Source organism: Providencia sp. PROV114, from assembly GCF_032704305.1.
GTDB classification, from domain to species: Bacteria; Pseudomonadota; Gammaproteobacteria; order Enterobacterales; family Enterobacteriaceae; genus Providencia; species Providencia rettgeri.
This window is the reverse complement of sequence record NZ_CP120528.1, coordinates 3,921,037-4,377,733: the sequence shown is the minus strand read 5'-3', so window position 1 is coordinate 4,377,733 and position 456,697 is coordinate 3,921,037. Positions and strand designations below refer to the sequence as shown.

The following is a 456,697-nucleotide window of genomic DNA, read 5'->3' as shown; positions in this document are numbered from 1 at the left end:
TGGTTGACATCGTTGAGCCAACCGAAAAGACCGTTGATGCTCTGATGCGTCTGGACCTGGCTGCCGGCGTTGACGTGCAGATCAGCCTGGGTTAATCAGGTCGTCGAACGATTGAGAGGTTGAAACAATGAAAGGTTTAGTCGGTAAGAAAGTCGGTATGACTCGTATCTTCACTGAAGATGGCGTTTCTATACCTGTAACTGTTATCGAAATTGAAAATAACCGTGTTACTCAGGTTAAAACTGCAGAAACTGACGGTTATAATGCAATTCAGGTTACTACCGGGAGCAAAAAAGCTAACCGTGTAACTAAGCCTGAAGCAGGTCATTTCGCTAAAGCTGGCGTCGAAGCTGGCCGTATCCTACGTGAATTCCGTATTGAAGACAGTGCAGAATACACAGTAGGTCAAAGCATTAGCGTTGAAATTTTCGCTGACGTTAAAAAAGTCGACGTTACTGGTACATCTAAAGGTAAAGGTTTTGCCGGCACAGTTAAGCGCTGGAATTTCCGTACTCAAGATGCTACTCACGGTAACTCCTTGTCTCACCGTGTTCCGGGTTCTATCGGTCAAAACCAGACTCCGGGCAAAGTGTTTAAAGGCAAGAAAATGGCAGGCCAACTGGGTAATGAACGTGTAACTGTTCAAAGCTTAGATGTAGTACGTGTTGACGCTGAGCGCAACCTGCTGCTGGTCAAAGGTGCTGTTCCAGGAGCAACTGGTAGCAACCTGATCGTAAAACCGGCTGTCAAGGCTTAACGTCGAGGAGATAGGAATGGAATTGGTAATGAAAGACGCGCAAAGCGCGCTGACTGTTTCCGAAACTACCTTCGGGCGTGATTTCAATGAAGCGCTTGTTCACCAAGTAGTTGTTGCGTATGCAGCTGGTGCTCGTCAAGGTACTCGTGCTCAGAAAACTCGTGCTGAAGTTTCTGGTTCAGGTAAAAAACCATGGCGTCAAAAAGGTACTGGCCGTGCACGTTCTGGTTCAGTAAAGAGCCCAATTTGGCGCTCTGGTGGTGTTAGCTTCGCAGCTAAACCACAGGACCACAGTCAAAAAGTTAATAAGAAGATGTACCGTGGTGCTTTAAAAAGCATCCTCTCTGAGTTGGTACGTCAAGATCGTCTGATCGTTGTCGAGAAGTTCTCTGTTGAAGCACCTAAAACTAAGTTGCTGGCACAGAAACTGAAAGATATGGCTCTGGAAGATGTTCTGATCATCACTGCTGAATTAGATGAAAATCTGTTTTTAGCAGCACGTAACCTGTATAAGGTTGACGTTCGTGATGCAGCAGGTATTGACCCAGTTAGCCTGATCGCCTTCGACAAAGTGGTTATGACTGCTGATGCTGTGAAGCAAGTTGAGGAGATGCTGGCATGATCCGTGAAGAACGTCTGCTGAAAGTACTGCGCGCGCCGCATGTATCTGAAAAAGCTTCTACAGCGATGGAAAAAAGCAATACCATCGTTCTCAAAGTTGCGAAAGACGCGACTAAAGCAGAAATCAAAGCTGCTGTACAGAAACTGTTTGAAGTCGAAGTTGAAGGTGTTAACACTTTGCTGGTTAAAGGCAAAACTAAACGCCACGGTCAGCGTTTCGGTCGTCGTAGCGACTGGAAAAAAGCTTACGTCACGCTGAAAGAAGGCCAAAATTTGGACTTCATTAGCGGTGCTGAGTAAGTCGGAGGAGTAAAGAACAATGGCAGTTGTTAAATGTAAACCTACGTCTCCGGGCCGTCGCCACGTAGTTAAAGTGGTTAACCCTGAGCTGCATAAGGGTAAGCCTTATGCTCCGCTGTTAGAAAAAAACAGCAAATCCGGTGGTCGTAACAACAATGGCCGTATCACTACCCGTCACATCGGTGGTGGCCATAAGCAGCATTATCGTTTAGTTGACTTTAAACGCAACAAAGATGGTATTCCTGCAGTTGTTGAGCGTTTGGAATATGATCCAAATCGTTCTGCGAACATTGCACTGGTTCTATATAAAGACGGTGAACGTCGTTATATTCTTGCACCAAAAGGCTTGAAAGCTGGTGACCAGATTCAATCTGGTGTTGATTCAGCAATCAAAGCTGGTAATGCACTGCCGATGCGCAATATCCCTGTTGGTTCTACAGTTCATAATATCGAACTGAAACCAGGTAAAGGTGGACAGTTAGCGCGTTCAGCAGGTACTTACGCTCAAATCGTTGCTCGTGATGGCGCTTATGTCTCATTACGTTTACGTTCTGGTGAAATGCGTAAAGTTTTAGCTGATTGCCGTGCAACTCTTGGTGAAGTTGGTAACGCTGAACATATGTTACGTGTTCTCGGTAAAGCTGGTGCTAGCCGCTGGCGTGGTATTCGTCCTACCGTTCGCGGTACTGCGATGAACCCAGTTGACCATCCACATGGTGGTGGTGAAGGCCGTAACTTTGGTAAACACCCAGTAACACCATGGGGCGTTCAAACCAAAGGTAAGAAAACTCGTAGCAACAAGCGTACTGATCAATTCATCGTACGTCATCGTTCTAAAAAATAATTAGAGGATAAACCATGCCACGTTCTCTCAAGAAAGGTCCTTTTATTGACCTGCACTTGCTGAAGAAGGTAGAGAAAGCGGTGGAAAGCGGAGACAAGAAGCCTCTTAAGACTTGGTCCCGTCGTTCAACGATCTTTCCTAATATGATCGGATTGACCATCGCTGTCCATAATGGTCGTCAGCATGTTCCAGTTTTCGTAACCGACGAAATGGTTGGTCACAAACTGGGTGAATTCGCACCGACTCGCACTTATCGCGGCCACGCGGCAGATAAGAAAGCTAAGAAACGTTAAGGATAGGAGGAAGAGATGGAAACTTTAGCTATGCATCGCCACGCTCGTTCTTCTGCCCAGAAGGTTCGCTTAGTTGCCGACCTGATTCGCGGTAAGAAAGTGTCGCAAGCTCTGGAAATTCTGACCTACACCAACAAGAAAGCTGCTGGTTTAGTGAAGAAAGTACTTGAATCTGCAATTGCTAACGCAGAGCAAAACGATGGCGCTGACATTGATGACCTGAAAGTTGCGAAAATTTTCGTAGACGAAGGTCCAACCATGAAACGCATCATGCCGCGTGCGAAAGGCCGTGCAGATCGTATTCTTAAGCGCACCAGCCACATTACTGTGGTTGTGTCCGATCGCTGAGACTCTGGAGACTAGCAATGGGTCAGAAAGTACATCCTAATGGTATTCGCCTGGGTATTGTCAAACCTTGGAACTCTACTTGGTATGCGAACACCAATGAATTCGCTGACAACCTAGACAGCGATTTTAAAGTACGCCAGTACTTGAATAAAGAATTGGCAAAAGCGTCAATCTCTCGCATCGTTATCGAACGTCCTGCGAAAAGCATCCGTGTGACTATTCACACTGCTCGCCCAGGTATCGTTATCGGTAAGAAAGGTGAAGACGTTGAAAAACTGCGTAAAACAGTAGCGGATATCGCTGGTGTTCCTGCGCAAATCAATATCGCCGAAGTTCGTAAACCAGAACTAGACGCTAAATTAGTTGCTGACAGCATTTCTTCACAGCTGGAACGTCGTGTTATGTTCCGTCGTGCTATGAAGCGTGCAGTACAGAACGCAATGCGTCTGGGCGCTAAAGGTATTAAAGTTGAAGTCAGTGGCCGTTTAGGCGGTGCTGAAATCGCTCGTACCGAGTGGTATCGTGAAGGCCGTGTGCCACTGCACACATTACGTGCTGATATCGATTACAACACTTCAGAAGCGCACACCACTTACGGTGTTCTCGGCGTTAAGGTATGGATCTTCAAAGGTGAGATTCTGGGTGGTATGGCTGCTGTTGAACAAGCTGAGAAACCAGCTGCTCAACCTAAAAAGCAGCAGCGTAAAGGCCGCAAGTAAGGAGAGTCGCTGATGTTACAACCAAAGCGTACAAAATTCCGTAAGGTGCACAAAGGCCGCAACCGTGGTCTAGCGCAAGGTACGGATGTTAGCTTCGGCACTTTCGGTCTTAAAGCTGTTGGCCGTGGTCGTCTGACTGCACGTCAGATCGAAGCGGCACGTCGTGCTATGACCCGTGCTATTAAGCGTCAAGGTAAAATCTGGATCCGTGTGTTCCCAGACAAACCAATCACTGAGAAACCACTCGAAGTTCGTATGGGTAAAGGTAAAGGTAACGTAGAATATTGGGTTGCCTTAATCCAGCCTGGTAAAGTACTGTACGAAATGGACGGTGTGCCTGAAGAGCTGGCTCGTGAGGCATTCTCTCTGGCAGCAGCGAAACTGCCTATCAAAACCACCTTTGTAACTAAGACGGTGATGTAATGAAAGCACAAGAGCTGCGCGAAAAAAGCGTTGAAGAGCTGAATGCTGAACTTTTGAACCTGTTACGTGAACAATTTAATTTACGTATGCAGGCTGCAAGTGGTCAGCTGCAACAGTCTCATCTGTTGAAACAAGTGCGTCGCGATATCGCACGTGTGAAGACTTTACTGACTGAGAAGGCAGGTGCGTAATGAGCGATAAAATCCGTACTCTGCAAGGTCGTGTAGTTAGCGATAAAATGGAGAAATCTATTGTTGTTGCTATCGAGCGTATGGTGAAACACCCTCTGTATGGTAAATTCATCCGTCGTACGACTAAATTGCACGTACATGACGAGAACAATGAATGTGGAATCGGTGACGTGGTAGAAATCCGCCAAACTCGTCCACTGTCTAAGACTAAGTCTTGGGCCTTAGTTCGCGTTGTAGAAAAAGCTGTTCTGTAATAGAATAACTTTTCTTGATGAATAAACGGCTCTTTTTGATTGAGCCGTTTATTTTTTTCTGTCCAACACGATGATGTGGTGTTATAATGCCGCGCCCTCGTAGTATGGGTATATTTGAACGGCCTCTTCATAATGAGGTGGCTCAGTAGTAGTTGACATTTAGCGGAGCACTAAAATGATCCAAGAACAGACTATGCTGAACGTGGCCGACAACTCCGGTGCACGTCGCGTAATGTGTATCAAGGTTCTAGGTGGCTCGCACCGTCGCTATGCACATGTAGGCGACATCATTAAAATTACTGTTAAAGAAGCAATTCCACGCGGTAAAGTTAAAAAGGGTGATGTCCTGAAAGCGGTAGTGGTGCGCACCAAGAAGGGTGTACGTCGCCCTGACGGTTCTGTCATTCGCTTCGATGGTAATGCTTGTGTGTTATTAAATAATAACAGCGAGCAAGTAATCGGTACGCGTATTTTTGGGCCGGTAACTCGTGAACTTCGTAATGAGAAGTTTATGAAAATTATCTCTCTGGCACCTGAAGTACTCTAAGGAGCGAAACTATGGCAGCGAAAATCCGTCGTGATGACGAAGTTATCGTGCTAACTGGGAAAGACAAAGGTAAGCGCGGTAAAGTAAAGCAGGTTATTTCTTCTAGTAAAGTTATCGTTGAAGGTATCAATCTGGTTAAAAAACATCAGAAGCCTGTACCGGCTCTGAACCAACCAGGTGGCATCGTTGAAAAAGAAGCGGCTATTCAAGTTTCTAACGTTGCAATCTTTAACGCGGCAACTGGTAAGGCTGACCGTGTAGGCTTTAGATTCGAAGACGGCAAAAAAGTCCGTTTCTTCAAATCTAACAGTGAAACTATCAAGTAATTTTTGGAGTATACGATGGCGAAACTGCATGATTACTATAAAGACGAAGTAGTTAATAAACTCATGACTGAGTTTAGCTACACTTCTGTCATGCAAGTCCCTCGGGTCGAGAAGATCACCCTGAATATGGGTGTTGGTGAAGCGATTGCTGATAAAAAACTGCTGGATAACGCAGCAGCTGATTTAACAGCGATCTCAGGTCAAAAACCTTTGATCACCAAAGCACGCAAATCTGTTGCAGGCTTCAAAATCCGTCAGGGCTATCCAATCGGCTGTAAAGTAACCCTGCGTGGCGAACGCATGTGGGAGTTCCTTGAGCGTCTGATTTCTATTGCTGTACCACGTATTCGTGACTTCCGTGGCTTGTCCGCTAAGTCTTTCGATGGTCGCGGTAACTACAGCATGGGTGTTCGTGAACAAATCATCTTCCCTGAAATCGATTACGATAAAGTGGATCGCGTACGTGGTTTAGATATTACTATCACCACTACTGCGAAATCAGATGACGAAGGTCGCGCACTGTTAGCAGCGTTCAACTTCCCGTTCCGCAAGTAAGGCAGGGTACTCATGGCTAAGAAATCTATGAAAGCGCGTGATGTTAAACGTGCTAAATTAGCTGAGAAATTCTTCGCAAAACGCGTAGAACTGAAAGCTATCATCTCTGATGTTAAAGCATCTGATGAAGATCGCTGGGACGCTGTTCTCAAGCTGCAAACACTGCCACGTGATTCAAGTCCTTCTCGTCAGCGTAATCGCTGCCGTCAAACAGGGCGTCCGCACGGTTTCCTGCGGAAGTTTGGTCTGAGCCGTATTAAAGTCCGTGAAGCCGCTATGCGCGGTGAAATCCCGGGCCTTAAAAAGGCAAGTTGGTAATTCCATTTGAATCACGGGAGTAAAGACAGATGAGCATGCAAGATCCCATCGCGGATATGCTGACCCGTATCCGTAACGGTCAGGCCGCGAACAAAGTTGCGGTCACCATGCCTTCCTCCAAGCTGAAAGTGGCAATTGCCAAAGTGCTGAAGGAAGAAGGTTATATTGAAGATTTTAAAATTGAAGGCGACATCAAGCCAGAACTGGAACTGACTTTACGTTATTTCCAAGGTAAGGCTGTTGTAGAAAGCATTCAGCGTGTAAGCCGCCCAAGTCTGCGCATCTATAAGAAAAAAGATGAGCTGCCACAAGTTATGGCTGGTTTAGGTATCGCTGTTGTTTCTACCTCTAAAGGTGTCATGACTGATCGTGCAGCTCGCCAAGCTGGTCTTGGTGGCGAGATTCTCTGCTACGTAGCTTAATTCGGGAGGAAAGAATGTCTCGTGTGGCAAAAGCACCCGTCGTCATTCCTGCCGGCGTAGAGGTAAAACTCAACGGTCAGGTTATTTCGATTAAGGGTAAAAACGGCGAGCTTACTCGTACTATCCATAATGCAGTTGAAGTTAAAAGCGAAGACAATCAACTGACTTTCGCACCACGCGAAGGTTTTGATGATGCATGGGCACAAGCGGGTACTACTCGTTCACTGTGTAATGCAATGGTTGTTGGTGTTACCGAAGGCTTCACTAAAAAGCTTCAACTGGTCGGTGTTGGTTACCGTGCAGCAATCAAAGGCAATGCTGTAAGCTTGTCTTTAGGTTTCTCGCATCCGGTTGAACACGCACTGCCAGCAGGCATTACTGCTGAATGCCCAACACAAACTGAAATCGTACTGAAAGGTGCGGATAAGCAAGTGATTGGTCAAGTTGCAGCAGAACTGCGTGCTTACCGTCGTCCTGAACCTTACAAAGGTAAAGGTGTTCGTTACGCCGATGAAATCGTGCGTACCAAAGAGGCTAAGAAGAAGTAAGGTAACACTATGGATAAGAAAGCAGCTCGTATCCGTCGTGCGACCCGCGCACGCCGTAAGATCCAAGAATTGGGTGCGACTCGCCTGGTGGTACATCGTACTCCACGCCATATTTATGCGCAGGTTATCGCACCAAACGGTTCTGAAACATTGGTTGCAGCTTCTACTACAGAAAAAGCTATCAATGAACAAGTTAAGTTTACTGGAAACAAAGACGCAGCAGCAATTGTTGGTAAATTAGTTGCTGAACGCGCACTGGAAAAAGGCATCACTGTTGTTGCTTTTGACCGTTCTGGTTTCCAATATCATGGTAGAGTCCAGGCACTGGCAGATGCTGCCCGTGAAGCTGGCCTTCAGTTCTAAGGTAGAGGTGTAAGATGGCTCACATCGAGAAACAAGCTGGCGAACTGCAGGAAAAGCTGATCGCGGTAAACCGCGTAGCAAAAACCGTTAAAGGTGGCCGTATTTTCAGCTTTACCGCACTGACTGTAGTTGGTGATGGTAACGGTCGCGTTGGTTTTGGCTACGGCAAAGCGCGCGAAGTTCCGGCAGCAATCCAGAAAGCGATGGAAAAAGCCCGTCGCAGTATGAAAACCGTTGCTCTAAACAACGGCACATTGTTCCACCCTGTGAAAGGTACACACACTGGTTCTCGTGTGTTTATGCAACCTGCTCACGAAGGTACCGGTATCATTGCCGGCGGTGCAATGCGTGCTGTTTTAGAAGTAGCTGGAGTTCGCAACGTACTGGCTAAAACCTATGGTTCCACAAACCCAATCAACGTGGTTCGTGCAACACTGGATGCTTTAGACAGCATGAAGTCTCCAGAAATGGTCGCAGCTAAGCGTGGAAAATCCGTCGAAGAAATTCTGGGGTAATCGGCTATGGCTAAGACTATTAAAATTACACAAGTTCGCAGTTCAATCGGTCGTCTGCCTAAGCATAAGGCAACACTGGTCGGTTTAGGTCTGCGTCGCATTGGTCATACAGTAGAGCGCGAGGATACTCCTGCTGTACGTGGTATGGTCAACTTGGTTTCCTACATGGTTAAAGTTGAGGAGTAAGAGATGCGTTTAAATACTCTGTCTCCGGCTGAAGGTGCCAAGCACGCGCCTAAACGCGTAGGTCGTGGTATCGGTTCTGGTCTGGGTAAAACCGGCGGCCGTGGTCACAAAGGTCAGAAATCTCGTTCTGGCGGTGGCGTACGTCGTGGTTTCGAAGGTGGCCAGATGCCTTTATACCGTCGTTTGCCGAAATTCGGCTTCACTTCACGTAAAGCAATGATCACTGCAGAGATTCGTCTGTCTGATTTTGCTGCTGTTGAAGGCGATGTTATTGATCTGAACGCACTGAAAGCCGCGAACGTTGTTGGCATCCAGATTGAATATGCTAAGGTTATTCTGTCTGGCGAAGTGAACCGTGCAGTTACTGTACGTGGCCTTCGTGTTACTAAAGGTGCTCGCGCTGCAATCGAAGCTGCCGGCGGTAAAATTGAGGAATAAGTGACAGATGGCTAAACAACCAGGATTAGATTTTCAAAGTGCCAAGGGTGGAGCTGGTGAACTTAAACGCAGACTTTTGTTTGTAATTGGTGCGCTAATTGTTTTCCGAATTGGTTCTTTTATTCCAATCCCTGGTATTGATGCCACTGTGCTTGCCAAATTGCTCGAACAGCAACAAGGCACCATCATTGAAATGTTTAACATGTTCTCTGGTGGTGCTCTTAGCCGTGCTTCTATCTTTGCTTTGGGTATCATGCCGTATATTTCGGCATCGATCATTATCCAATTATTATCAGTGGTTAATCCACGATTAGCAGAGATCAAGAAGGAAGGAGAAGCAGGTCGTCGGAAGATAAGCCAATATACTCGCTGGGGTACTCTGGTATTAGCAATATTCCAATCTATTGGTATTGCAATGGGTCTACCGAATATGCCAGGGATGCAAGGGTTAGTCATTGATCCAGGCCTCCCGTTCTACTTTACGGCAGTTGTTAGCTTAGTCACAGGGACTATGTTCCTAATGTGGTTAGGTGAGCAGATAACTGAAAGAGGTATCGGTAACGGTATTTCTATCATTATCTTCGCTGGTATTGTTGCGGGGTTACCGCCGGCTATTGGCCATACCATCGAGCAAGCTCGGCAAGGCGATCTGCACTTCCTCCTGTTGCTGTTGGTTGCGGTGTTAGTATTCGCGGTTACTTTCTTTGTTGTGTTTATGGAACGTGGTCAACGTCGTATTGTCGTTAATTACGCTAAACGTCAGCAAGGGCGCCGTGTTTATGCAGCACAAAGTACGCATTTACCGTTAAAAGTGAATATGGCGGGTGTAATTCCTGCAATTTTTGCTTCCAGTATCATACTATTCCCGGGTACAATAGCTTCTTGGTTTGGTGATGGAACTGGCTGGGACTGGCTGACTACAATTTCTATGTATTTGCAGCCTGGTCAACCGTTATATGTGTTACTTTATGCATCTGCGATCATCTTCTTCTGTTTCTTCTATACGGCGTTGGTTTTCAACCCAAGAGAAACAGCAGATAACCTGAAGAAGTCCGGTGCATTTGTACCAGGAATTCGTCCGGGAGAGCAAACGGCCAAGTACATTGATAAGGTAATGACTCGTTTAACATTAGTTGGCGCATTATATATTACCTTCATCTGCCTAATCCCGGAGTTCATGCGTGACGCAATGAAAGTACCTTTTTACTTTGGTGGTACTTCCCTCTTAATCGTGGTTGTCGTTATCATGGACTTTATGGCTCAAGTGCAAACTCTAATGATGTCAAGTCAGTATGAGTCTGCATTGAAGAAAGCAAACCTGAAAGGTAAGTAATCACTTAGTGTGATTATGGTTTGCTTAGAAGTTACGGAGAGTAAAAATGAAAGTTCGTGCTTCCGTCAAGAAATTATGCCGTAACTGCAAAATTATCCGTCGCAATGGTAGCGTTCGTGTAATTTGTAGTGTTGAACCAAGACATAAACAACGTCAAGGTTAAGAAAAAGCATTTTTTTCTTGCAAAGTTGGGTTGAGCTGGCTAAATTAGCCAGCCAATCTTTTTTATCTAAGATACATTATTGTTTGAGTATCCTGAAAACGGGCTTTTCAGCACAGTAATGTATATTTTAACTTAGGAGTGCATAGTGGCCCGTATAGCAGGCATTAACATTCCTGATCATAAACATACTGTAATCGCTTTAACATCGATTTTCGGTATCGGTAAGACCCGCTCACAGGCTATCTGTGAAGCAACAGGTATTGCTGAAAATGTTAAGATCAGTGAGCTGTCTGAAGAACAAATCGACAAGCTGCGTGACGAAGTTGCTAAATACGTTGTAGAAGGTGACTTACGTCGTGAAATTACCCTGAGCATCAAGCGTCTGATGGACCTTGGATGTTACCGTGGTTTACGTCATCGTCGTGGTCTTCCTGTGCGCGGACAGCGTACTAAGACTAACGCTCGTACCCGTAAGGGTCCGCGTAAGCCGATCAAGAAATAAGTCGGGGTATTGAATAATGGCAAAAGCACCAATTCGTGCACGTAAGCGTGTAAGAAAACAAGTCTCAGACGGTGTGGCTCATATCCATGCTTCTTTCAACAACACAATCGTTACTATTACTGACCGTCAAGGTAACGCATTAGGTTGGGCAACTGCCGGTGGTTCCGGTTTCCGTGGTTCTCGCAAATCTACTCCGTTCGCAGCTCAGGTTGCAGCAGAGCGTTGCGCAGAAGCTGTGAAAGAATACGGAATCAAAAACCTGGAAGTTATGGTTAAGGGACCGGGTCCGGGTCGCGAATCAACAATTCGTGCTCTGAACGCCGCTGGTTTCCGCATCACTAATATTACTGATGTGACTCCTATCCCTCATAACGGTTGTCGCCCACCGAAAAAACGTCGCGTTTAAATACGTTTCGTTTTTTTTAGGACTGTTGGAGAAAGAAAATGGCTAGATATTTGGGTCCTAAGCTCAAGCTGAGCCGTCGCGAAGGAACAGACCTCTTTCTGAAGTCTGGTGTTCGCGCGATTGACACCAAGTGTAAATTAGAACAGGCTCCAGGCCAGCACGGTGCGCGTAAACCGCGTCTGTCTGACTATGGTGTCCAGTTACGTGAAAAACAAAAAGTTCGTCGTATGTTCGGTGTTCTGGAACGTCAATTCCGTAACTATTACAAAGAAGCAACACGTCTGAAAGGCAACACAGGTGAAAACCTGCTGACTTTGCTTGAAGGTCGTCTTGATAACGTCGTTTACCGTATGGGCTTTGGCGCAACTCGCGCAGAAGCACGTCAAATGGTTAGCCACAAAGCTATCATGGTAAATGGTCGCGTAGTTAATATCGCTTCTTATCAGGTTTCCCCGAATGACGTTATCAGCGTTCGTGAGAAAGCTAAAAAACAGTCTCGTATTAAGGCTGCTTTAGAGCTGGCTGAACAGCGTGAGAAGCCAACTTGGCTGGAAGTTGATGCTGCTAAAATGGAAGGTGTGTTCAAACGTATTCCTGAACGTACTGACTTGTCTGCGGACATTAACGAACACCTGATCGTCGAGCTTTACTCCAAGTAAAGCTTAGCACCAAAGAGAGGACACAATGCAGGGTTCTGTGACAGAGTTTCTAAAACCGCGCCTGGTAGATATCGAGCAAGTGAGTTCGACGCACGCTAAGGTGACCCTTGAGCCTTTAGAGCGTGGCTTTGGCCATACTCTTGGTAACGCACTGCGCCGTATTCTGCTTTCGTCTATGCCGGGTTGTGCGGTGACAGAGGTTGAAATTGATGGTGTACTGCATGAGTACAGCACCAAAGAAGGTGTACAGGAAGATATCCTGGAGATTCTCCTCAACCTGAAAGGGCTGGCGGTAAAAGTTCAGGGGAAAGATGAAGTTATTTTAACCTTGAATAAATCTGGCATTGGCCCTGTGACTGCAGCCGACATCATCCATGATGGTGATGTCGAAATCGTCAAGCCACAGCACGTCATCTGCCACCTGACTGACGAAAGCGCATCTATTAATATGCGAATTAAAGTACAGCGTGGTCGTGGTTATGTGCCGGCTTCTGCCCGAGTTCATTCGGAAGAAGATGAGCGCCCAATCGGTCGTTTGTTAGTCGATGCTTGCTACAGCCCAGTAGAGCGTATAGCCTACAATGTTGAAGCAGCTCGTGTTGAGCAACGTACAGACTTGGATAAGTTAGTTATTGAAATGGAAACTAACGGTACAATCGATCCTGAAGAGGCGATTCGCCGTGCGGCAACCATTCTGGCTGAACAACTTGAAGCTTTTGTTGACTTACGTGATGTACGTCAGCCTGAAGTTAAAGAAGAAAAACCAGAATTCGATCCTATCTTATTGCGCCCAGTTGACGATCTGGAATTGACTGTCCGCTCTGCTAACTGCCTCAAAGCAGAAGCTATCCACTACATCGGTGATCTGGTACAGCGTACAGAAGTTGAGTTGCTTAAAACTCCGAATCTTGGTAAGAAATCTCTTACTGAAATTAAGGACGTCTTGGCATCTCGTGGTCTTTCTCTGGGCATGCGCTTAGAAAATTGGCCACCAGCAAGTATTGCTGATGATTAAGATCACAGGTTAAGGTTTTACTGAGAAGGATAAGGTCATGCGCCATCGTAAGAGTGGTCGTCAATTGAACCGCAACAGCAGCCACCGCCAAGCTATGTTCCGTAACATGGCAGGTTCTTTAGTTCGTCATGAAATCATCAAGACGACTCTGCCTAAAGCGAAAGAACTGCGTCGCGTCGTTGAGCCGCTGATTACTCTTGCCAAGACCGACAGCGTAGCTAATCGTCGTCTGGCATTCGCACGTACTCGTGATAACGAGATCGTTGCAAAATTATTTAATGAACTGGGACCTCGTTTCGCAGCTCGTGCAGGTGGTTACACTCGTATTCTTAAGTGTGGCTACCGTACAGGTGACAACGCTCCGATGGCTTACATCGAGCTTGTTGACCGTGCTGTTGAGTCTCAAGAAGCAGCTGCAGAGTAATCTGTCGTCGCTTTCAAGAAAACCGGGTATATTTGCCCGGTTTTTTTGTACCTGCTATTCTTGTCTTCCTAATAGGTTTGTTCCCTTGAATTTTTTGTGATTAACCCATATTTACAGGTAAGTGTTATGAGCATGTATAAGATAGGTGAAATTGCTAGGCTTGCAGATGTGACGCCTGATACAATTCGTTTTTATGAAAAACAAGGTTTGATGGAACACAAAGAAAGAACTGAAGGTGGGTATAGGTTATTTACTGAGCATGACCTGCAGCGTTTGCGTTTTATTCGTTATGCAAAACAGTTAGGCTTTACTTTAGAAGCTATTACTGAGTTACTTTCAATACGAGTTGATCCTGAACATCATACTTGTCAGGAATCTAAACAGATTGTAGATCTTAGATTACTTGAAGTTGAAAAAAAGATACAAGAGCTTATTATTATGCGCGATTCGTTGAAGATGTTAAGTTCAGCATGTTGTGGTGAAGAACATGCGACAACGTATTGCTCTATTATGGAAATATTAGAAAAAGGCGCATCTAAAGTTTATTAATTATATAATCAGCTAACTATATGAAGGTATATCATGAGTAAATATCAACATAAACGTGGTGAGATTAAAGATAATGCGATTGAAGCATTACTCCATGATCCACTATTTCGTCAAAGAGTTGAAAAAAATAAAAAAGGGAAAGGTAGTTACACAAGAAAAGGAAAAAATAAGAATTCAGTTAACTGGGAGGCCAGTGGTAATAGGTTTATTGACGTATTACCACTGGCCTTTTAGTTATTTTTTATTTTGTTCTTTCAAAAGATCACGAATTTCTGATAATAGAACTTCTTCTTTAGACGGTGGTGCAGGCTCTGCTGGTGCTGCTTCTTTTTCGCGGCGAACTTTATTCATAACTTTAATTGCCATAAAGATAGCAAAGGCAACAATAACAAAGTCAAAAACAGTTTGTATAAACATTCCATAATTTAGTACAACTGCGGGTAAATCACCTTGTGCTTCTTTCAGTACGATGCTAAATGATTTGAAATCAACACCACCGATTAGTAACCCTAGCGGAGGCATGATGACATCAGCAACTAATGAAGATACAATTTTACCAAATGCGGCACCAATAATAATACCGACTGCCATATCCACTACATTACCTTTCATGGCAAATTCGCGGAAATCTTTTAAAAAGCTCATTAGACGACCCCTTAATAAATAACTCAATTGAAACAAAACATGTATTAGGTTAACAAATTATAGTCGCTAGAATTATTAAGCTGCAAATATTTACTATTTTTATTTTTATAAGAAGAATGGACTCGGTTGAAATAATTTTTCAACTTCAGGTACATACTTTTTATCTGTAATAAACATAATGACATGGTCACCTTGTTCAATAATATGGTAATCACTAGCTATAATGACTTCTTCTTCTCGGACAATCGCACCAATAATAGTTCCTGGAGGAAGTTTAATTTCAGATATTTTTTTACCAACAACTTTTGACGTATTTTCATCACCGTGTGCAATTGCCTCAATAGCTTCCGCAACACCTCTTCTTAAAGATGATACATTGACGATATCTGCTTTTCTGACATGGCTTAGTAAAGCGGAAATAGTTGCTTGTTGAGGTGAAATTGCAATGTCAATGACCCCACCTTGAACAAGTTCAACGTATGCAGAGCGTTGTATAAGCACCATTGCTTTTTTAGCCCCCATTTTTTTAGCTAACATAGCAGACATAATATTAGCTTCATCATCATTTGTTAGGGCAATAAAAACATCCATTTGCTCAATGTGCTCTTCAGTGAGTAACTCTTGGTCAGATGCATCTCCATAAAACACAATTGTATCATGCAGTAGCTCAGCAAGTTCTGTTGCACGCTTCTGGTTGCGTTCAATAAGTTTCACGCTGTAATCTTTTTCTAGTCGTCTTGCTAGACCAGCTCCAACGTTGCCACCACCAACTATCATCAAACGTTTGTATGGCTTTTCTAACCTTTGCAGCTCACTCATTACAGCTCGGATATGTTGTGTAGAAGCAACAAAAAAAACTTCGTCTCCCGCTTCAATGATTGTTGAGCCTTGAGGCCGGATAGGCCTATCTTGGCGGAAAATAGCGACAACGCGAGTATCAATATGTGGCATATGTTCGCGTAAACTCGATAATGCATTACCCACGAGGGAACCGCCGTAATAAGCTTTTACAGCAACAATACTGACTTTGCCTTCTGCAAAGTTTACAACTTGAAGAGCACCAGGGTATTGAATTAATTTATAGATATAATCGATAACTAATTGTTCTGGCGATATTAAGTAGTCAATCGGGATTTGTTCAGGCAGGAACAATTTGTCGGCTTCACGGATATATTCAGTTGCCCTGATACGCGCTATTTTATTTGGGGTATTAAATAGGCTATAGGCAATCTGGCAAGCAATCATGTTAGTTTCATCGGAATTGGTCACTGCTACTAACATATCTGCATCTTCTGCACCTGCATCTCGAAGTACCCGGGGATGAGAACCATGGCCATTTACCACTCGCAGATCGAATTGATCCTGTAATTGACGTAAGCGATCAGCATCGGTATCGACGACGGTAATATCATTGTTCTCATCAACTAAATTTTCAGCAAGCGTGCCGCCAACTTGCCCAGCACCTAGAATAATGATCTTCATTACATATTCCTATATCAGAGAGCTGGCTACCATTTCCTACAGTTTTTTGACTAAGCGTGCATAAAAGAAACCATCACCGCCATTAGTACTGGGTAATATTTGTAATCCAGCATCAGTTCCGTCATTTAGACAGGCATCATTATGTTTAGATAGGAAATTGTGTATTTGTTTTCCGTTTTCTTCGGGCATAATTGAACAAGTCGCATAGACCAGTGTGCCGCCTGGTTTTAAATAAGGCCAGATAGCTTCGAGAATTTGAGATTGTAGTTGCGCTAATTCATTTATGTCTGAATCACGACGTAGCCATTTAATATCAGGATGACGTCGAATAACGCCTGTTGCGGAACAAGGAGCATCAAGCAAAATACGATCAAATTGCTGACCTTGAGCCCATGTTTCAGGCTGTGTTCCGTCTCCTTGTATAACAACAGCATGTTGCTTTAGACGAATTAAATTTTCTTTCACTCTTTTAAGGCGTGATTCATCTATGTCTACAGCAATAACATTAGCCTTAGGGGCTAACTCTAAAATATGGGTTGTTTTTCCACCTGGTGCTGCACATAAATCTAAAATATTTTCCCCATTTTGAGGTTCTAGTAATTCAGCACAGCCTTGAGCTGAAACATCTTGTACTGTTGACCAACCATCTTCAAAGCCCGGAAGACGAGAAACAGCTGTAGGTTCATCTAAGCGGATAGCATTTGGATGTGAAGAGTGCAAATGTGCGGTTATCTCAGATTGCTCTAATAAATTAAGATATTGTGTAGCTGTGTGATGCTGAGAATTTACTCTTAACCACATAGGTGGGCGTTGGTTATTTGCTTCAATAATAGATTGCCAATCATCTGGATAGGCTGTTTGTAGGCGTTTTAATAACCAGCTTGGATGTAAATATTGGCTAGTATTGTTAGTAATTCTTTCTTCTAATTGTACTTGTTGGCGTTGAAATGAACGCAACACGCCATTAATAAGCCCTTTTAATTGGGGTTTTTTCAGTGCTACTGCTCCATTTACTGTTTCTGCTAATGCAGCATGAGGCGGAATGCGAGTATAAAGTAGCTGATAGATACCTACCATAATTAAGTAATGCAGGGTTCTTTGTTTACCAGTTAATGGTTTTTCCATTAGCTGACTAATAAACCATTCAAGCTTAGGTAAATAACGTAAAACGCCAAAGCAAATTTCTTGTAATAAAGCTTTATCTTTATCATTGATATTGCGTTGTAAGTCAGGCAATACAGTGCTTAGTGATTGTCCGTTATCAAGGACTTGATTAATTGCTGTTGCCGCGATACTACGCAAATTATATGTGTTTTTCATATGGTGAAGATGAATATATTAGTGACTGAAATAAAACTGCCTGAAGGTATCAGGCAGTTTACAAGTTCGTTATGCTAGAATTTGCTCTGGAGTAAACCATTCGCGACGAGAGTTTAGGATATCTTGTGCACTCATTGCTTTTTTGCCAGGCGGTTGTAGCTGAGTAATATTTAGTATGCCATTTCCTGTGGCGATACATATACCTTTTTTATCAGCGCTAATAATTGTTCCTGGTTGCTTGTCATGTTCGTCGGTGAATACTTCAGCTTGCCAAACCTTAATGAGTTGCTCTTCAACCATGAAATAACTCATTGGCCAAGGATTGAAAGCACGAATACAACGCTCAATATGTACAGCATCATCTTGCCAATTAATGCGAGCTTCCTCTTTCGATAATTTTTCAGCATAATTTGCTAATGAATCGTCTTGTTTCTCACCAACGCATTGACCTGCGGATAACATCTCAACAGTATGAATTAATGCTTCAGGGCCTGTTATTGCTAATTTATCATATAACGAGGCGCTCGTATCACTAGCGCTAATTGGACAAATTGCTTTGTAAAGCATGTCTCCAGTATCTAAACCTGCGTCCATTTGCATAATAGTCACACCCGTTTCAGTATCACCAGCCCAAATAGAACGTTGAATTGGTGCTGCTCCTCTCCAGCGAGGTAACAAAGAGCCGTGAACATTCAAGCAACCTAAGCGAGGAATATCAAGAACGGCTTGCGGTAAAATCAATCCATAAGCAACAACTATCATTAAGTCCGCATTTTGGTCTTTTATCCACTGCTGGTTTTCGCTATCTCTAAGAGATATTGGTTGAAAAACAGGGAGTTGGTTTTCTTCAGCGAGAACCTTGACAGGGCTTGGTGTTAACTTTTTACCTCTCCCCGCAGGTTTATCATGGCGAGTGAGAACGCCTACGATTTGGTGCCTGGTACCTAAGAGAGCAGCTAAGTGTTTGGCCGCAAAATCTGGTGTACCTGCAAAAATAATTTTCAATGGCTCTGACACGTTAATTTCCCTATTTATATTTAGCGAACTAGCTATTCTTGGCTTCTTTTGCTCTTAGTCTGTCTAGTTTTTCAACTTTCTGGCGGATGCGCTGACGTTTTAAAGGCGATAAATAGTCAACAAATAGCTTACCAACAAGGTGGTCCATTTCATGTTGGATACAGATAGCTAATAAACCATCAGCCTCTAGTTCAAAAGACTCGCCGTTATAATTTAGTGCACGAACTTTTACCTGCTCAGCACGAGGGACGAAGCCATGTTGTTCCGGAATAGACAAGCAACCTTCTTCGATACCTGTTTCCCCAGATTTATCTAACAATTCAGGGTTAATAAGAACTAAGCGCTCATCACGAGTTTCGGACACATCAATGACGATGATTCGCTGGTGGATATCGACTTGAGTTGCTGCAAGGCCAATACCTTCTTCTTCATACATGGTATCGAACATATCATCAACGATACGCTGTATAGAAGCATCAACTTTGTCTACTGGCTTAGCAATTGTGCGTAAGCGTTCGTCTGGATAATGTAATACGTTTAAGACTGACATAAATTTTTCGAGCGGTTTCCAAAATGTGAATGGGAATTAATGACTATTCTAGACATTTCTCTTTCATATTGACAGTATTGGTTATGATTTGTTCACTGAAGAACCTATTTGTTAATGAGTCAGGATGACAATAATGGATACCCAAGAAATTTGGTTAAGGATGTCTCAAGTTAAAAGGCTATTGCCCCTGAATGCAGTAAGAATAATTAATGAGCTAAAACAACTAAATAAAATTAGCTATCAGGCTTTACACCATCATGGTTTGAATGAAATACAGCAATTACAATTTATGAATGTCTCTATGCACCGGCTAGAAAAAGTACAAGCATGGCTTTCAGATAAACATCATCAAATGATTACTTACTGTGATTCTCATTACCCTTTTTTATTAAAGCAAATCTACAGTCCTCCTCTTTTATTATTTGTTGTGGGAAAAAGTGAATTATTGGTAGCGCCACAAATTGCTATCGTTGGCAGTCGTAGAGCAAGTGAATATGGCAGAATATGGACTAACCTGTTTGTAAAGAGCTTTGTTCACCATGGTATAACCATCACTAGTGGGCTTGCATTAGGTATCGACGGTATAAGCCATAAAGCAGCTCTAGATAATAGAGGTGAAACAATTGCGGTTTTAGGTAGCGGATTAGCAAATATTTACCCGCGTCAACATGCTGAATTAGCTGAAAAGATTAAAAATTATGGTGCGTTGATTTCAGAATATTGGCCGGATGTACCACCATTACCTAAGCAATTTCCCAAGAGAAACCGTATTATTAGTGGGTTAAGTAAAGCAGTTGTTGTCATTGAAGCTGGAATGAAAAGTGGATCATTAATAACTGCTAGATATGCATTAGAGCAAAACCGTGACTTATTTACATTGCCTGCTCCATTGGGTAATTCTGCATTCCATGGTAACCATTGGCTATTGCAGCAAGGAGCTTATCTATTAGCTGAACCTGAAGATGTATTGCAACATATTGGTGATGGGTTAAATTGGATACAAACAGAATTGCCTATAGAAAAGGTATCACTTGAGTTTAGTGTGGTAGAAAATAAAATTTTAGGTATGGTGGGGTACCAAGCGACACCAGTAGATGTCATTGCAGAACAGACCCAAATTCCTGTTACTCAAATAATTACCATATTAACTGAGATGGAAATCAATGGAGTAGTTAGCTCGGGGGCTGGTGGGTATACCAGAGTCACTTAGTTAAAAGCAACAGTAGAGAAAAACATGTCTAAACAACTGCCCTTCGATACAGAGAAAAATGAACATTGTCCAGAATGCGATTCCTTGCTTGTTATCCGCAATAGTTCACATGGGCCTTTTTTGGGTTGTTCAAGTTATCCACAATGTCATTATATGAGGCCGTTAAGGCCTACAGTAGAAAGTCATATTATTAAAGTATTAAGTGGTCAACATTGTCCTAAATGTAGCCATGACTTAGTGCTGAAGCAAGGCCGATTTGGCATGTTTATTGGTTGTAGTAATTATCCTGAATGTGAACATATTGAGCTAATTGATAAGCCGGATGAAACTAAAATTTCTTGCCCGCAATGCCAAACAGGGAATTTATTACAGAGAAAATCGCGTTTCGGTAAGACTTTTTATGCTTGTGATAATTATCCTAACTGTCAGTTTATATTAAATAATAAGCCTATTACTGGTAAATGTAAGTATTGTGAATATCCATTACTTATGGAAAAAAGGGGGGGACAGGGAGTAAGATTATTTTGTGCCAGCAAACGCTGCGGTAAGCAACAAGAAGAATAATGAGTTAAAACTATGTCAAATATATCTACACCTGCAATTGAAAGTATCATAAATTCATTACAACACGAGGAGGTTATTGCCTACCCAACAGAAGCCGTATTTGGTTTAGGCTGTGACCCAGATAGTGAAAAGGCAGTACATAAGTTATTAGAATTGAAGCAACGCCCTTGGGAAAAAGGATTAATCCTTATTGCTGATAGCTATGAACAATTAAAAGACTATATAGATGATGAGCAGTTAACGGAAGATCAGAAACAAGCGATGTTTGCAACATGGCCAGGGCCAGTAACATGGGTGATCCCCGCAAAAACAACGACGCCAAAATGGTTGACCGGCCGGTTTGACACCATCGCAGTGAGGGTTACAGACCATGAATTAGTAAAAAGCTTATGCCGTCATTATGGCAAACCTTTAGTGTCTACAAGTGCAAATTTAAGTGGTTTAGAGCCTTGTAGAACAACAGAAGAAGTAATTACTCAATTTAAAGGAAGTGTTCCTGTCCTTGATGGAACAGTGGGTGGCCGCCAAAATCCTTCTGAAATAAGAGACGCAAAAACAGGGCAACTATATCGTAAAGGATAATATTGATGGAAATGTTTGCGGTTTTTGGCAATCCAATTCAACACAGTAAATCACCTGTTATACATAAAATGTTTGCAGAGCAAACAGGTATTTCACTGAAATATGAAAAAATCCTAGCACCAGTAGAGGGTTTCGAACAAAGCTTAATAGAGTTTTTTTCACAAGGTGGAAAGGGCGCAAACATTACATTGCCATTTAAGGAGCGCGCCTTTCATGCTGTTTCTGAATTAACAGCGAGAGCTCAAACTTGTGGTGCAGTTAATACGGTCATGAAGCTTGATGATCATCGATTGCTGGGAGACAACACAGATGGAATGGGGCTTTTGTTAGATTTACAGCGTTTGAATTTTGTACATCCAAGTAGCCGAATATTAATAGTTGGTGCTGGTGGTGCAACACGTGGAGCATTATTGCCACTTTTAGAATATGGCTGTGATATCACTTTAACAAATAGAACCTTTTCTAAGGCTGTGTTATTAATTAACGAATTTTCAGCTCTGGGGAAAATATGCGGGAAGGAGATCTCGCAGATCGTATCTGCTGATTTTGATCTGATCATCAATGCGACTTCATCTGGTGTGAATGGAGAAGTTCCTGCAATTGATCCAAATGTATTTAATCATCAAGTTGCATGTTATGACATGTTTTATCAATCGTCATTAACTCCTTTCCTTGAATTTGCGGCTCAACACCAAGTGACTAAGATAGCGGATGGCTTAGGTATGCTTGTAGGACAAGCTGCATTTTCTTTTAAGCTATGGCATGGCGTTCTTCCTGAAATTACACCTGTTTTATCTGCTTTATATAAGGAATTGAAAGGGTGAATCAGCAAATTCAATTTCCGGATAGAGAAGAGTGGGATGAGCTATCCAAGCAAGTACGCTTTCCTGTGTTGATTAGCGGAATGCTTGCCGAATGTGCAATCCCTCAGTCATTGCTATTTCAACGCTATGGTCAAGAAGAAACACCTCTGAGGTTATTTCAGCAGTATCGATGGGATATCGAAGAAGAGTTTGAAGCCTTGATTGAACAAGGCCTCGATGGCGAAGATGGGCTTTACGTATTATCAGAGGCTAAATAGTTATTTTTCCATTCAACATAGTTATTTGCTGAATAACGTAGATGACCTAACTCAGCATCAGTCAATTTTCGGATGGCTTTTGCTGGGCTCCCTGTATATAAGTAACCAGACTCGAGCCTTTTTCCTTGAGTCACTAAACTGTTAGCTCCGATAATAACGTCATCTTCGACTATAGCCCCATCAATGACAATTGAGCCCATTCCAACCAGTACTCTATTCCCTATAGTGCAACCATGTAACATGACTTTATGGCCAATGGTGACATCTTCTCCGATAATTAACGGGTTCCCCTCAGGGTTACTGGCAGATTTGTGTGTGACATGTAGTACTGAGCCATCTTGGATATTGGTGCGTGCGCCAATAGAGATATAGTTAACATCACCACGCAAAACACTGAGAGGCCAAATACTGACATCATCAGCTATGCGAACATCTCCAATTACAACAGAAGATGGGTCAATGAAAACGCGTGCATTAATAGAAGGATAAATATCTAAATAAGGGCGTAAAAGTGTGTTCATAGTGATAACCATAAAAAGAAATAAAGGATGGCAGTTAAATAACTCGCTAATTCATTATGAATTTATGAGCCAAGTAGGCTGCTAAAGTTAGAATTATAGGCATGAAGTCGCTTCTTTTATAATCGTTATGCAGTGAAAAAGCACAAGATGGCTATTTTATCTGCAAACGGAGTTTTTTTTTAAAAAAAAGGTTGTGTAATTTTGAAGGCTCCCTATAATGCGCATCCGTTGTCACGACAAACCGGTTCGAAGAAAACTTCGTAACCCAGTGATAACAGAGGTGAGAAAGAAAAAAGTTGAAAATAAACTCTTGACTTCCTAAATAAAAAACGTAATATACGACACCTCGCGACAACGACCTCGAAGTCGAAAATCAAAAGATTTAGTCGCAACGCTCTTTAACAATTTATCAGACAATCTGTGTGGGCACTCACAGGACACTATCAAAAAAATATTTGATTTTAAGTCTTGAAGAGTGACTAACACGTTAATTCATATATATGAACTAATAGGTAATTTGGTTTCTTCGGAAATCAAACGACAGTAAACATTCTTTGAGCATCAAGCTTTTTAATTGAAGAGTTTGATCATGGCTCAGATTGAACGCTGGCGGCAGGCCTAACACATGCAAGTCGAGCGGTAACAGGGGGAGCTTGCTTCTCGCTGACGAGCGGCGGACGGGTGAGTAATGTATGGGGATCTGCCCGATAGAGGGGGATAACTACTGGAAACGGTAGCTAATACCGCATAATCTCTCAGGAGCAAAGCAGGGGAACTTCGGTCCTTGCGCTATCGGATGAACCCATATGGGATTAGCTAGTAGGTGAGGTAATGGCTCACCTAGGCGACGATCCCTAGCTGGTCTGAGAGGATGATCAGCCACACTGGGACTGAGACACGGCCCAGACTCCTACGGGAGGCAGCAGTGGGGAATATTGCACAATGGGCGCAAGCCTGATGCAGCCATGCCGCGTGTATGAAGAAGGCCTTAGGGTTGTAAAGTACTTTCAGTCGGGAGGAAGGCGTTGATGCTAATATCATCAACGATTGACGTTACCGACAGAAGAAGCACCGGCTAACTCCGTGCCAGCAGCCGCGGTAATACGGAGGGTGCAAGCGTTAATCGGAATTACTGGGCGTAAAGCGCACGCAGGCGGTTGATTAAGTTAGATGTGAAATCCCCGGGCTTAACCTGGGAATGGCATCTAAGACTGGTCAGCTAGAGTCTTGTAGAGGGGGGTAGAATTCCATGTGTAGCGGTGAAATGCGTAGAGATGTGGAGGAATACCGGTGGCGAAGGCGGCCCCCTGGACAAAGACTGACGCTCAGGTGCGAAAGCGTGGGGAGCAAACAGGATTAGATACCCTGGTAGTCCACGCTGTAAACGATGTCGATTTGAAGGTTGTTCCCTAGAGGAGTGGCTTTCGGAGCTAACGCGTTAAATCGACCGCCTGGGGAGTACGGCCGCAAGGTTAAAACTCAAATGAATTGACGGGGGCCCGCACAAGCGGTGGAGCATGTGGTTTAATTCGATGCAACGCGAAGAACCTTACCTACTCTTGACATCCAGAGAACTTAGCAGAGATGCTTTGGTGCCTTCGGGAACTCTGAGACAGGTGCTGCATGGCTGTCGTCAGCTCGTGTTGTGAAATGTTGGGTTAAGTCCCGCAACGAGCGCAACCCTTATCCTTTGTTGCCAGCGATTCGGTCGGGAACTCAAAGGAGACTGCCGGTGATAAACCGGAGGAAGGTGGGGATGACGTCAAGTCATCATGGCCCTTACGAGTAGGGCTACACACGTGCTACAATGGCGTATACAAAGAGAAGCGACCTCGCGAGAGCAAGCGGAACTCATAAAGTACGTCGTAGTCCGGATTGGAGTCTGCAACTCGACTCCATGAAGTCGGAATCGCTAGTAATCGTAGATCAGAATGCTACGGTGAATACGTTCCCGGGCCTTGTACACACCGCCCGTCACACCATGGGAGTGGGTTGCAAAAGAAGTAGGTAGCTTAACCTTCGGGAGGGCGCTTACCACTTTGTGATTCATGACTGGGGTGAAGTCGTAACAAGGTAACCGTAGGGGAACCTGCGGTTGGATCACCTCCTTACCATTGAAGTGTTTTTGTGAAGTGCTCACACAGATTGTCTGATAGAAAGTAGAGCAATGGCTTTACGTGGGAGACTTATTCGAGAGGATAAGACTTACATGAAAATAGCAAAACGGTGTTTTGCAATTGAATTTTCGTGTCCCCTTCGTCTAGAGGCCTAGGACACCGCCCTTTCACGGCGGTAACAGGGGTTCGAATCCCCTAGGGGACGCCAATTGCGCCGATATCGAGTGAAAGACGATGTCCCCAATAATGATTAAGCCAATTATGTAAATAGTTGGTTTAACAATTATGCTCTTTAACAATCTGGAACAAGCTGAAAATTGAAAACAACGCACATTGTTTATCGCTTAAACAATGTGAGAGTCTCTCAAAAATCTCAACTTGAATAGTGTACTTTAAACTATCGAGTCGACGAGCGACATGAGTTCAAGGCAGCCCGCGCACAGCAAGCGCAGCGTACTTAACGTACGTGAGCATTGCGCGCACGGACTAACGCCGAAATCATGAAGCACAGTCACTCGTTGTAAGAAGACACCTTCGGGTTGTGAGGTTAAGCGACTAAGCGTACACGGTGGATGCCTAGGCAATCAGAGGCGATGAAGGACGTGCTAATCTGCGATAAGCGTCGGTAAGGTGATATGAACCGTGATAACCGACGATTTCCGAATGGGGAAACCCAGTGCAATTCGTTGCACTATCGTTTGATGAATACATAGTCAAACGAAGCGAACCGGGGGAACTGAAACATCTCAGTACCCCGAGGAAAAGAAATCAACCGAGATTCCCCTAGTAGCGGCGAGCGAACGGGGAGCAGCCCAGAGTCTTAATCAGCATTAGCATCAGGAGAACGGTCTGGAAAGGCCGGCAGTAAAGGGTGATAGCCCCGTATCCGAAGGTGTTAGTGTTGTGAACTCGACGAGTAGGGCGGGACACGTGTTATCCTGTCTGAATATGGGGGGACCATCCTCCAAGGCTAAATACTCCTGATTGACCGATAGTGAACCAGTACCGTGAGGGAAAGGCGAAAAGAACCCCGGCGAGGGGAGTGAAATAGAACCTGAAACCGTGTACGTACAAGCAGTGGGAGCCCCACCACCAAAGCATTTTCTGGTGTTGAGGACAACTTTAAAGTGACATTCAACACGCGTTGGCGGAGCGTTTTTTGCGACGCCCCACACAAAACAAGCAGTGAATGTGCTTTGGGGTGGGGTGACTGCGTACCTTTTGTATAATGGGTCAGCGACTTATATTCTGTAGCAAGGTTAACCGTATAGGGGAGCCGTAGGGAAACCGAGTCTTAACTGGGCGAATGAGTTGCAGGGTATAGACCCGAAACCCGGTGATCTAGCCATGGGCAGGTTGAAGGTTGGGTAACACTAACTGGAGGACCGAACCGACTAATGTTGAAAAATTAGCGGATGACTTGTGGCTGGGGGTGAAAGGCCAATCAAACCGGGAGATAGCTGGTTCTCCCCGAAAGCTATTTAGGTAGCGCCTCGTGAACTCATCTTCGGGGGTAGAGCACTGTTTCGACTAGGGGGTCATCCCGACTTACCAACTCGATGCAAACTACGAATACCGAAGAATGTTATCACGGGAGACACACGGCGGGTGCTAACGTTCGTCGTGAAGAGGGAAACAACCCAGACCGCCAGCTAAGGTCCCAAAGTCATAGTTAAGTGGGAAACGAAGTGGGAAGGCTCAGACAGCCAGGATGTTGGCTTAGAAGCAGCCATCATTTAAAGAAAGCGTAATAGCTCACTGGTCGAGTCGGCCTGCGCGGAAGATGTAACGGGGCTAAACTATGCACCGAAGCTGCGGCAGCGATATGTAAATATTGTTGGGTAGGGGAGCGTTCTGTAAGCCTGTGAAGGTGTGCTGTGAGGCATGCTGGAGGTATCAGAAGTGCGAATGCTGACATAAGTAACGATAATGCGGGTGAAAAACCCGCACGCCGGAAGACCAAGGGTTCCTGTCCAACGTTAATCGGGGCAGGGTGAGTCGACCCCTAAGGCGAGGCAGAAATGCGTAGTCGATGGGAAACGGGTTAATATTCCCGTACTGGTGATAATTGCGATGGGGGGACGGAGAAGGCTAGGCTATCCGGGCGACGGTTGTCCCGGTTTAAGGATGTAGGCAGGTGAATTAGGCAAATCCGGTTCATTATATGCTGAGGTCCGATGACGAGTCACTACGGTGATGAAGTAGCTCATGCCCCGCTTCCAGGAAAAGCCTCTAAGCTCTAGATTATCATTAATCGTACCCCAAACCGACACAGGTGGTCAGGTAGAGAATACTCAGGCGCTTGAGAGAACTCGGGTGAAGGAACTAGGCAAAATGGTGCCGTAACTTCGGGAGAAGGCACGCTGGCGCTAGGTGAAGTCCCTCGCGGATGGAGCTGAAGCCAGTCGCAGATACCAGCTGGCTGCAACTGTTTAAAAAACACAGCACTGTGCAAACACGAAAGTGGACGTATACGGTGTGACGCCTGCCCGGTGCTGGAAGGTTAATTGATGGGGTTATCCGTAAGGAGAAGCTCTTGATCGAAGCCCCAGTAAACGGCGGCCGTAACTATAACGGTCCTAAGGTAGCGAAATTCCTTGTCGGGTAAGTTCCGACCTGCACGAATGGCGTAATGATGGCCAGGCTGTCTCCACCCGAGACTCAGTGAAATTGAACTCGCTGTGAAGATGCAGTGTACCCGCGGCAAGACGGAAAGACCCGTGAACCTTTACTATAGCTTGACACTGAACATTGAGCCTTGATGTGTAGGATAGGTGGGAGGCTTTGAAGTGTGGACGCCAGTCTGCATGGAGCCAACCTTGAAATACCACCCTTTAATGTTTGATGTTCTAACGTAGCCCCGTTATCCGGGGTGCGGACAGTGTCTGGTGGGTAGTTTGACTGGGGCGGTCTCCTCCCAAAGAGTAACGGAGGAGCACGAAGGTTGGCTAAGCATGGTCGGACATCATGCGGTTAGTGCAAAGGCATAAGCCAGCTTGACTGCGAGAGTGACGGCTCGAGCAGGTACGAAAGTAGGTCTTAGTGATCCGGTGGTTCTGAATGGAAGGGCCATCGCTCAACGGATAAAAGGTACTCCGGGGATAACAGGCTGATACCGCCCAAGAGTTCATATCGACGGCGGTGTTTGGCACCTCGATGTCGGCTCATCACATCCTGGGGCTGAAGTAGGTCCCAAGGGTACGGCTGTTCGCCGTTTAAAGTGGTACGCGAGCTGGGTTTAGAACGTCGTGAGACAGTTCGGTCCCTATCTGCCGTGGGCGTTGGAAGATTGAAAGGGGCTGCTCCTAGTACGAGAGGACCGGAGTGGACGCACCACTGGTGTTCGGGTTGTCATGCCAATGGCATTGCCCGGTAGCTAAGTGCGGAAGAGATAACCGCTGAAAGCATCTAAGCGGGAAACTTGCCTTGAGATGAGTCTTCCCTGACCCTTAAAGGGTCCTAAAGGAACGTTTAAGACTAAGACGTTGATAGGTTGGGTGTGTAAGCGTAGCGATACGTTGAGCTAACCAATACTAATGAACCGTGAGGCTTAACCTGACAACACCGAAGGTGTTTTAGAGAGATTATGTTGATTCAATAAGCGTGAGAAGCCGAAAGGTGAAGGACACAGCAGCTTGTTCGAGATTGATGTTCTGGTTTAGTGCACGAGAGTGAGATTAAACGGGAACACACAGAATTTGTCTGGCGGCAATAGCGCGGTGGTCCCACCTGACCCCATGCCGAACTCAGCAGTGAAACGCCGTAGCGCCGATGGTAGTGTGGGGTCTCCCCATGTGAGAGTAGGGAACTGCCAGACCTTAATTAAAGGTTTATCGCTCAATTAGCGGTAAATAGCCGAAAGGCAAAAGAATAAGTGGAGCGGTAGTTCAGTTGGTTAGAATACCTGCCTGTCACGCAGGGGGTCGCGGGTTCGAGTCCCGTCCGTTCCGCCACTTAATTTAGGGGCGTAGTTCAATTGGTAGAGCACCGGTCTCCAAAACCGGGTGTTGGGAGTTCGAGTCTCTCCGCCCCTGCCAGTTACCAATTAAGTAATAATAAAAGAAGTATCTATTGATAACCCGATTAGCTTAATCGGGTTTTTCTTTATTTATCTAATAGCAAATATAGAGTTACTTTTCCCCTATTTGCTAATTTTCATTTGATCTTAGCTAATCTACTATCCCACTGTTTTATATACTTCAATTGTATTCATCACTTTAAATGCAAGAAATAAGCTCCCTGATTTATTTTTCTCTCATCCAATCTTTTGATGTTCTTTATTAATACTAAAAATAGGCGAGTTATTACTTACTGTTTATACCTTTTAATTACATTTACCACTCAAATGTATTGATGATATTACCTAATTTCCCTCCAAACTACCTTCTCTTTTATTTTCATCAGCTTATATGCATTTTCACCTAATGAGTAAGTTGTTACTTGCTACTTTATGTTTTTCAATAGTATTTGTGGGTTGAAAGGTATTTTAATGCGCTCAATCTTTAATTTAGATAAATGTCGTATACCGAGAATTGCTGGTTTAGCTTTATTAATCTCAAAAAATCATTTTGTTTATATTGTATAAATAAATGCCGATGAGTTATTCGTGATTGGTATATCTTATTAAAAGATAAAAAGAAGCATCAATTAAGAACATTGTGCAGTGGAACATAGTTTGTTTATAAAGTAGTAGGAAGGTGAGTGAATTCTGTTACTCACCTTCTTCTTTTATTGTTCACTTAGCTGTGCATTTTTTATTGGCGTTTTAATCAGTTGATTGATAAGAGCTTGCTGATCGTTTTTTTGGAGCCAGACTGCATACAAAGGTTTGTTTATTGAGGTTTCTGAGAGCGTTTTTAGGCCTGGATATTGATATACCCAATGAGCAGGTAAAAATGCCGCTGAAAGCGATACAGGAAGTAATTGGCGGGTAATATGGGCAGAGGTCGTGATCATTACGGGTGTATCATCTTGGGTTAGTGATGGTTCATTTTTGGGATGGAAATCAACCCCCCACTCTAGCTTTATAAAATTATATTTTGTTAATGCAATATTTTTTTGGGAAGCCATAAGCTGTAAATCAATCGTACCGATGATAGTGCTTTCAAACTCATCCATTTTTGGGGGTTCAGTTGCGATTAATAAGTCTAATTCTCTAGAATGTAGTTGCTTAACAAGAGACTGGCGCGTTGAAACCCTAGCTTCGAGCCGCAGTTCATCATGTTGATTATAAAGTTCTTCTACCCAGTCAGTTAGATAACCTTCCCAAAGTGAAGCTGTTGCACCAATAGAAAGCTCAGTGTGTTGTGAGGCATGAGATATTTCTTTTTTAGCTTGCAACCAGGTATTCATTAACGATTCGGCATATGGAACAAGCCTTTCTCCCGCGGCTGTTAACCGGATATTGTTTCTATGCCTAGTAAATAAGCTTGTACCTAGCTGTGTTTCTAATTGTCTAATACGAAAGCTAACCGCTGATTGCGTTAAATAGAGTGATTCTGCGGCTCTACCGAAGTGCCTAGTCTTACTGACCTCTAAAAAAGTTCTCAATAACTCGCTGTCCACATGCATCTCCAATTATTTTTGTCGTGATGATTTAAATGTTTTGTTTTACAGATTGTCAATGCTGTCTAATACTCCGCGCCATATAGAGTTTGACTGTAATAAGTTAGGAGTGTGTCAGATGGCAGATAGCTTCATCACGACTAATCGTTTTTTTGATAATAAACATTACCCACGTGGCTTTTCTCGTCATGGTGATTTCACCATCAAAGAAGCTCAGTTGCTAGAACGTCTCGGCCAAGCTTTTAATGAGCTTGATATAGGTAAACGCGAACCTCAAACAGAAGAAGAAAAACTTTTCGTCGCTGTATGCCGTGGTGAGCGTGAACCTGCTACCCCAGAAGAAAAAGTTTGGGCAAAATATTCTAGCCGTATTAACCGTCCAAAACGCTTCCATACTTTATCTGGCGGTAAACCGCAGATAGATCCATCGGAAGACTACACTGATACAGATGATTAATATCATCATCGTATGATAAGAGGGACTACGGTCCCTTTATTTTTACGAGATAATAAAGTAGTTATCTGTCCATTCTTCTCAGCTTACTTGTTTTTGCAAATGAAGCAATAACTTATCCATCGCTCGATACCCTAGAGCTTCTAATAAATCAGAACGCTCAATAGTTTCTGCGGCATTAAGGTCGGCTATTGTTCTGGCAACTCTTAATATTCTGTGCCAAGCTCGGATGGAAAGACCTAACTTATTTAATGCATGTTCTAAGAATAATGCATCTTTTGCGGTTAGTAGGCAAAATTGTGTGGTTTCTCTTGGCGTTAGTAAACTATTAATTTTTCCGGCTCGCCTAAATTGCCTATTTCTGGCTTCGATAACTCTTTGTCTGACGTGTTCACTTGTTTCACCTTGATTGGTTTGGCTACTCAATGAACCGAGAGGTAACAATGGAATTTCTATAGAGAGATCAAACCGGTCAATAAAAGGCCCTGATATGCGTGAAAGGTAACGTAGGATACGGGAAGGAGTTGAACGACTCATTTCTCCTTGGTAATGACCTGTTGGGCTAGGGTTTAGAGCTGCAACTAACTGAAAACTAGCGGGATAGCAAACTTTTGCTTTTGCTCGAGAAATACTAATTTTTCGGGATTCTAGTGGTTCTCGTAAAGAATCGAGTACTGAGCGGCTAAATTCTGGTAATTCATCTAAAAATAAAACACCGTGATGTGCAAGTGAGATCTCGCCAGGCTTGGGAAGAGAGCCACCGCCAATTAAAGCTGCAATTGATGCGCTATGATGGGGCGCTCTAAAAGGCCTTATCGGCCAATTCATGTCTTCTTTTGTATTTTCACTCAAGCTATGTAATGAAGCAACTTCTAACGCTTCCTGAGAGGTTAATGGGGGAAGTAAAGTCATTAGCCGACTGGCTAACATCGTTTTTCCTGTTCCTGGCGGACCCAATAAGAGTAAATTATGCCCACCAGCGGCACAGATTTCTAATGCTCGTTTACCATGTTCTTGGCCAATGATATCGTTAATATCACCTTCTTGCTTGATTGAGAGAGGTGCTTGGTGAATTTGTTGATTACAAAGCAATGTTTTTTTGTTATGTAAAAAATGACAAAGCTCCAATAAGGATGTTGCGAAATAAACGCTATTATCTGGGAGTAGGCCTAATTGATGTTGATTCTCCATAGATAGTATTAAGGAGCGTTGTTGTTTTAATGCTGATTGGGCGGCAGGAATAGCACTGCTGACATAGCGAACATCGCCAGATAAAGCAAGTTCACCTAAAAATTCATACTGTTTTAATGGCTCGTGGGGGAGCTGTCCTGATGATGCGAGTATGGCAATCGCGATTGCAAGATCATACCGACCACTTTCTTTTGGTAAGTCAGCTGGAGCTAAATTAACCGTCATTTTTTTAGCTGGATATTCAAATCCGCTATTTAGTAGAGCGCTTCGAACTCTATCTCTTGCTTCTTTTACGGCCGTTTCTGGTAGCCCAACGAGTGTTAAACCTGGGAGCCCATTACTAATATGTGCTTCAACAGTAACAAGAGGTGCTTCTAACCCAATTGATGCTCTAGTGTAAACAATCGCTAATGTCATGAGCCCTCCAATATTATTTACAGAGTAATATTCTGCTAAAAATAATTTGATTTATCTTGAATAGATAACATGTTTGCGAAGCCGATCGATAATTTAATTACTTAGTTACTGAGTTGTTTCAATTTACTACGAGTGGCTTCGAAGCTAGGTTATAACTGGGATTGTGTTAGTTTTATGAAGCGAGGATACTGTGCCGAGCTTGGTTATGCATAAGAAAAAGTAATTAGTTATGTGGGGTGAGTTTTAATGGTGCCAAATGACTAATATGGATGATGTAGCTGATTATGCTATGTATTCTATTGAATTTTACTGAGGAATGGCTATTTAAGTAGTTTATAATGCTAATTTCATTGTTATTATATGATTTTAAAGTAATTTAATGTTTTGAAAATAAATAAATTAAATAAAAGTTGTCAAAACGCCTTTAAAATGATAACTCTAAATAATAGATGATTAAGAATATTGAAAAAGTAAAACACATGAACGCATTTATCCAAGCAGTTAGCCTAATTATTATTAGCGTGGTGGTGATTATTATCCCACCGTGCGGGGCTGCACTTGGACGACGAAGGCTAAAATAACAGCCAGATCTCACGAGAACCCCGCACCGAAAGGCGCGGGGTTTTTTTTGACATAAATGTTGATTGATGCAAGCACACTAAATAAAACATAACAAATACAAATAGATAAAGTAGATAGACAGGAGATAAAGCATGAACGGAGCACAATGGTTAGTTCAAGCATTGCGAACACAGGGAGTTGATACCGTATTTGGGTATCCTGGTGGCGCAATTATGCCAGTTTATGACGCATTGTATGATGGTGGAGTTGAGCATTTGTTGTGTCGACATGAGCAAGGAGCTGTAATCGCGGCAATTGGTTATGCACGATCAACAGGAAAGACAGGGGTGTGTATTGCAACATCTGGGCCTGGCGCAACAAATGTTATCACGGGGCTAGCGGATGCATTATTAGACTCTGTTCCTGTTGTCGCCATTACCGGTCAAGTAGCTTCTGAATTTATCGGAACCGATGCCTTTCAAGAAATCGATGTCTTAGGGTTATCTTTAGCTTGTACTAAGCACAGTTTTTTGGTTGAAGACATCGAGGATTTACCTCGCATTCTTGCTGAGGCTTTCGCAATCGCAAATAGTGGGCGACCAGGCCCTGTACTGATTGATATTCCGAAAGATATTCAGCTACAACACGCTGAGTTGTCTCCGTTTTTAATGCCGGTAGAGCAAGAAGTCACGTCACCTTTATCAGAAATCCAACAGGCAAGAATGCTATTAGAACAATCAGAAAAGCCTATGTTGTACGTTGGTGGCGGTGTTGGAATGTCAGGTGCCGTAAAAGAATTACGCGAATTTATTGAGTTTACAGGTATTCCTTCAGTTGCAACATTAAAAGGGCTTGGTGCTGTGAGCCCTTTAGATGAAAACTATTTAGGCATGTTAGGTATGCACGGTACTAAAGCGGCCAATATTTCTGTGCAGCGCTGTGACTTACTCATCGCTGTTGGTGCTCGTTTTGATGATAGGGTAACAGGTAAGTTAAATACTTTTGCACCGAACGCCAAAGTGATTCATATCGATATAGACCACGTAGAATTGGACAAATTACGTCAAACGCATGTTGCGTTGCATGGTGATGCAAAAGTATTACTACCTGAATTAATGCTTAAAAAATCAATAGCACCTTGGCAGCAGGAAGTTCAGCAACTTAAAAAAGAATTCGGTTGGCGTTATGACCATCCTGGTGAGCCTATTTATGCACCACTGTTACTGAAACAACTGTCGGATAAAATGCAGCCAAATACGGTTGTTACTACCGATGTAGGGCAACACCAAATGTGGTCAGCACAACATATCACCGTTGATGGCCCTGAAAATTTCTTAACCTCAAGTGGGCTTGGAACCATGGGGTTTGGTATCCCTGCGGCAATTGGAGCACAGGTTGCTAGGCCTGAAGATACGGTTGTTTGTGTATCAGGAGATGGCTCATTCATGATGAATGTCCAAGAGCTGGGAACCATCAAACGTAAGCAACTTCCTGTAAAAATTCTTTTAATCGATAACCAGCGCTTAGGCATGGTTCGCCAGTGGCAAGAACTGTTTTTCGAACAGCGTTATAGCGAAACTATTTTAACAGACAACCCTGATTTTGTGGCATTAGCCAGCGCGTTTGGTATTAAAGGCCAACGGATCACAGATAAGTCGGAAGTTAATGCGGCATTAGATGAATTACTTAATAGCGAAGGTGCCTATTTATTACAGGTATCAATTAATGAACTAGAAAACGTCTGGCCGTTGGTTCCGCCTGGGGCTAGTAATGAAAAAATGATGGAGAAACCATTATGATGCAACACCAAATCTCGATATTGGCCCGTTTCCGTCCTGAGGTTTTAGAGCGTATATTAAGGGTCACTCGCCATCGTGGATTTCGTATTAATGCCATGAATATGGGGCAATCGACAGACGGCGACAATGTTAATATTGAACTTACTGTAAGTAGTCAAAGGCCATTAACCCAGCTTTGTGCACAGTTAACCAAGCTTTCGGACATTACAGAAGTTGAAGTACTACAACAAGAATCACGACTATTACGCACACAAAGTGCAATGTAAGGAATATACAAATGACTAAGAAAGCTGACTTTATTTGGTTTAACGGTGAAATGACGCCATGGGCTGATGCAAAGGTTCATGTTATGTCTCATGCTCTGCACTATGGTACATCAGTGTTTGAAGGTGTCCGTTGTTATGACTCGCACAAAGGTCCTGTGGTCTTCCGCCACCGTGAGCATATGCAACGTTTGCATGATTCAGCAAAAATTTACCGTATGCCTGTCAGCTACAGCGTGGAAGAGTTAATGGAAGCATGTCGTGCAACTCTGCGTAAAAATAACTTAGTCAGTGCGTATATTCGTCCATTAGTGTTTATTGGTGATGTTGGTATGGGTGTTAACCCTCCAGACGGTTATAACACCGATGTGATTTTAGCCGCTTTTCCATGGGGAGCGTATTTAGGTGAAGAAGCGTTAGACCAAGGTATTGATGCGATGGTCTCTTCTTGGAATCGTGTTGCACCAAACACCATTCCTACAGGGGCAAAAGCAGGTGGCAACTATTTATCTTCTCTACTAGTTGGTAGCGAAGCTCGTCGCCATGGTTACCAAGAAGGTATTGCATTAGATGTTCACGGATATCTCTCCGAAGGTGCTGGGGAAAATATTTTTGAGGTGAAAGATGGCATCCTGTATACACCTCCGTTCACATCATCTGCATTACCAGGTATTACGCGTGATGCGATTTTAACTTTAGCAAAAGATTTGGGTATCGAAGTACGTGAGCAAACACTATCACGTGAATCTCTCTATCTTGCTGATGAAGTCTTCATGACAGGAACCGCTGCAGAGATCACTCCGGTTCGTAGTGTTGATGGTATCCAAGTTGGCATTGGCCGTTGTGGCCCAGTAACCAAGCAAATTCAGCAGGCATTCTTTGGCTTATTTGATGGTACAACAGAAGATAAATGGGGCTGGTTAGATCCAGTAAACCCTTAATAATTAAATTTAAATAGATGTTACAGGCGGACGTTCCCCGCCTGTTTTAAACACGGGAGTTAAAGATATGCCTAAGTACCGTTCAGCAACAACAACTCATGGTCGTAATATGGCTGGGGCTCGTGCATTATGGCGTGCAACAGGCATGACCGATGCTGATTTTGGAAAGCCCATTATTGCTGTTGTTAACTCATTCACACAGTTTGTTCCAGGCCACGTACATTTACGTGATTTAGGCAAATTAGTTGCAGAGCAAATTGAAAATGCAGGTGGTGTTGCGAAAGAGTTTAATACAATCGCTGTTGATGATGGGATTGCCATGGGACATGGCGGAATGTTGTATTCCTTACCTTCCCGTGAATTAATTGCGGATTCTGTTGAATATATGGTGAACGCACACTGTGCGGATGCCATGGTGTGTATTTCAAACTGCGATAAAATCACCCCAGGCATGTTGATGGCGTCATTACGTCTGAATATTCCGGTTATTTTTGTTTCGGGCGGTCCAATGGAAGCAGGTAAAACCAAGCTTTCAGATCAAATCATCAAGCTCGATTTAGTTGATGCCATGATTCAAGGGGCTAACCCTAATGTGAGTGATGCAGATAGTGAGCAAATAGAACGTTCAGCATGCCCAACGTGTGGCTCTTGCTCAGGAATGTTTACTGCAAACTCAATGAACTGCTTAACTGAGGCGCTTGGGTTATCTCAGCCAGGAAATGGCTCATTGTTAGCGACTCACGCAGACCGCGAAACTTTATTTATCAATGCAGGTAAGCGCATTGTTGAATTAACCAAACGCTATTACGAACAAGATGATGAAAGTGCGTTACCACGCAATATCGCTAATAAATCTGCATTTGAAAATGCGATGACGTTGGATATTGCCATGGGTGGTTCAACTAACACAGTCCTGCATTTACTTGCAGCAGCTCAAGAAGCAGAGATCGATTTCACCATGGATGATATCGACCGTTTATCACGTAAAGTCCCACATTTGTGTAAGGTTGCACCGAGTACACAAAAATACCATATGGAAGATGTTCACCGTGCTGGTGGTGTCATCGGTATTTTAGGTGAACTGAGCCGTGCAGGTTTATTGCAAGAAAACGTGACGAATATTTTAGGTCTGAGCTTCCAAGAAACATTAGCGCAATATGATGTGATGTTAACAAAGGATGAGGCCGTTAAATCAATGTTTTCCGCGGGCCCTGCCGGTATCCGCACGACAAAAGCCTTTTCACAAAATTGCCGCTGGCCGTCATTGGATACTGACCGTGAGAATGGGTGTATCCGTAGTATTGAGCATGCATATAGTTTGGATGGGGGGCTGGCAGTCCTGTCTGGAAATATTGCAGAAGATGGCTGTATTGTTAAAACCGCTGGAGTTGATGAAGGCAGTTTAACATTCCGTGGCCCTGCCAAAGTCTTTGAAAGCCAAGATGACGCAGTAGAAGCTATTCTGGGTGGCAAAGTCGTTGAAGGCGATGTGGTTGTTATTCGCTATGAAGGGCCTAAGGGGGGGCCGGGCATGCAAGAAATGCTGTACCCAACCTCATACCTGAAATCAATGGGATTAGGCAAAAGCTGTGCATTGATAACAGATGGTCGCTTCTCTGGCGGTAGCTCAGGGCTTTCTATTGGTCATATTTCACCAGAAGCAGCGAGTGGTGGCTTACTCGCATTAGTTCAAGATGGCGATATTATTGATATCGATATTCCAAAAAGAACGATGGTGCTGGATGTGAGTGAAAGCGAATTGAGTCAGCGCCGTGAAGCGGAATTAGCTCGAGGCGATAAAGCTTATACTCCGCGTAATCGTCAGCGTGAGGTTTCTTTTGCTCTGCGCGCTTATGCTTCATTGGCGACGAGTGCAGACAAAGGTGCTGTTCGTGACAAGTCGAAATTAGGGGGCTGATTGTGGCAGCAGCAAAACCATTACCGGTTGCCCCAACCGGAGCAGATTACTTAAAAGCGGCGCTGAGTGCGCCGGTTTATGAAGCTGCGCAAGTAACGCCTCTTCAACAGATGGATAAAATATCTTCACGCTTGGGGAATACCATTTTAGTCAAGCGTGAAGATAGGCAGCCAGTACATAGCTTTAAGCTTCGTGGGGCTTACGCCATGATTGCGAGTTTAACCGAAGAGCAAAAAAGCAAAGGTGTGGTGACAGCTTCTGCGGGGAACCACGCTCAAGGCGTTGCGTTATCAGCAAATCGTGTTGGTGTGAAAGCAAAAATAGTCATGCCAGTTGCGACAGCGGATATCAAAGTGGATGCAGTACGTAGCTTCGGTGGCGAAGCTATTTTACATGGTGCTAATTTTGATGAAGCGAAAGCGAAAGCCATTGCAATGGCCGCAGAGGATGGCTATACCTTCGTTCCACCTTTTGACCACCCTTCAGTGATTGCGGGGCAAGCTACGATAGCTCTCGAGCTATTGCAACAGGATGTGCATTTAGATCGAATTTTTATTCCTGTAGGGGGCGGTGGGTTAATTGCGGGCGTTGCTGTGATTATTAAGCAGTTAATGCCTGAAATTAAAATCATTGGTGTGGAGTCTGAAGATGCCGCTTGTTTAAAAGCCGCGTTAGAGGCTGGGCATCCTGTTGATTTACCACGTGTTGGCCTATTCGCAGAAGGAGTGGCAGTAAAGCGTATTGGAGATGAAACCTTCAGGTTGTGCCAGCAGTATGTTGACGATGTTATCACTGTTGATAGTGATTCCATTTGTGCTGCATTGAAAGATATTTTTGAAGATGTTCGCGCGATAGCAGAGCCTTCGGGCGCTTTAGCATTGGCCGGATTAAAAAAATACGTACAGCAGCATAACATTAAAGGTGAACGTTTAGCGCATATTTTGTCCGGTGCGAATATGAATTTCCATGGGCTGCGTTATGTTTCTGAACGCTGTGAAATTGGTGAACAACGAGAAGCTTTACTCGCAGTAACCATTCCTGAGCAAAAAGGCAGTTTCTTACGTTTTTGCCAGTTATTAGGCCATCGAGCCATTACGGAGTTTAATTATCGCTATACGGATGCGGACCCTGAACGCGCATGTATTTTTGTTGGGGTGCGTTTAAGTGGCCGTGATGGCGAGCGCTCGGAGATTATCCAAGAGCTTAGAAGTCACGGCTATGAAGTCGATGATTTATCAGATGATGAAATGGCAAAACTTCATGTGCGTTATATGATTGGTGGGCGTCCATCAAAGCCATTAGACGAAAGGTTATATAGCTTTGAATTTCCAGAGTCTCCAGGTGCATTGTTGAGATTCCTAGAAACCCTAGGGACTCATTGGAATATAACGTTATTTCATTACCGTAGCCATGGTACAGATTATGGACGTGTGCTGGCGGCATTTGAACTGGCTGGGCCAGAAGTGCGTTTTGATAGGCATCTTGATGCGCTAGGTTATGAATATCATGATGAAACAGGAAACCCCTCTTTCCGTTTTTTCTTAGCACCACAAGATAACCAAAGAACTTTAGATTGAATTGTCTGGGAGTAACTCCCAAAACGCTTTAATTAATGGTTCACTCAGGCGTTTGCTTAATAGGCAAACGCCGAGCTCAAAAGGTTCTACCATTGAAATATTATCGAGCTGTGAAATACGGCTGCGTACGGGTTCTGGGCTGTTATCAACAACCACACTGGGAATTAAGGCGATACCGCACCCCAAAGCGACCATTGATACAATAGCTTCATGGCCTGAGACCGTCGCATAAATGACAGGGTTATTGATATTATGGCGACGGAACCAGAGCTCGATACGTTTACGGGATGGGCCGTGCTCAGGTAGGATAAAAGGGACGGTAGACCAATCAGGTTCAGCCTCTGTTACCATGCTTCGTACTGCACAGGGTAGTGATGGGGCAATCAAAACGAGAGGGATTTCGCCGATTTTTGCAAAACGGACGTTATCGGGTAAGCGCTCGGGTTTCCCTGCAATACCAAGATCAGCCTCATGAGTTTCCACTTTTTCAACGGCATCAGCTGCGTCACCTGTCGTGAGTTTAATTTCAACTAGTGGATGTAGCGCACGGAATTTGTCTAAAACTTCGGGTAAATGACTATAAGCTGCCGTAACTGAGCAAAAAAGATGCAGTTCTCCACTAAGTGATGGGCTTTGCTGATTGAGAGCATGTTGTAGTTGTTGATATTGCAATAATGTTTGTTGGGCAAATTGTTTAAGGTGCTCCCCTGCTTGAGTCAATTTGACTGAGCGGTTATCTCGCACAAATAGCGGATGACCAAGCTGTTCTTCGAGGCGTTGTATTTGGCGAGACAATGTGGAAGGACTGACATGCATCGCTTTAGATGTGCGCCCGAAGTGGCAGCTTTGTGCTAAATGCAAAAAAAGCTTGAGATCACGAATGTCCATTTTGCCCTCTAATAACATTACTAATGACGTTGCAGATATTGCAACATTGTATTGTTAATATATCAATTTAAGCAATGCGAAACATCGCATATAGTAAATCCATAAACGCTCAAAATGAGCGACAGGCAAAATTGTTGCCTGACATAACGAACACAACAGAACAATGGAGTATGACAATGGCGAATTATTTTAACACATTGAATTTACGTGAGCAGTTAGCTCAATTAGGTAAGTGCCGTTTTATGCAGCGCGAAGAATTTGCGGATGAAGCGGGTTTCCTGAAAGGTAAAAAAATCGTCATCGTCGGTTGTGGGGCACAAGGTTTGAACCAAGGCCTGAATATGCGTGACTCAGGTTTAGATATTGCTTATGCATTACGTGATGAAGCAATTGCAGAGAAACGTGCTTCATGGCGTAAAGCGACAGAAAATGGCTTCAAAGTTGGCACTTATGAAGAATTGATCCCTACCGCTGATTTGGTTGTTAACTTAACGCCGGACAAACAGCATTCAGCCGTTGTTCGTGCTGTTCAGCCTATGATGAAACAAGGTGCAGCACTGGGTTATTCACATGGATTCAACATTGTTGAAGTTGGTGAAGAAATTCGTAAAGACATTACTGTTGTGATGGTAGCGCCAAAATGCCCAGGTACCGAAGTTCGTGAAGAATACAAGCGTGGTTTTGGTGTTCCAACTCTGATTGCAGTACACCCAGAGAATGACCCGAAAGGTGAGGGGATGGCGATTGCTAAAGCATGGGCGGCAGCGACTGGTGGCCACCGTGCCGGTGTTCTGGAGTCTTCGTTTGTTGCAGAGGTTAAGTCTGACCTGATGGGTGAGCAAACTATTCTGTGTGGTATGTTACAAGCAGGCGCATTACTGAGCTATGACAAAATGGTTGCTGACGGTGTTGAGCCAGGCTATGCAGGTAAATTAATTCAGTTTGGTTGGGAAACTATCACCGAAGCGCTGAAACAAGGTGGTATCACGCTGATGATGGACCGTTTATCTAACCCTGCAAAAGTTCGTGCTTATGCATTATCTGAACAACTGAAAACTATCATGGCGCCATTGTTCCAAAAACATATGGATGACATCATTTCAGGCGAATTTTCTGCAACCATGATGGCAGACTGGGCAAATGATGATAAAAACTTGCTGACATGGCGTGAAGAGACAGGCAAAACGGCATTCGAAAATTACCCTGAATATGAAGGGAAAATTGCCGAACAAGAATACTTTGACCACGGTGTTTTGTTAGTTGCTATGGTTAAAGCGGGCGTTGAATTAGCGTTCGATACGATGTTAGAAGCGGGTATCTTAGAAGAATCAGCTTACTATGAGTCCCTGCATGAGTTACCACTGATTGCAAATACCATTGCTCGTAAGCGTTTATATGAAATGAACGTGGTTATTTCAGACACAGCAGAATACGGTAACTATCTGTTCTCATTTGCAGCTGTGCCAATGCTGAAAGAATTCATGACGAAATTACAAGCGGGCGATTTAGCGAAGCCAGTTGCAGATAATGGCACTGATAACGCACAGTTACGTGATATCAACGAAGCTATCCGTAACCATCCGATTGAGAAAATCGGTAAGACGTTACGAGGTTATATGACGGATATGAAGAAGATTGCGGTCGGCTAACTCATTTTTCGTCACTCTTCGCGTGATAGGCGCGTTGGCTGCACTCGGTTACCCAAGTCACATACTTGTGTATTCTCTTTGGGATAACCTAATTTTTCGTCGCTCTTCGCGTGATAGGTGCGTTGGCTACACTCGGTTACCCAAGTCACATACTCGTGTATGCTCCTTGGGATAGCCTCCTTTGCCGCCTTCCTCTAACGCGAATAGTTTAGAAAAATGTATTGGTGGTATAAAAGAAAAAGAACAAAACCACATCTTTCTGATGAATGATGTGGTTTTTTGTTTTTTATAAATAGAGAAGATCGTTGCTCAAGAGTTGGGTCGGTTTCTGCTACAATCTGTAGCGAATTCCTTTTTGAATAACTAAGTGATGTAGAAAACCATGCGATTAAACCCAAGCCAGCAGCAGGCAGTTGAATATGTAGAGGGTCCATGCCTTGTGTTAGCCGGGGCTGGGTCAGGTAAAACGCGTGTTATCACGAATAAAATTGCGCATTTAATTCGCCAATGCGGTTATCAGCCTCGACAAATTGCAGCGGTGACTTTCACCAATAAAGCGGCGCGGGAAATGAAAGAGCGCGTGGCTCAAACCTTGGGGAAAAAAGAAGCACGCGGTTTGATCATATCCACCTTCCATACATTAGGGTTGGAAATCATTAAGCGTGAATATAAAGCGCTGGGTATTAAAGCCAATTTTTCGCTATTTGACGACCAAGATCAGATGGCATTATTGAAAGAACTTACCTTTGATTTATTGGAAGAGGATAAAGACTTACTCAAACAATTGATCTCAGCGATCTCAAATTGGAAAAATGATCTTATCTCGCCACAACAAGTGATAGGCCAAGCACGGAGTGAGAAAGAGCATCACTTTGCGGAGTGTTATCGCCGCTATGAACTTCATCTGAAAAGTTGCAATGTGCTGGATTTTGACGATTTAATCAGCAAGCCTACCTTGTTGTTATACCAAAATGAAGAAGTTCGCGAGCGTTGGCAGCAAAAAATTCGTTACTTGCTGGTGGACGAGTACCAAGATACCAATACGAGTCAATATCAGTTGGTTAAATTGCTTGTGGGGCAGCGAGCAAGGTTTACGGTTGTGGGCGATGACGATCAGTCAATCTATTCATGGCGTGGAGCAAGGCCACAAAACTTGGTTTTATTGAATCAAGATTTCCCTAAATTAAATGTCATTAAGCTTGAGCAGAATTACCGCTCATCAGAACGAATTTTAAAAGCGGCGAATATTTTAATTGCCAATAATCCTCATGTATTTGAAAAAAAATTATTTTCTGAATTAGGGTATGGAGCGCCACTTAAAGTCCTGACCGCGAATAATGAAGATCATGAAGCTGAAAGAGTGATTGGGGAGCTTATCGCACATCACTTTATTAATAAGACGGAATATAAAGATTACGCCATTTTGTATCGTGGCAACCATCAATCACGTATTTTTGAAAAAATGTTGATGCAAAACCGTATTCCGTATCGGATTTCAGGGGGGACTTCATTTTTCTCTCGCCCTGAAATCAAAGACTTGTTAGCTTATTTGCGAGTGCTTACTAACCCCGAAGATGATAGTGCATTCTTGCGTATTGTTAATACTCCGCGTCGAGAAATTGGCCCTAAAACTATCCAAAAACTTGGGGAGTGGGCAAACCAGCGGGGTAAAAGTTTATATCAAGCCAGCTTTGATTTAGGGCTTGAACAAATCTTAAAAGGCAAAGGATTAGAAGCATTACAGCGTTTCACTCATTGGATGGACAGTATTGTACGAACGTCGGAGCGTGAGCCTTTAATTGCGGTGCGTGACTTACTGCGTGAAATGGATTATGAAAGCTGGCTATATGAAACGTCGACCAGTACTAAAGCTGCCGAAATGCGAATGAAAAACGTCAACCAACTATTCACATGGATGAGTGAAATGGTTGAAGGCGATGAGCTCAATGACCCAATGACATTGAGCCAAGTGGTTACACGTTTTACGCTGCGCGATATGATGGAGCGTGGTGAGGATGATGAAGAATCAGACCAAGTTCAGCTCATGACGTTACATGCCTCTAAAGGCCTTGAGTTTCCTTATGTTTTTTTGGTTGGCATGGAGGAAGGGCTGCTACCACATCAAAGTAGTATTGATGAAAACAATATTGATGAAGAACGCCGTTTAGCTTATGTAGGAATTACGCGGGCGCAAAGAGAGCTATTCTTTTCTCATTGTCGTGAGCGTCGCCAATATGGTGAATTGATCCGTCCTGAATTAAGCCGTTTTCTCCTTGAATTGCCTCAAGATGATTTACAATGGGAGCAGCAGCGTAAAGTGGTTAGTGCGCAGGAACGTATGCAGAAGGGGCAATCAGCTTTAGCCGATATTAAAGCGCGTTTAGGGTTAAATAAAAAAAGTGAGTAACCGCAACTAATTGAATTTCCACACTAGAGTAGGTCTAGTGTGGAAAATATTATCAATTTGAACTATTACGTTCTTCCAACTCTAAAGCCCAATTTACATAGCCCTGCCATTGAACTTCTTGCTGTAAATTTTCCGCTCGTAGAGGGTGATCGGATAACCAACGATAAGGCAGCGTGATGGTTAACCTTTGTGCATTCACATTAAGCCTTAGTGCTGGCAAGGTGTCATCACGTCTACGGCTCGCAAAAATAATGGCAAGGCGAAGTAAACGACATAAATTATATGCATGCTGCATAGGGAGCGCATTTTGTTGGCTTAATGGCGTTAAATCAACAGGGCCTTGCTGGTTTATCAATAATGCAGCAAGTAACCGCTTTTGAGCTGGGGTAAAACCAGGTAAATCAAGGTGTGTTATGAGGTAGCTAGCGTGCTCGGGGCCTTTACGGAAATCAACACTCAAGCCAATTTCATGTAACGCGCATGCACTGGATAGTAAATCACGACAACGTGTATCTAAGCCCCAATCTTTCGCGACTTGTAAATAAAAATATTCTGCAAGTTGACGAACTCGGCTTGCTTGTTCGATATCGACTTGGAAGCGCCGCTGAATATTGCGAACGGTACGAGCGCGAATATCCTGCTCAATAGGAAGCTGTAGCATGCCATAGACAAGCCCTTCACGAAGTGCTCCGCCAGCGAGTGTCATGTTATCAATTTCTAATGCTTCAAAGATAGCGATCAAAATAGATAATCCGCTTGGAAAAACAAGAGCACGTTCGAAGGTTAGGCCATCAATTTCAAGCTCTTCAAGTTTTTGGCATTGAATGGCTTTACGCTTAAGCTGTTGTAATTTAGAAAGTGTGATCAGTTCATCCATGCCTTGGGCAATCATGATTTCCTGAATCGCTTGTACGGTGCCGGATGCACCAACACAAATCTTCCACCCATGTGTCTTAAGTGCATCTGCAATAGGGGCGATGACATTATGGGCAGCGGCTTGAGCTGCTGAGAAGTTTTCTTCTGTTAAACTTCTATCGCCAAAGTAGCGCTCAAGCCAAGTTACACAACCCATTTCAAGACTATAGAGTTGCTCCGCTTTTGCGCCTGTACCTGTAACGAGCTCAGTACTTCCTCCGCCAATATCAACTACTAAGCGTTGGTCTGGCCCGCCAGTTGTATGTGCAACACCTTGATAAATTAAGCGAGCTTCTTCTTCTCCTTGAATAACTTTTACAGGGTTTCCTAAAATTTGGCTGGCTTTTTCGATGAAAATATCGGCATTTTTAGCTAAACGCAAAGTCGCAGTTGCGACAACACGAATTTGTGTATTCGGAATATCTTGTAAGTGTTCCGAAAACAGGCGTAAACATTGCCAGCCTCGCTCCATTGCTTGCTCAGAAAGCAGGTTGTTGTTGTCTAAACCTGCGGCAAGACGAACTTTGCGCTTAACCCTAGAGATTACCTGAATGCTACCAGCAGTTTCACGTACGACTAGCATATGAAAACTGTTTGAGCCTAAATCGATGGCGGCATAAAGAGAAGAAGATTTCAGCATATCGTTTTTACTCAGCCTGGACGTTTATGGTTGTTACGTGGGCCATTGTGGCGACGCTGCGAATTCGAATTACGACGTGGGCCTCCAGGGCGTGGGCGATGGCGGCGTTTTGGCGCAGGTAAATCACTCAATAATGCATCACTGTTATATTTACTAACAGGGATTGAGTGTTGGATATACTCTTCAATAGCAGGCAGGTTAAGTGAATATTCTTCACACGCTAAGCTAATTGAGTTTCCACTTTCACCCGCACGACCCGTACGGCCAATACGGTGTACGTAATCTTCGCAGTCATCAGGTAAGTCGTAGTTAAATACATGAGTTACTGATGGAATATGTAAACCACGAGCTGCAACATCAGTTGCCACTAAAATATCTAAATGGCCTTGTGTGAATTGCTCTAATATACGCAGTCGTTTTTTCTGTGCGACATCGCCAGTTAATAAACCTACACGATGGCCATCGGCAGCTAAATGCGCCCAAATATCATCACAACGGTGTTTTGTATTGGCGAAAATAATACAACGCTCTGGCCACTCTTCTTCAAGGAGCGTTTGGAGCAGGCGCATTTTTTCTTCATTAGAAGGGTAAAATAGCTCTTCTTTGATACGGTGACCTGTTTTTTGCAAAGGTTCGACCTCAACATATTCAGGGTTGTTCATTTGTTCGAAGGCTAATTCTCTGACTCGGTAAGATAAAGTTGCAGAAAACAGCAAATTAAGCCTTTCTGCGGCACCTGGCATACGACGGAAAATCCAGCGGATATCTTTAATAAATCCAAGGTCATACATGCGGTCGGCTTCATCAAGTACCACAACCTGAATCGCACTTAGGTCGACATGGCCTTGTTTTGCGTAGTCGATTAAACGGCCAGTTGTACCAATGAGGATATCAACACCGTTTTGTAAAACCTTAAGTTGCTCATCATAGCCGTCACCACCGTATGCTAGCCCCATTTTCAGGCCAGTGTACTCAGCTAGCTCTTTAGCATCCGAATAAATTTGTACTGCGAGTTCGCGTGTCGGCGCCATGATTAGTGCACGAGGCTGGTTCGCTTTTTTACCCTCAATAGCTGGGTGAGTTAATAAATAATGAAATGTAGACGTTAAAAAAGCTAACGTTTTACCTGTACCTGTTTGCGCTTGACCCGCCACGTCTTTGCCTTCGACAGTAAAAGGCAAGGTGGACGCCTGTATAGGCGTGCAAAAATTGAAGCCTTTTTTATTCAGAGCTTCAATGACTTTAGGGTGCAATGCGAAGTCGGAAAACTTCTTTTCTGTCAAGTGTGCTTTACTCATAGTATGTTAGAATATCAGTTAACGGTTGGTTTACGAAAGTGTATCTTTTGAAATAAAGCATACTGCTGCCAATAATGTTACACTAAGTCTGCAAAAGATGATCCTTTGGAGTACAACATGAGCGATAAAATTATACATATAACTGATGCAAGTTTTGCAACTGAAGTTCTGAACGCAAGTTCACCTGTTCTCGTCGATTTTTGGGCAGCATGGTGTGGTCCTTGTAAAATGATCGCGCCTATTCTTGATGAAGTTGCTGAAGAATATACAGGCAAACTGACTATCGCAAAACTGAATATTGATGAAAACCCAGGTACCGCTCCAAAATATGGAATTCGTGGTATCCCGACCTTGCTTTTATTCAAAAATGGTGAAGTCGCAGCAACGAAAGTCGGTGCATTATCAAAAACGCAACTGAAAGAATTTTTAGACGAAAATCTGTAAGTTATCGTTATATGTAAGCTAAAACGTTTAGCGGTATATCTATTTTATCTAGAGAGCCGCTAGACGTCTTCACTTAAGCATGATAAGTTATCCTCATTCCTCGTATAGCACCCATATGAATTACCTTGTATTCCATTGCTCTTATCTTACATATATAGCTTGTTAGTTTAGTATTGTGATGATTGTTTCGTAATGATTGTTATTGATCAAAAACTGATGGCGTAATGATTTTAAATATGAAAATTGAAAGTTTAGACATTGAGTTATAGTCGTATTCAATATCTTTGATTTCAATGTATCTCTCATATGAATTAAAGATAGTGCGTAAACGAACATAATGAAATTCAATATTTTTATATCATAGGGATGTAAAAATGAAGTGGGAGAAGGTTGGCACTTAGCAGTTATGTGTTTTTTAATGCTAATCTGCCATTAAATTTGCGATATTGGGATGGATGTTGTCCTAAATGTACAAAAAACTATTGCTAATATTGCGTGTGTTTCTAATAATATGTCACACATCATCAAGATGAGATGCAGTCAGATGTTAGAGCAATCTTAGTAATGGCTAGCACAAGATTTTTTTGCATTGTTGTTTGCTTTTGGTAAAAATTAGTGAGCAACAGGGCAGTATAAAGTTAAACTGGCACTTAATAATAAGCTGCCGTCAATTTACGTTCATAGTTCGAGAATTACCCCGAGTTAAAGAACCCACCATTATGAATCTTACCGAATTAAAAAATACGCCAGTATCAGAATTGATTACGTTAGGCGAAAACATGGGGCTAGAGAACTTAGCCCGTATGAGAAAGCAGGATATTATTTTCTCTATCTTGAAGCAGCATGCGAAAAGTGGCGAAGATATTTTCGGCGATGGCGTACTGGAAATATTGCAGGATGGATTTGGTTTCCTCCGTTCAGCAGACAGTTCTTACCTCGCAGGTCCTGATGATATCTACGTTTCTCCTAGCCAAATCCGCCGTTTTAACCTACGCACAGGTGACACAATTTCAGGGAAAATTCGTCCACCTAAAGAAGGTGAACGTTACTTTGCTCTCCTGAAAGTCAATGAAGTTAACTACGACAAACCTGAAAATGCCCGCAGTAAAATTCTATTCGAAAACCTAACCCCATTACATGCAAACCGTCGTCTGCGTATGGAACGTGGTAATGGTTCAACTGAGGATTTAACTGCACGTGTATTGGACCTTGCGGCTCCAATCGGTCGTGGTCAACGTGGTTTGATTGTTGCTCCACCGAAAGCGGGTAAAACAATGTTACTGCAAAATATTGCAGCAAATATTGCACACAATTACCCTGATTGCGTTCTGATGGTTCTGCTAATTGATGAGCGCCCAGAGGAAGTGACAGAAATGCAACGTTTGGTCAAAGGTGAAGTTATTGCTTCAACATTTGATGAGCCTGCTGCACGTCACGTTCAAGTTGCTGAAATGGTAATTGAAAAAGCAAAACGTCTAGTTGAACATAAAAAAGACGTTATCATTTTACTCGACTCTATTACGCGTCTAGCCCGTGCATATAACACCGTAGTACCTTCGTCTGGTAAAGTATTAACCGGTGGTGTGGATGCGAATGCATTACACCGTCCAAAACGTTTCTTCGGTGCTGCTCGTAATGTTGAAGAAGGTGGAAGCCTGACAATCATTGCAACGGCACTGGTTGATACCGGTTCGAAAATGGATGAAGTTATTTACGAGGAATTTAAAGGTACAGGTAACATGGAACTGCACCTTTCTCGTAAAATTGCAGAAAAACGTGTGTTCCCTGCAATAGACTACAATCGTTCAGGTACGCGTAAAGAAGAGTTACTTACATCGCAAGATGAATTACAAAAAATGTGGATCTTACGTAAGATTATTCATCCAATGGGCGAAATCGATGCGATGGAGTTCCTCATTAGTAAGTTAGCGATGACGAAAACCAACGAAGAGTTCTTTGACTTTATGAAAAGAGCCTAGCCGTTAAGGTTCGCTGTGTTTTATAAATAGGTGCCAGTTATGGCACCTATTTTTTTGTTTTTATACACCGCGTTAGTTCATAAAAATTAAAACATATCATATTAAATCAGGCCTAATATTTTGCCGATTTAGTTTCAATAGATTAAGATGATGTTTTATTACTTTGTTTATAAATAACGTTAAATAAATAGGCGAAGTTTTTATTAAAAATTAATAATGCACTATAAAAATATCAGTAATATGATGTTAACATTATGAATCAAAAGAAAAATGTTATGTTTATATTTGTTTTGTGACTAGTGTTAAATTTATTTTCATCACTTTATTATTTAATCATCGAGTGCTTATTTAAGCACCAGTCGATTAACTCGATTCTAGAGTGTTGTTTTTATGGCATGCATATTGCAGCTATTCAGTATAAAATTACGGGATGTTTCGTTATTAAATCAAACACCCTAATAAAGTGTAAGAACTAATAATGTTGCAGGAATTTCTTTATGAATAAAGATTCGTCTTATAGCAGATTTCAGTACCAAGATGATAATGCATTGGCTCCTGCTTGTTTATCGGCATTTGCCAAAAAAAATTTAGTTTTGAAAGTTAAATATAAAGATTAAGAGAGTCGAACAGTGGACACCATACACTTTGTAACCAATCTCTTCTACGTTTTCTTGTTTTCATTAGTTTTTATTTTTCTGGCTCGAGTTGTTGCAATAAAAATCGGGTTGGTTGATAAGCCTAATTTCAGAAAGAAACATGTAGGATTAGTTCCCCTTGTTGGGGGAATTTCCGTTTTCTTTGGGATCTGTTTTGCATTTTATATTACAGGTGAATACATTCCTCATAAGTGGCTATATATCGCTTGTGCGGGGTTATTGGTCTTTATTGGCGCATTAGATGATAGGTTTGATATCAGTGTGAAATTAAGGGCTGGTATTCAAGCAGTCGTTGCCGTTGTTATGATGACAGCGGCAGGATTGAAACTTGAGTCACTCGGTCATGCCTTTGGACCATGGGAACTCGTACTTGGCCCATTCGGTTATATCGTTACCTTATTTGCAGTATGGGCAGCAATCAATGCTTTTAACATGGTTGATGGTATTGACGGGTTACTCGGTGGTTTATCTTCTGTTTCTTTTGGTGCTCTCGGCTTTTTGCTATATCAAAACGGTAACTATGCGTTAGCATTTTGGTGTTTTGCCTTTATTGCAGCTATTCTTCCTTATATTCTTTTAAATTTAGGCGTGTTAGGTCGCCGTTTTAAAGTCTTCATGGGGGATGCGGGAAGTACACTGATTGGGTTCACGATTATTTGGATCCTTGTGGCTTCGACGCAAGAGGAAGTCCATCCGATTAACCCAGTTACGGCTTTATGGATTATTGCGATCCCTCTAATGGACATGGTTGCCATTATGTATCGCCGTATTCGTAAAGGTATGAGCCCATTTTCACCTGATCGCCAGCACATTCATCATTTAATTATGCGTTCTGGTTTTACACCAAAAGGGGCATTTGTGCTGATTACATTATCAGCGGCTGCTTTAGCGTGTGTTGGTATTATTGGTGAGCACTTAACATTTGTACCTGAATGGGTAATGTTGGCATTATTTTTGCTTGTATTTATGATGTATGGTTACTGCATCAAACGAGCTTGGAAAGTCGCCCGTTTTATTAAGCGAGTGAGACGTAGAGCACGTAGAGGAGCAGTACGGTAACGACAAAACGAAAATAGAGGTTCTGTGCAGTGAATAACTCAGAAACACAACCGAGTCAGCATCAATCGCCAATAGAGCCGGAATTGGATATCCGTGGTTTATGTCGCTCATTGTGGCAAGGTAAAATTTGGATCGTTGCATTTGCCGTTATTTTTGCTGCAATTGCCTTGGGAGCGTCCTATTTTATGCAGCCTAAGTGGAGTGCGACAGCAATTACGGATTTACCAACCGTCAATAATCTGGGAAGTTATTATTCTCAGCAGCAGTTTCTGCGCAACCTCGATTCCCGTATTAATAATACGGGACAAGAAGGGCAATTACCGACAATTGCAAAAGAAGCTTATCAAGAATTCACAAAGCAGCTCGGCTCTTATGATACACGTCGTCAGTTTTGGCTAACTACGGATTACTATAAGCAGCGCTTAGAGAATGACCCTAAAGCAGATGCCGCATTATTGGATGAGCTCATTAACGATATTGAGTTTACGCCAGCAGATGAAGTCAAAAATTTAACCGATAGCATTAAAGGCACTGTTGCAAAGTTAGCGATGAGGCAGCCTTTTGTCTTATTCAAAGGCCTTACATTTCAAAAACTCTGCTTACCAGGCGCATTTCGCCCAGGGGATCACCATAATAAAATGCTGAGGCCTGGCCTTTGCGTAGTGCACGCATCACCTCAATACCTTTGATGGTGGCGTAAGCCGTCTTCATGGATTTAAATCCCAGCGTGGCGCCGATTATCCGTTTCAGTTTGCCATGATCGCATTCAATCACGTTGTTCCGGTACTTAATCTGTCGGTGTTCAACGTCAGACGGGCACCGGCCTTCGCGTTTGAGCAGAGCAAGCGCGCGACCATAGGCGGGCGCTTTATCCGTGTTGATGAATCGCGGGATCTGCCACTTCTTCACGTTGTTGAGGATTTTACCCAGAAACCGGTATGCAGCTTTGCTGTTACGACGGGAGGAGAGATAAAAATCGACAGTGCGGCCCCGGCTGTCGACGGCCCGGTACAGATACGCCCAGCGGCCATTGACCTTCACGTAGGTTTCATCCATGTGCCACGGGCAAAGATCGGAAGGGTTACGCCAGTACCAGCGCAGCCGTTTTTCCATTTCAGGCGCATAACGCTGAACCCAGCGGTAAATCGTGGAGTGATCGACATTCACTCCGCGTTCAGCCAGCATCTCCTGCAGCTCACGGTAACTGATGCCGTATTTGCAGTACCAGCGTACGGCCCACAGAATGATGTCACGCTGAAAATGCCGGCCTTTGAATGGGTTCATGTGCAGCTCCATCAGCAAAAGGGGATGATAAGTTTATCACCACCGACTATTTGCAACAGTGCCAACTTGAGAGGCTTTATGCTCAAAGATGCAATCCAATTCTCTTACCATTCGGTAACGTTACATCGATAGAAAGTTCACCGCCTAAAGCTTTAATGTAGCGCTTCAGAGTTGAAAGCTTCGGATCGTTATCAACATTTTCAAGCTTAGCAATAGAAGGTTGCGAAACGCCCAGTGATTGAGCTAGCTCAGTTTGAGAAAGTTTCAGTTCCTCACGAATTTTAGCTAGTGTGATTTCACGCCGGATTTCTTCTGCTCGGTCTTCAATTTTTGCCAGCGTTTCGGGGGATTGTTTTGCAAGTAGTTCATTTAAAGTGGACATGTTATTTCTCCTGCTCTAATAAGTGCGCTGCATATTCCGCATCGGCCATCTTGATTAATTTCTTGTAGAAACGGGTTTCATCTTTTCCTTTCTTATCACCGGCACATAACACAATGCCACGACGAATTGGGTCAAATGCGAAACACGCTCTAATCGGATGACCACCAACCTGAATTCGCAGTTCCTTCATGTTGGGAAACTGTGAGCCCTTCAGGGTGTCAACTTGAGGGCGTCCAAGATTGGGGCCATCCTCACGTAAAATCATTAACACTGCCAACACTTCAATCTGAGTTTCCTCATTTTGCTCTTCGAACCAAGAATCAAAGAGATCTCTCGTTAATATTTCCCACATAAATATATATAACCTCCGAGTTATAATGAATGATATAACCTGGAAGGTATATTGTCAATTTAATTAATGTCCGATATGTTATAATATTTCGGACACTTGAAATTAATAATAAAATAGTGTCTATTAAGTCGATTATTTTAATTAATAGACACTATATGTCCGATAATGAATTAGGAGACACATTTTGCGTCTTTTTGGTTACGCTAGGGTATCCACCAGCCAACAATCGCTTGACATTCAGAAAAAAGCGTTAATTGATGCTGGGGTTGCAAAGCACCGTTTATTTACCGATAAAGAATCGGGAAGCCATATTAATCGCGAAGGATTACAGTTACTCAAAGTTAAAGTTGAGATGGGTGATATTATCCTAGTGAAAAAGTTAGACCGGCTCGGCCGAGACACCGCAGACATGATCCAACTAATAAAAGAATTTGACTCAATGGGTGTCGCTGTTCGATTTTTGGATGATGGCATAAGCACGGAAGGTTCAATGGGAAAGATGGTGGTCACCATTTTATCAGCAGTTGCTGAAGCGGAAAGACAACGAATCCTTGAACGAACAAACGAGGGGCGGCAAGAAGCATTACTCAAAGGTGTTAAATTTGGACGCAAACGGTCGGTTGACCGTGAACGAGTTTTAGAACTGAAGGCAAGCGGGTTAGGCGGTACTGTCATTGCCAAAGAAATGCAGATTGCGCGTTCAACCGTTTACAAAATTATCAATGAGAAAAGGAGTGGGATAACATAGAGAAATAGATAGCTAAATGACACAAAATAATTTTCCCCACATGAAAACATGTTATAAATGTGTAATATATGGGATTTGATTCTTATCCAATGGGTATTCAATTATCACTAATTACTTTGGAGGTTGTTTTATGGCGTTTCCCCCAAGAGCTGTTCGTCTTAATTTGTTTTTCGAAAAACTTCTAGCTCACCCCCCTGTTGCTGATCGTAAAGAGGCGCTCTCTCTGCTGGTTCGTATAATGGCAGAGGTTGAAGATTTTTATGGTCTTCCTAAAAATGATTTCACTACTCGCATGGGGGTTTTTCGTCCACAAGAAAACAATCCAAATGATTGGAAAGATCTTGATTCCGACCCTTGTTATTGGGATGACTCTCTAACAAAAACTCATCGTACTATAGTGTATAACAACGGCAGAATCATTATTAAAAATATAAAGAGTAATCCAGCTGTTGTGGTGCTAGATAAATCCGGGGCATAGAACGCTTTATATGAATATTTAGTACAGGCCAATATTTAAAATTGATTTGTGATTTGCCGTAGCATCGAGCACAAGTCAGTGCTAGTACAATTTAGATTCTACAAAGAATCTTTTGAATTGCCCCTTAAGTTTTTAATATCCAAGCTAGCGACGTCGTAAAACGAGACGCAATAAAAGGCGCTCGTTTTGTCCTGCTTTTCTCTTCGTCAACTTCCCAACCGATCGTACCATCCTCTCAATTCCGTACAATATTTCAACTATCCGTAGGAGTTGGTCTGATGGCACGCAGGAAGGTTTTATCGAATATCGTTGACCGCCTGGGTAAACAGTATTTGCCCGAGGTGGATGCAGTCAAAATCGCACTTGAGCTTGAGGCAAAACACTTGTACTTACGTGCTGCTAAGCAGTGGGGCGTTGCGATGCAGGAAAACCCCAGTCATGCCGAGTACATCGCGGCTCAACGTTTTCGCTGCATAGAACTATCCAACGCCTACCATGCCAGGCGGATCGAACTTAGCAACATTCACAACGACATTACGTCAATCCATCAGAAAGTCGAAGCGGCGTATGTACGCCTCTGTGTGAAAAGCAACTCTTGCCTGTAACAGATCTGATTTATTTCGTCACCGGGATCACTGCCCGTAAAATTTTTTTATCGCCCAAGGGCGCAACTAACACAACCAGAGAGGTTCTATGTCCACTTTACTAAAAGACTTCGTACTCATGGCGCTGCCGCACCGTGAATGGTCCTGCGAGGCCATTCATTTTCGCGTCAAGCTGTGCCCTGAGCCGGGGAAGTTGGGAAATAAAAATCACACTTACTTCATCCTGGAAGACCTATATGGATTTGACACCAATGAAACGTCGTTTGTCGTGTTCACAAAAATCCTTTTGCAGCGGTTCCCGCACCTGCCACCCAATCGTGTTCACATCCTTATCCATTGCCGAGACATGTCAAAATCTCTGGGCACCAAGGTGTTGCGGTACGATTTAATGCGCGACGAAGATCGCCAAGTCAAGTTGGATAAAAAGCCGGAAGACGTATCGGAGAAGTCGGGCTACGTCTCGATGTGTACCTTCTAACTTTCAACGTTGTATCGGAGGACCTACCTTGGCCGCACCTTATCATCGTTCTGTAGGCTCACCACTATTGATGGGCGCAAAAACCATTCAATTCGGGTCGCATAAAAAAGTGTTTTTCCCTGATTACGATCAGGCATTGATTGTTGCCACCAGCATGACGGCTGAACACCGGTTCCCGATGTGGATTTACAAGGCGCTGCACAATCACCATGCCGGATATTTAATCGCGGGTCACGGGTCGCATACACTGGAAAAACCAGATTCGGCATTACAGTCGAAGCAAATTGACCAGATGCAGTACCGAGATAAATTACCGACACTTTTGGAAAGCAATGCTGTTCGGCCAAGTGCGGTGTCGCGTATTGCCATCCGAAATAACGAGTTTTTGCAGTGCCATGCACGAGTCTCTGAAGCAGACATTATCACCTGGAGCATGATGCAGGCAGATCCGGCGCTGATTTTCAACGTCAACCCAACGAGCAGTCCCGCTGAGGCAAAAAAAATCAGCAATCGCATTAAAGCAATGCTGCAAAATGCCTTGTACTGTCAAACAGCTGTCCGCTGGCTTAACAATTATAACTTCGTGGTAGCAATGCGTTGGGCGGATGATGACGGGTTGAGCCCAAGGCATAAAGTCGAAAATGGCTGGTGGATCCTGAGTGCGCAAGAGCAGGGCTCGCACGGGGTTTCGCCCAAATGTGAAGATGTACAGAAAAAAGCAAACGACCGTTAACCGAAGAGGACAACATGAAAACTGAACAAATTGACATCAAATTGTACCTACAACGTCAAAGCTCCTGTGGGTTGTTGAAGTTCACACGTCTGATGGACTGCATCCTCACACCACCGCTTATCTCCTTCCTTATCATGGCGTTGCTGTTTTCTATCGCTCACCTGATCATCATGCCGAAAATTGTGGATGAGCTCTTATTCATCCCGTTGTGCTTCTTTACCGGGGGCTGTGTCTGCTTGCTGGCCTTTGTGCATTTGTACTATTCGTGTGTGTTTCCACGCCTGTGCCCGCTGCTGGAAGTAAGTGAAATCGAGGCGCTTTGTTCCAAAACGTTCAGCGTATACCAAGAAATGGGGTGTTCAGAGTCAATACAAAAGTCGGGTATTGATTACCTCGACACTCTGATCAGGGAAGGGATCCCAATGAATTATCGCCACCGGCGAAAAATTAACGCATTGGTCGAGGCGGATGAACGTGATTCCAAGCTGAACGCCTTGAGCCAGACATTCGAATCTGCCATTGAAAAAACAAAACGGTCGTATAGCCGCCCCTAAATATCGTAACGCTCAGACCGTCTAACACGAACGGTTTGAGCGCTCAAAGAGAGCATGATGAATATGGATAAGACAGACATTCAACTGTACCTGCAACGGCAGAGTAATAGCCGTATGCTGAAGGTCACTGTGTTTATTGAAAATATCCTCTTGTCGGCTGTGCTGACGCCAATGTTATTTTTTGTGGTCTTGTATGGCTTTACTTATTTATGTACCCATCTGGTCGGTTTCGGTGACTCAGAATTTCACCGTGTAATGGATCTGGCGGGGTACTACGCGCTGGGTTGTGGTAGCATCCTGGTCTTAACTCGTCTGTTCTTCTATGGGGCTTTGCCTAAGTTCAAGGCTCTGTTAACAGTCAGTGAAATTGAATTGCTTTATACGGTGTCTAAGGATGCCTACGACAAATTGGGCTATGGGCCAGAGGACGAGCGTCCCGCCATTGACTATCTCAATGCAGTTGTCATGTCCGGCGTGCCGATGAGCGCGGTGCATACCCGAGCCGTGGATGCCATGCTTTTCCGGGCAAAAAAAGAAAAAGACAATCACGATGCTCGCCTTAAGATGGAAAAAAATATTAATTCGCTGACTGACAGTATTGCAAAAACGGGTCTGACTCAGGATACACCTTCGTTAGAACACCCAGACCACTAACATTGCGAAAAAGGTGCTAACGTAGTCAGTGTGCTTTTAAAGACTTCGCATTTGACTAACGTCTTAACTCAGCCCCAGGGCAACTGTGTCATGAATATCAGTGAGATTTCGGGTAAAATAGCGCTGTAAACAAAAGAGAAATATAGGCAATACTTGACGTTATGAACCAAACAAAGACGACCTTAAACCAAATGAGCGCGCACCTTGCCTGGTGTGCGCTTACCGCATTGGGTATTGCCAAAAGAGATGGCCGTGCTAACGGAAATATACAAGAGCACCTTTTTCTCTTCGAATGGTTGAAGCAGGCAATGCGTCAAAAGCGTTTTCACAAGGACGTTGCCCCTGACTTGCGCTGGCTTATCAGCCAAGGTGAGAATCACCCCACCAATGCCAAGCTGAAGGAAAAGCTTCAATACTTGTACGACAGCGGGACTGGCAAGCTGACCACTCAAAACGACTTGTATCGGCTGACAACGATCTTGGGTACCCTGTCTCAAATGGGCTGGCCGTACTCACTGTTAACGGAAGTGGAATGGCTGAAGATGGACGCGGCACGATTAAATGCAAATACGGACTACCTACGGATCAGAAAAGCCTCATTAGACTCCGGTTTCAATAACGACGGCACACAAACCGACCCAGTCGAAGTGGTGTTAACAGGGAGGGTGGACAAAGTGGAGTCGCTGCTGGCTTCTTGCTGTTGGGGCCTATCCAATACGGAATTGGCGCAAAAGCCGTTTTATCACCTGCTCGCGTTACCGGATTAGCGCTAAGCGCTGCACCATTTTCACAAAAGAGAGCCTCAATAAAAGGCTCTTTTTTTGTCTTAAAACCCCCTCATTCTGCTGCCCTTTTAATTTCGTCAGTCAGTGCCTCAGGGTTAACCTGTCAGTAATACAAGCACAGGGGGCACTATGTCCAAATTTAGAGGCAGTATTACACCCGGCACCGAGTACAACGAGTCCCTTTCGCATTTCCTTGAACAGGAAGCGAGAGCGGGTCATATCTCGTTAGAGGGCATGCGCCGCGTTACCATGAAGCGTAATTTGGCCGGAACAACTGCACTGATCACGGGAATGACGATGGTGAGCGCTGGGGCCAGTTTTATAGCGATGGGTGGTGTAATGCCATTGTTGACACTGATAGGCGCAGCTTCCGCTGTGATGGTCTCAATGATCGCATTAGCGCGTTATCCTGGTGGACTGTTTTACCAAATCTCCGCGATTGAAACCCCGTTTACGCATGCAGCTTTGCTTCGGTTCGCGGCCAGTGGTGCGCCAGAAGACGTCATTCGTGAACTCATTGTACTGCTGAACAAGCAAGAACACGTCTCTTATGCACAAGTTCATGATGTGACTTGGTTCTGTAGTCGCCAGGCCAGTGGAATTGCAGAAAGCCACCTTTTCCATGACCGTTACACACTGATCCGGAATCGACTGGCTTTGGAAAGCCGGAGGGCAGGCTGATGCGGAGCTTGTTTATTCTTCCGTTTGCTGAGCTTCAACACATTGCGGCATGCGCACTGCGTTACCCGCTCATCTCTCGACGTAGTCTTTTGTGCTGCCTTAGCGTGATGTGCGTTTTCTGCCTTTGCTGGTTCTCTCTGGCCGGGTTTGAGGAAACCTCGTTGACACAGTCAACGCTATTGGGTGTCGGCTATATTTGTGGGGCTACATCCGCTATCGGTTGGGGCTTGAAAACCTCTGAAATGTCACACAATGCTCTGCGTATTGGCTTCGGTGTTTTCGCGATCATTGTTCTCTTGCTGAACATTGCGGATAACGGGTTTATTCGTGCCGTACACCTGCTTGCGGAAGGGCAATTATATTCACAGACCAACCGAGCTTCAGTGATGATGGCGCTGCGGGATATGTTACTGATTAACGCCGCTGCCAGTCTTAGCCCGTATGTCTTTTGGATCGGGTTGATGTGGATTGAGTTTCGCAACTTCCGCCATAATGCAACCTTTCGGACACATGCGCTATTGCGTATGGTCGCCAACTACAAGCTGGTGCTTTATCAGATTTTCATTGTGGCAGGGGCATCGTTGAGCCTGCTCCTATTGACCACCTGGACAGTGTTGCCGTTCATGCTTTCGCCGCTTATGACTGTCTGGGTTGCGCTATTTGTCTTCTTATCCATCTATCGCATTGAAAACGGATCCCCTCCAGAGTTTATCTTGCACGGCATTGCCACTGTAGGGCAGGTGCGCCGATGAAACTACCCTCGTCATTCTGCGCGCGCCTGCGTGTTTTCATTCAACTCGGTAAAGCGATCTGCACGAAAGGAGTGCTGAATATCATGTTTGACTCTCAATCATTTTCACCAATGGCGGATGACGCCAACCACAATCCAATTCCTACTGCGAACGTTTGTTGGCATCCCGTGGGCACCAAGGGGGAAGGGTTACCAAGCACTCCCGGCGTGTATCGCTTCCGTGTCCCGATGGAATCCAAGCCGGAGGAAACAGTTGAATTTCTGGCGCAGTTACGCTGGCGTAAACACGGTGTGCATCACGTCTTGATGCCAACCTTTGAATACGTACTGGACGATGAATTCATCACCTTGCCAGAAGGCACCCACTGGCGTCATCGCATGCCGGGTGATCCGGAAATGTTAGGTGCTACACAATTCCCGATCGCGCCAGAAATGGCAGGCGGTGCAGCGGCATGCCCGTTCTGCCACCAACACCCCGTCATTGCCGGTGAAAAAATCAAAGAAGATGACGGCGATCGGTATTACACCCACATCCCCTACAAATTTAACCGATTCTGGTTCACCTGCTGCGAGTGGATAGGCAAAGCCCCGCGCCCAAGCATATCTGCACTGAAGCACGACTGGAGCCAACGTTAAGATGAAATACGCCAACCAGTATCTGGAGAAGAGCGTGCGTCCTCACTGGGCTAACGCCACTTTCACACAAAAAGTCTATCTGACGCTCTTCATGTTGTGGTTCAAAATCATGATGGCGCGAAATGGTGCGAAGCAGCAATATCGAAAACGTGGGTTACTGTCTGTTGCACTCTGGGCCAGTGCCGTCGGGTTTGTTGTGCGGGTCATCACCACTGATGTAGACAGCTGGCATTCACTGGCCGCGTTGTTCCTGTCGTGCATGATGTTATGCCTGATTGCGTTTGCAACACTTTGGACGCTATTCACAGCATTTATTCTACTGTTCAATTACACGTTAAGCTGGTGGGCTGGCTGGGTATATCCCACCAGCCATACCGAAGCTTTCATAACTATAGCGCAGGTGGAAGACGAGAACGCTCGTGCCGCTGCGCAGGCATATATCATGGCGTTTAGCCATCGCACAGTCACCCAGGTCACTATCGCGTTATCAATGATGTTTGCGGCAGATCAGGAGGTCAATGCCCAATGAGTCACTATGCTGACCACATGATTAAACACAACCGACGTTTCGGTACGCATGATGGTGTGGAATGTAGCTTTACCACTTACCTGCCTCACCAGCCTGAGTTCGCTTCGCCTGACAGCAACGATATGACGGAAGCTGAAATTGCCGCGTGCGTTGAAGCCTGGATGAAGTGGCTGCATTGGGAGGTCTATCCCGAAGTACATTTAAAACACCACGGAAAGCGTCCTGATTTTGTTGCCACGAAAGGTCCTTTTGTACAGGTCATTGAGTGCAAAAAAGCGATCGGTTTGCCGGTACTGGAACAAGCTATGGCCTGGTTCTATCCATATCGCAATAACAAGGTAGGCCTTCCCCATCTCATCTATGTGGCCTGTAAGAAGTCGTCTGCCCGCCGAGACTTTCCATTGTTACTCATGCGTCAGTGGGGTATCGGTTTGCTGGAAGTTGAGAAGTCGCCTTCACGAAAACTGCGTTATGACGGAGTCACCGAAAAGATCAGTGAAGCCCATTACTCTCTCAGGGTTCAGCTTGAACCTCGCATGGTTCCTGGCTCTCGTCATCAAGGGAAAATCTTGCGGGCTCAGCTTCACGACGATATGCGGATCGCCGTTGCGGGCACCACAGGCACGGGACAATTTATGACCGACTGGAAACGCACCATGATCCGTATTGAAACGTTGATGGGGGATGGTAAACAAAGGCATGTTGCTGAGATTGTTGACTGGTTAAACGTCAACGGTGGCTATCACTGGGCGAGCCGGAGTAGTGCGGTCAGCGGCATAAACACGTCATTGATGCGCCAAGGCTACGAATGTGAAGCCTATGGTTTTGAAGGTCGCGGCCATCGGTGGAAATTCGTTGAAGGAGTAACCCAAAAGGTCCTGAAAACTTCGTCACCCGAATGACTCGTGATTAACTCTCTACATACGAACTAACACTATCGTTGAGGTATCTCATGACATTTTGGCTGCTCAGTATTATCACACTACTGGTGCAACTCAGTTGGATTGCCATTTCTCCAGACAGCTATCATTCCTGGGCTTATATCCCTTGGATTGCTGCTGATTTGGGCATTGTCGCCTGGTACTTTTTTCGTCCCCATTCTGCGGACGTTTAATGCTGAGCGTCCTGCGTAATTTTTGTATCCTTCATCCGACCACCTGAGAGGTTGCTCATTTGCTAACGTTCATTGCTGCATTGCTGAGCATTACCTGCCTGACATTTTTGGGGCTGTCACTTATGCCTTATTTGTGCAGTCGGGCAGATGGCCTTGTCATGCGCAGGCGTGAAAAAGAGTGGTCATTTCTCTGTGGCTTAATTGCTCTGCTATCCGGCACCGGGGCCTACAAGTTGGCCGCTTACGTTTTTATGATCGGTTAGATGTTTTAAGGGGGTTACAGTGGTTTGGATTTGGGTGGGACTGGGCGCACTTTTTGGCATTATTGAGCTGTTCACATTGACTTTTTTTGGCCTATGGATGGCGCTGGCCGCGATAATTCCAGCAGCTATCACGCTGATTGCTCCTGATGTGAGTTTGCAGTGGCAGATTAGCATTTGGTGCATTGCAACGGTGTGTTGTGCGTTTTTCTGGGTGAAGTTCTCACGCAATAAGCCGAAGCGATACGTGGAAGAACCATTGATCGGCGAGGTCGGTCAATTGGCATTTGCGTTACCGGAAGGTGGGGAAAGTGTGATTTTGCTGACAAAGCCGGTTCAGGGTAACCAGCAATGGCCGTGTAAATCACAAGAGGTGCTGCCACGCGACGCTCGTGTCAGAATTGTGAGTGTTGGTAGTGGTGTTGTTTTAGTCGCCGCAGTGACTGCGGAATAACGTTGATTGGATAGGAAAAAAACATGATTGGACTTATCAGTCTTGCTGTTGTTGTTGTGTTTCTCGGTATCACGCTGTACCAGTGTGTGCGCATCGTGCCTCAGGCGGACCAATGGGTGGTCGAGCGCCTGGGTAAATACCATACGACGTTAAATCCCGGACTGAACATCCTGATCCCGTTTTTGGATAACATCGCCTACCGTATGTCGGCGAAAGATCAGATGATCGAAGTGAAAGGCATTGAAGCCATCACAAAAGATAACGCCATGACGCAGGTTAATGCGATTTGTTTCATTCGCGTCGCAGATCCGAAAAAAGCTGCCTACGGGGTTGATAACTTCAACACCGCCGTGCGTAATCTGGTCATGACCACGATCCGCAACGCCGTTGGTGGGATGGAGCTCGATGAGACGCTGACCAACCGTGACGAACTGGCCGCACGTTTACGTCAGAGTATGGACGTGCAGATGGTTGATTGGGGCCTAAGCCTGCGTACTGTGGATATTCAGGATATTACACCTTCCGACTCAATGCTGAAGTCAATGGAAAAGCAAGCTGCTGCGGTTCGTGAACGCAAAGCGACCGAAGAGCTCGCGGCCGGTAATAAAAATGCTGCCATTATGGAGGCGCAAGGCAAGAAGGAAGCCATGATCCTGGATGCAGAGGCGAAGCAGCAATCGGCTGTTCGCGAAGCTACTGCGCTGGAAACGCTGGCTAATGGGCAATTCAAAGCTTCGTCGAAATTGGCTGAAGCACTCACGATTGAGGGGGGGCGCGAAGCAATGAGTTTCCAGTTAGCGAACAACTATATTGAGACTCTCTCTGTGCTGGCAACCAGCCCTAACGCGAAAGTGGTGGCTATGCCCGCTGATTTGGCGCAAAGCGTTGGTGGTCTCATCAATGCAGGTTCCCTGATGTCTGTCGGTTCTGCTGTGTCCAAATAACCTCAATCGGCCATCACTTTGGTGGCCTTATCAGAAACGAAAGCCCGAGTCTGGTTCTCAAAATCTGTAAAACGAAACACAGACTCTGGCTCTGAAAATGGCGTAACCACATGAATAAATTAATCATTTTACCTCTGGCTTTTTTTCTGGCAGGATGTTCAACCACGTTTGGGTTATCACTGGATGAACGCTACCAATCTGCCTATGAAGAGGTGGTTACGGATCCCAGTTCTGACAACATGACTCGATATATGCAGCTGAGCAAAGAAGTCGCCGAGCGTGACATGCGAAAAGCAACTGCGGCCGCTGAATCTGCAACGCGTGAAAGCGATAAAGGCTTCACTGAATATTTCAAACAATATGGAAGCGAAAGCTTCAAGCGACAAAAAAGATAAGGACTCCCATGACTACACTAACTTCAAATGAATTCAACGCTGGCGCTCTGTGGGCTGCTTATATTTTGATGTCCACGACCCGCGACACCGCCAGTGCGGCTGAAATTTTAAGCCGCATCCCAAACCTTCATTATCTGGCAACACAAACCGCTGAGAAAGAACTCGTGTCGCTACGTGAGTTTGTCCTTAACGAATTGCCTCTGGGAACAGGGCACGGCTTTATCCGCATTGCTTACGGTGCCGAAGGTATCGGTAACGAAATCATTGATCTTCCGGCGAGCGGCGATGTCGATGAGCTGGTTGCAGCGCCTGGCGATACGCTACGATGGGTGGTGTACGGAGTCAGTGCTGACGGCGCTAAGCATGCGCTTATCTCTGCCATCGATATTCCTGATATTGCTCAAAAACATGCTGCGGAATTGGCATCACAACTCCTATAGCAATTGCGCCTCACCAGGGAATGCAATACAGTTAGCCAGCACCACTATTAAATATAAAAAAAGTGTTTTACCTCGTTAGACATAACGATCACCATGCCCGGCTTCCGGGCTTTTTTTATTTTCCTTTCCCTAAGAATGTTTCTGGAAAAGCACCCCATTTTGTCCCCCTTAAAGGTTTGTCATCTGACGCACATCCGTAAAATAAAGATGGTAATTCAGTCAACCATCAATACCAGAAGGATAGTCGTATGGCACAACGTGGTGTTAACAAAGTCATCATTGTCGGGAATCTCGGCCAAGATCCCGAACTCCGTGCAATGCAAAATGGTGGCTCTGTAGCCAATATTTCAATCGCAACATCTGAAACCTGGCGTGACAAGCAGACGGGTGAGCAACGAGAAAAAACAGAGTGGCATCGCGTTGTTTTCTTTGGAAAATTAGCCGATGTTGTTGGTGAGTACCTGCACAAAGGCTCGCAAATATATATCGAAGGACAACTTTCCACGCGTAAGTGGCAAGACCAAAGCGGCACGGATCGCTACACGACTGAGATCGTAGTCAATCCGGCTTCTGGTGGCACTATGCAAATGCTCGGTTCAGCCCCTGCCAGCGGGCAGCAACAGAACCAGCAAAACCCCCGCCAGGCAAATAATCAACCGAATAATGCACCTGGCGGCCAGCAAGGAGGATGGGGTGCTCCGCAACAAAATTCGCAACAGCACAGCCAAGGCGGTTGGGGTGCGCCAAATACCGACGACCCACCATTCTAACATCCACCATCGTTCCGTTATGCAGCCTTCCGGGCTGCATTACTGTTTCTATCTCTCGGAGTCTGACATGAACGAAATACAGGCATCACTGAATGCCATTCTCAACAACGGTAGTATCGGCCAGGCACTCAGTTACGCGGGGATTGCTGTGGCAGGCTTTGCTGTTGCGTCATTGCTGTTTCGTAGTGTGATGATGGTCATGCTGGGGGCGGTTGCTACATTCTATGTATTCTTCCTGAATACCCCTGAAGCGGCACTGGATAAGGCTACCGCAGCATCTTCCCAGCTGGTTACGCAAATGGCGCAGGCCAGTGAATGTGCGGCAGGCAAGATTGAGCATATCCGTAACATTGGTGTTGTGATCCGCAATGGTGACGTTTTAACCATTGCCGGAGATTGTGGATTGTTGCCGAGATAAGGTGTTTCGACAGCGGTTAAACCGGTGGTAGCATTCTTGTGTTACCACTTTTCACTCGCAGATATCACTGATTAAGAAATAAATTCTGCCGTAAATCAGAGAGGCTAAATTGAAAGCGTTCTTCAAAAAATTAATTTCATCGTTGTCTTGGGGAAACAAAAACAATAACACGATGGATGCCAAACAGCACCGCGATACCCTGTACCACATGCGACATGGCCGCGCGCCAGTGCATACGCATCCCGCTGATATGGAAAATCAGCATGATTGACCCAAAAACAACTAAAGCCCTGAATGAACTCGCGATGGGCGCTCAACACCATGAACATACCCTCCTGGCTGAAAATAGCCATTTAATGGAGGTTTTTATCTCGGATCCCCTGGAGAGAGGCTTTACCAAGTTCTTTTGGCGTCCCGAGTTTGGAAGCGACCGAACAAGAAGGGGAACGCTTCTTGGCTTGCGTGAGTGAGGCTTGGGCAACTCGGTATAACGCGAAAGCCCAAGAAACACTGTCAAAAAAAATCGCCGATAACAGTTCGACTGAGAATGACAACCTGTATCTGCTGACAATGTTCTATGCGCTACGCGGCCTGCTGGATAACCTGCTGCCGTTCATTGACTTACACAACTACCAACAATTTGAGCCAGAAGGCGCATTGGCACTTAACGAAATCGTTAATGGATTTGAGGCTGTCACCAATGGTGTTATCACCACTGAAAAGGTGAAGACTGACGTGTTTAGTGCTGGTGTTGAAAATGCCATCATGGCGCTGAATGAGCAAAAGCACATCCTTGCCAATAAAGGGCAAGATACCCGTGGCATTGAGCAATCCATAGGGATTATCAAAGCCTCACTACGTGGAGACAGATCGAATCCAATGCCAGGCCAACGTATCAATTAGCCCCTTGGGCGTAACAAGTGGAGAAATAACGTGAAAAACGGACAGTCTACGCACTCAATGACGACTAAAAAGCTACGCCGGAAGCTGTCCGGATACGGCCTTCGTGGTCAGTTTCTGAAACAACGGGTCCGCGATATCATCGCTGGGCCTCAATCTGGTAGTGGTGGTGATCGTGAATTTGCCTTCGGCTGGTCGCGTGACCAAATGGACAGACACATGCGGCGAGCGCTGATAGGGAAGGGCTACCGCGTGAAGTTTCAAGTCGATAATGCCGAGCGTGTAATTGATAAGCAAGCAGCTTTATTACCAGCTCGTCGTCGCAGTGTTATTTCCATTAGCCGTCGTTATTTAGGTTAGCCTTTGAACCGGCACGCCCTGTGCCGGTCTTCTTTTCCTCATTCGTCCTCGCGCCCTTTGCGGATAGTCTCTGCCAATTCAATGCCAATCTCGCTTAATGTGTACGCGACTTTTAGTGAGCGTGGGTCACGGTACTTGAGCAACAGCCTTCGCTCCACCAACGTTCTACAAGATATGCGCAAATTGGGGCGTTCTACCTCACGGGAACGGCCTTTGTTAAGGATCGAGAAGATGGCTGTGAAAGGAATTGGATTGCTGTTACGCGCCCTAATTTTAAGCAATACGTACATTACGTCTTGTTGTAACGATGAGTTCCGGTGTTGCGTGGTGTTTTCCATGTTTACGCCTAATCATATACGATATGAATAAGCTATCTTTAGCCTGGCTCCATGTCATCGTTTTTAGTCCTCGTTTTGTTGGCCTTTTCGGGCGAGTGGAAATCATGTCCGTAGTAGGATCGAGCTACCCGTCTGGGTGAACATTAACAAGGTGAAAAAACATGTTTAAACGTATCCGTGGCGTACCATTTCTGGCCGGAGCCATTGCCGCATTGTGTATGACCAGTGCCTTTGCTGAAATTCCTACCAATGCGAGTGGGCGACCTGTTGCCGGAAAATCAATGGCAGAATTCCAATCCTACAAAGCCAGCTGCCCTGAGTGCTTACAGGTTGCTCAGGACATTATTAAAATGCGCACCCAGCATTGTCAGCAAGCTGGTGATGTGGATCAGACTATCTTGCAGGACCCGATTTATCCCTACCTCAACGGCATCCGCGTCATGCTTGCCAATCGTGGGGGGTACAACAGCCCCATGTACACATCCGCACGCCAGGTATTCGAAGCCAACGTTAACTGTGAAAACAGCAGCGACTGGGTTGAACGCAGTCAGAAAGTTATCGAAAACACCTTTAGTGGCCCCAAGTAACCCAGCCAGATCATCAACCCGCTAAACCAGCGGGTTTTCTACGCAAAAATTTCGTGAGCCATATCACCCACGTTATGCTATCTCAAATTATCCAGAAGGACACACCATGAAAGACCCATGCTTATTGAACCTGCGGCAGTTGTTCATACAGGATCTGCAATCGCGCTTAAACATCAACCACGCCACGGCCGCTGAGCTAGTAGCCGCAGGCTTTGTCGATGATGATGATGACTCTGAACGTATCGACCTCAACGTGGAATGGAATGCCTGGGTCCGCTGCCACCATGCTCGCCTGAAACAACCGGCATCGCAATTGCTGACACCCGAAACGCATTCCGCTATCGCTACGATGCGTGCGTTGGCTGACGAATTTCGCGAGCACTTCGAAGAGCATGGCGAACATCACCATGCCGTCATCGCCCTGTATGACCGGGCAGACAGTGATTTTGGCTATGAGAATGTCACGCACCTAATTGCGGCGCTGGATCGTCTGGTGGAGCACATCAACCAACCCGTCGATTTATCTTCTGACAGGGTCTATACCGCACAGGTCGCGGGGGCAGTTGCCGCCTATCGTCAAACCGTTATCGCCGCATTAGATGCGGTGGGTAAACCTTGGTCAGCATAATGCTCGCGTAGGTGAGTGAACTTTTTTCAACATCAGCAACCGGAGTAATTCATCATGAACATGAAGTCGATTTTGAACCAAACACTTGAGACGCTGAAAGAGAAAGGGGTCTGTGCTGACAATCTGCGAAAAGTCACGGCCCCCTCAGAGCTCATCACACAGCTGATCTCAACGCTGGCTAACCTGTCCGGTGATTACAAAGGCAGCTATTCCCCGGCTCCTGACTATCAAGGTTTGTTGCGCCAATTTAATGCCCTCCAGCAACTGAACGTCTCATTCGGCAAGCAACTGACTTTCTACCGTGAAAAAGCCAAGCAAGACAGAGACAATCCGGCTGAACTCAAGCGACTTCAAGATGAAGTTAACTCTGAGCGTGGGGCTAACGAGCAGTTGACAGCTGAAAATGAGCGCCTTCGTGCTGAACGACTGGAAGCGGATGCGGAAACGGAAAGACTCAAGGCGTTGGTGCTGACGCTGGGAGGGAACCCAGAGGCATGGGAAAGGAATGCACTATGACCGTTAATTCAGCGGCTGATCTGGCAATTACATTGAACGTCAGTGAAGCCGAAGCAACTCAGTTTGCACTCACTACTTGCCATCTTATGTTACAGCAGCCTGAATTACTGGCCGGGGATATTCTGCATTTTGCACAGCACGGAGCCTGGCTGGAGAATACAGATAAGCCCCTGCTCAAAGGTGAACCCGATACAGAAAGTGTGTTGATGGGGATGCGCGTTCTGATCTACAAATTGGGTAAGCACGAAGGTCCTAACGGTAAAGCCCGCCAGATGTACGACATGATGCGGCGGCTCGGATATTTTACTATGGCGGATTGTCTGCGTTAACAGAAGGCGATGGGGTCAAGTGACCCCATTTATTTTGTGAAGCCATAATACTTCACTTATCCTAAATAATTCGCTGTTTTGCTATTCGTCACCAGTTTGGGTCGAGGTAGTCTAATTATGACTACTTACTAAATTATAGGGATCCGACATGACCACAACTCTGAATCAGCAAGCGGCACCAAAGAAGCGTACCTTCAAAGATCTGCCAGGCTTCGACATCTCTGCAAATGACATGCTGCGTATCATCGATGCGCCTTGCATGATCATTAAGCGTGGTAACGTTCAGTTCAAAGTATTGGAAATGTTGACCCTGACCCTGGTAGGGGACAACCTGAGCGCGCTCGGTGTTGATTACAATACCGGGCAAGTGATCTCCCGTGGAGTGGTCCATAAAGCCAACGGTGATATGGTGGCCTCTGTACCTGCAACCCATATCAGCACCTTGTTCCGTAACATGAAAGGTGAAGAAACCGTGAATGTACGATGCGACCAAGACCGAAATCGCCTCATCATTCGTACCGGCAAAAATGCTTACAACATTCCTCTGTGTATGGACACAATCCCGGTTGTAGACGAGTCCGATTTGACAGCCAAGTACAGCATCACTTTCCCTGCCAATATGCTGCATCGAACCTTGCAACGTGTCATGCACTCTGCGGGTAAGAATGACGTTCGCCATTACATGAATGGGGTTTTCCTGAGTCTGGATAAAAATACCTTCAACGCCGTCGCGACCGATGGGCACCGAATGTCTGTAATGACTCAAGACGTACTGTTTACGAACGAACCACAAGAAGAGATCGTGACACCAGTAGCCCCTGCATCTCTGTCTGGGACTTCTTCTGGGGTCATCCTGCCGATCGAAGTATGTCCTATCCTCATGAAGTTGCTGGGTGCAAACCAAGGAAATTTCCGTATTGACTACAGCGAAAGTTACCTGACCTTTAACCTGGGTGATGTCACCTTGGTCTCCAATCTGATTAATGGCAGCTATCCCGATTGGCATCGTGTTGCAGGTGTTGTTAAGCACAATACAGAGAAGTTCAGCATAAATGCCTTGGTGCTCCGTGACGCATTAAGCCGTGCGCTGCCGCTCATCAATGCAGGCGCAGTCAGTAAGAATGCGAACAGTACAGGCGTATTCGTTTTCAAAAGTAATGCGCTGATGATTAAGTCCCCTAATCAAAACCTGATCGAGTGCAAGGAAGTGCTGGATATCGAAAAAGTGGCAGGGGAGCAGGAAGACAAAATTGAAATCGGCATCAACTGCGAATACCTGCTTCGCGCACTGAATAGCTTGATCTCACATTCAGACGAAGAAACAGAAATAACTGTTGCCCTGAAAGACACGGTAACAGGGTTGGAAATCGGCTTCGGCGATGACTGCTGCGACATCATCATGCCAGTCAGATTCTAACAAGTCGCACTAACTGTTTGTTTTGTTAACCAAAAGCAATCGCACGTCAATCGTGCAAAGCTGCTGGCATTTCCCACTGAAAAACAACGACAAATTGACCGCCTTTTCGAAGGGAATGGGAAACGTCAACGGTTATGATGAGAGCACTTTCTCCCGCATGGGTAACATTTATTTTTCAAAAGTTACCTCTTGCTCCACCAGCAATAAAGAAACTTGAGGATTTTACGTGGAACTGAAGCAATACCATGAAGAAGCCCTTCGCACCGAATCGGTGATCCCTAACATCAGCGGCGTGAGTGTGCCTCACCTGTATCTGTTGTTGTCAGCGGCTCACTCACTGGGTGAAATGCTGGACCAGTTTAAAAAAGGTATTTTTTACCGTAAACCGATTGACATTAATCGCTTTAAAAAAGGCCTGGCCGACCTGCAAGACCTGATCGGCACGCTTTCGCCGGAGTCCATTTCCGCTGATGAGCTGCATGACGACACCAACACCATGATGATGACTGGTTTTGACGGCAAAGCACACAATATCGGCCTCGGTTCCCTGGGTGCAATCGACTCGCGCATTCTGCATGCCTCTCTGGGTGTGTTTACTGAATCCGCAGAAATCTGCAAAGCGCTGGTGAACACGATTGAAGGACAGTCGCTGGACCTGGTTAACCTGTCTGAAGAGTTCGGCGACCTGAACTGGTATAGCCTGGGTGTTTTCCCATCGGCCTCCGGTATCCATTATGGCCGTATTCTGGAAACCAATATCGTCAAGCTGGCCGTCCGTTATCCAGAGAAGTTTGAAGCGTTCCTGGCACACGATGAGAACCGTAATCTCGTCGAAGAGCGCAAAGCGTTGGTAAACGGCATCAAGTAAGCCTTATCCATTCATGTGGGCAACGTGGGGTTGCCCGCTTTCTATGGTGAAATAATGAATACAGTTCTGAAGTGGGTTGGGGGTAAGCAAGGCGTCATGGCTCAGCTGAAGTTGGCGCTGCCAAAGGGTGCCCGTCTGATCGAACCTTTCTGTGGTTCGGGTGCAGTGATGATGAATACCGCGTATTCAAACTACGTACTGGCTGACATCAACGCCGACGTAATCAACACTTACGACACCATCCGCAACGCTGCTGAAAGCGTTATTGCTGCACTGTCTGAACTCTATGCTACGTGCCGTACTCGCGAACACTACGATGCGATCCGTAAAGAATTTAACGAACGTACAGCTGAGCCAGTCCGTATGGCCGCGATGTTCATCTACATGAACCGCCACGGGTATCGTGGTCTGTGCCGGTACAACAAGCGTAAAGGGGAGTTTAACGTACCCTGGGGCGATTACCGCAAACCCTATCTGCCAGAGAAAGAAATCCGCTACATGGCTGACCGCCTTGCAAATGTGGATCTGCTTTGCGCAGGCTATGAAGAAACGCTGAAACTGGCCGGTGAAGGTGACGTGGTCTACTGTGACCCGCCTTATGTCAATCCGGGCAAATTTACAGGTTATCACGCAAGCGGATTCTCTGAAGCCCAACAACGCGAGCTGGTGGGCATTTTGAATACTCTGCCGGAGAAAGGGGTGCATGTGGTGGCTTCCAGCCATGATGCCGAGAACATCCGCGAGATGTATGCCGGATTCGCAGTTAAAGGGTTTTCTGCCCCACGCAGTGTTTATAACGGAACGGGGGAAGGGAAAAAGGCGAATGAAATTATCGCTATCCGTCGGGCTGTATCTTCCGGCAAGACCTCAGCATGACCGTGCCGGTGTTTGAAATTCCACCGCTCAAGGATCCTCTAACTGAGCGATTCTGCGATGAAATTGCCATCATTCACCGGTATGACCCTGCTGAAGCTAGTCGCCAATACCTTGAATTTATCAAAGACAACAATGTGGTGTATTGGGTGCAATTGGCTATTCGTGACCGCATCCAGTACCTGTCAAAACAAAAATCAAAGGGCAAGCCCCTTCTGATTAAAAATCATAGTGAGGGAGCTATGCCTCTTTTTCGTCCCAAAAGTGTCGTGGTGTACCGCATCACCCGCCAGATTGACTTCAGTAACATCACAGAACAACTGAAACCCTTCATGTTTCAGCCGTGCGGCCCGCAGGATATGGCGCGCACTGGTTGGGTCAGCCCGCTGGGTGAAGAGTACGAAGAGCTTACTCACCAGGCGAATGGCCTCATTCTGCTGACTCAGCGTAACGAGAGCAAAATCATTCCTCCGGCCACGGTAAAAGAGCTCGTGCGCCAGCGTGTGACCAAGCTGGAAAAAGAGCAAAATCGTCGTCTGAAACGCACAGAAATTTCAGCGCTGAACGACCTGGTGCTAGGGGAATTGCTACCCAAAGCACTGAGTAAATACGCCAACATGAACATGTGGATTGATCCCAAATCCCGGCTGATCATAGTGGATACCACCAGCTTTAAACGCGCTGAAGACGCGGCAGCGCTCCTGCGTAAAACACTGGGCACTCTGCCTATCATACCTTTCACGTTAGAAACTCCGGTTGAGCTGAAGCTGACCGAGTGGGTTCGCTCTTCCGAGCTGCCTCCAGGCCTGGCGTTGTGCGATGAAGCGACCCTGGAAGCTATTCTGGAAGACGGTGGCGTTGTGACGACAAAACGACAAGATCTGGTTTGCGATGAGATTGCTAACCACATCGAAGCTGGCAAGTTGGTCACTAAGCTGGCGATGAGCTGGATGGAGCAACTTAATTTCGTCATCAACGACAGCTTTGTCATCTCAAGGCTGAACTTTGCTGACGCCCTCATTGAGCAAAACGATGATATTGATCGTGAAGATGAAGTGCAGAGGTTTGATGCAGACTTCGTTTTGTTTACCGGAGTCATTATGGAGCTCCTTGATCAGTTAATTGCTGCGTTCGGCGGGGAAGCTAAGTCCTCAACTGAAGCTGACGGGGGTGACAAAGAGGAAGGCGATGAAAGTGGTGAGGCGGCCGATAACAGCGAGCTGGATGACGACGAATAACGTGTAACCATACCGGGTATGAATTAGGTAATCGAAACCGAAGGTAACGTCTAATGCTTCGTTGGACTGAAGAACAGCAACGCGAATACGAACAGAGAATGGGCCGGAGCGCGAGTTCAAAATCGGTACCAAAGAAAGACGTGCAGCCTGTAACGCCCATCCAGCAAAGCCTTGAGTCTGCACCCGCAGAGTTGACAGCAAAGCTACGGACCCAAGCGCTGGGGCGGTTGCGAACGGGCACAATGAATAAAACAGAAGCACGCTACGCCGAACATCTGAAATGGCGTATGCATGCTGGTGAAGTCGCCTGGTTCAAGTTCGAATCAATCAAACTGCGCCTTGCCGACAAAACAACGTATACAGCGGACTTTTTCGTCATGCTGACCTCGGGTGATCTGGAGGTGCATGAAGTGAAAGGGCATTGGGAAGAGGACGCGAGAGTCAAGATAAAGCTTGCAGCAGAACACTATCCCTTCCGTTTTCTGGCCGTGAAATGGCTCAAAGATGAGGGAGGTTGGAATTTTGAAGACTTCTCTCCGTGGTACAACAAGGAAAATCCATGAGCGTAACTGATAGCGTGGTAAAGCAATTTTTCGAAACCTGGTTCTTATCCACGGAGCGCAAGAAGCGCAATGACGATACTTGGCAACCGCCCGTCGAGGGGCAAATGGATCCCTCCATGTATCACGTTCGCAAGGATGCGGCCTATGAAGCGTGGTTTGCCCGCAGCGATTACCCGCTGTTGAGTGCCAAAGCCATGACTTTGCCGGAAGAGATGTATCGATATTTGCAGAATGTCCGCAAAGCGCGTGAAGCCGAAATTAATAAAGAGCGCCCGCCTGCGGTACTGCGGGACTTGGGCGTTTCTTCACTTAGGGACCTGGCTGACTACCTGATCCGCAACGACATTGCGGACAGGCCGGTATAACAGGAATTACTCACCAAGACAGGCACGGGGGTGCGTCATGTCTTTCAAGATGATTGGATTGGCCGTATTTATTGCAGGTGTATTAGGGTTGGCCTACTTACTGTTTTTTACCGGGAAGTCGGAAAAAAAACCGGGCGGCGAAAAGGGGAGCCGGAAGCCAACGCTCGACGAGTTGTTTCCCATTGATGCCGAAACGGGTGAGCGAATTTATCAAAGGGAAGATCACGAAGGCGTGATATCCAGTGATGACGAACTGACTCCGGCCATTTACGTTGGGTACAAACGCCATAAATTTATTCTCCCGCGCGATGCCAGCAATCTGTACTCTCGCCTGATTGAGATGTTTGCCGACCAATATGCGGTTGCACCACGCGTCAGAGTGACCGACATTATTCAGGCCGAAGAAAAGGATTTTGAGAGCCAAAGTCTGGACGTCAAAAGTGCCATGCAGTTTATGTCGCGAATGAACTTTAACTTTGTTCTAAGCGATGTGCATAGCGGCGAAATTGTACTGGTCATGCTGACTGAAGAGCGACTGGCCGAATCTGAGAACAGTGCATTTCTGATTGGCCTGCTCAGCCACCTGAATATCCCGCTCTACCGCTACGAGCGCCTGGCAGATATCAGCGATAACGATCTCGCGATAGATATATCGGAGACCATCTCCGACGGTCAATTCGAATAAACCAAATGAAAGCCCGACTTGTTCGGGCTTTGTCGATTCTGAACTACTGATATCATGTATTTGTGAGATCACTTAAAGGGGGCGTGGAATGTCTCAATCCTATAGATATTGGACAGGTAACCTGTATACCGGATCCACGGTATTCATTCAGCACCAGGACGGTCATCTTTCCAAAGGTGAGGTCGTTAATGTTGCCGAACAACGGTTCATTGTTGCTGGCATTTCCTCTCCCTTTGATAAATTCACGGCGACCAGCATAGAAGGTGTTGTGGCGCTGCCTGATGAGTATGATGTCCGGGAGCGTTATAGCATTCAGCAGCAGCGGGATTACCTGGACCATCTGGACATCGCAACACTTTCTTCTCACCAGGTCAATTATATCTATGCCGGTTTACATCTAGCGAAGCGTGCGGGGGGAGGAGCATTGCCAGGTATGCCGGTCACTGAAACCCCGGAAGGGATACACAGATATATACAAGAACTCAATCTTAATGCCTTGAGTGAGCTTCAGGTCATGTATATGTTAACTGGTTTAAAAATAGCAAAGAACGATTAAAAAGAGGTTTTCTATGTCCACGACAGAGCGAACTAAAAAAGGGGCCCCGCGCCGGAAAAAACGTGCACGCAAAAAGCACAGGCACTGGTCGTATTCGATTTCATCAAGGGAGTACCTGATTGCGTTCCTTCTGGTGTTAATTGTTGCTGCATTATCGGTAATTTATTACTGGCGTTCGACAACCTTGGTCACTACCTGGGATGTTGGTGCGGTCACTCAGCCAGTTATTCGGACATATAATGAAACCGGCACTGGCATGAAAACAGATTTTCAGACCACTAAGGGCCAATTTACCGTTCAGCTACAAATTTTCCCCAATCCGGGCCTGCCGCTTGAACTGCGCCAGTACCATCGTGGGAATTTCAAGCTTTGCTATTTGATGGGGGACTACGAATATCAGTCTGGAAATGCCCTGTGCTTTGACATCCCGACAAGTGATGGCCTAACCATCAGCAGCAAATTGTAGCACCTGTAAATTCGGTCAGCGGCACTACCCGAAGTAAAATCAGCATTATATACATTCCTAAGGAAGTGCAAATGAGCCAACCATCGATAGCGCAACGCATTCACACCAAATTACCACCGAACTCGGTTGAGGGAGCTATTCAGGCGCTTGAGAATACAGCCTTGCTTTCAGGAGCTGACGTGTTATCTATTACCGTCATGCGCAACACGATCTACGCGAAGTTGGAAGAATACAGCGATGTGTTATCTCTTTCGCCGGAGCGGGTCCTCCAGTCACTAGAGGATATTCGGGGTCATGAGTCGCCAGTTCAGTTCTACAGCGATCAGCGCCTGCCGGAAATTTGCGATGCTTACACTTGGCCGACCGCTGAAGAATTTCGCGAGTGCCTCAGTGAAAGCGGTTCAGCGCCCGTATTCCTTTGCCCGAACTGCAATCAGGATTCGAACCACGAAAGTGAATGCACCGCGCAAATCACAGATAGACACGGTGTTCAAGTAAATTGTGGCTGGATCTTGAGCCCAACCTCGGATATTCTACGAAACAGTATAAAAATACTCATACAAGCTGAGTTTTTGAATAATCTCCAGATCCATCATCTTTTTCGCCCTAAAGGAGTCGCTCTCCCAACGCGAGTTTGTTTTGATGAATTTGGTGAAGACCTTGAAGACGACGTGTGTTGAGAGATAAGAAAGTAGTACCTTATTTAATAGATGCCTCGTTTAGGACGAGGCTTTTTTTTTGCCGATTCACTTCGTCAGCAGTTACCCCCACAGGATAATAATTCTATTTCCCGTGAGGTACTCCATGACCACTTTAGCCATCTACGATCCCAATCGCGCCGTTGAATTTCAGCCTATGTTACCCCTGTATCAAACTGAAGACAGTCATCATGCTGGTATCAATCCGCATGAAGGGTTTCGTATGTTTAATTCACTGACTCAGTTGCTCGCGGAGTACCGTGAGGCTCGTAGCGAAATCGAATCCCTGCATCTCGCTGTGATGGGCAAGCGCCACAGCCAGGCATTTCGCTATTTCACAGACGGATGTAACAACTCGATGGGGACTACGTTGGCCGTTGATTGCCTGTTTGATCTCCAGCGCGCCACATGCGCACTGGATGAGTCTTTCTGGCAACAGGTATTAGATCTGACTGGGGTACGAAACTTTATGCCGACCGCCCGAAAAGATGAATGGTACAACACGCTTCGACAGTGGCGCAAAGCTTCACCAGATCGACTTACCACCCTGCGGCCCGTTGCCTTCACGGAAGAGAACGTGCTTGCCACAGCCAAAGGCTTGACCACCGAGAAAAAAGATTATTTCGCAGAAATGGTCGAAGGCGTATTCAAAAACCTGTCCGTATTTCACAAAACCAACAAGGCGCAAGGATTTAGTCCGAAAATGGTAATCACTAATTGCCTGCCTTGCCGTGACTATAAGCGGGGTTATGACAATATGGATTACCTCAGCGATCTACGTAAAATTATCGGCCTCATGCAAGGCCGTCCCGGCGCAGAGATCGTGAATAAATGGGCGTTAGAGCAATCCCTCAGTAATAATGTTGGGGAGTGGATATCGGTAGACGGTGGCACTCTGACATGCAAAGGCTTCCTGAATGGCAATGTACATATTCAGGTCTCAGAGGCTGTGTGCGATGACCTCAATACGGTATTAGCTTACTGAATGCCTGGCCTCATCCCACAGTTCAAAGAGCGAGGAAAAACCAACAAGGCACCGCACAACACGCAATACACAGGCGATTTAATTGACTACCGGATTGCGTTCCCAACATGCACTGAACTCGCTGAAATGGCGCGAAACAACCAACACAGTGCGAAACAATATGGCACAGGACCATTCACTATTGTAATGCCTCGCCTATACCATTATGCCGACCTGGTGAGGAAGGAGCTTGATAGCATCTTCCGCATTCTGGGCGCTGTAGAGCTTAAACCTGAAGTCTACGAATTTGAATTTTGGCCGATGGAAGCATTTAAAGCGATCGCCATCAGTGGCACGCTGCCCGACCAGAAAACGCATCAGTTCTATCCAACAACAGGCGAGCTTCAGAAAGCTGCAATGGATGAATGTGACCCGCAAGAAGGGGACTCACTATTAGAACCGAGTATCGGTTTTGGCACACTTCTCCGCAACTTGCCGGAGGGCATCAAGGTAACTGGGGTAGAGACAAACAGCGTTGCTGCTGCGTGCTCGCGCCTACGCTGGGATACCTACCAGCAAAATTTCCTAAATGCCACAGTTAAACAACTCGGATTATTCGAACGAGTGTTAATGAATCCTCCCTATTCTCAAAACCGATGGAAATTGCACGTTAAGCATGCTCAGCAATTCGTTAAGAGTGAAGGTAGGATAGTTGCCATCCTGCCAGGCAGCGCTACGCAAGACAATGTTAAGGCGTTAATTGAGAGGGAATGCTCAGTCAATCAAGTAGGTTCCTACGAAAACGCATTTGATAAGACAAACATTAACGTTAAACTATTCGTTATTGATTTTTATTAAAATTATTTGCCGAAGCATACTCTATATACTACGGCATTAACGGTAATCTCATGAGCAAAACAGACTACATACTCCGTGCGTTGTCAAAGATTTCGCATAAACGCTGGGAGCACTACATTATCAATCGGGTCGTCCATACGCTGGATGATCCAGATATTGAGTTCGTTTGCCAACAGTGCATTCGAAAAGAAGGGCACTTAGGCAAAATATACCTTGCTGATCTGCTTTTTCCACAGCTGAACCTCTATCTTGAGATTGATGAGGCTCATCATGATAGTAACGACGCTAGAAAAGCTGACGCCGTGCGTCGTTTAGATATCGTAGAGGCAACAGGGTTCCAGGAGGAACGGATCCCTGCCAGTAACATAACTCTCAGCGAGGTAAATAAGCTGGTTGATGAGTTTGTCCGTTTAGTTAAAGACAAAAAAGAAGAGCTCGAAAATCAAGGCCTGTTTTTCCGCTGGGACTATGACGAACGATACTCTGCAAAAAAGCATATAAATACTGGCTACATGGCCGTGGGCCCTAACTCGGTTTTCCGCTATCACAGAGATGCTTTGCAATGTTTTGGGTACCGAAGAGAGGGACATCATCAGTCAGGCAGCTGGGCTCTGCCTGCTGAAGTCGTTCAGTCCATCGGATTGACAGGCCGCGTAATGGTCTGGTTTCCTCGTTTGTATGAGGCTGGAGAGTGGAAAAATGCACTCTTGGCAGACGGCAACAAGATCACTGAACAAAGCCTTAATGCAACAAGAAACTATCAGGAAACGTGGGATTACCGCATTGTTATGGCGCATTCCCGTGATGAATTAAACCGTACCTTGTACCGTTTTTTAGGCGTCTTCGCTATCGACGTTGATAAGTCCTCAGACGAAGTAAAAGTGTTCAGTCGTGTTCATAGCCAAGTCAACGTTTACCGCTCCCAAAATTAGCCGACATTTTGTCGGCCATTATCCTTCGTCACCGTTCCCCATCATCGTAAAATAACGGCCTCATAGGTTAGCTATGCCATCTTTGCTGCTTTTTCTACACCTATATGGCTCGCGTTATCAGTGATTATCTAAACCCAGGACAACAGTGTGACTCAGTTTGTTAATTTGCGCGGTAAGCGATTGGCTTTTTCCGCCAAAGATTCATCTTCTATCCCTCCCGGTGCTTCAGGTCTTATTTATCCTAAAGACTCAGGGTTTATCATTACCGATGAGACAGGCATTGAACGCCTTTTTATTGAGCACGACAGGGCCACAGGGGTCTCCTGGTTTTTAAAAGTTAGCCGTCGTGGCGTCCGCCGTTGGTTTGAGCCAACTAACGATGACACGCTCAAAGAATTCGGGTTAGACACCCTTGACTATACCGCCTCAATCATCCTTGCCGGGCGTGTCCACCAGCAATGTAAAAAATACCTTTCAACGATACAGGCACGATAAAACATCAGGTAAACAGCCCAGAACAAGCAAAAAATGAAGGCGTTTCGATCTCCTTTACGTTCTTTGTCAGCGGTAGTTGCATGAGACAATTAACGCATTCGAAACTGCTTAGGAAGAGTCATGGGTAAATTTAAACATTGGTTAAAGCTGGTGGTCTACCGCTTTACATTGAGCAACGACGAACTTTCGAAGTGCCTGGCTGATCGCCGGAGCATGGATGAGTTTCGCCGCAAGGCCTCTGATGTGAAACAGCGCATGAAACTCCATGAGCTCGCTGGTGGTCGTTGCAATGAAGATGGCGGAGAGGGAATCCCGTTAACATTCCAAGGTATCCGTCTGAAAGCTTATCAACCTGCCGAGGTGACTATTCTTGCCTCACGATCTACAGGCTCCAACGTTGTAGACCTTAGCACGCGCCGAAAGCGTCGTGACCTGGTCAATGTCATTTCACACTCGTCGCACCAAAAGCGTTGCGGTCAATAGTCCATATTTAAATAAGGGATTTCCAATGTCCACCATGCAACACGCGAAAGTTAGCTCCCATTCTATCAAGCCCGTTTTCACCGAAACCTGTAAATCATTTGTAAGCGTTTATGGAGTTTTAATGCTGGTTGTTCCGGCCTTAATTGGAGGGGGATTACTTTCCCTGATGATGCAGAGACTCTCAATGGCCGATATTGGTTTCTTCATCCTTCAACCCGTATTCATTGCCTCACTGGTGATGATGACGCTGACCCATCAAAAGATCACTGGCAAAAGACTGCCTGTGAAAAACCACATCCGTAACCTGCTAGTGACTTTGTTTGCCGGTGTTATTGCCACATTCTTGTTGGTGTTTGCGCTTTGGTGCTTCAGCCTTTATATGCCAACGGCCAGCGCTGCCGCAGGTAACACTCAGGTTCCAGTCCCGTTAGTAATGGATCCTGTCTCCCAGCCACAAGGCTCCCTGTCGTTATTCCCGGTCTACTTCAACATGTACAGCCTGGTGACGTTCACAACCTTTATCATCCTGCCCATGATGCTAATGTTCATCGGGACTGTGGTGCGCTGTGAGAGCTCATTATTTCGTAACTTCAAAACGGTCTTCTTGGCAGTATTTCGCAACGTGAGCATTATGATTATCATCGCCATGCTTTCACTTGCCGTGCTCGCTCTGTGGTCGTATACGTCACTCAACAGTGACTGGTTGGTGTTTTCTTCCATCGTTCCCATCGCGCTATTAACCGCTGTTATCCAACGTATTGCCGCGCTGTCTTTGCCTGTCGAAATTAAACTATGAGGTTAACCATGAAACTCCCCATCGCTACATTAATAATCATAATGCTGTCTCTGGGCTTTGCCACAGCAAAAGCCGCGCCTTTGCCTAACGAAGCCATCGGCGAAATTGCAGGCTCACACGGTGCTGTACTGACCTCAATTGCTGAGTGCCGAGCGTACATTGAAAGCCCAAGTTCGCGAGGCCAAGAGGTAGCCCTTAAAATGCAGCAGGCGTTACATAAAGCGCTCGGTGCCGAAGAAAGCACTGATGAAAGAGCGCAGGCCATGACAGAAAAAATGCGTGAAAATATTGAGCAATTCACCGGCCAGCTGAAAACTCAGTTTGATGAGATCGGGGCAGGCCCAGATTTTCGCCGTGAGAAGTGCGAGCAATTGATTGCCGGGAGCATTGCGCGCGCCGAGCAAGTAGACATCAAATACGGAGTTAAATGATGGTGTACGTGCTGATCGCCATTATCGTGATTTTGCTCCGTTTTCTTTATGTTCTGGACAATAATAACCGCACCTACCTTTGGAAATTGACCAATAAAATGATTGTCATGAGTGACTCACTTAATATTGTGACATCACCTCATCATCTTGGTTCGATACCAGTATTAATCCTAACGTTGGTTAAAAACCTTGAGCACAACCGAGCTGCGGCCATTGCCTATCTGCAACTGAATATTCCGAACAGTCCTGAAGCCAATACAATCGCATGCGAACTTCGATATACGCAGGCCAGTGCTAAGCAAGGCTTATGCCGAGTCGTCGTTTTGCTCGTAGATCTGGAACGCAAAGGGCAGAACGTTTGTCGACTAGTGGATGCGTTACGAGTGACGGATTTGGATGCAGATGACGTGTATACCGCTTTGGACGAACGGTACCCATCAGGTGGGCAACACACTCCGTTACTACTTTTAAGTGACTCGATCCCTGGGCACTGGGATTTAGGTGGTAAGAAATGAATAAGTTTCGTATTACTCATACCTACGCAATTCGGAAAGATGATTTTTACGCGATTGAAACCACAATGAGTTTGCGTCAGGTCAATATGGCTGTTGCTTATCTTCAGTTTATGCACTTCAACCTTCCGTCCTTCAACTTCCTTAATGACGGGCTGTGTGAGCTGGATGTCATCGTGTTAATGCACCGCATCTACGGCGCGTATGTCATTACTGATCGTACCGCTATCGAGGCGGAAGTTGATCTCTATGTTAACTGGGAACAGCAGCTGTGCCAGATTCAAAAAATACTCCCCGAAATACATGAGATAGCAAGACCCGGCGTGAATGAAAGTATCCTGTTCCACTTGTGGGAAATGGGTAACCGGATCCTCCCGATGCTCAAGCAGACTAACACCGCTCTGCATGATGAAGCCATGCTTCAGCTACCGCGCATCGACAGAGTGCTCAAAGGAACCGCAGTTGACTCGGCCTGGGGTTGGTGTTCTTTCGACGGCGAACCTTGTGGTGGTAATGTCTATACCAAGCAATCAACTCCGGATTTACTCGTGAGGATTTTTTGATGAATCGACTCGGTGAGCTACCAAATGGTGCTGTTTGGCCGCACTTGCTTAATGTTATTCAGCGTGATGTTTATGCCCAATTCGGTGGAGAATCATGAACATTAAAAAACTGTTTGCAGTAAAAAAACCTTGTACAAATTGCCCCTTCAGAAAGGTGGGAGGGATCTCGCTGGCAGAAGGGCGCTTGGATGACATTAAACGCACATTGCTTTCATCAGACCAAGAGGTTTTCTTCTGTCACAAGACGACCTACCAGGGTAGTGCAGACGACATGGAAGAAGGGCAGTATCAGCCATCAGGCCGCGAATCCTACTGTATGGGGGCTATGGCTTGGCTCTATGTCAACTGCCGTCTAAACCTCGCCACCCGATTAGGCATACTTCAAGGCAGTGTTACCATTGAGGAACTGGAAATAGCGACAAAGACCATCAACACGACAACGCCATAATAAAACGTTGCACAATAAACCACCCTTTTGTGTAGGTTAAACCTGCAAGAATTGGCTATATGCTCTACATCCTAGCCTAAATAATCTTCTTACAGGTTTAACGATGATCTCCCTACTTCATGCAACTTCCCCACTGCTTTGCAGCGATATTAAGCATGCTCTAGACTCCCTAAACATGCATCACCGTGCTGTTCGCCTAGCTGATTCAAACGGCGTTGTGTCATTATTTAGTCTTCACCCAGTATCTGAAAACGTCATCTCCCATTCTTTGGGAGAGTGTTCGGATCCTGTATCTGAATATCTAAAGCTTACCCCCCAACTTCTTGAATTTGAGCAGGCCGGAAAAACCGTTCTTACCCATATTAAATCGGACAACCTGCCAGCCGTGGCCGCTGCGTTGAATGTTGGATTCAGTTCAAGTGGATTGATTGCGTTTAAAGATCCTAACGGCTCTGATGTTGATGTGGTTGAACTACAATTCACAAGTCCTAAATCTGTTCAAAAATCCTTCACTCCATTTCCTAAAGAAGGGCTGTCCGATGGAGTGCTAACACTACGCGTTTCTTCCCGGCCAGATGGAACTCGAATGTTCCAAGATCACCACGACTCTATTACTCGATTTTGGTCTATCTATCCTGACATTCCATTTTCTCAGTTTGATAAAGACTGTCGCTTAGCTGGACTGTATTGGTTGCTGGGAAAAAAATGATGCTCTCGATTTTTGAAAATAAAACGCAAGAACTAATAGGAAGAATCAGCCTTCGGCCTGTAGTTCCCCCCAACGTAGGTGATGTTGGCTACGGTGTCTACTCAGGCTTTCGAGGCAAAGGTTATGCTTCCTTAGCTCTAAAGATGTTTTCAGAGTGGCTCATGACTGAGGGGGGGTTCTATCGTCTGGAGTTAGGCGTTAAACCCGAAAACGTGGCCTCCAAAAAAGTCGCACTGAAAGCAGGCTACATTCATGAAGGTGTCAGTAAAACCCGTCTAATTAATCAGGATGGTACTTTCAGTGATCAACTGAGTTACGTAAAAACAAAACCCTGAAGTAATAATTTATCCATATAAGTGAATATCATGAAAGAAGATTTCTTGAGCTATATCGAGTCTCGTGTTGATGGTGAATGTGTGTTCAGAGCAAAACGTCTGCCTGATAACGTCAGTGCTTTTCGCCGTAGGAAAATTAAAGGGATTTTTAGGCCAAATTCATTCATTGATCTCCAGCAGATTGTGATCGGCGCAAATGAGTTTCCAGGAACCCGATTGCACCCTGTAAGTGTTGGGTATAACTGGGGACTTGGTTCTAAGAAGGATCTTGCTGATGGTAGCTACCTTGTTGAACTACAAAAATTAAATACAGTACGAAAAATTGATACTGACCAAGGCTGGGCAATTATTGAGCCTGGCGTGACTCAAGGTGAGCTGTCTGAGCTGTTAATTGGCACCCCAAAAATGTTAAACATAACAGCGTCTTCTGCTCACTCTAGCTTCCTCGGCAACTCGCTGGATAGAGGGGTAGGGCTTCGTCACCAACGGACTGAAGACCTTGTTGGCATTGAAGTTCTATTGCCAACGGGAAAAGTTATTCGCGTTGGCTGGTGGCCCAGCCATGTTGAAACGCCTGTGTATTCACATGGTGTTGGGCCCTCGCTGGTACAATTCTTTGCTCAGTCGAGTTTTGGGATCATCACGGCGGGAGTAATCAAACTCCATAACCGCCCTGAAAGCACCAATGTAGTTCGATTTAACTTCAGCCGGAAATTGCTTTCACCAGCAATACAGCTGTTGAAAAAGTGGGTAGCCAATGGGCTCAGTAGTGGTGTATTGAAGATTTATGACACCACGGCCAATTCAACTTACGGGGGTAGTGACGGCTTATATACTGTCCACCTGTGTGTAGACGGCTTATCTGATGATGTCGTGCAGCGAGTTAGTTTGATCAAAAGGCTGTGCGAGTCTTCACAAGTGTTCACAAATGTGACATCCAATCCGGTCACCGAAGGTAATTACCCTGGGCCTGATGTAATCGCAAATTTAGTTGAAGCCGCGCATGTTGGCGATACCTCACTAAATGACACTCTGCTTGGGAAAACGCTGGGGGCCGGTCATACCAAAATTGATGCTGGTGGCAATGGCTGGATCTTCTTCCTCCCGTTAATTCCTTTTACTTCTGATGCCTTGGAAATGGCCTATCAGTTGATTGATGAGGTTCACAAAGATACAGGAATTCTTTGTGGAGCTACGATCAACGCCCTTAGCGGTGATGTAATTGACCTGGTCGTATCTATCGCTTTTAAGAAAACCGAGAAAGAGTCGGCGGATGCGTTAGCAGCCTTAAATAAGTTACATGAAAAATTTACGGCCAAAGGATTTATCCCGTACCGGCTGGGTGTTGAGCATGCCAAATGGGCATCACTAGTCACACCCGGCGAAGGTGAAAGATGCTTCGTTCGTGAATTAAAACAATTCATTGACCCCAATAATATTATCAGTAATGACCGATATTTATAGGTGAGCAAAATGCACGCAATCTCATTCGAATCATTGTTACTTGATGCAAAAAAACTGGCGAAGGAAGTTTCTCCTGAAAGTCGAGCGTTCGAAGAACAGCGCCGGTTACCCACCGAGGTAGTTAACAAACTCAAAAGGATCGGTGTATTTAGAATGAATTTCCCTATGGAATGGGGAGGACTGGAACTAACCTCACCTCAACAAACGCAGATTATTGAGCAGCTTGCGGTAGGTGATGCAGCTGTAGCTTGGTGTGCAATGATTGGTAGTGACTCTGGGATCTACTCAGGCTTTATAGAAGAGTCAGTGGCCCGCAACATGTTCACTGTTGACTCCATAACAGCAGGTTGGATACATCCACAAGGGAAAGCTGAAATAGTGCCTGGTGGATATCGCGTTACTGGCCGCTGGCGGTTTGGTAGTGGATTAAGCCACTGCGACATACTCAGCGCTGGGTGCTACGTTTACCAAAACGGAAATAAGCTCTTAGATGCACAAGGAGCGCCGATTTGGCGGGTTATGATGGCTAAACCAGATGAGTACGAATTGCTGGATAATTGGCACACAACAGGACTAGCAGCAAGTGGAAGTCGTGATTATTGCGCCAACGATTTGTTTATTCCTTTTGAACACAGCTTCAGTTTTAGTGAGCCGTATCGTAAAGGCCCTTTGCATGACGTTCCTGATGCGATCCTGCGCAATATGGCAGGGATACCTCTGGGGATGGCTCGCGCATCGCTGGACTATGCAATCAGCCTCGCCGAACACAAGTTCGACCGTTCATTGTCCGTTTCATGGAAAAACAGCTCACGCGTACAGATGGTCCTTGCACAGTCCGAAATTGCGCTCTATAGCGCCCGTAGCGCTGTATATTCCTCTCTAAGTGAGCAATGGGATAGTCTTACGGGTAAAGAGCCTCTAAGCGATATGCGGCGCATTACTGTTGCCTTGGCAAGGCAGCAAGCGTTCGAAGTTTCCCGGCAAATTATCTCATCCCTTTATGACCTTGTTGGTGGGGCTTCGATCTATAAAAGAGAAACCCCAATGGACAAATGGTTACGCGATAGCTACACCATGAATCAGCATGCGGTTGCCAGTGAATCGATTGTTCAGCAATGCGGGCAATATCTTCTCAATGGACATTCAAACAACCTGTTCATTTAATACGTATAGGCTGGGTAATCCCAGCCTAAGCTGTGAGGTTGAAATGACGACTGCTAGCATATCCAGTGTGAGCAACTTAAATTCTTACATATGCCGAGTTGGGATGTTTTTTGATACGGAATTGAATTATATATCAGGTCAGTTCATCCATGTAACTTTGGAGTGCGGCCGCTCTGGGTACTTTTCAATAGCCTCTCCTGAAAGGGTAGGCCAAACAATCGAACTACATATTGCAGACACAGGAAAACCTGATAGTTTTCTGTCAAAACTACAAGTCGGTGATAAAGTCAGCGTTGCCGGTCCTATGGGGAATGCTTGGTTGCGGTTAGATACCTATAGACCAATCATCATTCTGGCATTTGGCTCGGGGTATTCTTATGCCCGCTCTATATTGCTTACTGAAGCATCTAATGACACGAACAGAAAAGTAAGCTTTTACTGGATTACTCAAACCGAAAAGGACTTTTATGAAAGGGACATGTTGGAGTCTCTACCAGAACGATTTTCAGTAAATTTACTTCACTTCCCTAAAGGAGAGGGAACAAACAAGAGTGTGATTAATACATTGAAAAATAAAATAAAAGAACATCCTGCCATTGCAAACTACGATGTTTATTTGGTAGGAAAAAGGAGGGAGTGCTTGCTTATCAGGCAGGTTATCTGCTCTCGGTTCGGTGCAAATGTCACTCGCGTATATAGTGATTCCTTTTGATATTATGCAATTAAAATTACCTCGTCGATGCATTATATCTCTTTACTTAGCATAGGTATTGAATTTCTAAACGGTTACCATCCTCTCATAGCCGCGATGGCCTGTTTCATATTACTTGAATTTAGTTTTGTTAATATGTTTTTGACGTGAAATTTAACTGTATTCTCTGAAATGGATAATCTATTTGAGACTTCGCTATAGGTTTTACCTCGACTTACCAGATTTAAAACCTGTAGCTCTCTAGCGCTGAGGATCTGCAATTTATCTTCTGGGCACTGGTTGTATTTTTGCAATGTGCTTTCATGAAGGATAAGAATTCTTCTGTATACGTCATCATTAAGGCGTTTGTCGTTCTCCATCATTTCTAGTTGTTGCTTTTCACCCCAAACACTAAAAGCAATAACGTTATCCATATGGTCATGTAAGGGGATGGTGTACCCATTCAAAACACCAGGAATTACATGCTTGGATACCCTAACATTCCTCACATCCAAAAATGGTTTACTTCCTACATCCACCCAGTGAAAAGGAAGTATACTTTTTTGAGCGTAGACCATGATAGGATCGATGTGATGAAATGATAGTTTTTCATACTTGTTTTTCCAGTGCTGAGGGAAGTTTGAAACAATAGATGGGTTTTGCTGTTTGCTCTTAGGCTTAACAGCATAGGAGAATCCCTTGCTTCCTAGCGAATCCGTTATGCTATGAATTTGTTCTATAATCTCCATATCCTTACAATCGATCAACCCCTTCACTTTCACCACCTCTCTCGATTACCTCAGTCCCAGCCCATAGGATACTCGGCTTCAAGCCTGAAAGCATCACGACCGTATGACATGAAAGATATGTTTACTTCTTTAAATTGCTTTTTCAATAAGATTCAATTCTAATTAATTATTCCTATCAATACTTTGTTAGGCATAAAACACCACGGAATATGTTGTTATGAATAAAAAAAAATTTAAATTAAGTGATATTTCAGATCGGGTTCTTTCCTCATTAAATGCAAAACCTCCGCGTAGGATCAGCTTAACCCAGCAAGTTGAAAACCGCCTAAAATGTGCCCTTATATTGGGGTTTCTTGCGCCAGGACAAAAGGTGGTCACCAAAGACATTGCGAATTCGTTAAATATGAGCATCACCCCTGTCCGAGAGGCATTGGTCAGGCTTTCTTCATATGGGGCGCTGGATGTTTCACCTTCGCATGCATTTCTGGTTCCCAAAATTCAACCAGACCGCCTTATTGAATTGATGGGCATCCGGAAGTTATTGGAGTTGCCCGCGATCACTCGCTCAATCAATATCATGTCTGATGACGATCTTGGCTCGCTTGTGGAACTGACTCGAGATCTTGAAGTGGCTCACTTGTCCGGGGAAATTCAAACTGCCGTTCAGCTACACTGGGCGTTGAGGTTGCGCATGTTTTCACTCTCTAATTCTCCTGAACTTATGGCGTTGATTACCCAGCTCTGGGTCAGTGTTGGACCTAGCTTCCACTTTCTTTATGGAACCACATCACTAGAAGATTGGCCTAAATACTATTTTCCTTTGCGTGATGCGCTGCTCAGTAGGAATGCAGACAGTGTCATTCAAATTTTCACCAATTCCATCGACAGTGGCTTAAAATTGTATATGGATATTCACGGGAAGGGTTAAGTTTAATGCAGTTACTCGAATTCATCCGTTACTTGTACCTAAGCCAAAAAAACAAGTTATTCATCGCAATATTTATTGTCGCATTAACCGCAGTTCAGCTTGTAAACGAGGGCGTTGATGCGACGACATTTCTTGGTTTCATCCTTGGCTTAGCATTTGTAATGGTAGCAGGCAGGCAGAAGTTCGTGAGAGCACTGGTTATATTGGTTGGTATTCCGTGTATTTTACTCGCAATCATCACCGGCTATCACCCACCGGAAGGATATCAGGGCAGTATTTCAGGCTTTGTGGTGGGCGGGGTTATAATACTTCTGCATCGTGAGTATGTTCATTACCAAAATACCATCAAAAAATAGTTACTAGACAATCATTCGCCTCTGAATAATAATACTGTATATATTTACAGTATCAAAGAAGGTGGCGTTATGCATTTTTCATTATGTGAATTACCAGCGGGCATAAAACTGCCTTTTTTCGAGGCTCTAATCCCCGCAGGATTCCCGTCCCCAGCCTCGGATTATTCAAAAAATAACATAGACTTAAATGAATTATTAATAACACATCCGGCAGGAAGCTATTTCTTGAGAGTGTCTGGTACATCCATGATTGATGCCAACATCAGTGATGGAGATATCGTTATCGTCGATAGCAGTCTTCAGGCCAATGATGGAAATATTGTCATCGCTTCTATTGATGGTGAATTTACAGTGAAACAACTCCAAAAAACACCATTTCCAGCACTCATTCCGATGAACCCTGACTTTTCACCGATCCCAATCCCGTCCGGTTCAGAGTTTAATCTTTTTGGTGTAGTGACGTACATAATTCACAAGGCATTGTGATGCTGTGTCTCGCAGATATTAATTCGTTCTACTGTTCGTGTGAGGCGGCATTTAACCCACGGCTTGCAGGTTTACCTATCGTTGTGTTGGCAAATAATGATCACATTGTCATATCGCGCTCAAAAGAAGCAAAAGCCCTGGGCATCAAAATGGGGGCGCTGTACTTTGAGAATATCAACTTCTTTAAATATCATAATGTTCAGGTGTTTAGTTCAAATTATTCGCTTTATCAAAACGTGTCTGACCGTGTTATGTCTGTATTAGCTGGCTTCTCAATCGGTATGGAAGTGTATTCAATTGATGAGGCCTTTCTAACTGTGCCGGACAGAATACCTAACTCAAGCCTTGAAGATTTTGGTCGCGCGATACAGCAAGACATATTACAGATCACTCACGTCCCGGTAGGCGTAGGCTTTGGCCCCACAAAAACGCTCGCAAAACTGGCTAATCACGCGGCTAAGTCCTGGTCAAAAACGGGCGGGGTGGTGGATTTGAGCCAAAAAACGCGACAAAGAAAATTGATGGCGTTATTACCGGTGGGTGATGTGTGGGGAGTTGGAAGGCGCATCGCCGCGAAGTTAAAGGTCATGGGTATTCATACCATTTTAGACTTGGCCGACGCTGATATTGCGATGATCAGAAAAACCTTTGGGGTTGTTGTTGAAAGGACCGTGCGGGAGCTTAACGGGGACGCTTGTATCGAATTGGAGGAAGTCCGGAAAGTTAAGGAGCAGATCATCTCGTCTAAATCGTTCGGTAAGAAAGTTGAGCGGTATGATGATATGCACCAGGCGGTATGCAGCTACGCTGAGCGAGCTAGCATGAAGTTAAGAGAAGAAGACCAGCTGTGCAGTGTGGTCTCCGTGTTTGTGAGTACCAGCCACTATTCTCCCGGCTCAATGTACAGCAATCGTGCCATCGAGCGCTTGGTGTATCCCAGCGCCGATACGCGGGATATTATCAATGCCGCAGTCAGGGCGTTGAATGCAATTTGGCGAGACGGCCACCAGTATCACAAAGCCGGAATTATGTTGTCGGACTTCACCGATTCCAAGATAACTCAGTTCGATTTATTTAATGAAGTACAGCCATTCAAAAGAAGTGAAGAGCTCATGCGAATGCTGGATGACATGAACCGGTCGGGAAAATTCAACATTGGCTTTGCAGGAAAGGGTTGCGATCCTACCTGGCAAATGAGGCGGGGAATGTTGTCTCCTGAATACACAACAAACGTCAACGAGATCCCTATTGCTAAGGTGCGTTGAAAGGGTGCTTGCAAATGCTAAAACCAGAATGATTCAAGCGCCTACAACCATAATAACAGGCTTTCACTTATCACAAATATTTGATTTTATTAATTATCACAATAAATATGTCCTAAACTTTTGGATCTAATACCTCATAATAACCAGGCCCTGGTAGGTTTTCTGATTGCTTTCGATAATGCGTCAGTCTCTCTCGAAAATATTTTCTAAGATGTTCAGGTTGTTCTTGCTCCACTTGCACATCAAGCACCTGCTTATTCAATCTTTCCTTATATGCAACACCTGATGCAGCAAGATCTACGTTAACCTTGTCCATTTTTTCTTTTGGTAAATCCGCCAGATTGTGTCCCATGACTTTCCTAACATTCAACTCTCGATTTGTCGATCATAGATACCTTTAAAAATAAATCCATGCATATTGAATAATAACGTGACGATAGATGTTGATTTAGAGGTTCCAGAAAATTCTGAACAAAATGAAATCCCAACTCAAAAAAAAGCCAAATGTTAAAATTGTTAACGCGATACGCATAATCATCATTATGTTAAACGTGACTTAATAACGCATTGTTTTATATAGGTTATTTCTGTACATTCCTTTGTTGGGAGACCAAAAAAAGTCAGCATTTCCTTCAAATGGACTTCGGTGTTAATAACCTGCAAAACAGGGGCTCATTGTCATGTCGTCATTATCGGAGCCGTGTCGTTCAAACATCGTCACCAGTGGTAGTTTGTTCATGATTCTTAAACATGTACGCAAGGTTCTCTGGCAGATATGCACTATGTTGACAGAAGTGACGGATTTACAAGTCTTTTTGTCACGAAATGCAGTAAGGAGTATCAAATGTTAGACCTACCGATCGAAAGCGCACATTTCGCCACTAAAGTCCTGTAGTGTCTGTTTAGACTGCCTTTTCCTGATACTTGATGAGGTTTCTATGTTTAGCAATAAGGAAGTAATATCATCTTTTGAAGGTGACGGTTACGGGTTTACACAACACCTTACTTTCTACATCAACAATCACGATCTGACTCTGTCTCAAGGACTCACTGAAGACATTGACGGCATCCTATCCGATGCATATGACAAATCCATGCCGGAAGCACTGAAAGTAGTGCAAAACGCGCTGTTCATGATTTACCAAATTAACCTCTGTTATCCCTTATCAATTCCCGCGTCACTTCAGCATGACGAAGTGATATCTGTAATCAGGCGAAAAATTGAAGCCAAGTGGCTGTCTGCTGAGTTCGCAGGCCACACCAGTAACTGTTGGCAAGACGACAATTTTGCAGAATTCCTCGTCAATGTCTGGCAAGGGCACGCAGCATCCCATCATCCATTATTCGAATATCTGGAAAAAGATGCCACGGCTGAGCAACTCTATTTATTTCTCAAAAGCGATAGCGCTCTGAACCTGATTTTCTTCGACCTGGTTTCTCACACGCTGATTGGTGCGATGCCGGAGACTAGAGGCACTATCAGTGAAAATATCTGGGATGAAATTGGACATGGTGATAACTACTTCACGCACGTAAACCTCTACAAAAACGTCCTTGAAAGGCAAGGTATTCAATTACCGGAAAACCACTACATCGACCTGTATGGTGCTGATGCACTTACAGGGCATAACGCATTCCTGCTGGGTTGTGTGAATCGAAGCCATTACTACAAGCTGTTAGGTGTCATGGCAATGACTGAGTTGCTCGATCCACCGCAATACTCTAAGTTAATCAAAGGGTGTTCTCGACTAGGCCTGACTGACCGTGACTTCCACTACTATTCGGAGCACATCACGATCGATGTTAAACATGGCGAAGATTGGCTGTATAAAGTAATTAAAGTTATTACAGATCAGCACCCTGATTCCAAAAAAGAGTTTTACTTAGGAAGTATCTTAAGGCTTCAAACAGCTGAACGATATTACGACAATCTTTTATCACAAATTAAAAAGATTTAACCTATAATAACAAGTGGCCGAAAGGCCACTTTGGATAACGAATGGCATATTTATTACTAACATTAGCCGCTATTTTCTGGGGCGGTAATTACGTGGCAGGACATTTACTGGTTGGCTATATCGACCCTTACCTGCTGAGTATTCTACGATGGGGATTTACATCGCTGTTAATGTTCTCTCTGTATTGGAGGGTGATACGAAAAGACTGGCACCTACTTACAGAGAACCTAGCAATAAACTCTCTGTTTTCATTATTAGGCCAAGTAAGCTTCCCACTGACGCTCTATATCGGCTTGCAGTACACAAGTTCACTTAATGCCGCAATATACATTTCCGCCACCCCCTGCTTGGTTCTGATCATTAACTTCCTATTCTTCAAAGAGCATATTTCGAAACGAAACGTGATTGGGGCCGTTGTCAGCACTATTGGAGTTATTTATCTAGCCCTCTCTGATGTCAATGGCGAGTCACAGTTTGCATCGTTCGGAGTTGGAGATGTACTGACTATCATTTCCGCACTCAGCTGGGCATTTTATTGCGCCTTGTTACGCAAGAAAGATAAACGCATTACGCATACCTCCTTGGTCAGTTTCTGCTCGCTGATAGGAACTGTTTGTAGTGGCATAGTTAATTTGGTCACCAAGTCAGAGGTGATATCATCACCTCATAAACAGATAGGTGACATTTATGACAAAACGTATAAGACGGCTTTTCAGTGCTGAATTCAAACTTGAAGCGGCTCAATTGGTTCTTGACCAAAACTATTCCGTGGTCGACGCCGCCAACGCTATGGGCGTAGGTAAATCAACGATGGACAAATGGGTTCGGCAACTCAAGCTAGAACGCAAAGGTATTTCACCGAAAGCGTCACCCATGACGCCTGAGCAAGTTGAAATTCGCGAATTAAAAAAGAAAATCGCGCAACTTGAAGAGCATAATGAGATCTTAAAAAACTGCCTACATTTCGCGATATCCCCCATCTGACTAGAAACATAGAAAGATCTATACTCTAAATTAACCGGATAGTGGTCGTACGCCTTTTGGAGACATAAATCCCGTCAAAAAACCTGACCCAGGGAAATCTGCGGACCCGATGTTGGTGGCATAGACCCCGTTTAGGAAAGTGATTAATCCGAGTTCCCCATCCGGTATTCACAATTGAGCCGAGGTTACTATGTCAAAATTAAAACCAAAATCCCAATCACTTCCTGTCATCAATCCTAATGCTGCGGGTATAGATATAGGTGGCCGTTTTCATGTTGTCGCCGTTCCTCCTGATCGCAGTGACAAATCCGTTCAAACGTTTAAAGCTTTTACTGGCGATATCCATAACATGGCACGTTGGTTAACTAAATGTAGAATAACGACCGTCGCTATGGAGTCGACCGGCGTATACTGGGTACCTGTGTATGAAATTTTGGAAGAACATGGTTTTGAGGTTGTCCTTTCCAACGCACGTGATACCCGAGCAGTACCAGGTAGGAAAACTGATGTGGGAGATGCACAATGGATCCAGCGGCTTCATGCATGTGGTTTGCTAAAAGCCAGTTTTAGACCCGATGCTACAATAGCTGAACTTCGGACATATATGCGAGTCAGAGAACGTATGTTGGATTATGCAGCAGCACATATTCAACATATGCAAAAAGCACTCACATTCATGAACGTTCAATTGCATATAGTCGTTTCTGATATCACAGGTGTAACGGGGATGAAGATTGTAAGAGCCATCGTTGCGGGCGAGCACGACCCAGCTATATTAGCAAAATTCAGAGATCCACGTTGTAAAGCGGATGAACAAACAATTTGTGCGGCCCTAAAAGGTAACTATCAGCCAGAACATCTATTTGCTCTACGTCAAGCTATTATTTTGTATGATGTGTACCAGCGACAAGTAAATGAATGTGATGTACAAATTGAAGCTGTACTCGATAGGCTTTGCATAAATTCGAGCGAACCCGATGAGCCTATCCCCAAACCAAAGCACAGAGCAAAGCAGGCAAACGCAATGACATTTGATGTGCGAGAAAAGCTTTATCGTTTAATAGGGGCTGATCTCACGCAAATTCACGGCATAGGCCCTTTTCTTGCGTTACGACTGATATCTGAGTGTGGTACAGATATGAATAAATGGCCGACTGAAAAGCATTTTACATCGTGGTTAACATTATGCCCAGGCTCAAAAATTAGTGGTGGTAAAGTCATGTCTTCTCACTCCCGAAAGAGTAATAATCGAGTTGTCGCTCATCTCAGGCTAGCAGCAACGACCGTTGGTCGTTCAGATACAGCCCTTGGTGCATTTTATCGAAGGCTCTCATCTAGGATTGGTAAAGCAAAAGCGGTAACTGCCACTGCAAGAAAGATAGCTATACTGTTTTACAATGCAATGAAATATGGCACAAAGTATAAAGATCCTGGCGCTGAATATTACGAAGAGCGGTACAAAGAAAGGGTACTAAAAAATCTCAAACGCCAAGCCGAGAGAATGGGTATGACTTTACAGGCAAAAGAAGAATGTGTTTCTTAGGAAGGCTACAGCGTTGGTGATGTCGGACTCTCTGAACAATTCTCGCTGATCGAGAAACTCAGTCGGCGCTTTAGTATAAAACAGCTGTGTAACGTGTTCAGTGTTCATCGCAGTAGCTATCAATATTGGCGTCATCGCTCAAAGACACCGTCAGTGGAACAAATACGGCTTCGGGCTCTTGTTCGAGAAGCCCATGAAAGCAGTCACGGTTCTGCTGGTGCTCGTACTATTGCTGACATTGTATCGAATACAAAACAGGTTCCTTTAACGCGCTATCGTGCAACTAGATTAATGAAATTACTTGGCTTAGTGAGTTGCCAAACACCAAAGCATCGATATAAAAAAGCGACTCAAGAGCACGTTGAAATACCGAATTATCTCGGACGTCAATTTGCAGTCACGGAGCCAAACCAAGTTTGGGTGGGTGATGTAACGTATATTTGGTCAGGTAACCGATGGATGTATCTTGCTGTTGTGATGGATTTATTTGCTCGAAAATCCATTGGTTGGGCGATGTCATTTTCACCCGATAGCCAACTAACGGGAAAAGCATTATCAATGGCTTTTGAATCAAGAGGTAAGCCAAGAAATATCCTGTTTCATTCAGATCAAGGAAGTCATTATACAAGTCGTCAATATCGCCAGTTATTATGGCGTTATCAGATAAAGCAAAGTCTATCTCGGCGAGGTAATTGCTGGGATAATGCACCGATGGAGCGATTTTTTCGAAGTTTAAAGACAGAATGGGTACCCATTTTAGGCTACCATAATTTTATAGAAGCACAGCAAGAAATAACACGATATATCATCGGGTATTATAGTCAGCTTAGGCCTCATCAATATAACGGTGGCTTAACGCCCAATGAATCAGAACGATTATATTGGGAAAACTCTAAAACTGTGACCAATTTTTGTTGGCCACTACAGTTATGCTGATACCGATCTACCTAGCCTTTTTGTTCTTCTCGAGGGATTCGCTCACCCTATCAATGCCAGAGGATGCATCTATTTACCCTGCTCTTGGTGTTGCCTATCTTGTTATCTTCCCGTCATGGCTTTCTTACGTATTCTGGAATAAAGGTGTTGCTATGATCGGTACAACCAGGAGTGAGATCTTCACGCACATTATCCCGGTCTCAGGTGGCTTACTGAGTATCGTACTATTAGATGAGCAAATTCATCTGTATCATGTAATAGCACTGGTTATGATTATCTTTGGTATCGTTTGCTGCTCAGGTAAAAATAAAGAGAAATCCTCAATCACAGCGACACCAAGTAAGTCTGTATAATACAACGCACTAAATAAAGACAGAGAGCTCATTGCTCTCTGTTTCTGTTTTTGGCAGAGCTTAGGTCACTTAAACCATTCAGGATGTTGTTTTTTATCCATCGAATTAACTTGGTCGGTGTACTGCGTTACATCGGCCGGAGTCAACATCAACTCATCGTAACTCAGAATGAATGGCCGAAGCATAATTAAACCGTTTTTTTGTCCGTAAAGGTTTATTACAACGTGCATGCGCTCATCTGCTGATGCGTAAGTGATCCACTGTCGATATGAACCTGTATTTTTAATGTAACCCACCAGAGCTAAGCTAAAGCCCCCTGCATCCTTCTGCGACATCCCCTTCTTACTGCATTTTTTGATCAGTTGGCCAATAGCATTAACGTGTGAGCTGATAGGAATATTCTGGTTAACGCGGGCAGAGTCAAAGTCCTTCTGCCCGACTGTAACTAAGTGTATTTGGTTGTCTCGGTAATCTCGGATATAGAAAACGTGAGAGGTGAATGGGGTCGAATGAATGTGGTTTCCAATCTTCCAACCATAGGCGTTTAAGTTCGCTGATGAAATCGCTCTGTCAATCTCTTTACTCATCTGTAAATCCTTCTGTCCGTTAAAATTAAATTGTAAGGGAGACCGGACACCCAACGAAGACACCTAACTTAAATTATGCATAGAAATTCAAAATAGAATGTACAGATTTTAAAAATGGCGCACCTACTTTTGCGTTAAAAATGCAATTTTTTGTTAGCGATATATTTTTATGGCTGGAACACCTATTTTAAACATTTTCTGAGAACTTGGGTTTTTCTTAAATTGACGTAGATCAATTTCCGTAGTTAAAAAACTGGTTTTTTGAGCGGCTTTTATGGTTTTTGCTGTTTTTATATACAAAATGCAAAAATGCAGGCAAACGATGCAAAAATGCAATCAATCACTGAGCAAATATATACTTGCGCTAAATCTCGGAAAAATAGTAACAAATATTTAGAACTAAATACCAGAAAAATCACAACATGAGTTTTGTGCATTTTCGGAGAGAAAAAATACTTTAATCTGATTTTTATGCATGTATGATTTATCTCAATGCAAACGAATATGATGTATTGCATGTCTGGGTGGGGATCCAGTGCAGGGGTGACTTTTAGCAAGTCACCCCTTTTTAATTAGCTCAAAAACACACTGTGGTGATCCAACACATTGCATATATATGCAAATGTCAGCGCGTTTATCGTTTACTAGAAAAGGACAACAAAACAGCCCGCTTTTCCGTTGACCCTCATTTGCAAAAATCTATACCCTACAGGGAATGATAACGATTTGAATGATCGGAAAAAACAATGAGTGAAATCAACGAAACGAAAGGCTACAAGCATATCCAGTTAACTCGCCGCATTACTGAAATGTCCACTGCTGAGGATTGGGATTCTGCTCGCATTGAATGGTCATTGCAGCAAGTATTCCGGGCTCAGATAGCCGATCAGTGTTTGTGCGGACACCAGCCGATTATCAAGATCTGCGTTATCAAAAACAAAACCAATAACAAGACGGCGCGGGTTGGTAATTGCTGCGTCAATAAATTCATGTCGCTAGGTTCGAATGGAATTTTCAATGCCATAGATCGGATTTCAAAAGATGGCACAAAAGCAGCCAGTCGAAAGCTCCTTGAATTTGCACTGGCTCAGTCGGTGATCTCCGCCTGGGAATTTGAGTTCTACCTCAGCAACATCGACAAGCGAAAGCTAACCCAGAAACAGCGACAGACTCGTGAAGCCATCAATGCCAAGCTGGCCGAAATGGGTGAGGAAAATCGCGCACTGGTCTACGGCGCGAGTCACATCGAAATCGCCTTCGAGCAGAATGTGATCAATCAGTGGGAAAAGGACTTCGCTTTGCGGACATTTCCCATGAAAAAATTAACCGTAAAACAGCACGCCATTCGGGCCAACATCGAAACCAAAATGATGAATGCAAGGATTGCCAAGACATTACCTGAAGTCTCCGCAGAGGCTCAAGCTCTCGGCCAGATCAGTGCGGCCCCCTTTTCCTTCACTCGCGATCCCGATCTGCTCGCAACCAAACTGGTTGAGGCGCAGGAAAAGACGTACATATCCGCAAAGGAAAAGGATATTTTTGAGCGCAAGCACAACGCTAAGGGATTCATCACCATTGCTGAACGAGCAACTATCCTGCGGGTTAAAGCTGCTGTGCAGCGCTTGTTGAGCGAGGGCTGTCGCATGAGCCTACATCACTTACCTATGCCACCAGCCGCACCTAAGCTGATAGATATTGCCCATAAAGCCCGGCTCATACTTGACGGATTGCTGACACATTGTGAGGTTGCTTCAACCAAGGGAACCTGTCTTTATGCCAGCCTAATGTTGGCCGCGATGTTAACCCGTGGCGGATTTCCTACTCGTATCCGTGGGGGTGACGGTGACACTGATGGAGGGTTATTCACGCAATCCTCTCGTCACGGCCATTACTGGTGTGAGGCCAGTTCAGATGACGGAAACTTTATTGTTGACCTCACTGCGGATCAGTTCGGATTTGAAAAGGTGGTCATGAAGCGTACAAACGCCATCGACTGGCCGCACTACATCCCTGGTTGCCAAGAGACAGTAGACCTGCACGTCAGCTTAAATTTGGATAAGTGATAATGACCTTTAAAATTAAATCAAGTTTTTTGGTCGTCATTTTATTCACAAAATCTGTTCATAACCCGGTGCAAAATAAGTCACTAAGTTTCGATAACGCCTTGCTCTCGGTTAAAATATCAGCACTGTAGTAATCACATAGGACCTCAAAATGACCCAAGAGAACATCGCGTGGTCGATTACTGACGAACTCAAGCTTATAAAGGGGCTGAAGGATAACTATTCTTTTGCGGCCTTATCGTCAGTCATCGGTAAGGATGTGGAAGAAATTCAGCGTAAGTGTATCGCGATGGATTTGTATATTGCTGTTTGCGAAAACATTGATGACCTCAGCCAGATAACACTGGTTCCTAATCACCAAGTCGGCATCGCTTGCCTGGGTAAAACCATGACTGGCATTTACCGGGAGCTCACGGAAATGGGTTGGGCTCCGCAAGTGTGGCGAGGGGGTCAATCACTGCGTTCGCCTGAATGGTGGGCGTCTCGCCCTGCTTTGGCATTTCGCTACAACGACGATGCTGATGAGCCCACTCGCCGAACAATTCATTTACTCAATAACGGTAAGCCGTGGACGCCTGAAGATGTCGGTATTCTTATGGCCGCACTATCGCAACGCCCTAGTAAGGATGCACTGACGCAGGTATTGATGCGCAGCATGTCCAACGTTATACAGCAGCTCTCAATTATGGGTCTGGTTCACGTTGGCACCGCAGAAGATTCCAGTGAAGCCAAGGTCTGGGTATGTCCAGCGATTCAGTCCAGGATACTATCAAAGATGCGTTATTTCGACGTGCTACCATTGCTGCAAACAGGATGGCTCATTGATGGTATGCAATTAATCGCACCGACCTGGTGGTCTGAAGCTACGCAGATAACCGATCTGGTTCCTAGTTCATGGCCGCTTAAAATCTCCGCAGCCACAGACACCAGCACACCGGTTAGCAATAATGAGCATATGCTTGCTGCCGCAAACTTACTCAAGTCCGTCAATGCCAAACGCCAGGCTATCGCCACTACAGATCCACAACCTGCGCCGAAGACAGATAAACTCACCGAACCAGAGGCGTTAAATCCATCCTCATCTGATGAAAAACGCCAGTCTTCCTCTCCTCGTGAAAAAGGGCGTAACGGTAAGTTGTGGTTCTCGGGCAACTATAAATTCCTGTTCACTTTGCTGGGAGAGCATCATTCACCAGACGTAATAGCTAAAAAGATGGATCGGACGGCTGGTGCGGTCTGCTCTCGTATTCAGCTCATCGGACTAACGCGTTACGTTAAAAGTGACGTCGAGGGTGAAAAAGGCAAAGTCTGTATCGTCAGAGAAGTCTCCATCGACACGCTTCGTAAGCAACCGGACTTTGTTAAAGATCATCTGATAGGGGCAGGTTGGACAGAAAAAGGAAACTTCCTGATATCACCAGACTGGTGGCTCAAATATCCGCACACACTGGGATAACCCAATGAGAGAAGGCAACCATGCGGTTGCCTTTTTAATGTCCATCGCTAATGCCTCGTCAGTAGTGCTCTCCTGACATTAACAGCAATACATCACCGACGATCGGCCCCTCCAGGCAAACCAGTTCCTCCAGCAAAGTTGTGGCTCGCTCATTAAGCGCCAGGTCGCTATGTTTAGCATCTTCATTCATTAGTACTCGGTCATAAACCACGCCATTCAGCGTGATCCCCCTGCTCAATTGAGAAAACTCAGGGTACCCCTTCAGAACACTTTGAACGAATACAGGATCAAGCAACCCCTGCCCATTTGTTTCAGTGACTGCAATGTCGCTTTCGCCGATTCCGGCTCGGATGATCAGTGCCATGAATACCTCTACGTTGATGAGAGCCTCAATTATCTCATGGCTCTTTATGGTGCCCGGTGTTTTTCCCCCTCGTTTCGTCTCCCTTTTCCATGTTTTTGTCAGTGTGCCCGTGGTTAAATTGGGGACTGCCTACGCTGTCTGAAACCGTTAAACGTCAGCTGGGTGAGGAACCCTTTTGACTGGAGAAGATAGATGCCCGAGCTCGATTTATTTGATTTGCTAATGATTGGTGGTGGGGTGGCCTTGCTGGGAGGTCACTATATTTGGTCAAAATTCTTTAAGAAGCCCGAAGATGATGAAAAGGATTACGCTGAACCTCCGGCCATCATGTCTTCCGCCTCTCAAGCAGAGGAAGAAAGCGATCCTAACAAGCGCTACTATTAATAAAAAACCCCGGTAAATCCGGGGTTTTCCATTCCTATGGGTATTGAATTACACGTCAGTCTTTAGTTGCTTCAGTACGCACAGGTTTCTATTGGCGAATCCCGCCAGCACAATTAGTATCACTGCCATCATCAGGAAAACACCTTTCAGTGTTCGTAATACTCCTGCGGTTTTGGCCGACTCCTGATATTTCAACTCAATGGCTGGCTTCGCATTATTCGCAATGTCTGGCTCAAGCCGCTGCGCAAGTTCATACAGACGGTATGCCAATTCGTTTTTCACCGGGCCATAACTCTTCATTATGCGAACACTCAGACCTGCCACTCGGCTCGCCTGATCCAGAAGCTTGTTGCCCTCAGCCTTGTCAGAGGTGTTTTCCGCTGCCACGGTCAGTGCCTGAACCAATGCCAGGCTCATGTTCATCGCTCGACGAGTATCGCCCGCAGCGTAGCCTTGCCGCATATATCCTTCCAATTGCGTAACTGCGTTGTCGTCATTAATCCCCTTCTCCATTGCGTCCTTCAGTATCAAACCTGAATTGGGATTTTCTGTTGTTAGCGCGCGCAGTAGTTCATCGACTTCACCGGTTAAGACGAGTGCCGCTGTTTGAATGATAGGGGCCTTTGGGAGCGTCTTGGGTTCGTCATCCACCAAGACGTTCATGAGAAATGCCGCCCCCATGAACGGCACTGCGAACACCATAACCCAGGCCTCTGCCTGAATCATCGCTACTCCACACACGACCAAGACGACTGCACCTGAAAATGGCACCAAATACGACAGGTAACCTCCCAAGACCCCGCCTATCGTGACAAATTGCCCCTCCTCTATCCCTGCTTCTCCTGCGGCCCCTACAGCAATTGATAGATCAACTGGGTTGATGGTCGCCATAGCGTAGAACGTCTCCAGTTCAAAGTGTTGCATCCAACTGATTAACCAAAACAAACCTGCAAAAAGTAACAGAATGCAGCCCGTCAAAAATAACCGATTACGTTTGTGTTGGATGCGTTTTTCAGTGGTGATAATATCTGGCTCTGCCTTAACCATTACCCCTCCGGTAAGCTGGCGTAAAAATCAGATGGCCGGATAACCCGGCCTGTGAAACTGAGTAATTAATCCGCCAGCTCCAATAGCAGTTCACAGCGCTGCTTCTGCCAGATTTCTGTACGTTCGGACAGGCGAGCGTAGTGCCCTTCGCTCTCGTGTTGGATCCGTTTAATCTCACGCGCTGCTCCGCCGATTGTATTCGAAATGTGTTCCAGTGTTGACTCGTCGTACACAGGACGATGGCCTTGCCGCGCAATACGGATAGAGCTCTCACTCACCAAATCCGCCTGATGTCTCGCCTGGGCATTCACGACATCACCCACGGCCTGCACCAGCTTAGAGCGGTTGTTGCTTTGGGTAGCCTGATCCACCAGCAAGTGGGCACGCTTGGCAGACGGGAGCGTTACGCGCTTTATAGTTTCAAACTGGTCAAGCATATTGAGGTTGTTTCGCTGCATCATGCGGATCATGGTCAAATCCTCAAAGCATTTCTGCTGCGTCATGATGATGTCTACTTTGCGTTTTTTCAGTACGGCCAGCTGGTGGTCGATGTTGCTGACTTCCAGTGCCAGCAAATTATTTTCCGGATCGCTCTTCAATGTCTTGCGGCGCTGTTTCAGCACAGACTCAATATGCTCTGTTGCGAAACCAGCGGCCACGATGTTAATGCCCGACTCATGTACCTCGGCCAGCACTTCCTCATACAAAATGTCGAGGTTATTGTTGTGACCAATGAGATCTGCCGAGATGCTGGTGATATCTTCCGTCAATAAGCTGACTTGATTCTTCACGTTGTCAAAACGGTCATTCGACCGATGAGCCAGTCGAAGTGCGCGTGTCGCGTAGTAACCGACAACGGGGATTTTAAGTAACAGCTGCTGCACCTTGCCTGGCTGTACAGACGTACTGATGTCGCGAGCAAGTTCAACGATTTCATTCAGTCGCTTGCCGTCCTTGCCTTGGTTATAGACGTGAACGTTTTCCAACAGTTTGTCCAGATAGGCACCATCGGGCGATTTACTGCGGCCAAAGTTGTGCGCGCTTTTGGGGTCGCCCAGCACGAGTGAGTTAGCTACGGCAACGACCTGATCACGTTGGTCAGGACTGACGGCAAACTTCTCGGTTTCTTTGGTCAGAATGATTTGGTCAGCGGTGACAGTAATTGTATTGCTCATATCAGCTATCCTTTTTAACGTTATCGTTGAGTTTATTTACCAGTATTCTGAAACGCTGTTCGACTTCAGGATCCAAATCAATGTTGGCCGCGCCACTTCGCAGCTGTTTTATTTGGTGATGCCAGATTGGAATCGCGCTTTTCACCACCGCTTCCAGAAGGTCTACATCAGTTGCGGCAGAGTGCAGCAACATCCCCACCTGAACCTTATTCATCTCTGACGAGGCTTTAGTGACCTCCAAGTTAAGGATGCGTTGGGCTAACCGGGTCAGCCCGTACTCCTGCTGATCTGATAGCACCTCCCCACTTTCACGGCATTCGGTCACATACGCCCGACCTTCTTTGATGTAAGCGTCCAACGCTTCGATGTCACGCGTGTAGATTTGCTCAAGCGCCAGTAAAATATGCACACCTTTGTGCGCCTGCTCCAGTACCAAGGGTGCCTGCACCACCAGCCGATCAACACGACGGCAGTTCATGGTGAACTCAATCATGCGTGTTTCATTTGAACCCGTCAGGGCATCCCAAATTCTCGACAGGAAGCCCGTCTTGTGCTTGAAATACACGTTAGGGTCACAGGCCTCAAGGTGCCTCACCAGCTGTGAAGTTGACTCGCTGATCTTCGTGTCCTCAGCGCCCGCTTTCATGGCTTCTTCCAGCGTCATCTTGTGGCCGTTGAAATCAAGGATGTCATCGGTGTGGGACAGTAATTTAGGACCGAAGCTGACAACCCCTATCGCGTCATTCACAAACTCGGGTAATTGCCGGGCAATCAAGCTGGTGGACATGCGCACTCCTACGTATCAATAGAATCTACCTCCACGCTATCACGGCTATTCTGCTGACAAAGAAAATGAGGTCGATTTTTACCCGAAAAAATAAAACTGTTTTTGTCTCCGTTTTGTCGATGAAAAAACTCAGTCGTCGGTAAGGTGTTAGGTATCCTGTCTGCATCCACAAACAGGGGGAAGCTATGTTCCGATTTGTACCAATGATGATCTTGACTGGCCGCTTACGGCTCAACCGTCTATTCACACTACTGGCTGATGGTGCCGTGTCGGTAGCCTTTTGGTTCAGTCTGTCGGTAAATCTAACCTGGCTTGCTCCGGCTGGGTTGCTGGCACTCTTCTTATTGGCGTTTGCGGTGATCGGGTATCGGAGTTATTACCTGCCTGTCAAAACGTACCAGGTTACCCGTGTTCGCATTGGTCGTGATGACCCGTTCGTTAACTTATCCCTCATGATCATGCATGGTGGTGAAGAAATCGAACATCCACTTACCGTCAAAATGGCGCGAGGTGGCGCGTATCACTTCTACCTGTTGTCCATCTACATGCGCCTGGCTGATTCACTGACGCGTTATGCTCGATCTCTGAAGGAGGCGCGTTCATGAATGGCCTCGGTATTTTATTTATCGTGCTGGTCGCAGTATTGGGTCGAGATGCCATCAAACACCGAAAACCTCAGCCCTGGCTTGTGATCGCCCTTGGCTTGTCGGTTACATTATTTGTCAGTGAGAAGTGGGTAGGCGCAGTCTACAGCGTTCCTACGGGGTCTATGCAGCCCACCTATCAAGTCGGCGACTATGTCACAGCGGTCAGGTTGGGTGGATTGCTGGATGATGGCAGGTTAATGCGCGGTGATGTCGCTGTGTTCAAGGCTCCTTCAGTGCCCCGCACGCTCTATACCAAGCGGGTCATCGGCATTCCCGGTGATGTGATTGAATTTGACACAGGTAAAACCTATCGGGTCAACGGCAAGGTGCTGGGCAAGCAAACCGTAGAAAAAGAAGGTTTCCAAGTCTTCACGGCCAACGATGAACGTTTCGGTAAGTCGTACAACTTTGTGATCGACACGCGCGCTGCCTATGTGCCAACGAAAGGTCACTGGGTTATTCCCGAAGGCTATTATTTTATGGCCGGGGATAATCGTGATCACTCATGGGATAGCCGCTACTGGGAGAATCCACCTGGCACACCAAAGCCATTGCGAGGATTGGTTCCAGTTGACCGCATTGATGCCCGTGTCACTCACACGCTCTTCAATTTCAATCCGTTCAACAGCTACGATGCGCTGGATGCTCAAATGGCTGTGATTCGTCAGGGTGCGAACGGTGCTCATAAATGATGATTGATGCCTTCTACCAGACTCGGTTGCCAGAGGTGGTGGCCGAATTCGCGCGCTGCGTGGATACCTATAACGTATGGCACTCTCAGACGTTGTCGGTCTGTGAGCGTCTTGGCTTCGTCAACTTTTCAGGGCCGGACTTCTGCGTTCCAGATTATTTTTTTCGCTCCCGGTATGAGCATATCCAGAAAGTCACGGGCTTCAAGCTGGTGGATGATGATTCCCTTTTGGCTGAGCCCGAGCATATCCCTTATGCACTGCGGAATGACAACCCCGTAGGTGAGGCAATTTCCCGCGAGCTCATGCAACTGGCCGAGAGTGCTTTGTCTACATTAGGCGTGGACATCAAGCTATATGGGGAGCCAGGCGCAGTGGGGTATCAGCGGGCTATCTGCATGATGTTGGGTATAGATTATCGCGTTACTGCTGGCGCTGTAGTGGGCTTCTCCCAGGTATGGGCAATATCTGACGAAAAAGGCAACTTTTCTCTCGTCTGCTCCGTTCCTGTGAATACCCGTGATGGCACCATGACCTATGAACTGCCGAATATGCCTGAAGGCTGGGTGGACATTACCGCTCAGCAAGTGATCCACCTTTTCAATTACCATAATTCCATCGTTAATAAGGAGTAAACAATGAAATACCTGCCACTCGTGTTAATTCTGGCCCTTGGGGGGTGCGCTAACGTCGAGCTGGGAAAGCAGATGCCTGTGACACCCCAGTCAGCACCAACGCAACAGTCGGTACTGACTATGAAGGCGACAGCGGAGCCGGATGCGCTACAAGTCTTATTTAACGAAGGGCTTGCTGAGGATGCTCAGTATGAAAGCGCCCGATTTATTGAGGGGAGCAACCAAACCATGATTATCGCGTCTGTCCTAAATGTCCCCTGCCAAATGGTTTTTCGGTTTGTTGAAGCAACGAACGGGGATTTTTGGATCCCCAACCAAATCGCATGCGATAACCAGGATGCTATGGCTGGGTACGTGCCTGCGGCCGAAACTGGAGTGATTTCGTCAGCGGATCTGCCGATGATAAACTCGGCACATTCAAATGACTAAGCTACTTTGTTGAGGTTTATATGGTTTTGCGTGTGGTGAACTACGTTTTAATGTTAATGATAGCTGGTGTTTATGCCCTGGCTGTATATGCCAGTAAGAATGAGGCCGAGCTCTTCCACATTATCGGTGTTGGAAACATGGCTTTGTTCTGTGCCGCTGTATTTTTGCTGGCCCGCAAAGAAATTTACTACATCTGGGCAACGTATGTCTTATCACTAGTGGTTTACTATGCTGTCATTTCACCATACCTACCTCTCATCCCTGAAATTGTCGTTTACGGCACGCCATCCGTAGTGGGGTTGATTGCCGTTTACGACATCGTGATTCTAAATTCCAATGAGCTGTCGGTGAGGGCCAAGGCTCGCCGGGCTTGGCCTAAAAAACGAAAATAGGTGCAGTAAATGTCGAAAGGAAAGAAACGTCAGGTTACACCCGAAAAGGCAATGCGGATCCGCTTCTATGGTATGTCGGGCCTGATTATAGTGCTCAATACGATTTTTGCGGGGAGCTCGAAAATTCAGCTGATTTCCTTTCTGCTGACGTTGTCCATTTTCCTGTTTTTCACGTTCTCTGGGCGGGTTGTTGTCGGAACGTGGTTCAGAAAAGAAAATTGGCGCACTTTAAATGCCCCTCAGACCACATTGCTATTTCGTGTCTATATCGGGCTTCCAATCGCGGCAATCACGGTCCTTCTCTATGCTTATGGGTATCAAGGTGCCATCAGCCAGGCGATTGTCGATGTGTTGTTCCCGCCCGGTGAGAAGGTTGAAGACAAAATGGTCTCTGTCATGAACCTGCTCCATGCCAAACTACCGCTGCTAGTGGGTGCTTTCCTTTTCTATATCGGCTTGTGTTTCTTTGTTGGGACGGTCGTTAAATATCTTCAGTTATCGGCTTCAGGGCGTGCGCTTGGCAAGCTAAAAGGAGTCGTCAATGCACGTCAGGTCTTAGAGCGAATGACGTGGGATCAGTTCGAAAAAGTGGTTTGCAAGTTCTTCGAAACTAAAGGCTATCGCGCCCGTGTTACTCAGGCTGGCGCTGACGGTGGTGTGGATGTTGAGCTTCAGGGTTTCGGCCACCGGGAAATGGTGCAATGCAAACACTGGAAAACAAACCGTGTCGGTGTTGCTATTGTCCGCGAAATTTACGGTGTGGTGCTCGCAGACGGCTTTCACCGTGGATTCATTATTACGTCAGGCCTGTTTACCGATGAAGCATGGAAGTTCGCTCAACGCGAAAATGTGAAAGGAAAGGTTATTTTACTCGACGGTACACAACTGATCGAAATGATTAAAGGGAATGGAGAGTTAGAACAGAATCCCCCTAAGTCCCAAGCAACCACTCAATCCATTGATGCGAAAGAGCCGTTGTGCCCGGTATGCGGCGGAAAGATGGTTCTTCGAAAATCTGGCAAGTCAGCATTCTTTGGTTGCTCCCTATTCCCAGACTGTCGTGGTACCCGCGAACTGTAGTCGTTCACCTTTTCTTTCATGGAGCGCCGTTTAGTCGGCGTTCTTTTTTTATATCCACTCCATCTGAAAAGGGAAGCAAAACGCAGACCTTTTCGCCCTTCTGAATTTCGGCAGCGGAAGCAATGCCGTTATAATCACCAAGCAATCCAACCAGGCAGTGAGGGTAACACTGTTGGTCATGGGCTCCGTTCTGCGGGGTTTGTTAAATAGGCTGAACTGCGACGGGGTAAACATAACGAACGTTGCAGTGATCGGTAATGTGCATGAATGAATTTGAGGGGAAATAGATGACTGAGAAACGCGGCACTGGCGCTGAATACGGTCAGGAAATTTTGCGTGAACGCTCTGCGGAAGCGGACACGCCTGAACCAACGAAGAAAGTATCGAAGAAGACGGTGCTTTCCGTGATCGTAGCGGCCATTATCGCAGGGGGTGCGATGACGGCTGTTATTTTAACGAGCGATAAAACTCCGGCTGAGAAAGTCGAAGCTATGTCGGTTAATATCGGTAACGACGGTGTTGCGCTGACTGATAAAGTCAAAGAGGACATTGAGAACAGCGGCACTCAAGCTCATGAGTCTGAACTGACTAATGCCGAAGCCGTAACAACTGATAGCAAAAACGAGCCGCAAACGCCCGCGTTGGAAATTGCCGAACTGAAGAAGAACAGTTTGCCTGAAACTAAAACTCCGGTTGAAGCCGAAGTGGTTGAGCCTGTTATGCCTACGGCAGAAATCCTTCCGGCTGAAGATGTCGTTAAGGCAGAGCAATCTGCTCCAATTGCGGCCAGCAATGAGCGGGAGTATGACCCGGCCAAGTTTGGGATCGCTGAGGAAAATTCACCTGAAGCCGACGTTTCCCCTTCACTGGGCGGTGACGTAAAAGCGGCCCCAGTGGCTGAAGAGCAAGCGAAGGCTGAACTGCCAGCGCCTGAGCCAGTACCAACTCCTGTACCAACTCAGGCGGCTGAGCCTGCACCAGCAGGCTCACCAGAACCTATCCGACCGGAGCGCGTTGAGCTCCCCGCTACTAATCAGTTCGCTCAACCTATGACGATGACGGGTTCGGATCTGAACTACACAGGTTCGGCGTTGAAAGTTGAGTATAAAGCTCAACAACAGGATACCGTTTATCTCTACAGCACGTTTGCTGCCAAAATCTTCCTGCTACCAACGGATAAGGGTGAGAACATAAGTGCCTACCTGTCAGACGAGAAAGGTTGGCAACTGAAATTGCTGCCTGGCGGTATTCTCCGTGTCCAGCGCAGTGAAAATAAGGCCTCCTGGTCGCAAGCAACGGATCTGTTTATCGTTGCAGGCAAGCGAACCTATTCACTGATTCTCCAAGGTGTTGGTGAGCCGGGCCAGCGGACTGACTCCCTTCGTTACATTTCGGCGGAGCCTGAACAAAAGCCGAAATCAAAAAAGTAAGATCAATGGGACAGGCGTATCCTTGATACGCCTTTTTTATCGGAGTAAATATGATAAGCCCTCTTATTGATGGAATCCGTCTCATTGCGACAAGCTACTGTATCAGCATTCCTCACGCCGAATGGACACCACAACATTCATACCTAGTTTGTCGTGCGCTTCTTCAGCGGGGTGTTTTCGGTGGTAAGGCAATGTTGGGAACTCGGCTAACGCGACATAAAGAGGCGGTTAACGATGGTGATCACGGCGTTTTTTCAATATCTCATACGCAGTATGGCTGGTTAGTCCTGGAGGATGGCACCATTCTTGACCCGGTTGGTTGCCTGCAAAATACCGATGACAGTGGTGAGCCACAGTACCGTATTGAGTATGATTCGGCCTGCTATATTGACGGCATCGACCCTATGACCTGCGATCGAAGTGAGTTACCAAAGCACTTCAGTGAAGATGAAATTTATCGAGTTAAGCGCGGCGTAATGCGTGAGATTTGTTCCCGCGCGCTGGGCTATACGTTGCAGGTTGAAGGCTTAACAATGGCAGAGGTGGTGTTTCTTCTGAATCAGCCGCTAAGTGTGTTTGGTGGGCACTCCCGCATGCTCTATGAGCACTTTATGGGGTTGGGTCTGAGTCGTGTGATGCCTATTTCCAAGGTGAATGTCATCAACCCTACCCTGGCGAAAAAGCTATGGGAGGTGTTCTTTGTCGATACTAACGAGAGCGAGCTCACCGCCATTTTGCGTTGAACAAAAAAACCACTCGATATATAGAGTGGTTTTCAGTTCGCTAACTTGACACTTCCAACTTAATAGCTCATCTCCGGCTCGGTCCCGCCTGCCCAACGGCGTTCCCAATGCTCCAGATAAACCTCAGCCACTTCTGGTAAATTATACAACACGATCGCATTTTCACTGTTTCGCTTATTCGCACTATCGCTGTAGTTGAAAGATCCAGTTTCCACCGTTTGCCGGTCAACCACGATGAACTTGTCGTGCATGATGGCATATCGCCCGTTGGTTCGGATTGGGATCTTAGCCAGTCTTACCGTATTCATCGCTGATATAGAGTGCTTGCTCTTATTGCCTTTCTCATCCACCACAATCTTGACATCAATACCACGCTTCTTTGCTGCCACCAGCTCTTTCACGATATCTCTCGATGTAAAGGAATATGCGGCCAGGCGGAGCTCTGACTTTGCCGAGCGGATAGCATTGATGATCGCCTTCTGGGCTGACCCTTCTGGCGAGAAGCCAATTACGATTTGCGTTTGGTGGTTTATCTGCGCGCCTTTCTGTGCGCGTGGAGGGATTTGTTCGCTTTGTTCTTGGCTACTACCCAGACCGTTAAGCAGATCGTCAAATTTAAACGCGAATGCGTTTTGGGCTGATAACGAGAGAGTGAAAGCCAAGGAACTGACCAAAAGCTTTTTCTTGAGATCCATGAGTCACCATTTTAGAAGTTTGTAATTGCACTAACCATTACAACACAGGGAAAACAAGCAACAAAACGTTTAGCCATGCGATTTGTTCACCTTTTTTCTACATGCAGAAAACTCAATAAATCAGATTTTTATCCATTACATCTAACCATTTCCCTTTTTGCATCAAAAAGTCACCTTATTTCTCATGTTTCAAGGTATTTCTGTCAGGCTTTTTTAATGAATCAGGTATTCGGTATCTGTATATTTATCTGCGTTCCCTGCTGAAACCCGTTAAATAGTCAGGTGAACATCCAAAAACTGAAATTTAACTCAAGAAAGGATGTTAACGATGAAAACTATCTCCGCCCGTAACCTGAAATCTGTTCTGGCTGCTTCCGCTGTTCTGGCTCTGGGCGTGACCGCCGTTTACGCGAAAGGTACCGAGCAAACTGGTTTTAGCGAAGTGTGGGCCACAATCACTTCCTACATGCAGGGTTCTCTGGGCCGCGTGCTGGTGGGTCTGATCGTCATCGTCGGCGTTGCTGCTGCGGTTGTTCGCCAGTCCCTGATGACCTTCGCGGTCGCTGTTGGTGCGGCCATCGGCCTGTACTACGCGCCGGATATCATCAACGGCATGATGACTTCCACCAGCGCCGTAACGACCGCCCTGCCAGCTGGCATCTAATTCAGCGGCTACGGCCAGCATCAAGAAAACCCGACTTCGGTCGGGTTTTTGCTTTGTAGCGCAAATTACAGCGAGCTTTGTAGGTCTGCGACAAATGGCTTAATATCACGTTCAAACACTTCAGAAATGACTTCTGATACTGCTTTTACCCTAGCGAGTTCAGCGGCATCTTTATGTACGACTTTCCACACTTCATATTTTTTCTTTCTGGCCTTATCCGGCCATATTCGAATTAACTCAGGATACCGTTGCTCTTGGTAGCATGGCAGTTCCCCTAAAGCCATTCCCGAACGCACAAAGGTTGTGAGTAAGAAGCTTGATGTCAGCCTGGCTACAACCCGCGCATCTCGGCGAGATTCACCTACCATCGTATCAGGTACAGGGCTGCTGAATTTATTGTCGTATAAAGCGATATCATGGTTAGCAAGGTGCTGGCCGAGTTCTGGTGGGCCAAACTTATCAAGGTATGTCTGGGTTGCGTATAGGCCGACATCCCAGCCCCCTAGCCTTTTAGCAATTAGATCTGGTGCCGCAGGTCTTTGGATTCGCACGGCAATTTCAGCTTCACCACGCGACATATCTGCCATCTGTGCGCCAAGTTTCATGGTGACATTAATATTGGGGTAGCGATCTCTCAATATCTTAACTGCTGACATTAGGAATTCGACTGCAAGCCTGTCTGTAGTAGCTATTGATACGTCACCGGAGAATTCACCATTAGATCCTTCACTCAAGCGCAGAAAGGAAACAGAGTTACGCTCCATTTCCTGGGCGATACCTAACACTCTTTCTGCCACTTCAGTAGGAACTAATCCATCTGGCGTGCGGTAAAACAGTTTAGCACCGAGTTGTTTTTCTAAATTTGTTAGCCTTCGACTTACCGTGGTCTGATCCATCGACAAACGAATCGATGCCCCCCTCAAGGAATTGGTTCGAAAAGCAGCAAGGAAAACTTTGACGTCGTCCCATCCCGATAAATACATGCATCCTCCCCATGCAAAATTGCAGCCTAGGATTGTATTTTTGCAATTTACTTTTTTGAAGTAAACAAAAAGGGAGGCGCATTAAAAATGCAACCTCCCTTTTTGGTCTGAAATGCTGGTGATTAGATAATTTGACCAACCCACAAAAAATACCACAAAGAAGCATAGCCAAGCACCCAGGCCCCTACTAAAGCACGAAATCGGCGCTGATATGCACTACGTGTTTTATGCTTGAACATCTGCTGGGCGATGATGCAACCCGGCCAACCACCGAGAAAGGCCAGCGCATCAAGCGTTAATTCCTCTACTCGCGGGCCTCTCTCGATAGCCTGTTGCTTGTCCTTACGATACACGTAAATCGAAATGAGGCTCCAGGCAATCATCCACAGCACCGAGTATGCGTAAAACATCATTTATTCCTCTCATCAATATTCGTGGAGAGATAATCCCGAAGGTTTGTCATCGCAAGCGTAGTGCGATCTTCCACTTCCTCAGCTGTATCAAAGAACTTCGCCAGTTTACGATTGGCCTTTCTTAGTGCTTTTGTTGCTATATCCTGCTGCACCAGAAACGCCTCACTGCGCTGCTCATCCAGACTTTGAATGGTTAGTTCGTTTAACTGCATTGTGGCATCCTGCACGGCCTTTTGCAGTTGCTTTTTCTTTTGTGCCTGCCGGTCAGACTCACGAAGGGCGCGCGTGCTCTTCATATACAGCGTGCGTAACGTTTTAACAAGGCTATCTGGGCTAATGGGCTCGCTATTTAAGGGTTCTTCATCGGGATTCTTCATGCACTTATGGCCTGTTGTTGTGGGGATTTCTAAACCGGTAACCACTACCGAGTTTTACGATAATACCTCCCCAAATTTATCGTCTCTATGAGACACCGAATGAATCCACTAGTCAGCCTTTTTTGTCCCCGATCCGCTCTCCTTTTTTGTGCCAACTCGGTTGTATAAATCGTACCATTTATGTCCATTTCAACCGACAGGAAGGCTCATGGCAGCAACTGACGAGCAACAGAGGATTATCGACTACAAGGCTGAGCCCGGATCGATGGTTTGCGTGCAGGCCTATGCAGGCTCGGGCAAAACATTCACACTAAAGGTCTATGCCGACACGCATAAAGACAAGAAGATGCTTTACTTGGTCTTCAATAAGTCTATCCGTGAAGAGGCGGAGAAAAAATTCCCTAAAAACGTGGAGTGCAAAACCTCTCATGCGCTGGCCGCTGCACGCTTTAAGCATTATCGCCATAAAACAAAGTTGAATATTCAGGTTAAAGAGTACCGCGATCTGATGGAGGAAGAGGATTGGCGCGTGGTCAAACTGGCTATCAATGGCCTTTCACACTTTATGAACTCAGCTGACTATGAAATTAACACGACCCACGTATTAAAAGATCTCGGCAACATTGACAAAATCCCACCTTCACGCGTGGATTCGGCATTGCGCGCAGCGCGTCGGATCTGGAAGCAACAAATCGATCAGGAATCTGACGTGCCTTGCACGAATAACACGTTACTGAAGCTTTATCAGATGTCTAACCCTGCATTGGATTCGGTCTATGACATTATCCTGTTCGATGAAGCTCAGGACGCCAACCCCGTGACACTCGATATTGTGCTCAATAACAAGTGTGCGAAGTTATTTGTCGGCGATAAGCATCAAATGATTAACCGCTGGCGTGGTGCAGAGAATGCGCTGGACGTTGTTGAAGAAAAAGGCGCGTCAGTCCTCAGGCTGACAAAGTCTTTCCGCTTTGGCCCAATGGTTGCAGCTCTTGCCAATGTGGTCTTATCCATGATTGGCGAAACCCACCCACTTGTAGGGTTGGGTAAGCTGGATGAAGTTTGTCAGCCTCATGAAATCGCCGAACATGGCTTCCATGCTGTTATCTCACGAACGTACATGGGAGTCATTTCTTCTGCCTATGAGGCTATCCTGATGGGGAAGCGTGTCATGTGGAATGGTGGTATCGGTAAGTACAATCTGGGGGAGTTGCTTGATCTTCACGCCATGAAAACAAGTAACTATGAAGCTATTAAAAACCCTCGGGTGCTGACAGATTACGGTAACTGGGCCAACTTCCAGGAGATTGCCGAAACGACCAAAGACACGAACATGATGCGGGCTATCAGGTTGATGGAAAACTACGTTGATATCCCCGGCATGGTCGATACGATGCGCCTGAATGAGGCTCGTACCCACAAAGATGCTGATCTTATTATCACCACGGCTCACACATCCAAGGGCATGGAATGGGATAACGTTATCCTCAATGATGATTACCCAAGCATTATTGAAGCTTTGATGATGAAGAAATCGAAACAAAGCATTATTGATGAGATGAACCTGCTTTATGTCGCGATTACCCGCACACAGAGCCGCATCAACATTAATGGCTCAATGATGGAGCTGCTGGAACAATATAACCATAGGCGAGAACGAAACGAATCCATCATTATCGTGTAAAGAAAAGGCCCGTAATGGGCCTTTATTCAATAAGACTAAGGTCTTGATCGGATGATATCTTTTCTGCCTTCACTATTGGTTTTATTAATATCTATCTCTGGGAATTTATTTTTTAAATTCTCTATTAAAGAAGCCAATTCCATTTGCAATGACATTGAAAGCGAGCCAATAACATCCCAAGCCATCTGAGCATCGCTGCTTTCGTACCTTTTTCTCCCTGGAAATATATAATCAAGTCCATTCTGGTGATGATCATAAAAAAACTGACCAGCTTCAACTAATTGACTCCAGTTTTCATAAATATTGTTCAGTATTTTGAAAGTTGTAGTGTCATACAAATAAAATGCACTTGACTTGAATATCGCTCTAAATGATTCCCAGCAGGTTGAGCCATCAAAATACATTATGTTAGGCAATGCCTCAAAATAATAATCAAGTATATTTGTATCGAGATAATTCATTAAACCGGTCAGGGTATTAATATCACTCTGGCGCTTGATTTTTTCTGTTATGGCTGGGTCAGATTCATTAGGGTATGCAGGGTTATTAGAGGTGATCAATTCAATGGCGAATATAAGTAACTTTTCTAGGTTTTTCTTTCCGTCATCTCTATTCGAATTATATAGTGAAACCCTCTGCTTATTGATGTCAAATGGTAGGTCTTTGGGGCCATGCCCTTCGCTACTATTCAACAAAGTAATTATTCGCCCCCAACCTATTTTTGCAACTGCAAAACCCAGTTCAAACATAACGTTAGGATTTGGAAATTCATTTTTAGGTGTCCCATTTTGAGGTATCACTGTCACATCGCTAATCACGATTTGTGATGCCGATATTTTAGCCAATATAGTTGCTAAAATGTCAGGACTTCCTGATGAGTAATCCGTGGCTTGATCCCATTCATATATGAATGTTGATTGTTTTTCATTCAGATGCGTCACTGCTTTTGTTAAAGCATCACGAATATAGAACCTATTTTTGCGTTCGTCATAGCTTGATTGCCAAGAATAGAAAATCTTGACTTTTTCCTTTTCGCCTTCCATTCATTCCACTTATAATTAATGTTTTAATGACTAATTATATCAACATTTAAGACGATTTGAGACGGAAGATTTTAATAACCTTTAGAATAAATCAATGGCTTTTCTGGGATACTCAATGAACATTAAAAAATGCCCGGCGAAACCGGGCATCAACATTTATTTTTTGGCCTGTGCCGGTGCGGGAGCTTTCTCTAAACCACCTTTCACCATTCGCTCAATGACGTCAACGAAGCCTGCGAATGGTCTCGCGCCGACAATGCTTTCACGTTCACCGGTTTTGTTGTCGATCACGATGGTAGTTGGCGTCCCGTTTACGCCGTCTTTGGTACCGGCATCCATATCACGCTTGATGCGCTGGATGATTTTCGGATCCTGCATACAGGTGTCAAACGCTGCTTTATCCAGCTCAAACAATGCAGGGATGCCTGCGCTGTCTTCAAAGCCTTTGCCATTGCCCTGCGTGTGCTCAAACCAGTAGTTGGTCGCACCCCAGAAGCCTTTCGGTCCTTTTTGCTCTGCCACGCACTCTGCTGTCATTGCCGCTTTGGTTGCCATTGGCTCATGAAAAGCCAGGTTGAAGTGACGCCATTCCCAGTTCACCGCGCCATTATTGGCCGTATCGACCAGATATTTCGGCGTCTTATGGAACTGCTTACAGAACGGACATTCCAGGTCTTCATAATTCACCAGCGTGAATCGTGCGTCCGGATTACCGTAGATGTAGCGCCCGTCTTTGTTGACACTGACCTGTTCCCAGCCTTTGTATAGTTCAGCGCGTTTCTCTGCCAGCTTATCTTCCTCCAAACCGGCTAACGCAGCTTGTACCGCCGACTTAACATCACCGTTAGCACCAACGCCACCACCACCGGATTTAGCCAACTGCGCAAAGTGCCCCTCAACACTTGCGGATATGCTTTTGCTAAAGTTTTCGACTTCAACCACCTGCGATTGAAGCGCGTTAAGTTTGGTCTTGATGGCGCTCGTTTGCACGGCAGTGTAAAGACTTGCGCCCATTGACACAGCAATCATCACGCCAATTGCAATTGGCCCAACGACTTGAATTTTATTGACTTGCTTGGACATTATTTTCTTACCCCACTTAAGAATTAATTAGTCACTTAAAATTTGGTGAACTGGTTATCGACATACATCTTGAGTCGATACTGACGCAGTTCTTCCGGTTCGCCACGGGTCAGCACGTCAATTTCATGCTGGCTCAGACGGTAACCTGGTGTAGAGCAATAACGCTCTTTAATTTGCAGGTACTCGCCACGTTTGGCAGTTTGCTTATTGTTCGGCAGCATGAACGAATTTTCATCGCAGAACCTGGGTGACTGAGTAAATGTCCCGCGCGGGCCGTTAGCATAGGCACTGCTGGATACACTGGTCAGTAAAATCTGGGTGTCCAGATCGTGTGCAACATACCGCTTACCCGTTTGGTCATGAACGGCATATGGGCTCACAAGCGTATGCTCATAGCCTGGGTGGCGCAGTGCAGCACCGCCACGTTCAGTGCTGTAGTAAGACTCTGAAAACTCATAGCCTTCAGGGTAAGTCGCCTTGACCACCGTCACCTGCGTTTCATCAACATAGGTGCGTTCAGGGGCCTTTGGTTCATCCGCTGCACACCCGGTCAAGGTGGCTATGACTAAGGTTGCCAACAATGGCAATGCGAAACGTTTACGGGTTTTCATCACTTCTTCTCCGGTTAGAAAGCACAGACATTATCCTTTTTTTTAAAATTGCCAGTTACCGTTTTAGCCGACAAAACGATGGCCTTTTCGTTCCTGCACACCCCCAGTCATGGGTTATCGTACTTGCACTACAACGGAGAGCTTTAAATGCTGAAGATCATCAAAACGCTGTTTGGCAAAAAAAATGAGGAACAGAGCGAGATTAACATCCCCCTGGAGACCCTCGAAGAAATCGACTCTATGCGCGACGGTGTGGATTCAATGGTTGTACGGGGTGACATTTTGCGCTACCCGCCTGCCGAAATTGGTTTTCCAGCACTGATACCGGGAAGCTACATTCTGCGTGAAAAGCAGACCGATATGATCCAGGCCATTAAACGCGAACTGAATATCCGAGATAGCGAATTTGAGCAGCTGATGATGCCGATGCTTGATAGCTTTGCGAACTTCGTGCAGCTGTTCCCTGCATCGGAACACCACCACCACCGAGCGCAGAGTGGACTGATGCGCCATTCTCTTGAAGTATGTTTCCAGAGCATCCGTAAAGCCAAAAACATTGAATTCGATTCGATGGAAATGCCCGTGGTGAAATCCAGCCGCATGTTGGCCTGGCGTCTTGCGATTGCGACAGCGGGCCTTCTGCATGACATTGGCAAGCCGTTTACCGATTACGAAGTCTGGGACAAATCCGGCACCTATCACTGGCCTCCGGGGCGCACCCCGATCCATGAATGGGCAAAAGCCAATAAAATTGAACGTTACTTCCTCGTTTGGAAGAGCTCGCGCCACCAGCAGCACCACTCCAGCACCACCGCCATGATGATGATGATCATGCCGCAAATCCTGCATGAGTTCCTGCTGAGCGAAGGCAACGACATCTATAACGAGCTGACTCGGGCAATGGCCGTGAGTACCGTTCGCCTGGATGCCACTGAAGAAAACGCCCCTGAAATGAAAAACAAGATCCTTAAAATTGTGAAGGAATCTGACGTTATTTCTGTCCGCCACGACCTGCAACGCTACGGCGGTGATGCGGTACGTGCAACGCAATCGGGTGTGCCTGCGGTCCAACGCATCGTAGATGCCATGCGCCACCTACTTAAGAAAGGAGTGTGGCAACCCAACAAACCCGGCAACCCGATTTGGGTCACCACCTATGGCGTGTTTATCGTTTGGGGTACTGCGGTCAAAGACATCACCAACACCGTGAAGAAGTCCGGTGCAGTGATCCCGCAGTCGGCCAACAGTCTGGCTGATCTGATGATGAGCTACAAATTGTGCATTCCGAACGTAAATAAAAACGAAGATACCGCATATTGGCGAATTGCCCCACACATCATGAATGACCGCGATTCGCGTAACAGTAAAGAGCCGAAAGTAGCGCTGAGTTGCCTGCGTCTAATCTCTCCGGACGTTCTGTTTGTGGACACAATGGAGCCGCTGCCTATTTCCTCCCGTATCCGAATTGAGAGCGAATGGCGTGAATTCCAGACCAGTAAAGGGAAAAACATCCCTGTGCTGAAAGAAAGTCGTCCTTTCGTGGGGAATAAAGAGCCGCGTGAAAACAGCATTCCGGCTGACGTCGATCCTGAAATCCTGAAAGGTGGCACTCTGCTGCCGGATGAGAATGACAATCCGCTGGATAATATGTTTGGAGCCTCGAATCCGGTGACCTCTGATAACGCCCACGAGCTACTGCATCACTTGAATCTTCTGTCTGATGCTGACTACGAAAAAGTGAATGCCCGTCAGGACGCGAAAGCCAAAGCACAAGCGGAATTGGCTAATCAAAAACCAGGGGTAGCATTCCAGACTCCAATTGAACAAAGTCAGCCTGTTAAAACCTCTTCGCCCGAAGCAAAAATAGCCAAAGTTGGGCCACAACAACGGAGCCTGAAAGACGTTTTGAGCAAGCAAGATACCTCTGCCGAAATGCCCCCTCCAATCATGTCGGAGCCAGAGCATTATCAGGAGCCAGAGTTTGACCGTGAAACCTTATCTTTGTGGGAGACTCTCAAAAACCACGCTGTCGCTGATGGGTATCAAAATGACGAACAGAATCTGGTTGAGAAAAAACCGGCTATCGACCCTATGTCTGATGCAAGAGCAAAAATCCAACGCGTACAGGACGAAGTGGACAATGGGAATTTTACGCCAGTGACCCCGGAAAATGATTTTGGCTACAACAAGAATAACGAGGTGGCATTTGGTACCGAACAACTGACTGCACTGCACCAAGACCAAAGCCCATTGTTCCGCAATGCCTCAGATCTTGCCAAGGACAAACTCGCGTCCTACGTGGCCGCGAATCAGTCTGCCCTTTTCCATGAAAGCGGCCACTGCTGCATCATCCTGGAGAACGGGGTTGAGGACTCACTCTTCGAACCGATGCGGGATGCAGATTGGATCTGGTATCCGTTTATGGAGGCTCCTTGCGAGTATTACACCCATCGTTCGCAAATGTGTTTCTACTTGCGTAAAGAGCTCAATACTGACATCGACCAGCTTTCAGGTCACCGTTATCGTGCCAGCCTAAGTCCGTTTGACCTGACCGACATCAGTGTGGATATGACCGAAGTCTATCGCGCCATTGCCACCAAAGGGGCAAATAAAACTGCGTTCAATGGCGACCCAGTGATCGCCTTGTCCTCGCTGCAAAAACGCCGTATTGCACAAGATCTGAACATCAACGCAAATCAGTTCCAACAGGTACTGATCGATAATTTCGACTACGTGACCCGTACTGGTGTCGATTACATCCTCGTTAACAGCAATATTCAAAATTTCATGGTGAATGATAATGAGTGAGTGGAGTTATAACATGCGCTGGCGTCCCAACTTTGAGGCGCTGGAAATTGCAGGCTGGGGTGTGGGGATTGCTGCCTCACTGGCGGTCAATGCCGCATTCAATATGCCTGCGGTTCCTTGTTATTTGGCTGTTGCGGTACAAGCGGCCTATGCGGCTCGTTCCGTACCTTCCGCATGGGATATTTACAAGCATAAGAGCCGGTTAAAGCGAAAGCCTAACGTTCTGAAAATGGAGTTGGAATCCGTTATTGATGTCATGATGAAATTCCCCGACAGCTACCTGCTGGGGTATGGTTTTGAATGGGGTCAACCTGAAGGTCAGTTAGCCTCCGAACTCATCAAGCGCGACATCAAAAAGTTCGTTAGCAAGGTGCCAGAAAACTTCATGGGTTTGGGTTGGATCCATGCGCTTGGTGAAAAGCAACAATGGATACGAGTCGCTGAAGATCTGCTGTCATTGCATACCCTGGTGACCGGTACAACCGGTTCAGGTAAAACAACATACTATAAGTTGCTCATCCTTCAGGCAGCACTGAAGAAACAACCGCTCATTCTCATCGACCCGAAAAACGATGAAGAGTTGGCTGACTGGATGGAAATGTGTCTGCGTTTGGTGAACCGCGAAGATAAATTCAACTACATGTCGCTGGCGCACCCGGAGAAATCCGCGCGCATTTCTCCGATCACCAACTACACTCGTGCAGGTGAAGTAGCTAACCGTATTACATCCGTTATCCAGCGTGCCGATGGCACCAGTGACCCGTTCGTATCGTTCGGTATCATGTCCTTAACCACAGTCGTAGAACTGATGAAAATCTGCGAATTGAAACCCACGCTCAAGAACGTGAAAACCCAGTTGGGGTCGGATGTATCATCTCTGGCTGATCTCATCATCAAATCAGTGACCAAAATTGGCCGTCAGGTGCTCGGTGAAGATGACTTTGACCGTATTTTCGCCATGCGCATGGATCGTTATGCAAACAAAGCGAAGGGGCCAAAGGAAATCGCTGATATTTGCGCCGAAATTTACCGCAACGACATCAAAGCAAACCGCAGCTTCCCAAGCATTGAAGCAGGGCTGGATATGCTCGGCCACCAGCGTGAGCACTTCCAGAAGATGATCCTCAACGTGATGCCTATCCTCAGCCAGCTGACTCAGGGTTTCATGGCTGAATTACTATCCCCGGACAGTGACGATGAATCCCAGTTGAATGACTTCCGCCCTATCTCCAACGTGCGCGACATCATCACAACCGGAGGCATGCTGTACATGGGGCTAGACTCCTTAGCGGATGCAGAAACTGGTTCGGCGGTGGGCTCTATCTTCTTGTCAGACATCACCAGTGTGTCAGCGGACGTGTACAACTTTATGAAACCACGCGGGGATGACCTGGCCCCAGTGATGGTTCTTATCGACGAAGCTGCTGAGGTCATTAACGATCAAGTGATCAAGATGTTGAACAAAACCCGTGGCGCGGGCTTCCGCCTATTTATTTCATCTCAGTCCACCAGCGACTTTGAGGCGCGCCTGGGGTCTGAAGCCAAGATGAAACAAATCGTCACCAACACCAACCACTTTACTGCGTTGCGTACCCCCGATCCTGATGCGCAAGAGGCCGTCATGAAGCGTGTACCAATGACCAAGTTCAAGTATGTCATGCGCGGGCATGGCTCCAGTGCTGGTGCTGACCCTGAAATGATCTCTGGTTCGGTCAGTGAACGCATTATGGAAGAAGAAGGCGAGTTGTTCCCTTCTCCGTTGCTGGGCTGGTTACCAAACCTTGAATTTATGGCAATTAACCAGGCGAACAAAATCGTCAAAGGTAAAGTGCCCATCATTATGTCACCGAAGGGAGATAAGGCCTTCAACCAGGCCAGTAAGAAAGCCCTGAAGTTCCTCAAACTGTACGAGAAGAAAGTTCGGGGTGAGAAGTCGCGTATTCGTGTTGGGGGTAAAAAGTCATGATCAAAATGAAAACCTATTTTTTACGTAAAGAAGATTGCAACGCGTATGACAGCTTAACGCTGGTGTGGCCGTGTGTTGAGCCTATTACGCAATCACTCATCTCCTTACTGCCTAGCACCCTGACTAAGGGGCTGGTGGCCGATGCGGTGCAGTCCTCGGTGATGGCATATAACCAACAGGTTGATTGCCCTCTAAATGACTGGGAACGCCTGGCGGTTTATTTCATTACGTTGGCTAATTTCGTCACCGAGCACCTTGGCGGAAAAATAGGGTTCAACGAGCTGGCAACTACAAGTCAGTTACCCCGCAGGCTGAATAGCGAGCTCATTAATGCGGTGGCGGATAAACTCGCATTAAGGATCTTACATGCTTGACCAATTAACCGAAGAGAAATGGCCCCAGACGATAAAGATGATTATCATCTTCAGTACGGCAATACTGTTCGTCATTTCCATGTTTTTCCCGGCCTCGTATTTTTACGAGAACGTGAAAAAAGAAGTTGCCTGGGGCCAGCGATTGATCGGCGATACGGATTTCACACCAGTGATCTCGGACGTCAACAAAAACTACCGTTCATTCTTTGTAAATACTGGAGTGGATGGCTTCTTGCGTGACTTCTATGAGCTCGATTCATCCGATATGGCAAATCAAGGTGGTCCACTTTTCCTTTTCGCTTCCATCTTCCGAAACATGGCCGAAAACCTGAATTACTGGTTTTATATGATCGTGTATCGATTGACCCTGAATATATACTGGCTTCCGTACATGCTTGTGGTCACACTTCCCTCTCTCTTTGCTGGGATCATGCGCTGGAACGCTAAGCGATACACGTTTGCCTATTCGTCACCGTTTCTTAACCGCCGCAGCATGGTGCTGATTGGTTGGGGGATTTACAGTATTTTGCTGTCACTGTTTGTCCCTCTGCCAGTACCGCCGATGATTGGTGCCCTCATCATGATTGTGATGATCCCAATAGGCAGTTCGTTGCTCATCAGTAACCTTCCAAAACGCATCTAAATTCCTCCCCCGAAAAGCACCGCGTTTTGCGGTGCTTTTCATTATCAGCGCCAAAACCGGAATGGTAAATTATCCCCCGAGGTGAACTATGAATGAACTGAAGCACGTCTATCTGTCCGGACTCTTGTGTATTGCCTTTTCAGTCTGTCTGGGCGCGGGTGTTCTGCTTACTGATAAGTCTGAGCAGATCCACGAGTTGAATACGGTCCTCCACAAGTCCAGCTACTTAACCGACCGGGACAAGATGGACCGTGAAATGGCTGAAGTATTGTTGCCACGGCTACAAGCCCAGCAGGAAGAAATGAAAAAACGCGGGGCAATAAAGAAACCTGACATGGTTTACGTCCCTGAACAATTACAGCAATCCCGAGGTTATTAATGGCTAAGCGTACAGGTTTGAAAAGCGTCATTTATGGCATTCCATTGGCTGTCATGATCGCCACTTCGGGGTTCGTCGCCTACACGTTGGATAAACAAACGCGCCTGCTTAACGACTTGGCCGTTGTCGCTGATATGCAGCGCAATGTCATCAGTAATCGGGGGGATTTGGAAGCAGCGTTCGACCGTTATATTGCGGCCTCTGGGCTAAAAGTCAACGAACAGTCTAAAGGGGCAAATTCGATTGGCTTCAGTACCGGTAAAAAACCGTCTGAGTCTTACGCGCCGTCTACAGATAGTGAGCGTATTTACGGCAATCCTGACGCACAGTTTTACGTCATTGAGTATTCCGATTTTGAATGCCCGTACTGCAAAACCCATTTCCCGCAAATGATGGATCTGGTGGATTCCTCGTCCGGCAATATCGCGATGGTGTTCAAGCACGTTCCGGTACACGGCCAGGCATCACGCACCGAATCTCTCGCCTCTGAATGTGCCGCAGAGCAAGGTGGAAATCCGGCATTTTATAAGATGGCACGGGCTATTTTTGCGGATACCCGCTCCGACGGTCACGGTATGGCAACGCCATTGGACAAATTGGCTGAAAACAATGGGCTGGATGGGCAGCGCATTATTGAGTGCGTTAACGCCGCTCGCCCAAGCGCAAAAATTGCGGAAGATGTGAAAGAGGCCGCGCGACTCAATATTCAACAAACGCCTGCAAACATCGTGGTGTACGGCGATAAATCGGCAATGGTGCAAGGCTCGGTCAACGGGACAGGCCTGATGCAAATGATGGCGCAATTGGCCCAAGGGGGTGAGAAGTAAAAGAGTCCGGGCATTGTGTTAAAGCACCCGAAGGGGTTCGGGTATTTCGATTCATAATTGGGGGTAAGAATGAGTGAGCCAGTCCACATCTCGCATTCTGTCGATGATCCGCCGAAGTTCTTCTTCTGGAGCGTTGATGAAGCGATGCCATTTTTCGTTTTCCTGGGTATCGGGGTCTTTACGGGCCGTATCTTTACGATGTCACTCATCGGCATCGTGATCACTCGGTTCTATGGCAGCTTTCTGCAAAAGGCGTCAGAAAAATACTTTCTGCATCTGTGTTACTGGAAGTTCGGTGTTTCTTTCGGGAAAAGCACCATTGTACCTAACGCATTCGACCGGGAATTTATTGTATGAAGAGCAAAGATTTTAAAAAGGGTTTGCTGAACATGAAAGGCGAAAACACCACGCTGAAACTGGTGTTGGTTGTTTCGATTATCTGCATCGGCATTCTCTCCAGCACATTAATGAACCGTTCACAGATCGTGACCATTGTTCCACCCAACCTGACCGAAACCACTTGGTTAGATGAAAAGACGGCCGGACAGCCTTACATGCAGGCATGGGCTATCTATTTGGCTAACTCTATGGGTAACGCAACACCTGAGTCAGTGGACATGCTGAAGAAATCTATCGGCCCATTCCTGGATGCGGGTATTTACACGCAAGTCATGAAGCGCATTGATGACCAGATTGACCAGATTAAGCGTGATCGTATCAGTCTGAGCTTTACACCGACTCGCGTATACCACGACCCCAAAGCCCCTGGCACCTACTTCGTAGAAGGCAGTCAAGGTCTTGAAGGGATCGCCGGTAACCCTATCGTGAAGCCCGTTACGTTCCAAATGACAATTGATGTGAAAGGTTACCGACCTGTGCTGACCTTTATCAACATCAAGCAAGGTAAAGCCGAATTGCCGAGCGACAAAAAAGGCGACAAATAAATCCAGGGAACACTGTCCCGTAAATTTCGTCACCCGCCTCGTGCGGGTTATAACCACATTGAGCGCTTTTACGATGACGTAAAAGCTAGGTAAACAAAGTGAGCAGCATTAACAAAACCGTCGCGGTAACTTCCTGTGTATTGCGTCTGTCACTGTTCGGGGGAACAAATGTTGAATAGTAAACACGTTAAAATATTGGCGCTGATGATTGCGTCAATCACCGCCGGGCCATCCATTGCGAATGGCCTTGACGTTAATAGCAATACACTGTCAGTCGATAACGGCGTCGTACTCCAGCGTTCTGGGGACTCTGCATCTGAAGAGCCTGTTGTCGTTGCATCGAAAAAAGGTAATCACACAGCAACTGCGGGCGCATCAACCAATGCCAGTTCCAGTGATAATCCTGCCGTAGACGGCATTAACGTCCAACCGGTCCCTAACGCCATTGTTCAGCCTGTCCGATTAACTGATGATGTCATCCCTTCTCGCCAGGATCTGATTGTAGAGCCCGGCGTAAATACCCTGATCCCGATTTCTCTCGGCCAGCTTAACCGTATCGTGACGCCGTTCGAGAGACCAACAGTGCAGCGCTTGCAACTGACTGACGTAAAAGTCAGCGTACAAGGCAATGTGATCTATGTTTCAACGACCTCAACCAATCCGGTCGCACTGTATATCAGCGAAAAAGGTGACGAAAGTGTCGCGCTGTCTTTGTCTCTGGTTCCGCAAAAGATTGCACCAGTACAAGCTTCGTTAATGCTTTCGCGTAAAGTCGGTAATGCTCCGGCCGGAGCGGGGCATGCGCAGTCAGCAGGGGTGATGTACGGCGGTAACGAAGCCAAAGCTCGTAAATGGGAGCAGAAAGACAACTACGTCGAAACGATCCGAAACATTCTTCGGGCTGTTGCGTTGGGCGATATTCCTCCTGGCTATGCAATGGGCAATTTAGGCTCTGGTCATAGCATTCCAAACTGTAACTTCAGCACAGGTACAGCGCAGGACAATATCAAATACAGCTTTGCTGGCGGCCAATATATTCAGGGCAGTCAGTTCAGTGTCATCGTGGGCGTTGCGCAGAATACCGGCGCTTCTACCATCACGGTAGACGAGTCACTTTGCACTCACCCTAACCTCGCCGCGCGCGCACTCTGGAGCCGGAACACGCTCCAGCCGGGCCAAAAGACTGAAGCCTACTTTGTCATTCGCAATCAGTCACAGCAGGCACAGGTTGATGATTCTGTACGTCCTAAATTAGCGGAGTAATAAAAAGATGAGTAAATTGAAAGAACGCTGGGACACGCTGGACGCCAAGAAAAAACGTCTTTTTGTGTTGGGGGGTACGTTTGTTGTACTGATCCCAGCTATCCTCCTGCTGATGCCTGAATCGCGCACACCTGCGGCGCGCGGGCCATCAGAGCAAGTTATTTCCAGTGTATTGACTGACACTGACACCCAGGGGGTTAGCCAGAACGCGATCGCTGCTCGCCTGCGCGCTTTAGGGGAAGCGATTGAAAAGCAAAACTCAAACATCACGGATTTGAAAAAATCCATTAACGTTGACGAAATCAACAAGCGCCTGATCGCCATTGAGCAACAACAACGCACCGACCGTATTGAACAAGAAAAGCTGAAAAAACGTGTTGCTGAAGGCTCTACCGTATTGCCTTACTCCAAATCAGTTCGGTCAAAAGACGTCTACAGCGGCGATAATAATGCTAAGCAAGGTGTAGAGAAGTTAACGTCGGACAGTGTTCACGAAAACCTGAATAACGACGGCACGCTCCAACGAGTGTACGAAAACACCCAGCAGCCGAACCCCGCTGATTTTGCTGCGGATAAAGACGCCAAAGGTAAAGACGGTAAGGCGGCACCACAAGCAACGCCGGATATTATCTCTGTGCATGAGGACATAAAAGAGGTCGCTGCCGCTGATCCTGATGATGATCCAGCATTCCAAACCTACCTCCCAGCGACCTCAATCCTGAGTGGTGTCTTCATTTCAGGTATGGATGCACCGACGTCACAGAACGCTCGCAAAGACCCCTACCCAGCGCTTATCCGCATCAAGAAAGACGCCATCCTGCCGAACCGCTTCCGTGCGGACGTGCGTGAGTGTGGCATGTTGGCCGCTGGATTTGGCGAGCTGTCGTCCGAACGCGGCTACTTCCGCTCTGAGGTGATCACCTGCATTCGTGATGATGGTGCTGTATTTGAATCTCCACTCGATGCGTATGCAGTGGGGGAAGATGGTAAGGCTGGTGTACGTGGTCGTCTGGTTACCAAGCAAGGTCAATACCTGGCGAAAGCCTTGACCGCAGGCTTTTTACAGGCTGCGTCATCGTTGTTTAGCGTCCAGAACATTCCGACTATCAACGTTACCCGCGATAACAACAGCGGTAAGAAAAACAACACGCCTTATGAGCAAGTGATGAGCAGCGAAGCCCTTCAAGGTGCTGCTATCGCTGGTGTTGGTGGAGCATTAGAACGCTTGGCCGATTTCTACATGAACATGGCCGGTGATCTGTTCCCTGTTATCGAAATCGATCCGGGTCGCAGTGTCGATTTTATCGTTCAAAAAGGTGTAACGCTGAAATTTACCCGCGTCAAGCCTAATGGCAAAGCAACGCCTACCACTTTCAATTCTAACGGGACTCACTAATTATGTGGAAAAAACGTCTTTTAGCAATCTGTGTCGCAGTAACTGGTCTGGCCGCATTGTCTGGTTGTTCGCTGGTGGATGGGAATTCAGAATACGGCTGTAAAGGTATGCCCAATGCTGTCACTTGTATGAACATCCGCGACATCCACCAGCTGACCGATGGTGATGACTACCAAGATCGCATTGATGCGGTGTCGGAACAACAGCTGTCTGGTAAACCAGTAGATCTGAAGCGAAACAGTGTTGCAGGTACCGCCGGGGCTGGTGGTGTGGCAACTGGTGGTCGTTATGTACCTGTCCCTGCTGCTACCGCAAACCCTCAGCCAATCCGTACTCAGGCACAGGTAATGCGTGTGTTGGTTGACCCTTATGAATCCGCAGACGGTGATCTGAACGTCCCTGGCTATGTGTACACCGAAATTGAACCTCGCCGCTGGGAAGTTGGCGCGTCACATGCATCGACCCGGAGTGCTGTTATTCGACCAATGAGCACGCCTCCAGTGGCGGCACAAGCCCCTCAAACACCGAGCAAATAATGCTCCAATTGAAATTAATGCAAACTGAATGATTTGATATTCCCCCTCAAATACAGTCAGTTGTGTTATAAAAGCCGCCTAGTGCGGCTTTCTTTCATTTAGGGTCTCATTGCTATTTATAAGGATTGTGATTAAAATTACAGACGCATGGTAACCATACCGCATTTTGCCAATGCTGACATTCGATGTGTGACTTACCCCTCGCATTGGATAAACCCCACTCAGACATATTGGTAAATGGATTCATGCGCAAGGCCGTTCCCCCTCGAACGGCCTTACCTTTTTCTAATCCTGCAAAAATCCCCCTTAAAGAGAACGCTGTTTTTTGACCTCGTTTTGCTGGCCTTTTCGCTGTTAATCCGCCTTTTCACCATTGAAAATGTAGCCTCATTCACAGGAGCACTCCAATGACGCTACGCAAGAAAGTATTATCCCTGATTCTGTCCGCCAGCTTCGCCGCTTCCGCTTTTGCCGGTGCAGATGTGAACGCTGATACTGTGTTTAACAACAAAGCCTTCATGAACGCGCCGAAGGAAAGCAAAGACGTCAAGCGCTTCGTTGTGCCAACCAACGGCATTATCGCGCTGGAAGTTGACGGCAAAGTCAACCTGCTGTCGTCAAATGGCCGGTACCTGTTCAAAGGCACCATGTACGACACTTGGGCCAAGAAAGACCTGACCACACTTGATGAGATCACCAAGTATGCCAGCATCATTCCGATCAAAGAGCTGAAACTGAACATCGCTGATCTTCAACCTGCCGTTTGGGGCGACGGACCTAAAAAAGTCATTCTATTCACTGACCCGAACTGCGTGCATTGTGCCGCAGCCCTTAATCAGCTGGCTGACCTAGACCCGCACGAATACACCGTTAACGTTCTGTCCCTGGGTGCCCTCGGCGAGCCAAGCCAAATCCGTAACAAAGAGCTGTACTGTGCTTCAGATCGCTACCGTGCCGACCGCGCTATTATCGCGCATGAAAAAACCAAATTTGACCAGGTTAAAGACTGTGATATGCAGGCATTGGCACGCCGCACAATCACCGCTCAGGTGTTAGGCGTCAGTATGGTGCCATTCATCATTCGAGACGACGGTGCTTTCAGCATCGGCGCACCAAAACAAGGTCTGAAAGCCTTCCTGGCTGGTCAATAAGTTCTTCTTTCTGTGGGGTTAGAATGAGCGAATCAATCATCATACAGCGTTTGAAGTCTATCAAACGCTTCTCAGATGTGTGCCCGGTTCGGGCATACGATGAGAAAAACCACATTTTCCTATGTGACAATAAATATATCGGTTTCGGCTTCCTTTGCCGTCCCTTATCCGGTACCAGCGGTAAAGAGATGCAGCAATTACAAACATTGCTGTCCTCAAATTTCCCGGCGAAAACCATTGTGCAGTTCGACCTGATTGCCAGCCCGAATATCGTTGGCAAAATTAACCAGATGGACGTTCTGCGCATGGACTGTGATGACGAAGTATTGCGCGATGCAATCTACAACCGTTCTAAATTTCTGCTTCACAGCACCGACTATCCTATGAAGGGTACGGGTACCCGTGTCCGCAACTGTTTGTTGCTGATCACGGTGAAGGTGCCGGTGAAAAACGAATACGACATGCGAGAAGAAGAATTCAACCTGATTTCTGAATTCCGCAACACGTTTGACACCACGCTGGGGATCATGGGCTTGTGCCCTGCTACACTGACGCGCGACCGTTACATCGATGTGCTTTCTTCCATTTTAAATCAGGGGGAAACTGCTTCGTGGCGTGACCGTAATCCGCTACAAGTGCAAGACGATTTGATGATCTCTGAGCAACTGGTTGACCCTGACCGAGAGTTCTTCATTCGCAATAAATACTGTGCCTTCGGCAATCCAGAAGACGAAGACCAGCGAGGTGAGCGTCACACAGGCACAACATTTGTGCGCACATTAAGCGCCAAAAAACTACCTAAGCGGTTTTTCCCTGGGCAAGCTCAATATTTCCTCGGCGATATGATGAGCGGCGCTACTGGTATTAAATCGTCCTGCATTATCTCCATGAGCATGATCTTCTTCGACCAGCAAAACGCGAAGACCAAGTTCACGCAAAAGCGTAACTGGATCGTGCAGCAAACCGATGGGCCAATGGTGAAATGGATCCCATCGTTGAAAACTATCCGAGAAGGTTACGACCTGCTGAGTGACAAGCTGGACAACGGCGAGCCAATTTGTAAAGCCAAATTCACAGTGACTATCTTCTCAAACTCCAAAGACGGTGTATTCCGTGCTAGCCAGGAAGCGGCCAGCTACCTCAACACCTATCAATTCAAAATGATCCCGGATAGCTACTTTGTTGCGCCTATTTTCCTCTCGTCCCTGCCTATGTTCAACGAGGCTGGTGCTGAGAAATCAATGGGCCGTTACCGCACGCTGGCACTGAGTGAAGCTTTGGTTATCTCACCACTTTACGCTGACTGGCAAGGTACCAGTAACCCGGCGTTAATGCTGACTTCCCGATCGGGGCAGGTGCAGATGCTCGACCTGTTCGACTCTGATACAAACTACAACGCCTGTATTGCGGCAGAGTCCGGTTCTGGTAAGTCGTTCTTAACCAACTACATTATTACCGCTTATCGCAGTCTGGGAGCGAAGGTGTGGTGTATCGACGTAGGGGACTCGTACAAAAACATTTGTGAGACCTACAACGGGGACTACCTGGACTTCCATCCGGATAAGAAGCCATGTCTCAACTTCTTTGAACTGATTGAAGACTACTTCGGTGAAAACCCGGATAACGAAGACGGCGGTGAAGAAGACCTGATTATCGGTCTCCTATCTGTGATGGCTGCGCCTAAGGCTGGTCTGAACGACTTCGAAGAAGCTCGTATGAAAGAACACGTTGCCAATCTCGTTCGCAAGCACGGTAAAGAGACTACCGTTGATATGGTTGCGGAATCACTTCTGGCGGATGAAGAGAACGACATTAAACGTTTGGGGCACCAATTGTACCCATTCACCAGCCGGGGTCAGTACGGCAAGTTCTTCGTAGGCAAAAACAACATTGACTTCCGTAACCCGTTTACGGTTCTGGAACTGTCGCGCCTGGAAAGCTCTGAGCACCTGAAGCAGGTTGTGCTGTTACAGCTGATTTACCAAATCCAGCAAGACATGTTTATGGGCGATCGCGGCCAGATGAAAATCGTGGTTATCGATGAAGCCTGGGCTTTACTCAAAGGAAACATCGGCGCGTTCATTGAAAAAGGTTACCGCCGCTTCCGTAAATACAACGGCGCTGCCATTACGATCACGCAATCCATTAACGATATTTACAAAGATAGCGTCGGAAAATCTATCGCCGACAACTCTGCGTTTATGCTGTTACTGGGTCAGAGTGAATCTGCGATCAACGAAGCTCAGCACCACCAGCGCTTAGCACTGGATGATGCAGGGTACCGTTTCTTGAAAACGGTGCGTTCAAGCCGAGGGGTTTACTCCGAAATTTACGTTATCTCCAAATCCGGTCAGGGGATTAGCCGGTTGATTGTGGATCCGTTCTCCATGCTGCTGTACTCGACAGCGCCGGATGACGTGGCAGCTATCAGAAAACGTAAAGCACAGGGCATGTCCACCCAGGATGCCATCAATTCAATTCTTGAAGAACGACAACGAGGTATAGCCGCATGATTAAGACCGCAGCTGTTTCATTACTCTGCGGGTTTCTGGGAGCCGCCCTTTATGGGCGGTTCGTCCCTCCCGCTGCACCAACTGACTACATTGCTGTGGTTAGTTATACCGGGGCAAATGGAAAGGTTCTCAGCGACCCTCAAATCAAACTGGTTCATGCGCGCGCCGAGGCAATGGCGAAAGCTGGCTACATGGTCCTCAATGAGTCCGCTCTATACAAATATCCTGCCTATATGCAGATCCCGCAAACAGTTTCTTCGTCAGGCAACTAACCGGGGGTATCGTGGTCATGGCCGCAGCGAACTCACTTTGGAAGAAGATTTATAAGCAAAAGCGACCGTGGAAAAAACATGCTTTGCTGATGTTGCTGGTGGGGGCGATCTCTGCGCCATCAAGTTATTACGTGTTGCATCGTTTCGAAATTGGTATTGACCCTCAAAATAACCAGTGCTTACCCCCTTACCGTATTTATCTGGTAGATAAGCACGACACTACCCCCGTTAAAGGCACTACCTTTGCTTTCAGTTCGAAATACATGGGTGAGTCAGGGAAAGGCATCAAAATGGTGGACGGGGTCGGTGGGGATGCCATCTCTGTGAATGATGAAGAGACCACAGTAAATGGTTCGATGGTCGGTGAAGGCCTAGCGCTTGCCACAGAATCAGGTCACACCCCTCAAGAACTTACTCGCAATGGAGTTATCCCTGAGGGTCGGATCTGGCTTATGGGCCGAACAAAACTCAGCTTCGACTCTCGCTACTGGGGATCGGTGCCGGAAACACAAATCATAGGAAGGGCCTACCCGATATGGTAATCCAACTAAAAGTCACGAAGTTTCGCAAAGCTCTCATCGCATTGGCCGTGTTTAGTAGCATGGCCTATTCTGTCAGTGCGGCATCACTGCCTTTGACGGATTTACCCTCTCGCCCTGCTGAGGTAACGGATAATGAGAAGGCCGATATTGATAGCCTCATCCGTGTAGCAAGAGAGCAACAAAAAAATGAAGAAGCTAATGCAAAGTCAGCGCGTGAAAATAACCGCGAAATGCTTCGAAAAATGCCAGAAACGCGTACTGACAATGAAATGATAAGTGACACTGTCACTGGCGCAATTGCAGATGCTGACGTTGCGGACGGTAAACAAAACAAAATGGCCGGTGATTTTTACTATGTGCTAGTTTCTGCATCACTGTCTGATAAGGAAATTAAAGACATGATGACCGACTACGATGGCCGCAGGGATGTCTCGTTGGTTATTCGTGGCGTTACTGATAAAGCAAAATTAATGGACGAACTCACTCGCTGGCAACAGCTGGTGCTCGACTCCGGTGCAGAAGTGACAGTTAATCTGGATCCGGTCATCTTCAAAGATAATGCCGTTACCGCAGTTCCAACCATCATCCATGAGAAAGATGGTGAGTTTGTAGCCAGCGTATCTGGCATCTCGAATATCGACTTCCTGAAGGGTAAAACCGGTAAGCTGGGTACCGCAGGCCCTACGAAAGAAGTCGTGGAGCGCAGCCTGCTGGACATGATTGAAGAAGGGGTTAAAAATCTCGACTTTGAGCAAATGAAAAAAGACGCTTTGAACAACTATTGGCCTCGCCAGCGCCAGGAATTTGAAGTGTTCCCGACAGTTAAGAAGCGCGCAACCCACACCATCGATCCTACGGTAATCATTCCCCAAGATATTGTCACGCCTGAAGGGGTTGTCGTCGCTAAAAAAGGAAAGGTGAATCCGTTAGATGTGATTCCGTTCGGCCAGAAGCTGATAGTGTTTGATGCCAGCGTGCCGTGGCAGCGTGACTTTGCGCGCCATGAGTACGAAAACACGGAGCCAGGCATCAATCCCATTCTGATCACAACGAACGTATACGGTGATGGCTGGGATACGTTCAAAGATGCAGCGCAGCATTACGGTGAGAAAGCCCGACTCTACATGATCCAGCCAGGTATGTCTGAGCGCTTTGGTATTGAAGCGGTACCCAGTATCGTCACTGCTGACAGAAAAGTATTCATCATCAATGAGTACCCTGAAGCCAACTATGCTAATAAGGTGGCAAAATGAAATCCTTACACAAAAAATTAAAATCATTCAGTTTGCACCTAATCGCTGCCACGGCTGTTTCCTTATGCTTTGCAGGCAATGCAATGGCTGATAAAACAGCCGAGACTGCGCCTGCGGTGAATGAGGTATGCCGTGATAATCAACTTCTTTCCTTCAAGCTTTTTACCGACGTATGCTGGGGGTGTATTTTCCCAATCAAGGTTGCAGGAATTACAATGGGCCCCTCCGGTAAAGTGCCAGACAATGCCGCTAGTGGTATGGCGTGTGCTTGCCAAGACGGTCTTGGGGTGTATCACCCAGGCGTGCTGACAGCTATGTGGGAGCCCCGCAAAATCATCGAACTGACACGCACGCCAGGCTGCATGTCTTCGCTGGGAGGGGTTAACCTTAACCTCGGCAATAACCTTCAGTACGGCATCCAAACCGACGGCGGTGATGAAGAGCGACGTAATAAGTTTTCAATCAGCTTCTATAACGCCCACATGTACGCTCTTCCTCTGTTGCGTATGCTTGACCTGTATTTGCCGGGGCAATGTACTGCTGACCCGTACAGTGACTTTGATGTGGTTAGTTTCTCTGAGATTGACCCAACCTGGAACAACACAGCTTTGGCTTTCTTCCAGAACCCGGAATCGGCTGCGGTTGCAAACGTCGTGGCACAGCAAGCTTGTGCATTAGAGGCAGCGGCTCAATTCGCGGGGAAACAACCAATGGACTCGCTTTGGTGGTGTGCGGGCTCTTGGGGAGGGCAATACCCATTGACGGGATCGGTGCGCAGTATGGACACGACTCGAACAACCAGCTTGGCCGGTATTCGCGAGCTTGCTGTTGAACACCGTCGTGGTTTGGCTTACCGGACTATGGGGAATGATACAGTCTGCCGGTCAAAGATCTACCCGACCTTACCTAAGCAGCAATACAAACTGAATATGTTCAGTCCGACACCTGAAACCAAAGAAGGCCATGAAGTCGGTGAATCCCCATATCAGTGGCAAGGTGGAATGTATCGCTACCCCACAGGAAAAGGCCAAGACTCAACATACATGATCTATCAATGGATGGATTGCTGCCGAACTATTTAACTCGCAGTTTTGATTGAATCAGACCCTTGTATATCTACAAGGGTTTTTTATTACCACCCTATTTGTGGAGTTACCGTAATATCACATTCTTTTGAAGAACTTTGTCTGCATGAATCTTTCAATTTTTCAAAAGCGATTATGTATTCTTCAGCTGGCTTATACCCTTTAACCTTTGCTTTATTAATCAGAAAAATACCGAAATCAACATCTTTGGGAAATCCAGCACCATCTATATACATTGTTCCTAATGTAAATTCCGCCCTGGCAGAGCCTTGACCTGCGGCCTGGTGAAACCAATATCCTGCTAACCGATAGTTAACCTTACCGTTTTTTCCGAAGTAATAATGTAACGCAAGGGATTCCTGGGATTTAAGATGGTTTTGTTTGGCAGCTTTAAGAAATGATTGTTCTGCGAGGTCGAACTTACCCTCGTTCGAATACCGCCAACCTTCTTGATACAGATTTTCAAGATCGTTCGTGATTTGCGTGTGGGGGGGATTTGTATTTTGTTGCTGTGTATTTGCACCTAGGGCAGGAAGGCACAAGGAGAAAGTTAGCAGAGCAATGGCTGTCTTCTTCATAGAAACCTATTTGTTATTTTATTAATTAAATCAAACAGAGGATGCGAAGAACGTTAACAAATATTTCACTAATTGCAAGCAAGCGCATACAGAAAAGGCAGGTGGGTGGCCTGCCTTGGTGAGGGGGCTTGATGAGAGGGTAATTACGCTTCGGTATGGCTTTCGGTTTGCGTGGCTTCAGCTTCGCTTTGCTCTTTGTTCGCTGGGCTCGCAACATCTGCATTCTTGCCATTATTGTCGTTCAGTTCTTCGACAGTGGCCGATGCGTGCCGGTCAAGGGTGTTAACCATGTTGCGAATACTGTCGCGCAAGCGGGTTTTATAGTCATCCACTTCATCCTGATTAAACAGGTTGTTCAACCACAAGCGATCAAGCAGCGTTATCAGCTCATCGAAGCTACGGAACAAACGCACTACACGCATGGCATCAGGAGTACGTACTCGAATGCTGTAGTCGCGCGGGGCCGTATACGAAACCTCTTCAATACGACTCGTTCCAGAAGCCTCGGCCTCTTCAAGAACTTTAGTCAGCGTTGAAATGCCGAAGCTAATTTCTTTTTCTGGTCCCGCCAGGATTTCACTCACGGCTTTTTTGGTGCGGTCAATCGCCCCTTTTACACCGAGGCGTTCCAGTCCGGTGCTGTTAATGGTCAGATTAAACAGCGCCTTTGACATCAAATTGTAGTGGCGTTGCTGCATGCGAATACCTTCTTGCGTTTGCAGCTGGAACGGTACGGTGATCTCCGGGTTAGAGTATTCGCGGCGTTCGCGTGTAGGTGCCTGCCCTTTGTTTTGCGTAGGCTCCGGCGAACGTGTACGGTTGCCACGGTTGTTACGTTTGATTTGACCCTGCTTTGCGTTATCAGTCACTTTAGCCTTCTCTGTAGTTGCCATGATTTATCCTCACATTTAGTCGCATTTAAGCCTGACTATTTAGTCATACGAAAACGGTCAAGTCATGGGAAAAGGCCAGCATTTCGCGGAAGAAAAACAGTTCTTGATTTGACTGGTTATCTGAAGTAGGCTTTTGTAACAGCCTAGCTGATGGCCTACTCTCTTCTCAGCATAACTTCAAACGCGAACCCGTAACTTCGGTGTGAATATACCACCGCCCCCTGGTAGCCTAACTGGCTTTCCTCACGGGTTTCGCACGCCTAAATCAGGCCAGAGCATCTCTGACGTGTTCTTGTTCTTTGAACAAAACATGTCACCTTGCCGCCCTAGCAAAGGGTATTTTTGGATCTCAATCCAAACCAAAAAAATTGTTAACTTCCTCTTATCTCAACTCCTGCGTTTTGTCTGTGTCCGGACTTCGTTTTTACGATGTCTGTCGCTTTGTTTACATCCATTGAATCCTCACATTTCAGGGTGTTTCTCTGTGGCCGGACTTCGCATATAAATTTATGGTGAATATTATGTCTTCTTTCGAATTGCAAGGCTTTGTTTATATTGGCATGTTCCTCTCGTTGTTCTGGCGTCCTAAGAACGCTTCGTTCGTAGTGCCAGCTGGCATTGCTTTTTATATTTTCACGGCTGGATTTGTGCAATCCACTATTCCTTTAATCATTGCCTGTGGCTGTCTGACTCTGTCAGCTGTTGTTCTGGCTGTTCAAATCATGTCTCGTTTCTCTACTGAAGATGACGAACTTGATGAGTCTGACGATTCTGATGATTCCACCACTTCAAGCGCCAAGCGTCCTTCTCGCACTGTTATCACTGAGCACGAAGGTAAGTTGGTTTCTTTTGGTATGGCTCATTGGAAAAATGACCGTTCAAACGATATGTCCTTCTATGTTGAAATCGAAGGGCAAAATAAAGTTTGGGCTATTGGTCTTAAAAAAGCTGTCGAGAATTCTGGTGCTAAAATTGGTGACACTGTTGTTTTCTGGAAAGACTCCGAAGTGCGCACCAGTAAAGCTCAGGTTCTTGATCGCAAGGGTAATGTGACTGGTTATCGCGACCTTGAAACTGACAAACGTCGTGGTCTCTGGATCATGGAAGTTGTTAGCTGATATTCACTAATCTCTCTTAAACAAGCCCAGATTCCTGGGCTTTTAACTATTTTAAATCTATTAATTTCAAGGTGATTTATGATTATCATTAATGCTTCCACGTTCGAAAACTGTATTCGTTGTGGTAGTCCTTGTCAGTTGGAAGGCTTTGATGCTTCCCGCAATACCTATACCCTCAATTGTAATGATTGTGGATGGCATTGCTGTCACCATGAAGGTGCTGATGATTGCCCTCTTTGTATCAGTCAAAATGATGATATTGCACTTCGTGAATGCGGCGTTAAAAACCGGACTGAAGCTATCAAGTTGATGGCCAAAGTTAAATTCATGTTGGCTTCAGTAGCATGCAATATTGGTAAGAATCGATTGAGAAAAAAAGATCGTTCACGTCTAGAAGACGCATTCATGATCTTTGTCCATCTGGATGGAACGAGCTACTCCAATAGCTTTACCTATCGCGCCACCCTGGACTTCATTCATCGTCGATACCTTCAATTAGCTGCTGCGTATCATTGAGTTTCGAATGTTCTTCTATCATTTTTCATCTTAACCTCCCAAGAAACCCAGCCTATGCTGGGTTTTTTTTTGCCTTTCGATTGACCCTTACGCTCCTATCGCTTACTCTGTTCTGGCGATTACATCGCATAACTTCCGGCAATAGCCCTTAACCAAAACACCTAATTTCGGCCACCAGCGCCTCTACGAATGAATCCCGCATTCATTCTCACGGCTTTTTCATGCCTACAAAACAGAATTCGACAGCCCGGTGCCCTATAAGGCTCCGGGCTTTTTGCTGCTCGTCGAACCGGTGTTTTTCCTCACGCTGAGGAATATCAGTGCGTCCAGTCACTCTACTGGGCATTGCAATACCCTTAACTTCCCTTCCTAAACAGACTGTACCTGAGATTTAACCTCAGGCTAGTCAGGCCTTTCCAGGCATAAACTTTCTAAATATTTTAAATCTATTAATTGAGGTATTAACTATGTTCTCCAAAGCTAAAGGTAAAGTAGCGATCGACCCTCGTTATACTCCCGCTAAAAACGGTAATGACTCTGTCATTTTTTTCCGTTTGGGTTGTGAAATGAAGATCAACTCGCAAAAAGTGATTGAGTTTTTCCCTATCAAGGCTTTCGGTAAAGTTGCTGATTTTCTCCACAATACCATCAAGAAAGACTCTGAGATCTCTATCGAAGCTATCGCTCGCACAGCTCGCTATGTGAAAGATGGTTCCGATGTTCAGCGTACTGAGTTCCATGCATTCTCCGTTCACGATATTGCGACCAACCTGGTCGTTGATACGCGAATTAATGATGCTAATCCTCAGTCTTACGTTGCTCCAATCACTGCTTCGACACCAACTCAACAACCACTGCGTTCGCCTGAATTACAGGCGCGTCTGGATGCTGAGTTAGTTGTTCAGAAGATGAGTTATGACGAAGTGAAAACGATCGGTAACAAGTTCCGTGCAGCACTCCAGCAAGCACAGAAAAGTGCCGCAGCCAAGAGAGAAGCCAAACAACAGCCGCCCGCTCAACAACCTACCGTTAAGCAAACTGTGACAGCTCGTAGCAGTGCGATCTTCGTACCTTCTACAAAGCCTACCGTCACAGACCAACTCATTGCAGCTCGTGCAATGGTTAGTAATGGCAGTTATTCCGATATGCGCGGTTAATACTCCGCAGTAAACGCCACTCGTTGAGTGGCGTTTTCATATCTGTTTGGTCAATTTTTAAATCTATTAAATATGAGGTACTACCATGTCTTATTCGAACAATGCCCGTCGCGCTTATGACAACAATAACGCGAAAAGAGCCAACACTGACATCACGGTCAGAGTTGACACAGTGACCCGTCACATGATGACTCTAGGTAGTCAGTTTGAAAAGGCTGCAATGCACCCACATATCTCTTTCCAGAGAGAGTGTGTGTTTGCCAAGCACATCATTAACAACAGTGACTATCTCACTGGTATTGCGTTAACTAACCCGCGTTCTTTCGAGACTGCGTTTTTACAGTTAGCGAGTTCCGGTTTGACACTCGACCCTGCACAGAAACAGGCATATCTGGTTCCACGCAATAATCGGGTGATCTTGGATGTCTCTTATCTCGGCCTGATCAAAATGGCTACAGATGAAGGACTCTGCCAAGACATTGTTGCTGAATTGGTGTTTGAGAATGATGCAGTATTTAAGCCACAAGGTCGTCGTAATAGTCCGATCCATGAGTTTGACCCATTTGCTAGCAAAGGGGATTTGATTCTGACGGTGACGGATAAAGGTACCTTAGGCGCTCGCGGTAACTTCCGTGGTGTCTATGTGGACTTTCTCATGCGAGATGGCCGCAACCTCGTTTACTTTGTAACTGTTGAAGATTTAGCCGCTGCTCGCGCAGTTTCTGAATCTTGGAAAAAAGTTGATAAAAGAGCATTATCTCCGTGGACAACATTCCCGTGGAAAATGGTTCTGAAATCCGCCCTTAAACAAACCGTTCATTTAATCCCAGGCAACCGAACTCGAATCAGCGCAGTGATTGATTATCTCAATACCTACGGTGAAGAAGGGTTCAAGTCTTCCGCTCATGTCCCTGTTGAAGCTGCTGCTGCTGAAATGGCTCAACGTCAAGCTGCTCAGGCTGCTAACAATGATGTTGCTTCATCTCAGCCTATTGTTGCTGACGACAGTGTTATTGAGGGTGAAATTGTTGCTCATGATGACGTCGCTCCCCCTGCGCAATCGGCCCAACCCGTTGAGAAGGCATCTCAGCCTGCGTCACAGGAAGCTCAGTCAGCTCCAGTTGATGTTCAACCCAAGTCTGATGCGGGTGGATCTCAGCCAGAAGAACTTCAAGTTCCGATGTCTGAAATTCCAGGTGTTCGTCAAAGCAGTTTCAAACGAATTGCGAAACTCGTTACCCGCGCAGAAAAAACGCTGGCTTACGAAACCATGATCGCCGAACTGAAAGACGCATTTTCTTTCAACGACAGCGAATTGGCTTACGCAAAACGTCAATTGGAACAATCGCGCCGTGACCTGCTCAGTACGAAAGTTTCTGAGTCAGTTCACATGTGTGATTTTGGGATCGCAAATGACTTTGTTAATCGTCTTGCTGACGGGGAGTTTAAAGCCAGTGCAGCCCAGTGGGTTTCTTCTGTTGAAGCTGAAACTAACTCCATGCAAGTGCTCTACTCTCAAGCTCTTCAGTCCGGTCAATTCGACGAACTTGAATCTGCCTTGAATTCAGTCAAACACAAAGGTCTCAAAGAGATGTTGTGCAACCTGATTTCAACAGCTAAAGCAGCATAAAACATAACCGGCATTTATTGCCGGTTTTTTAATTTTATAAATTTATTAATGGTGATCGTATGTCTGATTCAATCTGTGAAATTGTCGATATTGAACAAGGAACTCCAGAGTGGCACAAATGGCGTAGAACAGGTGTTACGGCAACATGCTCCCCAATTCTCTTGGGTGCGCCTGGAGCTATGAAAACGCCTTATCAGTTATACCTTCAGTATGCAGGCTTGCTTGCTTCTGAAGATCTATCTGCGATTAAGCAGGTGGATGCCGGTAACAAACTCGAAGCGCTTGCGCGGTCTTACTGCGAAAGTGAATTGGGGCAAATAGCCTCACCCTTTTGCGTTCGACATGCCAAGTACCCGTTCATGATAGCTTCGCTTGATGGACAGCTCGATGACCGTTCTGTACTGGAGATCAAGAATCTCTCAGAGAAAAAACATTTAGCTATCCTCGAACAAGGTTCAGCCTCGCCGGAATTTAAATATTACTTCTGGCAGGTGCAGCATCAGTTATTCGTAACAGGTGCCCCGCAAGCTTATCTTGTTTTCTGGTCCGCTAAAGATCAGCCGAAGATTTTCCTTATCAAACCTAACCAGGGCGCTTTCACACGTTTGTTTGCTGCATGCAAAGAGTTCTGGGAACGTTTAAATCAAAAGGTAGCTCCGGCTTTTGATAAACAGCAAGACATCCTGCTGGTTTCTGATGCCGATATTCTGGCCCAAACCAGTGAATTTACTGCTCCAGATGATCTCTCTGCTCGTATCGCTGACATCCGCCGTCAAGTTGCGAATGTCCGCGCCAAAGAAGCCGAGTTTGAAGCCGTGAAAGCCCAGTTGTCTAATCTTGAAGAAACGCTTAAGGCGTCGATTCAAGGTCTTGCAACAGGTCTTGGTTTCAAAAGCACAGACCCTGTCCGTATTGATGGGTTTGGTTTTCGCTATCTGGAAAGTAAAGTCAAAGGTCGCACTAACTGGAAAATGATCGCTGAGCGTCTTAATGTGACTGCTGAGCAATATCCGGACTGTGTGACTCAGGAGTCTCTTCGCTCCAGCCTGTCTGTCTATGAGTATGAAGCTTCCCCAGAGGACAGCGTTTATATTCCACCTGAAGCCATCAAACCTGTTGTGGCAGAAGGAGATGCACTCACCGGTGTTGAAGACAATGCCTTGTTGTTGTTTTAACTCTCTCACACCCGACTTCGGTCGGGTTTTTTCTTGTTGACCCAGCTGTAAGAATTGATTATTGTAGCGGTGCGGTACACACCGCCTAACTTCTGGCAACCTGCCCCTAAACACCTAATTTCGGCCATATCGCCATTCTGAATGCGTTTACTCTCATTCACACGGCACACGCATATCTGTACCAAATTCGATAGCCCGTTGCTTTTTAAGCAGCGGGTTTTTTTATGCGTCGAAAACGGTGTTTCGTTCTCAAGCTGAGAACAACAAGTGCCTCCAGTCACTCTACTGGAACTTTGCAATACCTTAAATCTCGCCTCTTTTCTGAGGCCTTAAACCTTTTAAATCTATTAATTTTAGGAGTCTCTCCATGTCCATCGTTAATCTGACTGCATATAAAGCATCCGACGCACAACGCGAAATGGGTGTGATTGATGTTGAACGTGACATTTCACAAATCATTCGTGAAAAACTCTCGTTCAATGACTGCCCCACCGTTTCGTTAATGCAGCAACGTGCCGACGAACTAGCAGATATCGCTTTGCTGCTGTGTTCCCGTCACCAGGCTGAAGGTGTTTTGGTTTATGCCAAAACCTACTTTATGCCAACCCTGATCACCGCGCTTTCCGAGCGTGGTATTACGGCGTTTGCCACTTATGCACCTAAGTCGATTGTCTGTGAACAAGGACAAATGAGTAGCCGGTATACACATTCCAATCTGGTTTGCTGTTCTCCTGCTGCTTAATTCGACGACTCTTCACTTTTAAATTCCCTAACTCTTTTAAATCTATCTAAATTATTGAGGTAATACATGTCTACTTTTAACACTACTCTAGCTGCTGATACCCTGGTTCGTAACGTCGCAATCTCTCCGGAATTATTCGGCGTTGTCATTCCAGAACACATGAAAGCGCAGGTTAAACCGTATGCTGGTTTCGCTGCGGATAATGCATTCAGTGCTGCCATCCCTAGCCGAAATGATCATTACGTGTTTGAGCCGTCTCTGCGTGCGTCTGTCCTGATGTGGATTAACTACCCTCAGGGTCAGTCGCTGTGGATCTCCGGCCCTACAGGCTGCGGTAAAACCAGTATTGTTGAGCAAGTTGCCGCTCGACTGAACTGGCCTTTGATGAAAACAACAGCTTCTCAGGATTTGGACATTAATAGTCTTGTCGGTGGTCTTCGTCTCGTTTGCGACACAATGACCGGTGATACCCGTACAGACTTCCTTTATGGTCCTCTGGCACTTGCTTACAAATTTGGCCTCATTTTCCTTTTGGATGAATACGACCAACTTGACCCAAGCTGTGCTAACGCTTTTAACGCGATCTTAGAAGGTGGGAATCTTGTTATTCCTGAAACCAACGAAGTGATCAAAAAGCATCCTAACTTCCGTTTTGTCGCTACAGCCAACTCGATCGGCCAAGGTGATTTAACGGGTGTCTATGGTGGTGTAAAAGTGCTGAACGTCGCGAACCTCGATCGCTATATGTTCATCAACGCGAATTACATGCCAAAAGACGTTGAAACCTCGTTAATCAAGAAGTTCATTTCAGATGAAGTGCTCGCAGGTAAGTTTGTTGAAATCGCTAACATCATTCGTAAGTTGTTTGTCGGCAGTGATATCGCTGGTGATTTTAATCAGTCCAATGACAGTTCTTCTGTCAAGGTATCCGCTGTTTCGCCAGACACGCGATTGTCTGTTACGTGCTCTACTCGCTCGCTGATTGCCTGGGTTGAACGTTTCTCGCTGATGAATAAGGCCAAAATGCCTGAAGCTCTGCAAGTTTCCTTCGACTTACAAATCGGTAACCGTGCCGGTGCTGATGATAAGCGTGCTCTGCATGCCATCCTCAAAGCGGTATTCGGTTAAACCTTGTTAACACCTCTCTAAATGCAATTCTCTAAATAAATAATGGCCCATTTCTGGGCCTTTTTAATATTTTAAATTTATAAATAAAAGGTAACTAATATGTCTACGAATAACCAAACTCACACTCAAGTTTTAGACCAATTAATCCTGGTTTCTCTTTCTGAGATTTCCTGCATTAGCGGCCGTAAAAAGCTGCAACGTCAAGACTTAGGTGAAAATGCCGAACTGCCACCAGAAGTCATGGTGTCTCTTGGTTCTAAGAAAGTGATTGACCCGCAGTTGATTAACCCGTTTGAACGCTTTAAGAACAAGGCTAAGAAAGCTTGTTTGTCCTACGGTGTTGCTTTCATGGGCGGCTATGCTGTCCCAACGGATAAGGTCAATGCACTCATCGATGAACTGAAGGATGTGAAGCAAGAGTTTTATGACTACAAAAAAGAATTTTTGAAGGCTGATTTTAATGGCTGGATTAATTCATTTGAGGAAAAGTATCGTGCAATCCTTGTGCGCGATGCCGCGATTGATATCGGCTATATGGATTCCCAAATTCAATTTGGGTTTACTGCGATTCATATCACTCCTTATGGCAATGCCATCATTCAAGATGGTTTTGCAAGTCAGGTAAAAAGTCTGGCAGATGAAGTCTATGAAGACGTTGCCTCCGTTGCTGACAAGTTCTTAAAGAACCTGAATAGCAAAGATGCAATCAGTCAACACACACTGAATCCGCTACGTCGTTCTGCTGAAAAACTTCGTACTCTGGCGTTTATTGACCCCAGTGTTGAAGGTCTGTGCGAGTACATGTCTCAAGTGCTTGATAACTTACCTTTGACAGGCAAAGTTACCGGTCAAGACTACAACAATGCATTATCCCTTCTAAACAACCTCCGCGATCCACAAGCTGCTAAGTCGTTTGTATCGTTGCTTTCAAATCCGCAAGCTGATTCTGGTTTGGATGCCTCTTTGGTTCTCGACGCCTCTTTTGAGTTGCCGACTACCGATTTGGTTTCTCCACCAGCACAACCTGCTTTGGAAACAACACCAGCCACTCCTGCTGACGTGGTTCCACACACGAACGCATTCGCTGTTGCTGAAACGATTGATGATAGCTTCTTGGCCGACCTGCCACTCGACTTGCCTCCGGCCGGTCCTGTTGCAGACCCGGTTGTTACAGTGGCTGATACGTCAAGCACTGTTGAAGTTAATCAGCCTGCTGGTTCTGTTGAAGTTGTTGATGATAGCGCGCTGCTGAGTTCTTTCGTCGTTCCTGCTGCCGCTGTCGATTTGAATGCCCCGGCTTCTGCTACTCCAGTTAATCTGGATTTTGCTGATACCGATTCAGACGATGGGATCATGATGTTCTAAATCTAAGGCCCCTTTACGGGCCTTTTTTAATTTCCTAAATATGGACTTGGTTATGCAAAAGTATCTTTTGTGCAACAACGAGTTACTTGTTGAGTTTAGTAAATACGGTGAGCAGCTTCCTATGGCTTTTGCTGTGTTGTTTGGTAATACCCTGCCCTGGCTTGGTGTTTCTGAAACTGATTTCGACATCCTCCGTTTAGGCCCGTCTCACTCTCTCTACCGCTTTACCTGGCAACAGGTACTGCAAAACGCCTCGGTGACTTTGGATAGCAAAACGTTTTTTTTACGTTTGGCTGACAACGGTGACCTTCGCACCTGTTTGAAACGTCCTTAACGACTCGTTTTCGTCCTTTTAAATTTATATTAAATCTATTGTGAGGTAAGTATGGGTATTTATAACTCTCTGCCCGTCGTTGCACGCGCCCTGAGCGATCAGCTCGGAGTGAATGTAACTGTTGGTGGTTCTACGGCTTGTGCTTCTCAGCAAGGTTCTTCATTCACTATCAACATTCCTTTCTATAAGGATGCTGAAAAATTGTCTGACGTCCTTCTGGGTTATTTGGTTCACGAAGCTGCGCATGTCAAATACACAGAATTTCCGATTCTGAAAGAAGACATTCCTGCTCGTGCCAAACAAGGCTACAACCCAAGTGTTCTTGGTAAGTTGGTAAACATAACCGAAGATCTTCGTATTGAACGTGCGATAGGTCGTCGCTTTCCCGGAGTGCCTTCATTTCTCAAAGCGTTAAATCACTTTGTTTTTAATGAGGACACGAAACCAACTGATGATCCTGCTGTAGCATTTATCAACGGTTTACTCTTGTGTGGTTTCAAACGGTATCACGCACTTAACATTCCTGTTGATCAAGCCCAATCAGACTTCATTCGCTTATTCGGACAAAACATGTTTGATACAGCGATGGACATTCTCGGTTTGGCGATTAACGCGCCTTCCATTGCCGACTGTCTGGATATTTCCTGTCGTCTTTACGATCTTGCAGTAGATGCTTTTAACGATAATCAACAAGACCAACATGATCTGCCTCCTGAGACCGGTGACGATTCACAATCCGAACCAAGCAGTGATAACTCACAGCCTGGCGAAGATAATGATAGTGCTGACTCTAATGTAGATGCTGGCGATGGCTCTTCTGACGGTCAATCGTCTCAAGGTACTTCCGCTCAGCCTGGTAATGAACCTGAAAATGGTGACAGCCCTGCTTCTGGCAGTGATGTTTCCACCAGCGTTTCTACCAGCTCAACACCGTCTAAATCAGACCATTCAGACCCTTTTGCCAATGTCACTGATGATAATCTCAACGAGGTTATTAAAGGTGCTGGTGAACGCTTGAATGACTGTATTAAAGACAACGTTTCTCCAAGTGAACGCACACCTGCTGCTACCCCGTTCGGTATTGCTCCGGCTAAGCGTCACGCAACCAGAGAAGCTTCGGTTCTCCGAGGTGTTCAGGCTGCGTCTGGCCTTCGTCAGTCAATGCACGGGCTACTACAAGGTATGCAACAAACTCGTCGTACACACAAAGAAACGGGTCGTGTTATGGATACGCGTCGGCTGACTTCGGCTCTTTTAGGAGAAACCAAGTTATTCCGACACAAATCTAAAGCTGTTGAGTTCAACTCTGCCTTTACTGTTCTGCTTGATTCAAGCAGTTCATTGGGTTCTGACATGGTTGAAGCTGAAGCCGCTGTTGTCTCCTTGCTCTTTGCGTTGGACGGCATCAAAGGTGTTTCGACTTCGGCCTATCATTTCCCACATGCCACCGCAAATAACGTTGGCTTGCTAAAAGCGCGTGAACAAAGCTTCCGGGCTGCGGTTAACGCTAAGCAATTTGGTATTAGCGCAAATGGTTGTACGCCACTGGAACAAGCTTTATGGCCTGCGTTCAGTGACTTGCTAAATGCGCGCGCTGATCGCCATGTCATGGTCGTGGTCACTGATGGTAAGCCCGATAACTCCGGGCCTGTTATTCAGATGGTTAATGACGCGAAAAAAGAAGGTGTGATTGTTATTGGTATTGGCTTCGGCGGTGCTAATTCAAACATTATGACTTCTCTATTCGATGATACTGGTGTTGCTGTAGGTTCTGTCTCTGCCCTTCGCGGAAAGCTTCTCGAAGTCTCCCGCAAAGCTTTAACTCGTTAATTTTAAAACCTTCCTAAACAAATCCTTAGCCTCCTGCTTTGCATGAGGCCGGGTTTTTAATTCCTAAATTTATTTTAAATCTATTAAAGGTGATCAAAATGACTATGTCCAAAAATGCATTTGCTCATGAAAATCAGCTGTCCTTCAACGAACTGTTTGAAGCTGACGACCGGACTTATGAAGCAATTTGCGCTGCCAAAGATGATCGTTATGAATTGCGTTATTCGCAACAGATGGCTTACGAAATTATTCGTGACTCTCTGTACATCATGACGGCCCCCAGAAGCAACGTTGAACAGCGTGTTGATGAAATTCTCTGGATCTTCTCTGATAAAAATCAGTCGGATCTGTGCTCTTTCACTAGCTGCTGCTTCTTCGCCAAACTGGACCCAGAAGAGACTCGTATGAGTGTTCTGCATCGCTGGAAGCATGACCTGGCTGAACAAGATCGTTTAATTCAGTCGAACCACTACGATGCGCCATCAAATATGGACTTCGTTGAATCACAGCGTCGCGGTTTCGAAAAATACAAGAAGGCGTTCTATCACTACTACCCGAACGAAGCTGCTCGGAAGTGTGCATAACCGCTTAAAGAATAACGCTGGCATTTGTCAGCGTTTTACTTTCTCTTGGAGATATTCATCATGGCTAAATATATTAATTTTGATACTTCTGTCGTTGAACCACAAAGCGGCTTTACCGTTGAAATGATTGATGACCTCATTGGTTACGTGCATGGCAATTCACCAAAGCGTAGTGTTAGTTTGTTTGAAAACCTACCCGTTTTTGAAGAGTCTTTCGTGATCAATACGTACCACCCAATGGCCCCGGATTCACTAGAAATACACTTCTTCCGTGATGAGACAGGTAATTGGTGGCCGTACATGACCGTTGATGCACTGTGTTTAGTGCATACGTTAACGACATACGGCTACGGTCTGATGGGCTCAGAGGGTTAAGCAATGCTGATACCTTATGTGTCTTTCACATCAAATAAACGGTCATATTTAATCCGCGAAACCTCAATTTCTCAGTCCTGGCCTGATAGTCGCCATGCTGATGTTGAGACCTTTGTGCTCTCTACTGGCAAAGTGCTTCGCGCCACCAACATTAAACGTTTTAACTTCATCGATATTGCTGCACATCAGGATCCTATTCCTGTCACAGTAAACGATAATATTAACTTCTGAAAAGCAAAGGCCCCGTAGCGGGCCTTTCGTTTTGGTGAACTGTATGAGTGCTTGTGCATTGATTGAATACAATAACGCTTCCGCGAAACTGCGTGGCGTTGTCGTTCCGGGTGATGAAGCTTGTATTAAATATGCTTTATCACGTTGGGCAGTGATTGCATTTCGTATCCGCAATACAGACGACAAATTCACCCGCATACCGGTTGAGGATTGGATGGAAGGCATTCAGGCAACTGTTAGCCCCTCCCCTGCTCGCGAACGCATTCTGGCCGCATTGGCTCGTTGCAAGCCCGGTATCTTTTAATTTTCTAAATTCATAAATCTATTAAAGAGGTACGTATGTCTCATTCTGTCGAATTGAGCATTTACGGATTCGTATCTGAAAAGATGCGCCTTTGGCCCACTTCTGATGTTCAGGAGCAAGCTGACTTGGCGTTAATTCATTCCGATATGTTAACTGTGAAATTGCTTAACGATCGTGGACTTGGCATTGCCAATACTGCGTTTGGTATTAATCAGAACGAATCCCAGGTATTAAAGCTGGCGACTCGTTTTGCGTATTGTTGTGCATGTGGCCGTTTCTCCGACCCTAGCCTTGACCTTCTCAAAAAAGAGATAGTCATGCTTGGCCGGAGTTTGTGTTCCAGGTTCTTCGACTCAACGATGGCTGAGGCTGTTCGTTTCGTGGCACATGAGCCCGAGTTCATGAAAGAACAATGTGTTTGGTAATCCTTACCCTTCATTTTTATCTACAGGAGTATTTCTCATGCGTTACGTTACCTCTGACAATAGCTACACCACAACTTTCCCTATCGCTGTTCGCAACATCCTTTTGGAAATTGTGCCCGTTGATGAAGAAGATTACTCGCGCGGTTCTGATTTACGCGATGATCTCGGTGTGGTGATTAATGAAGAAACCTATATTGACATCAATCATCGCTTTGCTGATTTGGAAGGCGAGGTTCGGACATTGCTTGCAATGAACCGAATTGGTGTTGGTACGGAATCGTTCAATGACCCTGACTGCCCTTCGCTGTCTGTTAATCAAGCATTATTGATTAACTTGGCGATGGACTTGAATGGGGTGATTCATACCAGTTTGTACCGGGATTTGTTTAAGAAAAACTCATTCTGCGCGCAGATGTTGGTGAGTATCGTGGAGATGGCTGAGGCTGTTTTGTCTGATAATGAAGAACCGGATGTTTTCAAAGATTCTCTCTTTGGTGGTATCTACTCTCGTTACACCATCGGTTTAAAAGCACACCTGTTTCACTAATTGCTTTTTTGCTGTCCACAAACTCTCTTTCACTGGTGATGTATGAAAAACATATTTAAATTCCTGCCGCTGATTCCTGCGGTAATCATTGTAGCTGCAACGGTATTTTTCAGCTTTGATGTCATGACTATGGTAGTTGTTATTGTTGTCATGTCTGTCATTGCTGCCGGTTGTGTTGCATTGGCCGCTTATTTCATCGTGCTCATCCTTCAGGATGTCTACGGTAAAATTATGAAACTGCGTCACTCTCTATAACTTCGATTTAACTTCCCCTCCGCACAACATCCTCGTTGTGCTTAACTTCCCTCAGTGAGCCCTAAAATGAAACTTAATACCCTTCGCTTCTTCTCTCTTGTTTTTACTGTTGCAATTGCTGTCATGGTGATTGTTTTCGGTAGTCACTTTGGCATCAAGGTGACAGAGGACTTTGTCATCAAAGTTCTTTTGATTGTCTCGATGCCGATCGCGTTTACTCGCAACAAGAGCAAATCGTAATTCCAGCCTAGGGTAACCACCCAAAACCCTGTCTTCGGACAGGGTTTTTTTTTGCTTTTTTTTACCAGCCATAACCGGAGCTGCATTCACAGACAACGGAAGGATGGTAAACAAAACGCAAGCACATGCGATTCCTTCAACCCTTTGAGAACACCGGTTTTTGGCCTCATTTTGCTGGCCTTTTTTGCCGTTTTCCTTGCCTGTGTATGACAAAATGACCGCTCATTGATTCATCAGATGAGGGATTTGATGAAACTTCTCGTATGTGCTCACAGCCGTTCGATGCTCATGCCTGTTTTTAAGCTGCCAGCCATACTCTGCACTGACTCTAACCGTCTCAGCTTGCAGCGTGAACTTGAACGTAAGTACGGCGGACGCATGACCCTCGATGAGGCCTGTAAGGAAATTGGTATAAAACCCGAAAGCATCATTAAGAAGATCGGGCAACAAAGATATAGACACTATCAACTGTGCCAACAGCTTGAAAAAGCCAGGGTTTTTAAGGGGAAAAACTCCTTTTTTTGGACTGACAGGATAGCGGCAATTCTTACCAAAGGTAATGAAGATGAAATTCCAAAGTTTCAATAAAACAGTCATCGCTACCCTGGTATTTGGGGTGCTCTCTGCTCATGCGGTAGCAGAGGGTGGCAAAGATAATAAACCAAAGGCTTCCAACGGGCAGGTTACCGCTGGAGGTACCTCGTTTCTGGATGGAAAAGAAGAAGGCTGGTTCTGGAAAAAAATGCCTCCTGAACCGCCGAAAGAAATCGAACCTGAGACTACTGTTGCTAAAGCGGACAAAACCGAAGAGCAGGACAAGCAAATGCCTGTCCCTGAACCTTCCGTTGCGGTTACTCCTGAAGAGGGGCCTGAAGCCTTTACCGTGGCCTGGTACCGTGAAAACGTACAGAAATTACGTGACCGCGCAATTGACGAGCCAACCCAGGAAAACGTCCGGGCCTATTACCTTGCGCAGCGCATTATGTTGGACAAGGCGAGCCGGTTTACTGATATGGCGCGCTTAGTGACATCTACAGATCCATTGATTGATGAAAGCAGTCGTCGCTCTACGTCTACCTTCGGCGCTATGGACCAGTCTGCGGAGGCTGAAAAAAACTCACGGCTTGTTATAAAAGACATTGCCACACGCGCTGGGGTTTTCTTTTTCTTCCGTGGCGAAGATTGCTCAATCTGTGTGAAACAAGCGGCGATCATGAATACGTTCACTTACATGACCGGTATGAAAGTTATTCCAATTTCGATTGATGGTAAACCAATGCCTGGAAACATCATGGAGAACTGGCGTGCAGATACTGGTCAAGCAGCAAAATTGCAGATCACCAACACTCCTGCGCTCGCACTGGCTATTCCTCCAGAGGCAACGCGGATTCTTTCATTCGGGCCTCTCAGTGCCGATCAGTTGATATCCCGCACAATCATGATTGCACATGACTCGGGGCTCATCACCAACGAGCAGTACAAAAGCACGCTTCCATATAACGACAATGGGTATATCGATTCGAGCATCCTGAAAGATATGCCGGAAGAGTACCTGGAGAACTCGGACGACTTTATCAAATACATTCAGAAGAAATCTGGTTACGCAGCATCTACAAAGGCGAAATAACAGTAGCGGGAGTAACAAAAAATGGTTTTACAACATCAAAAATCTAAAGGGCTCAAACGCACTATCTTAGCAATATCGATTGCTCTGTCGGGTGTGTTCACGTCTTCTTCCAATGCTGCGGATATCAGTACCCAGCTCGATAGTATGTTCGGTTCAATGTCCAATGTAACTGGCGCGGGAGATTATCACAGCATTACTCGTGATGGGTACACTGGTGGGGGCTTTGTTCTCCGAAATAAACTAAGAACTCTTACGCCAGTCACAATCGATCTTCCTGCCGCGTCGGGCGGCTGTGGAGGGATCGACCTTTTTGGTGGGTCTTTCTCATTTATCAATGCCGAGCAGTTTGTTCAGATGCTACGTAACATCGCCGCTAACGCGGCTGGTCTGGCTTTTCAGCTGGCACTTAACGCAATGGATGCAGTTCTGGATAATGCCATTTCAAAAATGCAGGCTGTTGTTCAGCAAATGAACGATCTGACCGTTAACTCCTGCCAATTAGCAAAAGGATTACTGGTAGATACAGCTTCCGCATTTGGTGAAAATGCCAAAATGTCCGTGTCATCCCAACTCTCGTCTGATGGTGTTGTTGACCAGTTCAAGGCAATGTGGGGTAACTCAGGTGGTGGTGAAGCCCCAGAGAAAGTCAAAGGTGATACAGGGAAACGTAAGCCTTGTGGCGACTATGGCAACCTCATGTGGTGCTTGCTGCAAAATGGACAGTTCTCATCTCAATTCGAAGGCTCTGAGCAACAACAGAAAGAATTGGTTATGTCTCTCACTGGTACGATTATTGTTGGAAAAGATATCAGTACAGACAAAGACGGATCCATTAAAAAAAGCGTTGTTCGACTTGGCCCTCTGGCAACTAGCTCCGTGTTGGATTCTATTATTCATGGTGACCCCGCCTTCCATATGTGGAGTTGCGTAAACCAAACCGAAACGTGCGAAAACCCAGTGCAACAGCAAATTGGCTTGAATGGCGTTGCTAACACCATTAATAAATTCTTCATTGATGATGGGTATCTGGTTTCGGCAAAATCGGGTGGTGAAGTATCTAGAGAGCGGCATGAACAGGCTGGGTATTACAACGTTGGTGGCGCTGGTAATAAAGCTATCATTTTGGCAAGGCATGACCTGAACGCCAGTCATTCGTATATTCGAGCCATCTCACCTGTCCTATCCTACTCGGCTGCGAATCAATACCTCAGTGATCTACTAACGGCCGCAGCAACAGGGGCCCGTATGGCGCAGTCTAACGATGATTCTGCTTCAGCTTACTACGAAGAGATGTATAAGTTGATAGAAGATGCGCGACGTAATTTGGCAATTTCCTATAGCACATTAGCGGCCAGATACGGCGGTGAAGAGAAGATCCAGGAAACCTTCCAGTCCTACATGCAATCCCTGCCTTTAACTGAATATCAAGGTGAAGGGTCGGTAGACGGCGCACTCTAAGAGGATATGAGTAAATGACTCAGTGGAACGTATATACCGTTGGTGACATTGAATTTATGCATAATGTTTTCAACGCAGTTGCAATGCTAATGAATAGTGGGATGTTCTCAGATCTATTTCGCATTGCTGCATTGTTAGGGGTGATCGGGATTGTTATTTCATCGGCTATTTCAGCAGGTAAAACCGTCTCCTTCCAAAACATGGCCGTCTGTATTGTCATGTATATGGTGTTCTTCCAGGTTTCGGCTCGTGTCAACATCGAAGATGTTACTAGCGGACGTTTCCGTGCAGTTGATAACGTTCCGGCAGGCCTTGCAGCATCGGCCTCCATCATATCCACTGTCGGGTATTCAATTACAGAAAAAATGGAGCAAGCATTCTCCACTCCTTCAATGACTGAGTATGGTGCATTGGATCCATTGGTGGCAATGACGTCTCTTTATGACACATTAAAAAACCCAATGCGCTGGTTTTTAGCCAACGAAAAACCGCGTGTAGATTTCGCCAGAAGCGTGGAAAGTTATATGAAAACCTGCGTGACTAAAGATGTTATTCGGGGGGCGAAAACCTACTCAACTCTTTATAGAGGCACTCAAGGCGTGCAAGGGCTGAGATCTGATGACCGCTTCCAGCACGTCGTGCTTTATGATGGCAATATGGTGGGCTGGGCTCCAGGAATGGAAGATATGAAAGGTGTATCTTCACAATATTCTTGTGCAGATGCTTTTGATAAATTGATCATGCAACATGCATCCTCTTCTGACATGTTCCGTAAAGCCTACCAGCGTTCTTATGCCGCTTTGGGCCGGACTTGTCAGGGCGATGGTGACGTCTGTAATACGAGCAGAAAAGTTCAGGAGATCATGAATTTTTACAACCTAAGCGGTACAACGATGCGTGATTTCCAAATGACGATGATCATGTACCCCTACCTTCGTGATGTGCCTAAGTATGGATATGAAGCCTCCTTCCGAGGTGCCGCTGCTATCACCCGAACTCAAACGCAAACCCAACAAGCCTTCCAGTGGGCATCCTCCGGCGCGTCTTTCCTGTCTTGGATGGCGGCGTTTATGCCAATTTTCCAAGGGCTAATCTATGCTCTTACGCCATTCATGGCCTTTTTATTCGGTCTGGGCATTATGGGTGTTCGCTTGGTTATGAAATATTTTCTGGTCATTATCTGGACTCAGACTTGGATGCCACTGGCAGCAGTTGTAAACATGTACGTGCTTGTTCACACTCAAACTAACTTGTCTGCCATTTTCAATGGTATAGATCCGATTTCATTCGATAAGCTATATCTGATGCTATTTGAAACTCAAAAAAGCATCGGCCTTGCTGGGAATTTATATGCGATGATCCCTGCATTGGGTGGCTTTATCGTATGGGGTAGTTCGGTCGCCTTTAACTCACTGGCAAACTCCGCCGCTGCGCCTCACGCAGCTGATACCAAGCAGATGGCTCCTGATGTATCGAACGCGCCAGCCATGAACAACCGAAGCGCTGATGTGAACTTCGATCGCTCCAGTGGGTCTGTCATGGGTGGTGCATCTTCCGCATTGCCTAAATTTGATATGAAGCAATCTGCTTCTACTAACCTCGCCAGCGCTAAACAGAACGTCGAGTCAGCCTCGGTTGAACGCTCTGCATCAGAAGGGAAAATGTTCCAAGAGGTTGCTTCCAACATGCGAAATGGAACCCAGTCTCAACAAAGCCAGGATGCCATGCAAGCTGCTTTGGGTTCTCTAACCTCTTCCCAGCGTTCGTTTGTTCAAGATGTCGCTTCGCGTAACGGGACTTCCGAAGCTGAAGCATTGACAGCTTTGAATATGGGCTCTGTTCAAGGTAGCGCTGAGGCATCTGCTGGTTTGAAAATTGGAGGGTCTGGTGCCTCAGTTTCTGGGTCGGCATCCTTACAGCGTAATGAGTCAGCTTCAAAAGGTAAAACTCACACGGCGGACGCGAGCTACTCAAGCAGTGATAACGCTTCAAACAGTGACGCGCTAAGCTCGCAACTCAGTCAAATCAGGTCACAGTCTTCAATGGCTTATTACAGCAGCATGCAGGCAGCAGGACAAAGCACTGCGGCAACCCAACAATACGGTGAAGCTTATAAAAAACAGGAGTCGGCTCAAAAATCCTATTCTGAAGCACAACAGTATTCGATGAGTAGCTCTCTGGGCCAAAACATGAACTCAGCACAGATTGCGCAATCCATTGGAGGTAGCAACGAAGCTCAAGCCGCACTAACTCAGGTATTGGCTGGTCGCGAAGACTTATCTCAGCGGATCAACGAAGATACAGCACGCCTCTCTTCACTAGGGATGACACAGGAAGATGCGCATACATTCGCTCAGTTCAGCGCAGCGGCTTCAATAGGTCAAGCTGGCGAAGTAGCTAAACTGTCAGGTTTCGTTAGTGGAGGTTCGCAACAACCAGAGGTCAGCGCTGATGCTGCCAGGGCAAACCAAGGGATCGCAGCTAACGCAGAGCAAGCCGAAGCGCATATCGATAGTATTGCTGGTGGTGTTAATAATGGTTCAAGTTCTACCCAGGGTCAGGCAGCAGCAGGCATAGCTGGTAATTATGCCCAATCAGCACCAGGCACAGCCCAGGGGCACGTTATTGATCAGCATTTCGATAATAAAGGACAGGTTGAGAATCATGAATCCCGTTCAACCCAAGAACTCAACACTATGAGAGGCAATGCTGCACGATATGAACTGGTGAACAAATCAAATTATGGAATGACGGGGGATGCGATGCCTAAGGTTCAAAGCGCCTTAGACAAGGTTTCAAACGGCATTAAGCCGGGGGGGTTCTCTTATCAGGAAGGTTACGGTCAGGGACAGGAAATGGCTTCTCAAGTAACTGGTGTTGGAGGTGAAAGAGGCGAATACGCTAAAAATGCCATCTCACACTTGTACGGTACCGTCAAAGACAAAGACAATACGCCAGAGCAAATGGAACACGCTCGTATTCAGGCCTTCCACGCTGTCACCCTCGCAACCGGCGGTGAATATGTGAACGGTAGGCTTGAAGGCGGCGATCAGCAGCTAGCAATGGCGATTATTGGCAAGGTAGAATCCACGAAGAGCAACATGCATCGTACTGATGCTCATGTCGTAAAAGAATCTGTCGAGGCGCTGATGTCTGATAACGAGAAGAAATAACCCTTAACATACAAAAGCCTCCAGTCGGAGGCTTTTTTTTGGCCTAAAAAACTCAACCGATATAGAGCATATAAGCAGCGGGAACGCTGAGTACCAGCCAAAACATGCAAAGCGCAATGTCTCTTTGGATCCCCGGTGGTTTGGGTGGTGACTTTTTCGTGCTTATTGGAACTCTGTGAACCACAATGGGGGGTAGATAGGCTACGCCGTGTGCGCCAAATGTACTCATGTTTTACTCCCAAATATCAGTAAAAGAAAAGCACCTCGTTTTGCTGCCCTTCTTTGTTGCCCGTATACGTCATTGATTTATGCTTGCTCAATGGCGTCTCTATGCATTGATTCTCTCACAGTTCTTTCAGGTGACGAAATTTTCTGTGATACGCCTAGCCATCAATGCCTGCAATCTACAAGGTGATTACGAATGATAACCCTTTTTAGGAAAAATTGGTTTTCAAAAACGGTCTGCACGTTGTTCACGATGAGCCACTTGGGTGTAGCGATGTATGCCCCCTACGCTTACTCGGCAAACTCGGCAGCAAATGCTCAGTCAGCGGTTGAATTCTATAAGTCTCTACCCGGTCTTTCTGCAAATAGTAACGGCACTGTTCAGTATGGGGATGGTGAGGCCGTTAACTTAAATAACGTGTATCCTGGCGAGGCGTCATCCACCTCCCTGGATCAGCTGAAATCCGTGTATGGTAATGATGGTGAAACCCAAAAGTTAGGCTTTGATACTGGTTCTGCACTTGCCTCTGAATCGTCATTGCGAGGCGAAGCCTATCGCGCCGTTTCAGGCTCAACGAAAACGACTGCAAAACTGAAAGCCACGGATTCTATCTTTGACAAACACAAAGATTTCTTGGCGAACCAGGATAAATACATGCAGGATCTGGATGACTGCTCAATGACCTCCGAACTGAATACGGACGGTGTTAAGCAACACATTCCTGATTATAAAGAGTGCACTCGCACCACCAGCGTCAGTGGCACCTATCGTTTAACCCACCCTTACGTGGCAGGCTTCCTGAGCCATAGCTCCGGTTCTGCCAACATTGAAGGTTGCGGTGAAGCCTGCGTAACTCTTTGGGTGGGTAGAGTCGGCGATAACTACTGGGATGGTCGTTGTAAAATATATGAAGAATATACAGGTGTTCGCGTTTACAACCCGCAAGCCATTTCCAGTGCAAAACTGACTTACGCAACCTGGGATGATTATATGCAGATCTACCTTGGTGAGAAAAAAGTATTTGCGGGCCCTGTTGCAGGAATGAAGGATGCAGGTACTGATGGGAAATACCGACCTTGGAACTACAGCAAAGGTGAGTTATTCCCACCAGAAACCGAAGGGCCTTGCGAGTTGGATACCAGTTGGCGTGTTGATCCACAGGCTGACGTGACTCAGAACTTCCAGGAAGTACAAGACGGCGATGAACTGATTTTCAAAACACGCGTTTCAGTTTATGGCAATGGTGAAGGCTATGCGAAATTGGAAGTTCGCTACGACCCATCTAAGGCCGTTAGCAAAGATGAATGGATTGCCGACAACCAAGAAGGGTTCAATACTTTTCTGGATGCAGTCAATCAGGGTTATTGCCAAAACTATTCGGTCACCTGCAATGAAACAGTCACACCTGACGCGAATGGCTGCGCTTATATCAATGGGGTTACTGTGTGCGAAAAGGATCTTAAAACACCACCGATCGGCGGGCTTTCCCCATTCTGCCGTAGTGCAACCGTTGTATCTAACTGTGGTACTGATGCCGGAGTGAATAACTCATGCAAAGACTTTGATAATAACAATGCCTGCAAATTTATTAAGTCTTCCTGCATCACAGGCGCAGCTGGTGGGCAAAGCGGTTGTTGGCAAGCTTCTGAGACCTGGGACTGCGGTCAAGATGTTACAGTGCCAAGCACTACACAAACCGAGACTTACCAGTGTGCTGGAGCGGTGCAGTGCATCAACGGTACCTGTTTAACGCCAGAATCGGAACCTAGTGGAGACTTCCAAACGGCAGTCGCAATGCTTCAAGCGGCGACTTACGCGGTTAACGAAATGACCTGCGGTGATGAAACTATCAACGTCAATCGCACTTGCACCTTATTCAAAGGTGAAGCTGCTACTTGTAAATCAGCACTGGGTGGCTGGGTCGATTGCTGCAACCAGCCTGTTGATGTCAGCTGGATTGAGTATCTTCAGCTAACCTACTACACCCTGAAAGTTTCAGATGCGCTGGCCGTTAAAGCGGGCATGTTCGAGCAAGGTAAAGGCATGTTCGACATGGGTTCTGAATTGGCTAACAGTGCTATTGATGCAATCACTAAACCTGCAATGTCTGCACTGGATAGCTTAACTGGTAATGCAGGGTCAGCGGTTGCAGATAAAATTGCAGATCTCGGTATCGGAGAAATGATGGATCAGGCGGTGGGCACTTTAACTAAACAAGTTGCTCAATGGACTTTGGACACCTTTGGTTCGAGCGTAACAAATGCGTTATTCCAGGCCGGGGGCACAGCTGCTGGGTCAGAATCGGTTGCTGCGGTCGGGTCCGACGGCGCATTAGCCAGTTCTGTAGAGCTGTCTTCCACCCTTACTTCCGCTATTTCCGTTGTCGGTTATGCCTACATGGCATATCAGGTTGCAAACATCTTGGTAAACATCATCTGGGCTTGTACAGCAGATGAATTTAAGCTTGCTGTGAAAAAAGAAACCAAACTTGCGACCTTCATCGATAGCTGGTGCCAATCCAAAGTGTTAGGGCAGTGCATTGAAAAACGGTCAAGTTACTGCACGTTCAACTCACAGATTGGGCGAATTTTCCAAGAACAAGGGCGCGCCCAGTTGGGCATTGGTTGGGGTGATAACAAGAATCCGGATTGCCGTGGCTTAACGTTGGAAGAGTTTGGTCGAATTGACTTCCAAAAAGTCGATCTGTCGGAATGGATTGGTTCACTTTACTCAGCCGATTTACTGCCAACGCCCGAATCAGTCAATCTCGACAGCATTACCGGTTCAGGCAGCATTCTCAACGTTGACGGTAAACGTAAAAACAGCCTCGACCGTTTCAAGGATGGCGTTGATAGCGTTGATATAAATGACCTGAAGGATAAAGCAGGCGCTTCAATACAAGTGCGTTAATCATAAAAAACCCCGCTCAGTTTTGGCGGGGTTTCTACTTTCGTCTGTAATATTAGTTTTTGAATTCAAGAACCTTACCGTTGTAAAACACATACGGAGCATGCTCTTGGGAGGCTGGCACAAACAGAGCTCGTTTTGCACCAAGGGCCACAGATAGTTCCTTCATCAATGGCATGTTTTCTTTTTTCGCCGCAAGATAGAAGAAACAGGCCGATGCGTACCCAGAGCGATACTCTTCAGGGCTGACTAAAACAGGCGGTTTTGGTAGGTGCCCGGTTTCTTTAGCTTTACTTAACGAGAACCAACTCCAGCTCTTGTCCTGCCCGCATAGTTCATATTCATTAAAACCTGCCATTTTAGGGGCGAAGGTTTTAAAGGCTTCAAACATTTGAGACTGATCTACTTCCCGGTCTCCCCCTGCCCAGGAACCGAATAAAACAACCCCATCAGTATAAGGCTGAGGTCTTTTCGCGGTTAAAAAACCTGTTAAAGCAATGAATGGATCTTTAATAGCCAACCCACCAACAACATCTGCCGTACCGGCACCTGACCGTTGAGTTTTGGCAACCTCTCCTGCTCTTACTGGATTCTCAAGTGGGAGAATACGCCCGCCGTCAACCAGCTTGTTATAGATGACATAATTATCACCTGCATCTGTAATTTGGCGCATCTCCATTGCACGGGCAAACTGTAAAGCCTCCGACGGATTGGTATCCACCGGCATCGGAACAGGTTTAGAAGCACAGCCCGTCATTGCCATTGCCAGAGTAATCAAAGAAGCGGTCAGAATCTTTTTCATGTTCGGTACCTTATTCGTAGAGTTGCAGGTAAGTAGTTTTTCGTGTTGAGAGCATAGTAACCCCGCCATGACAGCTGACGAAGAAATCTGGCTAAAAAAAATCCCCTATTGTTTAAATAAGGGATCTAACACTGTGAATTTGATTTAAATTGAATCTTTCCAAGCGGTTAGCACTTGCTGGTGGCTGCATGTCGCATCTTTCGTGCAAGGTACTTTAAGGGCTGGTTCGAAATTTCCCGGAATAAATTCCCCTTCCAGAGGGGGGATTTCTGTCTTCAGTTCCGGGTCGTAGAAAACAAAAGGTGCATTCACTTTGTTTACCACCCATCCCCAACCAACAGAATCTGGAATGATATACCCCGCCGTGGAGGAAATGTCTTTCACGATCAGCCGTTTCTTGAACTCGCCAAACTTCGACTTGCAAAGCTCGGGCGAGTCCAGCTTTTGGCACAGATTCACGCGCATATAACCGGGAGCAACCAACTGGCTGCCAGGCAACGTATGAAAAGTGCATCCCTGCAAAGCTAACGCTGTGAATATTCCAATCAAAGTTCGCGTTTGCATTAATGAGCCTTATCTTCGCAGAACGGGCACTTATGCTTTTTATTCGAACGATCACCATCAAAGGGAGTGATAAAGGACATTTTACAATGTACGCATTTCACCATTCGGATCTCATCAGAACGGAAGTCACGCGCCAGTGTCCAGGCTTCGTTCGGATGAAGCATAACATCCGCCGCAATAGTCGGTCTGAATCGCATATTTAACTCGCGATACACTTCAAACGAATCGACCACTTCACTGATGTCATCCTGATTGCTAGGGTCCTTCGCGCGACGTAGATAGATGCTCATAAAGTTGGTTGCCTCCATCTTTTTTGGCTGCGAAGCCAAGAAGGTTTCCGACAGTTTCAAGCGTCCGATTGCCACTTCTTCCTGACCGAACTGTTTTTTCAAATGGTCAATGAGTCGGTCACTTGCATTAAGCGACGTGGTAATGATACGACGACGGAAGCCCAGTTTGACCATCCGCTGTGCCAAAGCAAAAATGTCTTCATCTTTTACGAGTGCGGCTTTCATAGATCTGTGCTCCAATGTTCAAAACGTAATTGCAAATAAGCTGGCAAAGTCATGTGCGGGTTATCACTGCCAAAAACAGAGCTCCACTCCCCAGAAGCGAGCTCCCGCAGCGAACGAACCGGTTTGATATACAGTTCGCCCTTGATGATGGCGTCAATGGTTTGACTATCGTCAAGCCGCTCAATGAAATTCAACGCTTCATCGGAGCCCAACCAGTAAAATGACTCGGCCAGCGTGCCGTTGAGAATTTTCACCCTGATGCTGTACACGAGAAGTGCAAGCCGAAGAATATAGGAGTCATGCCGGACGAAGTTATCCACTTCTGTAAGTTTGCGTCCAGGCATGTAGTCAACTATAAAAACAGGTACGTTGTATGATTTAACAGATTTTGTCAGCTGCGCTAGAAGGTCTTTGTCTTTTAACACTAAGCGATCATCTTCAGACAGAACAAACGGACTGCGGAAAAAAGATTGCGCGCGTGTTTCCAGTGAAGCAGCGCAGCTCAATAGCGATATGTTTTCATTAACCATTTTCAATCAGCCTCTTCCAGATTCTGAGCACATTCGTACCGTACCAACGCGCTTTGTCACGCAGTTCCGGGTTCGGAGTGTGATAACTACCTATTGCTAAAACGATGTCATCTGGGGAGTTTTTGATAGCGTTACATAACACTTTCGCGCCAACCCGAATGTTAGTGTCTACATCCAGAAGATCCTCTGGCTTGCTGACATACTTCCCGTTCCAGCGATAGTTGACCTGGGCGATACCGATATCGGTTACTTTAGATGCGGCTATGTAGCGCTTAAGCGCGCGCTTCGCATCTTCGTAGTTTTTTGGATAGTAGGCACCGTAAACTGCATTATTCAGTGCCCAAGGGCTTGGGGCGACATAACCGCCGCCACCGGCACGCTGTTTGCTTTCCCACAAAGCAACGGCGTATAAGAGATGCGGGTCCAGACCGCATTCATTCTTGGCATGTTTTTCCCATGCCGTTCCTTTCAAATCAACCACCCCAGCTTGTGCCGGGAGTATTTGAGATGAGAGGATTACTGCTGCCACACTGGCGCTTAACAGTAATTTACCCATTTTGTTTACCCCTAACCCAACAGAGTGGCTTAGCCTAAGCGGAACCGCTTACGCGGCAACGCGGTCTCTGTATGGATCGATTTTTCAGCGTTAACATCGGTATCCCTCTCAGTAGATTGAGTATCTACTGATACCGACAATGTATTTTCGCTTCCTGCCTCGCTCTTCATCAACACCGCCCCACGCGGCTCCGAAGACTCAATATTGCTTCCTGGTATAACGGATACTGCTTCTACTGCTTTTGATGCCAACGGCTGAGCTACTTGCTGCTTTGCTAACTCAGGTTGGTTTTCAGAATAAGACGATTGTAGACCGGTCCCCACCGGCGACGAAATATTCTGCCCTGTTTTTCCTCCTTTTGCCAATTTTTGTGAGCGCGGCTTCTCGCTTACCTTTCCTTTCTTGTAGATGTTGGGCGTTGCCTCACGCCCTAACCCTTCAAGATAAGCCCTGTTCGCCAGGGCAACCAGTGCGCTACTTCTTTTGCCTGGTGGACAGGACTCAAGGTACGCAGCGAGCTCGGGACAAAGAATGTCATTAATCGTCACCCGTAACTGCATTACGTATCCTTATCCGTTATTCGTCACCGTAGATGACGGTGTCAACGCCGTAGTTCCAGAAGCCAATTGCGTTGCTTGCGACCGGATTTGGGCTCGTTACAATACGGGCATTCTGGAACGCTTCGCGCACGGCCTGCTCATAATAAGGAGCTCCACCACCAGCGGTCACAATGATGTGAATAGCCCCTAACGCACGGACATTTTTGCGCAATTCTTTTACTACGCCACCAGCGATTTGCGGAATAACTTTGCTTAGCAGCGGTTTTACTTCAATGTGGCGGGCACCATTGAAGAACGAAGCCGCATCTTTGCGTAACGCAATTTCGACCATTTCAGGAAGATCATCACGCCGCTCATGCGGGTTTTCTTCATTGAGAGTGCGAACAATTCCTTCAATGATCGTGCTGGTGGCTTTCAGTGAAGAGCCGCTGGAGCCCATCACGCGGCTACCATTACTGAAGGCCACATAGTCCATCGAGAAAAAACCAGGGTCGATGACCAGAATATTAGATTCTGACAGTTCATCTTCACTGATAAAGCCTTCGCGGTTCGCGACATCGTTGATAACACCAACACCTTGCGGGATTACCATCACTTGCTTGACCGTCACTTTTGTGGACGGATTAATCGTGAATGTACCTGTCAACCTGGCGACCAACTTGGAGCGCTCGTTATCATCACTGGCGAGCCTTACAGGCAAACCAGTTACCAACAGGTCAATGGTGCTACCGACCTTCTCGGCAATTTTTGCCAACGAGCCAAAGTACAGCGCCAAGTACATTTCCGTGGTGTGATAACTGTCATGTAGTTCACGCCCATCTGGACGATCAGTAAATGCTCGCCACATGTTTCCGTTCGGGTAGACGGTGACTTCGTGGTCACGATTGCGCTTCACCAGATTTACATCCTCTTCTTCTTCCGTGGTGGCATACGCTGGGAAGATTGAGACGTCTGGTACAGAAGCAAAAGCATCGCCAGTCGCAATTTTGACGTTGCTATAACCAATGTCCACACCACATACGATCGCGTTTTTCTTACTCATTTGTTAACCTTTTATTAACACAATTACAGCTTGTGATACCCTTCCGTCCCCCCCATCCTTGCCACTTCATGCTGCTAACAAAGTGAGACAGTCGAGATATCACCCCGAAAAATTCGTTCGCCCCGAGACAATCGGAGCACATCATAGCCATTCGAAAATCACAAAACATCCTTTTTCATCGACAAAACGAGGACGAAAAAGGACATGATTTACGGCTATATTTAGCCAATTTTTAAGGCCAGATTTAGCCTTCATTCATGGCCTTTTTTATCCCTGATTTACGGCTAGATATGGCCGTAAATCAGGGCTATCGACTTAAAAATAATTCTTGTTTTTGGTACGGATTACCCCTCTCGTTTTATCATGGGGATAACCGCTGACGAAATTAACTAACCCAAATACAGGTCAGAAACTCACCGATTGAACCAAATTATTTTGAGTGGCAACACCTGCTAATCTTCATCTCTTTTCCACGATGTTTCGGCTGTTACCAGGATAGATTTTGATGGGACGATTTCGATCGCAAGCCGGAAAAGCGCCTCGTTTCGGGGACGAAAAACCTTGAGTTGATGTGCTGTTTTAGTGCTTAGTGTGCCTGGTGACTGGATTACGTAACGACTATTGAACTCTTATGCCTTTCTTTTCGCCATAAGAGTGTTAATCAAGGGAAATGCCACAAGATCACTCTGCTGCCATATTATATACGGGGTTAGTTAAAAGGCAGTGATTTAGCCTCTTTGCCCCCCAAAATCGCAGTCTTGCTCAAAAAGGTATTTTCATGTGTTCACCCAACAACTCTGATGCCTTTCTTTTCGCCATGAGAGTGCAAAAGAAGAGAAACAGTCCATGAGATCACTAAGGCGGCGTAATAATATTACCGCTTTTTTTGGGGGGGCTGAGTTTTTGAACCTATTTAGGGTGTTTTTGCTTTAGCCGGAAGAGATCTCATGTGGGGTAATAATAGGGGTTCCGTTTTTTTGGTCTTTTTGAATTTTTAAAGTGAGGGTAACTCTATGGATGTGGAAAGCTACATCAAGCATCTGGAGGAAAGCGTCAAAGCCTTGGACAGATCGGCTGATGTTTTGACTGCCGAAGCAACGACGCTGAGAGAAGATTTTTGGAAGCTGGCAACGGCCGGTGGTGAAAAAGCGCATTACTCATTCAACGTTGTTAAGCAGGGTCCATCCGTTCGGATCCGCTGGGCGAGGATGACTCCATTGCGAAAGGCGGGAGGGGAAATTGCAAGGGTGGTTCCGAAGTATTTGAAAGTGAACAAAGGGGAAAGCTATCCAGCGAAAGTTTTCACGGATGCTACACCCCGTGAATTGACGCTCATTGTTACTTACGAACCGCAGCTGAGTTTGATCCGTTCTGAGATGAAAAAGAACCGGGCAATTCGCCAGCTGTTATCCCGGCGGATAACAGAGAGTAGGAAGCAGCTTTAGCGTGGGGTTATAGCTGCGTAAACAAAACGACCGGTATGGTTAAAATCAACTCAAGAGGAATGTTGAGAATGTCTCACGAAAACGTTAACAGACACGCAACAATTGCAATCAGTGAAGTGTGCGCAAATTTCACCCGCAACCTGGGTACAAAACACGAAGAGTTACTTTGGGGACTAAAGGCGACCCATGAAGTTTTGGACGGTACTGTCGAAACGGTAATGACAATGGCGAATCACAAAAAGATCGCGGCCGTTAAGGTGTTGGCTGATACCAATAGTGATCTGGCTGCACTTGAAGTATTTGCGAAGGGTCTGCAACGCAACACTCTGGTGTATATCCATCATGCTGATGAATGGGATCAGGACGTTCTCTTGAAGGTGATGGCATTGTTCGGGGCGAGGGAATCGAAATGCATGCTGGGCTTCACTGAGCCTTCACGCTTGTGCTTCGGGATTTACATGTTCCTGGTCAGCTATCAAGTTGATGCTGAGAACAAGGTCTCCCGCTGGTCTCTCAATATGAGCGCGCCAATCCATGAGCTTGCCTCTATGAGCTAACTTAACGCATCGCCATAGCACATCTGAAGCCGGGCACCGTCCCGGTTTTTTACGCCTAATTTTAAACACGTCTCCCTCTGTAAAGTGAGCCTTCAGGCGATCAGTTAGTGAGCCTTTAGGCGACTCTCGGGCTTTCAACGGGCGCTGGGGTATCAAGAATGAATTCGGGATGGCCGGGTTTGTTTTTTTTGCGGTGACTATTTGCGATCGGGAAAGGTGGGAAGGTAAACGAAACAAGAAGGAGCGATTTTGTTTTTGTTTTGTTCTCGATGTGAATGTAATTCGGGTAAACAAAGTGAGAATGAGGTACGGAAATGGCGCTTTGTTTTTTCTCAGGGATTGCGGGCAATGATATGGGTGGGATTGTTTAGGGTGTTGAGTTAGAGCACTTCGCGGGTCGCGGATGGCGGGTTCAGTATGAGGTTTAGATGAGCAGGATGCCTCGAATGATTTTCCTCCGGGGGTTGTTGAGGGGTGTGAATGCATTTTGGATTTTTGGAGTGAGTTTCCTCCGGGGGTTTTGGGGTTTTTTACGGTTTATTCCACTGGGGGTGTTAACGGATTTGGTTTTGAGTCCGTCCCAAAACGGGCGCAAAACGAGGCCGATAACCTTTGCCTGATTTTTTTGGCTCCCGTACTCTTTGAGTCGTTTCTCGGGTGTGAAAGAGGGTTCAGCTTTCCACCCGGTTATTTGAGAAGGAAGCCCTGAGGGAGAGTTTTGGGGGTCCCCATAGTTCACGCTGTTGAAAAGTGTGGAGCCGAGCTTGTCGGATGCGGCGGAATTGCCACAGAGCGATCGGCGCAACGAGCATCTGGGGTGGGAGAGCGCACAGAGGTAGTTGCGTTGACGTTGAGCCTGGCGCTGGTGGATGAGATAGGTTTGGTGAAGTTACTTTGTGATTTCGCGGGCAAGGCATTCAGTGACGAAATTGGATACTCATCATTGGCTTCGTTAAGCAATTTCGTCACGGAGCGTATGGGTCTTAATATTCATCTGGTGATGTTGTGTCACAAGGTGGGTCACTCTGTCGGGGGCGAAGAAAGTGGCTTTATCGCGATTTGGTGATGAGGCTGGGCAGGGTTTTAAAGTTCTGAGTTTTGCTCTCGTTATCCGTGGGGGATGTCGAGGGCTCAAGTGATTGGATTGGCCGATCACGAACTAACAATCAACGAGGGGTAAGCATGAGCATCGAAGCGGCAAAGGCACCGAGTGAGTCTGGATTGTTTGGCACTAAAATACCGGCACCGGGATCTCTGTACTGGTTTAACGTATCGTTACTGTTTCTGGTTGTGGCGGGGATGAATGCCCTGGCTGATGGAGCGTTTCCGAGCCTGTTTATCTGTTTCGCTTTATTTGGTTGCGCGGTGTATGGGTGGCTAAGGCCATTGACAAACGGAGAGCAACGTTTGGTATCCGTTCCTGGTTTTCTGTGTTACGCCGGTTGCATGTGGGCGATCATGAACATTCAGCAGCATGTACTGCATGAACCAATTGGGTTTACTGGAACCATGTGTGTGGTGTTGAGCTCGTTCGTCGGGTTCTATCTGGGTCGCTATACCCGGATTGGGCGTTTCTCGTTGAAGCCTCTGACCGAGGAATAACGCGAGCAATATGCTGGATTTGAAACCGCCTTCACTTGGGCGGTTTTTTCATTTTGGGAACCGTGAACAGGAAAATAACTTGTTGTTCTCCTGTGAGGGGTTGGCCGAGAGAATCGCTGGCAAGTTGTGTTAATCCCGCTTTGTCGGAGGGTGCTTGGTGGTAGGATTGACCACAGACAAGAAAACGACACAGGAGAAGCGTATGGAGTTGGCAGGCAAGGTAAAAACGGCAAATGGTTATGCGCATGTTTCAGTGGAAGCGAGCTTCAGCCGATCGGTACATGGTGAACAAGTAGAGTTTCTGGTTACCCGCTCCATGAATGACCATCACCTGGTGGTCACCCATAAGCTGTCTGGCCGCATGGTGTGCCCGATCGACTTCCTGGCAACGGCATTGGAAGGGGCTGAGTTAGCGGGCCGTAAAGCGCTGGACTCGTTCTTGTTTGGTGTTGGGGAAAAACGTTTTATCGACGCCGTGAGTCGCTCCACGGCGTCGTAAAGTAGATCGGAGAAGGATCGGGATCCCTTCTCATTCGCCATGAAAACGTCTCAGGGCGACTTTTTGATTTAAATCCACATACGATTGCACTGGAAACAAAGAAACGCCTCTGGGAGCCGCTGAGGCGTTTTTAGCACATTTTAAGATCCCTTGGTTCAGTATCACTACATAGGGTGGAATTATGTCTGGGTGTATCCATGCAGTACATAGCAAAAAGCGGATTGAAGCCACCAGCGACGTGAGTACCATCCTCGAACGACTGGAGTCAGTAGGCATTGTGGTTGAGTATCAGTGCCGGGAAGGTTACTGCGGTTCGTGCCGAGTGTCTTTACTGGCCGGTACGGTGGAGTATGTGACTAAGCCCCTGGCCTTTGTGAATCCAGGCGAAGTGTTGCCTTGTTGTTGTCGTCCCCGAACTGACGTTGAGCTGGATATCTAATCGCTTCCGTCTGTTCCGTTCGATAATTCATACACGATATGATTAAGCGCCACCAGCAACAGTGGCGTTTTTTTCTGGTATCTCTCATACGTAATCAAGCGCTCTCACTTACCCAAAAAAGACGTTCTACTGTGGCCGCTCGCTATTCGTCAGCCAAATGCACCGTGCTAGCTTTGTTTTAAGATTAACAACCGGAGTATTTACGATGGCACTCTACGACCCCTCTCAAGGTGTTCTCCTTTCCATCCGGGATGACCGCTTCAGTACCATTCGCCCAATCATGCGCCCAGTAGTTCTATTGGTCATTGCGGTGCTGGTGGTAAAGCTGTCTATGTGGATTAACGACGGCAGTTCCTCTATGCCGATGACATCACTCCCAGCCATTTCCTTCTCGCTGATCGGTAGTGGGGTATTGGTATTTGCTCTCTTTGTTATGCGTATACAGCGGCGTGCTCGCTATCACCTCTATCTCGATTCCATTCTGGAGGAACAAATCACATTGCAGGCCGGTGACATGGATGCTGATTCTCAAAGAGAGATTGAGGCCTGGCAACAAATTCAGAAGAGCAAAATCAGTCAGTAAGCAGTAAAGACCCGTTACAAGTTGGCTTTAAAATCTGCGCGTTAAAGCGTTTATGAAATCGGAGAGAAGATGACTTTGCCGAAGTACACTAAACAGCAGCTTGAATTCCTTCAGGCAGATACGTCTGGTAATTTGACTGTGTTGGAGCGGTCGCTGGTGGCGCAGTTGTTGGCAGCTATGCACGTACAAGTAAAACAAGGCTCCGCCCCGGATTGGATACTGACCCACAGCGGGAAACGTTTTTCGTTCCAAGATATCAACCCTGATGCGATTAATATTGAGGATATCGCGACGGCTCTGTCCAATATCTGTCGTTTTACCGGTCACCTGGATCAGCATTACAGCGTGGCTCAGCATTGCGTGCTGGTCAGCCATTTGGTTGAACCGCATCTTGCGTTCGAAGCCTTGATGCATGATGCCAGTGAAGCATACTGCGGTGATGTGAGCAGCCCTCTTAAAGCGCGCTTGCCGGACTACCGTGAAATCGAAGGTCGTGTCGATCGCGCTATTCGAGCAAAGTATGGTTTGCCGCTGGTGGAGTCGCCGGAGGTGAAAGTGGCTGATTTGCGTATGCTCGCAACTGAAATGAGTATGTTCGGCCGACATGGTGCCCAGGCGTTTCCGGATCCCGCTAAATATCCACCAGCGGATTTGATGGGGTTACGACTTCTCCCGGCGGAGGAAGCCCGCGTTGCTTTCCTTCAACGTTTCGAGTTGCTTTACCCTGGCGGATAACCCAAAAAAACAGAACCGAGGTATATCAGAAATGATATGCTTCGGCAGATTATAATCCCAACAGGTTAATATCCAATGAAAAGATTGCTTATTTTATTGTCGCTGACCCTTGCGTTACCTACATTGGCTCAAGCTACTACGGCTGAGGGTGAGTTGCCAAAACTGCATCTGAACGAAGAGAACGAGCACATCGCTCGCAAGGTTGCATTTGATTATTTAGCAAATGCAAAGATTTTCATTTCCCAGGGTACGGTTTCTAAAGACACGTTAACCTATGAAGCCATCATTGCAGACCAGAGATGTACCATTGAAATGGAGTTAGAGACCCTCCCGGTTCAGCGCTGGCTCGTCAAAAAGCTCGACTGCAAAAACTGAGATCTGCTGCGCCATTCATATCGGCAGACCTAAGCATGATGTGGTTTGCCAATCTCTTTGCAATTAATCCCCGTTTTAACACCTTCCAAATTTGTCGTCCTTTTAACTTCGTCAGCGGTAAAGGTCATGGTTAACTATTAACACAAAAATAATTAACACATGGAGTTACAATGTTAAATCTGATTGCTCACCTGGCAGAAAGTGGTCATCAAGTTTGGTTCGGTGAAAACGATACTGTGACGGTGACACAGGTTCGTGGTGATTCGCGAGTGGTTCTTGAAAGCATCCTCGCTAAGGAACCAGCGGCCATCCTGAATCTGTTATCCCGTTATGGGGCTAGCGTTAAGGCTGTAGATGATAAACTGCTTATCTGGCGTGACGTAGATGGTGATGACTGGGCCTGCGATCGTGGTCACCTCTATCGTGGCATCAGAGGTGAATATGGTGTTCGCTGGGAAGTGAAGCTGATACATGGCATCAATATCCACTCCCCATTCGATGCCGTGTTCTGGTTTGCTATACCTTGGGCGTCCCGCGTTGATGTGAACGTCCATTTCTCTATCGGTAATTCGCTCCTGGTTGCCGCTCCGGCTTACATCACCCTGAGCGGCCAGTTGGACAAAGAACAAGTTATGGCCTGGGTGAAACTTTCCGGAATGCAAAATGCCACCAGCATTACCGAACGGTAATACGCCATCTAAACTATGGGGGGATCTCCCCCATTCTGTTTTGCCCTCCCCTCTCAAAAAAATATCTTTTTTTCCTTCGATTCGCTTCGTCAGCGGTTACCCGTGGGTGATACTGTTTTTAGAGGCAGTAAACAAAACGAATAACAGTTATCGAGGTCATTACTATGAACGCTATCAACCAAAAACCAAAACGCCCGAGCCAGACTCCGGCTCAGTTCATGCGCATAGCAAACGAGTCCGACCTGTTCAAGAAAGGTCGCACGTTGTGGTACCACTACAGCAGCAGCTTTGGTTATGAGCGTGAGCTGGTTCGTTCTAACACTCAGCGCCTGGCGCATGGCAGTGGTCTGCCGGTCTCGTTCGTTGAGCGTGCCATCAACCATTATCTGACCCACTGATCCACCAGCGTAAGGACAAAAGCGATGAGCGCAATCAACGGTACATACTGGGTCAAGAACGGCCACACATTTGGTTATACCTTTCCTGAGCAACCGAACATCTTAGGCGTTCTGGCAAGCAAGCCGCAGTTAGGTGCGTGCCTGTCTATGGAGCCGCAGCTGATCACCCCATCGGATGACATGCGTAAGGCCACCGTGCAGGACTTCGATTTTTTCCGCGTTGTCGTCCCTTCGGACTTCAAGCCTGAATAAAACCCTCGGTGCTCTTCGGGGCACCCTGCATTGAGAGTTACCTCCATGATTGACGAACTGAAGGGCCTGATCGTAATGCTCCTGGAAGATGCAACGCGTATTCAGCAGTTGGAACCAAACGCCGGAACATCGGCACGCATTCAAGCCGCTAAAAAAGCCTTGGCCTCTGGAGTATTCGACACACTGTTAATGCTGGTGGCTTCCAATTATCGCTTAGCAATTGCAGAAGCTGGGTATGAGTATGTCATTGGCGCTGATGGTTCGCTGATTGTCAGGGATCCTGTCCAATGCAGTAACGGTGCTTTCAAGTGGGTGGAGCACAAAGACGTTGTTCTGCGTAGCAACGATGATGCTATGCAATTCCTCATTGAGCGAAGTTAGGGGGTAGGTATGTTTCCTCAGGGTATAGAGGTGCGCGCACACCGTTACACTCAGGCGGGTGGCAAGCGCATGGTGCAATACAGCACCCCAGGCACCAATGGTTGGCTGATCACTAACGGCAGCGTAAGTGACTTGGCAGATGTACAGTCACGGCACAATGCTTTGCTAATACATGCCCGCGATAACGGCCTATTGGTGAAATCCCTACACTGATTAGCCATTTCAAAACTCGATACCCTGCCCGAACGCGCGTCGAGCGGGGTATGTCTGCTTGCCAATTTTGCGGCCAAGAGTTTGGCTCTGGTTTTCCTGGGGAATGGGATGAAAGGGCGCGTATTTTTTATCGTGATTCACTTCGTCAGCAGTTCGGGTCGTGTGAGAATTTAATGAGTAAACAAAACAAATAACACGAGGAAAACCGATGCATACTTTAGCTGAGTTGTTACGTTACGCAGGTATCACTTCCCATAAACGTACCCTGCTATCCATCCGTCAGCACACGACCAATTGGGGTCGCTCCGGTCGCGGTGTGCGTCAGAAGCCTCGTTACACGGTCTGGTACGACACCGAAGACAATAACGACCGTATTGTCTTTACCTTCGATGCTGTGCTTAACCTCAAACGTACCGCGCCGGAAAAGCTGGCGGATATCGATATTCAAATCAGTCATTACAGTGGCTGGGATCCCGTGAAGCGCAGATTGACCGTCACCCACCCAGAACGCTACCTGAAGGTCGATGGCATGGTTGAAGGTGGCGGTGAGAAGACCAAAGCCCTCTGGCAAGAAATCATCGCGCTGACTGAAGGCATGGAACGTGACGATAAACTGAGTTCGTATGAGATCACGTTCCTCGCAGCTTAATTGACTGACGACTGACCGCTCCGGCGGTCACTCCCCCTTCCCTATACCAATAACGAGGCAATAATGGGATATGAGATAATCATCACCTCTGACGAGGAACAAGCTGTTTTCGATTCACTCTTGGCAAGCGCGCTTACGGGTGTGGCATCTACCCTTTGGGACAATAACCGTCCATCGGGGCCGAGGGATAGCGAAGCGGCTAACGTGGCATTCAATCTTGCTGAAGAAGCCTTTAAACTCAGACAGGCATATTGCCGTCGAGCGTAATTGTATCGCCTCCGGTTACGGGGGCTAATTTCCCAATCTGAGGAATTTGTATGAATTTCGGCACTCGTGAGTACCTGATCAATTATCTGATGAGCAATTTCAAAGAAGGCCAGATGATTGCCATCGATACACTGACGCTCGAAAACGTCGCGGATGTTGCTTCTGACCTTTCCCTGGAACGCGCCCTTACTCCAGCCGAACAGGTACAGGTGCTGAATGCGGTAGTCAGTGATTATGATGTGAATACTGGGGCTGGCTTTGACCATATTCGCAAAGAGATCGCAGCTCTGGGTATTGCCCAACAGGACGGTGACAAATGAAAAAGGGGCTGCGCAAATTTTACTGCACACTGCCAAATGGCAAAGTGCAAGAAGCGGAACTGACGTGGAAAGCTACCCATGCTGTTGCCTGCCGAACTGGAGAGCGTGACTGGTATGCGCACTCGTGGTGCTCTGCAAAATCTGCGGCGTTGCGCTGTGTCGAGTTAACGCAAAAGGAACAGGGCGCTGAAGTTGAGATCTTGGTCGTTAAAGAAGTTCCACCCGCTGCGTAGCGAGTGAATCAAGTCGCGTGAGGTAGAACAATGCTGATACTTACAACCGATCTCATTCCTGATATTTATGCCATACAAAAAATTCATGGGATGGTTCAAGTCATCGCTAATTTTGAAGCCAATAGGCGGGGAGTGATACCGTCAAGGCAAGCTCGCGTCGCATTGGAGGAATTAAGTGCGGCTGCATCCGAGGCGTCAAATGGCGAGGCGAATGCCGTGTACGGTGTTAAAGCAACACCACTCCTGAACGGCGGCATGCTGTATATCGGAACTGCGGTAACCCTCAAGTGATGCAGCGGTAATAAATATGTTTTTTTCATCCTTTTGCCTTCGTCACCGGTTGGTGCTGGTGGATACTGGAAGTCCAACAACTGATAACACAAACGAGGATACACCATGTCTCTGAACCCAACTCTGGTCGCGATGTTCATCTTCAGCAGCTTCAACGAAACCCGCGTCCCACTCATCGTGAATGATGACACCGCGCAGGAACGTATCGACTTCAACGTTGCTGGTGGTGGTGAAATCGAATGTGCCGATTGGATCCGTGAACTGGCTATCGACATCGTTGAAGAGTGCGATGAGACCTTCACCGGGAAAGAAGGGCCGGGCATCTGGTATTACGAAGTGGCTGAAGTTATCGGCGCTAAGATCGCGAACGATGCTAACGAGGGGCACGTTTACCAATGTGACATCGTTAAGTTCGCGCTGGAGCAAACCACCAGCTGGGTTAACTCCTAACGTCCATCCACCAGCCGCCTGCGGGCGGCTTCATTTTATCTGCCGGGAACTCTGCTATGGTCATTAGCAAACTGAAGGTGGGCGATACCGTATGGTCTATCACTCGCCACAAACTGGGGAGCACGAATATTCCCACCGTGTCTGTACACCCTGTCCTGATCGTCGAGGTCAATGAGACCAGTGTTATCGCAAGCTGGAATCACAACAAGCCGAAGCCGTTTGGCTTGAACTCCATCAAGGGATGGAAAAAAGAGAAACCTGTTCTGATCAAGGGGTTGTTTGGTAGTCAGCGCCTTGCCACAAGAGCGGAAGTCGCTGCGTTACAGACTCAATAATTCGTCAAACGTACATTCCCTCTCAAACACAGTAATGCCAGTGCATTGGAGGGGGTGACCTATCTTTTAAATGTGAAAACAACCCCCTTGTTCGCCAACCCCCACCCTGACATTCACGATGCGAATATTTAATAATTATGCATTACAATGCACTTTTACCTTGTCTTGCGCTCAATTTGCATTAATAATAATGAAAAACAATTAGAGGGCTATTTATGTCAATTCTTGATCAAATCCTGGTCATCGGCCAGCGAATGAAAGCCGAGCAAATTTCTCTGAAAGAATCCATCACCGAAGCCAATACCATCAAGGTCACTGATGAGCAGGTAGATGGCTTAGATAGACTCATTTATAACCATTGCCTGAACAAAACGATGCTCGCTGATTTCTTCGGCAAGTCACGTAATACGTTCACTAAAATTCTGACCGAGTTACAAGATCAGAAAATTATTGGTGAGCCTATCTTCCAAAACAAAAACCACCTTTACACACGATTTGACGTGCAGGCCATCATGAATGAGTTGGGCGCGCCCCGTTACTCCGACATGTATGAGTCTCGGGTTATCGTCGTTGAAAACCACAAAGGTGGTACAGGCAAAAGTACCACGACCGCGACGATCGCCTTGGCGTCAGCTTTGGATTTAAATCTGAACGCGCGTTGCTGCATCATTGACCTTGACCCCCAAGGGTCTATCGGTAACAACCTGATCCGCTCCACCAGCGAAGATGATATCTATCTGACTATCACTGATGTGCTGTTAGCCGAATACGAGCCTGAGGGTGATTTCTCACAGTACATCAACGCCGGTTACTCAGAAGCGGACATCATTGCCAACATTCCGTTTAGCACTCACCTGCCAAATATGGACGTCATCACGGCCTTCCCTACTGATGACCGTTTTACTGATACCTATTGGCGGTTGAACAAGGAAGAGCGCAATACGCTTTTAACGCGCTTTAGAGATGTTGTTATCCCTGTGCTGAAACAGCATTACGACCTAATCTTCATCGACACCCCACCGCAGGACTCACCAATTATCTGGTCTACGAACGAAGCCGCCGACGCCCTTCTCGTTCCTATCACTCCGCGTGAATATGACTTTGCATCCACGACGAACTACATGTTGACGATCGGCGCTCGTCTGCAACAACTTCCATCCAGGGGTGAAAACATCAAATGGATGAAGGTGCTGGCTGTTAATGTCGATGATAAAAGCCAGCACGAAGTTCGCACTCTGAATAAGCTGGTGCGAACTGTGCAGGACAAGTTTATGACTACGAACATCAAACACTCTGAAGCGTTTGTTGCTGCGGCCGAACGAGGCCGCACCGTCTTGGATATCAAGAAGTCAGAAGACCTGTGCCCTGCAAAACAATTTGACATGGCAGAAATGTCAGTCACTTCTGTGTATCAGCAATTTATTAATGAAATCAAAAGTTTTTCGGCGAAAAGTGAGAAATAAAAATGACCGACGTAGAAAGAGGCACAAGCAAGGATATGTATCTGGGTGCAGGCAAGCGAACCGGCTTTGAGCAAAAAAGCGGATTACCACCACTGCGGGGTGCAGGCGCACCTAAGAGAACATTCACCTTAAAAGATGGCCGTAAAGTCGATGCCGAGCATGTTGTCGTTCCTGGCAGTAAAGTATCTGAGCAAACAGTGGTTCACGCCCTCAACCCACGCAACCAGGAAGCGCTCGACGAGAACTCCATGCGTGACATCCTTGAGCAGATCAGGGAAAGAGGGGTGGATACCGAAGGTATCGCTGTCCGCGTAGATGGAATCTATCAACTCATTGAAGGTAGCCGACGCCGCTACTGCTGTGAAAAGCTATCAGCTGATTTACCGCTGTGGGTATTACCAAACGATATCTCAAACGAAGATATCTTCTCTATCATCAGCGCCGCACAAAGCTCTCGCAAATTCTCGTATCGCGAAGTTGGTATGCAGTATTTGAAACTGATGGAAGAGAATGGTTTCACGACCAATGAGGAACTTGCGCAGCATATCGGCATTAGTACCGAGTCTGTCCGTAAGCGGATTCAAGCTGCCCAAATCGACCCTCGCCTGATCGCTCTGTTCCCAGATTGCGAAGGTATCCCGAATACTTTCTATAGCCGTTTAGCGAAGGTGCAGGGTTCGGCGAAGAAGGAAATGATCGACATTGGTGAGCTGTGCCAGGAAGTCCAAGACAACCGTAAGGACAAGCCTGTTGAGAATATTCAGGAGACTCAGAAAGATATCCTGGAAGAAGTAGCCACTATGTTGGAAATCATGGCTGATAAAGCGAAGCCCGCCGCTGCATGGAAAACATCTGATATTGTCGCATTCGAGAACAAGGATCAGTATGCACGAATCAGTTACAGTGGTAACGGCCGGAAAGTCCGCTTTGAGTTTAACAGGCTCAATCAAAAAGTCGTCGAAGACATAGAGCGTCTGATACGTCTGAAGCTAACAAAAAGTCTTCAGGAAGACAGTGAGTAAGTTCTTTTCTAAGCCACCTACCCCGGTGGCTTTTTCTTTACAGCCCTCCCCTCCCCTCATTTCCTGTAGCAAAAACCATTTTTTTCGCCAAAAAAACCAAAGTTTAAAATCGCTTAATAAACAGCGTGTTACGATAGAATATCAACTAAAGCAGAAGAAAAACCAATAAAAACCACCCCCTTGTTCGCCAAAACAAAAAACACCTCCATCCCCCTTCGTCAACTGTAGAACTGCTGGATAATAGAACTCAATACCGCCCTTACTCGTGGATTAAAAATGCAGATCTCAAAGACAACCCATAGCTTTGCCGAGCGTCGCGGTTTGGAACTGACGACCGAAAACAACGACGGTACCGAGTTGCTGTGTATTTGGGAAACCAATAACGATTGGGAGTGGATTTGCAGCTTCCAACCAACTCAAGATCAGCTGGTATTCTTCGGTAATATCTACCTGCCCCAGGAATGCCTGAACGCCATCCCGGCTATCATCGCCGATGAAACTCAGCTGCGTGCGGTGCTCACCAAAATTGCCGAATCACTGAAAACCAAATCCTGACGCTGGAAAGGAAAATCATGAAGACGTGGACGCCGAACGAGAACATCACACAGGTCATTCTGGCATTTGGGCCTCCGGACATTGAAAAGTTTCTGCCAAAATGGGATCTCATCCCTGACGAATTCAAACAGGGAAAGAACCCCTGGATTGCATTCATTGAGCGTTGGTTTTACCACGGGCTTGAATGCCCACCAGCAGCCAAGGAAGGTGTCGAACTGAAATGGGCGCTGGCGCATATCGTGGTTATCCTGAAAAGCTTCGACCCGAAGCACGAACAAAAGATTGCCGGGTGCGCCTATCTTGCCTCGCTCTGGTTTGTGGAGTAAGTGAACTAAACCGCCTTTGTGGCGGTTTAATTTTGGATGTCACTTTGTCAGCGCTGGTGGTGCGATAAAATTAAATCAGTAAATAATAAATCTATGGGATAGAACGATGAGCAGCAAAACCAAATTGACCGCCGAAGAACAAACGGCAAAAGCATACAGCAACTTCCTGGAATCCAAGGGACTGAAGCCGCGTGCTGGTCAACAAGACATGATCCGCTTTTGCTCATCCATCATTACCAACATTCCCGAAGATAACGACAAGCCTATTGTCGGTGTAGTTGAAGCCGGTACCGGCACCGGTAAAACGCTGGGGTACTGCCTGCCGCTGATCCCGTTGGCGATGGAAAAGGGAAAGACTCTCGTTCTGTCTACAGCAACCGTGGCGCTTCAGGAGCAAGTTGTCGTTAAAGACCTGCCGGAAATCCAAAGCCAGGGCGGTCTTAAATTTTCATACGCTATGGCGAAAGGTCGTGGCCGTTACTTCTGCCGACTGCGCTACGATGCGCACGTCGATGCCGAGCATAATGCGTATGGTTACGTTCGCGACGACATGACGAGTCTGGGTAACGAATTCGCAAGTGGTGACTGGAATGGTGAGCGTGATACATATCCGCTGGAGCTTGCCGACAAATCCTGGAACAAAGTTAATGCGGTCGCCAGCCAGTGCCCTAAGATTAAATGCCCGCATTACAAAAACTGCCCCTTCTTTGCCGCGCGTAGCCGACTGGAAGAAGTCGATGTGGTGATAGCTAACCACGATATCGTTTTGAGCGATCTGTCTTTGGGTGGTGGTGTCATCCTGCCACCGCCGAAAGAAACCATCTACGTTTTCGACGAAGGCCATCACCTTACAAGTAAGGCCATTGAGCACTTTGCCGCAAATGCCTCGTTGGATAACACGGCGCGCTGGTTGGGTGACGTCAGTGACATGGTGATGGACATGCAGACCCCTTACGGTGAGAAGATGAATGACCACGTTTACAAGCTGGTGGCGCTGGCATCGGACACGGCTGCCGAGATGATGACAGTTCGCGGAACTCTTTTATCTTCACTCAACTTCCGGAACGACCACGGTAACATTGACGTCTATCGGTTCCCTGAAGGTGACGTACCCAATGATGTGCGCGCACTGTTTAAAAACGGGCTGTACCTGGCAAACCAAATGCAGAGTTTGGTTGAGAAAATGATAATCATCATTGATGAGGCAGGCGATAAAATTGTCGCTGAGGATAATGCCCGCCACAAAATGGCTATCGGTGATTTAAAGAACCGTGTAGAAAACTTGCTTGAAGCGATGAGTCGTTTTGCTGCCCCGGCGAAGAAAGGTGAGTTTGCAGTACCGGTAGCGCGCTGGGTAAACATCAAGCGTGACAATAAATCCGAGGTCATTATTCATAGCAGCCCAGTGCATGCTGGTGAGCAATTGGATAGAGAGCTGTGGAACGAAGCCTATGGGGTGATCATTACTTCAGCGACTTTGCGGACAATGGGCAACTTCAATGCCTACCTGAATGAAGCGGGTTTGAAAATGGACACGCCAACGTTGCTGGCGAGAAGCCCGTTCGACTACGAGAACAACGGTGTTCTGTTCGTACCCAGGATGCGCAGTACCCCAAAGAATGCCGAGGCGCATACCGATGAGCTGATCGAGTTGATGCCTAAGCTGATGTTACGGCGTAAAGGATGTCTGGTGCTGTTTTCATCCCGCAAGCAAATGACAGAGGTGTGTGAGGGTATGCCGGAGGACATCAAAGAGCACATCCTCATGCAGACCACGATGCCGAAAACGGAAATCGTTTCCCGTCATAAGCTGCGTATTGATCGTGGCGAGCCAAGCATTATCTTCGGCATGGCCTCTTTCAGTGAAGGCGTGGACCTGCCTGGGGATTACTGCGATAACGTGATTATTGCCAAGCTGCCATTTAGCGTACCGAGCGATCCGGTTAGTCAGACGATGACTGAGTGGATGGAGAAGGCGGGGCGTAACACCTTTGAAGAAATAACCGTTCCTCAGGCGTGTATCAAACTTATCCAGGCTGTGGGGCGACTCATCCGAACCGAGACCGATACAGGTGCAGTGACGATACTGGACTCTCGCATCAAGAACACACGGTACGGCCAGAACATTCTCGACTCGCTTCCGCCGTTTCGCCGTGTGATCAGATAGTGGTATCATTCGGTAAACAAAACGAATGAATAGGTGTGTAATGGAAAAGTATGAAAGTGTCATCACTGTGGTATTTCAGTTTGTAGGCAAAGTGCCCGCACCTTTTTCCACAAGCAGCCTGTTTGCCGAAAACCTACTGAAGGGCGAGAAACTGTGGAATGACCCTGGGACAGCAGGCAACCTGATGCTGCAAAAAATTCTGGCAGAGCAGGGCGCAGCCGATCACGACGATGGTAAAATTCATACTCGCACTACGGAGCTGAAAACACACGATGAACGTATGGCTTTCCAAAAGCTGGTGGGTTTACCGCCTTACAGCGATTTGACCAATGCCGTAGGTATCCTGATCGGTGGACTGGAGAAAGCAGGGCGGTTGATTAGTGTGAAAACCACTTCAGCCACCCCGCTACCAAACGGGGAAACTATTATCTCTACCCGTGATGCACAACGTCGTTTGTTCTTCATGAACCAGCACGGGATATGCTTTACGGTAGATAGCCAGTTACTGATCGCTGTCGATAAACTGGAAGGAGCAAAGTTCTTCGCCACAGAAGAAGAGCTGGACGCTGCTGGTGTTAAGCTTTGGGGTGAGAATGGTACAGGTCGCTGGCGCGTGCTGGTGGCTCCGATCGGGGAAGAGATTTGCGGCCTCTTTGAATTCGGCGAGATGACGACCTTGGGTAAACGGCCGGAGGGCAGGATTAACGAACTGTCGTTGTAAGGCAAATCCCACTATGCATAGAAAGCACCTTTTTTGGTGCTTTTTTTGTTTTAGCTATTCGTCAGCGGGTGGAGTGGGATGATACTGATTGCAGGTAAACAAAACAAACAACATAAGGGAATCATCATGAAAACTCTTCTTGCTGCTCTGCGTGTTACTGATCAGGTTCAGCCTGATATTGCTATCCCGGCTTCAGGTAAAACTACTGGCTTTACCTACGACGCTGCCAAGATCGGTTCGTTCAAAGGTGAAACCATTGCTATTTATCCGGCCTGGTCAAAACCTAACTCACACGGCGCGGCCGGTAACCCAACTGAATTCTACGGTGGCTTGCCGCTGTATTCGACCAAGCTACTTGCCTATCAGGCACTGCGTAACGAAATCGAAAAGCGTTTCGCTGCACAGCTTCAGGCGATTGATAAACAGATCCTGGCACTGGAAGACCGTCCATAACCAATAGGGCAGGGGGGTTCCCCCTGTTTATGACAACCACCAGCTGAGGAACGAAAAATGAAAGAACAAGAACTGGTCACCAAAGCGGAACAGCTTATTCAGCGCAATGATGGTTCGCAGGCAAAAATTGTTGCTACGGCAATGTTTGGCGCTGGCCTGCACATGTCGGTCGATGTCTTCGTGCTTCGCCGCGATAGCGCTGACCAGAATTGGCAGCTTTGTAACGACAGGCCACATCCGGATTACAAAACCATGTCCCGTGAGGATTACGTTAAGTTCGGGCGCTCCGAAATGCTGCGCACAGTCACCGCTGGAGAACTGTTGAAGGTCACTGGGATGATCGGTCAACCACTTTCCAATTATCAGTAAAAGCACGGTTGCAGCGCCCCCCATTTTTCCACCAAACATCATGCGGGCCTGGCGTTTTAAAATACCAAAATAAAAGCATCTTTCGAGGTGCTTTTTTTATGTCAAATGCTTCGTCAGCCGTTGGGGGGAGGGGATACTGGTTGCAGGTAAACAAACTAACCGATAACAGGGGTCACCATGAAAGTCATTATCTTCAGCCTCCCAAATTGCCAGCCTTGCCGTATGACCAAAGAGCGCCTGGCCGCAAACGGTGTTGAGTTCGTAGAAGGCAGCATCGAAATTCATCGCGAGCTGTTCCGCAATATGGGCTTCAAGTCTGCGCCGGTTGTGCTGGTGGAGCCTGATGCAGGCGAAGCGGTGTCCTGGTCGGGTTATCGCCCCGATTGTATCAAGGCGCTGATTGACGGAAAGCCAGAAGGCGATGCTATCTCTGGTTATACCCGGATGTGTGTCATGATCGAGATGCGCGAGCCTGAACTGTTTTCGGCTCCTGGCGAAGCCAAGTAAGAAGGTGAATGCCGTGAGCTATCAAACCGTCGCAATCCCTCCAGCCTTAGGGCTTCAACCACCAAGCGGGGCTGACGTTGTCTTGCTCGCCGAGCTGACACAAGCGCTGGTGGATGCAAAAGTCGAAATGAAAGTGATGCTGGAGCCTATCAACTGGACGCCGCCTTCCGGCCGTCCGGTGATGTACCGACAGGACGCTATCGACGTACTGTTTAAAGCCGGGGTTCCTGTTGATGCGGGCGAAGTAGTGTCGGCCACCAGCAATGCCGTGCAGCCGATCGACGATGCCGAGCTGGAAGCGCTGCTGGATATGCGTGACGAAATGGCTGGCACAGATTCGTTTTACAAAGCGCTGGATGGCGCGCTGGATGGCATTCTGGCTCGCCTGTATGCCGCTGAACGTCAAACCAATCACTAAGAGTATCGATAATGACTGTACACGACTTTGTATCAGGAGCGAGTGGCATTTCACCCTTTGCCATTGTTATGTTGGCCTTTTTCATCCTCTTTTTCGTCGTAGCGTGCTGTATCCCTCGCCCATCATTGGGTCTGATGGTGGCGGGCGGAATTGCTGGGCTGGGTGCAATTGCCACAATTCTTTGGATTAACTTTGCTTAGACCTTAAGGCGATTTGTCATTAATGGGCCATTTAAACCAGATTTTATCGGCTATCGGTAAAACACCAGAAGGGCACGCTACCCTGGGTTATTTTCTTCTTGGGCTGATGAGTGTGATATTCGGTTGGGCCCTTTTTCAATTCAACAGCGAGAATGACATTCCTAAACGTTACCGCGTGATGTTGTCACTTTCTCTCTGTGCAATATGGCTGAGCATAGCCATAGAAATCATCGACCATCTCTGAGGAAAGTCGAATGTCACCAGTTCTGATGAACAGTTATTTTTGCGGTGCCGGGCTGATGGATATCGGCCTGAAGAATGCCGGTATTCAGATCGCCCAGTCTTTCGAACTGGACGAAGATGCCGTTAAGACCTATCGCCACAACCTGGGCGACCATATCAAACACTGCGATATCACACAGGAAATGGTGCTGGAGCAGGATAGCTGCCACGGCATGTCGTTTACCTATCCCTGTACGAAGTATTCGACGATCGGCGACATCCACGGCACGCGAACGGGTGATGAGCTATTCCTTCACGCACTGCGCCACCTGGCTGTCGCCCGGCCTGAGTTCTATGTCATTGAAAACGTGCCGGGCATGCAGGCTTTCCCGGTCGTTATGGAAGCCATGACCAAGCTGGCGGGCTATTTCATTCAGGTATTCTGCCCCGTGAAATCTGAGCTGTGGGTACCGCAGCGTCGGCACCGCCTGATCATCATTGGCACACGACACCCGTTCGATATCCGCCCGCCGGAAAATACGCGCCCAATCCCCCTCAGCGCGATTTTAGAGGATAACCCGGATGTTCGTATCCCTAAGTCGGTAGAAACACGCCTACAGGGCGGATATCGCGATTTACCCATCATTAGCGACCCGGCCAAAGACGATATCGCGCCGACGTGTGTAGCTCACTATGCAAAGGATAAATCGACACGATTAGTCGTTGATAAACGTTTCCCTCTGGGAGCGCGTCCGTATTCAGTGCGTGAATATGCACGTTTGCAAGGGGTTCCAGACTGGTTTGAATTCCCGGTATGCGATACCTCCGCGTATAAGCAGATCGGTAACGGTGTCAGCACCTACGTCGGCGAGTGGGTAGGGATTGAGATGATCCGCTACATGGCGCAGGTTAGCGATAAGTTTTCCCTCATTCATTAACCCTGGAGAAAAAGATGAAATTAACGGAAGAGCAAAAAGCCGACCGTCGGGAACTTGCCATGCTGGTTCAGTATGCCGCTTTGGCATACGCACTGTTTGGTGCAGGCGTCGCGGGAATTCTGGGAGCGTTGGATATCAACTCACTGTGGATGGGAGTCGCGATTGCGCTGGTTTCTCATGTTCTCATTTTTTCCAGGCCTTCTGTCCGAGAGAACTTCCCTGAAACCATCTATTGGTTATCGCTGTGGGCGTGTGCCCTTGGCGGGCCGATCGTGATCGGTTTCGGTCCCTTTGAACCACCGTTTAAAAACCCACTCATTATGGCCGCGCTGATTGTGTTCATCGTTACAGCGCTATACCGTCGGCAGGAAAAAAAGGATATGCAGTAATGAGCCACTCACCAGCTAAAACCACCAGCGAACAGATACTGGAAGCGGGGCTGCGGATAATTCACACCTGCACGCACAGCGATCACCAGGGGTATTATGTGATAGGCAAAAACAGGGCTGTCTTATCCGATTGTGCAACGGTTAAGGCCTATGACGGCGGGGCTGTATCGGTTGAGTATTTCCGTCCTGGCAATATCCCCCTGGTGGTCGTTAACAATGATGATTGGCTCAAAATCATCACTCACCTGTTAAATGAGCCACCTGCACCATCATCGCTAGGCCGGATCCCTTTAGAACTGGTGAATTTTCTGGAGAAGATTGCGGGGCAAACACTGTCGCCTGAAGCCCGCATCCGCGCGCGCGATCTGGCTGAAGGTGAGTGCTTTAAAAATGAAGTGCTCACGTTAACGACGCTGTTCAACGTCTGGATGAGGGATCCGCTGCTGACTGAGTTCGTCTCGCCGCTGAAGCAATATACATTGCCAGGAGAGCACGCCAAACATTTCTGGTCATGTTGCAAATGACAGGGGCGAAAGCCCCTTTTTTTGTACCTGCAATAGCTTCGTTGGCTGAGAGGGCGGGGCGATACTGGTTGTGGAATATAAGCGCCCTTTGGATGGAAAAACGAAACAATGACTACTGAACAGAAACCCTCGCTCGCGACCGGTGCGCCATTAAACGCGGAAACCTGGGCTGATTTTGTCTCCCGCCTGAAATATCACTGCGTCGGCAAAGGCGTTGATGAGCACTGTACCGCAGACCCGTTGTTCGTCGTTCAAAAGAAACGCCTGATCACGGGGCTGGATATGGACTACATCGAAGACCGGCTGGTGGCCGTAGATGATGCTCGCTGGTTTAGCCCCCAAGAATACTGGGATGACCTGGATACGGACGAGCGAAACGAGCTCAACCAAAAATGCCAGGCCGAATACCAAGCTGATTTTCTGGCTATTCGCGTCGATCAGCAATGGGATGTGCTCGGCGAGTTACCAGAGCATACCGTAACCGGCTACGTCTGGGAGTGGGAATACGTCAACGCACACTTCACGCGCGAAGCCGCGCAGGCCTTCATTCAACGCAAAAAGCACGACTACAACAAGTTGGAAATTTTCGTCGATTCGCAGTATTGGGCGAAGGAGTTCAACACCATCCGCGACGCCATTTTGACTGGCAAACTGGTATATCAGGAGAAGAAAGATGACACCAATTGAGATCCAAGGTCTGCTGGACGGCAAATGCATTCCTCGCGACATGAAGGTCAACGAGCCGCTGGTGAATTATCTGGCGCGCAAATTGACTGAAGGCGAGCAGATGCGCGCTGAGAACATCCATCTGGTGGAAGAGCTCAAGCGCGTGACCGACGGTTTGGAGTTTTTCTCCTACAGTACCGACGGCGGTTACGATGAGCACGACAGCGCCGACAAAGCCCGAAAAGCCGCTGAAGAGCATATCGACTACTACCGGGGAGAGGCCTGTGACGGCTGGCCTGAAGAAACAGACCAGGTTGTTTGGGGTATCGTCGTGCAACGCGCCAGTCAGACCGACCTGCGCGAAGTGGGGCCGGAAGACAGCGTGGGCCGTCACATCACTCAGGTTTGTGACTATGCACTGATGCCTGCACTGGAAAACAGCCCGACGAAAGGTTACATCCCGACGTCTGAAGTGGAACAGCTGATGGCTGAAGGTAAAATGCTGAAAGATGCTCATGCGGCCATTCTTGAGCACATCGACGTGACGGACAAAGGCGCGGCCGGTACTGCGGCTATGATCGCAAACGACGCTCTCCACAACACGGACTACCCGGCGATTGAACGCGGCCTGCGGAAAATCAAGAAGGATGCCACCATCGCAGCGGCAAACCATGCCGGTAACATTGCGCAGGAAATGACGCGTGAAAGTAGCCAGGAAGTTGTCAAGGCCGTCGGTCGTCGCCTCCTTGTGCTGGCGGAACATGTAGGGAACGGCCAATGAACAACCTGAAGGCAACGATGCGCCGGATGTTGGATGGCGATGATATGGACTGCGTGAGCGATCGCACAGGTAAAAGCGGCGACTACTGCGAAGGCTTTGTGGACGGTATGCACGAAGCGCTTAACCAGCTGACTGAAGGCGTTGCACCTTTGCTGGCTGGGGCTGAAATCGCTGGGTTGGAGCGCTTTGTTGCTCGCATGTACCAGCGCGCTAATCAGCTAGTGGACGACAGCATGAGCACGGCGCTGATTAACCAGGCGCGCTCTGCGGCGGTATTGGCTGAGCAGATGATCAGCGAACTGAAAGGTGAAAGTAGGCAGTTATAGTCCCAACTTAGCAGTTCTTACTGACCAAGTTGGGATTGTACAAATTTTAATGTCTGCTCATGCCGTAATTTACAAACGACATTTTGGTTCGCGAAGACGCCTGAAAACGTTTTCGCCTGCTCTTTCGGAAGTTGTTTGATCCAGCGAACACCAACAACCCATTCTGAAAGCTCTTCATTGTCAGCGTTTTCGTCTGGGTATTGCGCTTTTAATCCGGCAGAGAGAAGAGGAACATTTGAATCAGTAATGAAATCGCGAATCATAACTGCTGATTTGGTTACTTCTCCAAAACCGACATAACCACATCCCTTCATGTAAGCATAAATTTTGTCACCAACTGCAAGTCGCTTAAGCGCAGATGAATACACTTTCCCTTGACCTGCGCCAATGAATCCAAATTTTCTATTATCATCCCAAGTTCTATATTCGCATTCACCTACATTCACGAACCAACTACCAGTCCAATCATCTTGACTTGAAGCAATGACTCTTTGCTTAACTTCTTTTCGTTCAATATAATCTTTAGCCTCCGGTAACGGAATAATCGTTTCAGGCTTAATAAATAGCTCCCCATTGGAATCAACATATGGAGCCAAGCGAGTGCATTGAATGTCTACACCATATTCTCGCAACCATAATACTGCTGAGATGACTTCCGAATTGAACTCCTTTGAGGCCAAGATAATATGCTGTTTAGTGTTAAGTGACGTGATATCAGCATCGATAAATTGCTCAATTTCTTTTGTTGCATCAAATTCTGATTTACCTAAATACGACGCGTATTGCTTAAAAATCTCACTGGGTAAAAGGCTTGAGCAATACGATGCATATTTTATTGCCTGCCATTCAACGGACGAGCCTGAATCATCCCTTTTTAGTTCTACAATAACAAGTGCTGCCGATTTATTCACGCAAAGCAAATCAAGACGCTTGTTGGAAGTAAGGGTGACCTCTTTTCCAATAACAAGGAGTTCCTGGCCTAAAATAGTTGGACTTTTTTCGATCCACTCCTGAATATCAAAGCGTTCCTTTAGCCCAAGCTCCGAAAAGCTTGTTGGTTTTAGTTTGATTAATGACTTATTTTCTACATCAACACGAAACATTGGTTATATCTCCTTTCAGAGGTTTCCCCCTCTTGAATATGCCATACTTGGCACGATAAGGCTGCCAAAGATAGTACGATAGCTCTGCTTTCCTCATAACAGAACATCGGGGGTTGATTGGAGTTCCAGTAAATAAGGAATAAAAAAGATATTAATTTTCATTTAATTCTTCATTACAATATTGACGATGTTCTTCCAAGTGAATTTCTAATGGCCAATGTCGTTTATCACTTGGTAATCTTAGTTTTTGCCCATCAAGTTCTGCATATTCTGTTCCAGCTAACAAATCAGATAACCTAATTAACATTTTGGAATCAATCCAAAGCAAGCCTCGGTCAAAAAGAGTATGAATGTCTGTTTTAAGTAACAATCCATGCTGGACTTGGGTGTGCCAGAGGCCTTCATAGGGAATTATATGAGCAGCCTCTAATAACACTTGGATAGAACACCCTGTCACAGCGCACTTACCCTCATAAGCTTCAATCAGCTTTCTTCTGAACGCTGGCTGGCCTTGTCGAATAACAACTTCACGTAAAGCTTTTAATCGGGAATCAACTTCTTCTTCAGATAAATCAGCAAATAATTCATCCCTAGCTTCCACAACTAAGCGATCACATTGCCTAGGGGAAATAATGCGCTTTGGCGTTTTGCCATCATCACTAATATCCCAAACTCCATGAAGCTCCTGAACATATAGCTCATATCTTGTATTTCTCAATTTTCCTGTACGGAATAATAAGTCATATGGGCTGCCCTGATCAGAACGTGCATTTTTGCGGCTACCAAGATATCTATATCTGGCCTTGCTGTTAACTGTTAATGCATCTAATTGAATACGAACTTCAGATTCCTTTAACGGAGCATTGCTATTAAGAATCCATTTGACAATATCCACTGCTGAAGCAGAACTAAGCTGAGTGACAGCATACCAAACACGAAGATATTGAGGATGAAGCATTTCTTCAGGAATAATCCCCGGAATGTCTGCTACATAAGTTGAAAAGTTATGAAAACGAATCCATTCTCCCCATTGCCGAGAATGAGTGCTAATACCAGTTCGATGGGGCTCACGTTTTCGTATTTCATTGTTAAATTCCTGACGGCTAGGAGCGCGGCCAAGTTTTTCATAAAGATCATCACAACAGTCCCAAACCGCCCGCACTAGCAAGCCAGTTGGATAGCCATTTTTATTTAATTCCATAAGCCCCTCTAGCAAAAATGAATTGAGCTGAGTAATAACAGATTCCGTTACGACGTTCACTATAATTCATTAACGCAACTGTAGCGAATGACAACTATCAAATTAAAGTGTATGGAAGGTTGTGAGTGCCAAACCTTCCAACACAAAATATCCATTCTATACATCACTCATGCCTCATGCCAAAAATCAGATCGGTAAGCAATAAAATAGGCGCCTTCAATAACTTCGTCAGCTGAACGGGTGGGGTAATACTGGTTTCACGGCAAGCAACACCGCCACACAATCCATAAATAATTTATGCGCCATCAGCGCGATAAGGATCTGACATGAAAAACGAACTGCTGGAAGTTGTCATTGCAATGCGCGATTACATCGACGCGCTGCCGTCTGATGTTGTGTCACGTTTGCCTGCAATGCCAGGGTTCGACCGCGATTGGGCTAATGAAGTGATTGATGCGGCGCAGCGCGCTGAAATAAGCCAAACGATCAGCGCTCCGGGTGCTGTGGCGTTCCGTGAACAGATCGTGAAATATGTCGGCGGTCTGGGTAGCTCCGTTATCGCACAATCCGTGGTGGAAGCCATTTTGAGTGCAGCTAAGCGCTCCGAAGCGAAGGATGCCAAAGCATGAAAGCATTATCTATCCGACAGCCGTGGGCATGGCTTATCACTCACGGCCACAAGGACATCGAAAACCGCAGCTGGAACACCCACCAGCGCGGACCGGTGCTCATTCACGCCAGTGCGCAACTGGCATCCAAAGCCGACATGGAAAAGGCGCGGGAGATCCTGCGCGCCAAATATGGCGATTCCCTGATGCTGCCTGAAAGAAAGTATTTATCTTACGGCGCGATTGTCGGCGTAGCCACAATCACAGGCTGTGTCGAAGAGAGCGAATCTCCGTGGTTCTTCGGGCCGAAAGGCTTCACGCTGGCGGATGCCAAGACGCTGAAGCCAGTGTCTATTCGCGGCCGACTGAGCTTTTTCGAGACTGGCCTTCGTCCACATGCGGTATTCAGCTTGCTCGTACCTAATGAGCATACGGATGATACCGAAACCAAAGCAGCATGTTTGCAGGGGGAAAGGGCATGAAACTGTTTCCTATCAATTTCACCGACGAACAGGTACGGGCAATCCACAGCGGCCAGAAGGTGCAAACCCGCCAACTGATCAAAGAAATCTGCCTCGATACCTTCCCGGAATCCCTGACCAAACGCCAGCGCGCGCTGGTGGATAAGGTTTTGCCCCCCAAGTTTGGGCCGACGTTTTTCTGTCGTTTCGGGCATGTAGGCGATCGGTTGTGGGTCCGTGAAACCTATGGCGATTGCGGTGTGCGACTGGTCTATCGTGCAGACCTTGAAGATGGCTCAGCCAATAAAGTTAAACGCTGGTTTCCGGCGCAGCAAATGACGCAGTTTGAGTCGCGAATTACGCTGGAGATTACGGCGGTTCGTATTGAGCCCCTTCGCGACATCAGTGATGCCGATGCGCTGAGGGAAGGCTGTTCTATCAGGGATACCCGCAGCGGTGACTGCCTGGCCGATGTGTTCGCCCGTAAGTGGTCGGTTATCCACGGCGTTGACTGCTGGGAGGCCAATCCGATGGTTTGGGTGATCGACTTCAAAGTCGTGGAAGATGCCCGATGAGCCGCCTGGTTGTTGTGACTTTGCTGGAAGACGGCGGGGAAGAGCATGTTCACTTGCCCGTGGGGGATTTGGGCACGGGTGGCGGCTATACGACTCTGTGCGGCCTTGATGGTGGCCTGAGCGACACGGCGATGGAAACCAAACCCGCACCTCGTGGCGCAAAAGTTAACTGTCCCAATTGCTGGGCAATCTTCAATACCTGCCGTTCGTTCCGGGCAACTGACTTCGATTCGGCTGTAAAGCAGGAGTAATACCCCATGCAGGAAAAAGACATCGTTCACGAGAATGGAAAATTTTGGGTGTTGCGCGATAAAGATGCTTACTGCGTGATGAAGTCCGGTGTAACCCACTCCGAGGGGGATAGTGCTTATGCACTCACTGAAGATGGTCTGAGCATTGCGATCGCACGCTGCGACTATCTGGCTGGCCGGGCTGAAACGACAGAGCGAGTGGGCTTCGCCAAGACCCTGCATTTCTACATGACTGAAGCTTCTGCCTGGTTGTTGGAAGAGCGACGGGAATACATTCAGCGTGTGATCGTTAAAAAGCTGGTTGTCGGTCTGGCCGACATGGCGAAATGGTCGCCGGAGTGCGCTGCTGAGCCGGGTTCTGCTGAACTGAAGCAGATGTACTCCGAAGGGCTGGCTTTCTTCACTGAAAAGGGATTCCCTGCTAATGGGCAAAATTGACAAATACCAGATTCAAGACCTGAGCCGCCTCCGGAATGAAACCGGTGAGCTCGCGCGCTGGGTTATTCAGCTTCAGACAGACCTGGACACTGCGCGCCGTGAAAAGGCCTCTGTGGAGGCGGAACTATACAGGGCAACAGCGCCTATGCCGGTGGCGGAGTATCAATACCGGTATAGTTCTTCCGATCGCAGTATGTGGAGCGCCGGCACTCCATCCCTAACGAATCGCTGTACCAACGTATGCGGGCTATTCATACCGATGGTTCATACCAGTTCCGTGAGCTGTTTGAAAAGCCACATACCCTCTAATTGACGTAGCAAAACAGGAAATCGTAATGGCAATGACAGTAGAGCAGTTAAAAACGCGCGCTGCGGCATTTCGTCTGGAGGCGTTGCGCTGGGAAGACATGGGCTATTCCGAGCAAACGAAACGGCTGCGGGATAATGCTGATGCTTTGGAAGAGCTGGCCGAACTGAAGGAAGCGCCTCCATTGGGTTATGCCGAAAACGGCAAAGGCTTCATTTATCCGGCTGACCGTGCCGATCGCATTACAAACCCGGTGCCGGTGTTTGCCGCTCCACCAGCGCTGCATATTCCTGTCGGGTTTATGCTGGTACCGAAAAAACCGACCGACGAACAGCTGCGGGCGATGCTCGCAGTGCAGTGGCCTGCGATCTACCGTGAACACCTTCGCCACCCAGACAACGGGCCGAAGTCAGCGAAAAAGACTGAAGACGACATTGATGTCGCTACCCGTCAGTATGCTGCGGCGATGTGTGCTTCACCTGAGGCGGATCTGCCTACTGAAATCAAGCAGAGTTAAAAGCAATGTCAGTAATTCCCGGAAGGTGAACCCGGTGTTAGACTCAAAAATTCAAGCGTTAAAGTACCGTGTTCTATCTTTCTGAAAATTATTGGGGTTGTTAATCATGCCAATTGCAAAAGAGAAGCCAGCGGAAAATCCAATTCTCCAGGATCTGGATTTTTTCATTGAAGACCGTTCGGGTATTTGGGTCAAACAATGGAAGTCTGGCGGTGGGTGCTGTCCGGCCACTGATGAAGAAGTTGTGATGTGGAATTTGCTGGTAAAACTAACCGATCAGTAGATGTTGGCTTAAGCCACCCGCGCGCTGATGAAAGTCAACTTATACAAAAGGTAATGACGATGAAAGTAACTGAAACCAAGGTGATGAGCCTTGAGATCAGCGAGCTTCGGGACTTTGACCCGATCCGCGTGGTGACTGAAAACTACGGGCCTGGGCGTGGCCGAATCACGATAACGTGTGAGGGCAAGGCGTGGACAGGCTCCTGGTTCGCAATGAGCGACCGCTCCGTTGAGCAGTTTTTCTGTGACTGCGGCAATGATTACCTGGTCAATTGCATGGCCGGTAACGTGAGCAGCGAAATCGACAATGACAATGAGGCGAATATGCGTTTCATGTTCAGTGAAGTGCTGCGCCTGCGCCGGGAAGGGGAGTTATCCAAAGACCAAGCCCGTGTGTGCTGGGAGGAAATCGACGGATCTGACGATATCAAAAGCACAGTCTGTGCCTATTCTTCAGTGATCAGTGAGGTGCCATACTTCAGCACTGAACCGTGGTACCTGCCGTGGCCGACGGTGCCGAACCCAGTCTTTATCCGCCTGAATAGCATGTTTGACATCGTTCGGGCTGCACTGCAACAGCACCTGGCTTTGGCCGGGCAGTCAGAGGAAACGATAGCATGACCGAACGTGAGCAGTTTGCCAAAGATAACGCCATGTCGATGGACTTTGTGAATTGGTTCTTCGACAACAAAAAAGACAGCTGTGGCAACGTCTGGTTTATGATGGCTGCGGCCATGTGGGAAGGGTGGAAAGGGCGGGCGAGCCGAGAGGCTCAGGCAGTTCAAGTAACAGAACGGATGGCGCTCGACTTTCATCACGCCCTGACTGATGGCAGTATCGGCAACGACGAACTAGAAGAAATCAAGGTCGGTCTACGTGCTGCTCTATGCAATGTCGCCGTTCCACCAGCGCCAGCAGTGCCAGATGCTGTCGATTATTCAGATCTCGACACTACCAGCCAAGATAGAGAGGTTATCGAAGCTATTGCTGAGTGCAAAGGCTGGAACGCCTACCGCACCGCATTGCTTGCTCAGCCTGTAAGTAGCTGTTACACGTTAGCAGACGATGCCCGGCGCATGAATTGGCTGGTGGCGCATCATGTTGCGGTTAGAAAACCGCTTCGCTATGGAAGTGAGGCTATGTTCACAGCCCAAACCATAACCGATGAAGAGGATGATCATCACGCCACTAAGCTGCGAGAACAAATTGATGCAGCCATGAAGGCTGAAGCGGTCAAAGTACAAAAATAACACCTCTCCTTCTTTTTCCTACTTCCCCCAGAAAGTCCTGCTTATGAAGTGACCCCATTATGTCGGGCTTTTTTTAATCATTAACAGCTGATGACCTGTACGTGAGGATATCAAAATTCCCCTTATGTATACTGAAAAAATACGTTATTTTATTGTCTTTAATTAAAGGTATTAAAAATACTATTTCTTAGACTTTTCAGCTTGATCAGCCAATCTTAGGTTGATACGTATAATTATCAAAAATCACCAAGTATTTATAAGCAATTAAAGGGTTTACATATGAAACGGATTTTTTTTATATCGCTAACATTGATATTAAGCCTCAGTGCTACTGCTAATAATTTGCCTGTCAAAAGTGAGCAATCCTTGATATCTAAACTAACAACCCTGGCAAACAATGGCGATGCTCTTTCTCAACAAGCTTTAGGCAATGTATACCTAGAGGGGCGGCTAGTCGAAAGAAACCCCGAAGAGGCGATTAAATGGTATATGAAATCAGCAGAACAAAATAACCCTGAAGCTCAAGCTCAGGCTGGATTTTTTTACTATATGGGCTATGACGGGAAACGAGACTACTCAAAAGCTTTGTATTGGCTAAAGAGAGCGTCTGAGAACGGTTCTGGCCAAGCTGACGTAGTTTTGGGCTCTATGTACATGGTCGGTGAGGGGGTGAAGCAAAATGAAGTCTTAGGTATTAAATACCTTCAGTCAGCCTCGAGCAGAGGAGTTAAAGAGGCTGCTGATGTACTGGCAAGGTTAAATAATCAAACTGAAAATGGTAAAAGTACAGTTGGAATAATGGATGATAAACCATTAAAAATACTTAAAAGGGAGGCTGAACAAGGAAATGACCAAGCTCAATATGGCCTTGGCTCACACTATTATAACAGCCATAATTATGAGGAAGCTTTTAAATGGTTTGAATTATCGGCCAAGCAAGGGAATGCCTATGCTCAATTGCAATTGGGATTTATGTATGGTGACTCAAATGGGTATGTCAAAGAAGATTATAAAAAATCAAAATACTGGTTTGAGAAATCAGCAGCGCAAGGAAATGCAGATGCAAATTACTTTCTCGGCTTGCTGTATTTAACAGGTAACGGAGTTGAAAAGGATAAATCAAAAGCTAACAAACTATTTAAGAAGTCATGTTCGCTTGGAAGTAACAAGGCCTGCGATAGATTAGAGGAATAACAATATAGTTACCCCATTAAAAAAGAGTATTTAAGCGCATGATTTAACAGGTTTAATTAGGTTTATAACATCTCACTAGTAATAGGGAATTTAAAATGGGATTCTTCAATAAGATATTTTCCAGACCAAACCGTAAACCTCTGGTAGATAAGAAAATTTTGAGTAACGGAGCGCGATTAAACGATGCCGAAGTGGATATCCTCTTTATAATTAAGAATGGCGATGTTTTGTATGTAAACCATGAAATAGAAAACCTCTTTGAGGTCGATCGTGGTGGTGACCGCCTTTTCAAAGGTCGCGTAGTGAACTACAAATACTTAGGTGAAACAACAAAGGATGAAGTGCAAGTCTTTATTGGCTTTGATGAAAATGACGCCTATATAATGTTCACTCTACAAGCTAACTTACAAGATAGATTTGAATTTGTTGGGCAATCTTTGATGCGATTCTTTTCCAGCAATCGTATTAATGGTGTGTTTTCGTGGGAAGGATATTCAGTTCAGTATGAGTACACATATAAATTATATAATAAAAACAGTACAAATTTTCTGATTAACGCCAACCAAACCTTTGGTTATTTAATTAGTGAAGATACTTTCGAGCAAGGGGAAGGGGATTTGCTGAAGGAAAAATTTTGGCATACCAAACAAACTACACATAGTGAACCTGAAGCACAGGTGTACTGTTACCCTAAAACCAATACTGAATACTCTGTGTCTTCAAGTTGCATTAAAAGCGATAACGAATCAGCAAATAAAATATATGAACAAGGTGTTGAATATCTAAAAATAGCTGATTTTAAAATGGCCTTTAATAATTTTAAGATTGCATCTAAATATGGACATACTTCAGCTACATTCAATTTGGCACTAATGTATAAAAATGGAAATGGATGTGATTATAGCTATGAAGATTCCATGCAATTGTTCATAAAATCACAAGATGAAGGACATCAAGGGGCTCTGAGGCACATAAAAGAACTGGTAAAAGCTAAGGAACTGTCTGCCGACCTATCCAACTACCCTCTGGTATTAAATGAAGCAAGTCACTTACATGACGGAACTGTTTTATACTTCTTTTATTTCTTCTTAATTAATAGCTTAAGCGAAGGTGATATTGTTAGCTGGATAAGATATGAGCTCGATTGTGCATCTATAGGTAATGAATTAGCGCAGCAATATGTCCATGAAATATCACCCAACAGTGAGTTCTATCGAAATGGAGGGGAGGAGCTGACCCCTAACGCATCGCTTTTTAGTGACATTTTTGATCATGTCACCATACCTCTTAGAAAAACGGAGGACTTTAGCGATATAATCAAGTTAAGGTGCAATCTAGTTAAAAATCTATTCAATCATATCTTTAACAAACACTTAGATTAACTCTTCCATCTCTCTTAGATACCTAGCGCTGTAAATTGTTAGTTTTTGCTAGGTTTCTTGTGCAGTAGCCTATTTATAATTGTAATGACAACGACATTACACTCTTATATACTTAGCAGAATAAGCAATTAATTGGGAGGCATATATGGCAACTCAAAATGATGTAGCGGTAACACGCTCATCTCTGAACCTGAGAATTAAACCGGAAGACAAAATCCTGATCGACCGCGCCGCAAATGCGGTAGGCAAAAATCGAACTGAGTTCGTTCTGGAAGCCGCTCGACGAGCTGCTGAAGAGACACTGGCGGACCTGCGGGTTATTAACGTCAGCCCCGAGGTATACCAGGAGTTTATTAATCAGCTTGATGCCGCACCAAGGAACAATGAGGCATTACGAAAAACATTGATGTCTAAATCCCCTTGGGAGAAATGACATTGAAGCTGACAGCACCCGAACCCCTCAAAACAGGCCATTTGCTGGAAGGCTTTTCATCTGGTGAAGAGGCTTTAGATCTCTGGCTAAAAAATCGGGCCATGAGTAATCAAAACTCAGGAGCTTCACGAACATTTGTAACCACTTCTGATAACCAAGTGATGGGGTATTATGCCTTGTCTTCCGGGATTGTGAGCACCAATCAAGCTGTTGGCCGATTCCGCCGCAATATGCCTTCTGACATACCAGTCATCCTTCTCGGTAGACTGGCAGTGGATACAAGAGCTAAAGGGCTTGGAGTTGGAAGGGGATTGGTCAAAGATGCCTGTCATCGTGTTATTCAGGCCTCTGGGCTGGTGGGCATACGAGGAATAGTGGTCCACGCTCTAACTGATGATGCTAAACGCTTCTATGAACACATTGGTTTCGTCCCTTCACCACTTGACCCTATGATGCTAATGATAACACTCGCCGATCTGCAACTCGCAATGGGTATTCATCCAAACTGATCAAGCCCGGAATGCAGGGCTTTTTTTTCGTCACCCGCCTTACTGCTCGCATAATGAAAGCACCTTTTTCACGATCGAGACACCGCAATGACAACTCTTAACTGGAAACCGAGCGAAAGCCGTTGGAACCAAGGCGAGCAACTTTATTTGGGTCAATTTAAGATCGGTTCAGCTTACTACGATGCGACGCATACGCGTGGGCAGGAGGCTTATGCTACCCGTTGCAGCCTGCCAGGCCTCAAAGGCGATCTGGGACATTTCCCTGATATGGCCGCAGCCAAAGATGCCGTTGAAAAGGCGGTGGCCTTCTGGCTGAGAAGAGCTGGGCTGCAATTCTCCGAAGCAGTCAACACAAAGGCTAAGCCATAAACCAATAGCAGAGTGTTGCTGTCAAAATCGAGAGGCCGTAATGACTTTTAAACAAAGCCGCGAATTGCCCAGAGGGGCGGGCATTACCTTTATGTTCTTGCTGTTCTCTTCTGGAGTGGCATTGCTCTTCGGGACGGGATGGCTGATCACCACCGTTATGAACGGGCTTGATGCTTTCCCTTATGCGCTCCGAGGGTTTTCTTGGCAATGGCAACCTGAGCCCGGTTGTCTGACCATCATTGATGCCCCAACAACGTTTTGGGGATACCTCGTTGCTGGTGGGGCGGGATGCATCACATTGCTGTTCATCTGTGTGTTCATTGGCATGAGTCTGTTGTCAATCCATACGCTGTCACAAGTCATCAATAAGCAACTTGACGGCCTGGATAAATTCGGGATTAAGTTAATCTCACGTTTGTTCAAGAAGTAAGATCAGCGAGTGCGAACTGAGCCCGGCAATGTCCGGGCTTTTCTTTGCCAGCAGTCAAAAGCCGGGATAATGGTCCTATAACTAGGAAAACAAAATGCTAAAGTAGCGCTTATTCAGTAAAATGAATCCAATATAAGTAAATTAGTTGGCTGATCATATTGATGGGAAACTCCATGTTAACAGGGAAGTACTCAATCAACTAGATGAAATTTAGGGAAATTTTGAACAGGTGGTATTGCAATCCCATTTTTGTAGTTCTTACTTTTTACTCATCTGACATTAAAATGAGCTAAAAAATACTGAACACGCTGAACTATGGGACAAACCAGTGCCCAGTCAATGTTTAGATAAAATGAAAGCAATGTGCGTTGGAACAACTTTAAAGATAAAAACCTGATGAAATGATGGAAATCGGTCACAACCGAGCATTAAAACAGCAATATAGTTATTTGATATTATTTGTAAAGAGAATGCAATGGCTGTAGAAAGTCAGAACGCGTAGGTCGAAAATAGAAATAACATATTTACAAAGAAATTAAAATCATAAATCAGGATTTATGTACGTCAATAACCAATATGTTTTAGGTTAGTTAGGAATAAAAATAATGAAAATAAAATGCTTGGACCCTTTAGGAATTAACAGTTATGAACGAGAAGCTAATGAAAAACTTGAAGCTAGTCTACCTCAAAACTGGAAAGGTTATTCATCCTTGGAAATGCGAGGTAGACAAAGTGGAGAATTTGAAGGTGACTTAATTATTATCACTCACGATAGAATAATAAATGTTGAGTTTAAAAAGTGGTCAGGAAGAGTTTTTTCGAAGGACGGTCAATGGGTAGTTCAGTTTCCTAATGGTAATGAAGAACATCGAAAACATGGAGTTAATCAGTCTCGTAGATCTGCAAAGATACTCTCAACCAAATTAAAAGAAAGGTTGGGCAATAAGTTTATACCTTGGGTTGATTTTTGTGTGGTTCTATGTGGAACCGCAACCAAAGATGATCTTCCTCCTGACGAACAAGAGTACGTTTTCTCGTTAGAAGAATTTTCAAAAATTGGTGATGATAAGATTTATAAACAATACTTCAAAGATAAGTCGTGGATGATTAAGCGTAAGGAAGATGCGCCTAATAAGAACCTGAAACAGTGGGATAGGATTTTCTCTAATAATAGTGCTGATTTTAAAGCCAAAGACTTTTCTATCAATAATTATGTTCTTCAAGGTAAACCTCAATTCCGGCATCGTGATGGACTTTATGCAGAGTACCTGAGTCAACGTTCTGATAATCATAATTATAAAGCACTAATGCGGCGCTGGGACTTTACTTCTCCTTGTATCATTGAGCATGCCAGAACACCTGAACAGAGGTCGCTAATTGCCCACAGAGAAAGTGATGTACTCGGTTATATAGCAAGTCAGGATGAAGATCTTAGGGATACATATTTGCGATTAGAATATTTACCTAGTGAGTTATCTTCTGACTTTGTTGAATTGTATGAGTGGCCAAACAAAAAAGAGCGTCTTGATACATTTATTAGAAAGAATAGTTTAAAACTTACTGAAGAAAATAGAATTAACTTAATTCAAGCTCTTGTTAGTCGTCTTGCGAATCTTCATGATATAGATGTGGCTCACCGTGATATTGGTAATCACAGTATCTGGGTGTCCCTCCCTAGTAAGGTAGTATTGTCTAATTTCCTGACCGCAACGTATCCAGATCCGCAAAATAAAACAGTCTCTAATATTCGTAAAATTCTTCAGCACAATCAGATTGCTACACCTGAAGAGTTATACGAAGATTCAGACGGCACACATTTTACTCGAGATGTATATTTAGCTACTGCTGCATGCCACTATATAGCATTTGGTAAGCCTCCTATAAAAATGGATGGTATTTACCTATGGGAACCAATCAAAGATAATTCCATATGTGAACGACTCGAGAAATGGTTTGAAAGGGGGTTAGAGCTAGAAGTCGCGGCTCGTTTTAAGGACCTTCGAGAAGCTCTTACTGAACTTAATAAACTATTGAATGTAGCTGAGTCTGATGGTGAAGATAAATTAAGTCTATTAGCAAAATACCATTCATCAAAAAATATCTATGTCGACTTTGGAGCTACTAGTACAATAAAAGTTGACGGAACATTCAATTTTTTAAGAGCTATCGATAATTCATTTGGCCTGAAAGCTTGGTTTGGGGTGAGCGATGTGTCAGCCGATGGCGGGATAAATAGCCAGCTACTGTCATTTTTTAATAGGCTGGACATTAGAAAAAGTGCAGATATAAAGTGCCTTCCTAAAATTATAGACTATGGCTTAAACCCACAAATGACCTGTGCTTTTTTTCAGTTTGAGTGGGTAAAAGGTAGTACCTGGAAAACGTTTGTTGAGTCTCAATCAATTAACAACTTTACTTTAACGATCAAACAGCTGCTATCATCACTAATTGAGTTACATTCGGCTGGGATTCATCATGGTGATATTCATCCGGAAAATATAATCATAAACGATACTAATTTGGTATTTATCGACATTATCGAACTAGATGAAAATAGATATACCCCCACTTATTCTCCTCATAACCATGAAAATATATCTAAGGCAAGTATAGATCGCTACGCTATCGTGAAGATAATTAGTGAATTGTCAGTTTCAAAGCAGCTAACTCATTTAGGGAAATATGTAAGTAAACTTCTTGAACTTCCTGAAATATCAATTCAAGAAATTATAAAACTACATGATGAGTTAGAAAGCATTATTAGTCCACCTCCTCTCAAGCTGATAGATACTTTTAATATTTTTCATAAAAACCTTCTATTAATGCAGAGCAAATTTTTGTCTGATGATGGTAGATATTACCTAGATTTAGAAACGAATAAGGGCAAAGATAGAAATTTAGTTTCTGTACGAATTACAGGTGTGAAACATCGATTGAGTATGCTGATTCATCCAGAAAAGAGATTTATTATTTCATCTAAATTTGATGAGATCAGACATAATGATTTCATCCAAAATAAAAAAAGATCAATCCTAGAACTGAGTGGTGAGATAAATTTTTGCAAATCTGAGGGTGAAGCCTCTGAAGCTTTTTTTGATAAAATATTTGAAAGTCCAGCTTATCAAGAACTCTGCAAAAGTATTGAACACTTGGAGGAAAGTAACTCTAACCAAAATACTCCGCCGTTAACGAACATAAAAGACTCCAAAGTAACGGATGCTAGAGATGTTTGGAAAGCACTTGTTGAAACCGAACACGAAAGTAACCCGCGAGTTGAAATATCTACAGATCCGCAGATGCAAAGTGGTAAATATACATTTCAATATACTAGTGAAGGCGCATCTTTAGACTTTAACCTTAATACAGAACGTGTTTTTGTATATACAGAGAGGCATGGTGAACTTCGAAAGATAGGGGCAGTTGTTGATATTGGGTCAAATTCAATGGCAATAAACATTAGGGGTAAAGCTAGAATTAAGTTAGGTGATTCCTTGGTTCTTGAAGGTGCATTGACAGCATCATCCTTAAACAAAAGAAAGTTGGCTACGGAGAATCTGATAAAAAACAGAAGCATTATTAATAATATTGCAGATTACTTCTCTCCAGGAGCTGCGGTAAAACCAACTGAACAAGCAGAACCAACTGATGATGAATTAGACTCATATACTGAGTTAGATAGTAATGGAAAGGTGACCTTCAAATTAAATGAACAGCAGAGAAAAGCTTTCAAAGGTTTGTATAAATATGGCCCAGTAAGCTTGCTGCAAGGTCCTCCCGGCACTGGTAAAACAGCGTTCATCGGCTCTTTCATCCACTATTGCATTTCTAATGGAGCTAGAAGAGTGCTTTTAGTAAGTCAGTCCCATGAGGCTGTCAATAATGCAACTGAGAAAGTGAGATCGCTATTTGGAAGAAATGATACTGAAATAGATATTGTCCGCCTTGGTGATCAGCATGTACTTTCTGAACAACTTGATGATATAGGAGAAAAGGCTCTTCAAGAACACTATAGAGATAGGTTTAAAGCAGAATATGAGGAACGTATTACTAGGGTCGCACGAGAATTAGGAATTGATGAAGAGTTTACGAAAGTAGCTACTGAATTTGAAAAATCATTTGGTAAGCAATTAGACCGTATGCTTTCGCGTATGAAGGATAAGGAAATCGCAGGTACATTGGAGAATCAAATTGAAGGGCTCAATAAAAAATTACTTGAATTTTTTTCCCGTAAAGCGGGTATGGAGCTAAATTTAGATGATATAGAGCTAGGTCATTATAGAGAGTTTATTTATTCAGCATTATCGAGACGCTATGAAATTTTCTCTGGTGATTTGCTATCAAAGTTTAAGAATATTATTTCTATTTCAAATGAGTGGCTTAGCGTTATGGCTTCTAGCCAATCGCAATTTCAAAACTTTTTATCAAAGACACGGACTTTAGTATGTGGAACTTGTGTTGGGATAGGACGTAACCATTATGGAGTCCAAGAGAACATTTATGATTTAGTTGTTATTGATGAAGCCGCTAGATCTCCAGCGAGTGAACTTGCAATCGCAATGCAGGTAGGTCGTAAGGTTCTTTTAGTTGGGGATCATAAACAACTGCCTCCACTATTTGATGAAGAACATATAAAGGCCGCTAAAAGAATTTTACCAAAAGTTAGTACTGATGAGTTTAAGAGAAGTGATTTTGAAAGAGCATTTGTTTCTAGCTATGGAAAGACTGTTGGACGCTTTCTTAAGATACAATATAGAATGATACCAGCTATAGGAAATTTAGTATCGGAATGCTTTTACTTAGAAGAAGGTGGTCTAGAGACTGGAAGGGGAAGTACGAAAAAAGCTTATCTAGAGCTTTTTGGAGATATTTGTACTCCAGTAACCTGGATTGATACTAGTAAAGCCAAGAGTAACTCTTTTGAATCTAAATCAACAGCTAAGAATGCAAACCAGAAAAGTTACGTAAATAGGTATGAAGCCGAAATAATATTGGAGCTACTAAGTAAATTAATAGCTCATAAGAATGCGGAAAACCTTCTTGTGGAAGATGAAGATCCTAAAATTGGCATTATCTGTATGTATGGTGAACAAGTTAGGCTTTTAATTCGAGAAATTAATGGTATTGGATGGGCTCGAACGTTACTAGAAAAAGGCATCATAAAAGTAGATACGGTCGATAGCTATCAAGGGAAAGAGAATGATATTGTTATTGTTTCTTTAGTAAGAAGTAACTCCCGTGGCAGTCAAGGTCATGTCTCTTCTGAAAATCGAGCAAACGTAGCACTTTCTCGGGCTAAGGAAGCGTTGTTTATAATTGGTAATTCGTATATGTGGCAGAGTCACAATGAAGGATCAGCCTTTGGTAGAGTATTTAAGTATATTTCAGGGCACAGTGGTAACGAGTACTCAGTTGTAAATTCGCAATTTTTGGAGTCTAAAAAATGAAGATCCAACTAAACAAGGTTTGCTTTGGCTTACCAATGAAGTCTTTTTTTATGGATTATACTGTTAGTAAAAAGCGCGAATTACCAGTTGTTAAAGAGTTTGTCATCAGACTGATTTATTCATTAACTTCCACTAGTTTGGAGACGATACAAGATTTTTTTGGTTTCACGAGCAAAGAAATGCTTGCTATTGTTGATGATTTACAAGAAGAAAATTTGATTGAATGGGAAGCTGGAAAAATAAAACTAACTTACTATGCGATGAGTAAGTTTACAGAAGAGGATGGAAATTTGAGGCCTACCTTTTTTGAAATAACTGATGAGGCATATCCAGTCGAGTTTGAGTTGTACAGCTTCCGAATGCTATCTACAGATGTAAGACGTTCAGGCTCTCAAGATTTTTGCCTATCACTCAATTTGCCGGATGAATGCTACCGGAATTTATTGAATAAAGCCCAAAGTGCTTTTGATACAAATTTCAATTTATTCAGAGAGCTTGTATTAAAAGAGGATGTTTTTTCAGAGATAAAAGAGCTATATAAAATAAATCAAGTGTCTGATAGATTTGATTCAACGCTCCCGCTCGAGGTTGAGTATTTCGTGGATACCGAATCACCCAACATTTTAAAAATGGAATATGTTTCAAATACTGTTGATGAATGGGATGAGGATAAAGCAATGTTCTCACTCATGGACTCTACTATTCCAGTTGATACTAAAAAGGATTTGTATGAAAGCTTTAACGAATACCTTGAAGCAACAAATGATCCATTTCTAATTCAGTATTGGGATGACGATGCTAGAGCACTCAATATTAAAGCTATAGTTAATCATTATAGAAATGGATTGACTAAACTAAATGACGATACATTTATGCTAATTGGCAATTTATATACTGAGGGGAATAGAGATATTATAACTAACCGACTTAAGGCAATATTTGAAGATAAACCAGATAACTCAGGTTTGATTTGGCTAACTAATACTGAATCAAAAACTTGGGGGAAAACTACTGATTTACGCAAATTAATAGATGAAGTTTATAACTTCTTCGATAAAAGAAAGAAAACGTCGAAAGTAGTTTTAGGTATGGCATGTAAGAGTTATCAAGAATCAATGACCTTAAGGAATAATTATTGGAAATTATCTGAAGCTGAGCTAATGGATTTACCAACTAAATTCGGCGGTGAAAATTCGGAACTCATGATCATTCCAGGCCTAATGGTTGCAAGTTTATTCCATGTACAACTAGATGGTCAACGTGATATTTCATTCCCCGTAGGTTATGTAAGTTTTGAACCTAAGTTCATTTCAGATGTTTCCAAGAAACTGCTGGATTGGGTAATGCTTCAACCTAAATACAATGATTTTTTTGAGAAGAATGGTATCAAAGAAGAACAAACTGTCCGAAATAAACTTTTTATACCGATGCTTCATCAGAATCAATAGGTTACGCCCTATTTGGACTACGTAAACCAATAAGAAATGCCGAAATTGACTAAAAAAGTTATTGCCCCAAAATTCAGATCAGATGTACTGCTTAGAAAAAAGCAGCACCTCTACTGGTTAGGATGGCGAGATCATTTCCGCATTCCGTGCCCCTGATGGTGTCCCGTGTGTCAGTATCAGCCAGGCTGATATGGAGTTCATCGAGACCTTTAACCCCGGCATGATCCAGCGACTTCTGGATGGTTTAGTTGTGAAGGTACCACCTGATAACCTTTACGGTAAGGACGTATCGCGTGCGGACCTGTTGGCCGACCAGGCGCTGATTGACTACTGCGCGGAGCGGATCCCTGATTACGGTCTGGGAATGGATAGCCAAATTCTGGTAACGCGCGGTGACGAACTGAAGGCGCTGCATCCCGACCTGATTAGCTGGAGCTCCACGCAGGTGGCGGAAGCGGAGTTGTATCAGACGAAGCACGCGCTTGAAAGTCAGTGGATTAACTCGCTGAGCCTGCCGGACTTCATTGTCTATCTGGCCGGGTTCGCTCCCCGCTAAAACCACCAGCAAACTCTGGGGCAGAAATGCCCCTTTTTTTCGCCCAAATTATTCGTCAGCCGGAAGGGTAGGGTGATACTGATACTCCTGAGTAACAAGTTTCTCCACAAAACACAGAGGATCTGTATATGCTGAAAAAACTGTTCGTTGGCTCTATCTTCATGCTTGCTGCTACTGCGGCAACCGCTCATGACGGTGTGATCCGTTTTGTAGGGGAAATCGTCGAACCGGCGCACCTGGTAACTGCGAAAGGTAAGCCCGTCGAAAAGGTAAATGATCGGCTGCAAAGCGTTGAAGAAGAAACAACCTACTCTAAGCTGGACAAAACGCAGGTCGTTGGCAAAACCATCATCTACACCTGGCGCTGATAATCTCAGCGTAAAACACCTTTAAAAGCTCGACATTGTCGGGCTTTTTTTCGTCACAGAAATACTCAGGCGGATAATGAAGGCTTATTCCACCTATAGGGGGTATCAATGGCAAGCGAAGAAATCCGAGAGGTTACACGTATTGGCCGCGCCGATGGTCAATGGGGTTGCAAATGCCCGCATTGCGGCCGCGCTATGTTCTTTTCTGAAGACACCATCGAAGAGCTGCGGGGGAGCCAGTACCAACATACGGCGCGCCTGACCTTCATCTCTGAGCAGCGTTGCAACGGCCATTTGGTGGTTTCGACCACAGCCAAATATTCACGCATCATGTTTGACCAAGGGGAAGAGTAATGCTTTCTGTTGAACGTATGGACGAGATCGCCCGCCTGGCTATTCATCTCAACCACATCAAAGGCTGTGCTGCGGTCACCAGTAGTGGTGAAACCGTCATGCACCATACGCTGGTGGAGCAGATCATTACCGCGCTGCACGACCTTACTGCACAATTGCAGGCTACGGCTTTAAACAGCACTGGGCAAATTAACGAACGTCAAGCCTTTAACGCCATGCTGGCTTCTGACTACTCCGCCGACAAAAGCGGTGCAGTCACTGAAGCTGATGAGAAAGCTTTCATTGCCGGGTTATGGCGTGTATGGCAGGCGCGTGCTGAATTGGCGCGTCCAGCTGTTCCGTTGTTTGCCGTGCCGGAAGGGTTCATGCTTGCGCCCAAGCGCCAGACTGACGAAATGGGGTTTGCCGTGATGGCAGGGGTTCCTCCGGACGACTATGCAGCCATGATGGCTCAGGCTCCGCGCATCAACGTGGAATGCGAGCATATTGGCTATGTCACGAAAGACCGTCGGCACATGATCTTCAAAGACAGCCCGAACATGCTGCCCGATGATATCACCGCCCTGGATAAGCTGGTGGTATTGAAAGCGGCGGTTCCCGCGCCTCAATACAAGGCCATGCCGCGTGAAATGACCGATGAGATCGGTGAGGCAATCGCGAATGAAGCGCGTTGCTGCGGCGGGATCGCATTGTCCATCTATGAAGCGGCACTGGACGCCGAACCGGAAGGAAAGGTCGATGAAAAATGAAGTTATGGGTGAAGAGCAGCTGATCGATATCTGCAAATACGAACCTGAAAATTCGTTGCTGCGTATCATCGCCGAAGAGCTCCTGGCTCGCCGTCAAGAAGACAAGGAGACGTCCCCAGAAAGTATCGTGTTGTTGTGGGACCGTGTCGGTGAGATGGATAAAGCGCAGGTTATGGATACGCTGAGCACAGTCTGCCGTAAATACACCAAGTTGCATGGCCGGTATTGTGATGCTGTTCAGCGCGCTGGCGAACTGTCCGTTAAGCTGGTGGCTATACAGGGGAAAACCGATGAGTGAAGCCAGTGATAAAGCCGATCTACACCGGCAGCTAATCCGCCTGGGGGATATGATGGGAGACGGTCTCCATCACGAGCCAGACGGTAAATGGATCAGCAAAGAGTATCGCCGCGTAGCCAAAGCGCTGGGGTACGATATGCCTGCGGTAAAGCGACAGCCCAATCCTGCACGAGAGCAACGAACTGAAGCCATCAACCAGCGGATGCAAGAGCGTGTCCGTGATGTGCCCTGTCAAAAGTGTGGTGGCGTATTGAAGCAGATCCGTTCCGGCTCAGTGAAAGCTAACTGCGAGCCTTGCGGCATCCGATATACGTTGCTCACCGTCCAGAGAAAAAAATCTCGTTAACCTTTCAGGTCGTTCACCTATGGGCGACCTCATTCCCATATTTCGACACTGCCGTACACCCCCCTATAATCAGGATGTCCATCCCTTTCAAAATGGAATCAAAATGATTTTTTCCTTTTTCATAGATGGTGTATCAGGGTTCATTTTCATGTGGTTAATAGCCATCTCGTTCATCATCTGGGCATGTCTATAAGGAGCTGCTATGCCTGAGTCCCTCAAGCAAGGTGTGGGAACCATCACTACATCCGATCTGTACTTCCGCTATACAGCCTACACTGGTCGGCGTCACACGGTTAAGGTGGTTGCGTTCAATTTTGATGGAGGAACCTATGTTCAGGAGTTCCCTCCAGTGACGATCCCAGCGGATTAGATAAGGGTGCTGCGATGTACATGTGGGGCAAACAACTGGACCGATGACGGGCGTTACATTAACGACTATTGCTGCGGCTCCTGTGGTACATACGTGACGATTTGCGCGGGTAGATAATCATTTTCAAATCCGTATTTTGTTTTTGAAAATTCCCGGTTGTAGCGTCTTCGTCAGCGGTTGGGGGCAGGGGAAACTAATTGCACAAGAGATGAAAACTAATACGCAATTAGGAGTCAGTATGAAAGCTCAAGCCGTTCGTAATCGTTCTGTCAGTGCATTTAAAGCCCACACTGTCAAAATCATCAACGCTGTAATCATGCATGATGCCACCAGCGCAGTCATCTTCAGCCTAATGGTATTCGGCCTGGTTTACTGCGGTGTCCTGTTCGGCGTCCAACCGCTGAAGTAACCCAATCCCAAGGGGTCGAGGTAATGCCTCGACCGTTACCGTTAGCGTAGAGCACTGACGGTGTTTTGCCCCTACTATAGGGGCTTTTTTTTGGATGATGTCTATTTTGCTCTTTGAGAAAATAATAAACCAATTCCAGCCGCTGTTAGCAATCCTGAACAAGCACGATTAAAAATTTTCTTTGCCTTAGGTCTAGTGAGAAGCTTTTTCATGTGCAATCCAAGTAGCGCATAAAGCATAATCGCTACAAATTCTAAGAGTAAAAATAAAGAACCCAGAATTACAAATTGGACCCCAGCAGAGCTAGAAGGGTTGATGAATTGAGGTAAAAAAGCAGTAAAAATCAGTATAGCTTTTGGGTTACCTGCGGCCACAAAAAATTCTTGCCTTGCCAACTTGATGATTGATTTTTGATTAAATGCATTTTCAGTAGCAAATGATTTTGTTGGCGAAACCCATAATTGATAAGCAAGCCAGAACAGGTATGCAACACCAGCAAATTTTATAACATAAAAAATAAAGGCTGACGTTTGCAAAATTACCGCAAGGCCCAATGAGGCTAAAAATATCATACCAGCAAATGCGATAAGACGCCCAATCCCACCAAAGCAAGAATATGAGAACCCGTAATGTGTGGCATTACTTATTGATAACAAATTGTTAGGGCCTGGCGCCATGTTCAGTGCGAAGCATGCTGGTATAAAAAACAATAAAGTTGATGCGTCCATAATTGTTCCAATAGAAGTATTGTTATTTTCAGAGTAATCATAACGTGATTACTATCAACTTGCACCAATCTGAATATAGTCACAAGTGCAATATTAAACGTCTTGCATGAACCGTTCTCTCGTGTTTTTATTGTGTTACTTATCGCCCTTTCTTTGGCCGCACGATGACTGATTCAGTATACAAAATGGCAATATCTGCGTTGGAGGAAAGAGGTCTTACACTGGCCGAAAGCCCTAATCGGATATTCCTTATCCTCCCAGGGTATGGTCGTGTGAATGTTGCGGTACGTAATTCCGAAGGCGAACCTGATACCGCAACCTTAACCGTTAGGTTCGATGGCAGTGTGAGTTGTCGTCTATCCCATGAACCGCGAGATAACACGCCGAGAGTGGTGATCGTACTTCGTTAACCAATAACAGCAGGGGATAATAGGCTCTCTAACCACAGGAGGTCATCATGCATAGCGAAGCATTTAAAGAGCACGTCAGTAACTCCCTCGACCCAAGCGCTACAATCCAGGCGAACTGCCACCAACAAGTCACGTACAGAAGCGACGCCATGCATCAGGTTAATGCCAACCTGGTTCGATCCGCTTTGGGTGTAGGAGTAGGGGATTCGTTACCAGTGAAAGCCAGCCCTATGGCTGCGAAACGAAACCCTAAATAAGCCCATTCACCGTCCCTGTAAAATAAGAGTTCTGAGGTATTCAGGGCTCTTTTTTTGTACAAAAAAAGATGTTTTTTGACCATTTCCCTTCGTCAGATCTGCCAGTGTGAGATAATTAACTTAGTTAAAAAACACACTCAATCAAAGATTTGGAGGGCACAAAAATGGCAATCAGCATCAAAAACCTGTTCGGTCTTAATCGTAAGGCAAAGGCACATTCAATCCGTTTTGTGTCTGATATCCAAGTCGATATTGAAGAACAACCAGAATTCTTTACTCAGGAAGAGCTCGAAGAAATCGAATTTGAACGCCAGGGCATACGGTTCACTGAGGAAGAAGACATGAGCGCGATTGAGCACCTGGCTGTAACTCATTATTACTACGACGAAGCAGACGACTGCGAAGAAGAAGACTCCTACGACGACCGATACGGTTGCAGCAACGAAGTCCAGAAGATGAATGACACCATGTTCCAGATGGTCTATGACCATACGATTGGTGGTCAGTTGTCAGCTGGTGGTGTTTTCGGTTACGGCTCGATGTAATAACAGATTCAGCAATAAATCAGAGGGGAGCTCAGGCTCTCCTTTTTTGTGCCTTTGAATCCTTTTTCTGCCAAGCCGCTTTTCGAAAATGTTCCCCAACAAATGATGAGCGCCCCCGGCGCGATCGCTGCTGGTTACAGAAACCAGCCAATAAGGGATGCCACCGCACCCAGGGGAGAGCGCTCCGCGAAACCCATACGTTCGCCCGGATAAATAGGGACTATTATCAGGCGACCAATAACGCCCAAGAAATGGGCTCGGAATGACAGAGGGAGGGGGGGTTAACACCCCCAGCCCTATGTGCGTCCGACGCATCCCCCTCAGTATTTATTGACAAGGTCAGGATAACGGAGCCGCGACCGCCACCAAACATGCCACCTATACAGAAAAGGCCAACGATTTGCTGACCTTTTTCCTTTGTCGTCTGCGGCACCTAAGAGAATATACCTAAGTCAAACGGCAGCGATGAATCCCGCTAAGCGCAGGGGCCAGTATCAACAGTGAATTGACGACAACACTGACGAGTTGTTCCTAAAGTATGTATCACTGGGGTTCGGTGAGGCGGATCAGCCTGATGCGACTGATTCACCGGGAGGCCCCCGGCACCGCATACTTTTTTTTACTTTCAATCGAGGTAGTTATGAGCCAGAAAGAATTCGCGATCGGTGATGAAGTCACCTGGACGAGCCAGGCGCAGGGTTTTGAACGCGAAAAAATCGGAACGGTTGTCGCTGTATTGAAACCACATGCTCACTTCACAAACCAGCACAGGGAAAGCTTCCCCGACCTGTTTAAAAACGCAGGGGTAGGTTATCCGCGTGATGAGATCAGTTACGTGGTAAGCGTCCCTCAGGGAAAAACAGGTAAAGCCAAGCCAAGACATTACTGGCCGCGAACCTCCGCGTTGAAAGCTGCAAACTAAGCTGCCGATATTGTTAAAAGCAAAGGCCGAATTCACGGCCTTTGTTACCCCTAATCATACTGGGTATGAATTGATGGGAAGTGTACGAACTTCAAAATAGCATTCACCTGAACCAACAGAAAAGCTAGCCCTGTACGGGTTCTCTCTTATTTTTGCAACAACATTTCACATGCAAAATCCCCTCTATTTTTTTTGAGAAAAAATCATCTAAAAAGGATGTTTTTTTCACGTTCGGCTATTTGTCAGCGGGTGAGGTGGGGTGATACTGGATTCACAGGCAGTAAACAAAACGAATAACTCAATCGGAGAAAAACCATGTCCCAGCAAATCAGCCAGACCCGTATCACCCTGACTTCTTTGAAGGTGTATTCATCACACAGTCACGAAGGCTGGTGTTTTGAAACCAACGTTAACTTGGACGGTGAAGTCATTGCCAATTCTTATAACAGCGGCACGGGTGGCTGTACCTTCATCCATGCGATGGAAGGTAAAGGTAAGCTACTGGAAGAAGCTGAAGCCTTTGCTAAGAACCTCCCCGCGATTGAGTCTGATTTCAATGACCCCAAGACTGGCAAAAAAATGATACATGACATGGATCTGGAGTTTTTAATTGAACTGCTGGTATCCGATATGCAACACGAGAAAAAACTACGTACCCGCTTTAAGCGTGAATTTCCAAAGAAACTGCTCTATGTGAAAAATGACGTGCTGTACGGTATCAGCGGCGTGGATATCAGCAAGTCCAAAGACAAGGCCACGCTTTTGGCGGGGTGCCGTGAACACAACGGTAAAGACATCATCATTCTGGCGGAACTGCCTGAAGCGAAGGCTTGGGAACTCTATCAAAAAACAATGGGGACGAAATAAATCACCTCAGCCCGCTTCGGCGGGCTTTTTTCGTTAATAGAAATTGATACCGGATGATCACTTTACAACTTTCCTCAGGAGCTTTCATGGTTATTGCCATCACACTGTACCGAGTATTTAGATGTACCTACTAAATCCTTTTTTAATGCCATGATAATTACCATTAAAAACTCGCTGACATGAATCATCATTAATTCCGAAAATTGATGTCTGTATTTTTATTGGGTGTATAATGCTTAAGCTAAATAGAAAAGCGCGGGGAGACAAACTTGACAAAATTATGTCCGAAATGCGGATCTGACAAAACACAGAAAAGAAACCTAGGAACCAAAGTTGCGGGAACCGTCGGTGTAGTTGCTGGTGGAGTTTCAACAGCAACTGGAGGTGCTACCTCTGCTGCTGCTGGCGCAGCTATTGGGTCTGCCATTTTACCTGGTGTAGGTACTATTGCTGGTGGAATTATCGGCTTTTTGACTGGAGCCGTCGCAGGTGCTGGTGTAGGGGTGGCAGCCGGAAAAGTAGTAGATGAATATATTTTAGATACATATATTTGCAACAGCTGTGAGCATACGTTTGACTAATTAATAGCCCTTTCCAAAGGAAGGGGCTATTAATCCGATAATTAGATAACCAAACCTCAGAACATCCATGAGGCTAATTATCTTGTATTCAGAATCCACTATTTATTATATCGCTCCCATTTTGGGGTATATCCTTTCAACAACAATTGAAATTGATAAAAACTAAATCAAACATCGATATGCGTCATAACCACGATAGTAATTAATTTCTTCTATTACCCATTGTCTTGTTTTATCGAGCTCTTTCTGTTTTTCATTAAACAACGCCAAATCACAAACCACCATCCAGCCGCGTAACTTCATGTTTTCAAGTGATTTAGGCATTTCTAGATCTTCATCATCAAGATAAATTTCATCATCATCTAACTCTTGGAGATAATCCCAAGGGATATAATAAAAACTAGCGAGATCCGGATTTTTATCCCATTCCTTTACGTTCGTATAAATCCACTCATTCTGTTCAAGAGCAGTTAATGAGGCGAGCAGTGATTCTAGTGTTTGGAATACTTGTATCAATTTATTTACCTATTCTTATTCATCAGTGATTTTGCCCCTGCAAATAAAACCTACAGTAACGATAGCCTCTTCATCGCACAATGATTATTAGCTTACATGCGTCACAAATTTCGTGAGCGAGAAGCATTGGAGGATAATTAGTGCTTTGACGACAAAGGTGATTTTCATGCATAACACCGTAAAACCGAAAACGAGTTTCGTTATCAATCTACCAGCTGACCTGCATAAGGACAGCCAGGCTATGGTTTTGAAAACGGCTGAAGTTGTGGCTGAAAAAATGCGAGCAACCGAACTTAAGCGGGGGATGACAAACGAGTGGACGAAGCCCGATTGGGAATCGGCTTGCATCAACGATTTTCTGCGGCATGTCGATAAAGGTGACCCGAGAGACCTCGCAGTTTACGCCATCATGATGATCCACCACGGTTGGACAACTAAAGGCGCGGTGAAGAACATTATTGGTATGGCTATCGAACAAGCCAGCCAAGAACTACGTAATGAGCTGGAAGCTGCGGTTGATGGGCCTAAAATGTTGATGTTGGGCGAGGACTTCAGCGCTGTGCTGCGACAGTCTGTTGTTTTGCCTGAGATGAATTTAGACCACGTTCAGGTGTTCCATCATGCCTACAAAAACTTTTCAGATGAGCCTAATTATGACCGACGAACTCCACTTAATGTTCAGTGATCAGGTACGTAAGGATAACCTGAGAAAAATGCTCCGTGCCATCGACGGCATTCCCAGTGTTCAGTACCTTGTGAAAAACGGACAGGTGTTTGTGTTTGAAAAGCTGGTTTCGCTGATGAGCAGTGAGACTTGGAACAGGTGAACCAACCGTTAATGGGAATGGGCCACAAGGCGAATTTAATGGATTAGAAGATGACAGCGACGTGATTGCTCTCTACATGTAACGTTTTGATGCTTTTAAATTTCTTGTAAAACAACTTGCCTTAAAACATCATACAAAATATGAAGAAAAACTGCATTATTTGCAAAAAATTAGGCGTTAAATAATAGCTTAAGTTCTTTATATGCTACAATATTCCCAAAGATTAATCACATATTACTTAAAGCCTATGAATGCCGTTGAAATTGAAGCAGCCGTCTCCGAACTTGCTGAAAAACCGTTCGATGCTCAAGAGTTTGCTTATGACTTTTTAAGAGCTTTTGGCAATAAAGAAACTACAATAAAAAAGCTGCGTGCTGGTCAAAGTAATTCTTCAGATCTTCAAAATGGGATTCTGCAAAGAAATTATATTCACATTGCTGTATGTGATCAGGACTCAGTCACTCAGACTTTAAGTACATTACGAGAAAGTAAAGCTACAGAAAAAGCCAAAGCAAAATTTATTCTTGCTACAGATGGTGTGGATTTACAAGCTGAGGATCTGATTTCTGGTGAAACCATCAGTTCTGCTTTTTCAAATTTTGCGGAACATTTTGGTTTCTTTTTACCTTTAGCTGGAATTTCCACAATTCGGGAAATTAAAGACAATCCGATTGATGGGCACTGTTGCAAATAGTCGGTGGTGATAAACTTATCATCCCCTTTTGCTGATGGAGCTGCACATGAACCCATTCAAAGGCCGGCATTTTCAGCGTGACATCATTCTGTGGGCCGTACGCTGGTACTGCAAATACGGCATCAGTTACCGTGAGCTGCAGGAGATGCTGGCTGAACGCGGAGTGAATGTCGATCACTCCACGATTTACCGCTGGGTTCAGCGTTATGCGCCTGAAATGGAAAAACGGCTGCGCTGGTACTGGCGTAACCCTTCCGATCTTTGCCCGTGGCACATGGATGAAACCTACGTGAAGGTCAATGGCCGCTGGGCGTATCTGTACCGGGCCGTCGACAGCCGGGGCCGCACTGTCGATTTTTATCTCTCCTCCCGTCGTAACAGCAAAGCTGCATACCGGTTTCTGGGTAAAATCCTCAACAACGTGAAGAAGTGGCAGATCCCGCGATTCATCAACACGGATAAAGCGCCCGCCTATGGTCGCGCGCTTGCTCTGCTCAAACGCGAAGGCCGGTGCCCGTCTGACGTTGAACACCGACAGATTAAGTACCGGAACAACGTGATTGAATGCGATCATGGCAAACTGAAACGGATAATCGGCGCCACGCTGGGATTTAAATCCATGAAGACGGCTTACGCCACCATCAAAGGTATTGAGGTGATGCGTGCACTACGCAAAGGCCAGGCCTCAGCATTTTATTATGGTGATCCCCTGGGCGAAATGCGCCTGGTAAGCAGAGTTTTTGAAATGTAAGGCCTTTGAATAAGACAAAAGGCTGCCTCATCGCTAACTTTGCAACAGTGCCATTGAAATATAAAACAACAATGAAGGATTGTGTTTTTATTAAGTCATTATATGATTACTCCGAATATGTTAAAGTGAAATATTTAAGAAATATTGTGATCTATCTTTTGAATGAAGACAAATCATTTAACGAGCTACATCAAAAAGCCAGAACGTTAAAAGACAGTATTTGATATAAGTAACTGTTTTTCTATTCATAAACCGCCCCAAGAGGGGCGTGATGTCACTTTTCTCTATAAAAAATAAAATAACATTTTTGAATGCGCATGCTGTTGTTGATGTAACCGCAAAGACCTTCTCTGCCATTAGCGTCACGGCCGATCCACAATCCAGCCAGGCGCTTGTCTGGCTTTTCGGACAGTACATAGACCTTATTGTTGAATCGCTCTACGCTTGCTTTTGGCGTGCCTTCTGGAATGTTAAACTCACCCAGGTGCGCGTAGCTGTTCAGCCGCAGAACCGTAATACTGCCCTTTTCACCAGGCTCGGCTTGCTGCACTGATTCTTTGGTTGCCTGCCCAGCCTTCCCGGCGTAGACCGTGTTTGGGTCAAACTGTGGCGCAGCAAATGCGCTGCCGGTTAAAATGATTAGCGCCCCCACCAGCGCCAGGATTTTAGATTTCATCGGATACCCTCGTTGGATGCGCCCTATACCGCTTTAGGCGCAGATTATCAGCACAATCTCACACCCCCACGGCATGTGAATGGCCCGTATAAAGAGCTCCATAATTCAGGAGAAAAGGCGTTTTTTCAATACGAGCGGAGGGAAAGCGCTACGAATTGAGGACGAAAAAGGCGATCCCTGCACAGGCAATGCAGGTAGTCATCACCAATACCCCGAAATAGCGATAAAGCGATGAGAGGAATATGAAGATAATCAGCCCAATCAGAGTCGCGAGCCAAACACCCGGCGCTATCCCGAAGGCATACCAGGCATCAGCTGGAACCCAATACCTCGGCCAGTAGATAGAGATGAGCGCCTTGCCAAAAAGAATGCATCCAAACAACAGACTGATCAGCAGAGCATAGTGGAAAAATCGAAAGTAGAGCCCACCACTACGCATTCGGCTTTGGCTCGTAGTCACCTGGTTCAGTGGCAATAACTTCACCCAGTTCGGGGCTGTACCGGAGTAATTCGTTTTTATCCAGGTACTCAACGTGGCGTTTTGTTTTGCTGTTCGAGAAGCCGAGCTCATGCGCCAGCATATTGATAGAAGGACCGATGCCGGTGCGCTTCATCATGCTTTTCACCGCTTTGATAATGGCTTTACGATCTTCTGTCAGGTACACCTTATCAGTCAGTTCATCATAGCCCTGCCCTTTAGCAATACGCATCGTTCTGGCCGTGGTTTTCTCTCCATCTATAATGATACGGCCTTGCTCATGCAGCTGCTTCACACGCCGGGCAACCAGCCCCTTTGAATAACCCAGGGCCTTACCGATATCATCGTAAGTTGGTGGAGCGCCCTCTTCTTTGATGCATTTAACCAGGTAGTTAAATAGCGTCTCCAGATGGGCTGAAGGGACTTTAGCTTTCGTCACCAGTGGCTCAGTTTCGTTTGCAGGTAGTTGGTCTGACATGATCTTTGGTCACCTCAAGCAATATTAGGCTGGTTATGGTAATGGGCGGATCCGGGTCACACTGGCGTTAACCTGGCTTACCGGCGTTTTGCCTTGCAGGAGAGTTCTGGTTTCAGACAGTGAGATTAACGCATCCTCCAGCAATTGAATTTCTGCGTCGGAAGAGGCTTCACTAATGGCTGAATTAATCCTTTCGCCGACTGTATCGAGCTCCTGAATCACACTCGAAATGACACCAGTAAGATGAGACATATACCACCTATTCGTTATGTTTACTCTATTGTAAAACAGCGCTCAAATCCAGATGTTTAACGCGCTTTCTCATGCCTGCTCTGAGAGACAATTTCCAGACCCAGACTTGTGACCTCATAATGACAGCTGCCTTTATGCTTCAGGAGTTGCCGGGCCACCAATGCGTCAAGAATGATCCGGCTCCGGCTCAGTGTCTGAACGGTTAGTGGGCAACCCGGCCACCATTCTCCATCCTGCTGGTTAACGATATCGTGCAGCAACGCGTGCTGAAGTTTACCCAGTGGTGACGACATGGTTTTTCCTTTTCAATGCGGCTCGCCGGGCTTTAATGCGGGCGTGCGCTTCGGCTTGGGGATCGGTGCATAATTGAATCGCAAGTAAGAGCTGGTGGCGCTGCTTCCGTTCATCAGCGGTCATAAAATTGAGAGCAGTAAAACCGACGGGCATGGTGCCGTGGATACGGTAGCTCTCATCGAAGCGCGCTTGCGCTGCTGCGCTGAGCGCATTGAAACGAGCAGTGACTTCATCTCGGCCAATGTCATTGAACAGTGCGATAGCGCTCAGTTCGTCTTGGGGCGTGCTGGTCATAACGATTTGCCTGTTTGATTTGTTTACCCCTTCATTGTCACATCAGACCGTCCGGTGACGAAGGGGTTAGGCGAAGTTATTCAGTCCAGTGCGTGAGCTCGTCATCCACGATGTAATCAGCTTCATCCTGCTCAAACTCTTCGGCATCAGAGATGCTTTCTAAAGACGACTCAGCCCAATCACGGCATTGGGCCTTCCGCTCATCCTCACTACCGAACTCCCAGGATACCGAACGGGACAGCCAGGCGTTGTACAGTAATTCAAGGTTGTTTGCTTTAGTGCTCATAAATCTCTCTGATAATAATTAGATCGGTTATGAATGGTTACCTACACAAGTAAAGCATGAGGTGTACGCTCGGCGAAATTCCTGGCAGGAATGGAAATGGGAAGTTGGTGTATTGTAATGATTAGATTATTTATAGTTAGATCAATGTCTGGTATTAATATATTATTTTCGTTAATTAATTATATATCACTACCATATCACACATTGGAGGTGTTATGTCTGGAGTAAGACCCATCATTATGGGTAAGGCAATGGCTTTAAATGGCGACAAAACAACTACCGGTGCAACATGTATTGCAACCATAGAAACTGTAACGTGCTTTAATAAAAAAGCATTAAGAGTGGGTGACCCGACAACAAAATGCCCGAAATGTGGACAGACAGGCACCGTTGTTTCTGGGCAGCAAGGTTTTCTAAATCATGGGAAACTTCAAGCCGTACATGACTCAATTGTACAATGCGGCTGTCCGGCAGGTTCTAACAAGGTTATTGCTCATAGTGTAGCAGCACAAGCCCAGCCAAGTCGTTTTGCAACTCAAGCCCCAGCACCATCAACACCTTCACAGGGAACCAGCTTTGGCAGTCGGATCAACCCCGTAGCGCCAGCACCTTTAAATGGTGAATGCAGGGTTTCAGATAACTTGCTCTATGATGGCGTTTTTGTGTGGACGGAAACATTTGGTTCAGGCCATTCATTTATAACAATCCACAAAAATAATAAAGTCTCATTATATTCATACGGTCGCTACGGAACGCCAGGACCATTAACTTTAACGGGTGATGGAATACTTTTATATATGACCGGTGAGGATGCTCGAAAATACATCAGAGATGAGTTATATATAACGAATGCAAGGGTTTTTAAAATAACAGATGCGGACACAGACAAAACAGAAACTTATTTTAATAACCTTTGGAAATCAGGCAGCATACCTAACCTACCTGAAAAAGCAGGTGAGTTGACTCGTAGAAACGGAAGGTCTATAGATGTTTATGATGTCTCAGGTAATAATTGCACAACTCATACAGTGAAAGGGTTGAAGCAATCTGGCACACGTATATTTGAAGAGAGTTACACTCCAATACGAACGCAGTATCCGGTCGAGCGAGAAGAGGCGTTCACGGTGCCTGTTTCATTCCAGAGTTATTTGAATGGTAAGAAAAATAACTTTAATAAGCTTGATGTAATTGAAGTAACAAATGTCTTTCATGAACAGTACCCAAATATTGACAATCTTACGCCATCAGATAAAGGGACAATGATTCAAATTTTTGAATTTGCCACATCGTCAGCTCAAATTGGTGGAGAAGCAACAAGCTTTGATGGTGGAGAAATGGGTGGAGGGGTATTAGGTAGCACTTATGATAAATAGAACGTTTTTAAGATGGTTTTTGACCATCCTGTTGGTTTTATTATTTTATTTAGGCTTGGCCGTCTTTGATTTCGGGTTTAGTTCAAGCTTTACATACAACTACATGGTGATGGGAGATAATGAACCTATTACCGTTTGGCGTGCTTTCGTGGAGGATTTACGCGCCTACCACCAAAACACGTTGGCTTATGTATATCTGGGCACCCCAGTTTTGCTGGCGCTGTTATTTGTCATTCATAAAAAAATAAGATAGTAACTGTTATGACGAAGTCGGTGAGGGACTCCCCTCACCGGTACCGTTCACCCGCATTGAATCGTTCGATTAACACCGGCAAAGTATCAGTAAGACCATAATTAGCGACCGCTTTATCGCTGGCAGATTGACGCATAACCCCATTTTCAACGACGACAAAAGCCGTAATTCCGCTAAAGATAGTTTTTTCTCCCTCATAAACTTCGACGAACACACCAGGCTCAATGAGTTGTCGTTTAGGTCTGGAAGAAGGCCCGCCATTCGATGCCCGATCACCTTTCTTTGTCTTTGAGCTACCTGGCATGAACTGACCACCTTTATAGTGTTCACCGTTTACACCAACTTCGCCGCCTTTCTTTGCTTGGCCTTTCATGTCGATTAGTAGTCCTATTAATAGGTGGTATTAAAGAAAAGCCGGGTTAACACCCGGCCAGAAAAGTGAGGCCTTGATAGCTTACCCAGCACTGGGGTAAAGACGGTTTGTCTATACTGACTGGCTCACCGCAGTGGGCGACTGAAGAGCCAAGAAAGCCAGCGCCTAGCGCCAATACTAGCAATACCGAAAAAAGTGCTTTTTTATTCATTTCCGGGCTTGGTTAAATAAAACGATGACCGTTGTTATAGCGTGCGATCAGGTCGTCAATTCTACCTGTCAGTCCGCACATCCCAACGGCCACGTCACTGGCATTAATCTGCATAATGCCTTCTTCATCGACAGCGACCACTGCGCGCACTCGATCGAAGATCGATTCTTTTCCTGACTCCACCAGCTCATACCGACCTGGCTCAATCTGAAGTCGCCGTAAATCTCGGCTTTTGCGTTGAAGTGATTGGGTCATGAGTTGTTCCTGTTAGTTGTGGCTCCCATAGTGTGGCACAGCACATTCAGGGAACGAAATGATGTAAGTTTGCGATGCTGATTCAAACATTCAGGCGCATAATCCCCCTCGCAAAATAACAGTTTTCAAAATGATGTCGTGATTTTTAGGCAAAATGGTCACCAGTCAGCGACCGTATTTCACCATCAGTTCGTGATCACAAAAGTAGGCACCCCTGCCCCTATCGTCACGCGCTGCAAGTACGCTTCTATCGCGGGCTTATCCAAGACCCCGGTATGACGTAATTCAGCAGCCATGTCCGTTAATAACGTGACGTTGTCACGCATGAACTGGTTTATGATAGTGATCTGTTCGGCATGAAGGGTATTAAAGGCGGCGATGTTATGTCGCAGAGATTCGTCTTTACCGTCATCGATCAGTAGCACATTGCCAAAGCCGTTCTGAAGGTAACGGTCCGCTTGCTCACCCCATGAACGCATGTCCTCCTGCGACCCTTCGAATTGCTTGCCATAGACGGCCAATTCCGCAGCGGAGCCTCCGAGTGCCAACAACATTCGCCAATAAAGCTGATCGCGTGATGCTCGGCCATCAAGCGCAACGTTGCTTTCCATATAGCCCAGACGTAGTACAGTTCCGCGTGTTTCACGCGTAATGGCAACCCGCATGAATTCCGGATGAGTATTCTGAAGGGCATAGACCAGGGCATGGCCGCATTCATGGATTGCTGTCAGTTTCAGCGAGGCCTCTGATCGGCGAAGGGGGGCAGAAAAACGCCCATATTCGATATGTTGCGTTTGAATTTTTGAATTGCGTATGCATAACCGGTAAACAAAGGTGACAAGATAAAAACTTACCACTGCACTAATCGCCAATTCCGGGTCACGTAGTGCCCCGTCAATAACGCCATTAATCTCACCTTGGACCTGAGCGAAAAAACGGCAGACCAGCTGAAAAACGATCACCAGCAAAACGATATCGTAGACGAGCTTACCGAAGTAGCCGAGATAATCGAAAGTCGTAGTGCGCATAAAAGTGCTGATCACTAACCAGACCACAGCCAGAGGCATCGCCAGACCTAATAGGTTAACGATTATTTTTGTTGCTCCTGTCGCAGTATCGGGTGCAGGCCATCCCCAGAGGGACCAGAGGAGGAGCCCGGCCAATGCGATGAAGGAAAGGTGCTCACGAACAAAGGCGGTTGCACGAACCCATAGCGGGATCTGAGGCTTAAGCATGATTTTCCTCCCAGAGATGGATGGGGCCATTGGTTTGACGATGCTGTAGCGGTCGGGTCGATACCGCAGGGTTTGTCTCGTTGAAATACCGGCCAATTTCAATATCCGCTTTCACGGCACGAATGATGATACCGGCTAAGTGCAACGCCTCGGGCAGATCATAAACCGTCGGTTCGTCAATGGGGTCACCGCATTGCTCTTGTCCTGCCGTGATGCACAAAGGAATGACCAGGTCGCTTTCTTTCGAGTGAAAATCGCAGCTGAGCATGTGGCTATCATCATGACGGTAAGGCCAAACATGCGCGGTGAGCGCCTGACCTTTGGCCTGTTCACGGACATAGGCCACTATCTTTCCTGCAATGCCATGAAGCCCTGTATCGGTGAAGGTAAACCCAGAGGGAACGAGTTGACTCTTTTTGGGGGATTCCAGCGCGTCACGGGCATCGCTTTCGAGTTGGTATTGATCCAGCATCTCGGCAATGGCTTCGAAATTTAGCACATCGCTTAGTGCCTTGTTCAGATCGCCATTATGGGCTTGACTGGCTTTCAGGTGCTCTTCGGCCACCTTCACAAGCATATCAGCGGCCTGATCAAACAACCTCGCAGCCTGACGCATCAAGGACTCCGTTGCGGTTGACTCGGCTTTTGGCAATAAACCTGCCTGATAAAGGGTGTTTTTGAGATGATTGATTGCGTTTTCGTAGTTCATGGAGCTATGCCTATCGGTGGTATGAAGTTCCTCATGGTAGTGGCCGCACTGGGTATAGCGAATATTTAAGGTCCTCGTTTTGATGCCCTTTTCTGTACTCCGGTTTTCACGTCAATGTTATGGTTTTCAAAATTCATAATGAGGACTGCTTTGATGAAGAAAACAATGCTGGTTTTGCTGGTTGGCTTAGCTAATTCAACGATGGCACAAGCCAGTTTCACGATCCTTGAGGATGCCGACACGCAAGCCTATGAATCACCCAATTATGATGGCGGCCTCTATGGATCCAACGTACAGGATAATCTTCCGAAGCCGCCTGCCACTGAAGAAAAGCCAGAACCGGAACCGATCCACTCTGTTGATGTTGGTCAATTTAGCGTCGCGGGCATCCGCCTGGGAATGGATTTGAATGACGCGCTTGAAGCTGCGAATAAACACGCAGAGCAACGAAACATCAATGGTGTACGAACGCAAAGCCGTGATGGCAAAGTTACGGGAATGGCCTGGGCAAACAGTAATGAAGAGGTCATTGTGCAGCTGATTGATGACACTGAAGCAGCGCCAGATAAAAGCCTTGTAAAGGCTATTCGGTACACCTTCAATAACCCTGACAGTCTGGTCGCTGGCGCGATCGAAAAATACGGTGACCCCAGCACTAAATCTAATGGTAAGTTTATCTGGTGCGCCGCGAAAAGTGATGTGAAGAGTGAGTGCGATATGCGCGCCGCATGGATGCAGATTGATACCTACACGGTCAGCAGCATTGGCATTTTAGATGCAGTGGATCCAACTCTGATAAAACGCCTTAAGCAATTGCCCGTTGAAAAAGATGGCGATACAGCCGCAGAAGAGAAAGACGCTCAAGCATCGGTTTCACCTGGCCTATAAGAAAACAACCAGCCAAACGGCTGGTTGAATAACGTATTAAATACAAGAACCACCGGACGTATCGATGACCTGCCCTGTAATCCAACGACTTCGTTCTGAAGCCAAAAATGACACAACCTCGGCAATGTCGTTAGGTTTACCCACGCGTGAAAATACCGAGAATTCAGACGCCATCTTTTGAGCCTGTGCTTCGTGTAGCCAACCGCTGTTCATGTCAGTATCAACAACGCCAGGGGCAACAGCATTCACCGTAATACCACGAGAGCCCAATTCGCGTGCCAGCGATAACGTGAGCGTATTTATCGCACCCTTAGATGCCGCATAAATAGCTCGTTGGGGATCGGCAACTCGGGTTAAAACCGTCGATACGTTGATGATGCGCCCTGCTACATTAATGTGTGGTATCGCTGCTTTTAGTAAGAAAAACGGCGCTTCAACGTTGATAGACATGACTGTATTATAAATAGCAGGCTCAGTTTCAGTAATTGAAGCAGAAGGCGCGACACCGGCACAGTTAACCAGAATATCAATCCCTTGATAACCTTTTTCCTGAATGCGCTGGAAGAATTTCTGCCAAAGCTGGGATGCTTCCTGCCCTGCATGACTTGCAAAGTCCGCAGTAAAGACATCGGCATCGGCACCCAGCTGGTGGACCTCGTGAATGACAGATTTTGCCGCCTCCTGGTCTTTACCGCAATGGATCCCTACGTAGGACACGCCCATTTTAGCTAACGTCAGCACTATCTCACGCCCTATCCCCCTTGAGCCTCCCGTCACTAAAGCTACTTTCCCAGATAAATCAGTTTCGACGTTGTGCGTTACCATTCAAAAATCTCCGCTTACTCAGTTAACCCGAGACAGACCCGGTTTTTTACTCGCAAACGTCACGGTCTGTACCGCGACGGCCAATATTGCCAATACTGTTAACCCTGCCCCTGTCCATGTAGCGACAACGGGATCTTGACCGAATATGTTCATTGAAAAAGCACTAAACACCGTGCCCAGTGTTACACCCATCGTGATAACCGCAGTATGGACGGTTGTAACCAGATAGCCGGTACCACCAGCTTGGGTCACCCTGGTGATCAATGCAGGGTTCATTGAAATACCGATCAGCCCTACCAGTAAAACCATTATGAGGGTGACGGCCTTTATTTCACTGAACATCGACAAGGTGATCAGAGCCACGAGTAACAATCCATGCCCCATACGTAAAACGCCTACAGGATGAGCATCGGCGAACCGACCAACGATGAGGTTGCCGATCACAGTACAGATACCGTAACCGAGTAAAATGACAGTGGTTACATCCGAGCTGAAACCAGCGTTGTCTTGCAGTAAAGGCGTGAAGAAGGAGAAAGAACCATAAGCTGCCCCGATCGTTAAAAAACTCACCAGGTAGCGTGACCATAATTTAGGGGACTTTAGATTCTGTAGGTCTTCTACCGATTCGCTTTCCGTCGCCTTAGCAAGATCCGGCAAGCCTGTTTTGGCTAGTAGACTGACAAGCAGTGCCGCGACCCCTAATAGGTAAAAACAGCTTTGCCAATCCCACTGCGTGGCGATGAAATGACTGAGAGGTAGGCCAATAACCGTACCCACCATCATGCCGCTAAGAACAATCGAGACACAGCGGCCAATTTGGTCTGGAGATGGTGCGATCCTGGCCGCAAAGGTTAAGGCCAGCCCAAAGGTGGCACCGGACAGACAACCCGTTAGAACTCGCGCAAGTGCAAGCCACCAATAGGCGTGAACAACCGGCGCAAGAATTTCGATGATGGCATAAGCCGCAATAATGCCAGTCAACACTGAACGTGGTGACTTACGTCTTAAAACATAAGCGATTATCGGGCCACCGATCGCCATGCCTAACGCGTAAACGGAAACCAATAAACCGACCTGGCCGGTTGTCGCATCGAGATCTTCAGCAATGTTCGGTAGCATGCCTGCGGTTTGCAGTTCGCTCATCGTGACTACTAAAATAGTAATCATCAATATGTAGAGATGTCGGTTCAAATTTTATCCTCTTGATATGATCCATATTTTGCTCCGATAAGACGGGCAACTTCTTGATTGGTGCTGGAGACTTCAGGGATAGGTCTTCCTGCACTTGCCGTGAGACCTACTTCTAAAAAGAACCTTTCGAAGCCCCCTGGCGTAAAAATGAGTAACTGTTTTGCAAAATCTTTGGTGTTGTTTCTGAAGCCGTGCATCATGCCTCTTGGCACGAAGATTAGGCTTCCGGCTTGAGCGATAAACGTGTCATCCCCAGCCGAAATATCCAGCTGTCCGTGTGTGACATAAAAAATCTCGTCCTCGTTGAGGTGGTTATGACGCGGAGGGCCCCCGCCTGGTGGAATGATTGCCTCTAAAATAGAGAGTTGCCCTTGAGCGACACAGGGGTCGATCAGGACCGAGTACAGATCACCATTCATCCAAACGGACTCACCGTTACCAGAAGAAATATGGAATGCCTTGTCAGACGAATGCATTGATTTCAAACTCCATTATTTATTGATCAGTAAAGAATGTAACGAGGACGCCCTCATCCAATTGTGTACTGGTTAGTAAACAATTGGGCGAATTAATATGGTTTACGTATCGGGTTAGATTTTTCCGACGATACCTTCCGCTGCCTGAAGTAGATAGTCACGGTCAGGCATTGTTATGCCCATAATCCGCAGCCCGTAGTACCCGGATAGAAAAGCTTTGGCGCTGGTGGTGATATCTGTGGATGGCGTAAATTCATCCTTCCCTACGCCTTCAGCAATAACTTTTTCAATCATTGAAGCCAGGCGTAACAGATAGTGCTGGTTTATGGATTGGATTTCAGGGTCTTTGAAATTACGTTCAAGCACTGAATGTAATGCGAGGCAGCCTCTTGGGTTTTCAAGATCGAGATCGATGGAAATCCCCCACCGGAGCATATCCAAAAGGCGCTCTTTTGCGGGTTTATCAGCGGATAGAATCTCTCTTTGATAGTGAATACCCATCTCTTGATAATGGCGCAGTGCTTTTTGATATAGCCCTTGTTTGTTACCAAAGGCATGATACAAGCTTCCACGGCCAAGCCCAGTGACCTCGCATAACGTCTGCGTGCCACTCGCTTCATACCCATTATTCCAGAAGACATTCATTGCGGACTCAATGACAGCTTGGTCATCGTACTCCTTTGGTCTACCACTCATATCTATCCACCTATATATCATTTGTGGCTAGTTAACCAGTTCTTTACTGACCAGTCAATAACTATATTTTATCAATCAGTACACAATGAGGTAGCTATTCAAGCAACTCAATAATGCCGGGGGGGCCCGGCTCGGTATGTGAGGGGGATTATTTTGTCGTTACTGTAATTTGGCCAACTCCAAAAATACGTTTTCGTCCAACGCCAAAGACATATGCCTTTTCAAAGTCGGCAACCGAAGTCACTATGCCATTGGCATGGAATGTGCAGGCAGGGATATGGATCCTGTGCCCTTTTTGCGTAGGTTGGTCAGCCTTTTTTACGATTAAATTATCCATTTTGTTTACCCCGACATGGTGGGGAGTCAAGCCAGCACGATCTAAGCGGTATTTTACAAAATCCGGCAATTCCTCGGATGGGGGGCAAGTTTCACGCTTGCGGCCGTTTAAAACTTCACGCCGAACCGCTGCAATAGTCCCTGTGATTGTGACTTCCTGCCCTTCTGAAAAATACACGCTTTTTTTAACCTCACCCGGCACGCCAACGGCTTGTGCTGTGCGCAACAAGATGTAGGTATCATTGCCGGTGCCCGGTTGAATGGAAAACGAGTATGGGAGTTTTGCCTTGCACTGTTCCTGAATGAAATAATCCAGATGCTGATGTATCCGGTATAAGTCGTAGGACGAAATCCTTAAGCGAAGCGTACTTTCGAAATAATTCATGCTTTTTCTCACCAAAGGCCTTAGGCTGTATTACCTAAGGTTTGCTTATGGTAATGGGTAGGCGTCAGGTGACGAAATTGGGACTGAAAAAGAAAGAGGCAGATTCAGAAGGTTACGAAGTAAGTATTGCCATATTCATTCTGTTGCTGATGTGAGCATCCTACCAAGCTCAAACAATGCAGCACGGCGATGACATGTTACTTTGTCAAAGACCGTGCCATTCCGGTACCAAAATTTTCCATCGGTCTTTACTTGAGAGAATAATGGTGACATGTCGTAGACAGTATCTGGAATTATCATGCCTTCATTGGCGAGGACACCAGCAGTAATTGAATGGTTTCCACCGAATACAAAAGCTATATTCCAGGGAAGCCAAATCATTACTCGGTGGTTCATTTCATCCTGCTCCCAAGGGTTTCCCGCATGGAACCCTATGGAAGATAATGCGGATACATAACGATTGTAGTTCCAAGGACAAGGTAATATTAATGATGTAGATAGATCAGCAACATAGCTCGTTTCGTGGGTTAAACATGACTGTAGAGCATCATAATCAAGTACATCAAAAATATCTGAGAAAAAGAATTTATATGGGTTAACAAAGTCATCAGAGCGTGCATCCGTACCTTCTTCAGCTACCGCTATCAGTAAGTCACTTTGAATGTTTCTTCCGATGGCATTGATTAGCAACGGTATTGACCTCCCTCCGATTGACTGCCCCACAGCAATAATTCTGTTGAATTTCTCATAATTCATTTCTTGGATTTTACGCTGTTCATCCAAAATATGGTTCTTGATAATATGATTTTTCAGCTTACTTAAAAACATGATGATTATCTCGAATTATTGATTATTTGATTTCTGCTGTTCCAAGCAAAATACCTCACACAAGCAGCACTTCGATGGTTTCGCCATGATAAGTACCTATGACCTCAGTTGCCAGGCGGTCACTGTTACGCTGGATATCGCGCGGTGCATAGTTTTGAAGTGGCTTAATATCCAGACGCTGATCTTGAATGACAATATAGGGCATCAAAGCGGTTACGGTTTTCAATGCGGCAGTCGCTGCACCATCTTCATTACGAAATACGATGTTTGCCACAGGCTGTATTTTGGCTGGCCGACGCAGGCGCAACTTTTCCTGAGGGGTATTTGCAATTTTCTGGGCAAGATTACCGACAGGTAAGCTCACGGCACTATTGTCAATGACATCCGTTTGCATAGATGCCAGCAATTTAGTTTTGTCTGGGATCCGCAGTAGCGATTTGCGTTGCCATGAGAAGCGGACAGATTGAAGGTCGGCATTATGCCAGGCACGGATTTGGCGGTACAGATGTAGAGTCATAACACCAGGACACGCATTATGTAGTGCAGAAAAGCGCGCATTCTGATTACCGAACTCACTGATGATGTGGTCCTGTATAGACTGCTTACTAAAGTTAATGGCCGTGATCAGCGCCATGACTTCAGCTGAGAATTCTGGGTTGTCATCCGCGTACCAAAGTACACCGGCAGTTCGACGCGTCGATTTCTGAGAAAGCCCATCCTTAATATGCAGATCGGTGTAAGCTTTTTGGGCCTGCTCGATGGCTTGAGCGCCATACATTAGAATCGGTTCAATACGGGCAACCGGCAGGTTTTCTTCACCATCGGCCACTGGCGGTATAACGCAAACGCGTGCATATAGCGGAGACTTCTCCGCCAGCACTCGATTGAGCAACGCCAAGTCATCTTCCAGGCGATGGAAGGTTTGTGCGATGTTCATAATAATAAATCCCCGAGAAAGGGTAACGTGCTAACCCCCCACCGTGGTGGGGGCTGTATATATATCCATACTTTATACAATTATCAGGCGGGAATGCAAGAATTCGTTATTTCACATGAAGCCGGGGTTTGAGATTAACCGAGGAACGTAGTGTGTTCGGAAACTAGAACTTTGGCGTGATCAACTATCCATGTATGTGCTTCTTTAACTGTGCCTGGGGCATTCTGGGCTGCGTAAGAGCTGGCAAAATTCGGAATGGACTTTCAATCTGGCCGCTAATGTCATTAAACTTGCTACCTGTTCCACGGTGAGGGGTCTGTTGAGAACTATAGCCTGTGCTTTTGCTTGAAGCTTGCTCCGCAGAAACCTAAAAGGGGTCGTCTCAGAAAACGGAAAATAAAGCACGCTAAGCCGGTGGCAGCGGTCGCAATGGCCTGAACTTCCCCGCACCGATCTTGGCACTGCTGCGCCATAGGTAATCGCCGGTCAGGTTGATATGCTCCCACCCCAGCGGTGACAGATATTGCAGCAACGTGTCGTCCAGCGCCTTGCCGTGGGCACGCAAAGCACTGGTAGCACGCTCCAGATAGACCGTGTTCCACAACACGATGGCCGCCGTCACCAGATTGAGGCCGCTGGCCCGGTAGCGCTGCTGCTCAAAACTGCGGTCGCGGATTTCACCCAATCGGTAGAAGAAGACCGCCCTGGCCAGCGCGTTGCGCGCCTCGCCCTTATTCAGCCCCGCATGGACGCGGCGGCGCAGCTCCACGCTTTGCAGCCAATCCAGAATGAACAGCGTGCGCTCGATGCGCCCCAGCTCGCGCAGGGCGACGGCCAAGCCGTTTTGGCGCGGATAGCTGCCGAGCTTGCGCAGCATCAGCGAGGCCGTCACCGTGCCCTGCTTGATCGAAGTGGCCAGCCGTAGGATTTCATCCCAATGAGCGCGAATAGCCTTGATGTTCAGCCTGTCGCTGCTAATCATCGGCTTGAGTGCATCGTAGGCAGTATCGCCCTTGGGAATGAACAGCTTGGTGTCGCCCAGGTCGCGGATGCGCGGCGCGAACCGGAATCCCAGAAAGTGCATCAGGCCGAACACATGATCGGTGAAGCCCGCCGTGTCGGTGTAGTGTTCCTCGATACGCAAGTCAGACTCGTGGTACAGCAGGCCATCGAGCACATAGGTCGAGTCGCGCAAGCCGACGTTGACCACCTTGGCGCTGAAGGGCGCGTATTGGTCGGAGATATGGGTATAGAACGTCCGCCCAGGGCTACTTCCATACTTCGGATTGATATGCCCGGTGCTCTCTGCCTTGCTGCCGGTTCGGAAGTTCTGGCCGTCCGACGATGACGTGGTGCCGTCGCCCCAGTTTCCGGCGAAGGGTTGTCGAAACTGTGCGTTCACCAGCTCGGCCAGCGCCGTCGAATAGGTTTCGTCGCGAACGTGCCAGGCTTGCAGCCAAGACAGCTTGGCGTAGGTGGTGCCAGGGCAGGATTCGGCCATCTTGGTGAGCCCAAGATTGATACCATCAGCCAGAATCGTCGTCATCAGCAAGGTTTTGTCCTTGGCCGTGTCACCGGTCTTCAGGTGTGTGAAGTGGCGCGTGAAGCCCGTCCATTCATTGACCTCCATCAGCAACTCGGTGATCTTGAGGTGCGGCAGCAACATCGCCGACTGGTCAATCAAGGCTTGCGCGGCGTCTGGCACCGCTGCGTCCAGCGGCGTGATCTTCAGGCCCGATGCAGTGGTGATGATGGCGTCCGGTAAGTCGTTGGTCGCCGCCATGCGGTTGACTGTGGCGAGTTGCGCCTCCAATAATTCCAGTCGGTCATGCAGATATTGGTCGCAGTCGGTGGCCACGGCCAGTGGCAATTCGCTGGCCAGCTTCAGGGTGGCGAACTTCTCGATCGGCACCAGGTATTCGTCGAAGTCCTTGAACTGGCGCGAACCCTGCACCCAAACATCACCAGAGCGCAGTGCGTTCTTCAGCTCCGACAGGGCGCATAACTCGTAGTAACGCCGGTCAATACCCTCGTCGGTCAGAACCAGCTTTGCCCAGCGCGGCTTGATGAATGCGGTTGGCGCATCGGCGGGCACCTTGCGCGCGCTGTCGCTGTTCATGCCGCGCAGCACGTCGATGGCATCGAGCACACCCTTGGCGGTGGGCGCGGCGCGCAGTTTGAGCACGTCCAGGAACTGCGGCGCATAGCGGCGCAGCGTGGCGTAACTCTCGCCGATATGGTGCAGGAAATCAAAATCGGCAGGCCGCGCCAGCGTTTGCGCCTCGGTGACGCTGGCGGCGAAGGTGTCCCACGGCATGACCGCTTCGATGGCGGCGAACGGATCGCCGCCGCTTTGTTTGGCTTCAATCAGCGCCTGACCGATGCGCCCATACATCCGCACCTTGTCGTTGATCGCCTTGCCGGAAGCCTGGAACTGCTGTTGATGCTTGTTCTTGGCCGCATTGAACAGCTTGCCGATGATGCGGTCGTGAAGGTCGATGATTTCATCAGTGACGGTGGCCATGCCCTCGATGGCCAGTGCTACCAAGGTGGCGTAACGCCGCTGCGACTCGAACTTGGCTAGGTCGGCGGGCGTCATCTGGCCGCCCTCGCGGGCGATCTTGAGCAAGCGGTTTTGGTGTACCTGCCGTTCGATGCCAGCAGGTAGGTCAAGCGCCTGCCAGGCTTTGAGGCGTTCGATGTGTTCAAGCATGTGGCGCGAGTTCGGCTTGGCGGGCGATTGGCGCAGCCACGCTAGCCACGTCATTTTGCTACCATCCTTGCGCTTGAGCAGTTCGTCCAGGCGGTGGCGATGGACAGGTATCAAGGAATCGGCCAATGCCGCATGGATGCTCCGGTTGGCACGGGTAATGGCCTCGGCGCTTGCGCGCTCGATGGCATTCATGGCGGGTAGGATGATGCTCTGCCGCCGCAGGTTTTCAACAAGGGTGCTGGCCAGCACAATGCCTTTGTCTGTTTGCAAGGCCAGTTCGGTCAATGTATGCACGGCTTGCCGGTAGTGACTCATGGTGAAGGGCTTGAATCCAAACACCGTTTTCAGCTCGACCAAGTGCTCCCGCCGTGTCTGCTCGCGCTGGCCGTAATCGTTCCAGCTTTCCACCGGCACCTTGAGTTGTGCGGCCACCATGCGCAGCAGGGGCGGAAATGGAGGTTCATCGACGCCCAAGAAGATGCCAGGGAATCGCAAGTAGCAAAGCTGCACGGCGAAGCCCAATCGATTCGCGGCGCCGCGACGCTGACGGATCACCGACAGGTCGGTTTCGTTGAACGTGTAGTGCCGTATCAGTTCGTCTTTGACATCTGGCAGTGCCAGCAGACTTTCGCGCTCGGTGGCGGACAGGATTGAGCGGCGTGGCATGGTCAGTCTTCCCGCAGGTACTGGTACAAGGTTTCGCGGCTGATGCCGAAGTCACGGGCCACCAAGGTTTTTTGGTCGCCTGCCGCAACTCGCCGTTTCAACTCGGCAATTTGTTCGCTGTTCAGCGATTTCTTTCGTCCCCGGTAGGCACCGCGCTGCTTGGCCAGCACGATTCCCTCGCGCTGACGTTCGCGGATCAGGGCGCGCTCGAACTCAGCAAAGGCTCCCATGACCGACAGCATCAGATTGGCCATCGGTGAGTCCTCGCCGGTGAACGTCAGCCCTTCTTTGACGAACTCCATGCGCACGCCCCGTTGTGTCAGCCCTTGGACGATGCGGCGCAGGTCATCAAGGTTGCGTGCCAACCTGTCCATGCTATGCACCACCACGGTGTCGCCCTCGCGGACGAAGGCCAGCAGCCTTTCAAGTTCGGGACGTTGTGTGTCCTTGCCTGAAGCCTTATCGGTGAATACCTTGCCGACTTCTATTTGTTCCAGTTGTCGATCAGGATTCTGGTCGAAGCTGCTGACGCGGACGTAGCCGATACGTTGACCTTGCAAGATGCCTCCAAAGGTAAAAATGTCAGGATGAAATCTATTACCCTTGGCTGAATGTGTCAATAAATATAAATTCACACTCTACTCTGACGTTGTTTGTGCTCAACATCTGACATCAGGTTAGGGCATAGCCTTAACTGACACCACCTCCCAGGGCCTGATATAAAGCAACACTATCGACTAGGCGTTGTGCCTGGGCCGCAATCATATTGATCCGGATTGACTGTGCCTGTTGCTGCGCGATGAGCAGTTGCAGGTAGCTGGCCGCGCCCAGCCGGTATTGCCGCTCGACCGACTGCAAGGAGGCCTGTGCAGCCATATCAGCGGCAGCGAGGGCAGTCAAAGTTTGTGCATCGCTTTCCACCGCGCGCAGGGTGTCGGCGACGTTACGCAAAGACTCCAATACGACGCTCTGGTAATTGGCTGCGGCGGCATCAAAAGCGGCGAGCGCCGCTCTTTTTTCAGCGGGTAGCCCTGGATTAAAAAGAGGCTGGGTGAGCTGCGCAACCAGGCCCCACACTGCCGAGCCACCACCGAACAGGGCACCGGTGGTCAGCGCTTGAGAGCCAAGGTTGGCGCTCAGGTTGATCTGTGGGTAGAGCTTGGCGACAGCCACACCATAGTCTGCATTGGCCGCATGCAACAGCGCCTCTGACGCCTGGATATCCGGTCGGCGGCGCACCAGTTCTGAGGGCACGACGAGCGGCATCTCGACGGGCAGAGTGAAATCGGCCAGAGTGAAGGCCGGGATGCCACCCGTGCCTGGGGCACGACCGGCTAGCACCGCCAGTAGATGTTCGGTTTGTTGCAGTTGTTTACGCAGCGCAGGCAGTTCTGCCCGCGTTTGCTCCGCCTGAGCTTGTAGGCTCAACGCTTCATCAGGTGAGGCCTGACCGATACGCACGCGTTCATGGGCTAGGCGCAGTTGCTCATCCTGCACGCGCAAAATGGCAGTAGTGGCTTCTAGTTGCGCGGCGAGGCGTGCTCGGGTAATGGCAGCGGTTGCCATGTTGCCGGCAAGGGCCAGGCGCGCAGCATTCAGTTCGAAGCGACGGTAGTCGGCGCGAGCAGCCAAGGCTTCGAGTGCGCGCCGGTTGCCGCCAGCCAGATCGAGGTTGTAATGCACGCCAACGCTGGCGTTGTAGAGGCTGAATTGACGTGCGTCTCCGCTCAACCCTTGGCTACTGGGACTCATTTGCTGGCGCTGAGATCCCAGTGCGACATCTACCTGTGGATATTGCGTCGAGCCCGCCTGTGCGGCAAGAAGCTCCTGCGCCTGTCGCAAATTGGCGCTGATGCTCGCCAGCGTCGGGCTGACATGGAAAGCTTCGTTGATCAGTCCGTCGAGTGCGGATGAACCCAAGCTTTGCCACCATTGCGTTTCGATCGGAAGCCCTTCGACTAGACGTTGTGTTTCGCCGAACTGCGTGGGAGCGGACGCGGTTCTATCAGCCACCGGTGTTGCAGTGTAGCGAGCCACATCGGGTGCGGTGGGACGCTGAAAATCAGGGCCGGCGGCGCAGCCGGCCAGACCGGCGGTGACCAGACCAGCTACCAGGTAAGTTGCCGCAAGCCGTCTTTTGAGGCTGATGGGGCGCTGGCATGTTTTAGCGTGCTCCATAAAAATGCTCCACGAAAGGTTTACGGAAAGCTTGGTGGCAGCCCAAGCAGCTTTCCTGCACGTGGGCGAATGATTGGATCACCGCCTTGCCGTCGCTGCTCGCAGCAGCCAGCTTCATGGCCAGCGCCGCCTCGTGAGTCTGCGCGTCAAAGTTTCTGAACTTGGTCGCATCAGCGCCGAGGTAAGCAAGGATGCGCATTTTTTCAGTAAGCGGTGGCTCGGGGTGTGCAGCAACTTTTGGGGCGAGCTGAACGACCTGAACCCATTCCTCCTGCGAAATCGCACCGGTAATAGCCTGCATGTTGCGCTCGAGTTCCTGCATGATCTTGCGTAGCGCCAGTGGCTCAACCTGGGTAGCGTCACCAGCCCAAGCTGGCAACTGAAAACCCCATAAAAGCAGGCAGGCCGTAACGGTCAGGGTGATAGTTCCAAATGCGTGGCTGTGTTTGCGGTGGGTCATGAAATTCTCCTGTAATTCAATCGTTCTCTCATTCGAACTCCCGCCCTTCGCCAGCTTCCTCATGGGTCACACCGTCGCGGATGTGGTAGATGCGCTTGAAAGTGGGGATGATCTTTTCGTCATGGGTGACGACGATGATGGCGGTCTCGAACTTCCGAGCCATGTCGTTGAGGATGCGAATCACCGCCATGGCACGCACGCTGTCGAGAGGTGCGGTGGGTTCATCCGCCAGGATCACCGGTGGGCGGTTAACCAATCCGCGCGCGATGGCAACCCGTTGCTGCTCGCCACCGGAGAGTTGCGATGGCATGGCGTGAACTCGGTGTTGCACATCAAGCGCCGTAAGCAATTCCAATGCCTTCGCTCGCGCCTCTGCATTCGCGACGCCTGCAAGCATCGGCAGCAGGGCCACGTTGTCGGTGACATCGAGAAACGGAATCAGGTACGGCGATTGGAAGACAAAACCAATTTTGTCGCGCCGCAAGGCGCGCAGATCACGAACTTGCCAACCGCCGTCGTATATCACTTCATTACCCAGCGTCATGCGGCCGTCGCTCGGATCGATCACCGCACCCAGGCATTTAAGCAGCGTGCTCTTGCCCGAGCCGGAAGGGCCGACCAATCCGACCACCTCACCTGGTGCAACCTGCATATTCACGTCCTTCAACGCGTAGACAGCCGTGTCACCTTTGCCAAAGCGTTTGCTTAGGCCTTCGATGCGGATTCCTTTTCCAATCATGGGGTCACCCTATCGCTTCGGCCGGATCGACCTTGAGTGCCATGCGAATGGCGACGATGCTGGCCAGCACGCAAATCACGAGCACGGCAAAAAAACCGGTCACGGAATCCATTGGCGTGAGCAGCACATATTTGGGGAACAGGGGGGCTGAGAAAGTGGCGGTGATCTTGCCGACCACGAAGCCAATCACCCCCAAGGCGAGCGCCTGCTGCATGATCATCGCGGCGATAGTTCGGTTGCGTGTGCCGATGAGCTTCAATACCGCGATCTCGCGGATTTTGTCCATCGTCAGCGAGTAGATGATGAAAGCGACGATGGCCGCGCTAACGATGGCCAGAATCACCAAGAACATGCCTATCTGTTTGGCCGACGTGGCGATCAACTTGCCGACGAGGATGTCTTCCATCTGTGCCCGTGTGTAGACCGTCAAACGCTTCCAGCGTCGGATGGATTCGGCAACCTCGTCCGGCGCATGACCAGGTTTCAGAGTGACCAGCACTGCATTGACGAACGCGTTGGTGCTCTGTGAAGCAATCACGGCATCCAGCAAACCAGGAACACCGGGTCGATTGAAGGCCGGGTTGGCTTCGGTGCGACGCCGGCTTTGCCAAATGGCGTCGTTGTCCTTGAGGAACTGAGCCTCTTGGGCATCCTTGAGCGGAATGAATACCATCGGGTCGCCGCTGGACGACACCATGCGCCGTGTCAGCCCCACGACGGTGTAATGATTTCGGCGAATGGCAAGACGATCTCCCAGTTTGAAGCCGGTGGCGATGTCGGCCACCGCCTCGTAGTGACCGCGCGTGATCTGGCGTCCAGCGACGAGATAAGGAGGCCATCCGGGTGTAGCCCCCAACGCACCGGGCGCGATGCCGACCACCATGGTGCGTACATCACTCTCGCCCTTGCGTACCTGCATGGTCAGGTAGGTCACGTTCGCTGCCTGTGAGACTCCCGGCATGGCGAGAATGGCGCGATACACGTCATCGTTGAGGCTGGACGACTCCGCATAAGGACCCAGAGTATCCTTTTGCACCACCCAAAGGTCAGCGCCACTGTTGTCGAGCAACGCCTTGCCGTCGTCCACCATGCCTCGGTACACCCCAGCCATGACCAGGGTGACGCCGATCAGCAGACCCAGACCGATGCCGGTGAAGACGAATTTTCCCCAGGCATGGAGAATGTCGCGGCCGGCCAGGCTGATCATCGTGACACTCCTGGGATATGGTCGACCACATGGATGCGGCTGCGCGCCGTCAGTGCCTTTTCGCTATAGGTCACAACCTGGTCCCCATTCTTGAGCCCTTCGCGCACCTGCACGTAACCATTGAGGTCGGAAGTGCCGAGCTTGACCGGGGAGAAATGCAGATCACCATCCACGATTTGCCAGACACCAACTTTGTCGCCCTCACGCTGGACGGCAGCGTTGGGGATCAGTGGAGCGGCCGGGAGCGCCGGCAAGTCAACCGTGACTTCGGCCAGTTCACCCACCGGTGGCAAAGGTTCTGGTTTGTTATCGAATGTCACCTTGGCAAGCGTTTCCTCGGTTACCGCGTCGGCCTTGGGTTCCACCCGCAGCACGCGACCTTTCAAGGTCTGGCCACCACGCGAACGCAGGACGATAAGAGTCGGCAACCCCCCAGCCAGCCCCGATGCGCTGATCTGGTCGAAGCGCGCATTGATCCACAAACTCTTGGGGTCGATCACTTCCACCACGGCCTGGCCCGCGACGATGGTCGTGCCGGGATCGGCATCGCGCACGGCGACTACACCGTCGACCGGCGCGATCAGGCGCAGATTGCTCCGCTGCGCGACGAGTCCTTCGCGGTCGGAGCGTGCCCGGACAATATCTTCCCGAGCGGCAGATAAGGCGGCATCGGCGATCTGCAGTTCCAGCCGCTTGGTGGTGACGATTTCCTCGCTGGTCGAGCGCACCGCAAACAATTGCTCGTAGCGGCGCGCCTGGGTTTGCGCGTAGGCTTGCCGGGCTTCTGCCTCGCGCAAAGCCGCTTCCGCACGCTTGAATGCCGACTCCTGTGAGCGCACCCGATCATCGAGGTCGACCGGCTCCATCTCGCCGAGCACCTGTCCGGCCTTGACCTGGTCGCCTACATGCACCTCCAGGCGTTTGACGCGCCCAGCAAACGTCGGCCCGATCTTGTAGGTGTAGCGCGCCTCCACCGTGCCGATGCCGAACAGCGCCGGTGTGATAGCCCGTGATTCCACGCTTGCCACCGTCACAGCGACCGGGGCGAGCGGCCCTGATCGCAGACCGACATAAATAAAAAGCACCAGCAAAGGAATGATGACGGCAAGCAGCGCCAGGGTGCGGCCTTGCAAGGGTAACTTTTTCATTGCGCACTCCTTATGCCACGCCGATAAATTGCAAAGACGCGCGGCGCATCGCGGTGCATACGTCCCACATCACCCGCCAACAGCGATTGCATGACCAAGCCCTGGATCGTGCCAATGAACAGCGTTGCCGCCGCCTCGTTGTCAAGCGAGGGAGACAACTCGCCGCTGGCCTTGCCTTTCTCGATGAGACGATGCAAACGTTCGCCGTAGCGCTGAATCAAGGTTTGCACCATGCGCTTGGCCGGTGTCGATTCGGCACGCTGAAGCTCACCAAACATCATTCTTGGCACGCCTGGGTGCTCAGCTACGAATTCGATATGACTCATGAACATCGCCTCCATGGCTGCCAAGGGCGACTCGATTCCTTGTGCGGATCGATCGATTCTGGCTAATAGGCGCTCTGCTACCCACTCCATGACCGCCTGCCAAATGGCTTCCTTGTTCGGGAAGTGCCGAAACAGCGCACCCTGGGTCAAGTTCATGTGTTTAGCGATAGCCGCAGTGGTTATCTCGCTTGGGTTTTGTGAACCGGCAAGCGCCACGACGGACTCGACAGTTACGGCACGACGTTCATCGGCCGGCAGATGCTTTGGATGGGTGTCCACGAGCACTCCTTGTAAGATAGTAATTGATTACTATCTTACCACAAGAGGCAACTCAAACAAGAGAAAACCCGACGTACTCGTCAATATCTAGCGTCTGCAATGGGCTTAACGTGCTTTATTTTCCGTTTTCTGAGACGTCCCCTAAAAACCAATGCCAGAAGTAGCGTGAACATAATGAATGGAATGCCTTCCGCCAGTGTGTTTTGCGGATTAAGCAGGATAAGGCCGAGCACTCCACTCAGGAGGAAGAAACCAATACTCATCCACTTTAAGACAGGCGTTCCATGTCGATATACAATGAGTTTAATAATCTGGGTATCTGGTAAATCCTTCCCCATCGGTAATGAATATGCTGTTTGTATCGCTTTAGCTAACCCGTCATCGAATTGGCCGAGCGTCAGAGGTTTGTCTTTGTCTTTAACCCAGGCGTCGAACTCTGGTTTCACATCACTCTCTTCTATCAGATCGATATAGAACTGTGTTAGCGGCCATTCTATCTGTTGGTCATAATAGGCTTGTGGTCCACCCGCGTCATCCAGAGCGCGAATTTTAATTGCATACTTAGAGATACCAAACAGCACTACCGCAACAAACAAGATTGCGGAAGCCAGAATCAGTCTGTCTATATCCATGCCGGTAAAGAGCGAGTAAATAAACAGGGCGACACTTACCACTTGCAGCACCGCTGTACCAATAACAAAAAACCAAGCACTCTTGCCCAGAAAGGAAATGCATGCGTCAATATTTAACTTCATCAGATAATTAGCCCGCTTAATAATAGATATTAATAATACCTAAACCACGATCAGCTGCATCAGGAAATGACAGCAAACCGATCTGCTTTTTCCTATGCATGAGAAATTTACCCTGTTGAAATACGCCATGCCATAACCGATATCAGTTCCAACATTACAAATCTAGACCAACATACAATATGATTTAATTAACCCACCGCTGCCACACTGAAGACCTTCTTTACCTACTTTATCGCTGAATTTACCGAATCCCCCGCCTCTTATTTTTTCTCTTTTTTTCTCTTTTTTTCTCTCTTTTATCTCTTCTTTTCTCGCGTCGGTCATTCAGGAAGAACTTGCCGATTCCAAATAATGACACCGAACCCAAGCGGGCTTTCATATTATCGCGGAACAATGAGGATAGAGCTCGGGCTGGGTTTTGCCCCAAGCGGAGCGCCGGGGCATGGGGTTATACCCTTTATTGTATGTTGGTCTAGATATTAGGTTATTAAACCTTCTTAATATGACTTTAATTAAAACTGCATTATCATTACTTAAAAATGACAACTTCATCAGGAATAGCAAATGGAACTATTAAAATCAGAAATACCATTCACAATTCATGATAGTGAAATTAGTCAGGGGCCATTTCCAGCAAATGGTTTCCTACCATTATTTGAAACTGATTTTGGCAACGGCGATTACTATGGTTTGTACTGGCCTATCGGTCTTGAAAATGAACGCCCTATAGTTTGCGAACTATTTCACGATGAATGGCGTCTCGCCCCCGTTTTTTCAAATGCGTTAATATTGGCGGAGTGCCTGGAAATGGATAATGACTGTCAGGATGATGATTCAGTGATTGACGATCCCCTGCTTGGGGTTGTGTGCCCATTTCATCGAAAAGTCCAAAGTTTGCTTGTAGCCCTTTGATATCAAGGACTACAGCCGATATATAGTTTAATAATATTAATAGACTATGCCGCTAAGCTTAACGACTCTTCTGAAATAAGAGGATCTAAATTCTCCAGTAATCTTTCCAGTACAATATTATCTTTTTTAAGGCCAAAGGTGTAATTACCGGCCAGCTGTATATGCTGCCATGCGACAGGTGATAACTCAGCTATCATATTCACCGCTTCTTGATTATTTTCACGCGCAAATTTTTCAATCAAACTGGATAATAATGCAGAATTATAATAAATAATGCAGTTAGCAATGATACGAGCACAATCATTCCATTGTTCTATCTGGTAATCATCGCCACCTCTGAATTGATTACCATTAATTGACGCAATTGCACGCCGTAATTGATGGTAAGCCTCACCCCGATTAAGTGCTTGTTGGACAAACTGCCTGAGCATTTTGTCATCAACATAATCGAGAACGTATAAACACTTAATTATTCGGTCATATTCACGAAGAGCCGCTAAGGTGCGATTGTTTTTCTTACTGTTAGAAAGCTTAGTAATCACCGTGCTTTGTGTCGTCGTTTTACGGCTTAATGAACAAATTATCCATTGAATATTTTCCCACTCTTCTTGAATGAGTGATAAGTTGAGCGATTTTTTAAGTTTCAGGGAAAGGATTTCATCATACTCGATCTCAAACAATTCATTAAAAACGTGTTTAAATTTTGCATATCGCGGGGCAAACTGATACCCAAAGAGATCAAGGATAGCAAAGTTTACATTGTTAACGCCATGCGTGTCTGTTGCTAATGTTTTGGGCTGAATATGGCTGGTATTATTATAGAGTAAATCGAATGCGTGGTGAGCCTCATATTCATTGGCTGAAATCACTTTCGTATTTATTGGTACATGATTTGAAACTAATGTGAGTGCTGATACGCCTTTCCCTTTTCGGAAATATTTAGCAGAAAAACGGGCTTTAAATGTATTGATTCGGCAACCATGTTTTTGGCCATCAATACTACCAAATGGGGCACTTTCGTTAATCGTATAATATTTGAAAATGGGGAGTTTTGCTAAAGCATCAGCTATCATATCATTAGCTTCACTCGTTGTTTCAGGCCTAATATAACCATCATTGACGGCTCTAAGCACACCGATGGCTCTATCTGATATTGATGACATATGATGAACACCATAGTTTGAGCCATTTCCAAATATGCAAGCGAGTAAATCGCCCTCTTTGGCCTTAGTGTTTTTCTTTTTTGATGCGATATTTTTAAATGCATCTAAGTAACCCGTTTTTTGATGAACATAGTCCATAATTTCAATGATCCCCATATGTTGGAGCTGGTTATATATGGGATTATCAATGTCATCTTTCCAGCGTTTATTCGCCAGTTTCCATGTTAACTGATTTGAACGCGGTTGAAGTGTCACGAAATCATTGGCTCCATCATGGATATTGCGACCAATTCGCTCCATTTGGTCTCTCAGTTTTTGCGTTAATTCCGAAAGCGTTTGTTGTATCGGTGTATTGAGCCGAGTTAATCCTGTTTTTTGAATGATGACATGGCTTTTTTTCCACTCGGTGGCTGAAATCAGATCATCGTCTAAACGCTTGTTGCTGGCGCTTTCATTGATGTAAATATTGTTACTCTCAATCATCCGAGCCACTTTTTGGTATAAATAGTATTCAAATCGTTGAGTATTAACCTGTTCATCTATCAGGATAAAAGGTTTATCGTTTTTTAACAGTAACCGCTGATCGACGGTAGAAATGTGCTTATCTTTTTGAAGTTCTGATTTTGCTGTTAATAATTGGGAAGATAGTAGTTGTAATCCTGGTTCGCACTCGATATCAATCGCGAGAAAGAGTGACCTCATTGTATTCGCAATTTTTCTGTATTGTGTATCAATGTATAGCCACTCATAATGGGTTTTATCAAAACTATTCTTATTAAGATGTTGACTTATTAACTGAATTTCATCTTTAGACATCATTGCAAATGCATTTTGGCGAATATCACCAAATTGCGTATTGTCACTGACGTTTTCATCAACAAAGAGGTGTAAAATATTACCCGCATGCATTAACTTTTCACGAATAATTTCCAGTTCTTCTGCAATGCGTAACTTAGCTAAAGCACTCGCAGCTTCCCTTTGCTTTCTCGTCACATATAAAAAAGCTGTTACCAATTTATCATTAGTTTCTTGGTAGCGAAAAAATAGATAACAAACCAGATATAACATGCCTTGCCATTCGGGAAATCGACGAATTTTATAAATCGATTGATGTTGAATAATCGATGCATAATAGCTTAAATTACCTAATGATAATCCCAATTCACCAACAAGACGTTTTACGTCGGGATAAACACTTTTTATGGCATTATGCGTTTCAATTTCACTTGCGAGCTCTGTCGGTGTAAAATCTTTAGCTGCGCCTTGTTGGCCAGATAGACTATTTAAAACCCCTTTTGTATGCAGTATCTTCTTTAATTTTTTATGTATTATTGGTGGCACGCTATTTGAAAGGATCAACTCGGTACGATGCCTCTCATTAGCTAAAACCGTGGTGATCATATTTTGCAAAGTGGAATAACCCACTAATCCAATTCTGTTTTGACCTAAAAAAGCGAGGCATTCATCAAAAATATATTTGGGGTATGTACAGATTGTTGCGACATCACCCAAACGCTCTATCAAGGCTTGTTTATCTTGTCTTAATAACCGCGAAAAACCCAGTATTTCATGCATTTTAGCGATCAATGTTGCTCGAGTACTTTTAGCAATAAAGGGGTATTTCGGCTTTCTATTTGGAAAATGTGTCGCATAAATATAGTCGACATCTTGTTTAACCTCTCGTAGTTTAAATTGAGCGACAACAGGCTTCGCGCGAAAATAACCAATCAGAAGAATTAAATATATTTTCGTTTCAATTTTTCCCATTTTAGTGAGGATTTTTTTTATACTCGGATCTAATGAAAAATATTCTTCACGCTCAATTTGATTAAATATTGGACGAGAATAGAGCTCATGAATCTCCTGTTCTGTCAAAATTTGAATACGGCCTGATTTAATCTCTTTCATTGTGGTTATGTTATATCCTCTAAAAATAAACAACATCATATAATGGACGCGCGCGTAATCGATATAAAAGTGCAATTTAAGTCTACCTTAACTACACTAGGTAAACTCTAGTGTAATAAGTATAAAAAATAGATGTATAATGCACTACTATAACAACACCAATGTATAGTGCACCGATGAAGACAAATATACGAATTTATGGATATCTACGTGCTTCTACGCATGAACAGGATGCGTCAAGAGCAAAAAATGAACTGTTGAAATTTGCTGAAGGAATGGGGCTACAAATTGCCTGCTGGTTTGAAGAAAATGAGTCAGGCGCTCAGCTTCACAGACCTGAACTCTTTCGCTTACTCAATGTGGCCATGCCCGGTGATATTATTTTAGTTGAACAGGTAGATAGAATTAGCCGCTTGAATGCCGATGACTGGGAAAAATTAAAATATCTCATTGGACACAAAGGGTTAAAGGTCGTTTCTTTAGACCTCCCAACCAGTTACCAGTTTATGAGTCGCACCGATGAATTTACAGAACGAATGCTTGCTGCCCTTAACAGTATGATGTTAGACATGCTGGCAGCGGTTGCAAGAAAGGATTACGAAGATAGACGGCGTCGTCAAGCGCAAGGAGTGCAAAAAGCCAAACAAGAAGGGAAGTATAAAGGCCGTCCGATCAACAAAATATTACACCAAAAAATTGAAGGCCTTCTGATGGAGAAAAAAAGCTATAGCCAAATAGAAAACCTGATAGGTTGTTCGCGGCATACTATTTCGAAAGTATCAAAATCGATGAAAATAGCGCAATAAATGTCCCTCTATTCGTTTATCAAGTTTATGTTACTCAACAATGAGTCATACCGCGTGGAATGACATGAGAGAGATATTTAAGTATAAACAAGTGATTGGATACTTTTTAATTAAATAACTTATATTTATCACAATAAACCGAGCTTCATGACAATCATGAGCACGCATTAAAAGGGAGATTGAATGTCATTATCACCACAAAAGTCTCAAACGTGGGGGAAGATAAATCCGCCCGTTTTCTTTGTTTCCGCTTTTATTATTATATGTGTCGTTGCAATAGCCGCTATTTTTCCTCAACGTTCTGAAATTTTGCTCAAAGCTCTACAGGCACAACTTTTTGAGAATGCCAGCTGGTTTTATATTCTGGCTGTTGCCTTAATTTTATTGACTGTCGCCTATTTAGGCCTCTCTCGATTTGGTGAAATTAAATTGGGTCCTGACCATTCCCAGCCCCAATTCAGTTATCTTTCCTGGTTTGCTATGTTGTTTTCTGCTGGAATGGGAATTGGGCTTATGTTTTTTGGGGTCGCAGAACCCGTGATGCATTATCTTGCTCCTCCCATTGGAGACCCACAGACAGTTCAAGCTGCAAGAGAAGCGATGGAAATTACGTTTTTCCATTGGGGACTACATGCTTGGGCGATTTATGCGATTGTCGCCTTAATTCTCGCTTTTTTTAGTTATCGACATGGCTTACCGCTCACCTTACGTTCAGCACTTTACCCGATCATTGGTGAACGGATTTATGGACCTATTGGTCATGCTGTCGATATTTTTGCTGTTGTCGGCACCGTTTTCGGGGTGGCGACATCATTAGGCTTTGGTGTTTTGCAAGTGAATGCAGGATTAGCACACCTCTTTGGTTTTCCCGTTAGTCCAACGATGCAAGTGATTTTGATTGTGGTGATCACGGGATTAGCCACGTTATCGGTGGTCAGTGGTTTAGATAAAGGGATACGAATTCTCTCTGAGATCAATCTCAGTTTAGCCGGATTGTTACTGCTATTGATTGGGATTTTAGGCCCGACCGTATTGTTACTCAAATCTTTTGTCCAAAATACAGGCGCTTATCTTTCAGATATTATCAATAAAACCTTCAATCTTTATGCTTATGAACCGCAATCCAGTGAATGGTTGGGGGGATGGACATTATTGTATTGGGGATGGTGGCTTTCATGGTCGCCTTTTGTCGGGATGTTTATCGCCAGAATTTCTCGAGGGCGTACCATTCGCGAGTTTGTCACTGGCGTTCTGTTTGTCCCTGCCGGGTTTACGCTACTTTGGATGACTTTTTTTGGCAATAGTGCCATCCATCTGATCCGCGATAATGGGGCAGAAATGTTGGCGCAAGTGGTTCAAAAAGACGTTGCTCTCGCTTTATTTGAATTTTTAAATTACTTTCCGTTTTCATCTGCCCTTTCTTTTGTCGCGATGCTGATGGTCATTGTTTTTTTTGTGACATCCGCGGATTCCGGTGCGATGGTTGTCGATACGTTAGCCTCCGGTGGTGAAATTCACACGCCAGTATGGCAACGTATTTTTTGGGCCTTTTTGATGGGGGCCGTTGCAATCACACTTTTACTGGCCGGAGGATTAACGGCATTACAAACCATGACAATTGCTACCGCGCTACCCTTTGCGATTATTTTATTGACTGCTATCGTCGGATTGCTAAAAGCCTTACGTATTGATGTTTACAAAAAAGACAGTCAACAGCTTGCCACTTTAGCACCGAATACAGGACGTGGGGGGTTATCATGGGAGCGTCGATTACGTAAAATAGCCTTCTTCCCTAAACGTAATCAGGTTAAACGTTTCATGACAGAAGTGATTGAGCCCGCTATGCAATCTGTCATCACTGAGTTGGAAAAGCAGAGCACAGAGGCCGCTATCCATAATAAGGACGATAGGGTGACTCTGGAAGTGCAATTTGGTGAGAGTCTCAATTTTCTCTATGAAATACGATTACGGGACTACCTGACGCCGTCTTTTGCATTAGTGGGGATGGATGATGATGAAAATAATGAACCTCAGAAATATTACCGCGCTGAAGTCTATTTAAAGGAAGGTGGGCAGGACTACGATATTATGGGATGGAGTGAAGCGCAGATTATTCATGATATCCTCGATCAATATGAAAAACACATTCACTTTATTCATATTGTGGATAAATCGTAGCCACTTATTATGATAGAGAGGTGACGAAAGTGAGTCACCTCTCTTGGTAATAATGACAATAGACGAAAAAACTAACGAATGATGAGTAATGACACGGGCGTTTTATGTATCATCTCTGTCGTATGACTTCCGGTAAAAAATTGCTTCACTCGCGAATGACCAAAAGCCCCCATGATGATCAAATCAATATGGTGTTGTACTGCAAAGTTACACAATTCATCAACGATGCTATCGGCACCCTCAAGTAAATTGGCTTTCACCTTAATGTCGGCTTGATGAAGTCGGTTTTGTGCTTTTTTGAGTTGACTGTCTTGGTTACCGTGCATTACCAGATAGCAATCACTACCGGCTAATAATTTCACTTGTGTTAACCGATGAATGACGCGTTCACCTTCCTCACTTCCATCAAACGCAATCATCATCTTTTTTGGTGGGGTAAAATTTTGCTTACAGATAAGCACTGAGTTTTTTTGAAGACGAATAATGCCTTCGAGTTGACGGCCAATATGCCCCGTTAATTCAGATTGCTCGCCTCGACGACCGAGTACAACAATATGCGTATCATCTTGATTTAGCACTTCGGCTAAAGCTCCTTGCCGCTGAAGTGTATTAACATCAAGAAGACCTAAATCTTGAGTGATTTCTTTTGCACTCATCAATAATTGTCGGCCTTCCTCACGGGTTAAACGCGCCCGCTTTTCCTCAATATCCACGAGTTCATTCAATAAAGTTTCTCGGGTATCAAATCCAATGACCCCACTTAAATCATGGTGTGCTGATGTCGAGATTTTTTCATTCATGTGTAACAGTGTCAGCGGAAGTTTGAGTGTTTGAGCTATCCAAGTACTTGCGTGACAAACGGCAATCGCCGAGGGCGAACGGTCAATACACCCAATTACGCAAGTTTTTTGAATGATATCTGCTGTCATAATTAATGACCTCCCATGAATTTTTCAATTTTTTCCGGGTCGTCATGAATACCAAACTTATCAACCAACGTTGCAGTGGCTTCATTCATCCCCTTAATTTCAATATCAATGCCTTCACGTCGAAACTTAATCACCACTTTATCTAACGCGCTGACGGAAGTGATATCCCAAAAATGAGCATGATTCACATCAATAATCGCTTTATCAATGTCTTCTTTAAAATCAAAGACATTAACAAAGCGTTCCGATGTGGCAAAGAAAATTTGTCCCCGAACTTCATAATGACGTACCTTTCTGTCTAGTCTTGATGTAACTGTCATGTATCTCGCGACTTTATTGGCAAAATTAAGCGCTGCGATGAGCACCCCGACAAGTACCCCGTAAGCCAGATTATGGGTCCAAACGACAACAATGACGGTGGCTATCATAACGATGCTGGTCGATAGCGGATGGACTCGTATATCGGCAAGGGATTGCCAAGAAAAGGTCCCAATTGACACCATAATCATCACAGCAACTAACGCCGCCATAGGGATTTTTGATACCCAATCATTAAGAAAAACCACCATTAGTAATAAAACAACACCCGCAACCAGTGTCGATAATCGACCTCGGCCACCCGATTTTATATTGATAATGGATTGACCGATCATCGCACATCCTGCCATCCCGCCAATAAATGCAGTGGCTATATTGGCAATGCCTTGCCCTTTACATTCTCGATTTTTATCACTGGTTGTATCCGTCAAATCATCCACAATCGTTGCAGTCATCATTGATTCCAATAAGCCAACAACAGCAAGCGCTAATGAGTAGGGTAATATGATAAGTAGCGTTTCAATATTCAAGGGAATATCGGGCAAAAGAAAGATAGGCAAACTGTCAGGCAGAACGCCCATATCACCAACCGTTCGGATATCAAGACCAAGCCATATTGAAATTATTGTTAATACAACAATACACACTAATGGAGACGGAATGGTTTTATTGACTAATGGAAACAGATAGATAATCCCTAAGCCTGCCGCGGTCATTGCATAAACATGCCAACTCACATTGGTTAATTCAGGGAGTTGCGCTAAAAAAATCAAGATAGCCAGCGCATTAACAAATCCCGTTACCACCGAACGTGAAACAAATCGCATTAAATTACCGAGCTTTAAATATCCTGCGATAACTTGAAATATCCCGGTTAATACCGTCGCAGCTAATAGGTACTGAAGGCCATGTTCTTTCACCAGAACGACCATTAAAAGTGCCATTGCACCAGTTGCCGATGAAATCATGCCGGGGCGCCCCCCGATAAAAGCGATAATTACCGCAATAGAAAATGCGGCGTATAACCCAACTTTGGGGTCGACGCCTGCAATAATTGAAAATGCGATGGCTTCAGGAATTAACGCTAAAGCAACAACAATACCGGCTAGGACATCCCCACGGATGTTACCCAGCCAGTCCTGACGAGAGGAGGACAAAAGCATATTAGACTACCTTGTAATCTATCAATCCCAAGATGGGAGAGTATATTTTAAATAAACGAAATTATCCCAAAGAAGGGATGTGGAAATTGGCTGATTTAGTATCAACCTAAAAGGAAGGGGGTATCTCAGGGTGGAGTAAGGCGCATAATATGATCAGCTGTTCCTATGAATAGTATATTTTTTTAAAATACCAATATCAACGACCTTAAGCAAGTACCGGATTAACATGAGCGTACTGATGCCATACATCGGTACGCTCATCATGATAAATATCGTCAGTGATTTACTTTACTCTAATGCCTTGTTTATCAACAATAACCTCACCATCTTCTTTGATAAATTCACGTTGTTGCGGATGAGGTAATATATCCAATACGACTTCTGAAGGTCGGCAAAGTTTAGTTCCTATTGGCGTAACAACAATGGGTCTATTAATCAGTATTGGGTACTGCAACATAAAATCAATCAGTTGGTCATCGGTATAAATATCATTTTCTAAAGCTAATTGTTCATACGGTTCAACATTTTTTCGTAGTAACGCCCTTACCGTGATATTCATATCAGCAATAAGTTGTACTAACATATCTTTAGTCGGCGGTGTTTCTAAATAATAAATAATCGTTGGCTCAACGCCGCTATTGCGGATCATAGCAAGCGTATTGCGTGAAGTGCCACAATTTGGATTGTGATAAATGGTAATTTCATTCATTCGGTTAGCCTTAATTTAACAGTGAAAGTCGAAGCACTAAAGCAACGAGAGTGACGGTAAGTACAGGGAGTGTCATGATGATCCCTGTTTTAAAATAGTATCCCCATGTAATGCTCATGTTCTTTTGTGATAAAACATGCAGCCACAGCAACGTCGCCAAACTCCCTATAGGTGTAATCTTAGGCCCCAAATCGGCACCAATCACATTGGCATAAACCATTGCTTGTTGAATTAGCCCTGACGCTTCACTCCCTTCAATGGATAAAGCACCAATTAATACCGTTGGCATATTATTCATTATTGAGGATAAAAATGCAGTTATAAATCCCGTACCAATTGTTGCTGCCCATAACCCTTTGTCTGCAAGGTAATTGAGCGTTTCAGAAAGATAATCGGTTAACCCTGCATTTCTTAAACCATAAACAACCAAGTACATACCTAAAGAGAAAATGACGATTTGCCACGGTGCGCCACGTAATACTTTTTGGGTATTAATCGTATGGCCTCTGGCTGCAATCACCCAAAGAATTAAGGCGCCAATAGCCGCAATTGCACTCACTGGAAGACCTAATGGTTCTAAGACAAAGAAACCAATAAGTAGCAGTACCAATACCAGCCAACCTGCTTTAAACGTTGTCATGTCCTTAATGGCTAAAGTCGGTTCACTCAGTTTGGTAACATCATATTGTTTAGGAATATCTTTGCGGAAAAACCAATGCAGCATCGCTAATGTTGCAATAATTGCTGCAATATCCACTGGGACCATAATCGATGCATATTCAGTAAATCCAATATTAAAGAAGTCCGCAGAAACGATATTCACGAGGTTCGAAACAATCAGCGGCAAGCTCGCCGTATCTGCAATAAACCCGGCAGCCATGACAAAGGCTAATGTCGTGCCTTTGTTGAAACCAAGTGCCAATAACATCGCAATCACAATGGGCGTTAATATCAATGCTGCGCCATCATTGGCAAATAAGGCCGCAACCGTTGCACCAAGTAACACGATATAACTGAATAACAGTTTTCCTTTACCCCCGCCCCACTTGGCAACATGTAATGCCGCCCATTCAAAGAAACCACTTTCATCTAAAAGTAGGCTAATGATAATTACGGCGACAAATGTCGCCGTGGCATTCCAAACAATGTTCCAAACAATCGGGATGTCTTGAAAACTGATCACACCAAAGATCAGTGCCAATACAGCCCCTGCTGTAGCACTCCAGCCAATACCCAGTCCTTTGGGCTGCCAAATAACAAAGGTGATCGTTAAAATAAAAATGAATGCGGCAATAAACATAACAACCTCATTTAAAAGGTGCTTTTCCGCACCTTTTATTTTTAGAAAATAAAACTTATTCTGCGAGCTGACTTAATGCAGATATCCCCACAGGCTCTGTTTCAAGCAAAGGAACAATAGCAACACGTTTTGCCAATGTTGATGTCACCTTTTCAATCTGAGCGACTTCCTGTTCTGCTCTTGAAAGTAACAATGGTGAGGTTGTTTCCGTGATAGATAGACTGTTATTGATTACCCACGCCCACGGATGTATGTCTGCCCGTATTAAATCATTTTGCAAATTTTCCGCCTCAAGCACAGGCGTTGTTTCAGCGAGTGTCGTAATAATGACTTTGGTGCGTTCAGGATCTTGTAATTGCATCATCGGCGTTAAATAGTGGCCTTTTTCACCCATATTCTTAGCAATTTCTTTATGGTATGCCCCTGTTGCATCCAGAAGTAATAATGTATGCCCAGTCGGCGCAGTATCCATGACGACAAAACGTTTACCCGCGTCTCTAATGATGCGAGAAAAAGCCTGGAATACCGCAATTTCTTCAGTACAAGGAGAGCGCAAATCTTCCTCAAGTAATGCGCGCCCCTCTGCATCTAAATCTTTCCCTTTTGTTTCTAAGACATAATGACGATAACGTTCAGTTTCAGCGATAGGGTCAATTCGGCTAACTTGAAGATTCGGTAAAACACCATCGAGGGTTGATTCAATATGCGCGGCTGGATCGGATGTAGTCAGATGTACATCAAGCCCTTTTTCTGCCAATTTAACCGCGATTGATGCCGCAATCGTTGTTTTCCCTACACCACCTTTGCCCATTAACATAATCAGCCCATGCTGTTGCTGAGATATTTCGCCAACCAGTTCTGACAAGGTGGGTAAAGAAATAGGTTGTTTTGTCGGGGTAATAGTTGGAATTTGTGGCATCTCATTAGATAACAACTGCTTCAGTGCATCGACACCCACCATATTGATATTTTGTAAATAAATAATATCGACAGGTAACGAGCGTAGTGCTTCAGGCATAGATGCTAATGCCGCTTGTTCACGAGAGTAGAGCGCATGGGATAACTTATCATTTTCAGTCACCGCCGTTTCAGGGAAAACACCATTGACAATTAATTGCTGATTTCTGATACCCAGAGATGACAACTCGCTATAGGTTCTCGCAACCTCTCTCAATGCCGCTGATTGAGGTCGTGCAACTAATACTAACCTTGTTAGTGATTTATCACTCAACGCTTCCACCGCCATGCTGTACTGTTCACGTTGTTTATCAAGACCAGACATTGGCCCTAAACATGACGCACCATCAGGATTATCAGTAATAAAATCACTCCATGCACTCGGGAGTTGTAATAAACGGATGGTATGCCCCGTTGGTGCGGTATCAAAAATGATATAGTCAAATTGCTTTGTAATTTCGGTATTGGTTAACAACCCAGTAAATTCATCGAAAGCTGCAATCTCTGTGGTACAGGCACCTGATAGCTGTTCCGTAATACTTTGAATTACCGCTTCAGGTAAACTTTCTTTGATTGGATTAATAATTTTGTTTCGATATTCTTCAGCGGCAGCTTGAGGGTCTATTTCAATAGCAAATAAATTTGGAACCCATGTTATTGGCTTAATATTGTTGCCTATCGATTGAGAGAATACTTGCCCAACGTTAGAAGCTGGATCAGTGCTCACCAGTAAGACTTTTTTCCCTTTTTCAGCCAACTTAATTGCGGTCGCACAAGAAATAGAAGTTTTACCCACACCACCTTTTCCAGTAAAAAATAAATAATTAGGTGTGTTATCTAAAAATTTCATTTTATTGCTCCTGTTAACAACACGTTTTACCATTACCACAACACGATTTAACAATTTCGGCTTTTTCAATATTCGGCCGAATACCAAACCATCTTGCTAGCTCATGTCGTTTTGGGTATCGACCAGTCAGCACAATCTCACCATCAAGAATCAATAGTGGAAGTGACTCGGCGCCTGCGGTTTCCAAAAATGTTTTTGCTTTTGTGTTGTTAACGAACTCCATAGGCTCTTGCGCTAAATTAAAACGCCTTATACTTGCCCCTTGTTTTTTTAACCAATCCACATCTGTTGCGAAGTCTACCAATGCTTGATCGACTTCGGTTCCGCAAACACCAGTGCTACAGCATAATGCGGGATCAAATACTTCTAATTTTTTCATATCTCAACCTTATATATGTTTTTTCGAATATGTTAACTTAAAAATTTTTATATAGAACAGCTACTCGCAGGTTCTTTTGTCTCTAAGCTTTTGAGTAAATCTGCAACTCTATTTTTCTCTGTGGCATAGGTGACATCAATGATACTTTTCACCCACGGTAGTAATGCTGGAGATAATCGATAATGAACCCATTTACCATGTTTTGAATCGAGCAAAAGACCCGACTCTCTAAGCATTGCTAGATGTCGAGAAGTCTTTGGTTGCGATAAATTCAAGGCCGTATAGATGTCGCAAACACACAGTTCACCAGATGCTTTTAGCAGTAGCACGATATCCAGTCTGGTTTGGTCGGCTAAAATTTTAAACAGCAGTAGTGGTTCCATACTTTCTCCTATATTTAATGTGTGTAAGATATACCAAGGAAATACATTCGTCAAAACATATATATTGGCCTATGAATTATCTAAACGAACGCTATCTTTATTTATTGATAATTCCTTACTGAGGAAATTAGAACCTTTAATTTTTCAATGTAATAGTATCAAGTGTTAATACTGTCGTATAACACACTATCTGTAGCCCTTGATATCAAAGGGCTACAAGCAAACTTTGGACTTTTCGATGAAATGGGCACACAACCCCTGCTTGCCGTTAATTTGTTTAAGCAATCACAGCATTTTCGCGAAAAACAAAAGATCGAGGATGCAATTCATTACGGCCTAATGGCCTGTAATTCATTCACAGAATCCAGCGAATACTGGCTCGCTTTAGCCGGTTTATATCAACAATCGAAAAATAGACTTCTGAGTATCAAAGCCGCCTTAAATTCTTATGTGTCGAACTGGGGATTCGGAGTACCGCATGACAAAGTGCTTTATTTTTTGAAGCAAGGCATGGATTTTTCAGAGCTCAGCTCAGATCCTGTTATTCAAAAAGTCACTAGTGGTGGGCTTGACTTAAATTTCGGCGGCACAAAAACCAATCATAACTACCCGATGATGAAAGAATGCATCGACGCATATTTCTCTCTTAACCAGCCAGTCACTGCCCTAAAGTTATATCAGAATTATGCGTTCTCCATGTACACAGAGACAAGTGCATTTCAAGAACGCTATGATTTTCGAATTGAGGAATGGAAGTCTGACTTTAAAGCTTTATGCCTGAAATATCTGAATGACTCCAGATCTGAAGTTACATTAAAGTGATGTATGGCTAGAAACAAAAATGCCGCATGATTAGTGCGGCATTTTGCTGGTGGCTTAATCTACCCCGCTCTGGGGGAACCCCTCGCGCGGCGCGTCCCCTCAGACACGCTCGCTACTTCAGTTGCCATCAGCATATCACACCGATCGCCGATCGCAGATTTTTTATACCTTTTCTTTCTGCTTCAGCTTTTCGTACAGAGCCATATGCCACTGGTAAGAGTCCGTTCCAACATGCTCGATGATCTCGTGGCATTTCAGTTTATTCATTCTGCCGAACTGGGTCGGTATGCCCATTTCTAACAACACGCATTCTGTCGCATAATGCTTAGCTTGCTTCGTGTCTTCAGTGTTGACAGTTGGCAGCATACAGCAAGTCAAAAAGACCGACAAAGCCAAAAGAAAAACAAAAAACGTCGGGACCAACAAAAAACCCAGCCTATCCCTATTCCAGAAGTAAACAAAAAACACAGCACTGGCAACTGTAATACCCAACGAAATCAAGCTCGGTAATTCTACCGATTCAGCCATAATCATCCGCAAACTCCTTCGGATTTCACGTAGCGCGATCGAAAGTGACCACTTTACGATGCATTCACTCGGTTTCTTCTGGGATCACTGCGAGCGGCAGATCACTGTGAACAACCTGCCAGCATTTAGCGAACTTCAACCGCAGCACTCTCTCTTGACAAACCAAGACGGTGTCTTCGCTGTCACGTAACGCCACCAGTTTTTTACCCGCCTGCATAGGCGTAAACCTGCCCGACACACCCGATAAAACATGTTTACTGCCTGCCAGATGAATAACGGTGTTATTGCCATCAAAGGCACGGATCAGTGAATAGCGATATGGCCCTTCAAAATAAACCGGCTGTACCAGTTGCTGCTGCTCCCCTTCGACCAGAGAATTAACAAAAAACCGGTCCAAATTCATGCGTAATTTTTTTACGCCGGTCGGATCCTGATTTGCCACTGAAGATGGCACCACAAAATTCACCGATTGCATTTCTGCCGAAACAACCTGAGCGGAAACGGCCATTGCCACTACAGATACGATTACCCTGATCATGATTTTCATATGCTCAACTCGTTTGTAAAACCCTTACGGGTGGCGGTCGCCGTGCCGGTTACCCCAACAATGGATAATTATCCTGGTATACCGACTACCTTCAATTTATGGGCTTTTAGGTTTCCTCCCTGTCAGCCCGTGGAAACGTCATCCTGATTATCGTCTGTAAATTTGTGATAATCAGGGCTGTGACTTTACAGCGGTGTTTCTTCATTTTTCGGCACAAACAGCACACATGAACCGTTGCCTGATTGCACCACCTCCGGCGAGCAAGCGTATGTTTCCTTTGTAGAGGCGAAGACAGTGAATGCCCAGCCACCAGGAGGCATGTTGCCTTTTCCAGGACTGAGCCAATCCACCTGCCCTTTCAGTTCGTATCGGCTTCCGTCGTAAATAACGACGGTGTGCAGCGACTGGTCAACGGAAGTCACTTCCTCAACCAGGAATAATTCGACCGGGCCATCATGGACGTGATGTTTGATTTCAGAATACGGCCGAGTTTCCACAGGGCTTGCACCGATCTGATTAATGCGAGAGTCCTGTTGCTGATCGGATGTATCGACTGAGGCATGGAGCTCTGCTGTCAACATGAGCATACCAGCCAGAAGCAGGAATGGCTTTTTCAACACTTACCCCCTTTTATCGCTCCCCCACGGAGCACAAACAGAAAGTTTGCCCCTCAGCAAACTCACTGTTTTTTGATACTGACCGACTGACGCATGATTGCCAACACATCACTGGCTGACATTTTCCAAGCTTCAGCTTGACGTCGCAGTACAAAAGCGCCCAACTCTATTCGCCGAGCATGATCTAACATGAATGTCATTGTATTCCCGGCTTCAGAGATCGTCATGCCGCAACCCACTGACCCATTGTTATTTACCACAAAGCCTTTGTTTTTGTTCGCGCCGTGGAACTTAGCACGCATTTCTTTTTCAAGCCCGAATAAAGCGCCGCAAAATGCGGTCAATTCATACCGGGACAGTTGTATCGTGATTTTCTGATCCCAGAGCACATCGCGCCCTTCCAATGTCATGGGTGCCATCGAGATATTCAGCGTCAGAAAACCTTCTTTTCCTTCGGACTGCACGTATTGAACATCCAATGCCGTCCGCTTTTTTTCATCGCGCTGGCGATCAGAGTACAGCTTCAGCTGTTCACCAAATTGATTCATAATTCCTCCTGATACCATAGTATCCCCAGCCAAGCCCGTGACGAAATTTTCGCCACCAGGTCAAAAGGTGAGATTGAACGGGTAGTTTTATTGTTTTATTGCATTCAGACCATGCCCCGAATCTCACCAAAGTGAGTTTGAGCGGGAAATATATACTTAGTTTCGGTGAGTTTGAACGGGAAATATAGTCTTGTTGATCAAGGCCTGACGAAAAAGGTGTGATTGGATGGGATGGCAAGGGAATAATGTTGATTTTTTACCCTGTTTTATGTCCCTACAGCCCGCTTCTTGTCTAAAACTCCTGAGTTTGTTCTCTTTTTAACCGATCAGTTCCCGCTATAACACACTTTATCGCTAGGTTACCCGCTACGACTCACTTTGGACAGGACGCATACCCACCACAACTCACCTTTCTCAAGCTTACTCCTATCAGAATTACCCGTTCAAACTCACTCTTTCATTCGTTTTGTTTACCAAATAAAAAACCCGCCTTTCGACGGGTTTCCGATATGACTCGCTTAATCCAACGTCGGGTTTCGGTTGTGAACATGCACGACCGAGTCCCGTCCAGCCTTGATGACCTCGTATTGCAAATAGCCAATACTATTCAGTTCGTTGAGAGCGTCGGTGATTTTACGGTTTTGGTCTGCGACCCTACCATTCATCATCAAGCGTTCACGAAGCCTCGACATTTGGATTGGCGCAGGCTGTCGTGGCAACGCTTCGAAATAAGTATACAGCGCCTGGGCTGTCTCATTTCTCGGCAGTGCCATTAGCGGCTTGCGTCGTAACAAACTTAAGTGGTCATTGCTGTAGAGCTCCCAAAGGCGCTCATCTGCTTCCAGTACAACCAGATCATCGACAACATCAAATTCTGCCTTCAACAGCAAGCCTGTTACCAAAAACTTCTTGGTACCTGGCGTTGTGAATGTGATGGTCTTTGCCCTGATTCGAGTTAACGAGTCGGCTATCTCCTTACGCAATTTCGAATCTAGCCGCTTCGATGGATACCCGCAGAACTGCGAGAACTCGCTGAATTTAACCTTGATCTTATTTCCATGCAGAGCATCAGGACATGCGCTAAACGCATGGATAATCCCCAACCAGCAACGAAAATCAATGAAATAGTTAAGCTGTGGACCGGTGATCACCACGTTGGTGTAGCCTTCACTACGGGCATACTCCAGGTAGCTGAGCGATTCGCTCGCGTCCAACGGCTTACCAACCTTTCCTTTCGATCGGATATTCGGTGTAAACACGCCAAGCCGCAATAACGAGACGGGTTGAACACTCGAACTGTTTGTTATTGTGAGTTTCCTGTGTGACGAATTTTCGTCAGCAGGTATCGCATCCTTGAATAACAGGATGTTATTACTACAATTTTGTTGCATCAAACCATAACCCCTCATGGTTGTGAATAAAAACTCGGCTTTCCCCTTTCAGACTCACCGAGTTTCCCACTGTACCACACCCAAATCCCATCCAAACTCACTTTCTTCCCTTTCAAACTCACTTTCCTCCCTTTCAAACTCACCTCAATCCTCTGTAGGCCACGCCACCAGCGGCCTGCGAGCGACAGGGATCTTTTAGGATCTGTTAGGAACTAATTAGGTTAATTATTAGGATCTAGCTTGTTGAAAAGTTGATAAGTGAAAACCAGCGCCCAACACAGGTACTGGTTTTTGTTTGGGTGGCTATTCTGCCCAATGGGCTTTGAGTTGTCTGTTAGCTTCATCTAACGCAGCTGAAGCTGAGGGCATGATGCGGTTATCGAAAACCCAGGGCGCATCTTTCCAGTTGCCTTGCTGCCGAATATAGCCCAGTCTTATCGCTTGCATGAATGTCATCGGCTTTGGGCTAATAGGATTCACCACCAGCCCCTTGGCGCGATTGACACGCACTTTCAGGTAAGCCAGCACACGCTCAGCCTGCGCTTCTTTTTGCCCTGACAAGTCCCAGATACTGCGTCTCAAATGCTTAATGGCTTCTTCACTGGTCACGCGTAATCCCTCGTAGAGTTCAGTACACTGATGCTTGGCAAATCGCACTGAAATTCAGTGTCATCGGCACGGTCTATCCAAGTTATACACGCTCCAGATCGCCATACCGCCAGAACGGGGTCGCTCATGCAGTTTTCAACACTCTCATCCGAGTCATCAAAGTCGTCGAACGTCGCTTCGCTATAGATGACAACATGGAGGAATTGCGGGTTTCTTTCCAATACAGCAAAAGCGTCGATCAGCGCGGATTTGTCAAATTTCAGCGTTACGTTCAAACAGCGAATATTATCTTGGAGTTTAAGTTCAGTCAGCATTGGTTACCCTTTCATGCCCTGAGGCTCTCTCATGGCGATCCTCAGCAGTTTTACGATGTTTTGTGCGAAATGATGCGATGAGTACCACATCGCATCGTAGAAAGCGTTACAGCGCTATTTCATTGCAGGCTCTTTTCGACCCAACGATATTCTTTGGATTGGAAATTATCCTGCAAGCAGATCGTGCATTTTCCGTTGCGGCACTCTGCGTAAACACTCCAGTGGAATGCGGGTGTATCACAGCTGCCGGAAACTGATTTAACAAAGCCACCGAGCTCATGCTTTTTTGCAATGGTAAGTTTGGACGTGGCGATAGCTGAGCGGAGCTCAAACGCATCAAACTCCACGGTAATTGACCCAGCTGGGAGCGTCACTTCGTTACAGACGGAGTACAGTTCGCGAGGTACGGTAAAGCAGGTATTAGCCAGCGCATATTGCTCAGCTGTTAGGTTTCGTGGCGACTCCACTGCACAGAGCAGCGTATCCCATGTAATGCCGATGTTTGCATCATAAGTGCGATCCACCAGCTGAAGCGCCTTGTGTGCCTCATATTCAGAAATGGGTTCCATCTCATTGTCAGACAAAACTTGGTGGATGTCTTCAGTATCCCACAGCTTGGAAAGCACAACATCGTATTGATTTTTTGTGGACAGGTGCGCGATTAACTCTTTGACTGTGCAGTACATAAGAAACCTCTTTTATTGATATTGTTTGTTTTGTTTACCTCTTTATTGAAGCATGACCTCAACCGCTGACGAAGAATAGATAGCAGAATAATTAATTTATTAGTTGCCATATTGGCAACCAATAGTTTAGATGCTACAATGTTGACAAATAGGAAACATGAGAGATGCAATGCACGTAATATCAAGAGAACCTTTTGACCAGGCATCCAAGCGATTTCCAAACAGTGCTCAGGCGCTATCTGACATATATCGAACACTCAAGCGCGACAGTTATCAAACGCCTGATGAGCTTAAAAAGGTTTTCCCCAGCCTTGATCGGATGAAGTATAGAGAGAAATGGTGGGTCATCGACATCAGTGGCAATTCATTAAGAATGATGTTTTTTGCCGACTTTGACCGGGGGAAAATATTCGTGAAACATATAACAACCCACGCTGAATACGATAGGTTGACTGATCACTACCGGAGAACAAAAGCATGATGTTTCAAGATGCAGTAAACGCAGCACAAAACCTGATAAGCATTGTGCCGTTATTGGGAAACAGCCATTCTCGCGAAGACTATGAAAAAGCCGTTCAACTGGTTGAGCACCTTGTCGAAAATGACCCAGACAACCCGCTTATCGACTTGATTTGCGCGAAGATTGATGCGTATGAAAAAACAGCGCCCGAATTTGCTGAATTTAACGAGCGCTTAGCAAAAAGCAATGGCGGTGTAGCAGCATTGAGAACGCTGATGGATCAATACCACCTTAATACGACAGACTTTCAAGATGAGCTCGGTTCGCGCTCATACGTTAGCCGCATCCTCAACGGTGAACGAGGATTAACACTGGAGCACATTAAAAAACTGTCTGCGCGTTTTAATATCCCTGCCTCCATTTTCATAGACTAAACGGTTACAATCGAGTTCCTACACTAACAAAAAACCCGCTTTTTATGCGGGTTTCTTTTTTGATTCAGTGGACAATCTTACCGAATTAGCTGCCGGTTGTGCAGAACAGTACAGGTCGCACCAAGACCCGCATGCAGCACGAAAGCTATCAACACAAACCCCCCTGAAGCTGGGATATGAAACGAGTCTAGGAAAGCCGTTGTCACCGTCAACATCAAACCAAAAAGGCCTATGTATTTAACCGCCAACGAGAGACACACAACCACTGGACTTCGCAGCCCTGGCAATTTGTGTGTTTCGTGATACTGGTACTTTGCATACAATCCACACAGCACCAGCAAGGACAATGTCATCAACGTTAAAGTGCCGATCAGTAGTGCCAGCATGACAACCCCCTTAACCCCAACTTGTCAGCCAATATGGCAAACGCTTTTCCACAGCTTTCGCGCTTCACCACTCACGTCGAATGAGTAGCTCTCACCCAACTCGTTATCATCGAACTTGCACACCAGGCCATACGGCGTAATGAGCATGTGCGCACCCGATACGCTGATCCCAAACAACCGGATGCTGATATGTACGGGAACAGACATCACCCCTTTACCCCTCTGGCGATATCGCTCTAACGCCGAACTGAACATGCCGCGATTAATCAGCACCTCCAGCAAGTGTTCGTTAACCCAACTACCCTGGTCGCCAAAGACGGTTGAATTCGGATTTACGCTGATAATGTTTCGTGGCTTCATCTATCCCCCCAGCGCTCTTTTCAGCGCCTCACTTTGGATGGCGTTCCCCCCCGGTATCGGGAAGTTCCAGTATCACTCAGCAGATATCGCTGACGAAAAAACCGCCCGAAGGCGGCTTTGACATTGGCTGTTAGAGGTCAATTTCCAGTAGAACAGTTTTGACCATCGTGCCGGACTCTTTGAAAGCTTTGTCTTCCAGTTCAGTGAATGAGCCCCCGAGCAGTTTCACACGCTCACGGAAGGCCTTGGTCAAGGCATCTTCACGGAACAGCACGCCCGCAGACAAAATGCCCCGCAGGCGACCACCTTGCGTATACACCCCACCTGAAAGCAGCAGATCCAACGCTCGGTTTGTATGCTTAATGTCGGCCTTATTTTTGAAAGGCGGGTTCATGATGATGACATCGAATTTCTCGTCCATTTCATGGCTGAGAAAATCAGCATTGACCAGTTCAAGGCTTGTGCCCGTAAATTCAGGGTTTACCAGCGACGTAATTTCAGGGTCGCTGTTCAGTTGCTGAACGCGCTTTTCATCCAGCTCAACAGCCACGATATTGAGGTTTTTTGCCGCTTTAGCCACAGCTTTGACAATACGCCCATCACCGCAGGACGGCTCCAGCACTCGATCCCCGTCCTGAATATTGGCACTGGTAACCATCGTATTGATGATTTTTTCCGGCGTTGGAAAAAAGTTGAAGTCGTCTTTTGGCACCACAACCGATCCAGACAGGATAATGTCGTCGATACGCCCTTCCGCACTGCCATCAAAAATATGGGCTTTCTCTTTGCGGTTCCACTTCCCACCAGCGGCTTCAAGCACCTTGTTGGTGTTGGTGTACAGGCGACGATCCAGCTGGCCTTCCAGGAAGAGTTTGTTGCCCTCCACACGCGCTTCAGACAGAACTGCGAGGACGTCATTTGATACTTGCATTTCTTACCCCAATTTATTGATATTGAATTAGCCACCAGCCCCACGCTGACGGCTTAAATTGCTTTACCCGATCACTACGACGGATTGATAGCTTTCAGCAGCCAGTACGTCGTCTTCATCGTTGTCCTGCCAGAACATGGCTGGTAGACGATCAACTTCAAGATGGCTTGGCATCCATCCCAGAGTGCGTGCAACCCAGAAACTTCGGGTATGCCCAGCATTATCGACAACGGATACCCGTTCGCCTTCATAGCCCACCAGCTGAGGACTCAGGTTCCCAGTGCATTGCAAACCGGTGCGCTTCGCGTACTGATGGCCTTTTTCCATCATTGCCATACACTCGGTGTAATGCTCGAAAGAGCCTGCTTTGCTCTTCGGTTCGACAACCCCCATCCACTGAGCCACGGCTTTTGCACGCTTCGCCAGCAGGGCTATCCCGACCTTGAAAACACCACGGTCTTGAGTGAAAACGTATTGCTGTTTTAGCTTGTCGATTTTCAGCTGGTTCATAACGGGTTTCCTCGTTGCGATAATGTTCGGCCTGCGATCAGACCGAACGATTAGGTGTCAGACTACGTACTGTACGTTTAACTCTTGATGAAGCTGCTTTAGGACTGTTTCCCCACTCAATTCCAGCGATTCCATTTTTCCACCGATATAGGCAGCGCCAGTCACTTCAGTGTGGAAAAACGCGCCACGATAAATGATGCTATTCATGACAATGGAGATAACCCCCACGCTGCGAAGCTCATACAACAGCTCTTCTGCCGTCCATTCCATCGCATTGATCCAACCACGCAAATCCTCCAATGCCCCTTCATCTGGCGTAGGAGCCGCAAGCAGTTCATCCAGCTGCTGCACAAACTCATGGTCTGGCTTAAACGCTCTAAGAAAGCTACCAATCGCTTCTTTTCCACTTAGTCGATTAAAACCGAATGAGACACTGCGATTAGATGAATGGAAAAACTCCAACCCTTCTTTGGGCAAGGATCCAATGGGCGCATCTGCACTAAACGTGACGATAAAACTTTGGATAAATTCTTGCTTATCTGACATGTGAATCCTCTTTTCTTATTGGTATCGTTGTTTTGTTTACTTAACCAGTAAAACATGACCTAAGCCGCTGACGAATAATAGAAAAGAGATTATTTTGAGAAACAATATCGAGTAGTGAAAATGTTATTTCCGGAAGGACTCCACAGCTATTTTCCCGTGGTAATGATGAAGCGCGCGAACGCTTTCCTTGTGGTCGTCATCACCCGCCTTGCCCGATTGGCTGTATCGCTTAGTTGTCTGGTATCGCTCAACCAAAGCCATATACTCCGGATCATTTGCCCGGTCATAACGGACAGCAAAGCGACGGCTGACCCCAAACTTGTTTCTACGGTTGGCACCCATGAATCTTCCTTTTAAACCCGAGTTGGTTCGATAGGAAGATCATCCCACAGGTTCAGCGCTGACAAAGAGGTTCAAAATAAAATACATTCCCCCTGTTTTTACTGGTTGAACAGCCTCCCAATTATCAAATCACTACCTTTGCTCGTGTAATGTATCCCGTCATGGGTTCGTACCTGCACATCGTTCACGGTAAGGTTAAACTGACGCCCAATAGCGACCTCGGGGTCGAAAAAAGCGATCTGTGTTTCATCCACCGCCTGACGGATTGCTTGTCTGGTATTTACCAAGGCGGCTTCGGTGGCAGGATTCTTCATTGCAGGTGGCAATATCCAGATAATCGATGCACCGGGGTTGCTCTGCTGGATTTGCTGGATAAACTGTGTTGCCTTCTGCTGGTAGTTCGTGACTTGGTTTGCACCGATGCCGTCATTAGCCCCCAGAGAGATAACCACGGTCTCATAGTCCTGAAAACTCATTGTCTGAACATAATCGTTCCACTTTACCGAACTGCGGTCGGTAAGCCCTGTGCTCTCCTTATAAAGGCCGTCTACTGGGATGTGCTTCTTTGCGCTCGTCGCGAGGGTATAGGTTAAGCTATCACCGATAAACAGTGGCTTAGCCAATGATATTGCAGGCAGGAACAGGGTAAGAAATAAGGCAGTTTTCATAACTATTTCCAGGTCGATACACTGCCGATGATTTTAAAAAAGATACTTTTTTAATCCACGTTAAAGGCCGACGCTTTGCGGACAAAAAAGCCCACACCATCTGGTGCAGGCTTGGAGTCGAACTTTTTAGCACGCCTCATCAGGCCATTGCGGTTTCGGCCAGAGACAAAGCTTGTTCTTGAGTTTTAGCGATCCCCAACCACAAGATCCTTGCTGAAGGAAAGTCGAAGCGCAGGATGTTCAAAGCGCGCTGTTCATCCTCAGCAAACACGGGCTTGTATGCCGCGACACAGCGCTCATACTCAGCACCTTTTCGTAGCTGAGGAATTGCATAAACGATGAAGCAACGGTCTTCTGGCTCACCATATTCCGGTCCTGCTATTGATACAGCGTAATCGAACGCAAATTTTTTCACGTCATAGAAACTACCACTTTCTTCATGTGACATCGTGTATTCAATTTTTGTCCCAGCATTAGCACGTTTTTTCATGTGCTCAGTTTGCTGAGCATTGTTCCAGCGGTGCAATTGCATACGGCTGGCTTCTTTGCCCTTCAGGACAGCCTTGGCGTTTGGCTTGTAGCCTTGCGCGATCAACGCGTCAATCCACTCGCGGACAGTCACTACTGAACCGTTGAAACGGATTGCTGAAGCTAAATGGTTTTCAGCACGTTTTTCGTTTGCATTGACTAATGGGGTCATCGTAACTTCCTCGGTTTATTCATTTTGTTGACCCAATCATTCAAGCATGAGATTGACCGCTGACGAAGTGATTACACGCTGATTTTTATCATAAAAAATGCCCATCGAGGGTGATGGGCATTAAGGGGTATCGTGGGTTTGGGAAGCCCACTTCATTGATCAGACGCTAAGCATGTGTGGCAGCGTCGAACTCGGGTGAAAACACTGGGTTAACGCGAATGACTGTAGCCATTTCGACTTTCAGATTTACCTCCACATATTCCCCGTGCTTTAGAAACTGAACTTTCTGGTCGATACGACGCATTCCAATGCCGTTAGATTGAGCCTGAACCCACCAATCAAAGTCGGGCGGGATTGTCAGAGTTAATCCGTGCCATTGGGTCATAAACACGTTACCCATTGGCTTATACGTTTTCTGAGGCTTGCACCAGAATGGAAACATCAGCTGAACTAATGCACCATTGCGTGGGTCTACAAACTCCAGGAAAACACCAAAAGGTGACTCTCCTAAGACCTTTTTAAAATCCATCCACGCAGCGTGACAGAAGGTATTATCTCTCAATACTTTAACCATTTTCACGTCGTTCATTTCATTCAGCCTTGTTGGTTTCTATGTAATTAGTAAACCATGACCTCAGCCGCTGACGAATAGCGTAAACTATATTATTTTGAATTATTTCTTTTGTGATTGGTTTTGCTTCAGGCAAAAAAATGCCCACCGAAGTGAGCGATTAAAACGGGGCAACTTAACCTTTCCCGTTGATGATCCGAATCAACCTTTCATTCTGCTCCTGTGCCAGTGCTTCCGCCATTTCCTGAACGGCCATCATACGTTTGGTTGGCATGGGCTCGCTGAACAACGACGCAGTAGCAATAGCTTCAAGATACTCAGACTTCAGCTGATTTGCCTCTGCATCAGCGATGGGGAAAGTAGGTAACGGTACGCGTTTCGCGATGGAGGTTGCGACAGATTTCTGCGTTTTCATCGCTGAATTAGTCACAACAAATAACAGGAAATATCCCGCTAAGATACCCAGGCCAATTTTAGCGATCTTTGCTTTGACTCCTTTCGCGGTCAACATGGCTATCGCTGAACAGGTAATGCCCAGGCAAATGAAAAAGAGCGCCCCACCAGAGGTAGAAGCCACTGCGGTGAATAAAGTGATCATATTTCCTCGCTTAAGTGTTGTGGTAGACCAGGATATTGTCCCCCGTAGACAACCGGTAATGAAATTTCTAATCCTCATTTTAAAAATCAAGCCCCCTCTAACTTGACAAGACCGCTAGCGAGGATATTGTTTTGATTAAAATTAATAACAAGGTGGTTAATATGGACAGTCGTCTTCGCGACCTAATCAATGATTATTTAAAACGCGTTTCTGAAGCCATTGAGTTAATGAAGCTCTCAGGGTTCGAATTGCCAATATCTAATAACGCGTGGGCAGGAAACAGCATTCCACAAAGCGGGGAGTTGCATAGTGGCATCAGGTATTTCAAACATGGTTACGGATGCGCCGTGCATTTACGAACGGGCACTATCGATTTTGATTTTGGAGAACACGGGGAATTCAATGGTTTCGATTTTTGGCGCTTATCCGGCTTTGCAAAGGACAATTTAAGCCAATATGGATTTCAAACACCTGATGAATTAAAGCAATGTTTCGACGCTGAAATAACGAAAAGCAATCTGCTTTATTCTGGTTACATTCTTTATTATCTAAATGAACAGCAATAGGCCGGAAACCGGCCTATAAAAACACATATCGCCTACTTATCCGTGAAAGAAAATAGGCATGTTTAATACTCCGTGAAAGAAAATAGGCATGTTTAATACGCCGCTGATAAAGTCCTTTTCAGCTTTCAAATCACGGTAAAACGGTGAGTGAGCCTCTGCCAGTGCCAACAACGCACCACGCTCCGGACCAAATTCATTCACCTGCTGGGTGATCTCCGCAAAAATTTTACGGACGGTTTCCAGGTGACTGGCTGGTAAGCCGTCTTCCTCCAGTAACTGAAGGAATTCCGTGAACATCACATTGCGCGGGATCGGGTTATATTCTTGAGACACATTCACCTCCTAAATGCCCTCAGGGGCGGTTGATAATGCTATTCATACACTGTATTAATTACGCGTTGTCCAGCGTGTCACGCCTTCAGGCAATGGCACTTCCACCTCGGAGAAGTAACCGGTCTGGTATTTTCTCGCTTCTGAGTTACGCGAAAAGATGTAATGCAACGCCAGTTCTTTGTTGGCAAAAGTCATCCTGGTAAAGGTTTTCACTGGTGCAATAATGCCCTCCAGACATTGATTTTCGTTGTACCCAACAGGGCAGATATCGAACCAATGAGCATGGTTGAATGGTGCTTTTGTCTTCGCAATCTTCGCTTTATTCGGATCGTCATAACGCTGAGGCAACGTCACTTCAATCACATCGACAGGGGCATCCTGGTGGAGGTGAGGACTACCAAGCAGTGTATCGATCATAGGCCTGCCGCTTTCATCGCGTAGGCTCTCTGCAAGCCACAGCGTGCTCTTAGAACGATGTGGATGTGACACGTATTCCTGTGCGTAGCGCCAGCGGACATCAAAGCTGTGTATTTCGGATACAGAGTTGCTATTCAGTGAATAGTCCAGCCCGCTGTATTCGAGATCCTTGTTCGTGCTGAACATGTTCACGTCGGGCATTTCCTTAGAGGAAAACATCCACATGTCAGCAGCCTTTGTGCTCAGTTCTTTGATGCGCCCTTCAGGGTGTTTGTAGAACGATGCATACATCTCCGCCAGACCGCTCTTGGCGCTCTCACTTTCCAGCAACTGATAGATGCAGTGTACCGATCGGCTTATAGAGCCCACGTACACAAAGTTCCATTCACTGCCTTCAATGCGGATGCCGATCGGGATCATCAAAGCTGGAACCTGGACTTGCCCACCCGTCTCATGAACGTAGTTCATCTCGTAGTAAGCTTCTTTCCAAAGATGAGACATTTCCGCCAGACGTCTTTGGTTGGCTGGGTTTAAACGATGTAGATCACCGGCTCTGCTTTCCACAAAGCTAAACGCTTCCTGTTTTTCTTCATAACTGCCAAAAGCAGCATTCAGATTCTTCCACGCCTCCGCCTCCGGCCATTCAAAAATTGTTGTTTCCGCCACATTCGAGGCGTTCAGTTTCACCCAGCTGCGTGAGCCTTCTTTGATTCCCGTTTTCGTCAGGTTGAAGTTAATGCGCTGCACCCAGATATGCGGCTCTATCCGATCATCACGCTCACCATCCGTTGGCGCAACGTACAACGATAATTTACCATTCGTGTTCACAATGAGGCGCAAAGGTGCGGCCTTAATTATGCGCGCAAAATCGACTATCTGAGGCAGCATATTCATGCCCCGGCAGGCGATCATGTCCATCACGCCCAGCAGGTTTTCCCACTGCGCTTTGTCGGCCATCGCCTCTGCCAAAGGTGCTCCACGGTTCGCTGCACGCCATGCCATGACTGTTTTGTCGATAACGGTATCTTGGTCGGCTTCATTCCCCACACGCCCTACCACCAGCGCTGCTTTCAGCAGGTCGCGAGACTTCTGCTCTGACTGACGCTCTTCTCGTAGGTACTTAGCCAACGATTTGAACAGCGCAATGTAGTAGGTGTGGTCCGAGCGCACAGCCCGAGAATAGATGTAGTGCTCCAGATGCTCAGCGGTGACCGCGTCCAGGCACAGGTAAGGCAAACGTGCGTCGTCTTCCTTCCACTGTTTGTTGTACTTTTCGATACAGACGTTGACGTTATAGTCACGCGTCACACTTCCTCTCTTGTTGCTATAACTGGTCTTGCTGACTGGCGCTTTGACATTCAACAGGCCGTCTTTGATAAAGGCTACAGCTACGTTGCGGTCGTCTTTAAAGTCCACGGTAAAACTAAAGGAACCATAGGAACGATCGTCATTTTCTTTGGCTGCACCTGGCGCAGTCTCTGGGTTCGCCAGTGAATGCCATTGGCACATCACACGAGAGCCGCTACGTAGGTGACTGTTTGCCCATTCGATGAAACCAGCCAAGGATGGATACTTTTTATTTTCTGGGTTACTCAGCATGCCTGTACCGTCAGCATCATGAATGAAGCGGCAATGTTGCTCTTGGAATTTCATCGACACAAAATTCAGACCCAGACTCCGGTCGTAGAAATCACCAAATAGTTGTTCCCGATGGTCAAGCCCACAACACATAATCAGGAAACGTTTGTAGTGCAGTGCCATGCGCTCATGCGCCTTCAGCCGATCAGAATAAGCGACGTTTTGGAATTTAATTTGTTCCCCATCCATCCCCCGGAACAAGCGCTCTTGCTCATCCCGAGACGGGAACAGCATGTTCGCACCCAGGTGAGACTCCACAGGGGACACGATGCGATACAGGTTTTCGCCGTCGCGAACCATCAAGAATACCTTGGCATTCTCGCTGTTATTAATAAGGTTTTCCATACGGTCTTTGTAGTCGATATAGCGGCGAGTCGTTGCCATGACCAGTACGCAGCGCGGCGAAGGGAAAATTTGATCCACCAGCGCATGGGTATTGCACAGCGCTTGATAGAACTTGTCCAGGTCACCAAAGTCGAACCAGTCACTTAAGTCGTGGTAGATGGCCAACTCTTCATCGACCATCAATTTCTGCTGAACAAAGGTCAGAGGCTCATTGCTGGGAGCGGACTGCCCTTTACGGATCACCTTCACGTTGACGTCTTTGCCAATATAGAGATCTAAAGACTTGATACCGTCCATCAGTTTGTCAACCTGAGAACGCGCATCTTCTGTTGCAGCCAGCTGCGCCGCTGCCATTTCGGCAAAATAAGGCACCACAGCCTGAACTGCCGCTGTAATTTCGATATTACGCTCTTGGATCCACTCGGATTGGATTGTCGCTATTTGATGGTTTTGCTCGGCCGCATCACGCATGTTCTTGATATCGGCTTCAGTCACGCCCGCTGCAATAGCATTACCCACCGAGCCTGTAGCCAGGCGAATAGCGTTATTACTGATAGCAGGCATGGTGCTCGCACTTACACCTTTCTTTGCGGCTTTTTGCTCAATACGTTCTGTCACAATAGCTTTCATCGCCTCAGGGTTAGCGAGAGACTTCGACAGAGATTGAGTTAGATCGGTAACACGCTGCTGGCACAATGCGACTTCAGCATCACGGATCTGACGCGCATCATCAGCGAATACAAAAAGCTCAACAAAGTCATTAAACAAGAATCGGTGCTCTTTGACAGTTCGCTTAACACTGTGAGAAACGCCGTCTTTGTCTACTGTGACAAAGGTTGCGTATTGCTCGTAGTGCTTCGGATGTGCGCGGAGGATGACGGTATGAAGCTGATTTTCAACCCAACGTAGGGATTCGATGAGAAGTACCTCATCCATCAGGATAGCTTCTTCTGGGATATCCTGCATTGCGCGCCAATATTGCCCGCTTTGAAGTGAGTTGAAACGCTGGATACGTTCGACGTGTTCTTCACGAACTACAATGCCTGTCATGGCTCTGCCCTCAATTGTGATTCATTTTCTATTACTATCTTTACACGTAGTGAACAGCTGACGAATAGGTCACAGGCGCACAGAAAGACATATTTGAATAGGGATAGAGGGATCTGACCAGCGCATGTTTGCAGGGCGAAACCACCTTCATTCACCTGCATGTTTGCAGGAGGAAACTCCGCCCCATCGTTACGCGTCTGCGGAAAACAGCATACTTGCAAGGGGTAAAATCAGCTCCTACGCTGCATGTTTGCAGGGGAATAGCATATTTGCAGGGGGTAAACTCAGCCCCTCCGCTGCATGTTTGCAGGGGAATAGCATATTTGCAGGGGGTAAACTCAGCCCCCTCCGCTGCATGTTTGCAGGGGAATAGCATATTTGTAGGGGAATAACACTGCCGTTCCGCTGCATCTTTGCACGGGAATAGCATATTTGCAGGGGAATAACACTGCCGTTCCGCTGCATATTTGCAGGGGAATAGCATATTTGCAGGGGAAATTCCCTGCCGTTCCGCTGCATGTTTGCAGGGGAATGCATATTTGCAGGGGGAAACTCCAGCCCCTCCCCTACATGTTTGCAGGGGAAAAGCATATTTGCAGGGGAAATTCACTGCCGTTCCGCTGCATGTTTGCAGGGGAATGCATATTTGCAGGGGGGAAACTCCAGCCCCTCCCCTACATGTTTGCAGGGGAAAAGCATATTTGCAGGGGGGAAACTCCAGCCCCTCCCCTACATGTTTGCAGGGGAAATTCACTGCCGTTCCGCTGCATGTTTGCAGGGAAAAGCATATTTGCAGGGGGGATATAACTGCCGTTCCGCTGCATGTTTGCAGGGGAACAGCATATTTGCAAGGGGATATAACTGCCCCTCCGCTGCATGTTTGCAGGGGAACAGCATATTTGCAAGGGGATATAACTGCCCCTTCGCTGCATGTTTGCAAGGGAATAGCATCTTTGCAAGGGGATATAACTGCCCTTCCACGACATGTTTGCAAGGGAACAGCATGTTTGCAGGAGGAAATCACGGTTCCTCAATAACATGTTTGCAGGGGGACGCATACGCCCTGGAATATACTTAATCCAGGTCGGTATTTTTCAACAAATCTGGGTCACGCGAATTGATTGAGAAAAAAACTTGTCGCTTTCCTTTCGACACCCTATAGCCTTCAGTGTACTTGAGGTATTTGACGTCTTCTAATAACTTCATTGCCCTTCTAACCATTTCAAGTTGCTTATAAGGGTCTGAGCGCATATTTAAACGCTTCATCAACCTTTCAAATGAGACTATCTGCACCCTATTCTCACTGTTTGGCAACCCTTCAAGAAAAGCATAGATAGCCTTTGCCACTTCATTTCTTTTGATCGCAGGGAATACCTTCAGCTTCAGAACGCGCTTGTAGTCCATTTTGTACAAGTCACTTAATTTTGGATTGAATTCCAAAATAACTTCGTTTGCAGCTGTATCCACCCTGGAGAAATTCAACAAGTGAGTTGTAGCACTAATCAAATCATCGCCAGTATCTTTGTACACAGATATTGAAGTGGATGTAATTTTTCGAAGTGATTTAGCGACCCTTTCTTTCAGGATTTTGTTAATTTGCCTTGTGTTGTAATCACACATCTTTGCAAAATCACTGAAGGGAAGCACAACTTTATTGTCTACCATTGGATATTCACTGAGTGACTGAATTATTGAAAGCCAGATACGAAAGTCTGTATCCATATCTAATTTAGGCCCAGATATGGTGACTCTGTCATAACCTTCGCTATTAACAATCTCAAGGTTTCTCAGCTCTTCCGAAGCATCCATCACCCTGCTACCAACATTTTTCTTTTCCCTGCTACTAACGGGACTAAAAACACTAAGCCTAAGCAGTGAGATAGGTTGAATCGATCGCGTATCTGTTGATGATATGTAATCAATTTCGCCCGTCGTCTTGTTTTTTACTTCCACAGACAGGCCTAAATCATTAATATCCTTAGCCATAGTTATTCCTAAAATATTATTATTTGTTAACAGGCATTTTGAGCCTTTGCATATTTGCAGGGGGATGTATAACATGTTTGCAGGAGGAAATCAGCATATTTGCAAGGGAAAAATGCATGTTTGTAAGCTGATCTTGCATGTTTGCAAGGGAATTTAACTCTGCAACTGGTTGAAAATAAAATAAAATATCAACCTTAGATCACTTAGTTGTTTTTAGTTATTTAAGATCACAATAGATCCAATTATTAGATCACTCCTGTTAATAACGGGGATAACTTCCTTACCACCCTTCAATTTACTTTAAAAACTCTAAATGTATTTCCATTGGGAAAAATAATTTCAAATCCTACTTTTTCACTCCGCATCTCTATTAAAAACCGATGCCTTTCCGTCCCTAGAAATCAGTGGATTATTCAGTAATAACTCCTTTCCTTCATTCTTGCATAAATCAAAAACCACCTTTAATTGATTGATTTTAAAGATTAACTATAAGGATTTGGTTTCCTTTATTTGTCCACAGCCGGAAGTAACATATACATGTTTGCAGGGGAATGATTTGCATGTTTGCAAGGGAAAATATGCATGTTTGCAGGATGATCTTACATACTTGCAAGGAGAACTTACATATTTGCAGGAGGAAACAGCATGTTTGCGGGGGAAAAATGTTCTATAATACTTTGATAGTATTAATCAATCTCGCCCTTAGATCCCTTAGGTCTTTTTAGATCAGTTATTAGATCAAAAGATCCAATTATTAGATCATCCCTGTGAATAATGGGTATAACTATTTGAAAAGCGGACATCTGGAATGCAATCCGCTTAAAGTTTAAGTAGCCACACGGGATCGAATTTATTTAAAAAGCAATATTTTTTGCCAGACCAAAAACAAAATCATTAGTGAATGTAAAATCACGCCACACCAGGCAACCATCCGCATCACGAATTTCTACCTGAGTTGATGTCTTACTATAACGAATGATCTCAATAGTCTTTCCAGACAAACCACCAGCTCTGATCAATGCTTCTGTAACCTTCAGACCTTCTTGTTGACGAAGGTCATATGCATTGTCATCCGATTCAGTGGAACCCTGTTCAGCACGGGCAATTTGAGCCTCAGCAGAGCGAAACAGGTCAGCCAATTCTTTCCCTTTATTTCGCTCTACACCTGCAAAAACTTCTTCTAAATACGTCATATTTTACCCTTGTGACCAATTTGAAATGATCGTGCTTGTGAAACCAACGATCTCTTTTGAGATCACTTCTTCGGCTTGGAATACTTCGATGCAAATTTCTTTAGAGCCAGAAGCGAGTTCTACCCGACACAATGGAAACGTACCCATAATGTCCCGCTTAAGCTTCGCCAAAAGCTCGCTAAGTGATTTTCCAGGGATCTTTGGAGCTAAGTGAGCAGGAACTGAAACTTGCAGGCAAATCGCCTCAGGGGCGTTACAAGCGCTATCACACATCAAACTCATCGTGCCATAACCGACCAGTGAACGATGATAGAACACCGCTTCACGGGTAGCAGACTCGTGATTGGAGATCAGCGCATAACCATTTTTTTCCAATTCTAGATAGTCGCTATTAGCAATACGCTGAGAGTAGTCCTCACCCCAGGATGCATTATTACGGCCTTCAAAACGGGCATGGTGATAGTGAGACTTTAAAAAAGCATAATGCTCTTCACGGGAAGGCATGGGAATGTGTGAGTAATTCATCAGTGTTTATTCCTTTGCGTATCAGACTTTCAGTATCAAGCCTCCCATGCAGCTGACAAAGGGGTAAACACAACGGAAATCGAAAAACAAAGTTAGTTTGTGGAAATGGGTGGGTAATCCCACCCACTGAAATTACTGGCCGACGTTGGTTAACACTTCACGAATGCGATCAATGGTGGTTTGGGCTTTATCATCCCCCACTCCCGCCCCCCTATTGTGAATTTCGGCCGCAATATGACACACTTGGTCAATGACCATTTCAGGAACTGCCTTCACCACACTTTCCGGACGTGCTAATACGAGATTCATTTCGCAAACAGTGACACCAGCACGACGTGCCATAGCTTCACGTTCACCTGCCGCTACACGCAGATCGTCAATCGATTGCAGCATCGCTTCATTATCTGGCTTACACCCCAGTTCATCGGCAATCTCTTTAATGCATTGCGGAAGCACATCGTCTGAGAAGTGCTGAAGCCGGAACTGGATCAGCGCCAGCTGTTCATCCGGTGTTAAGCTCACGCCTGCCCCCCAGAATGAAAGGCGATTTTTCATGTCCACGAGTCGGGCATGGTTGGTCAGAATATTGGCGTTGCGGGTACCATCAACATCAGGCCCAGCATTCGTTTTTTCAGGTGTCGGATTCATGAAAACCTCATTTTCGGAATGGGTGAATTTCTCAACTACAGTTGCACTTCAACATGAGTTGCTGAAATGTCATGTCGGACATTTTCACTACTTTCTCAGGCACTTCAGCACCGAGACTCTTCAAGTGTGCTCTCAGTTCGTCCCGCTCCTTCATCGTTTCAATCAAGAGCCGAGACACCTGTGCTGACCACTCTGGCCGCATGTGGACTGGCGACTCCGGATAATTGTTCCAGTGCGCCATCATGGTTAAAGCCACGCGCAATGTGTCGCGTTCGAAAACCGAGAGTGACTTAACGCAGATCCCCGGAGGGAATTTTTCCGCCTTAATTAATTTAAGATAGTTAATTTGAGGCCGATTGTTTGCCAGGCTCATGATGCCTCCGTAAAAAAGCAGGTTTTGTGATAATAACGTCCACATCCATGCAACGATTGTCCTGACACATTTGCGCCTGACTTTTGTCGTAGAGCATCAACGCGACACGCTCGCCGGGCAGAGGCAGATCTTTTTCTGCCGGGATCTCACCCACTACATCAATACGGACGGTACTTTTGTTACTGTACAGGCTTAACCCGTCACGTTTTTCAATATCGACTCGGTATTCAGCGATGACAGAATCGGTTTTCTCCTGGCTGGGCATCAATTCGAACCCAGCGATCAGAGCGCCCCCTAACACCATAATCAACGCACCATCTAACAACACATCGGTCATATTCGTTTTCATCATTCATATCCTGTATGAATAGTAAACTTCAATACTGACTCAACTTGTACTGCCGACGAAATTAAGCGTTTCACGCTGCCTCCTGAACGAAGCGCTCCATTGTTCTCACCACGAGACGGAAGTGTTTGCTTAGCGCAACAGGGTCCCGCCCAGCCATTTTGGTGATGGGATCGGAGTCATGCTTCAGCATCAAGCCATCATCCAGTCGCCACAGCATCCGCAGATACTCCAGTTTCAGTTGATTGACGATCACTTCTCTCAGATGCTGAGAGAGCCCCTGGCAGCTTGTAATTGCATTACGACGAGTATGTTGATGGTAACGACGAAAAGCGCGCTCAGTGGACGTGCCGGACTTACTCAGCTTCAACGAGCACCAAGCACTGGTATGTCCGATCACGAAAACCGAAAGTGTGTTTTTGGCCCTATTTTTCTCTTGCTGCATGGATAGTTCATCCTCGCGCGTCAAAGATGCACGGATCCATTGACCGGTTGAGGTCTGATTCGCCAAGTGCCACTGCATGGTGAATGCCAGATTAGCCCACCAGCGTAGACGGATGATACTGGCGTTCACTTTGTTGGCGATCAGAAACTGATAGCGTTCCGTCGTTAGTACACGCAGGTCTTTACGAGACGCAATCCCATCCATTGTCTGATGGCCGTTTAAGCCCAGGCTGCGATAAGTTTGGCCGCGCTGCATCATGCGGTTGTACAGTGCTGACTTTCCTTTGCACAGGGAAACTGCACCGAAGCGCAGATAAAATTGAGCAGCACTGCCGGAGGTGTATTGCCCAGCCAATACCGCTTCACGCAGTCGAGGATATTCCTCCCAAATGATGAACTCAGCAGCATCCGCGTCGATGGTCACTTCACTGTCCTCGCTGAAGCTAACCACGCGACGTTTTCCGTTCGGCGTATTGATAATGCGGCTGGCACGCTCATCGTCGGCACCGTTAAAATAGGCCATTTCAGCGATGGGATCAGCCAGGCCATCCATACCGGAATCATTACCAAACTGCCCGACCTTGACCCACAATGCTTTGGGCATAGGGGTCTTTGGGGTGACAGGCATTTCAGGCTCATCTTCCAGTAAGTCGAGCTCACCTTTTGCCCAGACGCGGCGATAGATTTCCAGAGCATGAAACGGTTTTTCGTTAAAATGGTGGAATGACCACATGAAGTCTATATGGATTAACGCAACCTCACTGACAATGCGAAATTGAGGTGACGCCATGCGGCGGTTGTGGGCGGTGTTTTCCAGTTCGCCCGATCGAAGTTTATCGGCTACATCCTCAGCACGCAGCTGCTCAACGTAGTCCATACTGCAACAAACATGCAGCAGGCGCTCCAGGAAGCGCGGTGAATAGACATCAGGCTGAACCTTGATGAAGCCTCCAGCATACAAGGTGCGACCCACAGGATGCCTATCTTCCCACGCATTGCGACGCTTGGACAAAAATCGCTGAATACGGTTGAGCCCAGCCATGTAACCGTGGCGATCGTCATCAGAACGCAGAAGGTTTTCCATTGATTTATCGAGACCGACCGCCTGGCAAGCCCAACATCCAAACCGGCTCCCACAGGCTTCACTGGATTTTTTCTCAGAACCCGACCAAACACATTCCCCTGTTGCGGCCTTGTAGAGCTCAGCGGTGTCGTTGTTGCTGTCCAGGTAGCTCGGCAGCAGATACTTAGAAGCGCTTCCGGCGCTTAGCAGAAACTCCCACACGTCGCCCTGTAACCAATGCCTGATGGGGTACAATTCGCCGCCTTCTTTTGTGATCTTAACCTGACTCGCATTCCCGCCTTTTAAGGCGATGTTTTTGGCTCGGATAACGCCCTCTGCATCGCGGCTTCCCAGCAGCAAACAGACGCGTTTACCCACGGATTTTGGCAGGCTTTTCACGTATGCCGTTTTGGCGCGTTTGGCCGCAAAAATCTTCAAGTCGTTGGAGCACTGACGCACTGAGCTGTTGGTGAACGTGGGCAAGCCACGCCCCGTCAGTATCCGCCCCGTCCAGCTGGAGGTGAGCCCCGGTTTTGCGAGAACAATAGACAGCGGCAGGTTTTCTTGATCGATGAACTTTTCAAGCGCAGCCAGTTTCTGATCGGCGAGCCAGCGTATCTCAGGGTTTTCAATGCCAGTATCGGTATGCAAAAGGTAATGGTGTTGGCTAATAGGAATTCCCGCGCGAACAGCGCGCACCAACGCCATGAGGAATAAGTGCAGGACAACTTCGGAGTCTTTACCGCTACTCCAGGCGAGGGAGATCGTCCAATTATCAGCAAGAGCTTGATAGATAGAAGCGGTGCCATCAAGGATGAGGTCAGCCATGCTAACTCCACGACTGGCATCACAGAAGTTCAGGTCGGCATCTTCCTTCAGTGTTTGCCATACGGCCTGCCACTTGTCCGCTTTTAAGACAGATATGGAAGGTGGAACCGGATTTTCAAAGTTGAAGGAATGCTGCATAAATCACCTGTTATTTGTTTTGTTTACAGGCGATTTTCTCATGGGGTGAACTGCTGACGAAATTGAACGGTAATTATTAACTCAGCCAACTAACTGGTATCTTATATATTACAATTAAAATTTTTTTGGGGTTTAGAATGAATACCAAGCATGGCTCCCTCGCTTCAGTTTTTTTTGATGAATCTGGGTTTACTGGCAACGGTTTGCTTGATGATAAGCAACATTACTTTAGCTACGCGTCAGTAGTATGCTCCCCTGATGAAGCTAAAGAGTTTACTGATCGAATAATTAAAAAGTACAAAATTCAAAATAAAGAAATCAAGGCTAACAAGTTGTTGAGACGCACCAAAGGAAAACAAGCTATAGATGAAATAATTACTGAGTTTCAAGGAAGGTTTAAAGGTGTTGTTTCTGATAAGAAATTTGCTCTTGCAGGTAAGTTTTTTGAATACATTTTTGAGCCAGCACTAAGTGAGATTAACAGAGTTTTATACAAGTTAAAATTTCACCTATTTGTTAGTAATGTGCTCTACATTTTCCTAATTACAAACTCAGATAAAGGTGCTGAGCAAATTTTAACTGAATTCCAGTCACTTATGAGAAGGGAGATGGGAGAAGATGATATAAATGCTTTTTTTTCTAATTTTGAAAATGAGGGTAATCATTCAGGGCAAGAGCAAGAAATATTGCAAATGATCCGAAATATAACATCATGTAATAGGGAGTATATTTTGGATGAGATGGCCTCATCCGAAAATACACCTACAGGTAAATGGATATTGGATTTAACAACTGCTTCATTATTCAATTTATTATGTGAATGGGGCGAAGAATATGAACAACTTTGTGTTTATTGCGACAGCTCAAAGCCATTAGTGGAGCAAGCAGATTATTTAGATGTAATGATTGGGCGAAACGACAAGAAACTCATAGAGATAAACGGTAACAAAATACCAATCACTTTTAATCTCAATGGCCCCATTAATTTTGCCGATTCGTTAGTATGTCACGGAATACAAATCGCTGATGCAATAGCTGGTGCTTATGCCTTTACATTTAACCCCAAAAATAGCGATGATGAATTCGCCATAAAATGGAAAGACACTCTTTCTGATCACGCTATTAATTACTGCATATTCCCAGACTACAGTTACCTTGACATGTCAGATTTAAATGTGCAACTCAATGCTTTGATTTTAATGGAATTGGCTGAAAGAGCTTCTAAAGGCACTAGTTTAACTGAAGGGCTTATTGATTTTATACGAGGGGCTACCATTCAATTGAGATTAGACCCAATACAATTCGAAGAATAATTATTATTTTTCTTATATAGCGCCAGTGCTAACTGGCGCTATATATTAATATTCTTCGTACTGAGGTCCTGAGTAATTATCAAATCGAGACCACTGGCCGTTGAAGGCCAGACGTACTGATCCGATAGGTCCGTTACGCTGCTTACCCAGGATGATTTCGGCCACCCCTTTGTGCTCACTGTTCTCGTTGTAGACCTCGTCACGGTAGATAAACATGATGAGATCCGCATCCTGCTCAATCGAACCTGATTCACGCAGGTCAGAGTTCACTGGCCGCTTATCAGCACGTTGTTCCAGTGAGCGGTTGAGCTGCGATAAGGCCACCACGGGTACCTGAAGTTCTTTTGCCAGCGCCTTTAAAGAGCGAGAGATTTCTGCAATTTCCAGCGTTCGGTTGTCTTTCAACGCCGGAACCCGCATCAATTGAAGATAGTCCACCATGATCAGGCTCAGGCCTCCGTTTTCTCGGAAAACCCGCCGCGCCCGCGATCGCAGTTCGGTCGGCGTTAGGCCGCTGCTGTCGTCGATATAGACGTTTCGTTTTTCCAGCAAAATGCCCATCGTGCTTGAAATACGTGCCCAGTCTTCGTCATCGAGTTGGCCGGTCCTGATTTTTGTCTGGTCAACGCGGGACATGGAAGCCAGCATACGCATCATGATTTGTTCACCTGGCATCTCCAGGCTGAAAATCATCACAGGCTTGTCCTGTGTCATCGCTGCGTTCTCACAGATGTTCATCGCAAAGGTGGTTTTACCCATTGAAGGGCGCGCTGCGACGATGATCAGGTCGGACTTTTGGAGTCCGGCTGTCTTTTTGTTCAGATCGGTGTAACCCGTATCGACGCCTGTCACCCCGTCATGCGGTGTTTGGTACAGCTGCTCGATGCGCGTTACAGTTTTCTCCAGAATGGCATCAATGCCCATCGGCCCGCTGTCTTTATTAGTTCGAGCCTCTGCAATCTGGAACACACGGCTTTCGGCCAGGTCCAGTAATTCAGCACTATTCCGACCCTGGGGATCGTAACCCGCATCCGCAATATCATTGGCCGCAGTGATCATTTCCCTCACTACGGCACGCTCACGCACGATGTCGGCGTAGGCTGTGATGTTAGCGGCGCTTGGGGTATTTTTCGACAGTTCGGCCAGATAGGCAAAGCCACCGACCAAGTCAAGCTGGTTGTGTTGCTCCAGTGCTTCAGCAAGTGTGATCAGGTCAATCGGTCGGCTTGATTCCACCAGCCGTTGCATCATGGTAAAAATACTTTTGTGGGCACGGGTAAAGAAATCCCCTTCCACAACACGTTCGCTCACCAAATCCCAGCGTTCATTGTCCAGCATCAGACCGCCAAGAACGGATTGCTCCGCTTCAAGTGAATGGGGAGGCATTCGAAGACCAGCCAGACGCATATCTTGTTCAGTGGCGATCGTGGACGAACGTTGATTTTTCTCTTTCATCACCGGCCTCACAGCGTGTTTCGTTGCGCGATTTGGCGTTCACATTCAGCCGCCAAGGACGGGTAATGCTGTGTAATTGCAGAATACAGTTGCTGGCTCATGCAAGAGGCTTCACGTTCCTGCCCAGAGCTACGATACGCATTTTCTTTATCGTGATCGTAGTTGCTGAGCAGCTGTCGAACGTAATTCACTTTTATGCGAGCCAGAAACGCGTCGGTGTTTTTGCCTTTTCGGCGAATGGAATGGCCTTTCCCCAGCGCGCGCGGCTTACAGCCTCGGCTTTCATAGTGGGAGATAGCTAACGTTTCCAAGGAAGCGTCATCAATGACGCGGATGGTGATTTTAGGCAGGATAGGCAGTGCGTGATCCATAAAACCTCCGAGCTGCCGTGACGTTATTTTTTTATTGAACGGCACGGGCGGTGTAGTGAAGTGAGATAAAAAAGGCCGGAGAACCGGCCTAATCTTGCGAAGACAGCGCGTTGGTTTATGCCTCAGCGTCGCCCTCGCCTTCACCGTCATGAGCCTCAGTGGCTTCTTCATTGCCTTCGTTTTCAGCCTCAGCAGCTTCTTTCGCCGCCTGTTCGGCTTCCTCTTCCAGCTTGGCCGCTTCTACATCGCTCAGCGCTGCCATCAGCTGGCGGGCAACTTCAGGGGACAGACGCAGCACCACTTCTTCCGGCACGGTCTCAGCGATTTCAATCTGGTTTTCGTGCTCAGCCGTTGGTGCGGGAGGGATCTGCGAGCGCAGCTGATCCAACGTCGGCAACAGGCTTTCGAAGGTTTTGCGCACGACTTTTGGTTTCACCTTGGCTTTCTTCGGCGAAGACACATAGCGCGCGGTGACGCGGTTTTTACCTGCTTGCTCGGCTTTAGCCAGAGAAGCCATCAGGATGTCGAAAGCGTCACGGTCGGTGCCTTGGCAATCAGTGATCACGTCAATCGCAACATCACCGGACACTTTATCGTCTCGTACCAATTTTTTAATGCGCTCTTCGGCTTTAGCCAGGATCAGGCTGCGACGAACGGTTACGCCGGACAGACCCAGACGACGAGCGATAGAGTCGATTTCGTGGCCCCAATCAACCAGACGGCGGAAACCTTCAGCGCGCTCAATCATCTTCAGGTGCTTGGTGTTGGCGCTTTCGATCATGTTGAAGACTTCTTCGTCCTTACCGCCTTCGAACTCTTCAATGATCAGCTTTTCAAATACTGCACCTTCAGCGATAGCGGCCATCAGGCCGGTGAAGCGGTGGTGACCGTCGATGATTTTCAGGCGAGTCACACCGTTCACAACAACCACTTTAACGCGGATAGCCGGGACGCTGCTCGGGTGGTTCAGGTAGGCGTTCTTGAACATCTCTGCGCGCTCTACATCAACCTCACGCAGGTTCAGGCCTTCTTCAACGTACAACCATGAGACGCTGACCGCGTACACGTTGTTTCGACCAACGTTCAGCTCTTCAAACAGCGCGCTGTTTGCAGCTGTTTTGCGCTCTTTGGATACGAAGTCGCTCAGACCACGCAGCGTGGATGGGGCCTTGTCCATCTGACGCATGATAGCGCCCAGATTGCCCATCAGCTCGTTGTCACGGGAAGCTTGGAAGATTTGTTGTACGTTGATAGTCATGATAGTTACTCCGCAAATTGTTATTGGTTGTTTACGTGTTTGTGCTTACTTCTGAATCCAGTTAAACACGGCGTGTACCGGTGACGAATAGCAAATGCGGAAAAAAATAGTCTTTTTTCGATTGTTTTTTTATCGATGGGAAATGGGCGTAAAAAAAGCCAGTATTGCTGGCCTTTGGTTGGAGAGTTCCGTTACTGTGAGTTGGCTTTCGCTTCCGTCATGATTTTGTTCATTGCAGCGGCAAGCTGCTCGCTTTCACCTTCGGTGTAATCCGGCCAAGGAACGAAAGGATGATTTGTTTTGTTCAGCAAAGAGAAACCTGTAGGGCACCGCCATTGCATTGGAGTCGTTTGACCTTCAGTGAAGTTAACCAACATCAGTTCTTGCTCGCAAGTGACATCTTTCACACCACCGATCTCAATCAGGCGGGTGCTCATTATCCCAAAATGTTCATCTGCAAACTTCAAGTGGTCATAGGCCGCAAATGTGCTGTAAAGGCCGACCCACAGAAGGATCTGGATATTAAGGATAGTGCCTATCTGTCCGAGAGTTTTTTCTTTCATGGCTTTGCGTAATAAAAGCGCGGCACCAAACAGCAAGTACAGGCCACCAGCCAGGAAAAGCCATACAGGTAAATTGGAGCCTGATTGGTCCACCTGTTCAGAGCCTGCATCCATCAATGATTTGATGAATGGAGCAAGGAGCAAGAAGAAAGCCGGAACATAGAATAGCCAAGTCAATTTTACTTGTCCGATAGCTGCTATACGTTTTTCCTTGTCAAGGCTCGCTTCTTCTAGCACAACTTTCATTGTTTTTGCGAAGGAAAATATCGCTGCGATCATAAATAGGACCGTCATTATTAAATACATTTACTCTCCAAAACTCAGGAATACATACTTTGAAGCAATGGTACAATGTTAATAATTAAAATAGTAATTAATTCAGTCGCAAATTGAGGGGCATTTTCAGGTAACGGTAAATGAACTGCCACCCTTCCCCGTGTGGTGTACGGTAATCCAGGCGCGGTAGATGCTGCTTTGCATCGTGTTGATTATAGTTTTTCGATGCAGTATTGAATTGGAAAAAATGCGCGAGCTCATGCGCTACCAGCGCCCGAAGATGGTCTAGTCGGTTAATGGAATAAAATGAGCCAATTTCCTTATCCTTGCAAACATGCGCGTACTCGTGAAAGTAGCATGCAAACATGCGCAGGCCGTATATTTCGACCAAATCCGTCTCGTAGAGGTATCCGGGGCTGATCGTAATGTTCCGATGACCACCCCACGAATTCTTTGCAGCCCAGTTCACGCGGACTAATGGTTTTTTTCCCACATAGCCAAAATCTCGACAGAACATGTTTGCAAGGTAATCCGTATAAAGGTGAATGACATGCTCAGCGGTGGCGATCATCTTCTCGCCAAAAACAGCAACTCGTTCACGACGTGCTATTACCTTCGCTGGTTCAACAACCTCACGAACCGGAGGGGCGTGTTTAAAAATGGACGTGTCCAAACACCACTGGTCCTCGAAATCGCCTTCCGGCGTATCCAGGTGAATGGTCAGTTCAGGAGGCGAACCTATTTTTTTAAGCCAGCTATCCAGTGAGCACCCTACCTCGTCAATACTGACCAAATCGTCAAGCCCATTAGCATGCAGCCAGATTATCGATCCCGGCGGGATTGTGCGGTGTTGGCGGATGTGCGATGCAATAATCTGGCGCGGAGTCATGGCTCAATACCCCATACGCTGTTCGTGTGCAGCTTGACGGCGATATTCAGCATCTTCACGGGCTTCTCGGCGCTCGGCTGCCAATACGCGTTTTTCGGCAAAGGTCATGCGGCTGACGTCAGGAATTTTAACTTTTCCTGATCCCTTGCATTCGCTACACTGAACATCATAGGTTCCTTTGCGGTATTCATCGCGAAAATCATCGTCCATTTCGTTCCACTCGCTACCAGTGAACCCATCGGAAAATGCGGGGTTATCCACTTTCCCGTGGCCTTCACAGCAATCACAGATCATCCAGCGGAATTTTTCAGTTTGCATAATTCACCTCTGTTTTCGTTCAGTTGAGCGTGATTAACCCGAAGAAACGCACCACGAAGGGCGCGCAGGATTTATTCAGCGTTTTGCCATTCAAAATCGACAATCGGCTCGGAACCGTCCACCAGTGCCAGCGCGTGATGCAGGCGCGACAGAACGGCCGCTTTTTTATCAGCAGGCAAATCGTTTTCGATCAGGGCGATGGCATCCGTGAGTGTGGAAATGAGGTCAGTACCCTGCTTGTCGTTTTCGGGGTAAGCGAGCGGAGACTCCGCGCGAATTTTGGCTTCTTCCGACGGATTGGTATCCCAACCGTTTTCGTTGATGATGCGGCGCGGATCTGGCCCGGCAATAACGGCTGCACCGAGCTCAAAGCTCATGTCGGCGTATGGTAGTTGATTGGCGAGCATATCCAGGGCGGCTTGATTGTTCATACAAAAGCCATCTGCGACCCAAATAGGCGCGACGTCAACACGAATAAGCCAGGAGAAGGGTTTAACTTGAGACATAACGAGTCCTCTGTCATTTTAAATGCCCGCACCCGTTGGTGCAGGCGTATTTAACACAGGGACAGTGTTACACGACCGTAACAGCCGACAAAGTTAGCTAAAGTCTGACTGTGGTACGGTACGATTTTCCAATAATCGATAACTGCCTGCATTGGCGTAGCATAAGCCAGCTCAAGCAATGCCAGCTGTAATGATACAAAAAAGTATCATACTGAAATATTGGTAATTAATTGATTTTTCATATTGAGGTAAACAATAAAGCTTCATACTAAGATATGGAAATTAGTTGAGCTTTTCCCGCATCGTAGTAAACAGTCTCAATAGAACCATTTTTAATATGATCAATAATGTCGTTAATGATGTTAAGAGAAACTAAGAACCATTCTTTAGGTTTGACAGGATTTCCAAATCTATCTTCGATAACAATATCAAGTTGTGCTGATTTTAAGACTTTATGAATAAGCTTTTCTAATTTCTGTGGTACAATATTTTTAGGAAGTGAATAAGTTGCCACTAACTCAACATCAGCAAGTAAATAAGTTGGGTCTTTTCTAGCTTCCGTAATTCTTTGATTTACTTTGCCTGTTGTTACACCAATTTTGTGAATAACTTGTTTATTTCCTAAGATAAAGGGATTACTAGATAAACTACGAAGTACGTAAATGGTTCCACTCTTTATTTCAAGCACTTTTTCTTGATTCGGTAAATTTTCTTCAATAGATAAAGTGCCGGTATTATTTGTAATTAAAACACGCCTTCCAGTTTCATCTTTGTATAAAGATTTTGTCAAGGAACGCATCAAAATATTACTTTCAGTCCCATTTGAATATATTAAACGTGTTCTAGCATCAAGATGTCCATCAGACATCTCAAAATATTCTGTTATTTCAGCTATATAGACCAGTTGTCCATTTAGTATGAACCAATCATTTTTTTCTAAAACATTGTTTTTACCGTAACGTTTAGTATATCGAGTACCGGTATCTAAATCTTTTTGGATTTGTTCAAATAATGGTTTAAATACTGCAAAATCTTCACAAACCTTTTGTTTTCCAATGAGTTCAGCTTCTTTTCTCTCATCACTAGATCTAACATTATTTAAAATCAATATGTTGTGTTCATCTTCTATTTCAATTCCTAATTCAGAAAGTAAGTCATCATCCTCTAATTCAGATATATCAGATGGTTCAGAAGTAATACTATTTAATAGATTATATTGATCGAAGTTTTCTAGCAGACACACGGCTTCAGGCAATTTTCTAAGTTGATCAAGTCTAACGGCATAAAGGCGTTCAAAAATATCAGCATTATTTGAGCTTGATGGAATTCTTTGATTTATTTCGTAGAATTGAATAATTTCTTCAAACCCAGAAATTATGCGCTCTTCTTTGGCTGTATAGGTCACCTGTTTTACTGGTGCTAAATTTATACCTAATTCTGATAGCAAATCATCATCTGAAATATCAGCCATAAAATTTACCTTGTTTAATTATTAGTTAGAATTTATCGAGATGGACTACAATAGAACTCATTACAGAGTTCTGTTTAATTTTTTCAAGACGAGATGCACATATTTTTTCAAAGATGCCTGCATCATCAAGGGATGGAACTCGTTGATGGGTTTCATAGAAGATATTAATTTCCTCAAATCCAGAAATTAGACGCTCTTCTAACGGAGTTAAAACCTTAGTAGAATTTAACTCAAATTCGATTTCTAGTTCATCTAGAATCTGTTCATCTGAAAGACGTTTCATTACTTATTGTCCACTATCAAATTTCAGATTTCGTTTTTTCTTGTGTTTTGAATCTTGCAAAAGCTGCAATGCCTTCGGCCATCCTTTGTTCCCAAGCATCTTGAGAATTTATATCTGGTAAACGACCACGTTCTTTTTTAAATTGTACTGCACGAATTGCTAACTCTTTTGCTTCTTCAGGGCTTAGATTGATACGTTTAGAAGAAATATGAGCTTGGACTTGACGCAGTGTAGTCTCATCCATTGCTTTTGAGAGTACAGCATAAGCTGATTCAAATGGATTGATATGATCGATTAAATCAATATCAAGATCTCTGACATTTATAAATCTCTTTACGCCTTGAATAAAGGCTAAATTTGATTCAGGTTTGTTATCAGTATCTGTAAATTGGGGAGTAGTTCCTCCAAGTGTTTCCTGTGCTTGTTCAAGTTCTTTCTTTGCTTGTTGAATTAAGTTAAAAGCTGCAATTGCATGTTGACGAACTGCTTCTTGATCTTCAGCTTCTAGCTTTGGGTATTTTTCCTGAACAATTTTACCTAATGCTAACTGTGTTAATTCTTCAGGCACAATATTTTCTTGGTCGAATAAGCCTCGTTCGATTGCTGATTTATTCTGTACAAAGGCTGTGATAATTTCGTTCAAATCTTCCTTACAGATTCGATTAGCTTCTTCAGATTCAGGTTTTTTAAGGCCATTGATCTCAACATGGACTTGTCCAGTTTTATCATTAATACCTATATTATTTTTACCTTTCTGGTAACCATCTTCACCATAATCAAAGCCATCTAAGGCACCCTGATCTTTAGGAGTAAACTCAAAACGTGGTGCTAAGACTTGTTCCATCAATAGACTTGCGGCAATCGCTTTTAGCATATCATTGACTGCCTCAACCACTAACTTCTCAGAAGAATCAGGCTCAGCAATTAAGTTAGTGAATTTGGCACGGTACTTTCCTTCAGCATCACGAGTGGCACGACCAATGATCTGTACAATTTCAGTTAAACTACTGCGATAACCGATCGTTAAGGCATGTTCACACCAAATCCAGTCAAAGCCCTCTTTCGCCATACCTAATGCAATAATTGTATCAACATGATCACGGTTAAATCGCTGCGTTGGATCTTTGAGTGCCGTCAGTACTTTAGAGCGTTTAGCAGAATCACTGTCATCAACCAAATCAGCAACTTTTAAAATGCACTTATTACCTATTTTTGTTGTAATTTCGATTAAATGAAAACCAGTTTCCTCATCTACGCCTTTCCAAGTTCCCATTGCATCCATGATATGTTCAACTTCGAGTTGTTTACCAATTTTGGTGCTTTCTTTGGAGTTGACGTTTGGGATATGGATAATTGTTTTTAGGCTAGGGTCTAATACTTTCATTACAGCATCGGTATATTTTCCTGTATAGAAGAAATAACCAATATCGAGTGCTTTTAAATAGCTATAACCATTCAATTGCTCATAATAGGTGTAGGTAACAGTCTCAAATTTATTTTCATCAGTTGGGGAAAGTACTGCCTCTGAATCTCCACGGAAATATGAGCCTGTCATCGCCACAATATGTGCTTTATCTCGTTCCATAAACTGAGTGAGCTGGGCACCCAATTTATTGTCTGGATTGCTACTTACATGATGAAATTCATCAATGGCTATCAGTCGATTATCAAAAGCCTCTACACCAAGCTCTTCGACTGCAAAACGAAAAGTCGCATGGGTACAGACAAGGACTTTATCCTCACTTGCTAGAAATTCACCGACTGCTTTTACTTTCGATTTTGCAATTTTTTCATCGTCGGCATTTGGAGCATTGCACAAGTTCCAGTGTGGTTGTACTTTCCAATCTTCCCAGAAACCGTACTTAGTCAGTTCTTCATCTGCGAAGCTACTGCCAATAGAACGTTCAGGAACAACAATTAAAGCCTGTTGAATGCCTTGATTGGCTAACTTGTCTAGGGCAATGAACATCAATGCACGTGATTTACCCGACGCTGGTGGAGATTTAATTAATAAGTATTGTTCCCCCCGTTTTTCAAAGGCACGTTCTTGCATAGGTCGCATGCCTAGCTCATTCGCTTTGTTTGATACACCAGTGCAAGCGGTTTTGATAGAAACAGCAGGAACAGTCCGTTTATTTGTTGGATTTTCTGAAGTTGTCATGATTATTTCTTTCCTACTTGTTTTGAAGTCATCTCGGTATACATTGAAAATAGTTTCTCAAGACGTTCTGTATCATTCTTAAATCGACGGCCAATATAAACACGTTCTAGAACTTCATCATTTTGTTCATGAGCAGAACGTAAATTTTCTGGCATTTTTTCTGACTTATATAAATCATCAATAGATAATGGGAAATGCGATTCTCGAGCCAATAAAATATTTTCAGCGCAACGAGTCAGATCAGACTTATTTTTTTCAGTAAGTATCGGTAATGGGAAAGTATTCCAACCCATTTTATTAGAATAACTTAAGCGAGTTTCTAACCTACCACATACAGCAGTGATCCAGATGTAATGTAATTTTGATAATAAAATTGCAAACTGATCTAATGGGGCATCATATAACGCATAAGCTAAATTAGTAATAGAGCAAGGGGCTTTTATTACATCAGCTGGAATATATTCTCTGTTTTCAGAACTTCTGATTGGGATACCGATAGCGTAGCATTTAGGCTCATACATTTCTCTAAACTGATGAGAATACGAAGCCATGGCATTAGTACCAGAATCTGTACTATTCAATCTCATTTCCTTTACTTTTTCTATTCTCTCGGCTATCGAATCTATAATGATGGCTTCACTTAGTTTTTTATCTTCAATCCAAATACAGTAGCGTTTAGAAGATTTGATTATCTCATTTGAACCATATAAAGGACGTATAAATTGTTTTTTTTGAGATAGTGTTAAATTCAAACCATCGATTGTTTGTTTATCTTCAAGTATCAGATTTCCTCCATCATAAGGCGCATTACCTAAATTCATCGGAAAGAGTTCAGAAATACTTTTTGTTTCGCCCAAAACAATAACTTCTGTATTAGGAATTAAATATGGGCCTATTTTATTTACCTTCATTTCTAAATGATTACTGTCAGAATCCAATATAAATAGCCTATTTTCCTTATAAATTTTTTGAGAAAATCCTACAATTACAACGGTTACTCCTGCATTGTTGCTAGCTAAGTTTTTCCACTTAAATGACTGGTAAGCAAATTTAATTTTATAATTTAATTCATTCAACAATGGCCATAGAACAGGAATTTGAGCACCTTGAAAAAGAGAGTTAGTACTTACAAAAGCGAACTCAACACCATTATCTTTGGAATATTTTGTAGCTTTAAAAAACCATCCTGCGACATAATCTAAACTTCCATATTTTTTTGTATATGAACCAAATAATAACTTTAGGTCATCTTTTTCTAATCTGGATTGATTTTTAGTACCCTTGTAAGGGGGATTACCACAAATATAAGTTTCCCCACCTTCATTCTCAAAATCAATCTCAGTCTGTTCTAAAGGTGTTTCAAATAAATCATCAGCAACAACTTTAACTGCACTACCTATCGGTGGACAAATGCTTAACCAATCCAAACGTAACGCATTCCCACAAATAATCCAATTCTCTTTAGAAAGTGGCAATACGGTTTGCAATGCTTCAATCTGGCCACAGTACTGAACATTAGACTGATATTCCGCAATCACAAGTGCTAATCGAGCAATTTCAGCGGGGAAACTATTAATTTCAATTCCTCGGAAGTTAGTCAGAGGAATATCTGTAGCACGGCCTTTCTCATTCCTTAATTCATTAATTCGAGCTTCAATTTTTCGGAGTTGCTTATAAGCAATTACAAGAAAATTTCCAGAGCCACACGCTGGATCAAATACACGTATACGTGCAATCCGCTTACGGAGATTTAGAAGCTTTAGATTGCGGTCTTTAGATGCTTCTAACTGCTCGTTTAAATCATCCAAAAATAAAGGATTCAAAACCTTTAAGATATTGGGCACACTAGTATAGTGCATGCCCAGTGAACCACGCTCATCATCATTGGTAACAGCCTGAATCATTGAACCAAAAATATCAGGGTTGATTTCTTGCCAATTTAACTTTCCAGCATGTAATAAATAAGTACGGGCAATCTTTGAAAATTTTGGTACTTCTGTACTACCAGAGAATAAGCCACCATTCACATAAGGGAATTTTTTCGCCCAAACAGGAAGCTTTGTATCTTCACGTTGAGGGTGATCTACATTCATCGTATGGAATAATGTACTAATGACTTCATGTGTATTGCTTGAATCACGTTCGGACATTTGTTCTATGGTCTGAGTAAAAACTCCACTTGGTTGGAAAATTTCAGTATCTTCTGCGAAGAAGCAAAAGATTATACGTGCCATGAAATGGTTCATGTCTTGACGACGTTCCTCAGTCGCCCAATCTGGATTTTCTTTTAATAATTCGATGTAGAGTTTATTTAAACGTCCCGTTGCACGTACATCAATCGGCACTGTTGCAAAGTTAGCGATGAGGCAGCCTTTTGTCTTATTCAAAGGCCTTACATTTCAAAAACTCTGCTTACCAGGCGCATTTCGCCCAGGGGATCACCATAATAAAATGCTGAGGCCTGGCCTTTGCGTAGTGCACGCATCACCTCAATACCTTTGATGGTGGCGTAAGCCGTCTTCATGGATTTAAATCCCAGCGTGGCGCCGATTATCCGTTTCAGTTTGCCATGATCGCATTCAATCACGTTGTTCCGGTACTTAATCTGTCGGTGTTCAACGTCAGACGGGCACCGGCCTTCGCGTTTGAGCAGAGCAAGCGCGCGACCATAGGCGGGCGCTTTATCCGTGTTGATGAATCGCGGGATCTGCCACTTCTTCACGTTGTTGAGGATTTTACCCAGAAACCGGTATGCAGCTTTGCTGTTACGACGGGAGGAGAGATAAAAATCGACAGTGCGGCCCCGGCTGTCGACGGCCCGGTACAGATACGCCCAGCGGCCATTGACCTTCACGTAGGTTTCATCCATGTGCCACGGGCAAAGATCGGAAGGGTTACGCCAGTACCAGCGCAGCCGTTTTTCCATTTCAGGCGCATAACGCTGAACCCAGCGGTAAATCGTGGAGTGATCGACATTCACTCCGCGTTCAGCCAGCATCTCCTGCAGCTCACGGTAACTGATGCCGTATTTGCAGTACCAGCGTACGGCCCACAGAATGATGTCACGCTGAAAATGCCGGCCTTTGAATGGGTTCATGTGCAGCTCCATCAGCAAAAGGGGATGATAAGTTTATCACCACCGACTATTTGCAACAGTGCCCTTATTTTTGCCCCTGCTATTGTGCCTTTAATTACTAGGTTAGAAGAACAATTTACAAAGTATGAAATACAACAAATAAGTAATTTAACAAGTGCTTATGCTGTTCGTTTATATGAAATATTGATTGCATGGCGTAGTACTGGAAAAACGCCTCTCATAACTATGTATGATTTTAGACAAAAAATAGGTGTACTCGAGACTGAATACAAACGAATGTATGATTTTAAAAAATATGTTTTAGACATTGCATTAAAACAAGTAAATGAACATACCGATATTATTGTCAAAGTTGAACAGCATAAAACAGGTAGATCTATTACTGGTTTTTCATTTAGCTTTAAACAGAAAAAATCAGCCACGCATTCAGTCGAATCTAAAAGAGATCCGAATACATTAGACCTCTTTTCAAAAATAACAGATAAACAACGCCATCTATTCGCCAACAAGCTCTCAGAGCTTCCTGAGATGAGTAAATATTCACAAGGCACAGAAAGCTATCAGCAGTTTGCTGTACGTATAGCTGCCATGCTGCAAGATGCAGAGAAATTTAAGGAATTACTTCCTTTACTCAGAAAATTAGGATTTCAATGACATTGTTAATTGAAATTGTTAAGTTAACAGTCAGGTATTAACACAAGTTGAAAACTGGTTTACATAATGAAAAAACTGTCAGTTTCAGAGTTAGCTAAGCTTTATGGATATTCAAGACAAGCCATATATGCACATATAAACAAAGGAAATTTATCTAAAGGATCTGATGGATTAATTGACTTTTCAGAGGCCCTAAGAGTTTTTGGGGAACCACAAAAAAAAGAGGATACAGTCAATCAAAGTCAATCAATTAACAGTCAAAACTTGACAGAAGTTGACTTACTAAAACGTCAAGTTGACATACTGGAAAAACAATTAAATCAGGCAATACAGAGAGAAAATCAATCTTTAGAACGTGAATCGTTTTATCAAGAACAGATTGAAGCTATGCAGCGCTTACTAGAAGCACCAAAAGCCAATATGACTACCTTTACCGATCAGAGCTTTAAACAGGATATAGCAACGGATCCTCGGTCGGAACTAGCAACGAACTATGACGAATTGACTACTCCTCAGCAAGACAATAAGCGTATTCCTATCCCGGAGCATGTTGAACCAGAACAGAAGAAGAGAGGCTTCCTAAGCCGCTTTTTCCTTCCATATGGTTAGCCAAGACTCCAGTTTTTTGAAGAGCCAATTTCAGTGCAAGCACTTGAAATAATGACTCCTCAAAAAACCGGATGATGTTTATTAAAACTGAATAAAACCGTGGAACATCGCTCAATTAGTGATCGTGGAACATGAATAATCAATAAAAAGCCGTTCTGGTGCCCTATACTCCAGAACGGCTTACGTTAATATAATGATATTTAAAGAGAAATATCAAGCATTTCGTATAAGAAATTTTATGTTAAATGATTGTTAGAAATGCCCCTTGATCGAGGCATTTTCTATAAAGAATACTAAAAACTAATTAAAGCCAACCAAGTTTCAAAACAAGGCAGTTCTCAGCAATCATATTTTTAAATTATATAACTCCCAACTGAGCTTTTGCTCCAACGATAAGGCTTTCATTTTGAGTTTCTAAGGCAAATAAACCATACATCAAAGGAGAGGCCGCTGCTCTTTCTAAAGTCTGTTCATATAGTTTATTCCAAACTTTACCCCCTAGTTTTTCATACTCGATGATTAGAGTTTTGAGGCTTTCTTCTCCAAACAAAGTTACATGCCCAGCAAAATCAATCGCTGGGTCATCTATATGGGCTGTTGACCAATCAATAACGCCTGAAACAGCTCCATCCTTTGAAGCTAGTACATGCCCAGCATATAAATCGCCATGTATAAATTGGGTGAAATCTGCCCATAGAACATCATTATCCAACCATTTTCTGTAGCGGGTTTCCAATTGCTCACTTATACCAATTTCAGATTTTACTAACTGCAAATTGTTTGCTATTTCAGGTCTTAAATCTGAAGGTTTCATAATTTTCAAATCATTTTCCCGAACTTCTTTTTCAGGAATACTATGGATTTCAAATAAGGTTTTTGCCAAAGATGTTATGTATTTCGGGCTATCTTTGTCCATATTCCAAATTATTTCATAGGTTTCAGCATCCAAATTTAAAACAGGATTATCTTTAAGTATGGGATAAGCCACTAATTCTGTAGATGAAATTCTCCAATCAGGAACCTCTACAGAAAGATGTTTTTTTACCAATTCTAAAATGCGTTTTTCTTTCTTGATTTGTTCCCTCATGCCATCACGACGAGGAATACGCAGCAACCATTGTTGCCCCTTTGTATCAAGAGCAAAAACGACCTTAAAATCAATGCCCATTTCATTGAAATTCATTTTGTCCGTAAGCAACAAGCCGTGTGCTTCAGCAAGTGATTGAATATCTTGAATTGTCATTTTTAATTTCCTTTAAAGAGTTCAATAATTAATGTTCGGATTAGATTGGCTATCATTAACAATCTCTCTCAAAAGTCTTGATGATTTTGTGGTCTTTGATCTCGTAGATAATGTCAGCAATATTATCGACCAATTGCTTGTCATGAGATACGAAGATAATAGTTCCTGCATAGGACTTCATCATTGTTTCTAATGCGGCAATACTTTTTAGGTCAAGATAGTTTCCTGGTTCATCCATAAGCAAAATATTATATTTTCCTAAAAGCATTTTGGATAAAAGCAGTTTGATGATTTCACCTCCCGATAAGTCGGATAAGTTTTTTTGAATATCATTCGCTCCGATCCCCATTGAAGCCAATACTGCACGAATTTCCGCAACTGTGTACTCGCACTCTTCCTGCATAAAGGAGAGCACAGATTTATGCGTGTTAAATTTATATCCTGTTTGTGTAAAGTAGCCAATTTCAGCTTTTGGAGATATGGTTAATCCATCAGCACGTTCTGATATCATTTTTAACAAGGACGTTTTCCCTGTTCCATTCGATCCAGTTATAGCGACTTTAGCGCCAAGCGGTATTATAAAGTTAGCGTCATCAAAGATAGTACGGCTACCAAATTTTAAGCTCAGACCATCTGCCGTAATCGGGAACTTATTGTGCAGTTCTAGGGCTGAACTTTGACGAAAACGAATAGAACGCAAATGCTCTGGTGCTTGAATATCTTCTAATGCAGCCAAACGCTTTTCCATACTCTTAGCTGCCTGATACAGTTTTCTTTGCTTGGTGCCAGTCATTTTTGCATGCCCAAGTCGTCCAGCACTTTCGGTAGAGTTTTTGGATTTTTCTCCTTTTTTCTTATTGTCTAATCGATTAGCTTGCTGGCGTTTTTCTTGCACAGCAGATTCTAATCGCTCCCGTTCCTTCATCATCAGCTCATATTCTACGGCTTGGTGTTGTCGCTCTTCTTCTTTTTGACGCAAGTAATCCGAGTAACCACCCCAATATTCCGTAATTTTACCGTCTTTTAACTCCCATATCTTGTCTACAACCATATCAAGAAAATATCGGTCATGACTGATAACAAGTAATGCTCCATCAAATGCTTTAAGTTGACCAATAAGTAGATCTATTCCATTGAGATCAAGGTGGCTGGTTGGTTCATCCGCTAGAATGCCATGTACTTGTTGGGAAAATGCGGCAGCAATTTTTGCACGAGTTTCCTCTCCGCCACTCATTGTGTCGTTTTGTACATTGGAAACACCAAGGCGAGATAACATTGCCCGGTCTTCGACCGTTTCTATTTCGATTCCGCCCAGTTGGCTGATATGTGCAAAATCACCAAAACGCTGTAATGTCGCTTCGGCTAAAACAATTTCGCCATTAAGTACTTTGAGTAAACTACTCTTTCCTGCTCCGTTATCACCCACAAGACCAATACGGTCATAAGAGTGAATTTCCAATTCATCAATATCCAAAACATCACGCCCAGCATAATCCAAGCGTATGTTTCTCGCTTTAATAATTAAACTCATTTTTATTTACTCCTGTTTAGCTCTTGAAATTTTTTATGCAGCAAACAGGATTTAGGTGAAAACAAAAGCTAGCATCACAGTGTCCTCCCAAAAAAAAAGCTATTCATCCACAGGGTGGACAAATAGCTAGTCAATTAAGTTATAACTGGAAACTATGCACTAAAAGCATACTTATAAATTAAGCATACTTTTACTTTATATATCCGCATATATTCTTAAAGACACAACAAAAGCCCACCATTATAAAATAGTGTCACTATGCAAATAGTTGTGTCTTAACGAATGCGGATAGAATGCATAAACTTACCTAAAAAATAAAATTCAGTTTTATGATAACTTTACTGTTAAAAGAAGTCTAGACAACCTTGTTTTATGCTTGGATAGGCACTGTTGCAAAGTTAGCGATGAGGCAGCCTTTTGTCTTATTCAAAGGCCTTACATTTCAAAAACTCTGCTTACCAGGCGCATTTCGCCCAGGGGATCACCATAATAAAATGCTGAGGCCTGGCCTTTGCGTAGTGCACGCATCACCTCAATACCTTTGATGGTGGCGTAAGCCGTCTTCATGGATTTAAATCCCAGCGTGGCGCCGATTATCCGTTTCAGTTTGCCATGATCGCATTCAATCACGTTGTTCCGGTACTTAATCTGTCGGTGTTCAACGTCAGACGGGCACCGGCCTTCGCGTTTGAGCAGAGCAAGCGCGCGACCATAGGCGGGCGCTTTATCCGTGTTGATGAATCGCGGGATCTGCCACTTCTTCACGTTGTTGAGGATTTTACCCAGAAACCGGTATGCAGCTTTGCTGTTACGACGGGAGGAGAGATAAAAATCGACAGTGCGGCCCCGGCTGTCGACGGCCCGGTACAGATACGCCCAGCGGCCATTGACCTTCACGTAGGTTTCATCCATGTGCCACGGGCAAAGATCGGAAGGGTTACGCCAGTACCAGCGCAGCCGTTTTTCCATTTCAGGCGCATAACGCTGAACCCAGCGGTAAATCGTGGAGTGATCGACATTCACTCCGCGTTCAGCCAGCATCTCCTGCAGCTCACGGTAACTGATGCCGTATTTGCAGTACCAGCGTACGGCCCACAGAATGATGTCACGCTGAAAATGCCGGCCTTTGAATGGGTTCATGTGCAGCTCCATCAGCAAAAGGGGATGATAAGTTTATCACCACCGACTATTTGCAACAGTGCCGCATTAAATTAGTGGCGGAAACATCCGCAGATGCGAACCAGCTATTACGTCAATACACTCAGTTTGCTAACCAACGTGCCACAACTAATCTTAACGATGAAATTAAAGGTACTTGGGCAACGAAGATGCAATCCATGAAAGCATTGGTTAAACGCGAAGATATGGTGGCAAAGGCCGCTTACGAACGACGTTTAAACGCGCTGGAGCAAGCACTAAAAGTTGCTGAAAAACAAGGTATTGTACGTAATCAAAGCGCAACACCTGTGGATGAAATTCCAGATTCTAAAATGTTTATGTTAGGTGCCCCTTTATTACAAGCACAGATTGAAACATTGAAAGCAACCGGGCCCGATCACGATAGTGATTACGACCAAAATATTGCCATGTTATCAACATTGAGCGTGGGGCCCACCCTCCAAGATAATTTTCAAGCATATCGCTATTTACGAACTCCAGAAGAGCCTGTTAAACGCGATAGTCCTCGTCGAGCCTTTATGATGGTTCTGTGGGGAGCCATAGGGATGTTAGTAGGTGCCGGAGTGGTACTTGCTCGCCGCCGCCCATCTTGATTTTGGGATAAGCCACTGGTGAATTCATCAGTGGCATATAAAGTTATTAAGATTACAAAAGCAGCTCACTGCGAAAGATAAATATAAGAGAGTCACTGTGAAAGTATTGACTGTATTCGGCACACGACCTGAAGCCATTAAAATGGCACCACTGGTTCATGCATTGGCTGGGGATGCAGACTTTGAAGCTAAAGTCTGTGTTACAGCGCAGCATCGTGAAATGCTAGATCAAGTACTGAAACTGTTTGAGATCACGCCAGATTACGATCTCAATATTATGAAACCAGGGCAAGATTTAACGGATATCACTTGTCGTATTCTAGAAGGGTTGAAAAGCGTTTTTGCTGATTTTCAACCGGATGTTGTTCTCGTTCATGGCGATACAGCGACAACGATGGCAACTAGCCTTGCGGCATTTTACCATCGTATACCCGTTGGGCACGTTGAAGCTGGGTTACGTACCGGAGACCTGTATTCTCCATGGCCTGAGGAAGCAAATCGTAAAATTGCAGGGCATTTAGCGATGTACCACTTTGCCCCAACCGAAAATTCACGCCAAAATTTGTTAAAAGAATCAATCCCTGACAGCCATATTTTTGTCACCGGTAATAGTGTGATTGATGCGTTATTGTGGGTACGTGATAAAGTCATGAGCGACCAGTATATGATGGAAAAACTGGCCGCAAATTATCCGTTTATCGACTCAAATAAAAAAATGATTTTAGTCACAGGCCACCGTCGTGAAAGTTTCGGTGGTGGCTTTGAACGTATTTGTCATGCTTTGGCAGAAATTGCACAAGCGCATCCAGACGTGCAAGTTGTCTACCCTGTTCACTTAAATCCAAATGTGAGTGAACCTGTTAAGCGTATATTGCATGATATTGATAATATTATTTTAATTAGCCCTCAAGACTACCTACCGTTTGTTTATTTGATGAACCATGCTTATTTGATTCTAACAGACTCAGGTGGTATTCAAGAGGAAGCGCCTTCTCTCGGTAAACCTGTTTTGGTGATGAGAGATACCACAGAACGACCTGAAGCTGTTGATGCAGGTACTGTTCGTCTTGTGGGAACAGATACACAAAAAATTGTGAAAGAAGTTAATCGGTTACTGACAGATGACGCGGAATATCACGAAATGAGCCGCGCACATAACCCATATGGGGATGGTCATGCTTGTCAGCGTATTCTTGCAGCATTGAAAAGTAATCAGGTGAAATTATGAGTTTTGAAACTATTTCTGTTATTGGCCTTGGTTATATCGGTTTACCAACAGCAGCCGCCTTTGCATCACGTAAAAAACAAGTGGTTGGTGTCGATGTGAACCAACATGCCGTTGATACTATTAATCAGGGAAAAATCCACATTGTGGAGCCAGAACTGGATATCGTGGTCAAAAAAGCGGTTGAAGAAGGCCACCTGAAAGCCTTTACTAAGCCACAACCTGCGGATGCTTATCTGATTGCTGTGCCTACGCCATTTAAAGGCGAGCACGAACCTGATCTCGCCTATGTGCGTGCAGCCGCAGAATCCGTTGCTCCCGTGCTGAAGAAAGGCGATTTAGTCATTCTTGAGTCGACATCGCCAGTAGGTACAACAGAGCAAATGGCCGAATGGATGGCCGCAGCTCGTCCTGATTTAACTTTCCCTCATCAAGCTGGCGAAGATGCAGATATCGATGTGGCATACTGCCCTGAGCGTGTGTTACCGGGCCAAGTGATGGTCGAATTAATTAAAAATGACCGTGTTGTTGGTGGTATGACGCCAAAATCCTCTTTGCGCGCAAGTGAGCTATACAATATTTTCCTTGAAGGTGAGTGTGTAATTACTAACTCAAGAACCGCGGAAATGTGTAAGTTAACGGAAAATAGCTTCCGTGATGTGAATATTGCTTTTGCGAATGAATTATCATTAATTTGTGCTGAACAAGACATCAATGTGTGGGAATTAATCAGCCTCGCGAACCGCCATCCACGTGTTAACATTTTGCAGCCAGGTCCGGGTGTTGGTGGGCACTGCATCGCGGTTGACCCATGGTTTATCGTCGCACAAAATCCAAAACAATCACGCCTTATTCATACCGCTCGTTTAGTCAATGATGGCAAACCAATTTGGGTTGTTGATCAAGTAAAAGCGGCTGTAGCCGATTGCTTAGTGGAAACGGGTAAAAAAGCCAGTGAAGTGACAATCGCCTGTTTTGGCCTGTCATTTAAACCCAATATTGATGATTTACGTGAAAGCCCAGCGATGCACATCACCAAAATGGTGGCGAACTGGAACCCAGGTAAAACGTATGCAGTTGAGCCACACATTCACGAATTACCAACCTCTTTAAAAGGTATTTCTGAGCTAGTTTCGATTGAAAAAGCCGTTAATGAAGCGGATGTGATCTTAATGTTAGTTGACCACAATATGTTCAAAGGCATCCAAGGTTCTGCAATCCCACAAAAATGGGTTGTGGATACAAAAGGAGTATGGCGTTGAAACGCATTTTAATCACTGGAGGCGCCGGGTTTATCGGCTCTGCTGTTGTTCGTCATATTATTGAAAATACTGACGACAGCGCAGTGGTTCTGGATTGTTTAACCTATGCAGGTAACTTAGAGTCCCTCGCAACGGTTGCGAGCAACCCGCGCTATGCTTTTGAGCAGGTGAATATTTGTGATAGAGCTGCATTAGATGCGGTTTTTGAAAAATATCAACCCGATGCAGTGATGCATTTAGCGGCAGAAAGCCATGTTGACCGCTCTATCGATGGTCCAGCGGCATTTATCGAAACGAACATTGTGGGCACTTACACACTGTTAGAGGCGGCACGCCATTACTGGTCCGCATTGAATGATGAGAAAAAAGCAGCTTTCCGTTTTCATCATATCTCAACAGATGAAGTATATGGTGACTTAGAAGGACCTGATGGTTTCTTCACAGAAACAACGCCTTATGCACCAAGTAGCCCATATTCAGCATCGAAAGCATCGAGTGATCATTTAGTTCGTGCTTGGCAAAGAACTTATGGCCTGCCAACGATGATCACTAATTGTTCAAATAACTACGGGCCGTATCATTTTCCAGAGAAATTGATCCCATTAATTATTTTGAACGCCTTAGCGGGTAAGCCTCTGCCTGTTTATGGTAAAGGTGAGCAAATTCGTGACTGGTTGTTTGTTGAAGACCATGCACGAGCACTACATTTAGTTGCTACAACCGCGCAACCTGGCACCACCTATAATATCGGTGGCCATAATGAGCGCCGTAATATTGACGTTGTAGAAACGATTTGTGAACTGCTTGAAGAGCTACGTCCGCAAAAGCCTGAAGGTGTGGCGCACTACCGTGACTTAATCACGTATGTGAAAGACCGGCCGGGCCACGATATGCGTTATGCGATTGATGCTGCGAAAATTGAGCGCGAATTGGGGTGGACGCCACAAGAAACCTTCGAATCAGGTATTCGCAAAACGGTGCAGTGGTATTTGAACAATGAAACGTGGTGGCGTCGCGTACAAGACGGTTCCTATGCGGGCGAACGTTTAGGTCTAGGAAATTAGGTGACAGTATGAAAGGTATTATATTAGCTGGAGGGTCGGGAACGCGTTTGCATCCTATTACTCGCGGTATTTCTAAACAGTTATTGCCTATCTACGATAAGCCGATGATTTACTACCCGCTTTCAGTTTTGATGTTAGCGGGAGTTCGTGAGATTTTAATTATCTCTACCCCTGACGACTTGCCGATGTTTAAACGTTTATTAGGGGATGGCCATGAGTTTGGGATTGAGCTGAGCTATGCGGAACAGCCATCACCAGACGGCCTTGCGCAAGCGTTTATCATTGGTGAAGAGTTCATTAATGGTGATTCATGCTGCTTAGTATTGGGCGACAATATCTTTTTCGGCCATTCATTTAGCCCAAAATTAAAATCTGTTGCTAAACGAGTAAATGGCGCAACCGTTTTTGGTTATCAAGTGATGGACCCTGAGCGCTTTGGTGTTGTGGAATTTGACGATAATTTTAAAGTACTGTCTATTGAAGAAAAACCGCTTAAACCTAAATCCAATTGGGCGGTGACAGGGTTGTATTTCTATGATTCACAAGTGGTTGAATTTGCAAAACAAGTTAAACCTTCTGAACGCGGTGAATTAGAAATTACGTCAATTAACCAAATGTATTTAGAACGTGGTGAATTAAACGTTGAATTGCTCGGTCGTGGCTTTGCTTGGTTGGATACAGGCACTCACGATAGCCTCATTGAGGCGGGTACTTTTGTACAAACCGTTGAAAAACGCCAAGGCTTCAAAGTGGCTTGTTTAGAAGAAATAGCATGGCGTAATGGCTGGTTGACAGACGAACAAGTCGCTTTTTCAGCGCAACAGCTGAAAAAAACAGGTTATGGGCAATATTTAGAGGATTTATTACGTGTCCGTCCACGCCAGTATTGAGAGCTTGCCATGGGAGAGCGAATTTTTTCATCGCTCAACAGCAAAGTTGAATTTTACAGGGGATAACCTCGAAACTCTCCTTGCTTATCAAATGGATGAATACGATATCGTGCAAGCAAAAGTCGCAGCGTCTGAAACGCAGCTGATTGATGATTTAGCTGGTATGGGGTTTTCATTTGTTGAAGGTGAAATCGATTTCGCTCTTACTATTGGCACAGAAAATGCTTATTTAAAGGCTGGTTTAACAGCGGAAGACCACGTTATTGTTGCACAAGTGGATGATATCCCTACGTTGCGGCAAGCCGCTGAGTCTGTCTTTAGCAAAAGCCGCTTTAGAGCACCTTGGTACCGTGATGGTGATAGCGGGCAGTTTTATGCGTTGTGGATAGAAAAATCAGTTCTGGGTACGTTTGACCACACTTGTTTACTGGTTAAAGATGCGTCTGGTGCGGTATTGGGCTTCGTGAGTTTGCGGCACCTTGATGCAGAAACGGCACGGGTTGGCCTACTAGCGAAAATGCCAGAAGCGAAAGGGCAAGGTGTGGGGCGTAAGTTGATGTCAGCAGCATTTAATTGGTGTGTGGAACACCAAAAAAGACAGTTAAATGTGGCCACGCAAATCAGTAATGTTGCGGCATTAAATCTTTATTCACGTAGCGGTGCAGCAATTGCCAGTACCGCCTATTGGTTATACAGGGGACAACATGATTCCATTTAATAAACCACCCGTTGTAGGTACTGAATTAGAGTATATGAGACAAGCCATGGAAAGTGGCAAACTGTGTGGTGACGGTGGCTTCACGAAACGTTGTGAAGAATGGATGGAAAAACGATTTAATTGCCCAAAAGTGCAGTTAACGCCATCTTGTACGGCCTCATTAGAAATGGCAGCGATCCTGATTGATACTAAGCCAGGTGATGAAATTATCATGCCAAGCTTTACTTTTGTATCGACCTCTAACGCATTCGTATTACGTGGCGCTAAAATCGTGTTTGTTGATATCCGTCCGGATACCATGAATATCGATGAAACTAAAATTGAAGCTGCAATCACTGAGCGTACACGTGCCATCGTTCCTGTCCACTATGCAGGTGTTGCTTGCGAAATGGACACCATCATGGCTATCGCAAAAAAACACAATTTATTCGTGATTGAAGATGCGGCGCAAGGTGTGATGTCGACGTATAAAGGCAAAGCACTGGGGACTATCGGCCATATTGGCTGCTATAGCTTCCATGAAACTAAAAACTACTCTTCAGGCGGTGAAGGTGGAGCTACGCTTATCAATGATAAAGACCTGATTAGCCGTGCCGAAGTGATCCGTGAAAAAGGGACAAATCGTAGCCAATTTTTCCGTGGTCAAGTCGATAAATACACGTGGCGTGATATCGGCTCAAGCTACTTGTTGTCTGATTTGCAAGCGGCTTACTTATGGGCGCAGTTAGAAGAAGCAGACAAAATTAATGACCGCCGTTTACTACTATGGAAACGTTATGATGAAGCGTTGCAGCCACTGGTTGATGCAGGGCGTTTAGTCCTAGCAACTGTGCCGGAAGGCTTAAAACATAATGCTCATATGTTCTATATCAAACTCAAAGATATCGAAGAGCGTACTGAATTCAACGATTACATGAAATCTCATGGTATTTTGACGGTATTCCACTACGTTGCATTGCACACGAGCCCTGCAGGTATTGAGTTTGGCCGTTTCCATGGTGAAGATAAATACACGACATCAGAAAGTGACCGCTTAGTGCGTTTACCGATGTTCTACAACATGACTGATGACGAGCAGCAGACAGTCATTGAGCGAATCAAAGCGTTCTTTGCCTAATGTCTCTCGCTAAAGCATCGGTTTGGACTGCTGGGTCTACCCTGATTAAAATCGGGGTGGGCCTGTTAATTGTTAAATTATTTGCAGTCTCATTTGGCCCCAGCGGTGTGGGGCTGGCGGGTAACTTCCGCCAATTGATTACTGTACTAGGGGTATTATCAGGTGCAGGAATTTTCAATGGCGTCACAAAATATGTAGCAGAGCACCACCAAGACTCACAAAAATTACGTGCAGTACTGGGAACTTCATCGACGATTATTCTTGGGTTTTCAGCGCTACTTGCGCTTATCTTTTTGCTTTGCAGTGCGCCAATCAGCATGGCGTTATTTGATAGCGAAAAATACAGTTCGGTTATTCAAATTGTTGCCTTAATTCAAATGGGTATCGCGTATGCGAACTATTTTTTGGCTATTTTGAAGGGTTACCGAGACGCATCAGCAAACGCATTAGCCATTATTTTTGGTAGTGTAATTGGTGTAATTGCTTATTATTTATGCTATCTAGTTGGCGGGTATGAAGGTGCATTAGCAGGGTTAGCATTAGTCCCTGCGCTAGTGGTACTGCCTGCGGCTGGGATGATAATTAAACGCAAGCAATTTGCGTTATCGTCATTGAAGCCAGCATGGGACAAAGCGATTGCGACTAATTTAGGCAAATTTACGGTCATGGCGATGCTAACCGCAGTCACACTGCCAGTCGCTTATATCATGATGCGAAATCTGCTCGCCCAAACCTATAGTTGGGATGAAGTGGGGTTATGGACCGGTGTGACCACCATTTCAGATGCCTATTTGCAGTTTATTACCGCGACATTTTCAGTGTATTTATTGCCGACGCTATCGCGTTTGCAGCATAAAAATGAAATTTCCGCAGAGATTGTTAAGGCATTGAAATTTGTTTTACCTGCCGTTGCCGTTGTGAGTTTTACGGTTTGGTTACTACGTGATTTTGCGATTTGGTTGCTGTTCTCAAAAGAATTTACCGGAATGAGAGACCTGTTTGCATGGCAGCTAGTCGGTGATGTATTGAAAGTGGGGGCGTACGTATTTGGCTATTTGGTCATTGCCAAAGCCGCATTGCGTTTTTATGTCCTCACTGAAGTTAGTCAGTTTATATTATTAACGGGCTTTGCGCATTGGCTTATCCCTGAACATGGTGCAGTAGGCGCAACTCAGGCTTATATGGCCACTTATATTGTCTATTTTACTTTATGTTGTTGCGTATTTTTGATTTACCGTAGGCGAGCATGACAACCTTAATACATGTACTGGGATCGAATCTCCCACACCACAACCAGACGGTACTGACGTTTTTTAATGACGTCATTTGCCAAGAAATGGCTCCGTCATCAAAGCCGCATTTTATGGTGGTAAGCGATGATGCGCAGCTTGCTGACGCTTATCCTCAGCTAAAAATAGATGTTTTTGCGAATAAACAGGCCATTGCTAATAGTGTTATACAGCGTGCCAAGGCAGACCGCCGTACTCGCTTTTTCTTTCATGGGCAATTTAACGCCCCTATTTGGCTAGCACTATTATTTGGGCAAATTAAATCCCACCAGTTTTGGTGGCATATATGGGGAGCTGACCTCTATGAAGAGTCTAGCGCTCTAAAATTTAAGTTATTCTATATTTTGCGTCGTTTAGCGCAGAAAAAAGTAGGGCATGTGTGTGCAACACGTGGGGATTTGTGCTATTTCCACCAGTCGAACCCTAAAGTGCCTGCGTCAGTGTTGTATTTCCCAACACGAATGGACCCTGCATTGACAATAAGCGAGCCTAAGGTACGTGAAGGCTCTCAATTGACTATTTTACTGGGTAACTCAGGTGACCGTTCTAATCGCCATGTAGAGGCTCTGAGTGCGATTAAACAGCAATTTGGTGATGAGGTTAAGGTTATTGTCCCTATGGGCTATCCTGCCAATAACCAAAGTTATATCCAACAAGTTGAACAGGCTGCGAGTAGTGAGTTTACCTCAGGGCAAGTGGAAATCCTGAAAGAGCGCATGGAATTTAGCGAGTACCTTAATTTGCTCAAAACCTGTGACCTTGGCTATTTTATTTTTAATCGCCAGCAAGGTGTTGGCACCGTTTGTTTGCTAATCCAATTTGGCATTCCATTTGTAATTAGCCGTCAAAATACCTTTTGGCAGGATTTAACTGCTCAAAATGTCCCAGTCTTTTTCTATGGTGACAACCTGACGACACCGCTAGTGGATGAAGCTCAGCGCCAAATGAGCCTATTAGATAAACACCATATTGAATTTTTTGCTCCCAACTTTATTGAGGGCTGGAAAGCCGTTCTCAGTGCCGTGGAGGAGCGAGCATGACGCTGACGGAATTGGGCGGCTTAGCACTGGTCTACCTGATATCAATTATTTTTATTGGTACTTTGTTATACAAAGAGTTTTTACGGGCTCGGTTTAACTTCAATATTTTCTTTTCCATGCTGTATTTATTGACGTTTTACTTTGGTTTCCCATTAACCTGCGCGTTAGTTTTTCAATTTGATGTTGCCGTTGTGAAGGCTGATTATTTACTTTACGCTCAACTAGCAGCGACTAGTTTTTATGCGATTTATTATGTTGCCTATAAAACTCGACTTTCTAGGCAACCAGACGCACCACGGCGTGCGTTGTTTAGCATGAACAAAGTGGAAACGAATCTAACCTGTCTGTTATTGATACTGGTTGCAGTCGTGACAGTAGGTATCTTTTTCATGCAGAACGGTTTTTTGCTATTTAAGCTAAAATCCTATAGCCAAATTTTCTCCAGCCAGGTTTCTGGCGTGGCATTAAAACGCTTTTTCTATTTCTTCATACCGGCAATGTTGATTGTTTATTTCTTGCGACCAACACAGAAACGCTGGATTTTCTTCCTCGTTAGTACCGTCGCATTTGGTTTCTTGACCTATGTTATTGTCGGAGGAACGAGAGCGAACATCATCATTGCTTTCGCACTCTTCTTATTTATTGGGATTGTCAGAGGTTGGATTACGCTGTGGATGCTAGCCGCGGCTGGGGTCGCCAGTATTGTAGGAATGTTCTGGTTAGCCTTAAAACGCTATGGCTTAGATGTCAGTGGTGCTGAAGCATATTACACTTTCTTGTATTTAACGCGGGATACATTCTCCCCGTGGGAAAACTTAGCATTACTACTAAGCCATTATGATGAGATGGATTTTCAAGGTCTAGCTCCGATTATCCGTGACTTTTATGTTTTCATTCCTTCTTGGGTTTGGCCTGAACGCCCAGACACGGTATTGAACTCTGCCAATTATTTTACGTGGGAAGTACTGAACAACCATTCTGGGCTGGCAATTTCTCCAACACTGATTGGTTCATTGGTGGTGATGGGCGGAGTGATTTTTATACCCCTCGGAGCTATAGTTGTGGGGCTTATCATCAAATGGTTTGATTGGATCTATGGCATGAGCCTGAAAGAACCAAATCGCTATAAGGCAGCCATTATGCAGGCATTTTGTTTTGGCGCCATTTTCAACATTATTGTTTTGGCTCGTGAAGGCGTGGATTCTTTCGTCTCACGGGTGGTTTTCTTCTGCTTAATATTCGGACTGTGTCTGGTGTTAGCAAAATTACTGTATTGGTTATTTGAAAGTGCAGGGCTTATTCGCACAAAAACAGCTTCTTTTTTAAGAAGCCAACAGCGTGAAAGCCGCTAAAGGAGTATCATGGAATCGTCATCAACTCAGTCTTCATCCGTTACACAGTCATCTATTCCACAATATAGTATTCGTGGTCATAATATTTGGGGTTTTAAAAATATGGCCCATTTTTTAGACTATTTATTTGCTGGTGGAGAAACAAAAACGGGAACACTTGTTGCGATTAATGCAGAAAAAGTGATGATCGCTGAACAAGATACGGCTTTAAATACATTACTAGGCCAAGCTGAATATTTATATGCTGACGGAATTAGTATTGTCCGTGCTATCCGTCGTAAATACCCACAAGCTGAAGTTTCTCGTGTCGCTGGTGCTGACTTATGGGAAGGGCTAATGGAAAGGGCCGGTAAAGAAGGCACGCCAGTTTTCTTAGTGGGTGGTAAACCCGAGATTCTAGAGCAAACAGAAAGCAAACTACGCTCGCAGTGGAATGTGAACATTGTTGGCTCGCAAAACGGCTATTTTACCGCTGAAGACCGAAGCGCATTATTCGAACGTATTCGCGCAAGTGGCGCTAAAATTGTCACCGTTGCGATGGGGTCGCCGAAACAAGAAATTTTTATGCGGGATTGCCGAAGTGTGTATCCAGATGCGTTATATATGGGTGTTGGTGGGACTTATGATGTGTTTACAGGGCATGTTAAACGCGCCCCGAAAGTGTGGCAAAACTTAGGTCTAGAATGGTTATATCGCTTATTATCTCAACCTTCCCGTATTACTCGACAGTTTAAATTACTGAAATTTTTAGGCTACTATTACGGTGGTAAGCTGTAGTTTTTGTAGTAGTTTGATTTATATTGTTATTTTCAATGAATTTAACTCACTGTAAGTAGGCTTAACAGGCTTACTTACAGTTCGCACGGTTCCGAATAGCTGGTCTCTTCCTTCAAATATTTCTATAATCCCTCAAAAATAAGTATGTTCGCATCAGTTTGTGCTCAATCTTGCGGCTATGGCATTTTTTTAATCGCCTAATTGATACTTTTCGAATAATTGCAGTGATTATTACTAACTGAGTTTCAATTAAAACTGCATTTTAATTATCTAATTTTGACAGGGGTATGTATGGGAAATCCACAGCAGGGGCTTCAACGTGGGTTAGAAGCGCGCCATATCGAGCTTATCGCGCTCGGGGGAACCATTGGCGTTGGTTTATTTATGGGGTCGGCCAGTACGCTGAAATGGGCGGGGCCTTCGGTTTTACTGGCATATATCATCGCCGGGATTTTTGTTTTCTTCATTATGCGTTCAATGGGGGAAATGCTATTTCTTGAGCCTGTAACGGGTTCTTTTGCTTCATTTGGTTATAAATACTTAAGTCCGTTTTGGGGGTGCCTGACTGCTTGGGGCTACTGGTTTATGTGGGTGGCTGTTGGTATTTCAGAGATCACTGCGATTGGTGTATATGCCGAATATTGGTTCCCTGATGTGCCTCAATGGATTTTTGCCATTATCGCGGTGGTATTAGTGGCATTAGCGAACTTAGCCGCTGTACGGCTGTATGGCGAGCTTGAGTTTTGGTTTGCCATGATCAAAGTCACTACGATTGTGGTGATGATTTTAATTGGTTTAGGGCTGATTTTTTTTGGTCTGGGTAATAACTTTGAGCCGATTGGGCTTGCGAATCTCACTGAACATGGTGGTTTCTTTGCCGGGGGCTGGAAAGGCTTTTTATTTGCTTTGTGTATCGTTGTGGCCTCTTATCAAGGGGTTGAGCTGGTTGGGATCACCGCGGGTGAAGCGAAAAATCCGCAAGTCACGTTAAAAAAAGCGATCAATAATATTTTATGGCGCATATTAATTTTTTATGTAGGTGCTATTTTTATTGTTGTGACGCTATTTCCGTGGACGGAAGTGGGTTCACAAGGTAGCCCGTTTGTCCTTACCTTTGCGAAAGTGGGAATTGTGTCCGCAGCGGCGGTAATTAACTTTGTGGTGTTAACTGCGGCGTTATCTGGTTGCAATAGTGGCATGTATAGTGGCGGGCGCATGCTGTACGCTTTAGCACAAAATAAACAATTGCCTCGCTCATTATTGAAATTAACAAAAAATGGCGTACCGGCACGTTGCGTGGGCTTTACTATCCTATGCTTAGTCGCGGGATCAAGCTTGAATTACATTATACCGAATCCAGAGAAAGTCTTTGTTTATGTCTATAGTGCGAGTGTGTTACCAGGAATGGTGCCTTGGCTGGTGTTATTGACTAGCCAAATCCGTTTTCGTCAACAAAACAAAGAAAAACTTGTAGGGCATCCTTTCAAATCGATTCTTTTTCCATGGGTTAACTATGCGACCTTGCTCTTTTTAGCCTGCGTATTGATTGGAATGGCGATTAACCCAGATACTCGCTTATCTTTAATCGTTGGAGCCATCTTCTTAGGGGGTGTTTCTCTCCTTTATTTCATCATTCGCCTGTTCAATAACCGTAACGGAAAAGTTTAACGGCGGGGTTTTGATAGATTTTTATTAGGTGCATAGCGAAAAAGAGGGTAAATATGCTCTCTTTCTCAACGAAATGGATAAAAGGCAAGCAATCGATATTTTTATTTCAAAAAGGACTAGACAGCGGGAGGATAAATCCGTACTATCCTCTCCCGCAACGGCGTTAAGCGCCCGTAGCTCAGCTGGATAGAGCGCTGCCCTCCGGAGGCAGAGGTCTCAGGTTCGAATCCTGTCGGGCGCACCAGTTTTAGCGCTTCGCTACGGTTGGCAAAATGACGTTGTATGTAGTAATATAGCAACGCTTTGAAAAAAGTGAAGTTATGGTGGCTATAGCTCAGTTGGTAGAGCCCTGGATTGTGATTCCAGTTGTCGTGGGTTCGAGTCCCATTAGCCACCCCATTTTTTTGTGACATTGCGAGGGTGGCGGAATTGGTAGACGCGCTAGCTTCAGGTGTTAGTGTCCTATGGACGTGGGGGTTCAAGTCCCCCCTTTCGCACCACGAAGAAATGTAATAGTACTATTCACTATTAATAAGTACTACAAAAATTTCGGCGAGTAGCGCAGCTTGGTAGCGCAACTGGTTTGGGACCAGTGGGTCGGAGGTTCGAATCCTCTCTCGCCGACCAATTTAAAGAAACCCGTCTTAATCGACGGGTTTTTTGCGTTTTATACTCTTCACTCTTCACTCTTCACACTTCAAACCGTAGCGTTATTGGCTACGTTCATCTACCCAAACCACATACTTATTCGTACTCATCGGAATATCTTTACTTGCCACTTAGCCATAACTTGAATTGCTTAGAGTATACTCGGGGGCGTTTCTTCAACGAATGACAGGGGTATGGTTAATTGCTTGTTTTTATTTGTAATTTAGCAGCTTATCTTACTTATGTCGTAAAATAGATACAACCCATCATATCAATGTCGTCAAAAGGTGACACTTTACTAGTTGATTTATAAGGAAATATAAATAACTGTTTTATGATGTCTCTAAACTGCGACAAAATAGAGTGGTAAGTTTCGGGCAACATATTAGTGAATTTTTTAAAGATAGAGCGGTTTACTACCAAGAAGAAAAATAGTTGTGTAAAACCGAGGGATAGGAAAGAAACCAAAAGAGTGAGCTAAAAAAATACTGTTTTAAAAAAGTTGGCACGTATTGTGCATTATTGTATATGTAGATGCTCATCTCACTTCTTATGACAGCGAAGCTTCATAAACCCAGAGATGACGCAAAGCCGATTATCGGTGCCTATTGTCCACTTTAGATGATCAAGAGCTCATCCTCTTACCATCAACGAACGGGCGAAACGTTGAGTGAGGCACCATCCGTCTGTAGACCTGATTGTATTTTACACCTGCCTTGTGCAGGTGTTTTTTTTTGTCTGTACAAAACACTTAGCCCCCTAGAAAATGACTAAGAGGCTGAAAATAAGATAGCTATTAGCTTCTACCTTTACTAAACCATTTACTGAACCAGCGAGTAATATAGGTATAGCAGAGGATAATGAATGTAATAATGAAAATGTCTTTACTAAGATCTTCGGTATTAAAACCAATAATCATAATAAAAACAAAAGGTGATAATACTAACAGCAGAAGATCAAAGAATATTTGTAAACGGTTTGGGGTTGCAATAATCCAGCGCCAAATAGTTTTAATTACATTCATATCGATATCCCTAATTCATGCAAAGCAAAGATGTATATAAAGCTTTATACACTATGTGTTTATTTTATAACATAGCGAAGTGTGTTTTCCTTATCCTTAAATAATGATTATTGATTAAACATTGAATTATTTACCTGCAATGTTGCCAATTATAAACCTCATATTTTCCTTTTATGATGATTTAATACGATTAACGCGATGTATTTAAATTGTTTTTACGTTTTTATTGGGGAAGGTCAGATTAGTCGCCGTTAAGCTTATGAATAAAAAAACTCCACCAAAATGAGTGGAGTTTTTAGATGAGGCCAAACAAGAATATTATTTCCGTTCTTGTTTTAATGAATGGTTTAATGCATCTTGGCGAATTTTTGCGGCATCGCTAGGCTTATGCTGCCGGTCAAAAGCATCAGCTAACCATGATGCATCTTGTACATCAAAACGTTGAGCTAAAGCGGCTTTAAAGTAATTTTCAGCTTTGTCCCATTGGGCATGCTGTAGCGATAAAACGCCTAATGTACTGTTAAGTAACGGGGTGGCACCGTTCTGCTTCTGCAGATGTAAAAGGGTTTTTTCTATAACTTCAGGGCGTTCGCTATTCAGTTTTGGCACCAACAGGATCAAGCGTTCATCATATTGCTGTTTTAAACCGTCAATAATCATTTTTTCTGCACTTGCAGTATCGCCACATTCAATCAAATGCTCTGCTAAGAAAGCTTGCAATGCGGTTTCATGACGAACTCGGCGAGGTTGTGCTTTCCACCAAGCTTTTAGCCCATCACTACCTCCTTCAGCCATATATTGGTTCATCAACCCTTTGTAAGCCTTTAATTTCAATGCATCGAGCTCATCTTCATTGTGTAACTGTACTTTAGCCATGACAGGAAGTAATTCAATCAGCGACTGATAGGCGCCTGAGCGTAAGTAAGCTTGTTCTGCTAGGCGCAGCACCTCAGGGTGCCTTGGAGCTTTGTCGAGAAGTTTATCAATGCCATTACGGGCAGCATGGACTTCTCCTTCCGCTAATTGGATACGGACACGGCTGATATCAACGGGGAGCTGGTCACTTCCTGCGGCTTCGGCAGCTCTATCCAAGTATTGGTGAGTGCGATATTCATCACCACGCTGTTGAGCAGCTTCGGCTGCCATGAGGTAGTTAATAACCGGCTGTTGAGAAAAATCAGCATGTTTGCTCATTAATTTTTCAACTTGCTCGAAATCACCTTCTGCTAATTTCAGCAGCGCTTTTTGTGTTTGGGTATGTGCTTTGTGGTATTTACGACCACTTACCCAACCTCGGGTACGTGATGTCGTGCTGATAAAGCGGCGGTAGCACCAACCAAGGAATAACAGCACAAACTGGAGCAAGATAAAGCCCAAAACGAGGCTGGTTACACTGGTCGTAATGTCATAATTATCTGTACGGATAAAAACATAACCTTGGTGACCCGCTAATAATGGGCCTAAGATTATCCCTGCAATAAGTACTATAAATAGGATCAAGACTTTTATCATAATTACCCCCTATTACCAGCAGGGTCTGCTGATTCAAAAGGGTGTGCATTGTCAGCTGACTCCGCTTTTTGCGTATCCGTGGCGGGAACTGCGGCATCTGCTGCGGCTTCTGTTGGCGCTTCAGTTGCATCCGCTGCGGCATCAACGGCACCATCGCTAACTTTTGCATTGTCAGACGACTGAGAAAGTAAGCTACGAACCCGTGTTTGCATGATTTTTTCTAGCTTTTCTTGGCTTTCTAAAGTATCAGGCATATCAATATCAATCGGCTGATTGATTAGGTCATCAATGGTTGATAGAAAAGCTTTAGTTTCAGGCGCCTCAGTATCAAAATAGGCTCTTACCCAAGTCGAAGCCTGCTCTAATGACTGTTTGTAAGTGGCTTCTTGATAACGTGGCACGGCTTGTGCTGCGATTAATAGTTGAGAGCGAATGTTTTCTCGTAGATAAATATCCTGATTTGGAGCTAAAAGCGGGGCTTCTGAGCCATCACGAGCGCGTACGGTGACGAAGTCATTTGCGAAACTTTTCCAGCTACGAGCCAAATTTTGTTTCCAATCCGAAATATCCTCGCTGACATCCGCGTTATCTTCATTTTTCGCATCGCCGCTGTTTAAATCCGCTAAACGTAAGTTGTCCACTTCATTACTGAGCTGGTTTAAACGTAAGATAATACCGTCATAGTCAATTTGATTGATTGCGGCTAATTTAGCCATATCACTGTTAATTGATTTACGAATGTCGAGTAGGCTCGGGTCATTCATTTCGGCTAAACTTGAGTCAGCACTTTTTAATAGAACCGCTGCGGTCACAGGGTCGCGATCATTCCACAGCTTTCTTCCCGCCATTTTAACCATAAAGTCAGCTTGTGCGAGAAGCCAACTTTTAACATCAGCGCTGGATAATGCCGTGACGTGCGCTTGTAGCTCTTGCATGCGACGGTTGAGATTCTCTTCATATTCACGAGAATGGCTTTTTATTTCAGTATTAGCCGCAACTAAAGCGTTTAACCGTTGCCTGTCTGAATTTTGCTGTTCGATTAAATCACTTAATTTTTGTTTTAATTCATTGTTTTCATTTACTAAAGTGGCAGTGCTTTGTTGGGTGAAATAGTATAATCCGCCACCAATAGCGATGATAATAGCAATAGCAATTACACCGCCTATTAGACCAGAACGTTTTTGCTCCGAAGAAGGTTTAGTTTTTGGGCGCTGTTGTTCTGCACCAGCTTCTGGGGTAACCGTCTCGGTTGTTTTATCGTGTTCCGTCATAAATTAGCATCCCATATCGATTGAAATTAATGCTTCTAATAAAGCATTATTATCTGCGCTATTAGCTACACAGACCTTTTGCCATCCGCCTCTGCGGGCTTGGTCTGCAATCCGTTCACTGACGACAAGTAGGCGGCGGGAAAACCACCAAGTTTGGTATTCTTCAGTGATTAATTCGTCTAACAAGGCTAACATTTGACCACTCGTGATCACAACATCTGTAATACCCGTTTGAAACCATTGCTGATTGAACAGGGCTCTATCATAGTAAACAGGATGCCTTGTATAACATTCACAATAGCTGACTTTTGCGCCCCTAGCCCTTAATGTTGATGCGAGAAGCTCTCGTCCGCCATTTCCTCGTAATAATAGAGCGTTTTTCCCTTCGAGAAATTGAAGTTCAGGGTGTGTCAGTAGTACTTCACTGGTTTCACCTTGTTCAGCCCAACTTATGTTTTTTCCTGTTACTTGTTGAAAATACTGCCCTGTAGAGCGGCCAATTCCATAGTAAGATAACTTATCTGACCAGCTACGCGCCATTTGTTCAAGTGTTAAATTTGCATATTCGACTGCATTTTTAGATAAAAGAAAGACTAAATCATTCGCAGTAAGGCTATCAAGTTGAGGTATAAGGGTATTTAACTCAGAGCCAGGTCCAATGCGAATTAAAGGAGAGGAGAAGGCTTCCCCCCCTTTGGCGGTGATTGCTGTGATCAGCTCCGAACCTGCTGGTTCAGGGCGAGTGACAAGCACCTTCATGCAGGCGGGTTTCCTTGGTAAACATCCGCCAGAATTTCCCTTGCACCACGCTCAAGTAATTCTTCAGCCAATGATACACCCGCTTGATTAGCTTCACTCGGAGAAACGAGTCGTTCCCCTCGAATAATCACACTACCGTCTGGCGCTCCTACCAAGGCCCGTAGCCATATTTTGTCATCTTGCCAAATAGCGTAACTGCCAATCGGAACTTGGCAACCGCCTTCAAGGCGCATATTCATTGCTCGTTCAGCCAGAACACAGGTTGATGTTGAGTCATTATTGAGTTTCGCGAGTAATTCGCGGGTTTTACTATCATTTAAACGGCATTCGATACCGACAGCACCTTGGCCAACTGCAGGTAAGCATTGCTCAGGTGCAAGAGCCGTTTTAATTCGAGTGTCTAACTCCAAGCGTTTTAACCCAGCAACGGCTAAAATAATGGCATCATATTCACCGTTATCTAATTTTGATAGGCGTGTACCTACGTTACCACGTAAGTCGCGAATGACTAAATCAGGGCGGAGTTCCCTTAATTGGCATTGACGACGTAAACTCGATGTCCCGACGATACTGCCTTTTGGCAATGCATCAAGATTATCGTAGTGGTTTGAGACAAAGGCATCTCGAGGGTCTTCACGTTCACAAATCGTGACTAATCCTAAGCCTTCAGGGAATTCAACAGGGACATCTTTCATCGAGTGAACGGCAATGTCTGCGCGTCCTTCCAACAAGGCAAGTTCTAATTCTTTGACGAATAAACCTTTCCCGCCGACCTTAGCAAGAGGGGTATCAAGAATGATGTCGCCTTTTGTCACCATAGGCACTAATTCAACCTGTAAGCCCGGGTGAAGCTGCTCTAATTTATCTTTGACAAAGTGCGCTTGCCATAGGGCTAAAGGGCTTTTGCGCGTCGCAATACGCACGATATTTGTTGATGTCATTTTACTGTTTTCTCTGGCTAAGAATGCCGCAGATTAACCATACAATTGGCATTAGTTTTAACATGTTAAGGATATTTTTTCCAGCTGGGTGCAAAACCGCGCTCTGAATTGTTTATAGCCGATTTACTTTTTCTACCATGATGCAAGAAAGTGATTCAAAATGAGATGACCTAGAATAGCTATTAAGCAATTTCTTTAGCTTATCGTGCTATTTTTTGTGTGGAACAATCTGTGTTTTCTATTAATTCGTGTTGAAGCGTGTAAGCACAGACGCTGTGCGTATTGTACTTAATATCGTTTGGTTTTGCTGTTTTACTAAACAACAGAGTAAAAAGAAATTATTCCATTGAAAAACAAGGGATATTTTACAGATTAAAAAATAAAAAGCCTTTTTATACAATATGTTGAAAAGCATTTTGTATCAAAAATAAGCGCGTAAAATTATGTGATCTACTTTACCCTTTTGATGCAAGGTGTTAAATTGATCACGTTTCCGACAATCCATTTGAAAATTATTTTAAATCTATCTCTATCTGTTGGGTGCTGGGAAATTCTCAGGTTTGTATTACTTTCATTCAATCAGGCGTAACCTTTGTATCTCTATATTGAAACCTTAAAACAAAGACTGGATGCAATAAACCAATTACGGTTAGAACGTGCAACAGCTTCTATGAGTGAAACCTTCTCGAAGGTTTATAGCTTGCTGCCTGTCTTGTTTCATTATCATCATCCCATGATGCCTGGTTTTATTGAAGGTAATGTCCCTCATGGTGTCTGCTTTTTCTCTCCTGATGCAGAGCAAAAAAAATGGTTGGCACCTTTTGAACGTTTTTTACCCGCGATTGAAACTGAAGCGAACGGTGAATTACCGATTACAGGCATTTATTCGATGGGTAGCACTTCATCTGTTGGGCAAAGCCAGTGTTCAGATATCGACGTTTGGGTTTGTCATCCGTCTTGGTTGGACCACGAAGAAAAACGTTTTTTGCAAAAAAAATGCACCTTAATTGAACAGTGGGCAGCATCTTTAGGGATTGATGTCACTGTGTTTTTAATCGATGAAAATCGTTTTCGCCATCATGCCAGTGGGCATATTGGTGGGGAAAACTGTGGTTCAACGCAACACATCCTATTGTTAGATGAATTTTATCGAACCGCTGTACGTATGGCGGGTAAACGTTTGCTGTGGACCATGGTGCCGGTTGAAGAAGAGCAGCATTACGATGAATATGTTATGGGGTTATATGCACAAGGAGTGCTAACACCGAACGAATGGCTTGATTTAGGCGGGTTAAGTGAGCTTTCTGCCGCGGAATATTTCGGTGCAAGCCTATGGCAGTTGTATAAAAGTGTTGATTCCCCTTATAAAGCGGTATTGAAGAGTATTTTGCTGGAATCCTATTCATGGGATTACCCTAACGGTAAATTATTAGCCATGGAGTTTAAGCGTCATTTACATGCAGGCGAAATTGTGTGTTATGGCTTGGACTCATACTGCTTAATGTTAGAGCGTGTGACACGTTACCTGACTGAAATTAATGATTTAACCCGTCTTGACCTTATCCGCCGTTGTTTCTACCTGAAAGTATGCGAAAAACTATCTGAAGAAGAGGGGAATACTTGCGCAGGTTGGCGCCGTGATGTGTTGTCTCAATTGGTTGAATCATGGGGGTGGGGATCAGAGCGTTTGTCGATACTCGATACACGCAATCAATGGAAAATTGAGCGTGTCCGTGAAGCACATAACGAGTTACTTGATACGATGATGCAAAGCTATCGTAACCTCATTCGCTTTGCCCGTAGAAATAATTTAAGTGTTAGTGCAAGCCCACAAGATATTGGAGTATTAACCCGTAAATTATATGCGGCTTTCGAAGCTCTCCCGGGGAAGGTGACGTTAGTTAATCCACAAATCTCACCTGATTTGAGCGAAGCGCATTTAACCTTTATTTATGTGCCAGAGGGGCGAGCTAACCGTAGCGGCTGGTATTTGTATAACCAAGCGCCAAATATTGATGCCATTATTGGCCATCAACCTCTTGAATATAACCGCTATTTAAATAAATTAGTGGCATGGGCTTATTTTAATGGTTTGCTGACTGAAACCACCCAGGTTTACATGCATAATGGGAAATCCCAGTGTGATGAACGAAAATTGCTTGAACTGATGCACGATGTTTCAAGCCATTTCCCTATCAGGTTACCAGCCCCAACGCCAAAAGCGCTTTATAGTCCATGTGAAATTCGCCATCTTGCAATCATTGTTAACTTAGAAAAAGATCCAACACAGGTATATTCTGAGCAAGTCGTTCATGTTGATTTTAGAAAACTGGATATTTTCAGTTTTGGGGAATCACAACAGTGCCTGATTGGTAGCATTGACTTGTTGTATCGTAATTCGTGGAATGAGGTAAGAACGCTACATTTCAGCGGAGAACAGTGCATGTTAGAAGCACTTAAAACCATTTTAGGGAAAATGCATCAAGATGCATCGCCTCCTGAAGCGGTTGAGGTGTTTTGTTATAGTGAGCACTTACGTGGGTTGATCCGTACTCGTGTACAACAGTTGGTATCTGAGTGTGTTGAATTGCGTTTGTCAAGCAACCGAAATGACCCTGGGCGTTTTAAAGCATTGCGTATCGCGGGGCAGACGTGGGGGTTATTCTTTGAGCGTCTGAACGTATCGGTACAAAAACTTGAGAATGCGGTTGAGTTCTACGGGGCTATCTCCCATAACAAACTACATGGCTGGCCCGTTAAACTTCAGGCGAAGAGTGATAACCATTTACCTGCAGTTGTTGATGGCTATGCGAGTGAAGGGATTGTACAGTTTTTCTTTGAAAATACGGCAGATAATACCGGTTTTAATATTTATGTTTTAGATGAGGCGAATCGGGTTGAAATTTATTCTCACTGTGAGGGGTCGAAAGAAGATCTTGTTCGTGACGTGAGTAAATTCTATTCTTCTTCCCATGACCGGTTTACCTATGGCGCAAACTTTATCAATTTCAATTTACCGCAATTTTACCAAATCATTAATCAAGATGGTAAAAATCAAGTTGTTGCATTTTCCGGGGCAACATGGCCATTCACAGCGGAAGAAGATGATGACGTTGGGTATGAAGTGCATTCGAACCAATCACCGCACCCACAAGCGCACTATTATTGATATTAATGGCAGGCAGTATAGCGTGCTGCCCACCTTCGAAACTTGTAATGCTTAAAATGAAAAGGGCTCTTGGCTTTGAAAGGCAATTGCCTCGGCTAATTTAGCTTTAAATTCATGCCCAGAGCGGTCACAAACCCAATTACCTTGTTGATAATCATAATGGTACCCACCCTGTTTAGTCGCTAGCCATATTTGGTGGAATGCTTCTTGCTTGTTGATAATAATTTTACTGCCATCTTCAAAGCTAAGAGTCATCACACCCCCATTGATTTCACAATCAATATCGGCATCACCCTCATAATTATCTAAATGCTCTTCGATGGTGCTCAGTAGCGTTTCTGCTAGCTGATGAAATTCGCTGTCATTCACGATTAATTTCCTGTTTGCTCACAATGGGTTAATTGAAATTATTATTGTTAGCTGAAATTATAGGAGGGAATCTGCATCAGGGTCAATCTAAGCATGCCCACTAAAAACTTCAGACTAAATTTAGCCTAAAGTATATAATATCCGCATGCTAGATAAACAGGCGTGATTTGCAAGGCCACTCCTGTTATTGTGTAAATTATCAGATGTCAAAAGTGAGCAATACGGGCGAAAAAGAATGAAAAAAAGTTTAATTGGGCTTAGTGCACTAGTTGTTTTATTTACCCTTTCTGGCTGTGGCTTAAAAGGCCCGTTGTATTTTCCGCCGGAAGAAACTGCAGCACCGGCTAAGGCATCTGATGTGCAACCTACCGCACAAGACAGCACTGCCAAAGAGCCTGCTCAAACAACAAATAATCAGTAAGCCACCTCTATGGAGCGTGAAATGCAATTTTCTAAAATGCATGGCTTAGGCAATGACTTCATGGTTGTCGATGGCGTTACACAAAATGTATATTTTTCGCCTGAATTGATTTGTCGGTTAGCGGATAGACACACAGGAGTTGGGTTCGATCAACTACTATTGGTTGAAGCACCTTATGACCCTGACCTTGACTTCCATTATCGTATTTTTAATGCAGATGGTAGTGAAGTTGCACAATGTGGCAATGGTGCGCGTTGTTTTGCTCGTTTTGTCAGGCTTAAAGGTTTAACGAATAAGCAAAAAATCAAAGTCAGTACTCAGTCCGGCCGTATGACATTAACCATAAATGAGAATGATGATGTCTGCGTTAATATGGGCGTGCCTGATTTTGAACCACAGAGAGTGCCATTTCGCGCAGTTAAAGAAGAAAAAACCTATATTATTCGAGCACAAGAACGTACAGTTCTGTGTGGGGTAGTCTCAATGGGTAACCCGCATTGTGTCATTCAAGTTGAAAGTATTCATACGGCAGAAGTCGAAGTTTTAGGTCCCGCTTTAGAAAATCATGAGCGCTTTCCAGAACGTGCCAATATTGGCTTTATGGAAATTATCAGTGCTGACCACATCCGCTTGCGCGTTTATGAACGTGGGGCTGGGGAAACTCAAGCTTGTGGTAGCGGGGCATGCGCCGCTGTCGCGGTTGGAATTAGTCAAGGATTACTGGCGAAGCGGGTCAAAGTTGATTTACCAGGGGGCTCATTAGATATTTCCTGGGAAGGCCCTGGGGCGCCACTTTATATGACAGGCCCTGCAACGCATGTTTATGACGGAGTCATTCAACTATAATTTTGAATAGCTGAAGAGGGAAAAATGGATAAAACCAAAAAAGCACAGGAATTGGCTCATCAAATTGATGAGGTCGATGTCGTGCGCTACTTAACGGAAAACCCCTATTTTTTTCTTCGTAATGCGCAACTGTTGGAACAGCTAAAAGTACCCCATGTTGTGCGGGAAGCTATCTCATTACCTGAGTTAGTGATGAGTCGTCAACGGTTGAAAATCAAAGAGCTCGAACAAGATATTCGTTTTATGGTTGAGCAAGCTCACGAAAATGTGGAGCTTTTTGATGAATTGTTAGTGTTGGTGATTGAAATGTCATCAGCAGAAAGTTTACAGCAAATGCTGCTAGCGCTAAATCGTTGGGCAAAAAAACTGGGTTTATCCGGTGCTCAAGTGCGTTTGTTTAGTGACAGCTGGCATTTATCCGCTCCTTTGGATGCGCATCAATTAGTTATTTCGCGTCGTGTATTTGAACCCGTGAGAATTCAACGATTTGGCGATAAACGTAACTACCTCGGTCGGTTGAATGGCCCTGAAATTCAATTACTTTTACCTGATGCATTAAATGTCGGTTCAGTCGCTATTTCACTGTTTGGTCAGCATGGTGAATCCGGTATGGTCATCTTTACTAGTCGGGATCGTGAACATTATCAACATGGTATGGGAACGGTCATGTTGGAGAAAGTCGCTCAGATTCTACCGAGGTTATTATGCCAATGGATAGAACGCCTATAAAAAATCAGCCTGAAGGGCTGATGACCCAAATTGAGGCCTTTCTGTATTATCTGCGTGTTGAACGTCGGCTAAGCCCTGTCACGATAACTAATTATCGTCGCCAATTGAGTGTTATTGTGGAAATGTTAGTCTCACTAAATATCCACGAATGGCAAAAAGTTGATGCAACGATTGTGCGCAACGTTGCCGCTAAAAGTCGTAAATCGGGCTTACAAGCCGCAAGTATGGCGTTGCGGTTATCATCACTGCGCAGTTTTTTTGATTGGATGGTGCACCAAGGGGAATTACCCGCAAATCCCGCAAAAGCCGTTCATGCCCCTAAATCCAAAAAGCGTCTTCCTAAAAATATGGATGTGGATGAAGTCTCCCAACTTTTGAATATGGAGAGTGGTGACCCGCTCGTCGTACGTGACCGAACGATGCTTGAAGTGATGTACGGCGCAGGGTTACGTTTATCTGAGCTAGTTGGGCTAGATGTTCGCCATCTTGATTTAAATACGGGTGAAGTGTGGGTTATGGGGAAAGGGAGTAAAGAACGCAGGGTGCCAATGGGAAAAACTGCCGTGAGTTGGCTACAGCGTTGGCTTGAGATGCGAGAGCTCTATGAGCCAGAAGATGACGCTGTTTTTATTTCAACCCAAAGTGGTAAACGTATTTCGAATCGGAACGTACAGAAACGTTTTGAGCAATGGGGTATAAAGCAAGGGGTTAATAGCCACATTAACCCGCATAAATTACGCCACTCTTTTGCGACACATATCCTTGAATCAAGTGGGAATTTACGTGGAGTGCAAGAACTTCTTGGGCATGCAAATTTATCGACAACACAAATCTATACGCACCTTGATTTTCAGCACTTAGCAAATGTTTATGATGTGGCTCATCCAAGAGCAAAGAGGGAGAAACCTTAATGCATTTTTACCGTCCGTTATCACCCATTCTGGCGATCACGTTTGATTTGGATGACACGCTTTACGATAACCATCCAGTTATTGATAAAACGGAAGAAGAAGTTTTACGTTTTGTCCGTGAATATGACCCGCGTTTTAATCATTTTAGTAATGAAGATCTTTATGCTTTTCGTCGTCTTGTCGAGGAGCAAGAACCTGATATCTATCATGATATTTCACGCTGGCGTTGGCTTTCTTCCAAAATGATGTTTTGCCATTATGGCTACTCAAAAGAAGCCGCACAAAAAGGGGCAGATGACATCATGGCGCATTTCACTTATTGGCGAAATAGAATTGATGTCCCAAAGTCTACTCATGAAACACTGTGCCAACTGGCAGAAAAAATTCCGCTGGTGGCGATCACTAATGGAAATGCAGAACCGGAAGCGTGCGGGTTAGGTCAATATTTCCAATTTGTCTTGAAAGCAGGGCCTGACGGGCGCTCTAAGCCATTTTGCGATATGTATCGTTTAGCCGCGAAGCGGCTTGAGATTGAGCCACAATTTATTCTTCATGTTGGTGACAACTTGCTAACGGATGTTGAAGGTGCAATTAACAGTGGCATGCAAGCTTGCTGGATCAACACAAACCAAAAAACACTGATGGAAGAGAAAGAGGTGCGTTTATTACCGCATGTGGAAATTTCGCGGTTGGATTCTCTCTTATCATTGGTATAATCATTTACTGTATAAAAAAACAGTGGCATTCGCCATTGTCAACAACCTCACAGTGGTGTTAGCCACTGTTTTGCTTTGATGGTAACTATGGACGTCTCTTATCTGCTTGAAGGTCTTAACGACAAACAGCGCGAAGCGGTTGCCGCACCGCGTACCAATTTACTTGTCCTTGCGGGGGCTGGTAGTGGTAAAACTCGGGTGCTAGTGCATCGAATCGCATGGCTGATGTCTGTGGAAAATGCTTCTCCATTTTCAATTATGGCAGTGACATTCACGAACAAAGCAGCGGCAGAAATGCGCCATAGAATCAATCAATTGATTGGTACTAGTGAAGGCGGTATGTGGATAGGAACATTCCACGGCTTAGCGCATCGTTTATTGCGCCAACATTATATGGACGCTAATTTACCACAAGACTTCCAAATTCTAGATAGTGATGACCAATACCGTTTAATTCGTCGTTTACTTAAGGCGATGAATTTAGATGAAAAACAATGGCCACCTCGTCAGGGGATGTGGTACATCAACGGCAAAAAAGATGAAGGTCTGCGGCCTCAGCACATTGAAGCCTATGGTAACCCAGTTGAAGCCACATGGTTAAAGGTATACCAAGCTTACCAAGAAGCTTGTGATAGAGCCGGGCTGGTGGATTTTGCGGAATTATTGTTACGCGCCCATGAACTGTGGCTGAATAAACCCCATGTCTTGCAGCATTATCGTGAGCGCTTTACCAATATTCTTGTCGATGAATTTCAAGATACCAACAATATCCAGTACGCATGGATCCGTGTACTCGCTGGGGATACAGGCAAAGTCATGATTGTTGGTGATGACGACCAGTCAATCTATGGCTGGCGTGGTGCTCAAGTTGAAAATATCCAGCGCTTTCTCAATGATTTTCCTGGCGCAGAAACTATCCGTCTAGAGCAAAATTACCGTTCAACGAATAATATCTTAAAAGCGGCGAACGCACTGATTGCGAATAACAGTGACCGCTTAGGGAAAAACTTATGGACGGAAGGCGGAGATGGCGAGCCAATATCCCTCTACTGTGCGTTTAATGAGTTAGATGAAGCACGCTATGTGGTTGGCCGCATCAAACAATGGCATGAAAATGGTGGAGCCTTGCAAGATTGCGCCATGTTGTACCGTAGTAATGCCCAGTCTCGTGTATTGGAAGAAGCACTCATCCAAGGTGCAATGCCATATCGTATTTATGGTGGGCAACGTTTCTTTGAACGCCAAGAGATTAAAGATGCACTTTCTTATTTAAGATTAATAGCAAATCGCAACGACGATGCCTCCTTTGAACGTGTGGTCAATACACCAACCCGTGGCATCGGCGATAGAACATTAGATACTGTTCGCCAAACTGCACGGGATCAACAGCTAACACTATGGGAAAGTTGTGAGTACTTACTTCGCGAGCAGGTGTTGGGAGGTCGTGCAGCGGCCGCAATTGAGCGTTTCTTAGAATTAATCGATGCATTAGCCAAAGAAACTCAAGATATGCCATTACACGTTCAGGCAGATAGAGTGATCAATGACTCAGGCTTGCGTGCGATGTATGAGCAAGAAAAAGGCGAAAAGGCGCAGGCTCGCATTGAAAACTTGGAAGAGTTAGTCAATGCAACCCGTGATTTTAGCTATCAAGACGAAGACCAAGACTTAATGCCATTGCAGGCTTTTCTTTCTCATGCGGCATTGGAAGCTGGGGATGGGCAAGCGGATGTCAGCCAAGATGCTGTTCAATTGATGACTTTGCATTCAGCTAAAGGCCTAGAGTTTCCAGTTGTATTCATTGTGGGCATGGAAGAAGGCATGTTCCCAAGTCAAATGTCGATGGATGAAAGTGGTCGCCTTGAAGAAGAGCGTCGTCTTGCTTATGTCGGTATTACCCGAGCAATGGAAAAACTCACGATTACTTATGCAGAAAGCCGTCGTTTATATGGCAAAGAGGTTTATCACAGGCCTTCTCGTTTTATTGGCGAGTTACCGATAGAGTGTGTTGAGGAGGTTCGCTTGAGAGCGCAGGTTTCAAGACCCGTTAGCCATCAGCGCCTTGGTACACCGATTAGCCAAAATGATTCGGGTTATGCTCTAGGTCAGCGTGTCATGCACCCTAAATTTGGTGAAGGCACGATTATTAACCTTGAAGGTAGTGGGGAACACTGCCGCTTGCAAATTGCCTTTCAAGGTCAAGGGATTAAGTGGCTGGTAGCGTCTTATGCGCGGTTGGAGAGCTTATAAATAATTATTTATAATTCATGCGTTATTGAAAACGGAATTATTATAAATATATATATGCATTATAAATGATATCATTAATGTTTATTGGTGATGTCATTTTTTATTTTATATAAACAAAAAATTTGTTTTTATATTTTTGTATGGGTATTATTTTTCATGTTTTTAAGTGAAGTAAAATAAGGGATTATATTTATGCATTTTAAATACAAAGTTGAATCTGATTTTAATTCTGTTTTAGTTAATAGAAGATATGATTGTTTTAATACGAAAAAGCTTTCTGATTTTTCTGCTAACGTTAATGGGCTAGGTAAGGCGTTGAATCAATTTAGTGGTCTATCAAATAGAGCGTTAAGATTTTTTCTCAAAAAAGAAACTCGAAGCTCCGGTAGTGAAAAAACAATGATGTCAAATGTAGTAAATCAAGTTAAAAAGAATTCAATAACTCATCAAAATAGTGTGTCAATAATTAAAAACTTGCATGGTAAATTAATTGGTGATAAAGAGTTTGATTATTCTAAACTGGATTCTACACAATTGAAATCCTATATTCTTGAGCTGGAGGTTTTAAAAAAAGAAATTAACGAACAACTTTCCGGGATAAAAATAGAAGCAATAAATATTAATAACTCTATGGATAGAGAAACTAAAGCATACATAAAAATGTATAATAGGGAGCAAAGCAGTAAATTTCAGTCCTTAAGGAGAGATAAAGGTGCATTCAGTCAGATAAGTGACAACTATTTATCGTCTAAAATTAAAGTGCTTAAAGATTATAGTGTTATCCTACAAGAAAATGAATTGAAAAATAAATCGGAATCATTGAGCGAGCAAATATCTTCTTTCTCTATGCCTGATGAAGTGAGTTCTGTAATGGACAATGCAATAGAATCACCAACAAAAATGAATAGTATTGCTCACCATAACTGTGGTGGTTTAGGCAGAACAGGATTTTGTTTATCAGGCCATTTAAGCTAATCAATCGTTTTATTTATTGAATTCAAGGTATTCAACAAAGAAGTTGAATGCCTTTTTTAATTTTAATGTAAGGTTGGATGGCAAGTGTGATTTTTGCTTACTCTATGATAATTAATATTATATTTTCAGTGATTAGTATTGATGGAATGTTTTAATCATCAGGATTTGAGTTTTTAATTTTATTTTTTTGTTGTCTTACCGTATAAAGTTTTACCGAATAACCTTCCTAACACTCATCATGTCAATTAATAAACTTATTGATTCACTTTCCTCACAAGGTTGGTATGTGTGGGACGATTTCTTGACTCTGTCCGAAGTTAAAGAAATAAAACAATGCATTCCGAATACATTACAAGACGCACGTATTGGACATCGGGACTCATTACAAGGCAATAAAGCGATTCGCGGCGACCAAACGGTTTGGTTGGAGCCCGAAATGGGGAGTTCTATAGTTCATTATCTCAATAAAATGGAGCAGGTCAGGCAAGAACTTAACTGTCAGCTTTATCTTGGTCTACGTGATTTTGAAACACATTTTTGCCGTTATCCAAATGGTGGTTTTTATAAGAAACACGTGGATAACCCAAGAGGTGTCGGTCGACGAAAAATTACGACAGTTCTATATATGAATGAACAATGGCACCCTAGCGATGGTGGTGAATTGGTTGTCTATGACCAAGAAGATAATCAATTGTTTAAGTTAGAACCCATTGCAGGTCGTATGATCTTTTTCATGTCAGAAGAATTTCCTCATGAAGTGCTCCCGACAGAACAAACTCGCGAAAGTATCGCGGGGTGGTTTTTAACTGAAAAAATACTTTAACCCGTTCAGGCTATTACCACCTCTTATAGAGGTGGCTGATAGAAGTATTCTCATTATTTATACACATAACAAATTTTATAATAGTTATTTTAATATATTTATTTGATTTTCTGTTTTTCTTGATGTTAACTTTATTTGAACTTTGGTTTTTTTATATTAAATTATATTTTCTGCTGTGTGACTAAATTATATAAAAGGAGTTTATAAATGAACAGCACTGATAAGTTCGGTTATGGTTCTAAACAATTTCAACAAGGTGTTAGTATAACGGAGTATAATCGCCAATTAGAAAAAGCTTTGAAGGAATTAAGCGAAAAAAATATTGGTGATACCGTGATGATTAATTCTAATAATGATATGTCATCATTAATACAAAGTGTAAATTATTTCCCAGTACCAAAAGACCATTGCTCGGTTATTGAGGTGGGTTGCTACTCCTCTAAATTGAATAATTCGATTCTTTATGATTTTAAATAATCTACTTTAGAAATCGAATCATTAAATATTGTCTAATGTTGGATTAAATTATGTGCCACCTCTAATTCGAAGTGGCACTAATTTTATATTAATCGTTTAAATTCATTTCCTATAAAAGTCATAGTCGCATTTCCTCGTTCAATTTGATAGTGAGATTGATGGCGCTGTTTATCTAATGTATTTGATTGTTTCGATTGATACTCATCAAGTTTCCATTGTATTAATTGTTTTGCGAGTTTTTTATTTGCGTGTTGGCTGCGTTCAGATTGAACTTTAACTGTAATTCCCGTAGCAACATGCTTAGCTCTAACTGCTGAGGACGTTTTATTAACATGCTGCCCTCCAGCCCCTTGCGCTTTGGTGAACTCAAATTCAATTCCACTCTCTTCAATTGGTTTAATGGGAGAGAAACGGGTGACACTCAAAAACCAATTTTTACGTTTATGTCGCGGCCTAATAGGGCTTTGGCATTGCCATTGGACTGTACCGCACCAAGACTGGGCCAATATTTCTGCATCTTCACCTTCTAGGCAAACTAAGGCAGATTTTAGCCCTTTTTTAGAGGGAAATGACTCCAGTACGTCATAAGCGATATGATATTTTTTAGCCTCTTGTAGAAAGCGGGTAAGGGCCTTTTCAACAGCAATACAACATTCTTCAGGCCCCTGAGCAGCGGAAAATTGTAGCAATATCATGAGCAATCTCCACTGGTTTTATAGGTGATAACCGGCTTAAGTCGTGCAATAACTTGGATGATGCCAATATTCACCATGCTTTCAATTACAGTATCAATGGATTTATAAGATTGTGGGGCTTCTTCGTAAATCAATTGTTTGTTTGCACAGATAACACGACTGCCTAATGCCGTTCTTGATAATTGAATCGGTGTATATTTATGAGATAAGCGCCCTTTACACTCAGTTCGCATCCACTTGCGGCCAGCTCCGTGAGCAAGAGAATTCAGACAAACTTCACTTGGCTGTGGGGATACCAGATAGCTGTAATCACCTCGAGAACCAGGGATAATAACTAGCCCGCGATCTGATGGCGTGGCGCCTTTTCGATGTATCCACCCATCAATGCCATTGATTTTACAAGATTCAACTAGGTTATGATTAAGGTCGAGAACGCATTTACCTTTTGACTTTACTTGTTGCAGCATACGTAAACCGATCATTTGGCGATTTAGTTGGGCAAAATCTAAGGCATTTTGATGCGCTTCTAAGTAATTTTTAGCATCTTGAGAGCTATCTATAAGCCCATCATGACTATGATTTTCTACATGTTGACGAAGGATTGATTGGCCTAAACCACGAGAGCCACTGTGAACTAATAACAGTAATTGTTGTTTATTCAAACCACTCATACCGAATAATTCTGGGTTTAATATTTCGTCAACGGCTTGAAACTCAGCAAAATGATTCCCGCCACCAATAGAACTTAATGATGGCATAAAGTCATGTGATTGCATGTTATCTGGGACATGTTCTTCAAGCCAAGATAGAGGCGCATGATCTGACATTTCAAAAAGTTGTTTTTCGAGTTTATCGAGGTTAACTTTCGATTTTTTAATATCCGTTTGAAACAGCGCCATTCCACAACCGATGTCATTACCAACCAGCGCAGGGTAAAAACGCTTGGTAGAGAAAAATGCAGCACCAATTGGATAGCCGCGGCCTGGATGAAGGTCAGGCATGCCGACAACGGATACCATATCAGGTAAGTTTGCGGTTGTTTGTAATTGTTGTATTGCTTTACTTTCAATCCATGTTGATTCTGTGGCGATGTAGCTAACTTGCTGATCCACAGTATGTAAGGTATTGCCCATAAGCTATTAACTCATTTTTAATTGAAAAATAAGGTGATTAGCAGGCAAATTTAAGAAAATAGATTAACTAACGAGAGTGACTATTTCTGAGAGTGCCCGCAAAGAGTTTGATTAATTGTTGTCATGGTAAACCTCCTTGCAGTTAGTAGATGAATATAAAACGCTGCGGATACTAACGGTAACTTTTTTCTTTTGCAAGCGCTATTTTTAGCATTACGGATTTTTAGTCATTTTCTGAGATAAAAATATAAGTAAATAATTTAAACCTATTAATGATTATTTACCTAATAATTATTTAAATAAACTATTAGATAATTAAATTTATATTTTTATTTATTTATATGGAATTAAACGTGAGTGAGATATAAAACTTTGTTATTATTTTGGCGGGTGCTTGAGCCTTTCTGGTTTAAGCATATTAAGTTGGAAGAAATGTTTGGATTAGAAAGGAAAAAGCCCCGTTAGTTATTATTAACCAACGAGGCCCGATCTAAACCTGAACAGTTGAGATTGTGCCTCTTAACCATTAAGAGGTCAAGGGAAATGAGCAAGTTCGCAGTGGTGGCGTTTGTTTTTGCGTGTATTACCGTGTTTGGTATTTCAGTATTAATGCGAGATAGGCTTTGTCTAATCGTGATTAGTCATGGAAATACAGTTGTTCAAACAACGTTTTCTTACGAAGAGTAATGTTGCTTTACGAGGGAAGTTATTCCCTCGTAATTTCCCGATTTAATTGTGCGTATTCAGGTTTGGAATTAAATGCCCAATTAAAAACACCCCAAGATATTATTTAATCTTTGGGGTGTTTATTTAATTAGCTATCTAAATAATTAAATTATTAAGCAATATGTACAGTTTTTCCGCCAATAATAGTACGTAATACTTTTACATTCTCAATATCATCTGCAGGGATCTCAAAGACATTGCGATCTAGCACAATCATATCTGCAAATTTTCCTGCTTCTAATGAACCAAGTACATCTTCACGGTGCTGTGCATAAGCTGAGTCTATCGTCGCAGAGCGTAAAACCTCAATGACCGTTAAGTCTCGGTCATTATCAAGTCTTGGCGCTTTTTGCCCATTTATGTCACGACCACGGCGTGTTGCAGCCACTTTTAAATCATACCACTCGTCGAAATCATCAATTGGCCAGTCACTACCAAATGCAACAACCGCGCCAGCGTCGACAAATTTAGCGATTGGTTCAAGTTGCTCAAAACGTTCATCACCGAGCATTTTTTTCTCAAAAGCGGCGAGTTCTGGCGTTGGGGCGGCCCACTGGAAAGATAAGCAAGCGATGGTTTTTAAGCGCGCAAAGCGGGCATAGTCATCAGCATGGACTAATTCATTATGAGCAAGCCCTGGGCGAATATCTTTTTCTGGGTGAGCAGCACGCATTTTTTCAATCGCATCTAAAACGATAGAAACGGCACCTTCACCAACGGTATGCAAGTGTGGGTCATAGCCCGCAGCGGCAATTTTTTCCATTAATTCATCTAGAATTTCAGCCGTGAAATAGAGATCACCGTAGTTATCGGTTTCTACCCAATTCGGAGCGTCATCCGTGCCTTGATTGATACGGTATGGCTGCAATAACGATGCTGTCATTGTAGGAAATTGCATCACACCATCAACAAACATTTTAATATTATTTAAGCCAATGCCAGGGGCTGGCGTCCAATCGGCTTGGTGCCATTTTTTGGCAAATGCAACGGCTTTATCAACAGCTGCCGCTACTGAGGCAACATCCGGTGTTTCATCAGGGGTTATTTCACGGGCAGCTTGGAAACGGATCGTAAGGTCGCCACGTTGTTGTAATTGAGAAAAGGCTTCAAGCTGTTGTTCTGAAACGCGTGCATCCATCACCATTGTCACACCTTGCTGATTAAGTACTTTCTGTACTAATTCAGCAACTTCAATAGCTTGGTCATCACGAATTGAAGGAATGCTATCGGCAGCACGCATAGCGGGAGCATCTTCTAAAATACCGTTTAATTCACCATTCTCGTATTTACCAATCTTACCATCAGGTGGTTCAGGCGTATCTTTGGTGATACCAAATAATTCGAGGGCACGGCTATTTGCTAGCAATGTATGGCAGTCATTTGAAAACAAGACGACAGGGCGTTTCGTATTGAGCTTGTCCATATCTTCACGGTACATATCAACACCTGCAGGGATCATACCTTGGCGCAGCCATGCAGTGACTTTGAGCCAATCATTTTCCCCGGTACGCGGGTCTTTATCGAGGTGATCTTGTACGCGTGCTAAAATTTGGTCGATAGTTAACGATTCATAATTTAAATGGCAACCGAAGAGTTGAATACCGCCCCAAAAAGGGTGCATATGACCATCAATGATACCAGGCATCATCATTTTGCCTTCGAGATCGATACTCTCTGTCTCAGGACCAACATATTGATGAAGTTCATCAGAGGTGCCTGTGGCAAGAATATAGCCATCACGAACAGCAACCGCATCGACAACGCGATTTTTATCATCTGCAGTATATATATAACCGTTAAAGTAAATAACGTCAGCTAATTGATTATTCATTGTAAACCGTCTGTATCAGTGGTGCTTTGGTGGCACCAACGCTAAAAAAACAACGGGGAAGGCAAGTGCTCCCCCGTAATCATTTATAAGACTTGAAATGCTTAGTTAATAATCATTTCAGTTTCATCGTCAGAGATTGCAGGTGGACGACGAGTAAAACCATGGGTCAGAAGTGCTAAGTAAATTGCACCTGCAGCTAACCACCATAAACCCACTTTAAAGGCTTCGCTATCAAGACTTGTCCATAACCATAATGTTAGGATAACACCAATAGAAGGCATAATCAGGCAAGTGATAATTTTTGTATTATCCAGTGGTGCTTTACGGTCAATATAAAAATGTTTAATGACCGATAAATTCACAAAAGTGAACGCAATTAAGGCACCAAAACTGATCATTGAAGCGACCATGCTGAGCGAAAGCACTAATGAAAGCAGTGATGCTAGCGCAACAAAAATAATCGAGTAAATCGGTGTATTGAGCCTTGGATGTAGATAAGCAAACAGCGAACGAGGTAATACACCTTCACGACCCATCGCATAGAAAATGCGTACAATACTGGCTTGTGAGGTCATTGCTGAGGCAAATACACCAATAACATAAGCGGTGATAAAGCTAGATGCCATCATCGCTCCACCAACTTGTTTCATTACCGCAAGGCTAGCAATATCGGTATTAGGAATAAAATCTTGCCACATCGGATAAACCAGATGCGCACCATAGGAAATGATGACAAACAGCGTACCTGCGATAAACACGGTGTATAAAATCGCTTTTGGTAGCGCACTACGTGCATCTTTGGTTTCTTCTGCCATGGTGGAGATCGCATCAAAGCCAAGGAAGGCTAAGCAAAGTACCGCTGCGCCTGCAAATAACCCTGATACTTGTTCTGACATGACCGTAATCGGCGCCAATAAAGCGTCCGTATCCAATACAAATGAAGTTTTAAAACTCAAGTATAGGAACACGGCAATAAATACAAATTGCATTAAAATGATTAGCATATTCATTGAGGAAACTAATTTAATTCCCAAAATATTCATGATGCTAACAATTGTAATTGTGCTGCAAATAATGACGTACATTGGGATATCGGGGAACGCTTCGTGAACAAAGATCCCAATCGCAATGTAGTTAATAATAGGTAGAAAGAGGTAATCGAGCAGTTGTGCCCAACCCACTAAAAACCCGAGTGTGCCGCCAAAGGTTTTTTGCACGTATGAATAAGCAGATCCTGAAAGCGGAAGTGCGCTTGTCATGCGGCAATAGCTCATGGCAGTGAAAAAGACGGCAGCTAATGTAATTAAATAAGCGACAGGCAGATGGCCTTCACTTAATACAGTTACTTGTCCATAGGTGGTGAAAATTCCGAGTGGTACCATATAAGCCAGCCCGAAAAAAACTAACGCAGGTGTGGTCAGTACGCGTTTCATTTGAACGGTATTCTGTTGCATTTTTAAGCCCTTCCCAAAAGCCCTTAAACAACGTTAACTCTGTCTGAATGCACAGGCCGAGTGAACCTAAAATGCAGCCGTACTCGTCATACTTCGAATCACAACGTCGTTGGCTTTGCTCGCTCGCACTAGTCACATACTTTTGTATGCTCCTAGCTACTCTTTTGCTTGCCGCCTAGTTGTATTTTCGAATTATTTAGAGTCGTAACGCTACATGATTGTATTAAATTAAATTTTAGAACCGGCTGTATTCAATTTCAGAAAACCTCGCACCAGGACATTTTTAAAATGAAATGTCATCGTGCGCACTTTAATGAAACGTCAGTGATGAATCGGACCATCACCATCCGCTGGGGTGAATACAAGCGGCGTACAATATAATTACCAAGTCCCTATTAAGCAATCATTAATTGAAAAAAATAAACAACTACTTTTATTTCAAAGAGTTGTTTGATGGATATGTTTATTAATTGAAGTGGATTTAAGATAAATTAAATAATAGCCATTATGGATAGAAAATCAAGGTGAATTTTTTTCGTTTAACTTATTGATTTTATATGGTTAAATTTATTTTTCTCAATGGGTATTATAGATAAGAACAACGAGATTTGATTTAAGCTTAATTTATTATGAGGCAGGCAAAGAATTGGCTATAAAATTAAATAGCCTATTTGCATTAATTAAACTTACTATTCAAGTTCCATATAATGAAACACCGACTTCGTTTAAAATATAAAACGAGAGTCGGCATTTAATATTAACGCTATTTATCGGTCATCTGAGTTTCTGAAAACCGTTATCCGTTATTTTCTTCTCAGTTTTTGCTGGGTATATAAAGCATCTAATGTAAATAAAATTAATGCAACCCAGATAAAGCCAAAGGTGACTAACAATTCAGGTGTCATCACTTCACCGTACATAAACACGGCGAGTAAGAACATAATACTTGGCCCCATATATTGGAAAAAGCCTAGAGTTGACAGCCTTAAGTGGTTAGCTGCCTCTGTAAATAGTAACAGTGGCACAGTTGTAATTACCCCTGCGGCAACTAGCAGTGCATTTAAATGCCAATCATTCATTGCCATATCGCTAGTTGGACTATCTGCAAAAAATAATAAGAAGATAATACCGACAGGAAGTAGCCAAAGTGTTTCGAATGTCATCCCTGTTTGTGCATCGACACCTAATTTTTTACGTAATAAACCGTAGGTAGCAAATGTAACGGCCAAACTTAGACCAATCACAGGCACTGAGCCGAATTGCCAAAGCTGGATCAATACACCCGTTAGTGCAAGACTAACAGCAATCCACTGCATACGGCGAAAACGTTCTTGTAAAAATAGCATTCCAAACAGTACGTTAACTAGTGGGTTAATAAAGTAACCTAAGCTAGCTTGTAGCATATAACCATTATTAACTGCCCAAATATAAATTAACCAGTTACATGCAATTGTCGTTGCCGTCACCCCAAGAACTAATATTTTCTTTGGTTGCTTCAGTACTTGGCGGACATAACTCCAATGGCGTGAAACGGTTAATAATAAAATCATAAAGAAAAATGACCAAATAATACGATGAGTCAGGATTTCTTCTGCGGGCACTTCTTGGATACTTTTAAAATAAATAGGTGCGACACCCCAAATAAAATAGGCGCCTAAGGCACATAACACGCCTTTGGTAGTATTTTGCTGGCTCATTGTTGGCTCTGAAATTGAATTAAAGACTAAAAAGATACTTATACAGAGAGACCGAGCCGATTTAAGCAGCTCGATTTTTGATACCACTAATGTGACATTGCTCAGGTTTTTTTACAAGTTATTAGTTTAGTAGGTGACTAATTATTTGTATCTATTTTATCCCACCAGGTAAGTTGCCGTTGCTGTCGCAATATGCTGATTGTTTTCATTATGAAGTTCGCAGCGTGTAACGGCTATTTTATTACCATCTCTTAATAAGCTGGCACTGGCGGTAAAAAGTTGGCCTCGACCAGGGCGTAAATAATCAACTCGTAGGTCGATTGTTCCCATGCGAGACATTTTGTCGACAATCTCAGTATGAGTTAATGGATTAATGCGCTGCAAAATACGGTTAATACACACCATGCCTCCTGCAACATCTAAAACCGAAGCGATCACACCGCCATGTAAAATGTTCTGAGTGAAATTACCAATTAATTGCTGACGATTTTCAACGGTAAGCTGAACAAAATCATCATTTAGACTCATTAACTTAATCCCAAGTAATTGGTTAAATGGCATTTTATAAATAAATGCATGGCTCATTAACTCACTGGCTTCTTCTAAAGTATAAGTACGGTCATTCATCGTTTTCATCCTTTAAAAATATGTAAATAATAAGTTAACATTACGTGTAAATTATGTCTCTAACAAACGAATGAATAATCTTTCAACAGTTATTCAGTTTTGTGTGTAAAATAGGACAAACTTTTTTTGGACGATGTTGAAATAGGAATGACTAATGCGCGCTTTACCGATTTTGTTAAGTGCAGTGCTCAGCTTTTGGTCTGCTTCACTGTTTGCGACTGAAAATACAAGTATTCAGCCTGAACAAGATGTCAAAAATACCCTACCAATACGTGGAAGCATCATTTCAGGATTACTACAACACCATGATAATCCATTTGTATTGTATCCGTATGAATCGAATTACATCATTTATACCTATACCTCCTCGATGAATAAAAAAGCGATTTCTAGCTATAATTGGGGCGATGATGCGTTAAAGGATGAAGTTAAATTTCAACTAAGTTTAGCTTTTCCATTATGGGCCGGTATTGCTGGTGATGATTCCATTTTAGCCGTTTCTTATACTCAACGTTCTTGGTGGCAGTTAAGCAATAAAAAAGAATCTTCACCATTTAGAGAAACCAACTATGAGCCTCAGGTGTTTGTTGGCTGGCTAACTGACTACCAATTTGCGGGTTGGACGTTACGTGAGATTGAAACGGGCTTTAACCACGAGTCAAATGGGCGCTCAGAACCGACCTCTCGCAGCTGGAACCGTGTATATGCGAGGGCAATGGCGCAAAATGGTAATTGGCAAGTTGACCTTAAACCTTGGTACCGCATTCATGAAAGTGAAGGGCGTGATGATAATTCTGATATTACCAAATACATGGGCTACTATCGCTTAAAGGTAGGATATGCATTGGGAGATAGCGTATTTACTACGACTGGACGCTATAACTGGAATACCGGTTACGGTGGTGCAGAGTTGGGGTGGAGTTATCCAATTAGTAAACATGTGCGTTTTTATACCCAGTTGTTTAGCGGATATGGTGAGTCGATGATAGACTACAATTATCGCCAAACCCGTTTTGGTATCGGTGTTATGCTAAACGATATGTTGTAATGGAAGAAAAACTCAGTGCTCTATTCAGTTCTGAGTGAAATACCAAGTCATAAATCAACAACTTCGCTGCTCAATTGGGCAGCGGCTTGTTTTATCGATTGAGGAAGTTTGTGTCCACAGCTTGCGTCATTAACCAACTTTCATTGGCTGAACATGTGCTTAATAGTACATTTGGTTATCAGTCATTTCGCCCCGGGCAAGATGCTGTCATTGGGGCCATTTTAGATAACCGTGATTGCTTAGTGTTAATGCCAACAGGGGGCGGTAAATCCCTTTGCTACCAGGTCCCTGCTTTAGTTAAAGAGGGGGTCACACTGGTCGTTTCGCCATTAATATCATTAATGAAAGACCAAGTTGACCAATTAAGGTTACATGGGGTTAATGCGGCATGTTTAAATTCATCACAAACGTCACAAGAACAGCGTCAAATCATGGAGCTGTGCAGTCAGGGGGAAATAAAATTACTTTATGTTGCCCCTGAACGGCTATTAACTGATTATTTCCTAAGCCAATTAGCAGGGTGGAATATCACTTTGCTAGCCGTGGATGAAGCCCACTGTATTTCTCAATGGGGACACGATTTTCGCCCTGAATATCGTGCGCTAGGCCAATTACGGCAATCATTACCTAATGTACCCGTGATGGCGTTAACCGCAACTGCAGATGAAACCACACGTGCAGACATTATTCGCTTATTGGAGCTACATGAGCCATTAGTTCATGTGAGTAGCTTTGATAGGCCAAATATTCGTTATACCTTAGTCGAAAAATATAAACCGTTAGATCAACTTTGGTTTTTTATTAAAGGCCAAAAAGGAAAAGCGGGTATTGTTTATTGTAACAGTCGCAGTAAGGTTGAAGAAACGACAGAGCGCTTGCAAAAACGAGGCCTAAGCGTTGCAGCATACCATGCAGGGTTAGAGGCTGCTCAACGGGAGTGGGTACAAGACGCATTTCTAAAAGATAATCTGCAAGTTGTCGTGGCGACAGTGGCTTTTGGGATGGGAATTAATAAATCAAACGTTCGGTTTGTTGCTCATTTCGATATTCCACGTAATATCGAAGCGTATTATCAAGAAACAGGGCGAGCAGGGCGTGACGGTGTTGAGGCCGAAGCCATTTTATTTTATGACCCGGCCGATATGGCATGGTTACGTCGTTGCCTTGAGGAAAAACCTGCAGGTATGCAGCAAGATATCGAACGGCATAAGCTGAATGCCATCGCGGCTTTTGCTGAAGCACAAACCTGCCGTCGTTTGGTGTTACTCAATTATTTTGGCGAAAATCGTCAGCAGCCTTGTGGTAACTGTGATATTTGCTTAGACCCGCCAAAACAGTACGATGGGTTAGTGGATGCGCAAAAAGCGCTATCCTGTATTTATCGTGTTGGTCAGCGGTTTGGTATCGGCTATATTGTAGAGGTATTGCGTGGTGCTAATAATCAACGTATCCGTGATTTAGGCCATGACAAACTGCCTGTTTACGGTATCGGTAAAGAACAAAGTAATGAACATTGGGTTAGTGTGATTCGCCAATTGATCCATTTAGGTATGATCACTCAGAATATTACGCATTTTTCAGCGCTTCAATTAACTGAGGCTGCACGGCCTATATTACGGGGTGAAGCGGCACTAAAACTAGCAGTTCCGCGTGTTTTAGTGGTAAAAAGCCGTAATCAACAAAACAAAATTTATCATGGCAATTATGATAAAAAATTATTTGCGAAACTGCGTAAATTACGTAAGTCCATTGCAGATGAAGAAAATATTCCACCATTTGTCGTGTTTAATGATGCAACATTAATTGAAATGGCTGAGCACACTCCAACTTCACCAGCCGAATTATTGTTAATTAATGGTGTTGGCGAGCGTAAACTCGAACGTTTTGGAGTGGCATTTATGGCACTTATCCAAGACCATCTTGAAGGTTATGAATGAATAAATAAGGAAACTGCAGGATGACGCCTGAAAACCTAAAAGAGAGTTGGCTGAATCGAGAAACTCAATTTTCTGCTTTTACAAATGGCCCGCTTTTAGATTTCTGGCAACATCGAGAAGAATCTCAATTTATGGGAGTTGATGATATTCCCATTCACTATGTCCGTTTTATTCATCCAAAGCACCATAAAGCGATAGTCATTTCACCGGGGCGTAGTGAAAGCTATGTGAAGTACCCTGAAGTGGCTTATGATTTTTATCATTTAGGCTATGATGTTTTTATTATTGATCACCGTGGTCAAGGGCGATCAGGGCGCATGTTAGCTGATCCTCAAAAAGGCCATGTTGAAAAATTCACTGATTACATTGACGATTTTGAAAAGTTCATTGAGCTTGAGGTTAAATATCGGCATTACCCAAAATGTTATGCATTAGCACATTCAATGGGAAGTGCTATTTTAGCAGGGTATTTGTTGCGAGATAACGTCACATTTGATGCCGCAACCTTATGTGCACCGATGATTGGTATTAATTTACCCATGCCTCGTTGGATGGCGAGCTTTATTGTTGATAGAGCGGAATCGCGCGAAAGCGTTCGTAATGATTACGCGGCCTCTACTGGGAAATGGCAGCCATTACCTTATTTAATCAATGTATTAACACACAGCTCGGAGCGTTATCGGCGCTACTTACGTTATTATGCCGATTATCCTGAATTACGCTTGGGTGGGCCAACTTATCATTGGCTACGTGAAAGTTTTGTGATTGGCGATGAGCTAATTGCGAAAGCGGGAGAAATTGATGTGCCACTGATGGTGTTGGAAGCCAGTGAAGAAAAAGTGGTCAGCAATAAAGAGCTACAAGCTTTTTGTCAAAGCCGACAAAAAGCGCAAATAGGACGAGAAGAAAAATTACCTCTCATTATTGAAGGGGCACACCATGAAATCCTATTTGAAGTGGATGCATTAAGAGCGATGGCGCTCAATGCTATCTGTGATTTTTTTGAGCAGTATTAGTTAGGGTTTGAATATGAAATATCCTGTAGTTGCTTCCGATTTGGATGGGACACTGTTATCTCCCAATCATGACTTAACGTCTTATACAAAAGACACTTTGAAACAGCTAGTAACTTCGCAAGATGTGCATTTTGTGTTTGCAACAGGCCGTCACCATGTGGATGTTGCTCAAATCCGTGATGGTTTAGGTATCGATGCGTATATGATCACGTCTAATGGTGCGCGGATCCATAATACCCGTGGTGACTTAATTTTTGAGCACAATGTTGCCCCTCAAATTGCTCATGAGCTGTGTTTAATGGAATTTGATAACCCTGAGCTTGTCACTAATTACTACCATGGTGATGATTGGTTTATCAACCGTGAAAGCCCTGAACAAAAAGAATTTTTTAAAGAATCGGTATTTAACTACCAGTTGTTTGACCGCCACAATTTTGTCACCTCTGAGGTCTGTAAAGTTTACTACACCAGTGAAGATCATGATTTGCTGGTGGATTTACAACGCCGTATTCAAGCTCGCTGGCAAGATAGAGTGAATGTAACGTTTTCACTGCGTAGCTGTTTAGAAGTTATGGCTGGTACTGTTTCTAAAGGGGAAGCTTTGAAGCAAGTAGCTGCTCTACATGGCTATACACCGAGTGATAGCATTGCGTTTGGTGATGGTATGAATGACAAAGAAATGCTGACGATGGCCGGAAAAGGCTGCATCATGCAAAATGCACATCAGTTGCTAAAAGATGCGTTACCACACATGGAAGTCATTGGCTCGAATAGTGATGATGCTGTTGCTCGTTATCTGAGAAATAAATACCTTAATAACGCATAATTCATTTTGTTATTTGAAATAGAGAAACCAGATAGGCAATATGTTTATCTGGTTTTTTATTATCGCAATTAGACTAGAAACGTAAGTTCCCACAGCGAAAATACAGCGAAACGTGCTTTTTGTGAAATTTAGGTCACTTTTCCTATTTTTTCTGACAAAAAGTAAATTTAAACTAGGGGGATGAGTGTTTAGGTCGATATTAATGGATAGCACTGTTTTCACAGGTTGCATATTGCACTGTTGAGGGTTCCTTAGGATGAAAAGAATTGCGTTAGTACTGTTGTTAGGCTCGATTTGTTTTAGTTCCGTTTTAACTGCTAAACCTACCACTGCGCCAGCATCGGCAACAGTAGCACAAGAGCCCTCGATTGAACAAATTACGCAGTTAGCGCAAAAAGGTGACCCTAAAGCCCAATTCCAGCTAGGTGAGCGTTATTTTAAAGGGTTAGGTGTTTCTCAAGATTCTAAAGCTGCGGCTGAGTGGTTCATCAAGGCAGGAAACCAAGGGAATTCAGATGCGCAATTCCGCCTTGGCACGATGTTCGTAAATGGTTTTGGTGTGCGTCGTGATTATGACAAAGCGATGCTGTGGTACGAACAAGCCGCTGCTCAAGGTGATACCCGAGCTGAAACAAACATGGCGATGATGTACGCGCAAGGCTTAGGTGTTACTCAAAACCTAGAAAAAGCGGCATTTTGGTTTAGAAAAGCTGCGCAGGGCGGGAATATACTGGCTCAATTCCAGATAGGCCAAATGTACTCGATTGGTAGTGGTGTTGATTTAGATGATGAGAAGGCGGTCTTCTGGTTTAGAAAAGCCGCGAAACAAAAAGATGCTAAGTCTCAAGACCGCTTAGGTGTCATGTACTCTGAAGGACGTGGCGTGAAGAAAAACTTGCAGCAAGCCTACGCATGGCTTGCAACTGCGGTTTACAGTGGTAACGCAGAAAGTCATCGTCTACAGAATAAGATTGCGGAGCAGTTAAGTCCTGAAGAATTACAGCAGGCACAAAAATTAGCGGAAGGTTATATTAAATCGTATGGTTTTAAAGCCAGCTAACGATTAAGCAGATGTGTGGGATACGATTTTGTATCCCACCAGTATGACAACCGATAATACAAGATAGCACCAAGAAAGCCGATAAAAACGGTTATTTCCCCAGCCTCGACGAATGGCAAGCTGCTGCTGTTTCGATGATAGCTTGCCACAAAGTACACGAAACCCGACGATATAAACCGCACAATACACTTGCCAAAGATATAGCGTATTAAATGCAAAAGCTTTCCCAACAATTAATAAGATAATTAATGGAATCAAAAAGAATAAAATCGACCCAACACGTTCAAGTTGGGCGATCCTCAAGATCACTAATTCGTCTTTTTCATCTAATTGTAATGGCATAATACGGCTTACAGTTCCCCAGATTTACGGCTTGGATTACGTCCTGAAAGATTGTTTGTCGCACTTTGCAGAGAGTTATCACGGACATCCACCCTTGCTTGGAATGGTGGGAATGGCAAGGTAATCCCTTGTTCAGCAAAGGATACTAGGATGTTTTGATGTATTTCATGGCGCGCAGGTAACCGGTGGCCCATTTCTGCGGCATAGACACGTAATTCAAAAATCTGAATACCTTGTTGTAAATCAACAAGATACACTTCAGGTGCCGGGTTGTCTAAAATCATCGTAGAGCGTTGAGCTGCACGTAAAATAGTATCTGTCACTAATTCACTATTGGCATCAGAAGGTGCAGGAATCGTCATGACAATACGTGTGATCGTGTCAGAAAGTGACCAGTTAATAAATTGTTCAGTAATAAATGCCTTATTTGGCACAATAATTTCTTTTCTGTCCCAATCTGTTAGCGTGGTTGCACGGGTATTGATCTTGGTAATACTGCCGGTCAAGTTACGGATAGTTACTGTATCTCCAATCCGGATCGGTTTTTCAAATAAGATCATCAACCCTGAGATAATATTAGCGAAGATTTCTTGTAAGCCAAAACCAAGCCCGACCCCCATCGCCGCTACAAGCCATTGTAGTTTTGACCACTCAATCCCTAACATAGAGAAGCCAACAATGGTCCCGATAATAGTAATCGTATACTTGGTTAGTGTGCTGATAGCGTAACCGGTACCTGGCGTTAAATCCAAATGTTGGAGTACTGCCAGCTCAAGTAAAGCGGGTAAGTTACGAACTAATTGGGCAGTAACGATAATAGTCAAAATAGCAATGAAAATAGAGCCCATGGTGATAGGTTGTACCGTATCAACGCCATTAACCGTTGAGGTCACATCCCATAAGCGAATATTTTCAAGGAAAGAGAATGCAGTATGTAGCTCAGACCATAGCCAAATTAATGAAACCAAGGCAATCATGGTTAAAATCGAACGAACTAACCCCACAGATTGGGTGCTAATGGTATCCAAGTCGATAACCTGTTCTTCGATATCAATATTTCCTTCGCTACTGGCGTTTGCTTGCTGGCTATCGTCTTCACCTTTAGCACGTTGCGCCAATATCTCAGCACGGCGTTGTTTCGCACGCTCGAAGGCTAATTTACGGCGCTGCATCGACATCCAACGGCGAATAGTATGATAAACGATAAGGATGACAAACCAAATGGCGACAGAAGTTTCTAAACGTGCAAGCAGGGCCTGTGAGGTTGAGAAATAACCTAAAATGGAGAAGAACCCAGCAACAATAGGTGCGAGTAATATCATCCACCACAAGGCCTTATTAACGATATTCTCACCGGACCCATGTCTATCTAAATAGAGAGGGATTTGTGAACGACGCAAGTTGTTGGTAATTAAGCTAAGTGCGACACATAAAAAGATAAAACAGAAACGACCAATACTGGCTGCAAATTCCCTATCGCTATAATGTTCAAAGGTAATAATTGCCATCACTAATGGAACGATGACAAAAATCGCCATTCGGTAATAACGCATCGCACGTTTAACGGAATCTTTGTCCCAACCGAAGTGAGAAATAAATAGCCCGGTTGGACGAGAAAAGGTTTCGCTGATCATAAACAGCCACAATAAAGGTGTCGTCGCACTGACACCATAACCTATCGCCGCGGCCATGGGGTATTGCCATGCACTTTGTAAGCCATAGCCGATGGCAGACCACATCATAGGTAGAGGAAGAGCAACAATAATTGACCAGAAAATAGTTCGAATGGTTAAGTAGAACCGGTCTTGTGTCACCTTACCAATACGTAAACTGGAACGGTCAAGAAATGCTTGGTAGTGCTTACGCGTGCTAATACTGAAAATGACTAATGCTATCGAACCAAGAAGATACAAAAAGGTATCTTGAGTTGTCAGCATAACGTTCAGTGCACCAGCAAGTTGGGACAAGGTATCCAGTGAAAGTAATTGAGTAATATCAGTTACTAACATGACAGGATAGCTGATGCTTATTGGTGGAACATCTGCGACCCAGAAAAGATAACGGTTGGAAGCATCTTTGACTTCTTTTAATGCATCGGTTAATTGCCCAGTAGCGACATTAAGCTTCGTTAGCTCTAACATTTCAGCATCGAGGCCTGAAATTAAAGAGGTCAGTAGCTCTCGGCGGGTTTTAATTAATGACTGATAAACTTGCACTTGAGCTGCATTAAGCTCATGCTCGGTTTCTTGCTCGGTTGTATCTACTTTACCTAATCTATCGAGGCTATCTTCATAATTTAAGCGTTGTACACGTAAATCAGCCATTTCACGATCAAGTTGTTGGCTTTTGGGGATATCAGGCAAACGAGAAAGCTGTGTTCTGAGAGCTTCCCCTAATGTACTTGAACTGCTGATCCACTGAGCTTGCTCGCGAATAGTTGTGAGTGCTTGGCGAGCATCACGGATACTGGTTGAAATTTCTGCTTGGCTATTGGTGATAGCGCTCATGCGCTGTGCCTGAGCGGTTAATTCCTGAGACATTTTGCGGTTAATATCAAGCTGCTCAGTTAAAAATGGCGTTAGTTCCCCTTGTGCGGCCAACATTTCCGTGTGTTCTAACGCTAAAATTGCTTTTTGTTGGCGTTGGGTATTTTGGAAATCACGTAGGTTTTGTAACTCAAGTTCCATACGTTGATAGCGTTTTTTGTATAATTCCAACGTAAGGCGTGAGATTTCTTGGCGGTTATTGGCAGAAAGCTGCGCCATTTCCAGTTCATTAACCGTTGACTTGCGAGCACTTACTTCGGCTTGAGCCAATGTATACTGGGCATCGGCTAATGGCGTTGACGGTGTACTCAGAGACTGAAAGCGCGAAGTGGCTTCAGTGAGTAAACGTCTGGCTTCAGAAAGCTGTTGTGGCAGAATATTTAATGATTCACTGATTTCGCGGCCTTTATCTTGCTCTTGCTGAGTTAAGCGGCTTTGATCGAGTAATTGGCTGCTAAGCTGAATAATACGTTGTTCAAGTTCACCTAAGCTGATACCCACTGGTATTGGGGCCGGCTCATCACTTTCATTAAGAATTTTTTGTCTTATTTCTTTGATAATTCTAGGAAAGTTATCAATGGCTTCTTGATAAGATTTGGCTTTTGCATCGGACTCTCGTGTTTCACTCATCCAATTCAAAGCACCCTGTAATGCTTGTGCTATCTCTGCATCTTTGGGGTTGGTGCTTGACTCAAGTTGTTTGAGCTCCTGCTTAATCTGTGCTTCATCCTGCGCTGCAGTTGGTGCTGCAACGGAAGAGAAAACGATTAACAGACTAAGAAAAAAACTGATAATCACACGCACAGTGAGGAGCTCCTTCAAGAGATAATAATTTAACTAAACGTCGATGGATTCTTCTGTCACTGTATTTGCAACAGTTTCAGCGAGTAATTCGCCCATGCGAGTTGCATAACCGGGGATTAGTGATGAATTAAATGTCACTTTGTTAGGTTCAAATAAATTAATCACTGTTGAACCCAATTTAAACAGTCCCATTTCCTCACCTTTTTTCAAGAAAACAGCCCCTTCAGAGTCTAACTCAGGGTAAACCCAACGCTTAATGACGCCTTCACGAGAGGAGTTAACGCAACCGCTCCATACGGTTTCAATACTACCAACGATGGTTGCACCGACGAGGATCTGTACCATTAGGCCGACAGGGGTGTCAAAGACACAAATCAAGCGTTCATTACGTGCAAATAGATTGGGAACATTTTGTGCCGTCAACGGATTTACAGAGAATAAATCGCCAGGAACGTAAATCATCTCTTTGAGCAAACCGTCACACGGCATGTGTACACGGTGATAGTCACTCGGGGAGAGGTAAGTGGTAATAAAGTCACCACCACGAAAACGTTCCGCTAATTGGTATTGGCCTGCAAGTAACGCTTCCACTGTGTAATTATGGCCTTTAGCTTGGAAGATAAGGTCATCATTAATCGGGCCTAATTGGCTAACTGCACCGTCAGCAGGTTGAGCAAGTTGGTGCTCTTTTTCGACAATCGGGCGTGCGCCTTCTTTTAGCAGACGGATAAAGAAATCATTAAAAGTGGCATAAGCAGTAAGTTCGCTTTTTTGCGCTTCATTCATGTTGACTTTATAGGCTTTTGCGAACAGTTTAATTGCCCATTGTGTCATGAAACCCGCATTGCGGCTTGCAAACCAGCCTGCAAATTCAGTAAGACATTGTTTTGGAAGCATATATTGCAAGCGAATTTTAATTTTATCTAGCACGTTAACCTCTGATTTTTAAAGGTATGTTAGCAAAAGGGCGGCTATTGTACACAGTTTACTCATCATATTTCAAACGGTCGCGTAACAGGCTAACCGTAATTAAATTATTTAGAGCTGTCTTAGCGTTAGGGAGTTAATTGTAAGCACTCACTAACATTATTTATCTTTTGCCGTAAAATTGCCACGAGGTTTGATTTGTTCCATGCTTTCTAAAATGCGATGGTAGTTTTCAAAACGTGATTCAGCAATTTTATTTGCTTCTACGGCTTCACGTAACAGACAACCTGGATCATCTAAATGTTTACAGTCACGGAATTTACAGCCACCAAGGTAATCTTTAAATTCGACAAATCCTTTGGTCACTTGTTCCGTTGTTAAATGCCATAAACCAAATTCGCGCACACCAGGGGAGTCAATCACATCGCCGCCCAACGGGAAGTGGTATAAACGAGCTGTTGTTGTTGTATGTTGCCCTAGCCCTGAGTTGTCTGAAACCTCATTGACTAAAATCATTTCTTCATTGTGAGGGAGTAATGCATTTAATAAACTTGATTTGCCCACACCAGACTGCCCAACAAATACTGAAACTTTACCTGCTAGCGCGTTAGTAAGTGCTTCCATGCCTTCGTTGGTATGGCTTGAAACTTCGAGAACTTGATAGCCAATATTGCTATAAATCGTCATTAAATCGCTTACCCACTCACGGTTTTCGTCGTCGAGTAGGTCGACTTTATTGAGAACGATAACAGGCTTAATCCCTGTGGTTTCGCAGGCAACTAAATAGCGGTCAATAATATTCAGCGAAAGCTCAGGTAAAATAGCGGAAACTACGACAATTTGGTCAATATTAGCAGCAATCGGTTTTAAGCCATCATAATAATCGGGACGAGTTAGAACAGAACGGCGTTCATGAACAGCTTCGACGATGCCATTTACTTTGATATCGCTCTGTGTGTTCAAGGCTGGCCGCCACACCACGTTATCCCCTGTTACGAGGGATGAAATAGTTCTACGCAAGTTACAGCGCTGGATAGTCCCGTCACTTGCTTGAATGTCAGCATGTTGCCCAAAACGGCTAATGACTAAGCCTTCTTGTGCTTCACCTAATTGGCTATCATCAATTTCAACTGTTTTTTGCTTTTTAAGTCTTTTTTGATGATTTTCTTGAACTCGGCGCTGTTGGCCTTTCGAAAGTTTCTGTTTAGCCACCTGTCCTCTCTTTACTATGGGCTGTATTTTAGGGGTTACTCACGCCTGTCACTGAAGGCATGAAGAGTGCTATCATACCTTAACTTCATAGAATGCAGTTAGGGTATATCATGCAAAAGAATGAGAATAATTTAATTTGGATCGATTTAGAAATGACGGGGCTCGATCCTGTTCGTGATCGTATTATTGAAATAGCGACTATTGTAACAGATAGCCATCTTAATATTTTAGCAGAAGGCCCTGTAATTGCAGTTCATCAAACGAATGAACAACTTGCTTTAATGGATGAGTGGAATGTAAGCACTCACACCAATAGTGGTTTAGTTGAACGTGTGCGCAAAAGTACCGTGAGTGAGCGTGAAGCTGAGCTAGCCACCATTGAGTTTTTAGAAAAATGGGTTCCCCAAGGGGCATCACCGATTTGTGGGAATAGTGTTGGGCAAGACAGGCGTTTTCTATTTAACTACATGCCTGAATTAGAACGCTATTTTCATTATCGTTATCTTGATGTTAGTACACTTAAAGAACTTGCACGTCGCTGGAAACCTGAAATTTTAGCAGGGTTTTCGAAGAAAAATACCCACCAAGCTCTTGATGATATTCGTGAATCGGTCGCTGAACTGGCTTATTATCGGGAAACATTTATTAAAGAATAAATGATTCGTTATGAAAGTCGCCATTGGCGACTTTCATTCGCGGTTTTTTCTCAATAAGTTAACAATGTTAACGTATTGAAATCAGTTTATTACAACGGGTGTTGATAAAATCACCATTGTGATTGAATTGTCAGCAAACGAATAAAAAAATAAAAATTTTGAGCGCAAGGGCTTGCTAGTATCTGAATTTTTCGTATAATGCGCTCCCCGTACCGATGAAGTTTTTGTTATTGAGTCGGCACGTGAAACATCCAGAAATGTGATGCGGGAATAGCTCAGTTGGTAGAGCACGACCTTGCCAAGGTCGGGGTCGCGAGTTCGAGTCTCGTTTCCCGCTCCAAATTTTCTTGATGTTTTAGCTAGAACACTATTTTCGTGATGCGGGAATAGCTCAGTTGGTAGAGCACGACCTTGCCAAGGTCGGGGTCGCGAGTTCGAGTCTCGTTTCCCGCTCCAAACTTTCTTAGTGTTTTAGTTAGATAGTACCCACCAAATGCGGGAATAGCTCAGTTGGTAGAGCACGACCTTGCCAAGGTCGGGGTCGCGAGTTCGAGTCTCGTTTCCCGCTCCAATATTTTCTTTATCTCTTAACTTTTCTTCTTAATTAAATCTCACATAATATTCATTTAACTTAATTTTATTTAAGTAAAATCACTTAGTGCATATGAACTGCGTTTGTTCACTGTTTTTATCCCTTGAACACTGGGATCTAAAAGGGTTTCGCGATCTTTTTTGGATCATATCCAGATTTGTGCTTGCATTCATTTTCAGGGCGCCATAGAATAGCCACCCCTTAGCAATAGGGTGTTTTACTTCCATCTCTAAGATGAAAACATGAAGTTTAAATAATAAACAAAAATATGCTTTTTTATTTACTTCGAGTGTTTTTTCATTTTAATCTTACTTTTTGGTCACTTTTGTATTGCTAGTTAACGTAAAATCAGTGTTTTTCTTTTCAACGCGACATTAGAAAGTTATCCACAGCTAACTCAATCAATCTGAGTTTTTATTGCGATTTGAAATAACTTATTACACAGAGTTATCCACAGGCTAATTAACAAATTCCTGCTGTGCTATTTAATTCTAGCGTTTAAGTTGTATTATTATAACTTGTTGATTTTATTGGTCTGTGAATTATTTTGTCAAAATGAGGCTAGCACAGCTTGCAAATTCTTTACCTATTGTCAGGTAAGCATTTTTTATTTTATTCACATCAATTTGACAATTCTTCATTCCGGATATATAGCAGGCTTTTTTCTAGGCGTCTCTCGGTAAACCTTTGTTAATAGCGCGTACAAGGCGTTTTTGCTGTGAAGTTTGAATTGTGACTTGGTTTGCATCGCGTCGGTTAAGCTGTTGTTGTATAGACCATTGGAAGTGCTCATCTAGCATTTCGTTGATCCCCAATCTATTTTGTAAAGCCAGTACAATACGGTCTTGATAAGGTGCATTACCTAGTGCCACACTGATATTTCGCAGCCACTTAATATAACCAATGCGGCGGATTGCAGAGCCTTCGGTCACCTTTAAAAAGGTTTTTTCATCCCATGAGAACAAGTCAAGTAGCTCTGGTGTATGTAAGTCCTTTCTTGGACTAAAATCATCTTCATCAGTAAGCTGGGAAAAACGGTTCCACGGGCAAATGAGCTGGCAGTCATCGCAACCATAGATCCGATTTCCCATGAGTGGACGAAATTCTTCTGGGATAGCACTATCTAGCTCGATTGTGAGATAAGAAATACAGCGTCTTGCATCGACGGTGTAAGGTTCAACAATCGCACCTGTTGGGCAGGTTGTCATACAAGCAACACAGCGACCACAATCTTCTTCGACAGGTTTATCAACAGGAACGGGTAAGTTAATCAATAACTCACCGAGAAAAAACCAAGATCCTGCTTCACGATTTAAGACTAATGAATGTTTCCCTGTCCATCCTAAACCTGCTTTAACTGCAAGAGGGCGTTCTAAGATTGGAGCGGAATCGACAAAAGGTCGAAAATTAAGATCATCGCTACTGGTGCCATCGGGCAGTATCACTCCGTTAAATTCACGACAATAGTCTAAAATACGATCTGAAAGTTGTTTTAGGCGTTTTTTTAATAGCTTGTGGTAGTCTCGTCCTAGGGCATAACGGCTGATATAACCTAATTCGGGGTTATTTAATGTACTGGCAAATGCGGCTTTGGCGGGCAAGTAATTCATACGCACACTAATGACACGTAACGTGCCTGGGTGCAGTTCGTGTGGTCTGGCTCGCATCATTCCATGGCGGCTCATCCATTCCATCTCGCCATGAAATTGTTTGTCTAGCCATGCTTGTAATTTGGGCTCTTCCGCAGAAAGGTCAGTATCGCAGATCCCTACTTGTTGGAAACCTGCTTCAATGCCCCATTGTTTAATATTCTGAGCGAGAAGATCGAGATCGAGGTATCTTGCCATCAGATCCTATCTTGATAAAGATTAAAACGGCAGGCACTCTATCATGACCTGCGTTGTTCATCAAAATGCATGAAAAATACCGTCAATATTGAGAACAATTATAGGATATTTCTGAACTCATCATTCAAGCAATGTTAATTAAGAAAAAAGCCCCATCTTAGGTTAATATAAGCGGTAATATTGATGTTTGTTGATATCTCTTTATGCATTTTGATCAGCAATATAAACTATGCATTTAAAGGATAAACAGGCGACACCGCCTATTAATGACATAATAAAAGAACAATATGAAAGAATGTACAATACAACTTGCCAATGAAGCGCAAACTGTTGCGTTAGGTAATGCTATCGCTAAGGCTTGCCATCAAAGCACTGTGATTCACTTATACGGTGATCTTGGTGCAGGGAAAACCACCTTTAGCCGAGGTTTCTTACAAGCGCTAGGTCATCAAGGCCATGTAAAAAGTCCAACTTACACATTGGTTGAACCCTATGAATTAGCAGATCGTCAAGTTTTCCACTTTGATCTCTATCGGTTAGCCGATCCTGAAGAACTTGAATTTATGGGAATTCGTGACTATTTTTCTGGAAATTCGATCTGTTTGGTCGAATGGCCGCAACAAGGTAAAGGTTTTTTACCTGAAGCGGATCTTGAGCTCCATCTGACCTATCAAGGCGAAGGGCGTCAGGCTCACTTTGTTGCTTTTTCTGCCAATGGGGAGTCGTTGTTAGAAGCATTACCCCTACTCTAAGGAAGCTATTGCTCATGTTGAATGCATCAATGCACAGAATAACAAAAAAGGGTTTTTTTACTGTTTTCGTCTTGTTTATGGTATCCGTTATGTGGCTGTTTGCTGCAAAAACACAAGCGGCAACATTATCGAATATTCAAGTTAACAATAGTCCATCACAAGCAGAAGTGGTACTAAGCTTTGTTGATGGTAAGCCTGATTACTCCTATTTCCCATTGCATTCACCTGAGCGCCTTGTTGTTGATATCAAACAGCGAGGCGAGATTATTGGCCTACCGCTTAAAGTTCCCGCAGGGGATCTTGTAAAACTAGTACGGGCAAGCCAACCTTCTGATAATCAACACAAACGCTTAGTTTTAGAGCTATCTCGTGCAGCTAAAACGAAAGCAGTACTTAAACAAGTTTCAGGTGAATATCAGTTGGTATTAATGATATCGACGGGAAATTCATCCGGTTCTACTTCCTTTAATCAAACCAATAATACGATTAAAGCAGCGGCAAATAGCGCTCAAGATAAACCATTGAAGATGAATAATCCTGCACCTGTTGCTACGCCAACACCGACTAAATATAAAAATATGCCGAAGGGCAGCAAGCAGGTAGTTATTGCGATTGATGCAGGGCACGGTGGAAAAGACCCTGGTGCGATTGGTAAGAATGGTTATAAAGAAAAGGATGTGACTCTTAGTGTTGCACGTAAGTTATACCAACGTCTTGAAGCCGACCCAATGTTTAAACCTGCGATGACACGTGATGGAGACTATTTTATTTCCGTTAGTGGCCGTTCTGATGTGGCACGTAAGAAAGGGGCTAATATGTTGGTGTCAATTCACGCAGATTCGGCTCCGAATAGCAGTGCACGAGGAGCATCAGTGTGGGTATTGTCTAATCGACGTGCAAACAGTGAGCTGGGTAGTTGGCTCGAACAACGTGAAAAACAATCTGAATTATTAGGTGGGGCGGGTGATGCGCTTAGTGGTGCGGACCCTTATTTAAGCCAAGCTGTTTTAGATCTACAATTCGGCCATTCTCAGCGTGTGGGGTACGATGTTGCGGTTAAAGTGATCGAACAGCTGCGAAAAGTGGGTAATATTCATAAAAGAACACCTGAGCATGCAAGTTTAGGTGTATTGCGCTCCCCAGATATCCCATCGATTTTAGTCGAAACTGGTTTTATTAGTAATACGGCAGAAGAACAGTTGCTAAAATCTAATGAATTCCAAGACAAAGTCGCAGAAGCTATCCATTTAGGATTACGTCAATATTTCTTGGCGAATCCAATACAAGCGGCACCACAATAAGGGGGGAAGACATGGCAATACATATTCTCTCCCCACAGCTAGCCAACCAAATTGCGGCAGGAGAAGTGGTCGAAAGGCCTGCGTCAGTGGTTAAAGAGCTCGTTGAGAACAGTCTTGATGCCGGGGCAACGCGTATTGATATCGACATTGAGCGTGGTGGAGAAAAACTGATCCGTATTCGTGATAATGGCTGTGGTATCGGTAAAGATGAACTGATTCTCGCATTAGCTCGCCATGCGACCAGTAAAATTGCCACTTTGGATGACCTTGAAGCTATTATGAGTATGGGGTTTCGCGGTGAAGCGCTAGCGAGTATCAGTTCCGTTTCACGTTTAACATTGACATCCAAGCCCGCAGACCAAACAGAAGCATGGCAATCATATGCCGAAGGCCGGGATATGGAGGTGATGGTTAAACCTGCAGCGCATCCCAATGGCACAACGGTTGAAGTATTAGATTTATTCTATAATACGCCAGCTCGCCGTAAATTTATGCGCACAGAAAAAACCGAGTTCGGCCATATTGATGAACTTGTTCGCCGAATTGCACTTTCTCGTCCTGATGTGGCTATTAACCTGACTCACAACGGGAAATTAGTAAAGCAATATCGAGCCGCTCATGATGAAGCGCAGCAAGAGCGGCGTCTCGGGACGATTTGCGGTACGGGTTTTCTGCAAGGCGCTTTGGCGTTATCTTGGGAACATAGCGACCTTGCTATCAAAGGGTGGGTTGTTTCTCCATCAATGACATCAGGTAGCGAAACGCAATATTGCTATGTTAATGGCCGTATGATGCGTGACCGCCTGATTAACCATGCTATTCGCCAAGCCTATGAAGGGCATTTAGACGAAAACCAACAGCCTGCTTATGTCTTGTATTTGACGATTGATCCAAAACAAGTTGATGTTAACGTACACCCAGCAAAACATGAGGTTCGTTTTCACCAAGCTCGCTTGGTACATGATTTTATTTATCAAGCGGTACGAACGGTATTATTAGAAGCTGCATCTATTGATGAGCTTCCGGGTATTGAACCAGCAAATATAGGGTTAGAAAATCGACCTTCTGCGGGGGAAAACTATTTTTCTTCACCAAACGTGACTCCCAAGCAGCAACATAAGACAGAAAATCATACGCTCATTGAAAATACCGTTCGAGAGTCTAAAATACCTTATGACCAGCCCAGCCACTTAAAGGATAGTGCCGCAAATCACGCTTTTTCTTCACCGAAGACAACGTCAGGTTTTTCAGAAAATGCGCCAGCAAAAACGTTTGGTTCAACGTATGACAAAAAAGCGGGTGAGCTGTATCAGAGCTTAATGTCAATTCCCGTTGCCTCTGAAGATAAAAAACCGCTTTTTCCTGAGCGTAAACCGATAAACTCGCCACCAATATCGTCACAACCTGTAGCAAAAAATGCGGATAACTACCTTTTTGGCAAGGTATTGACAATTTACGCAAAAAACTTTGCATTAATTGAGTCTTCGTTGGGGCTAATCCTGTTATCCTTAACGGAAGCTAATTATTTATTGAAATTGTCACAATTGTCACCGGGTGGCGGAGCCTTAAAGCCTCAGCCATTGTTAATACCTCTAAAAGTGTCACTTAAAAATGATGAAATAGAGGTTTTACAGCGGTACAAGGAACAATTGACAATATTTGGTATCGAAGCCACGATATTACATGGAAAAGTAACAATTCATACGGTATCGTTACCATTAAGAACACAAAATTTATCACAGCTTTTTTCTGAACTACTCGATTTTTTATCGAGAAAAGAAAGTGTCACTGACGAAGAGATTGCACAATGGCTCGCAAAAGCAGTTTCACAGGTTAAAACAGAAGAAAGTTGGAGTTTAGCACAGGCTGTTCAGTTGCTGGCTGATGTTGAGCGGGTATGCCCTCAGTGGGTAAAAAATCCCCCACCAACATTATTACAATTAATTAATTTACAATCCGTGGTAGCTACACTAACAAATGAGTGATTTAGCAACTCAGAAAAAACCTGACGCAATATTCCTAATGGGTCCAACGGCCTCAGGTAAAACCGCTTTGGCGATCGAACTTCGCAAGCATTTGCCTGTGGAAATTATTAGTGTCGATTCGGCATTAATTTACCGAGGAATGGATATTGGCACAGCAAAACCAACAGCGGAAGAACTCAGCCAAGCTCCCCATCGTCTGATTGATATCCTCGATCCGTCTCTACCATACAGCGCTGCCGATTTTCGCCGTGACGCATTAAATGCCATGGCTGAAATTACCTCACAAGGTAAAATTCCGTTATTAGTTGGCGGCACTATGTTGTATTTTAAAGCCTTATTAGAAGGACTTTCACCACTTCCTTCAGCTGACCCAACAGTTCGTGCTGAAATTGAACACATTGCGAAAGAACAAGGATGGGGAGAAATTCATCGTCGTCTTACTGAAGCTGACCCAGTTGCCGCGGCAAGGATCCACCCTAACGATCCACAAAGATTATCCCGTGCTTTAGAGGTATATCTCATTTCGGGACAAACTTTGACTGAAATGACACAAACAGCTGGGGAAGAATTACCTTATAATGTGTTTCAGTTTGCTATTGCGCCACAAGATCGTAAAATTTTACATGAGCGCATAGAACAACGTTTTCATCTGATGATAGATGCGGGTTTTGAAGAAGAAGTTCGCAAATTGCATCAACGAAATGATTTACATGTTGACCTCCCTTCAATCCGTTGTGTGGGATATCGGCAAATGTGGTCATATTTAGATGGTGAAATTAGCCATGATGAAATGATTTATCGGGGAATTTGTGCAACTCGCCAATTGGCAAAACGTCAAATTACCTGGTTAAGAGGCTGGGAGAATGTTCATTGGTTAGATAGTGAACAACCTCAGCAAGCGCTTAGCACCGTTATGCAGGTTATGCGTGCATAGGACTGATGTTTGTGTACAATTAGAACGTTAAGCGCAATTTTTGAGTAGTTACTTTTTGGAATCTAAAAGATTCTCTTTTAAAAACAACAAAATAAGGAAAACATAGAATGGCTAAGGGGCAATCTTTGCAAGATCCGTTCCTGAACGCATTACGTCGTGAAAGGGTTCCGGTCTCTATTTATCTCGTTAATGGCATCAAATTGCAGGGGCAAATTGAGTCTTTTGACCAATTTGTCATTTTATTAAAAAACACAGTTAGCCAGATGGTTTATAAGCACGCTATCTCGACTGTTGTCCCTGCTCGCCCTGTTTCTCATCATAGCGGTACTGCGGGTAGCACTGGCAATGGTAATTACCATTCAGGTAACCCTGCAGCGCAAGATGGCGAAGTAACTGAGTAAGTTTGTACGCTAAAAGACAAGGAAAGCATGGGTAGGGAGACTGTACCTGTGTTTTTCCTTTGCAATTATTGTTTAGCCTAAGAGGTTACACCTTGTTTGATAGGTATGAAGGCGGTGAACTAGCTGTATTAGTCCATGTCTTTTTTTCTCAAGAAAAAGATGTTGATAATCTGGCAGAATTTGAGTCACTTGTGACATCTGCTGGCGTAAAACCAGTACAAATAGTCACGGGCAGTCGTAAAGCCCCTCATCCAAAGTTTTTTGTTGGGGAAGGTAAAGCAGAAGAAATTGCCCAAGCTGTTGAGGAAAGTGGTGCAGATGTGGTGTTGTTTAATCATACTCTAAGCCCTGCTCAAGAACGTAATCTCGAAAGGATTTGCCAATGTAAGGTGGTTGACCGTACAGGGGTAATTTTAGATATTTTTGCTCAACGCGCACGTACACACGAAGGTAAGCTTCAAGTTGAATTGGCTCAGTTAAGGCATTTATCGACTCGCTTAGTGAGGGGATGGACGCACTTAGAGCGACAAAAAGGCGGGATTGGCTTACGAGGTCCCGGTGAAACTCAACTTGAGACTGACCGCCGGCTATTAAGAGATAAAATTAAACAAATCTTATCTCGTCTTAGTCGGGTGGAAAAACAGCGTGAACAAGGGCGTCAAGCGAGAAGTAAGGCTGATATCCCGACTATTTCGCTTGTCGGTTATACCAACGCTGGTAAGTCTAGTTTGTTTAACCGCATGACGGCCGCTGATGTTTACGCTGCTGACCAGTTATTTGCAACACTTGACCCAACACTTCGTCGTATTGATGTAGAAGATGTTGGTGTTGTCGTTCTTGCAGATACTGTGGGTTTTATCCGTCATTTACCCCATGATTTGGTTGCAGCTTTTAAAGCAACCCTGCAAGAAACACGTGAAGCAACGTTACTGCTGCACGTTATCGATGCAGCTGATAATCGCTTGGATGAAAATATTCATGCAGTTGAAAGTGTGTTAGAAGAAATCGAAGCGGATGAAATACCAACACTTTTAGTGATGAACAAAGTTGATATGCTGGAGGATTTTGTCCCGCGTATTGACAGAGATGAGGATAACAAGCCGGTTCGTGTCTGGGTTTCAGCGCAAACGGGCGATGGTATCTCATTGCTGCTACAGGCATTGACGGAACGTCTTTCAGGTGAAATCGCACATGTTGAATTGCGTTTACCACCGAATGAAGGCCGTTTACGTAGCCGTTTCTATCAACTTCAGTCAATCGAACGTGAATGGCAGGAAGAAGACGGCTCAATTGGCCTTGAGGTGCGTATGCCAATGGTGGATTGGCGGCGTCTGTGCAAACAAGAGCAGCAATTACCTGACTACGTTATTTAATTGTTTTGGTGATTAATGATGTAGTTAGGCAATGGAATTGATATTAAGAGCCCTATCGCTCTTAGCCCTGAAAATCAATCATAAAGAATGGAGCTAAAACATGGCGTGGAATCAGCCCGGTAATGACGGACAAGACCGCGATCCGTGGGGAAGCGGCAATAAAGGCGGCAACTCTGGCGGGAACAAAGGTGGTCGAAAACGTGGGGCTTATGATCTCGACGATCTCTTTCGTAAACTAGGCAGCAAGCTTGGTGGAAATAAAGGCAGCGGTGGTGATGGCGATAATAAACAACCATCACAAATCAGCGGCCGTTTAGGTATGTTAGCTCTTGCTGCTATCGTTGTTGTATGGGCAGGTTCAGGCTTCTACACCATCAAAGAAAGTGACCGTGGCGTAGTATTACGTTTTGGTGAATATAGTGGTGTTGTTGGGCCTGGTTTGAACTGGAAACCAACCTTCATTGATAGAGTTATTCCTGTCAACGTAGAAACCGTACGTGAACAAGCGACAAATGGCATGATGTTAACGTCAGATGAAAACGTGATCCGCGTTGAAATGAACGTTCAATATCGTGTTACCGACCCTGCGCAATATTTATTTAGTGTCACAAACCCAGACAATAGTCTGCGTCAGGCGCTAGATAGTGCTGTGCGTGGTGTAATCGGTCAGTCTGCGATGGAGCAAGTACTGACTACGAATCGTGCTTTTATCCGTGATGTAACACAAAAAGAGCTCGAAGCAACAATTGCGCCATACAAAATGGGTATCACACTGCTTGACGTCAACTTCCAAGCAGCGCGTCCGCCTGAAGACGTTAAAGCCGCATTTGATGATGTAATTGCAGCAAGGGAAGAAGAACAAAAAACCATTCGTGAAGCACATGCTTATCGAAACGAAGTTCTTCCTCTGGCAAAAGGTAACGCACAACGCTTAATTGAAGAAGCTGAAGCTTATAAAGCCAGTGTGGTCTTCAAAGCAGAGGGTGAGGTGGCAAGTTTTGCAAAAATGTTGCCTGAATATCGTGCTGCACCTGAGATTACCCGTGAACGTCTATATATCGAAACGATGGAACGTGTATTAGGTAATACACGTAAAGTGATAGCAAATGATAAGAGCAACAGCATGTTAGTGCTGCCGCTTGATCAAATCATGCGTGGTGCTAATACGAACGCTACATCAGCACCGAAAGTCAGTCCATCAGCCAGAATGGCGACGCCAAATAATAACGCGTCATCTAATGGCGCAACATCAGCTCAGCCAAACAGTGCTGTTCGTGGTGATGCAGTTAGAGTAGGGAGACAATAATCATGCGTAAATCGCTAATTGTTATCGTTCTGGCCATTTTGGCAGTCGCATACGCATCTATCTTTATTGTTCCTCAAACTGATCGCGGCATTGTCTTGCGTTTTGGTAAGGTTCTGCGTGATTCTGAAAACAAACCGATCATTTATGAGCCGGGTCTGCATTTCAAAGTACCATTTATTGAAACGGTAAAAATGTTGGATGCACGTATTCAGACACTGGAAATTCAGGCTGACCGCTATCTGACAAGTGAAAACAAAGACTTAATGGTGGATTCCTACCTGAAATGGCGCGTTACTGATTTCAGTCGTTACTATGTAGCGACTGGCGGTGGTAATCCATTCCAAGCGGAAACCCTGTTAAAACGTAAATTTAGTGACCGTTTACGTTCTGAGTTTGGTCGCTTAAGCGTAAAAGATATCATTACTGACTCACGTGGCCGTTTGACCATTGATGTCCGTGATGCTTTGAACAAAGGTACAGCAACTGACGATGCAACCAAAGAAGCGGATGCAGCGATTGCGGATGCAGCAAAACGTGTTGAAGAAGAAACAAACCTGAAGCCACTGGTTGTGAATGCAAACAGTATGGCGGCGTTAGGTATTGAAGTTGTCGACGTACGTATTAAACGTATCGAGCTACCAAACGAAGTTTCTGAAGCTATTTATGCGCGTATGCGTGCAGAACGTGAAGCAGTTGCACGTCAACACCGTTCACAAGGTCAAGAAGAAGCGACTAAGATCCGCGCTGTTGCAGATAAAACAGTAACAGAAACGTTGGCTGAAGCGGAGCGTACCGCACTGACTTACCGTGGTGAAGGTGATGCGATGGCAACAAAATTGTTTGCTGATGCATTCAACCAAGACCCAGAGTTCTATGCGTTTATTCGTAGCTTACGTGCTTATGAACAAAGCTTTAAGAGTGGTGATGACGTGATGGTCATGAGTCCAGACACTGACTTCTTCCGCTTTATGAAGGCACCAACTAAGCTTCGCGCGACAGATTAATAACAAGCTAAGTTGCGTGCAACCTAGCAAAATAACTGTTAATCTATTAAAGAAAAGCCCGCTTCGGTGGGCTTTTTTTCGCCTGTCGTTTTAAGTATAAGATTTTTCAGGGAAAATTTGAACTGCTCAACTGATGGCATTCATTTTGAGTTTACGGCAGAAATAAAAAATACCATTTTACTTGCTTTCCAGAAAAAAATTTTTGTATTGCCAAAATATCACTGGAACAGTTCATTTTTGATGGTAGAATTCATTTTTAAGCAACCGAGTGTATTTCAAAATGGGTAAGAACGTTGTCGTACTGGGCACCCAATGGGGTGACGAAGGGAAGGGCAAGATCGTTGACTTGCTGACAGAGCGTGCTAAATACGTAGTTCGCTATCAGGGCGGCCATAATGCTGGCCATACTCTTGTTGTAAACGGTGAAAAAACCGTTCTCCACTTAATTCCATCCGGTATTCTTCGTGAAAATGTCATCAGTATTATTGCTAATGGTGTTGTTTTAGCGCCAGACGCATTAATGAAAGAGATGAAAGAATTGGAAGACCGCGGTGTTCCTGTTCGGGAACGTTTACGTCTTTCTGAAGCATGCCCACTGATCCTGCCTTATCATATCGCATTAGATAATGCGCGTGAAAAAGCACGTGGTTCCAAAGCGATTGGAACAACAGGTCGTGGTATTGGTCCTGCTTATGAAGATAAAGTTGCACGTCGTGGTCTACGCGTTGGTGATTTGTTTGATAAAGCCACGTTTGCAGAAAAATTAAAAGAAATCGTTGAATACCATAACTTCCAACTTGTTCATTATTATAAAGAACCTGCTGTAGATTACCAAAAAACGTTAGATGATATTATGGCTGTAGCGGATATCCTGACTGGCATGGTAATTGATGTTTCTGATCTGCTATATAAAGCAAATCAGAAGAATGAATTAGTGATGTTTGAAGGTGCACAAGGGACATTATTAGATATCGACCACGGTACTTATCCTTATGTAACCTCTTCAAATACGACCGCTGGTGGTGTAGCGACAGGTTCTGGTTTAGGCCCTCGCTATGTCAACTACGTATTAGGTATCATCAAGGCTTACTCAACGCGTGTTGGTGCAGGTCCATTCCCAACTGAGCTGTTTGACGAAGTGGGTGAGTTCCTGCGTGAAAAAGGCCAAGAATTTGGTGCAACTACGGGTCGTAAACGCCGTACTGGTTGGTTAGATATCGTTGCGATTAATCGTGCGGTACAAATTAACTCACTGTCAGGCTTCTGTATGACTAAACTGGATGTTTTAGACGGTTTAGAAGAAGTCAAAATCTGCGTAGGCTACCGTCGTCCAGATGGCAAAGTGCTTGAAACAACGCCTTTAGCTGCTGATGAGTGGGATGGCTTAGAGCCAGTTTATGAATCAATGCCAGGTTGGAAAGAAACAACTTTTGGTGTGAAACAAAGAGAATTACTGCCACAAGCAGCTCTGAATTACATCAAACGCGTTGAAGAATTAACGGGTATTCCAGTTGATATTATTTCAACCGGTCCAGATCGTTCAGAAACCATGATCCTGCGTGATCCATTTGACGTTGAGTAATAACACTGACTGCGCCTAATACAGGCGCAGTTTTTTACTGCTTTACCTCCTTCCACTATGCAGCTTCTTTGATAAAACAGTCAAAATTCCCCATAATGATTGAATCAAGTCACTTTTGTGTGCAAATTATGTGCAATTAAGTGCATATTTGACTTGTGTTATACGTTAAACTTTATTTAACGACATATAATTTATTAGCATGCTATATTTTGTTCAGAAAACTGAAAGTGTTGGGTTAGAAATAGCAAGCGTGAATTTTAAAATGAGTCGCATTTTTTAGGCCAATGATTTGCGGCCAACAGCGTTATAGCTAAAATTTTGAGGTGATTGTGCAACTGACTAGTTTTACAGATTATGGGTTACGAGCTCTTATTTACCTGGCATCCCTAGGTGAAGGGAAAATGACCAGTATTACAGAGGTCACCGAGGTTTACGGTGTATCGCGTAACCATATGGTAAAAATTATTAATCAGCTCAGTCACCTAGGTTATATTAAAGCCACTCGTGGCAAAAATGGCGGGATTACACTAGGACAACCAGCGGAATCAATTCGTATAGGGGACGTTGTCAGAGCATTAGAGCCCCTGACTCTTGTTAATTGTAGTGGCGAATTTTGCCACATTACACCTGCGTGTCGTTTAAAAGGTGTGCTACATCAAGCAATACAGCAGTTTTTACAAGAACTTGATCAATACACGCTGGCGGACATGGTGAAAGATAACAGCCCGCTCTATCAACTACTGCTTGACTAGCATTTGCGGTAGTTATGAATTCTGATGACAACGGAGGTAACGATGTCACAAGATCCTTTTCAGGAAAGAGAAGCAGAAAAATACGAGTCCCCAATTCCAAGTCGAGAATACATTCTTGACCTTATCTCGAAGCGTACTGCACCCGCTAATCGCGAAGAAATTGCACAATTATTGAATTTATCGACAGAAGATGAATTAGAGGCACTGCGTCGTCGGTTAAGAGCCATGGAACGGGATGGGCAATTAGTCTTCACTCGCCGTCAGTGTTATGCATTGCCGGAGCGTTTAGACTTATTAAAAGGGAAAGTGATTGGCCATCGTGATGGCTACGGCTTCCTGCGTGTTGAGGGTAAAAAAGAAGATTACTATTTATCTCAAGACGAAATGAAACGCGCCCTACATGGTGACGTTATTCTAGCGCAACCTTATGGGCAAGACCGTAAGGGGCGGACAGAGGTTCGTGTTGTTCGTGTGTTAGAACCGCGTAATAACCAAATTGTTGGCCGGTATTTTATTGAATCGGGTATGGGGTTTGTCGTACCGGATGATAGCCGTTTAAGCTTTGATATTTTGATTCCGAAAGATCGCGTCCTTGGCGCTCGTATGGGGAATGTGGTGGTGGTTGAATTAGTCACCCGCCCACAACGTCGCTCGCAAGCGGTGGGGAATATCATTGAAGTATTAGGCGAAACAATGGGAACAGGTATGGCGGTAGAGATCGCTTTACGTACCCATGAAATTCCACATTCATGGCCACCACAAGTTGAAAAACAAGTTGCGGACCTGAGTGAGCATGTCCCTGAGTCTGCGAAAAAAGGGCGCGTTGATTTACGTGATCTCCCTTTAGTGACCATTGATGGCGAAGATGCCCGCGACTTTGATGATGCGGTTTATTGTGCACCGAAAAAAGGCGGTGGTTGGCGCTTATGGGTGGCGATTGCGGATGTCAGTTATTATGTCCGTCCGCAAACAGCTCTAGATACAGAAGCTCGTAGTCGAGGTAACTCGGTATATTTTCCATCTCAAGTTGTTCCTATGCTCCCGGAAGTCTTATCGAACGGCCTGTGCTCACTGAATCCTGGTGTTGACCGCCTGTGTATGGTGTGTGAAATGACAGTATCGGCATCCGGTAAGCTTTCGTCATACAAGTTCTATGAAGCGGTTATGAGCTCTCATGCAAGGTTAACTTACACGAAAGTGTGGAAAATCTTGGAAGGAGACGAAGAGCTGCGTGAGCATTATAAAGCCTTAGTGCCGCATATTGAGCATCTGCACCAATTATATAAAGCACTGGATGCTGCACGTATTGAGCGTGGTGCAATTTCCTTCGAATCCGAAGAAGCGAAATTTATTTTTAACGCAGAACGCCGTATTGAAAGTATCGAACCGGTTGAGCGAAATGATGCACATAAATTGATTGAAGAGTGCATGATTTTGGCTAATATTGCGGCGGCTCGGTTTGTTGAGAAAAACGAAGAGCCTGCTTTATACCGTGTGCATGACCGTCCTAAAGAAGAAAGCGTGATGAATTTACGCTCAGTATTCAGTGAATTAGGGTTGACCCTACCGGGTGGAATGAAGCCAGAGCCGAAAGATTATGCGCAGGTAATGAATGAAGTGGCTGAGCGCCCTGACCATGAATTACTGCAAACCATGATTTTACGTTCGATGAAACAAGCGATTTATGATCCTGAAAACCGCGGGCACTTTGGCTTAGGTTTGAAATCGTATGCTCACTTTACATCACCAATTCGTCGTTATCCTGACCTGACGTTACATCGTGGGATAAAATATTTACTGGCGAAAGAACATGGTCATTCAGATAAGCGCTGGACGGAAACAGGTGGCTGGCATTCAGATATGGATAGCATGTTACAGCTTGGTGAGCACTGTTCAATGACTGAACGCCGTGCGGATGAAGCTACACGTGATGTCGCTGACTGGCTGAAATGTGATTTCATGCAAGACCAAGTTGGCCAAACCTTTACAGGTTTAATCACAAGCGTCACTGGTTTTGGTTTCTTTGTGCGTCTTAATGATTTATTTATTGATGGTTTAGTGCATATTTCAACGTTGGATAATGACTACTACCGTTATGATGCGGTCGGTCAGCGTTTAATTGGTGAATCATCAGGTACCACTTATCGTCTTGGTGATGAAGTGGAAATTCGTGTCGAAGCTGTGCATATGGATGAGCGCACTATTGATTTCGCTTTAATTTCAACTACTCGTAAAGCGAAAAACCCGGGTAAAACAGCGCGGGACAAAATGAAGCAAGAAGTGAAAAACGCGACGCGTCCAGCTCGTCGAAAAGCGGATGCGAGTAAAGATAAAAACTTCGAGCCTGATTCTGCATTTCGTCGCTCAGAGAAAAAAGGGAAAAAAGCTGAAGCTAAGCCCGAGGCGAAAGGGAAAGGAAAAGGCAAAAAACCGTCTGATAAAACCAGAAAAATTACAGCAAAATTAAAAGCTAAGCGTGTTGCAAAAAAATCCCAAAAACAAGAGGGATAATGGTATTGCTGTAGTTATGAACCATCGTTATTAACCAAAGTGGCGTATTAGCGCCACTTTACTATTTATATAAATAAGAAATTTATGAGCGAAATGATTTATGGCATTCACGCAGTGAAAGCCTTACTGGAGCGTTCACCGCAACGCATTAAAGAAGTCTATATTCTAAAAGGTCGTGAAGATCGCCGATTAATGCCGTTGGTGCATGAAATTGAAGCATTAGGTGTCGTCGTTCAAGTGGCGAATCGTCAATGGATGGATAGCCAAACTGAAGGTGCGGTTCACCAAGGCATCATTGCGAAAGTACTACCAGGTAAACAATATCAAGAAGGTGACCTGCCTGATTTATTGGAGAGCACACCATCGCCATTTTTATTGGTATTGGATGGCGTGACAGACCCACATAACTTAGGTGCATGTTTACGTAGCGCTGATGCGGCAGGTGTTCATGCTGTGATTGTTCCTAAAGATAAATCCGCTCAGCTTAATGCAACTGCGAAAAAAGTGGCCTGTGGTGCGGCAGAAAATGTTCCTCTTATTCGTGTGACGAATCTAGCAAGGACATTGCGCTTGCTACAAGAATACAATGTATGGATTGTGGGAACGGCAGGTGAAGCTGACCACAATTTATATCAAAGCAAGTTAACGGGCCCGATAGCTCTGGTGATGGGAGCTGAAGGTGAAGGTATGCGTCGTTTAACTCGTGAGCATTGTGACGAGTTAATTAGCATTCCAATGGCAGGTTCTGTGTCATCATTGAACGTCTCTGTAGCAACAGGGGTTTGCTTGTTTGAAGCCGTGCGTCAGCGCTTATCCGTTTCTGTAGAAAAATAATATTTAGCGTAAAATTGCATCCATCTCTTGAGTTTTATATCAGGGATGGGTATAGTTACGCGTCAATTTTTTAGCCGCACTCAACAAGTTCCTTGCCTCCGCGGGCCGCGGTTAACCCAGACAGGAGGCTAATAATCCGTAAGGAGCAACTACTAATGCGTCATTACGAAATCGTTTTTATGGTCCATCCTGACCAAAGCGAACAGGTTCCGGGCATGATCGAGCGTTACAGTGCTGTTATCACTAACGCACAAGGTCAGATTCACCGTCTGGAAGACTGGGGCCGCCGTCAACTGGCTTACCCAATCAACAAACTGCACAAAGCACACTATGTTCTTCTGAACGTAGAAGCGCCGCAGGAAGCGATTGATGAGCTGGAAACTAACTTCCGCTTCAACGATGCCGTTATCCGCAGCATGGTTATGCGCTTAAAACACGCAGTAACAGAAGCTTCTCCAATGGTCAAAGCTAAAGACGAACGTCGTGGCCGTGACATGTCTGATGAATATCAGGATGAAGAAGTAGAAGAAACTGGGGATTCTGAAGAGTAATTGCGCAAGTGACCACTAATCGTTTGGTGCTCACAGGCACAGTCTGTAAAGCATTGATTCGAAAAGTGAGTCCGTCAGGCATTCCTCACTGCCAGTTTGTTTTAGAACATCGTTCGGAGCAACAGGAAGCGGGGTTGTCAAGGCAAGCATGGTGCAGAATGCCCATTATCGCCAGCGGACAAACCTTACAAGCTCATACTCACAGTATAACGGTCGGCAGTTGGATTACAGTAAGCGGTTTCATTAGTACCCATCAGGGTCGCAATGGGATCAGCAAGATTGTCCTCCATGCCGAGCAGATTGATTTGATAGATTCTGGAGACTAGCCATATGGCACGTTATTTCCGTCGTCGCAAGTTCTGCCGTTTCACAGCGGAAGGCGTTCAAGAGATCGACTATAAAGATATCGCAACGCTGAAAAACTATATCACTGAAAGTGGTAAAATTGTACCAAGCCGTATCACCGGTACTCGTGCAAAATATCAACGCCAGCTCGCTCGTGCTATCAAGCGCGCTCGCTACCTGTCTCTGTTACCATACACTGATCGTCATCAGTAATTGGTACAGTCCATTAACGACTAATAGAGGATAAGGTAATGCAAGTTATTCTGCTTGATAAAGTAGCTAACCTAGGTAGCCTGGGTGACCAAGTTAACGTTAAATCGGGCTATGCTCGTAACTTCTTAGTACCACAGGGCAAAGCTGTTCCTGCAACTAAGAAAAACGTTGAATTTTTCGAAGCTCGCCGCGCTGAACTGGAAGCTAAATTAGCTGACGTTCTGGCAGCAGCACAGGCTCGTGCAGCAGCTGTTACTGCACTGGGTTCTGTAACTTTAGCTTCTAAAGCTGGTGACGAAGGTAAACTGTTCGGTTCAATCGGTACTCGTGATATCGCTGACGCAGTTACTGCGGCTGGCGTTCAAATCGCGAAAAGTGAAGTTCGTCTGCCAAACGGCGTTCTGCGTACTACTGGTGACCACGAAGTTCACTTCCAGTTACACAGCGATGTTTTCGCAGAGCTGAACGTTATCATCGTTGCTGAGTAATCAATAATGATGATATGCATCATTGGGTTATCCATGGTGCAAATAAAAAACACCGGCTAAGTCCGGTGTTTTTTGCTTTTTAGATATCTGTTTTTTTTATTTCATAAGCGTTTTTGCACTAATACTAAGGCGTTCTGTAATAACTCCCATCGCTTAATCGCGCAAAGCTATAGGTTTTTCCATCAGAACCGGTAGTTTCTAATAATTGAACTTCACCTTTTGAATTGGCTTTTAATCGAATTTTTTGCCCTTGACGTAAATTACTCAGTGGTTTTTCTGCACCTTCTACGCGAGCCATAATAAAAGCGTCATTGGCTTGTAAGTTATTATCACGAAACAGTTGTGCGAGAGTCTTCCCTTTTTGAACTCGGTAGTTTTGCCATTCGCTAGTTGAAGGGCGAGTGGTTTTGGGCTCAGGCGCTTTTTCTGGTGAAGTCACTATTGGAGGCTCATTGGGTGTGGGCTCAATAGGTTCTGGAATAATCTCAGGCTCAGTAGGTAAAAGTGGGGAATTACCTTCAGGTGTCGGCACTGGCTCTGGTACTGGTGGTGTAATAGTAGATTCAGGCATGACCTCAGGGGTAGTGGGTGGGGGAATGACAATCGGTTGGTTTTGAACAATATCGCTGGGGGATTTATCACTTGTAGGCCAAAAAAAAGCGACCACGACAATTAGGGCGAGCAGTGCAATACCATAGCGATGAAATTTTGAAAGTTTAAACATCACTCCTCCTTGATGAGGCAATGAGTAAATTAGACCGTATTAATACGCATACTAGCACCCTTTTTAGACATTTTTAGCGTTTAGCTGAATTTTTCAGAGAACACTGAATAAATTTGTCGGGAATCAATCAGTTTTATTCTTTAGATTCATTGTTTGGGTTTACCCATAAGGGTGAGGCTGCTATTCTTGGTTTTTCTCAAAATCATATGGGTATTTTCATGGCAAACCAAAATTTCGATTCGGTAGAAGCTCAAGCGAGTTATGGCATAGGTCTACAAGTTGGGCAGCAATTATTAGAGTCAGGGCTAGAAGGTTTAGTGCCAAATGCAATCCTAGCAGGTCTCGTTGATGCTTTAGAAGGCAATATGCCATCGGTACCTGTTGAAACTCTGCACAAAGCATTGCGTGAAGTGCATGAGCGTGCCGACGCTGTCCGTGTCTCTCGTCAGGCAGCATTAGCGGAAGAAGGCCAAAAATTCCTAGATGAAAACCAAAAACGTGATGGTGTTTCAACGACTGAGTCAGGCTTACAATTTTCAGTGATTAACCAAGGTGATGGTGCTATCCCATCCCGCTCAGACCGTGTACGTGTTCATTACACAGGGCGTTTAATTGATGGCTCTGTGTTTGATAGCTCAGTACAACGTGGTCAGCCAGCAGAATTTCCTGTAAGTGGTGTTATTCCTGGTTGGATTGAAGCATTGACTCTGATGCCAGTTGGTTCTAAATGGGAATTGTATATTCCTCATCAATTAGCTTATGGTGAGCGTGGTGCAGGCGCATCAATCCCGCCATTCAGCACATTAGTATTTGAAGTTGAATTACTTGAAATTTTATAATTTCTGTTAATTCAGTTCACAGCTAAAAAGCCTCATTGTCTTTGGACTTTGGGGCTTTTTTTATGGAGTTAATTTCACACAATTGCTACTCTTGCTATAAAGGGTCATCAGAGAGGTGAATAATATGCTACAGCAAATTTGCGAATTAGCTCAAGAAGCGGGTTATGCGATTATGGAAACTTATAATGCGCAAGAACCTTTACAGGTTGAACATAAAAGTGATAATTCGCCTGTGACCGAGGCTGATATTGCCGCCCACAATGTGATTACAGCAGGCCTTGCTCGCATTGCCCCTGATATCCCTCAACTGTCTGAAGAAGACCCTCCACAGTGGTCAACCAGGCAGAATTGGCAACGTTATTGGTTGATTGACCCATTGGATGGAACGAAAGAATTTATTAATCGTAATGGGGATTTTACGGTTAACATTGCACTGATTGAGAATGGCGTACCAACGATGGGGGTGGTATATGCCCCCGCGAAAGGGTTGCTATATTATGCGGAAGGAAATCAAGCCTGGAAGGAAGAAGGTGGCCACAAGCAACTTATTCATGTGAATGATGCTAAGCCTCCGGTGATTGTTATTAGCCGTTCTCATCAAGACAATGAATTAATGGATTATTTAAAACAAATGGGTGAACACACGACAGTAGAAATTGGTTCTTCACTCAAATTTTGTTTGGTTGCGGAAGGAAAAGCACAGCTTTATCCACGTTTTGGGCCTACGAATATTTGGGACACTGCTGCGGGTCATGCGGTTGCCATTGGTGCAGGTGCGAAAGTCGTTGATTGGCACGGAAAAACGTTAGACTACACACCGCGAGAATCCTTTTTGAACCCAGGTTTTCGGGTCATTTTATTCTAAATATTGGTAAAGGTTGGGAAGTGATTTCCCAACCTAATTAATAACTAATTATCTAGTTTCAGCACTTTGGCAGTAGCTGTACGAATATCTAAACAGGCTTTTGCATCCGTTTTTAAATCAATCCCATAGGTTGGAATGATATCTTTTAAACGTGTTTCCCATCCATCGGCTTTGAGTTGGTCATCAAAACAGGTTTTTAATACATTTAGTGCAATAAATGCCGCAGTGGAGGCCCCCGGAGATGCGCCCATCAATACAGTAAATGATTTATCCGCACTGGTAATCAGTTCTGTACCAAATTCTAAAACCCCTTTCTTATCATGGTCAGGCTTAATAATTTGTACTCGTTGCCCTGCAACCACCTCTTTCCAATCCTCATGCTGTGCTTCTGGGTAGAATTGTTGCAACATGGCAAATTGGTGAGCAGAAGTTTGCAGAACTTGGCCTACTAAGTATTCTGCGAGTGACCAGTTATCTTTCGCAACCGCAAGCATTGGTTCAATGTTATTCAATTTAACCGATTCAAACAGGTCTAAATAAGAGCCGTGCTTAAGGAATTTACTCGAAAAACCGGCATAAGGCCCAAATAATAGAGAACGTTTACCTCCAATAATGCGAGTGTCCAAGTGTGGAACAGACATTGGTGGTGAGCCTTTATCTGCTTTACCATAAACTTTTGCATGGTGGCGAGAAGCAATTTCTTCGTTATCACAACGCAACCAGATACCACTAACAGGGAATCCACCATACCCTTTTCCTTCAGGGATCCCAGATTTCTGCAGTAATTCGATTGCCCGCCCGCCTGCACCAACGAACACAAACTTCGCGGAAGTGATCGTTTTTTCATGCGTGAGTAGATTTTTAACTTCAATATTCCATCTGCCATCGGGGGTCTTTTTAACATCGATGACTTCATGTTTATAGTGAATTGAAAAACCGGATTGTTCGCTTAATTGTGCAATTAATAAATGCGTTAGTGCACCGTAATCAACATCAGCACCAGTATTAACACGGGTAACCGCAATCGCTTCTTTAGGATCACGGCCTTCCATGATCAGTGGTGCCCATTCGTTGATCTGTTTTGGATCATCACTGTATTCCATATTGTGGTAACAGTGGTGAGCTGACATCTGTAGGTAGCGTTGTTTTAAGAATTTTACATTGTCCTCACCCCAAACAAAGCTCATATGTGGGCATGGGTGAATAAAGTCACGTGGATCTTTAATTTTACCTTTGGTGACTAGATAAGACCAAAGCTGGCGAGAGAGATCGAACTCCGTATTGACTTCAAGCGCTTTACTGATATCCACCGTACCATCTGGGTTTGGTGGAGTATAGTTCATCTCACAGTTAGCGGCATGACCTGTTCCCGCATTGTTCCACGGATGGGAGCTTTCTTGGGCACAGTCGTTTAGCCTTTCAAAAACAGCAATCGTTAGCGAAGGCTCTAGTTCTTTGAGAAATGTACCAAGCGTTGCACTCATGATCCCTGCGCCGATGAGAGCAATATCGACATTTTCAGCAATCGGTTTATTCATGATGGCCTCTATTTTTTTGTTGGAGTAAAGCTAAGATTGGTACCTTCTTGATAGACAACATAAGCACGACGCCATGGCTCATCACCAATAAGCCGCCATTTATGGCCGGTTCCTGTATTATCTTGCGCAAGTAAGATATCACCAGGATTGATGATAAATTTAGAACCATCTTTAGTTTCGAATTCTAAAGTGCCGGAAAGGGTAATGACATAACGAGGAACAGGGTCTTGATGCCAATCAAAAGAACCGCCGGAAACTGTTTCACGGAAGGTCAGTTCACTGGCTGCAATGGCGGAGGTTTGGCTATCTCCTCCTGTGACATTATTGAGCTCAAGAGTGCCTTCTTCAAATAGAGAATTTCCATCTTCTCCTGTCCACATACGAACGCAGCGTATCATTTTATTTAGCTCCTTAATCACCGATTGTAGTGTATAACAATTATTTGATATTAATTGGATACAAAAATAAGACTCTTAAAATGATGATAAATAAAATTAAATATTATTTAAATTTAAGGTTTTTTAGCGGATAGGTCAAAGTGAAATATGTTTTATCTTGGAATTATGGTTTTATTTTTTAATAAAAGAATAAAATAATAAAAGTTGATTATCTTTTTACGATTGTTTTTATTTTTATCGTTCGTTTAATGATTGATAAAAAATAGGAAAGCTCACTATGACTTTATTTTATCATTATGAGCTATCAGAGCTGGATTAGCTATTTGAGAATAGCGTTTAGGGCGAGGTATTGGATCAACATGATGGTTTTACCATCAACAATTTCTCCCGTGTTAATCGCATCAATGGCTTTAGAGAAAGGCCACTCTAAAACTTCAATATCTTCGCCTTCTTCCTTAAGTCCACCACCCGCGTTTTGACGATTATTATCACTGTATTCAGCGATGTAAAAGTGGAGTTTTTCGGTGACAGAGCCTGGGCTCATAAAGGCTTCAAAAACTTTTTGAATTTTATCGACTTTAAAACCCGTTTCTTCTTCGGCTTCAGCAATAATTCGTGTTTCTGGTGAGGCGTTTTCGAGTAAACCTGCGGCAGCTTCAATTAGAAAATCAGAATAGCCATTTATATAGACTGGCATACGAAATTGGCGAATTAATATAATGCTATTCTTTATTTTGTTATATAACAAAATAACGGCACCATTGCCTCTATCATAGACTTCGCGTTCTTGTTGTTGCCAACTACCGTCTCGTCGTTGTAACTCATAAGTATATTTTTTTAAAATATACCAATTGTCTGAAAGCAGTTTCTCTCGAATATTACGTATGTTGGGGAGTTTTACAGTCATTAAGCAGCCTTAGTAAGCAAAAATGATTTTGTTAATTTAACACTGTTAATTTCTGTATGAAATAGGATTTAGATGGGACCTACTTTAAAGCAGATCCCATTGTAAAGCTATGAATTATTTAATGATTTGGATTTGTTTAACTTCGACTTCTCTTGAATTCCAGTCTTTATCAATTTTACCGCGAATTTCAACTTTGTCTTTTGGCGTTACGTTGATACCGTTCCAACGCTTTTCACTGATTTCTAAATTAATGGTGCCAGTACCATCAGTGAACTCATAATGTTTATTGTCGAGTTGTTTAACGATATTACCACGTAAAATAACCCAGCTATCATCTGACATATCAAGTGCTTTTGCGACCGTCATTTCCCCACTATTTGGGCCGATGAAACCACCCGTTTGAGTCGTTTGAGTCGTTGTATTTATGGCTGCACCTGGGCCATCAAATCCACCATTTGCAGCGAAAACAGGGGCACTTGCGAGTGCAGCAACTAAAGCGATTACAGGTAATTTTTTCATCATCAGTATCTCCAAATGGACATGAACTTGTTGTTTGTATGGAGGGTATTAAACCAAGTAAATCTTAACAGGATCTTAAGAAACATAATTAACGAATTATATTTTTAATTTTATTAATTATAGCTAGTCATCTCAAGACTGATGGGATAAATATAATAATATGCTGAGGTGGAGGATATTATGCGTATTCTATTAATTGAAGATGACAGGCTAATTGGTGATGGTCTAAAAGTGGGATTAACACAGCTAGGGTTTACGGTTGATTGGTTTATGGATGGTAAACAAGGGCAAATCGCTTTATTTGATGCACCCTATGATGCTGTTGTACTCGATCTTTCATTACCAAATATTGATGGCATGGATATTTTAAAATATTGGCGCAAGGAGGGGCGTGATGAACCTGTCTTGATTTTGACGGCACGAGATGCACTGGATCAACGTGTTCAAGGGTTACAACAAGGGGCTGATGATTATCTTTGTAAACCTTTCGCTTTAATGGAGGTTATGGCACGTTTACAAGCGTTGATCCGCCGTCGAAGTGGGCAATTGTCGTCTAAGCTTACACATGGTGATGTTGAAATGGACCCGATTGCAATGACAGTGACACAGCAAGGCGAACCTGTACAGCTAAAGGGTAAAGAGTTTGCCTTACTATCTTTATTTATGCATAACCCAAATAAAGTTTTCTCTCGTCCTTTAATTGAAGAAAAATTGTATAACTGGGATGAAGAGGTCTCTAGCAATTCTGTTGAGGTACATATCCACCATTTAAGGCGTAAATTAGGTAATAAGTTTATTCGAACCATTCATGGTGTTGGCTATCGATTAGGTGATGATAAATGATGAAGACATTTAGTCTTAGGCTGAAACTCACTTTAATGCTGCTCCTGTTAGCTTTGCTGACATGGGGGATCGCCAGTTCGTTAGCGTGGTACCAAAGCTATAAAACGATTAATGAGCTATTTGATACCCAGCAAATGGCGTTTGCTAAACGGCTATCTGTTTTACCATCAGACTTTGAATTGAGCCGGCCTTCCCTGACTAAAACCAAAAAATTATTGCGCAAGAACCGTGGCCATCAGGATGACGATGCATTGGCATTTGCTATCTTTTCACAGAATGGCGAAATGGTATTAAACGACGGTGATAACGGTAGAGATATTGTCTACCAATTTAAGCGAGAAGGGTTTACCGATGGGATGCTCCAAGGAAGTGACGACCCTTGGCGTTTGGTGTGGTTAAAATCTCAAGATGGTCAATATGTTATTGCAGTAGGGCAAGAGTGGGAGTACCGGCAAGAAATGGCGACCGATATTATGGTTGCACAATTTATGCCTTGGTTGATGGCTTTGCCAATTATGTTATTGCTATTTTTATGGCTGCTCACACGTGCTTTACGTCCATTGAAGGATGTAGCAAAGCAGCTATATCACCGAAAGCCAGATGAATTAACCCCAGTACAAGTAACGCGCATCCCCAGTGAAGTAAGACCCATTATTGACTCCATGAATGTGCTATTTGACCGTATTAATGACATGTTCGCTCGCGAGCGACAATTTACATCGGATGCCGCTCATGAATTACGTAGCCCACTCGCAGCATTAAGAGTACAGGCGGAAGTGGTACAAATTGCGGGGAATAATACAGATATCCGTAATCATGCAGTGGCTAATTTATCGGAAGGTATTGATAGGGCAACAAGGCTTGTTGACCAACTACTCATGTTGTCTCGGTTAGAGTCATCCTCGCAACTTGATGATATTACGGCGGTATCTTGGCCCATATTAATTGAAACAGCAATAAAGGATGTTGAACCCGAAGCTCAAGAGCAGCAAACAACGATAATAAACACCTTAATAAGTCGTCCCCCTGATTTTCAAGGTCAGCCATTACTACTCAATGCGTTGCTGAGAAATTTACTCAATAATGCAATACGTTATGGAAAAATAGCTGGGCGAGTGGAGATCATTTTGTATGCTGACCACCTTGAAATTCAAGATGATGGTAATGGTGTGACACCTGAAGTTTTACAGCGTCTAGGTGAGCGTTTTTATCGTCCACCAGGACAAGAAAAGACAGGGAGTGGTTTAGGACTCTCTATTGTTAAGCGGATTGCGCAATTGCATCATTTGCAGGTTATTTTTACTCATGGCACTAATGGCGGATTTTGTGCCAAAGTGTATTGGAATGAAACTAAAGCGTGATAATGCGCTCATTAGTCATGATTATTTATGAAAAAAACAATCATAATTATGCATGTTTAATGTAAGGGTATTTTAGCATAACCCACTATTTTTGACGCAAGAGAGATAGACTGAATTGTAAGTGTAGTGTGCGAAATTACGCACACTACATAATAGTAAAAGTTTGACCTTATTGGTTTAGTGATGAGCTTAACAAACTAATGACTTTTTGAATTTCTTGGGAATTTAATTCACCATCTTTGAAAAACAACACCTTTCCTTGATTATCCAATACGATAATTGCTGAACTTTCTGGTTTCAAACCCCATGCATTCTTCACCGTACCCTCGCTATCAACAATAAATTGTGAATAAGGGAACTCTTTTTTGCTATCTTCAACACTATTTTTAACAAATACACCCGTACCGAACATTGCATCATCAGTATTAATGATTGTTGTTGTTTGATAGGTATCATGCGGGAATTTGGCTTGTTTGATGGCTTCAACTAAAGGGGCATTGAGCTCTTTTGCGGAAGAACGGCCAGCAATATGTTGAATTGTCCGAACTTTTCCAACGAGCTGTTGGCTTTTCCACGGTTGATAATCCAATTTCCCTTCATTATTTATGACAAGCTCACCTTTGTCGGTGACAGAAATGGTAGGAACAGATTGGTTTAATTGAATATTTGCAGCAGAAGCTATCGCTGATGCCCCTAGCAAGCATATTAAAAGTAAATAATTTCTTATCATAACAGCCCCTTGATTGATTATTTTGTCATGTGAGCCTAACGGTTTGTCTGATTACTACTATTTATAGCATAGCTCATCGGATGAGTTGCAAGAGGTAATTTAACATTTTTTTAAAATTCAGAATAAAAACAATGTTTATAGGGTTTTAACAGTTAGTTTACAGTGTCATGTTATGTCAGTAAATTGAATAAAACTGCAATTTTAGAACCAAAGTGAAAATTTCTGGTCTATGATTATTGTACGGTATGAGTTATTGAATATCGTAAGAACAAAGGGGAGGCAAAGTTCTAATGAAAATTTTTAACCGTTATAACCCATCAAAGATTGCTCTTTACGTCAAAACGCTATTCCGTGGCCGGCTCTATATTAAGGATTTTGGGGCATTTGAGTTTAACTATGGGAAAATTCTACCACCTAAAATTAGTGATAAGCGCCATTACAATGTGATGAGTGAGGTCAACAAACAGGTTTCATTATTGCAGGCAGAAATGGGGTAGGTTAATCAAGAAGGTTTTGGTTAACAACGCGCCACATGGGTGGCGCATTGAAAGAAACGGCTTCGCTATCAAGCACTAATGTTCAGTATCTTTTGTTTGTTGTTTTGCGTCAGCCGTTTCAATAGTATTTTTTCCGGGCTGTACAACGACAGGTGATGGCACCGTAGTAAGACGAGTTACGAGTAATTGGTCAATTTTGTAATTATCAATATCGACAACTTCAAATTTGTATCCCGCATATTTCACATAATCTGTCCGCTTTGGCATTCTTCTTAACCGGTACATCATAAACCCTGCGATGGTTTCATAGTTGCTAAAGTCAGGGAAATCATCAATATCCAAAATGCGCATCACATCTTCGATCGGTGTTCCACCTTCAACTAACCAAGAATTCTCATCACGTACCACGATTTGCTCTTCTTGTCCTGGACCAATTAAGTCTCCCATTAAAGTGATCATTACATCATTGATGGTAATGATACCCATGACTAATGCATATTCGTTAAGAATAACAGCAAAATCGACGGCGTTTGTTTTAAATGCTTCTAAGGTATCTGATAATGAGAGAGTGTCAGGGATCATTAGCGTATTTCTAATGTGAGCACCATCTTTTAAACTTAAGCTCTGCCCATTGAGCACGCGATTAAGTAATTCTTTTGAATCAACATAACCGATAACATGATCGATATCCCCTGCACACACTAGGAACTTAGAATGGGGTTGGGTTGAAATTTTATGTTTGATACTGTCTTCTGACTCATCTTTGTCAAAATAAATAATGCTCTCACGTGGGGTCATGGCTGATGGCACAGTACGTGATTCCAGCTCAAACACATTCTCAATTAATTCGTGTTCTTGCTTACGTAATACACCCGCTACAGCACCCGCTTCAACGACCGCAAAAATATCATCAGAAGTGATATCTTCATTACGTGACGTCGGTAATTTGAATAACTTAAAAAAGAGGTTCGCAAGGCCATTAAAAAACCAGACGAATGGGCCCAGTACCACTAAACAGAAGCGCATTGGATTCACAATGCGAATCGCAATGGCTTCAGGTTTTACCATACCGATACGTTTAGGTGTTAAATCTGCCACTAAAATAAACAAGCTCGTCACAATGGTGAACGACAGTACTGATGAAACTTGCTGAGCCCAGCTTGGCGATAAAAATTGAATAAAGATATCGTACAAAGCTGGAGAAAAAGCAGACTCTCCCACAATACCGGCAAGGATAGCAACGGCATTTAAACCAATTTGAACGACGGTAAAAAACATTCCCGGCATTTCTTGTAATTTAAGCACGCGAGCCGCATTAATGTTGCCTTCATCGGCCATAAGTTTAAGTTTAATGCGGCGGGAAGCCGCCAGAGAAATTTCTGACAAAGAAAAGAATGCGCTGATTGCACATAATAATAGAACAATTAATAAACTGTTGAGCATAAGTTATCCAGCCAATCAAAGGAAGAATCCATAAAATTCAAAAATCTCTGAAGGCATAGTCTCGTGTATTTAAATATATTGAGTATGCAAATATATGTTGCGCGATATGCGCAAATTGTTGATATGTTGCATTAGTATAGCACTGAGGTGATTTATCTGCCTAGATATTCATCATCATTCAAGCTGCTTTAAGTCATATTGAAAAGCAGCTTGAATGGTTGGGAAGATGAATTCACTGTAATAAGTTATTGATTTAATTGTTTAACGAGGGTGGTAAACAGATACCAATTCCTCCTAATCCGCAATATCCATTCGGGTTTTTGTGTAAGTACTGCTGGTGGTAATCTTCGGCAAAATAGAAAGTGTCTAATGGCGCTATTTCGGTCGTGATTACACGAGTGTCATGCTGCGCTTTCATTGCATTTTGGTAAGCTTGCAGTGTGTCCATCGCTTGCTTATCTTGTTCGTCTGACACAGTATAAATGGCAGAGCGATATTGGCTGCCCATATCGTTCCCTTGGCGCATGCCTTGTGCTGGGTCATGGTTTTCCCAAAATAACGTCAATAATTGGGAGTAACTGATAACTTGTGGATCAAAAACAACCCGTACTGCTTCCGCGTGGCCAGTTCGTCCTGAGCAAACTTCTTCGTAGGTTGGGTTAGGGGTCACACCACCACAATACCCCGCAGAAGTTGAATAAACCCCAGCTTGCTGCCAAAATAATCGTTCAACTCCCCAAAAACAGCCCATGGCAAAATACGCAATTTCCATATTCTTAGGAATAATCTCAATCGAATGATGGTTAAGCGCATGATATGGTGAGTAGGTCATAGCAGTTGCTCTGCCGGGCAGAGGTTGTGCAATACTTGCAGAGTGAAATTTATTAAAAGGCATAATGATTCCTATATATAGTGACCACACAAATAATCTAAAAATAGGGATAAAAACTTGTGTCTATGGCGAATTTTACTCAAAATAAATTGATATGAAGTATTTAGTCAATCGAACAATCACCTTAGGAGTAGGCGTGTCGAAATACCCTCTAATTTGTTTTCTCTGCCTAACTGCGGCAGTGCCAGTGGTACACGCAGCTAATCTTCGTCTTAATATTGAAGGCCTTGAAGGACAACTTAATCAAAACGTTCGTGTACAACTGTCTAATATATCGCAAGATGAAGTTGTGCCAAACGGTCGTTTTCGAGCCCGTGTTGAGAAAGCAATTAAAGAAGGTTTAAAGCCTTTAGGCTATTACCAACCCACGGTTGAATTTAGCTATGAAGAAAAAACACCGCCTGCTCGTTCTGTTTTAACCGCCAAAGTCACTCCTGGGGAACCTATTTTATTAAAAGGGGTGAATGTTGAATTGCAAGGTGGCGCTAAAACGGACCCTGACTATGAAAAGATGCTCAAACAATATACGCCAAAGCTCGATACAGTTCAAAATGATGGTGAATACGAAGAATTTAAAGGGCGCTTTAGCAGTTTAGCCGTTCGCAAAGGTTATTTTGATGCGATGATGGAGAAAAGCCAACTGGGTATTTCTCTTGACCACCATGCGGCTTATTGGGATTTTGATTTTAACAGTGGTGAACGTTATCGGTTTGGCGCCATTTCTTATTCAGGCTCACAAATCCGTGAAGATTATCTGAACAACCTTGCGCCTTTCAAAAAAGGGGAATACTACACATCAGAGCAACTTGCTGAATTTAACCGCCGATTAGCTGAAACAGGGTGGTTCTCTTCTGCGATTGTGACTCCGCGTATCGTGAGTGCCCGAAAAGATAACTCCTATGAATTACCGATGGAAGCGGTGATGACGCCTAGAGCCAAAAATTTTATTGAGCTCGGTGGGGGTTATGCAACAGATGTAGGCCCTCGCGTTAAAACGACATGGAATAAGCCTTGGATTAACTCTCGTGGGCAGAGTTTAACGTCAAATATTAGTTTATCCCAACCAGAACAATTAATAGATGCAAGCTATAAAATTCCATTAAAAGCGAACCCACTTGAGCAATATTATGCGGTTCAAGGGGGCTTTAAACGGACAGATTTAAATGATACGCAAGCGAATACAACAACCTTGAATGTGTCTCGTAACTGGGATTATTCATCCGGTTGGCAATATGGTGTGAATATGCGTTGGATGCTGAGTAACTTTACCCAAGCCAACGTGACGAATACGACGATGTTGCTGTATCCCGGGGCCTATGTGAGCCGAATTCGCCAACGCGGCGGTGTGATGCCAACGTGGGGGGATAGCCAACGTTACTCTATTGATTACTCGAATAAAATTTGGGGTTCAGATATCGACTTTGCGGTACTACAAGCCAAAAATGTGTGGATCAGAACGCCATGGGAAGGTCATCGCTTTATTGTTCGTGGAAATATCGGTTGGATTGAAACCAATGATTTCGATAAAGTTCCACCGGACTTACGCTTCTTTGCGGGTGGTGATGGCAGTGTGCGTGGGTATGGGTATCAAAAAATCTCTCCAGAAGATAGCAAAGGTAAGTTGACAGGGGCATCAAAATTGGCCGTAGGCTCTGTGGAATACCAATATAACTTTACCGGAAATTGGTGGGGAGCAACCTTTATTGATAGCGGTGAAGCTGTTGATAACTTTAAGGACAATGATTTTAAAACAGGTGCGGGAGTCGGTATCCGTTGGGTCTCACCGGTTGGGCCAATAAAATTAGATTTAGCCAAACCTATTGGCGATCCAGATAACAACAAAATACAGTTTTATATCGGCTTGGGGACTGAGCTATGAGGTGGTTGAAGTGGCTAAAATGGACCAGTCTTTCCATTTTATTAATTCTTGTTCTGGTTGTTGCCGCACTCAGTTGGGTGATTGGAACGCAATCAGGTCTTCACTTTGCATTAAATACAGCGACACGTTTTGTTCCTGAATTAACCATTGATAAAATTGACGGTGATATTAGTGACTTAACGTTAAGTGGCGTTAAATATCAAATGCCAGGCATCGATGTTAATGCGGGGAAATTAAATTTAGCGGTACGTCTAGGTTGTTTAACAAGCCGTGAGCTATGTGTCGACAACTTAGGCACGGAAAATGTCACTGTTACTGTCGATACCACTCAATTCCCCCCTTCAGAAGAAACGCCACCATCTGAACCACTGACTGAACTCAAGGCACCTTTGACCATTCGTTTGAATCAATTGGCTTTGGTTTCAACACACGTCAATGTAGATGGCATGGATATCGATTTAGCGAAATTTACTACAGGGGTAACGTGGGAAGGAAAAGCGATCACGATCATTCCAACCGACATCATTGATTTGGCGATTAATTTACCTGAAACCAAATCAGATGCCGTCGTTGAAGAGAAACAGCCAGACCCAATGCCGATTAACGAACAAAAATCATTGGCAGACGAATTAAAAACGCTATTTTCTAAACCGTTACTCGCTGAATTACCAGAAGTTATTTTACCTGTTGATTTAAATGTTGATGGAATTAATGCTTCGAATTTTCAGTTAACGGGGGCGGCTGAGCTAAAAATTAACCAATTGCACCTTAGTCTTTCGAATGAAGGGCAACAAGTCCTCGTTAAACAGCTAAAAGTCGATGCACCGCAAGGGAATATTGCGTTATCTGGCTCGGCAACTTTGCAAGATAAATGGCCAGTCTCATTATCAGTCGTGGGTGAAAGCCGTTTAGAAGATTTAAATGGGCAAAAAATAGACCTCTCCTTAAAAGGCGGTTTGATTGATGAACTAAAATTGGCCTTGAACTTACATGGGCCAATTAATGCAAAATTAGATGCAGAAACGGATTTGTCACAAGCAGACTTGCCGATTCTACTCACACTAGAAAGCGATAAGTTAACGTGGCCTTTAGTCGGAGAAGCGCAGTATCAATTAGATGGCACACGCATACGCTTGAACGGCCGCCCATCCGCTTATGATATGTCTGTACGTTCAGCTATCACTGGGCAGGATTTACCACCTTCGACCTTGCTATTAGATGCGAAAGGTAATGAAGAGCAAATTAATTTAACTCGCTTACGTTTAGCTGCTTTGCAAGGTCATGCTGATATTACTGGCGTTGCGGACTGGAGCAAGGCAATTAGTTGGAATGCAGTATTGACCCTTTCAGGTATTAATACTGCCAAACAGTACCCTGAATGGCCTGCTAAAGTGGAAGGTAAAATTGCCACGCGCGGAAGTTTATACGGCGGTAGTTGGCAGTTGGATATTCCTGAAATTGTTTTAGACGGCAATGTTAAAAATAACCTCTTAAAAGCGCGCGGTAAAGCCAAAGGTAACGCAGCTGGTCAATGGGATATTCCAAACTTTAATTTGGCACTGGGTAAAAACCATGTCGATGTAAAAGGCTCTCTTGCCGATAAATGGAACCTTGATGCCAAAATTAATGCCCCTGCTCTCAATGGCTTGCTACCCGGCTTAGGGGGAGTGATTGCCGGTGATGTGAAATTGCGTGGTAATTTACAGACACCAGAAGCCCTTGTTGACCTTACGGCACGCGGCGTGAAGTGGCAGGATGACCTTGCTATCGAGAATGTTGTTATCAAAGGAAATGTAGCAACAGGCGAGCAAATTAAAGGGGATTTATCCGTTGTTCTTCGTCAGTTGAAGCAAGGTGATCTTGTCGTCAATAACCTAACTTTAGACGCGAAAGGAAGTGAAAAACAGCACACGCTTAAGTTGAACATGAAGGGCGAACCGGTTTCTGGGCAATTAGCATTAGCAGGTAGTTTTGACCGGCAGACTGAAGTGTGGAAAGGGAATTTAACCAATACCTTATTTGATACGGTGGTGGGTGAATGGCGCTTAAACCAAGCGATGTCACTCAATTATGCTAACCAAACGCAAGAAGTGACTATCGGCAGCCATTGTTGGGTCAACCCGAATGCCCGTTTGTGTGTACCAAAACCGATTAAAGCAGGTAAAAGTGGTAGCGCAGATATCGTGCTAGAACGTTTTGACCTCGCGATGATCAAACCGTTTATGCCACAAGATACTCGAGTCAGCGGCGTATTTACGGGTAAAGCCAATGCGATTTGGAAAGCAGATGGCAGTATGCCGCAAGTGAAGTTGGACTTGCGAGGAAATGATGTCAAAGCGGTTCAGTTTGTGGATGGCACTCGTTTACCTGTTGCTTTTGATACCTTAACGTTAAGCGCGGGCTTGAAAAATGGCAAGGCAGACCTTAACTGGTTGTTTGGGCTAACGAATAATGGCCAAATGCGCGGCAATATTCAAATTTCTGATATTGAAAAGCGCCGCTTACTGTCGGGTAATGTTGAAATCAATTCAGTGACATTAGATTTAATCAAGCCGTTGCTGGGCCAGAAGGAAGTGGCGAATGGGCGTTTGAGTGCGAACTTACGTTTAGGTGGGTCAGCGAATAACCCATTATTAAATGGTAATTTAGCGCTTTCGAGCTTAGAAGTGAGATCGGCAATGATCCCGTTTGATATCAAAAGTGGTCATTTAGGTATTAATTTCAACGGCACAAGCTCAGTAATGAATGGTCAGATAAACACGCCAGAAGGCTATCTGAACATTGATGGTGATGCAGATTGGCGCAATGTTAATGCATGGCGTGCAAAAGTCATGGCACGAGGTAATAACCTTCGAGTTTCTTTACCACCGATGATCCAAATTGATGTTCAACCGGACATTGTATTTGATGCATCACCTTCGGTACTCACGCTAAACGGTACCGTCAATATTCCGTGGGCACGAATTACTGTTCAAGAACTCCCTGAGTCAGCGGTAAGCCCATCATCGGATGTGGTGATGTTAGATAGTAACCTACAGCCAATTGAACAAAAAGCGCCATCCATTCCTATTCAGACCAATTTAGATATTAAAATTGGTAATGATGTTCGATTGGATGCGTTTGGCTTAAAAGCGCGCCTGACGGGTTTATTGAAAGTGGTTCAGAATATCCATGGCTTGCACATCAATGGCCAAGTGGATATTCCAGCCGGTCGTTTCCGTGCTTATGGGCAAGATTTGATTGTCCGTAAAGGCCAAATTCAATTCTCAGGCCCTGCGGACCAACCATTCTTAAACTTAGAAGCCATTCGTAACCCAGACAACACGGCAGATGGCGTGATTGCTGGGGTGAAGGTCACAGGGCTTGCGGATAAACCGAAAGTAGAAATATTCTCTGAACCGGCGAAAACACAACAAGAAGCGCTGTCTTATTTATTAAGAGGAGAGGGCTTAGATAGTGGAGACGCAAATGGTTCACAAATGACATCTATGTTAATAGGCTTAGGTGTAGCACAAAGTGGGCAACTCGTGGGTAAAATAGGTGAGACATTTGGAGTCTCTGATTTAGCCGTCGATACCCAAGGTGTGGGGGATGGTTCTCAAGTCGTTGTAAGTGGTAAGATCACTAATGATTTACAAGTGAAGTATGGAGTTGGTATCTTTGACTCATTGGCGACGTTAACTTTACGTTATCGGTTGATGCCAAAACTGTATTTAGAAGCTGTGTCTGGTGTTAATCAGGCATTGGATCTCCTCTACCAATTTGAGTTTTAGATTATGCGTGTAATTGTTTATGGCAGCTTAAGACAAAAGCAAGGAAATCATCACTGGATGACTTATGCTCAGCTACTCGGTGAGCATAAGCTAGAAGGCTATGAACTGTATGATCTTGGATATTATCCTGCGGTTGTCAAAGGAGATGGGGCAATAGAGTGCGAGGTTTATCGAATCAACCCGTCCATTTTGACAGAGTTAGATGAGTTAAAGAAAAACTCTCAAGACTATGTGAGGGAGCTCATCTCAACGCCGTATGGCAACGCTTGGATTTATCTGTATAAACATTCTGTTGATGGTCTACGCCAAATAAAAAGTGGCGATTGGCTGAAGCGTGATGAAGAAGTATAACGGCTCAATAACCACTATCGAGTCGTAAAAATAAAAAACGCCAGCAATATTGCTGGCGTTTTTTATCAACGAATTGGCTTGTTACGAGCCATAAAAAAGCTCTGGTATTAACCAGAGCTTTCATAATGTTCCGAGAGGGAGATTATTTTTTTGCAGCGCGTTCGAAAGACTCGATGATCTCTGCTTTTGCAGATGCCGCATCTTCCCAACCATCAACTTTAACCCACTTACCTTTTTCTAAGTCTTTGTAATGTTCAAAGAAGTGAGTAATTTGAGCACGCAGTAATTCTGGCAGGTCGTTCACATCTTTAATGTGATCGTACTCTTTGCTTAATTTAGTGTGCGGAACAGCAACTAATTTTGCATCTTCACCAGATTCGTCAGTCATTTTCAGTACGCCAACAGGGCGGCAACGAATGACTGAGCCTGGTTGTAATGGATATGGTGTTGGAACTAATACATCAACTGGGTCGCCATCTAGAGACAGGGTGTTGTTGATGTAACCATAGTTGCATGGATAGAACATCGCTGTTGACATGAAACGGTCTACAAACAGCGCACCAGACTCTTTATCAACTTCATATTTGATAGGATCTGCGTTCGCTGGAATTTCGATGATAACATAGATATCTTCTGGCAGATCTTTACCTGCCGGTACATTGTTCAGGCCCATTTAAATGTATCCTTTGTGTGAATAATGAATTTACCCTTGCTAACTTGTTGGAGGGCATCACATTTATGGCGGCCTTCAGACAAATTAAATACTCGGGTAGATAGCGTGGGGAACATTATAGCCGTAAAGAGGGGTAAAACTCACTAGTTGGTGAAAAAAAGGAACAAAAAAGGCGGGAAGCCCCGCCTTATAATTAATGAATTAGATTATTCCGTGTCAGGGAATTCACGCATAAATGATTCTGCTTTCTCTACCATCGACTCAGTTCCGACAAAGAACGGTGCGCGTTGGTGTAATTCGCTAGGCATGATATCTAAAATGCGGTTTGCTCCGTCACTGGCTTTACCACCGGCTTGCTCTGCTAAAAATGCAATTGGGTTGCATTCGTACAGAAGGCGCAGTTTTCCATTTGGATGGCTTGCGGTACTTGGGTAAATATAAATTCCCCCTTTGAGCAAGTTACGATGGAAGTCTGCAACCAAAGAACCGATATAACGAGTGGTATACGGGCGATTTGTTGCTTTATCTTCTTCTTGGCAATATTTAATGTACTTTTTAACACCCATCGGGAACTTGATATAGTTTCCTTCGTTGATGGAGTACATTTTCCCTTCGGAGGGGAACATCACTTTTTCATGAGATAAGCAGAAAACGCCCAATGATGGGTCGTAAGTAAACGCATGAACACCAACACCAGTGGTGTAAACCAACATTGTTGATGAACCATAAACCACGTAGCCCGCAGCCACTTGGCGATTACCTGGTTGCAGGAAATCGGCTTCTGTAACCGGTTGACCAATCGGTGTAATACGATGGTAAATGGAGAAAATTGTTCCAACGGAAACGTTTACATCGATGTTCGAAGAACCATCAAGCGGGTCCATTAAAACAACATATTTTGCGTTTTCTGCACGGTCTCCTTCGAAAATGACAATTTCGTCTTCTTCTTCAGAGGCGATACCGGCGACTTCTCCGCGTGCTTTTAAAGCCGCTTTCAGTTTTTCGTTTGCATACAGGTCAAGCTTCATCTGAACTTCACCTTGAATATTCGAAACACCGTTAGTGCCAAGAATATCGACAAGTCCAGCTTTATTAATATCACGATGGATAATTTTAGCGCCCAGTTTGATAGCTGATAATAAAGAAGTCAGCTCACCTGTTGCATGAGGAAAATCTTGTTGCTTTTCGACGATGAATTCGCCTAATGTTTTCATGACGAAGGTCCTGAATAAAATTGACAGAGGTTTTGCGGGGCATTTACCCTCGCGCGGGAAGAGTTTAACTAAATAAAAAAAAGATTAATAGGTTAATGCATTTATAAACCTGTTTTTGATGGGTAGAATAGTGACCAACCTCATGCTAATTGGATGAAAAAGAATGCACATACATATTTTAGGTATATGCGGTACCTTTATGGGAAGCTTAGCAATATTGGCTCGTTCTTTAGGACATAAAGTGACGGGTTCGGATGCCAATGTATATCCACCGATGAGCACATTACTTGAAAATCAAGGAATTGAACTCATTCAAGGGTATGATCCGGCTCAGCTTGACCCAATACCGGATATGGTAGTGATTGGTAATGCAATGACGCGTGGTAACCCTTGTGTCGAAGCCGTGTTAGAAAGAGGTTTGCCGTATACATCTGGCCCACAGTGGCTTCATGACCATGTCTTACCTGAACGTTGGGTACTGGCTGTGGCGGGAACTCATGGTAAAACAACCACCGCGGGAATGCTTGCATGGATTTTAGAAGACTGTGGTTACAAGCCTGGTTTTCTAATTGGCGGTGTTCCAGGGAATTTTGATGTCTCCGCTAAGATAGGTGAAAGCCCGTTTTTTGTTATCGAAGCGGATGAGTATGACTGTGCATTCTTTGATAAACGTTCTAAATTTGTGCATTACAGCCCGAAAACCTTGGTATTGAACAACCTTGAATTCGACCATGCGGATATCTTTGAAAACCTCGAAGCGATTCAAAAACAGTTCCATCATCTTGTACGTATTGTGCCAGCCAGCGGCAAAATTTTCACACCTGACAACGACAATCATTTAAAACAAGTGATTGGAATGGGCTGCTGGAGTGAACAAGAGCTGGTGGGTGGAGAGCATGGCGGATGGCAAGCTGAGAAGCTCAGCCACGATGGCAGCCACTTTGCTGTGTACTACCAACAAGAAAAAGTTGGAGAAGTCACTTGGTCACAAGTGGGTAATCACAATATCCAAAATGCACTGATGGCGATTGCAGCGGCTCACCATGTGGGCGTTCCAGTAAAAGAAGCTTGCCTCGCTTTGAATCGTTTTATCAATGCACGCCGTCGCCTTGAGCTACGTGGTGTTGAAAATGGTGTCAGTGTTTACGATGATTTTGCACATCACCCAACTGCTATTTTAGCGACGTTAGAAGCACTTCGCAGCAAAGTTGGCGGAACTTCACGTATTCTTGCGGTGCTCGAACCTCGCTCGAATACGATGAAAATGGGTATCAATAAAAATGATATTGCACCTGCGCTAGGCCGTGCAGATGAAGTATTTCTGTTCCAACCTGCCAATATCCCTTGGATGGTCACAGACATCGCTGAAAAATGTGTTCAACCCGCGCGTTGGAGTGCAGATATTGAGGCATTCACCAATATGATTATTGAAACCGCACAGCCGGGCGATCATATTTTGGTGATGAGCAACGGTGGCTTCAGCGGTATTCATGGCAAATTACTCGCAGGTTTGAAAGCCAAATCAGAAACAGAGCAAGATGATTAATTCTATTAGCTAGCTATTTGATAACCCCAGTGATTCTTATGATTGCTGGGTTTTTTTATGTTTGGCATACCTAATGGGCGCTGTTCTATGACGAGACTTAATGTTATTGGGCTATTCATTTCTTTTTTTAAGCTTCCCATATAACAATCTAGTGAATCAGTAAAAAGGTGGAATAAACAACCAACGGCAATGGCTTTAAGTTTCCATGATGGCATGAATAATAACACCACATAGATAACAGCAGCCCAAAAAGAATGAAGCGGGTGGAATCCGATGCCACAGCGCTCTGGGTCGAAAATCGGATCAGCCAGCAGATGATCTAAGTCGATAGCCATTGTGGCAATCATAATCAGGGCGGCTAGTTTCCAATTTTTTCGCCAAAACAGGTAACCAAAGGCAATTGGCATCAGAAAATGAAAGCCGTAGTGTATGAAGTTACGAAAAATATCAAATAGCAAAATGATGTCCCAAAATCGAATAGAAATAGATAAAAACAAAAAGAGGGAAATTCAATTTCCCTCTTTTGATGCTTAAATTAGTATGGATTAGAGCTCTTGTTCAAACAACGCTAAAATCGCTTCATATAGCTCTTTTGTGGTAAAATTGTTTGCTGGCGTTGAGAAGATAGTATCATCACCAGCAATACTACCTAAAATTCCTTCCGCTTTACCTAATGAATCTAACAAGCGTGCAATAAGCTGTGCAGCCCCTGGGCTCGTTCTGATCACGACAACAGAAGGGTTATAGTCTATATCCAAAACCAAATTTTTGAGTGGGCTGGTGGCGGTAGGAACACCGGGCTCTGTAGGTAGGCAATATACCATTTCCATTTTTGCATTACGGGTGCGAACAGCACCAAATTTAGTTAGCATCCTGGAAATTTTTGATTGGTTAATATTTTCGAAGCCTTCTTCTTGCAAAGCCGTGACGATCTCAGCTTGCGAGCTAAATTTTTCTTCTTTAAGTAGGGCTTTAAAAGCCTTAACCAAGTCTTCTTGTTTAGACGGAGTGCGCATAATTAACCCATTCTTTTGCATTGAACTAAGTTGTATTATCCGTAAAAGTGCATTTTTATGCAACAAAATTGCGTTATGATGATTTTATAACCAGTAATCACTTGAAGTTAGGTAAGTGCGTTTTGAGTTGATAGTCAGAAGTATTTATTTATCGTAAATTATGGAAATGAAAAATTAGCATGATAGAGCAATGAATTTTTCAGATATTCGTTGTAAATTTATTGTTAATAAAAATGTTTTTGATTGAATAATATACACTAAAAACAACTTATTGTGCGAAATGCAATAGCTAGAAAAACTATTTGTTAAAAAAGTGCCCGTTATCTCATTAACAGATAAGGAATTTGTTTAGAATACTGGCAATTATTAAACAAGTTCTCTTGCGTTAAACTCTCTCTCTATCTGTTAACAAATTGTTTTTTATACGTAATGTGTTAAGTGTATAACAAATAAAGTGATATCTTTTTAAAGTACAAATTAAGGAGTTTCAGAATGAAAGTTGCAGTCCTAGGTGCAGCAGGTGGTATCGGTCAGGCTCTCGCCCTTCTTCTCAAAAACCAGCTCCCAGCAGGTTCAGAACTCTCCCTCTACGACATCGCACCAGTCACTCCAGGTGTTGCTGCTGACTTAAGCCATATCCCTACTGATGTTAAAGTGACAGGTTTTGCTGGCGAAGATGCAAAACCTGCATTGAAAGGTGCTGACATTGTCCTTATTTCTGCGGGTGTTGCTCGTAAACCAGGTATGGACCGTTCTGACTTATTTAACATCAATGCGGGTATTGTCCGTAACCTGATCCAACAAATTGCTGAAACTTGCCCTAAAGCATTGATTGGTATTATCACTAACCCAGTGAATACCACCGTTGCTATCGCTGCAGAAGTCCTGAAAAAAGCAGGCGTCTATGATAAAAACCGTTTATTCGGTGTGACGACATTAGATATCATTCGTTCTAATACGTTTGTTGCTGAATTAAAAGGCAAAAATGTTAATGATCTTGAAGTGCCTGTGATCGGCGGCCACTCTGGTGTGACCATTCTGCCTCTGTTATCTCAAATTGAAGGTGTTAGCTTCACTGACGAGGAAGTTGCTGCGTTAACTAAACGTATTCAAAATGCAGGTACAGAAGTCGTTGAAGCGAAAGCGGGTGGCGGGTCTGCAACTTTATCTATGGGCCAAGCAGCTGCACGTTTAGGTTTATCTTTAATTCGTGGTCTCCAAGGCGAAAGCAATGTGGTTGAATGTGTTTACACCGAAGGTGATGGTGAACATGCTCGCTTCTTCGCACAACCTGTTGTTTTAGGCAAAAACGGTATCGAAAAGCATTTACCAATCGGTAAATTAAGTGCATTTGAAGAAAAAGCACTGAAAGATATGCTAGATGTATTAAAAGCAGATATCGAATTAGGTGAAAAATTCATTAATGGCTAATGCCAATTAATTTTTCCTAATAGTAAAAGGTTGAGTTTCGTTTTGAACTCAACCTTTTTTATTGGTAAGTCATCATGAAGCATGCTGCCGCATCCAATGGTCCCAATGCGGATCTGATGGTATTTTCTCTACTAAAAAATCAATAAATGTCCTGATTTTAGGTGAGTGAGTGTGGGCTGGGTGGTATAAGGCATATAGGGCAAATGGAGTGGATTTAGGGTCATAATCCAATAAAACAGGGAGCAATTCCCCATTTTCAATATAATTGCCTAGCATATAAGTTGGTAAACAAACGATACCTTGATGGCAGCGAGCCGCCTCTAATAACCCTAAGCTACTATTTACCTCAATCATATTATTAATTTCTAGAGGATATGCGCTACCGTCTTTATCTGTCATGCGCCAAGTGTCAGGAATATTTGGGTTAATTAAACAATTGTGTGATGCAATATCGGCAGGAGATTGAGGAATACCATATCGTTCGAAATAAGTACGGCTCCCACAGTATACCCAATTAATATTACAAATTTTTCGTAACGCAAAGTTTTCGGGGGGATGGCTGGTAATTCGTAACGCAATATCAAAATCGACTTCATTTAAATTAATGAGCTCATCATTAAGGTCAACAGACAAACTCACTTTCGGATTGGTTTCTCGGTATTCACTGTATATTTGCATTAAATGACAGACTCCAAATGCAATAGAACAGGTAATTTTTAATTGCCCTTGAGCATGTTGATAGAAGCTGGCGGTATTGACCAATGAGTCATCGAGATCGGCCAATAAGTTTTGCGATCGTTGCAATAAATAGCGCCCTGCATCCGTTAAAATAAAATTTCGCGTTGTGCGCTTTAGGAGTACAACCCCCAACTGATCTTCGAGTTGTTGAAGACCTCGACTAACTGACGATGGTGTTACATTCAGCTTCTTGGCGGCAAGGCTGAAGCTATTGCACTCGACGATTTTAATGAATAACTCTAAATGCCGAAAAATCGCGTAGCTGTCAATTTTTGCTTTAAACGCAAAAGTGTTTTTATTTATTAGCATTGTCATGCCCTATTAAACCCGTTTATTCCAGCATACTATAATTGTGAATTTATCGCAGTTTACTCATGCCACACCAGTTTTAAAAAGAAACCTAGTTCCTACACAATAATGTTGTTCCTAACTTTTTTAATAATTAAATCTATAACGTTGAGGAATAGACTATGTCTAATAGTATTCAGGCAAGTGCAGATAATCCGATTAATACGAAAAAGATCCCCTTTACAAAATATGATGTTGGTTGGGTTATTTTGTGCATTGGCATGGCAATTGGTTCAGGAATTGTTTTTATGCCTGTGCAAATTGGTATCAAAGGTATTTGGGTCTTTATTGCAGCGACAATGCTTTCTTATCCAGCAATTTATTGGCTACAAAATTTATATCTAAGAACATTATCAGAATCTGAAGAATGCAATGATTACGCGAGTGTTATTACACAATATTTGGGGGAAAACTGGGGGATAGCATTAGGAATTGCCTATTTCTTGATGTTATTGCACGGGATGTTTTCTTACTCGTTGGCAGTCACCTTCGACAGCGCTTCTTACATTAAAACGTTTGGACTAACGGAAGGGCTATTATCTGATTCTGTTTGGTATGGATTGATTATTATATCAGTATTAGTCGCCATTGCTGCACAAGGGGAGCGGTTACTGTTTAAAGTCTCTGGTCCAATGGTTATTGTAAAATTTGGCATTATCGTACTGCTTGGTATAGTGATGGTGCCATATTGGAATTTTGCGAATATCACGGCTTTTCCTGATTTTCTCCCATTTATGCGGGATGTTTTTTTAACACTCCCATTTACCCTATTTTCTATATTATTTGTGCAAATATTGAGTCCTATGAATATTGCGTATCGTAAAATAGAAAGTGATAAACGCATTGCGACATACCGTGCAATACGCGCTAACCGTGTTGCATATATTATTCTCGCTGTTGCAGTCTTGTTTTTTGCTTTTTCTTTTACTTTTTCAATTAGCCATGAGCAAGCGGTATCGGCTTTTGAACAAAATATTTCAGCATTAGCGATTGCTGCGCAAGTGATACCCGGTGCCGTTGTAAAAGTAATGACCGCATTACTCAATATTTTTGCTATCTTGACGGCATTCTTAGGCATTTATTTAGGCTTCCAAGAAGCGATAAAAGGCATCGTAGTCAATTTACTGAGTCGATTTATTCCTGAAGAACGTATCAACCAAACAGTGCTACATTATGGGGTATGCTTAGGCGTTATCATTGCACTGTGGTTTTGGGTTTCAACACGGTTCTCAATTCTATTTTTTATGCAACTTGGTGGCCCATTATTTGGTATCGTTTCTTGTTTAATTCCTTGCTATCTGGTTTACAAAGTCCCTGCATTACACAAATTTAAAGGCCCAACAGTGTGGTTCATCATTTTCTTTGGTGTGTTGTTATGCCTATCTCCATTCTTTAAATTTTTCGAATAAATAATAATGTTGTTGAGAGGATCTCATGAAGAAAAAAGCGGTATCTGAATTTCATGTTGATACACAAGTTACCCAGTTAGGGAGAGACCCCGCTAAGCAAGCTGGGTTTGTAAATGCCCCCATTTATCGTGGCTCAACGGTCGTATTTCCAACGGTTGATGCTTTAATTAATGATAGGGCGGAATTTAATTATGGCACAGCGGGCACGCCAACAATTAAGCAATTGGAGCAAGCTTGGTCTGCTCTTGCTGGAGCTGAAGGTACGGTGCTTTCACCATCTGGTTTAGGCGCGATTGTATTGGCATTGCTGACAACCTTGAAAACAGGTGACCATTTATTAATGCCTGATAGTGTTTATCGGCCAACACGTAAATTTTGCCATGGTTTGTTGGATAAAATGGGGATCATCACGACCTATTATGATCCGATGATTGGTGCTGATATTGAAAAACTAGTAACGCCAAATACCAGCACAATTTTTTTAGAATCCCCTGGCTCTCAAAGTTTCGAAATTCAGGATGTTCCTGCAATTGTTGAGGTTGCAAAGCGCCATAATATTGCGACGATTATTGATAATACATGGGCGACACCTCTATTTTTTAAAGCTCATGAACTGGGTTGTGATATCTCGCTGGAGGCGGGTACTAAATATTTAGGTGGCCATTCTGATTTGCTAATGGGAGTTGTCTCAGCAAACCAAGCGTGGTGGCCGAAATTACGTGAAACTTATGATTACATGGCCATGCTGCCGGGAGCAGAGGACTGTTTTCTTGCGTTACGTGGTTTGCGAACCTTACCTATTCGTTTAAAAGAAGCCCAAGAAAGAGCTTTAAATATTGCACATTGGCTGCAAGAACGCACCGAAGTGATTCGTATTTTGCACCCTGCATTTGCGGATTGCCCAGGCCATGAAATTTGGAAGCGGGATTTCACAGGTTCATCGGGGCTATTTTCCATTGTACTTGATCCTAAATATACCCAAACAGATATTGCAAGAATGCTGGATGGTTTATCAATTTTTGGTATGGGGTATTCATGGGGGGGATTTGAAAGCTTAATTATTCCATTTAACTGTGCTGAATATCGAACTGTGACTAATTGGAATCCTGGAGGGCCAACATTGCGCTTGCAGATTGGCTTAGAAAATTTAGATGATTTAAAACAAGACCTTGCTGATGGTTTCGCGCGAATGAAGTAAACAAAGCTGTTTTTATTGATTTGCCATCAAAAGATAACGCCGTGAATAAATTAATTTATTATTCACGGCCTTATAATTTATTTCATTCAGTTTTTAATCTTCCACTGGTGTTTTTACTCTGACTTTTCTTTCTAATAAATCCCCTGTAATTGGATCGTAATAACGACTTGGCCAAATTTCAGCAGGGTGGATCGCTAAGAAATTTGCAATGATCCATTCCCCTTTAGGCCAAGGACGTGATAGTGCATTTGCTAACGTTGAAGAGCTTAACCCTGCCTCGCGTGAAATTGCGGCAAGTGTAGTTCCACGTTTACGTAAAGCTGCAATGATGTCTGCAGGGTGCCAGTCCGACTTCCGTAAAATCATTTTTTAGTCCTTTTTTCACTTAGAATCATGTAGAGTTAGTGGTACGAGTAACCGAAAATTATGATACATTCAGTACATCCGTTTAGTTATTGGAAATAAAATAACAGAAATTTCCCAAAATAATTTCTGATTTTTTCTTAAAAATTCATTTTATGAAACTGTCGTGGTTTTTATGAAATTAAATAGAAAGTCAGAATGAATAACTGTGAATTAGGATAAAACTTTGATGTTAAAACTAACTCTTTCTAGTTAGGGACAAGAATAGCGTATTTAATGCTACTTTTTACTTGTACGAGTAATATATCTAGATTAGTTAATAAAATTAGTTAAATTATTAGCAAGTAAATTATTTAATTATCTGTTATTAAAAGAAATTAGAATGCTAATAACAAATATAATTTGTATATTATTATTTATAGGTATAAATAAAACGAATGAGTCAATAAGGTTTTGAGAAAATATAGATAGTTTTCAACAACTGAAAATTAAATTGTCATCATGACTAGGAGGGTCAGCATGTACAAGGAATGGCTAACGGCAAAAGAGTTGGTTGGGTTACAAGGGCTTCCCATGACAACTCAAGGTATTAATGCAATGGCAAGGCGTGAAAACTGGTTAAACCGCAAAAGGCGGGGTATTCAAGGCAAAGCATTGGAATACCATATTAGTTCTTTACCTATCGATATTTTTGAAGGTCAGTTTGCTAACGAAACTTCACCACCTTATCAAGTAAAAAGAAATGATAATGCCTTTATTTGGCAGGAAGCTTATAACCAGCTTTCCAATGAGGAGAGAGACATTATCCTGACATTTATTATGCGTGAAGGGGCATTAGCGCTAATTAATTTAATTAATAATAAATAATTTACAATTACTTAAGGTGTAAATAATTAATATATAAAAATAATATTATATTGAATTTAAAAATTTTTTTAACTGATGACATTTTAGCAAAGCTGCAACAGCGGGTTTCATAATATAAGCGTGAAGTGAAAATGAAAAAATTGTGGTTCACTGCCAAAGAATTAGCAGGGTTAGAAGGGCTCCCTACATCACCCCAGGGAATTAACCTAATGGCAAGACGAGAAGGCTGGAAAAACCGCCGTAAAAGAGGGGTACAGGGTAAGGCTGTTGAGTATTACTTTGAAAGCTTACCGGGGGAAATCCAAGGGCAGCTTAGCCTGCATGAGCCTTCGGTAACTTATCAAAGCCAAAGAACCGATGCATTGCAAATCTGGTCGGAAGCGTATTACCAACTGACTGAGCCTGAGCGCAATAAAATAGTGAAATACATCCTGCGTTATGGTCTGTCATCACTGCTTGCTCAAATTGATGAAGAAGACAAAGGGGAAAAATAGCGTTTCCCCTTTTCTTGACCCGCTTTATCTTTTTTAGTGACTAAGAATGGCGTTGGATTGCGATATAAGCTAAGCCGATCAATGCATCTTTATAAATTGAATCTTCAATGACATGTAAGGCATCAATCGCTTTTTGTGCTTCTTCTTGGGCTCTTTCATAAGTATATTCAAGAGAACCACAGCGTTTCATGGTTGCGAGAACAGTATCTAACAGATGGCGTCCATTACCTTGTTCAATGGCTTGGCGGATCAATGCTGATTCTTCTTCGTTACCATTTTGCATCGCGTGAAGTAGGGGAAGTGTAGGCTTACCTTCATCTAAGTCATCACCCGTGTTTTTCCCCAGTTGAGCGTTGTCTGCATCATAATCGAGGAGATCATCAATTAACTGGAAAGCGGTACCAATATAACGACCATAATCTTGTAGTGCTTTTTCTTGCACGGGTGTTGCATTGGCTAAAATCGCAGATGCATGAGCCGCTGCTTCAAACAGACGTGCGGTTTTACTGTAGATCACTTGCATGTAGTTTTCTTCAGTAATGTTAGGATCGTTGCAGTTCATCAACTGTAAAACTTCGCCTTCAGCGATCACATTCGTCGCTTCAGACATTAGTTTTAGCACTCGCATTGAATCAAGATCCGTCATCATCTGGAATGATCGAGTGTAAATAAAATCACCTACTAAGACACTCGCGGCATTACCAAAAACAGCATTTGCAGTTTGCTTTCCACGACGCATATCAGATTCATCAACGACGTCATCATGCAGCAATGTTGCTGTATGAATGAACTCGATCAATGCAGCAACTTGGGTATGTTTATGACCCGAATAGCCTAAGGATCGACCTGCAAGTATTGCGATCATTGGCCGGATCCTTTTACCGCCACCACTGACTATGTAATAACCAAGCTGGTTAATTAGTGTAACATCTGAATTCAATTGACTGAGGATGGCTTCGTTTACCGCTGACATATCCTCAGTTGTCAGTTCAATAATAGATTCTAAATTCATCGTAATTTATTCATATTATTAGTTTTTGGTTCATTCCCGAAATAAAAAAATGGGAGACCGATAGAACAGTTATCTTTCTAGCATAACATTATTAATTATAAGATTATCAGGTGTGATGCAAAAAATGTTTAAATAAGTAACAATTGAGTGAATAGGGACGAAATCAATGCTCAAAAACGGTTATTGAGAAAAAAGTCGTATTTTTTGTCATCTAACCGCATTATTGGCTTGTGTTCTGCTGCTTTTTTGCGTAGAATTCGCGCCCTATTGTGAATATTTTATAGCGTACTCTGGAATTGAAATATTTAGCGGGTACGCGGAAAGCGGAGTTAATATGTACGCGGTTTTCCAAAGTGGTGGTAAACAACACCGAGTTAGCGAAGGTCAAACTGTCCGCCTAGAAAAGCTGGACATCGCAACAGGTGAAACTGTTGAATTTGATCAAGTTCTGATGGTTGCTAATGGCGATGAGATCCAAATCGGCGCTCCTGTCGTTGAAGGCGTTAAAGTGAAAGCGGAAGTGGTTGCACACGGTCGTGGCGAAAAAGTTAAAATCGTCAAATTCCGTCGTCGTAAACATAGCCGTAAACAACAGGGTCATCGTCAGTGGTTCACTGATGTTAAGATCACTGTCATCGCTTAAGATTTAGGAGAGCAGATTAATGGCACACAAAAAGGCTGGTGGTTCGACTCGTAACGGTCGTGACTCAGAAGCAAAACGTTTAGGTGTTAAACGTTTTGGTGGTGAAGCTGTATTAGCAGGTAGCATCATCGTTCGTCAACGTGGTACTAAGTTCCACGCAGGTAACAACGTAGGTTGTGGCCGTGACCACACTCTGTTCGCATTAGCGGACGGTAAAGTTAAATTTGAAGTTAAAGGTCCAAACAATCGTAAATTTATCAGCATCGAAGCTGAATAAGTTTTCTGACCTTTAATTCAGAATTAAAGCCCTGCAAAAACCTTTTGCGGGGCTTTTTATATTCAGATATTTGATCTTTAATGAACTACACACGTATTAAAGATACACCATCTCTGAGTAGAACAGCCATCCAGCGTTATGCGGCTCAGAAGCGGAGAAAGAATTATGAAATTTGTAGATGAAGCCAAAATATTGGTCGTGGCAGGAGATGGTGGCAATGGTTGTGTCAGCTTCCGCCGTGAAAAATACATCCCTAAAGGGGGACCGGACGGTGGTGACGGTGGCGATGGTGGGGACGTTTACTTACAAGCAGACGAAAACCTCAACACGCTAATCGACTATCGTTTTGAAAAATCATTTCGTGCAGAACGTGGCCAAAATGGCCAAAGCCGTGAATGTACAGGTAAACGTGGTCAAGACATCACTGTAAAAGTACCTGTAGGAACGCGTGTACGCGATTTAGGGACCAACGAAGTACTTTGTGATATGACACGTCATGATCAACGTCATATGGTCGCTAAAGGCGGTTTCCATGGGCTTGGGAATACCCGTTTTAAATCTTCAGTAAATCGCGCTCCACGTCAACGTACTATGGGGACTAAAGGTGAAACCCGCGAAATACTGTTAGAATTGATGCTGTTAGCAGATGTGGGCATGCTTGGTATGCCAAATGCAGGTAAATCAACATTTATCCGTTCTGTATCAGCAGCAAAACCAAAAGTCGCTGATTATCCATTTACCACTTTAGTCCCAAGCTTGGGTGTCGTGCGTATGGATAACGAGCAAAGCTTTGTGGTTGCCGATATTCCAGGATTGATCGAAGGCGCAGCAGAAGGTGCAGGCCTTGGGATCCAATTCCTGAAACACTTAGAGCGCTGTCGTGTCTTACTTCACTTGATTGACATTTGCCCTATTGATGAGTCTGATCCTGTCGAAAATGCGAAGATCATCATCAGTGAGTTAGAAAAATACAGTGAAAAACTGGCAGCAAAACCACGTTGGTTAGTCTTCAATAAAATTGATATCTTAGGTGAAGAGGAATCAGCACAGCGTGCGGCAGAAATTGCTAAAGCGATGGGCTGGGAAGATAAATTCTACATGATTTCAGCGGTTAACCACGAAGGTGTGAAAGCACTGTGTTGGGATATCATGGAATTTATGAATACTCAACCACGTGATATGGCAACAACTGAAGATGCACAGCAACCTGAAAAAGTTGAATTCATGTGGGATGATTATCATAAGGAACAACTTTCTGGTACTGAAGATTTTGATGATGACTGGGATGACGATTGGGATGAAGATGACGACGAAGGTGTCGAAATCATTTATCAAAAATAGTTTATCTTAGAAATATAAAAAGGCGCGAAAGCGCCTTTTTAATATCTAAATCACGTATGATCAGTTTTTCTGATACAGATCTTTATACAAACGGCTTTCAAACCGTACTAATGGTACTCGACGAGTACGTTGCTGGTTTTGCGGTACTGCATAAGCAGAGATAAACTGCACAAAAGCAACACGCTGGCCACTGGCAGTTGTGATAAAACCTGCGAGATTATAGACCCCTTGCAATGCCCCCGTTTTGGCGGAAACTTTACCATTTACACCAGCTTCATCAAAGCCGCCACGATAACGCAATGTACCATCATGACCTGCAAGTGGAAGCATGGAGATAAAATCGAGCTGTTGATCGTTTTTTGCGATAAATTGCAAGATCTCCATCATTGTTGCAGGCGTGATCAAATTGTGGCGAGACAGTCCTGAACCATCAACCATCACAGTATTGCCAAGATCGATCCCCGCTTTTTGCTTCAGTACTTGTCTTACCGCATCGGATCCTGAGCGCCAAGTACCTGGGACGCCATAATATTCTCGACCGATAGTACGAAAAACAGTGTCTGCTATCATATTATCGGATTTTTTTAGCATCACTTTTAACAAGTCATGCAGTGGTTTAGATTCAGTTTTGACTAACACTTGTGATTGAGGCGCTGGGAATGTGCGCTTTTTCACATGGCCGGTGAGCTCAATACCCGCAGTGGTTAATTCATTTTTGACAATCGCCCCTGAGTAACTTGCTCCGTTTTGTACCGCAAAGGCAAGTGGTAAGGGCTCGCTGCGTTGAGTTAAGCAACCTGTCAAGGTATAGCGATTCAGTTCACCAGGAACAACATCAAGTTCGCAATAGCGTGCTTCAGGGGAGCCTTTAGCTAATGTTTTGACTTCGCTGAACATATTGACAGGGTAAAAACTAGCCGCCTTAATGAAGGCATAGTCACCTGCTTTTTCTGCGGGATAAAGAGAAACTGAAAAACAGTTGCGGTCAATGATAGCAGCTGCAGGTGGCGCACTAAAACATTGGGTCATATCATTCCAAACCCAACCAGGCGCTTTGTCATGGCTAGTAAAAGCAGAAATATCAACGACGAGATCGCCATCAACTTTATGGATCCCAAGCTGCTTTAACGCATTAGCCATATTGCGAATTTGTTGACGGGTTAGTGTTGGGTCACCACTGAAGCGGATCACTAAATCGCCAGTCAATGTGTTGTTGCTAAGTTTTGCATCAGTTTCAAAATTGGTGACAAAACGGTAATCTGGCCCCAGTTGTAATAGGGCAGCAAGAGCGGTCACAACCTTTTGTGTACTTGCAGGTAATGCCATTTGCTGTGCATTATAATCAATTAATGGGGTACTACTTCCCACTTTTTGCGCGACCAGAGCAAGGTTAGTGCCATCAGGTAAATATTGTTTGTACTCATCAATAGGAATCGCAAAAACTTGCGTACTGGCTAAGGTAATTCCTAAAGAGATGATCCATTTTCTGGTTAAAGTTAATAATGACATATATTTCACGCATTAGGGTGGACATATAATACATACTAAAGTGTAATGCCCAAGAAAGTAAACGGTGACCCGTTATTAAGTCTCAGTTAAAATAGCGTACATTATGATAAGATAAATGAGTACATAAGTCTGATTGCGTTTTTTTACTAGAACACCCCCGGTTTTACGTAGGTGTTCGGTGTACTGTTGTTACAAAATCAGGAAGATACTTGTTTTTAGATAGGATTGAACCGAGGTATTTATTAATGAAACAGATCCCGATGACGGTACTTGGTGCGGATAAGCTAAGAGAAGAGCTTGAATTCCTTAAATCTGTCCGTCGCCCAGAAATTATTGCATCTATTGCAGAAGCGCGTGAGCACGGTGACTTAAAAGAAAATGCAGAATATCATGCAGCACGTGAGCAACAAGGTTTCTGTGAGGGCCGTATTCAAGAAATCGAAGGTAAGCTTTCTCACGCTCAAGTGATCGATGTAACTAAAATGGTCAATAATGGTCGCGTTATCTTTGGCGCAACTGTGACAGTACTGAATGTTGATACCGATGAAGAGCTAACGTATCGTATCGTTGGTGATGACGAAGCAGATATTAAGATCAATCTGATTTCTGTTAACTCCCCGATAGCACGTGGTTTAGTGGGTAAAGAAGTTGATGACGTGGTCTCAATTAAAACCCCAGGTGGCGATGTTGAGTTCGAAATTCTTAAAGTTGAGTATATCTGATTCCTATTTCCCTGAATTGGTTATATTATTTCCCTGATTTAAAGAAAAAGGCCGCAGGCGGCCTTTTTCATCATATAAAACATGCTTTCAATGGCATTTTTATATAAATGATGGGAAATTATTTAGGTAAAATGATTTTGCTGTCTGCCGAAGGACGGTAGATAACAAGAATTTTACCGATGATTTGTACATTTACTGCACCAGTTTCGCGAACAATCGCATCAGCGATCAAATTTTTAGTATCACGGTCTTCGCCTGCGATCTTGACTTTGATAAGCTCATGATGCGCTAATGAGAGTTCAATCTCAGCCAAAACACCTTCGGTTAAACCATTGTTGCCGATCATAACAACAGGGTTTAAATGGTGAGCGAGACTTTTTAGGTGCTGAATTTGTTTTTTATTAAGATTCATTGATTTTTTGCTTGGTTAGTATTGAAAATGGCTTATTCTACCGCCATCTGATATCTATCACCATCAATTATATCTTTTTGATGGTAAAGAAGCAGCAAGTTAGGTGAAGTTCTTTTAGTATAGTTGGAAAGCACAATGGCCAATAAAAAACGTTCGGCAAGCTCAAGTCGCTGGTTGCAAGAGCATTTTAGTGATAAATATGTTCAGCAAGCACAAAAAAAAGGGCTACGCTCACGTGCATGGTTTAAGCTGGAAGAAATCCAGCAAGGTGATAAAATTTTTAAACCAGGTATGACCGTTGTTGATTTAGGAGCAGCCCCTGGTGGTTGGTCGCAATACGTTGTTAGCCAAATAGGTCATAATGGGCGGGTTATTGCTTGTGACTTATTGCCGATGGACCCAATCGTTGGCGTTGATTTCCTGCAAGGGGATTTTCGCGATGAAGCCGTTCTCGCCGCTTTGTTAGAACGCGTTGGCGACAAAAAAGTACAGGTGGTCATGTCTGACATGGCGCCAAATATGAGTGGGACACCAGCGGTTGATATTCCTCGCTCTATGTATCTAGTTGAATTAGCATTGGATATGTGCCGTGCTGTATTGGCGCCTGGGGGGAGTTTCATTGTTAAAGTGTTTCAGGGAGAAGGCTTTGACGATTACCTTAGGGATATCCGCTCCCTGTTTACGAAAGTAAAAGTTCGTAAACCCGAATCTTCGCGGGCACGGTCACGTGAAGTATACATTGTAGCGACAGGGCTAAAACTATAGTACCCTGAGCGTTATTTGTTAACACAGTTGTAATATGAGGTTAATCCCTTGAGTGACATGGCGAAAAACCTGATTCTCTGGTTAGTCATCGCAGTTGTTCTGATGTCCTTGTTCCAGAGTTTTGGCCCAAGCGATTCGAATAGTCGCAGAGTCGATTATTCTACGTTTATCAATGAGTTAGCCCAGGATCAGGTGCGTGAAGTTCGTATCACCGGTCGTGAACTGAACGTCAGAAAGGCTGATAATAGCCGCTATACAACTTATCTTCCTATGCAGGATGAGAAGCTGTTAGACACTTTGCTGAATAAGCATGTGACGGTTGTTGGTGAACCACCAGAAGAACCTAGCTTACTGACATCTATTTTTATTTCCTGGTTCCCAATGCTTCTGTTGATTGGTGTCTGGATTTTCTTCATGCGCCAGATGCAAGGCGGTGGCGGCAAGGGGGCGATGTCATTTGGCAAAAGTAAAGCCCGCATGCTGACAGAAGATCAGATCAAAACAACATTTGCAGACGTTGCTGGGTGTGATGAAGCCAAAGAAGAAGTAGGCGAAATCGTAGAGTTTCTGCGTGAACCTGCTCGTTTCCAAAAACTTGGCGGTAAAATTCCAAAAGGCGTCCTGATGGTAGGGCCTCCAGGAACAGGTAAAACATTACTGGCAAAAGCTATCGCTGGTGAGGCAAAAGTCCCATTCTTCACTATTTCCGGTTCAGACTTCGTGGAAATGTTTGTGGGTGTGGGGGCTTCTCGTGTTCGTGATATGTTCGAACAAGCGAAAAAAGCAGCGCCTTGTATCATCTTTATCGATGAGATTGACGCAGTAGGTCGTCAACGTGGTGCCGGTCTTGGTGGTGGTCACGATGAGCGTGAGCAAACACTGAACCAAATGCTAGTTGAAATGGACGGTTTTGAAGGTAATGAGGGTATTATTGTTATCGCAGCAACTAACCGTGCTGACGTACTTGACCCTGCTTTATTACGTCCAGGTCGTTTTGACCGTCAGGTAGTTGTTGGCTTACCAGACGTTCGTGGCCGTGAACAAATTCTGAAAGTACATATGCGTCGTGTTCCTATCGACCCAAGCGTAGATACTTTCATTCTTGCTCGTGCAACACCTGGCTTCTCGGGTGCTGAATTGGCAAACTTGGTTAACGAAGCCGCGTTGTTTGCCGCACGTGCAAACATGCGTGTCGTTTCCATGGTTGAATTCGAAAAAGCGCGTGACAAAATTTGGATGGGTGCAGAGCGTCGTTCTCTGATGATGACCGAAGAGCAAAAAGAATCAACGGCTTACCATGAAGGTGGTCATATGATTATCGGTCATTTAATGCCAGAGCATGACCCTGTTCACAAAGTCACAATTGTTCCACGTGGTCAAGCACTGGGTGTGGCCTTCTTCTTACCGGAAGGTGATGAAGTTAGCCGTAGTCGCTTGAAACTCGAAGGTATGATTGCGACAGCCTATGCGGGGCGTATTGCTGAAGAACTGATTTACGGTCGCGATAAAGTAACGACGGGAGCATCTTCAGATATTCAGTTTGCAACTAATACGGCACGTAACATGGTAACGCAATGGGGCTTCTCAGACCGTTTAGGCCCAATGCAATACTCGAAAGAAGAAGGTCCAGCGTTCTTAGGTCGTTCTTCAGGTAATGGTTCTGGAATTTCTGATGAAACAGCACGTATTGTTGATGAAGAAATTAAGAAAATTTTAGACCACTGTTACCAACTGGCTTACAAAACACTGGAAGACAATATCGATATTCTACATGCAACGAAAGATGCATTACTGAAATATGAAACTATCGATATGCCAATGATTGATGATTTAATGAATCGTCGTCCAGTTCGTGAACCAGCGGGTTGGGATGAAGATAAAAAAGTCAGTAATGTGACCGGAACATTTGGTAAAGGTGCGGCAAATGTAGCAAAAACAGCCGAAAAACCTCAATCTGAAGAACCTAATAACAGTGCTGAAGAACCAAGTAATACCGATAATAGTAATAATACTGATGAATCAAAACCATCAGATAATAACGACAGCAAACCACAATAAGCGGTCGTGAAATAAAATACTAAGACCCCAGTTCGCTGGGGTTTTTTTCGTTAAGGAAAAATAACAATGCAAATCAAAGCGAGAGGCAGTGTTCTTGACTTATCCACACCAAAGGTGATGGGGATTTTGAATGTCACTCCTGATTCATTTTCAGATGGTGGCACTCATAATCGTTATCATGATGCGCTTGAGCATGTGGCAAAAATGGTTCAACACGGCGCGGCTATCATTGATATTGGTGGCGAATCGACCCGTCCTGGCGCCGCTGAAGTCTCTGTGAATGAGGAACTTGACCGAGTTATTCCCATTGTTGAAGCGATAGCACAGCGTTTTGATGTGTGGATTTCAGTTGATACTTCGAAAGCGAAAGTCATGGCCGAAGCTGCAAACGCAGGCATGCATATTATCAATGACATTCGTTCGCTCCATGAGCCAGGTGCATTAGAAGTTGCTGCGAAAACAGGTTTACCCGTTTGCATTATGCATATGCAAGGCCAGCCAAGAACGATGCAAGAAGCACCAAATTATGAAAACGTGGTGCGTGAAGTAAAAGACTATCTTGACGCTGAAATCACCCGATGCGTGACTGCAGGGATAGAGAGACAGCAAATTATCCTTGATCCAGGCTTTGGTTTTGGTAAGAACTTGTCGCATAATTACCAGTTATTGGCAAACTTAGAGCAATTTCATAATTTCGGACTACCGCTATTGGCAGGGATGTCACGTAAATCTATGATTGGACAATTATTAAATGTTCCACCACAAGAACGTCTCGCAGGCAGCCTAACTTGCGCAGTGATTGCTGCGATGCAAGGAGCACACATCATTCGAGTTCATGATGTCAAAGAAACCGTGCAAGCGATGCAAGTGGTACAGATGACTCTGTCAGAAAAGGAAAAATAAGCGTATGAGCGACCGTAAATATTTTGGTACTGATGGTATTCGTGGCAAAGTGGGTGATAGCCCAATTACTCCTGATTTTGTTTTAAAATTAGGTTGGGCGGCAGGAAAGGTTCTTGCACGCCATGGTTCACGTAAAATTATTATTGGTAAAGATACGCGTATTTCTGGCTATATGCTGGAGTCCTCGCTAGAAGCCGGCTTAGCTGCTGCAGGTTTATCTGCATCTTTCACTGGCCCAATGCCAACCCCTGCGGTCGCTTATTTAACACGTACTTTCCGCGCAGAAGCGGGGATTGTCATTTCAGCATCTCATAACCCATATTATGACAATGGGATTAAATTCTTCTCAATTGATGGAACCAAATTGCCTGATGAAGTCGAAGAAGCTATTGAAGCTGAAATGGAAAAGCCGATCACATGCGTTGAATCAGCAGAATTAGGTCGTGCAAACCGTATTGTCGATGCTGCGGGCCGTTATATTGAATTTTGTAAAGGTACGTTCCCGAACGAACAAAGCCTAGCAAGTTTAAAAATAGTGATTGACTGTGCTAACGGGGCGACTTATCACATCGCACCAAATGTGTTTCGTGAATTAGGGGCTGAGGTTATCACTATCGGTTGTGATCCTAATGGGATCAACATCAATGAAGAATGTGGTGCAACGGATGTGCGTCAATTGCAACAAAAAGTACTGGAAGAAAAAGCGCACGTTGGCTTGGCATTTGATGGTGATGGCGACCGCATTATCATGGTTGACCACCTCGGTGAAAAAGTCGATGGTGACCAAATCCTCTTTATTATTGCTCGTGAAGCACTACGTCAAGGCCAGCTAAAAGGCGGCGTAGTCGGAACACTAATGAGTAATATGGGATTAGAAATCGCTCTGAAACAGCTAGGAATTCCTTTTGAGCGTGCAAAAGTGGGCGACCGCTATGTCCTCGAAAAATTACAGGAAAAAGGTTGGCGCATGGGGGCTGAAAACTCAGGCCACGTGATTTTATTGGATAAAACGACTACTGGTGACGGGATTGTTGCAGGCTTGCAGGTATTAAGTGCTATGGTACGTAACCATATGAGCTTACATGACTTATGCAGTGGTATGAAATTATTACCTCAAGTGTTAGTCAATGTCCGTTTCAAAGGCCAACACGATCCACTACAAAGTAATGCGGTGGTTGCAGCGAACGAAGAAGTTGAAAAACAATTGGCAGGAAAAGGCCGTGTATTACTGAGAAAATCAGGAACAGAGCCGTTAATCCGTGTCATGGTTGAAGGTGAAAATGAAGCTGATGTGACTGCAATGGCAAACTATATTGCGGATGCTGTAAAAGCAGCGGGCTAAGTTATTATGGGTGAAGCTGAGCGATATTTTGATGATTTGTTGTTTTTTTCTGCAAATAATCAAATGGAATCAAAATAGACTTGCTTGTCGGCTCAGCTTTGGTTAGTATTCGCACCTGCTCAATCCCGTAAGAGTATTCTTTCACGGTCGAAATGAGTAGGTGTGCAGTGATAAAGGTCATAGCATTAGGCTATGCACCGCAACTGAATAGGTAACTCAAATGTATGTAGCTCTTTTAATTATTTTCTTGCTAGCGGCTATCGGGCTTATTGGTCTGATTATGTTACAGCAAGGTAAAGGTGCTGACATGGGAGCTTCATTCGGTGCGGGCGCTTCTGCAACACTGTTTGGTTCATCGGGCTCAGGTAACTTCATGACCCGTATGACTGGAATCTTGGCTGCTGTGTTTTTCATCATCAGTTTGATACTTGGCAATATGACTGCTAACAAGTACGGAACTGGTAGTGGTAGTAAGTGGGAAAACATTAGTGAACCTACAAAAGTCGAGCAACCAACAGACGTTCCGGCAGCACCAGCTACACCAACGAGCGATATCCCTCGTTAAGTGTGAAAGATTCCGAATGAAGGCAACTAATGCCATCATTAAGTAGTAAGCTCAGCGATGAGTGAGAAGTTAAAATTTGAGGTTATTGATTAACTATTGATAACCTCGCCTCAGTGCCGAGGTGGTGAAATTGGTATACACGCTACCTTGAGGTGGTAGTGCCTACAAAACGGGCGTACGGGTTCAAGTCCCGTCCTCGGCACCATTATTTTAGATGGCTTGTGATTTGCAGGTTATCTGTGTAGAATATGACACGTTTTCGAACGCGGGATGGAGCAGCTTGGTAGCTCGTCGGGCTCATAACCCGAAGGTCGTCGGTTCAAATCCGGCTCCCGCAACCATTTCTTATTCAACATACCTTGTCAGTATCTTAGTCTATAGTAGTTATCCGGTGTAGCAATCAAGTGCAGTTAACTAACAGCTCTCAAAATTTCTCATCGATTTCTCTAGATTTTACAGGTATAATAAGAATATGGTGAACCCGTGCACTACAGGGTCCAGTTGCATAAAGCCCCGAATTTCGGGGTTTTTTGTTATTTGACAATCGAATTAACTGGGCTTTTATAGCCCTTTTTTTATGTCTGGGGGTGGGCTTGTCCACATTAGAACAGAAATTAACAGAGATGATTTCAGCACCGGTGGAGGCGCTAGGCTTTGAATTTGTTGGCTTAGAGTTTATCCGTGGTCGCACATCGACACTGCGTGTCTTCATCGATAGTGAAGAAGGCATCACTGTTGATGATTGTGCTGATGTCAGCCATCAGGTCAGTGCAGTATTGGACGTTGAAGATCCAATTTCTGTCATTTATAACCTGGAAATATCGTCACCAGGGCTTGAGCGTCCATTATTCACTATTGCGCATTACGAGCGTTTTATGGGTGAAGAGGTGGCATTGACTTTGCGTATAGCAATGCAGAACCGCCGTAGGTGGCAAGGCGTTATTAAGGCCATAGACGGTGAAATGATTACGGTTACTGTAGATGGTAAGGATGAGGTGTTCGCCCTCGGCAACATCCAGAAAGCTAACTTGGTACCCCACTTTTAATAAAGTTCAATGAGGCAACTAGGATGAATAAAGAAATTCTGGCTGTTGTAGAAGCGGTTTCTAACGAAAAATCCCTCCCTCGTGAAAAAATCTTCGAGGCTCTGGAAACTGCATTAGCGACGGCGACTAAAAAGAAATACGAGCAAGAAATTGATGTCCGTGTAGAAATTGACCGTAAATCAGGTGATTTCGACACCTTCCGTCGTTGGTTAATTGTCGAAGAAGTCACAATGCCAACGCGTGAAATTACGTTAGAAGCGGCTCAATACGAAGATCCTGCACTGCAGCTTGGAGAGTACGTCGAAGACCAAATCGAGTCTGTTGTATTTGACCGTATTACCACTCAAACAGCTAAGCAAGTTATCGTACAGAAAGTACGCGAAGCAGAGCGTGCGATGGTTGTTGACCAATTCCGTGAGCAACAAGGTGAAATTATCACTGCTCAGGTGAAAAAAGTTAATCGTGAAAATATCACGTTAGACTTAGGCAATAACGCTGAGGCTGTGATTCTGCGTGAAGATATGTTGCCACGTGAAAACTTCCGTCCAGGTGACCGTATCCGCGGAGTCCTGTATGATGTTCGTCCTGAAGCGCGCGGCGCACAACTTTTTGTTACGCGTTCTCGCCCTGAAATGCTGATTGAGTTATTCCGCATTGAAGTGCCAGAAATCGGTGAAGAAATTATTGAAATCAAAGCCGCTGCCCGTGACCCAGGTTCTCGTGCAAAAATTGCGGTTAAAACTAATGACAAGCGTATCGACCCTGTTGGTGCTTGTGTTGGTATGCGTGGAGCGCGAGTTCAAGCCGTTTCTAGTGAATTAGGCGGCGAAAGAATTGATATTGTGTTATGGGACGATAACCCAGCTCAATTCGTTATTAATGCAATGGCTCCGGCTGATGTTGCATCTATCGTGGTCGATGAAGACAAATGTACGATGGATGTTGCCGTAGAAAGCAGTAATCTGGCGCAAGCCATTGGACGTAACGGTCAAAACGTGCGTCTGGCAGCGCAATTACTGAAAAAACACCGTGGTGATGACAAGTGGGAATTAAACGTCATGACCGCAGAAGAGCTTAATGCAAAACATCAGGCAGAAGCACATGCTTCTATTGATACATTCACCAAGCATCTTGATATTGATGAAGAGTTTGCCACTGCACTTGTTGAAGAAGGCTTCTCGACGTTAGAAGAACTGGCTTACGTGCCTATTAATGAACTTCTGGAAATTGATGGTCTTGATGAAGAGACTGTTGAAGTTCTACGTGAAAGAGCGAAAGCGGCCCTCACCACAATAGAATTGGCTCAAAAAGAGAGCCTAGGTGATAATCAGCCAGCAGAAGATTTGTTGAATCTTGAAGGTATGGATCGTACTCTTGCCTATAATTTGGCTACTCGTGGAATCTGTACACTGGAAGATCTTGCTGAGCAGGGCATCGACGACCTGATTGATATTGAAGGTCTGGATGATGAGAAAGCAGGTACGCTCATCATGGCCGCACGTAATATTTGCTGGTTCGGTAACGATGCGTAAACACTGTAGCAGGAAGGAACGGCATGACAGAAACTGTAAAAACATTGGCAACGGAAATTCAAACCACAGTTGATCGCCTGGTACAGCAATTTGCTGAAGCAGGGATCAAAAAAGGTGAGAATGACTCTGTTAGCCAGTCAGAAAAAGAAGCTTTACTGAGCCATTTAAACCGTGAACAAGGCGGAGTAGCGGGTCAGCCAAGCAAATTGACACTACAGCGCAAAACTCGTAGTACGCTGAGTGTCCCCGTCACCGGTGGCAAAAGCAAATCGGTAAATGTCGAAGTCCGCAAAAAACGCACTTATGTGAACCGTGATGCTGAAGAAGCAAAAGCGGAAGAGCAGGCGCAGCGTGAAGCGGAAGAGCAGGCACAGCGCGAAGCTGAAGAACTGGCACAACGTCAAGCAGAAGCAAAACGATTAGCAGAAGAAACAGCTAAACGTGAAGCGGAAGAAAAGGCAAAACGTGAAGCCCAAGAGAAAGCAAAACGTGAAGCAGCAGATAAAGCTACGCGCGAAGCAGCGGAAAGAGAAAAAGTGAAACCAAGCGAAAATCAACAAAAAGCAGGCAAAGCTGTAGAAAGTAATGCCGACAAACAACGCCGTGAAGCTGAAGCTGCGGAGCTAAAACGTAAAGCTGAAGAAGAAACTCAGCGCAAAGTTGAAGCAGAAGCACGTCGCGTGGCTGAAGAAGCACGCAAAATGGCTGAAGAAAACGGTGAAAAGTGGACTGCAGACACGAAAACTGAAGAAGATAGCGATTATCACACAACAACTTCGACGCACGCTCGTGCAGCCGAAGATGAAAGTGATGAGAAAGAAGAAGGCCGTCGTTCACGTAATCGTACTGCAAAAGCACCTCGCCAAAAGAAAGGTAATAAACTTTCTGAAAAAGCAGATCGCGAAGAAGAACGTGCCGCTGGCCGTTCAGGTCGCAGCAAAGGTAAGCAACGTAAAGGTAGTTCTTTACAACAAAGCTTTACTAAGCCAGCCGTTGCGGTTAACCGTGATGTGGTAATTGGTGAAACGATCACCGTTGGTGAACTTGCTAATAAAATGGCAGTAAAAGGTTCTCAAGTCATCAAAACTATGATGAAGATGGGCGCCATGGCGACTATCAACCAAGTGATTGACCAAGAAACTGCACAGTTAGTCGCAGAGGAAATGGGCCACAAAGTTATTCTGCGTCGTGAAAACGAATTAGAAGAAGCGGTAATGAATGACCGTGACACGGGTTCTGCACTTCAAGAGCCACGTGCGCCAGTTGTGACCATTATGGGTCACGTTGACCATGGTAAAACCTCTCTACTTGACTACATTCGTTCAACGAAAGTAGCATCAGGTGAAGCGGGTGGTATTACTCAGCACATTGGTGCTTACCACGTACAAACTGACAAGGGTATGATCACCTTCTTAGATACCCCAGGTCACGCCGCGTTTACTTCAATGCGTGCTCGTGGTGCTCAGGCAACGGATATCGTTGTTCTGGTTGTTGCCGCAGACGATGGTGTTATGCCACAAACAATTGAAGCTATTCAGCATGCGAAAGCGGCAGGTGTGCCAATTGTTGTCGCGGTAAATAAAATTGATAAACCAGAAGCAGACCCAGATCGCGTTAGAAATGAGCTGTCTCAGTACGGTGTTATTTCTGAAGATTGGGGTGGTGATACTCAGTTCATCAGCGTTTCTGCGAAGAAAGGTACCGGTATTGATGAGCTGCTCGATGCTATCTTGCTGCAAGCTGAAGTCTTAGAACTGAAAGCGGTATATGCAGGTATGGCAAGCGGTGTCGTTGTTGAATCGTACTTAGACAAAGGTCGTGGCCCAGTTGCAACAATCCTGGTTCAAGAAGGTACATTGAACAAAGGCGATATCGTCCTGTGTGGTTTCGAATATGGCCGTATTCGTGCAATGCGTAACGAATTAGGTAAAGAAGTTCAATCTGCAGGTCCTTCTATGCCTGTTGAGATTTTAGGTTTATCTAACGTGCCTTCGGCGGGTGATGAAGCCACCGTTGTACGTGACGAGAAAAAAGCACGTGAAGTTGCCCTGTACCGTCAAGGTAAATTCCGTGATGTTAAATTAGCTCGCCAGCAGAAATCTAAACTGGAAAACATGTTTGCTAACATGGAAGAAGGTAAAGTATCTGAGCTGAACATCGTTCTGAAAACCGACGTTCAAGGTACTTGTGAAGCGATTACTGACTCTCTAATGAAGCTGTCGACTGATGAAGTTAAAATTAAGATCATCGGTTCTGGTGTCGGTGGTATCACTGAAACTGACGCAACATTAGCTGCGGCATCGAATGCTATTATCTTAGGCTTCAACGTACGTGCAGATGCTTCTGCTCGTCGTGTGATTGAAAGTGAAAGTGTTGACTTACGCTACTACTCTGTTATCTATAGCTTAATTGATGAAATCAAACAAGCGATGAGCGGTATGTTAGCGCCTGAGTACAAACAGCAAATTATTGGTCTGGCAGAAGTTCGTGATGTGTTTAAATCACCGAAATTCGGTGCTGTTGCTGGTTGTATGGTCACTGAGGGCACCATCAAACGTAATAACCCAATCCGTGTATTACGTGATAACGTCGTTATCTATGAAGGTGAATTAGAATCACTGCGCCGCTTTAAAGATGACGTCAATGAAGTTCGTAACGGTATGGAATGTGGTATCGGCGTTAAGAACTACAACGACGTTCGCGTTGGCGATATGATCGAAGTCTTCGAAATCATTGAAGTTAAGCGTTCTATCGACGGTTAATTTTGTGGGAGCCCACGAAGTATCGTGATTACAAAATAGTGTTATAAGGGGGCGATAGCCCCCTTTATTGTCAGGAGATATAACGATGGCAAAAGAATTCAGTCGTGCTCAGCGCGTTGCGCAAGAGATGCAAAAAGAAATTGCGATCATCTTACAACGTGAGATCAAAGACCCACGTATTGGTATGGCTACTGTTTCAGGTGTCGAGTTATCTCGCGATCTTGCATACGGTAAAGTCTTTGTGACCTTCTTCAATATCGCTAATGATAAAAGTGAAGAAGAAATGGTTGCAGACGGCATTAAAGCATTAAATGAAGCATCAGGCTTTATACGTTCATTAATTGGAAAAGCAATGCGTTTGCGTATTATTCCTGAGTTAACATTTGAGTATGACAACTCTCTTGTTGATGGTATGCGGATGTCTAATTTAGTGTCAAATGTGATCCGCGATGATGAAAAACGTCGTGCGGATGTTAGTGATAAAGAGGAAAAATAATGGGGCGTCGTCGTAGCGGCCGTAATATTGACGGTGTAGTGCTGCTGGATAAACCCACGGATATTTCTTCAAATGATGCGCTGCAAAAAGTGCGGCGCTTTTTTAATGCCAATAAAGCTGGGCATACGGGGGCACTTGACCCTCTCGCAACAGGTATGTTGCCTGTTTGCCTCGGCGAAGCGACGAAATTTTCCCAGTTTCTACTCGATTCAGATAAACGTTATCGCGTCATTGCTCGTCTTGGACAACGTACTGACACGTCAGATTCACACGGCGAAATTATCAGTGAGCGTAACGTAGAGTTTACACAGCAGCAATTGGATGACGCTTTAGCGTTTTTCCGCGGTGATACATTACAAGTTCCTTCAATGTATTCTGCGCTGAAACATCAAGGTCGTCCATTGTATGAATATGCGCGTAAAGGAATTACGGTTGAGCGTGAAGCTCGTCCAATTACAGTGTATGAATTGCAGTTTATTCGTTTAGAAAACAATGAATTAGAGCTGGAGATACACTGTTCTAAAGGAACCTATATTCGTACCATTATTGATGACCTAGGTGAGATGTTAGGCTGTGGTGCGCATGTGATTTACTTGCGTCGAGTGCAAGTGGCTAATTATCCTTATGAGCGAATGGTAACATTAGAGCAATTAGCCGCTTTACGAGCAAAAGTAGATGCAGGTGAAGGGTCTTTTGAGTCCTTGCTTGATACTTTATTATTGCCAATGGATACCGCAGTCGTTCATTTCCCAGCTGTAAATATTACAGAGGAAACAGCGGCTTACTTTAAACAGGGGCAACCTGTAAGAGCTGCGGTTGAAGGCCTTGAAGAAGACGGTATGGTTCGAGTCACTTGTGGTACAGCGCAGCGGTTTATCGGCATTGCTCTGGTGAGTGAGGATGGACGTATCGCACCGAAGCGTTTGGTTGTGGAAAATGAACAGCCCGCGTAGTAGCGCTTATTGCTTTGCTGCCTTAAGCAGCGTAGAATAGCGGCGCTTAATCTTGAGATGCTAAATTAGAGATTGGCTCTCATCACTTACATTAATCATTTTGGAGTTTATTATGTCTCTAAGTAATGAAGCGAAAGCTAAAATCGTTGCTGAGTTCGGCCGCGGTGAAAATGACACTGGTTCAAGCGAAGTTCAAATCGCTCTGCTGACTGCACAAATCAACCACCTGCAAAGCCACTTTGCAGAGCACAAAAAAGATCACCACAGCCGTCGTGGTCTGCTGCGTATGGTTGCTCAGCGTCGTCGCTTACAAGCTTACTTGAAAGGTAAAGATATCGCGCGTTACACTGCTCTTATCGAGCGTTTAGGTCTGCGTCGCTAATCTTACTCTAGATAATTTGAGTTGCAGCTAGGCGACAAATGAGTGAGTTGCTAGGTATATACATCAGTATGTGGCTAGTACAAGTGAATGTAGTCAGCAACGTTGCAACTTGAAGTATGACGAGTAGAGTCAGTTTCAGAGAAAAGGGGCCAGAGGCCCCTTTTCTTCTAAAAGTTATTTTGAAAGTTGAAGTAATACTCGAATTATACTTAACTTAAATGCTAAGCTATAAGTCGTAGTAAGCTGTTTTATTAATGCCTCTTCGCTGCATCCGATTCGCGCGGCTAATGAGAGAGCTGATCACTGGAATATCAGTATTCTCATTAGTCGCGAGGCTGTAGTAGGAAGAGTAAGCCAATGCTCCCTGAGAATCTCAGGTAGCCTTACAAAAAGGGTAATATAGTGTTAAATCCTATTGTTCGTAAATTCCAATACGGTCAACATACTGTCTCGATTGAAACAGGTATGATTGCACGCCAAGCATCTGCTGCTGTTATGGTTAACATGGATGACACTGCAGTATTTGTGACTGCAGTTGCACAGAAAAAAGTGAAAGAAGGTCAAGACTTCTTCCCTTTAACTGTTAACTATCAAGAACGTACATATGCAGCGGGCCGTATCCCAGGAAGCTTCTTCCGTCGTGAAGGTCGTCCTGGTGAAGGTGAAACGTTAATCGCTCGTCTGATTGACCGTCCTCTACGCCCTCTGTTCCCAGAAGGTTTTTATAACGAAATTCAAATCATTGCGACTGTTGTGTCTGTTAACCCACAAGTTAATCCAGATATTGTTGCGATGATCGGTGCGTCTGCAGTATTAGCACTGTCAGGTGTTCCATTTAATGGCCCAATCGGTGCGGCACGTGTTGGTTTTATCAATGACCAATATGTTCTGAACCCTACAGCAGACGAGCTGAAAAACAGCCGTTTGGACTTAGTGGTTGCAGGTACTGATAACGCGGTATTAATGGTTGAATCTGAAGCTGATTTATTAAGCGAAGAGCAAATGTTAGGTGCGGTGGTATTTGGCCACGACCAACAACAAGTTGTTATTCAGAATATCAATGAATTAGTGAAAGAAGCGGGTAAAGAGAAATGGGATTGGCAGCCAGAGCCAGTTAACCAAGCTCTGCATGACCGTGTTGCACAATTAGCTGAAAGCCGTATGGGCGACGCTTACCGCATCACTGAGAAACAAGAGCGCTACGCGCAGGTTGACTTAATCAAAGAAGAAGTCACTGCAGTATTAGTTGCTGAAGACGAAAACGTTGATGTTTCTGAAGTTGCTGACATTTTAGCAAGCTTAGAAAAACAAGTTGTTCGTAGCCGTGTTATCCGTGGTGAGCCACGCATCGATGGCCGCGAAAAAGATATGGTTCGCGCTCTGGACGTTCGTACAGGAGTTCTGCCACGTACTCACGGTTCTGCACTGTTTACTCGTGGTGAAACTCAAGCACTGGTAACGGCAACGTTAGGTACAGAACGTGATGCGCAGGTTATCGACCAATTAATGGGCGAATATACTGACCGTTTCTTATTCCATTACAATTTCCCTCCATACTCTGTTGGTGAAACTGGTATGGTGGGTTCACCAAAACGTCGTGAAATCGGCCATGGCCGTTTAGCGAAACGTGGTGTGTTAGCAGTAATGCCAGACCACGCTGATTTCCCATACACTATCCGTGTTGTATCTGAAATCACTGAATCTAATGGTTCATCATCAATGGCATCTGTTTGTGGTGCATCATTAGCACTGATGGATGCTGGTGTGCCAATTAAAGCCGCTGTTGCAGGTATTGCAATGGGTCTGGTGAAAGAAGGTAACGATTTCGTTGTTCTGTCTGACATCTTAGGTGACGAAGACCACTTAGGTGACATGGACTTTAAAGTAGCTGGTAGCCGTGAAGGTATCAGTGCACTGCAAATGGACATCAAAATCGAAGGTATCACACGTGAAATCATGCAAGTTGCTCTGAACCAAGCAAAAGGTGCACGTCTGCACATTCTTGGTACAATGGAACAAGCAATTAATGGTCCACGTGAAGAGATCTCTGAATTTGCACCACGCATTTACACGATCAAAATTAACTCAGACAAAATCAAAGATGTCATCGGTAAAGGTGGTTCAGTGATCCGTGCATTAACGGAAGAAACTGGCACAACGATTGAAATCGAAGATGATGGTACTGTTAAGATTGCCGCAACTGATGGCCTGAAAGCGAAAGAAGCCATTCGTCGTATCGAAGACATTACTGCAGAAGTTGAAGTGGGCCGCATTTACCCAGGTAAAGTAACCCGTATCGTCGACTTTGGTGCATTCGTTGCGATTGGTGGGGGTAAAGAAGGTCTGGTTCATATTTCTCAAATCGCGGACAAGCGTGTTGAGAAAGTGACAGATTACCTGCAAATGGGTCAAGAAGTTCCTGTTAAGGTATTGGAAATTGACCGTCAAGGTCGTATCCGTCTTAGCATGAAAGAAGCGGTAGCAACTGAAGAATCAACTGCACAGCCGCAGGACTCAGCAGAGTAAGCTGACCTAACCGCGCTCTATTAAGTTAGGGCGCTATCAGCCTAAATTTGCTGAAACCATAATTTGTAAAGCGTGGTAATGTAAGGGCGGAGTATGTCGAACAGTATCTGTCTTCGGGTGAGAGATTATCGCACGTTACCGCGTGTGCTCTTGGCGCTTATCTTTTTTGTTATTATTGGATGTAGTAGCAAAGATTGGCGAAAGAACGAGGTATTTGCCGTTCCACTTCAACCTTCATTGCAACAAGAAGTGATACTGGCTCGTATGGAACAAATTCTTGCGAGCCGGTCTTTAACCGATGATGAATACGCACAGCTTTTATATGAGCGCGGTGTGTTGTATGATAGTCTCGGTTTAAGGGCACTGGCGCGTAATGATTTTTCAACTGCGTTAGCCATTCGTCCTGATATTCCTGAAGTTTTTAATTTTTTAGGGATATATTTTACGCAGGCAGGCAATTATGATGCTGCCTATGAAGCGTTTGATTCTGTTTTAGAGCTTGATCCAACTTACAATTTCGCGCGAATGAATCGTGGCATCGCATTATATTACGGTGAACGATACAAACTAGCGCAGGATGATCTGCTGGCGTATTATCAGATAGATCCAAATGATCCTTTTCGTACTCTGTGGCTTTATCTCGTAGAGAAAGACATAGACCCGCGTATGGCGCAAGATAATCTTGCCGCCCGCTACAACCAAGCGGAGAAAGGGCAATGGGGCTGGAATATCGTAGAATTCTATCTTGGCAATATCGATGAAAATACATTGATGGCGCGTTTGAAAGAAACGTCTACGGATAACACTTCGCTCGCTGAGCATCTCAGTGAAACTAACTTCTATTTAGGTAAGCATTACCTAAGTCTGGGGGATAAGGATAGCGCAGTTGCGTTATTCAAACTGACGGTAGCTAACAACGCTCACAGCTTTGTTGAACACCGCTATGCATTGTTGGAATTGGCGCTGTTAGGCCAAGAACAAGACGACCTTTTAGAATCGGGCCAGCAATAGCTGACGAACATTTCACGATATTTTTTTAAGTCATCATCCCTCGGGATGACGGCCTATTTGTTCGTTTAATAAACACAATTTGAGCCAGTTCACATTTTAAATGAAAATGACCGAAATGATTTTCGCATGGTTATGTAAACTGGCTGCCATTATGTATGAGGCACCTTTACATGACTACTGAGACCGATATTTCTTTTGCTGAGTTAGGTTTATCAGCATCTATTTTGACAGCACTAAACGACCTGGGATATGAAAAACCATCACCAATCCAACAACAATGTATTCCATTGTTAATGGATGGTAATGATGTATTAGGTATGGCACAAACAGGTAGCGGTAAAACTGCTGCATTTAGTTTGCCATTACTGCATAACATCGACCCAGATTTAAAAGCTCCGCAAATTTTAGTCCTTGCACCAACTCGTGAGTTGGCTGTTCAGGTAGCGGAAGCAATGAGCGATTTCTCTAAACATATGAATCGCGTTAACGTTGTTGCCCTGTATGGTGGCCAACGTTATGACGTACAATTACGTGCGCTGCGCCAAGGACCGCAAATTGTTGTGGGTACACCAGGCCGCCTTCTGGATCACTTAAAACGTGGCACGTTAGACCTCTCTAAATTAAAAGGCTTAGTTTTAGACGAAGCTGATGAAATGCTGCGTATGGGCTTCATTGAAGATGTTGAAAACATCATGAGCCAAATTCCAGCTGAGCACCAAACTGCGCTGTTCTCTGCAACAATGCCTGAACCAATTCGTCGTATTACACGTCGTTTTATGAAAGACCCGAAAGAAATTCGCATTCAGGCTAGCATTACCACTCGTCCAGATATTGCTCAAAGCTATTGGACTGTGTACGGCATGCGTAAAAATGAAGCGTTAGTACGTTTCTTAGAAGCAGAAGACTTTGATGCTGCGATTATTTTCGTACGCACCAAAAATGCAACATTAGAAGTGGCTGAAGCATTAGAACGCAATGGCTACAACAGCGCCGCATTGAATGGTGACATGAACCAAGCACTGCGCGAGCAAACGTTAGAGCGCTTAAAAGATGGTCGTCTAGATATCTTGATCGCTACTGACGTTGCAGCGCGTGGTCTGGATGTTGAGCGTATTAGCTTAGTTGTTAACTACGACATCCCAATGGATGCGGAGTCTTACGTTCACCGTATTGGTCGTACAGGTCGTGCGGGCCGTGCGGGCCGTGCGTTACTGTTTGTTGAGAACCGTGAACGTCGTCTGCTACGTAACGTTGAACGTACGATGAAACTGACTATTCCTGAAGTTGAGTTACCAGATGCAGATCTGCTTAGCCAACGTCGTCAGGCGAAATTTGCTGAGAAAATTCAACAGCAATTAGAAAGCAGCGATTTAGACCAATACCGTTCACTGTTAGCGAAAATGTCCCCATCAGAAGATGTTGATATGGAAACCTTAGCCGCAGCCTTGCTGAAAATGGCACAAGGTGAACGTGCGCTGATCTTGCCACCAGATGCACCGCGTCGCCCACGTCGTGAATTCAACGACCGTGATGATCGTCGTGGTGATCGTCGTGACCGTAATAGCAATGGTAATGGTTTTGACCGTGCAGAACGCGGTGAGCGTGGCGGTCGTCGTGAGCGTCGTGATGTGGGTGATATGGAGATGTACCGTATTGAAGTTGGCCGTGATGATGGTGTGGAAGTTCGTCACATTGTTGGTGCGATTGCTAACGAAGCGGATATCAGCAGCCGTTATATCGGTAATATCAAATTGTACGGAACGCACTCGACAATTGAATTGCCAAAAGGTATGCCAACGGACGTGTTAACTCATTTAAGTCGCGCACGCATTTTGAATAAACCGACTCAAATGCAGCTGATCGGTGATGCACAACCGTTCGAACGTCGTGGCGGTGGTGAGCGTCGTGGTGGTGGTCGTCGTGATGGCGGTAGCGAAGGTGGCTTCGGTGCAGGTCGTCGTAATGACCGTGGCGGTGAGCGCGGTGGTGAACGTCGTGGCGGCGGTGAGCGTCGTGGCGGTGGTAACCGTGACCGTGGTAACTCTGCTCCACGCCAAGATGGCACTAATGCGGCACCTCGTCGTCGTAGCAGCAGCCATAACGCATAATGACTTGGTTTTATAGGGATTAATTCCCTACTAAAACACAAAACCCGCATTTCATTGAAGTGCGGGTTTTTTTATTTAAGTTTGTTTAGCCCTTCTTTCAATCAACCTTCTTCTAGCTTCACTAACTGTCATTATACGATTATTATCCACGTTATTTTTAGCGGCCATAATCAGTTTTAATAAAGTATCTGATTGTTGTGTTTTCAAATTGTTATACATGTTAGAGAACAATTTTTCATATTATGATTTTAAGCTAACCCCAATGCCTCTTTTAGTGGCTTTAGATAACGACGGCTAACAGGAATGCGCTCACCTGAGCTCAGTACTAACTCCGCTTGCCCACTGTCACCAAATAAAATTTCGTTTAATTGGGTCATATTGACTAAATATTGGCGATGGCAGCGCACTAAAGGTGTTCGAGTTTCTAAGGTTCGTAAAGTGAGCTCTGTAAAACCTTCCAATCCTTGCGTACTCATTACATACACGCCACTCATTCGCGAGGTGGCATATAGCACTTCATCAAGTTTCATTAAATAAATACGGCTATGGCCAGTGCAAGGGATAAATTTTAGTGGCTCATTGTTACTTAACAGCTCTAGATTTTGTTTTTGCTTGCCTTGGCGTAGGCGGTTTAAGGTCTTTTCTAATCGTTCTGTTTCAAGGGGTTTTAACAAGTAATCAAAAGCATGTTCTTCAAAAGCCTGAATGGCAAATTCATTAAAAGCGGTAAGAAAGACAATATAAGGGCGGTCTTCTGGATCTAGCATGCGTACCATTTCTAAACCCGTTAGGCGTGGCATTTGAATATCCAAAAAGACCACATCAGGCTTTTTTTTATGGATGATGCCAATCGCTTCTATTGCGTTGGCACATTCGCCAATAATTTCAATATCATCGTGTTCTTCGAGCAGGCAACGCACATTTTCCCGTGCAAGAGGTTCGTCATCAACAATCAATACATTCATAGAGGTAATTTAATCATTATTATGTTGTAGCCAAATAAGGCAGGCGAATTTTCATTCGGGTGAATTTTTCTGGCTCGTGTTCTACGCTGATGCCATATTGCTCACCATATTTTAAACGTAAGCGCCTATCGACTAAGCCCATCCCTAAGCCATCAGACTGTTTTGCAGGCTTATACAGCCCTGCGTTATCTTCTATTTCGATATACACATGTTCACTGCCGATATAACTACGTATTGTAATATAACCCGTTTCTAATAACTGTGAGGTGCCATGTTTAATTGCATTTTCAACCAATGGTTGTAGGGTAAATGCAGGCAGTTCAACCTGTTTGACTTCATCAGGGATCTCAATATGAATTTGTAAGCTTTCTTGAAAACGGGCTTTTTCTATCTGTAAATAGGCATTGATATGTTCAATTTCTTCGCCGAGTGTGGCACTTTGCTCGGGCCGTTTTAGGTTATTACGGAAAAACGTCGAAATATACTGCACAAGCTGGCCTGCTTGTTGGCTATCTTTGCGGATCACGGCTTGCAGAGTGTTGAGCACATTGAACAAAAAGTGAGGATTTACTTGAGCGTGAAGCAGCTTAACTTCGGATTGCAACAATGATTGTTTGTTGCGTTCATATTGGCCCGCTAAAATTTGTGCAGAAAACAAGCTGGCAATTCCTTCACCGAGAGTACGGTTTATGGAACTAAACAGGCTATTTTTCGCTTCATACAGTTTAATGGTACCAATCACTTTTTCGTTTTCTCCGCGTAATGGGATCACTAACGCAGAGCCGAGTTTACAGGTGGGGCTTAATGAGCATTTATACGGAGTCTCATTGCCGTCAGCATAGACGACTTCATTATTCTCAATAGCTTGCCTTGATTGGCTTGACGAAATCGGTGTCCCGGGTCGATGGTGGTCAGCGCCAATGCCAATAAACGCGAGTATTTTTTCACGATCTGTAATGGCGACAGCACCAATTTCTAACTCTTGATAAATAATCTTAGCGACCTTCATGCTGTTGTCAGCATTAAAGCCTTTACGCAGAATCCCTTCAGTCGTTAAAGCAATTTTTAGTGCCTGAGCAGAGAACGCGGTAGTGTATTTCTCAACAATCGCACGGCGGTCGAGTAAAATTCGAATAAACATTGCCGCACCAATAGTATTCGCGATCACCATCGGTGCAGCGATATTTTTAACGAGTTCTAGCGCTTCATCGAAAGGTTTCGCCAGCAATAAAATAATTAGCATCTGTATGATTTCAGCGATAAAAGTGACACAACTGGCAATCATAGGATTAAAAATTTTATTAATTTCGCCACGTTTCATAAAGTAACGATGAACTAACCCGCCAATCAATCCTTCAACAATGGTCGAGACCATACAAGCAAAGGCGCTCATCCCTCCTAATGAATAACGATGCAGCCCACCAGTGAAACCGACAGCAAAGCCGACCACAGGGCCGCCTAATAGGCCGCCAAGTACGGCTCCAATAGCGCGAGTATTGGCAATAGAATCATTGATATGCAAACCAAAATAAGTACCGATAATGCAAAATACCGAGAAAATCAGGTAGCACATGACTTTATGCGGTAAGCGGATGGTTACCTTCAGAAGAGGGATAACTAATGGTGTGCGGCTAAGCGCCCAAGCAATAACGAGGTAGACACACATTTGCTGGAGTAGGAGTAATATTAAATCAAATTCGTACATGCTCGTCATAATTCGTGATGTGGGGGTGTTGACTTCGTCATCTCGCCCTAGTCACATACTGATGTATGCTCCTAGGGTCTCGCTTCCTCGTCGCCTACCCACATCGCGAATTATTTAGAGCATGGCTCGTTATGTTTCACGTTGTGGGGGTGTTGGCTGCTCTCGCCTACTCGGGTCACATGCTGATGTATGCTTCCCAAGATAGTCTCGCTTGCCGCCTACCCACATCGCGAATTATTTAGAGCATGGCTCGTCGTGTTCACGTTGTGGGATTCTTATTTGGGGTTGAGTTATTTACTATTGTTATCTATTTTTAGTATTTATTTGGCTAGTCATTATACCGTAAGTCATTGGCTAAGTAATCGGCATTTGAGAAAAGTGCACTCATCATTATTTGACATAAGGTAGAAATCGCTTCAATATTAGTCAATGTCCTACCTTTTCGTGATCTTGCGCACGAATTTATTAACGCTGTATTTAACTTTCTTGTCATACTCTAGGGATGATAGTTTCCCCCGTTATTATTTAAGGTTCACATAAATAATGAAAAAAAGAACAATAGCACTGATTTTGCTGATGCTTATCTTAATCGCAGCAGCGGCACTTTTTCATTCCCATAACCAATATTTATTGTTACAGGGAGAGGTGGATGCACCCGAGGTAATCGTCACCTCGAAGGCAAAAGGACGAGTGATAGAACGCCACGTAGAGCGTGGCGATGATGTCAAACAAGGGCAATTACTGATAACTCTAGAGAGCCCAGAACTGCAAGCGCAATATGAGGCATCGAAATCCGCGAGAGACCAAGCAAAAGCGCAACTAGAACAATCCATGAATGGGACTCGTGTTGAAACCATCCGCGATTTACAAGCCTCATTATCACAAGCCAATTCTCAATATCAAAATGCGTCTCGTGAATATGCTCGTTTGAGTAATTTGAAAGGTAAAGGGTATGTTTCCGCGAATGAGCTTGATAATGCACGTAAAGCCAAAGATGTGGCTTTTTCGCAAGTGCAAAGTGCAAAAGCGCGCTTAGATGAGGGCTTACATGGTGACCGTATAGAGCAACGCCAACAATATGAAGCGGCATTACAACAAGCAGAACATAAACTTGCTGAAATCCAAGTACAAATTGATGACTTGCAAGTAAAAGCCCCTGTAGATGGCGAAGTTGGCCCTATTCCTGCTGAAATAGGTGAACTTTTCAATGCCGGTAGTCCTTTAATTTCATTAATTCGACTTCCTCAAGCTTATTTTGTCTATAACTTGCGTGAAGATATTTTAGTTGATGTGAAAAAAGGCGACAAAGTGCAACTTGATGTGCCTGCCTTGGGGAATAAGTTAATTGAGGCTGAGGTTCGCTATATCGCACCGAAAGGTGACTATGCGACAAAACGAGCGACTCGTGCAATCGGTGACTTCGATTTAAAAACATTTGAAATTCGTTTATACCCTGTAGAGCCGATTGAAGGGCTAAGGCCTGGTATGAGTGTGTTATGGCACTGGGATAAGTAAAAGGTGTTGCCATGAAATTTAAGTTCGCTTGGCACGGTTTTGAGCACGCCTTTAGCCGTGAAACCCAAATGGCTATTCGTAGCCCTGTTTTTCATTGGTTAAGCTGGCTGTTTCCATTAATGCTGTTTACGTTAGTTAGTGCTAACTTTTCAGAGGGGACATTGATGGATTTACCCGTTTCTGTGGTGGACAATAACCATAGCCCAGTGTCTCGGCAAATTATTCGTGACCTCGATGCGGGTTCACATGCGGATGTGAAAACCATTGATGACAATCTCAGTACATCATTAAAAAGACTCGGTAGTTCAAAAGATTACGCGTTATTGTACATTCCTCATAACTTCGAAGAAGATGTCTTACGGGGGCGTCAACCTGAGCTACGTATGTATTATAATGCGCTCTTCTATGCATCAGGCAGTTATGCGATTCAAGATTTTAGTGGGTTAGTGGCAGAGCTGAATGCGAAGTATCGCCAAGAAATGGCCAAGTCAATGGGAAAGGCGTTGCCTCCGTTAGCCCAAGTGACACTTTCTTATGACAGTTTATTTAACCCGAGCGGTAGTTATATTTATTATCAGCAGTTTGCTGCAACCATTCATATGCTCCAGCTGTTTGTTGTTACCGCAACAATCTATACGATGTCACGAGGTTCTACCTTACAAAGTGTTAAACCGTTTGTGATGGCGTTACTTGGGAAGTTAGCCCCTTATACCTTATTTTTCAGTATATTACTTGCTGTAGAGATTGCGGCATTAGTTACTATTTTTGATGCTAAAGTGGTAGGAAACCCGTTGTATATGATTATATTAGGGTTTTTCTATGTCATAGCAGCGCAGAGTATTGGTTTATTGCTGTTTAGTTTTACCTCAAGTGCCATTATGGCGTATAGCTTGATAGGGATGCTGGTGAGTATCGCTTTGGCCTTTTCGGGTATGGCGGTACCGGAACTGTCAATGATATTGCCTGCACAAATTATTTCGAATATTGAACCACTTACACATACGTTAAATGCCATGTTTGATATTTTCTTGCGGGAGATTTCCTTTGCTCGCATTGTTCAAGTGTGTCTATTCTTATTGATTTACCCATTTGTCATTGGCTTTTTAATTCGTAAGCGTTTAGTCAAACGGTTAGAAAACCAAGGAGGGGTTGTCTGATGGCTATTTATTTTGCAACCTTTCGTAAAGTGCTACTGGGAATGTTGGAAAAACCGATGTGGCTATTATTGTTGGTTTCTCTGTGCGTCATGAGCTTAGTTTATGCAAAGCCTGTTCTTTGGGATTTACCTGTTGCTGTGATTGATATGGATCACAGCACAGCAAGCCGCGAGTTAATCCGTGACCTCGATGCGACACCGAAAGTGGAATTGCAAAGTTATGATAACCTTGCTCAAGCGCGTCAAGATATGATCGCGAGAAAACTATTCGCGATAATTATCATTCCAACGGATTTCCAACAACATTTACTGAGCGGTAAAAATATCACGGTGCCAGTGTATGGAGATGGAACCAACCGGCTAGCGAGTGGGCAAATTCAGCAAGAGTTATCAAAAGCCTACCAAACCCTGCTCAATGCTTATAACACCCAATTACTCACTAAAGCAGGTTATAGCCAAGAGCAGGCTAAAGTGATTATTACCCCTATCCGCAGTGAAACTGAGCCATTGTATAACCCAGGGATCAGCTTTGCAGCGATCGTTTTTCCTGGCTTATTGGTGATGTTATTGCAGCACTCCTTACTGATTGCCTGTGTACGAGTCAGTATCGCGGTGCGTTCTACGCCTAAAGGAAAGCCGCCATTAGCCGTTTATTTAGGGGCGTTATCTGCTTTAATTCCGATCTGGTTATTTTTATCCACTGTATTTTTCGCGCTTTGGCCATGGGTATTGGGCTACCGACAAGAAGCGCCATTGTATGTAATTTGGATGTTCACGTTCCCATTCCTATTGGCTGTTTTAGGGCTTGGCAAGTTAGTGACGGAATGTTTACGCAGTGTTGAAATGATTTACTTAACTTTGGCATTTATTACCACCCCGGTGTTTTATATGTCAGGCACGATTTGGCCACTACAGGCGATGCCTGATTGGGTACGTATGATTGCCTCTGCATTACCATCTACATGGGCTACAAACGCCATGGCAGGCCTTAACCAAATGGGATTACCGTTTAGTGATGTACTTATGGATATCGTGATGATGTTGATTTTAGGCGTTATTTACACGGTTATTGGGGTATTCATTGGTATGCTCCGAGATGGAGAATTACGCCATATTAGCCATATGTTTAACCGTTGGCGCAGGCATCGGCATTAACCGTTATTTTTGAGTAGGAAACCTATTGCTGAGTTGGGATCAACGGCTTTTGTTGCCATTTTTGCTTCTTGGCTTAAGGTTTCCCAGTCATCAGGAGGGCTACCTGTACTTAGCATTGAGGCAAATACTTGATAGGCATCACGTATAGCCGCAGGGATAGTTGTTTGGCTGCATTCGGTAAGGTGGGATTTTGCACGTAAAGACACGGTGCTTGGGTCTATATCAATCATTTTATTTACCTCAAAACTTTCCAGTCTATCCTCAGTGTAATGCAAATGCATTGTACCTGAGGATAGGTGGTTATAAGGTGGATAATTGATTTAAGGCACCATCGACAATCCTGCAATTTGTCGCCAATAACCATTGCAATTTTTATCTGAAATATTCAATGGAATATCCCCATTTTCATTCGCTTTAAATTGCTTGAATACCTCAAGTGACTCAATACCTTCAGGGGATATGCGTACAATATCCACAAGGTCATGCATTGAATACAGGTCATTGCCAAGGTTATAGCAAGCACCACTGAGCGTTTGAATACCATTCAACGTAAACACCTGCTGATGTTCCTGAGAAAGCACCTTGCGCCCTTGTGGGTAGTTTATACAACAAGTTTCGCATTCATCTTTTTGCTTATTTTCAGAGCGCGCAGTAAAGCAGCGTGCGGAATAGGCAAGTGGTAAGTGACCGTAGCTCATTACTTCAACATCAAATTTGCCACGAATACCGATGTCATCGCACTGATTTAGCAAATTAACCAGCCAGTCACGCGATAACTCTACAGGCATACACCAGCGCACCATACCTTGGCGTAACAGAATATTTAAGGTTTGTGCGTTATAGCAATTCAAACCGTGACCAGCGACAAAAGGAAGGTTTCTTTCGACTAACATGTTGATCACACCAAAATCATGGGCTTCAACGAGAAACTCGCCATTATCAACTAATTTGCTGATTTCTTTAAGTTCGGAAGGAGCTTGAAGAAGAGCAAGGGTACTCAGAACAATTTGTTTGCCACTCTTGGCGAGTTGTTGTGCGAGTTCTATCCAGTCATTGGGCTTCATTTCTCGGCGTTTACTACACACCGTCTCACCGAGATAAATAATATCAGCGTCGCTTTGCATGGCGTGTTGATAAAAATCTTCCAGCGTTTGTTTTGGCCAGTAATAAAGAATAGATCCTAACGAGTACTGCATGATATTTACCTTTTAAATTACTGCCATTTACGATGATAGGCACCCAATGTGGTTTGGCTTCCTTCAGACAGCCCACCTAACGCTTTTAGCCATTTCGGGTCAGTGACAAAATTGTTAGGGTTGGATTTGAAGCGGTCGATGGCTTGGCGCCAAATACGCGTCACTTCAGTCACATAAGCAGGACTGCGCTGGCGGCCTTCAATTTTGACAGAGGCAATATTTGCTGCCATCAGTTCAGGTAATAATTCAATGGTGTTGAGGCTGGTAGGCTCTTCAAGGACATGATATTTCTGTTCATCGACAAGATAACGTCCTTTACATAGCGTTGGGTAGCCTGCATTTTCATCTTTTTGGTAACGGTCTATCAACACATTATTGAGGCGTGATTCCATTCCTTCTTCCGTTTGTTGCCAACGAACAAAACGGGCTGGAGAGCATGCGCCTACCGTATTTGGTGACTCACCTGTGAGATAAGAAGACAGATAGCAGCGCCCTTCAGCCATGATACATAAACTACCAAAAGCAAACACTTCCAGTGGCACAGAGCTATTTTTGGCTAATTGTTTTACTTGGTGAATAGATAGCACACGTGGAAGGACAACGCGGTGGACTTGGAAATTACGTTCATAGAAGCGGATGGCTTCAGTATTGGTCGCTGAGGCTTGGACAGAAACGTGCCTTTCAATATGTGGGTATTTATTTGCAGCGTACTCTAACATGGCAATATCGGCTAAGATCAAAGCATCAGCACCAAGATCTGCGGCAAGATCGACGGAGTTTTGCCAACGTTCGTAACCATTAGGATGTGCAAACGTATTAATCGCAATATGTAATTTTCGTTTACGGTTATGGATATAGCGCTCAGCTTCATGCAGTTTTTTTTCAGTAAAATTAAGTCCTGCGAAATGCCGTGCATTGGTATCATTTTTTAGTCCAATATAAACGGCATCAGCGCCGTTATCGACCGCCGCTTTTAATGCGGGCAAATTCCCTGCGGGGCAGAGTAATTCCATTGTCCTATCCCTGTGTAAAATTTAACAGCTGACATTCTAGTCAACAGAACTGTTATAGATTTTGATTTAGAGCAGAGAAATTGTTAATGGATATCAGTATTCGTTAATTAAGGTCGTTAGGGAAATAAGGGGGCTGGTGGGTAATAAAGCAACTTTACCAAATGAAAGAGGATAAGTTTTATAAATAGGGTATATGAATTATTTATGACTAGTTTTTGATCGTTTATTGGAACGGATAGGTAATTAGGGATGATTTTTTATCCATGGGAAGTGAGAAATAAATATTGGCGGGATGGGCAAAAATTGATATAGGATCAAGCCAATAATAACATTTTTTGGCAAGATAACTTATCGTGAGTCAAATGTTAGGTTAATGGCTTCAATAAATGGGGTTATTAGCGTCGAAAATTTAATCGTCTAAATATGCAATATGTTACCCTAAATAATTCGAGCTGCTACTGCTGTTAAGTAGTTACACGAAAACGGGCAGACAATTACTACGGGAGTCAGTACTGTGTTAGGTAAAATTCGTTCTCAACTCATCACGAAAGGCCCTTCATTTTTGAAACTGCCTTTAAAAGTAACCCCATTCGCATTGCAGCGCCAAGTTCTTGAGCAATTACTAAGCTGGCAATTTCGTGAATCAGTGAAAGAAGGGGAACTTGATTTTCTCGAAGACAAATGGCTAAAGGTTGAAGTTCGTGACTTAGCGTTAGTCTGGTTTATCAGTTTGCAAGGTGGCCAACTGTCCGTCAAACAGCATGCAGAGGCTGATGTTAGTGTGAGTGGTAATGCGAATGATCTAGTACTGATCGCCGCGCGTAAAGAAGACCCTGATACGCTCTTTTTTCAACGTAGGTTGGTGATTGAAGGGGATACAGAGCTTGGCCTCTATGTGAAAAACTTAATGGATGCTTTTGAACTCGAAAATATGCCAGCTCCGTTGCGTTTTGCTTTATTACAATTGGCTGATGTAATTAAAACCGTGCATGAAAGTGAGGACGTAGAGCATAAGTCGCCTGCGTTAACTTCATGCTAATTCGAGTTGAAATCCCTGTCGACGCAATGGGTATTGATAAATTATTGCGTGAAACGTTTCCAACTGAAGCAGAAGCTAATCTTGTTCAACATTTACGTGAGGATGGTTTGCTAACTCTCGGGGTTGTGGCAACAAATGATGATGGTGAAGTGATTGGCTATGTAGGCTTCACGCCTGTCGACGTTAACGATGAAGACGTGCAATGGGTTGGCCTTGCACCATTAGCGGTAAATAAAGCGCATCAAGGCCAAGGGATTGCAGAAAAACTGGTCTATGAAGGGTTAGATAGCCTCAATGAGTTTGGTTATGGTGCAGTCGTTGTACTGGGGGATGAACGCTACTATTCGCGCTTCGGTTTTGAACCCGCTGCAAGTCACGGTATAAGCTGCCAATGGCCTGAACAACAAGCTCATTTTTTGGTTTGTGGCTTAGAGAATGGTGAAATTGGAGAACACCAAGGTTTGGTGACTTACTCTTCACACTTCAATAATTTATAGTTAGCTAAGTAGTTAACTAAGTCATCGGGCTGGTCTATGACCAGCCTTTCTTTTGTTTTTTTATTCAGTTGCTTAACTTGATATTCTATTTTCGACGCTGCTGAACGAGAACCAATAAAACACGAGAATGCTAATGTCAGTGGCATTTTCCCTTTCAATGCTTTTGCCCCTGTTCCTGCTTTATGTTGCTCAAAACGACGTTGCACATTGGTGGTGATACCACAATACAAGGCGTTATTTTTCTCTCTCACCAAGTAAAGATACCAGTCATTTTGTTCTAATTGGCTATTATTTAGTGTTGTTTTTATCATTTTGTGCTGATTTATAAGGGAAAAATATTGGGTGAACAACGAATATATTCGTTAAGTAAGATATTTATAACATATTAAAATTTAAATAAAAAATGATATGAAACTGTCACAAATTTGTAACCTCAATCTAAGTTATGATTCAAATTATTTGAATAACTATAGCAAAATTAGCTAATTTTCTTTTCAAACTAAAGCGCATAATATGATCTATATCACAGAGGGACAGTAAAAATCCCAACTAAAAATCAAGTTTACAAGAAGGAATATACAATGAAAAAATCAACATTATTTGCTGCTGCTTTAGCTTTAGGTGCTGCATCATTCGGTTCAATGGCTGCTGAAGAAGTTCAACATACTAGTCAGCCAGCTGCGGGTTATGTCTCAGTAACAGGTGCAGTGAGTGTCAATGACCTGACCGCACAATTAGCCAAAAAAGCTGATGAAGCTGGTGCAACTTCATTCCGTGTGATTTCTGCTGGTGGTGAAAACTCAATGAATGGTACCGCGGCTATCTATAAATAAATTTATTCGTCATATTTACTCGTCATACTTCGAGCCGTAGCGTTGTTGGCCGCGTTCATTCGCACTAGTCACATACTTATGTATGCTCCTAGCGCCTCGTTCACTTGCCGCCTAGCTACAACTCCAATTATTTAGAGTAATGACTCGAATTTAGTTGGCGTATAGGCCTAAAAATATTTAGGTTAATATTTCAGCTAGTTAGAGTATAGTAATAGCGAATTTTATGCCTACGTTCAGAACGGTTTAAGCAAGCTTAAGGGGAATCCCCCAAAAGCTTGTTCTGAACGGGTTTACATGGAAACCGCTATGACGCCTGAACAAACTTTAAAGCACATCCAGCGCTATATTGCCCGCCAACACGTTTTCTCTCTTTTTACTCACCATAACAATGATATCTGGCCTGCCAGTTGTTACTATGCATTTGATGCGAAAACGATGTGCCTGGTTTTAATGACAGACGCGAATTCAAGGCATGGGCAATTGATGGTGGCTAACCCGCAAGTGGCTGGCACAATATCAGCGCAAACCAAAGCCGTTAATGCAATACAAGGTATTCAATTTACAGGTGAAATTAAAATATTAGAAGGTGAGGAAGAACGGCTTGCCCGCGGTTTTTACTGTCGTCGTTTCCCTGTGGCATTAGTAGCGAAACTGCCTGTTTGGCAGCTTCACTTGCGGAATGTCAAAATGGTCGATAACAAATTAGGTTTTGGTACCAAACTACATTGGGAATGCCAAATTTAACGCAATTTGTGGATCACTTGATTGGAGCTACCGCGCCAAATTAAGCGTGGGTCATGTAAATCCTGTTCAAATTTACCGTCAATTACGGTATTAACTAAACTCACCACTTTTTGTTGTTCAAGCGTCAAATCACTCAATATGTATCCTGTCCATAACCAAATATCCTTATCTGGGCAAACGGCTTTTACGCGTTTAACTAACTTGAGCACCGCAGGCAAGTTGGCTGGGTGTAGCGGGTCTCCGCCCGACAGGGACAAACCCTGTCGACGAATACGCGTGTCTTGCAAATCTTGGATAATTTGATCTTCCATTTCTTGGGTGAATGGCACACCTGAATCAACTCGCCATGTACTTTGATTGTAACAACCACGGCATTGATGAACACACCCTGCCACAAACAGTGTACAGCGAGTTCCGGGGCCATTGACGACATCAACAGGATAATATTGGTGATAATTCATAGTATTAACCTATTTGACCGTTACCTAAATGCTTAATACGGCGTTTTACTTCTTCTTGTTTACCTGCATTAAATGGTCTTGCATCTGGGCTGCCTAAATAGCCACACACACGGCGGATAACCGAAACTCGGTTAGTATCATGGTTACCACAAGCAGGGCAGGTAAAGCCTTTGCTGGTGCAGGAAAACTCACCGGAAAAACCGCATTCATAACACTCATCAATGGGTGTGTTAGTACCATAATAAGGCACATGTTGATAGCTGTAGTCCCACACGTCTTCTAAGGCTCTAACATTATGTTGTAAGTTTGGATATTCGCCATAACAGATAAAACCGCCATTCGCGAGTGCAGGGTAAGGCGCTTCAAAATCAATTTTATCGTAAGGATTCACCTGTTTTTCAACATCTAGATGGAAGCTGTTTGTATAGTAACCTTTGTCGGTAACACCTGGTATGACACCAAATTCAGCGGTATCGAGACGGCAGAAGCGGTCACATAGGTTTTCACTTGGTGTGCTGTATAAACTGAAACCATAGCCTGTTTGGGCTTTCCATTCATCAGTGGCTTGGCGTAAGTGGTTGACAATTTCGACGGCTTTTTCACGTAATTTTTCGTCATCATAGACATGGGTTTGTGTGCCAAAAAGTGCATTGATGGTTTCATGCAACCCAATGTAACCTAACGAAATGGACGCGCGACCATTTTTGAAGATCTCAGCAACGTTGTCATCCGCTTTTAAGCGAACTCCGCAGGCGCCTTCCATATACAAAATTGGGGCAACACGCGCTTTTACGGTTTCTAAACGGGCAATGCGAGTCATTAAGGCTTTTTTGGCAATGGCTAAACGTTCATCCAGTAATGCCCAAAACGCATCTTCGCTGCCCTGTGCTTCGATAGCAATACGAGGCAAATTGAGGCTAATAACGCCTAAATTGTTGCGCCCATCGTGAATTTGTTGCCCATTTTCTTCATAGATACCCAAGAAACTGCGGCAGCCCATCGGCGTTTTAAATGATCCAGTAACATCAACGACACGGTCGTAGTTAAGAATATCGGGGTACATGCGCTTACTGGCACACTCTAAAGCGAGTTGTTTTATGTCGTAATTAGGGTCACCCAATTTATGGTTTAGGCCATCTTTAATTGCGAATACGAGCTTAGGGAAAACCGCCGTTTTACGATTTTTGCCAAGGCCCGCAATGCGGTTTTTCAGAATAGATTGCTGAATTAATCGTGCTTCTTTAGAGGTTCCAAGGCCAAAACCAAAGGTGACAAATGGGGTTTGGCCATTCGCAGTGTGAAGTGTATTAACTTCATACTCTAAAGATTGAAAGGCGTCGTAACACTCTTTATCGGTGCGGCTGTGTGCATAACCCTCTGCGTCTGCAATTCCCCATTCTTTGGCGACGTTTAGGTGTTTTTCGAAGCTAATTGCCACATATGGCGCTAAAATTTCGTCAATACGGTTAATGGTTGTGCCCCCATAAATATGGCTTGCAACTTGGGCAATAATTTGTGCGGTAACGGCTGTTGCGGTTGAAATAGACTTTGGCGGCTCTATTTCGGCATTTCCCATTTTAAACCCGTTGGTTAACATGCCTTCAAGGTCAATTAACATACAGTTAAACATTGGAAAGAAGGGAGCATAGTCGAGGTCATGATAGTGAATTTCACCGCGTTCGTGTGCGATAACGACATCTCTTGGTAAAATATGCTGTTTTGCATAGTGTTTAGCGACAATACCCGCGAGTAAATCGCGTTGTGTCGGGATCACTTTACTGTCTTTATTGGCATTTTCATTGAGTAAAGAGACGTTACTTTGTTCGATTAGCCCACGAATGTCATGAGTCAATTGGCTGCGTTTTTCACGTTCGCTGTCTCTATCGTGGCGATATTCAATATAAGCACGAGCTAAGTCTTTATAAGGCCCGGCCATTAGTTGGTCTTCAACCGCATCTTGAATGTCAGCGATATCCACTCGGTCACGGCTGCAAAGTTGTTCTGTGACGACAGAAGCAACCTGAAGACAATAATCGTCATCCTTAACATTCACAGCAGCCGCTGCGCGTTTAACGGCTTCCTGAATTCGTGGAAGGTCAAAACCGACCTGACAACCATCTCTTTTAATAACAACCGTTCCCACGGGCATTCTCCTTGTTAAGTTATCCACAATACGACTTCAGCTATTCGCCATGTTTATCACGGGTACTAATCTGTGGATAAAATGTGAATAAATACTATATGTTGTGTCAATTGATGTAATTAAAGCACAATATGTGGGATATTGCTTTTATTTAGATCGCCAAGATTTGATTTAAAACAAAGAAAAAAATAATTTGTATGAAGATCAAAAGCGCAGAGGAAATAAATCTTTTCAGTTACTAGGATTCATTTTAATCATGCAAATAAAGTGTGTGTAATCGAATTTCCATCAGCGGAAAACGGGAAAAGTAGAGTTATAGTGTACAATCGGGAAGTTTTATGAGGACGGTAATACGTTTGGGGTGACAAAATCAGCGGGAAAAATAAAGACACCCCACTCAAAGCATGGGGTGTTTGGCTCGAACTAATCGTTATTTACGTACTGCGATTGCTTCGATTTCAATTTTTACGTCTTTTGGCAGACGAGCAACTTCAACACAAGAGCGAGCTGGGAATGGTGCATTATGTTGCTTGAAAAACTCTTCATAGGTGGCATTCACTGTCGCGAAGTCATTTAAATCTTTTACAAATACCGTTGTTTTCACGATATTAGCCGCACTTAAGCCAGCTTTTTCTAAAATTGCTTTTACGTTAGCCAGTGATTGGCGAGTCTGTGCTGCGATATCTTCAGGCACTTCACCGGTTTTAGGGTCAACAGGGATTTGACCTGATGTGATAACCATACTACCCAAATCTACGCCTTGAACGTAAGGACCGATCGCTGCTGGTGCGTTTTCTGTATTGATTTCGTATGACATAACTACTCCGTTTCATCACGTAAAGAGAAAATACTCATCATGTGGCAAGCCACAGCAGTGTTTGTGGCTTGGTGTGACTTTGAGTATAACTTTATGGGGTATTAGGCGCTATTATAAACATGGATTGCACCTAGACAACACCGCAGTCTACGCAAAAACAACCTACTGGTTATTGATCACAGCGTCTCTATCGAACTCTTTTTCGCAGAATTTACACGTCAGTGCGACTTCTTTGCCGATTTTTTTCACTCGGAAACTGCTTGATACGGGCTCATTATGGCTAATACAGTTGCTATTTGGGCAAATTAACACATTGTCGATATACTGAGGCAGTGTGAGTTCAAGCTTTTCGACCACTTGGTAATCTTCAATGCGATTCACAGTGGCTTCAGGGGCATACATAGCTAATTGGTTAGCTTGCTCAGGAGTTAAAAAGGTATTTTCAATTTTGATAATATCTTTCTTGCCTAAGTTGCTTGAAGGTAAATTTAAACCAATGGTGATGCGCTCATCCGTTTTGGTCAGTTTGAACAGTTTGAGTAATTTGAAGCCAATTTGAGCAGGAATGTGGTCAATCACTGTACCGTGGCTGATTGCTTCAACTTGTAATTTATGGTCGTGTGTCATGATGATTTCCTCCTCAGATAGCCAATTCTTTATTTAAAACCAGTGATAGCAATGCTTGCCTTGCATAAATCCCATTGCCTGCTTGTTGAAAATAATAAGCATATGGGGTGCTATCTACATCAACCGCGATTTCATCAACTCGAGGTAATGGATGTAAGACTTTTAAATTCGGTTTTGCACAATGCAGGTCAGCGGCACTTAAAATAAATTGGGCTTTCACATTCGCGTATTCAGAAGGGTCGAGACGCTCTTTTTGTACGCGAGTCATATACAGAATGTCGAGTTCTGGCATCACTTCATCAATGTTATTGTGCAGGCTGTAGGTTGCGCCTTTTTCTTCTAAGATGTGCAGAATATGGTTTGGCATTGAAAGCGCTTCGGGAGCAATAAAGTAGAAGTGATTACCTTCAAATTTAGACAGTGCTTGTGTAAGAGAATGCACGGTTCTACCATATTTTAAGTCACCAACCATGGCAATTTGTAGGTTCTCTAAACGGCCTTGCGTTTCTTGGATAGTAAACAAGTCGAGTAATGTTTGCGTCGGATGCTGGTTCGAGCCATCGCCTGCATTAATGACAGGAATATGGCCTGCAAACTGGCTAGCGAGGCGAGCGGCACCTTCTTGCGGATGGCGCATGACGATAGCATCCACATATTGGCTGATAACAGAGATAGTATCGGCCAATGTTTCCCCTTTTTTACCGAGGGAGGTGTTGGTGCTGTCAGAAAAGCCAACAACAGAAGCGCCTAAACGGTGGATAGCTGTTTCAAATGACAAGCGCGTGCGTGTCGAGGCCTCAAAGAAACAGCTTGCGATAACTTTATGTTTTAGGAACTCGGGTTGTGGCTGCTTTTTTAATGAAGCAGCGACGTTAAGTACTAATTCAAGATCTGAACGGTCTAAATCATTAATCGAGATGATATCGCGGTGGTATAAAGGGTTCGGCATTGTTGTTCTCCTGTGTCAGCAAGACATATTAGGTCTATAGGCCAAAAAAAAGCCCCTCATTGAGGGGCTTTTTTATAAATAAGAAGGGGAAAAACAGGCTGTCCAGACCGCCAGAAGGCAGTGCAGTGGAGGTGTTCTCTGTAAAAAATAGAGCAGCAACGTTCATGGTTTCTCCCGGCAAATTGTGGCGCATTATACGCATCTGATTCCATGACGCAAGCGTTTGCATAAAGAAAAATACATTTTTTTTATTTTTGCGTTTTGGTGAATATTTGAACTAACTGAAAAATGGGAGAAATAGTATCTCTCAATAGGGAATGCGCTGAGTATTGGTGTTTTTTAAACCAAAATTAAATCACATGATTGAATATACAGTACATTTATTTACACTTATTTTATGTGCGAGTAAGATAATTTTTCTTTTTAATTAAATATGATCATTATGAAATCACGACTTTTTATTCTATTGGCATTCCTTCTCTCTGGCTGTTCATCTGTTTGGGTACCTGTTTCCGGCGGTTCAAAATTCACTCAAGCTGAGGCGAATGCAGTTTGTAAACCTGAAGCCCTTCATTTGTACCCAATCAAAAATGAAGTTGCGCAGCGCTCTGTTATGTCTTATGTCGAAAAAAAATGCAAAAAAGATGATGATTGTGGCAAAGACAAAACTTATAAAGAACAAACACCAGTTATGGAAAGCTATGTGATTGATGTCAATGAAGACACCCGTAATAATTATTACTTGGAATGCATGGTGTCTAAAGGCTGGACAAAAAAAGATAAGTATATGTGGGAATAGCATACAAGCAGCTAAATAGCCCAGTAGGCGCAGTTTACTTGGCTATTTAGCATGACAACGTTTATTTTTGCCCAAGTCTTTTCGCTACTTTCTCTAATTTCATCATTAGTAATAATGTAATCGAAACTAATACAATCGTTAGTGCCGAACCATCTGCAATATTGCCTCTATCGGTTAAACTGAAAATTGAAACAGGTAATGTCGCCCAGCCGGGGGGATATAACATCATCGTGGCGCCAAGTTCCCCTAAAGACAGTGAGAGGCTTAATGCCAGTGCTGAAATCATCCATGGCATCAAGAGTGGTAAGGTCACATGGCATAAACGATACCAAGGGGAAGCGCCTAAGCTAAAAGCTACGTTTTCTATATCGGGAGAAATACGTGCTAAGCCAGTGGAAACATTGCTAAAAGTAAAAGCCGAAATCAACACAAAATGGGCACTAAATACAATCCAAAAGGTGCCGTTCATCTGTAAATAGCCTTGGCTGAATGCCACAAGGATCCCAAGCCCGATAGAAACAGAAGGAATGGCACTGGGGAGGTAAAATGCAATACTCAGCCACTTTTGTATTTTCCCACTGTGTCTTCTTAATGCTAACGCAGCCCAAAGCCCACAAAACAGCGCAAATAGACTGGCACTAAAACCAACCACTAGGCTGGATAACATGGCGTCCCAAGCTGGCCCACTAAATGCGTTAACAAAATGTTCAAAAGTAAAGCCTGAAGGCAAAATGCCATTCCATTGGCGGCTGAAACTCGACATTAAAATCATCACTAAAGGCAGTAAAAACAATAAACTAAATAAGCTGATGGCAATGATAGTAGCAGTAACTCGTCCTTTTTTAGACCAAATCAACATAATTAATTCCTTACACCAAGACGAGTGGTTGCCATTCTGTAGAGAAAAAATAACCCGAGTGAAAGCAAGATGTTAATTAAGGCAATCATGCATGCTACGGCATAATCTGACTCTAATATTGCCTTGCTATAGACCATCATCGGTAAGGTATTGACGCCTTTCGCCCCGATAAACAGTACGATGCCAAATTCATTGGTGGTTAACAGCAGGCACAGGCTACCCCCTGCTAATAGAGCGGGAAGTGCTGCAGGGAAAATAACTTGCGCGATAACCCGTGCAGGATGTGCGCCTAAAATACTGGCGGCTTCTAATTGGCTCTTGTCGATTTGGCGCAGTGCCGCCATAAGGGGACGCATCACCAAAGGGGTAAAAACAGTAATTTCTGCTAAGATCACGCCATGAATTGAATAAAGGAACTCAACGGGCGGCAATTCGAAATCAAACAATGCCATCAAGGTGCCATTGAGTAGCCCTGCAGAACCATAAATGAAGGTAAAAGCGAGTGTAATCAAAAAGGTCGGTAGAGCAATAAAAGTATCAATCACTTGCGTGATAAAACGACTTCCCGGGAAAGGAATAAACACTAAGATCAGTGATAAGATACTACCTATCACAAGGCAACCTAAAGTGGCCAAAATGGCGATGTAGAGTGTGTTCCATAACCCATTAATAAAGCGCTTTGACTCAATAAGTTGCCAAAATGCGTCTAACCCCCATTTTCCCGCCTCATTTTGTAGTGCTTGTTGCGCTATCAACAATAAGGGATAAAAAAACAGCGTAGCTAACACCAGTAATGGCGGTAATATCCAATAAATGGGCTTTATTGTTATTGATGAACCTTTTGGCACGCTAATATGTGACATGTTATTCCTCAATTAAAACGGTATCTACTGGTGAAAACCATAAGGTGAGTTTATCGCCGATTTTAGGCGGTGAGGCCAAATGGGTGATGGCAACACTCACGGTTTCACCCGCAACATCACAAATTAAATGCGTTAAATCCCCCTGCCAACGAATAGACGTTAATGTGACTTGTAATTGATTGGTGGTATTGGCGTTTTGTACTAGCGTAATGTGTTGTGGGCGGATACACACCCATTTGTGGGTGCCAGCTCGCATACCTAATGTATGAGCTTCCAGCAATGTTCCACCACAACTGACATTTACTTTTCCGGGAGTTGTTGAAAAGCCAAGTGCTGTCGCGGCTAGAATATTGGCTCGGCCTAAAAACTCAGCTGCAAAACGGTTGGGGGGGCAGTGATATAAGGCATTTTTCTCACCATGTGCGACTAAATAGCCATCTTTCATAATGCCAATTTTATCACCAAGCGCGAGAGCTTCCGTTTGGTCATGGGTCACATAAAGAATGGTTAAATCAGGTAGTTCACGGTGTAACCGGGCGATTTCTTCAACCATATTATGGCGAATTTGCGCATCTAGCGCGGAAAGTGGTTCGTCGAGTAACAGAACACGAGGCCTTACGGCAATCGCTCTAGCAATCGCCACTCGCTGTTGCTGACCTCCTGAAAGTTGGTGAGGGTAGCGGGTTGCGTAATCCGTCATTCCGACGATTTTAAGGGCTTCAACGACTCGCTCATTAATGAGTGCTTTAGGTTGTTTTTGAGCTCGTAAGCCAAATGCCACATTTTCTTCCACTTTCATGTGGGGAAATAATGCGTAGTTTTGTACAACCATACCAAGTCCACGTTGGTAGGGGGGAAGGTGGGTGATATCCATATCACCTAATAAGATGCGCCCGCTATCAGGTTGAGCAAACCCGGCAATAGCACGTAATACAGTGGTTTTCCCCGATCCTGAAGGGCCGATTAAGACGAGTATTTCACCGGGGTCGATAGTGAGATCCAAGGGTTTCAATACCACATTGTTGTGGTAGGACACCCGCAAAGACTCGAGTTTGATCCCTGAGTGCTCGTTTTGCTGCATTGCAGTAGTGGCTTTTCGTTTCATCAACATCACAAGTTACTCACCATCAGTGACTTTTTGCCAACGTGAAATATCATCGGATAGGGAAACTTCAACTTCATTCCAATTAGGCTGCCAGGTTTTCACACCGTCTAACATTTGGACAGCAGTGTGGTATTGCTTATCAGATGGTGTGATATCTGAACGAACAGGCATTCCCCATGAAAGCTCACTGACTCGGCTTTGTGAGGGTTTATCTAAAAGGAAATTAATCAGCTTTTTGCCGTTTTCTGTTTCAGGGGCGTTGTTAACTAAGCCGATAACATAAGGTAAAACCAGTGCACTACGTTCCCCATTGGCATCTTTTGGCCAGAAAATTTGGACATTCGGGTTACGTGCCATTTGAGATAAATTCATTTGTAAGTCGCCATTAGCGACATACAGTTCCCCTTTATTGACAAGTGCGGTGAGTTTACCTGTGGAGGCCGATGGGCCAACGTTATTAGCCTGCAATTTACCGAGGTAATCAAACCCTGCATCTTTGCCATTAAAACTGTGGAAAACTTGTAACATCACTGCGGTGCCGTCCCCTGCTTGTCCCGGTGTTGAATATTGCAGTTTATTATTAAAGCGAGAATCGAGTAGGGAGTCCCAATTTTCAGGAGGAGACTTAAGCAGTTTAGCGTTATAGATAAAGGTCAGGTAATTATTGACTAACGGTGTGTAATAGTGATTGGAATTAGGAATATTTGCTGCATTTTCTGGCGTAAATTCAGCTAATAACTGGTTTTTTGCGGCACGTTGAATAAAGGGAGGAACAGTAATCAGCACATCGGCTTGTGGATTGGTACGCTCTTTAGCGAGCCTTTCAACTATCGCCCCTGAACCACTTTCGACATACTGTACTTTGATACCGGTTTGTTTGGTAAATGCTTCGAACTGATTTTTATACCAACTGTTGTTGCCATCGTGAAGCCCATCAGCGGAGTAAACAGTCACAACATCAGCAGCAAAAACAGAGGTAGAGCAAAGGGTTGCCATTAATAGGCCAGCTAAGTAGGTGCGTTTCATGGTTTTCTCCTGTTAAGGTAAAATGTATTCTGGTATATACCAGATGTTTTTTACGCTAACGGGTTTATATGACAGAAAGATGAAATGCAGATAAATAGCTAAAATTATTTTCTATAGGCAGAAATAATCACAAAGTATCGACTTCGATGCGCAAGCTATCATGACGCCAGTACTCAACATCATAATCTAAAATTCGGCCATGTTGGTCATAGTTTAAGCGCTGCAACAATAGGGCTGGGCGACCAACGGTAACCCCCAGTGCTTGTGCTGCTTGCGCCGGCATTGCTGTTGGGTAAAAAGACAAATGCATGCTGGTATAAATTAAATTGAAATGGGCTTCGTATACCTCCGTTAGGCTGCCATTGAGATCGTAACGTAGCAGCTCAGGAACGCGAGCAGGTAAGCAATGGTTTTCACAGTAACAAACAGGTCTGTCATCAGCAAAACGTAGGCGGGTGAGTAAATAAATTTGTTCAAACGATTGAAGTTTTAAGGGAGTCATCGCTTCGAGAGGAACGGGAATGACTTTTCCATTCAGTAAGACTGTCTTCGGTTGGCGACCTTGTTCAAGGCAAAGTTTATGGAAATTGGTATTTTGGGTTGGATCTAACCAGAGGCGCTCAGGTGTGACAAACCAACCGCGGCGTTCAGAGCGGTAAATGACTCCACTGGATTCTAACTGCGCCAAACTTTCGCGAATAGTGACGCGAGTAGTATTGAAAATGGCGCAAAGTTCGCGTTCAGAGGGGAGTTTATCCCCACATTTTAACGAACCATTTTGAATCCTTTCCTGTAGTTGGGCTTTGATAAGCAAGTATTGTGGGGTTTCATCCGCTGATAATTTCATGGTTATTTCCTATCATTGTTTCAATCATATTATACATAGTTATATGAATTTTTTGTTTCACGCACACTTTTCCTTTGACCTTTTGAGTCGCCTACGACCATTATAATGGCAATCTGGTATAGACCAAAGGTGAATTGAATGACAAACAATAATTATTTGCTATTAACACCAGGACCGCTCACGACATCTAAAACGGTGAAGGAAGCCATGTTGTTTGATAGCTGCACATGGGATGATGATTACAATTTAGGCGTTGTACAACATATTCGCCAACAATTAGTGGCACTGGCAACGGCCAACGCAGGGTATTCATCGGTACTACTTCAAGGAAGTGGAAGCTATGCGGTTGAAGCTGTTTTAGGTAGTGCTATCGGCGATAAAGAGAAAGTTTTGATTATCAGTAATGGCGCCTATGGTGCTCGAATGGCACAAATGGCCCAAGGCTTAGGTGTTGCCCATTGTGTTTATGATTGTGGTGAAGTGGCTTTGCCTGATCTGCAACGGGTCGAGCAGTTATTACAACAAGATAACCAAATCACTCATATTGCGATGGTACATTGTGAAACCACGACTGGGATTTTAAACCCGATAGAGAAAATCGCGAAGTTAGCGAAACAGTATCAAAAATGTTATATCGTGGATGCAATGAGCAGTTTTGGCGGGATCCCCATGGATGTTGCTGAGCTTAACATTGATTTTCTCATTAGTTCGGCAAATAAGTGTATTCAGGGAGTTCCGGGGTTTGCTTTTGTCATTGCTCGTGCTGATGCACTTGAGATCTGTAAAGGACGTTCCCGTTCATTATCGCTAGATTTGTATGCGCAGTGGCGCTGTATGGAAGATTTCCATGGTAAATGGCGTTTTACTTCTCCAACCCATACGGTATTAGCATTTGCCCAAGCACTTAAAGAGTTAGCTGAAGAAGGTGGCGTAGCCGCGCGTTTTCAACGTTATCGACAAAATCAACATAAGCTGGTGGTTGGTATGCGTCAATTGGGTTTTACCACATTGTTAGAAGATGGTCTCCATTCGCCGATTATCACCGCATTTTACTCACCAAATTCGCCTGATTACCAATTCAAGCAATTTTATCAAAATTTAAAATCACAAGGCTTTGTCATTTATCCGGGCAAGGTCTCGCAAAGTGATTGTTTCCGCATTGGAAACATTGGTGAAGTTTATGAAAAAGACATTGATGCCTTGTTGGTAGCAATAGAAAAAGCCATTTACTGGGAAAAATAAGGGAAAGAAATGAACCGTATTGAAGCTGTTATTCTTGATTGGGCGGGTACCACTGTTGATTTTGGTTCTTTTGCGCCTACTCAGATTTTCATTGAAGCATTTAAATCTGTGTTCGATATGGATATCACACTGGCTCAAGCGCGCATTCCTATGGGGCTAGGAAAATGGCAGCATATTGAAGCACTGGGTAAATTGCCTGAGGTAGACGCTTTATGGAACGCGAAGTTTGGCCGCTCAATGAGTAGTGAGGATATCGATAAAATCTATGCGGCCTTTATGCCATTGCAAATTGCTAAAGTGGTTGACTTTGCTGCGCCAATCGCTGGAGTTGTCGACACAATTGCTACATTACGCAGCCAAAACATTAAAATTGGTTCTTGTTCAGGTTACCCTCGTGCCGTGATGGAGAAGTTAGTTCCAGCAGCAAAGGTGTTGGGCTATCAACCTGACTACTGGGTCGCGAGCGATGATATTCCCGCGGGTGGGCGACCGGGGCCTTGGATGGCACTTCAGAACGTGATTAAGTTAGGTATCGGCTCCGTATCAGCTTGTATTAAAGTGGATGATGCTGTTCCTGGTATTGAAGAAGGACGTAATGCCGGGATGTGGAGTGTTGGTTTGTCTATCTCGGGTAATGAGTTTGGTAAAACATGGGAAGAGTATCAAGAGATGACTGTAGATACGGTTAACTCGTTAAAACAACAAGCCGCCGAGAAATTGTATGCTGCTGGTGCTCATTATGTGATTGATACGTTAGCGGATTTGCCATCGGTTATTGATTGTATCAATCAGCGTTTGGCGAAAGGTGAACGTCCATAATGATAGGTTACCCTCAACTCATTTTGTTGAGTTGAGGGTAGGAATTTAAAAAACATTAATAGGAAGTTCTGGCGCTAATGTCGCCACCATTACCGCTTTGATGGTATGTAAACGGTTTTCTGCTTGATCAAAGACAATACTGTAAGGAGATTCAAAGACTTCTTCCGTGACTTCTAACCCACCAAACATATTGAATTCTTTAGCAAGTTGCGCTCCCAATGTGGTGTCTTCATTATGGAATGCAGGTAAGCAGTGTAAGAACTTAACATTCGGGTTGCCAGTGAGCTTAATCACATCCATATTCACTTGGTATGGTTTTAATAAATTAATGCGCTGTGCCCATACTTCTTTGGCTTCTCCCATCGATACCCACACGTCGGTATAGATAAAATCGGCATCTTTAACACCTTCGGCGACATCTTCCGTGAGTGTGATTTTCGCACCCGTTTTTTGAGCCAGTGCTTGGCAAGTATTCACTAATTCTTCTTCTGGCCAGCAGCTTTTCGGCGCAACAAGGCGTAAATCTAAACCTGTAAGCGCAGCAGCTTCTAGCATCGAATTCCCCATGTTATTGCGTGCATCACCTAAATAGGCAAATTTAATTTCAGATAATGGTGTATTTGGTCGGTGCTCTTGAATGGTTAGCAGGTCGGCTAATAACTGTGTGGGATGGAATTCGTTAGTTAGTCCATTCCATACAGGCACTCCCGAGTGCGCGGCTAAGAGTTCTACTGTGTTTTGAGCGAATCCGCGGTATTGAATACCGTCATACATCCTGCCCAATACTCGAGCAGTATCTTTCATGGTTTCTTTGTGGCCGATTTGGCTACCAGAAGGCCCTAAATAAGTGACTCTAGCGCCTTGGTCAAATGCACCAACTTCAAATGCACAGCGTGTCCGCGTTGAATCTTTTTCAAAAATAAGCGCAAAGTTTTTACCTGAAAGGAGGGGCTGTTCTGTACCGGCTTTTTTTTCTGATTTTAGCCAAGAAGAGAGTTTTAAAAGTGAATGAATTTCGCTAGAAGTAAAATCTAGTAACCTTAGAAAAGGTTTATTATATAGGGGGTTCATAATTGGTAGCCTTTTTGTTTTGAATTAATATTCAATTTATATTCATAAAAATTCAAAATCAACCCCCAACGCAAAAGAAATTATCTTTAAATATATGGTTTCACTGTCAACCGTATGGGAGAATGGCGCAAAGAAAGACGAGCGACAAAGAAATAAAAGGGGTGTGGATATGGTAGATAAAGCTGAATTGGATGCGCAGTACGAAGAAACTCGCTTAATTATCGAAGAATTATTGGAAGATGGCAGCGATCCTGATGCATTGTATGCGATTGAGCATCATTTCTCTGCTGACAACTTTGCACTGTTAGAAAAAGCGGCTGTTGAAGCTTTTAAACTAGGCTATGAAGTCACAGATGCGGAAGAACTCGAAATTGAAACGGGTGAAACCCTGATGTGCTGCGATGTGATCAGTGAAAGTGCTTTAAATGCAGAGCTGATTGACGCACAAGTTGAACAATTAATGAAGCTGGCTGAGAAAATGGGCATCAACTATGATGGTTGGGGCACGTATTTTGAAGACCCAGACGCAGAATATGACGACGAAGACGGTGACGATATCGACCCTGAAGATCGCGTTCATTAATTATTAGTCGCATCATGCAACTGCATAAAAGGATAGCTAAAAACTATCCTTTTTCGTTTAGCGTAGAATTATAATGCCTTTAACATACGAATTTCACAGTCGCTATGGCCTGTATTTCCTAACGGTTCATCAATAAATTCAAACCCTAATTTTTCATATAACTTAATAGCCGCTTGGAGCTCTTTGGTTGTTTCTAGGTAGCAACGGGTGTAACCTTGCTGTTTAGCGAACTCCAGAGACATCAGTACGATTTGCTTCGCTAAGCCTTTGCCGCGTAGTACTGAAGATAAATACATTTTCTGTAATTCTGCTGTTTCGCTATCACCACCAGCAACTTGTGAAACACCGCCACCGCCAACAATTTTGCCATCCATTTCAACTACCCAGTAAGCACTGCGCGGTTTGCTATACACCTCAAATAAGGTATCTAAAATAGGGTCAGCAACGGCAAAGCCTTTGTCCGCAGTTAAGCCATGTTCAGCGGAAACTTCGCGAATAACGGCGGCGATCCCAGGGTTGTCTTGAGGTTGAATTAAACGAACTTTAACGGTTTGGTTTGTGTCTGTTGTCATGGGAACATCTCTTTTATTTGTATTAATTATATTTTTCATTGCGGCATTGGTAGTCGCAATATGTATGATATTGGCACATTTTTAATATTTTCAATGCCCTAATACAAAAAAGCCCTGACTCATCAACGACGAGTCAGGGACAGATACTTAAAGCTTAATGATTACAAAGAGGCAATCGTCACTTTTTGTGCTTCAATTTTAGCTTTTGCTTCAATATTGGCAGTTAAGCGTTCACGCTCTTTTTCAACAACGGCAGCAGGCGCACGGCTCACAAAACCTTCGTTTGCCAGTTTGTTTTCAATGGTTTCGATTTCTTTCACCACTTTTTCCAGCTCTTTATCTAAACGAGCCAGTTCCGCGTCTTTATCGACTAAGCCAGCCATTGGGATAAGGAGCTCTGCACCGCCAACCAGTTTGGTGACAGAAACCGGTGCTTCTTCGCCTTCAGATAGCACGCGGATGCTTTCTAAACGCGCCATCGATTTGATAAAGCTTTGGTTTTCTTCGATACGGCGTTTTGCATCAGCAGAAGCACCACGCAGCATCACATCGAGCGGTTTACCTGGTGAAATATTCATTTCTGCACGAATGTTACGAACGGCAATAATCGCTTCTTTGATCCACTCAAGGTCACTCAGCGCAAGTTCATCGACTTTAGCGGCATCGAACTCAGGGAACGCTTGCAACATAATGGTATCAGCGTCAATACCTTTAACGACTTTCACTCGTTGCCAGATAGTCTCAGTGATAAATGGAATGATTGGGTGAGCAAGGCGCAATAAGCCTTCAAGCACTTCGATCAGGGTGAAACGCGCTGCACGAACTTGCGCTTCATTACCTTTATGAACTGCAGGTTTAGACAGCTCTAAGTACCAGTCACAGAATTCATTCCATGTGAAATCATACAAAATACCCGCTGCGATATCGTAACGGTGAGTATCTAACGCTTCACGGTAAGCTTTTACAGTCTGATTAAATTGCGCCATGATCCAGCGGTCAGCCAATGAGAAGCTCATTTCACCGCCGTTTTGGCCGCAATCTTGGCCTTCGGTATTCATCAATACGAAGCGGCTCGCATTCCATAATTTATTACAGAAGTTACGGTAACCGGATAGACGTTTCATATCCCAGTTGATATCACGACCTGTTGAAGCTAATGCGGCTAAAGTAAAGCGTAGGGCGTCAGTACCGTGGGCTTCAATGCCTTCTGGATATTCTTTACGAGTACGTTTAGCAATTTTTTCAGCCAATTGCGGCTGCATCATGTTGCCAGTGCGTTTTTCAAGTAAGTCTTCTAAAGAAATACCGTCAATCATATCCAGTGGGTCAATAACGTTCCCTTTGGATTTCGACATTTTTTGGCCTTCTTCATCACGGATCAAGCCTGTCATGTAAACGGTTTTAAATGGTACTTGTGGTTCACCGTTTTCATCTTTGATGAAATGCATGGTCATCATGATCATACGGGCGATCCAGAAGAAAATAATATCGAAGCCACTGACCAATACATCTGTTGGATGGAAGGTTTTCAGTGCATCGGTATTTTCTGGCCAGCCGAGAGTCGAGAATGTCCACAGACCGGAAGAGAACCACGTATCCAGTACGTCATCATCTTGACGCAGAGCGATATCTGCACCTAAGTTGTTTTCACGACGGACTTCGTCTTCATCACGACCCACATAGACATTGCCTTTTTCGTCATACCATGCAGGAATGCGGTGACCCCACCAAAGTTGGCGAGAAATACACCAGTCTTGAATATCACGCATCCAAGAGAAATACATGTTTTCGTACTGACGAGGAACGAACTGAATACGGCCATCTTCAACGGCTTTAATGGCATCACGAGCTAAAGGCTCGGTACGTACGTACCATTGGTCGGTTAGCATAGGTTCAATAACCACGCCACCACGGTCACCGTAAGGCACTGTTAAGTCATGCGGTTTTACTTCAACCAGCAGGCCAAGTTGTTCGAACTCTGCCACGATAGCTTTACGAGCCGCGAAACGTTCCATCCCACGATACGCTTCTGGCATTTCGCAACTATAAGCCGTAGATGGGTTACCGTTGGTATCGAAAACCTCTGCTTCGTTACGAACGTTACCGTCTAAGTCCATCATGTTAATCATCGTTAACTGATGGCGTTTACCGACTTCATAGTCATTAAAGTCATGAGCTGGCGTGATTTTCACGCAACCAGTGCCTTTTTCCATGTCGGCGTGTTCATCACCCACAATTGGGATACGGCGGTTAACGATTGGCAGAATAATTTCTTTGCCAATTAAATCTTTATAGCGTGGATCTTCAGGGTTAACTGCAACACCAGTGTCCCCTAGCATGGTTTCAGGACGAGTGGTCGCGACCACTAAGTAGTCTTTGCCTTCAGCGGTTTTTGCACCGTCAGCCAGTGGGTAGCGCAGGTGCCACATAGAACCTTTAACTTCACGGTTTTCAACTTCTAAGTCAGAAATTGCCGTGTGCAGTTTCGGGTCCCAGTTGACTAAGCGTTTGCCACGATAAATTAAGTTTTCTTTATAGAGACGAACGAATGCTTCTTTAACAGCTTTAGATAAGCCTTCATCCATGGTAAAACGCTCGCGATCCCAATCAACAGAGTCGCCTAAACGGCGCATTTGTTGTGAAATTGTACCGCCAGATTCCGCTTTCCATTCCCAGATTTTGTCAATGAACGCATCGCGGCCGTAGTCGTGACGGTTTTTACCTTCTTCGGCTGCAATTTTTCGCTCAACGACCATCTGAGTTGCAATACCCGCATGGTCTGTTCCCGTTTGCCATAAGGTATTTTTACCTTGCATACGCTGGTAGCGGATCATGGTATCCATGATAGTTTGCTGGAAGGCATGCCCCATGTGCAGGCTACCAGTGACGTTCGGTGGCGGAATGACGACACAGAAGCTGTCTTGGGTGGTATCCCCATTAGGTTTAAAATAACCGCTTTTCTCCCAGTGAGCATACAGTGACTGCTCAATCTCTGCGGGGTTATATGTTTTATCGAGCGAGGGCTCATTCATTGGGCTATCTGGTTTCTTTTCCATTATCTTTTTGTATTCAGTAAGTTGGCGGCGTCGCCATAGTCAAATTGAAGCCGACGCTACGGTACGTTTTATACCGTTCACGCGCCAACTGTTTTAAAGTTTCATCAATAGGTACGAAGTCTATCACTTCATGGAAAGCCGTGGCAAAATCTGCGAACTGATTTTGTAAATTAATCAGTATATCGCGAGGTGTTGTGCCTCTTTTGGCCGGCCAGCAAATTTCAATCGGTGCACCATAACGCGGGCCTTCCCCTGCCAAATTATGCGGGACAAACTGGTGTGGATCACGCTGCCAAAGGGCCTCATCAATCTTTTCTGCTTGTAGCTGTGTTTCGCAAGCAACCAAAACACGCTTTCCACTGCGCCACATCTGAGCGGCAAGCTCACAAGCTAACCATTCATGGGCTTCAAGTTCAGAATGTGGTGATGTCTGTTCTAGTTGGTAAAATGTACCTTTTTTCATATACCCGTCATACTTCAATTTGTAGGGGTGTTGGCTACGCGCTTTCGCCTTAGTCACATACTTTTGTATGCTCCCAAGGCCTCAATTGCTTGCCGCCTACCTACAAACTGAATTATTTAGGGTATAGCGTAAATTGCCATACTTCAATTTGTAGGGGTGTTGGTTAAGTTTTTTGGTGGCATAGCTCAAAATTATTTCTATGTTGAATTATAACCTTTTTTATTGCTGCCTCAAAATGGCTTCTATGTGTATCGAAAAGCCAAAAATAATATCCCGAATCGCATAAGTGCTCATCGGGATATTTTTACGAGTGATGTACAGCTAAAATGCTAAATCGGGTTATTCATCACCATTAAGGCCTGCACGGTTCAACAAGAACTGCGCTAGCATGGAAACAGGGCGGCCAGTGGCCCCTTTCGCTGCACCTGAACGCCAAGCAGTTCCTGCGATATCAAGGTGTGCCCAGTTATATTTCGTCGCAAAGCGAGACAAGAAACAACCTGCGGTGATAGCACCCGCTGGACGTCCACCGGTATTGGCTAAATCAGCAAAATTTGGTGTGATTTGGTCAAAATATTCATCTGCTAATGGTAAACGCCATGCACGGTCGCCTGCTTGCTCAGAAGCATTTAATAGCTCGTGAGCCAGTGGATTATGGTTTGACATCAACCCAGTGTAATGGCTACCTAATGCAATCACACAAGCCCCTGTTAAGGTGGCTATATCGATAACCAGCTCTGGCTCAAAACGCTCAACATAGGTGAGTGCATCACACAGAACTAAACGGCCTTCGGCATCGGTATTGAGGACTTCAACGGTTTGCCCAGACATGGTAGTAAGGATATCACCTGGGCGATAAGCACGGCCACCAGGCATGTTTTCACAGCCAGCAAGAACCCCAATCACATTAATTGGCAATTGCAATTCAGTGATAAAGCGCATGACGCCATATACACTTGCAGCACCGCACATATCGTATTTCATTTCATCCATGCCTTCGGATGGTTTAATTGAAATACCGCCGGAGTCAAAGGTTAGGCCTTTACCAAGTAAAACGATAGGTTTGCTTTCTGGGTCTGGACTGCCTTTATATTCCATGATGGACATTAGCGATTCATTTTGTGAACCTTGACCGACCGCTAGATAGGCATTCATTCCAAGTTCTTTCATTTGCTCCTCACCAATCACTCGAGTGGTGAGTTTACTGTCTGAAATATCAGCTAATTGACGAGCTTGAGATGCTAAATAACCTGCATTACAGATGTTTGGCGGCATATTGCTTAAATCTTTCGCCGCTTTAACACCTGAAGCAATCGCTAAGCCGTGGGAAATAGCACGTTCACCACTAGTTAATTCACGGCGAGTTGGCACGTTGAAAACCAGTTTGCGTAGCGGACGGCGATGCTCTGTCTTATTACTTTTCAGTTGATCAAATACATACAGCGACTCTTTGGCTGTTTCGACGGCTTGGCGCACTTTCCAGTAATTATTGCGACCTTTGACGTGTAATTCAGTTAAGAAACAGACGGCTTCCATTGAGCCAGTTTCATTCAGTGTGCTGATGGTTTTCTGAATAATTTGTTTAAATTGGCGCTCATCTAATTCGCGTTCTTTACCACAACCGATAAGCAGAATGCGTTCAGACAGAACGTTGGGTACATGATGGAGTAGCAGGGATTGCCCTACTTTACCCTCAAGTTCGCCGCGGCGCAGCAGGGCGCTGATATATCCGTCACTTATTTTGTCCAGCTGTTCAGCAATTGGGGACAGACGGCGTGGTTCAAAGACTCCGACAACAATGCATGCGCTGCGCTGTTTTTCCGGGCTACCACTTTTTACACTAAACTCCATGCGTTCTCCTGAATCTTAAAGACAAAGGCCGATGCTCCCGCTAAAATTAGCGTTTCGCATGATCTACCTCATAGAGAATGAACTCTTTATGTTAAACTAACCATCTATACGCGAAATAGCTCACATTGTATGCTGTTAATCGCGATACACCATGAAGTATGGCGGGTATATCTGGTTTCTCGAATATTAAGCATGTTCTGATATTTCAATCAGTATAGATAATGCTTTTATATCATTCTAGCCATACAATAAACTAGAGTATATGTTAGTAAATGGCAGACATCGAACGAACTTAGCCATTTTCTTCCCAAAAGACAAGTTTTCACAGGCGTAATAAGCGTGATCATTATTAGATATTTGGTACGGGAAACCCTGAAAAGTCAGTTAGCCATACTTTTTGTATTGATGCTAATCTTTTTTAGTCAGAAGTCGATAGATATTCTTGGCGCTGCGGTTCAGGGCAATATTCCTTCAAACTTAGTACTTCCTTTGCTGGGGTTAGGTGTGCCTGAAATGGCTCAGCTTATCTTACCTTTGAGCCTATTTCTTGGGCTTTTGATGACCTACAGTAAACTTTATACTGAAAGTGAAATCACGGTAATGCATGCCTGCGGTTTAGGTAAAAGTGTTTTAGTGAAAGCTGCGTTAGTCCTTGCAGTCATTACCGCTATGGTCGCGATTGCTAATATTACGTGGATGTTGCCGTGGTCATCTCAATATCAAGAGCAGGTATTGGCTGATGCGAAAGCCAATCCCGGGTTAGCTGCAATGGTGGAAGGGCAGTTTAAAACCACTAAAGATGGCAACTATGTGCTGTACATCGGTGATGTAAAAGGTAACAACTTCAAGAATGTGTTTCTTGCACAGCTACGCGCCGCTAATGAACAACGACCTTCTGTTGTGGTTGCGGACAGCGGCTATATGAAAGAAGATCCTGATGGTCGACAAGTCGTTGTTTTAAATGAGGGTACTCGTTATGAAGGAACCGCGTTACTGCGTGATTTTCGCATAACTGACTTTGTTAATTACCAAGCCATTGTTGATCACCAAACTGCAGAAACGCGTAGTGACCGAGTCGAGCAAAAAAATATGCTGCAACTGTGGTCTGAAAATACGCCTGAGGTGAACGCTGAGTTTCATTGGCGTTTAACCATTGTTTTCTCCGTTGTCGTCATGGCTTTGATGGTTGTGCCGTTAAGCGAGGTTAACCCACGTCAGGGGCGGGTACTCAGTATGCTTCCTGCAATGTTGCTGTACCTCATTTTCTTTTTATTACAAAGTACATTGCGTAACA

Annotated in this window: 506 protein-coding genes, 12 tRNA genes, 3 rRNA genes and 5 pseudogenes (2 of these 526 running past the window's edge); 349 read left to right on the top strand and 177 right to left on the bottom strand. The window is 44.7% G+C overall.

Annotated elements, in window-relative coordinates; translation table 11 throughout:
* The 30 genes from rpsJ to P3L37_RS20055 all read left to right on the top strand — a co-directional run.
* Window positions 1–95, top strand: partial view of a 30S ribosomal protein S10 gene (gene rpsJ / locus P3L37_RS20200; RefSeq protein ID WP_001181005.1) — the 3' end only. It extends 217 nt beyond the left edge of the window; the window shows 95 of its 312 coding nt (coding positions 218–312); its start codon lies beyond the left edge, outside the window; it ends in the stop codon at window positions 93–95.
* Between the two features lie 32 nt (window positions 96–127).
* Entirely contained in the window at window positions 128–757 is a 630-nt protein-coding gene (gene rplC / locus P3L37_RS20195; protein WP_004265414.1) for a 50S ribosomal protein L3, read from the top strand.
* Between the two features lie 16 nt (window positions 758–773).
* Complete coding sequence (rplD, locus tag P3L37_RS20190) at window positions 774–1,379, top strand: 50S ribosomal protein L4 (RefSeq protein WP_004265418.1); 606 nt, start codon at window positions 774–776, stop codon at window positions 1,377–1,379.
* On the top strand, window positions 1,376–1,678 hold the full coding sequence (rplW, locus tag P3L37_RS20185) for a 50S ribosomal protein L23 (protein WP_004265420.1): 303 nt from the start codon (window positions 1,376–1,378) through the stop codon (window positions 1,676–1,678). The genes rplD and rplW overlap by 4 nt, the downstream gene beginning before the upstream one ends.
* Window positions 1,679–1,697: 19 nt before the next feature.
* On the top strand, window positions 1,698–2,522 hold the full coding sequence (rplB, locus tag P3L37_RS20180; RefSeq protein WP_004907128.1) for a 50S ribosomal protein L2: 825 nt from the start codon (window positions 1,698–1,700) through the stop codon (window positions 2,520–2,522).
* A 14-nt stretch (window positions 2,523–2,536) separates the two neighbouring features.
* The gene (rpsS, locus tag P3L37_RS20175) at window positions 2,537–2,815 is read left to right on the top strand and encodes a 30S ribosomal protein S19 (RefSeq protein ID WP_004265426.1); all 279 of its coding nucleotides are present in this window, start codon (window positions 2,537–2,539) and stop codon (window positions 2,813–2,815) included.
* A 15-nt stretch (window positions 2,816–2,830) separates the two neighbouring features.
* The gene (gene rplV, locus P3L37_RS20170) at window positions 2,831–3,163 is read left to right on the top strand and encodes a 50S ribosomal protein L22 (protein WP_004265430.1); all 333 of its coding nucleotides are present in this window, start codon (window positions 2,831–2,833) and stop codon (window positions 3,161–3,163) included.
* Between the two features lie 17 nt (window positions 3,164–3,180).
* Window positions 3,181–3,882 carry a 30S ribosomal protein S3 gene (gene rpsC, locus P3L37_RS20165; protein ID WP_004907131.1) on the top strand — a complete coding sequence of 234 codons (702 nt, stop codon included), beginning with the start codon at window positions 3,181–3,183 and terminating at the stop codon, window positions 3,880–3,882.
* A 12-nt stretch (window positions 3,883–3,894) separates the two neighbouring features.
* The gene (gene rplP / locus P3L37_RS20160) at window positions 3,895–4,305 is read left to right on the top strand and encodes a 50S ribosomal protein L16 (protein ID WP_004265436.1); all 411 of its coding nucleotides are present in this window, start codon (window positions 3,895–3,897) and stop codon (window positions 4,303–4,305) included.
* Window positions 4,305–4,496, top strand: a complete 192-nt coding sequence (rpmC, locus tag P3L37_RS20155; RefSeq protein ID WP_004265442.1) for a 50S ribosomal protein L29 — start codon at window positions 4,305–4,307, stop codon at window positions 4,494–4,496. The genes rplP and rpmC overlap by 1 nt, the downstream gene beginning before the upstream one ends.
* Entirely contained in the window at window positions 4,496–4,750 is a 255-nt protein-coding gene (gene rpsQ, locus P3L37_RS20150) for a 30S ribosomal protein S17 (protein WP_004265446.1), read from the top strand. Before rpmC ends, rpsQ begins: the two co-directional genes overlap by 1 nt.
* Before the next feature lie 175 nt (window positions 4,751–4,925).
* A complete protein-coding gene (gene rplN / locus P3L37_RS20145) occupies window positions 4,926–5,297 on the top strand; it encodes a 50S ribosomal protein L14 (RefSeq protein WP_004265449.1) in 372 nt (123 codons plus the stop codon).
* Window positions 5,298–5,308: 11 nt separating this feature from the next.
* Window positions 5,309–5,623, top strand: a complete 315-nt coding sequence (gene rplX, locus P3L37_RS20140; protein ID WP_004265452.1) for a 50S ribosomal protein L24 — start codon at window positions 5,309–5,311, stop codon at window positions 5,621–5,623.
* 15 nt (window positions 5,624–5,638) lie between these two features.
* A complete protein-coding gene (gene rplE / locus P3L37_RS20135; protein WP_004265455.1) occupies window positions 5,639–6,178 on the top strand; it encodes a 50S ribosomal protein L5 in 540 nt (179 codons plus the stop codon).
* A gap of 12 nt (window positions 6,179–6,190) precedes the next feature.
* Entirely contained in the window at window positions 6,191–6,496 is a 306-nt protein-coding gene (rpsN, locus tag P3L37_RS20130; protein WP_004265458.1) for a 30S ribosomal protein S14, read from the top strand.
* A gap of 29 nt (window positions 6,497–6,525) precedes the next feature.
* Entirely contained in the window at window positions 6,526–6,918 is a 393-nt protein-coding gene (gene rpsH, locus P3L37_RS20125) for a 30S ribosomal protein S8 (protein WP_004907134.1), read from the top strand.
* A gap of 14 nt (window positions 6,919–6,932) precedes the next feature.
* Window positions 6,933–7,466 carry a 50S ribosomal protein L6 gene (gene rplF, locus P3L37_RS20120; protein WP_004265464.1) on the top strand — a complete coding sequence of 178 codons (534 nt, stop codon included), beginning with the start codon at window positions 6,933–6,935 and terminating at the stop codon, window positions 7,464–7,466.
* Between the two features lie 9 nt (window positions 7,467–7,475).
* Window positions 7,476–7,829, top strand: coding sequence for a 50S ribosomal protein L18 (rplR, locus tag P3L37_RS20115; protein WP_004907138.1), 354 nt, complete (start codon window positions 7,476–7,478; stop codon window positions 7,827–7,829).
* 14 nt (window positions 7,830–7,843) lie between these two features.
* The gene (gene rpsE / locus P3L37_RS20110) at window positions 7,844–8,344 is read left to right on the top strand and encodes a 30S ribosomal protein S5 (RefSeq protein ID WP_004265471.1); all 501 of its coding nucleotides are present in this window, start codon (window positions 7,844–7,846) and stop codon (window positions 8,342–8,344) included.
* Window positions 8,345–8,350: 6 nt separating this feature from the next.
* Window positions 8,351–8,530 (top strand): 50S ribosomal protein L30, encoded by a 180-nt coding sequence (gene rpmD, locus P3L37_RS20105; protein WP_004265475.1) that lies wholly within the window; start codon window positions 8,351–8,353, stop codon window positions 8,528–8,530.
* 3 nt (window positions 8,531–8,533) lie between these two features.
* Window positions 8,534–8,968, top strand: coding sequence for a 50S ribosomal protein L15 (rplO, locus tag P3L37_RS20100; protein ID WP_004265478.1), 435 nt, complete (start codon window positions 8,534–8,536; stop codon window positions 8,966–8,968).
* Window positions 8,969–8,975: 7 nt separating this feature from the next.
* Window positions 8,976–10,301 carry a preprotein translocase subunit SecY gene (gene secY, locus P3L37_RS20095; RefSeq protein WP_004265481.1) on the top strand — a complete coding sequence of 442 codons (1,326 nt, stop codon included), beginning with the start codon at window positions 8,976–8,978 and terminating at the stop codon, window positions 10,299–10,301.
* Between the two features lie 46 nt (window positions 10,302–10,347).
* Window positions 10,348–10,464, top strand: coding sequence for a 50S ribosomal protein L36 (rpmJ, locus tag P3L37_RS20090; protein WP_004265484.1), 117 nt, complete (start codon window positions 10,348–10,350; stop codon window positions 10,462–10,464).
* A gap of 145 nt (window positions 10,465–10,609) precedes the next feature.
* Window positions 10,610–10,966, top strand: coding sequence for a 30S ribosomal protein S13 (rpsM, locus tag P3L37_RS20085; protein ID WP_004907144.1), 357 nt, complete (start codon window positions 10,610–10,612; stop codon window positions 10,964–10,966).
* Between the two features lie 16 nt (window positions 10,967–10,982).
* The gene (rpsK, locus tag P3L37_RS20080) at window positions 10,983–11,372 is read left to right on the top strand and encodes a 30S ribosomal protein S11 (protein WP_002919257.1); all 390 of its coding nucleotides are present in this window, start codon (window positions 10,983–10,985) and stop codon (window positions 11,370–11,372) included.
* Window positions 11,373–11,410: 38 nt separating this feature from the next.
* Window positions 11,411–12,031: a 30S ribosomal protein S4 gene (gene rpsD / locus P3L37_RS20075; protein ID WP_004907147.1), complete on the top strand. Its 621-nt coding sequence runs from the start codon at window positions 11,411–11,413 to the stop codon at window positions 12,029–12,031.
* A gap of 25 nt (window positions 12,032–12,056) precedes the next feature.
* Window positions 12,057–13,046, top strand: a complete 990-nt coding sequence (locus tag P3L37_RS20070) for a DNA-directed RNA polymerase subunit alpha (protein ID WP_004907150.1) — start codon at window positions 12,057–12,059, stop codon at window positions 13,044–13,046.
* Between the two features lie 37 nt (window positions 13,047–13,083).
* Window positions 13,084–13,470: a 50S ribosomal protein L17 gene (gene rplQ, locus P3L37_RS20065; protein ID WP_004907152.1), complete on the top strand. Its 387-nt coding sequence runs from the start codon at window positions 13,084–13,086 to the stop codon at window positions 13,468–13,470.
* Window positions 13,471–13,602: 132 nt separating this feature from the next.
* Window positions 13,603–14,019: a Zn(2+)-responsive transcriptional regulator gene (gene zntR, locus P3L37_RS20060; RefSeq protein ID WP_004907154.1), complete on the top strand. Its 417-nt coding sequence runs from the start codon at window positions 13,603–13,605 to the stop codon at window positions 14,017–14,019.
* Between the two features lie 33 nt (window positions 14,020–14,052).
* Window positions 14,053–14,253, top strand: coding sequence for an alternative ribosome-rescue factor A (locus P3L37_RS20055; protein WP_164529260.1), 201 nt, complete (start codon window positions 14,053–14,055; stop codon window positions 14,251–14,253).
* On the opposite strand, the gene mscL is transcribed toward P3L37_RS20055, so the two are convergent.
* The 5 genes from mscL to def form a co-directional block, all read right to left on the bottom strand.
* Window positions 14,254–14,664, bottom strand: coding sequence for a large-conductance mechanosensitive channel protein MscL (mscL, locus tag P3L37_RS20050; RefSeq protein ID WP_004907161.1), 411 nt, complete (start codon window positions 14,662–14,664; stop codon window positions 14,254–14,256). It abuts the gene before it with no gap.
* A 105-nt stretch (window positions 14,665–14,769) separates the two neighbouring features.
* The gene (gene trkA / locus P3L37_RS20045) at window positions 14,770–16,146 is read right to left on the bottom strand and encodes a Trk system potassium transporter TrkA (RefSeq protein ID WP_004265502.1); all 1,377 of its coding nucleotides are present in this window, start codon (window positions 16,144–16,146) and stop codon (window positions 14,770–14,772) included.
* Between the two features lie 36 nt (window positions 16,147–16,182).
* Entirely contained in the window at window positions 16,183–17,466 is a 1,284-nt protein-coding gene (gene rsmB, locus P3L37_RS20040) for a 16S rRNA (cytosine(967)-C(5))-methyltransferase RsmB (RefSeq protein ID WP_222960018.1), read from the bottom strand.
* A gap of 69 nt (window positions 17,467–17,535) precedes the next feature.
* Window positions 17,536–18,483 carry a methionyl-tRNA formyltransferase gene (fmt, locus tag P3L37_RS20035; RefSeq protein ID WP_004907167.1) on the bottom strand — a complete coding sequence of 316 codons (948 nt, stop codon included), beginning with the start codon at window positions 18,481–18,483 and terminating at the stop codon, window positions 17,536–17,538.
* Window positions 18,484–18,511: 28 nt separating this feature from the next.
* The gene (gene def, locus P3L37_RS20030) at window positions 18,512–19,033 is read right to left on the bottom strand and encodes a peptide deformylase (RefSeq protein WP_004907170.1); all 522 of its coding nucleotides are present in this window, start codon (window positions 19,031–19,033) and stop codon (window positions 18,512–18,514) included.
* Window positions 19,034–19,166: 133 nt separating this feature from the next.
* Here def and dprA point away from each other — a divergent pair, with 133 nt between their 5' ends.
* The 5 genes from dprA to P3L37_RS20005 are packed head-to-tail and all read left to right on the top strand — an operon-like array spanning window position 19,167 to window position 22,470.
* On the top strand, window positions 19,167–20,243 hold the full coding sequence (gene dprA / locus P3L37_RS20025) for a DNA-processing protein DprA (RefSeq protein ID WP_115168137.1): 1,077 nt from the start codon (window positions 19,167–19,169) through the stop codon (window positions 20,241–20,243).
* Between the two features lie 24 nt (window positions 20,244–20,267).
* The gene (locus tag P3L37_RS20020) at window positions 20,268–20,807 is read left to right on the top strand and encodes a type I DNA topoisomerase (RefSeq protein ID WP_004907176.1); all 540 of its coding nucleotides are present in this window, start codon (window positions 20,268–20,270) and stop codon (window positions 20,805–20,807) included.
* Window positions 20,808–20,819: 12 nt separating this feature from the next.
* Window positions 20,820–21,389: an L-threonylcarbamoyladenylate synthase type 1 TsaC gene (gene tsaC / locus P3L37_RS20015; RefSeq protein ID WP_110731568.1), complete on the top strand. Its 570-nt coding sequence runs from the start codon at window positions 20,820–20,822 to the stop codon at window positions 21,387–21,389.
* A 5-nt stretch (window positions 21,390–21,394) separates the two neighbouring features.
* On the top strand, window positions 21,395–22,213 hold the full coding sequence (gene aroE / locus P3L37_RS20010) for a shikimate dehydrogenase (protein ID WP_110731569.1): 819 nt from the start codon (window positions 21,395–21,397) through the stop codon (window positions 22,211–22,213).
* Window positions 22,210–22,470: a DUF1488 domain-containing protein gene (locus P3L37_RS20005; RefSeq protein WP_004907184.1), complete on the top strand. Its 261-nt coding sequence runs from the start codon at window positions 22,210–22,212 to the stop codon at window positions 22,468–22,470. The genes aroE and P3L37_RS20005 overlap by 4 nt, the downstream gene beginning before the upstream one ends.
* Here the strand turns inward: P3L37_RS20005 and P3L37_RS20000 are convergent.
* Window positions 22,446–22,991 (bottom strand): gamma carbonic anhydrase family protein, encoded by a 546-nt coding sequence (locus P3L37_RS20000; RefSeq protein WP_110731570.1) that lies wholly within the window; start codon window positions 22,989–22,991, stop codon window positions 22,446–22,448. The two genes, P3L37_RS20005 and P3L37_RS20000, sit on opposite strands and share 25 nt — an antisense overlap.
* A gap of 571 nt (window positions 22,992–23,562) precedes the next feature.
* Here P3L37_RS20000 and P3L37_RS19995 point away from each other — a divergent pair.
* The 6 genes from P3L37_RS19995 (at window position 23,563) to P3L37_RS19970 (ending at window position 29,145) form a co-directional block, all read left to right on the top strand.
* A 16S ribosomal RNA gene (locus P3L37_RS19995) occupies window positions 23,563–25,102 on the top strand.
* Between the two features lie 138 nt (window positions 25,103–25,240).
* Window positions 25,241–25,316: transfer RNA gene (locus P3L37_RS19990), tRNA-Glu, on the top strand.
* 337 nt (window positions 25,317–25,653) lie between these two features.
* Window positions 25,654–28,666, top strand: a 23S ribosomal RNA gene (locus tag P3L37_RS19985).
* 143 nt (window positions 28,667–28,809) lie between these two features.
* Window positions 28,810–28,925: ribosomal RNA gene (rrf, locus tag P3L37_RS19980) — 5S ribosomal RNA — on the top strand.
* The 16S, 23S and 5S rRNA genes sit together here with 3 tRNA genes alongside, the layout of an rRNA operon.
* Window positions 28,926–28,984: 59 nt before the next feature.
* A tRNA-Asp gene (locus tag P3L37_RS19975) sits at window positions 28,985–29,061 on the top strand.
* Window positions 29,062–29,069: 8 nt separating this feature from the next.
* Window positions 29,070–29,145, top strand: a tRNA-Trp gene (locus P3L37_RS19970).
* A gap of 691 nt (window positions 29,146–29,836) precedes the next feature.
* Here P3L37_RS19970 and hdfR read toward each other — a convergent pair.
* Window positions 29,837–30,679 (bottom strand): HTH-type transcriptional regulator HdfR, encoded by an 843-nt coding sequence (gene hdfR, locus P3L37_RS19965; protein ID WP_042851484.1) that lies wholly within the window; start codon window positions 30,677–30,679, stop codon window positions 29,837–29,839.
* A 112-nt stretch (window positions 30,680–30,791) separates the two neighbouring features.
* On the opposite strand from hdfR, the gene P3L37_RS19960 reads away from it, so the two are divergent.
* Entirely contained in the window at window positions 30,792–31,130 is a 339-nt protein-coding gene (locus tag P3L37_RS19960) for a DUF413 domain-containing protein (RefSeq protein ID WP_004907240.1), read from the top strand.
* A 78-nt stretch (window positions 31,131–31,208) separates the two neighbouring features.
* On the opposite strand, the gene P3L37_RS19955 is transcribed toward P3L37_RS19960, so the two are convergent.
* Window positions 31,209–32,735, bottom strand: coding sequence for a YifB family Mg chelatase-like AAA ATPase (locus P3L37_RS19955; protein ID WP_109912170.1), 1,527 nt, complete (start codon window positions 32,733–32,735; stop codon window positions 31,209–31,211).
* Window positions 32,736–33,214: 479 nt separating this feature from the next.
* On the opposite strand from P3L37_RS19955, the gene ilvL reads away from it, so the two are divergent.
* The 6 genes from ilvL (at window position 33,215) to ilvA (ending at window position 39,794) form a co-directional block, all read left to right on the top strand.
* Window positions 33,215–33,316, top strand: coding sequence for an ilv operon leader peptide (gene ilvL / locus P3L37_RS19950; protein WP_071524553.1), 102 nt, complete (start codon window positions 33,215–33,217; stop codon window positions 33,314–33,316).
* A 132-nt stretch (window positions 33,317–33,448) separates the two neighbouring features.
* The gene (gene ilvG / locus P3L37_RS19945) at window positions 33,449–35,095 is read left to right on the top strand and encodes an acetolactate synthase 2 catalytic subunit (RefSeq protein ID WP_004907245.1); all 1,647 of its coding nucleotides are present in this window, start codon (window positions 33,449–33,451) and stop codon (window positions 35,093–35,095) included.
* Window positions 35,092–35,361, top strand: a complete 270-nt coding sequence (ilvM, locus tag P3L37_RS19940; RefSeq protein ID WP_004907250.1) for an acetolactate synthase 2 small subunit — start codon at window positions 35,092–35,094, stop codon at window positions 35,359–35,361. Before ilvG ends, ilvM begins: the two co-directional genes overlap by 4 nt.
* A gap of 11 nt (window positions 35,362–35,372) precedes the next feature.
* Complete coding sequence (locus tag P3L37_RS19935; protein WP_004907252.1) at window positions 35,373–36,299, top strand: branched-chain amino acid transaminase; 927 nt, start codon at window positions 35,373–35,375, stop codon at window positions 36,297–36,299.
* 67 nt (window positions 36,300–36,366) lie between these two features.
* Window positions 36,367–38,217, top strand: a complete 1,851-nt coding sequence (gene ilvD / locus P3L37_RS19930) for a dihydroxy-acid dehydratase (RefSeq protein WP_123382184.1) — start codon at window positions 36,367–36,369, stop codon at window positions 38,215–38,217.
* 2 nt (window positions 38,218–38,219) lie between these two features.
* Complete coding sequence (ilvA, locus tag P3L37_RS19925) at window positions 38,220–39,794, top strand: threonine ammonia-lyase, biosynthetic (RefSeq protein WP_110731572.1); 1,575 nt, start codon at window positions 38,220–38,222, stop codon at window positions 39,792–39,794.
* On the opposite strand, the gene ilvY is transcribed toward ilvA, so the two are convergent.
* Entirely contained in the window at window positions 39,786–40,682 is an 897-nt protein-coding gene (gene ilvY, locus P3L37_RS19920) for an HTH-type transcriptional activator IlvY (RefSeq protein ID WP_004906122.1), read from the bottom strand. The two genes, ilvA and ilvY, sit on opposite strands and share 9 nt — an antisense overlap.
* 176 nt (window positions 40,683–40,858) lie before the next feature.
* Between ilvY and ilvC the strand changes: the two genes are divergently transcribed.
* Together ilvC and rep are read left to right on the top strand one after the other, a co-directional pair.
* Window positions 40,859–42,331: a ketol-acid reductoisomerase gene (gene ilvC / locus P3L37_RS19915; protein ID WP_004907263.1), complete on the top strand. Its 1,473-nt coding sequence runs from the start codon at window positions 40,859–40,861 to the stop codon at window positions 42,329–42,331.
* A gap of 382 nt (window positions 42,332–42,713) precedes the next feature.
* Entirely contained in the window at window positions 42,714–44,738 is a 2,025-nt protein-coding gene (rep, locus tag P3L37_RS19910; RefSeq protein WP_109912167.1) for a DNA helicase Rep, read from the top strand.
* Between the two features lie 52 nt (window positions 44,739–44,790).
* On the opposite strand, the gene gppA is transcribed toward rep, so the two are convergent.
* Together gppA and rhlB are read right to left on the bottom strand one after the other, a co-directional pair.
* Window positions 44,791–46,293 (bottom strand): guanosine-5'-triphosphate,3'-diphosphate diphosphatase, encoded by a 1,503-nt coding sequence (gppA, locus tag P3L37_RS19905; RefSeq protein ID WP_004907271.1) that lies wholly within the window; start codon window positions 46,291–46,293, stop codon window positions 44,791–44,793.
* An 11-nt stretch (window positions 46,294–46,304) separates the two neighbouring features.
* Complete coding sequence (rhlB, locus tag P3L37_RS19900; RefSeq protein ID WP_004907274.1) at window positions 46,305–47,591, bottom strand: ATP-dependent RNA helicase RhlB; 1,287 nt, start codon at window positions 47,589–47,591, stop codon at window positions 46,305–46,307.
* A gap of 117 nt (window positions 47,592–47,708) precedes the next feature.
* Here rhlB and trxA point away from each other — a divergent pair, with 117 nt between their 5' ends.
* The 4 genes and pseudogenes from trxA to P3L37_RS19880 form a co-directional block, all read left to right on the top strand.
* Window positions 47,709–48,035 (top strand): thioredoxin TrxA, encoded by a 327-nt coding sequence (gene trxA, locus P3L37_RS19895; RefSeq protein ID WP_004907277.1) that lies wholly within the window; start codon window positions 47,709–47,711, stop codon window positions 48,033–48,035.
* Window positions 48,036–48,754: 719 nt separating this feature from the next.
* The gene (gene rho, locus P3L37_RS19890) at window positions 48,755–50,014 is read left to right on the top strand and encodes a transcription termination factor Rho (protein ID WP_004906109.1); all 1,260 of its coding nucleotides are present in this window, start codon (window positions 48,755–48,757) and stop codon (window positions 50,012–50,014) included.
* A gap of 629 nt (window positions 50,015–50,643) precedes the next feature.
* Entirely contained in the window at window positions 50,644–51,729 is a 1,086-nt protein-coding gene (gene wecA / locus P3L37_RS19885; protein ID WP_004907283.1) for a UDP-N-acetylglucosamine--undecaprenyl-phosphate N-acetylglucosaminephosphotransferase, read from the top strand.
* A 29-nt stretch (window positions 51,730–51,758) separates the two neighbouring features.
* A pseudogene (locus tag P3L37_RS19880) lies at window positions 51,759–52,256 on the top strand (Wzz/FepE/Etk N-terminal domain-containing protein); the annotation flags it as partial.
* A gap of 52 nt (window positions 52,257–52,308) precedes the next feature.
* Here the strand turns inward: P3L37_RS19880 and P3L37_RS19875 are convergent.
* The 3 genes from P3L37_RS19875 to P3L37_RS19865 form a co-directional block, all read right to left on the bottom strand.
* On the bottom strand, window positions 52,309–53,013 hold the full coding sequence (locus P3L37_RS19875) for an IS6-like element IS26 family transposase (protein WP_001067855.1): 705 nt from the start codon (window positions 53,011–53,013) through the stop codon (window positions 52,309–52,311).
* An 82-nt stretch (window positions 53,014–53,095) separates the two neighbouring features.
* Window positions 53,096–53,395, bottom strand: coding sequence for a helix-turn-helix domain-containing protein (locus P3L37_RS19870; protein WP_042847390.1), 300 nt, complete (start codon window positions 53,393–53,395; stop codon window positions 53,096–53,098).
* A gap of 1 nt (window position 53,396) precedes the next feature.
* Window positions 53,397–53,747 (bottom strand): type II toxin-antitoxin system RelE/ParE family toxin, encoded by a 351-nt coding sequence (locus P3L37_RS19865; protein WP_042847389.1) that lies wholly within the window; start codon window positions 53,745–53,747, stop codon window positions 53,397–53,399.
* Window positions 53,748–53,931: 184 nt separating this feature from the next.
* Between P3L37_RS19865 and P3L37_RS19860 the strand changes: the two genes are divergently transcribed.
* The 51 genes from P3L37_RS19860 (at window position 53,932) to P3L37_RS19610 (ending at window position 88,427) form a co-directional block, all read left to right on the top strand.
* On the top strand, window positions 53,932–54,495 hold the full coding sequence (locus P3L37_RS19860) for a recombinase family protein (RefSeq protein ID WP_042847388.1): 564 nt from the start codon (window positions 53,932–53,934) through the stop codon (window positions 54,493–54,495).
* A 130-nt stretch (window positions 54,496–54,625) separates the two neighbouring features.
* Window positions 54,626–54,973 carry a hypothetical protein gene (locus P3L37_RS19855; RefSeq protein ID WP_042847387.1) on the top strand — a complete coding sequence of 116 codons (348 nt, stop codon included), beginning with the start codon at window positions 54,626–54,628 and terminating at the stop codon, window positions 54,971–54,973.
* 278 nt (window positions 54,974–55,251) lie between these two features.
* Window positions 55,252–55,578 carry a PerC family transcriptional regulator gene (locus tag P3L37_RS19850; protein WP_042847386.1) on the top strand — a complete coding sequence of 109 codons (327 nt, stop codon included), beginning with the start codon at window positions 55,252–55,254 and terminating at the stop codon, window positions 55,576–55,578.
* Between the two features lie 88 nt (window positions 55,579–55,666).
* The gene (locus tag P3L37_RS19845) at window positions 55,667–56,056 is read left to right on the top strand and encodes a hypothetical protein (protein ID WP_042847385.1); all 390 of its coding nucleotides are present in this window, start codon (window positions 55,667–55,669) and stop codon (window positions 56,054–56,056) included.
* 28 nt (window positions 56,057–56,084) lie between these two features.
* Window positions 56,085–56,789 (top strand): hypothetical protein, encoded by a 705-nt coding sequence (locus P3L37_RS19840; protein WP_042847384.1) that lies wholly within the window; start codon window positions 56,085–56,087, stop codon window positions 56,787–56,789.
* A 14-nt stretch (window positions 56,790–56,803) separates the two neighbouring features.
* On the top strand, window positions 56,804–57,343 hold the full coding sequence (locus tag P3L37_RS19835) for a hypothetical protein (RefSeq protein ID WP_042847383.1): 540 nt from the start codon (window positions 56,804–56,806) through the stop codon (window positions 57,341–57,343).
* Window positions 57,344–57,406: 63 nt separating this feature from the next.
* Window positions 57,407–57,997, top strand: coding sequence for a hypothetical protein (locus tag P3L37_RS19830; protein WP_166268309.1), 591 nt, complete (start codon window positions 57,407–57,409; stop codon window positions 57,995–57,997).
* A 161-nt stretch (window positions 57,998–58,158) separates the two neighbouring features.
* A complete protein-coding gene (locus tag P3L37_RS19825) occupies window positions 58,159–58,764 on the top strand; it encodes a DUF2913 family protein (protein WP_042847377.1) in 606 nt (201 codons plus the stop codon).
* Between the two features lie 147 nt (window positions 58,765–58,911).
* Window positions 58,912–59,463: a hypothetical protein gene (locus tag P3L37_RS19820; RefSeq protein ID WP_162762212.1), complete on the top strand. Its 552-nt coding sequence runs from the start codon at window positions 58,912–58,914 to the stop codon at window positions 59,461–59,463.
* Window positions 59,464–59,624: 161 nt separating this feature from the next.
* Window positions 59,625–60,215 (top strand): hypothetical protein, encoded by a 591-nt coding sequence (locus tag P3L37_RS19815; RefSeq protein ID WP_042847373.1) that lies wholly within the window; start codon window positions 59,625–59,627, stop codon window positions 60,213–60,215.
* Window positions 60,212–60,850: a hypothetical protein gene (locus P3L37_RS19810; protein ID WP_272667544.1), complete on the top strand. Its 639-nt coding sequence runs from the start codon at window positions 60,212–60,214 to the stop codon at window positions 60,848–60,850. The genes P3L37_RS19815 and P3L37_RS19810 overlap by 4 nt, the downstream gene beginning before the upstream one ends.
* Before the next feature lies 1 nt (window position 60,851).
* Complete coding sequence (locus P3L37_RS19805; protein ID WP_042847371.1) at window positions 60,852–61,379, top strand: hypothetical protein; 528 nt, start codon at window positions 60,852–60,854, stop codon at window positions 61,377–61,379.
* The gene (locus P3L37_RS19800; RefSeq protein WP_042847368.1) at window positions 61,376–62,281 is read left to right on the top strand and encodes a hypothetical protein; all 906 of its coding nucleotides are present in this window, start codon (window positions 61,376–61,378) and stop codon (window positions 62,279–62,281) included. Before P3L37_RS19805 ends, P3L37_RS19800 begins: the two co-directional genes overlap by 4 nt.
* A 50-nt stretch (window positions 62,282–62,331) precedes the next feature.
* A complete protein-coding gene (locus P3L37_RS19795) occupies window positions 62,332–62,493 on the top strand; it encodes a hypothetical protein (protein ID WP_162762211.1) in 162 nt (53 codons plus the stop codon).
* 282 nt (window positions 62,494–62,775) lie between these two features.
* The gene (locus tag P3L37_RS19790; protein ID WP_042847366.1) at window positions 62,776–63,207 is read left to right on the top strand and encodes an NfeD family protein; all 432 of its coding nucleotides are present in this window, start codon (window positions 62,776–62,778) and stop codon (window positions 63,205–63,207) included.
* A 23-nt stretch (window positions 63,208–63,230) separates the two neighbouring features.
* Window positions 63,231–64,151, top strand: a complete 921-nt coding sequence (locus tag P3L37_RS19785) for an SPFH domain-containing protein (RefSeq protein ID WP_042847363.1) — start codon at window positions 63,231–63,233, stop codon at window positions 64,149–64,151.
* Between the two features lie 110 nt (window positions 64,152–64,261).
* Window positions 64,262–64,546: a hypothetical protein gene (locus tag P3L37_RS19780; protein WP_042847360.1), complete on the top strand. Its 285-nt coding sequence runs from the start codon at window positions 64,262–64,264 to the stop codon at window positions 64,544–64,546.
* A 164-nt stretch (window positions 64,547–64,710) separates the two neighbouring features.
* Window positions 64,711–64,986, top strand: a complete 276-nt coding sequence (locus tag P3L37_RS19775) for a hypothetical protein (protein ID WP_162762210.1) — start codon at window positions 64,711–64,713, stop codon at window positions 64,984–64,986.
* Window positions 64,987–65,234: 248 nt separating this feature from the next.
* Window positions 65,235–65,756 (top strand): single-stranded DNA-binding protein, encoded by a 522-nt coding sequence (ssb, locus tag P3L37_RS19770; RefSeq protein WP_052219401.1) that lies wholly within the window; start codon window positions 65,235–65,237, stop codon window positions 65,754–65,756.
* Window positions 65,757–65,823: 67 nt separating this feature from the next.
* Window positions 65,824–66,174: a hypothetical protein gene (locus P3L37_RS19765; RefSeq protein WP_042847355.1), complete on the top strand. Its 351-nt coding sequence runs from the start codon at window positions 65,824–65,826 to the stop codon at window positions 66,172–66,174.
* 109 nt (window positions 66,175–66,283) lie between these two features.
* Window positions 66,284–66,445, top strand: coding sequence for a hypothetical protein (locus P3L37_RS19760; RefSeq protein ID WP_161595381.1), 162 nt, complete (start codon window positions 66,284–66,286; stop codon window positions 66,443–66,445).
* A 149-nt stretch (window positions 66,446–66,594) separates the two neighbouring features.
* Window positions 66,595–67,077, top strand: a complete 483-nt coding sequence (locus P3L37_RS19755; RefSeq protein WP_162762209.1) for a hypothetical protein — start codon at window positions 66,595–66,597, stop codon at window positions 67,075–67,077.
* Window positions 67,078–67,933: 856 nt separating this feature from the next.
* Window positions 67,934–68,359 (top strand): hypothetical protein, encoded by a 426-nt coding sequence (locus tag P3L37_RS19750; protein ID WP_042847343.1) that lies wholly within the window; start codon window positions 67,934–67,936, stop codon window positions 68,357–68,359.
* Between the two features lie 106 nt (window positions 68,360–68,465).
* Window positions 68,466–68,987: a hypothetical protein gene (locus tag P3L37_RS19745; protein WP_042847341.1), complete on the top strand. Its 522-nt coding sequence runs from the start codon at window positions 68,466–68,468 to the stop codon at window positions 68,985–68,987.
* A gap of 54 nt (window positions 68,988–69,041) precedes the next feature.
* Window positions 69,042–69,503: a hypothetical protein gene (locus P3L37_RS19740; RefSeq protein ID WP_042847339.1), complete on the top strand. Its 462-nt coding sequence runs from the start codon at window positions 69,042–69,044 to the stop codon at window positions 69,501–69,503.
* A complete protein-coding gene (locus P3L37_RS19735) occupies window positions 69,500–69,832 on the top strand; it encodes a hypothetical protein (protein ID WP_166267808.1) in 333 nt (110 codons plus the stop codon). Before P3L37_RS19740 ends, P3L37_RS19735 begins: the two co-directional genes overlap by 4 nt.
* Window positions 69,833–69,980: 148 nt before the next feature.
* Window positions 69,981–71,249, top strand: coding sequence for a DNA polymerase III subunit beta (locus tag P3L37_RS19730; protein WP_226617165.1), 1,269 nt, complete (start codon window positions 69,981–69,983; stop codon window positions 71,247–71,249).
* 226 nt (window positions 71,250–71,475) lie between these two features.
* Window positions 71,476–72,117 (top strand): nucleoside triphosphate pyrophosphohydrolase family protein, encoded by a 642-nt coding sequence (locus tag P3L37_RS19725; protein ID WP_052219399.1) that lies wholly within the window; start codon window positions 71,476–71,478, stop codon window positions 72,115–72,117.
* Between the two features lie 54 nt (window positions 72,118–72,171).
* The gene (locus tag P3L37_RS19720) at window positions 72,172–72,993 is read left to right on the top strand and encodes a DNA adenine methylase (protein WP_042847337.1); all 822 of its coding nucleotides are present in this window, start codon (window positions 72,172–72,174) and stop codon (window positions 72,991–72,993) included.
* 239 nt (window positions 72,994–73,232) lie between these two features.
* The gene (gene rdgC, locus P3L37_RS19715) at window positions 73,233–74,228 is read left to right on the top strand and encodes a recombination-associated protein RdgC (protein WP_042847513.1); all 996 of its coding nucleotides are present in this window, start codon (window positions 73,233–73,235) and stop codon (window positions 74,226–74,228) included.
* Window positions 74,229–74,470: 242 nt separating this feature from the next.
* On the top strand, window positions 74,471–74,791 hold the full coding sequence (locus P3L37_RS19710) for a DUF1064 domain-containing protein (protein WP_052219416.1): 321 nt from the start codon (window positions 74,471–74,473) through the stop codon (window positions 74,789–74,791).
* Complete coding sequence (locus P3L37_RS19705) at window positions 74,788–75,156, top strand: hypothetical protein (RefSeq protein WP_042847335.1); 369 nt, start codon at window positions 74,788–74,790, stop codon at window positions 75,154–75,156. Before P3L37_RS19710 ends, P3L37_RS19705 begins: the two co-directional genes overlap by 4 nt.
* A gap of 37 nt (window positions 75,157–75,193) precedes the next feature.
* Window positions 75,194–75,841, top strand: a complete 648-nt coding sequence (locus P3L37_RS19700) for a DUF2726 domain-containing protein (protein ID WP_052219397.1) — start codon at window positions 75,194–75,196, stop codon at window positions 75,839–75,841.
* Window positions 75,842–75,929: 88 nt separating this feature from the next.
* The gene (locus tag P3L37_RS19695) at window positions 75,930–76,397 is read left to right on the top strand and encodes a hypothetical protein (protein ID WP_272667543.1); all 468 of its coding nucleotides are present in this window, start codon (window positions 75,930–75,932) and stop codon (window positions 76,395–76,397) included.
* Window positions 76,398–76,410: 13 nt separating this feature from the next.
* Complete coding sequence (locus tag P3L37_RS19690) at window positions 76,411–76,863, top strand: hypothetical protein (protein WP_241501925.1); 453 nt, start codon at window positions 76,411–76,413, stop codon at window positions 76,861–76,863.
* A 71-nt stretch (window positions 76,864–76,934) separates the two neighbouring features.
* The gene (locus tag P3L37_RS19685; RefSeq protein WP_011039662.1) at window positions 76,935–77,543 is read left to right on the top strand and encodes a hypothetical protein; all 609 of its coding nucleotides are present in this window, start codon (window positions 76,935–76,937) and stop codon (window positions 77,541–77,543) included.
* Between the two features lie 124 nt (window positions 77,544–77,667).
* Complete coding sequence (locus tag P3L37_RS19680) at window positions 77,668–78,546, top strand: DUF4942 domain-containing protein (RefSeq protein ID WP_272667541.1); 879 nt, start codon at window positions 77,668–77,670, stop codon at window positions 78,544–78,546.
* On the top strand, window positions 78,547–79,383 hold the full coding sequence (locus P3L37_RS19675) for a hypothetical protein (RefSeq protein ID WP_272667540.1): 837 nt from the start codon (window positions 78,547–78,549) through the stop codon (window positions 79,381–79,383).
* Window positions 79,384–79,433: 50 nt separating this feature from the next.
* Window positions 79,434–80,315: an AbaSI family restriction endonuclease gene (locus P3L37_RS19670; protein ID WP_067423767.1), complete on the top strand. Its 882-nt coding sequence runs from the start codon at window positions 79,434–79,436 to the stop codon at window positions 80,313–80,315.
* A gap of 147 nt (window positions 80,316–80,462) precedes the next feature.
* Window positions 80,463–80,810 carry a hypothetical protein gene (locus P3L37_RS19665; protein WP_067423769.1) on the top strand — a complete coding sequence of 116 codons (348 nt, stop codon included), beginning with the start codon at window positions 80,463–80,465 and terminating at the stop codon, window positions 80,808–80,810.
* A gap of 120 nt (window positions 80,811–80,930) precedes the next feature.
* Complete coding sequence (locus P3L37_RS19660) at window positions 80,931–81,293, top strand: hypothetical protein (RefSeq protein ID WP_011039666.1); 363 nt, start codon at window positions 80,931–80,933, stop codon at window positions 81,291–81,293.
* A 25-nt stretch (window positions 81,294–81,318) separates the two neighbouring features.
* Window positions 81,319–82,089 carry a hypothetical protein gene (locus P3L37_RS19655; protein WP_067423770.1) on the top strand — a complete coding sequence of 257 codons (771 nt, stop codon included), beginning with the start codon at window positions 81,319–81,321 and terminating at the stop codon, window positions 82,087–82,089.
* A complete protein-coding gene (locus tag P3L37_RS19650) occupies window positions 82,086–82,520 on the top strand; it encodes a hypothetical protein (protein ID WP_272537169.1) in 435 nt (144 codons plus the stop codon). The genes P3L37_RS19655 and P3L37_RS19650 overlap by 4 nt, the downstream gene beginning before the upstream one ends.
* Complete coding sequence (locus P3L37_RS19645) at window positions 82,517–83,035, top strand: hypothetical protein (protein ID WP_156656698.1); 519 nt, start codon at window positions 82,517–82,519, stop codon at window positions 83,033–83,035. Before P3L37_RS19650 ends, P3L37_RS19645 begins: the two co-directional genes overlap by 4 nt.
* Window positions 83,032–83,595 (top strand): hypothetical protein, encoded by a 564-nt coding sequence (locus P3L37_RS19640; protein ID WP_067423773.1) that lies wholly within the window; start codon window positions 83,032–83,034, stop codon window positions 83,593–83,595. Before P3L37_RS19645 ends, P3L37_RS19640 begins: the two co-directional genes overlap by 4 nt.
* A 94-nt stretch (window positions 83,596–83,689) precedes the next feature.
* Window positions 83,690–84,043: a hypothetical protein gene (locus tag P3L37_RS19635; RefSeq protein ID WP_011039671.1), complete on the top strand. Its 354-nt coding sequence runs from the start codon at window positions 83,690–83,692 to the stop codon at window positions 84,041–84,043.
* Window positions 84,044–84,218: 175 nt separating this feature from the next.
* Entirely contained in the window at window positions 84,219–84,752 is a 534-nt protein-coding gene (locus tag P3L37_RS19630) for a hypothetical protein (protein ID WP_316927667.1), read from the top strand.
* Entirely contained in the window at window positions 84,749–85,087 is a 339-nt protein-coding gene (locus P3L37_RS19625) for a GNAT family N-acetyltransferase (RefSeq protein WP_067423779.1), read from the top strand. Before P3L37_RS19630 ends, P3L37_RS19625 begins: the two co-directional genes overlap by 4 nt.
* Window positions 85,088–85,117: 30 nt before the next feature.
* A complete protein-coding gene (locus P3L37_RS19620; RefSeq protein WP_272537172.1) occupies window positions 85,118–86,551 on the top strand; it encodes an FAD-binding oxidoreductase in 1,434 nt (477 codons plus the stop codon).
* A gap of 9 nt (window positions 86,552–86,560) precedes the next feature.
* Complete coding sequence (locus tag P3L37_RS19615; protein WP_067423784.1) at window positions 86,561–87,715, top strand: acyl-CoA dehydrogenase family protein; 1,155 nt, start codon at window positions 86,561–86,563, stop codon at window positions 87,713–87,715.
* Window positions 87,716–87,758: 43 nt separating this feature from the next.
* Complete coding sequence (locus P3L37_RS19610) at window positions 87,759–88,427, top strand: FAD-binding oxidoreductase (RefSeq protein ID WP_272537173.1); 669 nt, start codon at window positions 87,759–87,761, stop codon at window positions 88,425–88,427.
* Window positions 88,428–88,501: 74 nt separating this feature from the next.
* Here the strand turns inward: P3L37_RS19610 and P3L37_RS19605 are convergent, their stop codons facing one another.
* Window positions 88,502–89,182, bottom strand: coding sequence for a helix-turn-helix transcriptional regulator (locus P3L37_RS19605; RefSeq protein ID WP_067423787.1), 681 nt, complete (start codon window positions 89,180–89,182; stop codon window positions 88,502–88,504).
* 190 nt (window positions 89,183–89,372) lie between these two features.
* Between P3L37_RS19605 and P3L37_RS19600 the strand changes: the two genes are divergently transcribed.
* From P3L37_RS19600 to umuC, 4 genes are all read left to right on the top strand, one after another.
* Complete coding sequence (locus P3L37_RS19600) at window positions 89,373–90,083, top strand: GntR family transcriptional regulator (RefSeq protein ID WP_272537174.1); 711 nt, start codon at window positions 89,373–89,375, stop codon at window positions 90,081–90,083.
* Between the two features lie 5 nt (window positions 90,084–90,088).
* Window positions 90,089–90,439 carry a hypothetical protein gene (locus tag P3L37_RS19595; protein ID WP_011039679.1) on the top strand — a complete coding sequence of 117 codons (351 nt, stop codon included), beginning with the start codon at window positions 90,089–90,091 and terminating at the stop codon, window positions 90,437–90,439.
* Window positions 90,440–90,508: 69 nt separating this feature from the next.
* Window positions 90,509–90,925, top strand: coding sequence for a translesion error-prone DNA polymerase V autoproteolytic subunit (gene umuD / locus P3L37_RS19590; RefSeq protein WP_067423934.1), 417 nt, complete (start codon window positions 90,509–90,511; stop codon window positions 90,923–90,925).
* The gene (gene umuC / locus P3L37_RS19585) at window positions 90,925–92,190 is read left to right on the top strand and encodes a translesion error-prone DNA polymerase V subunit UmuC (RefSeq protein ID WP_067423932.1); all 1,266 of its coding nucleotides are present in this window, start codon (window positions 90,925–90,927) and stop codon (window positions 92,188–92,190) included. Before umuD ends, umuC begins: the two co-directional genes overlap by 1 nt.
* 112 nt (window positions 92,191–92,302) lie before the next feature.
* Here the strand turns inward: umuC and P3L37_RS19580 are convergent, their stop codons facing one another.
* Complete coding sequence (locus P3L37_RS19580) at window positions 92,303–92,542, bottom strand: DNA polymerase III subunit theta (protein WP_011039682.1); 240 nt, start codon at window positions 92,540–92,542, stop codon at window positions 92,303–92,305.
* Window positions 92,543–93,128: 586 nt separating this feature from the next.
* On the opposite strand from P3L37_RS19580, the gene P3L37_RS19575 reads away from it, so the two are divergent.
* From P3L37_RS19575 to P3L37_RS19550, 6 genes and pseudogenes are all read left to right on the top strand, one after another.
* Complete coding sequence (locus P3L37_RS19575; RefSeq protein WP_206646384.1) at window positions 93,129–94,148, top strand: iron-containing redox enzyme family protein; 1,020 nt, start codon at window positions 93,129–93,131, stop codon at window positions 94,146–94,148.
* A 41-nt stretch (window positions 94,149–94,189) separates the two neighbouring features.
* Window positions 94,190–94,870 carry a DMT family transporter gene (locus tag P3L37_RS19570; RefSeq protein ID WP_082981380.1) on the top strand — a complete coding sequence of 227 codons (681 nt, stop codon included), beginning with the start codon at window positions 94,190–94,192 and terminating at the stop codon, window positions 94,868–94,870.
* Window positions 94,851–95,099: pseudogene (locus P3L37_RS19565) on the top strand (transposase); the annotation flags it as partial. The gene P3L37_RS19570 and the pseudogene P3L37_RS19565, both read left to right, overlap by 20 nt.
* Before the next feature lie 223 nt (window positions 95,100–95,322).
* A complete protein-coding gene (locus tag P3L37_RS19560; RefSeq protein ID WP_067424518.1) occupies window positions 95,323–96,675 on the top strand; it encodes an IS110 family transposase in 1,353 nt (450 codons plus the stop codon).
* Window positions 96,676–97,611, top strand: a pseudogene (locus P3L37_RS19555) (IS3 family transposase); the annotation flags it as partial.
* The gene (locus P3L37_RS19550; protein WP_082981271.1) at window positions 97,605–97,964 is read left to right on the top strand and encodes a DMT family transporter; all 360 of its coding nucleotides are present in this window, start codon (window positions 97,605–97,607) and stop codon (window positions 97,962–97,964) included. The pseudogene P3L37_RS19555 and the gene P3L37_RS19550, both read left to right, overlap by 7 nt.
* Window positions 97,965–98,029: 65 nt before the next feature.
* Here P3L37_RS19550 and P3L37_RS19545 read toward each other — a convergent pair whose 3' ends face one another.
* Window positions 98,030–98,551, bottom strand: a complete 522-nt coding sequence (locus P3L37_RS19545) for a hypothetical protein (protein ID WP_082981272.1) — start codon at window positions 98,549–98,551, stop codon at window positions 98,030–98,032.
* 746 nt (window positions 98,552–99,297) lie between these two features.
* On the opposite strand from P3L37_RS19545, the gene P3L37_RS19540 reads away from it, so the two are divergent.
* Together P3L37_RS19540 and P3L37_RS19535 are read left to right on the top strand one after the other, a co-directional pair.
* Window positions 99,298–100,614, top strand: coding sequence for a hypothetical protein (locus P3L37_RS19540; RefSeq protein WP_235845272.1), 1,317 nt, complete (start codon window positions 99,298–99,300; stop codon window positions 100,612–100,614).
* Window positions 100,615–100,765: 151 nt separating this feature from the next.
* Window positions 100,766–102,070 carry a hypothetical protein gene (locus P3L37_RS19535; protein ID WP_067421592.1) on the top strand — a complete coding sequence of 435 codons (1,305 nt, stop codon included), beginning with the start codon at window positions 100,766–100,768 and terminating at the stop codon, window positions 102,068–102,070.
* 58 nt (window positions 102,071–102,128) lie between these two features.
* Here P3L37_RS19535 and P3L37_RS19530 read toward each other — a convergent pair whose 3' ends face one another.
* Complete coding sequence (locus P3L37_RS19530) at window positions 102,129–102,434, bottom strand: hypothetical protein (protein ID WP_067421594.1); 306 nt, start codon at window positions 102,432–102,434, stop codon at window positions 102,129–102,131.
* Window positions 102,435–102,626: 192 nt separating this feature from the next.
* Here P3L37_RS19530 and P3L37_RS19525 point away from each other — a divergent pair, with 192 nt between their 5' ends.
* Window positions 102,627–102,818, top strand: coding sequence for a hypothetical protein (locus P3L37_RS19525; RefSeq protein ID WP_067421596.1), 192 nt, complete (start codon window positions 102,627–102,629; stop codon window positions 102,816–102,818).
* 48 nt (window positions 102,819–102,866) lie between these two features.
* Here P3L37_RS19525 and P3L37_RS19520 read toward each other — a convergent pair whose 3' ends face one another.
* From P3L37_RS19520 to P3L37_RS19510, 3 genes are all read right to left on the bottom strand, one after another.
* Window positions 102,867–103,865, bottom strand: coding sequence for a hypothetical protein (locus P3L37_RS19520; RefSeq protein ID WP_067421597.1), 999 nt, complete (start codon window positions 103,863–103,865; stop codon window positions 102,867–102,869).
* 65 nt (window positions 103,866–103,930) lie between these two features.
* Entirely contained in the window at window positions 103,931–105,040 is a 1,110-nt protein-coding gene (locus tag P3L37_RS19515; RefSeq protein WP_137022468.1) for a toxic anion resistance protein, read from the bottom strand.
* 1 nt (window position 105,041) lies between these two features.
* A complete protein-coding gene (locus P3L37_RS19510) occupies window positions 105,042–105,827 on the bottom strand; it encodes a hypothetical protein (RefSeq protein WP_067421602.1) in 786 nt (261 codons plus the stop codon).
* 185 nt (window positions 105,828–106,012) lie between these two features.
* On the opposite strand from P3L37_RS19510, the gene P3L37_RS19505 reads away from it, so the two are divergent.
* From P3L37_RS19505 to P3L37_RS19470, 8 genes are all read left to right on the top strand, one after another.
* Complete coding sequence (locus P3L37_RS19505) at window positions 106,013–106,432, top strand: hypothetical protein (protein WP_067421604.1); 420 nt, start codon at window positions 106,013–106,015, stop codon at window positions 106,430–106,432.
* Window positions 106,429–107,166 (top strand): signal peptidase I, encoded by a 738-nt coding sequence (lepB, locus tag P3L37_RS19500; RefSeq protein ID WP_067421606.1) that lies wholly within the window; start codon window positions 106,429–106,431, stop codon window positions 107,164–107,166. The genes P3L37_RS19505 and lepB (P3L37_RS19500) overlap by 4 nt, the downstream gene beginning before the upstream one ends.
* Window positions 107,163–107,798, top strand: a complete 636-nt coding sequence (locus P3L37_RS19495; RefSeq protein ID WP_067421608.1) for a hypothetical protein — start codon at window positions 107,163–107,165, stop codon at window positions 107,796–107,798. The genes lepB (P3L37_RS19500) and P3L37_RS19495 overlap by 4 nt, the downstream gene beginning before the upstream one ends.
* A gap of 72 nt (window positions 107,799–107,870) precedes the next feature.
* Window positions 107,871–108,227 carry a hypothetical protein gene (locus tag P3L37_RS19490; RefSeq protein ID WP_206646177.1) on the top strand — a complete coding sequence of 119 codons (357 nt, stop codon included), beginning with the start codon at window positions 107,871–107,873 and terminating at the stop codon, window positions 108,225–108,227.
* A gap of 20 nt (window positions 108,228–108,247) precedes the next feature.
* On the top strand, window positions 108,248–108,619 hold the full coding sequence (locus P3L37_RS19485) for a hypothetical protein (protein WP_042847277.1): 372 nt from the start codon (window positions 108,248–108,250) through the stop codon (window positions 108,617–108,619).
* Window positions 108,620–108,628: 9 nt separating this feature from the next.
* Window positions 108,629–109,699, top strand: coding sequence for a restriction endonuclease (locus P3L37_RS19480; RefSeq protein ID WP_052219386.1), 1,071 nt, complete (start codon window positions 108,629–108,631; stop codon window positions 109,697–109,699).
* A gap of 287 nt (window positions 109,700–109,986) precedes the next feature.
* Complete coding sequence (locus tag P3L37_RS19475; protein ID WP_042847275.1) at window positions 109,987–111,129, top strand: hypothetical protein; 1,143 nt, start codon at window positions 109,987–109,989, stop codon at window positions 111,127–111,129.
* A 50-nt stretch (window positions 111,130–111,179) separates the two neighbouring features.
* A complete protein-coding gene (locus tag P3L37_RS19470) occupies window positions 111,180–111,872 on the top strand; it encodes a hypothetical protein (RefSeq protein ID WP_052219385.1) in 693 nt (230 codons plus the stop codon).
* A gap of 59 nt (window positions 111,873–111,931) precedes the next feature.
* Here P3L37_RS19470 and P3L37_RS19465 read toward each other — a convergent pair whose 3' ends face one another.
* Window positions 111,932–112,567, bottom strand: coding sequence for a phospholipase D family protein (locus P3L37_RS19465; RefSeq protein WP_080750914.1), 636 nt, complete (start codon window positions 112,565–112,567; stop codon window positions 111,932–111,934).
* A gap of 328 nt (window positions 112,568–112,895) precedes the next feature.
* On the opposite strand from P3L37_RS19465, the gene traA reads away from it, so the two are divergent.
* Complete coding sequence (gene traA / locus P3L37_RS19460) at window positions 112,896–113,231, top strand: TraA family conjugative transfer protein (protein WP_042847274.1); 336 nt, start codon at window positions 112,896–112,898, stop codon at window positions 113,229–113,231.
* 65 nt (window positions 113,232–113,296) lie between these two features.
* On the opposite strand, the gene P3L37_RS19455 is transcribed toward traA, so the two are convergent.
* The 3 genes from P3L37_RS19455 to P3L37_RS19445 all read right to left on the bottom strand — a co-directional run bounded on the left by P3L37_RS19455 (window position 113,297) and on the right by P3L37_RS19445 (window position 115,004).
* Window positions 113,297–114,214, bottom strand: a complete 918-nt coding sequence (locus P3L37_RS19455; protein ID WP_272667537.1) for a LysR family transcriptional regulator — start codon at window positions 114,212–114,214, stop codon at window positions 113,297–113,299.
* Between the two features lie 122 nt (window positions 114,215–114,336).
* Window positions 114,337–114,627: a DUF1294 domain-containing protein gene (locus P3L37_RS19450; protein ID WP_226617172.1), complete on the bottom strand. Its 291-nt coding sequence runs from the start codon at window positions 114,625–114,627 to the stop codon at window positions 114,337–114,339.
* Entirely contained in the window at window positions 114,624–115,004 is a 381-nt protein-coding gene (locus P3L37_RS19445; protein ID WP_042847269.1) for a hypothetical protein, read from the bottom strand. Before P3L37_RS19445 ends, P3L37_RS19450 begins: the two co-directional genes overlap by 4 nt.
* A 208-nt stretch (window positions 115,005–115,212) precedes the next feature.
* Between P3L37_RS19445 and P3L37_RS19440 the strand changes: the two genes are divergently transcribed.
* A complete protein-coding gene (locus P3L37_RS19440; RefSeq protein ID WP_042847267.1) occupies window positions 115,213–116,688 on the top strand; it encodes a 3'-5' exonuclease in 1,476 nt (491 codons plus the stop codon).
* Window positions 116,689–116,723: 35 nt separating this feature from the next.
* On the opposite strand, the gene P3L37_RS19435 is transcribed toward P3L37_RS19440, so the two are convergent.
* From P3L37_RS19435 to P3L37_RS19425, 3 genes are all read right to left on the bottom strand, one after another.
* A complete protein-coding gene (locus P3L37_RS19435) occupies window positions 116,724–117,731 on the bottom strand; it encodes a hypothetical protein (RefSeq protein ID WP_052219384.1) in 1,008 nt (335 codons plus the stop codon).
* Window positions 117,732–117,887: 156 nt separating this feature from the next.
* Window positions 117,888–118,814 carry a thioredoxin domain-containing protein gene (locus tag P3L37_RS19430; protein ID WP_052219383.1) on the bottom strand — a complete coding sequence of 309 codons (927 nt, stop codon included), beginning with the start codon at window positions 118,812–118,814 and terminating at the stop codon, window positions 117,888–117,890.
* Between the two features lie 35 nt (window positions 118,815–118,849).
* A complete protein-coding gene (locus tag P3L37_RS19425; protein WP_042847265.1) occupies window positions 118,850–119,425 on the bottom strand; it encodes a hypothetical protein in 576 nt (191 codons plus the stop codon).
* Between the two features lie 147 nt (window positions 119,426–119,572).
* Between P3L37_RS19425 and mobH the strand changes: the two genes are divergently transcribed.
* From mobH to P3L37_RS19340, 17 genes are all read left to right on the top strand, one after another.
* Window positions 119,573–122,233, top strand: a complete 2,661-nt coding sequence (gene mobH, locus P3L37_RS19420; protein ID WP_191901256.1) for a MobH family relaxase — start codon at window positions 119,573–119,575, stop codon at window positions 122,231–122,233.
* Window positions 122,226–124,199 (top strand): conjugative transfer system coupling protein TraD, encoded by a 1,974-nt coding sequence (traD, locus tag P3L37_RS19415; RefSeq protein WP_042847261.1) that lies wholly within the window; start codon window positions 122,226–122,228, stop codon window positions 124,197–124,199. Before mobH ends, traD begins: the two co-directional genes overlap by 8 nt.
* A complete protein-coding gene (locus P3L37_RS19410; protein WP_052219382.1) occupies window positions 124,196–124,573 on the top strand; it encodes a hypothetical protein in 378 nt (125 codons plus the stop codon). The genes traD and P3L37_RS19410 overlap by 4 nt, the downstream gene beginning before the upstream one ends.
* Window positions 124,566–125,216, top strand: a complete 651-nt coding sequence (locus P3L37_RS19405; RefSeq protein WP_042847258.1) for a DUF4400 domain-containing protein — start codon at window positions 124,566–124,568, stop codon at window positions 125,214–125,216. Before P3L37_RS19410 ends, P3L37_RS19405 begins: the two co-directional genes overlap by 8 nt.
* A gap of 88 nt (window positions 125,217–125,304) precedes the next feature.
* Complete coding sequence (locus P3L37_RS19400) at window positions 125,305–125,595, top strand: hypothetical protein (protein ID WP_042847256.1); 291 nt, start codon at window positions 125,305–125,307, stop codon at window positions 125,593–125,595.
* Window positions 125,595–126,422, top strand: coding sequence for a DsbA family protein (locus tag P3L37_RS19395; protein ID WP_042847254.1), 828 nt, complete (start codon window positions 125,595–125,597; stop codon window positions 126,420–126,422). Before P3L37_RS19400 ends, P3L37_RS19395 begins: the two co-directional genes overlap by 1 nt.
* 69 nt (window positions 126,423–126,491) lie before the next feature.
* On the top strand, window positions 126,492–126,779 hold the full coding sequence (gene traL, locus P3L37_RS19390) for a type IV conjugative transfer system protein TraL (RefSeq protein ID WP_042847251.1): 288 nt from the start codon (window positions 126,492–126,494) through the stop codon (window positions 126,777–126,779).
* Entirely contained in the window at window positions 126,776–127,366 is a 591-nt protein-coding gene (locus P3L37_RS19385; RefSeq protein WP_052219381.1) for a TraE/TraK family type IV conjugative transfer system protein, read from the top strand. Before traL ends, P3L37_RS19385 begins: the two co-directional genes overlap by 4 nt.
* A 168-nt stretch (window positions 127,367–127,534) precedes the next feature.
* Entirely contained in the window at window positions 127,535–128,629 is a 1,095-nt protein-coding gene (locus P3L37_RS19380) for a type-F conjugative transfer system secretin TraK (protein WP_042847248.1), read from the top strand.
* A gap of 7 nt (window positions 128,630–128,636) precedes the next feature.
* A complete protein-coding gene (locus tag P3L37_RS19375; RefSeq protein ID WP_052219380.1) occupies window positions 128,637–130,025 on the top strand; it encodes a TrbI/VirB10 family protein in 1,389 nt (462 codons plus the stop codon).
* 2 nt (window positions 130,026–130,027) lie between these two features.
* Window positions 130,028–130,561: a type IV conjugative transfer system lipoprotein TraV gene (gene traV, locus P3L37_RS19370; protein WP_042847246.1), complete on the top strand. Its 534-nt coding sequence runs from the start codon at window positions 130,028–130,030 to the stop codon at window positions 130,559–130,561.
* A 407-nt stretch (window positions 130,562–130,968) separates the two neighbouring features.
* A complete protein-coding gene (locus P3L37_RS19365) occupies window positions 130,969–131,712 on the top strand; it encodes a DsbC family protein (protein ID WP_042847243.1) in 744 nt (247 codons plus the stop codon).
* A gap of 23 nt (window positions 131,713–131,735) precedes the next feature.
* Window positions 131,736–134,225: a type IV secretion system protein TraC gene (gene traC, locus P3L37_RS19360; protein ID WP_042847241.1), complete on the top strand. Its 2,490-nt coding sequence runs from the start codon at window positions 131,736–131,738 to the stop codon at window positions 134,223–134,225.
* On the top strand, window positions 134,222–134,497 hold the full coding sequence (locus P3L37_RS19355; protein ID WP_042847240.1) for a hypothetical protein: 276 nt from the start codon (window positions 134,222–134,224) through the stop codon (window positions 134,495–134,497). The genes traC and P3L37_RS19355 overlap by 4 nt, the downstream gene beginning before the upstream one ends.
* A gap of 17 nt (window positions 134,498–134,514) precedes the next feature.
* The gene (lepB, locus tag P3L37_RS19350) at window positions 134,515–135,039 is read left to right on the top strand and encodes a signal peptidase I (protein ID WP_042847239.1); all 525 of its coding nucleotides are present in this window, start codon (window positions 134,515–134,517) and stop codon (window positions 135,037–135,039) included.
* A complete protein-coding gene (locus P3L37_RS19345) occupies window positions 135,033–136,292 on the top strand; it encodes a TrbC family F-type conjugative pilus assembly protein (RefSeq protein ID WP_173424828.1) in 1,260 nt (419 codons plus the stop codon). Before lepB (P3L37_RS19350) ends, P3L37_RS19345 begins: the two co-directional genes overlap by 7 nt.
* Window positions 136,289–137,374: a TraU family protein gene (locus P3L37_RS19340; protein WP_226617178.1), complete on the top strand. Its 1,086-nt coding sequence runs from the start codon at window positions 136,289–136,291 to the stop codon at window positions 137,372–137,374. Before P3L37_RS19345 ends, P3L37_RS19340 begins: the two co-directional genes overlap by 4 nt.
* 50 nt (window positions 137,375–137,424) lie before the next feature.
* Here P3L37_RS19340 and P3L37_RS19335 read toward each other — a convergent pair whose 3' ends face one another.
* Both P3L37_RS19335 and P3L37_RS19330 read right to left on the bottom strand, forming a co-directional pair.
* Window positions 137,425–137,955, bottom strand: coding sequence for a tetratricopeptide repeat protein (locus tag P3L37_RS19335; protein ID WP_042847238.1), 531 nt, complete (start codon window positions 137,953–137,955; stop codon window positions 137,425–137,427).
* 143 nt (window positions 137,956–138,098) lie between these two features.
* Window positions 138,099–138,848, bottom strand: a complete 750-nt coding sequence (locus P3L37_RS19330) for an AcaB family transcriptional regulator (RefSeq protein ID WP_052219379.1) — start codon at window positions 138,846–138,848, stop codon at window positions 138,099–138,101.
* Between the two features lie 647 nt (window positions 138,849–139,495).
* Between P3L37_RS19330 and P3L37_RS19325 the strand changes: the two genes are divergently transcribed.
* The 17 genes from P3L37_RS19325 to P3L37_RS19245 all read left to right on the top strand — a co-directional run bounded on the left by P3L37_RS19325 (window position 139,496) and on the right by P3L37_RS19245 (window position 152,564).
* Window positions 139,496–139,966: a hypothetical protein gene (locus P3L37_RS19325; RefSeq protein WP_162762202.1), complete on the top strand. Its 471-nt coding sequence runs from the start codon at window positions 139,496–139,498 to the stop codon at window positions 139,964–139,966.
* Window positions 139,967–140,044: 78 nt separating this feature from the next.
* Window positions 140,045–140,482 carry a hypothetical protein gene (locus tag P3L37_RS19320; protein WP_042847236.1) on the top strand — a complete coding sequence of 146 codons (438 nt, stop codon included), beginning with the start codon at window positions 140,045–140,047 and terminating at the stop codon, window positions 140,480–140,482.
* A 467-nt stretch (window positions 140,483–140,949) separates the two neighbouring features.
* Window positions 140,950–141,639, top strand: a complete 690-nt coding sequence (locus P3L37_RS19315; RefSeq protein WP_052219378.1) for a single-stranded DNA-binding protein — start codon at window positions 140,950–140,952, stop codon at window positions 141,637–141,639.
* A gap of 85 nt (window positions 141,640–141,724) precedes the next feature.
* A complete protein-coding gene (locus P3L37_RS19310) occupies window positions 141,725–143,269 on the top strand; it encodes a recombinase RecT (RefSeq protein WP_042847235.1) in 1,545 nt (514 codons plus the stop codon).
* Window positions 143,270–143,328: 59 nt separating this feature from the next.
* Entirely contained in the window at window positions 143,329–144,444 is a 1,116-nt protein-coding gene (locus tag P3L37_RS19305; protein WP_052219377.1) for a lambda-exonuclease family protein, read from the top strand.
* A gap of 367 nt (window positions 144,445–144,811) precedes the next feature.
* Window positions 144,812–145,186 carry a hypothetical protein gene (locus P3L37_RS19300; protein WP_042847234.1) on the top strand — a complete coding sequence of 125 codons (375 nt, stop codon included), beginning with the start codon at window positions 144,812–144,814 and terminating at the stop codon, window positions 145,184–145,186.
* A 66-nt stretch (window positions 145,187–145,252) separates the two neighbouring features.
* Window positions 145,253–146,314 carry an AAA family ATPase gene (locus P3L37_RS19295; protein ID WP_042847233.1) on the top strand — a complete coding sequence of 354 codons (1,062 nt, stop codon included), beginning with the start codon at window positions 145,253–145,255 and terminating at the stop codon, window positions 146,312–146,314.
* A gap of 99 nt (window positions 146,315–146,413) precedes the next feature.
* Window positions 146,414–147,679: a DUF3150 domain-containing protein gene (locus P3L37_RS19290; RefSeq protein WP_052219376.1), complete on the top strand. Its 1,266-nt coding sequence runs from the start codon at window positions 146,414–146,416 to the stop codon at window positions 147,677–147,679.
* Between the two features lie 52 nt (window positions 147,680–147,731).
* Window positions 147,732–148,013, top strand: a complete 282-nt coding sequence (locus P3L37_RS19285) for a hypothetical protein (RefSeq protein ID WP_042847232.1) — start codon at window positions 147,732–147,734, stop codon at window positions 148,011–148,013.
* Window positions 148,014–148,064: 51 nt separating this feature from the next.
* Window positions 148,065–149,843 (top strand): VWA domain-containing protein, encoded by a 1,779-nt coding sequence (locus P3L37_RS19280; protein WP_166267788.1) that lies wholly within the window; start codon window positions 148,065–148,067, stop codon window positions 149,841–149,843.
* 98 nt (window positions 149,844–149,941) lie between these two features.
* On the top strand, window positions 149,942–150,427 hold the full coding sequence (locus tag P3L37_RS19275) for a hypothetical protein (protein ID WP_042847230.1): 486 nt from the start codon (window positions 149,942–149,944) through the stop codon (window positions 150,425–150,427).
* A 60-nt stretch (window positions 150,428–150,487) separates the two neighbouring features.
* Window positions 150,488–150,802, top strand: coding sequence for a hypothetical protein (locus P3L37_RS19270; protein ID WP_042847229.1), 315 nt, complete (start codon window positions 150,488–150,490; stop codon window positions 150,800–150,802).
* Between the two features lie 3 nt (window positions 150,803–150,805).
* On the top strand, window positions 150,806–151,033 hold the full coding sequence (locus P3L37_RS19265) for a hypothetical protein (RefSeq protein WP_042847228.1): 228 nt from the start codon (window positions 150,806–150,808) through the stop codon (window positions 151,031–151,033).
* Window positions 151,034–151,076: 43 nt separating this feature from the next.
* On the top strand, window positions 151,077–151,337 hold the full coding sequence (locus tag P3L37_RS19260) for a hypothetical protein (RefSeq protein ID WP_042847227.1): 261 nt from the start codon (window positions 151,077–151,079) through the stop codon (window positions 151,335–151,337).
* A 35-nt stretch (window positions 151,338–151,372) separates the two neighbouring features.
* Window positions 151,373–151,762 (top strand): hypothetical protein, encoded by a 390-nt coding sequence (locus P3L37_RS19255; protein WP_042847226.1) that lies wholly within the window; start codon window positions 151,373–151,375, stop codon window positions 151,760–151,762.
* A 37-nt stretch (window positions 151,763–151,799) separates the two neighbouring features.
* Window positions 151,800–152,309 (top strand): hypothetical protein, encoded by a 510-nt coding sequence (locus P3L37_RS19250; RefSeq protein WP_042847225.1) that lies wholly within the window; start codon window positions 151,800–151,802, stop codon window positions 152,307–152,309.
* Between the two features lie 42 nt (window positions 152,310–152,351).
* On the top strand, window positions 152,352–152,564 hold the full coding sequence (locus tag P3L37_RS19245) for a hypothetical protein (protein ID WP_042847224.1): 213 nt from the start codon (window positions 152,352–152,354) through the stop codon (window positions 152,562–152,564).
* Between the two features lie 51 nt (window positions 152,565–152,615).
* On the opposite strand, the gene P3L37_RS19240 is transcribed toward P3L37_RS19245, so the two are convergent.
* Entirely contained in the window at window positions 152,616–153,017 is a 402-nt protein-coding gene (locus tag P3L37_RS19240) for a hypothetical protein (RefSeq protein ID WP_042847223.1), read from the bottom strand.
* Window positions 153,018–153,053: 36 nt separating this feature from the next.
* Here P3L37_RS19240 and P3L37_RS19235 point away from each other — a divergent pair, with 36 nt between their 5' ends.
* From P3L37_RS19235 to P3L37_RS19220, 4 genes are read left to right on the top strand one after another with little or no spacing between them, the layout of a single operon-like run.
* Window positions 153,054–153,392, top strand: coding sequence for a hypothetical protein (locus tag P3L37_RS19235; protein WP_166268095.1), 339 nt, complete (start codon window positions 153,054–153,056; stop codon window positions 153,390–153,392).
* Window positions 153,370–154,431, top strand: a complete 1,062-nt coding sequence (gene traF / locus P3L37_RS19230; RefSeq protein ID WP_042847222.1) for a conjugal transfer protein TraF — start codon at window positions 153,370–153,372, stop codon at window positions 154,429–154,431. The genes P3L37_RS19235 and traF overlap by 23 nt, the downstream gene beginning before the upstream one ends.
* A gap of 21 nt (window positions 154,432–154,452) precedes the next feature.
* Window positions 154,453–155,889, top strand: a complete 1,437-nt coding sequence (locus P3L37_RS19225; RefSeq protein WP_042847221.1) for a conjugal transfer protein TraH — start codon at window positions 154,453–154,455, stop codon at window positions 155,887–155,889.
* 14 nt (window positions 155,890–155,903) lie between these two features.
* On the top strand, window positions 155,904–159,062 hold the full coding sequence (locus P3L37_RS19220) for a conjugal transfer protein TraG N-terminal domain-containing protein (RefSeq protein ID WP_052219375.1): 3,159 nt from the start codon (window positions 155,904–155,906) through the stop codon (window positions 159,060–159,062).
* A gap of 52 nt (window positions 159,063–159,114) precedes the next feature.
* On the opposite strand, the gene P3L37_RS19215 is transcribed toward P3L37_RS19220, so the two are convergent.
* Window positions 159,115–159,291 carry a hypothetical protein gene (locus tag P3L37_RS19215; protein ID WP_200129300.1) on the bottom strand — a complete coding sequence of 59 codons (177 nt, stop codon included), beginning with the start codon at window positions 159,289–159,291 and terminating at the stop codon, window positions 159,115–159,117.
* Between the two features lie 192 nt (window positions 159,292–159,483).
* Between P3L37_RS19215 and traN the strand changes: the two genes are divergently transcribed.
* A complete protein-coding gene (gene traN, locus P3L37_RS19210; RefSeq protein WP_196053746.1) occupies window positions 159,484–162,198 on the top strand; it encodes a conjugal transfer mating pair stabilization protein TraN in 2,715 nt (904 codons plus the stop codon).
* 52 nt (window positions 162,199–162,250) lie between these two features.
* Here traN and P3L37_RS19205 read toward each other — a convergent pair whose 3' ends face one another.
* The 7 genes from P3L37_RS19205 to P3L37_RS19175 form a co-directional block, all read right to left on the bottom strand.
* Window positions 162,251–162,997 carry a hypothetical protein gene (locus tag P3L37_RS19205; RefSeq protein ID WP_042847220.1) on the bottom strand — a complete coding sequence of 249 codons (747 nt, stop codon included), beginning with the start codon at window positions 162,995–162,997 and terminating at the stop codon, window positions 162,251–162,253.
* Between the two features lie 144 nt (window positions 162,998–163,141).
* A complete protein-coding gene (locus P3L37_RS19200) occupies window positions 163,142–163,561 on the bottom strand; it encodes a hypothetical protein (protein WP_042847219.1) in 420 nt (139 codons plus the stop codon).
* Window positions 163,561–164,076 carry a FlhC family transcriptional regulator gene (locus P3L37_RS19195; protein WP_042847218.1) on the bottom strand — a complete coding sequence of 172 codons (516 nt, stop codon included), beginning with the start codon at window positions 164,074–164,076 and terminating at the stop codon, window positions 163,561–163,563. Before P3L37_RS19195 ends, P3L37_RS19200 begins: the two co-directional genes overlap by 1 nt.
* Window positions 164,073–164,606, bottom strand: coding sequence for a hypothetical protein (locus tag P3L37_RS19190; RefSeq protein WP_042847215.1), 534 nt, complete (start codon window positions 164,604–164,606; stop codon window positions 164,073–164,075). Before P3L37_RS19190 ends, P3L37_RS19195 begins: the two co-directional genes overlap by 4 nt.
* Window positions 164,599–165,162, bottom strand: a complete 564-nt coding sequence (locus P3L37_RS19185) for a transglycosylase SLT domain-containing protein (RefSeq protein WP_042847212.1) — start codon at window positions 165,160–165,162, stop codon at window positions 164,599–164,601. The genes P3L37_RS19190 and P3L37_RS19185 overlap by 8 nt, the downstream gene beginning before the upstream one ends.
* Window positions 165,163–165,191: 29 nt before the next feature.
* The gene (locus P3L37_RS19180) at window positions 165,192–165,722 is read right to left on the bottom strand and encodes a hypothetical protein (RefSeq protein WP_042847210.1); all 531 of its coding nucleotides are present in this window, start codon (window positions 165,720–165,722) and stop codon (window positions 165,192–165,194) included.
* A 16-nt stretch (window positions 165,723–165,738) separates the two neighbouring features.
* Window positions 165,739–166,764: a ParM/StbA family protein gene (locus P3L37_RS19175; RefSeq protein ID WP_042847207.1), complete on the bottom strand. Its 1,026-nt coding sequence runs from the start codon at window positions 166,762–166,764 to the stop codon at window positions 165,739–165,741.
* Window positions 166,765–167,777: 1,013 nt separating this feature from the next.
* Between P3L37_RS19175 and mobI the strand changes: the two genes are divergently transcribed.
* From mobI to P3L37_RS18980, 39 genes are all read left to right on the top strand, one after another.
* Window positions 167,778–168,209, top strand: coding sequence for a conjugative transfer protein MobI(A/C) (gene mobI / locus P3L37_RS19170; protein ID WP_042847206.1), 432 nt, complete (start codon window positions 167,778–167,780; stop codon window positions 168,207–168,209).
* A 68-nt stretch (window positions 168,210–168,277) separates the two neighbouring features.
* A complete protein-coding gene (locus P3L37_RS19165; protein WP_042847204.1) occupies window positions 168,278–168,766 on the top strand; it encodes a hypothetical protein in 489 nt (162 codons plus the stop codon).
* An 844-nt stretch (window positions 168,767–169,610) separates the two neighbouring features.
* Window positions 169,611–169,832 (top strand): hypothetical protein, encoded by a 222-nt coding sequence (locus P3L37_RS19160; RefSeq protein ID WP_191901263.1) that lies wholly within the window; start codon window positions 169,611–169,613, stop codon window positions 169,830–169,832.
* A gap of 116 nt (window positions 169,833–169,948) precedes the next feature.
* Window positions 169,949–170,368 (top strand): hypothetical protein, encoded by a 420-nt coding sequence (locus P3L37_RS19155; RefSeq protein ID WP_144139060.1) that lies wholly within the window; start codon window positions 169,949–169,951, stop codon window positions 170,366–170,368.
* 202 nt (window positions 170,369–170,570) lie between these two features.
* Complete coding sequence (locus P3L37_RS19150) at window positions 170,571–170,867, top strand: hypothetical protein (protein ID WP_042847195.1); 297 nt, start codon at window positions 170,571–170,573, stop codon at window positions 170,865–170,867.
* A 181-nt stretch (window positions 170,868–171,048) separates the two neighbouring features.
* Window positions 171,049–171,306, top strand: coding sequence for a class I ribonucleotide reductase maintenance protein YfaE (gene yfaE / locus P3L37_RS19145; protein ID WP_080750913.1), 258 nt, complete (start codon window positions 171,049–171,051; stop codon window positions 171,304–171,306).
* A 205-nt stretch (window positions 171,307–171,511) separates the two neighbouring features.
* Window positions 171,512–171,889 (top strand): hypothetical protein, encoded by a 378-nt coding sequence (locus P3L37_RS19140; RefSeq protein WP_042847192.1) that lies wholly within the window; start codon window positions 171,512–171,514, stop codon window positions 171,887–171,889.
* A gap of 177 nt (window positions 171,890–172,066) precedes the next feature.
* The gene (locus P3L37_RS19135; protein WP_052219409.1) at window positions 172,067–172,624 is read left to right on the top strand and encodes a hypothetical protein; all 558 of its coding nucleotides are present in this window, start codon (window positions 172,067–172,069) and stop codon (window positions 172,622–172,624) included.
* 75 nt (window positions 172,625–172,699) lie between these two features.
* The gene (locus P3L37_RS19130) at window positions 172,700–172,999 is read left to right on the top strand and encodes a hypothetical protein (RefSeq protein ID WP_042847189.1); all 300 of its coding nucleotides are present in this window, start codon (window positions 172,700–172,702) and stop codon (window positions 172,997–172,999) included.
* A 170-nt stretch (window positions 173,000–173,169) separates the two neighbouring features.
* Window positions 173,170–173,688, top strand: a complete 519-nt coding sequence (locus tag P3L37_RS19125) for a hypothetical protein (protein ID WP_042847185.1) — start codon at window positions 173,170–173,172, stop codon at window positions 173,686–173,688.
* A gap of 164 nt (window positions 173,689–173,852) precedes the next feature.
* Complete coding sequence (locus P3L37_RS19120; RefSeq protein WP_162762200.1) at window positions 173,853–174,086, top strand: hypothetical protein; 234 nt, start codon at window positions 173,853–173,855, stop codon at window positions 174,084–174,086.
* A gap of 24 nt (window positions 174,087–174,110) precedes the next feature.
* Entirely contained in the window at window positions 174,111–174,338 is a 228-nt protein-coding gene (locus P3L37_RS19115) for a hypothetical protein (RefSeq protein ID WP_042847181.1), read from the top strand.
* 75 nt (window positions 174,339–174,413) lie between these two features.
* Complete coding sequence (locus P3L37_RS19110; RefSeq protein ID WP_162762190.1) at window positions 174,414–174,719, top strand: hypothetical protein; 306 nt, start codon at window positions 174,414–174,416, stop codon at window positions 174,717–174,719.
* A gap of 30 nt (window positions 174,720–174,749) precedes the next feature.
* Entirely contained in the window at window positions 174,750–174,932 is a 183-nt protein-coding gene (locus P3L37_RS19105; RefSeq protein WP_162762199.1) for a hypothetical protein, read from the top strand.
* A gap of 208 nt (window positions 174,933–175,140) precedes the next feature.
* Window positions 175,141–175,581 carry a hypothetical protein gene (locus P3L37_RS19100; protein WP_042847174.1) on the top strand — a complete coding sequence of 147 codons (441 nt, stop codon included), beginning with the start codon at window positions 175,141–175,143 and terminating at the stop codon, window positions 175,579–175,581.
* 63 nt (window positions 175,582–175,644) lie between these two features.
* Window positions 175,645–175,848, top strand: coding sequence for a hypothetical protein (locus tag P3L37_RS19095; RefSeq protein WP_042847172.1), 204 nt, complete (start codon window positions 175,645–175,647; stop codon window positions 175,846–175,848).
* 50 nt (window positions 175,849–175,898) lie between these two features.
* Window positions 175,899–176,168 (top strand): hypothetical protein, encoded by a 270-nt coding sequence (locus P3L37_RS19090; RefSeq protein WP_042847169.1) that lies wholly within the window; start codon window positions 175,899–175,901, stop codon window positions 176,166–176,168.
* Complete coding sequence (locus P3L37_RS19085; RefSeq protein WP_042847168.1) at window positions 176,165–176,401, top strand: hypothetical protein; 237 nt, start codon at window positions 176,165–176,167, stop codon at window positions 176,399–176,401. Before P3L37_RS19090 ends, P3L37_RS19085 begins: the two co-directional genes overlap by 4 nt.
* 30 nt (window positions 176,402–176,431) lie before the next feature.
* Window positions 176,432–176,692: a hypothetical protein gene (locus P3L37_RS19080; RefSeq protein ID WP_042847166.1), complete on the top strand. Its 261-nt coding sequence runs from the start codon at window positions 176,432–176,434 to the stop codon at window positions 176,690–176,692.
* A 105-nt stretch (window positions 176,693–176,797) separates the two neighbouring features.
* The gene (locus P3L37_RS19075; RefSeq protein ID WP_042847164.1) at window positions 176,798–177,142 is read left to right on the top strand and encodes a hypothetical protein; all 345 of its coding nucleotides are present in this window, start codon (window positions 176,798–176,800) and stop codon (window positions 177,140–177,142) included.
* A gap of 56 nt (window positions 177,143–177,198) precedes the next feature.
* Entirely contained in the window at window positions 177,199–177,477 is a 279-nt protein-coding gene (locus P3L37_RS19070; RefSeq protein ID WP_042847162.1) for a hypothetical protein, read from the top strand.
* Between the two features lie 215 nt (window positions 177,478–177,692).
* Window positions 177,693–178,940 (top strand): ParA family protein, encoded by a 1,248-nt coding sequence (locus P3L37_RS19065; RefSeq protein ID WP_042847160.1) that lies wholly within the window; start codon window positions 177,693–177,695, stop codon window positions 178,938–178,940.
* A 2-nt stretch (window positions 178,941–178,942) separates the two neighbouring features.
* A complete protein-coding gene (locus P3L37_RS19060) occupies window positions 178,943–179,962 on the top strand; it encodes a ParB family protein (RefSeq protein ID WP_042847158.1) in 1,020 nt (339 codons plus the stop codon).
* Between the two features lie 276 nt (window positions 179,963–180,238).
* A complete protein-coding gene (locus tag P3L37_RS19055) occupies window positions 180,239–180,517 on the top strand; it encodes a hypothetical protein (RefSeq protein ID WP_166268101.1) in 279 nt (92 codons plus the stop codon).
* Between the two features lie 17 nt (window positions 180,518–180,534).
* The gene (locus P3L37_RS19050; protein WP_042847153.1) at window positions 180,535–180,843 is read left to right on the top strand and encodes a hypothetical protein; all 309 of its coding nucleotides are present in this window, start codon (window positions 180,535–180,537) and stop codon (window positions 180,841–180,843) included.
* Window positions 180,844–180,949: 106 nt separating this feature from the next.
* Window positions 180,950–183,010 carry an ATP-dependent DNA helicase DinG gene (gene dinG / locus P3L37_RS19045; protein ID WP_072035186.1) on the top strand — a complete coding sequence of 687 codons (2,061 nt, stop codon included), beginning with the start codon at window positions 180,950–180,952 and terminating at the stop codon, window positions 183,008–183,010.
* A gap of 40 nt (window positions 183,011–183,050) precedes the next feature.
* A complete protein-coding gene (locus P3L37_RS19040) occupies window positions 183,051–183,731 on the top strand; it encodes a hypothetical protein (protein WP_052219373.1) in 681 nt (226 codons plus the stop codon).
* A 78-nt stretch (window positions 183,732–183,809) separates the two neighbouring features.
* On the top strand, window positions 183,810–184,184 hold the full coding sequence (locus tag P3L37_RS19035; RefSeq protein ID WP_042847151.1) for a hypothetical protein: 375 nt from the start codon (window positions 183,810–183,812) through the stop codon (window positions 184,182–184,184).
* 57 nt (window positions 184,185–184,241) lie between these two features.
* Window positions 184,242–184,553 carry a hypothetical protein gene (locus tag P3L37_RS19030; RefSeq protein WP_042847150.1) on the top strand — a complete coding sequence of 104 codons (312 nt, stop codon included), beginning with the start codon at window positions 184,242–184,244 and terminating at the stop codon, window positions 184,551–184,553.
* A 177-nt stretch (window positions 184,554–184,730) separates the two neighbouring features.
* Entirely contained in the window at window positions 184,731–185,060 is a 330-nt protein-coding gene (locus P3L37_RS19025; protein ID WP_052219372.1) for a glutaredoxin domain-containing protein, read from the top strand.
* Between the two features lie 13 nt (window positions 185,061–185,073).
* Window positions 185,074–185,478 (top strand): hypothetical protein, encoded by a 405-nt coding sequence (locus tag P3L37_RS19020; RefSeq protein WP_042847149.1) that lies wholly within the window; start codon window positions 185,074–185,076, stop codon window positions 185,476–185,478.
* Window positions 185,479–185,489: 11 nt separating this feature from the next.
* Window positions 185,490–185,678, top strand: coding sequence for a hypothetical protein (locus P3L37_RS19015; RefSeq protein ID WP_042847147.1), 189 nt, complete (start codon window positions 185,490–185,492; stop codon window positions 185,676–185,678).
* A 22-nt stretch (window positions 185,679–185,700) separates the two neighbouring features.
* Window positions 185,701–185,922 (top strand): hypothetical protein, encoded by a 222-nt coding sequence (locus tag P3L37_RS19010; protein WP_042847145.1) that lies wholly within the window; start codon window positions 185,701–185,703, stop codon window positions 185,920–185,922.
* 10 nt (window positions 185,923–185,932) lie between these two features.
* Window positions 185,933–186,838, top strand: coding sequence for a DNA cytosine methyltransferase (locus tag P3L37_RS19005; protein WP_206646174.1), 906 nt, complete (start codon window positions 185,933–185,935; stop codon window positions 186,836–186,838).
* 14 nt (window positions 186,839–186,852) lie between these two features.
* Window positions 186,853–187,227, top strand: a complete 375-nt coding sequence (locus tag P3L37_RS19000; RefSeq protein ID WP_042847144.1) for a hypothetical protein — start codon at window positions 186,853–186,855, stop codon at window positions 187,225–187,227.
* Entirely contained in the window at window positions 187,227–187,751 is a 525-nt protein-coding gene (locus tag P3L37_RS18995) for a hypothetical protein (protein WP_042847142.1), read from the top strand. Before P3L37_RS19000 ends, P3L37_RS18995 begins: the two co-directional genes overlap by 1 nt.
* A 108-nt stretch (window positions 187,752–187,859) precedes the next feature.
* On the top strand, window positions 187,860–188,438 hold the full coding sequence (locus tag P3L37_RS18990) for a hypothetical protein (RefSeq protein WP_042847139.1): 579 nt from the start codon (window positions 187,860–187,862) through the stop codon (window positions 188,436–188,438).
* Window positions 188,425–189,198: a hypothetical protein gene (locus tag P3L37_RS18985; protein WP_052219371.1), complete on the top strand. Its 774-nt coding sequence runs from the start codon at window positions 188,425–188,427 to the stop codon at window positions 189,196–189,198. The genes P3L37_RS18990 and P3L37_RS18985 overlap by 14 nt, the downstream gene beginning before the upstream one ends.
* Window positions 189,195–189,524 carry a hypothetical protein gene (locus P3L37_RS18980; RefSeq protein WP_042847137.1) on the top strand — a complete coding sequence of 110 codons (330 nt, stop codon included), beginning with the start codon at window positions 189,195–189,197 and terminating at the stop codon, window positions 189,522–189,524. The genes P3L37_RS18985 and P3L37_RS18980 overlap by 4 nt, the downstream gene beginning before the upstream one ends.
* Window positions 189,525–189,541: 17 nt before the next feature.
* Here P3L37_RS18980 and P3L37_RS18975 read toward each other — a convergent pair whose 3' ends face one another.
* Window positions 189,542–190,627, bottom strand: coding sequence for a hypothetical protein (locus P3L37_RS18975; protein ID WP_042847135.1), 1,086 nt, complete (start codon window positions 190,625–190,627; stop codon window positions 189,542–189,544).
* A 151-nt stretch (window positions 190,628–190,778) separates the two neighbouring features.
* Window positions 190,779–191,828: an HNH endonuclease gene (locus P3L37_RS18970; protein ID WP_052219370.1), complete on the bottom strand. Its 1,050-nt coding sequence runs from the start codon at window positions 191,826–191,828 to the stop codon at window positions 190,779–190,781.
* A 326-nt stretch (window positions 191,829–192,154) separates the two neighbouring features.
* Between P3L37_RS18970 and P3L37_RS18965 the strand changes: the two genes are divergently transcribed.
* The 24 genes from P3L37_RS18965 to P3L37_RS18850 all read left to right on the top strand — a co-directional run bounded on the left by P3L37_RS18965 (window position 192,155) and on the right by P3L37_RS18850 (window position 211,176).
* Window positions 192,155–192,457 carry a hypothetical protein gene (locus P3L37_RS18965; protein ID WP_042847133.1) on the top strand — a complete coding sequence of 101 codons (303 nt, stop codon included), beginning with the start codon at window positions 192,155–192,157 and terminating at the stop codon, window positions 192,455–192,457.
* Window positions 192,454–192,918: an ASCH domain-containing protein gene (locus tag P3L37_RS18960; protein ID WP_052219369.1), complete on the top strand. Its 465-nt coding sequence runs from the start codon at window positions 192,454–192,456 to the stop codon at window positions 192,916–192,918. Before P3L37_RS18965 ends, P3L37_RS18960 begins: the two co-directional genes overlap by 4 nt.
* Entirely contained in the window at window positions 192,915–193,472 is a 558-nt protein-coding gene (locus P3L37_RS18955; RefSeq protein ID WP_042847132.1) for a hypothetical protein, read from the top strand. The genes P3L37_RS18960 and P3L37_RS18955 overlap by 4 nt, the downstream gene beginning before the upstream one ends.
* Window positions 193,469–193,723, top strand: coding sequence for a hypothetical protein (locus tag P3L37_RS18950; RefSeq protein WP_042847130.1), 255 nt, complete (start codon window positions 193,469–193,471; stop codon window positions 193,721–193,723). Before P3L37_RS18955 ends, P3L37_RS18950 begins: the two co-directional genes overlap by 4 nt.
* Window positions 193,724–193,729: 6 nt before the next feature.
* The gene (locus P3L37_RS18945) at window positions 193,730–194,161 is read left to right on the top strand and encodes a hypothetical protein (protein WP_042847127.1); all 432 of its coding nucleotides are present in this window, start codon (window positions 193,730–193,732) and stop codon (window positions 194,159–194,161) included.
* A 335-nt stretch (window positions 194,162–194,496) separates the two neighbouring features.
* Window positions 194,497–194,985: a hypothetical protein gene (locus P3L37_RS18940; RefSeq protein ID WP_042847123.1), complete on the top strand. Its 489-nt coding sequence runs from the start codon at window positions 194,497–194,499 to the stop codon at window positions 194,983–194,985.
* A gap of 106 nt (window positions 194,986–195,091) precedes the next feature.
* Entirely contained in the window at window positions 195,092–195,268 is a 177-nt protein-coding gene (locus tag P3L37_RS18935; RefSeq protein WP_162762197.1) for a hypothetical protein, read from the top strand.
* Window positions 195,269–195,327: 59 nt separating this feature from the next.
* The gene (locus P3L37_RS18930) at window positions 195,328–195,888 is read left to right on the top strand and encodes a hypothetical protein (protein ID WP_052219368.1); all 561 of its coding nucleotides are present in this window, start codon (window positions 195,328–195,330) and stop codon (window positions 195,886–195,888) included.
* Window positions 195,885–196,517: a hypothetical protein gene (locus tag P3L37_RS18925; RefSeq protein ID WP_052219367.1), complete on the top strand. Its 633-nt coding sequence runs from the start codon at window positions 195,885–195,887 to the stop codon at window positions 196,515–196,517. Before P3L37_RS18930 ends, P3L37_RS18925 begins: the two co-directional genes overlap by 4 nt.
* A gap of 279 nt (window positions 196,518–196,796) precedes the next feature.
* A complete protein-coding gene (locus P3L37_RS18920) occupies window positions 196,797–197,711 on the top strand; it encodes a tetratricopeptide repeat protein (RefSeq protein WP_042847118.1) in 915 nt (304 codons plus the stop codon).
* Window positions 197,712–197,806: 95 nt separating this feature from the next.
* Window positions 197,807–199,093, top strand: coding sequence for a sel1 repeat family protein (locus tag P3L37_RS18915; RefSeq protein ID WP_042847114.1), 1,287 nt, complete (start codon window positions 197,807–197,809; stop codon window positions 199,091–199,093).
* A 145-nt stretch (window positions 199,094–199,238) separates the two neighbouring features.
* Entirely contained in the window at window positions 199,239–199,526 is a 288-nt protein-coding gene (locus P3L37_RS18910) for a DUF1778 domain-containing protein (protein ID WP_042847112.1), read from the top strand.
* 2 nt (window positions 199,527–199,528) lie between these two features.
* Window positions 199,529–200,035, top strand: coding sequence for a GNAT family N-acetyltransferase (locus P3L37_RS18905; protein WP_373370580.1), 507 nt, complete (start codon window positions 199,529–199,531; stop codon window positions 200,033–200,035).
* An 87-nt stretch (window positions 200,036–200,122) separates the two neighbouring features.
* Window positions 200,123–200,404, top strand: coding sequence for a hypothetical protein (locus tag P3L37_RS18900; protein WP_042847108.1), 282 nt, complete (start codon window positions 200,123–200,125; stop codon window positions 200,402–200,404).
* Window positions 200,405–200,444: 40 nt separating this feature from the next.
* Window positions 200,445–200,834 carry a hypothetical protein gene (locus tag P3L37_RS18895; protein WP_042847106.1) on the top strand — a complete coding sequence of 130 codons (390 nt, stop codon included), beginning with the start codon at window positions 200,445–200,447 and terminating at the stop codon, window positions 200,832–200,834.
* 605 nt (window positions 200,835–201,439) lie between these two features.
* Window positions 201,440–206,278 (top strand): AAA domain-containing protein, encoded by a 4,839-nt coding sequence (locus P3L37_RS18890; protein WP_042847104.1) that lies wholly within the window; start codon window positions 201,440–201,442, stop codon window positions 206,276–206,278.
* Entirely contained in the window at window positions 206,275–207,726 is a 1,452-nt protein-coding gene (locus P3L37_RS18885) for a hypothetical protein (RefSeq protein ID WP_042847102.1), read from the top strand. Before P3L37_RS18890 ends, P3L37_RS18885 begins: the two co-directional genes overlap by 4 nt.
* A 190-nt stretch (window positions 207,727–207,916) precedes the next feature.
* Window positions 207,917–208,282, top strand: a complete 366-nt coding sequence (locus P3L37_RS18880; RefSeq protein WP_042847100.1) for a hypothetical protein — start codon at window positions 207,917–207,919, stop codon at window positions 208,280–208,282.
* Window positions 208,283–208,410: 128 nt separating this feature from the next.
* A complete protein-coding gene (locus P3L37_RS18875) occupies window positions 208,411–208,650 on the top strand; it encodes a hypothetical protein (protein WP_042847098.1) in 240 nt (79 codons plus the stop codon).
* Between the two features lie 108 nt (window positions 208,651–208,758).
* A complete protein-coding gene (locus tag P3L37_RS18870) occupies window positions 208,759–209,004 on the top strand; it encodes a hypothetical protein (RefSeq protein ID WP_042847096.1) in 246 nt (81 codons plus the stop codon).
* Entirely contained in the window at window positions 209,004–209,753 is a 750-nt protein-coding gene (locus tag P3L37_RS18865) for a hypothetical protein (RefSeq protein ID WP_042847093.1), read from the top strand. Before P3L37_RS18870 ends, P3L37_RS18865 begins: the two co-directional genes overlap by 1 nt.
* Window positions 209,743–210,051 carry a hypothetical protein gene (locus P3L37_RS18860; RefSeq protein WP_042847092.1) on the top strand — a complete coding sequence of 103 codons (309 nt, stop codon included), beginning with the start codon at window positions 209,743–209,745 and terminating at the stop codon, window positions 210,049–210,051. Before P3L37_RS18865 ends, P3L37_RS18860 begins: the two co-directional genes overlap by 11 nt.
* Window positions 210,044–210,397 carry a hypothetical protein gene (locus P3L37_RS18855; protein ID WP_042847090.1) on the top strand — a complete coding sequence of 118 codons (354 nt, stop codon included), beginning with the start codon at window positions 210,044–210,046 and terminating at the stop codon, window positions 210,395–210,397. The genes P3L37_RS18860 and P3L37_RS18855 overlap by 8 nt, the downstream gene beginning before the upstream one ends.
* A gap of 608 nt (window positions 210,398–211,005) precedes the next feature.
* Window positions 211,006–211,176: a hypothetical protein gene (locus P3L37_RS18850; protein WP_162762196.1), complete on the top strand. Its 171-nt coding sequence runs from the start codon at window positions 211,006–211,008 to the stop codon at window positions 211,174–211,176.
* 101 nt (window positions 211,177–211,277) lie between these two features.
* On the opposite strand, the gene P3L37_RS18845 is transcribed toward P3L37_RS18850, so the two are convergent.
* Window positions 211,278–211,904, bottom strand: a complete 627-nt coding sequence (locus tag P3L37_RS18845; protein WP_042847085.1) for a LysE family translocator — start codon at window positions 211,902–211,904, stop codon at window positions 211,278–211,280.
* Window positions 211,905–212,068: 164 nt separating this feature from the next.
* Here P3L37_RS18845 and P3L37_RS18840 point away from each other — a divergent pair, with 164 nt between their 5' ends.
* Complete coding sequence (locus tag P3L37_RS18840) at window positions 212,069–212,314, top strand: hypothetical protein (RefSeq protein WP_162762195.1); 246 nt, start codon at window positions 212,069–212,071, stop codon at window positions 212,312–212,314.
* On the opposite strand, the gene P3L37_RS18835 is transcribed toward P3L37_RS18840, so the two are convergent.
* Window positions 212,311–212,469 (bottom strand): hypothetical protein, encoded by a 159-nt coding sequence (locus P3L37_RS18835; RefSeq protein WP_162762194.1) that lies wholly within the window; start codon window positions 212,467–212,469, stop codon window positions 212,311–212,313. The genes P3L37_RS18840 and P3L37_RS18835 overlap by 4 nt on opposite strands.
* 266 nt (window positions 212,470–212,735) lie before the next feature.
* Between P3L37_RS18835 and P3L37_RS18830 the strand changes: the two genes are divergently transcribed.
* The 4 genes from P3L37_RS18830 to P3L37_RS18815 all read left to right on the top strand — a co-directional run bounded on the left by P3L37_RS18830 (window position 212,736) and on the right by P3L37_RS18815 (window position 215,486).
* Complete coding sequence (locus P3L37_RS18830) at window positions 212,736–213,116, top strand: hypothetical protein (RefSeq protein WP_042847081.1); 381 nt, start codon at window positions 212,736–212,738, stop codon at window positions 213,114–213,116.
* Window positions 213,117–213,756: 640 nt separating this feature from the next.
* Window positions 213,757–214,038 carry a hypothetical protein gene (locus P3L37_RS18825; protein ID WP_196738659.1) on the top strand — a complete coding sequence of 94 codons (282 nt, stop codon included), beginning with the start codon at window positions 213,757–213,759 and terminating at the stop codon, window positions 214,036–214,038.
* A gap of 315 nt (window positions 214,039–214,353) precedes the next feature.
* Window positions 214,354–214,905 (top strand): hypothetical protein, encoded by a 552-nt coding sequence (locus tag P3L37_RS18820; RefSeq protein ID WP_052219365.1) that lies wholly within the window; start codon window positions 214,354–214,356, stop codon window positions 214,903–214,905.
* A 269-nt stretch (window positions 214,906–215,174) separates the two neighbouring features.
* Complete coding sequence (locus P3L37_RS18815; protein WP_042847079.1) at window positions 215,175–215,486, top strand: hypothetical protein; 312 nt, start codon at window positions 215,175–215,177, stop codon at window positions 215,484–215,486.
* Window positions 215,487–215,648: 162 nt separating this feature from the next.
* On the opposite strand, the gene P3L37_RS18810 is transcribed toward P3L37_RS18815, so the two are convergent.
* Window positions 215,649–216,002, bottom strand: coding sequence for a hypothetical protein (locus P3L37_RS18810; RefSeq protein WP_272667534.1), 354 nt, complete (start codon window positions 216,000–216,002; stop codon window positions 215,649–215,651).
* Between the two features lie 241 nt (window positions 216,003–216,243).
* Here P3L37_RS18810 and P3L37_RS18805 point away from each other — a divergent pair, with 241 nt between their 5' ends.
* The 3 genes from P3L37_RS18805 (at window position 216,244) to P3L37_RS18795 (ending at window position 218,274) form a co-directional block, all read left to right on the top strand.
* On the top strand, window positions 216,244–216,687 hold the full coding sequence (locus P3L37_RS18805) for a hypothetical protein (protein ID WP_206646171.1): 444 nt from the start codon (window positions 216,244–216,246) through the stop codon (window positions 216,685–216,687).
* 389 nt (window positions 216,688–217,076) lie between these two features.
* Window positions 217,077–217,523 (top strand): type IIL restriction-modification enzyme MmeI, encoded by a 447-nt coding sequence (locus tag P3L37_RS18800; protein WP_316927666.1) that lies wholly within the window; start codon window positions 217,077–217,079, stop codon window positions 217,521–217,523.
* 46 nt (window positions 217,524–217,569) lie between these two features.
* Window positions 217,570–218,274: an IS6-like element IS26 family transposase gene (locus P3L37_RS18795; RefSeq protein WP_001067855.1), complete on the top strand. Its 705-nt coding sequence runs from the start codon at window positions 217,570–217,572 to the stop codon at window positions 218,272–218,274.
* A 274-nt stretch (window positions 218,275–218,548) separates the two neighbouring features.
* On the opposite strand, the gene P3L37_RS18790 is transcribed toward P3L37_RS18795, so the two are convergent.
* The 6 genes from P3L37_RS18790 to P3L37_RS18765 all read right to left on the bottom strand — a co-directional run bounded on the left by P3L37_RS18790 (window position 218,549) and on the right by P3L37_RS18765 (window position 221,032).
* Window positions 218,549–218,950 carry a hypothetical protein gene (locus P3L37_RS18790; RefSeq protein ID WP_042847392.1) on the bottom strand — a complete coding sequence of 134 codons (402 nt, stop codon included), beginning with the start codon at window positions 218,948–218,950 and terminating at the stop codon, window positions 218,549–218,551.
* Window positions 218,951–219,381: 431 nt separating this feature from the next.
* Window positions 219,382–219,906 carry a hypothetical protein gene (locus tag P3L37_RS18785; RefSeq protein ID WP_052219403.1) on the bottom strand — a complete coding sequence of 175 codons (525 nt, stop codon included), beginning with the start codon at window positions 219,904–219,906 and terminating at the stop codon, window positions 219,382–219,384.
* A gap of 33 nt (window positions 219,907–219,939) precedes the next feature.
* Window positions 219,940–220,158: a hypothetical protein gene (locus tag P3L37_RS18780; protein ID WP_042847394.1), complete on the bottom strand. Its 219-nt coding sequence runs from the start codon at window positions 220,156–220,158 to the stop codon at window positions 219,940–219,942.
* A gap of 56 nt (window positions 220,159–220,214) precedes the next feature.
* Window positions 220,215–220,451, bottom strand: a complete 237-nt coding sequence (locus tag P3L37_RS18775; protein ID WP_042847395.1) for a hypothetical protein — start codon at window positions 220,449–220,451, stop codon at window positions 220,215–220,217.
* Window positions 220,432–220,746: a hypothetical protein gene (locus P3L37_RS18770; RefSeq protein ID WP_042847396.1), complete on the bottom strand. Its 315-nt coding sequence runs from the start codon at window positions 220,744–220,746 to the stop codon at window positions 220,432–220,434. Before P3L37_RS18770 ends, P3L37_RS18775 begins: the two co-directional genes overlap by 20 nt.
* A gap of 76 nt (window positions 220,747–220,822) precedes the next feature.
* Complete coding sequence (locus tag P3L37_RS18765; RefSeq protein WP_042847397.1) at window positions 220,823–221,032, bottom strand: hypothetical protein; 210 nt, start codon at window positions 221,030–221,032, stop codon at window positions 220,823–220,825.
* A 215-nt stretch (window positions 221,033–221,247) separates the two neighbouring features.
* Here P3L37_RS18765 and P3L37_RS18760 point away from each other — a divergent pair, with 215 nt between their 5' ends.
* Both P3L37_RS18760 and P3L37_RS18755 read left to right on the top strand, forming a co-directional pair.
* On the top strand, window positions 221,248–222,405 hold the full coding sequence (locus P3L37_RS18760) for a PAAR domain-containing protein (protein WP_094962948.1): 1,158 nt from the start codon (window positions 221,248–221,250) through the stop codon (window positions 222,403–222,405).
* The gene (locus P3L37_RS18755) at window positions 222,395–222,658 is read left to right on the top strand and encodes a hypothetical protein (RefSeq protein WP_042847398.1); all 264 of its coding nucleotides are present in this window, start codon (window positions 222,395–222,397) and stop codon (window positions 222,656–222,658) included. Before P3L37_RS18760 ends, P3L37_RS18755 begins: the two co-directional genes overlap by 11 nt.
* 34 nt (window positions 222,659–222,692) lie before the next feature.
* Here P3L37_RS18755 and P3L37_RS18750 read toward each other — a convergent pair whose 3' ends face one another.
* The 4 genes from P3L37_RS18750 to P3L37_RS18735 all read right to left on the bottom strand — a co-directional run bounded on the left by P3L37_RS18750 (window position 222,693) and on the right by P3L37_RS18735 (window position 225,441).
* A complete protein-coding gene (locus P3L37_RS18750) occupies window positions 222,693–222,962 on the bottom strand; it encodes a hypothetical protein (RefSeq protein ID WP_226617277.1) in 270 nt (89 codons plus the stop codon).
* 292 nt (window positions 222,963–223,254) lie between these two features.
* Window positions 223,255–223,497: a hypothetical protein gene (locus tag P3L37_RS18745; protein WP_042847400.1), complete on the bottom strand. Its 243-nt coding sequence runs from the start codon at window positions 223,495–223,497 to the stop codon at window positions 223,255–223,257.
* Between the two features lie 185 nt (window positions 223,498–223,682).
* Complete coding sequence (locus P3L37_RS18740) at window positions 223,683–224,732, bottom strand: hypothetical protein (protein ID WP_042847402.1); 1,050 nt, start codon at window positions 224,730–224,732, stop codon at window positions 223,683–223,685.
* Window positions 224,725–225,441, bottom strand: a complete 717-nt coding sequence (locus P3L37_RS18735) for a hypothetical protein (RefSeq protein WP_272667572.1) — start codon at window positions 225,439–225,441, stop codon at window positions 224,725–224,727. The genes P3L37_RS18740 and P3L37_RS18735 overlap by 8 nt, the downstream gene beginning before the upstream one ends.
* A 153-nt stretch (window positions 225,442–225,594) precedes the next feature.
* Between P3L37_RS18735 and P3L37_RS18730 the strand changes: the two genes are divergently transcribed.
* Window positions 225,595–226,329, top strand: a complete 735-nt coding sequence (locus tag P3L37_RS18730) for a hypothetical protein (RefSeq protein WP_042849100.1) — start codon at window positions 225,595–225,597, stop codon at window positions 226,327–226,329.
* Between the two features lie 36 nt (window positions 226,330–226,365).
* Here the strand turns inward: P3L37_RS18730 and P3L37_RS18725 are convergent, their stop codons facing one another.
* The 17 genes from P3L37_RS18725 to P3L37_RS18645 form a co-directional block, all read right to left on the bottom strand.
* Window positions 226,366–227,154, bottom strand: coding sequence for an SDR family NAD(P)-dependent oxidoreductase (locus tag P3L37_RS18725; RefSeq protein WP_042849101.1), 789 nt, complete (start codon window positions 227,152–227,154; stop codon window positions 226,366–226,368).
* 18 nt (window positions 227,155–227,172) lie between these two features.
* Window positions 227,173–228,321 (bottom strand): MFS transporter, encoded by a 1,149-nt coding sequence (locus P3L37_RS18720; protein WP_226617279.1) that lies wholly within the window; start codon window positions 228,319–228,321, stop codon window positions 227,173–227,175.
* A 20-nt stretch (window positions 228,322–228,341) separates the two neighbouring features.
* A complete protein-coding gene (locus P3L37_RS18715) occupies window positions 228,342–228,821 on the bottom strand; it encodes a cupin domain-containing protein (protein ID WP_052219460.1) in 480 nt (159 codons plus the stop codon).
* Window positions 228,822–228,935: 114 nt separating this feature from the next.
* Window positions 228,936–229,517, bottom strand: coding sequence for a TetR/AcrR family transcriptional regulator (locus P3L37_RS18710; protein WP_042849103.1), 582 nt, complete (start codon window positions 229,515–229,517; stop codon window positions 228,936–228,938).
* A gap of 148 nt (window positions 229,518–229,665) precedes the next feature.
* Window positions 229,666–230,238: a type I-E CRISPR-associated protein Cas6/Cse3/CasE gene (locus tag P3L37_RS18705; RefSeq protein ID WP_113767342.1), complete on the bottom strand. Its 573-nt coding sequence runs from the start codon at window positions 230,236–230,238 to the stop codon at window positions 229,666–229,668.
* Between the two features lie 135 nt (window positions 230,239–230,373).
* Window positions 230,374–231,066 (bottom strand): DUF6710 family protein, encoded by a 693-nt coding sequence (locus tag P3L37_RS18700; RefSeq protein ID WP_042849105.1) that lies wholly within the window; start codon window positions 231,064–231,066, stop codon window positions 230,374–230,376.
* Between the two features lie 55 nt (window positions 231,067–231,121).
* On the bottom strand, window positions 231,122–232,003 hold the full coding sequence (locus tag P3L37_RS18695; protein ID WP_042849106.1) for a DNA replication terminus site-binding protein: 882 nt from the start codon (window positions 232,001–232,003) through the stop codon (window positions 231,122–231,124).
* A gap of 406 nt (window positions 232,004–232,409) precedes the next feature.
* Window positions 232,410–235,382: a Tn3 family transposase gene (locus P3L37_RS18690; RefSeq protein WP_206276501.1), complete on the bottom strand. Its 2,973-nt coding sequence runs from the start codon at window positions 235,380–235,382 to the stop codon at window positions 232,410–232,412.
* Between the two features lie 2 nt (window positions 235,383–235,384).
* A complete protein-coding gene (locus tag P3L37_RS18685; protein WP_001162010.1) occupies window positions 235,385–235,942 on the bottom strand; it encodes a recombinase family protein in 558 nt (185 codons plus the stop codon).
* A 130-nt stretch (window positions 235,943–236,072) separates the two neighbouring features.
* Complete coding sequence (locus P3L37_RS18680; RefSeq protein WP_048607676.1) at window positions 236,073–237,560, bottom strand: efflux transporter outer membrane subunit; 1,488 nt, start codon at window positions 237,558–237,560, stop codon at window positions 236,073–236,075.
* Window positions 237,547–238,020: a cytochrome c gene (locus P3L37_RS18675; RefSeq protein WP_206276502.1), complete on the bottom strand. Its 474-nt coding sequence runs from the start codon at window positions 238,018–238,020 to the stop codon at window positions 237,547–237,549. Before P3L37_RS18675 ends, P3L37_RS18680 begins: the two co-directional genes overlap by 14 nt.
* 28 nt (window positions 238,021–238,048) lie before the next feature.
* A complete protein-coding gene (locus P3L37_RS18670) occupies window positions 238,049–238,759 on the bottom strand; it encodes an ABC transporter ATP-binding protein (protein WP_048607673.1) in 711 nt (236 codons plus the stop codon).
* A 4-nt stretch (window positions 238,760–238,763) separates the two neighbouring features.
* Complete coding sequence (locus P3L37_RS18665) at window positions 238,764–239,966, bottom strand: ABC transporter permease (RefSeq protein WP_094197185.1); 1,203 nt, start codon at window positions 239,964–239,966, stop codon at window positions 238,764–238,766.
* Window positions 239,963–241,114, bottom strand: a complete 1,152-nt coding sequence (locus tag P3L37_RS18660) for an efflux RND transporter periplasmic adaptor subunit (RefSeq protein ID WP_094963215.1) — start codon at window positions 241,112–241,114, stop codon at window positions 239,963–239,965. The genes P3L37_RS18665 and P3L37_RS18660 overlap by 4 nt, the downstream gene beginning before the upstream one ends.
* Window positions 241,111–241,719: a TetR/AcrR family transcriptional regulator gene (locus tag P3L37_RS18655; protein WP_004393990.1), complete on the bottom strand. Its 609-nt coding sequence runs from the start codon at window positions 241,717–241,719 to the stop codon at window positions 241,111–241,113. The genes P3L37_RS18660 and P3L37_RS18655 overlap by 4 nt, the downstream gene beginning before the upstream one ends.
* 80 nt (window positions 241,720–241,799) lie before the next feature.
* Complete coding sequence (locus tag P3L37_RS18650) at window positions 241,800–242,474, bottom strand: hypothetical protein (protein ID WP_094963216.1); 675 nt, start codon at window positions 242,472–242,474, stop codon at window positions 241,800–241,802.
* 162 nt (window positions 242,475–242,636) lie between these two features.
* On the bottom strand, window positions 242,637–242,798 hold the full coding sequence (locus P3L37_RS18645; RefSeq protein WP_272537178.1) for a hypothetical protein: 162 nt from the start codon (window positions 242,796–242,798) through the stop codon (window positions 242,637–242,639).
* Window positions 242,799–243,038: 240 nt separating this feature from the next.
* Between P3L37_RS18645 and P3L37_RS18640 the strand changes: the two genes are divergently transcribed.
* The gene (locus tag P3L37_RS18640) at window positions 243,039–243,386 is read left to right on the top strand and encodes a hypothetical protein (protein ID WP_042849109.1); all 348 of its coding nucleotides are present in this window, start codon (window positions 243,039–243,041) and stop codon (window positions 243,384–243,386) included.
* Window positions 243,387–243,430: 44 nt separating this feature from the next.
* Here the strand turns inward: P3L37_RS18640 and P3L37_RS18635 are convergent, their stop codons facing one another.
* Window positions 243,431–246,457 (bottom strand): Tn3 family transposase, encoded by a 3,027-nt coding sequence (locus P3L37_RS18635; RefSeq protein ID WP_042849110.1) that lies wholly within the window; start codon window positions 246,455–246,457, stop codon window positions 243,431–243,433.
* A gap of 176 nt (window positions 246,458–246,633) precedes the next feature.
* On the opposite strand from P3L37_RS18635, the gene P3L37_RS18630 reads away from it, so the two are divergent.
* Window positions 246,634–247,263, top strand: coding sequence for a recombinase family protein (locus tag P3L37_RS18630; RefSeq protein ID WP_172412315.1), 630 nt, complete (start codon window positions 246,634–246,636; stop codon window positions 247,261–247,263).
* Between the two features lie 183 nt (window positions 247,264–247,446).
* The gene (locus tag P3L37_RS18625; RefSeq protein ID WP_042849111.1) at window positions 247,447–249,441 is read left to right on the top strand and encodes a BCCT family transporter; all 1,995 of its coding nucleotides are present in this window, start codon (window positions 247,447–247,449) and stop codon (window positions 249,439–249,441) included.
* Window positions 249,442–249,512: 71 nt separating this feature from the next.
* On the opposite strand, the gene P3L37_RS18620 is transcribed toward P3L37_RS18625, so the two are convergent.
* From P3L37_RS18620 to P3L37_RS18590, 7 genes are all read right to left on the bottom strand, one after another.
* Window positions 249,513–250,370 (bottom strand): universal stress protein, encoded by an 858-nt coding sequence (locus P3L37_RS18620; RefSeq protein ID WP_052219461.1) that lies wholly within the window; start codon window positions 250,368–250,370, stop codon window positions 249,513–249,515.
* Between the two features lie 2 nt (window positions 250,371–250,372).
* Window positions 250,373–251,851: a SulP family inorganic anion transporter gene (locus P3L37_RS18615; protein WP_042849112.1), complete on the bottom strand. Its 1,479-nt coding sequence runs from the start codon at window positions 251,849–251,851 to the stop codon at window positions 250,373–250,375.
* 283 nt (window positions 251,852–252,134) lie between these two features.
* Window positions 252,135–252,560, bottom strand: a complete 426-nt coding sequence (arsC, locus tag P3L37_RS18610; RefSeq protein WP_042849113.1) for a glutaredoxin-dependent arsenate reductase — start codon at window positions 252,558–252,560, stop codon at window positions 252,135–252,137.
* A gap of 10 nt (window positions 252,561–252,570) precedes the next feature.
* Complete coding sequence (locus P3L37_RS18605; protein WP_042849114.1) at window positions 252,571–253,860, bottom strand: arsenic transporter; 1,290 nt, start codon at window positions 253,858–253,860, stop codon at window positions 252,571–252,573.
* A 55-nt stretch (window positions 253,861–253,915) separates the two neighbouring features.
* The gene (arsA, locus tag P3L37_RS18600; protein WP_102140129.1) at window positions 253,916–255,667 is read right to left on the bottom strand and encodes an arsenical pump-driving ATPase; all 1,752 of its coding nucleotides are present in this window, start codon (window positions 255,665–255,667) and stop codon (window positions 253,916–253,918) included.
* 13 nt (window positions 255,668–255,680) lie between these two features.
* Window positions 255,681–256,046 carry an arsenite efflux transporter metallochaperone ArsD gene (gene arsD / locus P3L37_RS18595; RefSeq protein WP_042847034.1) on the bottom strand — a complete coding sequence of 122 codons (366 nt, stop codon included), beginning with the start codon at window positions 256,044–256,046 and terminating at the stop codon, window positions 255,681–255,683.
* 47 nt (window positions 256,047–256,093) lie between these two features.
* Window positions 256,094–256,429 (bottom strand): metalloregulator ArsR/SmtB family transcription factor, encoded by a 336-nt coding sequence (locus tag P3L37_RS18590; RefSeq protein ID WP_042847035.1) that lies wholly within the window; start codon window positions 256,427–256,429, stop codon window positions 256,094–256,096.
* Window positions 256,430–256,672: 243 nt separating this feature from the next.
* Between P3L37_RS18590 and P3L37_RS18585 the strand changes: the two genes are divergently transcribed.
* Window positions 256,673–257,251: a hypothetical protein gene (locus P3L37_RS18585; RefSeq protein WP_042847036.1), complete on the top strand. Its 579-nt coding sequence runs from the start codon at window positions 256,673–256,675 to the stop codon at window positions 257,249–257,251.
* A 162-nt stretch (window positions 257,252–257,413) separates the two neighbouring features.
* Here the strand turns inward: P3L37_RS18585 and P3L37_RS18580 are convergent, their stop codons facing one another.
* From P3L37_RS18580 to P3L37_RS18545, 8 genes are all read right to left on the bottom strand, one after another.
* Window positions 257,414–257,785: a hypothetical protein gene (locus tag P3L37_RS18580; protein WP_042847037.1), complete on the bottom strand. Its 372-nt coding sequence runs from the start codon at window positions 257,783–257,785 to the stop codon at window positions 257,414–257,416.
* 58 nt (window positions 257,786–257,843) lie between these two features.
* Window positions 257,844–258,326: a hypothetical protein gene (locus tag P3L37_RS18575; RefSeq protein ID WP_042847038.1), complete on the bottom strand. Its 483-nt coding sequence runs from the start codon at window positions 258,324–258,326 to the stop codon at window positions 257,844–257,846.
* A 185-nt stretch (window positions 258,327–258,511) separates the two neighbouring features.
* Window positions 258,512–258,946 (bottom strand): hypothetical protein, encoded by a 435-nt coding sequence (locus P3L37_RS18570; protein ID WP_042847039.1) that lies wholly within the window; start codon window positions 258,944–258,946, stop codon window positions 258,512–258,514.
* Between the two features lie 59 nt (window positions 258,947–259,005).
* On the bottom strand, window positions 259,006–259,491 hold the full coding sequence (locus tag P3L37_RS18565; RefSeq protein WP_226617273.1) for a hypothetical protein: 486 nt from the start codon (window positions 259,489–259,491) through the stop codon (window positions 259,006–259,008).
* 518 nt (window positions 259,492–260,009) lie between these two features.
* Entirely contained in the window at window positions 260,010–260,882 is an 873-nt protein-coding gene (locus tag P3L37_RS18560) for a RepB family plasmid replication initiator protein (protein WP_052219406.1), read from the bottom strand.
* Between the two features lie 303 nt (window positions 260,883–261,185).
* On the bottom strand, window positions 261,186–261,464 hold the full coding sequence (locus P3L37_RS18555) for a hypothetical protein (RefSeq protein WP_162762192.1): 279 nt from the start codon (window positions 261,462–261,464) through the stop codon (window positions 261,186–261,188).
* 23 nt (window positions 261,465–261,487) lie between these two features.
* Window positions 261,488–261,805 (bottom strand): hypothetical protein, encoded by a 318-nt coding sequence (locus P3L37_RS18550; RefSeq protein WP_042847040.1) that lies wholly within the window; start codon window positions 261,803–261,805, stop codon window positions 261,488–261,490.
* A gap of 119 nt (window positions 261,806–261,924) precedes the next feature.
* Window positions 261,925–262,491 carry a hypothetical protein gene (locus tag P3L37_RS18545; protein ID WP_206646164.1) on the bottom strand — a complete coding sequence of 189 codons (567 nt, stop codon included), beginning with the start codon at window positions 262,489–262,491 and terminating at the stop codon, window positions 261,925–261,927.
* Window positions 262,492–262,660: 169 nt separating this feature from the next.
* Here P3L37_RS18545 and P3L37_RS18540 point away from each other — a divergent pair, with 169 nt between their 5' ends.
* On the top strand, window positions 262,661–262,972 hold the full coding sequence (locus P3L37_RS18540) for a type II toxin-antitoxin system HigB family toxin (protein ID WP_042847414.1): 312 nt from the start codon (window positions 262,661–262,663) through the stop codon (window positions 262,970–262,972).
* On the top strand, window positions 262,969–263,385 hold the full coding sequence (locus tag P3L37_RS18535; protein ID WP_042847042.1) for a type II toxin-antitoxin system HigA family antitoxin: 417 nt from the start codon (window positions 262,969–262,971) through the stop codon (window positions 263,383–263,385). The genes P3L37_RS18540 and P3L37_RS18535 overlap by 4 nt, the downstream gene beginning before the upstream one ends.
* A gap of 77 nt (window positions 263,386–263,462) precedes the next feature.
* Here P3L37_RS18535 and P3L37_RS18530 read toward each other — a convergent pair whose 3' ends face one another.
* The 10 genes from P3L37_RS18530 to P3L37_RS18485 form a co-directional block, all read right to left on the bottom strand.
* On the bottom strand, window positions 263,463–263,771 hold the full coding sequence (locus tag P3L37_RS18530; RefSeq protein WP_166268285.1) for a hypothetical protein: 309 nt from the start codon (window positions 263,769–263,771) through the stop codon (window positions 263,463–263,465).
* 24 nt (window positions 263,772–263,795) lie between these two features.
* Window positions 263,796–264,131: a hypothetical protein gene (locus P3L37_RS18525; RefSeq protein ID WP_042847044.1), complete on the bottom strand. Its 336-nt coding sequence runs from the start codon at window positions 264,129–264,131 to the stop codon at window positions 263,796–263,798.
* A 130-nt stretch (window positions 264,132–264,261) separates the two neighbouring features.
* Window positions 264,262–265,062: a methyltransferase gene (locus P3L37_RS18520; RefSeq protein WP_042847045.1), complete on the bottom strand. Its 801-nt coding sequence runs from the start codon at window positions 265,060–265,062 to the stop codon at window positions 264,262–264,264.
* A 63-nt stretch (window positions 265,063–265,125) separates the two neighbouring features.
* Window positions 265,126–265,572 carry a hypothetical protein gene (locus tag P3L37_RS18515; protein WP_052219361.1) on the bottom strand — a complete coding sequence of 149 codons (447 nt, stop codon included), beginning with the start codon at window positions 265,570–265,572 and terminating at the stop codon, window positions 265,126–265,128.
* A gap of 57 nt (window positions 265,573–265,629) precedes the next feature.
* Window positions 265,630–266,118 carry a hypothetical protein gene (locus P3L37_RS18510; protein ID WP_042847046.1) on the bottom strand — a complete coding sequence of 163 codons (489 nt, stop codon included), beginning with the start codon at window positions 266,116–266,118 and terminating at the stop codon, window positions 265,630–265,632.
* Between the two features lie 123 nt (window positions 266,119–266,241).
* Window positions 266,242–266,460: a hypothetical protein gene (locus P3L37_RS18505; RefSeq protein ID WP_042847047.1), complete on the bottom strand. Its 219-nt coding sequence runs from the start codon at window positions 266,458–266,460 to the stop codon at window positions 266,242–266,244.
* 98 nt (window positions 266,461–266,558) lie between these two features.
* Complete coding sequence (locus P3L37_RS18500) at window positions 266,559–267,128, bottom strand: GDSL-type esterase/lipase family protein (protein WP_072035184.1); 570 nt, start codon at window positions 267,126–267,128, stop codon at window positions 266,559–266,561.
* A gap of 139 nt (window positions 267,129–267,267) precedes the next feature.
* Complete coding sequence (locus P3L37_RS18495) at window positions 267,268–267,828, bottom strand: hypothetical protein (protein ID WP_042847048.1); 561 nt, start codon at window positions 267,826–267,828, stop codon at window positions 267,268–267,270.
* 166 nt (window positions 267,829–267,994) lie between these two features.
* On the bottom strand, window positions 267,995–268,417 hold the full coding sequence (locus tag P3L37_RS18490; RefSeq protein ID WP_042847049.1) for a hypothetical protein: 423 nt from the start codon (window positions 268,415–268,417) through the stop codon (window positions 267,995–267,997).
* 157 nt (window positions 268,418–268,574) lie between these two features.
* Complete coding sequence (locus tag P3L37_RS18485) at window positions 268,575–268,997, bottom strand: hypothetical protein (protein WP_162762193.1); 423 nt, start codon at window positions 268,995–268,997, stop codon at window positions 268,575–268,577.
* A gap of 161 nt (window positions 268,998–269,158) precedes the next feature.
* On the opposite strand from P3L37_RS18485, the gene P3L37_RS18480 reads away from it, so the two are divergent.
* Window positions 269,159–269,563, top strand: coding sequence for a DUF6896 domain-containing protein (locus tag P3L37_RS18480; RefSeq protein ID WP_042847052.1), 405 nt, complete (start codon window positions 269,159–269,161; stop codon window positions 269,561–269,563).
* A 36-nt stretch (window positions 269,564–269,599) separates the two neighbouring features.
* Here P3L37_RS18480 and P3L37_RS18475 read toward each other — a convergent pair whose 3' ends face one another.
* From P3L37_RS18475 to P3L37_RS18435, 9 genes are all read right to left on the bottom strand, one after another.
* Window positions 269,600–269,896, bottom strand: coding sequence for a hypothetical protein (locus P3L37_RS18475; RefSeq protein ID WP_042847053.1), 297 nt, complete (start codon window positions 269,894–269,896; stop codon window positions 269,600–269,602).
* Between the two features lie 54 nt (window positions 269,897–269,950).
* The gene (locus tag P3L37_RS18470) at window positions 269,951–273,346 is read right to left on the bottom strand and encodes a hypothetical protein (protein ID WP_042847054.1); all 3,396 of its coding nucleotides are present in this window, start codon (window positions 273,344–273,346) and stop codon (window positions 269,951–269,953) included.
* A 1,074-nt stretch (window positions 273,347–274,420) separates the two neighbouring features.
* A complete protein-coding gene (locus P3L37_RS18465; protein WP_042847057.1) occupies window positions 274,421–275,332 on the bottom strand; it encodes a RepB family plasmid replication initiator protein in 912 nt (303 codons plus the stop codon).
* An 854-nt stretch (window positions 275,333–276,186) separates the two neighbouring features.
* A complete protein-coding gene (locus P3L37_RS18460; protein ID WP_191901268.1) occupies window positions 276,187–276,525 on the bottom strand; it encodes a hypothetical protein in 339 nt (112 codons plus the stop codon).
* 3 nt (window positions 276,526–276,528) lie between these two features.
* A complete protein-coding gene (locus tag P3L37_RS18455) occupies window positions 276,529–277,050 on the bottom strand; it encodes a hypothetical protein (RefSeq protein WP_191901267.1) in 522 nt (173 codons plus the stop codon).
* Between the two features lie 132 nt (window positions 277,051–277,182).
* The gene (locus P3L37_RS18450; RefSeq protein WP_042847059.1) at window positions 277,183–277,698 is read right to left on the bottom strand and encodes a hypothetical protein; all 516 of its coding nucleotides are present in this window, start codon (window positions 277,696–277,698) and stop codon (window positions 277,183–277,185) included.
* 31 nt (window positions 277,699–277,729) lie between these two features.
* Entirely contained in the window at window positions 277,730–278,071 is a 342-nt protein-coding gene (locus P3L37_RS18445; RefSeq protein WP_042847060.1) for a hypothetical protein, read from the bottom strand.
* Window positions 278,040–278,423 carry a hypothetical protein gene (locus P3L37_RS18440; protein WP_166268273.1) on the bottom strand — a complete coding sequence of 128 codons (384 nt, stop codon included), beginning with the start codon at window positions 278,421–278,423 and terminating at the stop codon, window positions 278,040–278,042. The genes P3L37_RS18445 and P3L37_RS18440 overlap by 32 nt, the downstream gene beginning before the upstream one ends.
* A 67-nt stretch (window positions 278,424–278,490) precedes the next feature.
* Complete coding sequence (locus P3L37_RS18435; protein ID WP_206646166.1) at window positions 278,491–280,890, bottom strand: phosphoadenosine phosphosulfate reductase family protein; 2,400 nt, start codon at window positions 280,888–280,890, stop codon at window positions 278,491–278,493.
* Window positions 280,891–281,027: 137 nt separating this feature from the next.
* On the opposite strand from P3L37_RS18435, the gene P3L37_RS18430 reads away from it, so the two are divergent.
* Window positions 281,028–282,203: a DUF3800 domain-containing protein gene (locus tag P3L37_RS18430; RefSeq protein WP_206646167.1), complete on the top strand. Its 1,176-nt coding sequence runs from the start codon at window positions 281,028–281,030 to the stop codon at window positions 282,201–282,203.
* Between the two features lie 45 nt (window positions 282,204–282,248).
* On the opposite strand, the gene dnaB is transcribed toward P3L37_RS18430, so the two are convergent.
* From dnaB to P3L37_RS18370, 12 genes are all read right to left on the bottom strand, one after another.
* Window positions 282,249–283,658: a replicative DNA helicase gene (gene dnaB / locus P3L37_RS18425; protein ID WP_206646168.1), complete on the bottom strand. Its 1,410-nt coding sequence runs from the start codon at window positions 283,656–283,658 to the stop codon at window positions 282,249–282,251.
* 8 nt (window positions 283,659–283,666) lie between these two features.
* The gene (locus P3L37_RS18420; protein ID WP_206646169.1) at window positions 283,667–284,029 is read right to left on the bottom strand and encodes a hypothetical protein; all 363 of its coding nucleotides are present in this window, start codon (window positions 284,027–284,029) and stop codon (window positions 283,667–283,669) included.
* Between the two features lie 115 nt (window positions 284,030–284,144).
* Window positions 284,145–285,287 (bottom strand): ParB/RepB/Spo0J family partition protein, encoded by a 1,143-nt coding sequence (locus P3L37_RS18415; protein ID WP_042847065.1) that lies wholly within the window; start codon window positions 285,285–285,287, stop codon window positions 284,145–284,147.
* Window positions 285,288–285,478: 191 nt separating this feature from the next.
* The gene (locus tag P3L37_RS18410) at window positions 285,479–286,129 is read right to left on the bottom strand and encodes a hypothetical protein (protein WP_272667563.1); all 651 of its coding nucleotides are present in this window, start codon (window positions 286,127–286,129) and stop codon (window positions 285,479–285,481) included.
* A 94-nt stretch (window positions 286,130–286,223) separates the two neighbouring features.
* Window positions 286,224–287,015: a hypothetical protein gene (locus P3L37_RS18405; RefSeq protein WP_042847066.1), complete on the bottom strand. Its 792-nt coding sequence runs from the start codon at window positions 287,013–287,015 to the stop codon at window positions 286,224–286,226.
* Between the two features lie 3 nt (window positions 287,016–287,018).
* Window positions 287,019–287,333, bottom strand: a complete 315-nt coding sequence (locus P3L37_RS18400; protein ID WP_206646170.1) for a hypothetical protein — start codon at window positions 287,331–287,333, stop codon at window positions 287,019–287,021.
* 71 nt (window positions 287,334–287,404) lie between these two features.
* On the bottom strand, window positions 287,405–287,839 hold the full coding sequence (locus P3L37_RS18395) for a hypothetical protein (RefSeq protein ID WP_042847068.1): 435 nt from the start codon (window positions 287,837–287,839) through the stop codon (window positions 287,405–287,407).
* A gap of 268 nt (window positions 287,840–288,107) precedes the next feature.
* Window positions 288,108–289,310 carry a GIY-YIG nuclease family protein gene (locus tag P3L37_RS18390; protein ID WP_042847071.1) on the bottom strand — a complete coding sequence of 401 codons (1,203 nt, stop codon included), beginning with the start codon at window positions 289,308–289,310 and terminating at the stop codon, window positions 288,108–288,110.
* Window positions 289,311–289,335: 25 nt separating this feature from the next.
* The gene (locus P3L37_RS18385) at window positions 289,336–289,593 is read right to left on the bottom strand and encodes a hypothetical protein (protein ID WP_042847073.1); all 258 of its coding nucleotides are present in this window, start codon (window positions 289,591–289,593) and stop codon (window positions 289,336–289,338) included.
* A gap of 16 nt (window positions 289,594–289,609) precedes the next feature.
* Window positions 289,610–291,754: a DEAD/DEAH box helicase gene (locus P3L37_RS18380; protein ID WP_196738654.1), complete on the bottom strand. Its 2,145-nt coding sequence runs from the start codon at window positions 291,752–291,754 to the stop codon at window positions 289,610–289,612.
* Window positions 291,755–291,756: 2 nt separating this feature from the next.
* Window positions 291,757–294,141 (bottom strand): class I SAM-dependent DNA methyltransferase, encoded by a 2,385-nt coding sequence (locus tag P3L37_RS18375; RefSeq protein WP_316927665.1) that lies wholly within the window; start codon window positions 294,139–294,141, stop codon window positions 291,757–291,759.
* Window positions 294,142–294,146: 5 nt separating this feature from the next.
* Window positions 294,147–294,851, bottom strand: a complete 705-nt coding sequence (locus P3L37_RS18370) for an IS6-like element IS26 family transposase (protein ID WP_001067855.1) — start codon at window positions 294,849–294,851, stop codon at window positions 294,147–294,149.
* Between the two features lie 63 nt (window positions 294,852–294,914).
* Between P3L37_RS18370 and repM the strand changes: the two are divergent.
* Together repM and P3L37_RS18360 are read left to right on the top strand one after the other, a co-directional pair.
* Window positions 294,915–295,505, top strand: a pseudogene (gene repM / locus P3L37_RS18365) (replication initiation protein RepM); the annotation flags it as partial.
* Window positions 295,506–295,571: 66 nt separating this feature from the next.
* Window positions 295,572–296,114 (top strand): plasmid replication DNA-binding protein, encoded by a 543-nt coding sequence (locus P3L37_RS18360; RefSeq protein ID WP_004896925.1) that lies wholly within the window; start codon window positions 295,572–295,574, stop codon window positions 296,112–296,114.
* Between the two features lie 358 nt (window positions 296,115–296,472).
* Here P3L37_RS18360 and P3L37_RS18355 read toward each other — a convergent pair whose 3' ends face one another.
* The 3 genes from P3L37_RS18355 to P3L37_RS18345 all read right to left on the bottom strand — a co-directional run bounded on the left by P3L37_RS18355 (window position 296,473) and on the right by P3L37_RS18345 (window position 300,028).
* Complete coding sequence (locus tag P3L37_RS18355) at window positions 296,473–297,357, bottom strand: Mph(E) family macrolide 2'-phosphotransferase (protein ID WP_000155092.1); 885 nt, start codon at window positions 297,355–297,357, stop codon at window positions 296,473–296,475.
* A 55-nt stretch (window positions 297,358–297,412) separates the two neighbouring features.
* On the bottom strand, window positions 297,413–298,888 hold the full coding sequence (gene msr(E), locus P3L37_RS18350; protein ID WP_000052512.1) for an ABC-F type ribosomal protection protein Msr(E): 1,476 nt from the start codon (window positions 298,886–298,888) through the stop codon (window positions 297,413–297,415).
* Window positions 298,889–299,323: 435 nt separating this feature from the next.
* Window positions 299,324–300,028 (bottom strand): IS6-like element IS26 family transposase, encoded by a 705-nt coding sequence (locus tag P3L37_RS18345; protein ID WP_001067855.1) that lies wholly within the window; start codon window positions 300,026–300,028, stop codon window positions 299,324–299,326.
* 65 nt (window positions 300,029–300,093) lie between these two features.
* On the opposite strand from P3L37_RS18345, the pseudogene P3L37_RS18340 reads away from it, so the two are divergent.
* The 16 genes and pseudogenes from P3L37_RS18340 to P3L37_RS18265 all read left to right on the top strand — a co-directional run.
* A pseudogene (locus tag P3L37_RS18340) lies at window positions 300,094–300,660 on the top strand (polysaccharide chain length modulation protein); the annotation flags it as partial.
* 97 nt (window positions 300,661–300,757) lie between these two features.
* Window positions 300,758–301,888: a non-hydrolyzing UDP-N-acetylglucosamine 2-epimerase gene (wecB, locus tag P3L37_RS18335; RefSeq protein ID WP_109912166.1), complete on the top strand. Its 1,131-nt coding sequence runs from the start codon at window positions 300,758–300,760 to the stop codon at window positions 301,886–301,888.
* On the top strand, window positions 301,885–303,147 hold the full coding sequence (wecC, locus tag P3L37_RS18330) for a UDP-N-acetyl-D-mannosamine dehydrogenase (RefSeq protein ID WP_004907293.1): 1,263 nt from the start codon (window positions 301,885–301,887) through the stop codon (window positions 303,145–303,147). Before wecB ends, wecC begins: the two co-directional genes overlap by 4 nt.
* Window positions 303,138–304,211 carry a dTDP-glucose 4,6-dehydratase gene (gene rffG, locus P3L37_RS18325; protein ID WP_181937065.1) on the top strand — a complete coding sequence of 358 codons (1,074 nt, stop codon included), beginning with the start codon at window positions 303,138–303,140 and terminating at the stop codon, window positions 304,209–304,211. The genes wecC and rffG overlap by 10 nt, the downstream gene beginning before the upstream one ends.
* An 8-nt stretch (window positions 304,212–304,219) precedes the next feature.
* Window positions 304,220–305,101 carry a glucose-1-phosphate thymidylyltransferase RfbA gene (gene rfbA, locus P3L37_RS18320; protein ID WP_109912165.1) on the top strand — a complete coding sequence of 294 codons (882 nt, stop codon included), beginning with the start codon at window positions 304,220–304,222 and terminating at the stop codon, window positions 305,099–305,101.
* Entirely contained in the window at window positions 305,079–305,819 is a 741-nt protein-coding gene (rffC, locus tag P3L37_RS18315) for a dTDP-4-amino-4,6-dideoxy-D-galactose acyltransferase (protein WP_164529252.1), read from the top strand. The genes rfbA and rffC overlap by 23 nt, the downstream gene beginning before the upstream one ends.
* Window positions 305,806–306,936, top strand: coding sequence for a dTDP-4-amino-4,6-dideoxygalactose transaminase (gene rffA, locus P3L37_RS18310; RefSeq protein ID WP_004907307.1), 1,131 nt, complete (start codon window positions 305,806–305,808; stop codon window positions 306,934–306,936). The genes rffC and rffA overlap by 14 nt, the downstream gene beginning before the upstream one ends.
* Window positions 306,936–308,186, top strand: coding sequence for a lipid III flippase WzxE (wzxE, locus tag P3L37_RS18305; protein ID WP_004907309.1), 1,251 nt, complete (start codon window positions 306,936–306,938; stop codon window positions 308,184–308,186). Before rffA ends, wzxE begins: the two co-directional genes overlap by 1 nt.
* On the top strand, window positions 308,183–309,265 hold the full coding sequence (locus P3L37_RS18300; RefSeq protein WP_004907311.1) for a TDP-N-acetylfucosamine:lipid II N-acetylfucosaminyltransferase: 1,083 nt from the start codon (window positions 308,183–308,185) through the stop codon (window positions 309,263–309,265). The genes wzxE and P3L37_RS18300 overlap by 4 nt, the downstream gene beginning before the upstream one ends.
* Window positions 309,262–310,617: an ECA oligosaccharide polymerase gene (gene wzyE / locus P3L37_RS18295; RefSeq protein ID WP_004907313.1), complete on the top strand. Its 1,356-nt coding sequence runs from the start codon at window positions 309,262–309,264 to the stop codon at window positions 310,615–310,617. Before P3L37_RS18300 ends, wzyE begins: the two co-directional genes overlap by 4 nt.
* Before the next feature lie 9 nt (window positions 310,618–310,626).
* On the top strand, window positions 310,627–311,394 hold the full coding sequence (gene wecG / locus P3L37_RS18290) for a lipopolysaccharide N-acetylmannosaminouronosyltransferase (protein WP_109912161.1): 768 nt from the start codon (window positions 310,627–310,629) through the stop codon (window positions 311,392–311,394).
* Between the two features lie 291 nt (window positions 311,395–311,685).
* Entirely contained in the window at window positions 311,686–313,062 is a 1,377-nt protein-coding gene (gene thrP, locus P3L37_RS18285) for a bifunctional threonine/serine APC transporter ThrP (protein ID WP_109912160.1), read from the top strand.
* Window positions 313,063–313,229: 167 nt separating this feature from the next.
* Window positions 313,230–313,306: transfer RNA gene (locus P3L37_RS18280), tRNA-Arg, on the top strand.
* 79 nt (window positions 313,307–313,385) lie between these two features.
* A tRNA-His gene (locus tag P3L37_RS18275) sits at window positions 313,386–313,461 on the top strand.
* Window positions 313,462–313,476: 15 nt separating this feature from the next.
* Window positions 313,477–313,562: transfer RNA gene (locus tag P3L37_RS18270), tRNA-Leu, on the top strand.
* A 50-nt stretch (window positions 313,563–313,612) separates the two neighbouring features.
* Window positions 313,613–313,689 (top strand) — tRNA-Pro (locus tag P3L37_RS18265).
* Window positions 313,690–314,506: 817 nt separating this feature from the next.
* Here P3L37_RS18265 and P3L37_RS18260 read toward each other — a convergent pair.
* The 5 genes from P3L37_RS18260 to hemC all read right to left on the bottom strand — a co-directional run bounded on the left by P3L37_RS18260 (window position 314,507) and on the right by hemC (window position 319,217).
* Complete coding sequence (locus P3L37_RS18260; protein ID WP_004906084.1) at window positions 314,507–314,734, bottom strand: hypothetical protein; 228 nt, start codon at window positions 314,732–314,734, stop codon at window positions 314,507–314,509.
* A 318-nt stretch (window positions 314,735–315,052) separates the two neighbouring features.
* Window positions 315,053–316,246, bottom strand: a complete 1,194-nt coding sequence (hemY, locus tag P3L37_RS18255; RefSeq protein WP_004907317.1) for a protoheme IX biogenesis protein HemY — start codon at window positions 316,244–316,246, stop codon at window positions 315,053–315,055.
* Window positions 316,247–316,248: 2 nt separating this feature from the next.
* Window positions 316,249–317,517, bottom strand: coding sequence for a uroporphyrinogen-III C-methyltransferase (gene hemX / locus P3L37_RS18250; protein ID WP_109912159.1), 1,269 nt, complete (start codon window positions 317,515–317,517; stop codon window positions 316,249–316,251).
* Window positions 317,518–317,520: 3 nt separating this feature from the next.
* Window positions 317,521–318,276 carry a uroporphyrinogen-III synthase gene (locus tag P3L37_RS18245; RefSeq protein ID WP_109912158.1) on the bottom strand — a complete coding sequence of 252 codons (756 nt, stop codon included), beginning with the start codon at window positions 318,274–318,276 and terminating at the stop codon, window positions 317,521–317,523.
* Window positions 318,273–319,217 carry a hydroxymethylbilane synthase gene (gene hemC / locus P3L37_RS18240; protein WP_004907329.1) on the bottom strand — a complete coding sequence of 315 codons (945 nt, stop codon included), beginning with the start codon at window positions 319,215–319,217 and terminating at the stop codon, window positions 318,273–318,275. Before hemC ends, P3L37_RS18245 begins: the two co-directional genes overlap by 4 nt.
* Window positions 319,218–319,809: 592 nt before the next feature.
* Here hemC and P3L37_RS18235 point away from each other — a divergent pair.
* The gene (locus tag P3L37_RS18235) at window positions 319,810–322,386 is read left to right on the top strand and encodes a class I adenylate cyclase (RefSeq protein WP_004907332.1); all 2,577 of its coding nucleotides are present in this window, start codon (window positions 319,810–319,812) and stop codon (window positions 322,384–322,386) included.
* 51 nt (window positions 322,387–322,437) lie between these two features.
* Here P3L37_RS18235 and cyaY read toward each other — a convergent pair whose 3' ends face one another.
* Complete coding sequence (gene cyaY / locus P3L37_RS18230) at window positions 322,438–322,755, bottom strand: iron donor protein CyaY (protein WP_004907335.1); 318 nt, start codon at window positions 322,753–322,755, stop codon at window positions 322,438–322,440.
* A 235-nt stretch (window positions 322,756–322,990) separates the two neighbouring features.
* On the opposite strand from cyaY, the gene lptM reads away from it, so the two are divergent.
* From lptM to P3L37_RS18185, 9 genes are all read left to right on the top strand, one after another.
* Window positions 322,991–323,176 carry an LPS translocon maturation chaperone LptM gene (gene lptM / locus P3L37_RS18225; protein WP_004906065.1) on the top strand — a complete coding sequence of 62 codons (186 nt, stop codon included), beginning with the start codon at window positions 322,991–322,993 and terminating at the stop codon, window positions 323,174–323,176.
* Window positions 323,177–323,197: 21 nt separating this feature from the next.
* The gene (dapF, locus tag P3L37_RS18220; RefSeq protein WP_004907339.1) at window positions 323,198–324,022 is read left to right on the top strand and encodes a diaminopimelate epimerase; all 825 of its coding nucleotides are present in this window, start codon (window positions 323,198–323,200) and stop codon (window positions 324,020–324,022) included.
* A gap of 24 nt (window positions 324,023–324,046) precedes the next feature.
* Window positions 324,047–324,751 carry a DUF484 family protein gene (locus tag P3L37_RS18215; RefSeq protein WP_109912157.1) on the top strand — a complete coding sequence of 235 codons (705 nt, stop codon included), beginning with the start codon at window positions 324,047–324,049 and terminating at the stop codon, window positions 324,749–324,751.
* Window positions 324,733–325,662, top strand: a complete 930-nt coding sequence (xerC, locus tag P3L37_RS18210) for a tyrosine recombinase XerC (RefSeq protein WP_042851726.1) — start codon at window positions 324,733–324,735, stop codon at window positions 325,660–325,662. The genes P3L37_RS18215 and xerC overlap by 19 nt, the downstream gene beginning before the upstream one ends.
* Window positions 325,662–326,378: a 5-amino-6-(5-phospho-D-ribitylamino)uracil phosphatase YigB gene (gene yigB, locus P3L37_RS18205; RefSeq protein WP_004907349.1), complete on the top strand. Its 717-nt coding sequence runs from the start codon at window positions 325,662–325,664 to the stop codon at window positions 326,376–326,378. The genes xerC and yigB overlap by 1 nt, the downstream gene beginning before the upstream one ends.
* A gap of 87 nt (window positions 326,379–326,465) precedes the next feature.
* The gene (uvrD, locus tag P3L37_RS18200) at window positions 326,466–328,628 is read left to right on the top strand and encodes a DNA helicase II (protein ID WP_004907350.1); all 2,163 of its coding nucleotides are present in this window, start codon (window positions 326,466–326,468) and stop codon (window positions 328,626–328,628) included.
* Between the two features lie 192 nt (window positions 328,629–328,820).
* Window positions 328,821–329,603, top strand: coding sequence for a hypothetical protein (locus P3L37_RS18195; RefSeq protein WP_109912156.1), 783 nt, complete (start codon window positions 328,821–328,823; stop codon window positions 329,601–329,603).
* Window positions 329,604–329,841: 238 nt separating this feature from the next.
* Window positions 329,842–330,426, top strand: a complete 585-nt coding sequence (locus P3L37_RS18190; RefSeq protein ID WP_109912155.1) for a 2OG-Fe(II) oxygenase — start codon at window positions 329,842–329,844, stop codon at window positions 330,424–330,426.
* A gap of 207 nt (window positions 330,427–330,633) precedes the next feature.
* Entirely contained in the window at window positions 330,634–330,903 is a 270-nt protein-coding gene (locus P3L37_RS18185) for a hypothetical protein (protein ID WP_109912154.1), read from the top strand.
* 83 nt (window positions 330,904–330,986) lie between these two features.
* Here P3L37_RS18185 and prfH read toward each other — a convergent pair whose 3' ends face one another.
* Complete coding sequence (prfH, locus tag P3L37_RS18180; RefSeq protein WP_272667479.1) at window positions 330,987–331,598, bottom strand: peptide chain release factor H; 612 nt, start codon at window positions 331,596–331,598, stop codon at window positions 330,987–330,989.
* Window positions 331,595–332,731, bottom strand: a complete 1,137-nt coding sequence (locus P3L37_RS18175) for an RNA ligase RtcB family protein (RefSeq protein WP_110731579.1) — start codon at window positions 332,729–332,731, stop codon at window positions 331,595–331,597. Before P3L37_RS18175 ends, prfH begins: the two co-directional genes overlap by 4 nt.
* Window positions 332,732–333,274: 543 nt before the next feature.
* Between P3L37_RS18175 and P3L37_RS18170 the strand changes: the two genes are divergently transcribed.
* On the top strand, window positions 333,275–333,418 hold the full coding sequence (locus P3L37_RS18170; protein WP_109912151.1) for a Hok/Gef family protein: 144 nt from the start codon (window positions 333,275–333,277) through the stop codon (window positions 333,416–333,418).
* Between the two features lie 151 nt (window positions 333,419–333,569).
* Here the strand turns inward: P3L37_RS18170 and P3L37_RS18165 are convergent, their stop codons facing one another.
* The 4 genes from P3L37_RS18165 to P3L37_RS18150 form a co-directional block, all read right to left on the bottom strand.
* The gene (locus P3L37_RS18165) at window positions 333,570–335,288 is read right to left on the bottom strand and encodes an amidohydrolase (RefSeq protein WP_109912150.1); all 1,719 of its coding nucleotides are present in this window, start codon (window positions 335,286–335,288) and stop codon (window positions 333,570–333,572) included.
* A gap of 101 nt (window positions 335,289–335,389) precedes the next feature.
* A complete protein-coding gene (locus P3L37_RS18160; RefSeq protein WP_004907367.1) occupies window positions 335,390–336,742 on the bottom strand; it encodes an APC family permease in 1,353 nt (450 codons plus the stop codon).
* 803 nt (window positions 336,743–337,545) lie between these two features.
* A complete protein-coding gene (gene rarD, locus P3L37_RS18155) occupies window positions 337,546–338,439 on the bottom strand; it encodes an EamA family transporter RarD (RefSeq protein ID WP_109912148.1) in 894 nt (297 codons plus the stop codon).
* A gap of 156 nt (window positions 338,440–338,595) precedes the next feature.
* Window positions 338,596–339,066, bottom strand: coding sequence for a thioesterase family protein (locus P3L37_RS18150; RefSeq protein ID WP_004907373.1), 471 nt, complete (start codon window positions 339,064–339,066; stop codon window positions 338,596–338,598).
* A gap of 154 nt (window positions 339,067–339,220) precedes the next feature.
* On the opposite strand from P3L37_RS18150, the gene pldA reads away from it, so the two are divergent.
* The 5 genes from pldA to P3L37_RS18125 all read left to right on the top strand — a co-directional run bounded on the left by pldA (window position 339,221) and on the right by P3L37_RS18125 (window position 344,953).
* Window positions 339,221–340,114: a phospholipase A gene (gene pldA / locus P3L37_RS18145; protein WP_004907375.1), complete on the top strand. Its 894-nt coding sequence runs from the start codon at window positions 339,221–339,223 to the stop codon at window positions 340,112–340,114.
* A gap of 110 nt (window positions 340,115–340,224) precedes the next feature.
* Complete coding sequence (gene recQ, locus P3L37_RS18140) at window positions 340,225–342,051, top strand: ATP-dependent DNA helicase RecQ (RefSeq protein ID WP_110731580.1); 1,827 nt, start codon at window positions 340,225–340,227, stop codon at window positions 342,049–342,051.
* 20 nt (window positions 342,052–342,071) lie between these two features.
* The gene (gene pldB / locus P3L37_RS18135) at window positions 342,072–343,067 is read left to right on the top strand and encodes a lysophospholipase L2 (RefSeq protein ID WP_004907380.1); all 996 of its coding nucleotides are present in this window, start codon (window positions 342,072–342,074) and stop codon (window positions 343,065–343,067) included.
* Between the two features lie 13 nt (window positions 343,068–343,080).
* Window positions 343,081–343,893 (top strand): sugar/pyridoxal phosphate phosphatase YigL, encoded by an 813-nt coding sequence (gene yigL, locus P3L37_RS18130; protein ID WP_004907381.1) that lies wholly within the window; start codon window positions 343,081–343,083, stop codon window positions 343,891–343,893.
* Between the two features lie 256 nt (window positions 343,894–344,149).
* Entirely contained in the window at window positions 344,150–344,953 is an 804-nt protein-coding gene (locus P3L37_RS18125) for a tetratricopeptide repeat protein (RefSeq protein WP_109912146.1), read from the top strand.
* Window positions 344,954–344,956: 3 nt separating this feature from the next.
* Here P3L37_RS18125 and P3L37_RS18120 read toward each other — a convergent pair whose 3' ends face one another.
* The 4 genes from P3L37_RS18120 to rsgA form a co-directional block, all read right to left on the bottom strand.
* On the bottom strand, window positions 344,957–345,295 hold the full coding sequence (locus tag P3L37_RS18120; protein ID WP_004907384.1) for a hypothetical protein: 339 nt from the start codon (window positions 345,293–345,295) through the stop codon (window positions 344,957–344,959).
* A gap of 8 nt (window positions 345,296–345,303) precedes the next feature.
* Complete coding sequence (gene mscM / locus P3L37_RS18115) at window positions 345,304–348,645, bottom strand: miniconductance mechanosensitive channel MscM (protein ID WP_109912145.1); 3,342 nt, start codon at window positions 348,643–348,645, stop codon at window positions 345,304–345,306.
* Window positions 348,646–348,678: 33 nt separating this feature from the next.
* Window positions 348,679–349,575, bottom strand: coding sequence for an archaetidylserine decarboxylase (gene asd, locus P3L37_RS18110; RefSeq protein ID WP_004907387.1), 897 nt, complete (start codon window positions 349,573–349,575; stop codon window positions 348,679–348,681).
* Window positions 349,576–349,731: 156 nt separating this feature from the next.
* Window positions 349,732–350,784 (bottom strand): small ribosomal subunit biogenesis GTPase RsgA, encoded by a 1,053-nt coding sequence (gene rsgA, locus P3L37_RS18105; protein ID WP_109912144.1) that lies wholly within the window; start codon window positions 350,782–350,784, stop codon window positions 349,732–349,734.
* A 110-nt stretch (window positions 350,785–350,894) separates the two neighbouring features.
* On the opposite strand from rsgA, the gene orn reads away from it, so the two are divergent.
* The 4 genes from orn (at window position 350,895) to P3L37_RS18085 (ending at window position 352,011) form a co-directional block, all read left to right on the top strand.
* Window positions 350,895–351,440, top strand: coding sequence for an oligoribonuclease (orn, locus tag P3L37_RS18100; RefSeq protein WP_110731581.1), 546 nt, complete (start codon window positions 350,895–350,897; stop codon window positions 351,438–351,440).
* Window positions 351,441–351,704: 264 nt separating this feature from the next.
* Window positions 351,705–351,780 (top strand) — tRNA-Gly (locus P3L37_RS18095).
* A gap of 40 nt (window positions 351,781–351,820) precedes the next feature.
* Window positions 351,821–351,896: transfer RNA gene (locus P3L37_RS18090), tRNA-Gly, on the top strand.
* A gap of 39 nt (window positions 351,897–351,935) precedes the next feature.
* A tRNA-Gly gene (locus tag P3L37_RS18085) sits at window positions 351,936–352,011 on the top strand.
* Window positions 352,012–352,697: 686 nt separating this feature from the next.
* On the opposite strand, the gene queG is transcribed toward P3L37_RS18085, so the two are convergent.
* Complete coding sequence (gene queG / locus P3L37_RS18080) at window positions 352,698–353,879, bottom strand: tRNA epoxyqueuosine(34) reductase QueG (RefSeq protein WP_110731582.1); 1,182 nt, start codon at window positions 353,877–353,879, stop codon at window positions 352,698–352,700.
* Between the two features lie 287 nt (window positions 353,880–354,166).
* On the opposite strand from queG, the gene tsaE reads away from it, so the two are divergent.
* The 16 genes from tsaE to rplI all read left to right on the top strand — a co-directional run bounded on the left by tsaE (window position 354,167) and on the right by rplI (window position 370,211).
* The gene (tsaE, locus tag P3L37_RS18075; RefSeq protein ID WP_004907392.1) at window positions 354,167–354,631 is read left to right on the top strand and encodes a tRNA (adenosine(37)-N6)-threonylcarbamoyltransferase complex ATPase subunit type 1 TsaE; all 465 of its coding nucleotides are present in this window, start codon (window positions 354,167–354,169) and stop codon (window positions 354,629–354,631) included.
* A gap of 14 nt (window positions 354,632–354,645) precedes the next feature.
* Window positions 354,646–355,932: an N-acetylmuramoyl-L-alanine amidase AmiB gene (gene amiB, locus P3L37_RS18070; RefSeq protein ID WP_109912141.1), complete on the top strand. Its 1,287-nt coding sequence runs from the start codon at window positions 354,646–354,648 to the stop codon at window positions 355,930–355,932.
* An 11-nt stretch (window positions 355,933–355,943) separates the two neighbouring features.
* Entirely contained in the window at window positions 355,944–357,917 is a 1,974-nt protein-coding gene (mutL, locus tag P3L37_RS18065; RefSeq protein WP_109912140.1) for a DNA mismatch repair endonuclease MutL, read from the top strand.
* Window positions 357,910–358,851, top strand: coding sequence for a tRNA (adenosine(37)-N6)-dimethylallyltransferase MiaA (gene miaA / locus P3L37_RS18060; protein ID WP_109912139.1), 942 nt, complete (start codon window positions 357,910–357,912; stop codon window positions 358,849–358,851). Before mutL ends, miaA begins: the two co-directional genes overlap by 8 nt.
* Before the next feature lie 107 nt (window positions 358,852–358,958).
* Window positions 358,959–359,252 carry an RNA chaperone Hfq gene (hfq, locus tag P3L37_RS18055; protein ID WP_004906005.1) on the top strand — a complete coding sequence of 98 codons (294 nt, stop codon included), beginning with the start codon at window positions 358,959–358,961 and terminating at the stop codon, window positions 359,250–359,252.
* Between the two features lie 92 nt (window positions 359,253–359,344).
* Window positions 359,345–360,625, top strand: a complete 1,281-nt coding sequence (hflX, locus tag P3L37_RS18050; RefSeq protein ID WP_004907402.1) for a ribosome rescue GTPase HflX — start codon at window positions 359,345–359,347, stop codon at window positions 360,623–360,625.
* A gap of 100 nt (window positions 360,626–360,725) precedes the next feature.
* Window positions 360,726–361,931 carry an FtsH protease activity modulator HflK gene (gene hflK, locus P3L37_RS18045; protein WP_109912138.1) on the top strand — a complete coding sequence of 402 codons (1,206 nt, stop codon included), beginning with the start codon at window positions 360,726–360,728 and terminating at the stop codon, window positions 361,929–361,931.
* A 2-nt stretch (window positions 361,932–361,933) separates the two neighbouring features.
* On the top strand, window positions 361,934–362,935 hold the full coding sequence (gene hflC, locus P3L37_RS18040; protein ID WP_109912137.1) for a protease modulator HflC: 1,002 nt from the start codon (window positions 361,934–361,936) through the stop codon (window positions 362,933–362,935).
* Window positions 362,936–363,215: 280 nt separating this feature from the next.
* Complete coding sequence (locus tag P3L37_RS18035; protein ID WP_004907406.1) at window positions 363,216–364,517, top strand: adenylosuccinate synthase; 1,302 nt, start codon at window positions 363,216–363,218, stop codon at window positions 364,515–364,517.
* Between the two features lie 329 nt (window positions 364,518–364,846).
* Entirely contained in the window at window positions 364,847–365,269 is a 423-nt protein-coding gene (gene nsrR / locus P3L37_RS18030; RefSeq protein ID WP_004907407.1) for a nitric oxide-sensing transcriptional repressor NsrR, read from the top strand.
* 42 nt (window positions 365,270–365,311) lie between these two features.
* Window positions 365,312–367,780, top strand: a complete 2,469-nt coding sequence (gene rnr, locus P3L37_RS18025) for a ribonuclease R (protein ID WP_004907409.1) — start codon at window positions 365,312–365,314, stop codon at window positions 367,778–367,780.
* Between the two features lie 84 nt (window positions 367,781–367,864).
* A complete protein-coding gene (rlmB, locus tag P3L37_RS18020; protein WP_109912136.1) occupies window positions 367,865–368,614 on the top strand; it encodes a 23S rRNA (guanosine(2251)-2'-O)-methyltransferase RlmB in 750 nt (249 codons plus the stop codon).
* Window positions 368,615–368,769: 155 nt separating this feature from the next.
* Entirely contained in the window at window positions 368,770–369,165 is a 396-nt protein-coding gene (gene rpsF, locus P3L37_RS18015; protein WP_004905988.1) for a 30S ribosomal protein S6, read from the top strand.
* An 8-nt stretch (window positions 369,166–369,173) separates the two neighbouring features.
* Window positions 369,174–369,491 carry a primosomal replication protein N gene (gene priB, locus P3L37_RS18010; RefSeq protein WP_004907414.1) on the top strand — a complete coding sequence of 106 codons (318 nt, stop codon included), beginning with the start codon at window positions 369,174–369,176 and terminating at the stop codon, window positions 369,489–369,491.
* A gap of 4 nt (window positions 369,492–369,495) precedes the next feature.
* Window positions 369,496–369,723, top strand: a complete 228-nt coding sequence (gene rpsR, locus P3L37_RS18005) for a 30S ribosomal protein S18 (protein ID WP_000135199.1) — start codon at window positions 369,496–369,498, stop codon at window positions 369,721–369,723.
* A gap of 38 nt (window positions 369,724–369,761) precedes the next feature.
* Entirely contained in the window at window positions 369,762–370,211 is a 450-nt protein-coding gene (gene rplI / locus P3L37_RS18000) for a 50S ribosomal protein L9 (protein WP_004907418.1), read from the top strand.
* A gap of 124 nt (window positions 370,212–370,335) precedes the next feature.
* Here rplI and P3L37_RS17995 read toward each other — a convergent pair whose 3' ends face one another.
* Window positions 370,336–370,935, bottom strand: a complete 600-nt coding sequence (locus P3L37_RS17995) for a LysM-like peptidoglycan-binding domain-containing protein (protein ID WP_109912135.1) — start codon at window positions 370,933–370,935, stop codon at window positions 370,336–370,338.
* A 218-nt stretch (window positions 370,936–371,153) separates the two neighbouring features.
* On the opposite strand from P3L37_RS17995, the gene P3L37_RS17990 reads away from it, so the two are divergent.
* Both P3L37_RS17990 and cysQ read left to right on the top strand, forming a co-directional pair.
* The gene (locus P3L37_RS17990) at window positions 371,154–371,774 is read left to right on the top strand and encodes a peptidylprolyl isomerase (protein ID WP_004907421.1); all 621 of its coding nucleotides are present in this window, start codon (window positions 371,154–371,156) and stop codon (window positions 371,772–371,774) included.
* Between the two features lie 124 nt (window positions 371,775–371,898).
* Complete coding sequence (gene cysQ, locus P3L37_RS17985; RefSeq protein ID WP_004907423.1) at window positions 371,899–372,639, top strand: 3'(2'),5'-bisphosphate nucleotidase CysQ; 741 nt, start codon at window positions 371,899–371,901, stop codon at window positions 372,637–372,639.
* A 44-nt stretch (window positions 372,640–372,683) separates the two neighbouring features.
* Here cysQ and mqo read toward each other — a convergent pair whose 3' ends face one another.
* From mqo to P3L37_RS17965, 4 genes are all read right to left on the bottom strand, one after another.
* On the bottom strand, window positions 372,684–374,177 hold the full coding sequence (mqo, locus tag P3L37_RS17980; protein ID WP_109912134.1) for a malate dehydrogenase (quinone): 1,494 nt from the start codon (window positions 374,175–374,177) through the stop codon (window positions 372,684–372,686).
* Window positions 374,178–374,185: 8 nt separating this feature from the next.
* Complete coding sequence (locus P3L37_RS17975) at window positions 374,186–374,575, bottom strand: cupin domain-containing protein (protein ID WP_004907427.1); 390 nt, start codon at window positions 374,573–374,575, stop codon at window positions 374,186–374,188.
* Window positions 374,576–374,894: 319 nt separating this feature from the next.
* A complete protein-coding gene (gene nudK / locus P3L37_RS17970) occupies window positions 374,895–375,482 on the bottom strand; it encodes a GDP-mannose pyrophosphatase NudK (RefSeq protein ID WP_110731584.1) in 588 nt (195 codons plus the stop codon).
* Window positions 375,483–375,596: 114 nt separating this feature from the next.
* Entirely contained in the window at window positions 375,597–376,001 is a 405-nt protein-coding gene (locus P3L37_RS17965) for a YgiW/YdeI family stress tolerance OB fold protein (RefSeq protein ID WP_042851727.1), read from the bottom strand.
* A 180-nt stretch (window positions 376,002–376,181) separates the two neighbouring features.
* Here P3L37_RS17965 and qseB point away from each other — a divergent pair, with 180 nt between their 5' ends.
* The gene (gene qseB / locus P3L37_RS17960; protein WP_004907431.1) at window positions 376,182–376,844 is read left to right on the top strand and encodes a quorum sensing response regulator transcription factor QseB; all 663 of its coding nucleotides are present in this window, start codon (window positions 376,182–376,184) and stop codon (window positions 376,842–376,844) included.
* Window positions 376,844–378,205, top strand: a complete 1,362-nt coding sequence (qseC, locus tag P3L37_RS17955; RefSeq protein ID WP_109912172.1) for a quorum sensing histidine kinase QseC — start codon at window positions 376,844–376,846, stop codon at window positions 378,203–378,205. The genes qseB and qseC overlap by 1 nt, the downstream gene beginning before the upstream one ends.
* 169 nt (window positions 378,206–378,374) lie before the next feature.
* Here the strand turns inward: qseC and P3L37_RS17950 are convergent, their stop codons facing one another.
* Window positions 378,375–378,935: a YtfJ family protein gene (locus P3L37_RS17950; protein WP_109912132.1), complete on the bottom strand. Its 561-nt coding sequence runs from the start codon at window positions 378,933–378,935 to the stop codon at window positions 378,375–378,377.
* Window positions 378,936–379,225: 290 nt separating this feature from the next.
* On the opposite strand from P3L37_RS17950, the gene P3L37_RS17945 reads away from it, so the two are divergent.
* On the top strand, window positions 379,226–379,432 hold the full coding sequence (locus P3L37_RS17945) for a DUF1107 domain-containing protein (RefSeq protein WP_109912131.1): 207 nt from the start codon (window positions 379,226–379,228) through the stop codon (window positions 379,430–379,432).
* A gap of 75 nt (window positions 379,433–379,507) precedes the next feature.
* Here P3L37_RS17945 and P3L37_RS17940 read toward each other — a convergent pair whose 3' ends face one another.
* Together P3L37_RS17940 and msrA are read right to left on the bottom strand one after the other, a co-directional pair.
* Complete coding sequence (locus tag P3L37_RS17940) at window positions 379,508–380,875, bottom strand: hemolysin family protein (RefSeq protein WP_109912130.1); 1,368 nt, start codon at window positions 380,873–380,875, stop codon at window positions 379,508–379,510.
* 253 nt (window positions 380,876–381,128) lie between these two features.
* Window positions 381,129–381,770, bottom strand: coding sequence for a peptide-methionine (S)-S-oxide reductase MsrA (msrA, locus tag P3L37_RS17935; protein WP_109912129.1), 642 nt, complete (start codon window positions 381,768–381,770; stop codon window positions 381,129–381,131).
* A gap of 133 nt (window positions 381,771–381,903) precedes the next feature.
* Here msrA and P3L37_RS17930 point away from each other — a divergent pair, with 133 nt between their 5' ends.
* From P3L37_RS17930 to P3L37_RS17920, 3 genes are read left to right on the top strand one after another with little or no spacing between them, the layout of a single operon-like run.
* The gene (locus tag P3L37_RS17930; protein ID WP_004907439.1) at window positions 381,904–383,646 is read left to right on the top strand and encodes an autotransporter assembly complex protein TamA; all 1,743 of its coding nucleotides are present in this window, start codon (window positions 381,904–381,906) and stop codon (window positions 383,644–383,646) included.
* Window positions 383,643–387,419 (top strand): translocation/assembly module TamB domain-containing protein, encoded by a 3,777-nt coding sequence (locus P3L37_RS17925; protein WP_110731585.1) that lies wholly within the window; start codon window positions 383,643–383,645, stop codon window positions 387,417–387,419. The genes P3L37_RS17930 and P3L37_RS17925 overlap by 4 nt, the downstream gene beginning before the upstream one ends.
* Window positions 387,420–387,422: 3 nt before the next feature.
* Window positions 387,423–387,770: a gamma-glutamylcyclotransferase gene (locus P3L37_RS17920; RefSeq protein WP_110731586.1), complete on the top strand. Its 348-nt coding sequence runs from the start codon at window positions 387,423–387,425 to the stop codon at window positions 387,768–387,770.
* Between the two features lie 142 nt (window positions 387,771–387,912).
* On the opposite strand, the gene ppa is transcribed toward P3L37_RS17920, so the two are convergent.
* Window positions 387,913–388,443 (bottom strand): inorganic diphosphatase, encoded by a 531-nt coding sequence (gene ppa / locus P3L37_RS17915; protein WP_004905951.1) that lies wholly within the window; start codon window positions 388,441–388,443, stop codon window positions 387,913–387,915.
* 206 nt (window positions 388,444–388,649) lie between these two features.
* Entirely contained in the window at window positions 388,650–389,657 is a 1,008-nt protein-coding gene (gene fbp / locus P3L37_RS17910; RefSeq protein ID WP_004907443.1) for a class 1 fructose-bisphosphatase, read from the bottom strand.
* Window positions 389,658–389,820: 163 nt separating this feature from the next.
* Between fbp and mpl the strand changes: the two genes are divergently transcribed.
* Window positions 389,821–391,203: a UDP-N-acetylmuramate:L-alanyl-gamma-D-glutamyl-meso-diaminopimelate ligase gene (gene mpl, locus P3L37_RS17905; protein WP_109912127.1), complete on the top strand. Its 1,383-nt coding sequence runs from the start codon at window positions 389,821–389,823 to the stop codon at window positions 391,201–391,203.
* Window positions 391,204–391,208: 5 nt separating this feature from the next.
* Here mpl and P3L37_RS17900 read toward each other — a convergent pair whose 3' ends face one another.
* Both P3L37_RS17900 and argR read right to left on the bottom strand, forming a co-directional pair.
* On the bottom strand, window positions 391,209–391,661 hold the full coding sequence (locus P3L37_RS17900) for a DUF6122 family protein (RefSeq protein ID WP_004907447.1): 453 nt from the start codon (window positions 391,659–391,661) through the stop codon (window positions 391,209–391,211).
* 87 nt (window positions 391,662–391,748) lie between these two features.
* Window positions 391,749–392,219, bottom strand: coding sequence for a transcriptional regulator ArgR (gene argR / locus P3L37_RS17895; RefSeq protein WP_004907450.1), 471 nt, complete (start codon window positions 392,217–392,219; stop codon window positions 391,749–391,751).
* A gap of 492 nt (window positions 392,220–392,711) precedes the next feature.
* Between argR and mdh the strand changes: the two genes are divergently transcribed.
* On the top strand, window positions 392,712–393,650 hold the full coding sequence (gene mdh / locus P3L37_RS17890) for a malate dehydrogenase (protein ID WP_004905937.1): 939 nt from the start codon (window positions 392,712–392,714) through the stop codon (window positions 393,648–393,650).
* Window positions 393,651–393,722: 72 nt separating this feature from the next.
* Here the strand turns inward: mdh and P3L37_RS17885 are convergent, their stop codons facing one another.
* Window positions 393,723–394,697 (bottom strand): LysR family transcriptional regulator, encoded by a 975-nt coding sequence (locus P3L37_RS17885; RefSeq protein WP_004905935.1) that lies wholly within the window; start codon window positions 394,695–394,697, stop codon window positions 393,723–393,725.
* A 260-nt stretch (window positions 394,698–394,957) separates the two neighbouring features.
* Between P3L37_RS17885 and P3L37_RS17880 the strand changes: the two genes are divergently transcribed.
* Window positions 394,958–396,145 carry an amino acid permease gene (locus P3L37_RS17880; RefSeq protein WP_272667500.1) on the top strand — a complete coding sequence of 396 codons (1,188 nt, stop codon included), beginning with the start codon at window positions 394,958–394,960 and terminating at the stop codon, window positions 396,143–396,145.
* 25 nt (window positions 396,146–396,170) lie between these two features.
* Window positions 396,171–397,343 carry a cystathionine beta-lyase gene (metC, locus tag P3L37_RS17875; RefSeq protein WP_110731587.1) on the top strand — a complete coding sequence of 391 codons (1,173 nt, stop codon included), beginning with the start codon at window positions 396,171–396,173 and terminating at the stop codon, window positions 397,341–397,343.
* 93 nt (window positions 397,344–397,436) lie between these two features.
* Here the strand turns inward: metC and P3L37_RS17870 are convergent, their stop codons facing one another.
* Window positions 397,437–397,709 (bottom strand): helix-turn-helix domain-containing protein, encoded by a 273-nt coding sequence (locus P3L37_RS17870; protein ID WP_004907453.1) that lies wholly within the window; start codon window positions 397,707–397,709, stop codon window positions 397,437–397,439.
* 516 nt (window positions 397,710–398,225) lie between these two features.
* On the opposite strand from P3L37_RS17870, the gene P3L37_RS17865 reads away from it, so the two are divergent.
* Window positions 398,226–398,573, top strand: coding sequence for a DNA-binding protein (locus P3L37_RS17865; protein WP_109912123.1), 348 nt, complete (start codon window positions 398,226–398,228; stop codon window positions 398,571–398,573).
* 131 nt (window positions 398,574–398,704) lie between these two features.
* The gene (locus P3L37_RS17860; RefSeq protein WP_004907457.1) at window positions 398,705–399,067 is read left to right on the top strand and encodes a DNA-binding protein; all 363 of its coding nucleotides are present in this window, start codon (window positions 398,705–398,707) and stop codon (window positions 399,065–399,067) included.
* 40 nt (window positions 399,068–399,107) lie between these two features.
* On the opposite strand, the gene ispB is transcribed toward P3L37_RS17860, so the two are convergent.
* Window positions 399,108–400,079: an octaprenyl diphosphate synthase gene (gene ispB / locus P3L37_RS17855; RefSeq protein ID WP_004907459.1), complete on the bottom strand. Its 972-nt coding sequence runs from the start codon at window positions 400,077–400,079 to the stop codon at window positions 399,108–399,110.
* Window positions 400,080–400,413: 334 nt separating this feature from the next.
* On the opposite strand from ispB, the gene rplU reads away from it, so the two are divergent.
* From rplU to cgtA, 3 genes are all read left to right on the top strand, one after another.
* Window positions 400,414–400,722, top strand: a complete 309-nt coding sequence (gene rplU / locus P3L37_RS17850) for a 50S ribosomal protein L21 (protein ID WP_004905925.1) — start codon at window positions 400,414–400,416, stop codon at window positions 400,720–400,722.
* Between the two features lie 19 nt (window positions 400,723–400,741).
* Window positions 400,742–400,999 carry a 50S ribosomal protein L27 gene (rpmA, locus tag P3L37_RS17845; RefSeq protein ID WP_004905922.1) on the top strand — a complete coding sequence of 86 codons (258 nt, stop codon included), beginning with the start codon at window positions 400,742–400,744 and terminating at the stop codon, window positions 400,997–400,999.
* 165 nt (window positions 401,000–401,164) lie between these two features.
* Window positions 401,165–402,340, top strand: coding sequence for an Obg family GTPase CgtA (gene cgtA / locus P3L37_RS17840; protein WP_004907460.1), 1,176 nt, complete (start codon window positions 401,165–401,167; stop codon window positions 402,338–402,340).
* A gap of 60 nt (window positions 402,341–402,400) precedes the next feature.
* Here cgtA and dacB read toward each other — a convergent pair whose 3' ends face one another.
* Window positions 402,401–403,849: a serine-type D-Ala-D-Ala carboxypeptidase gene (gene dacB / locus P3L37_RS17835; protein WP_110731588.1), complete on the bottom strand. Its 1,449-nt coding sequence runs from the start codon at window positions 403,847–403,849 to the stop codon at window positions 402,401–402,403.
* A 245-nt stretch (window positions 403,850–404,094) separates the two neighbouring features.
* On the opposite strand from dacB, the gene greA reads away from it, so the two are divergent.
* Entirely contained in the window at window positions 404,095–404,571 is a 477-nt protein-coding gene (greA, locus tag P3L37_RS17830; protein WP_004907463.1) for a transcription elongation factor GreA, read from the top strand.
* Between the two features lie 118 nt (window positions 404,572–404,689).
* Here greA and yhbY read toward each other — a convergent pair whose 3' ends face one another.
* Window positions 404,690–404,983: a ribosome assembly RNA-binding protein YhbY gene (gene yhbY, locus P3L37_RS17825; protein WP_109912121.1), complete on the bottom strand. Its 294-nt coding sequence runs from the start codon at window positions 404,981–404,983 to the stop codon at window positions 404,690–404,692.
* 135 nt (window positions 404,984–405,118) lie between these two features.
* Between yhbY and rlmE the strand changes: the two genes are divergently transcribed.
* The 16 genes from rlmE (at window position 405,119) to P3L37_RS17745 (ending at window position 423,432) form a co-directional block, all read left to right on the top strand.
* Complete coding sequence (rlmE, locus tag P3L37_RS17820) at window positions 405,119–405,748, top strand: 23S rRNA (uridine(2552)-2'-O)-methyltransferase RlmE (protein WP_004905912.1); 630 nt, start codon at window positions 405,119–405,121, stop codon at window positions 405,746–405,748.
* A 48-nt stretch (window positions 405,749–405,796) separates the two neighbouring features.
* On the top strand, window positions 405,797–407,806 hold the full coding sequence (ftsH, locus tag P3L37_RS17815) for an ATP-dependent zinc metalloprotease FtsH (protein ID WP_004907466.1): 2,010 nt from the start codon (window positions 405,797–405,799) through the stop codon (window positions 407,804–407,806).
* Window positions 407,807–407,872: 66 nt separating this feature from the next.
* A complete protein-coding gene (gene folP / locus P3L37_RS17810) occupies window positions 407,873–408,709 on the top strand; it encodes a dihydropteroate synthase (protein ID WP_004907467.1) in 837 nt (278 codons plus the stop codon).
* A 4-nt stretch (window positions 408,710–408,713) separates the two neighbouring features.
* A complete protein-coding gene (gene glmM / locus P3L37_RS17805; RefSeq protein ID WP_238562581.1) occupies window positions 408,714–410,051 on the top strand; it encodes a phosphoglucosamine mutase in 1,338 nt (445 codons plus the stop codon).
* A 220-nt stretch (window positions 410,052–410,271) separates the two neighbouring features.
* On the top strand, window positions 410,272–410,616 hold the full coding sequence (secG, locus tag P3L37_RS17800) for a preprotein translocase subunit SecG (RefSeq protein WP_004905902.1): 345 nt from the start codon (window positions 410,272–410,274) through the stop codon (window positions 410,614–410,616).
* Window positions 410,617–410,731: 115 nt separating this feature from the next.
* A tRNA-Leu gene (locus P3L37_RS17795) sits at window positions 410,732–410,821 on the top strand.
* Window positions 410,822–410,880: 59 nt separating this feature from the next.
* Window positions 410,881–410,957: transfer RNA gene (locus P3L37_RS17790), tRNA-Met, on the top strand.
* Window positions 410,958–411,209: 252 nt separating this feature from the next.
* Window positions 411,210–411,662, top strand: a complete 453-nt coding sequence (gene rimP / locus P3L37_RS17785; protein ID WP_004907471.1) for a ribosome maturation factor RimP — start codon at window positions 411,210–411,212, stop codon at window positions 411,660–411,662.
* 23 nt (window positions 411,663–411,685) lie between these two features.
* Window positions 411,686–413,194, top strand: coding sequence for a transcription termination factor NusA (nusA, locus tag P3L37_RS17780; RefSeq protein WP_004905898.1), 1,509 nt, complete (start codon window positions 411,686–411,688; stop codon window positions 413,192–413,194).
* Between the two features lie 23 nt (window positions 413,195–413,217).
* Window positions 413,218–415,956: a translation initiation factor IF-2 gene (gene infB / locus P3L37_RS17775; protein WP_109912120.1), complete on the top strand. Its 2,739-nt coding sequence runs from the start codon at window positions 413,218–413,220 to the stop codon at window positions 415,954–415,956.
* An 85-nt stretch (window positions 415,957–416,041) separates the two neighbouring features.
* Window positions 416,042–416,452, top strand: a complete 411-nt coding sequence (rbfA, locus tag P3L37_RS17770) for a 30S ribosome-binding factor RbfA (RefSeq protein WP_004905894.1) — start codon at window positions 416,042–416,044, stop codon at window positions 416,450–416,452.
* Window positions 416,452–417,405 carry a tRNA pseudouridine(55) synthase TruB gene (gene truB, locus P3L37_RS17765; protein ID WP_109912119.1) on the top strand — a complete coding sequence of 318 codons (954 nt, stop codon included), beginning with the start codon at window positions 416,452–416,454 and terminating at the stop codon, window positions 417,403–417,405. The genes rbfA and truB overlap by 1 nt, the downstream gene beginning before the upstream one ends.
* 112 nt (window positions 417,406–417,517) lie before the next feature.
* On the top strand, window positions 417,518–417,787 hold the full coding sequence (gene rpsO, locus P3L37_RS17760) for a 30S ribosomal protein S15 (RefSeq protein WP_004905890.1): 270 nt from the start codon (window positions 417,518–417,520) through the stop codon (window positions 417,785–417,787).
* Window positions 417,788–418,189: 402 nt separating this feature from the next.
* Window positions 418,190–420,313 (top strand): polyribonucleotide nucleotidyltransferase, encoded by a 2,124-nt coding sequence (gene pnp, locus P3L37_RS17755; protein ID WP_004907477.1) that lies wholly within the window; start codon window positions 418,190–418,192, stop codon window positions 420,311–420,313.
* Between the two features lie 93 nt (window positions 420,314–420,406).
* Window positions 420,407–421,324 carry a lipoprotein NlpI gene (nlpI, locus tag P3L37_RS17750; RefSeq protein WP_004907480.1) on the top strand — a complete coding sequence of 306 codons (918 nt, stop codon included), beginning with the start codon at window positions 420,407–420,409 and terminating at the stop codon, window positions 421,322–421,324.
* 170 nt (window positions 421,325–421,494) lie between these two features.
* The gene (locus tag P3L37_RS17745; protein WP_004907484.1) at window positions 421,495–423,432 is read left to right on the top strand and encodes a DEAD/DEAH family ATP-dependent RNA helicase; all 1,938 of its coding nucleotides are present in this window, start codon (window positions 421,495–421,497) and stop codon (window positions 423,430–423,432) included.
* A 248-nt stretch (window positions 423,433–423,680) separates the two neighbouring features.
* Here P3L37_RS17745 and btsR read toward each other — a convergent pair whose 3' ends face one another.
* Window positions 423,681–424,397 carry a two-component system response regulator BtsR gene (btsR, locus tag P3L37_RS17740; RefSeq protein WP_110731590.1) on the bottom strand — a complete coding sequence of 239 codons (717 nt, stop codon included), beginning with the start codon at window positions 424,395–424,397 and terminating at the stop codon, window positions 423,681–423,683.
* Window positions 424,398–424,416: 19 nt separating this feature from the next.
* Window positions 424,417–426,102 (bottom strand): sensor histidine kinase, encoded by a 1,686-nt coding sequence (locus tag P3L37_RS17735; RefSeq protein WP_004907485.1) that lies wholly within the window; start codon window positions 426,100–426,102, stop codon window positions 424,417–424,419.
* Window positions 426,103–426,645: 543 nt separating this feature from the next.
* Here P3L37_RS17735 and P3L37_RS17730 point away from each other — a divergent pair.
* The 3 genes from P3L37_RS17730 to P3L37_RS17720 are packed head-to-tail and all read left to right on the top strand — an operon-like array spanning window position 426,646 to window position 429,928.
* The gene (locus P3L37_RS17730) at window positions 426,646–427,617 is read left to right on the top strand and encodes an HlyD family secretion protein (RefSeq protein ID WP_272667480.1); all 972 of its coding nucleotides are present in this window, start codon (window positions 426,646–426,648) and stop codon (window positions 427,615–427,617) included.
* 11 nt (window positions 427,618–427,628) lie between these two features.
* Window positions 427,629–428,774, top strand: coding sequence for an ABC transporter permease (locus tag P3L37_RS17725; RefSeq protein WP_109912115.1), 1,146 nt, complete (start codon window positions 427,629–427,631; stop codon window positions 428,772–428,774).
* The gene (locus P3L37_RS17720) at window positions 428,774–429,928 is read left to right on the top strand and encodes an ABC transporter permease (protein WP_004907491.1); all 1,155 of its coding nucleotides are present in this window, start codon (window positions 428,774–428,776) and stop codon (window positions 429,926–429,928) included. The genes P3L37_RS17725 and P3L37_RS17720 overlap by 1 nt, the downstream gene beginning before the upstream one ends.
* Here the strand turns inward: P3L37_RS17720 and P3L37_RS17715 are convergent.
* The 3 genes from P3L37_RS17715 to P3L37_RS17705 form a co-directional block, all read right to left on the bottom strand.
* Window positions 429,925–430,158: a hypothetical protein gene (locus tag P3L37_RS17715; protein WP_226537978.1), complete on the bottom strand. Its 234-nt coding sequence runs from the start codon at window positions 430,156–430,158 to the stop codon at window positions 429,925–429,927. The genes P3L37_RS17720 and P3L37_RS17715 overlap by 4 nt on opposite strands.
* Before the next feature lie 90 nt (window positions 430,159–430,248).
* Window positions 430,249–431,124: a U32 family peptidase gene (locus P3L37_RS17710; protein WP_272667482.1), complete on the bottom strand. Its 876-nt coding sequence runs from the start codon at window positions 431,122–431,124 to the stop codon at window positions 430,249–430,251.
* 17 nt (window positions 431,125–431,141) lie between these two features.
* The gene (locus tag P3L37_RS17705; protein WP_110731591.1) at window positions 431,142–432,137 is read right to left on the bottom strand and encodes a peptidase U32 family protein; all 996 of its coding nucleotides are present in this window, start codon (window positions 432,135–432,137) and stop codon (window positions 431,142–431,144) included.
* Window positions 432,138–432,651: 514 nt separating this feature from the next.
* Here P3L37_RS17705 and P3L37_RS17700 point away from each other — a divergent pair.
* Both P3L37_RS17700 and P3L37_RS17695 read left to right on the top strand, forming a co-directional pair.
* A complete protein-coding gene (locus tag P3L37_RS17700; RefSeq protein ID WP_004907497.1) occupies window positions 432,652–433,176 on the top strand; it encodes an SCP2 domain-containing protein in 525 nt (174 codons plus the stop codon).
* The gene (locus P3L37_RS17695; RefSeq protein WP_004907498.1) at window positions 433,170–433,673 is read left to right on the top strand and encodes a GNAT family N-acetyltransferase; all 504 of its coding nucleotides are present in this window, start codon (window positions 433,170–433,172) and stop codon (window positions 433,671–433,673) included. Before P3L37_RS17700 ends, P3L37_RS17695 begins: the two co-directional genes overlap by 7 nt.
* Here P3L37_RS17695 and P3L37_RS17690 read toward each other — a convergent pair.
* Window positions 433,646–433,984, bottom strand: a complete 339-nt coding sequence (locus tag P3L37_RS17690) for a GIY-YIG nuclease family protein (protein WP_004907500.1) — start codon at window positions 433,982–433,984, stop codon at window positions 433,646–433,648. The two genes, P3L37_RS17695 and P3L37_RS17690, sit on opposite strands and share 28 nt — an antisense overlap.
* A 270-nt stretch (window positions 433,985–434,254) precedes the next feature.
* On the opposite strand from P3L37_RS17690, the gene P3L37_RS17685 reads away from it, so the two are divergent.
* Together P3L37_RS17685 and P3L37_RS17680 are read left to right on the top strand one after the other, a co-directional pair.
* The gene (locus P3L37_RS17685) at window positions 434,255–434,506 is read left to right on the top strand and encodes a DUF1471 domain-containing protein (protein WP_004907501.1); all 252 of its coding nucleotides are present in this window, start codon (window positions 434,255–434,257) and stop codon (window positions 434,504–434,506) included.
* 306 nt (window positions 434,507–434,812) lie between these two features.
* A complete protein-coding gene (locus P3L37_RS17680) occupies window positions 434,813–435,250 on the top strand; it encodes a YhbP family protein (protein WP_109912171.1) in 438 nt (145 codons plus the stop codon).
* Here P3L37_RS17680 and nrdG read toward each other — a convergent pair.
* The 6 genes from nrdG to P3L37_RS17650 form a co-directional block, all read right to left on the bottom strand.
* Entirely contained in the window at window positions 435,247–435,711 is a 465-nt protein-coding gene (gene nrdG / locus P3L37_RS17675) for an anaerobic ribonucleoside-triphosphate reductase-activating protein (RefSeq protein ID WP_004907505.1), read from the bottom strand. The two genes, P3L37_RS17680 and nrdG, sit on opposite strands and share 4 nt — an antisense overlap.
* A 4-nt stretch (window positions 435,712–435,715) precedes the next feature.
* Window positions 435,716–437,854, bottom strand: coding sequence for an anaerobic ribonucleoside-triphosphate reductase (nrdD, locus tag P3L37_RS17670; protein WP_109912112.1), 2,139 nt, complete (start codon window positions 437,852–437,854; stop codon window positions 435,716–435,718).
* Window positions 437,855–438,284: 430 nt separating this feature from the next.
* Window positions 438,285–438,671, bottom strand: coding sequence for a 2-iminobutanoate/2-iminopropanoate deaminase (gene ridA, locus P3L37_RS17665; protein WP_004907508.1), 387 nt, complete (start codon window positions 438,669–438,671; stop codon window positions 438,285–438,287).
* Window positions 438,672–438,833: 162 nt separating this feature from the next.
* Window positions 438,834–439,298 carry an aspartate carbamoyltransferase regulatory subunit gene (pyrI, locus tag P3L37_RS17660; RefSeq protein ID WP_004907509.1) on the bottom strand — a complete coding sequence of 155 codons (465 nt, stop codon included), beginning with the start codon at window positions 439,296–439,298 and terminating at the stop codon, window positions 438,834–438,836.
* Window positions 439,299–439,311: 13 nt separating this feature from the next.
* Window positions 439,312–440,247, bottom strand: coding sequence for an aspartate carbamoyltransferase (gene pyrB / locus P3L37_RS17655; protein WP_004907510.1), 936 nt, complete (start codon window positions 440,245–440,247; stop codon window positions 439,312–439,314).
* Between the two features lie 34 nt (window positions 440,248–440,281).
* The gene (locus P3L37_RS17650; protein WP_255456629.1) at window positions 440,282–440,413 is read right to left on the bottom strand and encodes a hypothetical protein; all 132 of its coding nucleotides are present in this window, start codon (window positions 440,411–440,413) and stop codon (window positions 440,282–440,284) included.
* Between the two features lie 276 nt (window positions 440,414–440,689).
* Here P3L37_RS17650 and P3L37_RS17645 point away from each other — a divergent pair, with 276 nt between their 5' ends.
* On the top strand, window positions 440,690–441,046 hold the full coding sequence (locus P3L37_RS17645) for a hypothetical protein (RefSeq protein WP_036958764.1): 357 nt from the start codon (window positions 440,690–440,692) through the stop codon (window positions 441,044–441,046).
* A gap of 61 nt (window positions 441,047–441,107) precedes the next feature.
* Here the strand turns inward: P3L37_RS17645 and phnV are convergent, their stop codons facing one another.
* From phnV to phnR, 5 genes are all read right to left on the bottom strand, one after another.
* A complete protein-coding gene (gene phnV, locus P3L37_RS17640) occupies window positions 441,108–441,905 on the bottom strand; it encodes a 2-aminoethylphosphonate ABC transport system, membrane component PhnV (protein WP_004907512.1) in 798 nt (265 codons plus the stop codon).
* Window positions 441,906–441,907: 2 nt separating this feature from the next.
* On the bottom strand, window positions 441,908–442,768 hold the full coding sequence (phnU, locus tag P3L37_RS17635; protein WP_109912110.1) for a 2-aminoethylphosphonate ABC transporter permease subunit: 861 nt from the start codon (window positions 442,766–442,768) through the stop codon (window positions 441,908–441,910).
* 1 nt (window position 442,769) lies between these two features.
* The gene (gene phnT / locus P3L37_RS17630; protein WP_109912109.1) at window positions 442,770–443,879 is read right to left on the bottom strand and encodes a 2-aminoethylphosphonate ABC transport system ATP-binding subunit PhnT; all 1,110 of its coding nucleotides are present in this window, start codon (window positions 443,877–443,879) and stop codon (window positions 442,770–442,772) included.
* Between the two features lie 6 nt (window positions 443,880–443,885).
* Window positions 443,886–444,899 carry a 2-aminoethylphosphonate ABC transporter substrate-binding protein gene (locus P3L37_RS17625; protein ID WP_004907517.1) on the bottom strand — a complete coding sequence of 338 codons (1,014 nt, stop codon included), beginning with the start codon at window positions 444,897–444,899 and terminating at the stop codon, window positions 443,886–443,888.
* 127 nt (window positions 444,900–445,026) lie between these two features.
* Window positions 445,027–445,746, bottom strand: coding sequence for a phosphonate utilization transcriptional regulator PhnR (phnR, locus tag P3L37_RS17620; RefSeq protein WP_109912108.1), 720 nt, complete (start codon window positions 445,744–445,746; stop codon window positions 445,027–445,029).
* A gap of 138 nt (window positions 445,747–445,884) precedes the next feature.
* Between phnR and phnW the strand changes: the two genes are divergently transcribed.
* Window positions 445,885–446,988, top strand: coding sequence for a 2-aminoethylphosphonate--pyruvate transaminase (gene phnW, locus P3L37_RS17615; protein ID WP_109912107.1), 1,104 nt, complete (start codon window positions 445,885–445,887; stop codon window positions 446,986–446,988).
* A gap of 9 nt (window positions 446,989–446,997) precedes the next feature.
* Complete coding sequence (gene phnX, locus P3L37_RS17610; protein WP_004907521.1) at window positions 446,998–447,807, top strand: phosphonoacetaldehyde hydrolase; 810 nt, start codon at window positions 446,998–447,000, stop codon at window positions 447,805–447,807.
* Window positions 447,808–447,852: 45 nt separating this feature from the next.
* Here phnX and argF read toward each other — a convergent pair whose 3' ends face one another.
* Complete coding sequence (gene argF, locus P3L37_RS17605; RefSeq protein ID WP_109912106.1) at window positions 447,853–448,878, bottom strand: ornithine carbamoyltransferase; 1,026 nt, start codon at window positions 448,876–448,878, stop codon at window positions 447,853–447,855.
* Window positions 448,879–449,047: 169 nt separating this feature from the next.
* Here argF and rraB point away from each other — a divergent pair, with 169 nt between their 5' ends.
* Window positions 449,048–449,461: a ribonuclease E inhibitor RraB gene (gene rraB / locus P3L37_RS17600; RefSeq protein WP_004907524.1), complete on the top strand. Its 414-nt coding sequence runs from the start codon at window positions 449,048–449,050 to the stop codon at window positions 449,459–449,461.
* Between the two features lie 68 nt (window positions 449,462–449,529).
* On the opposite strand, the gene P3L37_RS17595 is transcribed toward rraB, so the two are convergent.
* The 4 genes from P3L37_RS17595 to pepA form a co-directional block, all read right to left on the bottom strand.
* On the bottom strand, window positions 449,530–450,033 hold the full coding sequence (locus P3L37_RS17595) for a GNAT family N-acetyltransferase (protein WP_110731594.1): 504 nt from the start codon (window positions 450,031–450,033) through the stop codon (window positions 449,530–449,532).
* A 161-nt stretch (window positions 450,034–450,194) separates the two neighbouring features.
* Window positions 450,195–453,065 (bottom strand): valine--tRNA ligase, encoded by a 2,871-nt coding sequence (locus P3L37_RS17590; RefSeq protein ID WP_196718329.1) that lies wholly within the window; start codon window positions 453,063–453,065, stop codon window positions 450,195–450,197.
* A 37-nt stretch (window positions 453,066–453,102) separates the two neighbouring features.
* The gene (locus P3L37_RS17585; protein WP_110731595.1) at window positions 453,103–453,552 is read right to left on the bottom strand and encodes a DNA polymerase III subunit chi; all 450 of its coding nucleotides are present in this window, start codon (window positions 453,550–453,552) and stop codon (window positions 453,103–453,105) included.
* Between the two features lie 339 nt (window positions 453,553–453,891).
* Complete coding sequence (gene pepA / locus P3L37_RS17580; RefSeq protein WP_004907531.1) at window positions 453,892–455,403, bottom strand: leucyl aminopeptidase; 1,512 nt, start codon at window positions 455,401–455,403, stop codon at window positions 453,892–453,894.
* Between the two features lie 339 nt (window positions 455,404–455,742).
* Between pepA and lptF the strand changes: the two genes are divergently transcribed.
* Window positions 455,743–456,697, top strand: the 5' portion of a protein-coding gene (gene lptF, locus P3L37_RS17575) for an LPS export ABC transporter permease LptF (protein ID WP_110731596.1). The gene runs 143 nt beyond the window's last position; 955 of the gene's 1,098 nt are visible here — the first part of the coding sequence; the start codon lies at window positions 455,743–455,745; the stop codon falls past the right edge of the window.

Coding starts and splice junctions, on each gene's coding strand:
- P3L37_RS18990 (WP_042847139.1), top strand. CDS start 187,860: ATGACTACTGAACAGAAACCCTCGCTCGCGACCGGTGCGCCATTAAAC.
- P3L37_RS18770 (WP_042847396.1), bottom strand. CDS start 220,746: ATGACCAGCACGCCCCAAGACGAACTGAGCGCTATCGCACTGTTCAAT.
- hdfR (WP_042851484.1), bottom strand. CDS start 30,679: ATGCATGTGGACAGCGAGTTATTGAGAACTTTTTTAGAGGTCAGTAAG.
- amiB (WP_109912141.1), top strand. CDS start 354,646: ATGTTGAATGCATCAATGCACAGAATAACAAAAAAGGGTTTTTTTACT.
- P3L37_RS18640 (WP_042849109.1), top strand. CDS start 243,039: ATGGAACTATTAAAATCAGAAATACCATTCACAATTCATGATAGTGAA.
- P3L37_RS18835 (WP_162762194.1), bottom strand. CDS start 212,469: ATGCATGGCGTCGCTTCTGTACGTGACTTGTTGGTGGCAGTTCGCCTG.
- rpmD (WP_004265475.1), top strand. CDS start 8,351: ATGGCTAAGACTATTAAAATTACACAAGTTCGCAGTTCAATCGGTCGT.
- rplX (WP_004265452.1), top strand. CDS start 5,309: ATGGCAGCGAAAATCCGTCGTGATGACGAAGTTATCGTGCTAACTGGG.
- P3L37_RS19575 (WP_206646384.1), top strand. CDS start 93,129: ATGTTTAGCAATAAGGAAGTAATATCATCTTTTGAAGGTGACGGTTAC.
- P3L37_RS18385 (WP_042847073.1), bottom strand. CDS start 289,593: ATGAAACGTCTTTCAGATGAACAGATTCTAGATGAACTAGAAATCGAA.
- P3L37_RS18705 (WP_113767342.1), bottom strand. CDS start 230,238: ATGAATTATTTCGAAAGTACGCTTCGCTTAAGGATTTCGTCCTACGAC.
- P3L37_RS19055 (WP_166268101.1), top strand. CDS start 180,239: ATGCAGATCTCAAAGACAACCCATAGCTTTGCCGAGCGTCGCGGTTTG.
- P3L37_RS19275 (WP_042847230.1), top strand. CDS start 149,942: ATGACTATGTCCAAAAATGCATTTGCTCATGAAAATCAGCTGTCCTTC.
- P3L37_RS19695 (WP_272667543.1), top strand. CDS start 75,930: ATGTCTCAATCCTATAGATATTGGACAGGTAACCTGTATACCGGATCC.
- P3L37_RS18750 (WP_226617277.1), bottom strand. CDS start 222,962: ATGCCAGGTAGCTCAAAGACAAAGAAAGGTGATCGGGCATCGAATGGC.
- P3L37_RS19285 (WP_042847232.1), top strand. CDS start 147,732: ATGCAAAAGTATCTTTTGTGCAACAACGAGTTACTTGTTGAGTTTAGT.
- P3L37_RS18125 (WP_109912146.1), top strand. CDS start 344,150: ATGAAAAGAATTGCGTTAGTACTGTTGTTAGGCTCGATTTGTTTTAGT.
- argF (WP_109912106.1), bottom strand. CDS start 448,878: ATGAACCCCCTATATAATAAACCTTTTCTAAGGTTACTAGATTTTACT.
- P3L37_RS19215 (WP_200129300.1), bottom strand. CDS start 159,291: ATGAGTACATTTGGCGCACACGGCGTAGCCTATCTACCCCCCATTGTG.
- P3L37_RS19375 (WP_052219380.1), top strand. CDS start 128,637: ATGAGTAAATTGAAAGAACGCTGGGACACGCTGGACGCCAAGAAAAAA.
- nlpI (WP_004907480.1), top strand. CDS start 420,407: ATGTCGAACAGTATCTGTCTTCGGGTGAGAGATTATCGCACGTTACCG.
- rplD (WP_004265418.1), top strand. CDS start 774: ATGGAATTGGTAATGAAAGACGCGCAAAGCGCGCTGACTGTTTCCGAA.
- rpsS (WP_004265426.1), top strand. CDS start 2,537: ATGCCACGTTCTCTCAAGAAAGGTCCTTTTATTGACCTGCACTTGCTG.
- pldA (WP_004907375.1), top strand. CDS start 339,221: ATGCGCGCTTTACCGATTTTGTTAAGTGCAGTGCTCAGCTTTTGGTCT.
- P3L37_RS17595 (WP_110731594.1), bottom strand. CDS start 450,033: ATGACAACAGACACAAACCAAACCGTTAAAGTTCGTTTAATTCAACCT.
- P3L37_RS18690 (WP_206276501.1), bottom strand. CDS start 235,382: ATGCCACGCCGCTCAATCCTGTCCGCCACCGAGCGCGAAAGTCTGCTG.
- P3L37_RS19030 (WP_042847150.1), top strand. CDS start 184,242: ATGAAAGAACAAGAACTGGTCACCAAAGCGGAACAGCTTATTCAGCGC.
- P3L37_RS18885 (WP_042847102.1), top strand. CDS start 206,275: ATGAAGATCCAACTAAACAAGGTTTGCTTTGGCTTACCAATGAAGTCT.
- P3L37_RS18415 (WP_042847065.1), bottom strand. CDS start 285,287: ATGACTATCAACGTACAACAAATCTTCCAAGCTTCCCGTGACAACGAG.
- pyrB (WP_004907510.1), bottom strand. CDS start 440,247: ATGCCGAACCCTTTATACCACCGCGATATCATCTCGATTAATGATTTA.
- P3L37_RS18605 (WP_042849114.1), bottom strand. CDS start 253,860: ATGTTTATTGCCGCATTCATTTTTATTTTAACGATCACCTTTGTTATT.
- P3L37_RS19300 (WP_042847234.1), top strand. CDS start 144,812: ATGTCCATCGTTAATCTGACTGCATATAAAGCATCCGACGCACAACGC.
- P3L37_RS18940 (WP_042847123.1), top strand. CDS start 194,497: ATGGCAATGACAGTAGAGCAGTTAAAAACGCGCGCTGCGGCATTTCGT.
- P3L37_RS17880 (WP_272667500.1), top strand. CDS start 394,958: ATGGCAATTGGTTCAGGAATTGTTTTTATGCCTGTGCAAATTGGTATC.
- P3L37_RS19845 (WP_042847385.1), top strand. CDS start 55,667: ATGTCCACTTTACTAAAAGACTTCGTACTCATGGCGCTGCCGCACCGT.
- P3L37_RS19015 (WP_042847147.1), top strand. CDS start 185,490: ATGACTGTACACGACTTTGTATCAGGAGCGAGTGGCATTTCACCCTTT.
- P3L37_RS19785 (WP_042847363.1), top strand. CDS start 63,231: ATGATTGGACTTATCAGTCTTGCTGTTGTTGTTGTGTTTCTCGGTATC.
- dnaB (WP_206646168.1), bottom strand. CDS start 283,658: ATGAAAGAGAAAAATCAACGTTCGTCCACGATCGCCACTGAACAAGAT.
- infB (WP_109912120.1), top strand. CDS start 413,218: ATGACAGAAACTGTAAAAACATTGGCAACGGAAATTCAAACCACAGTT.
- rho (WP_004906109.1), top strand. CDS start 48,755: ATGAATCTTACCGAATTAAAAAATACGCCAGTATCAGAATTGATTACG.
- P3L37_RS19670 (WP_067423767.1), top strand. CDS start 79,434: ATGAGCAAAACAGACTACATACTCCGTGCGTTGTCAAAGATTTCGCAT.
- P3L37_RS19690 (WP_241501925.1), top strand. CDS start 76,411: ATGTCCACGACAGAGCGAACTAAAAAAGGGGCCCCGCGCCGGAAAAAA.
- phnU (WP_109912110.1), bottom strand. CDS start 442,768: ATGTCACATATTAGCGTGCCAAAAGGTTCATCAATAACAATAAAGCCC.
- P3L37_RS18700 (WP_042849105.1), bottom strand. CDS start 231,066: ATGTTTTTAAGTAAGCTGAAAAATCATATTATCAAGAACCATATTTTG.
- P3L37_RS18460 (WP_191901268.1), bottom strand. CDS start 276,525: ATGACGTATTTAGAAGAAGTTTTTGCAGGTGTAGAGCGAAATAAAGGG.
- P3L37_RS17585 (WP_110731595.1), bottom strand. CDS start 453,552: ATGAAAAAAGGTACATTTTACCAACTAGAACAGACATCACCACATTCT.
- P3L37_RS17860 (WP_004907457.1), top strand. CDS start 398,705: ATGAAAAAATTGTGGTTCACTGCCAAAGAATTAGCAGGGTTAGAAGGG.
- P3L37_RS17990 (WP_004907421.1), top strand. CDS start 371,154: ATGGCAAACCAAAATTTCGATTCGGTAGAAGCTCAAGCGAGTTATGGC.
- P3L37_RS19065 (WP_042847160.1), top strand. CDS start 177,693: ATGTCAATTCTTGATCAAATCCTGGTCATCGGCCAGCGAATGAAAGCC.
- P3L37_RS18630 (WP_172412315.1), top strand. CDS start 246,634: ATGAAGACAAATATACGAATTTATGGATATCTACGTGCTTCTACGCAT.
- rplO (WP_004265478.1), top strand. CDS start 8,534: ATGCGTTTAAATACTCTGTCTCCGGCTGAAGGTGCCAAGCACGCGCCT.
- zntR (WP_004907154.1), top strand. CDS start 13,603: ATGTATAAGATAGGTGAAATTGCTAGGCTTGCAGATGTGACGCCTGAT.
- P3L37_RS19140 (WP_042847192.1), top strand. CDS start 171,512: ATGGCACTCTACGACCCCTCTCAAGGTGTTCTCCTTTCCATCCGGGAT.
- P3L37_RS19830 (WP_166268309.1), top strand. CDS start 57,407: ATGGATAAGACAGACATTCAACTGTACCTGCAACGGCAGAGTAATAGC.
- P3L37_RS18480 (WP_042847052.1), top strand. CDS start 269,159: ATGGACAGTCGTCTTCGCGACCTAATCAATGATTATTTAAAACGCGTT.
- rarD (WP_109912148.1), bottom strand. CDS start 338,439: ATGAGCCAGCAAAATACTACCAAAGGCGTGTTATGTGCCTTAGGCGCC.
- P3L37_RS18755 (WP_042847398.1), top strand. CDS start 222,395: ATGATAAATAGAACGTTTTTAAGATGGTTTTTGACCATCCTGTTGGTT.
- P3L37_RS19705 (WP_042847335.1), top strand. CDS start 74,788: ATGAGCGTAACTGATAGCGTGGTAAAGCAATTTTTCGAAACCTGGTTC.
- ssb (WP_052219401.1), top strand. CDS start 65,235: ATGGCACAACGTGGTGTTAACAAAGTCATCATTGTCGGGAATCTCGGC.
- P3L37_RS19470 (WP_052219385.1), top strand. CDS start 111,180: ATGATAAGCCCTCTTATTGATGGAATCCGTCTCATTGCGACAAGCTAC.
- argR (WP_004907450.1), bottom strand. CDS start 392,219: ATGCGCACTCCGTCTAAACAAGAAGACTTGGTTAAGGCTTTTAAAGCC.
- P3L37_RS18540 (WP_042847414.1), top strand. CDS start 262,661: ATGCACGTAATATCAAGAGAACCTTTTGACCAGGCATCCAAGCGATTT.
- ispB (WP_004907459.1), bottom strand. CDS start 400,079: ATGAATTTAGAATCTATTATTGAACTGACAACTGAGGATATGTCAGCG.
- P3L37_RS17975 (WP_004907427.1), bottom strand. CDS start 374,575: ATGATACGCTGCGTTCGTATGTGGACAGGAGAAGATGGAAATTCTCTA.
- cysQ (WP_004907423.1), top strand. CDS start 371,899: ATGCTACAGCAAATTTGCGAATTAGCTCAAGAAGCGGGTTATGCGATT.
- rplU (WP_004905925.1), top strand. CDS start 400,414: ATGTACGCGGTTTTCCAAAGTGGTGGTAAACAACACCGAGTTAGCGAA.
- P3L37_RS18485 (WP_162762193.1), bottom strand. CDS start 268,997: ATGATCACTTTATTCACCGCAGTGGCTTCTACCTCTGGTGGGGCGCTC.
- P3L37_RS17730 (WP_272667480.1), top strand. CDS start 426,646: ATGAAAAAAAGAACAATAGCACTGATTTTGCTGATGCTTATCTTAATC.
- P3L37_RS18035 (WP_004907406.1), top strand. CDS start 363,216: ATGGGTAAGAACGTTGTCGTACTGGGCACCCAATGGGGTGACGAAGGG.
- P3L37_RS18300 (WP_004907311.1), top strand. CDS start 308,183: ATGACAACCTTAATACATGTACTGGGATCGAATCTCCCACACCACAAC.
- P3L37_RS18875 (WP_042847098.1), top strand. CDS start 208,411: ATGCTGAAAAAACTGTTCGTTGGCTCTATCTTCATGCTTGCTGCTACT.
- rplN (WP_004265449.1), top strand. CDS start 4,926: ATGATCCAAGAACAGACTATGCTGAACGTGGCCGACAACTCCGGTGCA.
- hemY (WP_004907317.1), bottom strand. CDS start 316,246: ATGATAAAAGTCTTGATCCTATTTATAGTACTTATTGCAGGGATAATC.
- yfaE (WP_080750913.1), top strand. CDS start 171,049: ATGTCTGGGTGTATCCATGCAGTACATAGCAAAAAGCGGATTGAAGCC.
- P3L37_RS19135 (WP_052219409.1), top strand. CDS start 172,067: ATGCACGTACAAGTAAAACAAGGCTCCGCCCCGGATTGGATACTGACC.
- rpsH (WP_004907134.1), top strand. CDS start 6,526: ATGAGCATGCAAGATCCCATCGCGGATATGCTGACCCGTATCCGTAAC.
- qseB (WP_004907431.1), top strand. CDS start 376,182: ATGCGTATTCTATTAATTGAAGATGACAGGCTAATTGGTGATGGTCTA.
- P3L37_RS19865 (WP_042847389.1), bottom strand. CDS start 53,747: ATGTGGGAAATATTAACGAGAGATCTCTTTGATTCTTGGTTCGAAGAG.
- secG (WP_004905902.1), top strand. CDS start 410,272: ATGTATGTAGCTCTTTTAATTATTTTCTTGCTAGCGGCTATCGGGCTT.
- P3L37_RS18400 (WP_206646170.1), bottom strand. CDS start 287,333: ATGCAAACTGAAAAATTCCGCTGGATGATCTGTGATTGCTGTGAAGGC.
- dacB (WP_110731588.1), bottom strand. CDS start 403,849: ATGTCATTATTAACTTTAACCAGAAAATGGATCATCTCTTTAGGAATT.
- P3L37_RS19130 (WP_042847189.1), top strand. CDS start 172,700: ATGAAAAGATTGCTTATTTTATTGTCGCTGACCCTTGCGTTACCTACA.
- P3L37_RS18775 (WP_042847395.1), bottom strand. CDS start 220,451: ATGTCGTCACCACTGGGTAAACTTCAGCACGCGTTGCTGCACGATATC.
- yigB (WP_004907349.1), top strand. CDS start 325,662: ATGCATTTTTACCGTCCGTTATCACCCATTCTGGCGATCACGTTTGAT.
- P3L37_RS19290 (WP_052219376.1), top strand. CDS start 146,414: ATGTCTACGAATAACCAAACTCACACTCAAGTTTTAGACCAATTAATC.
- phnX (WP_004907521.1), top strand. CDS start 446,998: ATGAACCGTATTGAAGCTGTTATTCTTGATTGGGCGGGTACCACTGTT.
- phnT (WP_109912109.1), bottom strand. CDS start 443,879: ATGTTGATGAAACGAAAAGCCACTACTGCAATGCAGCAAAACGAGCAC.
- rnr (WP_004907409.1), top strand. CDS start 365,312: ATGTCACAAGATCCTTTTCAGGAAAGAGAAGCAGAAAAATACGAGTCC.
- P3L37_RS18160 (WP_004907367.1), bottom strand. CDS start 336,742: ATGCAACAGAATACCGTTCAAATGAAACGCGTACTGACCACACCTGCG.
- P3L37_RS19625 (WP_067423779.1), top strand. CDS start 84,749: ATGATGCTCTCGATTTTTGAAAATAAAACGCAAGAACTAATAGGAAGA.
- P3L37_RS18185 (WP_109912154.1), top strand. CDS start 330,634: ATGAACAGCACTGATAAGTTCGGTTATGGTTCTAAACAATTTCAACAA.
- hfq (WP_004906005.1), top strand. CDS start 358,959: ATGGCTAAGGGGCAATCTTTGCAAGATCCGTTCCTGAACGCATTACGT.
- dinG (WP_072035186.1), top strand. CDS start 180,950: ATGAGCAGCAAAACCAAATTGACCGCCGAAGAACAAACGGCAAAAGCA.
- rplR (WP_004907138.1), top strand. CDS start 7,476: ATGGATAAGAAAGCAGCTCGTATCCGTCGTGCGACCCGCGCACGCCGT.
- lepB (WP_067421606.1), top strand. CDS start 106,429: ATGAATGGCCTCGGTATTTTATTTATCGTGCTGGTCGCAGTATTGGGT.
- P3L37_RS18765 (WP_042847397.1), bottom strand. CDS start 221,032: ATGAGCACTAAAGCAAACAACCTTGAATTACTGTACAACGCCTGGCTG.
- P3L37_RS19150 (WP_042847195.1), top strand. CDS start 170,571: ATGGAGTTGGCAGGCAAGGTAAAAACGGCAAATGGTTATGCGCATGTT.
- P3L37_RS17885 (WP_004905935.1), bottom strand. CDS start 394,697: ATGCTAATAAATAAAAACACTTTTGCGTTTAAAGCAAAAATTGACAGC.
- P3L37_RS19675 (WP_272667540.1), top strand. CDS start 78,547: ATGCCTGGCCTCATCCCACAGTTCAAAGAGCGAGGAAAAACCAACAAG.
- rsmB (WP_222960018.1), bottom strand. CDS start 17,466: ATGAAAAACACATATAATTTGCGTAGTATCGCGGCAACAGCAATTAAT.
- P3L37_RS19485 (WP_042847277.1), top strand. CDS start 108,248: ATGGTTTTGCGTGTGGTGAACTACGTTTTAATGTTAATGATAGCTGGT.
- P3L37_RS19540 (WP_235845272.1), top strand. CDS start 99,298: ATGAGTGAAATCAACGAAACGAAAGGCTACAAGCATATCCAGTTAACT.
- mqo (WP_109912134.1), bottom strand. CDS start 374,177: ATGAATAAACCGATTGCTGAAAATGTCGATATTGCTCTCATCGGCGCA.
- phnR (WP_109912108.1), bottom strand. CDS start 445,746: ATGAAATTATCAGCGGATGAAACCCCACAATACTTGCTTATCAAAGCC.
- P3L37_RS18985 (WP_052219371.1), top strand. CDS start 188,425: ATGACACCAATTGAGATCCAAGGTCTGCTGGACGGCAAATGCATTCCT.
- P3L37_RS17950 (WP_109912132.1), bottom strand. CDS start 378,935: ATGATAAGAAATTATTTACTTTTAATATGCTTGCTAGGGGCATCAGCG.
- mscL (WP_004907161.1), bottom strand. CDS start 14,664: ATGAGCTTTTTAAAAGATTTCCGCGAATTTGCCATGAAAGGTAATGTA.
- P3L37_RS18615 (WP_042849112.1), bottom strand. CDS start 251,851: ATGCTTTTGTCCTCCTCTCGTCAGGACTGGCTGGGTAACATCCGTGGG.
- P3L37_RS17685 (WP_004907501.1), top strand. CDS start 434,255: ATGAAAAAATCAACATTATTTGCTGCTGCTTTAGCTTTAGGTGCTGCA.
- rplQ (WP_004907152.1), top strand. CDS start 13,084: ATGCGCCATCGTAAGAGTGGTCGTCAATTGAACCGCAACAGCAGCCAC.
- P3L37_RS19165 (WP_042847204.1), top strand. CDS start 168,278: ATGTCTCACGAAAACGTTAACAGACACGCAACAATTGCAATCAGTGAA.
- P3L37_RS19570 (WP_082981380.1), top strand. CDS start 94,190: ATGGCATATTTATTACTAACATTAGCCGCTATTTTCTGGGGCGGTAAT.
- yhbY (WP_109912121.1), bottom strand. CDS start 404,983: ATGAATCTTAATAAAAAACAAATTCAGCACCTAAAAAGTCTCGCTCAC.
- P3L37_RS18515 (WP_052219361.1), bottom strand. CDS start 265,572: ATGAACCAGCTGAAAATCGACAAGCTAAAACAGCAATACGTTTTCACT.
- traD (WP_042847261.1), top strand. CDS start 122,226: ATGAGTGAGTGGAGTTATAACATGCGCTGGCGTCCCAACTTTGAGGCG.
- P3L37_RS18510 (WP_042847046.1), bottom strand. CDS start 266,118: ATGTCAGATAAGCAAGAATTTATCCAAAGTTTTATCGTCACGTTTAGT.
- P3L37_RS18870 (WP_042847096.1), top strand. CDS start 208,759: ATGGCAAGCGAAGAAATCCGAGAGGTTACACGTATTGGCCGCGCCGAT.
- rplV (WP_004265430.1), top strand. CDS start 2,831: ATGGAAACTTTAGCTATGCATCGCCACGCTCGTTCTTCTGCCCAGAAG.
- mdh (WP_004905937.1), top strand. CDS start 392,712: ATGAAAGTTGCAGTCCTAGGTGCAGCAGGTGGTATCGGTCAGGCTCTC.
- P3L37_RS19270 (WP_042847229.1), top strand. CDS start 150,488: ATGGCTAAATATATTAATTTTGATACTTCTGTCGTTGAACCACAAAGC.
- P3L37_RS18995 (WP_042847142.1), top strand. CDS start 187,227: ATGAGCCACTCACCAGCTAAAACCACCAGCGAACAGATACTGGAAGCG.
- P3L37_RS19475 (WP_042847275.1), top strand. CDS start 109,987: ATGACTGAGAAACGCGGCACTGGCGCTGAATACGGTCAGGAAATTTTG.
- P3L37_RS19365 (WP_042847243.1), top strand. CDS start 130,969: ATGACGCTACGCAAGAAAGTATTATCCCTGATTCTGTCCGCCAGCTTC.
- arsC (WP_042849113.1), bottom strand. CDS start 252,560: ATGAATGAAATTACCATTTATCACAATCCAAATTGTGGCACTTCACGC.
- rpmA (WP_004905922.1), top strand. CDS start 400,742: ATGGCACACAAAAAGGCTGGTGGTTCGACTCGTAACGGTCGTGACTCA.
- P3L37_RS18390 (WP_042847071.1), bottom strand. CDS start 289,310: ATGGCTGATATTTCAGATGATGATTTGCTATCAGAATTAGGTATAAAT.
- cgtA (WP_004907460.1), top strand. CDS start 401,165: ATGAAATTTGTAGATGAAGCCAAAATATTGGTCGTGGCAGGAGATGGT.
- P3L37_RS19000 (WP_042847144.1), top strand. CDS start 186,853: ATGAAATTAACGGAAGAGCAAAAAGCCGACCGTCGGGAACTTGCCATG.
- P3L37_RS19085 (WP_042847168.1), top strand. CDS start 176,165: ATGAAAAAGGGGCTGCGCAAATTTTACTGCACACTGCCAAATGGCAAA.
- P3L37_RS19600 (WP_272537174.1), top strand. CDS start 89,373: ATGAATAAAAAAAAATTTAAATTAAGTGATATTTCAGATCGGGTTCTT.
- trxA (WP_004907277.1), top strand. CDS start 47,709: ATGAGCGATAAAATTATACATATAACTGATGCAAGTTTTGCAACTGAA.
- traL (WP_042847251.1), top strand. CDS start 126,492: ATGAGTGAGCCAGTCCACATCTCGCATTCTGTCGATGATCCGCCGAAG.
- ilvL (WP_071524553.1), top strand. CDS start 33,215: ATGAACGCATTTATCCAAGCAGTTAGCCTAATTATTATTAGCGTGGTG.
- P3L37_RS19465 (WP_080750914.1), bottom strand. CDS start 112,567: ATGGATCTCAAGAAAAAGCTTTTGGTCAGTTCCTTGGCTTTCACTCTC.
- P3L37_RS18530 (WP_166268285.1), bottom strand. CDS start 263,771: ATGCTGGCACTACTGATCGGCACTTTAACGTTGATGACATTGTCCTTG.
- P3L37_RS19550 (WP_082981271.1), top strand. CDS start 97,605: ATGCTGATACCGATCTACCTAGCCTTTTTGTTCTTCTCGAGGGATTCG.
- P3L37_RS18215 (WP_109912157.1), top strand. CDS start 324,047: ATGGATAAAACCAAAAAAGCACAGGAATTGGCTCATCAAATTGATGAG.
- P3L37_RS17680 (WP_109912171.1), top strand. CDS start 434,813: ATGACGCCTGAACAAACTTTAAAGCACATCCAGCGCTATATTGCCCGC.
- P3L37_RS18465 (WP_042847057.1), bottom strand. CDS start 275,332: ATGGCTAAGGATATTAATGATTTAGGCCTGTCTGTGGAAGTAAAAAAC.
- P3L37_RS19750 (WP_042847343.1), top strand. CDS start 67,934: ATGTTTAAACGTATCCGTGGCGTACCATTTCTGGCCGGAGCCATTGCC.
- uvrD (WP_004907350.1), top strand. CDS start 326,466: ATGGACGTCTCTTATCTGCTTGAAGGTCTTAACGACAAACAGCGCGAA.
- rpmC (WP_004265442.1), top strand. CDS start 4,305: ATGAAAGCACAAGAGCTGCGCGAAAAAAGCGTTGAAGAGCTGAATGCT.
- P3L37_RS18780 (WP_042847394.1), bottom strand. CDS start 220,158: ATGTCTCATCTTACTGGTGTCATTTCGAGTGTGATTCAGGAGCTCGAT.
- P3L37_RS19090 (WP_042847169.1), top strand. CDS start 175,899: ATGAATTTCGGCACTCGTGAGTACCTGATCAATTATCTGATGAGCAAT.
- P3L37_RS19825 (WP_042847377.1), top strand. CDS start 58,159: ATGAACCAAACAAAGACGACCTTAAACCAAATGAGCGCGCACCTTGCC.
- P3L37_RS18190 (WP_109912155.1), top strand. CDS start 329,842: ATGTCAATTAATAAACTTATTGATTCACTTTCCTCACAAGGTTGGTAT.
- P3L37_RS18170 (WP_109912151.1), top strand. CDS start 333,275: ATGAGCAAGTTCGCAGTGGTGGCGTTTGTTTTTGCGTGTATTACCGTG.
- yigL (WP_004907381.1), top strand. CDS start 343,081: ATGAAATATCCTGTAGTTGCTTCCGATTTGGATGGGACACTGTTATCT.
- P3L37_RS19190 (WP_042847215.1), bottom strand. CDS start 164,606: ATGGTTAATGAAAACATATCGCTATTGAGCTGCGCTGCTTCACTGGAA.
- P3L37_RS19450 (WP_226617172.1), bottom strand. CDS start 114,627: ATGATGTTTTACGCATACTCGGTGCTGTGGATGATTGCCTGGAGCCTC.
- rffG (WP_181937065.1), top strand. CDS start 303,138: ATGGCGTTGAAACGCATTTTAATCACTGGAGGCGCCGGGTTTATCGGC.
- P3L37_RS18675 (WP_206276502.1), bottom strand. CDS start 238,020: ATGACCCACCGCAAACACAGCCACGCATTTGGAACTATCACCCTGACC.
- P3L37_RS19740 (WP_042847339.1), top strand. CDS start 69,042: ATGAACATGAAGTCGATTTTGAACCAAACACTTGAGACGCTGAAAGAG.
- P3L37_RS18945 (WP_042847127.1), top strand. CDS start 193,730: ATGCAGGAAAAAGACATCGTTCACGAGAATGGAAAATTTTGGGTGTTG.
- gppA (WP_004907271.1), bottom strand. CDS start 46,293: ATGCTGAAATCTTCTTCTCTTTATGCCGCCATCGATTTAGGCTCAAAC.
- P3L37_RS17590 (WP_196718329.1), bottom strand. CDS start 453,065: ATGAATGAGCCCTCGCTCGATAAAACATATAACCCCGCAGAGATTGAG.
- P3L37_RS19810 (WP_272667544.1), top strand. CDS start 60,212: ATGAAACTACCCTCGTCATTCTGCGCGCGCCTGCGTGTTTTCATTCAA.
- P3L37_RS19330 (WP_052219379.1), bottom strand. CDS start 138,848: ATGGCAACTACAGAGAAGGCTAAAGTGACTGATAACGCAAAGCAGGGT.
- orn (WP_110731581.1), top strand. CDS start 350,895: ATGCAAAAGAATGAGAATAATTTAATTTGGATCGATTTAGAAATGACG.
- P3L37_RS19870 (WP_042847390.1), bottom strand. CDS start 53,395: ATGTCCACTTTAAATGAACTACTTGCAAAACAATCCCCCGAAACGCTG.
- P3L37_RS19495 (WP_067421608.1), top strand. CDS start 107,163: ATGATGATTGATGCCTTCTACCAGACTCGGTTGCCAGAGGTGGTGGCC.
- xerC (WP_042851726.1), top strand. CDS start 324,733: ATGGATAGAACGCCTATAAAAAATCAGCCTGAAGGGCTGATGACCCAA.
- arsD (WP_042847034.1), bottom strand. CDS start 256,046: ATGAAAAAATTAGAAGTATTTGATCCCGCATTATGCTGTAGCACTGGT.
- P3L37_RS18120 (WP_004907384.1), bottom strand. CDS start 345,295: ATGCCATTACAATTAGATGAAAAAGACGAATTAGTGATCTTGAGGATC.
- P3L37_RS17865 (WP_109912123.1), top strand. CDS start 398,226: ATGTACAAGGAATGGCTAACGGCAAAAGAGTTGGTTGGGTTACAAGGG.
- P3L37_RS19025 (WP_052219372.1), top strand. CDS start 184,731: ATGAAAGTCATTATCTTCAGCCTCCCAAATTGCCAGCCTTGCCGTATG.
- P3L37_RS18850 (WP_162762196.1), top strand. CDS start 211,006: ATGAAAGCTCAAGCCGTTCGTAATCGTTCTGTCAGTGCATTTAAAGCC.
- dprA (WP_115168137.1), top strand. CDS start 19,167: ATGGATACCCAAGAAATTTGGTTAAGGATGTCTCAAGTTAAAAGGCTA.
- greA (WP_004907463.1), top strand. CDS start 404,095: ATGAAACAGATCCCGATGACGGTACTTGGTGCGGATAAGCTAAGAGAA.
- P3L37_RS19235 (WP_166268095.1), top strand. CDS start 153,054: ATGAAACTTCTCGTATGTGCTCACAGCCGTTCGATGCTCATGCCTGTT.
- P3L37_RS17690 (WP_004907500.1), bottom strand. CDS start 433,984: ATGATAAAAACAACACTAAATAATAGCCAATTAGAACAAAATGACTGG.
- P3L37_RS18880 (WP_042847100.1), top strand. CDS start 207,917: ATGGAGTTCATCGAGACCTTTAACCCCGGCATGATCCAGCGACTTCTG.
- P3L37_RS19295 (WP_042847233.1), top strand. CDS start 145,253: ATGTCTACTTTTAACACTACTCTAGCTGCTGATACCCTGGTTCGTAAC.
- P3L37_RS19455 (WP_272667537.1), bottom strand. CDS start 114,214: ATGTATTTATCGGGATGGGACGACGTCAAAGTTTTCCTTGCTGCTTTT.
- P3L37_RS19765 (WP_042847355.1), top strand. CDS start 65,824: ATGAACGAAATACAGGCATCACTGAATGCCATTCTCAACAACGGTAGT.
- P3L37_RS19435 (WP_052219384.1), bottom strand. CDS start 117,731: ATGGAAGGCGAAAAGGAAAAAGTCAAGATTTTCTATTCTTGGCAATCA.
- P3L37_RS18920 (WP_042847118.1), top strand. CDS start 196,797: ATGAAACGGATTTTTTTTATATCGCTAACATTGATATTAAGCCTCAGT.
- ilvD (WP_123382184.1), top strand. CDS start 36,367: ATGCCTAAGTACCGTTCAGCAACAACAACTCATGGTCGTAATATGGCT.
- P3L37_RS19320 (WP_042847236.1), top strand. CDS start 140,045: ATGATTATCATTAATGCTTCCACGTTCGAAAACTGTATTCGTTGTGGT.
- P3L37_RS18165 (WP_109912150.1), bottom strand. CDS start 335,288: ATGAATAATCAATTAGCTGACGTTATTTACTTTAACGGTTATATATAT.
- P3L37_RS18450 (WP_042847059.1), bottom strand. CDS start 277,698: ATGAATCCGACACCTGAAAAAACGAATGCTGGGCCTGATGTTGATGGT.
- P3L37_RS19595 (WP_011039679.1), top strand. CDS start 90,089: ATGCAGTTACTCGAATTCATCCGTTACTTGTACCTAAGCCAAAAAAAC.
- rpsR (WP_000135199.1), top strand. CDS start 369,496: ATGGCACGTTATTTCCGTCGTCGCAAGTTCTGCCGTTTCACAGCGGAA.
- mpl (WP_109912127.1), top strand. CDS start 389,821: ATGCACATACATATTTTAGGTATATGCGGTACCTTTATGGGAAGCTTA.
- ilvG (WP_004907245.1), top strand. CDS start 33,449: ATGAACGGAGCACAATGGTTAGTTCAAGCATTGCGAACACAGGGAGTT.
- P3L37_RS18930 (WP_052219368.1), top strand. CDS start 195,328: ATGAAAGTAACTGAAACCAAGGTGATGAGCCTTGAGATCAGCGAGCTT.
- P3L37_RS17650 (WP_255456629.1), bottom strand. CDS start 440,413: ATGAACGTTGCTGCTCTATTTTTTACAGAGAACACCTCCACTGCACTG.
- P3L37_RS19780 (WP_042847360.1), top strand. CDS start 64,262: ATGAATAAATTAATCATTTTACCTCTGGCTTTTTTTCTGGCAGGATGT.
- P3L37_RS18805 (WP_206646171.1), top strand. CDS start 216,244: ATGGTTTTGAAAACGGCTGAAGTTGTGGCTGAAAAAATGCGAGCAACC.
- P3L37_RS18575 (WP_042847038.1), bottom strand. CDS start 258,326: ATGAAAATCATGATCAGGGTAATCGTATCTGTAGTGGCAATGGCCGTT.
- P3L37_RS19445 (WP_042847269.1), bottom strand. CDS start 115,004: ATGAAGAATCCCGATGAAGAACCCTTAAATAGCGAGCCCATTAGCCCA.
- rpsE (WP_004265471.1), top strand. CDS start 7,844: ATGGCTCACATCGAGAAACAAGCTGGCGAACTGCAGGAAAAGCTGATC.
- P3L37_RS17735 (WP_004907485.1), bottom strand. CDS start 426,102: ATGTACGAATTTGATTTAATATTACTCCTACTCCAGCAAATGTGTGTC.
- P3L37_RS19820 (WP_162762212.1), top strand. CDS start 58,912: ATGTCCAAATTTAGAGGCAGTATTACACCCGGCACCGAGTACAACGAG.
- wecC (WP_004907293.1), top strand. CDS start 301,885: ATGAGTTTTGAAACTATTTCTGTTATTGGCCTTGGTTATATCGGTTTA.
- nusA (WP_004905898.1), top strand. CDS start 411,686: ATGAATAAAGAAATTCTGGCTGTTGTAGAAGCGGTTTCTAACGAAAAA.
- pldB (WP_004907380.1), top strand. CDS start 342,072: ATGACGCCTGAAAACCTAAAAGAGAGTTGGCTGAATCGAGAAACTCAA.
- P3L37_RS19195 (WP_042847218.1), bottom strand. CDS start 164,076: ATGAAAGCCGCACTCGTAAAAGATGAAGACATTTTTGCTTTGGCACAG.
- glmM (WP_238562581.1), top strand. CDS start 408,714: ATGAGCGACCGTAAATATTTTGGTACTGATGGTATTCGTGGCAAAGTG.
- P3L37_RS19515 (WP_137022468.1), bottom strand. CDS start 105,040: ATGAGCAATACAATTACTGTCACCGCTGACCAAATCATTCTGACCAAA.
- tsaC (WP_110731568.1), top strand. CDS start 20,820: ATGTCAAATATATCTACACCTGCAATTGAAAGTATCATAAATTCATTA.
- P3L37_RS19410 (WP_052219382.1), top strand. CDS start 124,196: ATGATCAAAATGAAAACCTATTTTTTACGTAAAGAAGATTGCAACGCG.
- P3L37_RS19100 (WP_042847174.1), top strand. CDS start 175,141: ATGCATACTTTAGCTGAGTTGTTACGTTACGCAGGTATCACTTCCCAT.
- P3L37_RS19955 (WP_109912170.1), bottom strand. CDS start 32,735: ATGACATTAGCGATTGTTTACACTAGAGCATCAATTGGGTTAGAAGCA.
- P3L37_RS19385 (WP_052219381.1), top strand. CDS start 126,776: ATGAAGAGCAAAGATTTTAAAAAGGGTTTGCTGAACATGAAAGGCGAA.
- P3L37_RS18915 (WP_042847114.1), top strand. CDS start 197,807: ATGGGATTCTTCAATAAGATATTTTCCAGACCAAACCGTAAACCTCTG.
- P3L37_RS19935 (WP_004907252.1), top strand. CDS start 35,373: ATGACTAAGAAAGCTGACTTTATTTGGTTTAACGGTGAAATGACGCCA.
- rplP (WP_004265436.1), top strand. CDS start 3,895: ATGTTACAACCAAAGCGTACAAAATTCCGTAAGGTGCACAAAGGCCGC.
- P3L37_RS18710 (WP_042849103.1), bottom strand. CDS start 229,517: ATGAGTGGTAGACCAAAGGAGTACGATGACCAAGCTGTCATTGAGTCC.
- P3L37_RS19640 (WP_067423773.1), top strand. CDS start 83,032: ATGAATAAGTTTCGTATTACTCATACCTACGCAATTCGGAAAGATGAT.
- P3L37_RS19875 (WP_001067855.1), bottom strand. CDS start 53,013: ATGAACCCATTCAAAGGCCGGCATTTTCAGCGTGACATCATTCTGTGG.
- umuC (WP_067423932.1), top strand. CDS start 90,925: ATGCTGTGTCTCGCAGATATTAATTCGTTCTACTGTTCGTGTGAGGCG.
- P3L37_RS18440 (WP_166268273.1), bottom strand. CDS start 278,423: ATGATGAAAACGAATATGACCGATGTGTTGTTAGATGGTGCGTTGATT.
- P3L37_RS19225 (WP_042847221.1), top strand. CDS start 154,453: ATGGTTTTACAACATCAAAAATCTAAAGGGCTCAAACGCACTATCTTA.
- rpsO (WP_004905890.1), top strand. CDS start 417,518: ATGTCTCTAAGTAATGAAGCGAAAGCTAAAATCGTTGCTGAGTTCGGC.
- mobI (WP_042847206.1), top strand. CDS start 167,778: ATGGATGTGGAAAGCTACATCAAGCATCTGGAGGAAAGCGTCAAAGCC.
- rep (WP_109912167.1), top strand. CDS start 42,714: ATGCGATTAAACCCAAGCCAGCAGCAGGCAGTTGAATATGTAGAGGGT.
- phnW (WP_109912107.1), top strand. CDS start 445,885: ATGACAAACAATAATTATTTGCTATTAACACCAGGACCGCTCACGACA.
- P3L37_RS18935 (WP_162762197.1), top strand. CDS start 195,092: ATGCCAATTGCAAAAGAGAAGCCAGCGGAAAATCCAATTCTCCAGGAT.
- traV (WP_042847246.1), top strand. CDS start 130,028: ATGTGGAAAAAACGTCTTTTAGCAATCTGTGTCGCAGTAACTGGTCTG.
- wzyE (WP_004907313.1), top strand. CDS start 309,262: ATGACGCTGACGGAATTGGGCGGCTTAGCACTGGTCTACCTGATATCA.
- P3L37_RS18260 (WP_004906084.1), bottom strand. CDS start 314,734: ATGAATGTAATTAAAACTATTTGGCGCTGGATTATTGCAACCCCAAAC.
- P3L37_RS19490 (WP_206646177.1), top strand. CDS start 107,871: ATGCCTGTGACACCCCAGTCAGCACCAACGCAACAGTCGGTACTGACT.
- P3L37_RS17705 (WP_110731591.1), bottom strand. CDS start 432,137: ATGGAATTACTCTGCCCCGCAGGGAATTTGCCCGCATTAAAAGCGGCG.
- ilvY (WP_004906122.1), bottom strand. CDS start 40,682: ATGGACATTCGTGATCTCAAGCTTTTTTTGCATTTAGCACAAAGCTGC.
- P3L37_RS18380 (WP_196738654.1), bottom strand. CDS start 291,754: ATGACAACTTCAGAAAATCCAACAAATAAACGGACTGTTCCTGCTGTT.
- P3L37_RS18355 (WP_000155092.1), bottom strand. CDS start 297,357: ATGACAATTCAAGATATTCAATCACTTGCTGAAGCACACGGCTTGTTG.
- P3L37_RS20070 (WP_004907150.1), top strand. CDS start 12,057: ATGCAGGGTTCTGTGACAGAGTTTCTAAAACCGCGCCTGGTAGATATC.
- traC (WP_042847241.1), top strand. CDS start 131,736: ATGAGCGAATCAATCATCATACAGCGTTTGAAGTCTATCAAACGCTTC.
- P3L37_RS20000 (WP_110731570.1), bottom strand. CDS start 22,991: ATGAACACACTTTTACGCCCTTATTTAGATATTTATCCTTCTATTAAT.
- hemX (WP_109912159.1), bottom strand. CDS start 317,517: ATGACGGAACACGATAAAACAACCGAGACGGTTACCCCAGAAGCTGGT.
- P3L37_RS19220 (WP_052219375.1), top strand. CDS start 155,904: ATGACTCAGTGGAACGTATATACCGTTGGTGACATTGAATTTATGCAT.
- P3L37_RS19610 (WP_272537173.1), top strand. CDS start 87,759: ATGACGACTGCTAGCATATCCAGTGTGAGCAACTTAAATTCTTACATA.
- P3L37_RS19620 (WP_272537172.1), top strand. CDS start 85,118: ATGAAAGAAGATTTCTTGAGCTATATCGAGTCTCGTGTTGATGGTGAA.
- P3L37_RS19835 (WP_042847383.1), top strand. CDS start 56,804: ATGAAAACTGAACAAATTGACATCAAATTGTACCTACAACGTCAAAGC.
- P3L37_RS18420 (WP_206646169.1), bottom strand. CDS start 284,029: ATGGATCACGCACTGCCTATCCTGCCTAAAATCACCATCCGCGTCATT.
- P3L37_RS18345 (WP_001067855.1), bottom strand. CDS start 300,028: ATGAACCCATTCAAAGGCCGGCATTTTCAGCGTGACATCATTCTGTGG.
- P3L37_RS18430 (WP_206646167.1), top strand. CDS start 281,028: ATGAATACCAAGCATGGCTCCCTCGCTTCAGTTTTTTTTGATGAATCT.
- P3L37_RS18965 (WP_042847133.1), top strand. CDS start 192,155: ATGAAAAACGAACTGCTGGAAGTTGTCATTGCAATGCGCGATTACATC.
- P3L37_RS19075 (WP_042847164.1), top strand. CDS start 176,798: ATGTCTCTGAACCCAACTCTGGTCGCGATGTTCATCTTCAGCAGCTTC.
- P3L37_RS18740 (WP_042847402.1), bottom strand. CDS start 224,732: ATGCTTAAGCCTCAGATCCCGCTATGGGTTCGTGCAACCGCCTTTGTT.
- P3L37_RS19185 (WP_042847212.1), bottom strand. CDS start 165,162: ATGGGTAAATTACTGTTAAGCGCCAGTGTGGCAGCAGTAATCCTCTCA.
- P3L37_RS19175 (WP_042847207.1), bottom strand. CDS start 166,764: ATGAGTAAGAAAAACGCGATCGTATGTGGTGTGGACATTGGTTATAGC.
- P3L37_RS18845 (WP_042847085.1), bottom strand. CDS start 211,904: ATGGACGCATCAACTTTATTGTTTTTTATACCAGCATGCTTCGCACTG.
- P3L37_RS18150 (WP_004907373.1), bottom strand. CDS start 339,066: ATGAATGACCGTACTTATACTTTAGAAGAAGCCAGTGAGTTAATGAGC.
- P3L37_RS17710 (WP_272667482.1), bottom strand. CDS start 431,124: ATGCAGTACTCGTTAGGATCTATTCTTTATTACTGGCCAAAACAAACG.
- P3L37_RS19650 (WP_272537169.1), top strand. CDS start 82,086: ATGAGGTTAACCATGAAACTCCCCATCGCTACATTAATAATCATAATG.
- P3L37_RS19260 (WP_042847227.1), top strand. CDS start 151,077: ATGAGTGCTTGTGCATTGATTGAATACAATAACGCTTCCGCGAAACTG.
- P3L37_RS17945 (WP_109912131.1), top strand. CDS start 379,226: ATGAAAATTTTTAACCGTTATAACCCATCAAAGATTGCTCTTTACGTC.
- ridA (WP_004907508.1), bottom strand. CDS start 438,671: ATGTCATACGAAATCAATACAGAAAACGCACCAGCAGCGATCGGTCCT.
- P3L37_RS19615 (WP_067423784.1), top strand. CDS start 86,561: ATGCACGCAATCTCATTCGAATCATTGTTACTTGATGCAAAAAAACTG.
- P3L37_RS18820 (WP_052219365.1), top strand. CDS start 214,354: ATGTCCCAGCAAATCAGCCAGACCCGTATCACCCTGACTTCTTTGAAG.
- P3L37_RS18360 (WP_004896925.1), top strand. CDS start 295,572: ATGAAAAAACTGTCAGTTTCAGAGTTAGCTAAGCTTTATGGATATTCA.
- P3L37_RS19315 (WP_052219378.1), top strand. CDS start 140,950: ATGTTCTCCAAAGCTAAAGGTAAAGTAGCGATCGACCCTCGTTATACT.
- miaA (WP_109912139.1), top strand. CDS start 357,910: ATGAGTGATTTAGCAACTCAGAAAAAACCTGACGCAATATTCCTAATG.
- P3L37_RS19005 (WP_206646174.1), top strand. CDS start 185,933: ATGTCACCAGTTCTGATGAACAGTTATTTTTGCGGTGCCGGGCTGATG.
- P3L37_RS18785 (WP_052219403.1), bottom strand. CDS start 219,906: ATGTCAGACCAACTACCTGCAAACGAAACTGAGCCACTGGTGACGAAA.
- P3L37_RS18730 (WP_042849100.1), top strand. CDS start 225,595: ATGAAGAAAACAATGCTGGTTTTGCTGGTTGGCTTAGCTAATTCAACG.
- P3L37_RS18435 (WP_206646166.1), bottom strand. CDS start 280,890: ATGCAGCATTCCTTCAACTTTGAAAATCCGGTTCCACCTTCCATATCT.
- P3L37_RS18960 (WP_052219369.1), top strand. CDS start 192,454: ATGAAAGCATTATCTATCCGACAGCCGTGGGCATGGCTTATCACTCAC.
- P3L37_RS18745 (WP_042847400.1), bottom strand. CDS start 223,497: ATGACCCAATCACTTCAACGCAAAAGCCGAGATTTACGGCGACTTCAG.
- pyrI (WP_004907509.1), bottom strand. CDS start 439,298: ATGACACACGACCATAAATTACAAGTTGAAGCAATCAGCCACGGTACA.
- P3L37_RS18890 (WP_042847104.1), top strand. CDS start 201,440: ATGAAAATAAAATGCTTGGACCCTTTAGGAATTAACAGTTATGAACGA.
- P3L37_RS19430 (WP_052219383.1), bottom strand. CDS start 118,814: ATGTCCAAGCAAGTCAATAAAATTCAAGTCGTTGGGCCAATTGCAATT.
- P3L37_RS18910 (WP_042847112.1), top strand. CDS start 199,239: ATGGCAACTCAAAATGATGTAGCGGTAACACGCTCATCTCTGAACCTG.
- P3L37_RS18670 (WP_048607673.1), bottom strand. CDS start 238,759: ATGATTGGAAAAGGAATCCGCATCGAAGGCCTAAGCAAACGCTTTGGC.
- rplB (WP_004907128.1), top strand. CDS start 1,698: ATGGCAGTTGTTAAATGTAAACCTACGTCTCCGGGCCGTCGCCACGTA.
- P3L37_RS18735 (WP_272667572.1), bottom strand. CDS start 225,441: ATGAACTACGAAAACGCAATCAATCATCTCAAAAACACCCTTTATCAG.
- P3L37_RS17920 (WP_110731586.1), top strand. CDS start 387,423: ATGCGTGTAATTGTTTATGGCAGCTTAAGACAAAAGCAAGGAAATCAT.
- P3L37_RS19545 (WP_082981272.1), bottom strand. CDS start 98,551: ATGAGTAAAGAGATTGACAGAGCGATTTCATCAGCGAACTTAAACGCC.
- P3L37_RS19380 (WP_042847248.1), top strand. CDS start 127,535: ATGTTGAATAGTAAACACGTTAAAATATTGGCGCTGATGATTGCGTCA.
- P3L37_RS18650 (WP_094963216.1), bottom strand. CDS start 242,474: ATGAAGTTAAATATTGACGCATGCATTTCCTTTCTGGGCAAGAGTGCT.
- P3L37_RS19440 (WP_042847267.1), top strand. CDS start 115,213: ATGGCAGCAACTGACGAGCAACAGAGGATTATCGACTACAAGGCTGAG.
- P3L37_RS19110 (WP_162762190.1), top strand. CDS start 174,414: ATGCTCCTGGAAGATGCAACGCGTATTCAGCAGTTGGAACCAAACGCC.
- P3L37_RS18865 (WP_042847093.1), top strand. CDS start 209,004: ATGCTTTCTGTTGAACGTATGGACGAGATCGCCCGCCTGGCTATTCAT.
- nudK (WP_110731584.1), bottom strand. CDS start 375,482: ATGACTGTAAAACTCCCCAACATACGTAATATTCGAGAGAAACTGCTT.
- P3L37_RS19180 (WP_042847210.1), bottom strand. CDS start 165,722: ATGCAGTTACGGGTGACGATTAATGACATTCTTTGTCCCGAGCTCGCT.
- rhlB (WP_004907274.1), bottom strand. CDS start 47,591: ATGAGTAAAGCACACTTGACAGAAAAGAAGTTTTCCGACTTCGCATTG.
- P3L37_RS18715 (WP_052219460.1), bottom strand. CDS start 228,821: ATGCATTCGTCTGACAAGGCATTCCATATTTCTTCTGGTAACGGTGAG.
- P3L37_RS19340 (WP_226617178.1), top strand. CDS start 136,289: ATGAAATCCTTACACAAAAAATTAAAATCATTCAGTTTGCACCTAATC.
- truB (WP_109912119.1), top strand. CDS start 416,452: ATGGGGCGTCGTCGTAGCGGCCGTAATATTGACGGTGTAGTGCTGCTG.
- P3L37_RS18395 (WP_042847068.1), bottom strand. CDS start 287,839: ATGTCTCAAGTTAAACCCTTCTCCTGGCTTATTCGTGTTGACGTCGCG.
- P3L37_RS18665 (WP_094197185.1), bottom strand. CDS start 239,966: ATGATCAGCCTGGCCGGCCGCGACATTCTCCATGCCTGGGGAAAATTC.
- P3L37_RS19245 (WP_042847224.1), top strand. CDS start 152,352: ATGAAAAACATATTTAAATTCCTGCCGCTGATTCCTGCGGTAATCATT.
- P3L37_RS19205 (WP_042847220.1), bottom strand. CDS start 162,997: ATGAAAAAGATTCTGACCGCTTCTTTGATTACTCTGGCAATGGCAATG.
- P3L37_RS18800 (WP_316927666.1), top strand. CDS start 217,077: ATGAATGCCGTTGAAATTGAAGCAGCCGTCTCCGAACTTGCTGAAAAA.
- P3L37_RS17645 (WP_036958764.1), top strand. CDS start 440,690: ATGAAATCACGACTTTTTATTCTATTGGCATTCCTTCTCTCTGGCTGT.
- phnV (WP_004907512.1), bottom strand. CDS start 441,905: ATGTTGATTTGGTCTAAAAAAGGACGAGTTACTGCTACTATCATTGCC.
- qseC (WP_109912172.1), top strand. CDS start 376,844: ATGAAGACATTTAGTCTTAGGCTGAAACTCACTTTAATGCTGCTCCTG.
- P3L37_RS18520 (WP_042847045.1), bottom strand. CDS start 265,062: ATGCAAGTATCAAATGACGTCCTCGCAGTTCTGTCTGAAGCGCGTGTG.
- P3L37_RS19305 (WP_052219377.1), top strand. CDS start 143,329: ATGTCTGATTCAATCTGTGAAATTGTCGATATTGAACAAGGAACTCCA.
- rlmB (WP_109912136.1), top strand. CDS start 367,865: ATGAGCGAAATGATTTATGGCATTCACGCAGTGAAAGCCTTACTGGAG.
- P3L37_RS19010 (WP_042847145.1), top strand. CDS start 185,701: ATGGGCCATTTAAACCAGATTTTATCGGCTATCGGTAAAACACCAGAA.
- P3L37_RS19120 (WP_162762200.1), top strand. CDS start 173,853: ATGAACGCTATCAACCAAAAACCAAAACGCCCGAGCCAGACTCCGGCT.
- def (WP_004907170.1), bottom strand. CDS start 19,033: ATGTCAGTCTTAAACGTATTACATTATCCAGACGAACGCTTACGCACA.
- P3L37_RS18840 (WP_162762195.1), top strand. CDS start 212,069: ATGACTGATTCAGTATACAAAATGGCAATATCTGCGTTGGAGGAAAGA.
- rffA (WP_004907307.1), top strand. CDS start 305,806: ATGATTCCATTTAATAAACCACCCGTTGTAGGTACTGAATTAGAGTAT.
- ilvC (WP_004907263.1), top strand. CDS start 40,859: ATGGCGAATTATTTTAACACATTGAATTTACGTGAGCAGTTAGCTCAA.
- P3L37_RS18760 (WP_094962948.1), top strand. CDS start 221,248: ATGTCTGGAGTAAGACCCATCATTATGGGTAAGGCAATGGCTTTAAAT.
- P3L37_RS19855 (WP_042847387.1), top strand. CDS start 54,626: ATGGCGTTTCCCCCAAGAGCTGTTCGTCTTAATTTGTTTTTCGAAAAA.
- P3L37_RS18175 (WP_110731579.1), bottom strand. CDS start 332,731: ATGGGCAATACCTTACATACTGTGGATCAGCAAGTTAGCTACATCGCC.
- dapF (WP_004907339.1), top strand. CDS start 323,198: ATGCAATTTTCTAAAATGCATGGCTTAGGCAATGACTTCATGGTTGTC.
- P3L37_RS19255 (WP_042847226.1), top strand. CDS start 151,373: ATGTCTCATTCTGTCGAATTGAGCATTTACGGATTCGTATCTGAAAAG.
- rpsF (WP_004905988.1), top strand. CDS start 368,770: ATGCGTCATTACGAAATCGTTTTTATGGTCCATCCTGACCAAAGCGAA.
- P3L37_RS19265 (WP_042847228.1), top strand. CDS start 150,806: ATGCTGATACCTTATGTGTCTTTCACATCAAATAAACGGTCATATTTA.
- P3L37_RS17940 (WP_109912130.1), bottom strand. CDS start 380,875: ATGCTCAACAGTTTATTAATTGTTCTATTATTATGTGCAATCAGCGCA.
- P3L37_RS18490 (WP_042847049.1), bottom strand. CDS start 268,417: ATGAACGACGTGAAAATGGTTAAAGTATTGAGAGATAATACCTTCTGT.
- P3L37_RS18695 (WP_042849106.1), bottom strand. CDS start 232,003: ATGAACATCGCACAAACCTTCCATCGCCTGGAAGATGACTTGGCGTTG.
- traA (WP_042847274.1), top strand. CDS start 112,896: ATGAAAACTATCTCCGCCCGTAACCTGAAATCTGTTCTGGCTGCTTCC.
- P3L37_RS17925 (WP_110731585.1), top strand. CDS start 383,643: ATGAGGTGGTTGAAGTGGCTAAAATGGACCAGTCTTTCCATTTTATTA.
- P3L37_RS18590 (WP_042847035.1), bottom strand. CDS start 256,429: ATGGAACCACTACTGCTGTTTAAAATTTTAGCCGACCAAACCAGACTG.
- P3L37_RS19070 (WP_042847162.1), top strand. CDS start 177,199: ATGGTCATTAGCAAACTGAAGGTGGGCGATACCGTATGGTCTATCACT.
- tsaE (WP_004907392.1), top strand. CDS start 354,167: ATGAAAGAATGTACAATACAACTTGCCAATGAAGCGCAAACTGTTGCG.
- P3L37_RS18405 (WP_042847066.1), bottom strand. CDS start 287,015: ATGACTCCGCGCCAGATTATTGCATCGCACATCCGCCAACACCGCACA.
- P3L37_RS19040 (WP_052219373.1), top strand. CDS start 183,051: ATGGAAAAGTATGAAAGTGTCATCACTGTGGTATTTCAGTTTGTAGGC.
- P3L37_RS19745 (WP_042847341.1), top strand. CDS start 68,466: ATGAAAGACCCATGCTTATTGAACCTGCGGCAGTTGTTCATACAGGAT.
- aroE (WP_110731569.1), top strand. CDS start 21,395: ATGGAAATGTTTGCGGTTTTTGGCAATCCAATTCAACACAGTAAATCA.
- P3L37_RS19520 (WP_067421597.1), bottom strand. CDS start 103,865: ATGGTTAAGGCAGAGCCAGATATTATCACCACTGAAAAACGCATCCAA.
- P3L37_RS18720 (WP_226617279.1), bottom strand. CDS start 228,321: ATGATTACTATTTTAGTAGTCACGATGAGCGAACTGCAAACCGCAGGC.
- P3L37_RS17725 (WP_109912115.1), top strand. CDS start 427,629: ATGAAATTTAAGTTCGCTTGGCACGGTTTTGAGCACGCCTTTAGCCGT.
- traF (WP_042847222.1), top strand. CDS start 153,370: ATGAAATTCCAAAGTTTCAATAAAACAGTCATCGCTACCCTGGTATTT.
- rdgC (WP_042847513.1), top strand. CDS start 73,233: ATGCCTCTTTTTCGTCCCAAAAGTGTCGTGGTGTACCGCATCACCCGC.
- P3L37_RS18725 (WP_042849101.1), bottom strand. CDS start 227,154: ATGGTAACGCACAACGTCGAAACTGATTTATCTGGGAAAGTAGCTTTA.
- P3L37_RS19115 (WP_042847181.1), top strand. CDS start 174,111: ATGAGCGCAATCAACGGTACATACTGGGTCAAGAACGGCCACACATTT.
- P3L37_RS18980 (WP_042847137.1), top strand. CDS start 189,195: ATGAACAACCTGAAGGCAACGATGCGCCGGATGTTGGATGGCGATGAT.
- P3L37_RS19200 (WP_042847219.1), bottom strand. CDS start 163,561: ATGCAAACGCGAACTTTGATTGGAATATTCACAGCGTTAGCTTTGCAG.
- P3L37_RS18550 (WP_042847040.1), bottom strand. CDS start 261,805: ATGCTGACTGAACTTAAACTCCAAGATAATATTCGCTGTTTGAACGTA.
- prfH (WP_272667479.1), bottom strand. CDS start 331,598: ATGATATTGCTACAATTTTCCGCTGCTCAGGGGCCTGAAGAATGTTGT.
- P3L37_RS19685 (WP_011039662.1), top strand. CDS start 76,935: ATGAGCCAACCATCGATAGCGCAACGCATTCACACCAAATTACCACCG.
- P3L37_RS17870 (WP_004907453.1), bottom strand. CDS start 397,709: ATGATTTTACGGAAGTCGGACTGGCACCCTGCAGACATCATTGCAGCT.
- P3L37_RS19580 (WP_011039682.1), bottom strand. CDS start 92,542: ATGGGACACAATCTGGCGGATTTACCAAAAGAAAAAATGGACAAGGTT.
- wzxE (WP_004907309.1), top strand. CDS start 306,936: ATGTCTCTCGCTAAAGCATCGGTTTGGACTGCTGGGTCTACCCTGATT.
- P3L37_RS19735 (WP_166267808.1), top strand. CDS start 69,500: ATGACCGTTAATTCAGCGGCTGATCTGGCAATTACATTGAACGTCAGT.
- P3L37_RS18500 (WP_072035184.1), bottom strand. CDS start 267,128: ATGAAAACTGCCTTATTTCTTACCCTGTTCCTGCCTGCAATATCATTG.
- folP (WP_004907467.1), top strand. CDS start 407,873: ATGCAAATCAAAGCGAGAGGCAGTGTTCTTGACTTATCCACACCAAAG.
- P3L37_RS19480 (WP_052219386.1), top strand. CDS start 108,629: ATGTCGAAAGGAAAGAAACGTCAGGTTACACCCGAAAAGGCAATGCGG.
- P3L37_RS19635 (WP_011039671.1), top strand. CDS start 83,690: ATGAACATTAAAAAACTGTTTGCAGTAAAAAAACCTTGTACAAATTGC.
- P3L37_RS18525 (WP_042847044.1), bottom strand. CDS start 264,131: ATGAAGCCACGAAACATTATCAGCGTAAATCCGAATTCAACCGTCTTT.
- rpmJ (WP_004265484.1), top strand. CDS start 10,348: ATGAAAGTTCGTGCTTCCGTCAAGAAATTATGCCGTAACTGCAAAATT.
- P3L37_RS19050 (WP_042847153.1), top strand. CDS start 180,535: ATGAAGACGTGGACGCCGAACGAGAACATCACACAGGTCATTCTGGCA.
- P3L37_RS17965 (WP_042851727.1), bottom strand. CDS start 376,001: ATGAAAAAATTACCTGTAATCGCTTTAGTTGCTGCACTCGCAAGTGCC.
- btsR (WP_110731590.1), bottom strand. CDS start 424,397: ATGAATGTATTGATTGTTGATGACGAACCTCTTGCACGGGAAAATGTG.
- P3L37_RS19310 (WP_042847235.1), top strand. CDS start 141,725: ATGTCTTATTCGAACAATGCCCGTCGCGCTTATGACAACAATAACGCG.
- rpsN (WP_004265458.1), top strand. CDS start 6,191: ATGGCTAAGAAATCTATGAAAGCGCGTGATGTTAAACGTGCTAAATTA.
- P3L37_RS19850 (WP_042847386.1), top strand. CDS start 55,252: ATGGCACGCAGGAAGGTTTTATCGAATATCGTTGACCGCCTGGGTAAA.
- P3L37_RS18245 (WP_109912158.1), bottom strand. CDS start 318,276: ATGAAGGTGCTTGTCACTCGCCCTGAACCAGCAGGTTCGGAGCTGATC.
- thrP (WP_109912160.1), top strand. CDS start 311,686: ATGGGAAATCCACAGCAGGGGCTTCAACGTGGGTTAGAAGCGCGCCAT.
- P3L37_RS19720 (WP_042847337.1), top strand. CDS start 72,172: ATGAATACAGTTCTGAAGTGGGTTGGGGGTAAGCAAGGCGTCATGGCT.
- P3L37_RS19535 (WP_067421592.1), top strand. CDS start 100,766: ATGACCCAAGAGAACATCGCGTGGTCGATTACTGACGAACTCAAGCTT.
- P3L37_RS18505 (WP_042847047.1), bottom strand. CDS start 266,460: ATGGGTGCCAACCGTAGAAACAAGTTTGGGGTCAGCCGTCGCTTTGCT.
- P3L37_RS18495 (WP_042847048.1), bottom strand. CDS start 267,828: ATGACCCCATTAGTCAATGCAAACGAAAAACGTGCTGAAAACCATTTA.
- P3L37_RS19125 (WP_042847185.1), top strand. CDS start 173,170: ATGTTAAATCTGATTGCTCACCTGGCAGAAAGTGGTCATCAAGTTTGG.
- P3L37_RS18900 (WP_042847108.1), top strand. CDS start 200,123: ATGACAACTCTTAACTGGAAACCGAGCGAAAGCCGTTGGAACCAAGGC.
- P3L37_RS18410 (WP_272667563.1), bottom strand. CDS start 286,129: ATGATCGCAGCGATATTTTCCTTCGCAAAAACAATGAAAGTTGTGCTA.
- arsA (WP_102140129.1), bottom strand. CDS start 255,667: ATGAAATTTTTAGATAACACACCTAATTATTTATTTTTTACTGGAAAA.
- wecG (WP_109912161.1), top strand. CDS start 310,627: ATGGAATCGTCATCAACTCAGTCTTCATCCGTTACACAGTCATCTATT.
- P3L37_RS18195 (WP_109912156.1), top strand. CDS start 328,821: ATGCATTTTAAATACAAAGTTGAATCTGATTTTAATTCTGTTTTAGTT.
- P3L37_RS19560 (WP_067424518.1), top strand. CDS start 95,323: ATGTCAAAATTAAAACCAAAATCCCAATCACTTCCTGTCATCAATCCT.
- P3L37_RS18825 (WP_196738659.1), top strand. CDS start 213,757: ATGAGCCAGAAAGAATTCGCGATCGGTGATGAAGTCACCTGGACGAGC.
- P3L37_RS19505 (WP_067421604.1), top strand. CDS start 106,013: ATGTTCCGATTTGTACCAATGATGATCTTGACTGGCCGCTTACGGCTC.
- rpsD (WP_004907147.1), top strand. CDS start 11,411: ATGGCTAGATATTTGGGTCCTAAGCTCAAGCTGAGCCGTCGCGAAGGA.
- P3L37_RS18830 (WP_042847081.1), top strand. CDS start 212,736: ATGGCAATCAGCATCAAAAACCTGTTCGGTCTTAATCGTAAGGCAAAG.
- P3L37_RS18535 (WP_042847042.1), top strand. CDS start 262,969: ATGATGTTTCAAGATGCAGTAAACGCAGCACAAAACCTGATAAGCATT.
- umuD (WP_067423934.1), top strand. CDS start 90,509: ATGCATTTTTCATTATGTGAATTACCAGCGGGCATAAAACTGCCTTTT.
- rplE (WP_004265455.1), top strand. CDS start 5,639: ATGGCGAAACTGCATGATTACTATAAAGACGAAGTAGTTAATAAACTC.
- P3L37_RS19630 (WP_316927667.1), top strand. CDS start 84,219: ATGCATCACCGTGCTGTTCGCCTAGCTGATTCAAACGGCGTTGTGTCA.
- P3L37_RS18635 (WP_042849110.1), bottom strand. CDS start 246,457: ATGAAAGAGATTAAATCAGGCCGTATTCAAATTTTGACAGAACAGGAG.
- P3L37_RS18645 (WP_272537178.1), bottom strand. CDS start 242,798: ATGACCGACGCGAGAAAAGAAGAGATAAAAGAGAGAAAAAAAGAGAAA.
- P3L37_RS19335 (WP_042847238.1), bottom strand. CDS start 137,955: ATGAAGAAGACAGCCATTGCTCTGCTAACTTTCTCCTTGTGCCTTCCT.
- P3L37_RS18625 (WP_042849111.1), top strand. CDS start 247,447: ATGTCATTATCACCACAAAAGTCTCAAACGTGGGGGAAGATAAATCCG.
- P3L37_RS19095 (WP_042847172.1), top strand. CDS start 175,645: ATGGGATATGAGATAATCATCACCTCTGACGAGGAACAAGCTGTTTTC.
- P3L37_RS18970 (WP_052219370.1), bottom strand. CDS start 191,828: ATGGAATTAAATAAAAATGGCTATCCAACTGGCTTGCTAGTGCGGGCG.
- P3L37_RS19425 (WP_042847265.1), bottom strand. CDS start 119,425: ATGAAAACCCGTAAACGTTTCGCATTGCCATTGTTGGCAACCTTAGTC.
- P3L37_RS18680 (WP_048607676.1), bottom strand. CDS start 237,560: ATGGAGCACGCTAAAACATGCCAGCGCCCCATCAGCCTCAAAAGACGG.
- rlmE (WP_004905912.1), top strand. CDS start 405,119: ATGGCCAATAAAAAACGTTCGGCAAGCTCAAGTCGCTGGTTGCAAGAG.
- P3L37_RS18620 (WP_052219461.1), bottom strand. CDS start 250,370: ATGACAGCAGATATCATTCAAAAAACTTGCGTAATTGGGTGTATTGAC.
- secY (WP_004265481.1), top strand. CDS start 8,976: ATGGCTAAACAACCAGGATTAGATTTTCAAAGTGCCAAGGGTGGAGCT.
- rraB (WP_004907524.1), top strand. CDS start 449,048: ATGGTAGATAAAGCTGAATTGGATGCGCAGTACGAAGAAACTCGCTTA.
- mobH (WP_191901256.1), top strand. CDS start 119,573: ATGCTGAAGATCATCAAAACGCTGTTTGGCAAAAAAAATGAGGAACAG.
- P3L37_RS18580 (WP_042847037.1), bottom strand. CDS start 257,785: ATGATTATGGCTGAATCGGTAGAATTACCGAGCTTGATTTCGTTGGGT.
- pepA (WP_004907531.1), bottom strand. CDS start 455,403: ATGGAGTTTAGTGTAAAAAGTGGTAGCCCGGAAAAACAGCGCAGCGCA.
- ilvM (WP_004907250.1), top strand. CDS start 35,092: ATGATGCAACACCAAATCTCGATATTGGCCCGTTTCCGTCCTGAGGTT.
- P3L37_RS18855 (WP_042847090.1), top strand. CDS start 210,044: ATGAGTGAAGCCAGTGATAAAGCCGATCTACACCGGCAGCTAATCCGC.
- P3L37_RS18445 (WP_042847060.1), bottom strand. CDS start 278,071: ATGAGCCTGGCAAACAATCGGCCTCAAATTAACTATCTTAAATTAATT.
- rplI (WP_004907418.1), top strand. CDS start 369,762: ATGCAAGTTATTCTGCTTGATAAAGTAGCTAACCTAGGTAGCCTGGGT.
- P3L37_RS19800 (WP_042847368.1), top strand. CDS start 61,376: ATGAGTCACTATGCTGACCACATGATTAAACACAACCGACGTTTCGGT.
- P3L37_RS17720 (WP_004907491.1), top strand. CDS start 428,774: ATGGCTATTTATTTTGCAACCTTTCGTAAAGTGCTACTGGGAATGTTG.
- P3L37_RS20055 (WP_164529260.1), top strand. CDS start 14,053: ATGAGTAAATATCAACATAAACGTGGTGAGATTAAAGATAATGCGATT.
- P3L37_RS17625 (WP_004907517.1), bottom strand. CDS start 444,899: ATGAAACGCACCTACTTAGCTGGCCTATTAATGGCAACCCTTTGCTCT.
- P3L37_RS19280 (WP_166267788.1), top strand. CDS start 148,065: ATGGGTATTTATAACTCTCTGCCCGTCGTTGCACGCGCCCTGAGCGAT.
- P3L37_RS19700 (WP_052219397.1), top strand. CDS start 75,194: ATGTCTTTCAAGATGATTGGATTGGCCGTATTTATTGCAGGTGTATTA.
- P3L37_RS19680 (WP_272667541.1), top strand. CDS start 77,668: ATGACCACTTTAGCCATCTACGATCCCAATCGCGCCGTTGAATTTCAG.
- P3L37_RS19035 (WP_042847151.1), top strand. CDS start 183,810: ATGATACTGATTGCAGGTAAACAAAACAAACAACATAAGGGAATCATC.
- P3L37_RS19730 (WP_226617165.1), top strand. CDS start 69,981: ATGACCACAACTCTGAATCAGCAAGCGGCACCAAAGAAGCGTACCTTC.
- hflC (WP_109912137.1), top strand. CDS start 361,934: ATGCGTAAATCGCTAATTGTTATCGTTCTGGCCATTTTGGCAGTCGCA.
- nrdG (WP_004907505.1), bottom strand. CDS start 435,711: ATGAATTATCACCAATATTATCCTGTTGATGTCGTCAATGGCCCCGGA.
- P3L37_RS18560 (WP_052219406.1), bottom strand. CDS start 260,882: ATGCAACAAAATTGTAGTAATAACATCCTGTTATTCAAGGATGCGATA.
- rplC (WP_004265414.1), top strand. CDS start 128: ATGAAAGGTTTAGTCGGTAAGAAAGTCGGTATGACTCGTATCTTCACT.
- P3L37_RS18895 (WP_042847106.1), top strand. CDS start 200,445: ATGACTTTTAAACAAAGCCGCGAATTGCCCAGAGGGGCGGGCATTACC.
- P3L37_RS17745 (WP_004907484.1), top strand. CDS start 421,495: ATGACTACTGAGACCGATATTTCTTTTGCTGAGTTAGGTTTATCAGCA.
- P3L37_RS19250 (WP_042847225.1), top strand. CDS start 151,800: ATGCGTTACGTTACCTCTGACAATAGCTACACCACAACTTTCCCTATC.
- P3L37_RS19060 (WP_042847158.1), top strand. CDS start 178,943: ATGACCGACGTAGAAAGAGGCACAAGCAAGGATATGTATCTGGGTGCA.
- P3L37_RS18455 (WP_191901267.1), bottom strand. CDS start 277,050: ATGAATTACTCACACATTCCCATGCCTTCCCGTGAAGAGCATTATGCT.
- P3L37_RS18585 (WP_042847036.1), top strand. CDS start 256,673: ATGGGCACACAACCCCTGCTTGCCGTTAATTTGTTTAAGCAATCACAG.
- P3L37_RS19080 (WP_042847166.1), top strand. CDS start 176,432: ATGCTGATACTTACAACCGATCTCATTCCTGATATTTATGCCATACAA.
- lepB (WP_042847239.1), top strand. CDS start 134,515: ATGGCCGCAGCGAACTCACTTTGGAAGAAGATTTATAAGCAAAAGCGA.
- hemC (WP_004907329.1), bottom strand. CDS start 319,217: ATGACATCAACAAATATCGTGCGTATTGCGACGCGCAAAAGCCCTTTA.
- P3L37_RS18925 (WP_052219367.1), top strand. CDS start 195,885: ATGACCGAACGTGAGCAGTTTGCCAAAGATAACGCCATGTCGATGGAC.
- P3L37_RS19645 (WP_156656698.1), top strand. CDS start 82,517: ATGATGGTGTACGTGCTGATCGCCATTATCGTGATTTTGCTCCGTTTT.
- rbfA (WP_004905894.1), top strand. CDS start 416,042: ATGGCAAAAGAATTCAGTCGTGCTCAGCGCGTTGCGCAAGAGATGCAA.
- P3L37_RS19525 (WP_067421596.1), top strand. CDS start 102,627: ATGCCCGAGCTCGATTTATTTGATTTGCTAATGATTGGTGGTGGGGTG.
- P3L37_RS18790 (WP_042847392.1), bottom strand. CDS start 218,950: ATGAAATCTAAAATCCTGGCGCTGGTGGGGGCGCTAATCATTTTAACC.
- P3L37_RS19400 (WP_042847256.1), top strand. CDS start 125,305: ATGAATGAACTGAAGCACGTCTATCTGTCCGGACTCTTGTGTATTGCC.
- P3L37_RS20020 (WP_004907176.1), top strand. CDS start 20,268: ATGTCTAAACAACTGCCCTTCGATACAGAGAAAAATGAACATTGTCCA.
- rpsK (WP_002919257.1), top strand. CDS start 10,983: ATGGCAAAAGCACCAATTCGTGCACGTAAGCGTGTAAGAAAACAAGTC.
- trkA (WP_004265502.1), bottom strand. CDS start 16,146: ATGAAGATCATTATTCTAGGTGCTGGGCAAGTTGGCGGCACGCTTGCT.
- P3L37_RS17995 (WP_109912135.1), bottom strand. CDS start 370,935: ATGTTTAAACTTTCAAAATTTCATCGCTATGGTATTGCACTGCTCGCC.
- rpsC (WP_004907131.1), top strand. CDS start 3,181: ATGGGTCAGAAAGTACATCCTAATGGTATTCGCCTGGGTATTGTCAAA.
- P3L37_RS19405 (WP_042847258.1), top strand. CDS start 124,566: ATGCTTGACCAATTAACCGAAGAGAAATGGCCCCAGACGATAAAGATG.
- P3L37_RS19510 (WP_067421602.1), bottom strand. CDS start 105,827: ATGTCCACCAGCTTGATTGCCCGGCAATTACCCGAGTTTGTGAATGAC.
- fbp (WP_004907443.1), bottom strand. CDS start 389,657: ATGAAAACATTAGGCGAATTCATCGTCGAAAAGCAACAAGATTTTCCT.
- metC (WP_110731587.1), top strand. CDS start 396,171: ATGAAGAAAAAAGCGGTATCTGAATTTCATGTTGATACACAAGTTACC.
- ppa (WP_004905951.1), bottom strand. CDS start 388,443: ATGGGCCTGAACAATGTACCGGCAGGTAAAGATCTGCCAGAAGATATC.
- P3L37_RS18975 (WP_042847135.1), bottom strand. CDS start 190,627: ATGTTTCGTGTTGATGTAGAAAATAAGTCATTAATCAAACTAAAACCA.
- P3L37_RS18545 (WP_206646164.1), bottom strand. CDS start 262,491: ATGTACTGCACAGTCAAAGAGTTAATCGCGCACCTGTCCACAAAAAAT.
- P3L37_RS18660 (WP_094963215.1), bottom strand. CDS start 241,114: ATGAAAAAGTTACCCTTGCAAGGCCGCACCCTGGCGCTGCTTGCCGTC.
- rpsQ (WP_004265446.1), top strand. CDS start 4,496: ATGAGCGATAAAATCCGTACTCTGCAAGGTCGTGTAGTTAGCGATAAA.
- traN (WP_196053746.1), top strand. CDS start 159,484: ATGATAACCCTTTTTAGGAAAAATTGGTTTTCAAAAACGGTCTGCACG.
- P3L37_RS18565 (WP_226617273.1), bottom strand. CDS start 259,491: ATGAATCAATTTGGTGAACAGCTGAAGCTGTACTCTGATCGCCAGCGC.
- P3L37_RS18950 (WP_042847130.1), top strand. CDS start 193,469: ATGAGCCGCCTGGTTGTTGTGACTTTGCTGGAAGACGGCGGGGAAGAG.
- rplW (WP_004265420.1), top strand. CDS start 1,376: ATGATCCGTGAAGAACGTCTGCTGAAAGTACTGCGCGCGCCGCATGTA.
- queG (WP_110731582.1), bottom strand. CDS start 353,879: ATGGCAAGATACCTCGATCTCGATCTTCTCGCTCAGAATATTAAACAA.
- P3L37_RS19660 (WP_011039666.1), top strand. CDS start 80,931: ATGGGTAAATTTAAACATTGGTTAAAGCTGGTGGTCTACCGCTTTACA.
- lptM (WP_004906065.1), top strand. CDS start 322,991: ATGAAAAAAAGTTTAATTGGGCTTAGTGCACTAGTTGTTTTATTTACC.
- P3L37_RS17715 (WP_226537978.1), bottom strand. CDS start 430,158: ATGATTGATATAGACCCAAGCACCGTGTCTTTACGTGCAAAATCCCAC.
- P3L37_RS18860 (WP_042847092.1), top strand. CDS start 209,743: ATGAAAAATGAAGTTATGGGTGAAGAGCAGCTGATCGATATCTGCAAA.
- P3L37_RS18470 (WP_042847054.1), bottom strand. CDS start 273,346: ATGACAGGCATTGTAGTTCGTGAAGAACACGTCGAACGTATCCAGCGT.
- P3L37_RS18955 (WP_042847132.1), top strand. CDS start 192,915: ATGAAACTGTTTCCTATCAATTTCACCGACGAACAGGTACGGGCAATC.
- P3L37_RS17695 (WP_004907498.1), top strand. CDS start 433,170: ATGCTAATTCGAGTTGAAATCCCTGTCGACGCAATGGGTATTGATAAA.
- P3L37_RS19155 (WP_144139060.1), top strand. CDS start 169,949: ATGAGCATCGAAGCGGCAAAGGCACCGAGTGAGTCTGGATTGTTTGGC.
- P3L37_RS18370 (WP_001067855.1), bottom strand. CDS start 294,851: ATGAACCCATTCAAAGGCCGGCATTTTCAGCGTGACATCATTCTGTGG.
- rplF (WP_004265464.1), top strand. CDS start 6,933: ATGTCTCGTGTGGCAAAAGCACCCGTCGTCATTCCTGCCGGCGTAGAG.
- P3L37_RS19395 (WP_042847254.1), top strand. CDS start 125,595: ATGGCTAAGCGTACAGGTTTGAAAAGCGTCATTTATGGCATTCCATTG.
- P3L37_RS19655 (WP_067423770.1), top strand. CDS start 81,319: ATGTCCACCATGCAACACGCGAAAGTTAGCTCCCATTCTATCAAGCCC.
- P3L37_RS19530 (WP_067421594.1), bottom strand. CDS start 102,434: ATGGCACTGATCATCCGAGCCGGAATCGGCGAAAGCGACATTGCAGTC.
- msrA (WP_109912129.1), bottom strand. CDS start 381,770: ATGCCTTTTAATAAATTTCACTCTGCAAGTATTGCACAACCTCTGCCC.
- rfbA (WP_109912165.1), top strand. CDS start 304,220: ATGAAAGGTATTATATTAGCTGGAGGGTCGGGAACGCGTTTGCATCCT.
- P3L37_RS19795 (WP_162762211.1), top strand. CDS start 62,332: ATGACATTTTGGCTGCTCAGTATTATCACACTACTGGTGCAACTCAGT.
- mutL (WP_109912140.1), top strand. CDS start 355,944: ATGGCAATACATATTCTCTCCCCACAGCTAGCCAACCAAATTGCGGCA.
- P3L37_RS19710 (WP_052219416.1), top strand. CDS start 74,471: ATGAATAAAACAGAAGCACGCTACGCCGAACATCTGAAATGGCGTATG.
- hflK (WP_109912138.1), top strand. CDS start 360,726: ATGGCGTGGAATCAGCCCGGTAATGACGGACAAGACCGCGATCCGTGG.
- P3L37_RS19345 (WP_173424828.1), top strand. CDS start 135,033: ATGGTAATCCAACTAAAAGTCACGAAGTTTCGCAAAGCTCTCATCGCA.
- P3L37_RS19805 (WP_042847371.1), top strand. CDS start 60,852: ATGAAATACGCCAACCAGTATCTGGAGAAGAGCGTGCGTCCTCACTGG.
- P3L37_RS19960 (WP_004907240.1), top strand. CDS start 30,792: ATGGCAGATAGCTTCATCACGACTAATCGTTTTTTTGATAATAAACAT.
- P3L37_RS18795 (WP_001067855.1), top strand. CDS start 217,570: ATGAACCCATTCAAAGGCCGGCATTTTCAGCGTGACATCATTCTGTGG.
- P3L37_RS19355 (WP_042847240.1), top strand. CDS start 134,222: ATGATTAAGACCGCAGCTGTTTCATTACTCTGCGGGTTTCTGGGAGCC.